Origin of the sequence: Microbispora sp. CA-102843, assembly GCF_050936215.1 — a bacterium.
GTDB lineage: Bacteria > Actinomycetota > Actinomycetes > Streptosporangiales > Streptosporangiaceae > Microbispora.
Window position 1 is genome coordinate 6,046,318 of record NZ_JBNJNF010000001.1, and the last position, 458,236, is coordinate 6,504,553.

The window sequence follows — 458,236 nt, forward strand, 5'->3', positions numbered from 1 at the left end:
GGCACGGGTGCCGCTGTCGCGGAGTCGAACGGCGGGGTGCGGGTGATGCCGCTGGGCGACTCGATCACCGAGGGCACGCAGGTGCCGGGCGGGTACCGGATCGGCCTGTGGCAGCGCCTGGCCGCCGGCCGGTACACGATCGACTTCGTCGGGTCACAGTTCAACGGGCCGGGCAATCTGGGCGACCACGACCACGAGGGACACCCCGGGTGGCGTATCGACCAGATCGACGCCAACGTCACCGGCTGGCTGCAGACCTCCACCCCGCGTACCGTGCTGTTGCACATCGGCACCAACGACGTGCTGCAGAACTACAACCTGTCCGCGGCGCCGCAGCGGCTGTCGACGTTGATCGACCACATCACGACGGCGGCGCCGAATGCGGACGTGTTCGTGGCCACGATCATCCCGCTGTCGAACTCCGGTCAGGAGGCGGCGGCCCGGACGTTCAACGCGGCCATCCCCGGCATCGTGCAGAGCAAGGCGAACAGCGGCAAGCACGTCCACTTGGTCGACATGCACAGCAAGCTGACCACGGCCGACCTCATCGACGGCATCCATCCCACCGCCGACGGCTACGACAAGATGGCCGCCGCCTGGTACGCCGCGCTCCAGTCGGTCCCCGGCACCATCGGCCAATCCGGCGGCACCCCCAGCGCGACGCCGACGCCCTCTTCCACGAGTGCCATCCGGGGAGTGGGGTCGGGCCGGTGCCTGGACGTCACCGGAATCTCGCAGGCCAACGGCGCGCAGGTGCAGATCTGGGACTGCAACGGTCAGAGCAACCAGCAGTGGACGCTGACCGGTGCCGGTGAACTGCGGGTCTACGGCAGCAAGTGCCTCGATGTGAACGGCGGCGGCACCGCCGACGGCACCGGCGTGATCATCTGGGACTGCAACGGTCAGAACAATCAGAAGTGGCGGTTCAACGCCGACGGCAGCATCACCGCGGTCGGCGCGAACAAGTGCGTGGACGTGCCGAACTACTCGACCGCCAACGGCGTCAAGCTTCAGATCTGGTCCTGCAGCGGACAGGCCAACCAGCGCTGGACCCGCGTCTGACGGTGACGTCGCCGCCGTATCCGCTTTCGCCGGGGCGGCCCTCGGCAGCCTCCGCCACCACCGCGGCGCGCTCATCCTGCTGAGCCCCCTGTCCCTCCTGGCGGCCCATCACGTGCTGATCTCGATTAAGCATTCCGGAACCCGGGTCATGCGGAGGCAAGGGAAGATCGTCCAGCAGAAGCGGTACGGGGGGCGGCTGCGCAGACCCACAAGCGACCTATTTCAAACTCAGTCCCCATTGACCTCTTCCCATCGGGCTCCTGGTGCGTGACAGAGGTCATTGCCCTAGCGAAGGAGATTCGATGGAACCGAGAGACGGCCGGGAGTGCTGGTGGCGGATCTGACAGAGGCCCGGGTCGCGGACGCGCGGATCAACACCGCGATGGCGCACCCGGCTCGGGTGTACGACTATCTACTGGGCGGCAAGGACAACTTCGCGGCCGACCGCGAGGCGGCCGAGGAACTGATCAGACTGTCTCCCGGCACGCGTGAGGGTGTGCGTGCCCACCGTGCCTTCCTCGGACGGGCGGTGCGCCATCTCGCCGAGGCGGGTGTCTCACAGTTCCTCGACATCGGCACCGGTATCCCCACCCAGGGCAACACCCACGAGATCGCGCAGGAGGTCGACCCCGAGGCGCGGGTGGTCTACGTGGACAACGACCCGATCGTCTTGGTCCACGGCAGGGCTCTGCTGACCGGCACGGGGATGACCACGGTGATCGAGGCCGACCTCCGGCAGCCGGAGGCGATCTTGTCTCATCCCGAGGTCCGGACCGTGATCGACTTCACGCGTCCGGTGGCTGTCATCCTGGCCGGCGTGCTGCACTTCGTCACCGACGAGGAGGATCCGTACGCAACGGTGGAGCACATCAAGGCCGCCGTGCCTGCGGGCAGCCACCTGCTGCTGTCGCACATCACCCTCGACTTCGCGCCCCAACTACGTGAAGAGGACTTCACCAAGCCCTACGACAACAGCGCCGCGCCCATGGTCCCCCGTACGCATGCCGACGTGCTGCGGTTCTTCGAGGGCTGGCATGTGGTCGATCCGGGCGTCGTCGAGGTGGTGAAGTGGCGGCCGGATGAAAACGGGCGTCGGGAGCACATCCCGGGCGGTGGTCACGCCTGGGCCTACGGCGGGGTCGCGATCAAGCCCTGATCGAAGGACCGGGGCGGCGCCTGCTCCACGAGTGATTCGGGAAGCGGCGCGGTCGCGGGTGACGAGGTTCGTCACGAATGCGCGGCCCGGGATCCGGGCCGCGCATTCCCCACTTCTGCCTCGGTTACGGGCGTCGGTCGTGGTCAGGTGGACCGGCCAGGGCTCGTCGCCCGGCCCGCGGACCACCACCATGGTCCGCGGGCGTGGCGACAGGTCGTACCGATGGGGTCAGAGGTCGCCGCCATGGGCGACCGTGTCATCTCAGTTGCGGCTCCACTGCTGGTTGGCTCCGCCGTTGCAGGCCCACAGGACGATCTTCGTTCCGTTGGCGGTGGCGGCGCTGTAGGCGTCCAGGCACAGCCCGGACTGGACGCCGGTGACGGTGCCGTCGGCGTTGACGTTCCACTGCTGGTTCGCTCCGCCGCCGCAGTCCCAGATGACGACCTGGGTGCCGTTGCTCGTGCCCTGACCGTAGGCGTCCAGGCACTTGTTGCCGTACACCTGGAGCTGCTTGCCGGAGGTGTAGGCCCACTGCTGGTTCGCGCCGCCGTTGCAGTCCCACAGCGCCACCTGGGTGCCGTTGGTCTGCGACTGGTTCGGCACGTCCACGCACCGGCCGCTGGCCAGGCCGCGCAGCACGGTGCCGTTGCCGGGGCCGGGGCCTCCCTGGCCCGGCGTGATCGTGAGGTTGTCGAACTGGGCCGTCTCGGTGGTGCTGGTGCCCAGGCCGATCTCTCCCGCACCCCAGGTGCCGTCGGTGACCGAGGCCACCTGCGTCCCGTCGATGCTCGCGGTGATCGTGCTGCCGGAGAAGCCCAGGGCCAGGGTGTGCCAGCGGCCGGTGCCGAGCCCGGCGACGTTCCCGCTGCGGATCGTCGTCATCGCGTTGTCGACGTTGTTGCGGATGATCTGCCAGGCGCCGCCGTCGGTCACCCGCAGGTAGTAGGCGTTCAGCCCCTCGGGGCCGAAGGAGTGCTGGGCGCCCGCCCGGCCGATCAGCTCCGCGTAGCCGCTCTGCTCCAGCAGCACGTCTGCGGAGACGGTGTAGTTGCTCCAGCTCAGGTCACCCAGCAGGGCGTACGGGTGGGAACCGCCGGTCCACAGGATCGGCTGGCGCGGGGCCATCTGGCGCACGCACCGGCCGGACCGGCCGCCGCCGCAGCCCACGATCTCGAACGAACCCTGCATGTCCGAGAGGTACTTCGCCTCGCGGCCCACGGCGTAGGAGTCGAAGTCGTCGGAGTACGGCAGGGCCATCGTGCCCCGGGCCGGGCTGGTCGCGGTGCCCTTGCCCTGGCCGGTCGTGGTCGTGATCGAGTAGACGTACCCCGGCTGGACCGTCAGCGAGAAGGCGCCGTTGGACGGGGTGATGTCGCTGGAGTGGACGAAGTAGTCGGCGGAGTTCCCCGAGTTGAGGTTGGTCGCCCACACGTGCACCTGGCCGGTGGACAGCCCGCCGGTCACGTTGAAGTTGAGCGTCTGGGCGCCGGTGGCGTCCATCGTCTCGATGATCGTGCTGTAGTCGGAGCCGCTGGGCGACCTCAGCGACACGTAGCTGCCGTTGTTGCGGTTGCCGCCGATGTAGCCGCTGGACGAGTCGAGGTACTTCCAGCCGGGAGCGGTGACCTGGGTGGTCTGCGCCATGACCCAGGCGCTCTTGCCGATGGCGTAGTAACCGGACCAGGGCTGCGGCGCGACCGCCACGCCCATCGTGGCGAAGGGCAGGTTCGGGGCGATGGCGGCGATGACCGGCCAGTTGATGTAGGCCGTCATCTTCCCGTCGATGTAGTCCCGGTTGATGCCCCTGGCCAGCGCCTTGGCTCCGTCGTTGTAGTCGTCGGAGCCGTTCTCGCTGGCCCACAGCGCCTTGCCGGAGTTGATCGCGTTGGTGGAGCTGGGACAGTTCGTCTGGGGACCTCGGTAGCCACAGACGTAGTGCGATCCGTACACGTCGACCGCGTTGCGGAAGGCGGTGTTGTTCACCGCGTCGTCGGCCATGCCCCAGCCGAAGTTGTCATCGGCGATGATCTTCACGTTGGTGTAGCCGTGGGAGTCCAGGGCCGAGTTGAGGTCGACATACCAGCTCGTGTTGCGGCCCTTCTCGTTCCAGCCGCCCAGGTAGTCGATGGTCAGGTTGTGGCTGTTCTTGGCGCAGCCCAGCCAGTCGACCAGGTAGTTGATGGTGTCCTGCGACCAGAAGTTGCCGTTGCCGAGCCAGCCCGGGGCGCCCCAGGCCAGACCGACCAGCTTGATGTTGGGGTTGCGGGCCTTGGCCTGTTCCATCAGCCACCACTCGTAGCCGCGGTTGCAGTCGAGGTCGCCGGAGGTGTGCCGGTGGCTCGGCTCGGCCCCGTCGGTGGAGTTGGTGTCACCGCCGATCTCGACCTTGAGGATCTGCATCGAGGCGCCGTACCCCGGCTTGAACAGGTAGTCGAGGATCTGGCTGCGCTGCGGCTCGGGATAGTCCACCAGCAGGCGGCTGTTGCCTCCGCCGCCGCTGATCGCGCCGACACCGTCGAAGGTACGGCCGCCGGAACCACCGTTGATCGTGATTCCGACCGCCGCACGCGCCGGCGACACGGCCACCAGGGACATCGCGACTGACAGGAGCGCGACCACCACACTCATGGCGACGCGCGCCATGCTTTCTCTTCGCCGGCTCATGGGGGTCCTTTCGATGAGGTAGGGCGAAATGGACATGGCGACAGACCGGCCGGGAGCGGGCGCCGTCAGGGGCGCCCACGGCCGGGGACTCGGGCGTCGACCGTCGCGTGACGTGCTGCCGCCGTGCGGGAGGCGCGCTGCCGCAGGCCCCCGAGCCCTGCGGCAGCGCGTCCTCGTTTCACCGCAGGGTCAGCTGCGCCTGCTCCACTGCTGGTTGGTTCCGCCGTTGCAGGCCCAGAGGATAATCTTCGTGCCGTTGGCGGTGCCGGCATTGTTCGCGTCGAGGCACAGCCCCGACTGCACGCCGGTGATCGTGCCGTTGGAGTTGACGTTCCACTGCTGGTTGGCCTGCCCGTTGCAGTCCCAGATGATCACCTGGGTGCCGTTGCTCGTGCCCTGCCCGTAGGCGTCCAGGCACTTGGTGCCGTAGACCTGCAGCTGCTTGCCGGACGTGTAGGTCCAGCGCTGGTTGTTCTGGCCGTTGCAGTCCCACAGCTGCACCTGGGTGCCGTTGTTCTGCGAGACACCGGTGACGTCCAGGCACCGGCCGGACTGGCCGCCCACAATCTGCTCCCCCTGCTGCGGGGTGCCGCCGCCCGACATGGAATAGCCGACGGAGGTGATGTTGGCCTGGACGGCGTCCTCGGTGGCGTCGGACGGGTAGCCGTTGGTGACCGCGCCTTCGAAGAACATCCCCTGGCCGGTGGGGCTGTTGTCGCCGCCGGTGCCGAGCAGGATCGAGCTCTCCAGCCGCATGGGCGAGTAGCCGTTGGGCAGCGGGCCCGAGAAGGTCCTGGTGAGCCCGCCGCTGTTGCCGTTGCCGTACTTGAGGGTGAAGTTGGTGGTGCCGTTGTTCTTCAGCCAGGCGCTGACGAACGGGTAGTGCACCCCGGAGTTGTTCGGATCCTTGTTGGAGCCGGTGTTGGTGTGGTACATCCCGTTCTCCAGGTCGGCCTCCACCCAGGGGCCGCTGCCGGTGCAGCCGCCGAACCAGCAGGCGGTGCCCCAGTAGATCGCGTTCATGGTGGCGTTGCCGGTGTCGTTGTGGGAGTTCTCACCGCTGCCGTAGTCGAAGCAGCACCACTGGTTCACGTAGTTGGACGAGGTCACCATGTAGATGCCCTCGGGCTTGCTGCCCGTCGGCACGTTCCTGGCGTTGTCGATCCGGTAGCCCGTGCCCTGGGTGCTCTTGATCCCGAACACCTGGTGCCCGCCGGCGGTCACCGGCAGGGCCATGGCGTCCGCCCCGATGTCGGAGCCGTTGGGGCCGGGGCCCTTCCAGAAGCCGCCCCACGAGATCGGCAGGTCGTTGTGGTTGGCGGTCTGGTCGTAGATCTTCGTGATCGTGCAGGAGGTGTTCGCGCAGAACGAGACCTGCGCGGCCCCGTCGGCGTACCCGCCCGCCTCCAGCAGCCCGATGTCGCGGTAGCTGCGGTCGGACGCGCGCTGCACCTGGTAAAGCGGCCCGTTGTAGGACGCGAACAGCGCGCGGGTGGTGCTGTGCGCCGCCGCGCACGGCGTCCCGCCCGTGGCGTAGATGTCACACGGAAGCGACGTGACGGCCTGCGCCGGCGCCTGCGCGGCGACCGCCCCGGCCAACGACACGGCGAACAGCGCGGACAGCGGGACCAGCGCTGCCATGATGAGGCGGACGAGTCTTCTCCTCGTGTTCACCAGATTCCTCCGATCGGGGGCGCGATGCCGTCGTCCTCAGGCGGCGGTGCAGGTGAGGGACCATGCCGACGGGGTGCCGCCGGCGAGGAAGCCGAACGTCGTGGAGGCGGACGGCTGGAGTGAGCCGTTGTAGGAGGCGTTGCTCACCGACACGGCCGAGCCGGTGGTGCTCAGCGTGCCGTTCCAGACCTGGCTGATGGTCTGGCCGTTGTTCAGGTTCCATTTGACGGTCCAGCCGTTGATGGGCGCGTTGCCGGCTGTCACCGTGATCTCGCCCTGGTAGCCGCCGGACCAGGTGTTGGTGGTGTGGTAGGTCGCGTTGCAGGCGCCGCCGTTCGGCGTGGGCGTGCTCGTCGGGCTCGGTGACGGTGACGGTGACGGTGACGGCGACGGTGACGGCGAAGCGGGGGGTGTGGGTGAGGGGGATGTCGGCGGTGTGGGTGAGGGGCTGGCGGTCGGCCCGTCGTTGCCGGTGAACTGCCACCAGTTCACATTGAACAGGTAGCCGCTGCCGCCGGTGAACCTGAGGTACAGGTCGTGGGTGCCGGTCGCGCCGGTGACGGGGCAGGAGACGGTCGTCCAGGCCTGCCAGCCGCCGGTGCCGGGGACGTCGCAGGTGCCCATGAGCGTGCCGGTGACGCCGTCGCGGCGAAGCTCGATCTTTCCGCCGCCGGCGCCTGAGGCCACCCGCGCGGAGAACGAGGCCGCCCCGGTGCCGAAGCCGACGCCCTTGACCTTGATGTAGTCGCCGTTCTCGATGAAGCCGACGTTCATTCCGCCCTCACTGGAGGGCTCGGTCTCGACGCCGGACTCCCAGGCGATGGTCTCGGCCTCCTGGCGGACATAGGGGTTCAGCGTGCCGATCTGGGGTGCCCCGGTCGTGCTCATGGTGATCGTCGGGATGGTGCCGTCGGCGTTGTAGCTGAACTTCTCCACCGCGACCGAGCGGGTGTAGCCGCCGCCGCCCGGCAACGCGCCGTTGTGGTAGAAGAAGTACGATCCGCCGTTGAAGTCGATGACGCCGGGGTGGTTGGTGAAGCTGCCGCCCTGGGTGGGCATGATCGTCCCCCGGTAGGTCCACGGTCCGGTGGGGCTGGGGGCGGTGGAGTAGGCGATGAATTCCGAGCAGCATTTGGCCGCGAAGACGATGTAGTACAGGCCGCCTCGTTTGTAGACCCAGGGGCCTTCTTCGAACAGGGTCGGGCGGTTGGCGTCGCCGGTGCGGGTGCCGAACCCGGCGGTGGTGAGGGAGATCTTGGTGGGGCTGCCCGAGTAGGAGGTCATGTCGGCGTTGAGTTTGACGTACCACAGGTTGGGGTTGCCCCAGTAGAGGTAGGCCTGCCCGTTGTCGTCGATGAAGACGGTGGGGTCGATCTCGCCGTTTTCGACCAGCGGATGTCCCAGGGCGTCCTTGAAGGGCCCGGTGGGGCTGTCGGAGACGGCCACGCCGATGGCCATCCTGCCGGTCGCCCGGTTGGTGGTGGGGACGTACCAGTAGAACTTGCCGTTGCGGTAGACGGCCTGGCCCGCCCACGCGTCGGACTTCGCCCAGCTGAAGCTGGCGACGCTCAGCGGGGAGCCGTGGTCGGTCCAGTTCACCATGTCCGCCGACGACCAGACCCGCCAGTCCTTCATGGTGAAGTACGTCGAGCCGTCCTCGTCGTGTCCGGTGTAGAGGTAGACCCGGCCGTTGTAGACCAGCGGCGCCGGGTCGGCGGTGTAGATGGTCTGGATGATGGGGTTGTCCGCCCTGGCCGCGCCGGCCGGGAGCAACGCCAGCATGCAAAGCAGGCCCACGATCCAGGCGACTGAGCGCCTGGACAAGGCGTGGCCGCTATTCAGAAGTGCCATGTGCACGATGTCCTTCTGCTGATCACTCCCGCTCAGACGCGGGTCCATTTCTGGTTGTTCTGGCCGTTGCAGGTCCAGATGATGACCTTGCTGCCGTTGGCGGTGCCGTTGTTGTACACGTCCAGGCACTTGTTCGCGCCGACGGCGGTGATGCTCCCGTCGGAGTTGAGGCGCCACTTCTGGTTGTTCTGACCGTTGCAGTCCCAGATGATCACTGCGGTGCCGTCGGCCGTGCCGGCGCCGTTGACGTCGAGGCACTTGCCGCCGTAGACCCGCAGCTCACCGGCGCTGGTGGAGGTCCACTGCTGGTTGTTCTGGCCGTTGCAGTCCCAGATCTGCACCTGCGCGCCGTTGGTCTGCGACACACCGGTGACGTCGAGGCACCGCCCCGAGCCCACACCCCGCAGTGCCGTCGTCGCCGGCGGAGTGCCCGTCGGGGAGGTGGTCGGCGAGGCGCTCGGCGAGGACGAGGGCGACGAGCCGCTTTCGAACTGGGTGAAGAACTTCCACACCTCGGCCGAGGTCCAGGTCCTCCAGCCGTCACAGGTGCACCCGTCGATCGGACCGGGGTCGTGACCGGCTCCGTCGAACGCGGCCCAGACGACCGGATACCCGGCCCGGCACCCCGAGTAGGCGGTGACGATGTGAGTCAGGCTGCCGTTCGCCGGCTCGGGCGGGTTCTGCGGGGTGCAGCCGTTGTTTCTGACGAACGTGTCACGCAGCGACCGGCCCAGGGAGATGTTGAGAACGTTGTCCCTGAGGCCGTGCAGGCCGATGTAGGCAACGGGCTGTGTGCCGCCGCTGCATCCGCTGAGGTTCGCGCCGGAGTAGACCGCGACCGCGCGGAAGACCGTCGGCCGGGCACAGGCGAGCGCGTACGACATCGCGCCGCCGTAGCTGAAGCCCGAGGAGAAGATCTGGCTGGTGTCGACGCACAGGCCGGCCTCGATCTGCCTGAGCATGTCGTCGACGAAGGTCACGTCCTGGCCGCCGGGGTTGGCCCAGCCGTTGTTGTTGCCCTGGGGCGCGACGAAGATCGTGCTGTTGTTCGCGGCGTCCGCCAGGCGCCTGAGTCCGTAGTACGACCAGTTATACCCGTCGGTTCCGCCCGAGTCGACGTCGTTGGCGGTGCCGCCGTTCCAGTGGAACCCGAAGATCAGGCGGTAGGGGTGGTTGCTGTCGTAGCCGGCGGGCACCCGCAGGATGTAGCTGCGATTCTGGCCGCTGCTCACAATCGAGTGCGTGCCGCTCGCCAGCGTCGGGGCCTTGCCGCATCCGGCGGTCGCCGCGGCGGCGGCGTTCACACCTGTGGCCGACGTGGTTCCGCCGAGCGCCGTGCCGCTTATGCCCAGGACGAGAAGTACTGCCGCCGCGATGGCGGCGAAGAAGGATTTATGGCTCAACGTGCACAACTCCATCCGTGGTTGGGGGGTCAGCGGTAGCCGGCGGCGACGACGTCGGCCTGTACGGCGTTCTCGGTGGCGTCGGAGGGGTAGCCCGCGACCATCGCTCCTTCGTAGAAGGTGCCGGCGCTGAGGTTGGCGCCGCCATCGGGCTTGCAGCAGTCGCCGCCGCTGCCCAGGACGATGGCGCCCTGCTTCTTCATCGGGCTGTAGCCGGGGGGAAGCGCGCCGTCGTAGAGGGTGTACAGGGTGCCGGACTGCGCATTGCTGCCCTTGATCGCGAACCGGCTGCTGCCGTTGTTCTTCAGCGTCGCGGTGACGAACTTGCTGGTGAACGCCCTCTGGTTGGGGTTCCACGACTGACTTCCGCCGGGGTAGAGCCCCCATTCGAGGTCGGCCTGGACCCAGGGACCGGTCCCCGAGCAGCCGCCGAACCAGCAGCTCGTGCCGAAGTAGATGGCGTCCATGGCGCCGGCGGCGTCGGCCTTGCGGGTGGTCTCGCTGTTGCCGTAGTCGAAGCAGCAGCCGCTGTTGACGTGCGTGCCACTGGTCACCATGTACATGCCCTCGGGCGCGGTGCCGGTCGGCACGCCGGTCAGGTGACCGTCCCGCCAGTAGCTGTTGCCGGGGTTGATGTAGAGCGAGTAGGCCTTGCCGCCACCCACGGTGAGCGACTCGGTGGTCGCGGTCGCGGGCTTGCTCTGCGTCGAGCCGGGGACCGCGCTGGAGCCCTGATACCACAGGTCGTTGCCTCGGCCGGACTGGTCGTAGACGACGGTGATGACACAGGTGGTGCCGGCGCAGAAGGAGTCCTGGGCCGCGGCGTTGGCGACACCGCCCTGTGTCAGTACGCCGATGTTCCTGGTCGCGCTGTCTGAGGAGCGCCGCACCTGGTACAGGTTGCCGGTGTAGGCGTTGTAGAGCGCCCGCGTGGTGCTGTGCGCGGCCACACACGGTGTGCCGCCGGCGGCGTAGATGTCACACGCGCGCGAGCCGGGTGGCGGCGGAGTCGGTGACGTGGTGGGCCCGCCTCCGGCTGTGGTCCACTTCTGGTTGCCCTGCCCGTTGCAGGTCCACAGGGTGACCGCGGTCCCGTTGGACGTGCCCGCTCCGTACACGTCGAGGCACAGCCCCGACTGCACGCCGGTGATCGATCCGTCGGCGTTCTGGCGCCACTTCTGGTTCGCCTGGCCGTTGCACGACCAGATGACCGCCTTCGTGCCCGGCGACGTCCCCTGGCCGTACGCGTCCACGCACCGGGTGCCGCCGAACGTCCGCAGCTCACCGGCCGAGGTGAACTCGAACGCCTGGTTGGCCTGGCCGTTGCAGTCCCAGATCTGCAGGGCGGCGCCCAGCGCATCGGTGTTGCCCGCGACGTCCAGGCAGCGCCCCGACGACGCGCCGACCAGCTGCGCCACCGCCGCCGACGCCGGTCCCGACCATGTCAGGGCGGTGGCGAGGAGGGTCGCGAGCGCCGCCACGAGGCAGGCCGCGACGGCCGCCGGTGAGCGCCGCCCGCGAGCCGCAGGGCCCGATGAGTCAACGGACGAAGAACCCATTGCTTTCACTCCTTGGGGGGAAGGCACGGCGGAGACAGCCACGTGCTGAATCCGGGCAGCCTCGCCGGAGCCGGCGATAGGCGGTCGTGTCCCATTCGGTGGGTCACTGTGGGGACAGCCCGCCGTGGACGGCTGGGCCGTGGGAGCTGACCGCTCCTCGATCCTTACGCTCGGTACCGATCCAGCGTTGTCCGTAGCGTGCGGACCGAGAGAATCTCGGGTCCCGGTCGCGGACCCGATCCGCGCGAAGGCGCATGTACGGGAGGAGGAAGGGGTCGCGGACAGTGGTGAGGAGTCCGGTCGCGGCCCGAAACGCCGGCGGCGCACCTCACGCCGTCGTGCGCGGCGAATCGCGGCGCCGGTGGGTCACCATCCAGGTCACACCGGATCGGCAAGAGCGTCTCGCTCTGAACCTCCTCGCGAAAGGTCCACGAACCGATTCGCGTCCGACCGGGTGGCGGAATCCAGCCCCTGTTGCCTCGTGGCGGCGATTACGGGATTGTTAGCGCTAACAGAACGTCGGAGTATTGATCCTTCCTGCCGATGGATTGGGGGTGGCGGGTGCAGCGAAGCAAATACGACCGGCCAAGCGCCTGTCAAGAACCCTGTCTCCCTTCTTCCCTGCCTGCGTAAGGGCCTGGAGTCCCTTCCACGGCTCTCAGCAGGGATGCTCCTGGTCCCCTGCCGATCGCACGAGAATGAAAGATTCACAGACCGCCCCAAGCGGGCCGGTCCCCTCAGCCCGCCCCGGCCCAAGCAAGATCGCTTGATCGAAACGATTCGCCCGTGCACACAGGAGTGACTACGGAGGCACTGCGGTGGCGCGGGCGGCTGGACGGCGTCTCAGTCGGCCGAGGAGAACAGGCGCTGCTGGATCTCCCTGCGGTAGTCGTCCAGCGTGTTGTCGATATGCGTGGCGGCGGCATGGGCCGCCGCTTCCGGTTCGCCGGCGCGGATGGCCTGGTAGATGGCGTCGTGTTCCTCGACGGCCTTGGCCGCATGCCCGCCCACGGAACCGCGCAGCCCGATGATGGCGGACTGAGCCTGTAGCCGGCGGGCCTCCCCCACCGCGATCTGCAGGAACATGTTGTGCGAGGCGATGGCGATGGCGGCGTGGAAGGCGTCGTCACCCTCGTTGAACAGGTCCTCGCGTCCGGTCTCGAACCCATGGCGGCACACCCCGGCCGCTTCCTCGATGGCCCGCAGCTGCACCGGGGTGGCGCGGCGGGCGGCCAGCCGGCTGGTCTCCATCTCCTGCGCCCGCCGGAACTCGAACAGCATGTAGACGTGGTCCAGGTCAGTGGGGAGGAAGAACGATGCCAACCGCCCGGCGCCGAGCATTCCCTCGTCGTCGGCCACGTACAGGCCGCGGCCCTTCTGGGCGCGCACCCGGCCGAGCGCGGAGAGGATCTTCACCGCCTCGCGGACGACAGTGCGGCTGGTTCCCAGCTGCCGGGCCAGGTCGTTCTCGGTCGGCATGCGGTCGCCCGGGCGCAGGCCCAGCCGGGCGATGAGCTCCAGCACCTGCTCGGCCGCCACCTCGTAGCCCGGTCGGTATCCGCCCTCACGCGGGGTGTCGGTCACGGTGCTCCTTCCTCGCGATCTCCCTAAAAGTATGACTCTGCGGGCCATGTAACCCGCAGGCTGTCCGGGATATCGCGCCGTGAGTACGAAACATCCTGACGGTTCACGTGAGACGGTCCGCCGACCGGAGCAATGCCGATATGCATTTCCGCTGGCCAGAACAGTTCTTGTCGTTACAATGACATGACGTTCACATGCCAACCATGAAAAATAAGTGTGCTTAAGGTCTTGACGGGCCTCGGTGCCGGCACCGTAATTGGTAGCTGAGCACCCGGAGGGAACTTCTTCCGGGCCCCTGCGGCTGGACCACACGGCGGGTGTGTGGAGGCGCGTCGCATGCCTCCCCACCGTGGTCGGCCACGTCGGCTTCCATCGCCTCACTCCACCCCGACCCCTCGTGGTGCCACGTGAGGCCGCGCCTTCTTGGAGAAGCACGTGACCGATCGGATTGAGCATCCGTCCCCACCGGTCGCGGTGTTGAGACCGCTTCTGGTTGGTCTCGTCATCGCGGCGCTGACCGCGGCGATGGCAGTCGTCGCATCGGCCACCGCGGCCCGCGCCGCCACCACGACCCTCTACGTTTCGCCCTCGGGCACCGGCAGCACCTGTTCGTCCGCCCAGCCGTGCTCGCTGTCCGGCGCGCAGACGGCGGTGCGGTCGCAGAACAGCTCCATGTCCGGCGACATCGTCGTGCAACTCGCCGACGGGGTGTACCGCCTCTCCTCGCCGCTACGGCTGACCTCCGCCGACTCCGGCACCAACGGATATCGGGTCGTGTGGCAGGCGGCCCCGTCGGCGCATCCCGTCATCAGCGGCGCCAGGGCGGTCACCGGCTGGACGCTCGCGAACCAGGCCAAGAACATCTGGCAGGCCAACGTCGGCACCGGGATCGACACACGGCAGCTCTACGTCAACGGCGCCCTCGCCACGCGGGCGCGTACGCAGGTGAACCGGTCCGACTTCACCGCCACCGGCACCGGGCTGAGGTTCGGCAACAGCGCGCTGAGCTACCTGAACAACCTGGCCGGTCAGAACCGGGTCGAGCTGGAGAGCGTCGGTTCGTTCACCGACCGGTACGTGCGGGTGCAGAGCATCAGCGGCAACTTCATCACGATGCAGCAGCCCAGCTGGAGCAACAACATCTTCGGGTACGACACGTTCACCAGCCCCCACCGGGCGGGTCCGCTCTACATCGAGAACGCCTACGAGTTCCTCGACTCTCCGGGTGAGTGGTACATCAATCCCGCGACCGGCGTGCTCTCCTACATCCCCCTCTCCGGGCAGAACATGAGCAACGTCAGCGTGGAGCTGCCGGTGTTGCAGTCCCTGGTGGACGTCGGCGGCACCTACGACGCGCCCGCGCACCACATCACCTTCAGCGGCATCACCTTCACCGGCACCAGCTGGCTCGGGCCCAGCAGCAACCAGGGCTTCGCCGACCAGCAGACCGGCTCCTACATCGCGGGCAACTCGAACTGGCCCGGCGACCTTCCGGCGTCCTGCCAGGAGGGCTGCCAGCAGTTCGAGTCCACCAGACCGAACTGGTCCCAGATGCCCGCGGCGGTGCAGGTCTCGGCGGCCGACCACATCACCTTCACCGACTCGCAGTTCGTCAACCTGGGCCAGACCGCCGTGGGCATCGGCAACGACGCCAACGCGCACGCCAGCGGTGTCGGCCTGGGCGCGAGCGACATCACGGTCACCCGGTCCGAGATCGCCCGCAGCTCGGCCGGTGGCATCGTGGTCGGCGGCGTGCGCGCCGACGCCCACCACCCCAGTGACCAGCGGATGGTCAACCGCAACATCACCATCAGCGACAACCGCATCCACGACCTCGGGCTGGACTACCGGGGCATCGTCTCGGTCCTGACCACCTACGTCACCACCACCGACGTGTCCCACAACGAGGTCTACAACATGCCCTACACCGGCATGTCGATCGGCTACGGGTGGGGCGCCAACGAGCCCGGCGGCAGCACCCAGTACGCCAACCGGGGTCTGTACAACTACCAGCCGCGGTACACCACGCCCACCACGGCGTCGGGCAACAAGCTCGTCGGCAACTACGTGCACGACGTCATGCAGCAGATGACCGACGGCGGATGCATCTACACGCTGTCGTGGAACCCGAACGCCGTGATCAGCGACAACTACTGCCTGCGGACCAACGGCTGGTTCGGGCTCTACTTCGACGAGGGCTCCAAGTACTACACCGTCAGGAACAACGTCTTCTCGAACACCGGCACCTGGGCCACCGCCAACTACTGGGGCGGTGAGAACATGGGCAACTTCACCGTCACGGGCAACTGGTCGACCAACGGCAGCACCAACATCACCAACGGCGACCGCGGCAACGTCGTCAACAACAACGTGACCGTCACCAACGGGCAGTGGCCCTCGGGCGCCCAGTCCGTGATGGCCTCCGCCGGGCCCCGGAACGGCACGTCGACACCCTCCCCGTCGCCGTCGTCGTCGGGGAGCACGAGCGCGCTCAAGGGTGTGGGGTCCGGGCGGTGCCTCGACGTCACCGGTGTGTCGCAGACCAACGGCACGCAGGTGCAGATCTGGGACTGCAACGGCCAGAACAACCAGCAGTGGACCTCCACCGACTCGGGCGAGCTGCGGGTCTACGGCGGCAAGTGCCTCGACGTCAACGGCGCCGGCACGGCCGACGGCACCGCAGTGATCATCTGGGACTGCAACGGTCAGAACAACCAGAAGTGGCGCCTCAACTCCGACGGGAGCATCACCGCCGTGGGTGCGAACAAGTGCCTCGACGTGTACAACAGCGGCACCGCCAACGGCAGCAAGGTCATCATCTGGACCTGCAACGGCCAGAACAACCAGAAGTGGACCCGAGCCTGACACCATCCGGGCACGCGCCTTCGCCGGGGTGATCCGTCGCCCCGGCCAAGGCCGCACGTGACGCTTCCGCCCCACCGGCGCGCCCGGCGCCCGCCACCCTCGGACGCCACCGAGAGGCCGGCCAGTCCCCCGCCACGAATCCCCATCCGGAGGAGCAGGCAGTGCACTCACAGGAAGTCTTGCCGACGGCTCCACGCCGAGCCCTTGCACGCGCACCTCATGAGACCGCGACGCCCGCGGGCCGGAATCCTCGCCGGGATCGTGGCCGTCCTCCTGGTGATCGCCGGACTGGTGGCAGGACCGTCCGCCGCATCCGCCGCGGACAACCCCTACGAGCGCGGGCCCTCCCCCACCGCGGCGAGCATCGCCGCGGACCGCGGTCCTTTCACCACCGCCCAGGTGACCGTGCCCAGGGGCAACGGATTCGGCGGCGGGGTCATCTACTACCCGACGGACACCAGCCAGGGCACCTTCGGCGCCATCGCGATCGCCCCCGGCTTCGGCACCGCCTGGAGCTACTACGCCTGGCAGGGCCCGAGACTCGCCTCATTCGGCTTCGTCGTGATCGGGATCGAGACCAACACCCTGACGACTACGCCGCCGCCCGGGCCACCCAGTTGCTCGCCGCCCTGGACTACCTGGTCAACAGCAGCCCGGTGCGTGACCGGGTCGACCGCGGCCGGCTGGCGGTGGGCGGACACTCGCCTCGACGTGTCCGGCGCCGGCACCGCCTACGGCAGCAAGGTAGAGATCTGGACCTGCCACGGCGGCACCGACCAGAAATGGACCCGCACCTGACCGATCACCTGCGGACCTCCCGCCCGGCGCCCCGGGCAAGCTCCAGCACCTCCGCAGCGCTGAAGCGGCACTGGTCCTCTTGACGGACACTCTTTCCGGAGTGTCCGTCATACGTATTATATATTATCATACGGGAACCGGGGACAAGTGAGACAGGGCCATTTGGCATCCCTCGTGGGAAGGATCTCCCTCGTAGCCGCCGGCGTCGTCGTGGCCGGCGCCAGGCACGGCGCTCGCCGTGCCGCCGCATCCCGGCCGGACCACGATCGTCGTCTCGCCGGGCGGCGATGATCACAATCAGGGCACGCCGGGCACGCCGCTACGCACACTGCCGCGCCACAGGCGATGGCGCGTGCGTCGGCGAGGGGCGTCCGTACCCGGCCATCCATGGCTCCGTGCACGATGTGGAGATCGGTTCCGCACAACCCGCAGTACGCGACGGCGATCTGAAGTTCACCGGAACCGGGTGGCCCGACGTCCATCGAGACGGTCTCCAGGCGCCCCCCGCCCACATACGCAGCACCCTTCATGGGCGTCCTCACTCTCCTTCGACCACACCGCGGCGACCCTTGTGCTCATAATACGTATGCCGTTACTTTTATCACTATCTCTCGCCCCCTGATGTGGGAGACAGGACAAAAGGACTCGAAAATGTTCCGTTTCAGACGAGCCGGACGCCCGGGCCCATGGACGCGCACGATCAGCGGTGCCGGGGCATCGGCCATCGTCCTGACGCTTGCCGGTTGCGGCGGCGGTGGCGGCACCTCAGTTGGTTCCTACGGCTTTCCGCAGGTCACTCAGGACGACAAGGCCCCCATCACGGTGTGGGTGGACTCCGACCGGGCGAGCGCGGCCGACGCCTTCAAGAAGGCCAATCCGGACGTCAAGATCAACGTGGTCACGTACGACGGCTCGGCGAACGGCTCCAACTCGTTCCGGACGAAGGTGCAGCTCTTCGATCGGGCCGGCAGCGGCTGGCCCGACGTCGTGTTCTCGACGCAGAACAACGACGCGGCGTGGGCGAGCCAGAAGAGCAACGGCAAGCAGGCGTTCGCGGCCGTGCTCAACGGCGGGCTCGTCCCAAAGACGACGCTCGACGCCTTCACCCAGGGTTCGCTGGACCCGTGCACCGTCGAGGGCAAGGTCTACTGCCTGCGCAACGACCTCGCCCAGGTGGTGCTCTGGTACAACAAGAGCCTGCTCGACAAGTTCGGCTATGCCCTGCCCACGACGTGGGAGGAGTATCAGGCGCTCGGCGAGAAGGTGGCCAAGGAGCACCCCGGCTACATCGTGGGCGCCGTCGGAGACTCGTTCGCCCCGGAGATCTACTTCTGGAGCGGCAAGTGCCAGGCGAACGGCATCACCGGTCCGAAGTCGGTGACGGTCGCCACCGGCAGCACGGAGTGCAAGCGCGTCGCGTCGATGCTCGACGTTCTGATCAAGAACGGCACCGCGCCCAACCTCAGCGTGTTCACGCCCGAGTTCGTGAAGAAGTACTCCGGAAAGGTGCTCCTGATGCCCGGCCCGGCGTGGTACGCGGGCGCCATCTTCAACAACCCGCAGTCGCTCAACGTCCCCGCGGGTCAGCTCGGTGTCGCGGCGCCGCTGGCATGGCAGGGCGACAGCGCCGCGACCGGCAACGTCGGCGGCGGCACCTGGTTCGTCAGCAGCCATTCGAAGAACCTCAAGGCGGCCGAGAAGTTCGTCGAGTTCGTCACGACGGCCGACGACTACCAGGTGAACGTCGCTCCCGGTTACCCGGCCTACGCGCCGGCCGCGGAGAAGTGGCTCAAGAAGCAGGAGTCGAGCGGCTACTACGCGACCGACCTGCAGGCATTGCTCAAGGCCGGGTCGCAGATCTGGAGCGGGTGGGGCTCCGGCGTCTTCAGCCAGGAGGCGATCTGGGCCAAGACGATCACCCCGGCGATCGCCGGCGGCAAGAACCTGGCCGATCTCCTTCCCGAGTGGGAGACCGCGATCAAGAACCAGGCCCAGGTCAACGGCTACACGGTCAAGTGACATGACAGTCGCGGATGAGGCCGCCCCGGCGGCCACGGCGACACCGCACGGAGGGCCGGGCGAAAGGAGCGACGCCGGCGAGCGGAGCGCGATGAGCTACGGCTTCATCGCCCCCTATGCGCTGCTGGTGGTCGCGTTCGGGGTCCTGCCCGCCCTCTACGCCGTTTTCCTCGCGTTCACCGACGACGAGGGCGGCTTCGCGGGGATCGCCAACTTCACCAAGGTCGTGAGCGACTTCCGCTTCCTGCCCGCCGTCGCGCACGTCGCGCTCTACCTGGTGATCTGGCTGGTGGCCCTGGTGGTGCTGGTCTCGTTCCTGGCCGTCGTCGTGCACGCGGTCCGGGTGCGGTGGCTGAGCCGGACGCTCCGGCTCGTCTTCTACCTGCCTGGCGCCCTGGCGGGCGCGTCGAGCGTGCTGCTGTGGCTGTTCGTGCTCGACCCGACCGCCAGCCCGGTCAGCGGCCTGCTGCGTCTGCTGGGATTCTCCAGCTTCGTGCAGGTCATCGTGCCGGCGAACCTCCCCCCGGTCTTCGCCATCATCGCGTTCTGGACCGGCGCGGGCGGCTGGATCGTCATCATGTACGGCGCGCTCAACAACATCAGCGCCGACGTGATCGAGGCCGCGCGCATCGACGGCGCCGGCGCCGTGCAGATCGCCTGGCGGATCCAGTTGCCGCTGCTGCGCAAGTGGATCTCGTACATGGGGATCATGTCGCTCGCCGCCGGCACGCAGCTGTTCGTCGAGCCACAGCTGCTCTCGCAGGCCAGCAACGCCGTCGTGCCCAACGACTACTCGCTCAACCAGCTCGCCTACCAGTACGCGTTCCAGCAGAACGACTTCAACGGAGCGGCGGCCATCTCCCTGCTGCTGCTCGTCATCGCCCTCGCGCTGTCGTTTGTGTTCGTGACGCGCGGCGGCCTGTTCGAGAGGGACTGAGGCCATGACGACAGTCGACGTCGGTCACCCCGCGGGGCGACGGAGCAGCGTGAGCGGCTGGAGCGGACGGACGATCGTCGCGGTCGTGGTTGCGATCTTCGTGCTGTTCTTCGTCATCCCGATCGTGTGGCTGCTCCTGGCGACGACGAAGTCGGCACACGGGCTCATCGTCGAGAACCCGTTCCGGCCCGGCGGCATCTCCGACCTGGCCGCCAACTGGGAGCAACTGTTCGGTTTCCAGGACGGCGCGGTGACCGCGTGGGTGGGCAACTCGGCGCTGTACGCCCTGGGCGCGCTCGTCATCACGCTCATCGCGAGCATCCCGGCGGGCTACGCGATGGCCTTGACGGAGTTCCGGTTCCGGCGGCTGCTCCTGGTGCTGACGCTGATCGTCATGCTGATCCCGAACACCGCTCTGGTGCTGCCGATCTTCCTCGAGCTGAACGTGGTGGGGCTGATCGGCAGCCCGCTGTCGGTGATCCTGCCGATGTCGTTCTTCCCCTTCGGCGTGTACCTCACCTACATCTACTTCTCCACCAGCGTCCCGCGTGACCTGCTCGCGGCGGCGCGCCTGGACGGATGCGGCGAGTTCCAGGTGTTCACGAGGGTCGCGCTGCCACTGGCCGCGCCGATCGTCGCCCTGGTCGCGTTCTTCAGCTTCGTCCAGAACTGGAACAACTTCTTCCTGCCCTTCGTGATGCTGCCGTCGAGCGAGGGGTACCCGATCCAGGTCGGCCTGACCTCCCTGCTCGCCTCGACCCCGGCGTTCAACCCGAGCTCTGCCGGCGCCCAGTCCGTGCAGCTGCCCACGCTCGCGCTCGCGACCGTCGTCTCGGTGTTGCCGGTGCTGATCGTCTTCCTTTTCGCACAGCGCTTCCTGGTCGCGGGCATGACGGCCGGAGGCACCAAGGAGTGAGTCGAATTTCCGTCACAAAGGAGCAACCGTGAAGGTCACCGGCTATCGCAGCCTGACGACTGCGCACGACTGGGGCCGGCTGATCGGCGACGCCAACGGCGTCATGCCCGAGCCGCGCACCGATGTGCACGTGCTGATCCTCGAGACCGACAGCGGTGTCGAGGGGGTCGGGCTCGGGGCGCACGGCGACATCGAGCGCGTCTTCGGCGCCGTCGAGGGCGAGGATCCGCGGGCCGTCTCCTCGCTCTACGACCGGATGCTCGACCGGGTCTTCAAGACCGGCCACTCCGGCGCGACGTTCGGCGCGATCGGTGCGATCGACATGGCACTCTGGGACCTCAAGGCGAAGGCGGCCGGCGAGCCGCTCTGGCGCACCCTCGGCGGACGTGACCGGTTCGTTCCCGGCTACGCCTCCGGGCTGGACATCGCACTCGACGACGACGCCCTCGTACGCCTTTATGAGCGCTTCGCGGAGCGGGGCTTCAGCGCCGCGAAGCTCAAAGGCGGCCGGAGTCTCGAGCACGACCTGCGCCGGCTGAAGGCGCTGCGGGACGTCCTCGGGCGCAACTCGGCCGACCCCGCCCTCATGTTCGACGCCAACGAGTCGTGGAACCGCTCGCAGGCCGTGCGCTACATCGCGGCACTGGAGCGGTCGGTGGAGCTCACCTGGATCGAGGAGCCGGTGCGGAGATGGGACGCGGCCGGGCTGGCCTCGGTCCGGCGGGGCATCCGCGCCGGCGTGGCGACCGGAGAGAACCTCACCGGTCTCGAGCAGTACCGGCCACTCCTGGACGCCGACGCCGTCGACATCGTCCAGGTGGGCAACGTGTGGGGCATCACGCACTTCCTGCGGGTGGCCGCGGTGGCGCACAGCCGCGACCTGCCCGTGAGCCCGGTGGCGTACCACGCCAACCCGGTCGCGCACGCCGCCGTGGCCGTGCCGAACCACCTGGCCTTCGAGGTCCAGGACCTCTCGGCTCCCATCGGACTCGACGTCGACCAGGAATTCGAGGACGGCGGGATCGTCCTCGGCAATGAGCCGGGCCTCGGCATCCGGGTGGACGAGGATCACATCAACGCCGTGCGAGCCGCCGACCCGCCGGCCGCGATCGACGGGCCTCATGTCCGCCCCAAACGGGCGGGCCTGCGCCTCGTCCCGGATTCTCATCGGGACGACCGCATCGGCGTGCCCTCGGGAGAGCGGGTGGGATCATGAGCGCGCGGCACCGCATCGAGCGTCACGCCCTCGTCGTCGGCGTCCGGCCGGAGCGCCGGGAGGAGTACCTCGAACTGCATCGCGACGTCTGGCCGCAGGTCGAGCAGACCTTGCGCGACGCGAACGTCACGAATTACTCGATCTTCATCTTCGGCGACACGCTGTTCGCCTACTACGAGTACGTCGGCGACGATCACGCCGCCGACATGGCCCGCATCGCCGAGGACCCGGTGACACGCGAGTGGTGGTCGCACACCGACCCGTGCCAGGTACGCATCGCCGAGGAACGGGATCCCGGAGCTCTGTGGCAGCCGATCGACGAGATCTGGCACCTGTCATGATCCGTTCCGTCGACGCGCACGCGCATCTCCGGAACCGGGCCGGCGACTGGCCGCTCGCCGAGCTGGGGGCCGGCCCGGTCGAGTGGCGAGGCGCGGTGGATGAGCTGATCGGCGAGCTGAGCCCGGCGGCGCGCCAGACGATCATGTCCGGCACCGCGTCGGCCCACTATCGGCTCGGCGCATGACCGCGCAGGTCGCGAATCTGCTGAAACGGGGCCGGTCGAGGCACGGTGTCATCGGCCTCGGCGGATCGCAGCTCGGCAACTTCGCCCGTCCCATGACCGACGACGAGGCCGCCCGGACGGTGCGCCGCGCGTGGGATCGCGGCATCCGCTACTTCGACACCGCGCCGCACTACGGTCTCGGGCTCTCAGAACGCCGCATCGGAGCCGAGTTGCGCCGCCGCCCGCGCGATGAGTTCGTCCTGTCCACCAAGGTCGGTCGCCTGATCGTGCCCAACCCCCGGCCTCGGGAATGGGACGACGACGGGTTCGCCGTCCCCGGCGACCTCACACGGCGGTGGGACTTCTCGGCGACGGGTGTCGAACGCTCGCTCCGGGAGAGCCTGACGCGCCTCGGACTCGAGTCGGTCGACATCCTGTACCTGCACGACCCCGACCAGGCGTGGAAGAGCGCGGCCCGGGAGGGGCTCGCGTCCTTGGCGCGGCTGAAGGCCGCCGGTGTCGTGAAGGCCATCGGCATCGGGACCAACTCCACCGCCGGGCTCGCCGCGATCGTCGAGGAAGGGCTGGTCGACATGATCATGCTGGCCAACCGCTACTCGCTGCTCGACCACAGCGCACTCGACTCGGTGCTCGCGCCGGCCCATCGCTTCGGTGTCGCCGTGGTCGCCGTCGGTGTCTTCGCCACCGGTCTGCTCTCCACCGCCCGGCCCGCACCGGGCTCGACGTACGAGTACCGTGCCCCCGACGGCGACGTGGCCGGGCGCGCCGAGCGCATCGCGTCGATCTGCGAGGATCACGGCATCGAACTCCCCGCGGCCGCGCTGGCCTTTCCGTTGCTGCACCCCGCGGTCTCCGCGATCGCCGTCGGTATGCGCTCGCCACGAGAGGTGGACGAGAACCTCCGGCGGTTCGAGACCGACATCCCCGACGGGCTCTGGAACGACCTGATCGCCGAAGGACTGATCCCGGCCGGGGCCGTGCGGACGCACGAACACCGACGCCCTGGCCGCTGAACCGTGCGGGCCCACGGCGCCGTCGTCCCCGTCTGAAGGAGGCGCCCTCGGCCTAATCGCGCCGGCTGGATCGCCGGAGAATTCCCGCATGGGACCGGCACGGAGGCACACGGCCTTACATCATATGAATTACGTATGCGCAGGCGAGATATACTCGGGTTGTGATGATCCTCCTGGAGGCCCAGTGACTGCCGCGTTCTCTCAACCCGGTCCTACCGGGAGCACCTCCCGTGACGCGCTGGAGCCGCCCAGCTACCGGCGCCCCCGTCGCCTCGGCGATACCGTTGTCACCTATCTGGTCGACCGCATCGTGTCGGGGGCCTATCCCGTCGACACCGTACTCCCGACCGAGCCCGAGCTGTGCCAGGAGTTCGGCGTCTCACGCACCGTGGTGCGCGAGTCGATCAAGCTCCTGGAAGCGAAGGGCCTGGTCAAGGCTACTCCGGGCCGGGGAACGCGGGTCCTCGAGCCCATCGGCTGGAACCTGCTGGACCCCCTCGTCCTCGAGGCGCAGATCCGGCACGACAGCGACCTGTCCATCCTCGACGACCTCGTCAACGTCCGGGCGGCACTCGAGTGCGACATGGCGGCGCAGTGCGCGCGCGTGATAACACCGGCTCAGGCCGAGGCGCTGAGCAAGCAGGCGAACGTCCTCGCGGAGAGCCTGCACGACCCGGAGCGCTACGGCAGGGAGGACGTCGCCTTCCACGAAATGATCATGCTTGCCTCCGGCAATCGCCTCGGTCACGCGATCATCCACGGCATCCACGCCAAGGCGCGGCTGTCGAGCCAGTACAACGGCGACCCGAACAGGGAGGAACTCGTCCAGTCACTCGCCGAGCACCGGCAGATCGAGTCGATGATCCTTCAGGGCGACGCTCAGGGCGCCGCGGCCGCGATGCGCGTCCACATAGTGGGCTCATGGGCCAGGCGCCGCCCCCGCGTACACGGAGCCATGGGCCAGGAAGCCGGCTCCTGAGAGGGCGGTCGCCGGGGACGACGGTGGCCGCCGTCGGCAGCGGCGAAGGCCGCCGTGCGTCATGCCGACTGCGTCACCGACATCACCGCCCACGGCGCGAGTTCGACGTCGAGGTCGAGCACACCGGTGTCGGGCACGGTCAGCGTGAACCTGACGAGCGAGTCGGCGACCCTGCTCAGGTACTCGCTCTCGGCCCGGGACGGGTTGAGGGGGGACCCGAGCCGATGCCAGGCCTCGGCGGCGTTCCCCTGCTCCCAGTCCATTATCTCGACGAGAAACGTGGTGCCCGGCTCCAGTCCGCCGATCGAGTGCCGGAGCCTCCGGCTCGGCCCGGAGGCCTCCATGTCCACCCCCGTCGTCCTGGTCGCGGGCCTGCACGCCTCTGCTCGCACGGCCGTCGTCGATCGCCTCCTGCGCGACCACCCCGGTTCTCCCGCCGTCCACCACGACCTGCGGGAGGTGCCCGCCGGCCGGGTGCAGCGCGTGGTGCGCGACGCCGCCACCGTGTCGCTGCTCGTGGTCGACCTCTGGGACTCGGTCGAGCCACGCTCGGTCGCCGAGGCTCTCGATTGCGAGGAGGCCCACGACATCCTGCGGCTGACCTGCGTGCTGACCACGCTGCACGCCGAGCACATGCCCGTCGACATCACCCGCGGCGACCGCCTCAGCGAGACCGGTCAGCCGGCCGCGGCCGGCGACCAGCGCTATCTCGCCGAAGTCCTGACCCGGCAGATCGAGTACGCAACCGCCCTGACCTTGCACGGCGGCGATGAAGAGGACGGGGAGCTCTCCCGCGCCGTGCTCGCCCACCTCGCGCCCTGCACCCCGGTCTTCGCCGAGTCGCTGCCGGGCGTGACCGGCGCCCGGCTGTGCTCGCGGGAACTGGCCGAACGCGTCGACCCCGCCACCGCCCTGCTTCCCTGCGACGCGTAGACCGACTAGATCACCACGGTCGTCTGGCGCCGGCTGCGCCCGCTGCACCCGCTGCACCCTGCCCGCCTGTTCGAGGCCGTGGACGAGCTGGTCACTCAATCGGTGCGCTCCCGCGGGCGGTTCTGGCCGGCCAGCCGGCCCGATCAGTTGCTCGCCTGGGACGCGGTCGCCGGCGTCGTGTCGGTCGAGGACGCCGGGCCCTGGCTGGTCGCGCTACCGGAGGCCGCCTGGGACATGGTCTCTCCCGCCCGCCGCAAGGCCGCCGACCTCGACTGGGACCACATCACCGGCGACCGTGTTCAGCACCTGGTGTTCACCGGGCCCGACCTCGACCGAGAGCGCCTCCACGCTCTGCTCGACTCCTGCCTGCTCACCGAGGAGGAGGCCCTGGCGGGCTCCGACGTGTGGGTCGGCTACGACGATCCCTTCGCCATCGGCCGGCGCTCGGCGACGTCCTCTGACCGGTAGACCATCGGCCCGTTCGAATCCGCGGCCGTAGGACCACAGTGTGCTGCGGCCGCGGATCGAGCCGGCAGAAGGAGCAGGCCGGCGGGGACGTCGGCATGATTCCGCCCCGGGGGCCGACACCGTGCCGGCGAAGACACATCTCCGGACGTACGTTCCGATCAGCCTGCCGCCGCGTCCGGCTGTCGCAGTTCCACAAGCCCATGCCCGAGTTCCCGGGCCGCGAGCCCTGCAGCCGTCGCTTCCGAGACCACGGTTGCCGGGCTCACTGGGAACATCGTGAAACGCACACTGCGATCGTCCAGGGTCTCTCCGTCGCGAACGGCGCGGTAGGTCATGGTCCATTCCATCGCGGTCTGGTCCTTCGGCCGGGCGCTCATCCAGCCCTCGTAGGTCACGTCCCCGACCGTGGTCATGTGGTAGCGCTGCGACGGCACGGTGCAGACCTCAGGCGGGTCCTGAACCTCGACCACGGCGAGAGCCCGTGGGGCGAGACGGTCAGCGAGCACCTTCATGAACTCGCGTCGCCCCGCGGCGTCGAAGTGATGCAGGACGCCGATGGCGATGACGGCGCACACCCTCTCGGGCAGGGCCGCCTCCGAGAGCGGCAGGGGAAGCACGGTGACCCGCCGGCGCAGGTCAGCGTCAGCGGCGACACGCGTCAGCAGCACGGTACGCATGGACGGGGACGGTTCCACCGCGACGATTCGCGCCTGTGGGAGGGTGTGCGCGGCGACGAGCGTCGACAGTCCGGTTCCTGCCCCGACATCGACGACGGGACCGGTCGCCGGGTCCACCTCGGCCAGCGCGTCGGCCAGTACGGGCCGCAGCACGTCCCAGTAGGGCTCCGACATCAGCTGGTAGTACTCGGCCGTGCAGGCGTAGGAATCGGTCATCGTTCCCTCCAGGGGGCTCGTGCGGGCTGGAGAAGCGCAATGTGGCCGTCTGATTGCGTCCGAGAAATACCGAGCGATCGTCCGGTGAAGGCGAAGAGGCGGCGGGGCACCAGGGATCCCGGTAGATCGCTGGCATCGGTGGAACGAAAATGATTATCGTTGTCTCTTGGATCGCACTTTACTCCCCTTCGGAAGGACGTGAGCGCATGGACGCGCTGCTCGACGTTGTAGTTGTCGGTGGAGGGCCGGCGGGGTTGAACGCCGCCCTGGTGTCCGGGAGGCAGCGGCGCCGCGTGCTCCTGCTCGACAGCGGCCGGCCGCGCAACGCGCCGGCGCAGGAGACGCACATGCTGCTGAGCCGTGACGGCTTCGGCCCGGCCGCCCTCAGGGAGGTCGCGAGGGCGGATCTGCGTGTCTACCCGACGGTCGAGGTGCGGTCGGCCGAGGTCGTCGACGCGCGGCCCTTCGCCGGGGGGTTCGAGGTGGTCCTGGCGGACGGTTCCCGGGAACGTGCTCGCAAGTTGATCCTTGCCACGGGCCAGACCGATGTCCTCGCGGACGTCCCCGGATTGGCGGAGCGGTTCGGCCGCAGCGTTTTCCACTGCCCCTTCTGCCACGGCTACGAGACCCGGGATCGGCCGCTCGCCGTTCTGGGGGCGGACTTCCCGAGCGTGATGCTCGCCCTGTACGTGGCCGACCGCTTCTCTCAGGACGTGACGCTGTGCACCAACGGGGAGGAGCTGCCGCAGGAGCACCGGGACCGCCTGGAGAAGGCCGGCGTGGGGCTGCGGGAGGAGCCGGTCGCGGAGGTACGCGGTGAGCTCGGCTCCCTGGAAGTCGTCTTCGCCGCCGGGGAGCCGCTCCCGCGCGGGGCGATGTTCCACCGGACGCGCATCCGTCAGCACGCCGACCTGGCCGAACGACTGGGGTGCGAGCTGCTTCCCGACGGGTGCGTACGCGTCAACGAGTTCCAGCAGACCTCGGTGCCCGGCGTCTACGCGGCGGGTGACATGGCCCGCCTGGCAGTCCTCCCGGATGCCTTGACGTTCGTGGTGACGGGCGCGGCCGACGGCGCGCGCGCCGCGATATGGGTGGACCAGGAGCTGTTCCGCGCTGACGCCGGCCTCACCCCGCCGGCGCAGCCCTGACCTCTGGCGGTGCGGTAGGCGACGACGCGCCGGCGCGAGCCCGGTCTCCTGCTCGTCAAGGTGGCGAACAGGAGACCGGGAGAGCGACCGCCAGGGCCGCAGGATGTCACGTGGCCCCGGCGGGAGCCGGCCGAGAAGGTCATTGCGGGGAGAGAGACCTCTCGCCGCGGCGCGGTTTCTCGCGGATGGACGCGGCGAGGCCGGCGACCGTGGGTGCGGCGAGGAACGCTCGAGGTGTCACATGCGGCAGTCCTGAGCGGGCCAGGCGGCTGAGCATCCGTACAGCGTTGAGAGAGTCTCCTCCGAGCGCGAAGAAGTCCGCGGCGCGGTCCAGCGGGACGCCCTCGGGCAGGTCGAGCACCTCTCGCCAGCAGGCCGCCACCGCTCGCTCCAGGTCGTCACGTAGCGGACCCCCGCTCTGCGCCGTCCTGACAGGTGGCCGGGCGTCCAGCCGAAGTGTCGTGTCGTCCGCCGCGGGCTCCAACGCCTGCGGCAGTTCGTGCGCGGCCTGCCAGCCTGATGGGCTGACCAGGGACTCCAGCAGGACGGTGAATTCGGAGAACAGGTCGCGGACGACCGAAGGGTGGAAGAGCTCCGCCACCAGCGAGAAGACGATCACGAGCTCGTCGCGCGCCTCGTAGAGTCGCGCCTCCAGCGCCACCTGAGGGGTGCGTAGCTCCTGGTGGTGGTCCGTCAGGTCGATCCTTCCCAATGGGCCGGCCTCGTCGGGAATCGTGCTGCCCATCGCCGCGTCGACGCCGAGGGTGCTTTGAAAGACGACCGGGGCGACCGGCCGTGTGGTGCCCCGACGGCGGGCGAGCTCCCGTGAGACCTCCACTCCGGAGACCAGGTTGTGGGCGAGCGCGTCGCCGGTGAGCGTTTGGCAGGCGCGAGCGAGTTCGGCGAGTGTGCCGCGCTCGGGCAGGTCGACCGGCAGGAGCACGGTGGACGAGAACGCGCCGACCAGGCGATGGACGTCGGGATGCAGCGGCAGGCGGTTGAGCTGGAGGCTGTTGAGGAGGAAGCGCCGATGGCCTGCCGCTCGGGCGAGCGCGACGGCATAGACGGCGAGCGCCGCAGCCGACGGTGTCACCTGATGCTCGCGGCACAAATCCTGCAGGCGGGTCCAGCGAGACGCGTCCATCCGCTGATGCAGGCTCTCCATCACCGGCACCCGTACGGCATCCGGCTCGACGGCCAGAGGAAGGGCCGGCGGCTGGGGGAAGTCGTCGAGCCTGCTCCACCACCAGTCGCGGTCGGCTTGCCACTGCGGCGTTTCGGGCAGTCGCTGGACAGTGGTGACGTAGTCCCCGAAGTCGACGTCGAGCGGAGCCAGGACGGTGTTCCAGTCGGAGGCGAAGGCGAACAGGTCCCGGTAGAACACCCCGGAGGACCAGCCGTCGACAAGGAGCAGACTGGTGGCGGAGTGCAGCCGGCCGCGGCCGCCCGGCAGGAGGCTCAGGCGCAGGTCGATGCCGGGCCCGCTCATCGGGTCGGGGCCGTGCCGGCGCATCTCCTCCCGCAGCTCGGCGAGGTGCCGTGCGGCCTCCTGCTCACCGAGTCCGCGCCAGTCGTGGACGCGAAGGGGCACGACTGCGGCCGGATCGTCGACGTCGAGGATGTGCTGGCGGCCGTCGGGAAGGATGCGTGCCCTCAGCGTGGGCTGGTGCGCGGCCAGCCGGTTCACCGCGTCCTGAAGCGCTTCGGGGGCTTCCTCGCCGTCGACACCCACGAGGCCGATGTCCAGGTAGTGGTGGGCCGAGTCGTAGGACAGCTCCCAGCCGTCCTGCTGGCCGACGAAGTATCCCTGCTGCAACGGGAGCAGCGGGAACGGTGTGAGCGGGTCGGGCCGTCGCGTGATGTGCAGGTCGGGAGCATCGGCGGTCCGTCCTGCCGAACGGTCGCGGATGACATTGGCGAGCTCGGCCAAGGTCTGCTCGACTCTGATCTCGGACAGCGCGAGCACCACTCCAAGCCGTCGCCGCACCAGAGCGGCCATTCGAACGGCCAGTACGGAGTCTCCGCCGAGAGCGAGAAAGCGGTCACCGGAAGCGATCTCATCCTCCCGGACGTCCAGGACGTCCGCCCAGATCCCGCGCAGCATGACCTCCACGTCTGCACGGGCGGCAACGTACGAGTTCGGGCGGGGGTCTGGCGTGAGGGCACCGTTTGCGGAGACCGCGTCCGCTGGAGCGGGCGGGTGCATGGGCCTGATCGGCAAGGGCTTCTCCCATCGGGATGAGGGTGACGGTTTGTCCGGCGCAGATACGGTGGTCAGCGGTCGCCGGGGCGACGACAGGGCGACATCGCTAGGCCGGGGAAGGCATCAACGGACTGGATCTCCCGGAGCACCAGGTGCCGGGGTAGGCGTTCGGCGGCTGCGGCGAGAAGCGAGGCGGGGTCGGGGCGGTGGGCACCCTCCCCACGCACGGTGCTGAACACGTACTGTCCGGCGGCGGCGATCGGGTCGTCGGGGTCGGGCCTGACCTGCACATCCCGGAAGCCCACCGCCGCCAGTTGCCGGAGCCATTCGGTGCGGGTGAGGAAGACCCGGTCCTGCCCCTCCCGCAGGTCGGCGAATCCGGCGAGGGGCTCCTCGGGCCGCGGCGACATCAGGAAATGCATCGAGGTCGAGACCAGGTGATGCTCGATACAGGACTCGAGCAGCACCAGCGTCCCTCCGGGGACGAGCAGTTCACGGATCGCCGCCAGGGTTCGGCCCGTGTGGCGGGCGTTGTGCAGGACGTTCGCCGCCAGGACGATGTCGAAGGGAGCCTCGTCGCCGCACTGTGTAGACGACAACTGGGCAGACGACAACTGGGCGGACGACAACTGGGCGGACATCGTGGCGTTGATGTCCAGCAGGGCATAGCGCATTCCGGGCATGTGGCCGAACCGCTCGTGTGCGGCGTCCAGGAAGAAGCCGGAGACGTCGGTGAAGAGGTAGTCGAGGGGGACATGGGCGAGGGCGTCGAGGACGAATTCCGTGGTGGCGCCGACCCCCGCCCCGATTTCCAGCACGCGCAGCCTTCCCTGCGCATCGCGGGACCGGGACGCTGTCGCGACGGCAGCCGCCGCGAGCGCGTTGAGGTGGCGGCTGACCAGGTTGTCCCGATAGTTGCCCTGCGCCGTGCCGGTCTCCCCTCCCGGGAAAAGTAGCGACTGCAGACTGATCTCGTCGCGTACCAGATTCGGCAGACTCCGAAGGGCGGTCTGGAAGAACCGGCCCATCTCCGCCGGATACCCCATGCCTCGTCGCCCGGTCTCCAGGTTTCGCATCGCCGCGGCCAACTCCGGGCGCGACACCGGGCGCAGCCCGTGATGTTCTCCTCCCTCGCAGCGGAGCATTCCTTCGCGGGTCAGAGCGGCGAGCCAGCGACGGACGATCCAGTGATGGCGAGGGGCCGCCCCGAGCGCGCTGAGGATATCTCCGGTGGAGTACGAGCGGCCATCGCCGAAGAGCCCGGCGCGGTGCAGGGTGTGGGCCATGGCCAGCAGGGCGGCGTGGTCCATGGATGCCAGGCAGTCGGGTACGGCATGAGCGTCGCGGAGGGGACGCGTCCTGGCAATGGGTTCCAGGGGGAGAGGGCTTTCCGGGGGTGCTGTGCCGCCGGTCGTGGGCGCCGCCCCAACCCCGCGGACCAGCGCCGCCGGAGCCACTTCCCCACCCTCTGCAATGAGAAAGACCTGTGCTTCGGCCACCTCCGGCAGCGCTTCCAACGCGCTGCGGATTCGTACTGAATCCTCGGTTGTGAAGGGAACGTCAGGCGTGCGGGAATCAGCGGACACCTGCGGTCACATCCGTTTCCAGGCTGATCTGCGGGAGACGCGCGCCGGGAAGAGCCGACCGTAGGTGGTCGTGCAGCACTTCGGGGAGGCGGCGTGCCACGAAGACGGGCAGCGGCTCGTGGATGAGAGAGCCAGGGTCGGCGCAGTCAGCCAGCGCGGCGACGCTTTCGGCCACGACTCGACCGGCCAAGGCGGGCAGTGCGACGGCGAGGCGGGCGGGGTCGGCCGGGTCGAGGAGAACCGCCCCAGTACCGATGCCGTCCGCTCTGTTCGTGAGGGACTCGGCGAGGGCGTGCGGCGTGATCGCATCCGGCGCGTCGTCCAGGAGGGCGTTGCGGATGCCGGTCTGCAGCCCTTGGGCCTCGAGGAGGCCGCGGTCTGGTGTATGTGGCGAGAGCTGCCATGTGGCGGACGGGGACTCCGGGGGGCCGACATGGAGCACCAGGTCATAGCGGTAGCGGGTGAGTTCGGTGTCCTGCGCCATGGTGCGGGCATGGACCGCCAGTGATACGCGGCGGCCCGCTTCGGTGGCGATGCGCGCGATCAACCGGGGGTCGATCAGCATCTCCTCTTCCAGCGCGGCACGGCGCGCCGCTCGCCACTCGATCTCCTCAGGAGCGGCCGAAGGGTCCTTGGCGCGCTCGACCCAGCGGCAGTAATGGGTGAGGAGTCCCGCATGACGGACATCGCCCACGATGACGGTCCCGCCGGGGGCGACGAGATCGATGGCGTCGAGCAGCACAGCTCGCAGATAGCCCAAGTCGGGGAAACACTGGGTGACCGAGTTCAGCAGCACGCAGTCCGGCCGCACGCCGGGCCCCATGGCCTGGGTCAGGGTGCGGGTCACCTGCTCGGAGCGGGCTTCGTGAGCGGCGGCGAGCACGACGGCGGTTCCCGGATCCCGCACGGCTGAGAGGCGTTCGACGGCGGCGACGGAGACGTCCGTACCGACGTATGCCGTGAGATGGTCGCGCAGCGCGTGCAGCAGCAGCCCGCTTCCGCAGCCGAGTTCGAGCACCCGGGTCGGGCGGCAGCTCAGCACCAGGTCGGTGGTGCGGCGCAGCCAATCGGTCATGTGCGCGGTCGGCAACGGAAGGCCGGTGTCGGACGCGCGCCAGCCGGACAGGTCGAGCCCCGCCGAGTGACGTCCCTCCGCGCTCTCGTACACCCAGTCGTAGACGTCGCTCCAGTGCTCCAGGAACTCGCGCAGCAGGGCACCAGGGACAGGACGTACGGCGAGGGTCTCCGGGGCGGGGGTCACCACGATTCCGTCGGGGCCGGGACGGGCGCCGCCCACCCACGGATGGGTGAGCAGCGGGTCGAGCAGCGGCTCGAAGGTCGTTTCATCGGGCACGTGTTCATTACGCACGGGAGTCCTCCGTCGGATCGGCGTGCGGGGTGAGGGACGGGACGGTGACGGGTGTGGCGCCCGTCAGGTCGTGCAGGGCTCCGGCGCCCAGGAAGAGGACGCGGTCCGCGCGGCCGGCGACGGTGCGGTCGTGCGTGGCCATCAGTACGGCCAGTCCCTCGGCGCGGAGCACGTCCAGAAGGTCGAGCACGCCCGCGGCGGTGCCGGCGTCCAGCGCCGAGGTGATCTCGTCAGCGAGGAGCACGGCCGCGCCGGGAGCCAGGGCACGGGCCAGGCAGACCCGTTGACGCTGGCCGCCGGAGAGCCGTCCTGGGCGGAGGCGGGCGTGCGCGGCGTCCAGCCCCACCTCGGTCAGGAGGCGCAGCGCCTCCCGGCGCGCGGGCGCCCGATTCAGGCCCGCGAGGGTACGCAGGGGGCGGGCCACCGCGGTGACGGCGCGGTGTGCGGGGTTCAGCTCGTCCTGGGGGTTTTGGCCGACGAGCTGCACACGGCGCAGTTGGACGCGGTCGCGGTCGGCGGCGTGCGGCGGCAGCACGGTCGGCTGGCCGCCGCTGCCGGGCGGCGTCAGGACCACGGTTCCGGCGGCGGGCGGATGAAGGCCGGCCAGGGCATGCAGGAGGGTGCTCTTGCCGCTGCCGGAAGGACCGAGCAGCGCGACCGACTCTCCCGAATGCAGCGTCAGGTCGGCGGCGGCGAGGAGTGGCGGCCCGCCCGCCGGATGGTCGAGCCTCAGCCCGCGTACGTCGAGGACGGGGGGCCCTCCGACGCCGCGTCGGCGGCGAGGGACGGGACGGTCCACAGCGGGTGGGGGCGAGCAGGCGAACTCGACCACGTCGTCGGCCAGTTCCGCCACCAGCTCAGGGTTGTGGGTGACCAGGACCGTGACGCAGGCGGAGCCACCGCGGCGGCGGCGAACGGCCTGGACGACGAGCCGGACGCACTCCGCGTCCAGGCCGCTGGTCGGCTCGTCGAGCACCAGCAGCGGCGGGTCTCCGGCGAGGGCGCGTGCCAGTGCCGCCCGTTGTGCCTGACCGCCGGACAATCGGCCGGGTGACCTGCCGTGGAGCTCCGGAGCGAGCCCGAGCCGTTCCATAAGAGCGGCCGCCTCGCGGTCTGCCGGCATAGGGGACGCCCGGTCGGACAGAGCTTCGGCGACCTGTTGGAGCACGGACCGCCGCGGATCGAGGGCCGAGGCGGGATCCTGTCCGAGCCAGCCGACCTCGGCGAGGCGCCAGCGGCGCCCGGCGCGTCCGGCAGGTACGGGGCTACCCTGCCACCGCACCGCTCCGGACGCGATTCGCAGGCCGGGAGGCAGGCAGCCGAGCATGGCCCGCAGGGCCGTGGTCTTACCGCTGCCCGAGGGGCCGGTCAGGGCGAGGACCCGGCCGGGGGCGGCATGCGTGTCGAGACCGTCGACGATCACGCGTTCCGCGAGGTCGACGACGCGTAGGCGCCGGGCACGGAGCCCGTCCCCACTGGTTTCTCCGGTGGACGCCCTCACCATGTCTCTCCTGTTCCGAAGGCGCGGCGGGCCCCGGTGTGCGCCGCGGCGGCGACGGTCAGGGCGAGCACGGCGAGAAGCAGGGCGGGAACGACGAGGGCGGCGGGGTTGAGTGCCGCCCCGGGCAGGTTCTCCCTGAGCATCACGGCCCAGCTTCCGGCTGATGACACAGTCCCGGCAGCTGAGACGGTGCCGAAGCCGAGCACGGCGAGTGCGGACGCCAGTTGGAGCGCGGTGACGAAACGCAGCCCGACGTCGGCCGCGAGCAGCCCAGCCATGGCGGGCATCACCTCCCGCAGGAGCACCGCACCGCCGCGTTCGCCGCGCAGCCGGGCGGCTCGGACGTACCCGGAGCCCCGGATGCTCGCGGCCGCGTCCTGGGCGACGCGCAGCGTCAACGGCGCACCGGCCAGCACGGTGCCCGTGACAACGGCGATGTCGCCGGGCAGGGACACCGCGAGCAGAAGAGCGGGCAGGAGCACCGGTACGGCGATCATCAGGTCGGCCGCCGCGTTCAGCGTCCGGGAGCCTGCCCATCCGGCGGCGAGCCCCGCCAGAGCGCCGGCGAGCGAGGCGGCGACGGCGGCCAGAAGCGAGACAGCCAGCAGGTGTCTTCCCCCGGCCATCGCGCGGGACAGGACGTCGCGGCCGAGCACGTCGGTGCCCAGAAGGTGATCGGAGCCGCCCGCCGCCCACGGGCCGGCCACCGGGGCGGCCGGATCGTACGGCGCCAGGGCGGGCCCGAGCAGGATAGCCGTGACGAGGAGAACGCCCGCCACGACGGCGACTCGGCTGAGCATGCGTCTCATGACCGCATCGCCTCTTTCCATCGAAGGACAGAGCCGTGTGGCGGTGCGGCGAGGTCGGCGACGAGCAGTAGGGCGAGCACGGCCGCGCCGGAGCCCACGCCGATCAGCTGGACGACGGGGGTGTCGCGAGATGCGACGGAGCCGACGAGCAGCTCGCCGACCCCCGCATAGCCGAAGACGGTCTCGACCAGGGCGGTGCCCGCGGTGAGTCCGCCGACCACAGCGGCGAGCACGCGCCACGCGGGAGCCGCCAGGACGGGCACCACCTGCCGGACGAGGATGCGGAACGTGGGGACGCCGCGGATCCGGGCGTCGGCCACGTGAGGTGCTCGCAGCGCGTCGGCGACGGCCCCGCTCAGCAGCGCGACGGCGAAGGCCGCCGACGGCAGCGCCAGCGTCAGTACGGGGAGGACGAGGATCGCGGGTTCGATCAACGGATTGCCGCCGGCCGGCAGCAGGGATACCGGCGGCACCCAGCCCAGGACCCCGCTGAGCAGCGCCGCCAGCCCGGCCGCCACCACCACCTGCGGTATCGCGGTCAGCCCGGCCGCCAAACCGCCGGGAGAGGTCCCTGGACGGCGCAGCACCCGGCGCCCCACGACCGCGCAGCCCAGCAGGATGAGCGGAACCGTCGCCGCGAGCGCCGCGGTCATCAGCACCAGGGTGGCCTGCAGCCGCTGCCCGACCAGGTCCGCCACGGGGCGGCCGGTGAGCAGGGACCTGCCGGCGTCACCGTGGAGCAGTCCCCACACCCAGACCGCCCAGCGCTGCCAGGCGGGCCTGTCCAGCCCCTGCTCCGTTCGCAGCGCGGCGAGCTGCGCGGCCGAGATCCGGCCCCCGCCCAGGGCGTCGGCGGCGTCACCGGGCAGGAGCTCGGTGATGGCGAACACCAGGGCGGAGGCGGCGGTCAGGAGGACGGCGGCCCGCGCGACGGCGCGGACCAGGCCAGGCAGCCGCATCGGTCACCCCGTCGTGCCTGGAGCGGCGAGCCGCACGGTGTCGAGGAAGAGGCGCTGGAATCCCGGCCCTGTCGGCAGCCCGCGGACTGACGGGGAGGTCAGGTCGAGGCCGTCGCCGAGTCCCCAGACGACGTATCCGCCGTCCTTCCACAGCTCCTTCTGCAGCGCGCCGAGCCGCTCGTTCCGCGTCGCGTCGTCGCCGACGGCGAGCGCCTCGGTGAAGGCCGCGTCCCATGCGGGGCGTTTCCACGCGGTCTCGTTGGTGGGAGACGCCGACATCAGAGCCACCCGGGCCACGTCGGTGAAGGGGATGCCGCCGAAGTAGCCGGTGTAGAAGTCGGCCTTGCCCCACACGGTGGTGAAGTAGGTGTCCGGCGGATCGTTGCTGACGGTGGCCCTGACGCCGATGTCGGCGAGCTGCCGCGCGTAGAGGGCGGCTGCCGTGTCCATGCCCGGGTACGAGGTGGTGGTGTGCAGGGTCACGCGCAGGCCGTCGGCGTGCCCGGCCTCGGCCAGCAGCTTCTTGGCTCGGTCGAGGTCCCGGGGCCGCTGGGCCAGGTCCTTGGGGTACGAAGGATCGTAAGGGGTGGGCAGGTCGTTGGCGATCCGGCCGAAGCCGAGGAACACCGTGTCGACCAGTGCCTGGCGGTCGGCGGCCAGTTTGAAGGCCTCTCGTACGCGCGGGTCGTCGAAGGGCTTGCGGTCCAGCCGCATCACGAAGGGGTACTCGGTGACCGCCGGCCTGCGCACGACCCGTACGCCGGCTCCGCTGGACTTCGCAGCCGCGGGGTTGACACTGCCCGCGACGTCGGCCTGGCCCGCGGCTACCGCCGCCGCGCGGGCCTGGGGATCGGCGACCGCCCTGATCTCGATCGCGTCGAGGCGCGGTCGTTCACCCCACCAGCCGGGATTGCGCTTCACCACGGCGGTCTGCCCGTCCATGCTGTCCAGCAGGTACGGACCCGAGCCGGGCACCGGCTTGGTGAAGTCGTCGCTGCCTTCGGGCACGACGAAGGTCACCGACTCCAGCGCCTCAGGAACGAGGGCGTTGGGGGCTCGGCTGACGAGCACAATGGTGTGGTCGTCGGGCGCGGTGGACGCCTGGGTGTCGAACTGGGCCAGACGTCCGTAGTTCTCGGTCGCCTTGCGCTCGATGCGGCGCAGCGAGTAGAGCACGTCCGCGGCGCGGACCGGCCGCCCGTCAGTGAACTTGGCTTCCGTGCGCAGCCGCAGCGTCCAGCGGGTGAGCGTGGAGTCCGGTTTCCAGGATTCGGCGAGGCGAGGCTTGGCGCGGCCGTCGTCGCCGGGGACGGTCAGTACGTCGTAGAGCAGGGCGAAGCGCAGGGCGTCGGACTCGTTCGCGAGCCCGCCGTGGGGGTCGTTGCCGGCAGTGGCCGGGCTGCCGGCAATCACATAACGCAGGGTGCCGCCGTCCTGCACGGCGGTCCCGATGCTGGCGGAGGCCGACGGACGTTCAGCCGTTGCGGAGCAGCCGGCGAGAAGTGCCGCGACGGCGATCAGCGCGACGGGCACGGTACGGCGCAGCGGACCGCCGGCGCCCGTCCTGGGGCGATGTATGGGCATGTTTCCTCGGAATCTGAGCCAGAGAGGTGAGTCGGTGGGTTCAGCGCGGAGCGAGTGCCTCGTCGAGTAGCGCGGCGATCCGGTGCACGGCGGGCCCGCGGAGCAGGGCGTAGTGGTGGGCGTCGACCGGCTCGATCCGGATCGGCGCGGCCAGGAACGGGCCCCAGCCGAGGTCGTCGATGCCGGTGACGTCATCGACGCCCATGCCTACCCCGGCGTTACGCGGTGAGGGCCGGGTGGCGCGCACAAGTACGGTGCGGGTGGTCCGCCCGCCGAACCTGCGGGCACCGTGGTGGCCCAGGATCCGCAGATGCCGGGTGAAGACATCGATCCGTTCCGCCGCCGAGTCGTGGGCTCCCAGCAGTTCGGCCCGCCGCAGCAGGCCGGAGACGACGTCGAGGCGTCGTCCGGCGGGCAGCGCGGCCAGCTGCTCGGCCAGGTCGGGCGCGGACACGTCAAGGTCCAGGTCGTCGAAATCAAGGTCGTCGAAATCAAGGTCGAGGAACGCCTCCAGCGAGCGGAGGAAGCGAACGGCGGCGTGCGCCTGTTCCTCGTCCGGGTTCTCGCCCGGCAGCGGCCGGATGCGGTCGGGCACATTGGAGTCGAGCATCGCCAGCAGTTCCACCTCCTCCCCCGCCTCCTCCAGGTGGCAGGCCATGAGCTGGGCGAGGGTGCCGCCCATCGACCAACCGCCGAGTGCGTACGGACCGGACGGCTGCCACTCCCGCACGGCCTGGACGTACAGGCCGGCGAGTCCTTCGATGTCGTCCGGTGGGCGCAGCCCGGCGAAGCGGGGATCGGTCAGCCCGACGACGGGCCGGTCCGTGGTGAGCAGCCGCGACAGTTCGGTGTAGCAGAGCACGTCCCCGCCGGAGGGGTGGATCAGGAACAGCGGCCGCGGGTGGGCGCCTTCACGCAGTAAAAGCGTCAGGTCGGCGGTGGAGTAGCCGGGCGGGATCGGCCGGAGGCTGCCCTCGACCGCGTCGCCGGCGCCCTCGGTCGTCTGGTCGTGCCGCGCTTCCTCGGTCTCGCCGTCCCCCCAGGCCGAAGGGTCGTCGGCCAGCCGGCGCACCGCCGCCACGTAGGCGGCGAAGGCGGCGTCGGCTTCCTGCGGCGGCAGGACGGTCTCGGCCACGTCCCACTGCAGGAGCAGGCCGTCGTGCTGGACGAAGGCCTGGTGATCCAGCCATACCTGCGGGGTCTGGCTGACCCCGTACACGGGTGTGCCGACCCAGTCGAGGTCGTGGCCGTCGCCGAGCATGTCGTCGAGGCCCAGCGCGCTGGTGAACACGATCGGTGCCTGCGCGAGGTGGCCGGTCCGCGCCGACTTCTCGGCCAGCACGTCGAGCGCCGAGAAGTCGCGGTGGTCGAGGTCGTGGAACAACCGCCGCTGAGCGGTGCGCGCACGGACGGCGAACGGGGCAGGCGGGCCCGTGCGGTCCACCTCGTGGAGCAGCAGCGAGGTGAAATCGCCAACGACGCCGCCGACGTCGGGATGGATCTGCGGCCGGTCGAACAGGGTCAGATTGACAGAGAAACGCTCGCTGCCCGACCAGACGTGCAGGGCGTCACCGTACGCGGCGAGGAGCACGGCGGTGGGGGTGAGACCACGGCGGGCGGACTCGTGCCGCAGTCGCCCCCAGGTGTCCGGGGGCAGGAAGGCGCTGCGCCGGGCGAAGCGGGGTGGCCGGTCGTCGTCCCGCGCCGGCAGGGCCGGCGGCCCGGGCAGGTCGTCCATCCGCGCGCGCCAGTAGGTGGCGGCCTCCTCCCATGCCGGGCCCCTACGCCGCTCCTCCATCGCGTGGACACACGCGGCGAAGTCCGTGCCCAGTGGCGGGAGCTCGACGTCCTCGTGTTCGTAGAAGAACCGCAGTTCACGGTCGAGCAGCAGGTAGCTGGCTGTGTCACAGACCAGCACGTCCACTCCGATGAACAGGCGCACCACGTCGCCGGGAAGGCGGGCGGCGCGTATCTCTACCAACGGCCACCGATCCGGGCGGGGCGTGCGATGGGACAGTTGTTCACGCAGGGCCGCCAGGCGTGCGTCCCGCTGCTCCTCTTCCAGCTCGCGTAGGTCGTGCACCCGGATCCGGTAGGTGGGCACACTGTCCAGAATGCGGTTCCGTCCCTCCGGTGTGATCACCGCGCGGAGCATCGGGTGACGGGCGATCACCATGTTCCAGGCGCGCTGGTAGCGCTCGACGTCGAGACCGGGACAGTCGTACTCCAGGAAGAAATGGCAGGCGGTGCCACCGTTGCGGTAGCCGCCGCCACCGCCGATCCAGTAGGCGTGCTGAACGCGGGTCAGCGGGAAGTCCACGACGGGACCGGCAGGGGCCGGCAGCAGGGTCGTGAGGGCCGATCCGCCGAGTGGAGCACTGTAGGGGACACCGCCGGGCGGGGTCGCCGGAGCCGCGGGCGCCTGGCCAGGAGCCCTGATGTCTTCGGGAGTTCCAGTGTCTTCGGGAGTTCCAGTGTCTTCGGGGGTGAGGAGGGCGGCCAGGGCGGCGACGGTCGGCCGGGCGAGCAGGTCGCTCAACCGCAGTGCGACGCCGTGATCGTCCGCGAGCCGGGCCAGCATCCGGGTGGCGAGCAGCGAGTGTCCGCCGAGCGCGAAGAAGTCGGCACCCCGGTCGTCCACGGCGAATCCGAGCAGGTCTGTCCACAGCGCGGCCACGGCGCGTTCGGCCGGGCTCCACTCGTCCTTCTCGCCTGTGTCGGACCGCTGTCCCGCGGGGGTCGCCGCGGAGGCGCGTGCCGGTGCCGACGCGTCATGCGCGAGGCGTGCGGCCAGGCCGGTCGGCGAGACCGCCACCGTCGGCGGCAGGCTCCCGTCGGCCGCCGCCGCGAGAAGCCGGTCGAGGGCGCGCATGCCGTCCTCTGCACCGATGGAATGCGCCGAGGCGACGGTGCGTTCGCGACCGGCCGGACCGACCCGCCAGCCGTCCCACGCGATGCTGATCCAGCGGCTGCCCGTCTCGCCGGACCGGCTCCGCTGTTCGGCGATCGCGTCCAGAGCCCGGTTGGCGGCCGCGTAGGCACCGAGACCGAGACCGCCGACCGCGGCGGTGGCGGACGACATCAACAGTACGGTCGCGGGCCGGAGAGCGACCGGCAGTGTCTCGATCGCCTCACGAAGGGCGACGGCCGTGCCGACCTTGGCGCGGGTGTGCGCGGCGGCAATGCTGTGCTCCGCCTCGCGCAGTGGCGCTATGCCGGCGGACGCTACGACTCCGGCACCGTGGACCACCAGGTCCAGCCGCCCATGACGTTCCGCGACCGCACGGAGCAGGGCGCTCGTCGCCCGGGTGTCGGCGGCATCCGAGACCATGATCTCCACTGACAGGCCGCGGTCGGCAAGGCGGTCGAGCCAGGCCCGGCGCTCAGCGTCCCGGCTGCCGGACGCGGAGTGCTCGGGGACCCCGGTACGGGACGTCAGCACGACCCGCGTTCCCCGACCGGCCAGGTGCTCGGCCATGGTGAAGCCGACGTCGCCCAGGCCACCCAGGATGACCGCCACGGCAGGCGGCCCCGCTGTCGACGAGTCCGGGACCGGCGGGGCCGCCGGTCGCCAGGGCGCGAAGGAACGCAGCCAGCGTAGGCCGCCGCGGGCTGCGATCTCTGCCGCGGCGGGGCCGGGCTCGGCCGCGCCGCCGGACGTCCGGGACTCCGCCGCCACGAGGTCGGCCGCCTCCGCCGCCACCGCCCGGGCGTCGACGCCTCCGGCCGGGAAGTCGACCGACCGCCAGCGCAGGCCGGGCGTCTCCTGGGCGAGGACCCGGGGCAGCGCCCTTACTGCCGCCGCGACGGGATCGACCTGGTCGGCGCTTTCCACGCGTTCGCCGCCGGCGGTCACCAGCAGGAGCCGGAGCGGAGGGCGCTCCTGCGCGGCGAGCAGCGCGGCGAAGCGGGCGACGTCCGTGACCGCGTCGGCGACTCGCCCGTCCAGGCCGGGCTCGTGCTCGTCGTACGTCGCTGCCGGAGGAGCCAGGACGTATACGGCACCGGCGCAGTCCTTCACCCCATCCGCGAGTTGGGCGGAGGCGACCGGCTCGGCGCCGGCTTCGGCGAGGGCGGTGCGCACGGCGTCCACACCCTCAACCGGGGTTGTGGCGTTTCCGGTCACCAGCCACCGCTCGGCGGGGAGCCGGGGTGCCGGGGCCGGGACGGCGCGGTGCCAGACGGGCACCTGAAATGGCTCGCCGGGGTCCGGCGGCGCGTCGGAGGCTGCGGCGCTCGCCGGAGGATCGATCCACAACCGCCGGCGCCGGAACGGGTGTCCGGGCAGGGCGAGGCGGCGGCGACCGGGCCGGTGCAGGGCCGCGGCATCGAGAGGCACGCCGTGCGTCCAGAGGTGGCCGGCGGTCGCCAGGGCGGCGGCCCGTTCGGGCAGATCCTCACCGGATGCCGGGAAGCTCGCGAAGGCGGCTCTCAGCGCGGGCAGGCCGTGGCGGCGGGCCGCGGTGACCAGCCCGCTGCCGGGCCCGACCTGGACCAGCACCGTGGGAGTGTCCCCGATCGCGGTGCGCACGGCGCGGGAAAAGCGCACGGTCGAGCGCAGATGTCGCACCCAGTGCTCGGGATCCGCCAGTTCGGTGCCCGCCCAGTCGCCGGTGAGTGTCGTGACCAGCGGCACGCGGGGATTGCGCGGGGTCAGTGCCCGGGCGGCGTCCCGCAGTGCGGGCATGACCGGCTCGACCAGCCGGGAATGCGCCGCCGCGTCCAGGTGAAGGCGAGTGGCCTCGACCCCTCGCATGCGCAGCTCGCCGTGGACGCGATCGACGGCGCCGGCGGGGCCGGAGAACACGCAGGCGTCGGGGGCGTTGACCACCGCCAGGTCCAGCTCCCGGTGCTCACGGAGTAGATCGCACGCGGCCTGCTCCGACAGGGACACAGCGAGCATCGCTCCGCCGTCGGCGGCATCCGCCATTCCGGCTGACCGGACGGACACCAGGGAGACCGCGTCGGCGGTCGATAGCGCGCCGGCAGCAACGGCTGCGGCGTATTCGCCGAGGCTGTGGCCCAGGACGGCGTCGGGGACGATGCCCCAGGATGCGAAGAGGCCGGCCGTCGCCACACTGACCGTGAAGAGCGCGGGCAGTCCGATCCGGGGGTCGCGCGCGGCCGCCCGAGCCGCCGGATCGTGGTGTTCGGCGAGGATCAGGTCACGCACGTCCACGCCCAGCAGCGGTGCGAGCAGTTTGGCGCACCGGTCGACGGACTCTGCGAAGACCGGCTCTTCCGCGTACAGGCCGGAACCCATACCCGGGTGCTGGGCTCCCCCGCCGGGGAAAGCGAACACCACTCGGGGAGCAGTGCCGGGCACGGTTGAGGGCACCGCCGAACGCAGCATCCGTGCGGCGTCGTCGGGACCGGTCACGGCGGCGGCGAGGCGGTGCTGCAGCGCGGGCCGGCCGACCTGCAGGGTGAAGGCGGCGTCCGCGAGATCCGGCGTGACGGCGGACAGGAAGTCGGTGAGCCGGTCGGTGGATTCGGTGAGAGCCGGGGCGCTGCGAGCGGACAGGAGCATCAGTTGCGGGCGATCGTCGGTGGCGACGGAAGGCCGCTGCGGAGCCTCGCCGAGGACCACATGGCAGTTCGTGCCGCCGATGCCGAAGGCGCTGACCCCCGCGTGACGTGGCCCTTCCCACGACCGAGTGGTGAGGGCAACCTCGAACGGCGAGTCGTCGAGTTCCAGGGCCGGGTTGAGTGGTTCGGCGCCGAGCGACGCCGGGATGACGCCATGATGGACGGCGAAAACGGCCTTGATGAGGCCAGCGATGCCGGCGGCGGAGTTGGCGTGACCGATGTTGCCCTTGACCGAGCCGAGGGCGCACCAGGCGGGACCGGCCCCGCCGAAGACCTTGCGGAGGGCGGCGACCTCGACGGCGTCCCCGAGCGGGGTGGCGGTGCCGTGGGCCTCCACGTAGCCGACGCGGCGTGGGTCGACCCCCGCGACGGCGAGCGCTTCGGCCACGACGCGCGCCTGCCCACGCACCGACGGCGCGGTGAAGCCGACCTTCTCAGCGCCGTCGTTGTTCGTCGCGGAGCCGAGCAGGACGGCCAGCACCCGGTCACCGTCGGCGAGCGCATCCTCCAGGCGGCGCAGGACGACGACGCCCACGCCCTGGGTGAAGACGATGCCGCTACCGGCCGCCGAGAACGGGCGCACCCTGCCGTCCACGGAGAACATCGCGTCGGGCACGTGCAGGTAGCCGAGCCCTTGTGGCACGGTGAGCGAGACACCGCCGGCGAGGGCAGTGTCACACTCGCCGTGGAGCAGCGCCTGGGCGGCCATGTGCACGGCGACCAGTGAGGTCGAACAGGTGGTGTTCACGGCGACCGCGGGTCCGGTGAGCCCGAGCCTGTAGGCAGCCTGGAGCGGGAGGTAGTCGGCGACGGTGGCCATCGCCGTCTGCAGGCTGCCGACCGGGTCGGCGCCGCCGCCCGTGGGGTCGTACCGATCGTGGAGGTTGGCCATGAGGTAGGCGCTGTGGGCGGCTCCGGCGTACATCCCGACCGTGCCCGCTCCCGTGCCGCCCCCATGGCCGGCGTCTTCGAGCGCCCGCCAGCAGCACTCCAGGAAGAGCCGTTGCTGCGGATCGGCGAGTGCCCCCTCCGCCTCGGTCATGCCGAACACGTCGGGATCGAAGAGGTCCTGGCCGTCGATGAGGCCGCCGACGGGAACGTATCCGTCCCGCCGGAGCAGGGACGGATCCGCTCCTCGGGCGAGGAGCTCATCCGAGGAGAACCGGACGAGTCCCTCCCTGCCCTCGACGAGCAGGCGCCAGAAGGACTCCGCGTCGGGCGCGCCGGGGAAGCGACAGGCCAGACCGACGATCGCGAGGGCGTGCTGCGGAGTGCTCAACGGGCCACCTCCTCGGCATGGGCACGGGCCCGCAGCCGGGAGCCCCCCGGCGTACGTCCGGCCGGCGGTGACGGGGCCGTGGAGGCACCGGACGCCTCCGGTGGGGTGGAGGCACCGGACGCCTCCGGTGGGGTGGAGTCCCCGGGTTCGTCGGCCTTGGGCGAGGTCTTGAAGATGTGTGCCGCCAGCGCCCGTGCCGTGGGCCGCTCGAACAGGTCCAGGACCGACAGATGCGGGGCGACCTCCTGCCGCAGCCTGCGGTGGGCGAGCACCAGGGTCAACGAGGTCGCCCCAAGCTGGAAGAAGGGAGTCTGCGGGTCGACCGGCTGGTCGAGCAGGTCTTCCAGGACCGCGGTCACCGCGGCGAGCACCGCCGAGTCGCTCTGCTCGCCCGACGCCCCCTTCAGAGACGTGAGCTCACGGTCTTCGGCTGACGCCGTGTCTTCAGAGGACATCGGGAGCCGGGGAGCGTGGCCGGGAGCGGGCGAGAGGGGCTGGGCGGCGCGTAGCTCTATCAGGGCTCCCGTTGCCAAATCCTGGCGTAGCGGCACATTGGCCGACTTGGCCGCCTGGGCGGCGGTACGGCTGAGCTCGGCCGCGGCTGACAGCGCCTCGACTGGGCCGAGCGATCCCGGACGCACCGTCAGCGCTACCTCCAGGCCGTGTTCCGCGGCGGCCAGCAGCACCTTTCCCGCCCATCCGGCGACGTCCGGCGGGAGCGAGGCGTCCGGAGCAGCCTCGTCGGCCTGCGGCTCGGCCGTCGCCGTCGTTTCTCGCGTCGCGCGTGCGTACGGGTTGGGGAGTGCGGCGTGGTCTACCTTGCCGTTCGCCGTCACCGGCAACCGGTCGAGGACGACCAGCCGGGCGGGCACCATGTACGACGGCAGCCGTTCCCGCAGCCTGGCGGTCAACCGATCCTCGGACGGCGCCGTCTCTCCCTCCTTCGCCACGATGTAGGCGGCCAGCCTCGGTCGGCCGTCGGACCCGGGTACGGCGGCGGCGACGCACGCCCGCACACCGGGCTCACGTGCGAGGACGGTCTCGACCTCGCCGAGTTCGATGCGATGTCCACGAATCTTGACCTGCCGGTCCACCCGCCCCAGAAATTCAATCGTCCCGTCCGGGCGCCAGCGGCCGAGGTCGCCCGTGCGGTACAGCCGCTGTAAGAGGACTGGATGTGTCGCGAACCGCTCGGCGGTCTGCTCGGCGTCCCCGACATAGCCACGGGCAAGGCCGTCGCCGCCGATGTACAGCTCGCCCGTCTCGCCCAACGGCACCGGGACGCCCCGCTCATCGAGGATCCGGAACCACTGACCCCGTAGGGCACGGCCGTACGGGATGCTGCGCCATGCCGGATCCACCTCCCGCACGGGAAAGCAGATCGACCAGATGGACGCCTCGGTGGCGCCGCCCAGGCTGAAGAACTCTGCCTGCGGCGCGAGCGCGCGCAGCCGCTCCGGAAGGGTGACGGGAATCCAGTCACCGGACAGCATCACCAAACGCAGCGACCGCAGCTGGCGGCGCGCCGCGACGGGGTCGAGCTCGGCGTACTCCACGAGCATCTCCAGCAGTGCGGGGGCGGTGTTCCACACCGTGACCGCGTGCCGGTCGATCAGATCCAGCCAGTGCTCGGGATCACGTTGCCGGGCGGCCTCCGGGAGCACGAGCGCACCGCCGGCGCCGAGCACGCCGAACACGTCGAAGACAGACAGGTCGAAGCTGAGCGCCGACAGCCCGAGCACCCGATCCCGGGAGCCGATCGAGAACCGGTCGACGATGTCGTCCACGGTCGTGCGGGCCGCGCGGTGCTCGATGGCGACGCCCTTGGGTGTTCCGGTCGAGCCGGAGGTGAAGATGGCATACGCCAGGTCGCCGCCTGAGGGCCGCTCACCGGCCCATGCCTCGCGTGCGCCCTCGGCGGCCACGGGTGAATGGACCACGACGTTGCCGGGCCAGCGCAGCGGGTCGTCGTCGGTCGCTATCGCGTGCCCGATTCCGGCGCGCTCACACACCGAGGTAACGCGGGCCGCGGGCCAGGCCGGTTCCACCGGGACGTACCAGGCGCCCAGGGCGGCGACCGCCAGGACCGCGGTGATCTGGTCGAACCCCTTGTCGAGAGCGACGGCCACCGGCGTCCCAGCCGTGACACCTTGCGCCGCGAGCCGCGCCGCCAGCCGCCCGGCCGCCTCCGCCATCTCGCCGTGGGACATCTGGGACTTCCCCGGCCCGAGCAGGGCCGGCGATGCGGGTTCGCGCCGCGCCGCCTGGATCCACGGATCGTCGAGCAGCGGCCCGGCACCGGGAAAGGCGTCACAGTCGAGCGCCTCATCCGCGTGGAAGCCGGGGTCGGCCGCCAGCGTCGTGGAGGACCACTCCACCGGATCGATCAGCCGGCGCAGCAGGCGCACCTCAGCGTCGAGACACCCTCGGACCCAGTCTGCGGGGAGCGCGTCCACGGCGTCCCAGGCGATCCTGAGCGGCCCGCCGTCGTCGCGCACGATGTGGTCGAGGAGCACCTGCGGGGTCTGCGAGACGCCGAAGACCTCCTCGCCCAACCAGCTACTCGCCGACTTCCCCTCGGTGAGCCCGACGCCGCTGGTGAACACGACCGGGTGAACCGGGGTGCTGCCCGTGCGGCCCGCGGCGCGCAGGACCTCAACGCCGGATACCGCTCGGTGCTCCAGATCCGCCCAGAATCCGCGGTTCACTTCGGCCGCCCATTCCGCGAAGGTCCACCGCCGCGCCAGGTCCGGCACGGGCACGGCCACCAGAGCCGTGGTGGTGAAGTCCCCGGCCACATCCCGCAGCCCCGGACGGTCGGGACGATCGAAGAGCGTCACGTTCAGACAGAAGGGCTGGGCCGCACCTCGGCGATGGAGGGTGAGGGCGAAGGCGGCGAGCAGCAGACCGGTCGGGCTGAGCCCGTGCTCGGCAGCGCGGGTCCGCACCTGCGCCCACTCCGCCCGAGTGAGCCCGTCTTCGTGCCGGACGAACCTGGGCACGCCCAGATTCTCGATCGCTTCGCCGAGGGGGAGAACCGGCCCCGGCGGGAGGGTCTCCGCCCGTTCCGACCAGTAGGCACCGGCCTTGGCCAGGCGCTCACGCTCCTCCGGGTCGGCAGCTCGTTCCCGGACCAGCGTCGGAAAGTCCGTCGCACAGGGGGCGGGCCGGGCGGTGGGATCGGTGACGAGCTCGCCCCACTGGCGCATGATCAGCAGCCAGCTCGCCATGTCCAGGGCGAGGATGTCCATGCCGACGAACAGCCGGGTCCTGCCGTCGGCCAGCAACGCGGCGTGGACGTCGTACAGCGGCCACGTGTCGGTGGGCCGGAGCTGGTGCGAGCGTTCCGCACGCAGCCGGTCCAGCACGGCGCGAGTCTCGTCTGCGGAGGACGCCCGCAGGTCCGTACGGCCGAAACGGTAAGGGCCGGGTGCGGTGAGGATACGCTGCATGCCGTCGTCGCCCACCACCATCCGCAGCATCGGATGGTGGTCGACCAGGACGTTCCAGGCCCTCTCGAGACGCGCCAGATCCTCCTCCTGGTCGCCCCCCTCCGGCAGCCGGTCGTACTCGAAGTAGAAGAACGTCGCGACTCCGCCCAGTGGGAACGCCGGGTCTCGGCCTACCCAGTACGCCGACTGCACAGGAGTGAGCGGAAAGGGTTCGCCCTGTGTCTCGGCCGGGCCGTTCTCTGTGATCCGCTTCGCGATGGCCCGCACGGAGGCGTCCCCGAGGAAGGAGGCGATGGGGAGGTCCACCCCCGTCCGTTCGCGCAACCGGCGGCGCAGGCGGACCGCGGTGAACGACTCGAGCCCCAGCTCCGTCAGCCTGGCGTCGCAATCCACCTCCGCCTCGTCGATTCCAAGGACTTGAGCGACGCATGACACGACCTCGTCCACAAGCGGGCGGGACACATCGATCAGCGAGAGAGGAGTCACAGAGCCTCCACGAGCAGACGGGAGCATCAGCGGACAGAACGACCGAGATCATGTCTAGCAGTGATGAAAATGATTATCAATGCCAATTCTGCTCGACTCGGCGCCGTCGGCGTGCAGGGCCGGCCCCGGCGGATACGGGTGACCCTCGCCTGGAGCGGCGAGTATCGGGGGTGTCAACCAGGCAAGGAGGGCTCACATCGCCTGCTCATGTCAGGCGATCGTCATCGGAGCTTCCAGAAAGGGCAGGATGAAAACGACAATCGTTGTCATTGTCAGGTAGAGTCCACGCATGGATCCGGATAGGCGGACGCTCCATGGTTTAGGCCTCGCCGCGACGGCGCCCCGCCTGCTCGTCTTGCGCTCCCTCCGTCAGCAAGACCGTGCCCGCAGCGCCGGAGAGATCTACGCCGACGTGCAGAACGCCGGCGGCAAGCTGGGATTGACGACCGTCTATCGGACGTTGATCACGTTGTCCGAGGCGAAGCTCGTGCACACGTTCGAGCGCGGCGGCGAGACCGTCTATCGGCTCTGCGGTGAGGGGAACCACCGTCACCTGGTGTGTCGCAGATGTGGCCTGGTCATCGAGGCCGGCGACCTCGACCGCGCCCTTCACCGGCTTCCTGCCGCGGTCGGCTTCCATGTCGAGGAGATCTACGGCGTGTGCACGTCGTGCTGGACAGACGAGACGGAGCCCTCAACGGCCATGCGGTGACCTTCTGTGCCTCCCGCCCCATTGCGGACGATCCAGGTGGCGATGCTAGGTTGAGAATGAAAACCGTTGTCATTGCCGACAAGGATCGACATGAACATCTCCCCCCTGCGTCGTCCCTCCCTGCTCGTCCTCGCGGGCCTGGCTTCTGTGCTGCTGACCGGCTGCGGCGGCTCGTCTTCTCCCGCGACATCTCCCGAGCCGGCCGTGAGCGCGTCCACCGGCCCGGGCGCGGTCGCCGTGGTGACCTCCACCAATGTGTACGGCGACATCGTCCGGCAGATCGGCGGCGACAAGGTCGCGGTGACCTCGTTCATCGCCAGCCCCGACCAGGACCCGCACTCCTTCGAGGCCAACCCGCAGAACCAGCTGGCCCTGTCCAAGGCCAAGGTGATCATCGAGAACGGCGGCGGCTACGACGACTTCATGGACACGATGCGCGACGCCGCCGGCAACACCTCGGCCCAGGTGCTGAACGCGGTCGAGATCTCCGGGAAGACCGCGGCGGACGGAGAGGAGCTCAACGAGCACGTCTGGTACGACTTCCCGTCCGTCGCGCGACTGGCCGACTCGATCGCCGCCGCGCTGGGCAAGGCCGACCCCTCCGGAGCCGCCGCCTTCACCGCCGGAGCCGAAACCTTCAAGCAGGAGCTCAAGCCGCTGGAGGAGCAGGAGGCGGCCATCGCGCAGACCGCGAAGGGCACCGCCGTGGCGATCACCGAGCCGGTCCCGCTGTACATGATCGAGGCGTGCGGTCTGACCAACGCCACCCCCGAAGAGTTCAGCGAGGCCATCGAGGAAGGCAACGACGTCTCCCCCCGCGTCCTGCGGGACACCCTCGCCTTGTTCACCGGCAAGAAGGTGCAGGCCCTCGTCTACAACTCCCAGACCGCCGGCCCGGAGACCGAGAAGGTCCGCGAGGCGGCGACCGGCAACGGCATCCCCGTCGTCCCGGTCACCGAGACCCTGCCCTCGGGGAAGGACTACATCGGCTGGATGACCGCCAACCTCGACGCGCTCGGCAAGGCCCTGGGGCGATGACCGAACAGTCGGGAACCATCGCACCGCAGGTCGCCTCCACCAGCGGAACACCCGTCGTCCTCAGCCTGACCGATGCGGAACTGCGCCGTGGCGAGCGCGTGCTGTGGTCCGGGCTGGATCTGGAGCTGCGCCGCGGCGAGTTCATCGCCGTGCTGGGGCCCAACGGATCGGGCAAGACCAGCCTGCTGCACGCCATCCTGGGCCAGTTACCCCTCTCTGCCGGGACCCTGCTGATCGATGGCCGCCCGCCCCGGCGGGGCAGCGAGCTGATCGGCTACATCCCCCAGCAGCGCGCCGTCGCCCCGCACATGCCGCTGCGCGCCCGCGACCTCGTGCGGCTCGGCGTCGACGGCCACCGCTGGGGTCTGCCCCTCGGCAGCAGAGGGCTGCGGCGTCGCATCGACGAGCTGCTGACCGAGGTGGGCGCGCGCGCGTACGCGGACATGCCCCTCGGCCTGCTGTCCGGCGGCGAGCAGCAGCGGGTGCGCATCGCGCAGGCCCTGGCCACCGATCCCGCGCTTCTGCTGTGCGACGAGCCTCTCCTCTCGCTCGACCCGCACCACCAGCACGCGATCGTCGACCTGCTCGACCGGCGGCGGCGCGCTCATGGCACCGCAGTACTCTTCGTCACCCACGAGCTCAATCCGGTCCTGCCACTGGTCGACCGGGTGCTGTACCTGGCCGGGGGCCGATTCCGCGTCGGCACGCCCGACGAGGTGATGACGTCTTCCGTTCTGTCCGACCTGTACGGCGGCCCGGTCGAGGTGGTCCGGGCCCACGGCCGCTACCTGATCGCCGGCGCCCCCATCCCGCACCATCCCGATCCTGCTGGAGGCGTCCAGTCATGAGCACCGACATCTGGCACCAGATCTTCAACTACGACGACTACGGGCAGCTGCTGGCTCTCGTCGCCAACTCGATCATCGCCGCGGCCGTGCTGGGTGTGGTCGGCGGCCTGATCAGTACGTTCGTGATGATGCGGGATCTGGCCTTCGCCGTGCACGGGATCGCCGAGTTGTCCTTCGCCGGCGCGGCGGCCGCGCTCCTGCTCGGGGTGAACGTGGTGGCAGGATCCCTGGTCGGATCGGTCCTGGCCGCCGCGGTCATCGGTGCCATGGGGGTGCGTGTCCGGGACCGCAACTCCGCCATCGGCGTTCTGATGCCGTTCGGACTGGGACTGGGCGTGCTGTTCCTGTCGCTGTACAAAGGCCGTGCCGCCAACAAGTTCGGGCTGCTCACGGGGCAGATCGTGGCCGTGGACACCCCGCAGACGGCCTGGCTGATCGGAGTGTCGGTCGTCGTCCTGCTCGTCCTGGCGGTCATCTGGCGTCCGATGACCTTCGCCAGCCTCGATCCCGACGTCGCCGCCGCCCGCGGCGTGCCCGTTCGGGCTCTGTCCCCCGTATTCACCCTGGTGCTGGGTCTCGCCGTGGCCACGACCATCCAGATTGTCGGCGCTCTGCTGGTGCTCGCCCTGGTGGTCACCCCTGCGGCCGCCGCCACCCGGGTGACGGCCTCCCCTCGCCTGATCCCTCTGCTCAGCGTCCTGTTCGCCGTCACGTCCGTGGTCGGCGGCATCCTCATCGCGTTGGGCAGCAGCATCCCGATCAGCCCGTATGTCACCACCATCGCCTTCGTCATCTACCTGGCCTGCCGCGCTGTGGGCGCCGTACGCACCCGTAGCGGCTGGGCGCGCAGACCCCCGGCTGTGGTCGCCGGTTGAGGCGATGGTGAGCTCCGCTCCTCCCCGGCCCGGTTCACGCGACTGCCATACAGGACTATGACGGGGTCGCGTAGCGCCGATCCCAGGATCACCGCTGGGAAGTTCTGCCAGGATGAGGCACATGTCGGACCGGGTCGTGGTGGAGTCCTCGACAGAGATACCACCCCCAGAATGGGGCCGTAGATCGGCCGCACCTCCGGCGACGCCCTGGCTGTTCGCGCTCCTCGCCGCGCTTCTCGTCATCGGCCGCCTGGTGCTGACACCCCTGCTCACGGCCCCGGCGCTGCAGACCTGGGCGACCGTTTTCGTGGCGATCTGCGTTCAGGCGTTGCCCTTCCTTGTCTTCGGCGTGCTGCTGTCGGCGGCCATCGCGGCCTTCGTCCCGCCGTCGTTCTGGACGAAGGCCCTGCCCCGCAACCCCTACGCCGCGGTCCCCGTGGCGGGGGCGGCCGGAGCGGTGCTGCCGGGCTGCGAGTGCGCCTCGGTTCCGGTGGCCTCGGGCCTGATGTCGCGTGGGGTCACCCCGGCGGCCGCGCTGGCGTTCCTGCTGTCGTCGCCCGCCATCAACCCCGTGGTCGTGGTCGCCACGGCCGTGGCGTTCCCCGGACAGCCGATGATGGCCGTGGCCCGGTTCACCGCCTCGCTCCTGGTGGCGGTCGCGGCCGGTTGGCTGTGGCTGCGCTTCGGCCGGTCGTCGTGGCTGCGCGTGCCGTCCCGTACGGCCCCCGCCGGCTCGAAGTGGGCAGAGTTCCGCGACGCCATGCGACACGACCTCCTCCACGCGGGCGGATTCCTGGTTATCGGCGGGATCACGGCAGCCACACTGAACGTGGTGGTGCCCCGCACGTGGCTGACCTCGGTGGCGGACGTCCCCGTGCTGTCGGCGGTCGTGCTCGCGCTTCTCGCGGTCGTACTGTCGATCTGCTCGGAGGCCGACGCGTTCGTCGCGGCCTCACTCACCGCGTTCTCCCCCACGGCGAAGCTGGCCTTCCTGGTCGTCGGGCCGATGGTCGACCTGAAGCTCATCGCCCTGCAGGCGGGGACCTTCGGCCGGGCCTTCGCGATGCGGTTCGTTCCGCTGACGTTCCTGCTCGCGGTCGTGGTCAGCTCGGCGATCGGAGGAGTCCTCCTGTGAGCCGCATGTCCCAAAGTCTCGTGCTGACCCTGCTCGGCGGCGTCGTGCTCTGGATAACCGTCCTGACCACGTCGTACCTCAACTATGTGAAACCCGGTTTCCGCCCCTTCCTGCTCGCGGCAGGGGTGGTCGTCCTCACTCTCGGGATCATCGGCCTCGTCCAGGAGTGGCGGCGTCCGTACGCGAACGCTCACGACGAACACGTCCACGAAGGGCCGGGGAAGCAGGCCGAGGGTCACGACCATTCACGGGCGCCGAAGGTGGGCTGGCTGCTGTCCCTGCCCGTCTTCGCGATCGTCCTGATCGCGCCCCCCGCATTGGGCGCCTTCGCCGCTCGTAGTGAGGACGCGCCCATCCGGCCGCCGGCGACGACCGGCTCCTACGTCCCGCTCTCCGCGGAGAATGTCACCCCGATGGCCGTGGGCGAGTTCATCGGCCGGGCATGGGACTTCCGCAAGCGCACGCTCACCGGCAAAAAGGTCCGGCTGACCGGCTTCGTCGTACGGTCGAAGAAGAAAGACCGCTGGTACGTCACCCGCATGCAGATGAGCTGCTGCGCGGCCGACGCCATCGCCCTCAAGGTGGCTGTGTTCGGCGCCGCTCCGCCGCCCGACGACACCTGGGTCGAGGTGACCGGCACCTGGGTCCCGCCCAGGTCCCGCAAGATCCCGAACGGAACCGTGCCACCAGAGATGACCGCCATCCAGGTGACGGAGATCCCAGAACCGAGCGAGCCGTACGAGTAAGCCGCACCACACCCCAACTCTCCTCCGCCTTCCCACCCGACCCCCGCCGCCGGTCAATTCGTCCTCTCGCTGACGCCGCTTCCGGATGCTTCGCGAAGCAACGGACCGGTTTGGAGCTACGAGAAACAGGCGAGGGCACTCTGCTCGGCGAGACGGCTGATCACGGTTCGAGCACCAGGAACATCAAGCTGCCGGGCAGCGAAAGAGCGGGCCAACAGCTCCTCGCCGATCAATTCGTCGTACTTGTCGATCCTCTTGTCGGGGATCAGCCGAGCCAGATCGGTCGCTGTGGGCAGGTCGGATTCGCTCAACTCTTCCAGTAGGTGGGCGGTGGTCTGCGGTGAAGTTCCGGACAGTGCCAGTGCCAGCCCCTGCCGTTCCACAGTGACTCCCCTGCTGTGTAGGGTGAGCGCGATTGTCGTCATGATCGCGTCACCGCAGAACGGGAAGAGCAGGGTGTCGTTCCCGTAGCCCACGATCGGCTGAGCTTCCAGGCGGAAGCGGCGGTAGGCGGTGCGGCCCTGCTCCAAGAGGCGCTGGGCGGTCGCATCCAGATAGATCGGAACAGCGCTGTCCTCGTAGATGCGCCGCATCTCGGTCCGAATGCGGTCGTGTACCTCCGGGCCGGTCCCGGTGAAGCGCGGCGGGCGTCTGCCTGATGCTCGCGCGACCTCGATGACCTTCGCCCGCGTGTCGACGGCGAGGACCCGCCAGCGCCGGCCTGCGAAGATCAGCAGAGCGCCCTCGGGAAGTGACTGTTCGATCGGCAGGCTACCGAGAGTCCGTCCCCCATGCACGATGCGGTATTCGGTGGGAGCCGCGAAGGCGGCGTAGAAGGTGTAATGGTTGACCAGCTTCTCCCCCGCGTCACCGTGCAGGAGGAGGCCGTCGGTCTCCTGCCGGATGAGCGTCGCGTTGCCGAGGTCGCGCAGCAGCGCGGCGAAGGTCGCCGCGTGGACCAGCCGAAACGGCCCCTGGACGCAGAGCGTTCGGTAGGCGTCGTTCGGGGTGATGCCGCCGTGTTGGGCGACCAGCGAGAGAATCAGCGGGCAAGTGCCGTTGCCAGCAGTGCAAGAACGCCTATGCGGTTTATCGCGCTGAACGCCGCTCTTCCGGCAAGGACAACCCCCGCCGACCACGCCGCTGGGACACCGACGGGCATATCCCCCGTCGCTGGTTCCGCGACCAGATCTGGCGGCCGGCGCTGGCCGCCTCAGGCCTGGAGTTCGATGCACGACCTCCGCCACGCTCATGCCTCGTGGCTGCTGGCCGGCGGCGCCGACCTTCAGGTCGTCAAGGAGAGGCTCGGCCACGGCAGCATCTCCACCACTGAGAAATACCTTCACACGCTCCCCGATGCCGACGACACCGCACTGGACGCCCTTGCCCGCACTCGCGCCGATCTCGCCGGGCGTAACGAGACCGTCGCCATCGGGTTCACGCGCGGCCTGAGCAGGTGGCGTCCACTTCCGTTGACGCGGGCGGCAGCTGCCTGTGCGATCATGATTCGGTTGTTCACTCGCATTGATCTATCCGCAGCGGAATGATGACGTTATGTCACCGCGTGGAGCGAGGTGGGCCGGAGGGGTTGTGGCTGTTGTGGCCGTGGCCGGCTTGGTGGGCGTGCAGCCGTGCGCCAGGCCTGGGAATGGGCGGCTCCCATTAAGGCGTAGCCGACAATTCCCGATACCCAGGGTGCGGCAGGGAAGTCGTCGTCATGTGAAAGGCCCGTCACTATCTCTGCTCCGGAGTCAGGACGTGTCGGGTCCGGTCCCCGATCCAGGCCGCTTCGAGGATCGCGGTCAGGCTGGCGGTGTCGGTCGGGCCTGGATGGTTCTGGATCAAGCGGGTGACGCCACTGGCCATCTCCGCGAAGCGCGGGAGGTCGGCGCGTGCCACGCCGATGTCCGCCAAGGTGGTAGGGATGCCGATGTCGGCAAGGAGCCCGTCGAGCCAGGTGAGGAACGTATCTGCGGCCTCGGCATCCGAGGCGTCGGTCACGTCGAGCCCGCACACCCCGGCGAGGATGGCCAACCGGTCGCCGATGGCATCCTTGGCCGCGTCCAGCGCGTAGGGCAGCAGCAGCCCGACGCCCAGGCCGTGCGGTGTGTGGGTGGCTGCGCCGATGGGGTACTGGAGGGCGTGCGGAGCCGCGTTGCCTGCGTGGGAAAATGCGAGCCCGGCTAGCATGGACCCATAGGACATGTCCGCGCGCGCGTCCTTGTCGCCTCCGTCCCTGACAACACGGGGCAAGCTGCGGGCGATCCGCTCCGCGGCCAGGAGCGCGTAGTGATCGGTGATCGGGTTGCGGCCGAGGAAGACCTGCTCCACCGGGTCGCGCGGTCCGTGGGCCCGGGGTCGCGCGGTGTAGCTCTCCACCGCGTGACAAAACGCGTCGATGCCGGAGTGGGCAGTGACGGTCGCAGGGCAGCTGTAGGTGAGCTCGGGGTCGACGATGGCGAAGTCGGGCACGATGTGGACGCTGGAGACCCCCACCTTCAGCTCGCGGTCCGGGTCGGTCAACACCGAGACGGGCGTGAGCTCGGAGCCGGTGCCTGACGTCGTCGGGACCGCGACGAGAGGAATCGTCGGTCCCGGCACCTTCGACTCGCCGTAGTAGTCGCGCGGCGTCCCACCGTGGCGCCGGATGACGCCGACGATTTTGGCGAGGTCGATCACCGTGCCACCCCCGATGGCGAGGATTACGTCGGCGTCCACCTCCGCGGCGACCGAGACGGCCAGGGCGACATCGGCGAGTGGCACGTCCGGAGTCGCGTCGGCGAACACCCCGACGACTGCGACCTTCTCCCGCACGGCGGCCACGATCTCGGCCACGCCCGGCTGCCCCAGAAGAACCCGGTCGGTCACGATGAGGACTCGCGAGCCACACTCGGCCACCACTCGTGGGATGTTCTGCGCGACCCCTTCGCCCACTATCAGCTGGCGTGGTCCACGGACGGTCTCAAGCATGTCAGTGCCTCTCTGGAACGTCGGCGGTGATTTGCTGGGCGGACGTCCAGGTCACCTGCGAGACCGGGACGGCGTCGGCATGGTTGGCTGCCGGGTGGCGCGGGCGCGCGCCGGGCTCCCAGGCTCGGTCGTGCCCGGGCGCCCTCGGGTCCATCGCGATGAAGACGTCGCCCTTGGTGGGCGGGCCAGCCGGGTCGAGGGTCCCGCGGACATCGTCGCCAAGGGCGGTACGAGTCATGGTCGCGACCAGCACCTCGATCATGAGCCCGAGGCCGTAGCCGTTGGGGCCGCCGAAAGGGCTGATCGCCCCATCCACCGCCGCGGCCGCGTCTGTGGCGCGCACACCGGCGGAGTCGACGGCGTCCCCGGGCGCCGGCGGAGGCGTGCCGACCATGACCCGGGTCCCGCCCCACGGGTGGAGGCCGGTCAGGTCATGTGTGCACAGGGCGCGGTGATCCTCGGCGGGCGCCCGGAGCAGCAGGCCGGTCACGGTAGGTCGATCGCCGCGTAGGTGACGTCGAGGTACTCAAGGATGCCCTCGTGCGACCCCTCCTTGCCGATCCCGGACTGCTTCACGCCTCCGAACGGAGCTGACGGGTCCGAGATCAGACCACGGTTGATGCCGACCATCCCCGTCTCCAGCCCCTCGGCGAACCGGAGCGCCCGCTGGAGGTCACGAGTGAAGACGTATCCGGCCAGGCCGTGCTCGGTGTCGTTGGCCTTCGCGATCACCTCGTCGTCGGACGTGAACGAGATGATCGGCGCCACCGGGCCGAAGATTTCCTCCTGCAGTATCTGCGCGTCTTCGGGCACGTCGACGAGGACCGTGGGCGGGTAGAAGTGGCCCGGCCCATCCGGACGCTCGCCGCCCACCAAGGCACGCGCGCCGCGATCGACCGCGTCGGCGACGAGCTCGTCGATCTTGGTGACCGAGGCCTCGTCGATCAACGCCCCGACGTCCACGCCGTCGTCGAGACCATGACCCACCGAGAGCGCGCCCATCCGCTTGGCGAAGCGCGCCGTGAACTCCTCGCGCACCGGCTCCTCGACGTAGATTCGGTTGGCCGCGATGCAGGACTCCCCGATGTTGCGCATCTTGGCCACCATGGCACCGTCGAGCGCGACGTCCAGGTCCGCGTCGGCACACACGATCAGAGCCGCGTTGCCGCCCAGTTCCATGGAGGTGCGCAGCACGTTGTCCGCCGCCTGTCGTAGCAGCACGCGCCCGACCTCGGTCGACCCGGTGAACGAAAGCTTGCGGGTCCGACGGTCGGCCAGCAGAGCGGAGACCACCTCGCCGGAACGCTTGGTCGTCACGACGTTGACGACGCCCGGGGGAACGCCGACCTCCTCCATGATGTGGGCCAGGAACAACATGGTGAGTGGCGTCTGGGCGGCCGGCTTGGTGATCGTCGTGCAGCCCGCCGCCAGCGCAGGAGCGATCTTGCGGGCACCCATGGCCAACGGAAAGTTCCAGGGCGTCACGAAGACGCACGGTCCGACCGGCTTCGGCACGGTGAGGATGCGATATTTACCAGCGGGAGCGGTGTTGTAGCGCCCCTCGACGCGCACCGCCTCCTCGGCGAACCAACGGAAGAACTCGGCGCCGTAGGCCACCTCTCCCCGAGCCTCGGCGAGCGGCTTGCCCATCTCGAGCGTTATCAGCCGGGCGACCTCCTCGGATCGCTCGGTCAGTGCCCGGTACGTCGCGGTCAACAACTCTGACCGTTTGCGCGGCGGGGTCGCCGCCCACTCCGCCATCGCCTTGCTCGCCGCGTCCAGAGCGGCGAGCCCGTCAACGACGCCGGCGTCCGCCACCTCGGCGATGGTCTTGCCGGTCGCCGGGTCCTCGACGGCGAAGGTGGCTCCGCTGGCGGCGTCGCGCCAGGCGTCGCCGATCCGGAGCCGCCGGTGCTCGGGGGCCAGGACGTTCATCGGGTCGCTCATCGCGTCGCCTCCTGTGATGTTCTTGGTGATGTCCAGCGTGACCTCAGCGATCGCGCCACGCGCGTCGACGAACGGGTCACACGACCTCGTCGGGGTCGAGGTTGCCGAGCGGGTCGAACGTGGCCTTGGCCCCGGCTGCAGGGCGACGCCCCGCGCCCCCGATCGCCTTCTCGGGCCATGGCTGCTTCAGCGTCGTCAGGCCGTGCTCACCGGTGACGGTCCGCCGAGGCTCGATTGCCACGTGCGGGCGCATGTCGACGTCGCCGCCCTGCGCGATTACCTCCCGGCCTCGGACAGCGCCAGCCCGGTGCCCGCATCGAACAGGTGCGCACGGTCCAGGTCGACCGTGACATGCAGCCGCTCGCCCGGCGTACCGGTGAAGGTGGGTCGTGCCTTGACCTTGAGCATCTCCGTTCCCACTTGGACGTCGACCACCGTTCGGTCACCGAGCGGCTCAAGGCCGTAGAGCTCACCCGGCAACAACGCGTCCCCACGCTGCTCGACGGACAGGTCCTCCGCGCGCAGGCCCAGCAGCAGCGGACGACCGTTCTCAGCCGTGGTCCAGCGGGGCCGCGGCAGCGTCCAGCCTTCCGCCCCGACCAGACGATCTCCCTCGGCGCGGCAGGCGAGCAGGCTGATCGACGGGCTCCCGACGAAGCCCGCGACCCACTGGTTGGCCGGACGCTCGTACACCTCGGCCGGCGTTCCGACCTGCTGCACCTTCCCCTCCTTGAGGACCGCGACCCGGTCGGCCATGGACAGGGCCTCGACCTGGTCGTTGGTCACGTAGACGAAGGTCCCCCCGAGGCTCCGGTGGATGCGGGTGAGCTCGGTGCGCATCTCGACGCGGAGCTTGAGGTCGAGGTTCGTCAGCGGCTCGTCCATGAGAAACGCGCGCGGGCGACGGACCAGCGCCCGGGCCAGGGCGACACGCTGCATCTCACCGCCCGACATCTGCGCGGGACGACGCTGCAGCAGACGTTCGATGTGCAGCAGGCTCGACATCTGCTCGACGGCAGCGGCGATCTCGCTCGAAGAACAGCGGCGGGCCCGCAGCGGCGAAGCGATGTTCTCGTACGCCGTGCGTCGCGGGTAGAGGGCGTAGCTCTGGAAGACCATGGCCAGGTCGCGTGCGGCCGGGGTGTCACCGGTCGCGTCCCGCCCGTCCAGATGCACCGACCCGGCGTCAAGCTTCTCAAGGCCGGCGATCGCTCGCAGGGTCGTCGTCTTGCCTGCCCCGGAGGGCCCGAGCACGACGAAGAACGAGCCGTCCGGCACGTCCAGCGTCACCCCGTCCAGAGCCTGGACCTTACCGAAGGACTTTGACAGCCCGTGCACTGCCACGGTTCCCATCAGGCCACCAGCTCTTCCGTGTCCACGTCGTAGACCGGCGGGGGCCCGCCGGTGTGCCGCAGCCCAACCGGTGCGTCAGCGGCGAAACGGACAGTCGGTGGCATCCGAACCCGTACGTCGCGCTGGCCACCGTGGTCGACCACGTAGATGATTTCGTCGCCCAGCCACTCCGCCGAGACCACGCGGGCCGGGACCGAACCTTCCGCCCCTGGTTCTGTGACTTCCAGCGCCTCCGGCCGGACGCCTGCGACCAGGCGACGGTCGCGCGGCAGGCCTGGCGGTGGCGTGAGGACCAGTCCGCCCTGACCGCGCAGCTTCCCGTCGGCAACCTCCACCTCGATCAGGTTCATCGGCGGGGAGCCGATGAACGCGGCGCAGAAAAGACTCGCCGGACGGTCGTAGACCTCCAGCGGCGTGCCGATCTGCTCGACGCGGCCCTTGTTGAGGATGGCGATTCTGTGCCCGAGCGACATCGCCTCGACCTGGTCGTGGGTGACGTAGACCATCGTCGTCCCCAGTTCCCCCTGCAGGTGCTTGATCTCCGTGCGCATGTCCGCCCTCAGCTCCGCGTCCAGATTGGTGAGGGGTTCGTCCATGAGGAATGCGCGCGGTCGTCGCACCAGGGCGCGAGCGAGCGCGACGCGCTGCTGCTCCCCGCCGGACAGCCGGTGCGGTCGCCGGTCCAGGAGCGGACCAAGCCGCATCAGCCGGGCGGCCTCGTCGACCCGCTCCTGCACCTCCGCCTTGGGCAGTCCCTCGGCCCGCAGTGGGAACGCCAGGTTGTCGCGGGTTCTCAGATGCGGGTAGAGAGCGTAGAACTGGAACACCATGGCGATGTCCCGCTCGGCGGGCGGCAGGTCATTGACCAGCGTGTCGCCGATGCGGATGTCGCCCGACGTCTGCCTCTCCAGGCCGGCTATGGCCCGCAGCGTGGTCGTCTTGCCGCAACCCGAAGGGCCGAGCATCACGAACAGCTCGCCGTCGCCGATGGACAGGTCCACGTGTTCGACTGCGACCGTCCCGTCCGGGTAGCGCTTGTGCAGGGTGGTCACCTCGATGCCCGCCATCAGCGTCGCACCGCCCCGAGCGTCACACCGGCGACGAGGTGCTTGCGCACCAGGTAGGCGAAGACGAGCACCGGTAGGGCGAACACTACGGAGGCGGCGGCCACGAGACCCCAGTCCGTAGTGGTTCCACCGATGAGGCCGGCGATGGCGGGTGGGGCCGTCCGTACGCTGTCGCTGGAGGTGAGGAAGATGGCGAACACGAACTCGTTCCACGAGAAGATGAGTGCGAAGACCGCCGTCGCGGCGATGCCGGGCAGGAGAAGGGGAAGGGTGAATTTCCGGAACGCCTGCAGGCGGGTGTAGCCGTCGAGCATGGCGGCATCCTCGTACTCTGCGGGCACCTCGTCGACGAACCCCTTCATCATCCAGATCGTGAACGGGACGTTGAACGCGGTGTAGATGAGGATCAGGCCGAGCTTGTTGTCGATGAGTCCGAGTTGGCGGTACATGAGGAAGATCGGGATCACGACCACCACGGGCGGCATGAAGCGGGTGGACAGGATGAAGAACAGTTGGTCCTTCTTGGCCTTCACGGAGAAGCGTGAGTAGGCCCAGGCCGCCGGGACCCCCAGCACGGTGGCCAGCGCCGTGGAGACCCCGGCGACCACGACGGAGTTGAGGAACGAGACGGACAAGGCCGAGCGACCGCCGCCGGAGGCGACGAACACGTCCTTGTAATGGTCCATCGTGACCTTGAAGTCGAAGAACTTGGCCGGGATGGCGTAGACGTCCCGGTTCTCCTTGATGGACGTCTCGATCATCCACAGCACCGGAAAGAGCATCACGACGGCCAGCACGGTCAGCAGCGCGACCTCCAGCACCGAGCGGCCCCGGCCGCCACGGCGCCGCGCGGGGGGCGTGTGATCCCGGCCAGGACCTGTGGACACGGCCTCGTCGACGGAGACGGCCATCAGTCCTCCTTGAGCTTGTTCAAGTAGCGCAGGTAGAGCTGCGTGAGGACGAGGACGACGAGGACCATGAGGATCCCGTACGCCGAGGCGGTTCCGGTGTTGAAGCCCAGGAACGCGACCTTGTAGACGTGGAACGACAACGTCTCGGTGGAGACCCCCGGACCTCCGCTGGTGAGGATGTAGACGAGGTCGAACAGGCGGAAGGCCTCGATGGCCCTGAACAACACGGCAATGAGGAGCAGCGGCCACACCAACGGAAGAGTGATGGTGCGGAACCGGAACCACTCGGACGCCCGGTCGATCGAGGCGGCCTCGTACAGGTACTTGGGGACCGCGGTAAGGCCCGCAAGTGCGATGAGCATGATGAACGGCGTCCATTGCCAGGTGTCGACCACGATCAGGGAAAGCAATGCCGTTCCCTGCCGGGTGAGCCACTCCACCTTCCCCAGGCCGAGCGAGCCGAGCATGCTGTTGATCACACCGAACTGCGCGTCGAGCATGAATCGCCAGAACAGCCCGACCACGACCGGTGACAGCATCATCGGAACCAGGAACAGAGTGGTCAGCAGTCCTCGCCCGTGCGTGCGCCGTGAGATCAGGTAGGCGATGGTGAAACCGAGCACGGTCTGCAGGGCGACCGCGCCGACCACGTAGATCAACGTCGTAAAGGCCCTCAGGTGGACCTGCGCCGACGTCAGGATGGCGGTGTAGTTCTCGAACCAGACGAAATGGGCGGGCCCCCCGCGGGTGGCCGAGTAGTCGGTGAAGGACAGGTACAACGCCCACAGCAACGGGAACACCGACATGGCGAGCAACAGCAGCAACGCGGGGGAGATGAAGGCCCCGGCGAGCCAGCGGTCGCTCAGGCGGCGGGACCGGCCCGGTGCAGGCGGCGTCGCGGACGCCACCTGTCCGGGCTGGTCGATCGTCAGAGGGACGGGGTCACTCACAGTCCGCCGCCGCCCTTGCGGCCGCTGGAGTCGAGCACGGCCTGCTGCTCCTTGGCGATGTCGTCGAGCGCGTCCTTGGGCTTCTTCGCGCCGTTGAGAGCCGCGTTCACGTTGGTGTTCTCAATGTCGATGAGGCGCGCGTACTCGGGCACGTTCCACATGTCCCGCATCCGCGAAACCGAGTCGGCGTACACCTTGTTGAACGGCCCGGCATTGAGGAACTCGGGCGACTCCAGGGCGTCCGTACGCGATGGCACGCCACCAGCCGCCGCCCACTTCTTCTGGATGTCAGCCTGCTCGAACCACTTCATGAAGTTCAGGGCCTCCGCCTGGTTCGCCTTCGGGGAGTAGGCCGACACATGCATCCCCATGCCGCCGAGAGGCACCAGGTTCGTCTTCTGGCTCGGCAGGGGGGCAAAACCCAGCTTGTCGAGAATCTGCTCCCGCGTGGTGCCGAGCGTCGACTGCTTCGGGTCGAGCAGGCCGCCGCTCGCGGCGATCCAGTTGAACGCGATGCATGCCTTGCCCTGGGCGACCGCCGCGTTCACCTCGTCGATGAACCAGTTGCCGGAGCCCTTGGCGGTCAGCGGCTTCATCTTGTTGACCAGGACGTCCATCGCCTCCTGGCCCGCGGCGTCGTTGACGACGCCGTCGATCTTGCGCGCCTTGGCGTCCCAGAGGTTGCCGCCGTAGACGCCGTTGACCGTGTTGTAGGTTACGGCCGCGGCGTCGGAGCCGTTGGCCTGGTGGAAGGCCAGCCCGCTGACGCCGGGGTGGTCCGCCTGGCACTTCTCGGCGACTGAGATCATCTCGTCCCAGGTCTGCGGTGGCTTTTCACCGATCAGGTCCTTGCGGTAGATCATCGTCCAGGTGTCGCCGAGCAGCGGCAGTCCGTACATGCTGGCGTTTTCGTCGCGCTTCCCGGTCTCCGCCTGGGGGTACTGGCCGTAGGCCGCCAGGAGGTACGGGTTGTAGGCCTTGACATCGATGTTCTTCTTGACGAAGTCGGTGATGTCGAGGATGTTGCCGTTCGTCACGGCCTCGCCGATGTGTTGCGAGTCCAGGATCGGGATGTCGAAGTCGGTCTTGTGCGCGGCGAACTGGGTGAACATCGCGTCGTGCCAGTTCGCGTTCGGCACGGTGTTGACCTTGATGGTCACGTTCGACCGCTCCTTGGTGTACTCCGCGTTCGCGAAGTCTTCCAGCGCGTGGGCGGGGGGCCAGTCGAACCAGATGAAGCTGAGGGTCAGCGGGTCCTTGGTGAGCTCCGGGATGGTCGCCGGCGCCTTGGGGGCGCTCGCGCTCGCGCCGTCGTCCTGGCCGCAAGCCGCCACGGCCGTGGCCAACAACATGGCCGCCGTCGCCAGCCGCACCTTTCGACCGGGAACGGACAGTCGTCCTATTCGCTTCGGATACCGCATCCTCTTGCCTGCTTTCTGGGTGGGGACTTCTGGAGCCTTGCTGCGTGCTTCGCCGAGCAGTTGGGGGGTTGTTCAGGCGTGTTGCCGGCTGTCGCAGGGGCTGACCCGCAGACCGGCGTCACGACTACGCCGCGACGTGATGGGGCTTCAAGCAGTCGAGAAGCTCTTCGGTCCTTGTGCGGCCCAGCGGCGAATCGAGTAGGACGTCGAGCATGCTCATGGGAGCCCCAACTGATCGAAGCGGAGCGATGGCGGGCAGTTCCGCGATGGGTGAAGGATGGCTGGCATCCGCCACCTTTCCTATACGATCCGAATGGGGGCGTCAACATCCCGCAGCGTTGCGACCGATGTCAACAGGTTCCCGAGGACGTAAGAAAGGACCTCACGTCAATATGGACGACGAAGCGATGATCGCGCGGCGCCACGGGGCCATGACGGGCGGAACGCCGCCGGGAAGATCTCGCGGCCGGCTTGCCGACGAGGTGTACGACACGCTGCTCGGACAGCTGATGTCGCTACGGATCGAGCCTGGCTCCCGCGTCACGATCGACGCCCTGGCGCGAGAGCTGGGGGTTTCGCAGACGCCGATCCGAGACGCTCTCAACCGCATGGAGGCCGAGGGCCTGGTCGTGCGTGTGCCCCATGCCGGCTATCGCATTCCCCCCCAAATCACCCGTGACCGATTCGAGGACATGCTTGAGCTCCGCCTGCTCCTCGAGCCGGCAGCGGCGCGCAGATCCGCCGAACGCGCATCCCCGCAGCAGGTGGCCGGTCTGCGACGAATGCTGGAGGAGATGGCGGAACTGGAGGGGGGCAACGGGATTATGGCCTATGGCGCCTTCGGACTACGCGACGCCGCTTTTCACGATCTCGTCGCCCTGAGCGCGGAGAACCAGGTCATCCGCGAAGCGCTCGCTCGCCTGCACACGCACGTGCACCTGTTCCGGCTTCTCCACGACACCCAGGTCACTCACTTGGCCATGGCCGAGCACGAAGAAGTCGTGGCCGCGATCGCCGCACGTGACCCCGACGCCGCCGCCTACGCCATGCGTCGGCACATCCTGCTGTCCGGCGAGCGGTTCCGACGATTGTTCGATGAGGTCAAGGATGCGGACGAATGGCGGTAAAGGCTTGACGGGCGGGCTGGCCCGAGGAATGCTGACTCAACCGGATCGGATCGGATTGGATCCATCTCACCCGCCCCAGTTGCGAGGAGAAGCAGGTGCCCAGAGCGCTGCTCCTGACCGGCGACGCCGCCGAGGAGCTCGACACCATGTATCCCTACTATCGCGTGCAGGAGGGCGGCTGGGACGTTGACGTCTCGTCACGGACGATGCGTGACGTTCAGCTGGTCATCCACGAGTTCGACCCCAACTCCGACGCCTACGTGGAGAAGAACGGCCGGAAGTTGCCGGTCGACGTGCCCTGGGCCGAGGTAGACGTCGAGCGCTATGACGCCCTCATCATCCCTGGGGGACGTGCCCCCGAGTGGATCAGGGTCGACGCCGACGTCAGGCGCATCACCGAGCACTTCTTCGCGCGCAACCTCCCGATCGCGCTGGTGTGCCACGGCGCGCAGGTGCCAGCCGTGTACGGGCTGCTGAAGGGTCGGAAGACGGCGTGCTTCCCCCCCATCACCGGTGACATGGAGAACGCGGGCGCGACGGTCATCGACGCTCCCGACGTCGTGGACGGCAACCTCGTCTCCTGCCGGGGCTGGCCCGACATGCCGCAGTTCGGCAGGGTGATGATGGAGGTCTTCTCGAAGTCCATCAACTCCGCATCGGCATGAGCACACCTGGGGTGTCTCGGTGACGGCACTTCGGACCGTCACAGTCGACGGCTCCCCCGTCCACGTCCTGGAGAGCGGCACCGGGCCCGCGGTGCTGATGCTGCACGGCTCCGGACCCGGTACGACCGGATCCGGAGCCTGGGCAACGACGGCACAGGCGCTGGGCACGTCCTGGCACCTGGTGGCTCCTGACCAGGCGGGGTTCGGCCGTACACCAATCCCGGCGGGCTCCAGGGGTGGGCTCCGGCTGTGGACGGAGCAGGCCGCGGGCCTGATGGATGCTCTCGGTGTCGAGCACTACGCCGTGGTGGGCCACTCCATGGGTGGTGCCGTGGCGCTGGCGTTGGCGGCCGCGCGTCCCCAGCAGGTCACCCGTGTCGTGGCGGTCTCGACGATGGGCGCCCCCGGGGCGCCGCTGTCCGCCGAGCTCGACGCGGTCTGGGCCGCCCCCGCCGGCCCGCTCGGGGCACGAGACATGTTGAGTCGCCTCGTCTTCGACCAAGCGCTCGTGACCGAGTCGGCCGTTGCTGCCCGTGCAGCTGCGATGCGAGCGGGGGCGGCCACATTCGCGTCGTTGTTCCCTCCACCTAGGGCACGTTGGGCCGACGAGCTCACCCTCTCGGCGCAAACGCTGGCAGGGGTCCGCGCGCCCGTGCTGCTCGTCCACGGCGCCGAGGACCGAGTCACCCCGCTCGGGACGGCAGCCCTGCCCCTGCTCGAACACCTGGCCGATGTCCGTCTGCACGTGCTCGGCCGATGCGGGCACGTGCCGGCGCTCGAGCACCCGCACGACTTCAGGCGACTCCTGTCGTGCTTCCTCGGCCGGGAACGAGGTCACTAATTGCTGCGACAGGTCCGCAGCCCGTGCTCAAGCAGATCAGCATGAAGCAGGCGTGATCCGCGCAGAAGCTAGCGCCCTCCCCGAGACCGAGCCATGACGAGGCAGTGGCCGAGGTCATCGCTCGACATGGTCGCATCGACATCCTCGTGAACAACGCCGGACGTAGACACGTCGGTGCCGTGGAGGAAACCGGCGAGGCCGAGCAGCGGACCCTGTTCGAGGTCCACTTCTTCGGCCCGCCGCGCTGACCCGCGCCGCCCTTCCCCACCTGCGGGCACGGCGGTCCGGCGCGATCGTGCAGGTCAGCAGCATGGGAGGACGATTGTCGTTCGCGGGAATCTCCGCCTACAGCGCGACGAAGTTCGCGCTCGAAGGCTTCTCCGAAGCGCTACGGGCCGAGGTCGCCCATTGGGCGTAACCGTGCTCATCGTCGAGCCGGGCAACTTCCGCACCGGACTGCTCGCCGCGTCCGGCGAGAGATTGAATGAGACCGAGGGTCGCGCGCGGCGCCGGCGGGCAGCTCGCTGTCCTTGAACTGGGCCACGCCTGGCCTGGCGTGACATCGGGTCATCCCGGCGACGTGGGCGTGTACGACCCTGTTGCCTAATTCTGGTCGCGTCGGCGTGTTCGCATGATGATGATCGTTGGGGCCTGGAAGGGTGCGTTCCGGTTGAGTGTCCTGTGATCCTGCCCCCGGAATGAGGTCCTCGATGTCGATGCGCCCGCGTGCGCTGCCGGTTGTTCCCGAGCAGACGGCGGCGGTGGCCAGGGCGGCGTTTCGACACGGGTCGCTGGCGATGCGGGTCCGTGACGAGTTGGGCGAGGTGTTCTTCGATGGCGCGTTCCTGGACGGGTTCGGGATCCGGGGCAGGCCCGGGATCTCGCCCGGACAGTTGGCGATGGTCACCGTGTTGCAGTTCGCGGAGCTCCGTTGCGTGGGCCCGGCACGGGCGACGCGGTGCCACACCCGCTCGGCGTAACCGCGCTCCGCCAGTGCGGCGAGTGGCTGGTTGAGCAATCCGATCAGATTCCGGAAATCCCGCCCGCCTTCCGGACGGAGCACCGGCTCCAGCTCGGCCGGATGCCGCCACCCGACGACGTGCGGGTTGACGTGCTCGTTGGCCCGGCCTGGGCCGTACAGGTAGTACAGCAACCCGCCGACGCGCCGCCCGCGCATCACCTTTCCGATCATCGGATCGCCTTCCGGACCGCATCCGCGATTCCGTCCAGCCGCTGCACCGCCCGCAGACACGCGGCGTACGGAACGAGGTTGCCGGGATCAGTGCCGGTCGCGTTGAGCGCCGCGCCGGCCTGGTTGAGGTTGACCCCGATGCGGCGCACCTGGCCAGCGGCGTGCATCAGCTCGATCAGGGCCTCGCGCAGCGGGTCGGGCATCGGCGGGTTCACCATCCGCGCCGCCGCGAGGGCCGCCTCTGCCGCATACGCCCCGTGCGCCAGCGCGGCCGTGCGGAGGTCGGCGTACTCCTCCTCGGTCAGCACGAACTTCACCACGTGCGGCCGCGGCACCACCTGACGTTGACGCCGCCGCTGCCGCACCTGCCTGGACCCCGTGCTGGACCCGGTGTCCTCTCCCCCATCGGACATGCTCGTGACCGCTCCCCCGACGACCGCGCCCGGTCGCTATCGATCAGAACCCACCGCCGTACCAGTGGCGGGAGTGGGCGGTTCTGATCACGAATGTCCCCCGCTGCATCCCGCCGGATGCAGCGGTAATGGGACATTACAAATATCTTGCTCCCGCCCTGCGGGCCTCAGACTGCGGGTGCAGCGCCGTGCACCGACTGCCGCCATTCCAACGCCTCGGGCACGTCGCGGTACTCCAGCAGGTGCTGGGCTGTGATCCTGCGGGGGACAGAGAAGAGCTCTCTCCCGAACGAACGGCAGGACTAACAGCAGGCGGGGGCGCGAAACGGCCGCGCGAGGCTACCTCTCGTCATGGGCGAAAGCTGAGGGATGGAGTTCCAGATTCCGAGCTGGTTCTGCCTGCCAGGGAGCCGCACGTCGGCGACAATCTGCATATCGTCGGTTGCGGCCAGCAACAGAGGGTGGGCGCTCCGCGCTGCCTCACCCCGCACTGCTATGAAGGATGTCGAGGCGGAGTGAACCATCCCTGGGCCATCTACCTGCGGGCGCGGCATGACGCATCATCACCATGGGACAGCGGTGCGGCACCGACCTCGTCTGCCCTGCCCGCCGAGGAGGTACCTTCAGACGGCGGGCTGAACGGAGCGCTGCTTCCGCAGTTCTTTCTTGAGGATCTTTCCGGTGGCGCTGATCGGCAGGGCGGAGACGAACTCCACCGACCGCGGCTTCTTGTACGAGCTCAGGCGCTCGGCCGCGAACGCGATGAGCTCCTGCTCACTGATCGTGCTGCCGGCCCTGCGACACACGACCGCGTGGATGGCCTCACCCCACTGCGGGTGCGGCACCCCGATCACGGCCACCTGCTGGACGTCGTGGTGCTGCTCCAGAACACGCTCCACCTCGACGCTGAAGACGTTGATCCCACCGGTGATGATCATGTCCTTCAACCGGTCGACGATCGTGATGAAGCCTTCACTGTCGATCACCGCGAGATCGCCGGTCTTGAACCAGGAACTCTCGCGGCTGCGGTCGGTCTCCTCCGGCATCCGGAAGTATCCCGGGGAGATCGTCGGCCCCGACATCCAGATCTCGCCCGCGGTCTTCCCGTCGTGAGGGACGTCGTCGCCCTCCGGGCCGACGACGCGCAGGTTGATCAGCGTTTCCGGCTTCCCGATCGAGGCCAACTGCCGGACCTGCTGTTCGGTGCCCTCCGTGAACAGGTTCTGCGGTCGCAGGATCGTGCCACAGGAATAGCTTTCCGCCATGCCATAGATGGGATTGAAGACGTCGCCCATCAGTTCGCGTGCCCGCTTGAGGACGGGAGCCGGAAATGGCGATCCTCCGGACATGATCCCGCGCAGTGAGGACAAATCGTACTGCACGATATCCGGATTCGACACGACCATCTGCACCATGGTCGGCACGATTATCGTGTGAGTGACCCGGTATTCCTGTACCAGCTTGGGGAATTCCGCGGGGTCGAACGCGGGCGGAACGATCGTGCGGCCGCCCTTCAACAGGACCGGGTGCAGGCCCGCCGGCCCACCGGGATTGAAGAAGTAGGGAATGTTCTGCAGAGCCGTCCCGGCTTCGGGAATATCCAACTCGGCGGCGTAGGTGACAATCGCGGAGATGGCGTTCCTATGGGTCAAGATGGTGGCCTTCGGGATACCGGTGGTCCCACTCGTGGCGCCCAACTGGTAAATGTCGTCTTCGCTGACAGCCACCCGCGGCTCGTCCGCTCCGGCAGCCGCGATCAGTTCCTCGAGATCGAGGTCCAGTCCATGCCCGGAGCCGAATCCGATGACGTACTTGACCGACTGGACGGCCGGCAGCCACCCCTGCGCGTTTTCCACCAGGTCGGCGTGCACCAGGACAGCGGCCGGCTCCACGTAGGACAGGTACGAGGTCATCTCGTACGGCGCGAGCCGGACGTTCGTGGGTGCGCCGATCACTCCTGACTTGGCACAGGCGAAGAAGAACTCGACGTACTCACCGCAGTTCGGCGCGTATATGGCTACACGGTCGCCCTTCGACAGGCCCAGTCCGAGCAGGGCATTGGCGAATCGGTTGGTCCTTGCGTCCAACTCCCGCCAGGTGCGGCGTACGCGGCCTGGGAGGACAACCGCGTCCCTGTTTGGAAAGAATTGCGCGTTACGTCGGACGATGTCGCTGACCAACATGGTTCTCACACCCCTGAGCCGTGCCGTACTGCCCTTCTCCGGATGGCTTCACACTCTATAGCAATCTTACGGTGAACGTAAGATGTTGACTCAGTCGTTCTCTAATCATCACGACCGCGGTCACCACACTCCTCGGACATCGATGGTTCGGATATCGCGGTAATGGCAGGAGCGGTCGCCCACTGTGTACGCGAACTCGGGAATCCATCCGATACCCCTGGTCGAGGGTGCGTCGCATTGCGATCGGACGACGAACAAGAGAGGTCAGAGAAATCGCCTCGCGCACGCCGCTACGGACGCCGGCCGGCCTCCCACTGTTCCCGGAGCAGGCGCTTGAGAATTTTCCCGTTGCCACTGACGGGAAACTCGCCGACGAAACTGACAGATCGGGGCTTCTTGTAATGGGCGAGACGCGCCGCGGCGAATTCGAGCAACTCCGCCTCCGGCACATCGCCGCCGGGCCGGGTCCGGACCACCGCGTGGATCGCCTCTCCCCACGTGGGATGAGGAACTCCGATGACGGCGGCCTGCTCGACATCGGGGTGTTGAAGCAACGCCCGTTCGACCTCGATGCTGAAGACGTTGATGCCACCGGTGATGATCATGTCCTTGAGCCGGTCGACGATCATGACGAAGCCTTCCGCATCGATGACAGCCATATCACCGGTGGCGAACCACCGGCCATTCCTGCCGGCCGCGGTCTCTTCCGGCATCCGGAAGTACCCGGCCGAAACCGTGTCGCTCGCCAGCCAGATCTCTCCGGCGGTGCCGCCGTCGTGCGGTACGTCCCGCTCCCCCCAGCGGTCCTGTTCAGGCTGGACGACGCGAACATTCGTGAGGACCATCGGCTTCCCCACCGACGAGAGTTGGGCGACCTGCTGAGGCGTGCCTTCGGAGAACTGGTTCTGCGGCCGGAGGATCGTCGCGCAGGAGTAGCTTTCCGCCATGCCGTATATCGGATAGAAGACATCGCCCATCGATTGCCGGCCGCGGGCGAGCAAGGGGCCGGGAAAGGGAGATCCCCCGGTGTTGATCGCCCGCAGACTGCTCATGTCGTACGAGGCGACATCCGGCTCGTTCAACACCATCTGCAGCATGGTCGGCACAAGCACGGTGTGCGTGACGCAGTATCGGGGGATCGCCTCGAGAAACGCCCGCGGCGCGAAGGCCTTCGGGATCACCAGGCGCCCACCCTTCATGAGGACCGGGTGCAGTCCGGCCGCGCCACCCGGGTTGAAGAAGTAGGGGATGCACTGCAGGGCGGTTTCCCGTTCCCGCACAGGGATCTCGGCCAGCCAGCTCACCATCGCGGCGATGGCGTTGCGATGGCTCAACATGGCGGCCTTGGGGATGCCGGTCGTCCCGCTGGTTGCGCCCAGTTGGTAGACGTCGGACTCGGTGATCGCGACGTCCGGCTCCCCAGGTGCGGCACCGGCGATCAGCTCTTCGAGGTCGCGCCCGAAGCCGTGGCCCTCCCCGATCCCGATCACCTCACGCAGAGAGGGGAGATCATCCAGCCAGGACCGGGCGAAGTCGGCAAGATCTGCGTGGACCAGGATGGCGACCGGCTGAACGTACGACAGATAGGAGACGATCTCGTGCCCGGCGAGCCGGATGTTGGTAGCCGCCCCGATCACTCCCGATTTCGCGCAACCGAAGAAGAAATCGAGGTATTCGGCGCAGTTCGGCGCCAGGATCGCGAGCCGATCGCCCTTGACCAGTCCCAGACCATGCAGCGCGTTCGCGAACCGGTCGGTCCGCTCGTCGAGTTCCCGCCAGCTGATGTGCCGCTCGCCCGGCACCACGACGGCGCCATGTGAGCCGAAAAACGTGGCGTTCCGCCGGACGATGTCACCGACCAGCATGGTCTGACTCCCTGCAGTTCGATTCGCTACGAGCGACGCGCCGCGGCTCCCCGCCTCGGGTCGCGCTGGACGCCCTTCATCGATCTCGTACGTCAATGGTGAAATATCTTACGTTGAACGTCAAGAAGCTAGCAGAAACGTTTCTCCGTCAGACGACACCGGTTCCGGTGGCGGGCAGGACAGGGCCGGGCCCATCCGGCCCGCCCGCCGTTCAGTCCGCGACGACGTTCGGGTGCGGGTACCAGCGTTCCTTTCCCACCCCCTTCCGGTGGAGGAAGCCGAACGACCGCTCGACAAAGCGCCAGCCGTCCTGCTCGGCCCTGACGAGGCGGTCGGTGTAGACGCCGGTGAACTCGAAGGTGTCGCCGGCGGAGTCCGCGCCCCTCTCGGTGATGTACCAGGTCGCCGTCGCCGTGCTCCCCGAAACGTCGACGTGCCCGCTGTGGGTCAACTGGATGAGCCGGGTGAAGTTCGTCAGCAAACCGGCCAGCAGGTCGCCGATCGCTTCATGGCCGACGGCCGACGGCACACCGGGCACGTGCCACGCGCCATCCTGCGTGAAAAGCACGGCCACTTCCTTCGGGGCACGCCGGTTGACCGCGTCGGTGAAACGGGCGGCGAGGTCCCGGATTTCGAGCTGACCGCGGAGATCGTCGGATGTCATGCTCTCTCTCCTCTAGCGGAATTCGTCAGGGGTTCTTCAGAGACTCGTGACAGCTCGTCGGAGCCGGTCAGGGACTTGGACTGCCGGAGCCGTTCGGGCCCTTGCCGGCGAGGACGTCTTCGATGGTGTAGTCGCGGGCCGGGCCATAGTTCGGGCCGGGACGCACGATCTGGAGCAAGGTGCCGAAGGCTTCGCGCGGGTGGAGGAAGACCTCGTGCCAGTCGGCATCCGCCGCGGACGCACCGTGCACCCGGTAGCCGAGTCCCTCCAGTGTCGCGATGGTCCCGGTCATCTCCCTCGTCACGGTGAATGTGAGGTGGTGCAGCCCACCCAGCGGGCCCCGCCGGAAGAAGCTGTCCAGGAACGTCGATCCCGGGAGCGGTTCGAGAAGCTCGATCTTCCCCCCGCCCCGGAATTTGAGCTGTACACCCCGGTAGCCGACCCGCACGTTGTCGCCGCCCAGATAGAACTCGCCACCGAGCATGTCCTGGTAGAGCGGCAGCAGGTCACGGATTCTGTGGGCCGCCACCGCCGCGTGGTCGAACGCGGCGTCCAGGGGAAGCAAGGGAACGGCGGGGATCGAGGGGATCATGAGCCGCCCTTGGCGAGCTGCTTGGCGATCACGTTGCGCATGACCTGGTTCGTCCCACCGGCAATCTCGTACAGCTTGGTCTCGCGCCAGTACCGCTCCATCCCGTACTCGACCATGTAGCTGTAACCACCGAGGATCTGCATGCCGCGGGCCGCGCACCTGCTGCCGGCCTCGGAGCCGTACACCTTGGCCATGGACGCCTCCAGCCTGCAGTCCAGGCCCTGCTCCAGCCGCCAGGCCGCGTGCCAGGTGATCAGCCGGGCGGTCTGCACGTCCATCGCCATGTCGGCGAGCATGTGCCCGACCGCCTGATGCTCGATGATCGGCTTGCCGAACTGGACACGCTCCTTGGCGTACTTCAGCGCCATGTCCAGCGCGCCCTGGCCGAGACCAGTGCCCTCCGCGCCGACGTAGATCCGTTCGGCGTCGAGAAGCCCAAAGATGATCTTCACGCCGTCGCCCAGCTCACCGACGAGATTCTCCTTGGGCACACGGACGTCGTTGAAGAAGACCTCGCACGTGTGGGTGGACTGGCCGGCCAGCTTACGCAGCGGCCGTACGGACAGTCCCTCGCCATCCCGCGGAACAAGCAGCACGGACATGCCCCTCGACGCCGGCGCGTCGGGATCGGTTCGCACGAACGCGAAGATGTAGTCGGCGGTGTCCGCACCGGTCGTGAACACCTTCTGACCGCGGACCACGAAATCGTCGCCGTCCCGCACCGCCCGGGTGGACAGGTGGGTGAGGTCCGACCCGGCCTCGGGCTCCGAAAGGCCCATCGCCATGCGCATCGTCCCGGCCGCGACCTGCGGCAGGATCTCCTTCTTCTGCTCCTCGGTGCCGAATCGGTAGACGCCCTTCGCACAGAACGTGGCCGTGGGCAGCCAGGCGTAGGCCAGGGCGGCGCTGGCCCTCGCGATCTCCTCCACCGCGATGCAGATGGAGATCTGGTCCGCGTCGCTGCCGCCGTACTCCTCGCCGAACGCCATCCCGCACAGGCCAAGTTCGGCCACCTTGCGATAGAGGTCGGAGTTGAACTCCTCCTCCCGGTCGAAGCGTGCGACCACGTCGACCGGCGCCTCCACCTCGAAGAACTCTCGCAACGTCTGCCGCAACTGCTGGTGCTCACTGCTGATGGTGAAGTCCATGCCGCCTCCTGCTGGCTTGATGGTGCCGCCTCATCAGGCCCGGACGCGCTTCACGGCCGGCCGGGCAACGCGCACACGAAGTTCGCTTGTTCCTGAATGTGCCGTCTTGTTCAACTCTTGATAGATCCGCACCATGGTGCACCTTTCAGGGTTGATCGTCCAGGTTCACTCACCCCCTGGCGCTCCCGGCCCGCTCACTGTAACGTGATTTGACGCTCAACGTAATATGTCAATCTGCGTCTTTCCGATGAGGTGGTATGCGCTACCTTGATCTGATCCGGGGCCCCGTGGCCCGGTTCGGCGGCCAGACCGCCGTGGTAGAGGGCGACCGGCGGATCACCTTCGGCGAACTGGACGACCGGGTAGGACGACTCGGCTCGGTCTTCCGCACCCTGGGCCTGGTCCCCGGCGACCGGGTGGCACTCCTGGCCGCCAACGAACTGGAATATCTGGAGATACAGGCGGCGTGCCTGCGCTCCGGCTTCGCCCTGGTCCCGCTGAACATCCGTCTCGCGCAGCGGGAGCTGGAGTTCATCCTGTCCGACTGCGCACCCGGTCTGCTGATCGCGGGACGAGGTGAAACCGAGCGCGCGGCCGCCCTCGCTGCGGACACCGGGGTCTCGCACGTCCTCGGCCTGGGCTCCCCGGTCGCCGTCCCCTCCTACGACAGCGCGCTGCGGGCCGCCGTCCCCGCCCCCGACGCCGACCCCGACGACCCCGAGCTGCCCGCCACCATCCTGTACACCTCCGGCACGACCGGCTCACCCAAGGGTGCTGTCGTCGACCGGCTCGGCTTCACCGCCCGCGTGATGACCAACGCGGCCGAGCTGGAGGTGCAGTCCGGTGACGTGCACCAGGCCAGCCTCCCCATGTTCCACATCGCCGCATTCCTCTCCTACGCCCACACGGTCGTCGGCGGCACGGTGGTCATGCTGCCGGAGTTCTCGCCGGAACTCGCCCTGCGCACGATGGAGCGGGAACGAGTCACCACCACCGTCCTGGTTCCCACGATCATCGCGATGCTCCTGGAGAGCCCGGTCGTCGACGAGGTCGACCTCTCCGCGCTGCGACTGATCATCTATGGCGGATCGTCCATCCAGCCGGGGCCGCTGCGACGCGCCATCGAGCGCTTCGGCTGCGGCTTCCATCAGCAGTACGGCATGACCGAAACCGGCGGGCAGACGATTCTGCGCCCGGCCGACCATGATCCGGCGGACACCGAGCGGCTTGCCTCGGCCGGCGCGGAGGCGATCGGTCTCGAGGTGCTGGTGGTCGACGACGCGGACAAACCGGTGCCGCAGGGGGAGATCGGCGAGATCGTCTGTCGGGGACCCTCGGTGATGCTCGGCTACTGGAACCGGCCCGAGGCCACCGCCGAGACGCTGCGCGGCGGCTGGATGCACACGGGCGACATGGGATACCGGGACGGCCGGGGCTATCTCCACATCACCGACCGCCGCCACGACATGATCATCACCGGTGGGGAGAACGTCTACCCGCGGGAGGTGGAGGCGGTGCTGGCCGAGCACCCGGACATCGTCGAGGCGGCGGTGGTCGGAACCCCGGATCCCAAATGGGGACAACTGGTCACCGCCGTCCTGGTCGGCGAGAAGGTCCCCGCCGACGCCGAGCTGAGCGCCTGGGCCAAGGAGCGACTGGCCGCCTACAAGGTGCCCCGCCGCTGGGTCCGTACAGAAGAACTGCCGCGCAACGTCACGGGCAAAGTGCTCAAGCACCGGTTGCGGGCGATGCTGTCGAGCTGACGGACGGCGCCCGGCACGTGCGCCGGAAAACGGCTTCGGCCCGTGACACCCTTTCGGGGGCCACGGGCCGAAGCCGTACCGGGCGGCGCCCTCGGCAGCCTTACTCGCCGCGGAACTCCGGCGGGCGCCGCTGCAGGAAGGCCCGTACGCCTTCGGTGAAGTCGTGGGTCTTCCACAGCTCGGTCACCCGCTGCTGCTCCAGGTCCAGCTGCTCCTCCAGACCCAGTACGGTCGCCCGGTCGACCAGCTCCCGCACCCGTGTCAGAGCCAGCGGAGGAGCGGTCGCCAGTGAAGCGGCCAGCTCCTGGGCGGCCCGCAACGCCGAGCCGTCCGGCACCGGCGGTTCGGCCAGGCCCAGCGCCGCCGCGTCCACCGCGCTCACCGGCTGGTTGCGCAGCAGCAGGGACAGGGCGCGGGCCGAGCCCAGCATCCGGGTCAGGAAGTACGAAACACCACCGTCCGGCGACGATCCGATCCCCATGTAGCCGGGGATCAGGCGGGCGCTCTCGGCGAGGACCCGGATGTCGGCGCAGAGGGCGAGCCCCATTCCTGCCCCGACCGCGGGCCCCTCGATGGCGGCGACCAGTGGCACCGGCAGGCGACGCAGTCGCTTGAGCGAGGCGTGCAGTCCTTCGACCAGCGGCGTGAGCACGGGGGCCGGCTCTCCTGCCAACGCCTGGTCGACCAAGGCGAGGTCGGCGCCGGCGCAGAACGCCGGGCCACGCCCGGCCAGCACCAGGGCGCGGGCCCCCTGCTCGACCAGGGCAGCCGCCGCCGAGCCCAGCGACCCGGCGAGATCGACGGTGAGCGCGTTCATCCGGCCGGGGCGGTTCAGCTCGATGGTGCCCACCCGGCCGGTGAGCGATATCTCCAAAGACACGGGGACTCCTTCAGTCGGCTCAGTACCCGATGGTGCTCAGGCCGTGATCCATGCACATGTAGGGGACGCCCATACCGAGGCGTACGAAGGTGGCGTCGCGGGTCCCATCCGGGCCGAGCTCGCTCAGCAGCGGAAAGGACGTGCAGATGTACTCGGCGTCGATGAAGACGGAGTAGTACCTGATCCGCTCCTCGTCGATCCGCGGGCCGCCCGCCTTCTCGTAGGCCTCGAACATCTCCTCACGCGGCAGCAGGGCGTCCGCGCCCCGCCACAGCGCCGAGGCCCAGTCCTTCATGGGATCGCCCAAGTGGGCCTGCTCCCAGTCGGTGAGGGCCACCACCCGGTCCCCTTCGTAGATGAAGTTGCCGACGCCGACGTCACCCCAGACGAGCGAGGTTCGCGAGACCTCGGTGGGCACGTTCCGCTTCAACCAGGAGAACAGGGCCTCCACCACGGGCATCGGCTCCGGGTCGGCGGCGCGGTAGGCCTGCTCGTAGTGGGCCAGCTCCAGCAGCGCGCAGTCTTCCGGCCGCTGCGGCACCGCCATGAACTCCCCCAGCCCCGCGCTCGCCCAGTCGAGGGTGTGGACGGCCGCCAGCCGCTCGGCCAGATGCCGGCCGATCCGGCGGCGCATCTCCTCCCCGCCCGGGGCGAACAGCCTGCCGGCCGAGGCGCTCCCCGGCACCGTACGGCGGATGTAGAACGGCGCCCGCCCGATCAGGGACTCGTCGGTCTCATACCACAGCGCCTCGGCGACCGGAACCGGGGTCGGGGTGAGCGCGGCGAAGGTGCGGTACTCCCGCTCGAGGCTGACCGGCACCACCGAACCCTCGGGGTGGTCGACCCGGATCGTCAGCGCGTCGCGGAACTCCTCGCCGTCCCGCACACCGGTGACCTCGGCGAACCAGGTCTCCCTGGACATCCCGCCGACGTTCCGCTTCAGGGAGACGACCGTGAGGGTGTCGGCCCCCAGCCGGTCGCGCAGGTACGCGCCGACGCGCTCGGCATCCAGCCCCGGCGCGGCGTTCCTCCCGGCGCTCACGAGGCCAGCGGCCGGAACGACATGAACAGCGGCTCCACCATGGGCCTGGTCCGGTCCACCTGCCGTCGCACCAAGCGGTACACCTCGTCTCTCAGTTCCCTTACGGCGGGATCGGCGGGGTCGGCGCCCTCGGCGTCGTCCAGCCACCGCATCACCGCGACGACCACGCCCCGCAGCTCCTCGTTGCGGACGGTGGCGTCCTCGGACCGGTCGCCGGCCCGGCCCGCGGCGCCCGCCACGATCTCGGCCAGCTCCTCCCACCGCGGACGGCCGCCCTGGCCGGAGCGTTCCGCCAGGGCGGCGGCGCGCCCGCCCGTCGCCGCGAGGACCGTCAGCATGTCGGCGCTGTCCTCCGCCAGGGCGTCCCCCTCCGCGGCGAGGCGCAGCTGCAGATGCTGGAGGACGAGATCCATCGCGGTGCAGACATAGCGGGCCCAGCGATCCTCGACCTTGGGCAGCAGGCTTTCGTTGAGGGACAGGCGGAGGCTGTCCAGCAGGTCATCCGGTGACGGTCGCACAGGCACCTCTCGGGTCGGGACTCAGCGCTCGTGTTGAATCTAACGTAATGCGTTAAGGCCCCACAAGGAGAGGCAATCTTGTCTTACTCTTGACGTTCTTAGTTAGATTTCACTCATGGAACTGCCAGCGACGATGAGCTCAGGGGGCGGCCAACGCGGCGGCACCTGGGACAAGACCATCTCCCACTTCCTGCCGGCTTCGACGGTCACGGCAGAGGAGGCCGACCGGTACTACCTGCGGGTGCACACCCGCTTCGCCCGGCACTTCCTCCGGGAGAAGAGCCAGGTGATCAGCTACCACATCAACCAGGCCACAGCCGAGTACGATCTGCTCGGCGGCTGGGAACGACGGCCACAGGCGTTCCGCTATGTGGTGCTGCGTTACCTGCCCGGCCGTGGACTCGACTACACCGACGACCTCCGCGAGACGGTCGTGGCGGACCACCGCCTGTTCCTGCGCGAACTGCGCCCCTTCCGGGTCCGCGAGGAGGTCCTGCTCGACCGGCTGACCGGACAGACCGCCCTGGAGAAGTACCTCTTCGAGTTCGACCGCGCGGACGGCGTCGACGTGGCCGCCGCCCGGGAGCATCTGGACGGCTGCCTGGCCGTGCTGGCCGAGGAGGCGTCGTCGGCCTTCGGCATCCGGCAGATCCTGGTCAACCACGTGATCGGCGAGCAGGCGACGGCGCCCGTCGACGAGCCCGGACAGCGGCCGCTCCCCCGGATACTTCCGTCGACCTCCTGCCAGGCGTTCCTGGAGCTCTACTTCGACCAGCGGGAGTGGGCCGAGGAGTTCTTCGCCCGGCCGGTCGTCCGCGCGGTGCTCCAGGATCGGTTCTGGGCCGCGGCGCACGGCTACCGGGTCGAGGAGCAGTGTGGCCTCGATCGGCGGTGAGGCGGTGACCGGGCCCGCCCCGCATTCCACCGGTATGGACGTGTCACAACGGTCGTCCGGCGGACGACGCGAGCTCCATGAGCGGCTCATACGATTCCAGCAGCGCGCGGCGGGCGTCCCGGTCGGCGCCGCCCGCCTCGTACCGCATCCCGTTCACGTTGACCAGCAGCACGTCGTCCACCTTCCCGGCGTACTCGGAGATCCGCCGCGCGCACTGCGTCGCCGTGCCTGCCACAACCAGTTGGTCGACGACCTCGTCCGTGACCGCCCGGCGCGCTGCCGCCAGGTCGCCGCCGCGCACGCACCGGTCCACCTCGTCGGCGACGCGGGCATGGCCCTGCCGGCGCAGCAGCGCGTCGTAGTGAGGATGCGGCTTGCCCGCGTACAGGTTCACCACCGCCGCGCGCGCCGCCTCGCGGGCCCGCTCGGTGTCTTCGTCCACGGCGATCAGGGCTGCCATCATCACCGAGAAGCCCGGCCGCGCCGCCTCGTTCCGGCACTCTTCCGCGATCTCGGCGACATACGCGGCCGACTGAAGGCTGCCCAACGCGATGCCGTCGGCGACGAGCGCGGCCAGGCGGGTCATCTTCGGAGATGTGGCGGCCAGGACGATGGGGATGGACTCTCTGAATGGGTCGACCTGGCAGCGCCAGCCTGCCATCCGGTGAATCTCACCCTCGTAGTCGACCCGTTCGCCGCGTCCCGCCTGGGTCACCAGCCGCATCAGCTCGACGTACTCCCGCATTTTGCGCAGCGGCCGCTCGACGGGGACGCCCTGGTAGCTCTCGTTGGTGACCCGGTTGCCGCTGCCGACACCGAGGACGAGCCGGCCTCCGGACACTTCATCGAGGTCCACCGCGCTCATCGCGGCGATCATCGGGGTGCGCGCATGCGCGTTGAGGACGTACGGTCCCAGTTTGATCCGCTCGGTACGCCCGGCCATGGCCGCCAGGGTGACGAACCCGGACCGCCACGCCTCGGCCAGGTACGCGCCGTCGTACCCGGCGCTTTCGGCCCGCGCGGCGATCGAGGCCATGTCGGAGACGGTGAGACCGCCGCCGCCCGCCAGCATCAGCCCGAGCCTGATCGACGTCCCGCCGTCCGGCCCGCCGGAGTTCTGGCCCATCGCACTCCCAATCTCATACGACGATCTGATATGTGACGTGCAACGTAAGGTCCCATCGGTTACAGTACTACACAGCTATCTAACGTGAAGGGTGAATGAGGCATGGCGGCCGTACCGATTCTCGAGCAGGACGAGTACATGCACGAGCCCACCGACCACCCGCAGTTCAACGAGTCGGCCTACTACAACTTCGTGGACAGCGACTCGGGCTTCGCGGTGCTGATCAGGATGGGCAATCGGGTGAACGAGGGCCACGCCGAGGTCACCGTCCTGCTCTACCTGCCCGACGGCGGTGCGGCCATCCGCTTCAACCGCGCTCCGATCGCCGGCAATGACAGGTTCGAGGCGGCCGGTCTCAAGTTCGAAGTCGTCGAGCCGCTGAAGAGGATGAAGGTCACCTTCGACGGCACGGCGTACCTGCTGGACAGGGGCACCGCCCTGGAGAACCCGAAGCAGGCCTTCACCACCAGCCCCCTGGTCCCCGTCGCGATCGAGCTGCACTACGACAATGTCGTCCCGGTGTACGGCCTGGGCGGCGGCTCCGGTATCCAGGGCGCCGAGGACAGCATCGCGGTCGGCCACTATCAGGGGCCCTGCAAGGTGCACGGCTGGGTGGAGATCGACGGCGAGCGGCGCGAAATCAACGGCCTGGGCTTCCGCGACCACTCCTGGGGCCCGCGCATCTGGCAGGGGCCGCACTATTGGCGCTGGCTCTCCTGCATGGTGGACGAGCGCAACGGGTTCGTCGCCTGGGCACAAAAGATCGGCGACACCCCCTCGCCCGGCAACGGCATGGTGCTGCGCGACGGCGTGCTCGAACTGGTCGACAGGGTCTCGGTGAAGAGCGAGTACGGCGAGGCCCCGCACTACGCCACCACGATGCGCGTCTCCATGTGGACGGAGTCGGGAGAGCAGGTGGAGGCCACCGGCCGTGTCTTCCACAACGTCCCTCTGCGCAACCGGCGCGACGGGGAGATCGCCCGCCTTGCCGAGTACCTGGTCGAGTTCGACTACCGCGGCGGGGCCGGCTACGGCATCTGCGAGTACCACGACCACATGATCGATGGTGTTCCCGCCGGGATGCACGAGGCATGACCACCATGAAGGGGCTGCGCTTCGCCGGACACGGCGGGCCCGAGGTGCTGAGCTGGGACGAGGTCCCCGTGCCCGAGCCCGGACCCGGCGAGTTGCTGATCGAGGTGCGTGCCTTCGCCCTGAACTGGGCCGATCTGCTGGAACGCGCCGGAAGATACCCCGGGGCGCCGGAACCGCCCTATGTCACCGGCCACGACCTCACCGGTGTGGTGGTGGCGCACGGGCCGGACGCCCAGGGCCCGGCGGTCGGCACCCGGGTCTTCGGAGTGATCCCGAGGGGCGGCGCCGCCGCCGAGTTCGTCGCCGCGCCCGCGAGCCAGGTCTATCCGGTGCCCGGCGCGCTCGACGACTTCCAGGCAGCCGGCGCCGCCGGTCCCTACCTCACCGCGGACGCGGCCATCGTCACCCTCGGCCGCCTGCGGAAGGGCGAGGACGTCCTGATCCAGGCCGCCGCCGGGGCGTACGGCTCGGCCTGCCTGCAACTCTGCCGGGCCTACGGTGCGGGCAGGATCATCGCCACCGCCGGTTCCGACGCCAAGGTGGAGCAGGTCAGGCGGTGGGGCGCCGACGTGGCCGTCAACTACACCACACGGGATTTCGCCGAGGTCGTCGCCGAGGTGGCCGATGGGCGCGGCGTGCCGCTGGTCCTGGAGTCGGTCGGGGGCGAGGTCCTCGGCCGCAGCCTGGGCTGCGTCTCACCCGGGGGCCGGCTGATCAGCGTGGGGGCCAGCAGCGGCCGCAGCAGCGACCGGTTCCGCCTGCACACCCTGTTCGACCTGGGCATCTCGGTGGCGGGATTCACGCTCGGCAAATGGCTGGAGCACAACCCCGAACTGGTCCGCCCCTCCGTCGAACGGGTCCTCCGGCAGTTCGAGAACGGCGCCGCCAAGCCGGTGGTCGCCCAGGTTTTCCCCGCGGCGCAGGTGGCCGCGGCACACGACTTCCTCAGCAACCGGCGGTCCGTCGGCCGCACGGTCGTCGCCATGACCCCTATCCCTTGAGAGCGAGAGCCAGTGGCAGAGGCATTCATCGTCAGCGCCGTCCGTACCCCCGTCGGGCGGCGCAAGGGCGGCCTGAGTCAGGTCCATCCCGCCGACCTCGCGGGCCACGCCATCAAGGCGGCCGTGGAGCGTGCCGGCGTCGAGGCCGGTGAGATCGACGACGTGATCCTCGGCTGTGTCGACCAACTCGGCGCCCAGTCCACCAACATCGCCCGCACCGCGTGGCTGTCGGCGGGCCTGCCCGAGCACGTTCCGGGCACGACCATCGACCGCCAGTGCGGCTCCTCGCAGCAGGCGGTCCACTTCGCGGCCCAGGCCGTGATGTCCGGCACCCAGGACCTCGTCCTGGCCGGCGGGGTCGAGGTCATGAGCCTGGTTCCGATCTCCAGCCCGGCCGTCGTCGGCGAACAGCAGGGACTGGGCGCGCCGTACGCCGGTTCCGGCTGGACCGCCCGATACGGCGACCAGGAGGTCTCCCAGTTCCGCGGCGCCGAGCTGATCGCCGAGCGGTGGGGCATCACGCGGGAGGCCATGGAGGAGTTCGCTCTGCGCAGCCACCAGCGGGCGCTCGCGGCCCAGCGGGCGGGCGCGTTCGACGACGAGATCGTCCCCTTCGGCGACGTCAGGGCCGACGAAGGCCCTCGGCCCGACACCTCGCTGGAGAAGATGGCGGGCCTCAAGACCCTGACCGAGGGCGGCCGGATCACCGCGGCCGTCTCCAGCCAGATCTCCGACGGCGCCGCGGCCCTGGTCGTCGCCTCCGAGAAGGCCGTCGAACGGCACGGCCTCACCCCGCTGGCCCGGGTGCACACGATGGCCGTCACTGGAGCCGACCCGATCCTGATGCTGAGCGCCCCCATTCCCGCCACCCAGCAGGCGCTGAAGAAGGCCGGGCTCTCGATTGACGACATCGACCAGTACGAGATCAACGAGGCGTTCGCCCCCGTGGTCCTCTCCTGGGTGCAGGAGCTCGGCGTCGACCTCGAACGCACCAACCCGCTGGGCGGGGCCATCGCGCTGGGTCACCCGCTGGGCGCGACCGGGGCGCGGCTGATGACCACCCTGGTTCACAACCTCCGCCGCACCGGCGGCCGCTACGGCCTCCAGACGATGTGCGAGGGCGGCGGCATGGCGAACGCCACCATCGTCGAAGCGCTCTGACGTCCCTCCCCACCGGGGTGGCCCTCGGCGGATACAGCCTATCTAACGTAAAACGTAACTTTAGACTCAGAGGAGCCCCACAAATGGCCGACATGGAACGCGTGGACAGGGAGACCCTGTACGTCGAGAAGTATCCGGCGGACAGGTACGCCGTCGTCACGCTGCACCGGCCCGACGTCCTCAACGCCGGCAGCCCGACCCTCTTCGGGGAGCTGGCCGACACCATCGGCTCGTTCGAGAACGATGACCAGGTGCGCGCCGTCGTGCTCACCGGCGGCACCGGCAAGGCGTTCTCCGCGGGCGCCGACCTCGGCGGCATGACCTTCGACAGCATGGGCGACTGCCGCAAGTTCATCCGGCTGGCCCACGCCCCCTTCGAGGCCATCGAACGGCTGAGCAAGATCGTCATCGGCGCGGTCAACGGCTACGCCTTCGGGTTCGGCACGGAGATCGCCCTCGCCTGCGATCTGGTCCTGGCCTCGGAGAAGGCACGCTTCGGCCTGCGCGAGATGAACCACGGCCTCGTCCCAGCGGTCACGATCACGCGCGGTCTTGACATGATCGGACGGCGTCGCATCGCCTGGATGGCCTACACCTCCGACGACGTCTCCGCGCAGGAGGCGCGCGAGCTCGGCTTCGTCAACAAGGTCGTCCCGCACGAGTCCCTCGTGCAGGAGTACACCGCTCTGGCCGTCCGGATGGCCAAGCGCGCCCCGCTGGCCGTCGCCGCCACCAAGTGGACCCTCAACAAGGCGGCGGGCGGGCACTACCGCGAGGGCGAGAACCTCATGCCCGCGATCTTCGCATCGGCCGACGTGGCCGAGGGCCGCAAGGCGTTCGAGGAGCGCCGCGAGCCCGTCTTCCGCGGCGAGTGACCACGTTGAGTACGACTGCAGGAATGCGAGGACATCCATGAGCGTGTTGGACCAGTTCAGACTCGACGGCAAGGTCGCCATCGTCACCGGCGCGTCCTCGGGCCTCGGCGTCGGCTTCGCGGAGGCGCTCGCCGACGCGGGCGCCGACGTGGTCCTGGCCGCCCGTCGCATCGACCGCCTCCAGGAGGTCAAGGGAAAGATCATCGCAACGGGACGCCGATGCATCGCCGTACGAACCGACGTCTCCAAGGTGGAGGACTGCAACGCCCTGGTGGACGCGGCGATCGATCAGCTCGGCGACGTGCACGTGCTGATCAACAACGCCGGGGTCGGTCACGCCGCCCCGGCGCACAAGGAGAACCCCGAGGACTTCACCCGGGTTCTGGGCATCAACCTCATCGGCGCCTACTACATGGCCCAGGCCTTCGGGCGGGCGTGCATCAAGGCCAAGCACGGCGGCTCGGTGGTGAACGTCTCCTCGGTGCTCGGCATCAGCGGCGGCGACATCCCGCAGGTGGCCTACTCCTCCTCGAAGGCCGGGATGAACGGGATGACCCGGGACCTGGCCATGCAGTGGTCGGCACGGTACGGCATCCGCGTGAACTCGCTGGCGCCTAGCTTCTTCTCGTCCGAGCTGACCGACCCGCTGCTGGAATCCGAGGCGGGGGCGGGCAAGGTCCTCGCGCGCACTCCCCTCGGCCGGATCGGTGAGACCCGCGAGCTGTACGGCGCCCTCTTGCTGCTGGCGTCCGACGCCGGCTCCTACATCACCGGCATCACCCTGCCCGTCGACGGCGGCTGGAGCCTCCACTAGCGCCTCGTCATCCGGGACGCACGGCACCGAGCCGGACCGTTCAGCGGTCCGGCTCCGCATGCTGCCAGCACCGCGCCGGCACCGGAACGCCGACGACACCACGCCCCGCACGCATCGATGACCTCGCCCTTTGCCTGGTGTCAGTGAACGCAACGCCTTGTTTCCTTCCGTTGAACGTGAAAAACTCACCGGGCAACAGAGGCCCTCGTCAAGGGACCTTGCGCTATGGAGGTTCGCAATGCGCAACAGAACGCACACTCGCGTTGCACTCGCCTCGGCCGCCCTGCTGATGGCCGCCACGACCGCCGCCTGCGGCGGCGACTCCGGCGAATCGTCCGCCACCCACGCCGACGGGGGTGCGCAGACGGTCCGCGTCATGATGTTCCCTGCCCAGTCCTACCGCCTGCCCGTGATGATCGCGCAGCAGCAGGGCATGTTCGAGAAGCGGGGCATCAAGCTCGACATCACCGAGCAGCCCGCCAACCTGCAGGGCATGCAGGGCCTGACCGCCACCAAGTCCGATGTCGGCATCGTCACCGTCGGCACACTCGGCCAAGGATGGCAGGCCGGGACGAAGGGCGCCTTCTTCTGCGGCGGCATCAAGGTTCTTCAGACCACGCTGATGGCTCCGGCGGGCAGCAAGCTCCCGTCGACCGCCGAGGGAGCCTCCTGGCAGGAGGTGCTGAAGTCCCTCGAGGGCAAGAAGATAGGAATCCAGACTCCGGTGGGGTCGGGCCTCCAGAAGATCTTCGCCGCGGCGCTCGAGGAGGCCGGCGTCACCAATGTGACCTATGTGAACCTCGGCGGCGGCAGCAGCGCCGCCATCGCGGCACTCGGCAACGGCAGCGTCGACGTCGCACAGGTCAACCCCACCGGCACCCAGTTCATCCTGAACGCCAAGTCAGGCAAGCCGTTGCTCTACATGCCCGAGGGCCCCACCGCCTACAAGGACTACTACGGCAGCGGATGGGTGGGCAGCGCCGAGTTCCTCAAGCAGAAGCCCGCGGTCGCCAAGGCGTTCTGCGACGGCGTCAACGACGCTCTGGCGTTCATCCGTGACTCCGCGAACCGCAAGACGAACGTGGACATGCTGGTGAAGGACACCGGCGTCGCCGAACCCGTCGCCGAACTCGTCCTGGACCAGACCTACGGCGACTTCTCCACCGAACTGCCCGAGGACACACTCACCAAGACCTTCGACGCGTACGTCAAGCTCGGCATCCTCAACGCCGAACCGAAGCCGTCCTACGACTCTCTCGTGGTCATACCTGGGACCTGACTCCCCCCGGACCCGTGCATTCGCGGCCCAGGCGAATCCGGACAGGGGCACTCACGCGCCGGGATCCGGCCGCAGGCCTCGCTCGGCCGCGAGCCGGCATGAAGGAGAAGTCCATGGCAGTTAACGAAGATCGTTCCACCCGTCACCTGCCCCTGCAGGACCGCCTGGACATCGCGGAACTGCTGGCCCGCTACTGTTTCGCCCTCGACGACCGCGACTGGGGACTGCTGGAGCAGGTGTTCACCGAGGACGCGGCGGCCGAGTACGGCCTCGCGGGCCACCCGCGGGGGCTGCCCGCCATCGTCGAGGTCGTCCGCGCCTCTCTCGAACCGCTGGACGCAAGCCAGCACTTCGTCGGCACCTCGCTGGTCGAGGCGACCGGCGCCGGCGAGGCGAAGGGCCGCACGTATCTGATCGCCCAGCACATCAGGCACGGCACACCGGGTGGAGACCTCTACACCATCGCCGGCACCTACGTCGACCGATTCGTCCGCACCCGAGACGGCTGGCGCATCGCCAACCGGCATCTGACCCACACCTGGACCCAGGGCAACCCGGCCGTGCTCGCTTCGCACCGCACCCGGCCCGGCGCCCAGTAGGTCCCGGTCCGGAACCTTCGCTCGCACTCCCCATGCAGCGGCGCGATTCACCGCCGTCGGAATCGATGCCCGGCCTGCCCGTTCAGGAGATCCGTCATGCGTGTACAGAACAAGTCCCGGATAGCTCTCACCTCGGCCGCGTTGCTGGTCGCCGCGGCGACCGTCGCCTGCGGAGGAGACGGCTCGACGGCCTCCGGCTCGCCCGAGACCACGACCGCCGGAGGGACCCAGACCCTCCGCGTGATGATGTTCCCTGCTCAGGCCTACCGGCTGCCCGTGGTGATCGCGGAAAAGCAGGGGATGTTCAACAAGCGGAACATCAAGATTGAAATCCTCGAGCAGCCCGCCAACCTGCAGGGCATGCAGGGCTTGGCCGCCACCGAATCCGACATAGGACAGGTGAGCACCACCACCCTGGTCCAGGGTTGGCAGGCCGGCAACAAGGGCGCCTTCTTCTGCGGCGGCATCAACGTCATCCAGACCACGCTGATGGCCCCGGCGGACAGCACACTGCCCTCGACTCAGGAGGGCGCAACCTGGCAGGAGGTGCTGCAGGCCCTGAAGGGCAAGAAGATCGGCATCCAGACACCCGTGGGCTCGGGCGTGCAGCTGCTGTTCGCCGCGGCGCTCAAGGAGGCCGGCGTCGAGGACGTGACCTACGTGAACCTCGGCGGGGGCAGCAGCGCCGCCGTCGCCGCGCTCGGCAACAAGAGCGTGGATGTGGCCCAGGTGAGCCCGACCGGAACCTAGTTCATCATGAACGCCAAAGCAGGCAAACCGCTGCTGTACCTGCCCGACGGACCGAAGGTCTACAAGGAGCTCTACGGCAGCGGCTGGGTGGCTCCGACGAAATTCCTCGAAGAGCGGCCGGACGGCGCCAAGGCGTTCTGTGACGCGATAGACGAGGCCCTGGCCTTCATCAAGGCCCCGGCCAACCGCGCGACCAGTGCCTCCGTACTGGCTGCGGACACGGGGGTCAGCCCTGAGGTGGCGAACCTGGTCGTCGAGCAGGCCTACAAGGACTTCTCCACCACGCTCGACAAGGACACCCTCACAAAAACCTTCGACACGTTCGTCGATCTCGGCATCGCTAAGGCGGAGCCACGGCCGACGTACGACGAACTGGTGGCGGCACCTAGATAAGGAGCTATCCATGGTCGACCTGGCCGGGCGCACAGTGATCGTCACCGGTGGGGCACGTGGTCAGGGCGAGGCCGAGGTCCGCCGGTTCGTCGCCGCGAACGCACACGTGTTGATCGCAGACGTGATCGAGGATCGCGGCCGGGCACAGGCCGACGAGCTCGGCAAACACGCCCGATTCGTCCGCCTTGATGTGACCCGAGAACAGGACTGGGCGGCGGCGATCGAATCGCTGACGGACTGGCCCCCCGTACGCGTCCTCGTCAACAACGCAGGCATCCACTGGAAGCGCGATCTCCTCAGCGAGTCGGCCGCGGACATGTCGACCATGCTCGACGTGAACGTCGTCGGCGCGCTGCTGGGGATGAAGGCGGTCACCGAGGCGATGACCGCGGCGGGCGGTGGCGCGATCGTGAACGTGTGCTCCGTGCTCGCGCTGCTCGGAGGACGCGGCAGTGCGGCCTATACGGCGTCGAAGTGGGCCCTGCGGGGACTCACCAAAGCCGCCGCAATCGAACTGGGCCCACGGAGGATACGAGTCAACGCGATCCACCCCGGATACATCGACACGCCCATGCTCGCCGATGCCGGCCACGGCCGGGATGTCGATTACTACCGTTTCCTCCCGCTCCGCCGGCCAGGTGCACCCGGGGACGTCGCGGAACTGGCACTCTTCCTTGCCTCGGATGAGAGCGCCTACCTCACCGGCGGTGACTTCGTCATCGACGGCGGCATGACCGCGGGCGGCGGCCCCCGGATGAACGACGCGTCGGTGTAGCGGCGGCAAAGCGACGACGAGTTCTCGACGAAGAAGCCGAAGCAATCGCATGGCTCTCTCGCGGTGGATGCCGAGGGATGTGAGTCCCGGCCGAGAAGAGACAACGGTGACTGACACAGGAACGAGGAGGATCGGTATGAGGGATCACGACCGCCATGTGATCGTCGTAGGCGCGGGACTGTCAGGTTTGGCGACAGCCCTCGGATCGGCGCTGCGCGGATGTCCGGTCACGGTCTTCGAGGCCGCGGACCTGGTCGGCGGGGCAGCGGCCTACTCGGGCGGCCAGGTCTGGGTCGGCGGCAACCACGTCGCCGAGCGCGAGGGAATCGAGGACAGCCTGGAGTTGGCCGAGCGCTACGTGCGCGACATCGCGCACGCCGCCCCGGAGGCCCTGGACGAACGGGCCATGCGGCGCTGGCTGACGGAGTCCCCCAAGGCCGTCCGCTACTGGGAGGAGGTCGGCGCCATCCGCTGGGCGGTGATTCCCGGCCTGGCCGACTATCATGCCGAGGCCGATGGCGCGCTCGGCGCGGGCCGCTACCTCACCAACGAGGTCATCGACGGCAGCGTCCTGGGAGAGTGGCGCCGGCGGATCCGCGTGAGCCCGTACTTTCCGGTCGGCACGACCTACGGCGAGATGTTCGTCGAGGGCCGCCGCGTTTCCGGTTCCGACGCCGACGACACCGCTGCGCGGGGCGACCAGGCGCAGGCATTCGGTCTGACCCGCTCCGACGGGGAAGCGGACGGACGGCAGGTGGGCGCAGCCGATCCCCTGACCTTCGGGACCGGGGTGGTGGCGAGCTTCCTGGCCCGGCTGCTCAAGGAGGAGTCGGTCACCATCCGCACCTCCCATCCCGTCACCGAACTGCTCACCGATGATGCGGGCCGCGTGGTCGGAGTCCGGGCGCAGGGCGCGGATGGGCCTGTCGAGGCATACGGCGACGTGGTGCTGGCCACCAGCACCTACGACTGGGACCCCGAGCTGGTCAGGGACCTGCTGGGCCTGGAGCCCGAGGACTTCGGCAGCATCGCCCCGCGCAGCCTGCGCGGGGACGGGCTCAAGCTCGCGCGCTCGGTCGGCGGCGACGTCGCCAGGATCCCGGCCACCAGCGTCCCGATGCTGCCCGGCTGGGAGGCGGGAGACGGCGCCGGCTTCGCCTACGGCCCCGAGTTCGCCAAGCCCCACACGTTCATCGTCGACAGATCAGGCCGACGCTTCTGCAACGACTCCTACTGGGTCGACATCGTCGCCAAGGCGCTCGACCCGGATGACCGGCACCTGCCCTTCTACCTGATCTGGGACGAGCAGCACCGCCGCAAGTACGGCCTGGGCACGGTGCCGCCCGGCGGCGAGTACCCGCCTGGCGTGGTCACCTCGGCGCAAAGCCTGCGAGAACTCGGTGCCGCGCTGGGGATCGACGGCGAGCGGCTGGAGAGGACCGCTGCCCGGTTCAACGAGCACGCCGAGCGGGGCGACGACCCTGACTTCGGCCGGGGCTCCCTCGACTACGTCCTGCGCTTCTACGGCGACCCGCGACACCGGCCCAACCCCGTGCTCGGGACGGTGACAGAGGCGCCCTTCCACGGGATGCGGCTGCGCTTCCTCGGCACGGGCATCGGATCGAGCGGCATCCGCACGGACGAGGACGGCCACGTGCTGAACGCGTCGGGCGAGCGCGTCCCCGGCCTGTACGCCGTGGGCTCGTGCGCGGCGCTGACGTCGTCCGGCAGCGGCTACAACAGCGGCTTCGCGCTGGGCAGAGGGCTCACCACGGCCTACCTGGTCTCACGCGAGCTGGGCGGACGCTCCGGAGAGACCACGGCCGGGGATTGACCCTCGCCGCGAGGCGGTCCCGCCGGAGATCGGCAATTTGATGCTTGCTATCTCGCGTTCAACGTGAGATTTTCTTAGGAATCCGGACATAGGGGCCACGGGGAGCATGATTCCCGCGACCCCATGGCCGGAACCGCTGACTCATGTGCACCTGCTGAGGGAGATGGAGACGTTGGCAGCCAGGACTGAGAGCAGGTCGGCCACGGCGGGCGAAACCCCCGCCGCTCCCGGAACATCTCCACTGATCTCGTTCGAGGACGTGCACCAGGTGTTCCGCCTCCGGGGTGCGCGGGGTGAGGACGGCGCCGGCAGGTCCGAGGAGCTCGTCGCGCTCCAGGGCGTCAACGTCGAGATCCACGCCGGCCAGTTCGTCGCCCTGGTCGGGGCCAGCGGCTGCGGCAAGACGACGATGCTGAACATGCTGGCCGGGCTGGTGCGTCCCACCCACGGCGAGGTCACACTCGCCGGCAAGGCCCCCGAACTGCCCAACATGGACATCGGCTACATGTTCGCCAGGGACGCCCTGCTCCCCTGGCGTACGGCCCGCAGGAACGTCGAACTGCCGCTGGAGACCCGCGGCTGGGATCGCAGGAGGCGCCAGGAGCGGGCCCGCGAGATGCTGGAGCTGGTCGGCCTCAAGGGGCGCGAGTCTCAGTACCGGCTGCAACTGTCGCAGGGCATGCGGCAACGCGTGGCGCTGGCTCGCACCCTGGCCTCCGACCCGTCCCTGCTGCTGATGGACGAGCCCTTCGCCGCGCTGGACGCCCGCACCAAGCTCACCCTGCAGGCGGAGTTCCTGCGCATCTGGGAGCAGCACCAGGGCGGCGAGCGCCGCAAGACGGTCATCTTCGTGACCCACGACCTGCAGGAGGCCGTGCTCCTCGCCGACCGGGTGATCGTGATGCTCCCCCACCCCGGCCGGATAGCCGAGGACCGCGTCATCGACCTGCCGCGCCCGCGTGCGGAGGATCTCGGCGAGATCCAGTTCACCGACAAGTTCCAGAGCATCACCCACGACCTGTTCGAACGGCTCGAAGGCGCGATCGGCGACCGGAGCCCCCGGAACGCGAGCTGAGAGAGGGGGACCCATGACCATTGCCACCCAACGACCGGCGACGGCCTCGGCGCCCGGGGGCGACGGGACCGGGAACACCGGCAGACGGCCGGCCATCTGGCAGTCGAAGGTGTTCGTCAACGCCGCCCGCGTCCTGATCTGCGTGGCGTTCCTCGCCCTGTGGGAGTTCGCCTCGCGGCAGGGCTGGCTGGAGGAGACCCTGTTCGGGCGGCCCAGCGGCGTCTGGACGGCGATGCTGGATTACCTGCCGTCGGAGCGCAGCGTGCAGTCGCTGAAGGACACGGGAGGCGCCGTCGGCGTCTCCTTCGTCGTCGGCTCGGTCGCCGGCACCCTCGCCGGCCTGGTCCTCGGCCTGAGCCCCACCCTCAACTCGATCTTCGGGCCGTTCCTCGCTCCGATCAACAGCGTGCCGCGCATCGCGCTGGCCCCGCTGTTCATCGCCTGGTTCGGGCTGACCATGACCGCCAAGGTGGTCCTCGCCGTCAGCATCGTCTTCTTCATCCTCGCGGAGAACGCCCGCTCGGCGGTGCGGTCGGTCGACGCGGACCTGATGACCATGGCGCGCGTGGTCGGCCTCAAGCGCACCTCACTCCTGCTGAAGGTGGTGCTCCCCTCGGCCGTGCCGACGATGTTCGCCGGACTGCGGCTGACCTTCGTCTACGCCCTGCTCGGCGTGGTGGCCTCGGAGATGGTCGCCGCCACGGGCGGCCTCGGCCAGGACATCGTGCTGTATTCGTCCTCGTACCAGATCAACACGGTCTTCGCGATCCTGGTCGAGCTGATGGTCGTCGCCATCGTCATGAACTGGCTGTTCAACGCCGTGGAGCGGCGCCTGCTCGTGTGGCAGGTCACGCATTGACCTCCCCCCTCTTCCGCCCGCGGTCCAGGCGTCAGGAGCACCGCCGTGATCGGTGACTTCCGCTTCCGGCTCAGCGGCGCCACCCCGCCGCTGAGCGTCGAAGACTGGCGCGAGCGCGCCCGCAGGCGCGTCCCTCGCATGGTCTGGGCGTACATCGAGAACGGCGCGGACGACGAACAGACCCTCCGGGAGAACCAGGCCGCCTACCGCGAGTGGCACCTCAACCAGCGGGTGCTCACCGGCACGGCCGACCCCGACCTCACCGTGACGATCGCCGGCACCCGGCTCGACCTGCCCGTAGTCCTTGCACCCACCGGACTGGCCGGGGCCGCGCACTGGCACGGGGACCTCGGCGCGGCACGGGCAGCCGAACGGAACGGCACCCGGCTGGTGCTCAGCAGCGCCTCCGCCTACAGCATCGAGGAGGTCGGACGGGGCGCCGAGGAGCACCACTGGTTCCAGCTGTACCCCTGGCGCGACCGGCGCCTGATCGGATCTCTGATGAGCCGTGCGCGGGACAGCGGTTTCACCGCGCTGTTCGTGACGGTCGACGTGCCGGTGTACGGCAACCGCCTGCGTGAGCGGCGCACCGGGATGGCGATTCCCCCGACCCTCACCCCGGCGCGGATCCTGGACGCGGCCCGGCGGCCCCGCTGGGCCTACGGCTACCTGCGGCACCGCCGTACGACGCTGCGGAACCTGGTCCCCGACGGCGCCCGCGTGAGCGAGGTCGAGTCGGTGGAGATCCAGTCGGAGAACCTGACGGCGGACATCGGCTGGGGTGATCTGGAGTGGATCCGGTCCCGATGGAACGGCCCGCTGTACGTCAAGGGCGTTCTCCACCCGGACGACGCCGAGCGCGTGGTGGATCTCGGCGCTGACGGCGTCGTCGTCTCAAACCACGGCGGCCGGCAACTCAACGCCGTCCCGCCCACCATCCGGGCGCTCCCCGCGGTGGCCGAACGGATCGGCCACCGTGCCGACGTCCTGGTGGACGGCGGCATCAGATCAGGTACGGATGTCATCATCGCGCTGGCCCTCGGTGCCCGGGCATGCCTCATCGGGCGCCCTCTGGTCTACGGGCTCGCCGGCGGCGGCACCCAGGGGGTCGCGGCCGTCCTGCGGATCCTCAGAGACGAGATGATCCGCGACCTGACCCTGATGGGCACGGCGACCGTCAAGGACCTCGGCCCCGGCAGCCTGTCCCCGCGCAGCGGCCCGCGCTGAGCCCTGCCGCCTGCTGTCCTCCCCCGCTTCACCCGCTTCCCCCGGAGGGGCCGCCGATTCCCCGGCGGCCCCTCCTTGCTGGTCCTGGGCTACGGCTCGTCAGTCCCCGCTCCCGGCCGGCCGCCCGGCGGCGCCCTGCTGGGCGTACCACACGGACAGCGGACGGAAGTTCCACCGCGGCGGCTCACCCGGCAGCGCCACCTCCGTCTCGGTCTGCACGCCGCAGCCAGGGCAGAAGTACCGCCGGTAGTAGAGGTCGTCACGCTCCCTGATCGCGGTCTGCACGGAACTCTCGCTCACCAGGTCCTGCGAGAACGCGGCGTGCCACTTCCAGTTGTCGCGCACGTCGCAGAACTCGTGGCCGCAGCGCCTGCACCGGTAGACGCCCGCCGGCGTGACCTCCAGGTGCTCGCCCAGCACCTGTGCCGAGGTGCCGGCGAACTCGCCCCCGGGGGCGGGTGGCTGACTGTCGCGCAGATCCGCCAGGACCCCGGCCGTCGTGGGCAGTGCCGTACGCCGCTGCCGGAGCTCGGCCCGCCTGGCCGCGGTGGCCTCGAGGTCGAAGACGCCGTCGCTGGCGAGCACGGCGCCGTACGCGTCGCGAGCCGTCGCAGGCGAGATGAACCCCAGGCGCAGGTCCTCGGCGAGGGCGGCCACGGGCCGGTCCAACGGGTCACCGTAGCCGGGGCCTCCCGTGGCGCGCATGTAGTAGCCGTCCTGTTCGTCGATCACCAGGCCCTTGGCGCGGGTGGGCGTCCGCTCCGCCCGGTCGGCGTACTCCCTGATCGGCAGAGACTCGCCCCGGCTCCACCGATCCCGGACGTCGTCCATGATGCCTCGGGCGAAGCGCAGCGAGGAACCGGCACCCGACTGCCCTCCGGACACCGCCGACGACGGGATGCTCAACCGGTTGTGGAACACCACCGTGTCCCACTTCTCGGTGTCCCACGGCACGCACAGCGACTCCAGAGCGAGTCCGCCCCGCCACCGCCCCGCGCCTCCCGTATCGGGCGAGAACGCCCGCTGCAGAAAGAGGACAGGGCTCTGCAACTCATAGTCCTCAATGTTGGCGGTGAACGAGCCCACGGTCTGCACGCCCATCATCGCCGGTTCCCCGTCCCGGAAGGGCATGGCGGACGCCCCGCCGGATCCGGCGGTGAAGACGTTGAAGAACCAGGGCTCGCCGTACTGGTTGGTGCAGTGCAGCCAGGCGAAGGTCCAGCTTCCCCAGGGACCCGTCCGGCGTACCTGGTGCTCCGGGTGCCCACCGATCATGTAGTTCAGCGCTTCGAGGATCGCGTCCGTGCCGAACCAGGCGCCGTAGATCGTCGCACCCGAGATGGGCGCCGGCTTGATCGCGTTCACCAGCGTGCCACGGGGCGACTCGATCGTGACCGGGCGCATGAGCCCCTCGTTGAACGGGATGTCCGGGGCGACCACGGTCGCCAGTGCGGCGACCACGTTGCCGGTGCTGCCGACCTCCGCGCAGTTGAGGATGCCGGGCGCCTGCGGGTCGGTTTCGGTGTAGTCGAAGGTGATCGCGTCACCTTCCTTGATCACCCGCATGCGGATGGTGTAGACGCGATCCTCTGCGCCGTCATGCTCCATGTGCGCGGCGCCTTCGTAGACGCCGTCGGGAAGCTCGGCCAGGCGTTCGCGCATCGCCCGGTCCGACTGCTGGATCTGGCCGGCGTGCACCGCGCGGACGCGGTCGGCGCCGTGCTGGGCGAACAGCTCCTCCATCCGCTCACGGCCGATCCAGGTGGCCCCCATCAGGGCCTTGAGGTCGATGCCGGTACGCTCGGGCAGGCGGACATTGGTCAGGAAGGCGTCCACCAGGTCACCCTGGTAGACACCCTTCTTGTAGAACTTGACCGGTGTGAACCGGATGTTCTCGCCGTAGCACTCCATCGGCTCGACCGAGAAGCCGCCGGGAACCGCTCCGCCTACGTCGGTCACGTGGGCTGAGACACCGACCCACGCCGACATCTCGCCCTCGACGAACACCGGGGCGACCACTACCACGTCCGAGGAGTGCAGCCCCCCTCCGCCGTACGGGTCGTTGCAGAAGATCATATCGCCGGGGTGAATGTCGTCGCCGTAGCGGCGCAGACTGGCCCGCACCGTGTTGGAGACCGCATAACCCATCTGCAGCGACCAGGCGATGCTGGTCAGGATGTTGCCTTCCGCGTCCAGGCAGCCGCAGGCGAAGTCGGACGCGCCGACGAAGAGCGGCGAGCCGGACAGGTTCACCACCGCCCGGCCCATCTCGCGGTTCAGGGTGAGCTCGTAGTTGTAGATGATCTGGGACAGGACGGGATCGTAGCCCTCGACCTCTGGAGTGGGGTTCGCCGTCTGGGTCGTCGTCATGGTTTCAGCCCTCACTTCCGCCGGGCCTGCTGGAGGATGACATTGCCGAAGTCGTTGATCGCGGCGGTGAAACCCGCCGGGACCAGCACGGTCGTGTCCGGATACTCGATCAACGCGGGCCCGTCGGCCAGGGCTCCTGGGGGGGACGCGAGGCCGTCGTAGATCGCGACCTCGGTGGGCTCCGCGGTGTCGAGGTCGGCGACCGCCTGCCGGGTGCCCTTCCTGGCGAATTCGCCGCCTCCCTCGCCGGGCGCCGGAGTGGAGTCGACACGGGAAATCCGGCCGATGCCGGTCACCGCGTAGTTCTTGAGCATGTAGCCGTTCTCCGGCGAAGCCGCGCCGGGACCATACACCTCGCGGTACCGCCGGTCGAACTCCTTGACCAGGTCCGCGATGTCGGCGTGCTCCAGGGACCGCGCCGGGGCCTCGATCTGGAAGTTCAGGATCTGGCCGAGATACGACATCTCCAGCCCGTACTCGATGATCCGGTTCTCCTCCGGCACATCGTGCTGGGCCAGGTCGGCCCGGGCACGCGCCTCGAGTTCGGCGAAGATGTCGTTCACGTCCTTCAGCGCCTGCTCGGTCAGTACTCCTCCGGCGGCCACCGGAACCGTGGTCGACTTCGCATAGCTGTAGACGAGGTCGCTGCTGACCAGTCCGACCGCGGAGAACACCGACGCCATGGTGGGCACGATCACCTTGCGAATGCCGAGGTCGGCGGCCACGGCGGCGCAGTGCAGACCTCCGGCCCCGCCGAAGGAGACCAGCGCGAACTCGCGCGGATCCAGACCCGCGAAGACCGTCCGCAGCCGGATGGCGTCGGCCATCACCGAGTTCACGACCCTGAACATGCCGTGGGCGGTCGCCAGCGGGGGAAGACCGGCGCGTTCGCCCAGCTCGGTCACCGCCCACTCGGCCGACGCCCGGTCGAGCCGGACGCGACCGCCGAGGAAATAGTCGGGGTCGATCAAACCCAGCACGACGTTGGCGTCGGTGACCGTGGGCTCCGTACCACCTGCGCCGTAACAGGCCGGGCCCGGTATCGCACCGGCACTGCGGGGACCGGTCCGCAGAGTGCCGTCCACTCCGACCCCGCCGAGCGAGCCACCGCCCGCGCCGACCGACGTGACATCGATCATCGGGATCGCCAGCGGCTGCCGGTCGAGCAGTTGCTGGGACGTCGTCTGGACCCGCCCCCGGTGGATGAGCGCGACGTCGGTGCTCGTGCCGCCCATGTCGAAAGTGATGAGGTTCTGCTCGCCGAGCCGTTCCCCGAGCTGGTGCGCGGCCACGACTCCGGCCGCCGGACCGGAGTAGACCGTCTGGGCCGCCGCGGTGACCGCGCTCGCGATGCTGGCCGCTCCACCGTCGGACTTCATCAACAGGATCGGGTGACCGAGCCCGGCACCCCGGAGGTCCTGGTCGAGACGCTCTGCGTAGCGCTTGAGGGCCGGTCCCGCGTACGCGTTGATCGCCGCGGTGCTCGTGCGCTCGTACTCACCGAGGACGGGACACGACTCCGAGGAGATCGACACATAGGCCTCGGGAGCCAGCTCGAGGATGATCTCCTTGGCCCGTCGCTCGTGCTCGGCGTTTCGGAACGACCAGAGGAAGCAGACCGCGAACGACCTCACGCCCTGGCCGAGCAGGTGCCGGACGGCGCCGACCACGTCGTCCTCGTTGAGTGAGACGACCACCCGGCCCGCGTAGTCGACGCGTTCGGTGACCTCGGCGATATCGTCCGGCGTTGCCAGCGGAACCGGATGCGTGACCTTGGAGGGGTCCTGCTCCTGGCCTCGGTACTGCCGGGCTATCGGATAGGTGTCGCCGAAGCCGCGGGTGGTGATGAGACCGACACGTTCACCGGTACGGGTCAGCACGACGTTGGTGGTGACGGTGGTGCCGTGGACGAAGTGCCCCGTCGCGGCCAGCAGTTCCGGCCGGCTCATCCCAAGGTCGGCGGCGGCCAGCTCCAGTGCGGCCAGCACCCCGGCGCCGAAGTCCGGTGGGGTGCTGGAAGCCTTCCAGGTGCGTTTCGCACCCGTGTCATCCTCCACTACCAGGTCGGTGAACGTTCCTCCGATGTCCACTCCGATGCGCATGCCGCTCTCCCTGAGTCGGATCAGATCAGACCTCTCGGATCCGGCGAGCGGCCCCGGCCGGGGTGCCCGACCGGCGGTGCGCGCCGGTCACATGGGTACGGGCCGGCCCCGTGGTGACGCCTGTCACATGGGCCGACCATAAAATACCTGACGTTCAACGTCAATAAAGAAAAATTCGGCACTCCCGGCGGCGAGCGGTCTATCGACGCCCGGGAAGCTCGTCGAGGAACTCGTCCAGGCCCTTGGACAGGTGGTGTCCGCCATCGATGGTGAGCACCTCGCCAACCACGTAGGACGCGTCATCGGAGAGGAGATAGGCCACGGCACGCGCGGTCTCCTCCGCCTTCAGCAGGCGTCCGGCCGGGATCGCATCGATCAGGCGGCGGCGCACCTCCGGGTCGCTCGCCAGGAAGTCGGTGCCGCCCACCGGCATCCATCCGGGGGCCACGGCGTTCACCCGTACACCCCGCCCGGCCCATTCCGCACCGAGCGTGCGGGTCATGGCGAGGACGCCGCCCTTGGCCGAGGAGTTGTGCACGATCCCCGGGGCGCCCATCCATGCGTAAGGCGTCAGCACGTTCACCACCGCTCCCCCACGCCCGGCGCCCAGCCAGCGCCGGGCCATCTCGGAGGTGCAGTGCCAGGTGCCGTTGAGGACGATCTGGATGACGGAGTTGAAGCCGTTGGGGGTCAGGTCCTCAGCCTTGACGGGGAACAGGCCGGAGGCGTTGTTGACCAGTCCGTCGACGGCGCCGAGGAGTTCGGCGGCCTCGTCGGCCATCGCCGCCACCGAGGCGGGGTCGCGGACGTCGGCGGTGACCGCAAAGGCCTTGCCCTCGCCCAACTCCCCACTGATCGCCTCCACCGTCCGGTTGAGCGTCTCCTTGGTGCGACCGCAGACCACGACCCGGGCGCCGAGCCGGCACAGCTCCGCAGCCATGGCCGAGCCGAGCCCGCCGCCTCCCCCGGTGATGACGATCCCCTTGCCGTCCACTCCGGACAACGATGCCACGATGATCCCTTCCACGATTGCGCGGGAGAACCCGCCGATGTCAGTGCTGCCGTACTCGGCGCCGCGCCGGACACGTCCCGGCCCCGCGCGGGGCCGGGACGGCCGCGGGTCCCGTGCACGCGTACGGACGCCGGCTAGACCAGGCTGGCCTTGCCGACGTTCTCCCGGATGTACTCGGCCACCACGCCGCCGGGAAGGCCGGGTGGGAAGGACCGGTGCACGCCGAGTTCCCGGAGAGGCTCGAAGTCCACCTCGGGAATGATGCCACCCATGATCACAAGGACCTGGTTCATGCCGCGCTCCTTGAGCGCGGGGATCAGGTCGCGGGCGATCTGGATCTGCCCGCTGGTCATCACGCTGACGGCCACCACATCGACGTCCTCCTGGAGGGCCGCCTCCGCGATCTCCTCCACCACGCCGAACCGGAAGTAGACGACCTCCATACCGGCGTCTCGCAACTCCCGGGCGATCAGCTTGCTGCCGCGCCCATGGACGTCGATCTTCTTCTTGGCCAGCAAAACCTTGATGTGCTCTCTGGACACGCGTCCACTCCCCTGTGTGATGTGCGAGGCCTCGGACGGGCTCACTCGCTGACGTACCAGCCGAACGCTTCGCGCATCGGCACCATCATCTCGCCGTTGGTCACACCCTTGCGGGCCGCCTCGACCAGCGCGGGCATCAGCGGGCCCTTGCCGTCCTTGAGGTCCTGGCAGGCCCGCCGGATGCCCGCGATCGCGGCGTCGACCGCGGCCTGGTCCCGCTTGGCGCGGTACGCCTCCAGCCGGGCCTTGGCCTTGACCTCGATCGACTCGTCGATGCGGAACGGCTCGTAGTTCTCCGGCTCGTCGGAGACATAGCGGTTGACGCCGACGACCGGCAGGTCACCGCTGTTGATCATCTTCTTCATCTCGTACGACGAGTTGTCGATGTTCCGCTTGACCTCGCCGGTCTCGATGCCGCGGAGGTAGCCGCCGGAGGCCTCGATTTCGTTGAAGATCTCCCAGGCCGCCGCCTCCATCTCGTCGGTGAGCGTCTCGATGAAATAGGAGCCGCCCAGCGGGTCGGCGACGTCCCGCAGCCCGCTCTCCCACATGAGGATCTGCTGCGTGCGCAGGGCGGTGCGGTGCGACTCCTCGGTGGGCACGCCCACGGCCTCGTCGTAGGAGCAGGTGTGGATCGACTGGACGCCGCCCAGCACCGCGGCCAGCGTCTGCAGGGTGATCCTCGCGTTGTTGTTCATCAGCTGCTGCTGGGTGAGGACGTAGCCGCTGGTGTGCACGTGGACGCGGGCGAACATGTTGGACGGCTTGGCGACCCCGGCGTCCTTGCAGAGCTTGGCCCACATCCGGCGGTGCGCCCGGAACTTGGCGACCTCCTCGAAGACGTTCACGGTGCAGCCGATCTGGAACGACAGCCGGCCGATGAAGTCGTCGGGCGCCAGACCGGCGGCCAGGCCTGCATCGATGATCGACTTGCCCCACGCCAGGCCGTAGGCCAGCTCCTGGACGGGGGTGGCTCCGGCCTCCGACAGGCCGTACATGAAGATGTTGGCCGGGTTCCACGCGGGCGCGTTGTCCCTGGCCCACTTGATCAGGTCGATCATCAGGGCGTAGCCCCACTTGGGCTCCCAGGAGGGGACGTCCTGGACGGCGATGCGCGGGTACCAGTTCATGGAGTTGCCATGCATCTTCGTGGTCGGCTCGCCGCGCCGCTCGACGGCGGCGGCGAGCAGGGCGAGCGCCGGCAGGCAGTTGTCTCCGGTGATCATGGAGAAGTTCGTGGTCTCCAGGTCCCAGTCGCGGATCAGCTCGTCGTAGTCGTCGCCGGTGCTCATGTGCACGCCGCACTGGCCGATGTTGCCGACGGCCTCGGGGTGGTCGGCGTCGATGCCGTACATGCAGGGAACGTCGTAGACGGTGTTGAAGACCTTGTGGCCGAAGTAGCCCTCCATGCCCTCGGCGACCATCTTCTCCATCTTCACCCGGGTCTCCTCGATGGTCCCGTAGCCGAAGACCATCTGCTGCATCCACGGCGTCAGGGCGTAGCCGTCGGGGTGCAGTCCGCGGGTGTAGGGGTAGACGCCGGGCATCTCCTCGAGGTCGAGGCCCGCTGTGTCCTCGGGGGTGTACACGGTCTTCACCGGCAGACCGGAAAGGGTCTTGGCCGGGCGCAGCTTGGCGGCGTAGCGGGCACGGCGCTCGGTCCACGCCTGCTTGACGGCCTCGAACTTGCCACTGGTCAGGGAGCTCACTTGTCGTTCTCCGTTTCTGGGAAGGCCGCTGCTCGGGAAGGGGCGATGAGCCGGCGGTGGGCGTTCAGCAGTGCGTCGACGTAGGCCTCGGCCGCGCCGTAGGGGTCGGCCAGCCGCTGGTCGTCCAGGGTCTCCTCGGCGGCCTTCAGCAACTCCTCGCGGAGCCTGTCGGCGACGAACGCGTTGAATCTGGCCCGTCTTCGAGCACGTTCCGCGGCCGCCCGCCAGGCGGTGGCGCCGGTGAAGGCGTAGTGTTCGTCCGCCGCGGCGACCAGCGCGTCGATGCCTTCCCCCCGCAGCGCCGACACCTTGAGCACGGGGACCTTCCAGCGCGAGGCCCCGTCCGGGCCGGTCCGCTCAAATCCCTGCGAGGCCAGGTCCTTGACGGTCTGCTCCGCGCCCGGCGAGTCGCCCTTGTTGACGGCCACCACGTCGGCGATCTCGGTGATGCCGGCCTTCATCGCCTGCAGGGCGTCGCCGTAGCCGGGGACCAGCACCAGGACGACCGTGTGGGCGATCCCCGCGATGTCGAACTCGCCCTGCCCGACCCCGACCGTCTCGACGACGACCACGTCCTTTCCCATGGCGTCCATCACGTCAACCACGTCGTTGACGGCGGCGGCGAGTCCGCCGGAGGCGCCGCGTGAGGCGATGGAGCGGATGAACACCCCCCGGTCCCCGCTGGACGCCTCGGCCATCCGGTCGCGGTCGCCGAGCAGGGCTCCCCCGGTGAACGGGCTGGAGGGGTCCACGGCTATCACGCCCACGGTCCGTCCCTGGCTCCGCAGCTCCCTGATGAGCGCCGAGACCAGGGTGCTCTTGCCGGCGCCGGGAGGCCCGGTGACGCCGATAAGCTGCGCCCTGCCGCAGCGGGGCGCGAGCGCTCGCAGGACGTCCCTGGCGTGCGGGTGTCCGTTCTCGATCTGGCTGATCAGCCGCCCCGCGTGCAGCACGCTTCCGGCGACGACCTGGTCGGCCGGTGTTGTCACAGCTTCCACGGGTCATCCTCGCGATTCATTTACGTTGAACGTTAGTCTTTCCTGCATGCGTAGGGTGCCCAGCGAGGCAGGGCCCCAGACGGTGGCAATGTTAACGTTATACGTTATATTTGTACAGTCGACCCACATCGACGCCGGCCGGCGTCGGGAGCACCTAGGAGACGAGAAGATGAGCAGCAAAGACCTGGAGACCCTGTCGGTCGCGGACTCCGGGGCCCGCCTCGCCCTCACGCTGAACCGGCCGGACGAACGGAACGCGCTCACCTACGGCGCCTGGGACGACCTCGACAGGGTCATGTCGGAGGTGGAGATGCGCGACGACCTGCGCGTCATCACCCTCACCGGCGCCGGCCCCGCCTTCTGCGCGGGCGTCGACTTCGGCGCGATCGGGGCCTCGCTCGAGGTGGAGAAGGGCAGCTACCCCTCGTTCATCCGGCGCTGGGCCACCATCGTGGACCGCTTCGAGCGCGCGCCGCAGCCCAGCGTCGTCGCGATCAACGGCCCCGCGATCGGCGCCGGCCTCGAGCTGGCGCTGGCATGCGACATCCGGATCGCCAGCGACCGGGCGATCTTCGCCATGCCGCAGCTGAGGATGGGCATCGTCCCCGACGTCGGAGGAACCAGCCGCCTGGCGCGGGCCACCGGCGAAGCGTTCGCCAAGGACATGATCCTCACCTCCCGGATCGTGGACGCCGAGGAGGCACTGCGCGCCGGGATCGTCAGCCGGGTCGTCGAGCACGACCGGCTCGCCGAGGAGTTGGAGAGCGCGGCCGCCGCGATCGAGGACCTCCCCTGGCCCGCGGCCTACTTCGCGGGCGTCGCCATCGACGTCGGCCCCCGCCTCGACCCTCGGCGGGCCGCCGACATCGAGGCCATCGCCGACCAGGTGATGCTGCGCCAGGAGGAGGTGTGGACGCGGATCTCCCACTTCATGGAGAGCAAGGGCCTGCGCGGACTTCGCTGAGCACCGGACTCACGCTTTACGCATTTAACGTTTAACGATAGATTGTTGCCGCAATCGGCAGAGGAGGAACCGTGTCGGATCGAGAAGCTGTGGGAGAGCGATGAGCGAGAGCAGGATGCCCGACAAGGTCAAGCCCCTTGAGGCGCTGGGAGATCTCGTCCACGACGGGGATTCCGTGGCCTTCGGAGGCGGCTGGTTCGCCAACCATCCCATGGCGGCGGTCCGTGAGCTGATCCGCGCCGGGCGCAGGGACATCCACGCCATCACCGTCGTCGGGTCGGTGGACATGGACCTGCTGGCCGCGGCGGGGACGCTGGGTCACCTGTCGTTTTCCATGGTCACCCTGGAGGCCTTCGGCCTGGCCCCCAACGTGCGCAGAGCGATCGAGTCGGGTGTGCTGCCGTTCACCGAGTTCACCGGCCTGGGACTGCTGATCGGACTGGAGGCCCAGGGACGCGGCGTGCCGTACCTGCCGTATCGCGGCCCCTTCGGCTCGGACATCCCCGCCCGCTACCCGGAGATCTACGCGACCACCACCTGCCCCTTCACCGGCGAGGAACTGACCGCGGTCCGCGCCGTCAGGCCCGACGTGGCGATCGTGCACGCGCTGCGGGCCGACGCCGAGGGCAACGCCCAGTGGGACGGCACCTCCGGCCCCGACGTCGAGATGGCCAAGGCGGCCCGGCGCGTGATCGTGACCTGTGAGGAGATCGTGGACCGGAGCGTGATCGTCGAGAACGCCCACATGACCAAGCTCCCCGGCTACTACGTCGAGGCGGTCATCGAGGCGCCGTTCGGCGCGCACCCCACCTCCCACATCCCGCGCTACGCCATGGACGCGTGGGAACTCATGGACTACGCCGCCGCCGCGGGCGGCGCGTCGTTCTCGGACTACATCGACCAGATCCGCGGCGAGAGCGAGGCGGAGTACCGCGATCGCGTGCTCAAGGGGCGCGACGCCGTACTCAAGGGGCTGGTCGACGCCGCCGAAGTCATCCAGGAGGCACGGGCATGACCGACTACGAGATTCACGAGCTGATGACCTGCCGCGTGGCCGGGGAGGTCGACGAGCAGGGCGTCACCGTGATGGGGTCGTTCACCCCCCTCGCGTACGCCTCGTACATGCTGGCCAAGCTGACCCACGCGAAGGGCGCGTACCTGGTCGGCTTCGACGCGGTAGGCATGGCCCCGATCCAGCTCTCCTTCACCGGCGCCGAGGCCTCCGCCTACAAGGGCGCGGCCTGCCGCTGGGGCATGCTGACCGAGATCAACTCCATTCACCTGGCCGGTCACGGCGGGGTGGAGGCCGTGTCCTCCGCCCAGTTCGACGGTGACGGCGCGATCAACCTCTCGGCCATCGGGCCGTTCGCGACCCCCAAGGTCCGCCTGCCCGGCGGCGCCGGCGCGGCCGAGGTGATCAAGATGTACCGGAAGATGATCGCCTACTTCGGCAACCACAACCCGCGCACCCTGGTGGAGAAGGTCGGGTTCGTCACCGGCACCCGGTGGAAGGTCGGCGCCGAGGCCCGCAGGGAGGCCGGTCTCCAGCCGGGCCCGATCATCGTGGTCACCAACCTGGCCGTCCTGGTCAAGGACGAGGACGACAAGCCGTTCCGGATCGAGAGCGTGCACCCCGGAGTGAAGGTCTCCACCGTGGTGGAGAACACCGGCTTCGAGCTGGAAGTGCCGGAGAACGTGCCGTTCACGGCCGTGCCCACCACCGAGCAGTTGGAGTTGCTCCGCACCAGGATCGATCCGTTCGGCACGGTGAAGTTCGACTTCGTCTCCGGCAAGGACCGGCTGTCGTACCTCAAGGGCATCCTCGACGCCGAGTGGAACCGGGCGAGCGCGGCGGTCACGTCATGAGCGTCTTCGACCGGTTCAGTCTTGAGGGGAAGGTGGCCGTCGTCACCGGGGCCTCGTCCGGCCTCGGCGTCACCTTCGCCCTGGCACTGGCCGAGGCCGGCGCCGATGTCGCCTTGGGCGCCCGGAGGGTGGAGCTCCTGCAGGATACCAAGGGAAAGGTGGAGGCGCTGGGCCGCCGCTGCGTCGCCGTCCCGACTGACGTGGCCGACCCGGCGGACTGCGAGCGGCTGGTCGCCGCCGCGCGCGACGAACTCGGCGACGTGGACGTGCTGGTCAACAACGCGGGCGTCGCCCGGGTCGTGCCCTCGCACAAGGACGATCCCGCGGAGTTCACCCGCGTGCTGCACGTCAACCTGACCGGCGCCTACCAGATGGCGCAGGCCTTCGGCCGGGCGTGCATCGCCGCGGGGCACGGCGGGTCCATCGTCAACGTGTCCTCGGTGCTGGGCATGGTGTCCACCGACGCTCCGCAGACCGCCTACAGCGCCTCGAAGGCGGGCCTGCTCGGGATGACGAGAGACCTGGCGATGCAGTGGACGCTCCGCCGCGGCATCCGCGTCAACGCCCTGGTGCCCGGTCTGATCGTCTCCGATATGACCGCGGCGATCCAGGCGAACGAACAGGTGTCGGCGAGCGCGCGGGCGAGCATCCCGATGAGACGCCTGGGCGACGCGGACGAGCTCGTGGGAGCCCTGCTGCTGCTGGCGTCCGACGCGGGCAGCTACATGACGGGCTCCGCCCTGATCGTCGACGGCGGCTGGACGGCGCAGTGATGGCCGAGCCCGGTCACGCCGAGGCCGTCGCGAACCTCCGCATGCGGGTCGGGGAGTTCGTGCGCGACGAGGTGATCCCGGCCGAGCTGGAGCTGCTCGCCTCGGGCAGGAGCCCCACGGAGGAGCTCCGCCGCCGCCTGCAGAAGGCGGCGGCGGACGCCGGCCTGTTGTCCCCCACCGGACCGAAGCGGTGGGGAGGGCTCGGTCTGGACACCGGCGCACAGGCGGTCATCCTTCAGGAGGCCGGCTACAGCCTGCTCGGCCCTCTGGCGCTCAACTGCGCGGCGCCCGACGAGGGCAACATGCACCTGATGCACAAGGTGGCCACGCCCGAGCAGCAGGAGAAGTACCTGGCGCCCCTGGTGCGCGGCGAGGTCCGCTCCTGTTTCGCCATGACCGAGCCCAGTCCGGGCGCCGGCTCCGACCCGTCCATGCTGCGTACCTCGGCCCGCTGGGACGGCGACGCCTGGGTGATCGACGGCACGAAGTGGTACATCACCGGCGCCGATGGCGCCGCGTGGGCCATCTGCATGGCCCGCACCCCCGGACACGGCGACCAGCCGGCCGGAGCGACGATGTTCCTCGTCGACGCCGGCAACCCCGGCATGCGGATCAAGCGGCACATCGGCAGCCTCGACATCGGCTTCGCCGGGGGCCACTGCGAGGTGGTCTTCGACGGGTGCCGGGTCTCCCCCGACGCCGTACTCGGCGAGGTGGGCCGGGGCTTCGCCTACGCCCAGGTGCGGCTGGCGCCCGCCCGGCTCACCCACTGCATGCGCTGGCTGGGCCTGGCCCAGCGCTCCCAGGACATGGCCCTGGACCGCGCCGCCGAGCGTGAGGCGTTCGGCAGCAGGCTCGCCGACCTCGGCATGATCCAGCAGATGCTCGCCGACAACGAGATCGACCTGGCCGCCTCCCGCAGCCTCATCCGTGACGCCGCGTCGCTGCTCGACCTCGGGGAACGCGCCTCGGCCGAGACCTCCATCGCCAAGACGTTCGTCGCCGAGGCGGTCGGCCGGATCGTTGACCGGGCGGTGCAGATCCACGGCGCTCTCGGGATCTCCCACGATCTGCCGCTGTCGCTGTTCCTCCGGGAGGTCCGCCCCTTCCGCGTCTACGACGGCGCCTCGGAGGTGCACCGGATGTCCATCGCCAGGCGGGCCGTACAGCGACGCGCCGCCGCCCGCGACTCCAAGTGAACCCGAAAGGAGCACGCAGTGCCCAGTCTTGCCGTGGTCGGAGCCGGTCTCATGGGATCCGGCATCACCCAGGTCGCCGCCGTGGGCGGATATGACGTCGCCATCCACGATGTCGGCGAGGAGCAGCTCGGCCGCGCCCTCGACGAGATCGAGAAATCGATGCGGCGGCTGGAGAAGAAGGAGAAGCTCACCGCCCAGCAGGTGGCCGAGGCCCTGGGCCGGATCACCACGACCACGGACCTGGAGTCGGCGGCCCGGGACGCCGACGTCGTGGTCGAGGCGGTGTTCGAGAAGCTCGAAATCAAGCATGAGGTGTTCCGGCGCCTCGACGGGATCTGCAAGCCGGAGGCGGTGCTGGCCACGAACACCAGCGCCCTGCCGATCACTCAGATCGCCGCGGTGACCGGCCGGCCCGAGCAGGTGGTCGGCACCCACTTCTTCTCGCCGGTGCCGATGATGCGGCTGTGCGAGGTCGTCCGCGGCGTCAAGACCAGCGACGAGACCCTCGCCAGGGCCAGATCGTTCGCCGAGGACCTGGGCAAGACCTGTGTCGTGGTCAACCGCGACATCGCCGGCTTCGTCACCACCCGGCTGATCGTGGCGCTGAGCGTCGAGGCGGTGAAACTGCTGGAGAGCGGGGTGGCGACGGCGGAGGACATCGACACCGCGTGCCGCCTCGGCTTCGGCCACGCGATGGGACCGCTGGAGACCATGGACCTTACCGGCATCGACGTCTTCGTGAACGCCTCCCGCAACATCTTCGCCGACACCGTCGACCCCAAGTTCTACCCGCCGGAGCTTTCCGTCCGGATGACGAGCGCGGGCGACCGGGGCAGGAAGACCGGCAAGGGCTGGTACGACTACTCATGAGCGGAAGGACGAGGGTCGCTCTCGACATCACCGGCGGGCTGGCCGTCATCGCCCTCACCCAGCCGCCCGTCAACGCCCTCGACCGGGCGCTGATCGGCGAGCTGACGGAGGCGATCGACGAGGTGCGCGGCAGCGAGGATGCCAGGGCCGTCCTGGTCACCGGCGGGCGGAAGGTCTTCGCGGCCGGCGGCGACGTGAAGGAGATGCTCGGCTGGGACTACCGCAGGGCGGTACGCGACTCCGGCGCCCTCGGCGACGCCTGCACCGCGCTGTCGCGGCTGCCGATGCCGGTCATCGCGGCGATCAACGGCTTTGCCCTGGGCGGCGGCTGCGAGCTGGCGCTCGCGGCCGACCTGCGGGTCTGCGCGACCGACTCCAAACTGGGCTTCCCCGAGATCCTCCTCGGAGTGATCCCCGGAGCCGGGGGCACCCAGCGGCTGCCCCGGCTCGTGGGGGCCGCCCGGGCCAAGGACCTCATCTTCTCCGGCCGGGTGATCGGCGGCGGGGAGGCCCTGTCCATCGGGCTGGCCGACCACGTGGTCGAGCCGGACCAGGTGCTGGACAAAGCCCGGGAGCTGGCCGCTCCCTATCTCAACGGCCCCGTCATGGCGCTGCGGGCGGCCAAGGAGGCGATCGACCGCGGCCTCGAGGTCTCCCTCGACACCGGCCTCGAACTGGAGCGCGGCCTGTTCGCCGGGCTCTTCGCCACCGAGGACAGGGCGATCGGCATGACGAGCTTCGTGGAGAAGGGCGTGGGAAAGGCGCGGTTCGTTGGCCGCTGAATCCGCCTCCCCGGTGCCGGGCGTGCTCGTCGGACTGGACCTGGAACGGCTCACGCCGTACCTGGAGTCCGCCGTGGGGCTGGCCGGTCCCCTGCAGGCGTCCCTGATCGCCGGAGGTCGTTCCAACCTGACCTACCGGCTCACCGACGGCCGCTCCGACTGGGTGCTCCGGCGGCCGCCGGTCGGCCACGTGCTGCCCACCGCCCATGACATGGCCAGGGAGTACCGCGTCATCGAGGCGCTGCACGGCACCGACGTCCCGGTGCCCGCGCCGGTGGTGCTGTGCCGCGACAAGGATGTCCTCGGCGCCGATTTCTACGTGATGGAGCGCGTCGCCGGCCCGGTGCTGCGCAGCGCCGAGGACACCGGGGGTCTTTCCCCGCAGGAGGCCGCCCGCTGTGCCCGGAGCCTGGTGGAGGTGCTGGTCACCCTGCACGCCACCGACCCGGCCGTACTGGAGGGCTTCGGCCGGCCGGAGGGCTTCGCCGCCCGCCAGATCTCGCGGTGGGCCAGGCAGTGGTCGCTGTCGAAGACCCGGGAGCTGCCGGCCGTCGACGCGCTGGCCGGCCGCCTGGAACGGGCCGTCCCGGCGCCCCAGCGGGTCAGCGTCGTCCACGGGGACTACCGCCTGGACAACGTGATCTACGCGCCCGGCGGCGGCAGGATCGCCGCCGTCATCGACTGGGAGATGTCCACGCTGGGCGACCCGCTGACCGACCTGGGGCTGATGCTGGTCTACTGGGACAGGCTCACGGAGAAGGTGACCGGAGCCCGGCACGCGGTGAGCGCCAATCCCGGTTTTCCCGGCCGGGACGAGCTCGCCCGCGCGTACGGCGAGGCGTCCGGGCTGGATCTGAGCCGGCTCGACTTCTACGTGGCGTTCGGCTACTTCAAGCTGGCCGTGATCGCCGAAGGCATCCACGCCCGGTATCTGGCCGGCCAGACCGTCGGCGACGGCTTCGAGAAGGCCGGGTCCGCCGTCCCGGACCTTGTTGAGGCCGGACTCGCGGCGCTGGGCTCCGTACACAGGAGCTGAACAGGCTCACCCGGAAACGGCAGGCTGGCCCGGTCGTGCCGGCCGCTCTTCTACCAAGGGGACGGACGATGAACGACGACCTCACGGCGATCCACGAACTGAAGCACGCGTACTGCTGGCATTACGACGAGGGGAACCTCGACGGGCTCATGAGCCTTTTCACCCCGGACGCCGTCTGCGACCTGGGAGCATTCGGCTCCTGGCAGGGCACGGACGAGATCCGCCGGGGCTATGCCAGACAGATGGCCGCCACCGGGATTCCCGGCACCCGGCTGCACTCGGTCAGCAACCCGATCATCACGGTGGACGGAGACCTGGCGAAGGGCAGGTGGTACCTCGCCGATTACAACATCGAACCCGATTGCACGGCCCCGGTGCGCATTCTCGCGACTTACGACGACGACTACCTGCGCGACGGCGGCGCATGGAAGATCGCCCACACCAGGCTAGGCCATCCGATGGCGGGCGGCCGAATAGGACCGTGACGGGGACCGCCGACGTGAGTACCCGGCGCGGGGGCAACCCGTGACGCGACGGTCGTCGCTCTGCCGACCTCCTGCGAGCGCGTCCTGACACCTCACTTTCGGCTGAGCGGCGAATGAAAGGCGGGAGGCCATGTGGGCCATGAGGATGACCGGTCCGTACTCCTTCGAGGCCGTGGATGTTCCGGCGCCGGTTCCGGATGACCTCGCCGACGGCCAGGTGCTGCTCCGTGTCCTGGCGGGTGGACTCTGCGGTAGCGACGGGCCCTTCTACCGTGGCGCCGCCAACCCCTGGACCTCATCGAACGACCCGGTCCCGGGGTTCCCCATGCATGAGGTCGTCGGTGAGGTCGTCGCCTCCCGGACAGCCGAGCACAAGGTGGGCGACCGGGTGGTCGGCTGGGCCACCGGCTTGGACGGACTACAAGAGATGATCACCACCGAAGGTGCGTCCGTGCACGCGTACGACACTTCGCTTCGCCCGGCCGAGGCCGTCGGGTTGCAGCCCCTCGCATGCGTGATCTACGCGGTGGAGCGGCTCGGTGACGTGTCCGGAAAGCATTGCGCTGTCATCGGCCAGGGCCCGATAGGCGTGCTGTTCAGCCACGTACTCAAGAGTGCGGGGGCGCACAAGGTGACCGGCATCGACCGGATCGACCGACGTGACGTCCTCGGCGCATTCGGCGTCGACGACCCGGTCTTCCTCTCCAGTGACGAATGGGTCCGGAGGCTGACTGATGACGATGACCGTCCCGAAGTCGTTGTCGAGGCCGTGGGGCACCAGGTCTCGACACTCGCTCACGCGATCGAGGCTGTCAGGCCCGAAGGCCGCATCCTGTACTTCGGGATCCCCGACGACCGCATTTACCCCCTGGACATGGAGAAGATGCTGCGCAAGCATCTGACTCTCATCTCCGGCTCGACGCTCCAGCGTCGCCGGGTGCTGTCCGCGGCGGACGAGTACGTCAAGGCCCATCCCGGATTGATCAATTCCCTCGTCACCCACGAGTTCAAGGCCGACGCGGCTGCCGAGGCCTACCGCACCGCCTTCACGCCCAAGGCCGGCCAGTTCAAGGTCGTCATCACGATGAGCGACTGAACCGGAATTTCGCCGAGCCGTGCCGCGCCACGGCCATGTCCAAGGTCGCCACTGGAAGATCGGACACCGCCCGCACCGGCTCCCGCGGAGCGGCGGCGGCACGGCCGGCAGGAGTTCTCCTGCAGTAGCTCTTGACGTATAACGTTAATGAAAATATCTTCGCCCTCAGTAGTGGCGTGCGCTCTTCGGGGCTCGCCGCGCCTGCCGCAAGCCGCCGTACGGCTACGCCCGCCGGCAGGAGTGATCCCCCGGGCAGGGAGCCTTTATGAGGGTCGAATACATCAACGACGAAGTGGTCAACCGAGTGTTCTCCCATGCGGTGACCCTGGACATGGACGACGACTACTGGGAGCGCCAGGGGTGCATGACCGCGCTCCTCGAGTGGGATCACCCCGAGGGTCTCCCGACGGTCCGGCGCTGGCTCGACCGGGCCGTGGCCACCCAGACATCGGACGGTCGCCTGTGCTACGGCGGCACCACCAACCTGAGCTGGGGCGCCTTCCGCGTCATGGACACGGCGATCATGCGCCAGTTCGCCGGTACCGCGAGCGTAAGCGCGTACTTCACCTTTCCCCTGATCCATCTGTACGAGCGAACCCGGGAGAAGGTCTACCTGGACGCGGCCAGGCGGCAGATGGACGCGGTCCTGGCCGGGCCACGCACCAGCGAGGGCTTCCTGCTGATGAACGGCCAGGCACCGGAGATCTGGGTGGACGAGGTCTACCCGGTGTGCCGGGCGCTGGCCCGCCTGGGCACGGTCCTGGACCAGCCCGCGCTCGTCGACGAGGCCTACCACCAGCTGCTGGTGGCCGGGCGGCGGTTGGTGGACCCGGCCGAGAAACTCTGCCGGCACATCTGGCGGGAGCGGCCCGACTCCTATCCCGAGTCCACCTTCTGGTCGCGAGGTAACGGCTGGCTGATCTGCGCGACCGCCGAGGTGCTCGCCGAGGCTCCGAACCACCGCGACGCGGCGGCCGTGCGCGGGACGCTCGCGGACGTGCTGGAGGCCATGACCCGCCGGCAGGACCGCAGCGGCTTCTTCCACGACTTCCTCGACGACCCGTCCACCGCGTTGGAGGCGTCCGGCACGGTGATGTTCGCCTACGCGGCCGCGCTGGCCGCCGAGATCGGGGCCGTCCCCGACTTCGTCGAGCCAGCCGTGCGCGCCATCGACGCCGTCGCGGGGATCGTCCAGTCCGACGGGAGCATCGGGCGCACGGTCGTCCCGCCCGGCGGCCCAGGCATCCCCTTCGGGCAGATGACCCTGAGTCCCAGCTTCTTCCTCCTCGCCGCGTACCACCTGCGCGACGTCGTGCCGCTGAAGGGCCCGCGCTCCGCGGTGTGATCCACCGGACCCGCCTCACCGCCGCTGCCCTCCCCAGTCCCGACGCCACGGATCCGCGCCGTGCTCCGCCGCCGGAACACCCGGGCAGGACGCCGTCATCATCAAACGCCCCCAACGACGAATCGAGGATGCGGTGACCATTACCGTCGACCCCCTGGAAGGCACAACATTCGGCGCCGTAGTGCGCGGCGTCGACCTGCGTGCGCTCGGCGACGCCGCCTGGCGCCGCGTCGAGGACGCGTTCCACACCTACGGAATCCTGGTCTTCCATGGGCAGAGCCTGACCAGGGACGAGCACGTCGCCTTCGCCCGGCGCTTCGGCGAGATCGAGAGGCAGAGCGACCAGACGATGCGCGGCGACTTCGTCGGCAAGCCGATCGTGCTCGACATCTCCAACGTGGACGACAACGGGGTGCACATCACCGACAGGAACCACCCCCAGGTCCGTTATCTGGGTGGCAACGAGGGGTGGCACTCCGACAGCTCGTTCAAGCGCGTCACCGCCAAAGCATCGATTCTGAACGCGATCGAGGCGCCGTCGAGGGGAGGCCAGACCGGCTACGCCGACATGCGCGCGGCGTACGACGCACTGACCGATGAGGAGAAGGACCGCCTGGAGGGGCTGACGGCCTACCACTCCTTGGAGTACTCCCAGGCCGCGGCCGGGGCGACCGACACGTCACCGGCCGCGGTGCCCAGCGAGATGGCGGGGGCCTGGCACGAGATCGTCCGGGCCCATCCGGTGACGGGCCGGAAGGCCCTGTTCATCGGACGGCACGCCTGCCAGATCGAAGAGCTGCCCGTCGACGAGGGCCGGCGGCTGCTGGAGCGCCTGCTCGAAGCCGCCTGCCGCGCGCCGCGCGTCTATTACCACCAGTGGCGGCCTGGGGACGTCGTGGTGTGGGACAACCGCTGCATGCTGCATCGGGCGACCGAATGGGACCTGTCCGAGCGCCGCGTGCTCAGGCACGTACGGGTCGCCGGCGACAACTGACGCCCTCCGCTGCGCGGCCGCCATCGGGGGAGGCTCGCCACGCACCTCTCAGACCCTCGACCACCACCGGGAAAGCGCCGTACGGGCGCCCTCCCAGCTCATCGAGAGGTGAAGCCTTGGCCGACATCGACAAGTTCATCGCCGCCCATCGCAAGCAGACGGGTCCCCCGCCCCTCGCGGCCGATCCCGAGCCCCGCCGCCGCCACTGGCCCCTGGTCTCGGTGGACGACCATCTTCTGGAGCCGCGCGACACCTTCGAGGGCCGGCTGCCCGGCCGCCTCCAGGACCGCGCGCCCCGGATCGCCGAGGACGACGACGGAATGGAGTACTGGCTCTTCGAGGACGAGCGGGTGCCGATCAGCGGCGGCAACGTGATGAAGAGCTGGGACGCCGCCGACATGTACACCGGCCCGGTGCGGTTCGACCAGATGCGTCGCGGGGCCTGGGACGTGGATGCCCGCATCCGCGACATGGACGTCGCAGGCATCTACGCCTCGCTCTGCTTCCCCTCCATGGTGTTCGGCTTCGCCGGCTGGCGGTTCATGCGCATGAAGGACCGCGAGCTGGGCCTGGCGAGCCTGCGAGCGTACAACCAGTGGGTTCTGGACGGCTGGGCAGGCGCCCACCCCGACCGGCTGATCCCCAGCCAGGTCAGCTGCCTGTGGGACGCCGAGCTGGCCGCCGGGGAGATCCGCCGCAATGCCGCGCGCGGCTTCCATTCGGTGACCTTCAGCGAGAACCCCGAGTCGCTGGGCCTGCCCAGCCTGTACACGGACTACTGGGACCCGTTCTTCCGCGCCTGCGAAGAGACCGGCACGGTCATCAACCTCCATGTCGGCTCCTCCGGGAAGACCATGCTGCCAAGTGAGGACTCCCCCTCGGAGGTCCTGTCGGCACTGTTCACCGTGAGCGCGCTGTCCTCGGCCGTGGACTGGATCTTCGCCAAGATCCCCGTCCGGTTCCCCGGCTTGAAGCTGGTGCTGTCCGAAGGAGGCATCGGATGGCTGCCGATGCTGCTCGACCGGCTCGACTACATCGCCAGCGAGTACGTGCCCGGGGGGATGACCGACACCTGGACCGGGATCGACATCACCCCCCGCGAGGTGCTGCTACGCAATTTCTGGTTCGCCGCGTACTACGACCCGCGCACGATCGGCCGGTTGGAGGATCCCGTGCTGTCCCACGTCATGTACGAGGCCGATTACCCGCACGCCGACTCCTCCTGGCCGGACACGCAGGAAATCCTGCACATGCAGTTCGAGAAGCTGCCCGCGCGGGTGGCCGAGGCGGTTACCTTCCGCAACGCGTGCGACCTGTTCCGGCACCCGCTGCCTCCGGCCGGCTTCACCGACGTGGCGGGGTAGGCGGCCGCTCCATCGGGAGCGGCGCTCATCCCGGGATCGGGGTGGAGTGCCAGCAAACGAAACGCCACCGGCCGTCCTGCTCGGCCCAGACCGCGCTGTAACGAGCGTGGGTGCGCAGGTCACGCCCGCCCGCCCTGGCGTCGATCACCACCGCGCCGGTGACCACGGCGGTGCCGCCGAAGACGCGCACCTGCTCATCGGTCACCCGGACCCCCGTGTAGGCGACGGCGCCACTTTCGAGCGCCCCAATGTAGCTGTCCTTGGAGTCCAGCATCGCGTTGGAGTGGGTGTAGATCATTCGTTCCTCGAACAGTTCCTTCAGGGTGACGACGTCGGAGCCGAGCAACGCCGCCCATCGGCGCTTCTCCTGCTCCAGAACCTGTACGGCGGCCGCATCGGACATGGGATGCTCCCTCGGTTCCTTGATCGGGAATAAATATAGCTATTGACGTTCAACGTCAAAGAAAATACTTTCTCTCCACTCGATTCACAACGCCCGACGACAGGACTCCAGATGTCTGTGCTTCAATTCGCGATCCTGGGGCTGGGGCTCGGAGGCGCCTACGCGCTCCTCGCACTGGGCCTGGTGACGATCTACCGCGGAACGGGGGTCCTCAACTTCTCCCAGGGCGCGGTGGCCATGATCTGCGCCTACGTCTTCTTCGCGCTCCGCGACGACCTCGGGCTGCCCACCCCGGTGGCGGCGCTGATCACCCTGGCCTTCGCCGTCGTGCTGGGACTGGCGTTCTACCTCCTGGTGATGCGGCAGCTGCGGAACTCCCCTGTGCTCGCCAGGATCACTTCCACGCTGGCGCTGCTCCTGCTGCTGCAGGGTCTGGCGACGCTCCTGTTCGACGTGCAGACGAGAACGCCGGTCTCCGTCGTGCCGGCCGCGCCGATCAGCGTCCTCGGCATCAACATGCCGGCGGACCGGCTCGTCCTGGCCGCGGTGGCCGTCGTCTTGGCGGTGGCCCTCGGGCTGGTCTCCCGCCGCACCCGGATCGGCCTCGCGATCCGTGCGATCTCCGACAGCGAGAAGGGCGCCTCGCTCAGCGGCCTGTCGCCTGTCCTCATCGGCACCCTGACCTGGGCCGTGGGCTTCGTCCTCGCGGCCGTCGCCGGGGTGATGCTGAGCCCGATCGCGGGTTTGGACGCCAAGGCACTGACCCTGCTGGTGGTGCCCGTCTTCGCCGCCGCTCTGATCGCCCGCTTCACCTCGTTCGGCGTCGCCGTCGCGGCCGGCCTGGGTCTCGGCATGGTCGAGTCGGCGCTGCAGCTGGTCACCGGCGCCGAAGGCGCCTGGTACACATGGCTGTGGACCGGTCCCGGCCGTTCCCAGGCCATCCCCGCACTGATGGTCATCCTCGCGATGATCTTCTCCGGCCGCCTGCTGCCGGCCCGCGGCGAGGTGGTCCGCGGCCGCCTGCCGATCAGTCCGCCCCCGCGCTACCGGGTGACGGGCCCGATCGTCGCCCTCGTGCTGGGCCTGGTGTTCATCTACAACGTCCGCCCCTCCTGGCTGTCGGCCGGCGTGGTCAGCCTCGCCGGAATCCTGATCGCCCTGTCGGCGGTGCTGGTGACCGGCTTCATCGGCCAGATCTCCCTCGCCCAGGTCGCCTTCGCCGGCTTCGGCGGCATGATGACGGCCCTGCTGTCCGGCCACGGGCTGCCGTTCCCGCTGGTGCTCCTGCTCAGCGGCGCGCTGGCCATGGCACTGGGCCTGCTGGTGGGCCTGCCCTCGCTGCGGGTGCGGGGGCCGAGCCTCGCGCTGGTGACCCTGAGCGCCGCCTACATGTGCCAGGTCGCGATCTTCTCGGACGGCCGGCTGTTCGGCGACCAGGGCTTCAATCGTGTGGCCTCCCCCACGCTCTTCGGCATGGAGCTCGGCGATACCGGATTCGCGGTGGTCACTCTCGTGATCGTCATCGCCACGGCATCCCTGGTGGCGGCGCTGCGGGTATCGGCCTTCGGCCGTCGCGCGCTGGCCGTGCGCGAGAACGAGGCCGCCGCGGTGGCCGCGGGCATCAACATCAAGCGGTTCAAGCTGGCCGCCTTCGCCCTGTCGGCGTTCGTGGCCGGCGTCGGCGGCTCCCTCCTGGGCTACCAGGCGAACGTCTTCGCGTTCGAGCGGTTCACGGTGTTCGAGTCGCTGCACGTGATCGCCATGGCGTACATCGGCGGGATCGGCATGGTCAGCGGCGCGATCTTCGCCGGCCTCGGCGCCGGCGGAGGCCTGTTCTCCCAGCTGCTCGCGACCTGGGGCGCCGACGCCTATCAGCTGGTCATCGCCGGCGGCGCCCTGCTGCTGGCGGTCCAGGCCCATCCCGACGGCATGGCCTCGACCGTGCACACCATCCGGGAGCGCAGGCGCCGGCGCACCACACCGGCCGTCTCCGACTCCCCGCCCCCCGACGACGGCGAGGACCGGGCATCCCCGCTCAAGCCGTCCGTACCCGCGAAATGACAAGGAGTCCCGATATCATGAGCACGACCATCCGCCGCGGCGCCCTCGTGCGCGGCGCGGCCGGCACCCTCCTGACGCTCACGCTGACCGCCTGCGGGGGCGGGAACGCCGCCGACACCTCCGCCAGCACGGGCGGGCTCAAGGGAGAGCCGATCAAGCTCGGTTCCATCCTGACCATCACGAACCCGGCCTGGGACAACGGCTCGGTAAAGAAGATCAACGAGGCGTGGGCGTCCCACATCAACGAGGACCTCGGCGGCGTCAAGGGGCGCCCGGTCGTGGTGGAGACCTGCGACGACCACGGCGACCCGGCCAAGACCTCCCAGTGCCTGAACAACCTGATCGACTCCGGCGTGGTCGCGCTGGTGAACAACTCCTCGCTGTCCTTCGGCGCCAACGCCCTGCCCGCCATGGAGAAGGCCGGAATGGCCAACATCGGCGGGTGGCCGGTGACCGCCAGCGAGTACACGAGCCCATACAACTTCCCGGCGACCCCCGGCGCCGCGGGTTCCTACCCGGGGCTGGCCGTGTTCTTCGCGGCGACGGGCGCCAAGAAGCTAGCGGTCGCCTACAGCAACACGCCCTCCGGCCAGCAGGTCGGCCTCGCCCTGAAGAAGCAGTGGGAGGCGCTGGGCGGGACCGGGTACTACATGACCGAGTTCGACGCCTCGGCCGCGGACTTCACCCCGGCGATCTCGAAGATCGCGGGGGAGAAGCCCGACGCGATCATCCTGGCCGTGGGCGAGGGTCCCGCGCCCCGCATGTTCCAGGCGGTCAAGAACACCGGCGTCACGGCCCGGGTGGGCGTGTCCTCCACGGCGGGCACCAAGAAGGTCTTCGAGGCCGCGGGCGACGCCGCCACCGGCATCTTCTACGCCTTCGCCTCCGTGCCGTCCGACTACGACAACGAGGACGCCAAGACCTACCGGGACGTGCTCGCGAAGTACGCGCCCGACCTCGACCTGACCGGCCAGACCGCGGTCGCGGCCTCCTCCATGCAGTACGCGTACGACGTCCTGTCCTCCGTCCAGGGAGACATCACGAAGGAGTCCGTGCTGGCCGCGCTCAGGGAGGGCAAGCCGTGGAAGGGCTTCCTCACCCACGGCACCGACCCGGCGAACGCCCCGGCGGACATGCCCCAGGTCCGCAACCCGTACACGCTGATGCTCGAGTACAAGGACGGGAAGTTCGTCCCCGCGATGATCCAGGACCCCGGCCACCTGGCCAGGTACATCGACATCCAGGGTGACCTGGCGTGGATCGCCGGCAACCCGCCGAAGAGCTGACGCGGGAGGACCGAGGATGAGCCTGCTCGAACTCGACCGGGTGACCGTCCGCTACGGCGGTGTCACCGCCGTGGACTCGGTCGGCTTCGCGATCGAGCCCGGCACCCTGGTGGGCCTGATCGGCCCCAACGGGGCCGGGAAAACCACCATGATCGACGCCATCACCGGAATGGTCCGCTCCTCGGGCGACATCCGCCTGAACGGGGAGAGCATCGCCTCCTGGCCGGCGTACCGCCGCAGCCGGGCGGGCATCGTTCGCACCTTCCAGTCGCTGGAGCTCTTCATGGAGCTCACCGTGCGGGAGAACCTGCAGACCTACGCCCGCGTCCACGCGGGGGGCCCGCAGGCCGACCCGGTGGCGTACGCGCTGGAGCGGATGGAGGTCGGCTGGACGGCGGACAGGTACCCGTCGGAGCTGACCACCGGCACTGCCCGGCTGGTCTCCGTCGCCCGCGCCCTGGCGGCCGGACCCCGGTTGCTCCTGCTCGACGAGCCGGCCGCCGGGCTGGACGCCGGGGAGTCACAGCGTTTCGGCGCCAAGCTGAGGCGGCTCGTCGACGACGGGACGACGACCGTCCTGCTCGTGGACCACGACGTCGACCTCATCATGAACGTCTGCGACGTCATCCAGGTGCTCGACTTCGGCAAGAAGATCGCCTCGGGGACGCCCGCGGCCGTACGTGAGAACCCCGAGGTCGCCCGCGCCTACCTGGGCACGGGCGGCACCACGCGGAATCCTGCCGGAGGTGAGGCATGACCGCGGCCGGAGCCGGCCCCGCGGCTCTGGAGATCACCGGGCTCAGCGCCGGCTACGGCCCGATCAGGGTGCTGCAGGACGTCACCGTCTCGGTGGCCGCGAAGGAGATCGTCAGTCTGCTGGGTCCCAACGGGGCGGGCAAGACGACCACGTTGCTGGCCTGCTCCGGCATGGCGAAGGTCTCGGCGGGCGACATCAGGCTGGGCGGCAGATCGTTGCTGCGGCTCAGCCCGCACGTCATCGCCCGCAGGCGGCTGGCGCACATCCCCGGGGACCGTTCGCTGTTCCCGTCGCTGACGGTCGACGAGCATCTCCGGCTGTGCGCCAGACCGGGTGGTCTGGATGTTCTGGAGCTCTTCCCCGAGCTGAAGAAACGGCGCAACAGAAGGGCCGGCGTGCTCTCCGGCGGCGAGCAGCAGATGCTCGCCCTGGGGCGGGCGCTCGCCGCCGACCCGCAGGTGCTGCTGGTGGACGAGATGTCGATGGGGCTGGCCCCGGTGGTCGTGGAACGGCTGTTCTCCGCACTACGGGAGATCGCGGCCTCCAGCGGGCTCGCGGTGCTGATGGTGGAGCAGCACGTCCATCTGGCGCTGAAGTACGCCCAGCGCGGCTACGTGCTCGCCGGTGGCCGCGTGCGCACCCAGGGCACGGCCGAGGAACTGGAGGAGCGCTGGCCGGAGATCGAGACCTCGTATCTCGGCCGGTAGAGGGGAGAACGCGTGAGGGGAGGTACCTGGATCACCCGGCACCTCCCCTTCTTCGCGTACGTGGGTTCAGACCGCGCCACCGGTCAGATGGCGGGCCGCCAGATAGCCGAAGACCATGGCCGGGCCGAGGGTCCCCCCGGCGCCGCCGTACGTCATGCCGAACGGCGAGGCCATCACGTTGCCGGCCGCGTACAGCCCTTCGACGACCTGCCCGTCGAGGTCGAGCACCCGGGCGTGCGGATCCACCCGGGGGCCGCCCTTGGTGCCGAGTGCGCCGCTGACGACCCTGATCGCGTAGTAGGGGGGCTCATCGACGGGCCCAAGGGTGCCGCGGACCTCCCCCTTGTAGGCAGGGTCACCCCACCAGCGGTCGTGGGCGCTCTCCCCGCGGTGGAAGTCGGGATCGACGCCCTTGGCCACGTTCTCGTTCCAGCGCCGTACGGTCGCCGTGAGCTCCTCGGTCGGCATCCCGAGCTCCTCCGCGAGCTCCTCCAGCGTGGCGAACCCCTTCAGCCACGCCGGGGGCTCCTCCCCTGCCGGGTGGGGTCCCACCGTGCCGTACGCCCGCAGGTATCCCTGGTCGAAGATCAGCCAGGAGGGCAGGTTGGCGTAGTCGAAGGCGCTCACGTCCTCCACGTGGAAGGCGCCGCCGAACGCGTTGTAGTTGGCGGCCTCGTTGGTGAAGCGGCGTCCCCTCCGGTTGACCATGATGGAGCGGGGCCTGCACCGGTCTGCCGTGATCATCGCGCGGTTCATGGAGTTGATGCCCTCGGGCAGATCGGCGGCGGGGATCCACCAGGCCTCCCGCATGTTGCCGAGCATCGCCCCGGCCTTCATGGCCATGTAGAGGCCGTCGCCGGTGTTGGTCTTCATGGACACGGGATGGGTGAGCGGGCCGCGCAGGAACGCCCGCTTGTAGTCCTCGTTCCACTCGAAGCCGCCCGTTGCCAGGACCACGCCGCGCTCGGCACGCACCTCACGAGGGCCGGAGGGGGTGTCAAAGCGCACGCCTGCCACTCTGCCGTCCTCGACGACCAGTTCGCGGGCGCGGTGCTCCAGATTCGGCCGTACGCCGGCGTCGAGAAGCGCCTTCAGCAGCCGGCCGATCAGAGCCTGGCCGCGGCCGCGCTCGTCGCGGATCGCGCGGCGGGCGAGCTCCTCCTTCGACGGCGCCCGCGGGACGGCCGCGCCCAGCGGGGTCTCGCTCATGGTGAGGTGCTCGCTGGAGTAGTACGGGGTATGGGTGACCTTCTCCTGCCACTCCCCCAGCTCGTCGAAGGGGAAGAGGGGGCACTCGATCGTGCGGCCGCCTCCCGGCTTTCCCCCCGGGTGCTCGGGGTGATAGTCGGGGAAGTCGGGGACGGCGTAGAACTCCGTGCCGGCCTGCGCGTCCAGGAACCGCACCATCTCCGGGCCGGCCTTGAGGTAGGCGCGGATCAGGCGCACCTCCAGCAGGTCCCGCGACAGCGACATGATGTACTCGAAGGCTTCCACCTCGCTGTCCGTCACGCCTATCGCGGCCTGGTGGGGATTGCAGGGAATCCACACGTGCCCGCCCGACCAGGCCGCAGTCCCGCCGACCTCGTGGGCCTTCTCGAACAGGCCCACGCGCGCGCCGCCCTTGGCCGCCGTGACCGCCGCGGTGAGCCCCGCGGCTCCCGTGCCGAGCACGATCACGTCAAAGCGATCGGTCATTCCCGGCTCCTCTCTCTCGTCTCGCTATTCAGATATCAAATCTATCTATTGACGTACAAGGGAAGATTTTGGGATGGTGCGAGGGGATCTAATTAGGAGCTTCGATGCTGTTTCATGAAGCGATCGCCCGCGCCCTTGCCGACCATGGCGTGACGACGATCTTCGGTGTCCTCGGCGACGCCAACCTGTACATGATGGACAGCTTCCAGCGGGCGGCCGGCGGGCGGTACTACTCCTGCTCGAACGAGGCCGGCGCGGTCCTCGCCGCCAACGGATACGCCCGCACCTCGGGCCGGCTCGGCGTCGCGACGGTGACCCACGGCCCTGCGCTCACCAACACGGTCACCGCGCTGGTGGAGAGCGTGAAGGACCACACCCCCGTCCTGCTCGTCGCCGGAGACACCGCCGTGGTGGACCGGGAGAACTTCCAGAACATCTCGCAGCGCGACGTGGTGATGCCGACGGGCGCCGGGTTCGAGCAGGTTCGCTCCCCGGAGACGGTGGCCGACGACGTGGCGATGGCCGTACGACGCGCCCTGCTGGAGAAGCGGCCGATCGTGCTCAACGTCCCAGTGGAGTTCCAGTGGCAGGACGTCGCCTACCGTGGGACCGCGCCCAGGTTCGTCGAGCCGCAGGCGGTCGCCCCCGACGAGGAGGCGCTGGACGCCGCGGTCGGCATCATCGCCAGCGCCAACCGCCCCGTGGTGCTGGCCGGCCGGGGCGCCGCCCGTCCCGAGGCCAGGGCGGCCCTGCTCCGGCTGGCCAAGCGCATCGGCGCTCCGGTCGCCACGACGTTGCGCGGCAAGGACCTGTTCCGCGGCGAGCGGTTCGACCTCGGCATCTGCGGCACCCTGTCCCACGAGGTCGCCCTCGACACGATCAGCCAGAGCGACTGCCTGATAGCCTTCGGCGCCTCTCTCAACAAGTGGACCACCGCCGAGGGCGCGCTGGTCGACGGCAAGCAGGTCGTCCATGTGGACCTGGACCGTCACGCGATCAACCAGTTCTCGCCCGGCACGGCCGGCGTCGTCGGGGATGCGGCCACCGTGGCGGACACCATCGTCAGCTGGCTGGATGAGGCCGGAAGCACGCCCACCTCCTTCGCCTCGGAGGAGTTGGCCAAGCGCTTGGCTGAACGCTCCGACGACGCCTTCACGGACCGGTCCACCGACGAGACCGTCGACATCCGCACCGCCATGCTCAAGATCGAGCAGGCCTTTCCCGCCGACCGCACCCTGGTCTTCGACGGCGGCCGGTTCATCTTCAACGCCTTCACGCTGCTGCACTGCCCCGAGCCCCGCGCCTACGTGCACACAGTGAACTTCGGCTCGATCGGCCTCGGCATGGGCAACGCCATCGGCGCCTCGCTCGGCGCACCCGGGCGGCCCACCCTGCTGGTCACCGGCGACGGCGGTTTCATGATGGGAGGCCTCGCGGAGTTCTCCACGGCCGTCCGGCACGACATCGACCTGGTGGTCGTGCTGTTCAACGACTCGGCCTACGGCGCAGAGCACATCCAGTTCCGGAACAAGAACATGGATCCGGCCATCTCCACGTTCCGGTGGCCCGAATTCGGCGACGTCGCCACGGCCCTGGGAGGGCGGGGTTTCACCGTAAGGAACCTCGCCGAACTCGACGAGGCGCTCGCCGCCGTCGCGACCCGCGACCGGCCCATCCTGATCGACATCAAGATCGACCCGGACAAGGTGTCCGCCCCCGGCCACTGAGACCAGGACCGGCGGGGAGATGGGCGCGGGCTCGCGGGCTCGCACCCCTGCCGATTCCCCCACATGTGCCGTCTCGCACCCGCCGCCGCCCGTACGGGCCGACCGGCGCCGCTGCCGCTCGGCGGACGCCATACTCATGCGGACGGACCGCGGGCTGCCCGTCGCCGGACCACGGCCCTACCGGTGCTCGGCAGGCAACAGATCGCGACACCGGCCAAGATCCCGCTCCCGCAGGCGACGTGGAAGACGATGTCGAAGGAACCGGTCCGATCGGCCAGCCAGCCGCCCAGGGGCGGAGCCACCAGTTGGGCCAGGCCCAGGCTCATGGTCGCGACACCGAACGCCGTGCCGATCTCCTTCGGGCCCAGCACGTCGCCAAGGTAGGCGACCAGCACGGTGCCGATCCCCATCATGATCAGTCCGTAGGCGAAGGCGGACAGATGCAGGACACCGCCCCAGCCCAGCGGGACCACCATAGCCAGCAGGCCGATCAGGATCATCATCACCGCAAGCGTCCCCCGTCGTCCCCACACGTCGGACACCCGGCCACCCACGACTCCGCCAAAGATGCTGGCGAGGCCCAGCAGGGAGAACATCCCCGTCGCCGCCGCGGGCGCGAAGCCCAGATCCTCCTGCAGGGCGGCGATCAGATAGTTGGTGTAGAGGCTGAAACCGACTCCGTAGAGGAAGTAGGCGACCAGCAGGACGTCGGCCCCGGGAAGGACGGTGCGCAGCGGCGTGCGCCGCCGGAGCCGGTCCGCGGCGACGGGGGCGGCCCTGCCCGGCTTGAGGAGCAGCAACTGCAGGATGAGAATCACCAGCGAGATCGCGACCTCCAGGCCCCAGACCTGGCGCCAGGCATCGTCGCCGAAGACCCGCTGCACCAGCGTCACCATCGGGCCGGTGAGGGCGAGGCCGGCCCCCGACCCCGCGGTGGCCAGCCCGAACGCGACCCCGCGGTGGCGCCGCGGCACGTGGGCGGCCACGATCGCCGGGATGGGAATCCACACACCCGCACTGAACAGCCCCGCCATGCCCATGCCCAGGAAGAGCACGGGGGTCCGGGGTGCGACGGCGACCAGGAGCACACCGGCGACGGTCAGCGCCAGACCCGCCTTGAGCAGCCTGGTGCTCTCGACGCGGTGCGCCAGCGACGTCACGACGATCACACCGGCCAGATAACCGCCCAGGTTGGCGGCGCTGAACAGGCCCGCCAGGCTGTAGGAGCCGAGGATGTCCCCGGTCATCGCCGGCAGCAGGCAGGAGAAGGTGAAGCGCACGAAGCCCTGGGAGACCGCGGCGGAGACCATGACCAGTAGAACGGGCAGGATCCATTTCCGCAGCGGAGCTCCGGCATCCCGCCCGCCGGCCGCCGGGTGCGCTGTCTTCGACGCTTGAACGGCCATGCAGGTCAGCCTCCCGAAGTCACGGCAGATCTGACTCTATACGTAAGACGTTACCTACGATAGATTCCTGTTCCTCTATCGAGGAGGTCCGCATGGACGAATACGACGTGGTGGTGCTGGGCACGGGAGCCTCGGGGCTGACTGCGGCGCTCGCGGCGGCGAGCGATGGCGCCTCGGTGGGTCTGCTGGAGAAGGCGGATCGGATTGGAGGGACCACCGCGCTCTCCGGCGGCGTGGTCTGGCTCCCGGACAACAAGTACGCCGCCGAGGCGGGGGTCGGCGACAGCCGCGAGCAGGCGCTGACCTACCTCCGCTCGCTGTCCAACGGGAGCATGCTGCCCGAGATGGTGGAGGCCTTCGTCGACAACGTCGCGCCTCTGCTGGACTGGCTGGAGCGCGAGACGCCGCTCCGGCTCAAACTGGTACCCCGTTACCCCGACTATCACCCCGAGCACCCGGGCGGTCTCCCCGGAGGAGGACGGTCGCTGGAGCCGGAACTGGTCGACACCACGGGGCTGGGAGCATGGCAGGACCTGCTGGTGGGCGCTCCTCGCCGCCTCTACATCAGCGAGATCCCCAGCGGGGGCGGGACCGGTGTCATCGACCCGGACCTCATGCGGCGGCGCACCGCCGCCTCCCGGGAAGGACTGGGCCGCGGGCTGGTGGCCGCCCTGCTGAAGGGCTGTCTGGATCGGGGCGTCGAGCCCCGCACCGGGGCGCGGGCCGTCGAACTGCTGGTGGAGGACGACCGCGTCACCGGGGTCCGGTTCGAGTCCGCATCCGGGTCCCACGAGGTACGCGCCAGGAAGGCGGTGATCATCGCCACCGGCGGTTTCGAACACGCACCGGAGCTGGTCCGGGACTTCCTCCACGGTCCCGTCGCCCACCCTCCCGGAGCGCCGAGCAACACCGGGGACGGGCTGCGCATGGCGATGCGGCTCGGTGCCGGGCTCGGCGTCATGCACGAGGCGTGGTGGGTGCCCGTCGTCCTGGCGCCGGCCGCGGACGGCTCGGCCTCCCCGACCCTGCTGCTGCGCGAGCGCACCCTGCCGGGGACGCTCATGGTCAACTCGCGGGGACGCCGGTTCACCAACGAGGCCGCCAACTACAACGCGCTCGGCGCCGCCTTCCGCGCCTTCGACATCACGTCGTACAGCTACGCCAACGTCCCCGCCTGGCTCATCCTCGACGACGCTTGTGTGACGAAGTACGGGGTCTTCGGCACCGCTCCGGGCGCCGGAGCCCCCGACTGGCTGCTTCGCGCCGACAGCCTGGGCGAGCTGGCGGAGCGGATCGGCGTCCCTCCGGGCGAGCTGATCGCGACCGTCGGACGCTTCGACGAGCATGTCGCGGCAGGTCGCGATCCGGACTTCAACCGGGGTGAGAGCGTCTACGACGGCTGGTGCGGAGACCAGGCGCACTACGGCACTCCCTACGCGACGCTCGGCCGCGTCACGACCGGCCCCTTCTACGCCACGCGCGTTCATGCGAGCACGCTGGGCACCAAGGGCGGCCCCCGGACCACCGCCACCGGCCAGGTGCTGAGGGTGGACGGCACCGCCATCCGCGGGCTGTACGCGGCCGGCAACGCGATGGCCGCCCCCACCGGGATGGTCTACGGCGGCGCAGGCGGCACCCTCGGCCCCGCCATGGTCTTCGGCCGCCTCGCCGGGCGGCACGCCGCCACGCACTGAGGAGAACACGATGTCAGACGGGGACAACCCACTGTTCCAGCCGATCCGCATCGGCGGCATGGAGCTGCGGAACCGGATCATGCTGCCGCCGCACGGGCGGCTGACCGGCGACCCGTTCGGCGGCGACAAGCAGGCGGCCGCTCATCTCGCCTACTGGCGCCGGCGCGCGGACAGCGGGGCCGCCTGGGTCTGCGGACTCAACGGGTTCATCGCCAACCCGGTCATTCCAGGCTTCGAGCCGACGGGGCTCGGCGCCACCGTACGCGGCGTCTTCCGGCTGCCGCGGTTTCGCGAGCGGGCCGGGCAGTACGCCGAGGCGATCCACTCGGCCGGCGCGTACGCCTCGGTGCAGTTGATCATGCAGGGCGGGATGCCTCAGTCACCCTCGGGACTGCTGGCGAACTACACGAACAACCAGGTGCCGCACGAGATGACGGCGGACGAGATCGCCTGGCTGGTCGAGGAGTACGCCTTCTCCGCCGGTGAGGCCAAGGCGGCCGGTCTCGACGGGGTGGAGCTGCACGCCAATCACGAGGACCTGCTGCAGCTCTTCCTCTCCCCGGCCACCAACCACCGGCAGGACGAGTACGGCGGGGACCACGACCGGAGGATGCGCCTGCTCCTCGACGTCGTCCGCCGTATCCGCCTACAGGTCGGCCCCGGCTTCACAGTGGGGGTACGGCTGAACATGGACGAGTTCTTCGAGGGCGGTTACGACCTGGAGGAAGGACTCGCCATCGCGGCCTCGCTGGAGGCCGACGGCAGCATCGACTACCTGCACTGCGTGGTCGGCAACAACTGGGGGTCGCCCAGTTACATTCAGCCGCACCACTATGCGGTGGCGCGGTGGTCGGAACTCGCCCGCCGGTACAAGCAGGCGCTGGACCTCCCCGTGGTCTACACCGGCCGGGTCGCGACGGTCGCCGCGGCCACCCGCGTCATCGAGGAGGGACATGCCGACGTCGTCGGGATGGCCCGCGCCATGTTCGCCGACGGTGACCTCGTCGCGAAGGCCCGCGGCGGCCGGACCGCCGAGATCCTGCCCTGCATCGGCACGAACGACTGCCTGCACCGGGTCACCGTGGAGGGCATGCGTTTCGGCTGCTCGGTCAACCCGCGCACCGGACGTGAGAGCGAGCCGCCCCCGACCCCGGCCGAATCCCCCAGGCGCGTGCTCGTCGCCGGCGCGGGGCCCGCCGGGCTGGAGTTGGCGGCCTCGCTGGCCGAGCGCGGCCACCGGGTGTCCCTGTGGGAGCGCGAAGACGAGATCGGCGGCCAGATGCGCGTCGCCGCGCGGGCAGCCGAGAACGCTGCCTACGCGGACTTCATGGCCTTTCAGGAGCGGCGGCTCGCCGAACTCGGCGTGGACGTCAAGCTGGGCCATGAGGCGGTGGCCGACGCGGTGGCCGACGCGGGGTTCGACGTCGTCGCGGTCGCCACCGGCGCCCGCGCCCGCCGTCCCCCGATCCCGGGCGTGGACCAGCCGTTCGTGGTCGAGGGACGGGAGGTGATGCTCGGCCGCGCGCAGGTCGGCCGGAAGGTTCTCGTGGTCGCCATGGAGGACCACATGCAGCCGCTCACGATCGCGGGCCATCTGACCGATCTCGGCAGGGACGTCACCGTGCTGTACCAGACGCCCGCCATCGCACCCCTGGTGGGCCGTTATTCCATCGGTGCCCCACTGGCCAAGCTCAGTGCGGCGGGCGCCAGGGTCGAGGTGATGGAGCGGGTGGCCGGCATCGAGCCGGGCCATGTCGTGTCCCGCAACGTCTATTCGGGGGCCGAACGCGTGCACGCCGGCTACGACTCGGTGGTGCTGGCGTGCGGGGGCGAGGCCGACGCCGCCCTGCACACGGCGCTGCGGGGCCGGGTGCCCGAGTTGCACATCCTCGGTGACGCCTACGCCCCGCGCCGCATCTCCTTCGCCACGCGGCAGGCGTACGAACTCGCGCGTCGTCTCTGAAAGAGGTCCGTCCCCGCTTCGCGTCCGGGTCCGGCCCGGTGTCGCGTCCTCACACCGGGACGGTCCGGGTGAGCAGCGCGCTCACCCGGACCGCTGGCGTCGTGGGCCGGCAACCCCGTCCGATCAGTTCATCGCGAGATTCTTCGCGCGGAGATTCACCACCAGGGACTTCACCCGCGTCATCGCCTCGATGGACGGGCGCACCCCCTGGGTTCCCATGCCGGACGCCTTGGTGCCGAGGAACGGAAAGTGGTCCGGGCCGCGGGCGGTGCGCCCGTTGACCTGAACGGTGCCCACGTCGAGCCGTGCCGCGATCTGGATCGCCGCGTCGATGTCACGAGTGAAGACGGCGGCTTGCAGGCCGTACTCCGACCGGTTACTGAGCCGGATCGCCTCCGCCGGGCTGCTCACCCGGATGATGGGAAGCACCGGAGCGAAGGGCTCCACCCAGGCCAGGTCCATCTCCTCGGTGACGTGGTCGACCACGGTGGGCTGCATGAGATTGCCCTCGCGGGTGCCGCCGTGGACCAGCACACCACCTCGGGCCAACGCCTCCTGAACCATCTTCTCCGCACCGGCCGCCGCCCCGGGATCGACCAACGGGGTGATCTTGGCATCCTCTCGCGGGTCGCCGACGGTGAGCCTCCCCGTCCGCTCCGCGATGGCGGCGACCACCCGGTCCGCCACGCTTTCCATCACGAGGACCCGCTTGATCGCCGTGCAGCGCTGGCCGCTGTACGAGAAGGCCCCCGCGACGATGTCGTCGGCCGCGGCCTCGAGATCCGCGTCGGCGAGCACGATCGCCGGATCCTTTCCCCCCAACTCCAGGAGCAGCGGGACCATCCCGGCCTTGCGCGCCAGGTCCGCGCCCGTGTCGGAGGAGCCCGTGAACGTGATCATGTTGACGCCCTCGTGCTGGACCAGGTAGTCCCCGATGCGGGAGCCACGGCCCGTGACCACCTGAAGGACCTCCGGCGGGATACCGACCTGGTAGGCGAGCTCGCACACCTTCAGCGCTGTCAGCGCCCCCTGCGACGGAGGCTTGAGCACGACCGCGTTGCCGGTCGCCAGGGCGGGGGCGATCTTGGAAACGGCCAGGTTGACCGGATAGTTGAACGGCGGGATGGCCAGGACCGTGCCGAGCGGGACCCGATGGACGATCGCCAGCTTGTCTCGCGCCTGCCCCGGGAAGGCGTCCGAGAACTGCGTCTCCCCGATGATCCGTTTGGTGTCCTCCGCGGTGTGCCGGATGTAGTCGGCGGATCGGATCACCTCGTCCCTGGCGTCCTTGCGCGCCTTGGCCACCTCCATCATCAGCAGGTCCCCGATCTCCGCCGCCTTCTCGGCGAGCCGGTGGGCGAACCGCACGAGCAGATCGGTGCGCTCCGTCAGCGGGCGGGCGAACCAGTGCGGCTGGGCCTGCCGCGCGGTCGCGAAGACCAGGTCGATCTCCTCATGCGTGTACTCGTGCACGCTGCCGACGACGGACCCGTCCACCGGTGAGATCACCGGGAGGGTGTGGTCATCGTCCGATGTCCGCCACTTCCCATTGAGCCGGTACCGGCTCACCGAAGCCGTGTTTGGTCCCACTCTGCGACCTCTCCGTAGGTGGATCTGTGCGCCCGGTCCGCCACCCCGAGCCGGTGCCCGGCGGACTGCGCGACCCCTGTGCCGATCTTCGCGGCCGGGTGATTGGACGAGAGCATCATGATGCGATATAACGTTCAACGTCAAGTTTTGTTTTGACCGCTCCCGCGGTCGCGCACGGCGAGGAGCCCGCATGTTCGACCGGTACTACGACGAACTCGCCATCGGTGACAGGCGCGTGTTCACCGGTCTCACCATCACGGAGACCCATGTGGTGAACTTCGCCGGCGTCACGGGTGACCACTTCGGCCTGCATATGGACGCCGAGTACGCCAAGACCACGCCGTTCAAGCAGCGCATCGCGCACGGGCTGCTGGTGCTGTCCTGCGGCGCCGGGCTCATCCCGCTGCTGCCCGGCCGGGTCATCGCCTTCCTGGGCATGGAGGAGGTCAGGTTCCTCGCCCCCTGCTTCTTCGGGGAGACGATCCATCCGGTGATGGAGGTCCTCCACAAGAAGGACAAGGCCCCCGGCGGTGTGGTGACCATCAAGGAGGACATCCTCAACCAGCGCGACGAGACCGTCGTCTCGGCGCGGATCAACATCTGGGTAGGCTCCCGGCCCGCCGACGGCGGTACCACCTGATGGACCTGCCGCCGCAAGGAACCGGGGCGGCGCCGAGCCGGCCCTGCCACTCCCGTCCCCCCACGGCCGGAGGCGAGGCGCACCCCACCCTGAACATCGGTGACCTCGCCAGGCAGGCGGGCGTGTCCACGCGCACGATCCGCTACTACGAGGAGCTGGGCATCCTCCCGCAACCCGAGCGTACGGTCGGCGGGACCCGCCGTTACTCGACCGACTACCTCTTCTATCTGGAGGGCGCCCGCGTCCTCAAACAGCTCGGATTCGGGCTGGTGGAGATCGCCGAACTGGGCCGGTTCGCGCTGACCGGCGCCGCCGCCTCGACCTGGACGAAGGCTTTCCTCCAGGAGAAGGTCTCCCAACTCGACCACAGGATCCGGGTGCTCACCCGCCTGCACGAGCTCGTCAAAGAAGCCGCCTCATCCCCCACCGCCTCGGGCCTCGCCGTTCCGGAGCTGCTGCGCTGGGTCAGTGAGCGGAGCGGCGACTTCACAAAGGGCGGACCGGGCGAAACCCCACGACCAAGCCGGAGCTGACGATGGAACGCATTCTCTTCGACGCCGAGCACAATGACTTCCGCGACTCCGTACGAGAGTTCATCAAGCGACACGTCATCACGGAGTACGACCGCTGGGAGGCCGAGGGCCTGGTGGACCGGGAGCTGTGGCGACTGGCCGGAGAGTCGGGCTTCCTCGGCATCGCCGTGCCCAGCCAGTACGGCGGTGGAGGCGAACCGGACTTCCGCTACAACGCGGTGCTCGTCGAGGAGTTCGCCCGCGCCGGCGCCGCCTCCCTCAGCTCCGGCTTCGGCCTGCACAACGACGTGGTCACGCCGTACCTCCTTGAACTCGCGAGCGATGAGCAGAAGCAGCGCTGGCTACCCGGGTTCTGCTCCGGCGAGACCGTGAGCGCGATCGCGATGACCGAGCCCGGCGCGGGGAGCGACCTGAAGGCGGTGCGGACAACGGCGGTCCGGGAGGGTGACTGCTACGTCCTCAACGGCACGAAGACGTTCATCACCAACGGCATCCACTCCGACATGGTGATCGTCGCCGCGAAGACCGACCCGTCGGCCGGGGCCCGGGGCATCAGCCTGCTCGTCGTCGAGCGCGGCATGCCCGGCTTCCGCCGGGGCCGCAAACTGGCCAAGGCCGGCATGCACGCGCAGGACACGGCCGAGCTGATCTTCGAGAACGTGCGGGTCCCCACGGAGAACCTGCTCGGCGAGCAGGACATGGGCTTCGGCTACCTGATGCGCAACCTCCCGCAGGAGCGGTTGTCCATCGCCGTCGTGGCCGTCGCCGCGGCACGCGCCGCATTCGAGTGGACGGTGCAGTACTGTCACGATCGCAAGGCGTTCGGCCAGGAGATCGGCAGCTTCCAGAACAGCCGCTTCATGCTGGCCGAGATGGCGACCGAGATCGAACTGGCCCAGGTCTACGTGGATCGCGCGATCCTCGAACTCAACGCCGGAACGCTCAGCCCGGTGGACGCCGCGAAGGCCAAGTGGTGGACGACCGAGCTGATGAAGCGCACCACCGACGCCTGCCTCCAGTTGCACGGCGGTTACGGCTACATGGACGAGTACCCCATCTCCCGTGCCTGGCGCGACGCCCGCATCCACACCATCTTCGGCGGCACGACAGAGATCATGAAGGAGATCATCGGCCGAGACCTTGGGTTCTGAGCGGGAGAGACCGGCGCTCCTCCGCACTGTGCGGCATTGCCGGCACTTTCCGGTGCTAAACTTAACGCTACCCGTTAAGAAGGAACTTCGCACAAGGAAGGAGTCCGATGGCCGCACGTACCTCCTCCCGAGGGAGGACACCCTCTGCCGCCGACGGCAAGACGGGGGAACCTCAGTCACCGGTGGAGGAATCCGGCAAGGAGCATATCGAGAGCGGGCTGCTCAGCATCGGCGAACTGGCCAGACGCGCGCGCGTTTCTCCTCGCACCATCCGCTACTACGAGGAGCTCGGCATCCTGCCGGTGCCCACGCGTACGGCCGGCGGTACCCGCCGTTACCCGCATGAGTACATCTTCTACGTAGAGGGTGCGCTCCTGCTCAAGGACATGGGCTTCACACTCGAGGAGATCGGGGAACTGGGCCGATGGGCCCTGGACCGCACGACCATCGCCTCCGATCGTATGCAGGCTCTCCTGCAGGGCAAGGTGGCGCTGCTGGAACACCGCATTCGGGTGCTCAACCGCCTGCATGACCTCGTCGTTGAGGCGACCCGTGGCCGCTCGAAGAAGGCCAAGCCCGCGCCGGAACTACTTCGCCTGCTTGGCGAGGAAGCACAGCTCGCGGACACCGGAAGCAATTGATCGTCTTCGCGTTCGAAACGCTGTCCCGATGCCCGCACATGCCCCTTCTGAAGTAGGGTTCGATCGCTGCCGACGCTTCCCACTGTGCTGTTCTTGGCCCCCGAGCCCGTAGGTCCCTTCCGTAAGCCGGCCGAAGCCGTCGCCGCTGAAGCTGTTCACCAGGACCTATCGACGCCCGCCTGCTCGATCTGGCGAAGAGCGCCACTTCGCCGTCGACGCCTCACATGAGTTGCGCACCCCCATCGCCGGGATTCGCGCCCAGCTCGAAAACGCGCTACGGCATCCAAAGGACCGCACGGGGGCCATCGTGGCCGCCCTGCGGGATACGGCGATGCTGGGTCGCTCATCGGCGACCTGCTCCTGCTCACCCGGATCGGTACGACGCCCGACTCCATGCGGGTGCCGGTGGATCTCTCGGAGCCCGTCGTATCGGAGGTGCGCTCGGGATGAGCCTGCCACCTCGGGCGCTTTCGGCCGCAGTCGGCACGGGCAAGACCCGGTCAAGGGCAACCCCGGAAGTGGCCGCCGAACTCGCGTACGTGGCCGGGGCCCATCCCCGTGAGGAGCTCGCGGAGGAGATGCGCGCGATGGCAAGCATCAGGGCCCGTTAGAAGGGGGCGGGCGAGGCCCGCCCCCTTGGCACTTCAGAAGTGGTGCGCAATGGCCGTGTGTCACCCCTTTGGGGTTGTCCTGCTGCCCCGAGCGGTCTTCCGCCCCGCAGTCGCCTGCGGCTGCGGAGGCTGTGGAGCAGCAGGCGTCGGAGCGGGAGGCGTCGAAACAACAGCCTCTCGCTCTCTGTCCTGCGCTTGCTGAGCGGCCCTCTCCCTGCCCTGCGCTTGCCGAGCGGACCTGGAGACGTCTTCCAACTCGTGGGCAGTCTCCTCGAACTCCTCCGCAGCCTCCCGGCTCGCCTTGCTGACGACCCTTCGGCCACGGACAGCCAAGTCCTCGTAGACCTCGCCGGCCTTGGCGACGGCATAGGGCCCGACACCTGCGAGGGCACAAAACGGCTTAGAAGTCGTGATCTTCTTGACCGGAGTAGTGAGCTGCATATGGTCACCCTTCCAGTGCATCTCCGGATGTCATTACCCTTGCGCGAACCTCCGGAGGCGCAGGCAGGTCATGCGCCGGGAGCCTGGTATTGCACCTGCTGCTTGGTAGCCTCGTCGATCTCTTCCGGCGTCAGAAGGACAACGGTCTTCGTCCGCAATCCACCAGATGCCGAGGCGGTGAAGCCCCAGGCGGCGCACGCCGCGTTGCCGGGCAGGTCGGCCACGACATAGACGTCGGTCTCGCCGAAGGCGAAGTACATCTGCTCGACGCGGCCCCCAAGGCTCTCCGCGATGCGGTCCACGACTTGGCGTCGCGCGGTGCCTCCCTCTCGAAGCACCCCCTTCAGGCCCTCTGCTGTGTAGGTGGCCTGGATCAGGTACTTGGGCATGGGATCGCCCCTTCTCCAGCCTCCGAGAACGGTCGCGAATGCGGAAGGCCCGTCGCCGCCATGCATGGACGGGCCTTCCAGGGTCCGCTGAGGCCCTGGTGAGCGAGATGAACTCGATGACCTTCTGTACCGCAGAGGGGCCTTATCGGACTCACTTTCGACGCTATCCGCCGAGCAGTCAGGTCCGAACAACGAAGGTGCCGAGGGCACACCACAAACACCGTCCACCTTCAGGGACACTTGCCCCCGGCCCAAGTGAAACGCAAAGAGCTGGCCCCGCCCCTCCGGGTCGAAGAGGACGGGGCCGTCGAGTGTCCTCCAGGATCCAACCGTGCGAAGTCTTGCCTGGGTTCGGGCGCCCGTCACCCCCGCAACGAGCGCTTACATGCAGCCTCCCACCCTCAGCCCCAACGCTCACGAAAGGCACGCACAGGGGAGCGTCTACCTCCGATCAAGAGGCATCCGCGCACACTCTCTTGATGGGCTCTTGAACCGAGCGAGACGCCGCAGTTGGCCACAGCCCCATAGGCTCCCTGTCGTAGCTGATCGCTACTGCTGGTAGCCGACCCAAGGGCCGCTGTGATCAGGAAAACGCTCATCGCCGCCCTGGCCATCATGGCCGGATTCATCACCTACAACCTGGTGGCCGGCTACCGCGAGCTCCTACGTCGAAGGGCGGCTGGTTTCCGCCGCTGATGTTGCGGTCGACCACCCGCATGGCAAGAAAAGAGGCTCCGCTCTCCTGGGAGGGCAAAGCCTCTTCTGATCAAGGGAGCTCGAACCGCTGACCGTCTTCGCTGGCATCAATGGCGGCGTCTCCAGTGTGACCAGCGCAGGCCGACCGCGCGACCGTCGCCGCCCTCGCCGGGCCGTCTACGGGCTGGTGCCCGTCGTGGGCGTGCTCGCCTCGCCGACGACCAGCGCATGGCAGGACCTCGCCCGCCATGTGAAGGAGCATCCCGGCAGCACCGACGCCGTCGACGCCCTCGGCCAGATGAGCGAGCAGGAGGCCGGGGACCTGCTGAACGACGCGCTCGACCATTGGTCCGTCGTCGGCGCGGACTTCAGCATCGTCGCGGTCGACGTGCCCGAGCCCGTCCCCGGGGACGAGCCCCCGGCCCCCGCATACGCGGTCTGCCCCGGCACCGTCCATGCTGGCGGAGGGCCGCTGCCCATGCTGGTCCTCGTCCCCGAGACACCCGTGGCCGGGGCCGACGACATCGACACGGAGCGGAGTGAAGTCGGCGTCGGACATGATCGGAACTAACCGATGCTCGCTACAGGTGACAACGCACTGCTCCCCTGGCCGCGGCTCGTAGCTTTCCGCGTCACTCGGCGTCGGTCTGGCGAACGACGGTCACAGCCGTAGCCAGGAAGGTCGCCACAACAGCCACGGGCGTCTGCGATGGCTTCCCCCTGCGGATGCGTTGTCGATCAAGTTCGCACCGCTCAGAAGCGGGGTCCTTTACGGTGTAGATCTCTCAGTCCATTTGAACACAAGGCGCTCCCCCGGCCACAGGACCGGCGAATGCGGTGACACGCTGGACATACATCCGTCACCGGGCGGCACGGTCCGGGAGTGCGACTCTTGATGACACCTGGGTGACACAACAGAAAAGCCACAATCCCCGATCTTGGGAACTGCGGCTTTGACCTGCTACAACAGTGTCGGGACGGCGGGATTTGAACCCACGACCCCTTGACCCCCAGGACGTTGGTGTAGTCGTTATTGCAGCTCAGTCGTATTCAGAGGCGCGAGGGCAAGGTGAGCACACGTGCCCGTTGTTCGGCTGTGCGCATAGCGTGTGGTCCCCGGATGGTCCCCAGCGGACACCTCCGGCATCGCCCTCTTACCGGCGGCTCCGAGAGAGGGACGGTGCCTGTGCAGACCGAACGACGCGAACACCCGTGCTAATGACAGCTTGTGTCGACTTGATTACGATCCGACTGGGCCGGTTGTGATCCCCGACACGAAGGGTGGTGCCGGGTGGATTCGCTGATGATCTACGGGCACGGGCTTATCTCATCGCTGCGGGCCTGTGCCCGCTCCGGCGATCCGGTCGACTATTGCGACGGCGAGCCTGGAGAGGAGCCGCGCCTGCTGGGCCCTGCTGCTGAGTGAAGTGCCCCTGGTGCACCCCAGGGAGCCTGGGCGTGCCGAACCTCACGCTTTGCGAACTGCCTGAAGAGGTGCCCGGTCCGGTATGGACCACTCTCCCCCGGCCGCGATAGCTGCCAGGAGCGGTATGGCGCGCTAGCAGCTCGGGAGGTCTCTTAACATCACGCCGCCTAAGCTGCCAAACCGCTGACTTGGGGGTATACGGGTCGAGCGACCGTGAGTCCCCGTGATTCCCTGCGGACCGCCGACCGTACGGGCACGCAACGGGCACGCCGGCGTGGTTCCTTTCCTCAGATGCCGCAGTAGAGCTCGAACTCTCTCCTGTCACTTCTCCATCTGGGCGGATGCTATGGAGTAGTGCTCTGACCTGGCAATACGGCTCTCAGCGCCTCCTGCTGACTTCCGACGTTTTACGGCCTTGGGCGGAACCAGAACGGAACTGAGGTCACCCACCACGTGCACTGTTGCGTGAGCCTGTTCTACGAACGCTCTTGACCCCAGGACGTTCGAGTGACGTTTTCGCAGCTCAACGGTATTTCAAGAGGTAGGAGTCAAGCTTGCTCGCCTACTGAGTCATTTCCATCCTGATCACGCTGGTCAGGATGGGCGCAGGAGGCGGGCTGGCCGGACAAGTTGGGAGTGAGGTGAGGCTCCCGGTAAGACAGCAGTCGACCAAGATCCGATGCCCCAACCGGAAGCCTCGATGCTGTCTTACCCTGCCGCGATTCCCCTGTCGAACCGCACCCTTACCCGTCTGGCCGAACTCATCCGCGCCCGCCGCGCCGAACGCCGCAGCCGGTGGCGGCGCCTCACGCCAAGACAGCAGGCACTGCTGGTACTGGCTCACCTGCGGAACGGGGACACCTACGCCCGCCTGGCCGCCGGCTTCGCCATCGGCACCACCACCGCCTGGCGGTACGTGCGCGAGTCGGTCGACCTGCTCGCCGCCTTGGCCGACGACGTCCAGGCTGCCGCGCTCCGGGCCGCCCGTCTGGCCTACGCCATCCTCGACGGCACGCTCATCCCGATCGACCGGGTCGCCGACCAGAAGCCCTACTACTCGGGCAAGCACAAGCGCCACGGGGTGAACGTCCAGGTCCTCGCCGACCCCGCCGGTCGCCTGGTGTGGGCCTCTCCGGCTCTCCCCGGGGCCGTGCACGACCTGACCGCATCCCGCATCGTGGGTCTGATCGACGCCCTGACCGCCAACGGCGTCGTCACCTTCGCCGACAAGGGCTACCAGGGCGCGGGAGGCACGGTCCGCACCCCGTTCAAGCGCCACCGACACCGTCCCCAGCTGTCGCGCGGGCAAAAGGACGTCAACCGCGCCCACGCACGCATCCGAGCCCTCGGCGAACGCGCCATTGCGACCCTGAAAGCGTGGAAGTTGCTGTCAAAGCTCCGCTGCTGCCCTCACCGCGCCACCCCGATCGTGCAGGCCGTCCTCGTCCTGCAAGCCGTCGAAGACGACCGCTACTCAGGATGAAAAAGGCTCACTGGTTGTTCGGCTGTGTAGGGCGCGGTTTCCTCGACCGGTCAGCGAGTGGCCTGAAGCCAAGCCCGGCCGAATTGCCCACTAATGCCCTGATTGGACCAGAGGCGTACGGGTGTCGATCCGCAGGGGCTTTCATTACCCAGAGGTTCCATATGGGCTACACAACGTGAGCGACCACTTAAGCATCCAGGCAATCATCGACCGACTCATCGACGGCACCATCCGCGTTCCTGGTTTTCAGCGGAAATTCGTGTGGCCGCCGCAGCGGTCTGCGCTGCTCATGGATTCTATATACAAGCAATTCCCAGTAGGCTCTATTCTGCTATGGCGCACAGCTGAGCGACTCACGCGCGAGAATCACCTCGGATCGTTCATCCTTCCTCCTCCGGACAAAGATTACCCTGTCGATTATGTGCTTGATGGCCAGCAGCGGATAATGGCGATATTAACAGCCTTCCAAAGGACCCTTGTCCCTGCCGACACAGACCCGGATACATGGCTTCCCATCTATTACGACTTCGGAGCCGTCGACGATGTTCAGGATTCGCGTTTCGTCGCCCTAACTGACGACCAGATTTTAGCCGATCGCCACTTTCCGCTATCGACATTCCTTGAGCCGGTGGAGTTTTCGCTACTCACGAGAGAGTTGGATGAGGCGAAGTATCGCGAGATTGCGCGCGTGCAACAGCGATTCCTACCCTCCTAATTCCTGTCCAAAAGTTCGAGACAGAGGATCGCACCAGTGTCGCTATTGTGTTTGAGCGGGTAAATAGGATGGGAATCCCGCTCGACACCTTCCAGCTGTTAACTGCGTGGACCTGGAGCGAGGAATTCAACCTGCAACAACGGTTCCTAGATCTGGCTGAGGAGTTCGCAGACTTTGGATTTGAGGATGTGGGCGACGACAGCGACCTTATGATGAAATGCACGGCGGCAGCCTTAATGCGGGAGCCGACGCCTGCGTCTTTGGTGAATGTCAATGGAGCAAGCGTTCGGGATGCGTTTCCTAACGTCGAGAACGCGATTAGAAGGGCCATCGACTTCGTACGCACGAATTTTCATGTGCGACACCTCAAATTCCTTCCGTACTCGAGTATGCTTGTTCCGCTCACCGCATTTTTCTCTATCGCTGGAGCGGATCCCGTAACGGATTATCAGCGAAGAGCCCTGGTTCGCTGGTTCTGGCGCTGCGCATTCTCGCATCGCTACAGCGGAAATCGCAACGAAACATTAAGCGCGATCTTGACGAAGCGGTGAAGTTGAGGCAGGGCGAACCAAGCGCGCCCGGGGATATCTATCTGAAGCTTGGTCCGGCATTCTTCATATCAAACGCCTTCTCGGGGAAGAGCGTGGCTAGCAAAGCCTTGATTCTACTCTTGGCTTCCCTTCGGCCCCGAAGCTTCATCTCCGGAGAGCTAGTCCCCATTGAGGATGTGCTGGCCGAGCCGAACAGGAAGGAGTATCACCACTGCTTTCCGCGCGCATATCTCGCAAGCGGCGGAGCTTACCCCAAGTCGATCAACGCACTTGCGAACTTTGCCATCATTTCCGCAGCAGATAACCGCACGATTAGCGATAAAGCGCCCTCTGTATACCGACGCCTCATGCCAGAGGACATCACGGAGATCAGCCGCTCAGCCCTGCTCCCGGAGTCGCTTTTTGAGGATAATTATGAGGATCCCCACCGTTGATCAGTACGTCGAGAAGCGCACCCTGATGCGGCCCTCCCCTGCCGGCAGCAAGGAGCCATCGCCTAGCCGCAGGACTCCACACGTCCTCGGACCGTCGCCCGAAGACCATGTCCCAGCCGTTCGTCATCTGCTTTCGTACGGCTTCGTGAGCGATGAGACTCCTGCTCCGGCCCTCCGTAGCGGTCAGCAGGTCCGGGTCGGCCAGATCCAGGAAGAGGTCGGGATCGGCCTTGTATGTGTTGTTGCCGCTGAACTGAAAGTCGAGCCGGTCGAACATCAGCCGGAGAAGACGCCGGTCCGTGCGTACGAGCCGGGTGAGAGCACCGCGTGCGCGTGCAATCCCCTGATGTTCCCGCCTCGCGATGTGATGCAGGCAGACCACCGCTTCGTAAGGGTGATGCACAGCCATCACCACGGTGCAGAGTGAGATGATCACCTCGGTGAGCGCGTCGGGCAGACCCGTCCTGGTGGACCACTCGTAGATCTGACGCCGGAAGAACCAACCCTGTCGCTGGTCCTGCAGAGCTTTCGTCAGAAGCTGTACCGCTGCTCGCGTCCCGGCTCGGATTGTGAAGCGCTCCGGGTCTGATGGAGGCTCGATTCCCTGAAAGGATCGAGTCATGGCACGTCCGTCCCCCTACCCGGCAGAGCTTCGCGAGCGTGCGGTACGCATGGTCGCCGAGATCCGCCCGAACTACCCCACGGAGTGGGCCGCGATGAAGGCGGTCGCGGCGAAGCTGGGTATCGGCGCGGCTGAGACGGTGCGCACATGGGTCCGCCGGGCCGAGATCGACGCAGGCCAGCGGCCAGGAACGACCACCGCGGAGGCCGAGGAGATCAAGCGGCTGCGAGCGGAAGTCGCTGAGCTGCGACGCGCCAATGAGATCTTGAAGGCGGCATCGGCTTTCTTCGCGGCCGAGCTCGACCGGCCACACAAGCGCTCGTAGCGTTCATCGACGCGTTCAAGCAGGTGTTCGGGGTCGAGCCGATCTGCCGTGTGCTGACCGCGCACGGAGTGAAGATCGCAGCCAGCACCTACTACGCCGCCAAGAGCAGGCGGCCCAGCGCCCGCGCCCTACGCGATGAACAGGTCAAAGAGCACATCAGCCGGGTCCACGCCGACAACTACGGCGTCTACGGGGTCCGCAAAGTCTGGCGGCAGCTGCACCGTGAAGGGATCGAGGTGGCGCGCTGCACCGTCGCCCGGCTGATGCGCGAGCTCGGCCTGCACGGCGCCCGCCGCGGCACGACGATCCGCACCACCGTGCGTGATGACGGCCATGAACGTGCCGCCGACCTGCTGCAGCGGGACTTCTCCGCCACGCGCCCCAACCAGCGCTGGGTCGCCGACTTCACCTACGTGATGACCTGGGCCGGGGTGGTGTACGTCGCGTTCGTCGTCGATGTGTACTCCCGGGCGATCGTGGGCTGGTCGGCTGCCACCACCAAGCGGGCCAAGCTCGTCTTGGACGCCCTGGACATGAGGCTGTGGCGGCGCGACCGGACTGGCCACCCGGCTGGGCCCGGGCTGGTCCATCACAGCGACGCCGGCAGCCAGTACACCTCCTTCGCCTTTACCGCCCACCTGACAGCGGCCGGCATCGACGCCTCCATCGGCACCGTCGGCGACGCCCTCGACAACGCACTGATGGAATCGCAAATCGGCCTGTACAAGACCGAACTGATCAAACCCCGTAAGCCCTGGAAAGGCCTATCCGACGTCGAAGTGGCCACCGCCGAATGGGTCGACTGGTTCAACCACCAGCGCCTGCACACCGCGATCGGGCATATCCCGCCGACCGAACACGAGACCAACTACTACGCTCAACACCAGCCCCAACCGGTGGCTGGAGTCAGCCCATAGAGCCTCCACCCAACCCGGAGCGCTTCACAACTGAGCGCTTGAGAACATCACGCTCGTCTTCCAGCTCAGCGCGGTCCTTCTCCCCCGCGGCCTTTGGCGTCTCATGAGTCGTGAAGGGTGCCGGTGTGTGTCACGCCGTGCGTCCCGTCGCCGGCAATGGAGTAATCGGTGGACCCTGGCCGTTGGGCCACGTTACGCGGCTTGTTTCGGGTTTGTTGCGTCTGTTGTATTTGTCCATCAGTCGCCTGAGCGGCGCAAATCCCGCTCTGGTCAGTTCGACCTGAGCTTGGTACTGAACCAACCCGATTCACGGACCCCGCCGCGCCACGTTGAGGCGTTCGTAACCGTGTTGCGCGTGAGCGCCCGTTCACGGCGAGTTAACTGCGCCTAGCCGCGGCGTGAAACATCCGGCTGGCGTCATCGATCTCACCCCACTTCAGGAGGAGTGCATGCATTCTCCCCCACGCGGCATTCTCGCCGCCCGACGCCGGGCCAATCGACGACGGCTGGCTTGGCTGCTGACCCCGATCCTGGTTTTCGTAACAATTGGGGTCAATCCTTCCTCATCCCAGGCGCTTCCGATCGGCGTAGGAACGCCGGTGCAATTCACGCTCACCGACAACCAGGGTGCGTGGTTCGACACCGGTGCGACGCTGTTCGGCACGCGGTCGCTCGGCGTCGCCGTGACGCCGCGGACCAAGCTCGCGTCGCTGCCGCTGAACACCGACACGCTGCTCAACGGCGATCTCGGCGGCGGCCTGCTCAACCTGCCGCTGCTCAACGGCAACGCACCGCTGGTCGGCCAGCTCGGTGTGAACGTCAACAGCCTGCTCAACCTCGACCAGCTCAACTCGGCGGTCGACGCGGCGGGCGGCGCGCTCGGATTCCTGAACCCAACGATCCAGCGTGCCAAGACGCAGATCAACCAGCTCAGCCAGCAGCTGTCGACGGTGCCGGACAGCAGCGCCGTCCCGCTCGGCAGCCTGCCCGTGGGGCTCGACCTGATGCGCACGCTCAAGGAGGTCGCCGCGCTGGCGCCCGCGGACCTGAGCCTCGCGCCGAAGGCGAAGTTCGCGGTGGCGGCACCGGCGGCCGCCTCGGCCCACTCGGTGACCAGCCTGATCTGGCCGGTCGGCGCGCAGCCGCTCGACCAGAACAGTGCGTTCATCGGCAACGTCGAGGCCAACCTGACCGAACCGGGCCTGTACGCGTGGGCCTGCAAGATCCACCCGTACATGCTCGGCGCTGTGGTCGTGGACGACCCGCTCACGCCCGGCCTGGACTTCGGCAAGAAGCTCAACGTCAACGTCAAGGGCGGCATCGTCGTGCCCAGCTCGGCCGACGTGGTGCAGGAGCTCGTGCAGAAGTTCTTCCGGATCACCACGCCCGACAACTGGCAGGTCTACAGCAACACGCAGACCAAGAACTGGAACCCCTACTACCCGCCCGCGCCGATCCTGGAGTACGACGCGAACGAGCAGCCGGTGATCATCCCGAGCCTCGACGCGTACTACAACAGCAAGTTCAACGAGGGCGTCACGCTGCCCGCGCTAACCCAGCGGCCGAGCGTGCCCGGCGTCGGTGAGCTCTGGGTCGACACCCAGATGGAGCAGTACGCCGGCAAGGTCAAGTCCGGCGCGGCGACCAAGGTCGACGTGCAGAACTGGACCGTAGACCGGAAGGTGGCGCTACCACAGATCAACCTCAACAACCCGCACAATATGTGGTCGGACCGCGACGGAAAGTACATCTATCAGACGGAATGGTTCTCCGACCGCCTGACCGTGTTCGACCGGACCACGGGTAAGCTCGTGCGAACTATCCAGGTCGGCCCGGACCCATCCCATGTGATGACCCGGACCGACACCGACCAGCTCCACGTCGCCATCAACGCCGGCAACGCGGTGGTCGAACTGAGTCCCGGTGCCAAGCAGATCGACAGACGCATCCTGGTGCAGGGTCCCGGCCAGACACCGGCCCACCCGCACGCGCACTGGATGAGCGCCGACGGGCACACCATGGTCACGCCGAACGTCAACCACAACAACTCGACGATCGTCGACGTGCCGTCGGGCTCGATCCAGGAGGTGCAGACCGAGCAGCTGCCCATCGCGACCGGCATGATGCCGGACTCCTCGAAGTACTACGTGGCCAACTTCCTCGGCCAGAGCGTCTCCTGCATCTCGCTGGACGGGCCGGCGTGCCACTCCGACAGCGGCACGAACGTCGGCTACAAGGCCATCAACCTGTGGGCGAACTACGACATGGTGACCGGGGCGACGACCGGGGGCTTCGGCGGCCTGCCGATCCAGATCCCGGTCAGCCCTGACGGCAACGTGGCTTTCGTGGCGAACACGCTCACGAGCAACATCGCCGTCATCGACACCAAGACCGACAAGGTCATCAAGTACCTGCCGTGCGACTCCGGCTGTCACGGCATCAACTTCGGTGCCAAGCGCGGCGGCGGCTACTACGCCTACGTGTCGAGCAAGTTCGCCAACACCCTCGCCGTGATCGACCCTGACCCCAACGGCGACGGCAACCCCGCCGACTCCACAATCGTCGGCAAGATGGTTCTCGACTCGGCCGCGGGCACCGCCGTGGACGACGTCGTGACCGGCTACAACGGCATGGGCGGGCAGGGCGTCTTCCCCTATCCGATCGTCTACAACGGCTGGGTGCAGAACGCCACGCCGGAGATGGCGGACCAGCTCACGTGTGCCCAGCTCAACCCCATCAACCAGGGGGTCTGCGAGTAACTGCGGGCCCGCACTGCGGGGGAGGGACCGTGAAGCGGACGGTCCCTCCCCCTGACCAGGGCCCCCGATCGCGCACCACCCACGCCGGTCCATTCGGCCGCCGACACGTGGGCGCGTGCATTCCACAGTAGACGAGGAAGTACACCCATGTCTGATACGACCGCGCCGGAGCCCTTCGCGGCCCTCCGGCGTGCCCTCTCCGACGCCTCGCCACCGGTACGGCGGCTGATGCTGATCGGCGTGATCGCGCTCTCGATGCTGGTCTCCGGCGTGGCACTGTTCGCGCCGAAGGCCGCGAACAGTGCCACGAACCACACGATCGCGATCAAGAACTTCGCGTTCACGCCGGACGTGCTCACGCTGGCACCCGGCGACACGGTCACGTTCGTCAACCAGGAGACAGACGGTACCGTCCACGCCATCCGCGGCGACTTCACGTCCCCGGACCTGCCGCCCGGGGCGAGCTTCATGGTCACCGTCACCGCCGCCGGCTCGTACAACTACTACTGCAGTTTCCACCCGTACATGACCGGCATCATCAACGCCGGAACGGCACCGCCGTCGCCGTCGCCGTCCCGGTCACCGAGCGCGAGCCCGTCGCCGTCCCGCTCACCGAGCGCGAGCCCGTCGCCGAGTGGCAGCCCGGGCGCGAGCCCGAGCCCGAGCGTCACCCCGACGACGCCGCCGCCCGGCTCCGCGCCCTGCGACAAGCCGGTCCTCGGCGCCGACCAGGGCGATGGCACCCGGCTGGCCGCCTACGATCTGGTCGGCACCGTCAAGGTGTTCAAGCTGTGCATGTCGCAGACCGACTGGGAGGTCTCGCCCGGGGTGGTGAAGCAGGCGTACACGTTCAACGGCATAGTGCCCGGCCCCACCATCAAGGTCAACGAGGGCGACCAGGTGCGGGTCATCGTGCAGAACGACCTGCCGGAGCACACGGCGGTGCACTGGCACGGCATGCAACTGCCGAACGCGCAGGACGGCGTGCCGGACATCACCCAGCCGCACATCATGCCCGGCAACACCTACACGTACGAGTGGACCGCCAAGTCGACCGGTACGCACTGGTACCACTCGCACATGGGTGGCGGCCAGGTCGGCCGGGGCCTCTACGGCGCGCTCCTGGTGACCCCGACGCTGGGCGACATCGCCGCCGACAAGCACTACACCATCGAGATCGGCGACGGTTCCAACGGGTTCACCTTGAACGGCAAGTCGTACCCGGCGACCGTGCCGCTGACGGCGGCGGTCAACCAGAAGGTCCACGTCCGGCTGATCGGCACGGGCCCCGAGATGATCCACCCGATGCACCTGCACGGGGTGCCGTTCCAGGTCGTGGCCCAAGACGGCAACAAGCTCGCCTCACCGTACACCGTGGACACGCTCAACGTCGGCGTCGGACAGACGTACGACATCGTGTTCCAGCCCAAAGAGCCCGGGAAGTGGATGCTGCACTGCCACATCTTCTCCCACTCGGAGGGACCCAACGGCATGATCGGCCTCGTGACGATCGTCAATGTGACGCCGTAATCGCCGGCTGAACCTGCCCCCGAACCCGTGCCGGTCAGCCGTGAGCGCACCTGACCGGCACGGGCTCCACATACCGATACGCGCAAGGAGTCCGCGCATGAAGCCCATCCGTGTCGTCGCCGCGACGCTCGTCGCCGGCGTCGCCGTCCTGCTCGCCCCCACCTCGCCGGCGTGGGCCCACGTCACCGTTTCCCCCTCGGTCGCCACCACCGGCGGCTACGGCACGTTCGCGTTCAAGGTGCCCGACGAGCGCGCGGACGCGAAAACGACCCGCGTCGAGGTCGTCTTCCCGGAGAACGCCCAGCTCACCAGCGTCTCCCTGCGCCCCGTCCCGGGCTGGACGGCCACTGTCGCCACCCGGCAACTGCCGAACGCCGCGTCCGCCGGGCACGACGACGAGGCCGCCAACAAGGCCGTCACGGGCATCGTGTGGGAGGGCGGCGCCATCAAGCCCGGCGAGTTCCAGGTCTTCGAGGTGTCCCTCGGTCCGCTGCCCACCACGCCCGGCCAGCTCGTGTTCAAGGCGCTGCAGACCTACAGCAATGGTGAGGTCGTCCGCTGGATCGACATCCCGGAGGCCGGCGCGCCACGGCCCGAACACCCGGCGCCGGTGATCGACGTCAAGCCGGCGGACGCGCAGGCCAACGCGCCCGCCGCGGCCACCCCCACCCCCACCCCCACCGGCGACGGCGTCGCTCGCCTGCTCGGCTGGGCCGGCCTCGCGCTCGGCGCCCTCGCGCTGCTGACGGCGGCCGCGACCGGGCTGCGCCGGCGCACCCCGGTGCCGGCCTCCGCGCCGCTCGCGGAGGCGGACACCGCCGCGCGGCTCTCGCCGTGACCCGCACCAGGGCGCGCGGCGCGGGGCTCGCCGTCCTCCTCGCAGGGTTCGCCACCGCCGTGTCCCTCGTGGTGGCGAGCCCTGCCTGGGCGCACGCGGAACTGGTCGACGCCGCGCCGGCCAACGGCCAGATCTACCAGGACTCCCCTCGGACGCTGCTGCTGCAGTTCACCGACCCCGTGACCGTGCCGCCGGACGGCGTGCGGCTGTTCGGCCCGGACGGCGCCCGCATCGGCATCGGCGCACCGGTCCACCGCGTGGGCGACGACACGTCGGTGGAGGCCCCGCTGAACGGGAAACTCGCCGACGGCGTCTACACCGTCTCGTGGCGGGTGGTGTCCTCCGACAGCCACCCGGTGCAGGGCGCCTACACGTTCACCGTCGGTACGCCGGGCAGCCGCCCGGCCGGCGTCACGCCCCCGGGCGATCGTTCCGGCGATGCCGCGACGGCGTACGGCGCCGCCCGGTGGGCCGCGTTCGCAGGGTTCGCCGTGCTGCTCGGCACCGCGTTCTACCTGGCGTGGTGCTGGCCGGCCGGTGCGCGGCGACGGCCGGCCCGGCGGGCGTTGTGGGCCGGTTGGGGCGTCAGCCTCGCCGCCGCGATCGCCTCCGGCCTGTTGTACGGGCCGTACGTGGCCGACGGCGATGTGGCGGGTGCCTTCGACCCGCGGCTGCTGTCCACGACGTGGGCCACCGGCCTGGGCCGTGCCCTCGGGATTCGCGTCGCTCTGCTGCTCGCCGCGGCGCCCGCGCTCGTCTGGCTGCTGAACCGCTACCCGGACGCGCCGGACCGCCGCACGCGTTGGACGGCCGCGGCGGCGGTGCTCGCGGCCGCCGCGGCGCTCGCCGTGACCTGGAGCATCGCGAACCACAGCGTGACGGGCGAGGCCGGCGGGTTCGCCGTGCCGGTCGACGTCGTGCACCTCGTCGCCGTCTCGGTCTGGCTCGGGGGTCTCGTCGCGCTCGCCATGACGCACGTGCCGGCCCGCGACGCCGTGACCCTGCGCGTGGCGGTGCCCCGGTTCTCGCACACGGCGCTGGTGTGCGTGGCGCTCATCGTCGCCACCGGCCTGTTCCAGGCATGGCGGCAGGTCGGGTCGCCGCCGACGCTGTTCGCCACCGCGTACGGCCGGGTTCTGCTGGCGAAGGTCGCCCTCGTGGTCGTGCTGGTCGCGTTCGGTGCCGCCGCCCGCGGATGGGTCGCCCGCCACTACGGCGCGGGCGGCAACCGGCGCCGCGGCGGCCCTGACCCGTACCAGCTCTACGCGTTCTACCGGCGGCTGCTGGCCGAGATGGCGGTGGGCGCCGTCGTGCTCGGCCTGTCCGCCGCGTTGGTCGCCATGGAGCCGGCCCGCTCGGCGTACGCCGAGCGCCGCTCGACGGCGGCGCCCGCGAATCGTGCGGCGCCGGTGCCGGCTGTGCCCACACCCGTGCCGTTCTCGGCCGGCTCCGGCCCCGCCTCGCGCGGTGCGGTGCTGCTCGTGGTATTTCCGCCCAAGGTGGGGCCGGCGCAGCTGCACCTGTCGGTGCTCGACCCGAGCGGCGCGCCGCTCAACGTGCCGGAGGTGCACGCCGCCATGACCCTCACAGACCGGGACCTCGGGCCGATCCCGGTGGAGCTCCAGGGCGCCGGCGGGCACTACATCGGCCAGCTGAACCTGCCGTTCCCGGGTCGCTGGCAGGCCGTTCTCACGGTCCGCACCACGGAGACGGACCAGGCCACGGTTCGCGTCGTGGTCGACGTGAGCGCCTGAGAAGGGCGGATTCGGACAAGCCACGCGGCACACGGGCCGAGATCGACACGGCGGTCGCGGACGCGCAGTGCCGGGCCGAGACCGGCTACTCCGACGTCCGTCGCACGGTCTACACCGAGGCCCAGCAGCGGGTCATCGACCGCGATCGTGCCCGGCTCGGCGTCATCAGGTCGCTCAACGAGGCCCGCCTCGCCAACTCCGCGAAGGTTCTCGGCTCTCAGCTCAAGTAGTGGAACTCGGGTTTCGGGTGCATGAGGAAGTCGTGGTGGGAGATGTTCCAGGCGTACGCGCCGGCCATTGCGAAGGCGACGACGTCGCCGACGGCGAGTGCGGCGGTGACGTGGCGGGCGAAGACGTCCTTGGGGGTGCAGAGCCGTCCCACGAGGGTCACCGGGCCGTCCTCGCCCTCCTCGCTCCTCGCGAGGACGGCGAACGGCTGGTCGTGTCCCTTGGTCACCGGCGTCCGGAGGTGGTCGGTGCCGCCGGAGAGCACGGCGAAGCGCTCCCCGTGGACGCGCTTCACGTCGAGCACGGTGGTGAGATACCAGCCGCAGTAGGCCGTCAGGGCTCGTCCCGGTTCCACGCGCAGGGTCTCGCCCGGGCGGGCCAGCGCCCGCAGGCCCGCGCCGTACGCCGCCCAGTCGAACCGCTCTTCGGACGCGCGTAGGAGACGGCCATGCCGCCGCCGAGGTTGAACTCGCGCAGGCCCAGGCTTCTGCCGTACGCCAGGACGGCCTCGGCGAGGGTGAGCAGGTCGGGGGCGGCCAGGCCGCTCGCGAGGTGGGCGTGGACGCCCCGCAGCCGCAGCGCCCCCCGCTCGTCCGGCTCGCCCGGGAGGTCGGCTGAGACGTGACCTGGCCGCGGCTCTGGAAGGCCGTTCGAGAGCCGCCCCGACAGCTCGTCTGGGCGCCTCCCTGGAAGGCCGGGTGAGGCGGCGTCGGCGGGGGCGGGACGGCCGAGCAGGGCGAGGCATTCGGCGACCCCGTCCGGGTCCATGCCGAACGGCGTGGCGCCGCCGCCCATCGCGAGGGCCGCGCCGGTGACGGGCATGTCGAGGTTGACCCGCAGCAGCACGTCCGCCGGGCCGCGCAGGCGCCGTAGTTCAGCCGGGGCTCTCGACGTGCCACCGGTACGCCGAAGGGGCGAGGGCCAGCTCCGCGCCGGTCTTGCCCGGCCCGCCGAAGCTCAGCCGGGCGTCCGGCAGCAGCGCCCTGACATGCTCGAACTCGCCGCCGGAGGAGACCTCGAACCCGTCCGCGTACGGCGCGAGCGCCCGCAGCACCTCGGGGTCGGGGTTGGCCTTGACGGCGTAGCAGAGTTCGGTCCCCGCCAGGGCGGCCCGTACGGCCGCCGCGTGGCGGGCGAGCCCGGCGAGGTCGTACACGTAGGCGGGGACGTCGTCCAGCGATTCGGCGACCCGCCGCACGCCCGATGGGACATCCATGCTCATCCGCGCCCCCTGGCGTGGGTCGGCTCGGGCCAGAGCGGGCCGGGGTGGGGCCCGGGCGGCGCGAGCGGGTTGGCGACGTGCACGTATCCGGCCTCCCGGTCGGCCGCCCTCGCCCATCGCACGGTGAGGTTCGCCTTGGCGGGCAGCGGCGCCCCCGCCAGCAGCCGGGTCAGCGGCGCGAGGGCGTTGAGGTCGGCAGCGTGCCAGGGGGCGGTCCCGTAGGAGCCGGTCGCCCCCCGCGTCCGCCCCCCTGGGCGGATTTGAGGGGTCGCCGCAACACAATTGATCAATTGCTGTCAGCGGTCAGCATAGCCGCAAGAAAGTCCGCGCTGACCCCGAGCGTCGCGGCGATGGCCGCCCGCTCCCTCGATAGCGGGGAGTGGGCGGCCGTTCGTCTTGCCTGTTCATGCCATGCGGACGGCGGCGAGATTCTTCGGGAACCGACGCATGTGATGGGTGTCTGGCCAAGGTCGGTCACTCTGTTCAGCCTGTCGGCGTGGATACGCTGACAATGGGGTCAGGGGGTCACGCTGAGGGGTGTCAGCCAGTGGATCTCCAGGTCTTCTCGTAGGTAGTCCATGCGGTGCTGCTGGAAGTGTGCGAGTTCGGGACGCGCGAGATGCGCGCGCAGGTCGTCGGCCGACCGCCACAGTTCGTAGAACACGAACGTGCTGGGATCAGCCACGTCGCGGTGGACCTGGTACTGCATCGAGCCAGGCTCGGCCCTGGTCGGCTCCACGAATGACAGCAGCAGCCGCTCCAGCTCATCGGCGCGCTCGGGCTTCGGCCGGGCGAAGCCGTAGATACCGACCGCCCCGCCTCCTTCAGGTACGACGATTTTCATACCTGCCAACGCTAGCCATCGGTCAGGTATGATGCAAGTCGTACCTAGGAGTGAGCCATGGATCTGGGCAAGGTGTTCCGCGCGCTGGCCGACGACTCCCGCCGCCAGGTCGTGGCCGAACTCGCGGCCGATCCCGAAGACCGGGAGCGTGCCTGCGGCTCGTTCGACCTGCCGGTGAAGAAGGCCGCGCGCACGCATCACTTCCGGGTGCTGCGCGAGGCGGGGCTGATCATGCAGCGTGACCACGGCAACGGCAGCGCCGTCTCACTGCCCAGGCAGGACATCGAGCGTCATCTGCCCGGCCTGTTGCAGCTCCTGTCCGAGGAGCTGAAGTCGGGCAGCGCGACGGGCAGAACCGGGATTACTGCGGCTGATTAGCCCACCAGGAGCACTGGCCGTCCTGCTGCTCCCACAGGTCAGAGGCAGGCCGTCATGAGCTCGGTGAGGCGCTGTGCAGGAGTCTCCCAGCCGAGCGTCTTGCGAGGTCTGGAGTTCAGCTCGGCGGCGACGGCGTCGAGCTGGTGGCGGGTGTGCACGGACAGGTCGGTGCCTTTGGGGAAGTACTGACGCAGCAGGCCGTTCGTGTTCTCGTTTGAGCCGCGCTGCCAAGGGCTGGCCGGGTCGCAGAAGTAGACGGGGATGTCGGTAGCGAGCGTGAACGCCCGGTGAGCGCCCATCTCGCTGCCCTGATCCCAGGTCAAAGAGCGCTTGAGATGAGCCGGCAGCGTGGCCATGGTCTCCACCAGAGCGTCGCGCATGCGCTCGGCACTGCGGTCGATCGGCAGGTGTACGAGCATCACGTAGCGTGTGGTCCGCTCGACCAGGGTGCCGATCGCCGAGGTGCCGTTCTTGCCGATGATGCAGTCACCTTCCCAGTGGCCGGGCACGGCGCGGTCATCAGCCTCGGCGGGTCGCTCGCTGATCATCACCATGGGGGCGCTGTAGCGGGGCTGGCGTTGCTGGGCCTGGCGACGGGGCTTGCGCATAGCGCGGCCGGTGCGTAGCGGCCGGGTCAGCTCGCGGCGCAGCTCGCCGCGGCCCTGAACGTAGAGCGCCAGGTAGATGGTTTCGTGGCACACGTGCTATCTCCGCCCGCTCGGGGAAGGTCTTGCGCAGGCTCTGAACGATCTGTTCCGGGCTCCAGCGCTGGTGCAGGTGCTTTTGAATGTATGCCCGTAACTCCGGGTTCTGCCCGATCTTGCTGGGCTTGGGGCGGGGCCGGCGCGCGTCGGCTCGGGCCTGCGCCGCGTGCGGGCGGTACTGACCATTGGTGGGGTGCCGGTTGCGGCGGATCTCCCGGCTGATGGTCGAGGGCGCACGGCCCAGCTCGCGCGCGATCTCCCGGATCGACGCCTTCTCCCGCACCCGGTCGGCGATGTGGATCCGCTCGGTCTCGTTCAGGTAGCGGCCAGGCACGTCTGGGGGCGCCGCCGATGTGATCGGTAGCGCCCCCACGTTCTTGCCGGTCGGATTGCGTCCGTTACGCCATCGCCGACCGGTCCGAAGGTTGATGCCGACGATCCGGCATGCCTCCTTGTTGCTCAAGCCCTGCTGCACGAGCCGCAAGTATGCCGCCCGTTCACGGGAAAGAGCCCTGCGACCTCGACTGCGTTCCCGGTCCTCCCGAATCTCGGAGTCCATCGCGCCCCCTCAACTGGGGTGTTGCGACGACCACTCGAAGAGAAGGGCCAGGGGGAGCGGGCCGTTGCATTCTTCGTTCTCGCAGCCATCCCTGGGCGTTTTCATCATTGCGGTCCGCAGGCAGCGGGAATCTGATCAGGCACCCGGCAGCGCCCGCGCCAGGGCGAGCGGGGATCTCAGAGGTGCCAGGGCGCGTCGTTGGGGGCGATGCGCCACAGGCGGTCGGAGCTGGGGTAGGCGGTGTCCAGGTGCAAGGTGTCCCAGCTGCCGTCGTTGTACCTGTTCAGCTTCATGGCCAGGTTCTTGTTGAGCTTCGGCCGCCAGATCCACCAGCCGGTGTACTTCCCGTCGACCTTCTCGCCCTGCAGGATCCACTTTTGCAGGTCGGATCCGTCGCAGGTCTTCACGATGATGGTGGTGCCGCGCTGGGGGGCGGCGGCTGCGGGCTGCAGGCACTTGTTGGCGGCTTGGTTCTTCAAGACGGTGGTGTAGGTGCCGGTCCCATCGGCCTGCCAGGTGGAGTCGTCCTCCCACACCTCGGTGCGGTAGTTCCATGCAGGGTCGCGCAGGGTGATGGCGGTCGCACCCTCGGCGGTGCTGTCGCCCAACAGCGCCAGCCGCCCGCCACTGGTCTTGTTGATCACGTCTTGGTCGCGGGTCAGCGCGGCTGAAGCCGGTGCCGGTCCCAGGGCCAGAGCGCCTGCCAGGCAGGTGGTGACCGCGAGGACGGTGGTGGTGCTGATGCGCACGGTGGTCCTTTCGTTGCCGGTAACTGGTTGGTTGTCAGGTGCGGGGCGCGAGAGGGGCAGCCGGGGTGGGAAGCGGCTGGCCGGGGCAGGTTTGGGCGATGGCAGTCAGGGCGCCCTTTTCGGCGGGGTCCACCGACAAGCGGGGTGAGCGCTTCCTCGATCAGGACCTTGGCGCGGGTGTCGCAGCCTGTTTCCGTCGGCAAGGGTGGTGGCCAGGAGCGCCGCGATGGCCGCCACGGTGTGTCGCACGGGGACAGGCATGGTCCTCCAACCCGAGACCTCAATCACTCACAGTCGCGAATAGCAACTCTAAGTAATCAACACTGGCAGGCGTGCGTCACTACCGGGCACGGTGACAGCTACCTGTCTCGGCTCCGACCTCGGTCGGTCCCCGGCGCAGGCTCCATGCTCGGGTTTCGCTGGCTCCACAAACGGCTCATGACCTGCTCGGGCGTCAGGAGCCGAATGACGGTCTTGTCGACGTGCGGCAGGTGGGGTCGCAGCGCAGGGGCAGGCCCACGAACGAGACGCGGTTGTTGTTGCGTTCGGCCCAGGTGTGGTGCAGCAGGACGATCCGCTCGTCGCTACGGGTCAGGGCGTGCCGACAGCAGCGCGACCCATCCGAGCGCACTCGGCTCCCAGCGGCGGATCGGCACCCTGCCGCCCGACGGCAACAGCAACGTGCAGCCCCGGTCACTGCGTCTGGGATGCGGAACGGCGAAGGCCAACACTCCGCCAGGCCGCAGCGCCCGCGCGATCAACGGCACGAGCACATTCGGCGAGGTGAGCCCCAGGGCGCCGAAGACGGAGTAGCAGACGTCGTACGGATGGCACGACGATGCCAGGAACGCAACCGCGTCGGCGGCGACGAAGGTGATCCCAGGCAGGTGCCCATAGTGCGTGCGCGCCCGTTCGATTTGCCTCTCGGAGATGTCGACGCCGACTCCGGTGGCGCCGTGGACTCCGACAAGGTGAGCGAGGTGATGGCCCGCGCCACACCCCAACTCGAGGACGCGCGCACAGGCGAGGTGTCCCAGGATCTCGGCGCCTGGCCCGCCGCCAGGCTCCGGCGTCCAGCCCCGACTCCCCCGGCCCGCCAGGCGCGCATCACCTGGCAGGACTTCCATGGAGTACGGCTGCCGCTGTCGGACCTCGACGGCCCGCGCGTGCTCGACCACGACCGCGCCAAGGGCTTCTCCCACACCCGAGAGGGTGCGCTGCTCGCCGCGCTGCACATCGCCATCCGGGCAAGCTCACAGTGGGGCCCGGCGGTGTTCGAGCCCACCATCACGGAGCAGGTGGTAGGGCCCGACGCCGACCGCTTGTTGGAGCAGGCACGCACCCAGTACGAGGAACGCAGGCAGGAAGCCGGACTCCCTGATGGCAGCCCGCTCGGCAAGGCCTACGTGGACGAAGAGGCCTACCGCTGGCAGACCTACACGCGCGATGCCGCCACCGTCGACATCGTCAGCGCCGGCCCGGACCCGCGCGGCACCACGGTCCGAGCCTCCACCCGCATCCAGGTATTGAGCCTTTTTCATCCTGAGTAGCGGTCGTCTTCGACGGCTTGCAGGACGAGGACGGCCTGCACGATCGGGGTGGCGCGGTGAGGGCAGCAGCGGAGCTTTGACAGCAGCTTCCACGCTTTCAGGGTCGCAATGGCGCGTTCGCCGAGGGCTCGGATGCGTGCGTGGGCGCGGTTGACGTCCTTTTGCCCGCGCGACAGCTGGGGACGGTGTCGGTGGCGCTTGAACGGGGTGCGGACCGTGCCTCCCGCGCCCTGGTAGCCCTTGTCGGCGAAGGTGACGACGCCGTTGGCGGTCAGGGCGTCGATCAGACCCACGATGCGGGATGCGGTCAGGTCGTGCACGGCCCCGGGGAGAGCCGGAGAGGCCCACACCAGGCGACCGGCGGGGTCGGCGAGGACCTGGACGTTCACCCCGTGGCGCTTGTGCTTGCCCGAGTAGTAGGGCTTCTGGTCGGCGACCCGGTCGATCGGGATGAGCGTGCCGTCGAGGATGGCGTAGGCCAGACGGGCGGCCCGGAGCGCGGCAGCCTGGACGTCGTCGGCCAAGGCGGCGAGCAGGTCGACCGACTCGCGCACGTACCGCCAGGCGGTGGTGGTGCCGATGGCGAAGCCGGCGGCCAGGCGGGCGTAGGTGTCCCCGTTCCGCAGGTGAGCCAGTACCAGCAGTGCCTGCTGTCTTGGCGTGAGGCGCCGCCACCGGCTGCGGCGTTCGGCGCGGCGGGCGCGGATGAGTTCGGCCAGACGGGTAAGGGTGCGGTTCGACAGGGGAATCGCGGCAGGGTAAGACAGCATCGAGGCTTCCGGTTGGGGCATCGGATCTTGGTCGACTGCTGTCTTACCGGGAGCCTCACCTCACTCCCAACTTGTCCGGCCAGCCCGCCTCCTGCGCCCATCCTGACCAGCGTGATCAGGATGAAAATGACTCATTCATCTGCTCCTAGAAGGGAGCCCGTCCCCGGTCCTCGCAGCAGTCGTGGTCTTCCATCCGACCTTCCGCGACCGCCTCGGACGAACACACCGTCTCGACCGTGAAAACCTGGAGAGTCCTCGGCAAGCTCTGTTGCCGGCCTCATCGCACCACCCTGATCACGAAGGCCATCCTCGTCCTGTATGCCATCGAAGCCGCCCTACTAAGGATCAAAGGAGCTCATCGAGCATGCGAGGCGCGTCTACTCGCCCACCATGCGATTCAACTCCGATGTGAACCGGCGCCGTTGATCCTCTGGCGTCCGCTGAGCACCGAACGACAACACGTACACCCCCTGTTGGTAGGTGTCTTTCCCGTACGCGCTCGCCCCCTCCTTGGCGGCGGTCTCGTCGGCGAACCGCATTACGGTCACGGACTCGGTAGTCACGAACTCGATGCATCCGAGCTGGAGTTCATCGCAGTTGTGGGAGTTGTCCCGGGGGGACGGCACGGACAGCCCGGCGTCGGAGAACCTCTGTACGACGTCTTGTGCTGACGACGGTCCTGAGGAACCGCACCCGGCGACGAGCATCACGGCGGCGATGCCGAGTAACACGATTGGTCTCATGCCGTGACCGTATGACCACGTTCGATGACCCAAAACCTTTCGTAATCAGTCCGATACGAAATTGGGCAGGGGTGGTTCTCTGCGCGCTGTCGCCTGACAGTCTCGGAGATCTAGTGGCATTCATCGGTTGCGTCCACGGGAGTGGTGTAAGAGTTTCCGCTGGTAGAGGCGTGGCGTCGTGAAATGAGGACGGCCATCGCGTGATCCTTCGTGATTGCGAAGTCAAGATCGAAGGAGAAGGAAAGCGATGGCCGTGAACGACAGTGTGGACCCTGCCGCCTGGCTGGCGGAGCAGATCCAGGCGCAGGATCCGGATCTGTTGCGATCCATGGTGAAGACCATGGCCCAGGCGTTGATGTCAACCGAGGCCGACAGCCTGTGCGGCGCCTCCTACGGTGAGCGCAGCAGCGAGCGGACCAACTCCCGCAACGGCTACCGCAAGCGCGAGTGGGACACCCGCGCCGGCACCGTCGAGCTGGAGATACCCAAGCTGCGGCAGGGCTCCTACTTCCCGGACTGGTTGCTGGAACGCCGGCGGCGGGCCGAACAGGCCCTGGTCAGCGTCGTGGCCACCTCCTACCTGCTGGGAGTGTCGACGCGGCGGGTGGACAAGCTGGTCGCGGCGCCCTGGCCAACCTCGCCGCCGCCGACCTACCCCACCTCGTCCGCGTCATCAAGCGCGCCCTGAAGAAGATCCAGTACAGGCCCCACCTCATCGACGGATGCTTCCCACCCACCGGCCTGACCATGAGAACGGGGGTCGACATCACGAATTAAAGATCAGTAGGCCATCGCGAGACGACAGAATTACGCATGACGTTCAGCAATGTAGTCTTCGATGTTAGGTAGGCAGAAGGTCGCTATCGATGGGTGGGACGTCCCGGTTTGGGCAGTGTGTCTGTTACAGACTGTCGATTTGTCCTGTGCACCATTGCGCGTCCTGAAGACGGTCTAGGTCGAGGTAAATCGCTCTTGCTACCGTGAACTTATCTTTAGCTTGCTGGTTTCGATCACAGAGACAATACAGAGTCCCTAACTCACCATGGGCGTTGGCGGCGCCAAGCTGATTACCGATACCCCGGTAAAGTTCGAGAGCCGATGTAATTTCCTCTTCGGCTCGGCGATAGTCGCCCTGCAGCCGATACATAATCCCCAACTCACCATGGGCGTTGGCGGCGCCAAGCTGATTACCGATACCCCGGTAAAGTTCGAGAGCCGATGTAATTTCCTCTTCGGCTCGGCGATAGTCGCCCTGCAGCCGATACATAATCCCCAACTCACCATGGGCATAGGCGGCGCCAAGCTGATTACCGATACCCCGGTAAAGTTCGAGAGCCGATGTAATTTCCTCTTCGGCTCGGCGATAGTCGCCCTGCAGCCGATACATAATCCCCAACTCACCATGGGCATTGGCCGCCCCCCATCGATTTCCGAGGACCTGGTACAACTCCAAAGCCTTCCTGGTTTCCCGCTCTACGGGTAAGTAGTCGTGCAAAGAGTACTCAGTTCCAGACTCGCGGCGAGCGTGACTGTCCCCCCATCGGTTACCGATCACTTGGTACAACTCCAAAGCCTTCCTAGTCTCCTGCTCAGCGCGTGGGTAGTCATCCCGTTCGCGAGACAACGTGCCCAACTCGCGGCGAGCATATATCCCACCGAGTCGATTACCAATATCCCGATAGAGTGCCAGGGCATGCCTTGTTTCCTGTTCGGCCCGCGCATATTCACCTTGCAGGCGATACAGAATCCCCAATTCACGGCGAGCGTACGTCTCGCCCCAGCGGTTACCGATAGCCCGGTAGAGCTTCAGAACCTCTCCGGTTTCCTGTTCTGCCCGTGGATAGTCATCTTGCAGGCGATACAAAATTCCCAACTCACCTTGGGCATAGGTCTCACCCCACTGGTCGCCAATATCTCGATATAGCTCAAGGGCTCTCCTGGTTTCCTCTTCTGCCCGTGGATAGTCATCTTGCAGGCGATACAAGATCCCCAGTTCGCGATGGGCGTTGGCCTCCCCGAACTGATTGCCGATGGCCTGAAACTGTTCCAAGGCGTTGCTGGTTTCCTCTTCTGCCCGCCGATAGTCATCTTGCAGGCGATACAGAATCCCCAAATCGCGGTGAGCGTATGCCTCGCCGAGTGGATCACCGATAATCTCAAACTGCCCCAGGGCCTTCTTGGTCTCCTGCTCCGCTGGCGGGTAATCGTCCCAAAGGCGATATAAAATGCCCAGTTCACCGTGGGCGTAGGCCTCACCCCACTCGTCGCCGATAGTCTCGAACTGCTCCAGGGCTTTCTTGGTCTCCTGTTCTGCTTGCGGGTAGTTATCCCACAGACGGTACAGAATGCCGAGGTCCCGGTGCGTATAGGCTAGACCGAGCGGATCACCAACGGCGTGATACAGATTCAAGGCTTTCTTGGTTTCCTGCTCGGCGCGAGAGTAGTCGCTTTGCAAGCGATAAACATTACTGAGCCAGCGATGCGCCTTGGCTGTTCTCGACCGGCTGGTGGTGCGATCGCAGCTACGCAGAGCCTGGGTCAGAAGTCGTTCTGCTTCGGAAAGCGTCCTGTCGAGACAAGCCAGTCGTCCCTGGTACAGATCGACGAGGCCGGCCATGCCAGTCTCCTGCAGTCGGGCTGGGCCACCGGTTTCTGGAGCGGTCGCTGTATCGATCAGGATGCGTGCGGTCGACAGGTCATTACTTCGCAACGCTTGATCAAGAAGATCCTCCCAGTTATCCAAGCTGGTGGTGTCCCCGATGGCAAAGTAATGGTACGCGGCTTCCACAGGATTGTTGTGAGCGGTGTACCAGACGGCCGCAGCCCGATGGAGTGCAGTTATCGTGTCACTTTGATGACCATTAGAAAGGAAAGCCGATCGCACCAATTCATGAATCCGCAGCCAGGTTTTCCGGCTAGCCCGGTCAGAGATACGTTGAACAAAGGAGTAACGACATAGCCGACCAAAGGAGTCGTTATCGACTGGCATAGGCTTTAGGAGTGCTCGTACACCATCGATGGTGATGTGCCGTAGTACTGCCGCGGCCTGCACGATCTTCTGCTGACGGGGATCCAGCCGATACAAAAAAGACCGGTGCAGCCAATCTTGAGCAGCCGAGTCCTGAATTCCATTCATCCATTCCTGGTTCAGGCCTGATCTCTGCCCCTCACAGTAGGCATCCACCAACATGCCAAGCCATATCGGCGTACCCAAGCATCGCGCGTGCGCCAGATCAACCAATTGTGGATCATTCAGCCCGCGCTCAGCCAGATAGGCGGCTGTTTCCTCACGACTCCAAGCATCCAGTCGCAGGATGTCGGTTTTGCCATGCAGCACACCGGGAAAGTCGGGGCTTTCCCATCCAGACGTGATGATGCGTAGATCGGGCGCGGCCTCGATGAGCTGCGGCAGAAGCTTATGCGTCACCCAATTGACCAGCCCTTCGCGGGAGGTGCCGGCCGATAATCCATCATGACGATTCAGCCATTCCAAGCCATCGACAGTGAGGAGTACTTTCGACAGCGGAAGGTTGGCTAAAGCCTCCATTGCTGCGTCGACAAGAGCGGCGCGGTACGTCACGTAAAGATCAGCCGTTGGATGTCCCCGCTGATGTGAGATGGGTGACCCACTAATGGTGCTGCCATCCGAGGCGGTCATGTGAATCTGGACATCCGCATGCGACAGACGCAGCAGATTCTGTACTTCGCGTACCTGGTTGATGAACCGAGCGTGGCGCAGGGTTTGCTGGCGCTTGCTGGGACAGGCTATACGTAGCAGCGTGCGGACAAGATCATCAAGCAGACTTTGATCTAGACCGTCAGGCCGGTCGCCGGTGGCTCCGGAGCTTAGGTCGATGGCCGCATGTCGATAACCGCTTTTGACGGCACGACGGCCAATTTCGGCCAACAGCCGTGTCTTGCCGATTCCGGAGGTGCCGCAGATGCCCAAGATACGGATGTCCGATTCTTGAGCGAGCACGGCTTCTGCCTCAGCGATCTCCCTATCTCGTCCTACGAAGGAAAACGCCCGCAACGTGTCATCACCCGCCATAGCATGAGGTGAAAAATTACCTTACGTGAGGAAGGTACGTATGCCTAGGTGGATGCGACCTGCGCCGCTGGCGGCACTCGGCGCTGTACTGTCGGTAGTCGTGGGCGGTTTGGTCAACGTGCTGACTGCCTCATGGAGTTGGCGAGTGTTTGTGGTCGCCGCGGGACTGCTAGTCGTCGTGGCCGTAATCGCTTATCGCATGGAGAGCACCAAGAAGCAAGATTCCACTTCCATGACCAGAACCAGCCAGGTGGCTTCGGGGGCTGGTGCCCGTATCGCCACGAGTCCGATCAGCGCCAACAGCGCCGATGTCGATCAGGCTGCTGAGAACCACGGCCAGATCATGAACTCGCGGATCATCGCCGAGAATGCGGCGATACGGCAGAGGGCGACGGAGGGTGGAATCATCGAAGATTCAGGCATCACCGCCCAGTAGTGCCTGACGGGACACTGGGCCCTCGCAGACACGTGGCAGCGGACCAGGGCCGCAGAGTTCTCAGGTGGTAAACCGAGTAGCTGAAGGTCGTAGTCAGAAGGGGCGCCGTAGTGATCCATCTGCGCTGTCACGGCCCGGGACTGTAAGACCTCATTCGGGTCATGGCCCGCACTCGGGATGAGCCTGTGCCGTGCCCGGTGTGCGGGGTTTTGACGGCGCGTGTGCACGGCTTCTGCGGCCGGACGGTCACCGACGTCCCGGTCGACGGGCGGACAGTGGTGGTGTCGGTGACAGTACGGCGCCTGGTCTGCCCGGCGGAGCAGGTCGGGCCGGTCCCGGCGGATGACCGGGTCTACCACAGCGAGCTACGGGAATACAGCCGCTCGGCGAAGCTGGCGCGTGGGCTCGGCCGGGCCGTGCAACGTGCTGAGTCGTTTGAAAGCCATCGCCTGGTGCCGGTACGGGCTGGGCAGACTCGCGGGCGCACCCCAAAAACCTGCTCTGCGACCTTGCGGATCTCCGTGCTGTCGCCGCTTTCGCCAAGGGTGGCCGAGGTGGCGACCGGGCAGATGCATCACCAACTACAAGATGCTGGACCTGCTGTTGCAGCGCCCCGAGGACCTGGACCTGTGGGAGGGCTGCGACCTGGCGTACGTCGTGGTGGACGAGTTCCACAGCTACGACGGAGCGCAGGGCACCGACGTGGCGATGCTGCTGCGGCGCCTGGCCGCCGCCGTCGGCCAGGCCCAGCCGGGTAACCCAATGGGCGGCATGCCGGTCCTGGCGGAGAACGGAGTGCTCGCAGCGCGGACCGCGCTCGACGGTGGTACCCGGGCGTACGGCCTGCAGCGGAGATCGGTCCTGATGGACCGCGCCGGCTCGGTGCCTTCGACCCACAAATCAGCAAGCAGCCACTGCCCCCGGTGTGGAAACACCGACATCGGCGACAGTGAGCATCTGCACAAGGTGCTGCGGCCCCGGCGGGTGACCGCGCGGGATCGCAGAGACGACGCTCTCATCCGCGACGACCGTGAGCAGCGAGAACGGGTCTTCTACTGTTGAGATGCCTTTCTCTGCGAGCCGGTAGGCAACCTCGGTGACCATGTCCCTGGTCGGAACGCAGACGGCGTCACCTTGTCGTTCTCCGAGCTGAAGTACCTCTTCGAGTGCCCCTACCAGTTCAAACTTCGGTTCCTCTACGGGTTCAATCCGCCCATTCCCGAGGCACTTGGCTACGGGAAGGGCCTCCACGACGCACTCGCCGAGATCCATAACCGGGCGATCACCGGCGACCTGGCTTCCCTGGCCGAGGCTGAGGATCTCGTCGCCCAGCATCTGCACATTCCGTATGCGTATCCCGAGCTCAAGGCAACCCTCCGCCGCGCGGCCGTCGCGGCAGTTCAGCGCTACCTCAGGGAGCACGAAACTGACCTGGAGCGGACGGTGCACAGTGAGAAGCAGATTCAGGTGCACGTGGCGGCGGGAATCATTGTCGATGGCCGGATCGACCTCCTCCGCAGACTCGACACCATGAGCTCGCGATCGTCGACTTCAAGTCGACGGCTCGAGCCCAGGACGAAGACGTGACCCGAGATCAGCTGCACGTCTACGCGGTGGGCTATGAGGAGCTGACGGGTCAGCGCGCAGATCTCATCGAGGTGCTGAACCTCGACAAGGAGGGGAAGACAATCCGCGAAGAAGTCGAGGATCCGCTGCTCGCCGGCGTGCGGGAACGGATCAGGGAAGCCGGAAACTCATTGCGCGGCAACAACCTCCCTCGGTTGTCTGCCTGGGGCGACCAGTGCGGCAAGTGTGATCTAGCCGAACTCTGCCGAGACGTGCCGCCGGAGGCGAAACGGAACCGACGCGCGGCGACGGGGCGTTGACATCAGTTGCCAGTGGGCGGGTGGCCTGGCGAGTGGCCGAGCAAGCGCCTAGTCGAGCGGGCGGTCGGGGTTCCTGATGCATTGCGCTCGACGTCCGGTTCCGCAACGTCCTTCCAGCCGCCGTCGAATCCGAAGTAGTCGATCCGGCTCGCAGGGTTCTGGATCCGGTAGATCTTGAAGTCATCGTCTTGAGCGTTCTCTACGACATAGAGCCAGAACAGGTCACCATCCTCAACCGCCTGCTGATGCTGGCGGCGGGACAGCATGACGCCAGCAATGGACCACCGGCCGCCTGTTGACTTGACCTCGATCCGTCTCGCGAGCTTGTCGTGCTTGTCGTACGACTCGACATCGAAGCCTGCATTGCTATGTGCCATCTCGCGGGGCACGCGGCCACACTTGCGTTCGTACTCCAATACGCGTTCAACGCCGGCCAGGTCGATCGGTGACGAATCTGGAGCCTCGTCACCAACCGTTCCACTGTGCCCCTCATCCTCGTCGGCCTCCACGACGTAGGAGCGTAGGCGAGTCTGTCGCCCAGTTCGGGTATCCGATCCGCCGCTCTTGCGCTTCAGCTCGCCCTGCTTTGGCTCGCTGGTTCCTCTGCCGCTGCCGCCGCCCGTGCCCTGGTCAGCGCCCAGTTCCTTGCCGCCGCCCGTGCCCCTGCCGTGGGGACGCTCACTTTTGATGTCAGGAGCCGCGTTTCCGTTTGACTCCACGGCTTCACCGTCACTGCTTCCAGCGACGTTACCCTCGGCTTCAGCACCAGTCGGTATGTCATCCACGAACTCTTCGGCCACGACGGCGTCGTCCCCTACGTCGGCCGTGGGGCTCCACGAGGTCTCGTACTCGGGCGTGTCTAGTTTCGCGACACCGAAGTCGTCCAGCGCGCGGTGTGCCTCGTTGAGCGAGGTGGCACTCAGGATTGGCTCAAGCCGCATGGCGAGTGGACCGGGGTCGTCGTCGGGCGCGATGGCCCGGGCAAGTTCTCGTGCGAGTGCTCGGTCGGATGCCCCGTCCGCGTACACGAGATGCCCCTCGTCAGGCAGGTAGATCGCGTCTACACCTTGCGGACCAGTCTCATCTCGGTAGCCGAAGAGGTCGGCGCGGTAGGAGACCCGAAGCCGGCCTGCGCGCAGGATCGTGAGTCCTTGCAGCTGATCGAGCACGTGGTCGTCGTTAAACACCCGCCGGAGAGCGCTCAGACGGTCAGCGATTCTGGTGGGGAGCTCGGTGTCAACGTGAGTATCGACGTCAACCAGCTTGGCCTTGATGAGTTCCTCGACCCGACGCACTCCCGCTGCAGCGAGTGCTGGCCAGGTGCCATGAACGCGAGGGATCACGTTGTTAGCGAGCAGCGGGAAACGCTTGTGAAGTGCTCGGCTGTCCTCGAAGAAAAGTTGGTCCGGCCGTGTCAAGAGCCCACGAGGATCAAGGGTTGAGCGGATGCGCCCTAGAGCCGGGAGGATGCTGCTGGCCTCGGCATGCGTCAGGAGTTCAGACAGCAGGTACCAGCAGCCGTGGATGGCCTCAGCGCCGTCCTGATCCACCGGACCCGTGCCGTACTCGTGGAGGATCGATCGCAGTATGGCCTTGATCTCGGCCGGTCCAGGTTCCCGCTTCACGCCGACGGCGTCGAAGAATGGCCTGTACTTGAGCCAGTCCTCGGAGAGTGTTGTGCCCCACTTGCCGAATGGCGACTGCTCCCAGAACGCGGTTGCTGGATCGACAAACCGTCCTTGACCGACGTGAATACACGGCATCCCGCGTAGTTGCTTCACGGTTTGTTGATCCGCATTGTCGCTCATAACCCGATAGACGTCCGGGTTTATCTCGCTGCCGGCGGTCGCGCAGTGTTTTAGGTGTGCCACGACCATCGCGACCGGCGGAACCGACGGCATGCCGAGCCAGGTCAGCTGTGCGAAGTAGCGGCCTTGGAGGCCCCCGGCCAGTCCAAGCTCGTTGCCCTGGGTCCCATACAGATGGCGAGCGTTGCTGGGCAGTACCTCGCTGGGCTTCGCTCTTCCGCCGCGCCTGAGAGGAAGCCATCGTTCCGCGGTCAGGAAATCAGGTGGACTCTCCGGCAGGTCCTTGCGCGCTTGGAGCGTGCGGAACACCGCCTCGACGACGAAGACGTCAGGATCTCCGTTCGCCAGGACAAGCTTTTGGACTGCCATGGCAAGAGCTCGGTCGGTAGGTCCCTTCTGCACGCCGAGCCAGTCCAAAACCGCGGGAGCTACAGCGGCTGTGAGCGCGACGGGCAGTTCGGGCGCCAGCGTGGATATCTCCTGGGATGGCAGATGTACCTCCGCCGCGGGGTGCAACTGCTCGTCGGTGCAGGGCACGAGTGGAGCTGATGCAAGGCTCTCCCGCAATCCGGCGAGCTTTTCCTGGTTAATGGCGACCAGCTTAAGGAGTTCTGTCGCCTGGCTTAGGGAGATTCGGCGCGCCTCTGCTGCCGGGAGAGCATGAAGCCGGATGTAATCGACTATGTTAAGCGGCCGCGCACCGAGCACGCTCAGAAGCTTGCGATAGTCCCGCGCCGTGGCGTCGGCCACCAAACTTGCGACCCCAATCGGGTCGTGGAAATCGTTCGGCAGCGACAATCTCGTCAAGGGCTCAAAACCGGAGGCAGATGGAAAAATCGGAAGCTCGGCGATCTTCTGACGGGTTGAGGCGTCGGCGTTCCCCACGCTGTTTCTGGTTAACCATTCGAGAAGATCGTCAGAAAGCGCACCGAGCGCTTCGGTGTCAACGTCCTGCAGGATATGCGCGGCACACTCGACATTCAGAGGCGGACATGCCTCCCGAAGCCCCGGGCAGTGCGCCTCGATCGTCTCCACGTCCGCAATCAGTAAGTCGTCGACCAAGACCTCGAACAGCGTGGCGTCGTCCTCCGATACCGGCCACACAACCTGAGACGACGGCGCGACCTTGCCGTTGCGGCAAGGAACGATTGCTACCTTTTCGACTCCGTCGACGTTGGCAACCTTCGCTGGTAGGCGTTCGAGCGCGTCGAGAATCTGGATCAGTTCATCGCGGGCGAGTGGGCCGTCTGACGGGTTGAACGCCTCGATGATCCCTTTGACGCGGAGTTGCTCGACGACATGCCGGCTGGTCAGTGGGCGTAATCCATACGCCGCGTACATAGTGTGCGTGTGCAGGCGACGGTGCAGATGCTGGGCAACAATTGGCAGGCCGATCTTGGTAAGCGCCTCGCCAGACTCGTAGAGCTCTGGCTCTGCAGGAAGTAGCGCATCTCTCGGGAACGCACGTATGCCGCCGATCGTGTCGACGACAGGAATGCCCGGAACCACCTGGCGTAAGGCGCTGAGGTACGTCGCAGCGTGGTTCGGCTGGCCGATGTTTGGTCTACCATTCAAATCCGTGATTCCGCCGAGGAAGTCCCAGAATGCCGGCACGCCCAATCGCTCTGCAATGCTGCTTGCCTTCTCTGCTATACCTCGTGCCGCCGCACCAATCGCTGCAAGGTTCCATTCGGAGTGATATCCTGAGGACTCAAAGCGGACTGTCTTTCGGTCGGTGCTGGGAAAGAATGCAGCATTGATGTTTGCCGGCAGTCCACTGGGGGTCTGGGTCGGCAGCGTCGCGTAGAGCACGCCGGAGTTCAAGCTCTGGTTGACCGGCACCGCGATGGTGACCGTCGTGGGCCGCCTCCGGTTGATGAGGCCATTTGCGCGGTTCACCAAGGTCCGAGCAACCTCTTGGAAGTCAGACTGGATGGTGAGCCACCGCTTGCTTGACTCCGCATCGCGGACGATCACCCCGTCCTCGACATCTTCGCGCTCGACGCAGAATTTGCCCCGTGAGGTTTGAACTGTAATGCTGGTTACGTGCTGCAGGAACAGCACCATAGTACGAGCGTCAGAGAGGAGCGCTGTCTCAAGTTCGGCGATCGTGTCGTCGTTTATTGGCGGGACTTCGAGTTTCTCCCGCAGTAGGCTGGCGACGCGGGCCCACGGCAGAACGAATGTTGTTCCTGGCCCTCCGTGCACCCCGGCACACGACCCGTCGCATGCTTTGATGCGTTGATCCTCCGGAGCGGCTTCGTCGAGAATCCAGTGTTCATCGTCGTACAAAAGCTCAGGAGCATCCGTAATCCGGTAGACCGAAGTGAAGCCAACTCCGAAAGCTCCGGTCGTAGATGCGTCGCTCGCTTTGGTGCGGCCAGCGAACCGGCGGAAGGCGTGAAGGTCACACCGCTTTGACCAGGGGCAGTTGTCGCTGTCCTCTCCACAGTCGGTGAAAGTGCCGTCATTCCAGACTGTGAGCGCGTCCTCCGTCACCGTGAATCTAATGGTCGTGGCGTTGCCAGCGTCGTCGGCATTCTGGGTGAGCTCGTGAGGGATGGTCGTCGCCCCGCCGAGGTCTCGCAGCGTCGTCGCAAGCGCGTCGAGATAGTCAGACGACTTCGAGAGCTTCCGGCGCTTCTGCTCGCTCACGGCAGGCGAAGCTGCTCGTTGAACGGGACGGCCCTCGGAGAGAGCGCCATGATCAGCAGCTCGCTCTTTCCGACGCACGGCGAATTGAGAACGGCGCCTGGCATAGCCAGGAGGTGAGTCGCCCGCTCTGTCATGGAGGCCCCTTTGGAAAGGTTTTTGATCTCTCCTTACCGTAGCCCCTACTCTCGGAGGTTTCTGGTTTTTGGACGTGCATTTGGTTCGTCGCTCCTACCGACTGAACCCCGCCAGTCAAGATCATCGGTGTGGCCCACGTGGGCACACCGGGCTGGCAGGAGTGAGCAGAACGCGACAGAACCCAGCTCAACCCGGTAGGCGCGACCAGCCCGAACAGCAAACCCGCAGGTGAGAACCCTATTACTGGTCCGGTTCGATTCCCGTCACCCGCTCCGCTGACCCTGGCCGCGTTCGAGGCGGGCGGCGCTGATGATGAAGTCGGCCACGAGCTGACGACCACCGTCGGACATCTCAACCAGGGCGCGGAGCGCCTCGCGGTTGAGGCCAGACTCGCCGATTAAAGAGGACGCCACTACCTGGTCGGCCGTCGCCTCGGCCTCCGCGTCGTCGCCGAAGTAGCCGATCGGCACGCCGAAAAACTTCGCGAGTGCCTTCAACGTCTTGAGCTGGGGGTTGTCCGACCTACCCGTCCGCAGCTTCCAGATCGTCGTTGAGGACAGCTCCTCCCCCGTCGCCTCCGAGATTGCCGCCGCCGCCTCGAGGTTGTTCTTCGGCGGTCGGCTGCCCGCCGGCCAGCGGTTCTGGATCAACCACTCGATCTTGTCGGCAAGAGACCGCGTGGTGTTCGCCGCACTTCGGTCGTCAGCCACTGCTCACCACATCAAGTTGGAGCGACACACGCCCTGCTTCATCGCTTTTAGTTGACCGTCGGTGACGGAGAGTGCCTATCCTGCTCTCGTCATCAACTTTAGTTGATGGAGTCCGCCTCTCCACGCCCGAAGGTTACCGATGCGAGCCACACCGATGCGAGCACCTGACGAGAGCAAAGCTCGTCACGAACGACTCGTCCGCCTCGGCCTTGAGGTAAGCCGCCACCGGCCGGCCCGGCTGATCCGCCGCCGCAACGGCCAGTGGGCCCTCACCGTCGGCACCGAGACTGTGTACTGCGCGGGCGCCGAAGGCGTCTACGCCTACGTCACCCATCACGGCCTGATCCTCTCCCCCGCCAACGACGAGGGCGTCGCCCGAGCCGCGACCCACCTTGCAGGAGGTGGCGGCCAGTGACCCGCAACTTCACCCGGGCCGTCGCCCTGGCTGCCTGTGTCGTGGTTCCGCTCGTGGTCGCCCTGGCCGTACTGGGCGGGATCGGCTCCTTCGCCACCCTGCGCCGTCTCGCCGAGCCATGGTTCGGCCCGCAGGCGTGGATCGTCCCGATCGGCATCGACCTCGGCATCCTCGCCCTGCTGGCCTGGGACCTCCTCATGGAGTTCGCCGACCTGCCCTGGTCGGTCCTGCGCTGGATCGCCTGGACGTTCATCACCGCTACCGTCGTCCTTAACATCGCCGCTGCGCAGGGCGACGCGATCGCCGGCCTCATGCACGCGGCCATGCCCGTCCTGTTCGTCACGGTCATCGAGGGAATCCGCCACCTCATCCGTCGCTGGGTCGGCCTGGCCACAGGCACCCGGCGTGAGCGAGTACCTTTCTCGCGCTGGATCCTCGCCCCGATCTCCAGCTTCATGCTCTGGCGGCGCATGGTGTTGTGGAACGTCACCAGCTACCCCCGCGGTCTCCAGCTCGAATACCTCCACCTCGAAGCCGTCTCCGCGCTCCACCAGACGCACGGCCGCTGGCTGTGGCGATGGAAGGCACCTCTGTCCGAGCGAACCGCCGTACGGCTCCAACTCGCGGGCGCGGCCTTTCCCACTCCTCAGATCCCACAGCAGCAGGACTCCGACGACCAGCTCATCCAGGCGGCCCAGGCCATCGTCGCCAGGGCCGAGCAGCGTGGCGTACGGCTGAGCCAGATGGACCTGGCCGCCCAGCTCCGCGCTCAGGGCCACCGCATCGCCAATGAACGCCTGCGCTGGCTGGCCACCGTCATCGGGCTCCGCCGCGAGCCGGTCTAAGGACGCGACCTCATGCTCCTCGCCATCCACGAGCACGCCGAACGCTTCTTCCAGGCCCACGTCTCCACCAGCTGGGTCCCCGACTACCTGCGCCAGCGCGGATTCGACGACGACGTTCAGCGTCAGTGGCGCATCGGCTACGCCCAGAACGAATGGCGAGCGCTGACCAGACATCTGCGCGGTCTCGGCTTCCCCGACACCGCGATCGAGGCCTCCGGTCTGGCCCGACGGACGAACCGTGGCATGCTCGTCGACTTCTTCCGCGACAGGGCGATGTTCCCCATCACCGAGCGCGACACGACCACGATCGCCTTCATCGGCCGCAGCCGTGCTGGCGAGCCCAAGTACCTCAATAGCCCGAACACCCCTGTCTACGGCAAGGGACGGGCCCTGTTCGGCCTGCATACGCTCAGCGCCGGGGCCAGGCCGGTCATCACCGAAGGTCCTCTGGACGCCATCGCCGTCACCGTCGCCGGCCGGGGCGAGCTGGCGGGACTCGCCCTGTGCGGCACCAGCCTCACCCCCGACCAGGTCAGAACTCTTGACGCAGCCGCCGACCTACGCGCCAGCGGTGTGCTGGTCGCCTTCGACGGCGACCGCGCCGGGCAGCAAGCCGCAGCACGGTCCTACTCGTTGCTCAAAGACGCCGGTACGGCGGAAGCCCTCGTGCTCCCATCGGACTGGGATCCGGCGGCGGTGCTCGGCGATGCCGGCCCCGAAACTCTCGCGGCACTGCTTCGCGTGCGGGTACGGCCCCTGGCCGACCTGGTGACCGACGCCGCCATCGAGCCCTGGCATGACTCCCTGCAGTACGCCGAAGGGCGTGTCGGCGCACTTCGCGCCGCCGGCGCGGCTATCGCCACGATGGCACCCCGTGACGTCGCTCGGCAGGTCGCCCGTGTCGCCGCGCAGCTCAACTTCGACCACGCGACCGTCACCGAGACCACCACCGATTCGGTGACCGCCCGGCTGGCCCTCGCCGATTTCCCGACAGCGCCCACATCCGGCAACACGACCACACGCTCGGGCGAAAGGAGAGCAAGTGAACGACCACTACGCGGACCCACTCCGTGAGGCAGCCGCCCACGGCATGCAGAAGGTGGTGCAGGTCGCCCCTACTGCCGCGGCGGCAGTTCAGGTCTGGCTGCACATGAAGGCTCAGCGCGTACGCGAACAGGCCGAGCGGGAGCGCCAAGCAGCAGACGCCCTCCGCACCAAGCAGCGTGCCGCCCACCGGGCGGCACGCCTGCAGTGGCTGCCCGCCAACGACCCGGCATGGTTGCGCACCGCTGACCTGCTGCAGGTGAGCCGCGCCTGGGGAGCCGCCCTGCCGTACTCGACGAGCGACCCGGGCGCCGAGCGTGCACTGCTGAGGTGCGAGAGCCGGCTCCGCGAACTCCACCCGTACGCCATGAACCGCTATGACCGGCTTCGAGTCGAAGGACATACTCCCGAAGCGGCCATGCGAGAGGTCGCCCCGTTGTTCGCCCGGGAGCCACGCCCGCGAACTGGATATCCAGCGCCCGTTCGGCCTCAGCTGCCTCCGGTCGTGAGACTCGCGCAGGAGGATTTCCCGCACACCATCGACGAGGTCGTCGAAGCCGGCGGCAGCGTCAGGGCGACGGCAGGAGCTACGGCGAAGCCAGCGCGGACAGCTACGGTCAATCGCCTTCCGTAATCGGCCGATTACGGAAGGATAGGATAGGTGGACGCCCTCGCGCACAGCTACCTGTTCTGGATCGGCCTGATCCTGCTGCTCGTTGTGCTGTACCTCCTGCCCACGCTGATCGGGCTCTTACGCGGCGTCGAGAATGTCCTCCTGCTGATCGCGTTCAACTTCTTCGGCGGACTCACCTGCATCGGCTGGCCGGCAGCACTCTTCCTGGCCTTCGCGCTGCCCACGCGCCATGACCGCCAATAGCGTCCGTCAATCACCGCCGGCCAGAGGCCGAACCGCGTCGGACTGGCTGCAGATCGCCAAGCGATGCGCGGTCCAGGCGGGGGCCGAGCGTCCTTCCAGGTTAAGGATGACGCCGCTCTCGTCAACCGTGCAGGTGATGCCATACGGCCAGTCGCCGAGGAAGACCCCTAGAATCAAATCCTCTGTACCGCCCTGGACGATTCGGTGCAGCCGCTCAGCTGCGGCACCCGGCGAGGCGATGACGAACAACCAGGACTGGCCCTCCGGAACTCCCGCGTCCGTACGCTGTCCGCTTCGCCTGACGATCTCCACCTCCAGCTCGGTCACCACCTCCTGCAAGGTGTCGAGCACCACCAGCCCCGGGTGAGCCGCGTGTAGCGCTTCCTCGCCGAACAGACGCACCGCGTCTTCGCGCGGCACGAGTACGCGAGCCGCCATATGACGCCCGGCCAACAGGTCCAGGACCATGGCACGCGTCACGTTCACGGCGCCCGGGCCGGTGAGTCCCGTCCCGTTCATTGCCGCCAGCGCGACAAGGTAGCCCAAGCTCGTCGACTCCTGTCCGAACATGGAGTCGAACGTTGAGATGGGCGTTTCATCGTCGGCCCTCATGACGGTGACCGATTCTGCCGAGGCTTCCACCGGTGGGAACGGCAATGTGTCCCTCACCTCGCCATAGCGAACCAGTCGATCACCCTGCCTAGTCAGACGGGTACGCCGCCACCACATCAACGCAGCGCCGACACACTGACGTCGTCGGTGGTAGGCGATGGCGAGCACAAGCAGCGCGGCGAGGCCGACGGGAATCGTCGGAGGCATCGTCGACGCCGACGACTCCAGAGCGGCGTGTGCTGCGTAGGGAGCCGGCTGATGCTTCTCAGGGGGCGTCGGCCGCAGCGCCGGGGTCCTCTTTGGCCGCGTCAAAGGCTTGGCTGAGGGCGTTCGAGCGACGATTACCGTTGGCCGGTGGCCAAGCCCGCGTCTCGCCATCACTTCCTCAGTCACCAGCGGCTTTTCCCCCGTGGCCGTTGCTGCCGGACTCGCCGCAGGATGGCCTAGCGTCCGCCGGTGATCGCGCCGGGGCCGGTTCCGGACGTGATGCTCCTCCGCTTCACCGTCACGGCTTATGGGTGCCGCCGCCGCCACCTTCTCGGGACTCTTTGTAGCCATGAGAGAAGGTGCGGCGGCTGGAGCAGCTGTCGGCTGCTGTGGAACCTGCGGAAGGCGTACGACCTGTTGGGACTGCTCCGGGGCCGGCTGCGAGGCCTGCCCGCGCCACGAGTCCCGTACGGCGCGGCCCACGTCGATGCTGTCACCAGCGAGCCAGTTCTGCACCTCGCGCTGCATGGCCGCACACAACTTCGTGTTGTCGACGTACCGGCCTGCCGTACCGGTCAGGTGCGGGCAGCCGGGCGGCGGGTCCGCCTGAGCCGTCCCCGCCACGGCCAGCGCTGCGGCGCCTGCCAGCACTCCTGCGGCAGCCGACCGCCACATCGCCGTCCGGCCTCGGAACGGATTGCTGGCTGTCACGACGGCACCCCCGGGTCGATCACGAAGCGAAGATGATCAACCACGATAGGGAGCTAGGCCGGTGCAACAGCGCAGCTCAGAGCCGAGTCGCACGAGCAAAATAACGATCTTCCAGCTACCTATGCCGGGGTGACGCGGACGGTGCCATAGGACCGGCGAAACGCCCGGACGAGCGCGGATTTTGGCCGGAATCCGTGCCGAGCGGCCTGGCGGCGGGCTGCGGGAAGTCCGCCGCGGCCAGCCGTACCGGGGCACCCGCCGCAGGTGACGCCACGGCGAGCTGTTGCGCGGCCGCTCGTGCCGCGACCGCCTGGGCCATCCTGCCCTGCGCCGTACGGAGCTCGGCCACCGCGGCGACCAGCGCCGCGATGTCGGCGATGAGCGATCCTCCGGACCCGCGCGTCCCGGCAGCGAGCCTTCGCGCGGCCCTACGCAACTCCAGCCCTGCTCGTGTCGGTGGCGGAATCCGCGCGTACGGCTCTCGCGCGGCGCGGTCGAATGCCTCCGCGGCATTGCGAAGCCGTCGGTCCTTCAGCAGGTGCGCCGCGACATGTAGTAGGTCGGAGGTCGCCCCGGGCACGTCCGCCGTACCGCCGGGTTCGCCGGCTGTGGCCTCACGCACATGCGCGGCGGCCTGCCGGGCAGCCGTCGTCACCAGCTCCCAGATCTCCCGACGTTCGTCCGAACCCGTTCCGCGGGGGTAGTGATCGCTTCCGCTGCTCCACCGCGCGCGGAGTTTCGGAAGAGTGAGGTCGGCGGCGAGCCTGCCGCCGCCGAACCACACCAGCTCACCGGCGCGGTTGCGATGCGTCGGCAGCGCCACCGCGTACCCCGTCACCTCGCCGGGATTGCGTTGGCTCATCCGCTGCCGCACCAGCACCCCGGCGGCTTCCAACGACCGGAAGAACTCCTCTTCCGACGCCGCTCCGGCGGCCGCGGTGACGACGTACCGCCGCAACACCGTCCGCGGCACCTCGTCCCACCCGCGCCGCCGGGTCTGTTCCGTCTCACTGCGGGTCGGCCGGCGCGCCGCCGTCCGGTCCCCCGGGGCCGTCAGGCGCAGGCCGTACCGGCGCTCGACGGCCTGGCAGGCCTCCCGCACTCGGTAGAAGTCGTTCCAGGTCCGAGGCTTGGTGCCGTCCTGACGGGCGAGCGTGGCGACGATATGGATGTGGTCGTCGGCGTGCCGCACGGCGACCCAACGCACGCCGTTGTCATCGTCGGCCGGCGCGAGACCAGTGCGGGTCATGATCTCCTGGGCGACCTGTGCCCACTCCTCATCACTCAGGGTCCGGTCCTGGCGTGCGGCACGGGCGACGCAGTGCCACACCGGCTCGGCGTACCCGCGCTCCCCCAGCACGGCGAGCGGCTGGTTGAGCAATCCGATCAGATTCCGGAAATCCCGCCCGCCTTCCGGACGGAGCGACGGCTCCAGCTCGGCCGGATGCCGCCACCCGGCGACGATGTGTGGGTTGATGTGCTCGTTGGCCCGGCCCGGGCCGTACAGGTAGTACAGCAACCCGCCGACGCGGCGCCCGCGCATCACCTTTCCTATCACCGGATCGCCTTCCGGACGCCTTCCGCGATTCCGTCCAAGCGCTGCACCGCCCGCAAGCACGCGGCGGCGTATGGAACGAGGTTGCCGGGATCGGCGCCGGTCGCGTTGAGCGCAGCGACGGCCTGGTTGAGGTTGACCCCGATGCGGCGTACTTGACTGGCGGCGTGCATCAGCTCGATCAGGGCCTCGCGCAGCGGGTCGGGCATTGGTGGGTTCACCATTCGCGCCGTCGCCAAGGCCGCCTCTGCCGCGTACGCCCCGTGCGCCAGCCCAAGACGCTCGGCGGCCGTGCGGAGGTCGGCGTACTCCTCCTCGGTCAGCACGAACTTCACCACGTGCGGCCGCGGCACCGGCTGGCGTTGACGCCGCCGCTGCCGCACCTGCTTGGATCCCGTGCGGGACCCGGTGTCCTCTCCCCCAGCGGACACGCTCATGACCACTCCCCCGACGACCGCGCCCGGTCGCAATCGATCAGAACCCACCCCCGACCGGTAGCGGGAGTGGGCGGTTCTGATCACGAATGTCCCCCGCTGCATCCCGCCGGATGCAGCGGTAATGGGACATTACGAATATCTTGCTCCCCCCGCCCTGCGGGACTCAGACTGCGGGTGCAGCGCCGTGAGCCGACTGCCGCCATTCCAACGCCTCGGGCACATCGCGGTACTCCAGCAGGTGCTGGCCGGCGATCTTCTCCAGCAGGTCGCGGACCTCCGCTGGTGTGGCGTAGAAGAACTCACGGCGAGTGTTGACCTTGTTGACCCGCCGCTCGCGCAGTTCGTCGTGGAGCCGGCCTTCGAGGGAGACGGCGTCGTCGCTGAAGATCAGCGCGTGGGTGTCGAACTTGAACGGCACCGAGGCGTCCCCCAGCTCACGCACCCGGTCTTCAGGTTCCAGCCGCCGGGTCATGCCGATCTTCACGACGTTCTCGCCGAACGCGCCGATGTTGGAGATCACATACACATAGCCCGCCCGGATGTTGGCCTCGCGCGCCTCCACATCGGCGACCGCGGCGCCGATCTCTTCCAGCTTCGCCTTCAGCTCCTCCGCGCCCGCCGTGTCGCCGTTCGCCAGCAGCTTGGCCAAGGCGGTGCGGTAGTGGGACTCCTCCTTGCGCAGGCGGGCCTTCTCGCGTTCGAACTCCCGGCGCGCGGCCTCCTCCTCCCGCTGCCGCTCCCGCTGAGCACGGACCTGTTCCTTTTCCTCCTCGACTTTGGCCAGGTAGTCGGCGGTCAGCTGCAGCTCGTACACCCGTAAGCGGTGGTAGTCGTCGCCGACGTGGATGTGCATCGTCTTGCCGAGCTTGACGATGGCCTCGCCGGCCTTGCTCAGCCGGTCGATCGCCGACTGCAGTTTGTACGGCCGCATGGTGCGTACGCAGTTGTCGGCCTCGGCGTTGTAGGCGCGCAGCATCAGCTTGGAGAAGTCCCGCACCATCCGCCGCCCCTCGGCTGCGGAGCCGTTGACCGTCCAGTTCGTCGCGCCCAGCACAGCCTGCCCGGCGCGGGCCATGCTCTTGATCTTGTCCTTGACCTCGGCCAGCTTGGCCTTGTATGCGACCGCGTCGCCGAGGGGATGCTGGTACTCATAGACGCCGACCTCCTGCAGCAAGGCGACGTCCTCGGTCTGCACGATCTGCGTTTCGATCTCCCGCAGCCGGTGATCGGCGTCCTGGATCGCCGCCTGCAATCGGGCCTGCTCTGCGCGCAGTTGCTCGGTCACGGCGGTGATCTGCATCGCGTCCAGGCCGCCGAGCCGCTCGACCCACTCCCGCAGCTGGGCGTTCTCCGCCTCCAGCCGCTTCTTGCCGCCGAACAGCCCGCCGCCGGAACGCTCCGGAACCGGAACTACGGGAGCCTCACGCACCGGCATGGCGTGACGGCCGTTCGTCCCAGCAGGAGCAGGAGGCGGAACGGGTGCGTGAGCGGACGGGACGTCGGCCACCCAGAACTGCCAACCCGCCGGAGGCGGAGGCCAGGATGGGTCCGGCTGCCATCCAGGAGGAGGCCGCCATCCAGGAGGCGGAGCCGGCCACCCCGGCGGCGAGTTGAACCGGTACTCCGTCATCAGCGCCCTCCCTCGCGTCAACCCGGCTGGTCACCGGTCGAGAAGGAGGACGGCCACCTGATAACGGCGGTGCACGAACATCAGGCGGCCACAGGCAACTGTGATCGAACCGTGAGCACGGGACGCGTCCGGCAAAAGCGGCACGCACGCCTAGCGGCCGGGGTTGGTTGGCAGGCAGCACGGCGGACGTGGTCGAGCGAGGCAACACAGCGAACCGTAGGGGCACCGCGGATCAACTGGCCGGAGTTCCAGATTCCAGAGCGATTCCGCCTCGCACACCGACACCATCGGCAACAATACGTGCGCGAGCTATTGCGAATAGTAATCAGCGCACGATTTGGCGGCGATCTGCGAGGCAGCTCCCAGACCGCCGTCAGTCACACCCGCACTGCTCTGAAGGATGTTGAGGCGGCGTGAACCACCCCTGGGTCATCTACCTGCGAGCATGCCTCGCCGTTCGGATACTACGCGCACGAACGGCCCCCACACGCGGAGCCTCCGCCGTCGAGTGGGTCATCATCACGGCCATCATCGCCGGCGTCGCACTAGGCTTGGCCACCCTGATCAAAACCGTGGTGGAACAGAAGCAAGGCGAGATCCAGCAAACCCTCGGAGGCGGCAGCGGAGGCACGTGACCCCGAACCTCCGGTCCGCCATCACATCGTCTCGCCGCTTATCAGCGGGTTCGGTCAACGACCGCCCGGCCACACCGCCGCCCTGCAGGCACCCCACTTCACGCGCCTGTCCGTACCGATCCGCCCTTCGCAGAGCTTGAAGACCTTCACCGATCCGAACAGGGAACTGTCAGTCGCGCAACCGCCCTGCGGCGCCCGCACCTCGAACGGCTTTCGCGCATCGATGGGATTGTCGTTGTGCCAGACAGCCTTGTAGGTCAGGTTGTCCACCTCGGCGTCGCACACCTTGATCATCGATCGATCGGCCGGCACGGTCACCCGACCGTCACCGTAAGCGTCGTTCCAGCCGGGCGTCCCCGCCGACGCCGCTCCGACTGGAACCAGAATCACTGCCCCGACGACCAGCGTAACCGACACCCCTGCTCGCGATCCCATTTATCCCCCCGATAAATCGCTGCAGGACAAATACTTTGCGTAGCCGCCCAAGTACGTCAAGCACTCGCAAGATCGTGTCGCCACATACAAGGGGCGCCGACGACTCTGCGGGACCCCCGACTTCTGATCGCCGCTCCCTAACTGCCCAGGTGCAGGCCCGAACTCCGCCGCCTGGCTTCGGAATCTCAACTGCAGAGCTGCACTGAGAGGATGCGTAGGGGACTCCCTGTGGCCTTCGGCTGACAAACTGGTCCGCAGCGGCGCCAGGATCGGACGATCCCTTCTGCGATCAATTCTCACATAGGCCAGTTAGAGTTCGCCCTATTCGCCCACAGGCTTGGAGATCTCTCCGGATTCCGTCCAGTTTTGATAGGTGATGCTGAACTCAGACTCATAGGTTCCGCGATCACCTACTGGGATCTTCCAGATCAGCTTGAACCTCTTCGGCCGGTTGTCAGCAACGGTCCATCCCGGTGGCGGGTTGAACGACCAACGTAAGTCAGGACGCGGAGGGATGATCAAGGGGGTCCCACTTCGGGCGATGTGGATGATCGCGAGAGATTATCCCCAATGAGAAGGATCAGCACCAGACAGCCTTGCCGCAGCAGGGACCCTCCTATACCACGTCACATAACACGCGACGAAGGGGATGAAACTTCTCTTTATAGACGCCTCCCTGATCACGCCATAGAGGGTGACTCCATGCGAAGGCGAGGATGCTCCAGGCCGAACACCAGCCCCAACCGGTGGTCGGAGTCAACCCGTAGAGCCTCCATCAGACCTGGAGCTTCAGCTCTAGGCTCTGACGAACGCGGAGGCACCCACCGTGGGAATTCGGCCAGCGAAGATATCCGTTAGCGGAGGCGACGGAGAAGGTAGGCGGCCACAAGCACCAAAGCTGAACACACGGCCAACGCAGCCTCGAGTGAGAACGCGTCGACAATCAGGCCGTTCATCGTTCCGGCGAGGGCGCGAGAACCTGTCAGCGCGACCGTCCAGAGAGCCATTACACGGCCGCGATACTCCTCAGCCACCCGTTCGTACATCATGGTGCTGAAGCTCGTCACGGCCGTGGTCATACCGATGCCGGCAAGCCCCAGCAGCACACATGCAAGCCACGGTAGGTCAACAACGACGAGGACCGCGGTGCTGATGGCGAGAAGTGCCGCTCCACCCACACTGATCCGGACGCGACCAAGGAGCCTCCTGCTCACGGAGAGAACCGGGTAACCCGCCATGGCTCCCACGCCGAAGGACGCAGCCAGGACACCTACCAATGCCTGGTCGTCCCCCAGCTTCTCGGACAGGGATGGCACCAAGGTGATCGCGGGGTCCGCCCCGATGGACACCGCCGCCGTCCCGAAGATCAGGACGAGCAGCCCGATGTCCGAGCACAGGTAGCGAAAACCTCCCAGAAGCGACGTTTTCACGTTCGAAGCGGTGCGCTTCATCCGCTCTAGGGGCAGCGTACGGATCACAAGCGCGAACACGATATGGGCTGCCGCTGCCATGGCGAACGCCTGAGCGGGCCCGGCGGACACCATGATGGCGACACCGAGCACAGGCCCGGCGACGCGGGCCAGCGTTCCAGGCAGGTTGTAGAGCGCAACGGCCTGTGGCAACTCGGACGGACGGACCAGCAAGGGAAGCATCGCGTTCAAGGCCGGTCCGCCGATGGCGAACCCGATCCCGAGCACGAGGCCCGCTCCCACCAGTGCCGGCACTGGAAGCGCTTCCGCCCCCACGGCGGCGATCCAGACCGCCAGGCCACCGGATCCCACGATGGTCAGGCTTCGGCCTAGGAGAATCTGACGCCGCAGGTTTCCCCGGTCGGCCATCGCACCGCTCAAAGGCGCCAGAACGATCTGAGGTGACCATTGGGCCGCCGTGACGAGGCCGACGACGAGCGTGGATTTGGTCAACTGGTAGGCGAGGCTGACGGAAACAATGCTGTGGATCCATACCGCCCACGTCGCCAGGTTCAGGGCCCAGAAGTAGGAACCGAAGACTCGGTCGAGTACGAGCTTGACGGAGTTCCTCGCGGCTACCGAGCCCTCCTGCGCCCTGACATCCGTCACGACGCGGCATCCGTCAGCGGTTGTCGAGCACGAGCCAGGGCGCCAGGCGCTGGCCGTACCAAACGACCATGTTGTGGTGCTTCGGTCTCGAAACCTGCCAACGGTTCATCCACGAGCAGGGTCTCCCGTTTGTCGTAGTAGGGGCGAGCGGTCGGCACGCGCCGGCGTGCCTCCTGCGTAAGCACGCGAAAATCGAGTCCAGGGGGCCCGGACGAGTGACGGCCCACCTCGTGACGTTCACGGTTTCGGGCGGCGGCGTCAGTCGCGTCAGCCGATGGTCCAGGTGTCCCCGCCGTGGAGCAGGTCGGCGAGGCTGCCGGCGCCCTTGCCGGTCGTGGCCGTCTGGACCTGCTCGTTGAGGAGTTGGTCGTAGGACGGCCGGTCGATCGAGCGGAAGACGCCGATCGGCACGTGCTCGAACGCCGGCTCGTCCAGCCGGGACAGCGCGAACGCCAGGGAGGGGTCCACGTTGTGGGCGTCGTGCACGAGGATCTCGCTGTCGGTCACCTGCGCGCGGGGCACGACCTCGACCCCGCCCGTGGGCGACCGCCGTACCGCGCGTTCGTTGTCGCCGGTGCCGAAGACGATCGGCTGCCCGTGTTCGAGCCGGATGGTGATCTCGTCGCGGGTGCCGGGGTCCTTGAGGGTGTCGAAGGCGCCGTCGTTGAAGATGTTGCAGTTCTGGTAGATCTCCACCAGCGAGGCGCCGCGGTGCTCGGCGGCCTGGCGCAGCACGCCCTGCAGGTGCTTGCGGTCCGAATCGATGGTCCGGGCGACGAACCCGGCCTCGGCGCCGAGCGCCAGTGAGATCGGGTTGAACGGCTTGTCCAGTGAGCCCATGGGCGTCGACTTGGTGATCTTGCCGATCTCGCTGGTGGGGGAGTACTGCCCCTTGGTCAGGCCGTAGATCCTGTTGTTGAACAGCAGGATGTTCAGGTTGACGTTGCGGCGCAGCGCGTGGATCAGGTGGTTGCCGCCGATCGACAGGGCGTCGCCGTCACCGGTGATGACCCACACCGACAGGTCCGGCCGGGAGGCGGCCAGCCCGGTCGCGATGGCCGGGGCGCGCCCGTGGATGGAGTGGAAGCCGTAGGTGTTGAGGTAGTACGGGAAGCGCGAGGAGCAGCCGATGCCGGAGACGAACACGATGTTCTCCCGGCGCAGGCCCAGCTCGGGCAGGAAGGACTGCACCGCGGCCAGGATCGCGTAGTCACCGCAGCCGGGGCACCAGCGCACCTCCTGGTCGGACTTGAAGTCCTTCAGCGTCTGCTTGGCGTCGGTCCGGGGGATCAGGGCCAGGCCCTTGCCGTTGAGAGGGGTCCTGCCGGAGGCGGGCAGTTCAGCGCTAGTCACTTTCGATCACGTCCTGAATGACGGCGGCGAGCTCGGCGGCCTTGAACGGGAGCCCGCGCACCCGGTTGTAGCTGATCACATCGACCAGGAAGCGGGCCCGCAGCAGCATGGCGAGCTGGCCGAGGTTGATCTCGGGCAGCAGCACCTTGTCGTAGGAGCGCAGCACCTCGCCGGTGTTGGCGGGCAGCGGGTTGAGGTGCCGCAGGTGCGCCTGGGCCACCTTGTGCCCGGCCGCGCGCACCCGGCGGGCCGCCGCCGCGATCGGTCCGTAGGTCGAGCCCCAGCCGAGCACCAGCACCCGCGCGTCGCCGTCGGGGTCGTCGACGGTCAGGTCGGGCACGTCGATGCCGTCGATCTTCGCCTGGCGCAGGCGGACCATCCGATCGTGGTTGTCGGGGTCGTAGGAGATGTTCCCGGTGCCGTCGGCCTTCTCGATGCCGCCGATCCGGTGCTCCAACCCCGCCGTGCCCGGCACCGCCCACGGGCGGGCCAGCGTGGCCGGGTCCCGCAGATAAGGCAGGTACGTGGTGCCGTCCTCCCCGTTCGGCTGCGTGGTGAACGCAACGGAGATGTCGGGAAGCTCGTCGATCTCGGGGATGCGCCACGGTTCGGAACCGTTGGCCAGGTAGCCGTCCGACAGCAGCATGACCGGCGTGCGGTAGGCAAGGGCGATCCGCGCCGCCTCGATCGCCATCGTGAAGCAGTCCGAGGGGGTGGCCGGGGCCAGCACCGGCACCGGCGACTCGCCGTTACGGCCGTACAACGCCATCAGCAGGTCGGTCTGCTCGGTCTTGGTCGGCATGCCCGTGGAGGGCCCGGCCCGCTGCACGTCCACGACGATCAGCGGAAGCTCCGTGGTCACCGCCAACCCCACGGTCTCGGCCTTGAGCGCGACACCGGGGCCGGAGGTCGTGGTCACGCCGAGAGACCCGCCGAACGCGGCCCCAAGGGCCGCCCCGACGCCGGCGATCTCGTCCTCGGCCTGGAACGTGCGGATCCCGAACCGCTTGTGCTTGGACAGCTCGTGCAGGATGTCGGAGGCCGGGGTGATCGGATACGACCCGAGGAACAGCGGCAGGCGCGACTGCACCGACGCCGCGATCAGCCCGTACGCCAGCGCCTGGTTGCCGGAGATGTTCCGGTAGGTCCCCGGACGCAGCGTGGCCGGCTTGATCTCATAAGAGACCGAGAACGACTCGGTCGTCTCGCCGTAGTTCCAGCCCGCCTGGAACGCCGCGATGTTCGCCTTAGCGATCTCCGGCTTCTTGGCGAACTTGGCCTCCAGGAAACCGATCGTCCCCTCGGTCGGCCGATGGTACAGCCACGACAGCAACCCGAGCGCGAACATGTTCTTGGCCCGCTCGGCGTCCTTCTTGGAGATGTCGTAGCCCTCGAGCGCCTTGACCGTCAGCGAGGTCAGCGGCACCGCGTGCAGGCGCCACTCGGCCAGCGAGTCGTCTTCGAGCGGGTTGCCCGCATAGCCCACCTTGGCCAGGTTGCGCTTGGTGAACTCGTCGATGTTCGCGATGATGTCGGCGCCCTTGGGCAGGTCGCCGAGGTTCGCCTTCAACGCGGCGGGATTCATGGCGACGAGCACGTTGGGCGCGTCGCCGGGAGTCAGGATGTCGTGGTCGGCGAAGTGCAACTGGAAACTCGACACCCCGGGCAGGGTGCCCGCAGGGGCGCGGATCTCCGCCGGGAAGTTGGGGAGCGTCGACAGGTCGTTGCCGAACTGGGCCGTCTCCGCCGTGAACCGATCACCGGTGAGCTGCATTCCATCGCCCGAGTCACCCGCGAACCGGATGATCACGCGGTCGAGTTGCTGAACCTGCTTGGTCACAGCTCCTCAAACCTCCCCGGGGAACCCGCGCCCGTCGGAGATTTCATCTCTGTCATGCCACATCCATCTCAGTACCTACTTGTCGGGCCGCTCGGATCGGTCAGCGCGTCATGGCCGCCACGACCCGTGAAGGGCTGGGCCGGCCGAGTCCTTCGGCCATCCATCGGCTGGTGGTCACCAGCTTCTCCAGGTCGACATCGGTCTCGACGCCCAGGCCGTGCAGCATCCAGACCAGGTCCTCCGTGGCGAGGTTGCCCGTCGCGCTTTCGGCGTACGGGCAGCCGCCGAGTCCTCCGGCGGACGCGTCGAAGGTGGTGACCCCGGCGCGCAGAGCGGCGTAGGCGTTGGCGAGCGCCTGCCCGTAGGTGTCGTGGAAGTGCACCGCGAGCCGTTCGACGGGCAGACCGGCATCGGCGAACGCGCGCAGGAGCGCGGTGACGTGGCCGGGAGTGCCGACCCCGATCGTGTCGCCGAGGGAGAGCTGCGACGCGCCGAGGTCGAACAGGCGCTTGCCGACCTTGACCACCTGGTCGATCGGCACGTCCCCCTCCCACGGGTCGCCGAAGCACATCGACACATAGGCGCGTACCTCCATGCCGGCCTCGCGTGCACGGGCCACGGTGGGCTCGAACATCGCGAACTGCTCATCGAGGCCGCGGTTGAGGTTGCGCCGGGCGAACGTCTCCGTCGCACTGCCGAAGATCGCGATATGGCGGAGCCCTTTGTCCAGGGCCCGCTCCAGGCCGCGCTCGTTCGGGACCAGCACCGGCAGCGGCACGCGCTCGTTGCGGATCAGATCGGCGATCTCGTCGACCAGTTCGGCGGCATCGGCGAGCTGGGGCACCCATTTGGGGTGCACAAAGCTGGTCGCCTCCACGACGGGCAGGCCCGCGGCGACCAGGCGGCGGATAAACTCGGCCTTGACCACGACCGGCACCACCGTCTTCTCGTTCTGCAGGCCGTCCCGGGGGCCCACCTCGTAGATCGTGACCCGGCTCGGCAGACCCGGCTCGGGCACCACCTGAGGCGCGCGCATGTCAGCTCCCCTCCACCACGAACAACGTCGCGCCGAGCGGCACCTGGTCACCCGCCGCGGCGCCGACCATGGTGACCGTGCCGGCCATCGGCGCTCTGAGCGTGAGCTCCATCTTCATGGCCTCCATCACTCCCAGTACGGCGCCCTCCTCGACCGCCTGCCCTGCCTCGACCGCCACCACGAGGACGGTGCCCGGCATGGGGGCGAGCATGGTGCCGTCACCGGTGACCGCCGAGCCGCCCGTTCCGGACGCGTCCGGCCGTTCGAAGGTGAACGTGGAACCGAGGTACGCGACCTGTACGGCGTCCCGGCGAATCCAGACAGTGCCCTCGCAGACCAGACCGTCGATCTCCAGGCGCAGCACGTCACCCTCGGCCGCGACGGGGCGGACCGACCACTCCGCGTCGTCGCAGGTCACCCGGCCGGAGCGGTGCACCCGGAACAGCGTCCCGTCTCCGCCGATGGCCAGTTCCACCGACGTCGCCGCCGCCGGTCCACCCAGCCGCCATCCGTCGGCGACGCCGAAGGGGTGGTCCGCCTGCCTGTCCCCCATACTGGCCAGCGCCCAGACCGCGAGAACCCGGGCCGTCTCCAGCCCTGCAGGCTGGATCGCCTCGGGGTTGCGGTCCAGCCAGGCGGTGTCCACCTCACAGTCACGGAACGCATCGCAGGCGGCCAGCCCGCGCAGGAAGCCGACGTTCGTGGTCAGACCGAGGATCGCGGTGTCGTCCAGCGCGGCCACCAGCGCCCGGCGTGCCGCCTCCCGATCCGGCCCGTGCACGATCACCTTGCCGAGCATCGGATCGTAGAAGGTCGTCACCTCCTGACCGGACTCCAGGGCGGCGTCGACCCGCGCCCGCGCCGGCCAGCGCACCAGCTCCGCGGTCCCGGCCTGGGGCAGGAACCCGTGGAACGCGTCCTCGGCGTACACGCGGGCCTCGAACGCGTGCCCGGTGACCGTGACGTCGTCCTGGCTGAACGGCAGCGGCTCACCGGCGGCGATGCGCAACTGCAGCTCCACCAGGTCGAGCCCGGTGACCAGTTCGGTGACCGGGTGCTCGACCTGCAGCCGAGTGTTCATCTCCAGGAAGAACACCTCCTCACCGCTGACCAGGAACTCCACGGTTCCGGCGTTGGTGTAGCCCACCTTCTTCGCCAGGGCGACGGCCGACTCCGTCAGCACCCTGCGCGCATTCGCCGAGATCGTGGGCGCGGGCGCCTCCTCGATGACCTTCTGGTGACGGCGTTGCGCCGAGCAGTCCCGCTCGAACAGGTGGACGACCGTGCCGTAGTGGTCGGCGAGCACCTGCACCTCGACGTGACGGCCGTGCTCGACGTACCGCTCGATCAGGATCGTGTCGTCGCCGAACGCGCTCATCGCCTCCCGGCGCGCCGCCTCGACCGCGCCGGCCAGATCGGCCGGCTCCCGCACGATCCGCATGCCCTTGCCGCCACCACCCGCGGCCGCCTTCACCAGGACCGGGAAACGCATCTGCGACCCGGCAGCCCGGCCGGCCGACAGCTCGGCGGACGGGACGACGGGCACACCGGCGTCGACCGCGACCTGACGGGCGGCGTCCTTACGGCCCATGAGCTCCATGACCTCGGCAGAGGGCCCGACGAATGTCAGACCGGCCTCGGTCACGGTGCGCGCGAACGCGGCCCGCTCCGAGAGGAAGCCGTAGCCCGGGTGGATCGCGTCGGCGCCGGTACGCCGCGCGGCCTGGATGACGGCGTCGATGTCGAGATAGGAGGCGGTGGCAGGCGCTGGGCCGATCCGGACGGCGGTGTCGGCGGCCCGCACATGTGGCGCCTGGCGGTCGGCGTCGGAGTACACCGCCACCGTGCGCAGGCCCATCCGGCGTGCCGCGCGGATGACGCGCAGCGCGATCTCGCCGCGGTTGGCGACGAGCAGCGTGCCGATGCTGGTCATGGTCTCCCTCTCCCCTACATCCGGAAGACGCCGTAGGCCGGGTCGGGGATCGGGGCGTTCGCGGCGACGGCGAGGCCGATCCCCAGCACGCGGCGGGTGTCGACCGGGTCGATGACTCCGTCGTCCCAGAGCCTGGCGGTGGAGTAGTACGGCGACCCCTGGTGCTCGTACTGCGCCCGGATGGGGTTCTTGAACTGCTCTTCCTCCTCGGCCGGCCAGGTGCCGCCGCCGGCCTCGATCCCGTCTCGCCGGACGGTGGCCAGCACGGTGGCGGCCTGTTCCCCGCCCATGACGGAGATCCGCGCGTTCGGCCACATCCACAGGAAGCGGGGGTCGTAGGCACGACCGCACATCGCGTAGTTGCCCGCGCCGTAGGAGCCGCCGATGACGACCGTGAACTTCGGCACCACCGAACACGCGACCGCGGTGACAAGCTTGGCGCCGTCCTTGGCGATGCCGCGGTTCTCATACTCCTTGCCGACCATGAACCCGCTGATGTTCTGCAGGAACACCAACGGGATGCCCCGCTGGTTGGCCAACTCGATGAAGTGCGCACCCTTCAGAGCCGATTCGGAGAACAAGATCCCGTTGTTGGCCACAACGGCCACCGGATAGCCCCAGATGCGCGCGAAACCGCACACCAGCGTGTCGCCGTACAGCGCCTTGAACTCCTCGAAGCGGGACCCGTCGATGATGCGCCGGATCACCTCACGCACGTCGTACGGCTTGCGCGGATCGACCGGCACCACGTCGTACAGGCCCTCGGGGTCCTCCGCCGGCTCCTCCACAGTCGCCTGCGCGAGCGACGGCCCGCCGCCTCGCTCGACGGTGCCGACGATGCGCCGCACGATCGCCAGCGCGTGCGCGTCGTCCTCGGCGAGGTGGTCCACCACCCCGCTGGTCCGCGCGTGCACCTCGCCGCCGCCGAGGTCCTCGGCCGTCACGACCTCACCGGTGGCCGCCTTCACCAGCGGCGGGCCGCCCAGGAAGATCGTGCCCTGGTTCTTGACGATCACCGACTCGTCCGACATCGCGGGGACGTACGCACCGCCGGCCGTGCACGAGCCCATCACCGCGGCGACCTGGGGAATGCCCGCCGCCGACAGACGCGCCTGGTTGTAGAAGATCCGGCCGAAGTGCTCCCGGTCCGGGAACACCTCGTCCTGCATCGGCAGGAACGCTCCGCCGGAGTCGACCAGGTAGACGCACGGCAGGCGGTTGGCGCGGGCGACCTCCTGCGCGCGCAGGTGCTTCTTGACCGTGACCGGGTAGTACGTGCCGCCCTTGACGGTGGCGTCGTTCGCGACGATCAGGCACTCGCGGCCGCTCACCCGCCCCACGCCGGTGACGATGCCGGCGGACGGCACCGCGTCGTCGTACATTCCCGTCGCGGCGAGCGGGCTCAGCTCCAGGAACGGACTGCCGGGGTCGAGCAGACGGTCGACCCGGTCGCGGACCAGCAGCTTGCCACGCGCAAGGTGCTTGCGCCTGGCCGCCTGCGACCCGCCTTCGCGGACGGCCGCCAGCCGCTCGCGCAGCTCGGCCGCCAGGCCCCTCATGCTCTCACTCACTACTCTCGCTCCGGTCTCTGCACACGCTGGACGGGCCCGCTATTCCACGGGGAGGCCGAGGCCGCGGGCGATGAGCATCCGCTGCACCTCGGAGGTGCCCTCGCCGATCTCCAGCACCTTCGCGTCCCGGTAGAAGCGGGCCACCGGCGACTCCTCGACGAACCCGTAGCCGCCGAAGACCTGGGTGGCGATGCGGGTCGCGGTGACCGCCGACTCGGTCGCGTACAGCTTCGCGACCGCGGCCGCCTGCTTGAACTCCCGCATCGGCCGCCCGGCGTCCTTGAGCGCCGCGGCGCGGTAGGTCAGCGCACGGGACGCCTGGAGCATGACCTCCAGGTCGGCGATCTGGAAGGCCAGACCCTGCTTGGCCCCGATCGGCACCCCGAACGTGGTGCGCTCGCCCGCGTACCGCACGGACATGTCCAGGCACGCCTGGATGCAGCCGACCGCCAGCGCGGCGATCGCGACCCGCCCGTCGTCCAGTGTGGCGAGGAACTGCGCGTAGCCACGGCCCCGCTCGCCGAGCAGGTTCTCCTCCGGGACGTGCACGTCATGGAAGGTGAGCGGATGGGTGTCCGAGGCGTGCCAGCCCATCTTGTGGTACGCCGGCTCCACGATGAACCCCGGGGTGCCCGACGGAATGATGATGGTGCTCAGCTCGGCCTTCCCGTTGTCACGGGTCCCGGTCCGCGCGGTCACCGTGACCAGCGAGGTGATCGACGAACCGGAGTTGGTGATGAACTGCTTCGAGCCGTTGACCACCCACTCCCCGTCGACCACCTCCGCCTTGGTCCGCGTCGCGCCCGCGTCCGACCCCGCCCCGGGTTCGGTGAGCCCGAACCCGGCGAGCGTGCGGCCCGCGACCAGGTCCGGCAGCCACGTCTTCTTCTGCTCCTCCGACCCGTAGGTGAGGATCGGGTTGATGCCCAGACCGACGGCCGCCTCGAGCGTGATTCCCATCGACTGGTCGACGCGGCCGATCTCCTCGATCGCCAGGCACAGGCTGGTGAAGTCACCGGCTGAGTCGTCCATCCCGGCGCTGCCGCCGTACTCCTCAGGAGCGGTCAGACCGAACAACCCCAGGTCGCCCATCTTCCGCACCACGTCGATCGGAAAATGGTGCTCCTTGTCCCACCGTTCCGCGTGCGGCGCGATCTCGGCCTCCGCGAACTCGCGCACACTGCGCCGGAACTCCTCGTGCTCAGGGGACAGCTCGAACGACATTCATCACTCCTAGGGGGCTTCGATGGGGAAACGAGATCGCGTCTAGGCCGGTGGCCGGGGCTGCCGGCCTCGGGAGAGCACGGCCTCGATCGCCCGCCGCGCCTCCGGTGAGGCGAAGAGCTCGGCGGAAAGATCGATCATGTCCTGACCGAGCTCGTCCAACCGCCTCCGCAACGGAGCGGTCAGCAGGGTCTTGGTCTCCCGGAGCCCTTGCGGATTGCCCTTGAGCACATCGCTCACCACGGATTCGACGGCGGCATCGAGTTCGGCTTCAGGCACCGCGCAGGTCAGCAACCCCATCCGCTCGGCCGCGGCGCCGTCGAAGGCACGGCCGGAAAGCAGGTAGTACGACGCCGCCCGGTCGGTCAGGCGAGGAAGCACGGTGAGGCTGATGGAGGCGGCCGCCAGTCCCAGGCGGACCTCGGTCAGCGCGTAGGAGCTCTCGGTCGATCCCACGGCGATGTCGGCCGCGGCCACCACTCCGAGGCCTCCGGCGCGAACGCTGCCGTGCACCCTCGCGACGACCGGCTTGCTCATCGTGACGATACGCCGTTGCACCTCGACGATGCCGCGGACTATCGGAGCCATCGAACCGGACCGTGCCGCCGCCAGATCCGCCCCGGAGCAGAACGACGGCCCGTTCGCCCGCAGCACGACGACCCGGATCGAGTCATCGTCCTCGGCCTGCTCCAACAGCCTCAGCAACTCGTCCAGCAGGCCGAACGACAGGGCATTCCGATTGGCGATCGAGTTGAGCGTCAGAGTCGCGACCCCGCGATCCCGATCCCAGCCGGACAGCACACGTTCAGACATTCGGGCACTCCTTGACGTAGATCACGTCGATTACCGGGCGGGCTCTCACCGGGGCGCCCTGGGCAGGCCGAGGCCCAGCGTGGCCACCGTCTCCCGCTGGATTTCGCTGACGCCCCCGCCTACGGGCAGTTTGAGCTCCATCTTGAGCGCGTAGTCGACCTCCCGCAGCACGGTGGCGGTTGACTCGTCGGCGGGGTCGCCGTACCGCTGCACGATCTCCGCGACGCGCGCACCGACCTCCACGAGCCGCTCGGAGTTGTACAGCTTGTTCGCCGAGGCATCAGCGGGATTCAGCGACCCGGCTCCGGTGTCCGCCACGATCCGCCAGTTGAGCAGCTCATTGGCGGTGATGATCGCGTCGATCTCGCTCAGCGCCCGGCGCACCTCCGGCAGGTCGATCATGTGACGCGAGCCGTCCAGCCGCGTCTCACGGGCCCAGCGCAGGAACCGGTCGAAATGGGCCTGGATCTTGCCCGCGGGTCCCACGATGAACCGCTCGGAGTTGAGCTGGTTCATGATGACCTTCCAGCCCTTGTTCTCCTCACCGATCAGGCAGTCGGCCGGCACCCGCACGTCGTCGAAGTAGGTCGCGTTCACCTGCCGAGACCGGGCCAGCACCCGGATGGGCGTCCAGCTGACACCGGGAAGCCGGGTGTCGACCATGAGGATCGACAGACCCCGCGTCCTCGACTGGCCGGGATCGGTACGGCACGCCAGCCAGATGTAGTCCGCGGTGTGCACCCCGGAGGTGAACATCTTCTGGCCGTTCACCACGTACGCGTCCCCGTCCCGCCGGGCGGCGGTGGTGAGGGACGCCAGGTCGGTGCCGGCGCCGGGTTCGCTGTAGCCGATGGACACCTGCAGGTCGCCGGCGAGGATGCGGGGGAGGTACTCCTTCTGCTGCTCGGGCGTTCCGAAGGTCTGCAGCGCCGGTCCGACCGAGTAGACGGTGACCAGCGGGTAGGGGACCTCGTAGCGGAACGCGGTGCTGACCACGATCTGGTCGGCCATGGGGCCGAGCGCCCGGCCGCCGTACTCGGTGGGCCAGCCCAGGCCGAGCCACCCGTCGCGCCCCAGCCGCCGGGACACCGCCTTGTACGCGGGACCGAACTCGTCCTCGCGTAGTTGCTCCCGCTCCCGGTCCGTCATGACCGTCGCGAAGTAGGCGTCCGCCTCCCGCTGGAGCTCTCGCTCCTCCGCGGTCAGGTCGATGTACACGATCGTTCCTCTCAGCTCACCCTGGCGCGGCCGGCCGCGGCGTCGAGACATGCCTCGGTGCCCCCGAGGAGCTGGCCGATGGCGAGTCCGCCGGTGAAGTAGCGGTGCAGGGGGTGGTCGAGGTCCAGCCCTGTGCCGCCGTGCAGGTGCTGGCAGGTGAACAGCGCCGGCACGAGGTCGTGGCAGACGAGATAGGTCGCGGCCGACAGGCTCCGCCGCGCCTGAAGCAGCCGGCCCGTCGACAGCTGCCAGGCCGCGGCCAGGTAGACGTTCTCCAGTGTGCGATGGGCGACGAAGACGTCCGCGATCTGCATGGTGACCGCCTGGAACTCCGCCAGCGCCCGTCCGAACTGCTTACGGGTCCTGATGTGCCCGGCGGTCAGCGTCATGGCGCGTTCGAGCAGCCCCGAGGCGGTGGCGCACAGCCCCAGCAGCGCGGTGAGCTCGAAATGCTCGGCCGCCTCCGCCACCTGCTCCCCCTCGCCGAGCAGGGCGTGCTCGGGCACGGTCACCGCGTCCAAGCCGACCCGCGCGGTGGGGACGTGATCGGGCACCGGGTGCTCGTCCAGCGTCAACCCGCCGAGGTCGGCGGGCACCACGAAAATCCCGACCCCGCCGTCGCGGATGCGTGCCGTGACGAGGATCGCCTCGGCCTCCTTGCCGAACCGGACGAAATCCTTCACTCCGCTCAGGCGGAAGCCCCCGGGAATCCGTTCCGCCCGCGTCGCCGCGTCGGCCACCCGGCGCCCGCCGGGCTCACACAGGGCCCCCGTCACCAGTGCCTGCCCCTTGGCCGCGCGGCCCATCAGGTCCTGGTGCGGCTCGCCGCCGTACCGGGCCAGGGTCTGCAGGCCGAAGGCCAGCACCGGGAGGGCCGGCACCAACCCGCCGTACAGGGCCACCTGCCGCAGCACGGCGGCGAGCACGGTGGGATCGGCGTCGGCGCCGCCCAGCGTCGCGGTGAGAAACGCCTCCGGCACACCGGCCTCCACCAGGCCCTGCCACGCGCTCTGCGAGTAGCCGTCGCTCTCGCACTCGCTGGAGGCGATGATCTGGTCCGGAAGTTCCCGGTCGAGGATCTGACCCGTCAGATCGCCGAGGGTTTCCGCCATCTCGTCAAGCCGAAAGTCCACCGCGATCCTTCCCGAGGCGGCCGGTTCGATTTCTCATCCCTTGCATGACCCGCGGCACGGTCTCAGCCCTCGAATCGCACCGGGAAGCGGACGTAACCGAGGCCGTCGTCACCAGTGGTGGTGAAAAGGCCCCGATCCCGGGCCTGGGTGGACTCCGCCAGTTCCAGGGGAGCGGTGACCCGCATCACCGGCACGTCAGCGGCCTCCAGCGCGTCGATCAGCGACTTCGCGTCCCAGCCGCGCACCGCCTCGGCGATCCGGCTGTTGATCTCGCGCGTCCTGCGCAGCCGGTCGAGGCGGTTTCCTATCCCGAGATCCGACACGTCCAGCCCGAGGGCGGCGACGAGCCGCTGCCAGAAGTGTTCTTCCAGCGCGGCGATGCTCACGTACTCGCCGTCGGAAGTCTCGAAGACGCCGTAGGCCGGCCTGGTGAAGACGGCCTCACGGCACTCCCCGAGCGAGGCCCGCCGGTCGGCTTGGAGCTGGCCCAGCACCATGTTCATGCCGTGCATGAGGCAGTCGGTGATGGATACGTCCAGATGCCGGCCGTGGCCGGTCTCGTTGCGCTGGAGCAGGGCCGTGAGGGTGGCGCTGAGGGCGTACATCGAGCCGAGGAGATCGCCGATCGGCACCCCCACACCCAGGGAGGGCGGGCCGTCGAGGCCGCCCATGAGGCTGAGCAACCCGGAGGCGGCCAGGTAGTTGAGGTCGTGGCCGGGCACCCGCGACAGCGCGCCGTCCTGCCCGAAACCGCTGATCGAGACGTAGACGAGGCCGGGGTGCCGGGCGGAGAGCTTGTCGAACCCCAGCCCGAGGCGCGTCATCACGCCGGGCCGGAAACCCTCCACCAGCACGTCGGCCTCCGCCACGAGAGCCTCGGCCGCCTCGAGGCCTGCCGGCCGCTTCAGGTCGAGCACGTGGATCCGCTTGCCGTCGTTGAGAACCTGGTAGGTGCCGGGATGGGTGGTGAAGGCGCCGTCCCTGCCGGGCCGCTCGACCTTGTCCACCTCGGCGCCCAGGTCGCGCAGGCACCGGGTCAGGAAGGGCCCGGGCGCCAACTCGGAGAAGTCGACAACTCTCAGTCCCGACAGCGGTCCCCCAGGACGGGTCCCCGCCCCCTCGTCATGTTCCATGCTCCACCCCTCCCGGCATCGCCACACGGCAGATATTACGGTATTTCGCGGAATGCTTCACTATTTCGTTGCTTGGGCATGCCGGGAGGCGCTCGGTCAGTACACCTGTGTGGTGGGCCGGATGACGACCTCGTTGAGGGCGACCTCCCGGGAACGGGTCACGACGTAGTCGATCGCGTCGGCCACGTCGTCCGCGGCCAGCCGCACGACGTCGCCCAAGGCCTTCCTGCGCTCGGCCATGATTTCGGGGCGGACATGGCTGGACAGCTCGGTCTCGGTCGCACCCGGCTCGATTACCGACACCCGCACGTAGCGGCCCGCCAGTTCCTGGCGCAGCGACTCGCTGAAGGCGCCCACGCCGAACTTGGTGAGGCCGTAGACCGCATTGCCGGAGCGCACCGCCCGCCCCGCGATCGAGCTGACGTTGACGACGTCGGCGACCCCGCGCGGCGCGGTCCGCGCGGCCAGGACAAGATGCGGCAACGCCGCGTGGGTCAACCGCAGCAGGGCCCGGACGTTCAGATCGATCATCCGGTCCCACTCCTCGACCGGCGCGTCGGCGACCGGGCCGAGCAGCATGACCCCGGCGTTGTTGACCAGGATGTCCAGCCGGCCGTGCACGGCCACGGTGTCCTCCACCACCCGCACGGCCTGGGTGCCATCGGTCACGTCCGCGGGCAGGACCGTGCACCGGCCGCCCCGCACGCCGATTTCGTCGTTCAGCTCGGCCAGCCGGTCATGCCGGCGCGCCACCAGAACGGTGGTGGCTCCCGACGCGCTGAGCCGGAGCGCCGTGGCCCGTCCGATCCCGCTGCTGGCCCCCGTGACGACGGCGACCAGCCCCTCCAGTGACCCCGCCATGGCTCTCCTCGTTCGCCGATTCGTACGGACACCCGCCGACCTCCCGTGGCAGGGAACGGCGGAGCACGGTCCGGCTACTCGAGCGATTCTCCGATGGCGGGCACACTGCGGTAGGCCACCCAGCGGCTGATCCGGCCTTCACTGTCGAACGTCCCCGCTCCCGCGAACGACGACCTGATCGGGCCGCCCTCGAACTCACGGACGATGCCCTCGACGAGGCAGCGGTCGTCGGCGACGAAGAGTGACTGGATCTCGTGGTGCCACTTGCGGTTGCCGCGCCTGCCCTTCAGCAGGGCACGCAGCGCCTCGCGCCCCTTGACCTCGGCACGCTTGGGGCTGTCCGGGTCGTAGGGCGGGTGGGAGTAGAAGGCGTCGTCGGTGAAAAGGTCCGCGACGGCGTCGAATTCCGAGTTCTCCAGGCCCTTGATGTAGCTGAGCACCGTCTGACGAACGGTCTCACGGTCGGGGTAGTTGGGCTCCGTCATGTTTCTCCCTTTGGTTACGGACGCGAGAGACCCGGAGGGCGCAGAAGCCCGCGTCGATGAAAGTCCGATCTCGCCCAAACCGGGCCGGAATCAGCGCACGGCCACGTCCAGCGCCGTCAGCATCTCCACCGGGAGCGGCTGCCAGAGCTTGGAACGGTCCGGGCGGCCGACTGGAGAACCGCCGGCGGAGAAGTGGGTCGACAGCCTCTCTGCAAGGTCCAGCACGGCGTCGACCATGGTGTCGCCCTGGCAGCTGATGTCGCGTACCCCCAGGCACCGGGCCGAATAACGGCCCTCCTCCCAGGTGATGGCCACCACGACCTCCACGTACACGGACTTGTCGTCCTGCTCGCTCATGATCCTCCTCTCCTCGGTGGTCCCAGCTCACGCGCTGAACCCGTCCGGCTTGAACACCCGTCAGTAGCGGGCGAGCACCCCGCCCAGCTGTCGCGCCAGGCGGTATCGCATGTTCGGTCCGAGCACGGCGAAAGAGATCGCGTACTCGATGTTGCGAGCGTCCCACTTCAGCCGCATCTGACCGGATCGGGCGAGGTGCTGGTACAGCCACACACTGGAGAACAGCATGTAGAAGTCCACCGCGTACGGATCGCATCTGACCCCGCCGGACGCGTGGTAGACGTCGAGGAACTTGTCCCAGTCCGTCATCATCTCGATGGTGCTGCGGAGATACCCGAGGTCACGGGCCGGGTGGCCCAGCGACGCCAGCTCCCAGTCCAGCACCGCGGTCAGCTCGTCGCCTTCGGCGAGCACGTTGTGAAAGCCCAGGTCACCGTGGACCAGCCGCACCTCTTCGTAGAAGTCCCTCACGTGCTCGTCCAGCCACTCCAGCGCGCCCAGCACGCTCGGGTACGGCTCGCTGAACTCGTCGACCGTCGCACGGAAAGCCGCCAGCTGCTCCCGCAGCTGGTCACCCGTTACGTCCTTCGTCACGAGAAACGGATCGTCGGCCAACGTGCCCACGTCGATGGAGTGGAGCAGGCCCACCTGCTCGGCCAGGGCCAGAGCCAGCCGCTCGTTCCGCGGCGGATCGAAGACCTCACCGGCCGTCGTCCCCCGCAGGCGCTCCAGGATCAGGAACGGCGAACCCAGGCGTCCGGGGTCGGACTCCAGGTGGAACGGCTGAGGGACCTTCATTCCCGCCCGATGGAGCCGCTCCAGCAACTTGGCCTCCGACACCACGGAGGTGTTGTTGAGAAGTGTCTCCTGGTCCTTCCTGATGACCAGGTCGCCCGGGAGGTCGGCCGCGCCGGCGACAGTCAGCGCGTAGGTGCTCTTCGACCGCCCGCCGGACATCCGCTCCAGGTGACGCAGCCGCAGGTTCGCGCCACCGCCCGGGTGCTCCCGCAGGTACGCCTCCAGCGTCTCGGCGTCGAGACCGATGCGCGTCGGCGCCCCCTCCCCCGCGGCCGGCGCCTGCTGCTGTTCCGGCGGGGCCTTCACCGCCGCCAGCCGCTCCTCGACACGGTCGACGTCGGCCAGCTCGTCCGCGAGCGCCGCGAAGGCCGGCCGCTCACCACCGGTCTCGGCCAGCCGGACCAGCTGGTCGACGGCGGCGGCCAGAACCTCGACGCACCGGGTGGCATGAGCGGCCGGCAACCCGGTCAGCGCCGGACGGATCGAGGTCTGCAACACGTCGACCGTGTTACGGAGCAGCCAGGACACCGCCTCGATCTCACGTGTGAGATAAGCCTGCCCGTGGTGCACGGCCGGCTCACTCCCCCACCGGGAAAGGGCAACTGCGCTCGATGTGCCCGTAAGCCACCTCGCCGTCCCAGGTGTACCTGGCCCGGCCCTCGTACAGACGGTTGCCGAGTCCGTCTCCAGCCGCTTCCTTGCCCAGCACCAGATCGTTGGGACGGCGCATCGCCATGGGCAGCACGCGCAGGATCTCCACCCCGATCTCGAACGTCTGCTCTCCGTCGCTGAGCTTCAGGTTGTCCGCTTCGAACGGCTTGTCGGGGTCGCGCAGGAACGACGGCTCCATCGAGAAGTCCTGGAACGTCTTTCCGTCGCTGACGAACCCCCGGGCCAGCGTCCTGCCCGTCGACCGCTCGTAGTTGGCAAGCACGTTGAAGCACCGGCCGCTGGGGAACACGGCGTTCAGCCACACGTGGCTGTGCAGCTTGGTGAAGTCCCGGGCCCCGCGGGAGTGGTCGCGCATCGCGCCGCCCCGCCGCATCGTGAAGGTCTCGTCGAGCGTCTCGAAGGTGCCCGTGGCCAGACAGGACTGCTCATGGTGCATGGACGCGAAGTGCTGGCCCTTGAGGTGGGCGCTCATGTCCCACAGGGGCGCCGCCGCCTCGAACTCGAGGTCCAGGCGGAACGGCTGGGCCAGCCCGTCGCGCAGCGCACCGTCCTCGACGTCGGCCTGCCGCACGTAGCGGCCCACCCCGTCGAACCGCAGCCGGAACCGGCGGAACGGCTCGACACAGGTGAGCGTGGTCCCCGCCGAGCCCGGACCGGCCTCGTGGGCGCCGCGGGCGAAGGCACGGGACAGGAAGTAGCGGCCCCCGGGCAAGAAGACCACCACGGTCTCCCGCCAGATGTCATGGTCGTACGGCATCCGCGCCAGGTGCACCCACAGGCCGAGGTCCTGCTCACGATCCCAGGCCTGGTAGCAGAAGTTCTCCGCCCACAGCGCCTCGTCCGGCGGCTTGGGGAGGGGAAGCTCGTCGACGGGATCGAGTCCGGTCGGGTTGTAGTCGATCTCGCTCATACTGATCCGTTCCTCACGAGCCGAAGGTGAGCACCGGCTTGATGACCTTGCCGCTCTCGGCGTCGGCCATGGCCTGTTCGATCTGGTCGAAGGGGTATGTCCGCACGAGGCGGTCGACGGGGAACCTCCCGTCCCGGTGAAGCCGCATCAGGGCCTGCAGGAACGGAGCGGTGCCGTCCCCCATCACGATGCCCTCGATGCGCATCGCGCCCATGATCAGCTGGACCACGGGCAGGGACACCTGCTCGCCGGCGGCCGGCGCGCCGATCAGGCCCATCACACCGCCCCGGGCCAGCGCCGGCAGAGCGGACTGCAGCACCTTGGTGCTGGCGGTCGTCTCGACGATGACGTTCGCACCGCCACCGGTGGCGTCCTTGATGGCCGCCGTGAGGTCGTCGGTCTCGGCGCCGTTGATCGTGTCCGTCGCGCCGAGTTCCTTGGCCAGAGCCAGCCGTTCCGGCACCACGTCCACCGCGATCAGGCGCGCCGCCGGGGTCAGCGCGGCCGCCATGATCGCGGACATGCCCACCGCACCGGCCCCCAGCACGACCACGCTCTGGTTCGGCTGCGGCTTCAGCACGTTGAGCACGCCCCCGGCCCCGGTCACCACGCCGCACCCGAAGGGGGCGAGGACGTCGTCGGAGATGTCGTCGGGTGCCTTGAGGACGGTGCGCTCCTCGACGAGGGCGTAGGTGCTGAACGAGGACTGCCCCAGGAACCTGGACGCGACGGGCTCGCCGTCCATGGTCAGGACCGCCGTGCCGTCGAGCCGTCCGCCTCCCCACCGCAGGGCGGGCACCGCGCAGAGGGCCGGATGCCCGGTCAGACAGGGCTGACACAGTCCGCAGGAGGGCGAGATGAGCAAGACCTTGTCTCCGGGACGGACCGTGGTCACGCCGGAGCCGACCGACTCCACCACACCCGCGCCCTCATGGCCCACCACGCCGGGCAGCCCGAAGGGAATCTTCCCTTGCATGATCGAGATATCGGTGTGGCAGATGCCCGAGGCGGTGACGCGCACCAGCACCTCCGTCGCCCGTGGCTCGGCGACCTCCACCTCACGGAACCGGAGCGGCCGGTCCGCCGCCTCGCACACCGCCGCTGTTGCTTTCATCCTTGCTCCTCGTCAGTAAGCGACAGGCGGACCGCGTCGTCGGTCACGGTCCTTGTCGGGTCTTCGTCCGTGGTGGCCGGCCGATCACCGCACGGCCGCGCCCTGGGCGGCATTCAGTGCGGCGTGCAACTGCTGAGCGAGGACCGCTTCCATCCGCGAGAAGGTGTCCACCGAGGTGACGAACATGTCGAACGTCCTGATCCGGCCGGCCACGACGTTGTTCATCACGTGGGCGCACAGGGACGCGTTGCGCAGCTGGCAGAACGCGCCGAAGAAGGTCAGCTCCCGCTCGGACACCTCCTGGCCGCCGTACTCGATGTAGCGCTCCATGAACGTGTCCCAGTCGGCCACCCGCTCGACGGCGGGCCGGCAATAGGCCAGGTCTTCGGCGGGATGGCCGACGTGAGCGAACTCCCAGTCCAGCAGTCCGGCGAGCCGGCCCTCCTGGACGAGGATGTTGTGCAGGCTCGCGTCGCCGTGCACCATGACCGGCTGTCGCCCGGCGAGCTCGTGAGCGTGTTCCCGGATCCACAGGTGCCCCAGCTCGACCGTGACCGACTCGGTCATCGCCGTGTCGCGCCACAGCTTCTCGATCTCTTGGCGCGACTTCTCCACAGCCTGGGGCAGATCGGTCGGCGGTGAGTCGACGACCCTGTCGACCGGGACGGAGTGCAGCCGTCCCAGAGCCTCGGCGAGTGCCAACGCTTCAGCCGCGGACGCACCGGCGGCGTCGAGGATCATGCCGGCGGCCCTGCCGTCCAGGCGACGGCTGACCATGAACGGCCGGCCGAAGACCGAACCGTCCGGCTCCAGCAGCAGCGGCTCCGCCACCGGAACGCCGGCCTGGAAGAGCCTTGTCATCAGGGCGTACTCGTCGAGCACGCTGTAGTCGAAGTAGCCCGTGTCCATACGCACCACGACGCCGTCGCGCCAGGCTTCGGGCGCCTCCTGCGGATCCACCTTGATGAGGTAGGTGTGCTTGGACTGCCCGCCGACGACCATCTCGACGCCGGTGACGCGAGGCCGGGCGCCCGCCCAACTCCGGGTTCCGAGGTAGGCGTCGAAGCTTTCGGCGTCCAGTCGCCGCTGGGCGATCCCCGCCGCCGCTGATTCATCGACCTCTCCGACCCAGCTCTCGCGGACCTCGGCGATGGCCTGTTCCAGCTCCTGCCGCCCGATGCTGTCGGTGGCGGCGATGTCCCGCAGCAGGCGCCAGATCTCGCCGGCCGTGTCGGGAGAGGCGACCTTCAGGCGCTCTCCCAGAGTGCGGACCCTGCAGGCCAGCAGGTCCAGCGGATGGGCGGCCGCTGTGTCGGCGGTTCCGAGCAGCGCATCGGCCCGGTCCAGGTAGGACGCGTGACGGGGAGCGAGGCCGGCTTCGATCTCGGGAAGCCGGGTCTCGGTCGTTATCAGCCGGACGAGGGCCTGGTCGAGCCGCATCGCCAGACGCCTGCGGCCGGCGTCCGCTTCGTCGTCGTAGTAGATCGCCGAGGCGGCCTGCCGCACCAGTCGCAGCGCGAGCCCGGTGGGCATGGCTCGAACCTTGGCCAAGGAGGAGCCGGGAACGAGGCTCACGGCCGCTCCTTCAGCCCGTATACCTGGTTCGGTCCCACCACCATCATCGGCGAGTGGCCGTTGCCCTGCTCGCCGCGGACGGTGACCCGGACCGGCTGCTCCCGGTGGATCGGACGGATCACCTCACCGTCGGGAAGCACCACGTTCTCGGGGTGCGACACGTCGTAGACGTCGGTCTCGACGGTGAGGCCGTCACCGCGCCATGCGCCGAGGCCCTTGCGATCGTTCCAGCCGTGGTCGTAACCGGTGCCCCGGTACACCCACGGCCGCCCGATCGCCTCGACGTCGAGGTCCCACACCTCGCCGTCGGCGGTCTGGGCCTGGAGCTTCATCGAGTCGAACACATTGGTTCCCGGGTGGAACGTGATCTTGTGGGATCCGTCCACCACCTCAGACGGTTCCCCGTCGTTCACGCGGATCGCCCCGTCGATGTAGAGCCGCTTGCCGAGCTCGTCCTCGATGGTGAAGAAGAAACCCGAGTAGCTGTCGGTGGCGAAGCCGCAGTAGACGAGCAGGATGCCCAGCCCGCCGGCCCGGGCCGCGGACGGGATGCCGCCGCGGTTGCGGGTGCCCGTGTACGGCTCGAAGCCTCCGACCCCCGGGCGGATGCCCCAGGAGTGGTCCCGCCAGCCGAACCAGCGGTCGAAGGTGTGCTCCTCACCGTCGACGACGAGCGTGCCGCTGGTCCACCCGACCTGGCTGAAGCGCCGGTAGTCGGTGTGCACCCGGCCGTCGGCCTCGCCGTAGTGCGGCGACTCCAGCCGGGTGAAGACCGGGCGGAAGGTGAGGTCGAAGGCGTCGCCGTACTCGTTGGGGTCGGCGATCAGGCGGGTGGCCGTGAACGCCTCCGGGAACTCGGTGCGCATCGGACCCAGAGTCAGCGGCTCCACGATCGGCCGCAGCGGTCGCGACAGGCGGACGTTGCGCTGGACCGCCGAACCGGCCTGCGTGCTGAAGAATCCGTCGTGGACGTTGAGGTTCTTGTACACGGCCATGCCGGTCAGCAGCGCCGCGTCCCCGTCGGGTGCCAGCAGGGTGTAGGAATAGCGGTCGTAGAACCGGTGGTCGGTCACCGCCGCCTCGGCGAACAGCCGGGACGACTGGTGGTAGAGCGACTCATCGAGACTTGTCAGCATCGGTCATCTCATCTCGAGTGGGGGAAATGGGGGACGGTCCCTGCTCAGCGGCGATCAGGCGTACACGCGGGAACCCGGGGTGAACGTGACGGGAACCGCCTTGGGGCCGCGGTTGATGGGAATGTTGCTGCCGATCTCGATCTCGCCGTCCAGCTCGAAGTCCGGCATGCGGGTCAGGACCTGCTCGATGGCGACGCGCATCTCGAGGCGGGCCAGGTGCTCACCGATGCAGCGGTGGATGCCGTGCCCGAAGGCCACGTGCGGGTTGCCCGACCGGTCGATGTCGAACTTCTCGGGATTCTCGAACTTGGCGGGATCCACGTTCGCCGCACCGAAGGCGAGGCCAACGCGGTCGCCCTTGGAGATCGGCACGCCCTGCAGCTCGAAGTCCACGGTGGCGGTCCGGCCCATCATCTGCACCGGCGACTCCAGTCGGAGGCTCTCCTCCACGGCCGCCGGGATCAGCGAGGAGTCCTCAAGCAGCCGCTTCTTGACCTCCTGGTGGGCGCCCAGGCGCCACAGGGCGCCGCCGATCCCGTTGACCGTCGTCTCCTGGCCGGCGACGACCAGGGTGACGGCCATCGCGACCGCGGTGTCGTGCCCGATGGGTGCACCCTCGATCTCGGCCTTGGCGATGAATGTCAGCAGGTCGGCGCGGTCCTCGCTCTGCTCCGCCGCAGTCACGATCGTGTCCACGTACCGGAACAGGGCGATGTTGGCGTTCTTCTTGCCTTCCGCGTCGTTCTCCGTCGCGGCGCGGTTGATGTCCTCGGTCAGCTTGACCATGAGCGGCCCGTCCTCGGGCACCCCGAGGATCGCGGCGATCACCGCCGGCGGCATGTAGCGGGCGATCGCGCTGAGGTCGCCCTTCCCGTTCTCGATGAAGGTGTCGAGCGCCTCGTCGGCCTTCCGGCGGATGAGGTCCGTCCAGTCCGCGACCCGGTCGGGGCGCAGTTCGGGAACGAGGACCTTGCGGTAGTTGCGGTGGTGCGGCGGGTCCACCTCCACGGGGATGGGACGGAACGTCATGCCCAGGGCGGGGATCGTCGAACCCAGCCCCGAGCACAGGCGCTCGGTGTCGTTCGCGGCCTCGCGCACCTGTGTGTATCCGAGAAGGGCCCAGTAGCCGCCCAGATCCTCACTGCGGGCGACCGGTCCTCCGTCGCGCACCGTGGCATAGGCCTCCGCGTGCCCGTGCGCGTTGTTCACCTTCGCGATGTCCAGAACAGGACACTTCTTCTCCGACATCAGGGCCCTCCGCCGCTAGATCTGCGGTATTTCGCGTAAAGCTACGAGCTATCGTGATATGCGTCAATGGGTAGGGAGGGAATTCACCCACCACGGACGTGCGGAAATGACGGCAGGGGTAGGGGACGCGACACGGCCGGCCGCGCCGACGGCCGAGCCGTCGCCGGTGTCCACCGGACGATCGCGCCCTCAGCGGTTGGCGCGCTGCGTGCTCGGCAGCGGCGTCACCACGCTGATGCCACCGTCGACGGGAATCCTGGCGCCGTTGACGTAGCCGGCCAGGTCGGACAGCAGGAAGAGCACCACCGACGCTATGTCGCCGGGCACTCCGCAACGCCCCTGCGGCACGGCCCGCTCCACCGCGCGCACCGCCTCGTCGTCGGGGTTCGGATCCCCGCCCGACTGCAGGATGCGGCCGACGACGATGGCGTTGGTCCGGACACCCTGCGGGCCGAACTCCTGGGCACAGGCGGTCGCGAGGTGGTGGACCGCTGCCTTCGCGGTGCCGTACAGCCCGAGCCGCCTGGTGTTGGCCACCCCCGCCAACGATCCGATGAACACCACGCTGCCGTGGCCCCTGCGGGCCAGCCGCGGGATCGCCACCTGGGTGAGGAGCACGGGATGACGCAGGACAAGGTCGAACTGCCGTTGCATCGACTCTTCCGTGCCGTCGGCGAGGAGCTCGGGCACCGAGACGCCCACCACGTCCACGATGCCGTAGAGACCGTCTCCGAACAGGTCCTCCGCCCGGTCGAACACCGACACGAGCTGGGCCCGGTCGGTGACGTCGGCGGCCATCGCTTCGCCGCCGCAGCGGGCAGCGGTGGTCTCGGCCTGGGCGCCGTCCCGGTCCACGCACAGGACCTTGCCCCCCGCCTGCGCCACGGCCTCAGAGACGGCACCTCCGATGCCCTGTCCGGTGCCGAGCACCACGACCCCGCGGCCGTCGAGCCGGAGCCGCCCGACGTAGTCGACCTCGTCTCGCGAAGCCATCAGAATTCCTCGCAGTAGGGCCGGATGTCCATCTCCTGGGTCCACGCCGTGCGCGGCTGCACGAGCACCTGCCAGAACGTCTCCGCGATCTGCTCGATGTCCACCATGCCGTCCTTCGGGCGGCGGTCCTTCGCCTGCGGAAAGGCGGTGTTGAGCCGATCTCCGTCGATGGGGCCGTGGACGATGATGTTCGCGACGTGGATGTTGCGCGGCCCGAATTCCCGCGCCAGAGCCTGGGCCACGGCTCGCTGACCGAACTTCGCCGAGGCGTACGCGGCCAGCTTGGGGCGGGCGATCACGCCGGAGATCGACCCGGTGAACAGGATCGCGCCACCTCCGCGGACGACCATACGGCGGGCCGCCTCACGTCCGGTGAGGAAGGCGCCGAAGCAGTTGGTCCGCCAGACGCTCTCGAAGAACTCGGCGTCCATCTCCAGCATGCTGGACCGCCACTGGGATCCGCCCGCGTTGTACGTGGCGACCACGAGAGGCCCGAGCTCGTCGATGGTCGCGAGCGATTCCTGGAGGCCGGCTTCCGTGCCGGCGTCGCCGACCACGGCCGTCGCCTGCCCACCCCGGCTCCGGATGTCCTCGACGACCTCGGCGATCTTCTCCTTCGTGCGTCCGGTGACGACGACGTGCAGACCGCCGGCGGCGAAGCGCCGGGCCACAGCGGCACCCGTACCTTGCTTCGCCCCGACTCCGACCACCCAGGCCACGCCGTCCGCGGGCGGGGCGCCACCGTTCACCGGCCATCCGCTGAAGTTCTGCGCCTCTTCTGTCGGTGGTGCCATATGGCTGCCCCTCTTTCGTCGCGGCTGTTGTGAATGCGTATCGGGCTGCGCCGGCTCGGCCGTCGCGAGCGGCCTCCACGGGGCCTGTTCATGAACCGCACCGGGTGAGCTCCGGCTTATACAGGTCGGCGACCGACGAGACCGCGCCCTGCCTGCGCGTGGCGTGGACAGGAGGCGGCCGTACGCGGGTGCGAGCGGCTTGATCGGCGGAAGGCGCCCGCCGCCGCCACAGGGACGGGGCTCATGGGCCTGGAGAACACAACCAGTGCTTGCACACGCATTTCCTTGAGCGTCACGTCACCCCGGCGAGGGATCCGTGTAACTTCGTGGAAATCTACGATATTTCGCAGAAGGGGCGCAAGGGGTCGGGACAGCCACGTTCACCTGCGGCCCTCGACTCCCACCGGGAGCCGACACGCACATCCCCCCGCCGCGCAGCCGCAACCCCCGGGAGACGAAGGGTCGGATGGACCAGGGCCAGCCGGAGGACCACCCGATCCGGCGCAGCCGGACACCGCCCCCGCGAGCGGCTCGCCGGCCCCGGAGGGTCCGAGCGCTCAGCGAACGCCACCCCTTGCCCGATTCAACACCTGGCCGTAATATCTACCGAGATATCGCAATCTTGAGGAAGCTAGATCGCGCGCCGAGCGCGCTCGACACCGACGGGCACCTCCGACGCGGCCGATAGCCCCACCTAGGAGTGGCAGCGCCTTCCTCGTTCTGGCGGCGCCGCACGACACCCGCGCGGGTCACACAGAATCACGAGACCGCGACTGACATACCGAAATACCGTAATACCTGGGTCCCAACCCAGCCATGGCGAAGGGATGTCGTGAATGGACCTGATCACACAGAAGAGACTGCTCATGGAGGTCGGTCCGGGCACGCCTATGAACGCATGCTTCAAGCGGTTCTGGTTGCCGATCGCGCTCTCGACCGATGTGGCCGACAACGACGGCGACCCGATGCGTGTCCGCGCCCTGGGAGAGGACTACGTACTCTTCCGCGACAGCGAGGGGCGCCTGGGACTGCTCGACGAACTGTGCACGCACCGCAGCGCTTCGCTCTGTCTCGGCCGCAACGAAGAGGGTGGCCTGCGTTGCCTCTACCATGGCTGGAAGTACGCGGTCGACGGCACGATCCTTGAGACCCCCAACGTCCGGGACCCGCGGTTCAAGGAACGGGTGCGTCAGCCCGCCTATGCCGTACGCGAGGCCGGCGGTGTCGTCTGGGGGTACTTCGGCCCCCAGGACAAGGAACCGCCCTTCCAGCACTACCCGTTCTTCGACCTTCCCGACGAGAACGTCGTGGTCGAACTCGTCGTCTGCTCCGCCAACTACACGCGTCTTGTCGAGGGCCTCATCGACACCACCCACACCGGTTCGCTGCACCAGGACGCCTTGCGTCAACTGGCAGCCGGCGAGGGACCGGCGCCCAGCTTCGGCGGGACGCCGCGTGTCGCGTCCGCAGGCGTGCTGGCGCAGGACCTCGCGCCGGACATCGAGGTGCAGGAGACCGACTTCGGCTTCCGGTATGCCGCGGTGAGCCGGCACCCGCAGGCCGACGGCTCGGTGCGCCACCGGGCAAGGGTGACGGGCTTCAAGCACCCGACGTCGATTCTCATCCAGTCCGGCTACCTCGCCCAGATGGTGCTGCCCGTGGACGACGACCGGTCGTATCTCTTCATGGTCTTCTGGGATCCGACCCGGAACATCAGGGACGGAGAGGCCCGCCAGGAGATTCTCACCTACTACGGCATCGACGACGTCGCCAAGAACGTCTACGGAGCCGGGCGCGAATTCCATGACCTGCCGGACCGCCCGAACAAGTCGAACAACTGGCTGCAGGACCGCACAGCGATGAAGAACGGCAGCTTCACCGGCCTCTACCGCTTCATCCCTGAAGATTTCGCGGTGAGCGCTTCGATGGGTCATGTCGAGCGCTTCCCCGTCGAGCATCTCGTCCCCGCCGACCTCGCCATCGCGCGCTTCCGCCGACAGATGATCGACAATGCCCAGCGGGTCCAGAAGGGCGAGGACCCCAGAGGTTTCGACCCCAAGGAACAACCGCGGCCGGCTCAATACGACGTTCCCGAGGGCGAGGACTGGCGCGATTACTACACCCGCGTCGCCGACTGACGAGAGGAGCGCGACGCCGACGCGGCGCGCTTGTCTTGTCTGAGGAAAGCGCCTTCGAACTGGGGCTGGATGTTCGCACCGATCCGGCCTTCCCTAGGTTCGAAAGGCGCTTTTCTCACTGAAACCATGGCGCCGCTCTTGCGGCTACCGGCCTCCGAGCCCTCACTGCCCGCAAAGGCCAGTAAATCCGGTTTCGGCAGTACAATCCCGGCCCGCCGAGCTGGCCCCGTCAGGAGGCGCTGCCGAAGACGGTGTCCTTGACCTCGTGCAGGATCTTGAGCAGTTCGTCCTGGCTGGAGCGCACCCGATCCGTTGGACCGATGATCCCCAGACCGACCACGTCGTCCCCGATACGACCGGAGACCGCGAACGAACTGACGCCGACTGTGCCCTCATCGACGGCTTGGTACCAGCCGAGTTCCCGGTGGCTCCGTACCTCGTCCTCGAGTTCCCGCGGCTCGGTCTTCGTCCCGTCCGTGAGCCTGGACAGCGCCTTCAGCCGCAGCGTCCGGCTCATGTCGTAGTCGTCGAGGCCGCCCAGCAGCGCCTTTCCGATCGCGGTGCCGTGGATGGTGAAGGTGTCCCCCACCCCGATCACATAGCGCAGGCGGTGCCGCCCCTGTGAGACCGCGAGCACCTTGATGCGGTCACCGGCGAGCACCGCGCAACAGGCCGTTTCGCCCGAGCGCTGCGCGAGCAACCCGCTCGCCTCGGTCCCGAACGCCGAGAGGGCGTCGTTCTCGGCGATCGACTTGGCAACGGCGAGCAGGCGGCCGGTGGGGTAGAAGCGCCGTGTCGTGACGGTACGGCTCACATAGCCGAGTTCGTGCAGAGTGTTGAGCAGGTCGGAACTGCTGCTCTCGGGTATGTCCAGCAGCCGGGCCACTTCGGATTTGGTGAGCTCGCGCCGCTCTCGCGCGAAAATCTCGAAGAGCGCCATCGCCCGGGCAGCGGCGGGCACGGTCGTCCCACTGGCCTCCGCAGGACCGCCGCGCGGTCGCCGCCCGCGCCGCACAGGTGGGGCGGCCTCGGCCGGCTGGGCCGGTTCCACAGCCTTCGCCATCGGAATCCCTTTCCATTGGTCGCACCCGCGAGCCGCTGTGCGACATCTGACTTACGATGCCTTGCCAGTCGGTATAAGCCAATCGAACGCCTGGTGCCACCCGGCCCGGGCACTTGTCACGCGTCCGCAACACTCGCACGGCACCGCGCCGATCAGCCCTCAGAATCAGCGGGTCATCGGGTAGAGGTGACGAGATCAACCGCCCACCACACCCCGGATGACCAAATCCGGATCAAGGATACCGTGGCATGGATGCCGATAACGAATTTTCGTCGAACATATCGCCCCCACGTTCGTTCTTAGAGCGGCCGAAGCCGCCCGATTTATCCCCGTTATCACCAACACACATCCCCGGCCCCACAGCGCCGGCGCGCCTCACACGGGAAGCCACCCGCCTGCGACGTGCCCGCTAGAGTGATGACAGAGACAGCATCATCCTATAACGATATTTCGGCTAAGTTAACGACTGGCCGGGCAGGCGTCGCTCCATTGCGAGAGGAACGGGCGATCCCTGCCGACAACGCCTCGCGTACGCGCTGTCGCGATGGTCAGGCGCGCGTGGTGAGACAGGCCATGAACTGGTGCAGATCGTCCATCGCCTCCAACTCGCGCCCGAACGCGAGGGCCCGCTCACTCCGCTCCCGGCCGAGAACATCGACGGTGTAACGACGAAACTTGTCTGCGATGTCTGCTGCGGTGGCTCTGGTCTGCGGCGTGTAGGAATCTCCGCGGGCATAGTCGGCGCTGCGGGTGAAGCGCCGCTCCGCGGTCTCGACCGTGACCGTCGTGCACATCCTGACGCTATGGCCGTATCGGGTCAGATCCTCCTTCGCCGCATCGGCGGCCCGAGGCTCGACCCCCACGTCGACCTTGGCCGAGAAGCGCCGGACGGCAGGGTCGGACCGGGTCTCATCGGTGTGCCACCCCGGACCGGGAGGGCCGGCCAGTGCCGCGCACGCGAGCAGGTACGGCAGGCTGAAGCAGCCGTCCACCATCGACTCGACTGACGGGTCGTTCATGTGCTTCGCGATCGCGCTGCCGGGCACCAGCGCCTCGACACGCTCGACCTCGTCGGCTCTCAGTCCCTCGTCGCGGAGGATGTCCAGGAAGACGTCGATGGCCGGGTTGAGAAATCGGCAGCCGGGATAGGACTTGTAGGAAGCCTCGTCGACCAGCCAGCGAGTGCCGATCCCGTCGGTGAGCGCCGTCCAGTCGCAGTCGAGCGACCCGGCCATGCGCCAAAGCCCGCGCTCACCGTCGAGCACGGTCGTGTCCGCGGTGAATCCCCGTTGAGCGAGAAGGGCCGCCATGACTCCGCCCTGGGCCATCTCGCCGTACAGGCCGTACTTGGTCATCGGACGGGGAAGATCGAGGCCGAACTTACCCGACGTCGGCAACGGGGTCGCCGCGGCGGCGAGACCGAAGGCGTGCCGCATGCGCGAAGAGTCGACGCCCAGCAGCCGGCCACTCGCGACCGCGGCGGCGAAGCTCGTCCAGCCGTAGCCGGTGACGGGAGCGAACGTGAACGACCCGTCCGGGGTGACGACAAGGCCGCGCAAGGAGAGCCCGATCCGTCCGGCCACTTCGTAGCCGAGAGCGATCGCGGCGAGGGTGTCCAAGCCCGAGGCGCCGACACGTTCGGCGATCGCCAGCGCCGGTGCGACGGCGGAGGCGGCGATGTGCGCGCTGTAGTTGAGTGTGTCGTCGGCGTCGATCGCGTTGGACAGATGGGCGTTCAGGTATGCCGCGGCCGGAGCCGGTAGCTTGGCGCCGCTCACCAGCACGCTCGACTCCTGCCGGCCCCCCTGCTCCTCGAGGAGCTCACGGACGATCCGGCTCGACGGCAGATCCCACGCCGCGACGGCACAGGCGATGGTGTCCAGGAGGAGACGCCGAGCTCCTTCGAGCGCCACCGGAGGCAGGTCCGCAGCACGAGTTTCGGCCGCGAAACGGGCGAGCCGGAGGGTCGGCCCGTCCCGGTCTTCGTTGACATCTGGAGCGTAGATCTCCGACATATCGTCAGATCCTACGATTTGCCGCACACTTTGGCTAGGCCGCCTCCAGCGCGGCCCGACACCGCCGTCACGCCGGCCAGGATGCCGGCCGGCCGCGAGCGGCAGGGTTCGCACATCACACCATCAGGCGACACTTGATCGGCGCACTGCGCGACGACTCCTGGCAACCGAACCTGCGACCCCATTCGGCCGTTTCAAGCATTGGCCATAACAACGAAATACCGTACACTACTACAGTTATTCGCAATATGCGCCCAACTGCTGCTGCCGCTCTCCCCCTTCGTATGTGAACACGCGTACACAGGCGATGAGGGAGCGGTATCCGCTTCGCGCGGCCGCGCGGAGTACGCGGAGGAGGCTTGACCGCATGACAACCCGTCTCACATCGCACCCCCAGGGCCGGACCATCGAAGAAGAGGTAGTGCTGTACCTCAGCTCGGACCATCCGGACCGTGCGGACATCACCCGCGATCCCTACCCCTTCTTCGACCGTCTGCGTGCATACGCGCCGGTCTACCGGACCTCGCTGGGTCCGATTCTCGTGACCTCCTACGACGAGGCGCAGGCTCTGGTCCGGGACCGGCGCTGGAGCCGGGATGAGATGGACGGCAGGACCGGCATCACCCCGACACAGCAGGTCTTCCTGGAGAGCATGGCCTTCCGGGACCCGCCCGACCACACGCGGCTGCGCGGACTCGTCTCGCGGATTTTCACCCCCAGGTCCGTGGAGCAGAGCCGGGGTCACATCAGCGAGATCGTCCAAGACCTGCTCTCCGGCCTGCGTGAGCACGACGAGTTCGACTTCATCGAGAATTTCGCGTACCGGGTGCCGCTGCGCCTGATCTGCCGCCTCGTGGGTGTCCCCACGGACATGGAGGAAGACTTCGCCGCCTGGGGTCAGGCGCTGTTCGGCGCTCTGGAACCCCTGCCCCAGGCCCCGGAGGTGGCCGCACAGCGCGAGGCGATCGCGAAGGAGTGTTTCACGTTCTTCGGGGACCTCATCAAGGAACGCCGGGCGAACCCGGGCGGATCCGACATCATCTCGCAGCTGATCGAGGCCAGCGACGCCGAGGACGTGGACGGCAGGCTCACCGATCAAGAGATCATCGCCAACTGCATGCTGCTGCACAACGCGGGGTTCAGCACCACCAAGAACCTGATCTCCAACGGCATGCACCTCTTCCTCACTCATCCGGACGCCTACGACGACATGAGGGCCCATCCTGACGTGATCCCATCCGCGGTCGAGGAGATCCTCCGCTACGAGGGGCCGCCGCGTAACAGCCTGCTGCGGATCGCGCCCGAGGACATGGAGCTCGGGGACGTGCTGATCCGCAAGGATGAGCACGTCTACGCGATCCTCTCGGCCGCGAACCGCGACCCCGAGGTGTTCACCGACCCTGACAGGTTCGACATCCGGCGGGAGGGCCCTCGCCACGTGGCCTTCGGCGGCGGAATACACATGTGCCTGGGCGCCAGCCTCGCCCGTTTGGAGGCCCAGGTGGCGTTCGCCCATCTGGCTTCGGAGCGCAAGCTGGAGCTCGCGACCGACCACGTCGAGTGGCTCGCGGGATTCCTCACACGCGGCCTCATCTCGTTCCCGGTGCGTTGGGCGTGACACAGATGGAGCGACTGGTTCCGGAAGTGCGAGACGGCGCGACGCTGGTGACAGGAGCCGGCCGCGGCATCGGCAAGGGGATCGCGCTGGAATTCGCCTCGCACGGTGAATCACTCGTCCTGGCGGACGTCGATCTCGACAACGCCAAGGCGGTCGCCGCCCAGTGCGAGGACGAGTTCGGCGTACGGGCGTCCGCCGTGGCCGTGGACGTCACGCGCACGGACCAGGTCCGCGCGATGGTCCAACTCGCGGTCACCGAGTACGGGCGGATCCGCACGGTGGTGAACTGCGCCGGGGTGTTCCCCTTCGCACCGGCCCTGGACACCGCCGACGAGACCTGGAACATGGTCATCGGCGTCAACCTGACCGGGACGTTCCTGGTCTGCAGAGAGGCAGCCAGGAGCATGGTGGAGACCGGCGGCGGATCCATCGTCAACATCTCCTCCGGGGCCGGTTCGATGGCCAACCCGAATCTCATCGCCTACTCGGCCAGCAAGGCCGGCGTCCTGGGCATGAGCCGGTGCCTCGCGGCCGAGCTGGCTCCGACGGTGCGAGTCAACGTCGTCTCTCCCGGCCCGACACGGACGGAGGGCACGGCCAGGGCCGGGGCGCCGCTGGACACCTCCCGCATCCCGATGCGGCGAACGGGAGAGGTCGAGGAGATCGCCCGGGCGGTACGGTTCCTCGCCTCGGATGAAGCCGGCTTCATCACAGGGCAGACGCTCCACGTCAACGGCGGAAAGTTCATGCCCTAGCCGCCCGGGCCCCACGTGGGTGGCCGAGGCTGGACGGGCTCGGCCACCTTTCGGATGCCGAGCCGCTCGGCGGTGCTCCGCAGTGAAGGCGTGATCTACCGGCGGGGAGCCCACGGGGAGACGCGTCGCCCGATCCAGGTCACCGCGGACTGCAGCGCGACCCCGATGATCGAGACGGTCACGATGCCGGCGTACATCCGGTCCGCGAGGAACACCTGCCACGAGTTCCAGATCAGGAAGCCGAGCCCTTCGCGCCCCTGCACGAACTCGATGCCGATGACGAGCAGCACCGCGGTGCCGATCGATATGCGCAGCGAGGTGAACACCTCCGGCATCATCGCGGGCAGTGTGACATGGCGGAACGTCTGCAGCCGGCTCGCGCCGAACGAGCGTGCCGGCTCCAGGTAGCCCTCCGCGAGGCCGGCCACAGCGGACATCGTGGAGATCGCCACGATGAAGAAGACGCCGAACGCGACCAGGAGCACCTTCGGGGTCTCCCCCAACCCGAAGATCATCAGCAGCAGGGGAAGCACGGCGAGCTTGGGCACGGTGTAGAGCGCGCTGATGACAGGCTCGAGTGCGGTCCTCAGCTTACGGAAGCTGCCCAGAAGGACGCCCAGGACGATCCCGATCAGCGCTCCGCCGAAGTATCCGAGCAGGAGCACCCTGAACGTGCTGACCGCTGCCTCGAGCACCAAACCGGAGGAGACGAGGTCCGCGAAGGAGACGACGATCTCACTCGGCGGGGGCCAGAAGCGCTGGTCCACCAGTCCACTGGAGGAGATGACCTGCCACACGAGAAGAACGGCGACAGGGGTTCCGAACCGCAGGAGATTCTCGACGAGAACGCGTCGGCGCTGGAAGCGGACCGGATCGCGCTCAGCGAGATCAGGCGTCCGGGTGACCAGCCCGCCGTATCCGTGGTCGGCCTGCGCCGGCTGCTGAGATTGTGCCAATTCCGTCATGGTTTCCTTCTTCTGCAGTCCCGTTCAGGCGCTTATCCGAGGGTCCGTCGTCATCTCGGACTTAAGCAGGTCCCAGATCTCGCCTTCGAGCTCGGCGAACTCGGAGCTCCTGCGGATCTCCGGAGAACGCGGCCGTGTGAAGGGGACATCGATCTCGGCCACCACACGCCCTGGCCGGGAACTCATCACGATCACCCTGTCACCGAGCAGAATGGCCTCGTCCAGGTTGTGCGTGATGAAGATGACGGTCCGGCCGTCCCCCTGCCAGAGCTCGAGCAGCTCCGCCTGCATCACCTGGCGCAACTGCGCGTCCAGCGCGGCGAACGGTTCGTCCATCAGCAGGATCTGCGGTTCCACCGCGAACGCGCGCGCGATGGAGACCCGCTGCTTCATTCCTCCGGACAAAGTGGCCGGGTAGGCGCCACCGAAGTCCTTGAGGCCGAGACGGGTCAGCCACCGGGAAACCCGCTCCTTCGAAACGGAGCTGGGCACCTTCGCGATGTCCAGGCCGAAGCGGACGTTGGCTTCCACCGTCTTCCAGGGGAAGATGCTGTAATCCTGGAAGACCACGGAAGTGAGTGGCGCCTCCTTACTGGTGGTGCGCAGCGACACCTCACCGGCGCTGGGGCTCAGGAGTCCCGCGATGATGCGTAGCAGGGTGGACTTGCCACAACCCGACGGGCCCACGATGCAGAGGAATTCTCCGTCACGCACATCGAGGTCGATGGGGCCCAGCGCCTTGACGGTCGAATGGCCGGAGGCGAACACCCGCTCCACACCACGTACCGCGACTCTGTTCTCGTTCACTACTACTCCCGCTTTGCCGGTTGGACCGTGAGCAGGCCCGGAGGTCGGCACCGGCCGTTTCACTGCAACGAACCCTTTGTGGCGATGCGGCGGGCGTCCCTTCCCGGTAGGGCGCCCGCCGCACGTCCTCGCGATCAGCCGGAGCTACGCAGGGGCTCCGCGAACGAGGAGTCGAAGAGGTCCTTATCGCTCAGATCGCTGTTGTACTGGAGCAACCCGCTGTCGATTTCCCGGTAGTAGTTCTGGTAGACGGGCGCGAACTCGGTGTGCAGGTTGTAGTCCGCTTCGAAGGCCGACGGCTCCGCCTCACGAATGGTCTTCTCGGGAACCTTCTGAGCCTCCGCGAGTGCGGCGACGACCTCGTCGGTCTGCCGGTAATCCTTCAAGAGGTACTTCTGCGTGGTTCTGGCCAAAGCCCGGACGAAGGCCGCTCCTGTCTCGCGATCGTCCTTCAGCAGACGCTGCCCGAACATGTAGAACACGCCGGTCGCCGGGGAGATCGCTCCCTTGACGAACTCGCAGCAGGCGTCCTTCAGCAGGAGCTCCTGGTAGGGAGCCGACGCGTAGGCGGCCCCCACCGCCCCGTTACGCAGGGCGTTGACGGCGTCAGCGGAGCTCAGGTCCTGCCAGTTGACGTCTTTGGGCCCGACGTCGACCTTGTTGGTCTTCAGGAACTCGAACAGGGTGGCCCACAGCCCAGGACGGTTGCCCCCCGGGCCGGCGAGGTCCACTCCCTTGAGGTCCTGCAGGTCGAACGTGCCGTTGTCGCCGAAGATCTTCTTGTTCACCCACAGGCCCTGGTCGGTGTCCTCGGGCCGCCCACCGCCCGGGAAGACGATCCGGATGCCCTCACCCGATCCGATGATGTTCAGCAGACCGGGGGAGATCTGCGAGGCCAGCACGTCCACGCGCTTCTGCGTCATCATGACGAGCGAGTCCTGCGCGGGGAGGAATTCGAACTCGACCTTGATGTTCTCCTTCTCGAACTCTCCGAGTCGATCGGCGACCGCGAGCGCGGCATAGGAGCCGACCATGGCCGCGAGCGCGACCTTGACCGTCTTGCGCTCCTTGAGCGGGCTCGGCCGCAGAGCCTGCGGCAGCGTGTCGTCGCCCGCCGTGGAGAACGCGGTGACTTCCCGTTTCTCTGAGACATCCGAGTTGCCGCCGCAGGCGGTAGCGGCCATGCCTACGACCAGGGCCAATCCCATTGCCAGTGACTTAAGGCCAGGGCGCATCGCTCAGCCTCCAGATTCTTTCCGCCAGGGTGTCAGTCGAGGACGGCACCGTGGATCTTTCGGTAATTGATCAATCGTGAACGGGGAGGACGGCTTCGCAGGGTGCCCTGTCCCGGCGAGCGGCGTCGTGGCGCGTGGCGGGCGGCAATGCGAGGTTATGGGATATTAACCTCTTTGCGGCATATCGTGTCAATAGACGAAACTTCGCCGCTACCCTTATCGGCCACAGCACACCCGATAGCGCAGCGAAAGCAGCGGCATGCTCGGCCGAGAGGCTTCTCCGCCTGCTCTCCGATCACGACAACTCGTGATAGGCGACGATGTGACGGGCAAATGGTGCAGGCTGCGAGGTACGGTCGATCGGGAGGCGAGGACGCCGGCCGACCGGCCGCGGACGCGTCGGCGCAGACGAAAGAGCCTGCCGATATGGAAAGGACGCCGGATCCCTTCAGCATCGGCAGGCTCACTGGACCTGCTTCGGCCACGGGCTGGAAGAGGGTTCACCCCTGTGCCCGGTGCGGAGCAGGCAAGAGCAGAAGGCTCACTCCGTGATCTCGATGGCTCCCGTGGGACACTGCTCGGCGGCATCGACCACCAGGTCGCGCAGCGCGTCGGCGGGCTCTGGATCCAGAACGACGAGTTCGCTGTGGTTCTCGATCGCGAACACCTCAGGAGCTATCAAGGCACACGTGCCCGTGCAGGCGCACATGTCCTTGTCAACGCTGACCTTCATCTCAGGGCGCCGTTCAACGCTTGGTCTGCAGCCGGTGGTAGCCGACCTCCTCGCGCGCCGCGCGCAGGGGTCGCCCGCCGTGGACCGCCTCCCGGATCCGCTCCTCCGCGTCTCGGATCTCCTCCGCCGCCGCGATCACCTCGCCGATCCGCCCGGCCGGGACGCACAGGACACCGTCGCCGTCACCCAGCAGCCAGTCGCCCGGCTCGACCCGGACGCCGCCGATCGACACCGGCTCGCCGATCCCCTCGACCCGCACCCGGTCCTTTCCGGTACGCATCCAGTTGCCACGGGAGAAGACCGGGTAAGCCGTCGTGATCGAGCGGTCGACGTCGCGGCACACCCCGTCGATCACCGTGCCGGCCACCCCGTTCCGGACGGCGGTGTAGGTCAGCAGGTCACCCCAGACGGTCGCGTCGAGCCTGCCCTGGTTGTCGAGCACGACCACATCTCCAGGACCGAGATCGTCGATGTAGTCCCCCACGGTGCCGGGGTCACGGCCGACCGGGCCATAGCGCAGCGTCCAGGCCTGCCCGACGAGACGGAACGACCGGTCCAGTGGCATGATCCCCAGGCAGTGCCCGGCGATGCCCAGCCGATCGAGCGCGTCGCTGACGTCGGTGCAGCTCAGTGCCCGCAATGCCGTGGTGATCTGCTCGGTGGTGCTCGTCGTGGTCATCGGTTCTCCTGCAGCATCGTCTCGTAGCCCGTGCCCATCACCTCGGACACCGGCGCGCCTGCCTTCACCAGTTCGGCCATCGTCCGCTCGCGTGCCGCGATCCGCTCGGCCGCGGCGACGATCTCCTCGGCCCGTTCCCTGGGGAGGAACACCACGCCGCTGCCGTCGGCGATGACGTAGTCGCCCGGCGCCACCGCGACTCCGCAGATCGTCACGGGAATGTTCCAGTCCTGCTCCACGACCCTGCCCCGCGCGGTGAGCGGGACGGCGGCCCGGGCGAAGACGGGCAGGCCCAGCTCACGGCTCTCGTCGACATCCCGGCAGGCTCCGTCGACGACCACTCCTTCGATGCCGCGCTGCACCGCTGCGAGGGAGAGGATGCCGCCCCAGCCCGACACGCCGGTGCGGCCTCCGTGCTCGACCACGATCACGTCACCGGGACCGGACGCCTCGACGGCGGCGGTGCCCAGATGCCGCGGGCTCGGTGGAGCCTCCCCCGCCTCGACGAGCCGCACGGTGGTGACCCGCCCCGCGATGCGATGGTTCCCCGTCAACGGCGCCAGCCCGAGAGCGGCACCGGTCACGCCCAGACGGTCCAGCGCGTCGGACACCGCACACGCGTCGAGTGCCGCGAGCCTCCTCACGAGATCCTCAGCCATCGCTCTCCCTGTCTTCCATCACGAACGCCAGTGCCTCGAGCTGTACGAGCATCTCGCCCGGCAGATCCTGGCGCAGCAGATGCCGGGCGGGCCGGGAGCCCGCGTCGGGAAACATCCCGATCCACTCCTCGTTCACGGCCGCGCGGACGTCGGCCGCGGCGAACACCGTCACGTGCACGATGTCCTCGACGGTGCCGCCACCGGCCTCGATCACCGCCCGCAGGTTCGCGAAGGCGTGGCGAACCTGCTCGCCGGCGTCCGCCGGAAGCACGCCGTTCTCCCGGTCGACGCCGCGGACACCCCCGGTGGCCAGCAGCGGTCCGCGCCGCGACGCCGCCGGGATGGGATTCGACCCGTGCTCGAGGCCCGGCACGACGATGCTGCGTCGTCTCACGACGCACTCCTCTCCCCCGGCAGCCGGTAGACGTCCAGCGTGGATTCCCCCGCCGCGAGCCGTGCGAAGATTTCCTGTTCCGCCGTCTCCCGCTCGCGGGCCGCCTGTACGACGCCGCCGGCCCGGGCCGCGGGCAGCACGACGACACCGTCCCCGTCGCCCACCACCAGATCGCCGCGGTGTACGTTCACCTCGCCGATGCGGACCGGTGCGCCGACCGCACCCGTCCCCTCGGGGTCCTTGCCCGTGCCCCTGATGGAGACGGACGACGCGAAGGTCGGGAAGCCGCGCGTCGCGAGCTGGTCGGCGTCCCGGACGCCGCCGTCGATGACCAGCCCCGCGATGCCGCATTCCAGCGCGGCGACCGCCATCACCTCGCCCCAGTGGCCGAACTCCAGTGGGTCGCTCCCCTCGCCGAAGACCACGACGAGGACGTCCCCGGGCTGTGCCGCGTAGATGGCACGGTGCAGCCAGAGGTTGTCACCTGGAGGGCTGAGGACGGGCAGCGCCGGGCCGGCCAGGCGCATGCCCGGGCGTACGGGCTTGACCGCGGCGGGAAGGGCGCCGATCTTCCCGGCCGCCTCGTGGAGCGTCGCGGTCGGCAGCGCGGCGGCCTCCCGCAGCAGATCGGCCGGCAACGTCGTCGCAGTCGGCGGCGTTCCCGTCACAGCGACAGCCTCGGGAAGACGCGCCGGGCGTTGTGCTCGTAGATCTGGGCCCGGTCCTCGTCCGTCAGGAACTCGATGCGGTCGATCGTGTACTTGAAGTCCTCGAAGGAGCGCCCCGTCTCGGGGTTGATCGCGCCGCCGCTGCCCGGCCGTTCGGTGCCGAACAGGCAGCGGTCCACGCCGACGGTGCGGAAGAGCAGCTCCAGTGAGTGGGTGCTGTGCACGTCGGTGTCGAAGTACAGCTGACGCAGGGCGTCGTCGAAGGTGGTGAGGTCGGCCGGGGCCTCCGGCAGCGGCTCCCCGTTCATCCCCGCGTGTTCGAGGTCACGGAAGTACTGCGCGATGTGCTTCTTCTTGGTGGCGAGGTCCAGCCACCAGTGCGCCCGCCAGCGGCCGATCTGGTAGGGGATGGAGCCACCACCGTGGCTGACGATGAGCTTCAGCTCGGGGAACTTCTCGAACACCTCGGAATGAACGAGCGAGGTCACCGCCAGGCTCTCCTCGGTCGCGAAGTGCTCGTCGTAGGTCTCGCGGCCACGACAGCCGGCGCTGTGGATGAGCGCGGGTACGCCGAGCTCGACGAGCTTGGCCCAGAGGGGGTACCAGTACGGGTCGGACAGCCGCGGTGAGCGGCCGCCTCCCTCGTCGGGGTCGGGGTTGAGCAGCACGCCGATGAACCCGAGCTCGCCGATCGCGCGCTCGATCTCGTCGAAGACGATCTCGACCGGCTCGCCGGCCACCTGCGGCAGCCCGGCCACCCCGCGGTAGCGGGTCGGGTGCAGTGACACGGCGCGATGGATGAGGTCGTTCTGCAGCTCGATCCACAGCTTCACGTCCCTGGCGACCGGGTGCGAGTGCATGAGCACGAACGGGCGCGGGGAGATGAACTGCATGTCGGTGCCGACCTGATCCATCAGGCGGACGCCCTTGTCCGCGGCCGCCACGAGGTCCGCGTCGTCGATGTAGCGGTCGATGTACCACGACTTGGAGTGCTGGCCGTTGGACGCCTGCAGGACCGTCCGTACGGCGAAGACCGCGGGTGGGGTGATGAGGTGCGCGTGCGCATCGATGATCATCAGGGGGACTCCTGGTTGCGGAAGTGGCGCCGCTACGCGGGCTGCCAGACGAGGAAGGCGAGGCCGATGCCGGTGCCGGCGGGGGTGCGGTGCACCGGGATGTACTCGGAGTCGGTCACGGTCAGCCCCGTGAGCGCACCGGCGGCCATCACCCAGTTGAGGATCTCGGAGTTGCCGGACCGCAGGCCCAGCGGCGGGAGGGTCCGCAGGGTGTCGGCGTCGCCGGTCTCCAGCGCGCGGATGACCCGCCGGTCGAGGTCCTCGTCCACGGCGAAGTGGGTCAGCCCGCCCGAGGCGACGATGCCGACCCGCTCGTCGCCCGGCAGCGCGGTCAGCACCCGGCCGATGACCTCGCCGATGTCGTAGCAGCGGCCCGGGCGTGGCACGTTCGGCGGGAAGTAGGTGTTGAGCATGATCGGCAGAATCGGAATCCGCCGGTCGCCGCACAGACGGTCGATCACGAAACCGTAGGCGTGCCCGAACCCGGCCTTGCGCGGGTCGAGCACCTCACCGGCGACGGCGACGTCCACTCCCGCCTCGATGAACCCCTCGATCAGGCCGTTGGCCAGGCCGACGGCGGCGGGGTGCCGATGGACGGTGTCCATCTTGTAGCCCTTGTTCGCCTCCTTGTACCAGCTCGGCAGGTTCGGGTTCAGCTCGTTCTTCGGGTGCGTCACCAGCTCGGGCCCGTTGAAGACCGCGAGCGCGGGCAGGTGCGCCTTGCTGAACAGCTCCTCCTGGTCGTCGCCGATGATGACGAGAGCGTCGAGGTCCGCCTCGGCGATGGCGCGAGCCACACGGTCCAGCGCCTGCTGCGCCCGCAGTGCCTGCTTCTCGAAATTCTCCGGCGTCGCGACGTCGGCGTGGCGTCCGCCGGATTCCTCCGCCAACCGGTCGTAGGAGACGACCCGGCCGTCGGCCAGGTAGAGCTCCTGCTTGCGGTAGTCGTCCTTGGCGCGCTCCGCCCACAACCCGGGCTCGATGGCCAGCAGCGGGCTGTGCGACGTGCCGATTCCGAGCACGATCTCAGCCACTCGTTCCTCCCTTGTTCACCTGCGGCCGACGGCTCAGAGTTCCAGCACCAGCCGGGCGCTCTTGCTTCCGGAGCAGCAGATCATCATGATCTCGTTAGATTCCTTCTCCTGGTCGGTGAGGACCAGGTCCCGGTGATCGGGAACACCGCTGATCACGCGGGTCTCGCAGGTGCCGCACACGCCCTCGGTGCACGAGTACGAGACGTCCACACCGGCGTCGAGCAGCGTGTCGAGGATGGTGGCCCCTTGAGGGACCGCGAGCGTCTTCCCGCTTCGGGTCAGCTCGACCTGGAAGCCGCCCTCCGTGGCCGGCGCGTCCTTGGCGGCGAAGTATTCGACGTGGCGCCGCTCCGCCGGCACCCCGGCGGCGGCCTTCTCGAACGTGTCGAGCATCGGCAGCGGACCACAGCAGTAGACATGGGTGGCGTCGTCCACCTCGGCAAGCACGGCCTCGATGTCGAGAAGCTCGCCGTCGTTCTCGTCGTCGACGTGGAGGCGCACCCGGTCCGGCCGGTCACCGGCCAGACGCGTGAGTTCGTCGAGGAACGCGGCCTGTCCACGGGTCCGCGCCGCCAGGTACAGGGTCCAGTCCCGGCCGAGGGCACTGAGCCGCCGCACCATGCTGAGGATCGGCGTGATGCCGACGCCGCCGGCGATGAGCACGCTGCGCTCGGTGTCCTCCGCCAGGGCGAAGTTGTTCAGCGGCGTGGATATCTCCAGCAGCCGCCCCACCTGCAGGTTGTCGTGGATCCACGCCGACCCTCCGCGGCTGTTCGCGTCGCGGTTGACCGCGACCACGTAGCGGTGCCGCTCGCCCTGGTCGCCACAGAGCGAGTAGCTGCGGACGAACCCGTTGCCCAGGTGGAGATCGATGTGCGCGCCGGCGGTGAACGGCGGAAGCGGCGCACCGTCCGGACGGCGGAACTCGTAGGAGAAGACCGAGTCGGCTTCCCAGCGAACCGCCTGTACACGGACCGTCAGATTCTCAGCGGACTGGGACATGATGTGCTACCTCCGGTGCACTGAGAAACACCTCGCGTCGGTCGCGGGCGGATTCGGCGATGGCCAGACATGTCCGGACGGTCTCCCGCCCGAACTCACCGTCGTGGAACGCGGCGCGTCCATGCACGACGGCGTCCACGAGCTCCTGCAGGACGTCCCCTCGGCCCGGCCACCACGGCCTGCCGGGGAGGGGCAGCAGTTCGACTCCCTCGTCGGTGTAGGCGATCACACCGTCCGGGCCGCAGCGGAGGTCGGCCCCGGCGCAGGTGACGACCAGCTCACCGAAATGCGGCTGATGCGGCGGCGGCAGCGGCGATCGGGCACCGTACCCGAAGTCACTGGTGCGCGCCCGCCGCTCCTCGGCCGGAGTGAGGCCGCCCAGCCTCCGCCGCGCCGCGCCGTGAGCCGGCGTCTTCGGCGACCCGCCCTCGGCGATCCAGCCGTGCAGCTCGTCGCTGTCGAAGTGGTCGTAACCGCTGTACACCAGGTTCGCCGTCCCCCGACCGGCGAACTCGACGAGCGCCGCGCAGGCGCCTTCGGTGGGACGTGCCGGGTCGAGCACCGCCGCGCTCGCGCGTACCGACCGCACCGGCCGGTCGGCGATGGTGCGAGCGATGTCGATCTGATGGGGAATCTGGTTGTAGAGGATGCCGCCGCCGCGAGCGCTGTCCAGCTCCTCAGGCCGGCGGGGACGGTAGAGGAAGTCGGTGTAGTTCCACATGGCGATCATGCCGAGCGGCCCGTAGGCGCCCGAGGCGACCAGGTCACGGATCATGGTGATCGCGGGGTCGAAGCCGTGCGTGTGGCCGACGATCAGCACGACGCCGTTGGAGGCCGCCGCCTCGATCATGGCGTCGCAGTCGGCGACGCTGAGCGCCATGGGCTTTTCGACGATGACGTGCTTGCCCGCTTCCGCCGCGGCCACGGCATGCGCGCGGTGCAGCTGATGCGGCGTGGCCACGTAGACCGCGTCGACATCGGCCCGGGCCAGGACACCGTCGATGTCGGCGTGGGCCGGTGCTCCTTCCGCCTTCTCGAACCGCTGCCGCAGCTCCGGGTCGGGCTCGGCGGCGGCTGCCACGCGGATGCCGGGGTGGGTACGCGCGGCCGCGGCCATCACGCCCCCGGCGAGGCCGAGCCCGATCAGCCCGAGGCCGAGCGTGCGCTCGCTCATCTCCGGCCCCTCACTCGACGGGGACCGGCTCGTGGACGCCGGTCGCCTGTGTCTCGGCGCCGTAGGCCGCCATGAACTCGTCGAAGGTCGCGATCGGGCTGATCTTGCTGATCGCGCGCACGCCGAACGCCTCGGGGCTGGCGACGATGGCGGGCTCAGCCCCCTTCCGCAGGGCGTCGGTGAGGTTGACGAGCATCCGCCGGGCGGCGACCACGGCCCGGTCCGAGCTCACCAGGTGCTCGGCGGCCCGGTCGATGATCCCGGGGTCGCCGCCGCCGATGCTGCGGGAGTTCTCGGCCAGCGCCCGGTCCTGGTCGTGCACGCCCCAGATGCCGGTGAAGTTCTTGGTCCGCTGCATCTCCCGGTCGAGCAGGTAGTCGTTCTCCTTGTTCGCGACCGGGAGCCACGTGTCGATCGCATAGCCGTCCGGGAGCGTGTACCGGCCGCGCTCCATCCGCGGCGGGAACAGTGCGCCGCTCAGGTAGTAGCTGTCGAGCTCGTCCTGCGGGATGGGGTGGTCGACCCGGTAGCCGAAGGTGAAGACGGTGGTGTGGTTGTCGTCGATCGGGACCCAGGCGCGCCCGCCGCCCGCGACGAAGTCACCCGGGGCCCTGGGGATGAGGCTGAACATGGGCAGGATGAACTGCGTGACCCGCCACTGGTACTGCCCCTCGTACTCGCGCCGGGCGCCGTAGACCAGCCCGTAGTCGGTCTGGCGCAGCTCGATGTGGGGCGCCGCGTCCGCGGACATCTGTGCGCCGGCCGCCTTCTGCTTCGTGTTCTCCCTGTCGAAGTCACGGTGCAGCCAGCTGATGTGCGAGCTGTCGATCTCGCCCTCGAGCCCCTGCGACCAGTTGGTGCGCTGCAGCCATCGGGCGGCGAACACGTGGTCGTCGGGCACATTGGTGTACTCGAGCTCCGGGAACGGCGGCTGGAGTTCCTTCGGCCCCATGTAGATCCACACGACACCCGCGGTCTCGTGCACGGGGTAGGCGGTGATGCCCACGTTCTTGCGGATGTCGGGGGCGCCGGCCGGTACGTTGGGGGTTTCCAGGCAGTTGCCCTCCACGTCGAACTTCCAGCCGTGGTAGGCGCAGCGGAGCCCGCAGTCCTCGTTCCTTCCGAAGAACAACGGCGCGAGGCGGTGGGAGCAGTAGGCCGCCACGATGCCGACCCGGCCCCGGGTGTCCCGGAAGGCGACCAGGTCCTCCCCCAGGATGCGCAGGCGTACCGGAGGGCAGTCCGGTTCGGCAATCTCCGAGGTCAGCACCGCCGGCAGCCAGAACCGGCGGAACAGCTCGCCCATCGGCGTGCCCCGGCCCACCCGTGACAGGGCCTCGTTCAAATCAGTACGCAACATGATGGTCCTCCACCCAAACTCACCGGCCCGCCCGTACGTCACCGGTCGCCCGGCAACGCGTTCCTTTCGTCCTGCCGCAGCACGAGATCCCACAGCTCCTGTCCGATCGGGGACTGCTCGTCCTCGATGAGGTGCCCGAGCAGTCCCGCGCACCTGCCGACCAGGGCCAGCCCACGCGCGAGATGCAGCGGCAGGTCCATGCTCAGGACCATCGCGCCGACCGCTCCGGCGGTGTTGGCGGGCAGCCTGCGGGAGTAGACGCCGCGGGTCGCGTCGTCCATGGCCAGCAGCAGCCGCCAGTAACGGCCGAAGTAGCCGTTCCGCTCCGACACCGCGCGCAGCGCCGGGATCCGCGGGTCGCCGTCGACGTGGATGTTGTGACCCAGGCCGTACAGAGGGAGGCGCGCGGCCCGGCGCTCCTTGACGAATGTCGTCGCCACCGTCGCGACCTCGTCGTCGGAGCTCTCCTCGGTGAGGTCCCGGCCCGCCTCACGCAGCATCACGGCCGCATTCTGCATGGCGCCGAGGAAGACGCTGCCCGCACCGAGCAGGCCGGCCGCCACCGCGGCCTGCGGCGCCTCGGGAGCACCCAGGAACGTCAACCGCGCGGCGAGCGCGCTCGGCGTGAGGCCGTGATCGGTGACGGTCACCAGGATCGTGTTGAGCATGTCCTTCTCGTTGCCCTGGCACCGCCGCCCGATGGTGACGAGCAGGAGCATGTCGACGAAGTCGATCTGCCCGATCAACTCGTTCGCCAGGTCGTGGCCCCGGACGGTGATGCGGTCCGGCGTCGTCTGGCCGATCTCAGTCTTGATCACTTCGCTCCCTCCAGCGGCCCGGACGTGACCAGCACGGCGTCCAGGGCGACGACGCCCTGGCCGGCGGGCAGGACCCGGACCGGGTTCAGTTCGAGCTCCTCCACCGCATCGCCGTTCGCCTCGACGAAGCGGGACACTCCGACAAGCAGGTCGACCAGGGCGTCCACGTCGGAGGCGGCGCCCCCGCGCACTCCACGCAGCAGGGCCGCGCAGCGCGGCTCCTCGACGAGTGCCCGCGCCTGCTCCGGCGTCAGCGGCAGCAGGCGGCGCGAGACGTCCTGGAACAACTCCACGAGGACTCCGCCCAGGCCGAAGGTCATGACCGGACCGAACACCGGGTCCCTGGAGACTCCCACGAGCACGTCGAGGCCGGCCGGGGCCATGGCCTCCACCAGGACCCCGTCGAACTCCACGTCGGGGCGCGCGGCCGTGACCGACTGACGGACCCGCTCGAAGCCGGCGCGAACCTGGCCGGCGTCCGCGAGGCCGACGGCGACACCACCGACATCGGTCTTGTGCGTGATCTCCGCGCTGACCACCTTGAGGACGACGGGGTAGCCGACGCGCTCGGCGACGGCCACGGCCTCGTCAGCGGTACGGGCGATGCCGGAGCCGGGCACGGCCACGCCGTGACGGGCGAGCAGTTCCTTGGCCTCGGGCTCGGTGTGCGTCACGCGCTCGCCGCCGGACTCCTCACCGCCGGACGCAGCGGTGCCGATCGGGCGCCACCCGGTATCCGGGCTCCATCGGCCGCGCTCGACCCATCGCCGCAGCGCCTTGGTGCCGTTGCGGACGCTGCGCACCGGCACCAGTCCGCCTTCGACGAGCTCGGTGTAGCCGGCGCCGAGCCGGTCGCTCATCCACACCGTCAGGATCGGCGTTTCGGTTTCGCGCTGGACGGCGGCGATCGACGCGCCGATCTGCCCGGTCAGTTCCTCGTAGTCACAGGGGAACGGGTACAGCACGACGCCCACGTCGGGGTCGTCGGCGACCGCGCGAAGGCTCTCGTGGCCGATCTCCGGCCGGGAGAGGATGTCCGACGTGGCGTCGACCGGGTTGCCCACCGCGGCGTAGTCCGGGAGCGTCTCCCTCAGCCGGGTGTGCGTCTTCTCCGAGAACTCCGCCAGTTCGAGCCCTACGCTGCCGATGGCGTCGGCGGTCATGGCGCACCCGCCACCGGAGAATCCGTACACCGCGACCTTCTCGCGGCCGGTGGGCCGCTTGCGGGTGAACAGCGCGGCGGTGTCGATGAGCTCGTCCATGTCGTCGACCTCGACGATCCCGACCTGCTTGAAGACCGCGCTGTTGACCTCGGCGGCACCGGACAGCGAACCGGTGTGGGAGGCGACGGCCCTGGCACCGTAGTCGGACCGGCCGACCTTCAGCGCGATGACGGGCTTGCCGCGTTCCGCGGCGTACAGCGCGGCGTCGACGAAGGCGGGACCGTTCTTGATCCCTTCCATCGTGGTCGCGATCACGCTGATGTCGTCGGCGTCGGCGTAGTAGCGGACGAAGTCGGCCACTGTCAGGTCGACCTCGTTACCCGTGGACGCCCACAGGCCGACGCCGACGCCGCGCTCCATGGCCTGCAGGAAGCACCGGCCGATCCCGCCGCCCTGTGTGGCCAGCCCGATGGGCCCGGGACGCTGGTCGAGGTGGAAGGACGGGGAGAACATGAAGCCGATGCGCTTGTTCAGATTGCACAGGCCCGGTGAGTTGGGACCGTAGATGCGCATGCCGGCTTCCCTGCCGATACGGGCCATCTCCGCCTCGGCCCGCTTGCCCTCCTCGCCCATCTCCCCGAAACCAGAGGTGAAGACGATGGCGAAGCGGACCCCTTTCTCGGCGCACTCGTTCAGCACGGTGAGCGCCTGTGCGGCCGGCACGACCAGCAGGGCCACTTCCGGCGTCTCGGGCAACTCCAGCACGCTCGTGTGGCAGGGCAGGCCGTGGATCGTCTTCTTCGTGCGGCTGACGAGGTACGGCCTGCCGGTGAAGTTCGAGTGATCGAGCAGGTTGGCGACGGTACGAGCGCCGAGGCTGCCCGGCCGGTCCGACGCTCCGATGATCGCGACGGACTCGGGGTCCACGAGCCGGGACAAGTCCAATGAACCCGGACCCACAGTCGCCTTCTTGCTGGGTGAACCCATGCGACGCCTCGCTTCTCAATCGTGCTATTTCGTCAAATGCTACGAGATATCGTAGCCATCTGGCAACGATGGATCGGGGGCCACCTCAGCCGGCCGCTTCGCCGGACTCCGGGACACCGAGGCGAAGCCGCCAGGCCAGCTCCTCATCCGTCGCGCACCGCCCGAACTCGCAGGAACACGCCGGCCGCCCCGCCCATGTGACGGTCAGACAGTGCTCGCAACTGGTCGCCAGCGGCGGGATGGGCCCGCTCGAAGGGTCGTGGAATGGGGTGCGGTCGGTCATGGGAGCTTCACCTCGACATCCAGAGCCATGCGTATTGGGCCGACGACGGCCTGGGATCAGACCTCGCGAAACGCTCGGGACCTCCACCCCGCTATCGCGCGCCGCCATCGGAGACCACGACGGAGCCGGCATGACCCCTACCGGCACCCACAACCTCAAAGGGGGCACTTTCTCCGGCTCTTCGTGATGCTACACGAAATGCCGCAATTCGTCCGGAGCGGTGACACGGGTTCTCACCCCGTTTCCCTGCGGAGAACACGAGGTGGCGGCGAGACCGTCGGGGGTCGGTCGCCTGAATGACGACAAGGGCGGCCATCGAGCCATCCGTCCCGGTCGGCAGGACGCCGCTGTCTCCGGTACAGCAATGGCTCGATGACCGCCCAGGAGTCATCTCCGACCTGCTTCAACCGGTTTCGCCGGTGATCTCAGGTCCTGATCGCGACTGGCCGCCGATCTCGACTCGGCGTCTCAGCGCGACGCGCTGGGGACGGTGACCACGTGGGCCTCGGTGAAGCCCTCAAGCCCGGCCCGGTTGGCACCACCACGGCCAACGCTGCTCTGCTTCACACCGCCCCACGGCGCCCGGCCGTCGATGCCGCCGCCGCCGTGTGTGTTTATCCAGGTCATGCCCGCCTCGATCCGGCGAGCCAGCGCGACGGCCCGGTCCACATCACTCGACCACACCGAACTGCCCAGGCCGAACTCGGAGTCGTTGGCCATCCCGACCGCCTCGTCCAGCGATTCGTACCCGATCACAGGAAGGACGGGCCCGAACTGCTCCTCGCGCACCACCGAGGACGCGCTGGTCACGCCGGACACGATCGAGGGAAGGAGGAAGTGGCCCTTCTCCGGATCCGCGGCGAGGGTGCCGTACTCGTCCACCCGGGCCCCCGCCGCCCGAGCCTCCTCGATCAGGCGTGACACCCGGGCGCGGATGGCCGCGGTGTGCAGCGGGCCCATGGTCACCTCGGGCCGGAGCCCGTCGCCGACGACGGTGGGGGCGAGCACCGCCCCCAGCCCCTCGGCCACCTCGCCGATGCGTGCCGCCGGGACGTACAGCCGCTTCAGCGCGATGCACGCCTGCCCGCCGAAGGGGAACGCCGCCGCGACCAGGCGCTGATAGATCGCCGGATCCGTCAGAGCGTCGTCGAGCACGATGGCGGGATCGTTGCCGCCGAGCTCAAGGGTGATCGTCGTGTTCGTCGGCGCCGCCTCCTGGGCGACCAGCGTGCCGATGGCCGGACTACCGGTGAAGTGAACGTGGCGCACCAGCGGATGTTCCACCAGCGCCTGGGCCACCTTCGTGTCGGGCGAGGAGATCAGGGACAGCACGCCGGGCGGAAGCGCGGCGGCGAGCTGCCCGAAGAGCTTCATGACCGTCAGTGGCGCGGTCACCGGCACGTGGGCGACCACGGAGTTGCCCGCCAGCAGCGCCGGGGCGATGGTGATGACGCTCATGCCGATGGGCACGTTCCACGGCGTGAGGATGCCGATCACCCCGAACGGGTCGTGGTAGACCCGCGTGCGGTGCATGCCCGAGTCACCCAGGTCGTCGCCCTCGGCGAGCCAGGTCAGGTGCTCTTCGAGGAACTTCACCGGGTAGTCGAGATACTTCAGCTCCCGCGTGGAGTCGGCGAGCGCCTTGCCGTGCTCGCGGGTGAGCAGGCGGTCGGCGTCCGTGATGTCCAGGGAGGTCACGGCACTTATGATCATTTCGAAGCGGCGCGCCGGCGACAGCGCCGCCCACCCACGCTGCGCGTCGCCGGCCGCGCGGACGACTGCATCCACATCTCCGGCCGACATTCGCGGGATGGTGCCGACCACCTCATCAGTGCATGCGGGGTTGTACACGTTGACGACCCCGTCGGCCGACAGCTTCACAGGAGTGACGAGGTCTACGTTCACCGGGTCCACTTGGCTACTCCCTAACACCCGATATTTCCACTGAGGGGCCAAGCTCCACCCGCGACCGGCTCCCCGCCCCGGGAACCGCCGTCCGCGAGCTGCCGCATCGCACGCCGGAGCGCGAGCCCGCACGGCGATTCGACGCCCCCGTGATCGCTGCCCCGACCGGGGTCACCGGCCGCGGCAGCGTTCCGAGCTCTATCGCTATTTCGTCATACCCTACGGCACACCGTTGTTCCCAGCAAGGGTGCGCGGGTGGAGGCGTGCCCCTCATGAGCCTCCACTGGCCCGAGCGACACCATGCCCTATTGACCGACCACAACGAGAATCCGCATACTTTCACGAAACTTCGCGACAAGGGATCCTGCTGATTATCAGCACGCCCTCTCCGATTGGAGACGACATGTCAGAGCACGAAGACCGCTGGGTTGCCGACGCGTTGCTCGTCATCGACATGCAGAACAGCTTCCTCCACCCGAAGGGGGCGCTGTACCGAGCCAAGGGCGCACCGCTGATCGAGATCGAGGCGACCGTGAACGCCAACCGCAGGGCGATCGAGGCCGCCAAAGCCGCCGGCGTCCCGGTCATCTTCACCCGGCAGTGCTACCGGCCCGACTACGTGGACGCCGGGCGCCAGTCGCCGAAGAACTACCCGCTGGCCTCCGACGACGCGCTCATCGAAGGAAGCTGGGACTACGCGATCGTGGATGAACTCCCGGTCGACAACGCCCTGTTTGTCGACAAGCCTCGCATGGACGCCTTCTACAACACCTCGCTGGAGGTCCTGCTGCGCGGACTGTCCGTGAGCCGCCTGGCGATCGGGGGCGTCGTCACCAACGCGTGCGTCGAGACCACAACACGCTCCGCGGCCATGCGGGACTTCGACGTGACCGTGCTCGCGGACTGCTGTACCACCGCCTCGGCGGCGGACCAGGCGGCGTCGTTCGCGGGGCTGACCGACTACGGCCTCGCCAGAGTCCGGGACTTCGGACTCGATCTGTTCCCTGCGCCCTGAATCGCGCACGTCCCATGTGGCGAGAACGCCGCCGTGACCGCCGAGGCGTCGTCGCGCCGCCGACCCGGTCCAGCAGCAGCGACGGGACCAGCGACATCAGATCAGCATCGAGAAAGGTGCGTCCGTCATGCCGGTCAGCGATTCGCTTCGCCTGTGGGGCGAGCCCGCCGGGGGTCGTGTCCGTGCTCACCCGTCCCGCGCGTCGAGCAGGACCCGCTCCCGCAGCCTGCTGCCCGCCATCGCGGTATCGCTGATCGCGGCACTGTTCGCCACCGCCTGTGGCGGAGGCGGAGGCAGAGGCGCCGATGACGGCAGGGCCGCCGCCGCGTTCCCCTCGGTCGATACGGCGGACCCGCTGGCTCCGGTGCCGCTGAAGGAACCGAAGACGGTGCGGGTCGCGGTGACCAGCGGCGCTCTGTCGTACGGCGCGGTCTTCGCGGCGAACGGCCTCGGCGAGTTCAAGAAGGAGAATTTGACCGCCGACGTTCAGGTGCTCCCCGCTCAGGACGCCCATGTCCTGCTCAGCCAGGGGCGCCTCGACGTGGCCGTCACCATTCCGACTCCCGGCGTGCTCAACCTGATCTCCGGAGGTGCCGGAGCACGGGTGGTCTTTCCGGGAGGCGGACGCCAGGAGGACAGCACGCAGGGCTGGTACATCAACAAGAAGGCCCTCGGGCCGAACGGCAAGTTCGACGCGGCGGACGTCAAGGGCGTCACCCTGGGGGTGCCCACCGGGAAGGCCTCCGGTGCGATGGGCCTGTTCTTCGAGAAAGTCCGCGCCGAGGGCGTGGACCTCAAGCCGGACGACGTCACGTTCGAGAACCTCGCCGGTGCGGACATCGCCGGCGCGCTGGAGCGCGGCGCCATCGACGTCGGGTACATCTCCAACCCGTTCAACGACGTCATCATCAAGAGCGGATGCTGCGAGATCATGCCGGGCCTGATCTCCAGTAGGCCGAGCGTCTACTACTGGTTCTCGGATTCGCTGCGCACCCAGAACCCCGACGTCGGCCTGGCATTCGTCCGTGCCCTCGCCCGGACGACGCAGACCTACCTGCAGGGTGATTTCCGGGCCGACGAGAAGGTCGTGAGCGCCCTGGCCGCGGGCTCGGGCACAGAGGCGAACGTCGTCCGCACGCTCGAGCCGAACAAGTTCGGGACGGACCTCGACGGAGTGCCCGAGGAGATCGCCTCCTACCAGAGTTGGTATCTCGAGACGGACGCGCTGTCCTACACCACCCCGCTGACGGCCGGCCAGATCATCGACCGCCGGTTCGTCGACGCGCTGAAGGTCGGCCAGAAGACTCGGTGACCCCGCGAAGCCGCCCGGGCCCCTGGCTCCAGTCAGGGGCCCGGGCGTTTCCGGCATGACGATAAGGAATCCGACCGTGGTGGAGTTCTGGAGGCTGGGCGGTTGCCCACCGCGATGGCGACCGTCAACGCGGTCGCCGGAGGCCGGGCGGTGTTCAGCCTCGGCCGTGGCGACGGCGCGATGCACCAGATGGGCCGAGACCCCATGCGGGTCCGCGAGTTCAGTGCTACGTCGAGCGCCTGCAAGGGTATCTGCGACGGGAGACCGTCGACCTGGAGGGCTTCCCCAGCACGATCCGGTCGTTGTTCGAACGCGATCCATCGCTGGACTTGCCCAAACCCATCCTCGAGATCAGTGCCACCGGGCCACGCGTGATCGACATCGCCGCCCGGCTGGCGGACGGGGTGTCGCTGTCGGTCGGCGCCGACGTGGCCCGGCTGCGGCAATTGGTCGAGCAGGCACGGAAGGCCAGGGCAGGAGCCGGGCTGAGCAGGGAGGCCTTCCTGCTGAGCTGCTACCTGCAGGTGGCCGTCGGCACCGGAGACGACCTGGCCCGGGCCCGCGAGTACATCCGAGGCGCGGTGATGACCCAATCACGCTTCTCGGCCCTGCACGGCAAGCGCCTGGACGGCCTGGCCGCGGAGGACACCGCCATCGTCGAACGGGCGGTGACCGAGCTCAACCAGGCGTACCGCACCCATGGCGAACGATGGAGCGGCGGAGGAACCTTCTACCCCAGGGCGTGGTGAGCGACGACTTCGTCGACCGATTCGCCGTCGTGGGCTCGCCCGAACAGTGTGCGGAGAAGCTGCGGCCCATCATCGATGCCGGATTCGACCGGCTCGTGATCATCACGAAGAGCCCGGGCCAGGACCCGCACGAAGAGAACGCCACCCGCTTCGCACAGGAGGTCATCCCCTGCTGCGCACGAGCACGGGTGCGTGAACGACACGCGTCCGTGGCGCTCGCCCGGCCGGTTCCCACAAGAGAACCGGCCGGGCGAGCTGTTGGTCACGAGGCCGTCAGCACGGCGTGGAATCGGCGGAGATCATCGGCGAAGATCTCCGGCTGCTCCAGCGCGGCGAAGTGCCCGCCGCGTGGCGCCTCGTACCAGTGGACGACGGGGAACCGCCGTTCCATCCACGCCCGCGGCGACCTGACGATCTCACCTGGATAGATCACCACCCCGGTCGGCACGGTGACCGGCCCGGCCGCGCCCTCGCCGCGGGCCTGGGCGAGCGTCTGCTCCCGGTAGAGCCTGGCCGCCGAGGCGATCGTGCCGGTGAACCAGTACAGCGACAGGTTGGTGAGGAACGCGTCCCACGACACCGCGTTCCTGATGTCCCGGCGGCCGTCACGCTCGCAGTCGGTCCAGACGTGGAACTTGTCGAGCACCCATGCGCACCAACCGGCCGGCGAGTCGGTGAGCGCGTACGCCACCGTCTGCGGGCGCGTGCTCTGGATCGCGTAGTAGCCCAGGCCGTTCGCGGCGTGCAGGGCGTTCGCCTCCATCCACGGCTTCTCCCGCTCGGTCACGAGCGACATCGGGTCGGCCTCGCCCGGCGGCGGCACCGGCTGGGCGATGCTCAGGTGCAGGCCGAGGACGCGATCGGGGTGATCCGCGGCGAGGTGGTGGGCGATGAGGCTGCCCCAGTCCCCGCCCTGCACGATGTAACGGTCGTAGCCCAGCTCGGCCATCAGCCGTGCGAAGCGGCCGGCCATCGCACGCGGTGACATTCCCGGAGCCGTCGCCCCGGGGGAACCGCCGTACCCCTGCAGCGACGGCGCGACCACGTGGAAGGCGTCCTCCGCCCGGCCTCCGAAGCGTTCCGGCTCGTTGAGCCGGGGAATCGCGTCCAGGAACTCGACGATCGAGCCGGGCCAGCCGTGCAGCACGAGCAGTGGCACCGCGTCGTCGCCGACCGCGCGAGCGTGCAGAAAGTGCACGTCGAGGCCGTCGACATCCACCACGTACTGCGGGATCTCCCCCAATCGCCTCTCGGCCGCCGCGAAGTCGAAACTGTCGCGCCAGTAGCCGACGAGCTCCCGCAGGTAGCCGAGGTCGGTCCCGTAGGACCAGCCCGGCGCGTCGAACTCGTCCGGCCAGCGGGTCGTCCCGAGCCGCCGCCGGAGATCCTCGACGGCCTCCTCGGAGAACGTGAAACGGAACGGCCGCATTGCCGCTGATGTCATAGGCATGCCTGTTCTCACTCGATGCGGGACGGTGAGGGCGCCTCAGAGGTCCCTGGCGATGCTCTGCTTCATGATCTCGGACGTTCCGGCGTAGATCCGCAGCACACGGTTGGACGTGTAGATGCGCGAGATCGGCGTCTCGTCCATGAAGCCCATGGCCCCGAACAGCTGCACGCACCCGTCGATGACCCGGTTGGACATCTCGCAGAGCCAGAGCTTGCCGATCGAGCCCTCGGTGGCGGTGGCGACCCCGCTGCGGACCTTGCGCACCATCTCGTGCAGGTACGCCCGGCCGACCTCGATCTCGCTCTTCATGGTCGCCAGCGCGAACTGGGTGTTCTGGAAGTCGAACAGGGGGCGCTGGAACACCTCACGCTGCTTGACGTAGTCCAGCGTCATCTGGAAGGCCAGCTCCGCCTGGCCGAGCGCGCGGAAACCGATCTGCAGCCGGTCGAACGCCAGCGAACTCATCATGATCCGCATCGCGCCGCCCTCGCCGCCGAGCACGTTGGACGCGGGAATGCGGACACGGTCGAAGTGCAGCTCGGCGGTGTTCCCGGCCGGGAATCCCGTCGTCTTCAGCTTGCGGCGGGTCACCCCGGCCATCGACGGGTCCACCAGGAAAAGGGTGAGGCTCCGGCCGCGCCGCTCCTTCGAGGTTTTGGCCACCACGTAGAGGATGTCGGCGATGTCCCCGTTGGTGATGAAGGTCTTGTGACCGGACAGCACATAGTCGTCGCCGTCCCGCTCGGCGAAGGCTCGCATGGCCAGGACGTCACTGCCGGCGTCCGGCTCGGTTATGGCCATCGACTGGATGGCCTCACCGGACAGGATCTTCGGCGCCCACTCTCGGATCAGTTCCGGCGAACCGCCGTCCAACAGGGCACCGGTGGCCATGTCGGTGCAGAACAGGCTGCCGACCGTGCCATAGCAGTGCGACCGGGCGATCTCGTAGGACAGGATGACGTTGGCGATCGCGGTGCCGCCCGGCCCTCCGTACTCCTCGGGGATCGCGGCGCCGAGGATGCCGGCCCGGCCCGCCGCCCGCCACGCGGCGTGGCGCGACTCGCTGTCGGTCCCCAGCTCATGGAAGGTCGGCTCGACCTCCTTGTCGAGGAACGTCCGGACGGTCTGCCGGTACATCTCCTCTTCCTCGCTGAACGGCGAGTAATAGGCCAGCTCGGCTGCGACCTGCGGGCGGTCGAACAGTCCGAAGTCAGCGGTCACGGCAGGGCTCCTCACAAGTCGTCCGGATCAGGCCGGACAGTTCAGGTGGTTTCATCGAACGACGCCGGCGCGCAGAAGCTCCTCGATCTCGGCCTCGGTGTAGCCGAGTTCGGCGAGGAGCTGCCTGGTGTGCGCGCCGAAGCCCGGCGCACCGGGCTGGTCGTGCACCGGAATCTCGGTGCGGGAGAAGTTGACCAGCGGGCCGAAGCAACCGGTCAGCCGGCCGTACCGGTCGTCCACACGGTCCACCAGCACATGCGCGGCGGTCGACGCCGGGTTGTCCAGCAGCTCGGCGAGGCCGTCGGTGCGGCAGAGCTCCGCCCAGACGCCGGCCCCGGCGAGGGCGGCCAGGAGTTCCTCGCTCTTCCAGCGGAACGCCTGCTGGTCGAAGCGCGCGGCGACGGCGTCGTCCCAATCGGCGCGCGGCGGCGGTTCCTCTCCTGGGAACAGGATGTGCCACATCGCGTGCGCGGCCTCTTCGGTGCGCGCGGCCACCGCGATCCAGCCGTCGTCGGTGCGGTAGAGCCGCTCACCGGGATGGACGCCCTGCCGGGCCACGTCCAGCGGGGGCGCTCCCCGCATGGTGCCGTCGGCCGCCCGTTGCAGGTCGGACAGCAGGAACATCCCGGCGTTCAACAGGCTGAGCCACCGATCGCCGACCCGGCCCGCCGTACGGCGCTCGTACAGGGACATGAGCACGGCGACCGCGCCGAGTGCCCCGCCGGCGTAGTCGAGGTAGGGCGTCCTGATCCAGAGCGGCGGCGCGGCGGGCCCGCCGGCGCGGCGCAGCAGACCGATCAACGCCTGGATGATCATGTCGAAACCGGGAGCGTCGGCGCGGGGACCGCTTGGCCCGAACGCCAGGCTCTGCAGCGTCACCGCGTCGGGCTTGACCGCCCGCACCGCCTCGGGATCGATGCCCAGCCGCTCGGCCGCTTTCGGGCGGAAGTTGTGCATGACGACGTCGGCACCGGTGAGCAATCGCCTGAGCACCTCCGCACCGGCCGGCGACTTCGCGTCGACGGCGAGGGCACGCTTGCCCACATGGGCGGCGAGGAAGTGCCGCTGCAGCCCCCGGTTCGGATCGCCGGTGAGGGACTCGACCTTGACGACCGAGGCCCCCAGGTCGGCGAGCAGCCGGCTGGCGAAGGGGCCCGCGACGTAGGACCCGAAGTCGAGGACCGTGATGCCGGCCAGCGGCGCCCTGCTGGTCCGCTCATCGGGCTCGGCTTCGGGAACAGGGGCCGTCCCCGAGAGGCCGATCACGTTGCCGACACCGGTCGCTCCCCCCCGGCCGACCAGCAGCCGGTTCGCGGCGAGCTGCTCGTCGTCCCAGAACTCGCCGAGTTCGAGGACCGGGGCCGCGGGAAGCCCGATCTCGGCGGCGGCGGCCAGGATGTCGTCGCGGTTCATCCGGGCCACGGCTGGCGCGATCAGCGGGCGGTTGCCGAAGTAGGTGTCAGGCGAGGCACCGATTCGGGGAATGCCGCGGTCCGCGGGGTCGACCGGCTCGTCGATGCCGAGAATGCGGTACAGCTTGGCGACCGCGGAGGGAACTCCCATGACGAACTGCACGTAGGTCCCGTCGGCGCACTTGAAGGTCAGGTGCTGGACGTCCTTCGGCGTGACCTTGTGGAACTCCCCGTCGGGGCGCTCGGCCTTCATCCAGAACGGCATCATGAACATCGCCGCACCCTGCTGCAGCGACGCCGTGACGACCTGGCCGCGACCGGTGTCCACGCGGTCCAGCAGCGCCGCCCAGGCACCGAGCGCGGCCAGGACGGTCTGCCCGTACGTGGGGAAGGGCACGGCGAAGTACATCGGCCGGTCGCTGTACTGCTCGGCGACCAGCCCGGTGCGGGCCTGCACGAGCAGGTCGACGGCCGGCGCTTCGGGGGCGTACCCGTCCACGTATCCCGTCAGGTGTACGACGACGAGCCGCGGGTGCCGGGCGGCGAGGGACTGGGCGTCACGCCGGGTGGCGACCGCGGGGTGGTCCTCACCGCCGATCAGGCATACGTCCGCCTGCTCCAGCAGTTCGTCGAGATCGCCGGCTTCGGCGGGCACGGTCACAGACCGCCAGCCCCGGTGGGCGGGGTAGATATCGTCGAAGACCTCGTCGCCGGGCGCGGCGACGCGATGCACGACCGCGCCGCCGTCGGCGAGCAAGGTGCTCAGCAGCGCCGCGGCCATGCCCGCGCCGAGGTCGACGACGCGCAGGCCGTGAGCCGGCTGCGGGGTCGTCATGGCGGGTCTCTCCTCGATGCTCATTCCGATGTTGCTCGCAGGCTCTCAGCGGGCCTTGAACTGCGGCGCGCGCTTCTCGGCGAAGGCTCGGCCCGCCTCGCGGAAGTCCTCGGTCAGGTCGAGCCGGGACAGCTGCATCTGCTCGTCGAGCGTGGTGGCGAGCGGGACCCACTGCTTGCGAGTGACGCGGACGGCGTCACGGGTGGCCAGCGGCGGGGCCTTGAGCACCTCGCGGGCCAGTTCCTCGGCCGCCTTGAGGTGTTCGCCGGCGGGAACCAGACGATTGATCAGGCCGAGCCGGTGGAGCTCCTCGGCCTTGATGCGGCGGCCGGTGATGAGCATCTCCGAGGCCATCTTGGACGGCATGAAGGTCTTGATCTTGGCCCAGGTCCGTGAGCCGGACATGCCCGTGGTGGTCTCGCTGATGGCGAACTCGGCGTCCTCGGCGGCCACGATGAGGTCACACTCGGCGGCCAAGTGCGCACCACCGCCGAGGACGTACCCGTGCACGGCCGCGATCACCGGCTTGTAGTTGGCGGTGCGGCCGAGCCATCCCTCGCCGCCGGTGCCCCGGAGGTGCTGGGCGCCGCCGACGTGGCCGTTGCGCACCGCTTCCAGGGCCTTCGCCCGCCTGGTCTCGTCGTCGTCTCCGAAGGAGAACGAACTGTGCTCCTTGACGTCGAGGCCGGCGCAGAAGGCCCTGCCCTCACCATGGATGATCAGCACCCAGAGGTCGTCGTCGAGGTCGAACTCCAGCAGCGCGGTGCGGATCTCGGACTCCAGCGTGTCGCTGAGCGCGTTGAGCCGCTCGGGCCGGTTCAGCTTCAGGTAGGCCAGGCGGCCGTCCGTAGTGAACTCGATGGTCTTGTAGGCGGTCATGCCGTTTTTATCCTCAATCGTCATGTGTCATGGATAGGAGCGTCACAGGCTCAGCACGATCCGATCGCGCTCCAGGCGGGTGCGCTCGTCGTCGGAGAAGCCTGCCTCGGCGAGCACCTCACGCGTGTGCTCCCCGGACAGGGGGGCGGGGCGGAAGGCCGCCGGGTCGGGGGCCCAGTCCGAGAAGTCGATGAGCGGACCGAAGCAACCGGTCACCCGGCCGAACCGCCGGTCCGGAGTGCTGATCACCAGGTGGGCCCGGCGGGCCGCCTCGTCCGCCAGCATGGCGGCGAGGGCGTCGCCCGCACAGCGGGTCGCCCACACTCCCGCGACGGCCAGCGCGCTCAGCACGTCGTCGCAGGTCCGCCCGCCGATCGCGGCGCCGATGGCGCGGTGATCGCCGGGACCCCAGCGCGCACTGGGGCCGAGATCGCCGAGGCCCAGCACGGCCGTCAGGGCTGCGCTCATCCGCTCACCGCGGGCATCGACGGCGATCCACCCGTCAGCGGCGCGGTACAGCGACTGCGCGGGGTGGAAACCGCACCGGTCGGCGGCGAGCACCGCCCCGCCGGCGATCGATCCGTCCGGCCGGCGGACCAGCTCGCCGCGCAGGAACATCGCCGCGCCGAGCAGGCTCGTGTGCACGTCCACCGCCGCCCCGGTCTCGGCCCGCTCGTACAGCGCCGCGAGCAGCCCGATCGCACCGAGTGCTCCGGTGCAGTAGTCGACGAACGGGGAGCGGTACCAGAGCGGCTCGTCGCCTTCCCCGCCCGCGCGCACCTCGTGCCCGCACAACGCCTGCATCACCATGTCGAACCCGCTGCGGTCCGCCCGCGGTCCGGTTCCGCCGTACGCGGTGGTGTGCAGGTACGCCAGGTCGGGCCTGCCCTGCCGCAGTGCGGCGGCGTCCACTCCCAGGCGCTCGGCGACGCCGAGCCGGAAGTTGTGGTGTACGGCGTCGGCCGTCGTGGCCAGGCGCCGCACGAGCTCGCGTCCCTCCGTCGTCTTGATGTCGACGACGATGCTGCGTTTCCCCCGGTTCGAGGTCAGCGTGTTGCGCAGCCCCGTCAGGTTCGACAGCCCGGTCGGCGGCTCGATCTTGATCACGTCTGCACCCAGGTCCGCCAGCAGCTTGGACGCGAACGGCCCGGCCACCCAGTTCCCCAGGTCGAGGATGCGGATCCCGGCCAGCGGCGGCGCGTCGTCACCCGGTACGGAGGACATGACAGTGCCGGCGAGCTCGACCCCCGCGGTTTCGGAAGCGACGGTCGTGAGGCCGACGGGGCCGGCGGGATACTGATGCCCGTCCGGGTCGACGGCGACCAGACCGGCCGCCCGCACCTGGGGGTCGCCCAGGCACTCCCCCGGCGCCAGCACCGGCTCGGCCGCGATGCCGACCGCGGCGAAGGCCTCCACGAGCTCGTCCCGGGGAAACTTGGCGATGTAGCGGCCGAGCACCTCGCGGTCGGCGAAGTAGTTCTCGGCGCCCCGGGCCAGGCTGGGGGCGCCACGGTCGTCGGGGTCGACGGGCCCCGGAATGCCGAGCACGCGATGCACCTTGGCCACCGCCTGAGGCACACCCAGCACGATCTGGACGAAGCCGCCATCCGCGCATCGGAAGACGAGGTGTTTGACGTCACGCGGCGGGACCGCGTCGAACGCCGCGTCGGGTCGCTCGGCGGTGAGCCACAGGTGCGGCCAGAACAAAGCCGACCCCTGCTGCAGAGTCACCCGCACCCGCTGTCCGCGCCCACTGCGACGGCGCCGGTGCAGCGCGGCCCACGCACCGATGGTCGCGAGCAGTGCGGCGCCGTACAGCGGCGGGGCGAACGCCACCTGGGTCGGCCTGTCGCTGAACTGCTCGAAGACGAAACCGGTGCGAGCCTGCACCAGCAGGTCGGTGGCCGGGGTGGCGCCTGCCGTACCGGGCACGTAGCCGCCGACCTCGACGACGACCAGCTGTGGATGACGGGTGGTCAGCACCTGGACGTCCAGTTCGCCGAGGTGCGGCACCGCACCCGCCTCGGGGTGGTCTTCGCCGCCGACGAGAAGGACGTCGATCGAGTCCAGGAGGCCGGGCACGTCCGCGGGGTCGACCTCCGCCCAGTCGCGGGCCCACAAGGGCTGGGCCGGGTAGAGCTCGGCGAAGGGATCCGGTCCGGGGCGACGGACTCGGAGAACGATCGCACCGGAATCGTGGAACAGCCGCGCCGCGGCGGCCGTCGGCAGCCCGTTCCCGGCGTCCAGGATCCGGAGCCGGGAGATGGGCACGGGGCGTCGTCCGACGACGGTCACACCCCGCTCCGGTCTGCCTCCGCGAAGTGGTCCTTCCACGACCTGCCTTCCTCGAGCACGAGGTAGTGCCCTCGGGGCTGCTGCGTGTAGTTCAGGCCGAGCGGCTCCTCTCCCCTGGCCACGCGCTGCGCGTTGTCGATGAGCCGGCGGCGGAATCGCGCGATCGCCAGGTCGGCGGGAACCAGGTGCTCGATCGGGAACCGGTCCATCGCGCCCATCGACGCGGCCACCCCGAAGTCCTCGGGGATGAACCGATGCATCCCCGTGAAGCTCCCGTTCCGCATCGCCTCCCGGTCCTGGCCCCAGTTGTTCTCCTTGCGGGGCCGGCCGGGCAGATCGTGGAACTCGCGGCCGAGACCCCACGTGTCCATGCCGATGTCGTCGATGCCGTAGTAGGCCCGCAGCTCGTCGCGCGCCTCGCCCACGCCGATCTGCCTCGTGGGATCCCAGAAGATCATGAAAAAGTGTGACCGGTCGTTGTCGACGGGCAGCGTGATCTGCATGAGGTAGTCCGGCGGAACGAAGATCGTCGTCGGGAAGGCGTAGCTGGTGATCCGAGCCGCACGCGACTCGGTGCCGTCCTCGTTCTTGACGGTGCGGATCGCCGCATAACGCAGGCCGAAGTCGGCCTCCTGCACCTCGATGTCGGGTGCGAGGTTCTTGGCGAGGACGGCGCCCGTCGACGCTCGTGTCCGGCCGCCGAGCGTCGGCGCGGGACCGTTGCCGGCGCCGAGCTTCTTCAGCGCGTCCTGGTGCAGGACACCTGTGTGCGAGGAGTCGAGCAGGCCCTCGACCACGCGGGTGTAGTTCGCCGACGCGACGACGAGCTCGACGACGACGTTCTCCTCAGGGAGATCGAAGAACGGGTAATGCGGCAGCGGGGGCTCGGCCTCCGGTGGCCCGAAGTACCCCCACACGATGCCGCCCGCCTCGCGCACTCCGTAGGCGGGCTGGCGTACCCGCTGCTTGAACCGGTCGTCCCGAACATTGGGCGTGTCGAGGACGGTGCCGTCGACCGCGAACTTCCATCCGTGGTACAGGCACCGCAGGCCGCCCTCCTCGTTGCGGCCCAGGCACAGCGAAGCGCTCCGATGCGTGCAGAGCTCGTCAAGGATCCCGAGACGGCCCTGGGAGTCGCGGAAGACGACGTAGTCGTTCCCGAGCACCCGGAGCCGCATCGGATCGCCGTCCGGCTCGGCCACATCACGCGTCAGGCATACGGGCAACCAGAACCGGCGCATCAAGTCGTGCATGGGCGATCCGGCCGAGACGTCCATGAGCAACTTCTTCTGCTCGATCGGGTTCATGGGGCCCCTTTCGCACATCCCACACTTCCGGTATTTCGTCAAAACCTACGGCATGTCGACCTACCGGACAAGAGCAGCCTGCTTGATCGCGCCCGCATGGTTGCCTGCATAAGTATTGACCACACCTCCGATACTCCGTATAACTGTGCGAAATCTCGCAAAGGAGACCCTTGTGAAACTTCTGCGGTCACCCCTCCCCGCCGCTATCGCAGCCGCCGCCACCGCAGTCGCCACCCTCGCTGGGTGCGGGTCCGACGGTGAGACGACCGGCTCGTCCGGCGAAGAGACGATCAAGGTCATGACGTGGGCGTCGCTGGCCAACCCGAAGATCTCTCTCCCGCAGGTGAAGACGGCGGCCGAGGCACGGGTGAAAGCGATCAACGACGCCGGCGGCATCAAGGGCCATCGCGTGGAGCTGATCTTCTGCGACACCAACTACGACCCGAACACCGAGGCGGGCTGCGCCCGCCAGGCCCAGCAGGAGAAGGTCGCGGCGGTCGTCGGCGCCCACACCACCTTCCCCGGCACCTTCGCCGTCCTCGAACGCGCCAAGGTCCCCTTTGTGGGCAGCCTGGGGCTCACCGAGCAGGAAATGGCCAGCCCGGTCGTGTATCCGTTGGCCGGAGGCGTCCCGGGGTGGTATGCCGGAGCGGTCGCCCAGCTGAAGCAGGCAGGCGGCACGACCATCGGCATGATCGCCTGCAACAGTCCGGCCTGCACCTACGCGACCAAGGTCATCAAGGATTCCGTGCCCCGGTCCGGGATGAAGCTCATCGCGGAAGCATCGGTGGCCAGCGGCGTATCGGACCCGAGCGCCGGTGTGGCCCAGGCGATCGCGGGGAACCCGGACGGCCTGATCGTCGCGGTACCACCCAACGACATCCCCAAGCTGGTGCAGGCGGTCCGTCGCGCGGGCTACAAAGGCAAGATCAGTTCCAGCACGAGTCTCTTCCCCGCAGGCACGATCAAGGCCCTTGGTGCCGACGCGGAGGGCATCCTGCTGACCAGTCAGGTCAGGCCGCTGAGTCAGAGCGACGACCCGGCGATCGCCCAGTTCGACAAGGAGATGGACGCGATCGACCCCGCCGTGAAGAAGGACGAGAACGCCGAACTCGTCTGGGGTGCCTACGTCCTGTTCCAGAAGGTGGCCGAGCGGCTCGACAGCGTGGGCACCGAGTCGGTGTCCACGGCGATGAGCAACCTGAGCGAGCCGGTCGAGACCGGAATCACCAGTCCATACACCACGACGGGGAAGACCGCGCCCATGGCGAACACTCCTCGGCTCTTCAACCCCACGGTGTTCAACACCGAGATCAAAAACGGAGCCCTCGTCGTCACGTCGGACACCCCCATCGACCCGTTCAACGCGCTGACCGACGGTTCGTGATCATGGCGGCCGACCACGAGCGGGAGATCGTCCTGCAGGCGAGCGGGATCAGCGCCGGATACGGCGATCTCCCAGCGATCCGCGGGATCGATCTGCACGTCGCCCGGGGGGAGATCGTCGCCCTGTTCGGCGCCAACGGCGCCGGCAAGACGACCACGCTGTTGTCTCTCGTCGGTGAGCTGCCGCGCAGTGCCGGACAGGTGCACTGGCTCGGCCGCCCCACGCAGGCGCGACTGCATCAGCTGGCACGGCAGGGCCTGGCCTTCGTCCCCGAGAACCGCTCGGTCCTGGCGAGCATGTCGGTTCGCGACAACCTGTTGCTGGGCCGCGGCGGGGTCGAGCCGGCAGTGGAAATCTTCCCTGAGCTGGCGCCGCTGCTGGGCCGGCGCGCCGGCCTGCTGTCGGGCGGCGAGCAGCAGATGCTGACCCTGGCCCGGGCGCTGGCCGCCCGGCCGGTGGCGCTGCTGGTCGACGAGCTGTCACTCGGGCTGGCCCCGATCGTGGTGGAGCGGCTGTTCACGGTATTGCGTCAGGCAGTGCGCTCCCATGACATCGCGGTTCTGCTGGTGGAGCAGGAGGCCCGTCGTGCCCTGGACGTGGCCGACCGCTGGTATCTGCTGCGCAACGGCGAACTGGTCGGATCGGGCGACGCAAGCATCGGCACCGATCAGCTGGAACGCGAGTACCTGGCCGGACTCGGCTCGGCCGGCTGAGCGACGCTGCGGCGGCGGCCGCTGAGCGGAAACGGACGCATATGGACATCCTTCGGTTCGCCCTGCTCGGGCTCGCCTCCGGCGCGATCTGCGCGATCGTCGCCCAGGCGCTGGTGTTGACCTACCGGGCTTCAGGCATCCTCAACCTCGCCCAGGGCGCCTTCATCATGATCGGCGCCTACTCCTACTACCAGTTCACGCAGTGGAAGGCTCCGCTCGCTGTGGCGGTGTGCGGCGCGATCGCCGTGAGCGCCCTCCTGGGGATCGCCGTGTTCGCACTCGTGATCCAGCCGATGCACCGCTCCTCACCGCTCACGCGAGTGATCGCCACGCTGGGAGTGTTGATGGTCTTGCAAGCGGCCGTCATCCTCGCCTACGGCATCGACATCCGCCCGGCCCCCTCCTGGCTGCCCACCCGGACACTGGAACTGGTCGCCGGGGCACCCGTCGGCGCCGACCGGTACGCGATCACGCTACTGGGGTGTGCGGCCACCGCCATGCTGTGGGCGTTCTACCGCTTCACCTCCTTTGGCCGTGTCACCTCCGCGGTCGCGGAAAACCCGCAGGCGGCGGCTTGCCTGGGGCACTCCCCGGCTCGAATCGCCATGGTCAACTGGGGGCTGGGCTCGGCGCTGGCCGGCTTCGCCGGAACTTTGATCGGCCCGATCATCTATTTGGAGCCCACCCAGCTGGTGCTGCTGGTGCTACCCGCTCTCGCCGCAGCCATGATCGGCGGATTCGCCTCCTTCCCGCTGGCCTTCACCGCCGCGCTCGGCATCGGCGTGGTGCAGGGCTGGCTGCAGCGTTACGTGGACAACCCGGGATGGTCCACGGCGGTGCCGTTCCTCGCGGTGATCGTCTGGCTGGTGCTACGCGGGCGTGGACTGCCGCTGCGCAGCCACCTGCTGGACCGGCTGCCCGCCGTGGGCAGCGGACAGGTCAAGCCCACGCGACTGGCCGTGGCGTTCGCCCTGTCCTGCGCGCTGGTCGTGTTCGGCATGAACGAGCAATGGCTGACCGCGCTCACCTTCACCGTGCTGATCGCGATCGTCTGCCTGTCCGTGGTCGTCATCACGGGCTACGCCGGCCAGCTTTCCCTGACCCAGTACGCGCTGGCCGGGGTCGGGGCGTTCATCGCCGCCAGGCTCTCGGACGTGGTGCCGTTCGAGATCGCGCTCGTGACGGCCGTGCTGCTCACCGCGGCGATCGGTGCCCTCGTCGGGCTGCCGTCCCTGCGTACTCGCGGGGTGACCCTGGCAGTGGTCACCCTCGCCCTGGCGGACGTGGCCTACCGGCTCATCCTGGACAACGACGACGTCAACGGCGGCACCGCCGGGCTCACCGTCGCCCCGCCGTCCCTGTTCGGCTGGGACATCGACCCCCTGCTGCACCCCGAACGGTACGCCGTGGTCGCGCTGGTCGCACTGTTCGCGGTCGCCCTGGCCATGGCCAACCTGCGCCGGGGAACAGTCGGGCGGCGCCTCCTGGCGGTCCGCTCCAACGAACGCGCCGCCGCCGCCTTGGGAGTCGGCGTGTACGCCGCGAAAACCTACGCCTTCACCCTGGCCGCCGGGGTGGCCGCTCTCGGCGGGGTCCTGCTGGCCTACCAGCAGTCGGTGGTCCTCACTCCGCAGTTCGCCGTGTTCACCTCGTTGGTGTTGGTCGGCGTCACCGTCGCCGGCGGCGTCGGAATGATCGGCGGGGCGCTCGTCGGATCGCTCATGATCCCCAACGGCCTGGTCAGCCAACTGCTGCACGGCATCCCCGACATCAACGTCTACCTCCCCCTCATCGGCGGCCTGTTCCTGCTCGTCACACTCCGCATCGCTCCCGACGGGCTGTTCGAACAGAACCGGCAGGCACTGCGCCACCTGCTCCGGCGCCGCCGCACCGATAGCCGTACCGGCAGGGCGCGGACGACCGACCGGCCCACCGGGACTCCGTCACCTACGGCTTCCACCACGGCGGCCACCCCACCCCGGACCAGCCGCGTGACCGTCCAGCGGGCACTGCGTGTAGAGGGCCTCCGGGTGGAATTCGGCGGTGTGCGGGCCATCGACGACGTATCGCTCCACCTCGAGCCCGGGCAGGTCCACGGCCTCATCGGGCCCAACGGAGCCGGGAAGACCACCTTCATCGACGCGGTGACGGGATTCGTCGCCACGTCCGGAGGCACGATCCATCTCGGCGACGACGCCATCACTGCCTGGAGTGTGCGCCGCCGCAACCGCAACGGCCTGATTCGGTCCTTCCAGTCCCTGGAGTTGTTCTCCGACCTGACCGTACGCGAAAACCTCGCCGTCGCCTGTGACGACGGCAGCGCCACCCGCTATCTCACCGATCTGGTCCATCCGGGCCCCATCCATCTGAGCCCTGACACCTTGGACGCCATCGACCAGTGCGGCCTCGCGCCGGACCTCGACCTCAAACCCGAACAGCTGCCTTTCGGACGCCGACGACTGGTCGCCATCGCGCGCGCGATCGCCGCCGCGCCCTCGGTCCTGCTGCTCGACGAACCCGCCGCAGGCCTGGACGACCACGAGGCCGAGGAACTCGGTCACCTGATCCGATCCGTCGCCGACCGCGGGGTCGCCGTCCTGTTGGTGGAACACCGCATGGACCTGATCACGTCCTGTTGCGACACGGTGACCGTACTCCGCTCGGGCCGGCTCCTGACCTCGGGCCCACCCCGGCAGGTGCTCACGCAGCCCGAAGTCCTGGACGCCTACCTCGGCTCACGGACCACGGCCGAGCCGGGCACGGCTCCCTCCGCAGCCATCCCTGTCGACTCCTGACGACCGACGACATGGGCTCTCCACCCCTGCGCCGAGCGCAGCGGCTCGCGCAGTTCTTCCAGACGGCTCACGCGGGCTTACGCCCTTGGAACCAGACCGACGCAGGTGACGAAAGCACTGTCCGCGGTGGGCCAGGATCCGGTCACCGATACGGCACGGCTCGCCTTCGGCTCGGTCGACCTGCTCGCGGGCCTCGACTTCGTCGCGCTGGCGATGGGCGTCTTCGGCCTGGGCGAGTTCTTCTACAACCTCCGCCACCCGCCGGAGCAGAGCGCCGAGCGGGCCGGGTTCTCCAGCGTCTACCCCGGCAGGAAGGATCTGCGGGCGTCCCGGTGGGCAATCCTCCGGGGCACGGTGATCGGTTCGCTGCTCGGGCTCGTTCCGGGCGCCAGCGGAACGCTGTCGTCGATGGTCTCCTATGCAGCGGAGAAGCGACTGGCGAAGGATCCCGGCCGATTCGGCGTCACCGACCACCCCGAGATCTTCTGGGGCGTGCTCGCCTCGATGTTCATCGGCAACGTCGTCCTGCTCGTGCTCAATCTGCCGCTGGTCAGGATCTTCGTGCAGTTGCTGCGGCCCCGGACCGGGATCCTGGGCGCGATCACCGTGCTCAACACCGGCGTCCTCGGTTACTACATGAGGAAGTACGGCTTCGAGGCCGGTCCGCTGGTGCTGGCATTCATCCTCGGCGGCGTGATCGACGCGGCGTTCCGTCGCAGCCTCCTCATGTCGGGTGGGGACCCGCTGATACTGCTCAATCGGCCGCTGTCAGGCGTGATCCTGGCGGTGGCGGCGGTGCTGCTGATCTTCCAGATGATCGGCTACACCCGGCAGAAGAACCTGATCGTGGCGTCGGAGGAGTAGGCCGGCCGGACTGCGTCGCACCTGGCTGCCGGGTCCCGGATCGGGAATCCGCGCCGTTGTGAGTCTGGGAACCAGCCGACGAACGGGAAATTGTGCGCCCCGACACGAACAAGGAGGCAATGTGGACTGGACCGCGCCTGGCCAGGAAGAGGTGGCACCCGGGGTTCACCGGATCCCGCTGCCCCTGCCCGATGACGGCCTGAGAGCGGTGAACGTCTACGCCATCACCGGCCGCCACACCAATACCCTGATCGACGGCGGATGGAAGATCGACGCCGCCCGCAATGCACTGGACACCGCGTTGGCCTCCCTCGGGCTGGCAGTGCAGGACTTCGACCGCTGCCTGGTGACCCACCACCACCGGGACCACTACACCATGGCGGTTGACCTGCGCCGGCGTGCAGGGCTGTCGGTGTCGTTGGGCGAGGGCGAGCGAGCGAGCATCGAGTCGGTGCGCACACCTCGCCGCCCCTTCCAGGAGCAGCGGGCCCTCCTGTACGCCGGTGGGGCGGGCATCGTGGTCGAGCTCCTGGACAGGCTCGGGCCGAAGCCCGTCGACAAGCACGACTACGAAGAGCCCGACCACTGGCTCGACGACGGGCAGACGGTCCCGCTCGACGGAAGAACCCTGCGCGTGCGGGCGACCCCGGGCCACACGCTCGGGCACGTCGTCTTCGTCGACGACGAGGCCCAGCTGATGTTCGCCGGCGACCACATCCTCCCGCACATCACCCCGTCCATCGGTTTCGAGGCCGTTACCCGGCGGACTCCCCTCGCGGACTACCTGTCGTCGCTGGCGCTGGTACTCGAAGAACCTGATCGGCTGCTGCTGCCCGCCCACGGCCCAGCCGGCGGGAGCGTGCACGTACGCGCCATGGAACTGCTCGCCCACCACGAGCGCCGACTGGCGCAGACCGAGCAGGCCGTACGGGCGGGCGCCGCGACGGGATATGAGATCGCCCGGGCGCTGCGCTGGACCCGCCGGGAACGGCGGCTGGCCGAACTCGACCCGTTCAACCAGATGCTGGCGGTGACGGAGACGCTGGCTCACCTGGACGTGCTCTGCGCCCAGGGGCGCGCCCATATGCGCGACGAGAACGGCATCTGGGTCTACTCGTCCTGATCGTGGCGCCTCCCCGTCCTACCCACGCGGCCGCCCAGGGGTGACCGTCCAAGTATCGCCGACAGAATGGAGAGAAGTAGATGTCCTTTGATCCCGGACTCGACCAGTACATGTTGTACCCGTTGGCCAAATGGGCCACCGATTTAGGGTACGAGGACATTCCCGAAGCCATTGCCCACCAGGCGCGGATGTCCCTGCTCGACACCATCGGCTGCGTCGTCGCGGGGTTCTCCCACCCCGACAACCAGAACATCCTGTCCGCCGACAGGGAACTGAGCGCGGCGGGCGGGAAGAACGCCGCCACGGTTGCGGTCTCCGGTGACCCGCTGTCGGTCCCGGCAGCAGCCAAGGTCAACTCCTGCCTGGCCAGCATCCTCGAACTGGACGACAACACAGCGGGTCACGCCTCGTTGGTCACCGTACCCGTCGGCCTGGCCGTAGCTGAGGCGTACCACCTGTCCGGCAGGGACCTCATCACGAGCATGGTCTCGACCTACGAGGTCGTCGGACGCGTGCTCGACTCCGTCTTCGACACCCTCAAGCCTTACAGCGAGTGCGCCATCGTCCCCATCGCGGCGCCCAACACCATCGGCGCGGCCGCCCAGACCGCCAAACTGCTCGGTCTCGATACCGAGGGCACGTTCGATGCGATCAACGTCGGCCTCACCTTCTTGCCGTTCTCGCCCATGGTCAACGCCAAGGTCGGCAGCCAGGTCAAACCGCTGCTCTTCAGCGGTTGGCACGTGTACGCCGGGAGCTTCGGGGCCATGTACGCCAAGGCGGGCCTCACCGCAGCGAACGACAGCTATGAGAGCGAGTATGGCGGCTACCTACGCAGCGTCGCCACCAGCTGGAACGCCGAGGTGCTGACCGAGGGGCTTGGGCAGAGCTGGCACCTGGACGCGCCCAACCGTAAGCGCCACGCCTGCTGCGGCTACATCCACTCCAGTATCGACGGCTGCTGGGACATGTTGCGCGAGCACCACATCGCGATCGACAGCATCGCCCGCATCCATGTGGACCTCCCCCGCGACGCTTTCGGGCTTGTCGGCTCGCCGCTGCTGGGAGATCTGACCCCCCGTGGAGCCCAGTTCTACCTGCCGTACGTCCTGGCCGTGGGTCTGGTCGAGAACCGGCCGATTCTCCCGGCGGACACCTGCGCCGAGGCACTGGACAGGCACCTCGCCAATCCGAACTTCGCCAGGCTGATGGAGAGCATCGGCGTCTCCCTCGACCCCGATATCTCCGGACGGTTCAGCTGCCGGCTGCAGCTCATTACGAAGGACGGACGTGAGTACAAGAGCTTCGTCCAAGACGCGGTGGGACGTGGCGAGCGGCAGTTCACCGTCCAGGAGGTCGAGGAGAAATTCCACACGCTGGCCTCGACCGAACTCAACAACGATGCGGTGGACCAGATCGTTGAGATGGTCCACAACATTGAGCAGGTCGAGGACGTCTCGGAGCTGACCACGCTACTCAAGAGGTGACGCATATGGCCGTTGTACGTGGCGCAGCAGACGTAGTCGCCGTCGAGTCAGCGGCATAGACGTTGCCAAGGTCTGGACAGCACAAGTCCTTGGTCACTGCTGCCGATCGCTGACACTCCGACCCAGGGCGATCACCCTGCTGAGGGACCGCTCCGCGAGGACGTCTTGAAATGAAGACTCAACCGCGCGGCCTTTACATTGTAGATTCACGACCTCACGAGATCCGGCCATAACGGACAGCTTCTGCCCTGATGGACGAACTCATTTGAACACGGCGGCCACGCGCACCTTCGTTGACCGTGGATCCCCTGGTAAGCACCAGTATTTAGGGGCACCAGTCGGGAGCGGTTGGCACGTTCAGCTTCACGGTCAAACGACGGTCAGACATCAAAAGAGCCTGATCACTTTGAGAGTGATCAGGCCTCTGACCTGCTAGAACAGTGTCGGGACGGCGGGATTTGAACCCACGACCCCTTGACCCCCAGTCAAGTGCGCTGCCAAACTGCGCTACGTCCCGTTGCCCTGGTCTCCCCGGGCACACCCAAACCTTAGCGCAGTTTCCGCCCTCGTGCGTACACGAACCGCGCCAGTGGGCCTAGGCTGGCGATCATGGGGAGGAAGGCGCGCATCGACCAGGAAGAACTCGTCCGGCTGGCCGCCGAAGGGTGGACCAACGCCCGCCTGGCAGAGCACTTCGGCGTCACGGAGTCGGGCATCCTGCAGGCGAAGCGCGCGGCCGGCCTGTCCAAGCCGATGACGGACCACGGCCGCGCCCTGCCGTGGAAGCTCCGGCGCGAGCACAGCCAGAGCGGCCCCGCCACCAACCTCCGGAACCTCTCCGCCGCGGCCCAGGGCCGGCAGATCCCCAAGGACAGGCTCAACACCGCCCTGCGGTGGGCGAGCCGGCTGGTCGACGACGGGCTCGACATCGCCTACGACCCCGAGCGGGGCTTCCACGAGGTGCCCGCCGGGGACGACTCACACGTCGCCCGGGTCCTCGCCGAGGCCCGCGAAGCCACGGACGCGGCGGGCACCACTCCCTGACCGTACGGCTCACACACCGTCGCGGGGCAGGGGCGTCGTCTCCTCGCGTACGTGCACGTGGCGCTCGCCCGGGTGGACGGCGGTGTGCGACTCGGTCTCCTGGACGTGGACGTGCGGTTCGGCCGCCGGGTCCACGGTATACATCGTGTCCGGCTCGATGGTCTCCACCATCTCCTCGGTCCGTGGACGGCGGGTGTAGCGACCGGTCAGCACCATACCGACGACCCCCACGGCCATGAGAATCCAGCCGATCATTTGTAGGTCGATTCCAGGAACGTCCCATTTGACGGCGAACGCGAGAACCGCGCCGACCGCGATGAAGGCGAGACTGGCCCCGAAGCCCATGGCTACCTCCTCTGCTGGTCAACGGCCCTTTACCCGCAGAATCCACGATTACGCAAGGCGTGAAGGCCGTATTCCCGGGCAGTGCGGATGAACAACGCAATCACCCCTGGAGGCAGATATGACCGCCGTAGCATGGGTGGCCGTCGTGATCGTCGCCGTGCTGGTGATCCTGGCAGTCGGCTACCTTGTGCCGGCCCGCAACCGCCGGCGCCACCTGCAGGACCGTTTCGGGCCCGAGTACGAACGGGCGGTGCGCGAGAGCGACAGCCGTAGGGAGGCCGAGCAGGAACTACTCGCCCGCGAGGAGCGCCACGCCAAGCTGGACATCCGCCCGCTCGACCCGCAGACCCGGGAAGGGTACGCGAGGAAGTGGACCGAGGTGCAGGAGCGGTTCGTCGACGCTCCCGGCTTCGCCGTGACCGAGGCGGACGCCCTGGTCACCGCGGTGATGGCCGAGCGCGGCTATCCCACGGACGAGTTCGAGCAGCGCCTGAGCGACCTGTCGGTGGCTCACTCCGCCACGCTCGACCACTACCGCAAGGCCCACGACATCAGCAGCCGCGCGGCCCGGCAGGACGCCACCACAGAGGAGCTCCGCCAGGCGATGGTCCACTACCGCGCACTGTTCCAGGAGCTGCTCGGCGACGGCGCCGGCGTTCCTCTGAACGACCACGTCAACGGTGCCGCGTACGCCACCACCGACGGCTACGACGGCGCCTCGATGAACGGCCACCACGCGGACGTACGGAAGGCGGGGCGATAACGATGCGGACGAACAGGTACGACGAGCGCGACAATGTCACCGAGCAGCCGACTCCCGAGACCCCCGAGCCCCTCGAGGAGGAGGCTCGCAGAGAGAGGGCTCTCGCGGACGCCGGACGGGACGAGCACGAGGGCCCCGGCCCGGTCTACTCCCCCAGCGACGCGTACACCGCCGGCTACACGGACGGCACGGCACGCGACGCCGGCGACCGCACGTACCCGGACGGCACGACCCGGGAAACCGGCGGTGACGCGGAGACGGACGAAACCGCCGACGGGTACGCGGACGGCGACGGCCCCCGCTTCCGCGAGCCGTACGGCCAGGCGGGCGGCGACGTCCTCACGTCGCCCGGGACCGGCGGCAGGCACACGGCCGAGGGCGACCGCCTCGTCGCGGGCGACCGTAGGGACGACCACGCCGAGGACCGCACCCCGGCCGGTCGATCCGGCGACACCGCGACCGGCGCGTACGAGACCTACGAGACCTACGGCGACGACGCGGACCGCGACCCGGAGACGGACGGCACCGGGTACGCCCGGGACGATGTGACCGCCGGGGACACCGCGACCTCCCGCGACGCCACTACCGACACCACTACCGGCGCCACTACCGGCGCCACCGTCGACGGCCCGGTGGCCTACCCCGTCACGGCCACCACCGCCGCCTCCGGCACGGCGTCCGTCCTGGACGAGGCGCTGGACGGCCGGTGGCGCGAGATCAAGACGGGCTTCGTCGACGATCCCCGCCAGTCGGTCGAGCAGGCGGACGCACTGGTGGAGGAGGCCCTGTCGGCCCTCACCAGCCGCCGGCAGGCGCTGCTCGACCAGTGGAAGGACAACGAGCGGGGCGACACGGAGGCGCTGCGCCTGGCCCTGCACGAGTACCACGCGTTACTAGCCCACCTGACCCGGAAGTGAGGTAACAATATGCTCGCCATCGCCGCGGCGGTCGTCTTCGGGATCGCCTTCCTCCTCGATCTCCTCAACGCGAACATCGGCATCGGCCTGACCGCGCTGCTCGCCCTCGGCCTGTGCCTGCTGTCCCTGCACCAGGCCGGCGTCGGCACCGCCGGGGTGAACTCCTGGCGCGGCGGCTGGCGCGGCGGACGCGTCCGTCGCTGACCCCGCGGGCCGAACGTCTTCACTGGAAGACAGACCCCTGAAAGCACGAAGCGGTCTCGCGGGAGCACGCCTCCCGCGAGACCGCGAGACCGCCGAATTCGCCGCGCATGCCGTCGGTCTCACCGGCCCCTCAGGAGACGAGATGCCCCACAAGGTGGAAGAGGTCATGACGCGCGATCCGGCCACGCTGCCGGAGGAGGCCCCGGTGGTCAAGGCCGCCAAGCTGATGCGCGACCGCGGGATCGGCGACGTGCTGGTGGTCGGGAACGGCCGGCTGCGCGGGCTGGTGACCGACCGGGACATCGTCGTACGCGCGGTCGCGGAGGGCAGGGACCTCGCCGCCACCCCGCTGGCGACGCTGTGCACCTGCGACGTGGTGACCGTCGGCCCTGACCAGGACGTGGCCGAGGCGGCGCGGCGGATGCGCGAGAAGGACGTGCACCAGCTTCCGGTGGTCGTGGACGGCCACCCGGTCGGCGTCGTCGCCCTGGCCGACCTCACCCTCAGCCTCCACGCGGACCAGACACCCGCCCCCGCCTGACGGCCCTTGGACGCCCGCGTCTCCATCGGGGTCAGCGGACGACGGCCCCCTGTTCGCTCCTGCCGAAAACCATGCGTACGTGAGCTAGCTGCTCATATACCGTATTCCGCATGCTTCTGCCCTCCCCGCACCCCACCGTCCGCCCCGGACCGCAGCCGTGCTGAGTCGTCTGCTCCGCACGTACCTGCGGCCCTACTCGCCCGCGCTCACGGCGGTGGTGCTGTTCCAGCTCGTCGGCACCATCGCCTCCCTGTACCTGCCGAGCCTGAACGCCGACATCATCGACCAGGGGGTGTCCACCGGCGACACCGGCTACATCCTGGCCACCGGCGGCTGGATGTTGACCGTGTCCCTCGTCCAGATCGCCTGCTCGATCGCGGCGGTCTATTACGGTGCCCGGGTGGCGGCTGGGTTCGGCCGGGACGTCCGGTCGACGATCTTCCACCGGGTGAGCGGCTTCTCGCAGCGGGAGGTCGCCCAGTTCGGGGCTCCCTCGCTGATCACCCGCAACACCAACGACGTGCAGCAGATCCAGATGCTCGTGGTGATGACCTGCACGATGCTGGTCGCCGCGCCCATCATGGGGGTCGGCGGCATCATCATGGCCCTGCGTCAGGACGTCGGGCTGTCCTGGCTCATGCTGGTCTGCGTCCCGGTGCTGCTGGTCTCGATCGGGCTGATCGTCTTCCGCATGGTCCCGCAGTTCCGCGCCATGCAGACCCGCATCGACGTGGTGAACCAGGTGCTCCGCGAGCAGCTTTCCGGCATCCGCGTGGTGCGGGCCTTCGTCAGGGAGCGTGAGGAGACTCGCCGGTTCGCCCAGGCGAACGACGAGCTGACCGGGACGGCGCTGCGAGTGGGGCGGCTGACCGCGCTCATCTTCCCCACCGTGATGCTGATCCTCAACGCCTCCAGTGTCGCGGTGCTGTGGTTCGGCGCCGCCCGGGTGGACAGCGGCGAGATGCAGGTGGGCGCCCTCACCGCGTTCCTCATGTACCTGATGCAGATCCTCATGTCGATGATGATGGCCACCTTCATCTCGATCATGATCCCGCGCGCCGCGGTCTGCGCGGAGCGCATCGCCGAGGTGCTGGACACCGAGTCGTCGGTGCGCCCGTCCGAGCATCCCGTACGGCAGGTGGACCGCCGGGGCGAGCTGGAGCTGCGTGACGTCGAGTTCCGCTATCCGGGCGCGGAGGTGCCGGTGTTGTCCGGCATCTCCTTCCGCGTGGCCGCGGGACAGACCACCGCCGTCATCGGCAGCACCGGGTCGGGGAAGACGACCCTGGTCTCCCTGGTGCCCCGGCTGTTCGACGCGACGTCCGGCGCCGTGCTGATCGACGGTGTGGACGTACGCGACCTCGACCCCCAGATGCTCTGGACGCGCATCGGCCTGGTGCCGCAGAAGCCGTACCTGTTCACCGGCACCGTCGCGAGCAACCTGCGGTACGGCAACCCGGACGCCACCGACGAGGAGCTGTGGGAGGCGCTGGAGGTCGCCCAGGCGCGCGACTTCGTCGAGGCGATGCCCGAGGGCCTTCAGGCGCCGATCTCCCAGGGCGGCACGAACGTGTCCGGCGGGCAGCGGCAGCGCCTGTCCATCGCCCGCGCGCTGGTGGCCAAGCCCGAGATCTATCTGTTCGACGACTCGTTCTCGGCACTCGACCTGACCACCGACGCCAGGCTGCGCGCCGCTCTGCGCCCGCACACGGCCGACGCCGCCGTTGTGATCGTCGCCCAGCGGGTCTCCACCATCGCCGACGCCGACCAGATCGTCGTCCTGGACGACGGCGTCGTCGTCGGCATCGGCACGCATGACGAGCTGCTCGGCTCCTGCCCGACGTACGTCGAGATCGTCGAGTCCCAACTGACCGCGGGGAGTGCGGTATGAGCGACCGGCCCACGGCACGGCCCACAGCACCGGCGCGACCGCGGCCCGCCGGAGGCGGCGGTTTCGGGCCCTTCGGCGGGCAGATGCCGGCGGAGAAGTCGATGAACTTCGGCCCCTCCGTCCGGCGGCTGCTGCGGCGGTTGAGCCCCGAACGGCCGAAGATCCTGGCCGTGGTCGGCCTCGCCGTGATCAGCGTGGTGTTCTCCGTCATCGGGCCGAAGCTGCTCGGCCGCGCGACGGACGTGATCTTCAGCGGTGTGATCGGCGGCCGGCTGCCCGCGGGAACGACCAAGGAGCAGGCCGTGCAGGCCCTGCGCGCCTCGGGCCACGGCGATTTCGCCGACATGCTCGCGGGCATGGACGTCGTCCCCGGTCACGGCATCGACTTCGGCGCGCTGGCCACGGTCCTGGCCTGGGTCCTGGGGCTCTACGTCGCGGCGTCGCTGTTCATGTGGCTGCAGGGCCGGCTGCTCAACGACGTGACGCAGCGCACCGTCTTCCGCCTCCGGGCCGACGTCGAGGACAAACTGCACCGGCTCCCGCTGAAGTTCTTCGACGGCCAGCCGCGCGGCGAGCTGCTCAGCCGGGTCACCAACGACATCGACAACGTGTCCCAGACCCTGCAGCAGACGCTGAGCCAGCTGCTGAGCTCGCTGCTCACCGTGATCGGCGTGCTGGTCATGATGTTCGTGATCTCGCCGCTGCTCGCGGCGATCGCGCTGGTGACGATCCCGGTCACGATGATCGTCACCGGGCAGATCGCCAAGCGCTCGCAGAAGCAGTTCGTCGCCCAGTGGGCCCACACCGGCACGCTGAACGCCCACATCGAGGAGGCGTTCACCGGTCACGAGCTGGTGAAGGTCTTCGGGCGGGGCCCCGAGGTCGAGCAGGTGTTCCGGGAGCGGAACGAGGCCCTGTACAAGGCGAGCTTCGGCGCCCAGTTCATCTCCGGGATCATCATGCCGGCGATGATGTTCATCGGGAACCTCAACTACGTCGCCATCGCGGTCGTCGGCGCCGTACGGGTGGCCGGCGGGTCGATGAGCCTGGGCGACGTCCAGGCGTTCATCCAGTACTCCCGGCAGTTCACCCAGCCGCTGACCCAGGTCGCCTCGATGGCCAACCTGCTGCAGTCGGGGGTGGCCTCCGCCGAGCGGGTCTTCGAGCTGCTGGACGCCGAGGAGCAGGAGCCCGACCCCGCCGACCCGGTGCTGCCCGCCACCCGGCGGGGGCGCGTCGAGTTCGAGCACGTGTCCTTCAGGTACGACTCGGAGCAGCCCCTCATCGAGGACCTGTCGCTGGTGGCCGAGCCCGGGCACACGATCGCGATCGTCGGCCCGACCGGCGCGGGGAAGACCACGCTGGTCAACCTGATCATGCGCTTCTACGAGCTGGACGCGGGCCGCATCACCCTCGACGGCGTCGACATCACGGCGATGCGCCGCGAGGACCTGCGCTCCCAGATCGGCATGGTGCTCCAGGACACCTGGCTGTTCGGCGGGACGATCCGCGACAACATCGCCTACGGCAACCCCCGGGCCACCGACGACGAGATCCAGGCGGCGGCGCGGGCGACGTACGTCGACCGGTTCGTCCGCACCCTTCCCGACGGGTACGACACCGTGATCGACGAGGAGGGCGGCAACATCAGCGCCGGCGAGAAGCAGCTGCTGACCATCGCCCGCGCGTTCCTCGCCAACCCGTCCCTGCTCATCCTGGACGAGGCGACCAGCTCGGTCGACACCCGCACCGAGGTCCTGGTGCAGCACGCGATGGCCGCGCTGCGCAGCGACAGGACCAGCTTCGTCATCGCCCACCGGCTGTCCACGATCCGCGACGCGGACCTCATCCTGGTGATGGAGTCGGGGAGCATCGTCGAGCACGGCACCCACGAGGAACTGCTCGCCGCCCATGGCGCCTACCACCGGCTCTACTCGGCCCAATTCGCCGGCGCCCTGGCCGGCGACGACACCCCCACAGAAGTGAGGTGAGAAGTGCCGCGTGACCTCGGGTCACGCGGCACTCCCCCACAGCGGGTCACGAGCGGGCGGACAGGGTGAACTCCTTGCGCGGCTCCTCGATGGCCCCCAGCGAGATGATCTCCCGGGGGAAGAACAGCCCGAGCGTCCAGTCCATGAGGATCCGGGTCTTCTTGTTGAAGGTCGGCATCCGCGTCAGGTGATAGGTGCGGTGCATCAACCAGGCGGGGAAGCCGCGAAGCTCCCGGCCGTAGATCTGCGCGACCCCCTTGTAGAGTCCCAGGCTCGCCACCGACCCCGCGTACTTGTGCCGGTACGGCCGCTGGGCCTCCCCGCGCAGCGCCGCCAGCAGGTTGTCCGCCAGCGTGCGGGCCTGCCGTACGGCGTGCTGGGCGTTGGGCGGGCAGAACTCGCCCGGCCGGGTGAGGTCGGGGACGGCGGCGGAGTCGCCCGCGGCGAAGGCGAAGTCGGTGCCGTGCACGCGCAGGAACGGATCGACCCTGATCCTGCCCTTCTTGTCCAGGGGCAGGTCGCCCGCGCCGATCAGCGGGTTCGGCTTGACGCCCGCCGTCCAGACGAGGGTGTCGGCGTCGAACTCCTCGCCGTCGCTCAGCACGATGTGGCAGTCCTCCGCGGACTTCAGCAGCGTGCCCATGCGGATCTCGATCCCCCGCTCGCGCAGCTGCTGGGCCGTCCACTTGCCCATGTCCGGGCCCACCTCGGGCAGGATGCGGTCGGTGGCCTCCACGAGCACCCAGCGCATGTCCTCGTGCCTGATCCCCTCGAAGTACTTGAGGGCGCCCGCGACCATGTCCTCCAACTCGGCCAGGGCCTCGACGCCGGCGTAACCGCCGCCGACGAAGACGAAGGTGAGCGCCCGGCGGCGGACCTCGGGGTCCGGGGTGGACGCGGCGATGTCGAGGCGGCCGAGCACGTGGTTGCGCAGGGCGATGGCCTCTTCGATGGTCTTGAATCCGATGCCGTGCTCGGCCAGTCCTGGCACCGGCAGCAGCCGTGAGATGGAGCCCGGCGCGACGACGAGGTAGTCGTAGTCGATGGTGAGATCGGGCCCCTCGTGCGGGGTCAGCTCCGCCTTGCGGTCGGCCAGCCGCACCTGGGTGACCCGCCCGCTGAGGATCTGGCACCTGTTCAGCACCCGCCTGAGCGGGACGACGACATGCCGCGCCTCGATGTTCCCGGCGGCCGCCTCCGGCAGGAAGGGCTGGTAGGTCATGTAGGAGTCGAGGTCCGCGACGGTCACAAGTGCCTCGCCGCGGCGGAGCCTGCGCTGCAGGCGGAGTGCTGTGTACATGCCGACGTATCCGCCGCCGACGATCAGAATCCGTGGGACAGCCATGGCTGTCCCCTACCCCTACTCAAGGAGGAAACGCATCGTCACCGTGCTTCCTCTGGGACCGGTGGTGACGTGGAGTTCGTTGCTCAGCAGGCGCGCCACCCACAGCCCCATGCCGCTGGTCGCGTCCTCCGGAGGAGGGTCGTGGCCCGGCTCGCCCTCGAAACGCCACTCCCGGCCGTCGTCGTGCACGGCGACCACCAGAGCCGGCCCCTCGCGCCAGATGCCCAGCCGCGCCTTGGTCGACCCGTGGGTGACCGCGTTGGTGGCGACCTCGTTGAGCGCGACGAGGAAGTCGCCGATCGCGTCCTCCCGCATACCGCGACGCAGCGCCTCGGCGGCGGCGAACTCCCGCAGATCGGGCAGATCGGCTAAGGAGAAGGCACGCTCCCTTGCCGCTCTGGTGACGTGCGCGGGAACGCCGTCATCTTTCACCCGGTACACGCCTCCCGCCGGAAATGTGGCCGTCTCAGGATCTATGGGCTGTGGGCAGGACGAAGATACCCCGAGACACCGCCTGGGCACAGGCGGTGTCCCGGGCATCATCGCATCCTCTCATCCTGCGACGAGCTCCGCCCGGAGCTGGTCGAGGGTCTTGCGGAGGATCCGTGAGACGTGCATCTGCGATATGCCGAACTCCGCCGCGATCTCGGCCTGCGTCATGTTGCCGTAGAAACGCAGCAGGAGGATGTTCTTCTCCCGCTCGGGGAGAAGGTCGATGAGCGGCTTCAGCGCCTCGGTGTCCACCAGGTTGTCGAGCGCGTCGTCCTCTTCGGGGATCACATCGCCGAGGGCGGCGGCGTCGTCGTCGGCGCCGATCGGCGCGTCGAGGGAGAGAGTGCTGTACGCCGCGGAGGCGTCCATGGTGAGGAGCATGTCCTCCTCCGACAGGCCCATCTTCTTGGCGAGCTCGGCGACGGTGGGGAACCGGCCCAGCTCCTGGGTCATGTCGGCGACGTGCCGGTTGAGCTCGGCCCGGCGCTCCTGGTAGAGGCGGGGCACCCGGACGGCCCAGGTGCGGTCCCGGAAGTGCCGCTTGACCTCGCCCGTCATGGTGACCATGGCGTAGCCGCGGAAGCTGTGGCCCAGGGTTGGGTCGAAGCCGTTGATGGCCTTCATGAGGCCGACGTACGCGGCCTGGAGGAGGTCTTCCATCGGCTCACCGCGGTTGAGATACCGCCGGGCGATGTCCCTCGCCATCAGACGGTGCATTTCTACGATCTTCTCACGGAGGCGTTCCCGCCGCTCCTCGGACAGTCCGTCCTCGGCCAGCTGGGCCAGGAGCTCTTCGGCGGTCGGATTGCTGACGGTCTCTGCACGGACCTCGGCAGCCATCTGCGCAGTCCCCTCGTATTTTCTCGCGAGGGCGCCTACGCGCTGGGGTAACCACGCAGAAGGCACGCCTCGCTACAGTATCGAGACGAGGCCCTCTGCTGGACCTCTGCTTCAGTATATTGCCCCAAAATCAGGAGTATCACCACCCCTTCGGCACCAGTAATGTTGCCGCAGAGGAGGCGCGAGGTGTCTATCAACGGACTGCTGTCCCTGTCGTCCAGCATGGCGGGAGACATCGTGGTGATCCATGTGAACGGTGTCCTCGACGCCACGACCCGTGAGCAGTTCTCGGACTATCTGGACGCCGCGGCGGACGACCACGGCCCCGACATGGTCCTCGACCTGGGCGGCGTCACGTTCATGGACTCCCGGGCGCTGGGCCTGATCGTGCACCACTGGCAGCGCTCGACCACGGCCGGCGGCAACTTCGCGCTGGTCTCCGTGCAGTACCCGAACTCCAAGGTGATGTGGGTCACCGGCCTGTCGGAGCGGCTGCCCCTGTTCGACACCCTCGACGAGGCCCTGGCCGCGTTCGCCGCCTGAGCCCCGCCCGCCGCCACCCGCCGCCGCGCGCGTACGGCCCCGCTCAGGCCGGGGCGGCTCCCCCGTGCTTCTGCTGGTGCTCGGTGACCAGGAGCTTGGCCAGGTCGGCCACCTTGACCTGGTGGTGCTGCGACACCCGCCTGAGCTCCTCGAACGCCTCCTCTGCCGAGCAGCCGCTCTTCGACATGATGATGCCCTTGGCCTGGTCGATGACCGACCGGCCTGCCAGGGCCTCCTGCATCTGCGCCGCACCGGTCAGGACGTCGTCGAACTCCCAGATGTTGGCCAGCGCCACGGTGACCTGCTCGCGCAGCAGGGCCATGAGCGGGCCGCCGGAGCTGAACACGCCGGAGCGCACGCCGTACAGACCGATGATCACGACGGCGTTGTCCACGGCGATCGGCACGACGAGGACCGAGCGCACCCCGTGCCGCACGGCGGTGGCGGCGTAGCGGGACCAGCGGGACTCGCGCATCACGTCGGGGATCGTCACCGGGCGCCCGGTGGACAGCGCCTCCCTCGACGGGCCCTCGCGCAGGTCGCGCTCGCGGTCGATCAGCACGGTGAGCTCGCTGTGGGAGGCGGCCAGCAGCACCCGCCCCTCCATCCACAACTCGGCGGTGCCACCGGCGCAGCCGGGCACGCCGCGCGCGACCGCCTCTGTAATGCCACGCAAAACGCTCTCGGCCGACGTGCCCTCCGTCACACGGCCGAGCGCCGCGAGGTCACGCGCGAGGATGGATGTCGTCTCCATGGTAGAAAGACCATTCCCATAGTTTCCGGGTTAATCCAGGCTGGATCGATTAGACCCGGGGTTTGGCGTAGCGTCTACGTCGAGAGAGGGGGGCAGCTTGCCCGACACCGCCGAGCTTGAGCGCGCGTTGAGCGGGCTCGCCGACCGCATGGCCACCCTACGGGACGATCCCGATCCGGGTGTGATGCTACGGGAGCTGGACGCCGCCGAGGAACTGGTCCGCAAGGCCCTGAGCGAGCTGGCGCGCAGCCGCAGGCGCAGGGACGGCGGCAGTCAGCGGGAGCAGAAGCTGCTGCGCCAGGTGTTCCGCGCGCTGCCGATCCCCGTGATCATCATGGACACGGGCGGCACGGTGCGCCGCATCAACAACGAGACCACCCGCCTGCTCGGCAGCCCCGCCGGCTACCTCATCGGCCGCGCCTTCCCCCTGCTCGTCGACGTGACCGCCCGCGCCGCGTTCCGGCAACGCTTCGCCGCCGTCCTCCACGGGGACGACAGCGCCTCGTTCCAGACCCGGCTGGCCCACCAGGGCCGCGCCCACACCGTACGGCTGGTGCTGAGCCGCCTGCGCATGCCGGGCGAGCCGCAGGAGATGATCGCCGGAGTCGTGCTGCCCACCGAGGTCCAGCTGCCCGAGCCGGCCGTGCAGACGGGTGCGCCCGACGACGCCGCGGTCCTGGCGGCGGCACGGCGGCACGAGCTGCTGTCGCGGCTGACCGGGCTGCTCCTGGACGAGGAGAGCCTGCGCGAGCCCGTCGCCCTGCTGCGGGCGGCCCGCCTGCTGGCCGCGGAGACGGCCGACTGGGTGATCGCGGACGTCGCCAGGGACGGCGGCCTGATCCGGTCGGTCGTCATCGGGCCGAGCGACCAGCCGGTCGGGCGGCTGCAGCGGACGGTCGAGGAGGCCCCGCCCGCGCTGGCACCGGTCGTGGAGCAGGTGATGACGACGCAGAGCGGCGTCGTCCACGAGATGCTGACCGACGACTCCCTGCTCGGCGACGGCGTGCTCCAGGCGATGCGCGGGGGCTCGCTGCTCAGCGTGCCGATCCGGGCCGACGACGAGGCGCGCGGCGTGCTCACGCTGGTGCGGCTGCGCGACCGGCCGCCGTTCGGCCTGGCCGACCTGGGCCTGATGGAGGAGATCGGCCTGCACCTCGGCCTGGCGATGCGGGCCCAGCAGGGGTTCCAGCGCCGGGCGCAGGCCGCCGACACCCTGCAGAGCGGCGTGCTCCCCCGCACGCTCCCCGACATCCCCGGCTTCGAGATCGCCGCCGCCTACCACCCCGGCTCCGGCATGCGCGCCATCGGCGGCGAGTTCTACGACGTGTTCCCCGTGAAGAACGGATGGGGCTTCGTGATCGGCAGCGCGGCGGGTCGCGGCGAGGAGGCGGCCGCCGTCACCTCCATGGTCCGCAACGGCCTGCGCGTGCTGAGCGTGTGGGAGGACGACCCGGGGCAGGCCCTGAGCAAGGTCAGCGACGCCCTCGTCGCGCAGAACACGGGCCTGTTCGTGATGGCCGCCGCCGGGTTCGTCCGGGGCCGCAAGGTGCGGCTCGCCTCCGCGGGTCACCATCCCGCGGCGCTGATCCAGCCGGGCGGCGGTGTCCGGTTCTCCGAGGGCGGCGGGGTCCCGCTCGGCTTCGAGGAGGGTTCGGTCCCCGCGACCGAGGAGTTCACGCTGTCGGCCGGGGAGACGCTCGTGCTGTACAGCGACGGCCTGGTGGGCTCGCAGAGCCCCGCCGGGGACAACTACGGCGAGCAGCGGCTCACCGAGGCCCTCGCCCGCTGCGCCGGGCAGACCCCGGGCGCGGTCGTCAAGGCCATCGAGGAGGACCACCGGGCCTTCTGCGGCAGCCACGCGGTCGACGAGATCACCCTCCTCACGCTGCGCCGATCCCGCTGACGGGATTTGCCGCCGCCACGGGGAAGTGGTGGACTGAGGTGGATGCGGAGCCCCGAGCCGCCAGGCAAGGAGGCGGCATGAGTGAGTTGATCCACGAGGCCGGTCTGTACGGCTCCGACGACGAGTTCCTCGGAATGGCCGTGCCGTTCGTCCGTGACGGGCTGGACGAGGGCGAGCCGGTGATGGTCACCACGACCGCGGGAAACCTCGATCTCCTCGGCGCCGCGCTGGGCGACGACGCCCGGCGCGTCGACTACGCCGAGAGCGCGTACTTCGGCCGCCGCACCCCGCAGCGGGCGACCGCGTTCCTGCGCTACTGGGAGCGCAACGCGGCGCGCGGGCGGGTCCGCATCCTGGCCGAGCCGGTGTGGGCGGGCCGCTCCGCCCGCGACGTCGTGGCCTGGAAGCGGATGGAGTCGGGGCTCAACGTCATCCTCGCAGGCACGGGCGTGTGGATGATCTGCCCGTACGACACCAGAGCGGCCGATCCCGGCCTCGTCGAGGACGCGCTGCGCACCCACCCCTCGATCAGCGTCGGCGGCCGGGAGCGGCGGCCCTCCCCCGCGTACGCCGACCCGGCGCGGTTCATCGGCGAGTGCGACCGCGAACCGCTGCCGGAGGCTCCCCCGGAGGCGGCGGTCGCGACGATCGGCCACCTGCGCCGCGTGCGGCACTTCGCCGGCGAGCAGGCCCGGCTCCACGGCTTGGCGGAGGACAGGGCCGCGATGCTGTGCGTGGCCGTGCACGAGGCGGCCCGCTACCTGGGTCTGCCGCTGACCACCCGGGTATGGGAGACGTTCGGGGCGCTGGTGTGCGACCTGTGGGCCGGCCATGAGACGGAGTGTGATCCGCTCTCCGGTTTCACTCCCCCGGGCCCGGACGAGCGGCACGGGGACGGCCTGTGGGTAGCCCGCCAGATCTGCGACTACGTGGACATCCGGCGAGAGGAGGGCGGCTGCCGGATCAGGCTGCAGACGGCCACGTCGCGGCTGCAGGAGTCGACGTGATTTTTCCCGATTAGGCGTTTAGCGCGAATCAGAGTAAGGTAAACATCATCTACATCGATCGTGCCTAGGACGCAGGCACACCCTTTCAGACGCCTTCCTGTCTTGAGGTGTGCCATGGATATCGCGATTGTCTCCGCCCACGAGCTGACTCCCGACACTCCCGCCATCGCCCGCGAGCTGGGCCGGGGCCATCGGGTGACCGTCTACACCCGCTCGAAGGTCCAGGGGGCCGGCGTCGAGCACGTACCCGCCGGACCCGACATGGAGCTGTCGGAAAGCGACCTCCTCCCCTACATCTCGGACTTCAGCGACGGCCTGCGGCGCAGGTGGCGGGAGCACCGCCCGGACATCATCCACGCCTACTCGTGGTCCAGCGGCCTGGCCGCCATCGCCGGGTCAGAGGGCCTGGGCGTGCCGGTCACCCAGACCTTCCACAGTCACTACGACGACAGCCGGAGCGCCGCGCCGGTGCGGCGGCTGGAGTGCGCGATCGGCCGCCGGGCCAGGGCGGTCATCGCCGCCTGCGCCGACGAGGAGTCCGAGCTGATCCGGATGGGCGTGCCGCGCCGCAACATCTCGGTCATCCCGCACGGCGTGGACATCGAGCGCTTCCGCCGCCAGGGCCCCGCCTTCCCGAGGGGTGAGCGGCCCCGCCTCCTGCACGTGGGGCACGTGGGCGCCGACTGGGCCGTGCACGCCCTGCGGGCCGTACCGGAGGCCGAGCTCGTGGTCGCCGGCGGCGACGACCAGAGCGTCGAGCGGCTGCGCGCCCTCGCCGGGGAGCACGGCGTGGCGGACCGCGTGGAGATGCTCGGCATGGTCCCGCACACCGCGATGCCCAAGCTCATGCGCAGCGCCGACCTGGTGCTGTCGCTGCCGCCGACCGTCCCCACGGGCACGGCCGCGCTGGAGGCCATGGCCTGCGGCATCCCGGTCATCGCCTCGGCCGCCGGGGCGCACCTCGACTCGGTGGTGGACGGCGTGACCGGATTCCTGACCCGGCCCGACCGCCCGCTGGAGATCGCCCACCGGATCCGCCGCCTGCTCGGCGACGCCACTCTGCGCACGGCCATCGGCTACGCGGCCGCCGACCGCGCCCGTTCCCGCTATTCGGTCGAGCGAATCAGCATGGAACTGCTTCGCGTATACGAGAAGACGTGTGCGTAAAGGCAAGCGATATTACCGGATTTAGGCCGTTATCTGAGTGAAATCATGTGATTAACTCGGCTCATGTCACGTCATGGGCCTGGTTTAGCGGTGGCGGCGGCGATGCTCATCGCCGCCGCCACGGCCTGTTCAAGCGGGGACTCCACGAAGGTGTTCAACGCCGGAGGCGAGTCCACCGCGCAGGGGTCGGCGTCCTCCCCCGGTTCGTCCGGCGCCCAGCCGCGGAACGCGAACGCGGCAGGGCTGAGCGCGACGCAGACCGCCACCGCGGCCGCCGTAGCTCCCGGCGAGAAAGCCGGGCAGAAGGGCGACGAGGCCGCGGAGAAGATCGGCGACACCACGGTCGCGGAGAAGATCGGCGATGTCCCGGCGGAGCCGTCGCCGCGGCCCTCCCCCAGCCTCTCTCCTCTTCCCTCCCCCCTTCTTTCGTCCGGCCCGCGGGCGACGCCCGCACCTGCGACCGAGACCGAGCCGCCGATGCGGCTCGCGCGGCCCGTGCGTACGGACCGGCCGGTCGTGGTGAACGCCATCGAACCGGAGGACGTGCCCCGGGGAGACCGCGCGCCCGCCCGGGCGATCCCCGGAGGCGCGAACGGGGCCGCGCGGGAGTCCTCCCCGCCGTCGCGTGCGCCGTCCCGTACGCCACTGCCCCGCTCGTCCGGCGCCTCCACCGGCGGCTGGGGCAACCCGGCCGTGGCCGAGGACTTCGGCGGGCAGGCGCTGCGCCTCACCCGGGACGGCGGCGGCGTGGACCTGTCGGGGACGTCGGTCCAGCGGTACGGCCGCTGGGAGGTCCGCCTGCGGGCCGAGGGGGGTGCGCTTCCCGTCGCGCTGCTGCAGTCCGTCCGGTCGGACGCCGCCCAGAACGGAGAATCTCGGCGGGACGACTCCCGATACGGCGACTCCCAATACGGGGACTCCCAATACGACGAATCGCGGTACGACGACTCGTGGCGCGACGACTCGGAATACGCCGGCCCGCAGGACGACGCCTCGCGGTTCACGGGGACGGACGGCGCGGGGACGGAGGACGCGGCGATCGCCGTGGCGGGCATCGCGGGCGGGCGGCGCGTGGAGCTCTCCGTCCGGCAGGGCCGGGAACTGGCCCGAGCCGAGACGGCGGCCGACTTCACCCAGTGGCACACGGTCACCGTCGACTGGCTGCCCGGCCGGGTGACCTTCTGGCTGGACGGCAGGCAGGTGTGGAACTACACCGGCCCGTACGTCCCCCGGTCGCAGGGGATGGGCCTGGTGCTGCGCAACGACGCCTCCGGCGGCACGGTGTACGTCGACTGGGTGCGGGTCTACCGGGCTCCGGAGCGGTAGCCTTCCGGGTGATCTCGGTGTGCGGCGGCGACGCGGGGCGGGTGTGAGCGAACGGGACGGCACGGCCGGGGAACCCACTGCGGATCCCACGGCGGAGCCCGCGGCGGAGGCGATCCGGGCGGGCGACGAGGCCGTGTTCGCCGAGCTCGCCGCGCGTCACCGGCACGAGCTGCGGGTGCACTGCTACCGGATGCTCGGGTCGTTCACCGACGCGGAGGACCTGGTGCAGGAGACGCTGCTGCGGGCCTGGCGCGCGCGGGAGAGCTTCGAGGGGCGCTCGACGTTCCGGGCCTGGCTGTACCGGATCGCCACGAACGCCTGCCTGGACGCCCTGTCCAGCCCGGCCCGCGCCCGCGAGATGGTGGCGGCGGACGCCTCGGAAAGCCCGGGGCGTCCGGCCCCGGCCGACGTCCCCTGGCTCCAGCCCTATCCGGACGAACTGCTCGACCTGGCGGCGCCGTACGAGGGCGGGCCGGACGCGGCGGCCATCGCCAGGGAGACCGTGGAGCTGGCGTTCCTGGCGGCGATCCAGCACCTTCCGCCGCGGCAGCGGGCCGTGCTGATCCTGCGCGACGTGGCCGGCTGGCCGGTCGCCGAGACCGCCGAGGCGCTGGAGATGAGCGTCGCCTCGGTCAAGAGCGCGTTGCAGCGGGCCCGCGCGACGCTGCGCGGGCGGCTGCCCAGGCGGCGGGCGGACTGGGCCGCGGCCACCCGGCCCAGCCGCGACGAGCTCGACCTGCTGGAGCGCTACGTCACCGCCTCCAGGAACGCCGACCTGTCAGCCCTGGCGGCGCTGCTGCGCGAGGACGTCCGGCAGGCCATGCCGCCCGCCGCCCTGGTGTACGACGGGCGGACGGCCGTGCTCGACATGTGGCGTCCGGTCCTGGAGGGCGAGGGGCGCTGGGGCGAGTGGCACTGCGTCCCGCTCGCGGTGAACCGGCAGCCCGCGGTGGCGAACTACGTGCGGCGGCCCGGTGAGACCTCCTACACCGCGGTCAACATCGACGTCCTGTGCGCCGAGGACGGCCTCATCACGGAGATCACCACCTTCGGCCCCGAGTCGCTGCCCCTCTTCGGCCTGCCACTCTCCATCGGCCCTTCTCCTGCCGAATGGGTCGTTACCGGATCGTGACACCGGCTGCCCGCGCGGACCGATTCCCTTTCCCGGCCCCCGCCGTCGTACGAGCGGTATCGCAGAACGCCACCAACGGAGAAGGGGAACACCATGCCGGACATCACTGAGACGACCCAGCCGGACGAGCAGGTCAGGGCGCTGGACCGGCTGGTCGGCTCATGGCGCGTGACCGGCGGCGCGGAGGGCACGGTCACCTACCGCTGGATGGAGGGGGGCTTCTTCCTCCTCCAGGACATCCGGCTGGAGCATGACGGCCAGCCGATCGCCGGCATCGAGGTCATCGGCCGTGAGAGGCCCTACGGGGCGGACGCGCCGAGCGAGGACATCAAGTCCCGCTATTACGGCGGCCGGGGCGACACCCTCGACTACGTCTACGAACTCGACGGCGACACGCTGACCATCTGGGGCGGCGCGAAGGGGTCTCCGGCGTACTTCCGGGGCACCTTCAACACCGACGGCGACGCCATGACCGGCCGCTGGCACTACCCGGGCGGCGGGGGCTACGAGTCGAACATGACCCGGATCGGATAGTCCCTTCACGAGTGGCCGGTGAGGAGGGCCGCCGCCTTCAGCGACAGGTGGAGCAGCAGGCGGTCCTCCCCGTCGGCGAGGTCGAGCCCGGTGAGGTGCCCGGCCTTGCCCAGGCGGTAGTACAGCGTCTGCCGGTGCACGCCCAGCGCCGCCGCCGTCTCCTGGACCTGCCCGGCGTGGTCGAGGTAGGCCTCCACGCTCCCCGCGATCCGGGGTGTGAGGGCGGCCGACTCGGCGGCGAGGTCGGCCAGGTCGCGCGGGGACAGCCGGGCCAGCAGCCGGTAGACGCCGAGAGCGCTCCAGTCGGCGACCGGGGCGTGCCGCTCGACGTGCTCGGCCACCCGCAGCGCCAGCAGCGCCTCCCGCCAGCTCTGCCACGCCTCCCCCGGGTCGTCGCGCGGGCCTCCGATCCCGGCGGCCAGGCCGTACAGGCCGTGCAGGAGTCGCGCGACGTGCGCGGCCTGCGCGGCGGGCGCCAGCACCGCGAGGAGCGGCGCGTCCACGGCCGTCTCGGTGACGTCCGGGTCGGCGAGCACGCCGCGCGGCAGCGTGCGCGGCGGTCCTGGGACCTCCGCGGGCGTCCGCACGGCCACCGCCGTCACCGGGCCCTCGACGTCCACCCCGGCGATGGCGCGGACCGCGGGGTCGGCCGAGAAGAACTGGCGCAGCGGGGCGTGCCGTCCGCGGGCCTGCGTGGCGAGCAGCGCGGCCGCCCGGCCGACCAGCGGCGCGACGGCGGCCAGGCGCTCGTCGGTGAGCGCCCCGGATTCGAGCGCCCACAGGTAGCCGTAGGTCACCCCGCCGTGCCGCAGCGGCACGCACACGCGGCCGAGCAGGCCGGGCAGCCCGGGAATGCGCACCGGGCCCGTCGCGGTGGCGATGCCGTACGCCTCGAAGTGGGCGCGCACCTCGTCGGACGCGTGCCTGCGCAGGATGGACTCCTGCCGCACGCGGTCGATGTCCCCGCTCTGCGCGCCGTACGCCAGCAGGTTGAACGAGCGGTCCTCCAGCGTCACGGAGGCGTCGAGCAGCCGGGAGATCTCATCGACGATGTCTTGCATGCTGACATTCTTGTGCATTTGTCGAAAAATGCTGTGGCGGATGTCCGTGGAACTTCCGTGACGTGCGGATTTAGCCTGAGGCCATGCTCGGTTCCCTGCTTCTCGCGGTCTCGCGCAGCCCGCTCGCCCGCCGGGCCGTGTCGGGGCTCCCGCTCACACGCAAGGTCGTCGACCGCTTCGTGGCCGGGGAGTCCACCGCGGACGCCGTCGCCGCGACGCGTCGTCTGACCGGCTCGGGGCTGTCCGTCACGATCGATCATCTGGGCGAGGAGGTCCGGGACGCCGGGACCGCCGTCGCCGCCGCCAAGGCGTACGTCTCGCTGCTGGAGGAGCTGCGGCCGCTCGGCCTCGGCACCCGGGCCGAGGTGTCGGTCAAGCTGTCGGCCGTCGGCCAGGCCCTCGATCCGGGCATGGCCCTGGAGAACGCGCGGCAGATCTGCGCGGCGGCGCAGGAGTGCGGCTCCACCGTCACTCTCGACATGGAGGACCACACCACCGTCGACGCGACGCTGGGCGTGCTGCGCGCGCTGCGGGAGGACTTCCCGGAGACGGGCGTGGCGATCCAGGCGTACCTGTTCCGCAGCGAGGCCGACTGCCGCGACCTCGCGGGGTCGCGGGTGCGGCTGGTCAAGGGCGCCTACGCCGAGCCCGCCTCGGTGGCCTGGCAGAGCAAGCCCGAGGTCGACCGCGCGTACGTGCGGTGCCTGCGGGCCCTCATGTCGGGCACGGGTTATCCCATGGTGGCCACGCACGACGACCGGCTGATCGCGATCGCCGAGTCGCTCGCGGTGAGCGCCGGGCGCGGCCCGGACGACTACGAGTTCCAGATGCTCTACGGCATCCGGGCCGACAGGCAGGCGGCGCTGGCCGCGGCCGGGTCGCGGGTGCGGGTCTACGTCCCCTACGGCGACGACTGGTACGGCTACTTCATGCGACGCCTCGCCGAGCGCCCGGCCAACGTCGCCTTCTTCCTTCGCGCTTTGAGGGGTAAATGATGGATGCGATCACCGACGTCCCGGTGCCGGCGAACGAGCCGGTGCACGCGTACGGACCTGGCAGCGCCGAGCGCGCGGCCCTGGAGACCCGGATCAAGGAGCTGTCGGGGACGTCCCTCGACCTGACGATGACGATCGGCGGCGAGCGGCGCATGGCCGGCGGCGCCCCGATCGACGTCGTGCAGCCGCACAACCACGCCGCCGTGCTCGGCCGTACGACCGACGCCACCCCGGCCGACGTGCGGGCGGCGGTCGACGCGGCGCTGGAGGCCGCGCCGCGCTGGCGGGCCCTGCCGTTCGAGGAGCGCGCCGCGGTGTTCCTCAGGGCCGCCGAGCTGCTCAGCGGCCCGTGGCGGGCCACGCTCAACGCGTCCACCATCCTCGGCCAGTCGAAGTCGGCGCAGCAGGCCGAGATCGACGCCGCGTGCGAGCTGATCGACTTCTTCCGGTTCAACGTCGCCTACGCCCGGCGGCTCCTCGCCGAGCAGCCGCAGTCGTCGCCCGGCGTGTGGAACCGCATGGAGTATCGCCCGCTGGAGGGCTTCGTCCTGGCGATCACGCCGTTCAACTTCACCTCCATCGCGGCCAACCTGCCGGCGGCGGCGGCGCTGATGGGCAACGTCGTGGTGTGGAAGCCGTCGCCGACGCAGCAGTTCTCGGCGCACTTCACCATGCGCCTGCTGGAGGCGGCCGGCCTGCCGCCCGGCGTGATCAACATGGTCACCGGCAACGGCGCCGCCGTCTCCGAGGTCGCCCTGCCCCACCCCGAGCTGGCCGGGATCCACTTCACCGGCTCGACCGCCACGTTCCAGCACCTGTGGCGCGCCGTCGGGGAGAACATCGCGGGCTACCGGGGCTACCCGCGGCTCGTCGGCGAGACCGGCGGCAAGGACTTCATCCTGGCCCACCCGTCCGCGGAGGCCGGTGTGCTGTCGACCGCGCTGCTGCGGGGCGCCTTCGAGTACCAGGGCCAGAAGTGCTCGGCGGCCTCCCGGGCGTACGTGCCGCGCTCGCTGTGGGCCCGGATGCGCGACGACCTCGTCTCGGCGGCCGAGTCGCTCACCGTGGGCGACGTGTCGGGCGACCTGTCGACGTTCATGGGCGCGGTGATCGACGCGCGGGCCTTCGCCAAGCACAGGGAGGCGATCGACCGGGCGCGGTCGGCGGACGCGATCGACGTGCTCACCGGCTCCTACGACGACTCGGCCGGCTACTTCGTGCGGCCGACCGTGCTGGAGTGCGCCGATCCCACGGATGAGATCTTCGTGAAGGAGTACTTCGGCCCGATCCTCGCCGTCCACGTCTACGACGACGCCTCGTACGACACCGTGCTCGACCAGATGGAGAGCGTCGCGCCGTACGCGCTGACCGGTTCTGTCATCGCGCGGGACCGGTACGCGATCGACGACGCCACCGAGCGGCTGCGCTTCGCGGCGGGCAACTTCTACGTCAACGACAAGCCCACCGGGGCGGTCGTCGGGCAGCAGCCGTTCGGCGGGGCCCGCGCCTCGGGCACCAATGACAAGGCCGGCTCGATCTTCAACCTGATCCGCTGGGTCAACGCCCGCACGATCAAGGAGACCTTCGTGCCCCCGGTCGTGAGCGGGCCGTACAAGGGCGACGTGCCGCAGGGCGGCTGGCAGCAGCCCGACCTCGGCGACCTCGGCTACTGACAGGTCGTGATGCCCTCGGAACCCTGGTCCGGGTTCCGAGGGCATCGCCGTTCGTCCGGGCTAGCCCAAGCGGCACGATCTCCTTAGCCCTGCAGGAGACCCTCGAAATCCTCGCCGACCCCGAGATGCGCGCCGATCTCGTCGAGGCCGCCGCCGCCGAGGCGAGGGGCGACGTGACGACAGAGGAAGACATGGCCGCCTTGATGGCCGCTCGTCTCGGCAAGGCGAGTTCGTGAGCGACCGATACAGCGTCCTCCTCGCTCCCCCGGCGCGCCGCGCCCTCACCGCCGGTCTACCGGAGGAAGTGGCCGCTGCCGCTCGGGAGCTCATCGCCGGCGCGACAGCCTGGGAGCCGTGGCGGGTGGGCAAGCCCCTTCAGGAGCCGTACGAGGGGCTGTACGTCGCCCGGCGCGGAACTTACCGGGTGGTCTACCGCATCGACGAGGACAAGCGTGCGGTGACGATCCAGACGATCAAGCATCGCCGGGACGCCTACCGGTTCTGAGTTCGTTTCAGTCCCCGGCGGGCACGGCCATCTCGCCGAGGGGGGACCAGTCGTCCTGCGGGACCGTGACGTTGACGATGCTCGGGGTCTCGGCGAGGTGGGGCGGCAGCGTCCGCCGGGCCGTCTGGAAGTGCTCCGACCCCACGTGCGCCGCTCCGGCCTCGTCGTCGCGGAACGCCTCGACGAGGACGTACTCGGCCGGGTCGTCGAGGCTGCGCGACCAGTCGAACCACAGGCAGCCCGGCTCGGCGCGGGTGGCCTGGGTGAACTCGCGGGTGATCTCCGGCCACTGGTCGGCGTACTGCGGCAGCACCCGGAACTTGGCGGTGATGAAAATCATCTGGCGTCTCCTCAGGTGATCGCGGGCAGGACCACGTCCTCCAGGACCGCCCTCGGCGCCGTGTCCTGGCCCGCACCGTCATAATCGCCGCCGGTGACGGCCACGACGAGGCCGGGATCGGGCAGCAGGAACAGCCGCTGGCCGCCGTTGCCGAGGGCCGACGCCCGCCCGTCCGGGCCTGTGTACCACATGTACCCGTAGGAGACACCCTCCCAGGCGGGCACGCGCGGGCGCAGCATCTCCCCGATCCAGCCGGGGACGATCTCCCGATCCAGCACCGCCTGCCCGATGCGGGCGAGGCCGCGGGGCGTCAGGCGCAGGCCGGATGCGGCCAGTGCCCTGCCGTCGGAGCCGGCCGACCACTCGAAGGCCCCGGCGCCGAGCGGCTCGAACAGCGCGGTGCGGGCGAACTCCTCGAGGCGCAGGCCCGTGCCCTTCTCGACGATCGCGCCGACGAGGGCCGCGGCGCCGCCGCTGTAACGCCACCGCTCGCCCGGCTCCTCCACGAACGGGCACTCCAGCACGTAGCGGCAGCGGTCCTGCGCCAGCTCCATCGCGATCTCGCTGTTCGCCGGGCTGGTGTAGGGCGCGCTCTCGTCCCACTCCAGGCCCAACGTCATCGTCAGCGCGTTGCCGATCGTCAGCCCGGCCCTGCGGGGATCGGCCGCCAGGTCGGCGTACTCGGGAAAGACCGGCAGGATCGGCTCGCCGGGGCCCGGCACCAGGCCGGACTCCAGCGCCAGGCCGTAAAGCAGCGCCACCACGCTCTTGGTGACCGAGCGCAGGTCGTGCAACGTTTCCGGTCCGAAGTTCACGTGGCCGAGCGGCGTGTTCAGCACGTGGTCCTCGCCGCCGCCGTACCACTCCAGGACGACGCGGCCGTGCCGGGCCACCACGACGCCGTGCAGGGCCGGCGCCCCGCCCCGCCGTACGAGGGCGTCCAGCCGGTGGGGCAGGTCCGGCGCGAACCCGGCCTTCTCCGGGGTGATCAGCTGCATGCGTTTCCTCCACTTTCTCGGGGATTCTTCCTCGTCTGGAGCCTCGCATTATTCACCGGCGGTAGACGCCTGCCGGAGAGGGTACGCAGCCTCGAAAGACGCCTCCGAGCGAGCCGAGGTCGACATGCGCAGGATCCTGGCGGCTCTATGCATCGCTGCCGCGGCCGTCACCGCCGCCTGCGGCGACCTCAAGCAGGACTACTACACCCAGACGATGCCGCAGAACGAGGGGGCCAACGTCAACCTGCCCGGTCTGCTGCTCCGCAACGCCTTCATCATCGGCTCGCAGCAGCCCGCTCCGCCGGGGACCGACATGCCGATGTACATGATGCTGCTCAACGAGAGCGGCCGCACCGACCGTCTCGTGTCGGTGGACACCGGGGGCGTGTTCCGGGAGGCCCGCCTGCCCGCCGGCGGCCTGGAGATCCCCGGCGGGAAGTACGTCGGCGGCACGGCCCTCCCCCAGGTGCTGCTCGTCGGCCTCACCCGCCCGCTGGGCAGCGGCGGCACGATCCCCGTGACGTTCCGGTTCCAGAACGCGGGAGCGACCCGGGTCGACGTCCCGATCCTGCCGCCCGGGGAGTGGAGGAGCACCTACTCCCCCTGGCCGGGCACGTCGCCCAGCCCGTCGCCGACCGTTTCGCCGAACCCGTCGCCTTCGCCGAGCCCGTCACCCGCCGGGAGCTGACCCGTCCCGGATCTCGGGGTGGACGGCAGGGTTCGCGGCGATGATCTCCTCGGCGACCGCGCGCAGGCGGGGCAGGTACGCGGTCACCTCGCGCGCCCGGCGCCGCAGGTCTTCCGGCGACCCGGCGCCCAGGTCGGCCGCCAGGTCCGCGAACCCGGCGAGGTGGCCGGTCTCCCCCGGCGCGTCCGCGGCGAGGATCTTCAGGCACCGGGCGTACGTCGCGGCGACCCAGAAGACGGCCTCGCGGTGCAGTCCCCGCGCGACCAGCTCACGGCTGCCGTCGACGGCCACCGGCCGGGCCGCCTCGGTGACGTCGGCGGAGAAGGGGAACGGCGTGCGGGCCACGGCCGCCGCCGCGTCGAAGGCCCTCGTCATCGTGGCGAGGTGGGCGGTGACCCGCTCGCGGGTCAGGTGCGCGCAGCCGAGCAGGCCGAGCAGCTCCTCGTAGACGTCCATCCGGCCGTAGGCCCGCAGGAGCTCGCGGACGGCCGGGTAGCGCAGCCGTACGGTGGGGTTGCGCAGCCCGGCGGCGAGGAGCACGTGGGTCGTGATGCCGGCCGGGAACAGCCAGGCCGTGACCTGGTCGTGGAACGGCTTACGGGAGTCGAGCGCCGCGAGCCCGCCGGTGATGCGGCCCTCGGCGTCCGCGCATCGCAGGCGGACCCAGCGCCGTTCGGCGAAGCCCGCCGAGACGGCGGCCCGGAGCCTGGCCAGCCGCCCGGTGGGGTCGGCGATCACGGTGTCGGTGCGGAAGGCGCCGGCCAGGTGGCAGGAGGCCAGCACGTCCCGCGCGGAGGCGAGCCCGTCCCAGGACACGTACGTGACCTCGACGAGCACGCCCTCCCACGGGATCTTGCCGAGCTTGGGCGGCGCGACGGCATCGGTGACCACGACCGCCACGTCGACGTCCGACGTGGGCGGCAGCACCGCGTCGGGATCGGCCCAGGCCGCCGACCCGGTCAGGAAGGCCCCGGCGAAGTTCGCGGCTGAGGCGGCCTCGCGGGCGACCCATCGGGCCGCCGCGGCCCGCGCGTCCCGGACCCGTGTCCCTCGCATGATCCACAGTGAACCACAGGGACGACGATTCCCTCAGGGCGCCCGGAAGGCCGCGTTCGTGCCGGTCGGAGCCGGCTGGTGGTGCCGTTCCGGCGCCGCGCCGGTCGGAGGAACGGGGAGCATGACCTCCACCGTGGTGCCCGCCCCCGGCTCGCCGGTGACGAGGCAGATCCCGCCCAGCTCCGCCGTGCGCTCGCGCATGGAGGTCAGGCCGACGCCCGAGCGGCGTTCCGGCGGCAGGCCCACGCCGTCGTCGGCGATCAGCAGGCGCAGCGCCGCGGGCTCGCGGCGCAGCTCGACCCGGACGCGGGTGGCGCGCGCGTGGCGCCGGACGTTGGTCAGCGCCTCCTGCACGATCCGGTAGACGGCCACCTCGACGGCGGCGGGCAGGTCGGCCAGGTCACCCTCGGCGCTCACCACTGTGGTGAGGCCTTCGTCCGGCCCCGCCAACCCTTGTAGGGCGGCGGCCAGGCCCAGATCGTCCAGGGCGGGCGGGCGCAGGCCGTACACGAGTTGCCGGAGGTCGCCCGTGACCGCGTCCATACCGGAGCGCAACTCGCGCAGCAGCCCGTCCGCCTCCTTCGGGGAGGTCTTCAGGCTGACGCGGGCCATGTTGACGGTCATGGCCATGTCGCTGAGCGTCTGGCCCAGGCCGTCGTGCAGATCGCGGCGCAGCCGCCGCCGCTCCTCCTCCCGGGCGGCCAGGATGCGCTCCCGGGAGCGCTGCAGGTCGGCCGCCATCCGCACCGCGTGGGCCACGTCGGCCGCGTACGGCGCCAGCGTGTCCAGCACCCGTTCGTCGTGCGCGGCGGGGAAGCGTCGCGGGGCGGGCGGGCCGACCAGCAGCCGCCCCACCCGCTCGCCGTGCCAGACCAGCGGCACCTCGCGCGGGGAGTCGCCGACCTGCCCGCTGACCCTGCTCACCACCTGGTGCCCCGGCTCGCCGCCGGTCACCTCCACCGCGATCCCCTGCACCGCCAGGCCCTCGCGCAGAACGCCGATCACCGGCGCCAGCGCCTGCGCGGGATCACCCCGGCGCACCTCCCGGACCAGCCGCTCGGCGAGCACGCGCGGGTCGCCCACGGGGCCGTAGAGCAGGCGGTCGACGGCACGTTGCAGCATCCTGCGCAACGGCTGGAAGAACGCGCCCGTGAGCAGGGCGGAGGCGAGCCCGGCGACCTGGTGATACCCGGACATCACCAGACTCGACAGCGCGGCCGCACCGAAGTAGACCCCGCCGACCACGGCCAGCAGCCCCGCGGCGACGACGGTCCGGCTGATGACGGTGTCGATGCCGTACAGCCGGTAGCGCATCACCGAGAACACCATCAGGACGGGGATGAGCGCCGCCCAGACGACCGACAGCCAGTACAACTCGGGCAGGAAGATACCCGCGATCATGAACACGATGTATCCGGCGAACGCGAACAGCGGCCAGCCGATCTGCCGCCTGCCCACCGGGTCGGCCCGGCGGAAGCGCAGCAGCAGCGACAGCGCCGTCAGCGACACCGTCAGCATGATCAGAGTCCAGAGCACCACCTCCGCCGCCGGCATGTACGGCGCCAGGGCGGGGATCGGCAGCGGACTGGGGATGACGGCGGGTAGCGGGTAGCCCTCGAGCGGCGGATCGGGACGCACGAGCTGGAGGGTCATCTGGGTCCCGAGGGACGCCGCGGCGAGCACCACCACCACCCGCCAGCGTGGCGAGGGAAGCCTGCCGTCCGGGGTGTACAACGGGAGCAGGATCTCCAGCAGGAACCCGTTCACCGCCCAGCCGACATACGCCGTGAACCTCAGGATCCCCGCCGACGCGAGATCCCCGTCCGCCGCGGACGCCAGCGTCGTCGCCTGGAAGAAGTCGTAGACTCCGCCGGCGAGCCCGCCCACGCACATGAGCCACGCCAGCCTGAGCCGGGGCCGGTACGCGAGGAGGAACGCGCCGACCGCAGGGAAGGTCACCCCCGCCGCCGACTGCGTCGTGACCGTCTCCGGCAGGCGCCACTCCGCCGGAATCCCCGCGGAGATCAGCATCGCCACGGCCACGAGCGCCGCAGACACCACGGCCATGACGACGGCGGCCGCCCGGGCTGCCCACGCCATCCCGCCCCCGCTTTCCGGCTCTCGTTCCTGCCCGACCTCAGAATGCCCGTGGAATGACACAAAAGCGGCGAGCTCCCCGTGATCGTGGCAGTGCCGTTATCACCCGGAAAACGCGCGGCCGGGCGGCCGTCGGGCCGCCCGGCCGGGAATGGGGGGATCAGCTGTTGAGCAGATCGCGGATGCCGGACATCGCCTCGGCGTTGCTCAGGATCGAGATGTGGTCGACGCAGGCGAGGGTGTGGTTGTCCGCCCCGGACAGCCGGGTGCTGGTGTAGGGGATGATGATGCCGTCACAGGGCGACACCCAGGTGCCGTACTTCGCCGACCCCGGCGTCTCGTCGCCGCTGAGCGAGGTGATGTACGCCGAGCCGGGCAGCATCTCGACGCACGAGACGTAGATGGTGCAGGCACTGGCGTACGTCGTGCCGTGGTTGGCGCCGGCCAGCGAGGCGACGTGGCCGACGTTGGCGGCCCCGCCGAGCTTCTGCAGGTAATACCGCGTCACCAGGCCGCCCATCGAGTGGTTGACGATGTCGACCTTGGACGCGCCCGTGCTGGCCTTGATCTGGTTGACGAGGGCGGCCAGGCCCTGGGCGCTGATCACGTTCGACCCGGCCCAGTTGTAGTTGTAGCCGTACAGCCGGCTGCCGGACCAGCCGTTGGCCACCAGGTACGCCTGCAGAGTGGCGAAGTTGGTGCTGTTTCCGGTGTAGCCGTGGACGAAGACCACGGGATTGTGCGTGGCCGCCTGCGCGGGGACGGCGGGGGCGAGGAAGCCGAGCAGGGCCAGGATGCCGAGGAGGGGGCCGACGATCCTACGCATGAGATCTCCTTGCCGTGGGGGATGACAGGAGTCTCGCGATCAGGTCCGGTCACGGCATCGGGGAAATCACCAGTCGCCGTCCCCCGTTCCACCGGGGGCGGGTCTTCCGCCAGAAGAAGCGTCGCGCGGCGCGATCAGGCGGGGATCTTGAGCACGACGACGGCGATGTCGTCGCGGGGCAGCCCGGACTGGAAGGCGACGGCCTCGTTCACGACCGCCTCGGCGATCCCTGCCGCCCCCATGGCGCGGGAGGCGCCGAACAGGCGACGCAGCCGATCCTCGCCGTACAGTTCCTCGTCCCTGCGGGCCTCGACGACGCCGTCGGTGTAGAAGAGGATGGCGTCGCCGGGGGCGAGATCGACGTCGACGTCGGTCAGCCTGACCCTGGGCAGCAGGCCGAGGACGTTGCCCGGCCGTCCGATCTCGCCGACCGCCTCCCCGCTGGCCCGCAGCGGGGGCGGGTGACCGGCCAAGGAGAGGGTGAGCCTGAAGTGGTGGCCGGCGGGCGCGAGCTGGCCGTAGACGGCCGTCACGAACCGCCCCGCCCGCTCGCGCAGCAGGGTCCGATTGAGCGCGGACAGGACCGCAGAGGGGCTGGGCTCCCGGATCGGCGCGGCCCGCAGCGTGTAGCGGGCCAGGCTGGTGACGACGGCGGCCTCCACGCCCTTGCCGCACACGTCGCCGAGGGCGAGCGCCCAGCCTCCGGCGGTCTCGTACATGTCGTAGAAGTCGCCGCCCACCAGGTCTCCGAGCCCGGCGGGCCGGAACGCCCCGGCGACCTGGAGTCCCGGGATTTCCGGCAGGGCAGGGGGGATGAAGCTGCGCTGCAGGGTGCGGGCCAGCTCGCGCGCCTCCGCCTCCGACCGCTCGGCGCGCTGGCGGGCGCGCAGCAGCTCGCGCTCGTACTCCCGCCGGTCGGTCGCGGCGAAGACGCAGAAGCGGATGACCCTCGGGTCGTCCCGCATCACCGCGTTGAGCAGCACCGGCAGCCGGGTGCCGTCGGCGCGGCGCACGTCGACCGCGATCTCGCGGACGACCGACTGCATCGCGAGCAGCGGGGCGAAGTGGGTCTCGTAGAAGATGCGGTCGCCGACGGCCAGCAGGTTCTGGATCCGCATGCCGCCGGTCAGCTCGCCGGGGTCGTATCCGGTGAGCTCCAGCAGCGTCCGGTTGACCCGGATGATCGTCCCGTCGGCCAGCGTGGACAGGTACCCGCAGGGCGCGTGTTCGTAGAGCTCCAGGAAGTCGTCCTCGACGCCGCTCACCTAGAGGAACGCCTTGATCGCGGAGATGGTCTCCTCCGGCGCGCTCAGGTTGGGGCAGTGCCCGGTCGCCCGCATCAGCACCAGCTCGCTGCCGGGGATGCTCTCGTGGACGAACTTGCCCACCTCCACGGGGGCGATCACGTCCTCGGAGCACTGCAGGATCAGGCAGCGCACCGGCACCCGCGGCAGGTCGGCCCGGTTGTCCGACATGAACGTCACCGTCGCGAACCGCTTGGCGATCTCCGGGTCGGTGCGGCAGAAGCTGTTGGTCAGCTCGGCCCCCAGCTCGGGGCGGTCCGGGTTGCCCATGATCACCGGGGCCATGGCGCTGGACCAGCCGAGGTAGTTGCTGTCGAGCGTCTCCAGCAGCTCCTCGATGTCGGCCGCGCTGAAGCCGCCGACGTAGCCCTCGTCGTCGATGTAGCGGGGCGAGGGCCCCACCAGCACCAGCGCCCCGAAGCGCGCCGGCTCCCCGATGGCCGCCAGAGCGCCGATCATCGCGCTCACCGAGTGACCGACGAAGACCGCGTCGGTCAGGTCGAGCTCGGCGCAGATGTCCAGGACGTCCTGCGCGTACCCCTGGAGGGAGGAGTAACGCTCGGGTGAGTAGGCCGACAGGTCGGAGTCGCCGGACCCCACGTGGTCGAACAGGACGACCCGGTACTCGTCCTCGAACGCGGGAGCGACGAGCCGCCACATGTTCTGGTCGCACCCGAACCCGTGGGCGAAGACCATCGGGCGGCCGTCCGGCCGGCCGGTGATTCGCACGTTGTTACGCACCATCACGCTCATGACGCGCAAGCGTACAAACCAATCCGCATCACGCGTGAGTTCGGGGGGCGGCCGTGTACGCCGGGCCCTCGGGGGTAGGCGGCGGAAGTCCGCACAAGGTCCGCCGCCTGCCCGTCATCGACGGCCACAAGGTGGTGGGCATCGTCGCGCTGGCCGACGTGGCCCGCGCCCTGCCCGACCGTCCGGTGGGCGACCTCGTGGGCGCCATCAGCACGGACTGACGTCCGCCCGCCGCCGTACGGTAGGCGGTCGCCGGAGCCCCGGCCTCCCCGGCCGGGGCTTCGCGAACGCCCTGTTTCATCCTGACCGATGGGGTATGGCCGCATTTGCGTGCTCTGTCCGGCGGGACGTCGCCGGAGACGGAGCCGTGGCGACCGGGGCGAGGCGCTGCACCTCCGCGCCGACGCCCGCCGGCCAGACCCATCGACGACCGAGGTGCCGGGAGGGGTAGCGATGACCGACGACACCACCGCGGGTAAGCCTGAGCGCTTCGCGTTCGACTTCGACCCCCGATTCGCCCCCCTGCTGTCCGTCCTGGGCATCCGCCCGGACACCGCCGGAGTCCTGGTCGGCCCCGGCACCCTGCGGGTCCGCTACGGGCCCTGGGTGATCGAGACCCCGCTGGCCAACGTCTCCGGCGTCGAGACGACCGGCCCCTACTCCCCGTTCCGGGCGATCGGGGTCCACGTGTCGCTCGCCGACCGGGGCCTGACGTTCGCCACCAACGCCCGCAGAGGGTTGTGCGTGCGGTTCCACGAGCCGATCCGGGGCGGCGAGCCGTCCGGGCTGCTGCGGCATCCCGGCCTGACCGTGACGGTCGCCGACCCCGCGGGACTCGCCGAGAAGCTCTCCCGGCGCCTGTAGAAGCCTCCTGGAGGGAGATCCATGATCCGCCAACTCGTACGCGGCGCGGCCGCCGGCGCGCTGTCCACCGTCACGATGAGCGCGGTGATGCTCGCCGGGCAGAAGACCGGGCTGATGCCGGGCCAGCCGCCCAAGCACATCGTGAGGGCGGCCCTGCCGGGCCACCGGCACCGGCCCAAGCCTGGGGAGAGCGTCCTCGGCGCCGCCGCGCACCTCGGATTCGGCGCCGCCTGCGGCGCGGCGTTCGCGCTGCTCACCCGCGGGCGGAGGGCCGGTGTTCCCCTCGGTGTGGGCTACGGCCTGCTGATCTGGCTCGGCGCCTACGAGGGCTGGGTGCCCGCCCTGAACATCCTGCCGCCCGCCTCGCGTGACCCCGCGCGCGGTCGCCCGGTCGTCATGGCCGCGGCGCACGTGGTGTACGGCACCACGCTGGCGCTCGCGGTCCGCGCCATGCGCGGTGCGGGCGGGCGACACGACATGCAGGAGGACAGATGACGACGGCGGATCGGCCGCCGGCCTCGTGACCGTCGCGGCGGGGGCGCGCCCTCCCGACAGCACGTCGAGCGTGGTGACGATCTTCTGAATTCGGGAATCCGCAGTCCGACCTTCATCACGCACCTCCGGTTACCTGCTTATCGTGAGAACGGCCCCGTAGCACCGACGCGTCTCCGTACAATCCGGGAATGATCCGGCGATTGACCGCGATCGCGGTGCTGATCGCGGCCCTGGCCGCCTGCTCGGGCGGCGGCGCCCCGGACAAGACACACTCCCGGCCTTCCTCCCCGACTCCGACCCCGGCGCGTCCCTCGCTGTCCGCGGGGGTGTGGGTGGACACCCCGATGGGCACCGGCGTCATGGGGAGCGTCGTCGCGACCGCACCGGACGACGCCTGGGCGCTGGGCGGCGGCGAGTTCGGCCCGCTCTTCGCCCACTGGGACGGTCGCGTCTGGCGGCCCGCGCGGCTGCCGGAGGGTGCGCGGTCTCCGGGGGTGCTGTCCGGGACGTCCGCGGACGACGTCTGGTTGTTCGACGACGACATGACCGTCTGGCGCTGGGACGGCCGGCGGTGGTCGCGCCGGGAGCGGCCGCCCTGCCCGCCTTCGGCGATCCTGAGGACGGCCGTCGCCACGACAGGCGGGCAGGTGTGGGTCGCCGGATATCTGGACCCGCCCGACGGCCCGTCCACCGAGTTCCTCGCCCGGTGGTCCGGAGCGAGCTGGTCGTCCGTCCCCTCCCCCTCTGGCCTGCGCTTCCACAGGCTCCGGGCGGCGGCCCCGGACGACGTGTGGGCGCTGGCCTGGCGGGCCGACGACAGCGACGCGATCGAGCGCTGGGACGGGCACGGATGGCGGCCCGTACCGCTCCCGGCGTCCCTCGACGGCGCGAAGGTCTACCTATACGACGTGGCACCGGTGTCGGGGCGGGAGGCGTGGGTCGCCGGCTCCTACCTCCGGCAGGAAGGCTCGCAGGCCGCGCTGCTGATGCGCTGGGACGGCGAACGCTGGACGACGGCCGCCGGCGTCCCGGCCGGGACGATCGGGTTCGGGCGCGTGGCCGCGGACGGGCACGGCGGGGTATGGCTCGGCGCCCAGTCCGGCCACGACAGCAACCCCCACATACTGCTGCACTTCGACGGCCGGTCCTGGATGTACGAGAAGGCGCCCAGGGTCCATGACAGCCAATCGGTGTCCGCTTTCGCCCGCATCCCCGGCGGCGACCGGATGATCGCCGTGGGCGGCAACCCCTCCTACGACGAGGACAGCCAGGCCTGGATCTGGACCAGGCGGTGACACCGGCCGGGAGGCGGCTCAGGAGGCGACGTCCCTGAAGGCGACGACCTTGCCGACGCGCAGCCGGACGAGGAACTCGCCGGGGACGCCGTTGCGCCGGCCGTACTCCTCGGCCCGGTCCTCCCCCATGTAGCGGCCGCCGAGCACGGTCGCCCAGTGCCGGACCTCGCCGAGGTCGGCCGACAGCGTCGCCTGACCCTCGATCATCACGTACGAGTACGGCGGGGCCTGGTCGTCGACGCACAGGGTCGCCCGGGGATCGCGGCGCAGCGCCTTGGCCTTCACCCCGCTCTCGTGCGTGGTGAACACCACCTCGTCCCCGTCGAGCGCGAACCAGATCGGCGTCACGTGCGGCCGCCCGTCCGCCCTGGTGACGGCGAGTTTGCCGGTCCTGGTGCCGCTCGTCGCGAAGTGCCGCCACTCTGCCTCGGTCATCCTTTCCATGGCCTCGAACCTAGCGGCCCACGCCTCTTCGCCTCGTCGCCGCTCCCCCACGTGGCGGCCGTTTTCTTACGCCATACGCACAAAGGCCGTCGCTTTTCCGTAGATGTACGGATATCGCTACGGATGTTCGCACCGGGACCGTGGTTCTAACGTCGCGCACGGGCCGGTTTCCCCCGGCCCGGTCGGCGAAACGAGGAGTCCCGTGACGTAGAACTCCCCTCTTTCTCCCAGCCGTTTCCGCCATGGGAGAGACGTCTCCGCTCGTGCCCACCAGAGCGAAAGCACCATCCATTTCTCTCATCACCCCCCGAATCCCACGTGTCCGCCGCCCGGGCTCGTCTCCCGGCGGCGCGACCGCCGGCGCCCGCCCACAAGGCGGACGCCACGTGGGAGGCAGAGAAAGGAAGACGCCCATGAGGCGCACAGCACTGCTCGCGGCGGCCGCCGCGCTGGCCGTGACCGGCGTGGTGGTACCCGCCACCGTCGCCGCCGCCAAGCCCCCGCCCGGCAGCGAGAGCGCGGTCAAGTCCCTCGCCGCCGACCCCGCGCAGCGGGCCGCGGCCGCCGCCGACCAGGCCGTCGCGAGCGGCCTGGACGACCTGCGCGTGTCCCCCAACGAGACCTACCGGCGCACCGCCGTCACGCCGACCGGCGGCATGTACTACGTCACCTACGAACGCGCGTACAAGGGCCTGCCCATGGTGGGCGGCGACGCGGTCGTGGTCACCGACTCCAACGGGCGGGTGCGCGACACCGAGGCGGCGTCCGGCGCCCTCCCCCTGGGCGTGCCGACCTCGCCCACGGTCACCGCCGAGACCGCCACCGAGACGGCGAAGACCGTGCTGTCCCGGGTCGACGACACGGCCGCCCCGCGCCTGGTGGTCCTGGCCTGGGGCCACAAGCCGCGCCTCGCGTGGGAGGCCCTGGTCTCCGGCATCGCCGACGGCAAGCCGAGCATCCAGCACGTGTTCGTCGACGCGACCACCGGTGAGATCGCCGACTCCTACGACCAGGTGAAGGCGGGCACCGGCAACGGCTACTACTACGGCACGGTCACCATCAACACGAGCGGCTCCGGCACCTCGTACTCGATGACCGACTCCACCCGCAGCGGGATCAAGTGCGGCGGGCAGAACGGCTCGGCCTACACCGGCACCGACGACTCCTGGGGCAACGGCAGCGGGACCAACCTCGAGACCGCCTGCGTGGACGCGCTCTACGGCGTCCAGCGCGAGTGGGACATGCTGCGCGACTGGCTCGGCCGCAGCGGCATCAACGGCAGCGGCGGCGGCTTCCCCGCCCGCGTGGGCCTCGCCGACGTCAACGCGTACTGGAACGGCAGCTACACCAACTTCGGCCACTCGCAGGACAACGCCCGCCAGGCCACGCCGATCGACGTCGTCGCGCACGAGTTCGGCCACGCCGTCTTCCAGACCACCCCCGGCGCCGCCGGCTCCGGCAACGAGAACGGCGGCATCAACGAGGGCACCGGCGACATCTTCGGCGCGCTGACCGAGGCGTACGCCAACAACCCGAACGACCCGCCGGACTACCAGGTGGGCGAGGAGGTCAACCTGGTCGGCGGCGGACCGATCCGCTACATGTACAACCCGTCCCTCGCCGGGGACCCCAACTGCTACTCGAGCTCGATCCCGAGCACCGAGGTGCACGCCGCGGCCGGCCCGCTGAACCACTGGTTCTACCTGCTCGCCGAGGGCTCGTCGCCGGGCGGCGGCAAGCCGAGCAGCCCGATCTGCTCGGGCGGCCCCTCCTCGGTGACCGGCATCGGCATCCAGAAGGCCGGCAAGATCTACATGGGCGCGCTCCAGCGCAAGACCTCGACCTGGAAGTACGTCAACGTCAGGACCGCGTCGCTGGCGGCGGCGGTGGAACTGTACGGCGCGAGCAGCCCCGAGTGCGCGGCCACCAAGGCGGCGTGGAGCGCGGCCGGAGTGCCGGCGCAGTCGAACGAGGCGAGCTGCACCTCCTCGGGCAACGACTTCTCCATGTCGCTCAACCCCACGGCGGGCACCGTGACGCCCGGCCAGTCCGCCACCTCCACGATCACGACGGCGACCAGCTCGGGTAGCGCGCAGACGGTCACGCTCAGCGCGTCGGGGCTTCCGTCGGGCGCCACCGCGAGCTTCAGCCCCTCGTCGGTGACCTCGGGCGGCTCCTCCACGCTGACCGTCTCCACCAGCGCGTCGACGCCGGCCGGCACCTACACCGTCACCGTCACGGGCACCGGCTCGGCCGCCACCCACACCGCGTCGTACTCGCTGACGGTGTCGGGCACCTCCGGCGGGCGCACGTTCACCAACGGCACCGACTACACGATCAATGACCTGACCACGATCACGAGCCCGGTCACCTCGACCGCCACGGGCACCGCGGTCTCCCCGGTCAAGCTCAGCATCACGATCTCGCACACCTGCGCCGAGGACCTGCGGATCAGGCTGCAGGGCCCGAACGGCACCTGGTACACGGTCAAATCCAGCGGCGGCCTGAGCTGCACGTCGTTCGGCACCCGGACCTACTCCGTCCCGGTCACGCAGACGGCGGCGGGCACCTGGACCCTTGAGGTCCGCGACCAGTACACCTACGACACCGGCTACCTCGACTCGTGGAGCATCACGGTCTGAGTGACGGCGGCGCAGCCCCCGGGACCGCACCGGTCCCGGGGGTTTCCGCGTCCCGGGCCGGTCAGGCGGGCGGCGCGATCTGGGTCCGCGACCGTACGCCGAGCTTGCGCAGCACGGTGGCCACGTGGGTCTCGACCGTCCGCGTGGACAGGAAGAGCACGTCGGCGATCTCGCGGTTGGTCCGGCCCAGCGCGACCAGCCGGGCCACCTCGCGCTCCCGCTGTGAAAGCGCGCCGGCGCCCCGCCGCCCGCCGCGCGGCAGCGGGACGTCCACTCCGATGTCGCGCAGCACCCGCCTGCACCGGGCGGCGTCGTGGGTGGCGCCGAGCCGGCCGTACCACTCCGCGGCTTCCCGGAAGCCCGCCGCCGCGGCGCCGTCCCCGAGGGCGAGCCGGGCCCGCGCCGCGCCCTCGGCCGCCCGCGCCGCCGCGTAGGGCTGGGGCAGGGCGGCGTACGCCTCACGGGCCCGGGCGAAGAAGGCGGCGGCGTCGGCGTGCCGCGGTTCGGCGGCGGCGAGCGCGCCGCGGGCGGCGTCGAGCGCGGCGTGCGCGGCGGGCGCCACCCGGTCCGCGATCCCGGCGGCGTACGCGTCCACCAGCTCCGCCGCCATCTCCATGCGCCCGGCCCTGGCGAACGCGACGACGGCCGAAGGAACCAGGCCCGCGCCCCACACCCACACGCCCTTGCGGCGCAGCCACCCGACCGCCCGCTCCGCCTCCGCGACGGCCTCGTCCATCGCCCCCCGGGCGAGGTGCAGATCGACGAGCCCCCCGGCGGCGGCCGTCACGACCGGGACGTTGCGGGCCTCCGGCGCGTCCAGCCCCGCGCGGTGGAACTGCCTGACCGCCTCCTCCCACTCGCCCGTCGCCAGGGCGAGCAGCCCGAGCACCAGCCACAGGTCCACCGCGATCAGCGGCGTCTCCGTGGCCGACTCCCCCAGGGACGCCGCCCGGTCGCGGAGCCCGTCCCACCGCCCGGTGAGCCACTCCCTGCGGATCGCAGAGGCGTCGAGGAGAAAGGCGGGATACTGCGCGCCGGTCTCCAGGGCGAGCCGCCGCCCTTCCCTGGCGAACCGCTCGGCCGCCGCGTAGAGCCCCACGGTGGTCGCCGAGTCGTGGAGGTTGCAGTACGCCCGGGCGACCTCCCTGCGGACCCCCGTACGCGGGTCGTCGACCGGAAGGCGGGCGGCGACGTCGAACGCGCCGGGAGAGCCGGTCGTCATCTCGAAGGAGGCCCGGTTGGCCAGGACCGCGGCCGACAGCTCCGGGTTGTCGGCGGTGGCGACGAGCGCCTCGGCGCGGGCCATCCACTCCGCGTGCTCCGCCAGCGATTCGATGCCCCACTCCGGCATCGCCATGCTGGCCCAGCCGCGGGCGGCCAGCGTCGGCCGGTCGTTCAGCTCGGCGAGGGCGGCCATGATCTCCGGCCGTCCCGCGGCGGCGTCGCCCGCCTGGTTGGACAGGACGACGCCGAGGTTGAGCCGCACCTCGCCGCGCACGTCCCGGGAGAGGAAGTCGCCCCGCAGCACCTGCCGCAGCAGCCGCACCACCCGCTGGTGCGACAGGCCCGTCGGCGCGAAGCGGCTCAGCATCAGCACCAGCGGGCCCCGGTCCCGCACCGGCAGGCCGGGATCGTCGAGCATGCCCTCGACCACCTCGACGGCCAGGGCGGTGTCCCCCAGCGCGGCGGCCTGCTGGGCGGCGGCGGTTCCGTGGCGCACCCAGGCGTCGGTGTCCTCGGCCTGCCGCGCGTGGAAGGCCAGCTGCACCAGCGGCGGCGTGTCCGTCGCGGCGAGCGCGGCCATCGCCCGGACGTGCGCCGACCGGCGTTCGGGGCCCGGGATGGCGTCGTAAACGGCCTGCTGGGCCAGCGCGTGGCGGAAGCCGTACCGGCCGCCGGGGTGCTCGTGCAGGACCCCGGCGCGCAGCGCCTCGGCCAGGCCGGCGGAGCTCGGCCCAAGGGTGCACAGGCCGGCGGAGCTCGGCCCAAGGGTGCGCAGCCCGGCGGAGCCTGGCCCAAGCGTGCACGGGCCGGCGGAGCCTGGCCCAAGGGTGCACAGCCCGGCGGAGCCCGGTCCGAGAGCGGCGTCGCCGCCGACCGCGCTGATCAGCTGCTCGCCCGCGGGGAGCCGCAGCACCGCCGCCGCCAGGACCGCTCCCGCCGCCGCCGGGGACAGACCGGCCATGCGCTCGGCCATGGCCTCGCGCAGCAGCAGCGGGACGCCGGCACGGTCGACGGCTCTGTCGAGCGCGTCCGGGTCGTCCGCGCCGGGCAGCGAGGCGGGCAGGGATCGGACCAGCTCCTCCACCACGAACGGGATGCCCGCCGTGAGCTCGTGCAGCCGCGTGACGAACCCGGGAGACAGGTCGGACCGCTCCAGCAGCGCGCCGGCCAGGCTGCCCACGCCGGACGCGTCCAGCGGAGCGAGCCGTACGACCACGTTGGCCGTGTCCGGCTGGTGCCGGTAGGCCCGGCCGAGCGGCGGACCGGCGACGCCGTCCCGCCGGCACGTCGCGACCACCGCCAGCCCCTGCGGCGGCTGCCCGGTCAGGAAGCGCAGCAGGTCGAGCGTGCCGTCGTCGGCCCAGTGCAGGTCCTCGACGACGAGCACGGCGGGTCCGACGGCCGCCAGCAGGGCGCGTATCGCGCGGAACACCCGGTGGCGTTCGGCCCGCGGGTCCTCCAGGGGCTGCGGCGACGGCGGCAGCGCCCCGGCCAGTTCGGGGAGGTGGCCGCGGAGCGCGCCGGTGACCGGGTTGAGCCGGTGTGCCGCCGGGAGCCGTCCCCTGATGTCCCGCAGCGCCTCGAAGACCGGCCCGTACGGGAAGGGTTCGCGGATCTGGTGGCAGTAGCCGAGGAGGACGGCCCGGTCGCCGGACGGCAGGCGGTCGAGCGCGGCGCGGACGAGCCGGGTCTTGCCGATGCCCGCCTCGCCCTCCACCAGCACGACCGCCGGCGGGCGGGTCACCGCGTCGATGAGAGTCCGCAGCTCAGTGGCGCGTCCGACCAGCGGGGGCGGGGGCACGATGCTCATCCACGGCTCCAAGGTACGGGTTGCGAGTCCCCCGGGCTCAGTTATCCCCGTCCCTTGACCCTCGGTCAACCCTTCGGCGTAACGGCCGTGTTGCGGAACCGGACAGACGTCCCGAGCCCTACTCGCGGCGGGGCCGCGCGGCGGCGTCGAGCGCGGCGGCCTCCTCCGGGGTGGGCGCCGTGCCGCCGAGGTGGGCGGGCTGCCACCACACTCCCCGCGACTGGTCGGGGTAGGTCCGCTGGGCCTCGTCGAGCAGGTCCGCCATCCGCCGCCGCAGGTCGCCGGTGAGCGCGGCGATGTCGTCACTCAGGCCCGGCCGCATCGGCTCGCCGACCAGGATCGTGATCGGGACATGCCGCTGCAGCAGCTTGCGGGGCCGGCCCTTGGTCCACAGCCGCTGGCCGCCCCACAGGGCGACCGGGATCACGGGCACCCCGGCCTCGGCCGCCATTCTGATCGGGCCGCTCTTGATCTCCTTGACCGTGAACGACCTGCTGATCGTCGCCTCGGCGAAGTTGCCGATGATCTCGCCGTCCTTGAGGGCCCGTACGGCGGCGTCGTAGGCGCCCGCCCCGGCCGACCGGTCCACCGGGATGTGGTGCATGCCGCGCATCAGCGGGCCCGACACGGGATGGTCGAAGACCTCCTTCTTCGCCATGAATCGGACCAGCCGCCCGGCGGGGTGGGCGGCGAAGCCGGCGAAGATGAAGTCGAGGTAGCTGACGTGGTTGCTCACCAGGACCGCGCCACCGCTGCGGGGTATCCGCTCCGTTCCCTCGATGCGGAACCGCAGGTCGAGCAGTTTGAAGGCGGTCAGCGCGGTCCGCAGGACCGGCGGGTACACGATCTCAGCCATGTCTGAAACCGTAACCTACTCACCCGTAACTTTTAGTAAGCCGAAGGTCCTCTTCTCGGGCTCCGCGCGGGTCAGTGGCCGAGGAAGGCCTCCTCCAGCCACCACGACGGGCGGTCGGCGGTGACCTTCGCGTGGACGAGCAGGGGTTTGTCGCGCGGCCCCTTCAGCCACTCGGCGACCCCCGACAGGTCCTCCTCCCGCCGTACGGTCACCGCCTCGAAGCCGAAGCCCCGGGCGATCCGCGCGATGTCGGCGGCCGGGAAGGTGACCGCGCCGAGCGGGAACCCGTGCGGGCCGAAGTGGTGGACCTCCGCGCCGTACCCGTCGTCGTCGTAGACCACGACCACCATCGGCAGGCCGAGCCGTACGACCGTCTCCAGTTCTGCCACGCCCATCAGGGCCCCGCCGTCGCCGAGGGCGGCGACCGTGAGCCGGTCGGGCCGCGCGACGGCCGCGCCGATCGCGGTGGCCAGGCCGAGCCCGATCGACTGGAACGCCTGGGTGAAGCAGAACGCGCTGCCGTCCGGGACCGTGAGGAACATCGACGGATATCCCATGAAGTTCCCGGAGTCCACGGCCACCAGCCGCTCCTGCGGGAGCAGGTCGTCGAGTCCGATCGTCAGCGTGCGGGGGTCGATCCGCTCTCCGGCGCTCAGGTCCTCGTACGGCACGTCGCGCCAGCGCCCCTCGCGGGCGATGCGTTCGGCGATCTCCGGGGCGCGGTAGCCGCGCGTCCCCGCCTCGCCCTCCGCCCCGGGTTCGCCCAGCAGGGCGGCGACCGCCCGCGCGGTCTCGCGTACGTCGCCGACCACGCCGAGGTCGATCTCGCGGTGCACGCCGAGCGCGTCGGGGTCGAGGTCCACCTGGACGGCCCTGGCCTCCGGCCCGATCAGCGCTCCGTGCCGGGTGGTCCACATGGTGAACGAGCAGCCCCAGCCGACGACGAGGTCGGCGTCGCGGATCAGCTCGGCCGCGAGCGGGGTGGCGAAACCGCCGCTCACGTCGAGGTCCCAGGGGCTGCCGTGGAAGTGGCCCTTGGCGACCGCCGAGGTGGCGAACAGCGCCCCCACCCGCTCGCCGAGCGCCTCCAGTTCCCGCCGCGAGCCGCGGGCTCCCCGGCCGGCCACGAAGACCGGCCGCTCCGCCTCCGCCAGCATCCGCGCGAACCGCGTCAACGCGTCGGACGGCTCCGCCGCGAGCCCCTCCGGCTCCTCGTCGTTCCCGGACTCGATGGGGAACGTCAGCCCCCACGCCGCCGGCACGCGGCTCGCCACGTCGCGGTGCGCGCCGCCCCGGCCGGCCAGCAGTTCGCGTACGGCCTCGGCGGCCTCCTCGGGCAGCGTCTCGGCCTGCACGTCCAGGGGCAGGTTGAGCACCACCGTCCGGCGCCCGAGCAGGGCGGCGAGGAAGGCCATCACGATGTCGTCCACGGCCGTGGCGGCCGACCCGACCCTGGCGCAGTGCGCGCCCACGGCCTCGGCGAGCGCGGCCTGGTCGATCCGGAAGTTGGAGGTGGGCGAGGTCACCTCCGGTGCGAGCACGAGCAGCGGGGTGCGGCTCTTGGCCGCCTCGGTGACGCCGGTCAGCGCGTTGGTCAGGCCGGGCCCCTGGTGGACGGTGAGCACGGCGACCGTGCCGCTCATCCGGGCGTAGGCGTCGGCCATCGTGGCGGCCCCGCCCTCGTGCCGCGCCGCGACGTACCGCACGCCGTGCTCGACGAGGGCGTTGGTGACGTGGAAGTTGCCGCTGCCGACGACGCCGAAGGCCGCCCGCACGCCGAGGGCGGCGAGGGCCGCGCCGACGGCCTCCGCGACGTTCACCGCTCCACCAGCGCGAGCACGCGGACCGGGCTGCCCGAGCCGCCGACGATCGGCAGCGGGCCCGCGATCACCACCGCGCCCGTCGGCGGCAGCCGGTCGAGGTTGCGCAACTGGGTCAGGCCGTACTTCCCCGCGCCGAGGAGGTAGGAGTGGCAGGGGAAGGCGGGGTCGAAGGAGTGGGCCGCGCCCGCGTCGGTGCCGACGGTCTCCGTCCCGATGCCCGCGATCGGCGTCTCCTCGGCCAGGTAGCGGGCGCAGGCGGGAGACATGCCGGGCGTGTGCGGGCCCGTCTCGTCGGCGTTGAGGAACTCCGCCTGGTCGTGGGCGCGCACGTCCCATCCGGTGCGGTACAGCAGCCAGCCGCCGTCGGGCAGCGCCCCGTGCTCGGCCTCCCACGCCTTGACGTGGTCGATCTCCAGCAGGAAGTCGGGGTTCGCGGCCGACTGCGCGCTGAAGTCGAGCACCACGGCCGGCGCGATCAGCTTGGCCGGGGCCACCTGCGACACGTCCTCGCCGTCGCGCCCGGTCACCCAGTGGACGGGGGCGTCGAAGTGCGTGCCGGTGTGCTCGCCGGTGGTGAAGTTGTTCCAGTACCAGCCCGGGCCGCGGTCGTCGTACCGGCTGATCTCCTGCATCGAGAACGGCACCGTCTGCCCGAACGGTTCGGGCAGCAGCAGGATCGGCGTCTTGTCACTCAGCGGCGCGGTGAGGTCGAGCACCTCGATCCCCCCGCCCCGGATGCCGTCCACCAGATCCCGCAACACCGACATCAACGCCTCCTAACAGATCAGGCCCCTGAGATCCTCCTACACCCGCCCCCCGGAACGCCATATCCCGTCCCCATATAGGACGGGAGTATGGATCGCCGTCGACCCCTGGGGGCTTCCGGGCGTACCCGCCGGGGCCCTTGACGCGGGTGGCCTCCAGTTTTAACTTCTATGAAACCGCGTTCGACATTATCGAACGACGTTCACACTCTGGACGGTTTCATGAACGACTCACCCCCCTCCACGTTCCAGAAGCTCCTGTCAGAACTGCTCGGCACCGCCTTCCTCGTGTACGTCGGCGCCGGTTCCGCCGCGGCCACCGGGGTCATCGCCGCCGGCACCCACGCTCCCTTCTCCATGGCCCAGCTCGGCATGATCAGCTTCGCGTTCATGCTGGTCATCGTGGGCACGGTGTACGCCATCGGGCACATCTCCGGCGCGCACATCAACCCGGCGGTCACGGTCGCCCTCGCCGCGACCGGCCGCTTCCCCTGGCGCGAGGCGCCGGGCTACGTCGCGGCGCAGGCCGCCGGGGCCGTCGCCGGCGCGCTCGGGATCTTCGCGACGCTCGGCGCGGACGCCGCCAGGGCCGCCGGAGGCGGCGTGACCGCGTACGCCGCCGAGGTCGGCTTCGCCCGCGGCGCGCTGATCGAGGCCATCGGCACGTTCATCCTCGTCTTCGTCGTCTTCGGCGTGCTCGACCGGCAGGCCGCCCCCGGGTGGGCGCCGATGGCGATCGGCTCGATCGTCTTCGCGATCATCGTCATCGTGGGCCCGGTGACCGGGGCCGCGATCAACCCGGCCCGCTACGCGGGTCCGTTCCTCGTGGACGCGGCCTGGGGCGGCGCGGTGAGCTGGGGCCAGCTGCCCGCCTACTTCGCCGGGGAGTTCGCGGGCGGGCTGCTCGGGGCGCTCGCCTACACGGCGCTTGCGGCCTCGCGACAAAGGACGAAGCTGGAGAGCACGACCACGGCAGTAGGGACCACGTCATGAAGAAGCTCATCAACGGCGTCGACTCCGTCGTCACCGACGCGCTGCGCGGCATCGCCGCGGCGCACCCCTCGCTCCGCGTCGACCTGGAGAACAAGGTCGTCTTCCGCGCCGGCGCCCCCCGGCCGGGCAAGGTCGGCCTGGTCTCCGGCGGCGGCTCGGGACACGAACCGCTGCACGGCGGGTTCGTCGGCTACGGCATGCTCGACGCGGCCTGTCCCGGCGAGGTCTTCACCTCCCCCGTCCCCGACCAGCTCATCGAGGCGACCAAGGGAGTGGACGGCGGCGCGGGCGTGCTGCACATCGTGAAGAACTACACGGGCGACGTGCTGAACTTCGAGATGGCCGCCGAGCTCAGCGGCGACGAGGGCGTCGAGGTGACGACCGTGCTCGTCAACGACGACGTGGCGGTGCAGGACTCCCTCTACACGGCGGGCCGCCGGGGCACCGGGGCCACGCTGTTCGTGGAGAAGATCGCCGGCGCGCTGGCCGAGACCGGCGCGCCGCTGGCCGAGGTGGCGCGGGTCGCCCGGGAGGTCAACGAGCGCAGCCGCTCGTTCGGGGTGGCGCTGACGCCCTGCACGGTGCCTGCCGCGGGCAAGCCCACCTTCGAGCTGGGCGACACGGAGATCGAGCTCGGCATCGGCATCCACGGCGAGCCCGGCAGGACCCGGGCCCCGATGCGCGAGGCCCGCGAGATCGCCCGTATCGCCATGGACGCGATCGACGCCGACCTGCCGCTGTCCGGCGAGACGCTCGTCATGGTCAACGGCATGGGCGGAACGCCGCTCATCGAGCTGTACATCGTCTTCGCCGAGGTGGAGGCGTACCTGCGGGAGAAGGGCGCGACGGCCGTGCGCAGCCTGGTCGGCAACTACGTGACCAGCCTCGACATGCAAGGCTTCTCGGTGACGACGTGCTCGCTGACCGGCGAGCTCACCCGGCTCTGGGACGCGCCGGTGGAGACACCGGCGCTGCGCTGGGGCCGCTGACCGCCACCCGAACCTCTGGAGTCCCCTCTTGAACACCCAGTTCTTCGCCGCCTGGATCGAGGAGATCGCCGCCGCCGTGCGGGCGCAGCGCGACCACCTCACCCAACTGGACGCCGCGATCGGCGACGCCGACCACGGCGCCAACCTCGACCGCGGGTTCACCGCCGCGCAGGAGGCGCTGGCCGGCGCCTCCCCGCAGACCCCCGGCGCGCTCCTCGTCCTCGTCGGCTCCACGCTCATCCGCAAGGTCGGCGGCGCCTCTGGCCCCCTGTACGGCACCGCCTTCCGCGAGATGGGCAAGGCGTTCGGCGAGGCCGCCGAGATCTCGCCGGCCGAGCTGAGCACGGGCCTGAACGCGGCCCTGTCCGGCGTCCAGCGCCTCGGCGCGGCGGCGGAGGGCGACAAGACCATGGTCGACGCCCTCGCCCCGGCCGCGAACGCGCTGGCCCAGGCCGTACGGGACGGGCTGAAGCCGGAGGATGCGCTGGAGGCGGCGGCCGCCGCGGCCGAGCAGGGCGCCAGGGCGACGGTCCCGCTCCAGGCGCGCAAGGGACGGGCCAGCTACCTGGGGCCGCGCAGCGTCGGGCACGAGGATCCCGGCGCCGCATCGACGGCTCTGCTGTTCGGCGCGCTGAAGGCGGCCGCCTCCCGATGACCGCGAGCGCGGACCGCTCAGGCGGCCGGGCCCCCGGGCACAGCGGAGCGGGGCGCGCCGAGGTCGCGCGAGACCGCCCGCGCGGTCTCGCGCACGGCCAGCGCGACCTCCTCCCGCCGCGCCGGGTCCAGCACCCGCTCGACCGGCCCGACCACGGCGACGGCGCCGACCACGGAGCCGTCCCGGGAGAAGACGGGCGCGGCGACACCCGCGTCCCCCAGCGCCGCCTCCTGGTCCTCGACCGCGTACCCCCGGCGGCGCACCTCCGCGAGCGCCCGCTCCAGGTCGTCGCGGCCGGTCCTGGTGAGCCCGGTGAGCGGGGCGAGGTCGTCCGACAGCAGTTCCTCCCCGCGCGGGTCGTGGGCGGCGATGGCGTGGCCGAGCGCGCAGGCGTGCCACGGGATCGCGGCGCCCACCTCCAGGATCTGCACGACGTCGTCGGGCCGGAACACGTGGTGGAGCACGATCACCCGGCTCCCCGACAGCGTGCCGACCCAGACGGCCTCGTTGACGCGCTGGGCCAGGGAGTCGGCCCACAGCAGGCTCCTGGCCCGCAGTTCCGACCCCTCCAGATAGGCGTTGCCGAGTTGCAGCACGGCGGGCCCCAGCGCGTACTTGCCGGTGTCCGGATCCTGCACGACCAGCTCGCAGGCGGCGAGCGTGCGCAGCAGCCCGTGCACGGTCGGCTTGGCGAGGCCGACGCGCTCGGCGATCTCGGTGACCCCGAGCCGGGGGGTGCCTGACCCGAGGGCCTTCAGGATGAGCGCGGCGCGCTCCACCGACTGGATCACTTTTCGATTATGCCGAACGATCTTCAGGAATAACGAATGGTTGGCATCGTACTCATTTCACACAGCAGCGGCCTGGCCGCGGAGGTGGCCGCGCTGGCCAGGCAGATCGGCGGCGCGCAGGTGCCGCTGGCAGCGGCGGGAGGCACCGAGGACGGCGGTCTCGGCACCAGCCCCGACCGGGTGACCGCCGCCATCGAGGAGGTGGACCGGGGGGACGGCGTCGTGCTGATCCCCGACCTCGGCAGCTCGGTGCTCACCGCCAGGCTGCTGCAGACCCCGGGTCACGTCGTGATCGCCGACGTGCCGTTCGTGGAGGGCGCCATCTCCGCGGTCGTCGCGGCGGGCGGCGGGGCCTCGCTGGACGGCGTGCTGGCGGCGGCCGAGGAGGCGTGGCATGTCCGTAAGCTCTGAGCCCGCGGCCCCCGAGGCCGGCGCCGGCGAGCGCACGATCGTCCTGACCGAGGACCTGCACGCCCGCCCCGCGAGCGCGCTCGCCCAGACCGCCGCCGCTTTCACCTCGGCCGTCACCCTCTCGTACGGCTCCCGCTCGGTCGACGTGCGCAGCGTGCTGTCGCTGATGGGCCTGGGCGCCACGAGCGGGCAGACCGTGACACTGCGCGCCACCGGCGACGACGCCGCCGAGGCGCTGACCGCCCTCGGCGCGGTGCTCGGCGGCTGACGACCTACCGCCGCGCCGCGCCCGCCGGCGGCGCGGCGGACTCTCCGGCGCGCTCGAGGAAGTCGCGGACCTTCTCGGCCTCCGGAACACCGAGCTCCCCGTAGAGGCCGAGAGCCAGCCGCCCATGCTCACCCGCCTGCTCCGCGTGCCCGAGCGCGAGGTGGGCGCGCGCCAGCCCGTCGTGGGCACGCGCCTGCTCCGGCCGGTTGCGCGTCAGGTCGGCGAGCGTGAGCGCGGCCGTGTGCTCCTCGACCGCCCGAGCCGGGTCGTCCGCCGCCTCGGCCAGCCCGTTGAGCGCGGCCGCCTCGTCGGCGGTGTTGCCGAGCGTGCGGTAGACAGCGGCGGCCTGCTCATGGCGGGTGCGCGCCTGGGCGAGCTCGCCCTGGTGCCGGAGTACGACGCCGAGGTGGTCGAGGATCAGCGCCTCTCCGGCCGGGTCGCCCACCTTGCGGTGGAGCGCCAGCGCCAGGTCGAGATGGCGCCGGGCCTCCTCCGGACGGCCGGCCCGGTCGAGGAGGAGGGCGAGGATGCCGAGCACGTTCGCCTCGCCCCAGGTGTCGGCGCCGATCCTGGTGAGGTCGAGGGCCTGCTTGAGGTGCTGCTCCGCCTGGACGTCCCGGCCGCGCCGCAGGGCCACGTTGCCCAGGGTGAGCAGTGCCCGGGCCCGTTCGCCGGCCTCCTCGCACGCGTCGAGGGCCTGGTGAGCGTGTTCCTCCGCCCGCTCGTACTCGCCGAGCCGCCAGTAGGTCCGCGCCAGGTCGGTGAGCGCTCGCGCCTGGACCTCGCGGTCGCCGAGCACGCGGCTGCGCCGGAGCGCCAGGGTGTGCAGCGTGAGCGCGTCGTCGTGGTGCGCGTGCCGGTCGAGGTAGGGGCGCATCGCCAGGGCCAGCATGCCCAGGCAGATCTCGGGTCCGTGGACGGCGGTCGCGATGATGTTGGAGCGCTCGGCGTCGAGCCAGGCGATCGCCTCCGCGGCGTCGCGGATGGGCGCGATCGGGGCAGCTGGCTGAGGTATGTCCTCCCGCTGGCCGACCGTGTAGGGGAACAGCCGGTCCATCGCCGCGCGGGAGCGGTGCAGGTAGTAGGTGAGCAGCCGCATGACGGCGCCGTCGTCCTCGGCGAGCGAGCGGGCGTGCTCGCGGAGCAGGTCGTGGAAGGTGTAGCGGCCCGGTTCGAGCTGCAGGAGCATGTGGGCGTCGAGGAGGCCTTCGAGCAGCTCCTCGGCCTCGTCCTCCGGGATCCCGGCCAGCGCGGCCGCGCCGCAGACGTCGATGTCGCGCCCGGGCACCAGCCCGAGCAGGCGGAACATGCGCTGCTCGTCCTCGTGGAGCTGCTCGTAGGAGAGGGCGAAGGCCGCCGACACCCCGTCCAGGAGCCGGCGGTGGTCCCGCAGCCGGCCGGCCAGATAGGACACGGTCCAGCGCGGGCGGTGCTGGAGGCGGGCGGCGGAGATCCGGATGGCGAGCGGGAGGTGCCCGCACAGCCGCAGCACCTCGCGTACGGCGTCGGGCTCCTGGTGAGCGCGTTCGCCCACGATCCGCTCGAACAGCTCGACGCCGTCAGCCTCGCCCAGCACGTCGACCGACAGCGCCCGGGCGCCGTCCAGGTCGACGAGCCGCCGCCTGCTGGTGATCAGGACGAGAGTGTCGGAGCGCCCCGGCAGCAGGGGGCGCACGTGCTCGGCGTCGAGGGCGTTGTCCAGCACGGCGAGCACGCGGCGATCGGCCAGCTCGGCGCGCCAGAGCGCGCTCCGCTCGGCCGGCGTGACCGGGATGCGGTCGGCGGGCACCCCGAGCTGGCGGAGGAGCGCCTCCAGCGCGGCGGCGTCGATCGGCTCCCGGCCCGCCGTGTGGGCCCGCAGGTCGATGAAGAGCCGGCCGTCCGGATAGCGAGCGGCCAGCCGGTGGGCCACGTGGACGGCGAGCGTGGTCTTGCCGATCCCGGCCATGCCGTCGATCGTGACGACCGCCGGACCGTGGTAGTCGTCCCCGAGCCGCTCCAGTTCGGCGGTCCGCCCGGAGAAATCGGGAATGTCGTAGGGCAGGAAGGTGGAGCGACACGGCGGGCCGGGAACCGCCGGTGCCGCGTCGGCCAGGCGCAGGGCCGGATCGTCCGCCAGGACCGCCCGCTCCAGTTCGGTGAAGGCGTGCCCGGGATCGAGGCCCTGTTCGTCCGCGAGAGCCGTACGGTAGGCGCGTGCGGCGGCCAGGGCGTCGGGCTGGCGGCCCGCCCGGTACAGGGCCAGGACGAGATGGCCGTTGAGCTTCTCGCGCAGCGGGTTGGCGGTCACCTGGGCGGCGAGCTCGTCGAGCAGATCGCCGTGCCGCCCGGCGGCGAGCTCGCCCTCCGCCAGGCGCTCGTACGCCGACAGCCGCCGGTCGTTCCAGAGCTCACGGACGCCGGTGACGTAATGCGCGTGCACGTCCTCCAGCGCCTCGCCGCTCCACAGGTCCAGAGCCTTGCGGAGCTCCCCGCCGGCCACCAGTTCGGTGAACTCCTGCGCGTCGACCTGCCCGGGCTCCGGCCGCGCGACGTAGCCGCCGGCACGCGTCTCCAGGAGCCGTACGGCTCCCGCACCACGCAGCACCTTGCGGATCGCGGTGATCGAGGCATGGATCTGTGATCGGGCGGTGTCGGGAGGGTCGTAGCCCCACATCGCGTCGATCAGCCGCTCGATGCTGACTACGCGGCCGGCGTTGAGCAGGAGGTAGGCCACAACAGCCCGATCAACCCACGCAGATACAACCCGCCGTTCGACCGCTGCTCCCTACGGGCGAACGAGGTGAACACCTCACCCGCAAAATCCTCAAGACGGCCACGCACCTCAGCCAACTCAGCCGAAGTCACCCCGAGATCATCTCAGACAAGATCTCCAACTAACAAAGTCCTACTAGACGTCGACCGTCAGTCGGCGACCAGGTCCATACGGAGGAACTCGGTGATGCGGAGCAGCCTCGGTGGGCGTGCCACCTCATCGGGGAGGACCTGGAACGCCTCACCTTTCCCGACGAGGCGTGGGGCTGCGAGTTCCACCTCCTTCCCATCGACCCGGAGCCGCGCACCGTCGGCTGCCAAGACGTTCTGCACCCAGTCCGAGCGCGATCCATACACCAGAACGAACAGGTAGCCGCCGTCGACAGGATGCGCATCGAGCGGCGTGCGGTACGTCGCGCCAGAAATGCGACCGACGTGAATCAGCACCGGCCACCTCCCGGCCGCGATCGCGCGAGGGTTGAACACCCTCTTGTTCACGTGCCCCCACCACGTCGGCATCGGCATCAGGATCTCCTTCTCTCGCCCCGGCGGGGCGCGTCGCGGGTCAGACGTTCGCCGAGCCCCAGTTGATGCAACCTCGGAGGACCCTGGACGACTTACGCCTGTAAGGCGGCTTACGTCTGTAAGATTGACTTACGCTTGTAAGGTTGTCAACCTGCCCATACCCCGGAGCCGTCGTGTCACCACCACCACCACAACCGCTCAGCAGAGGTCGCGTGCTGGAAGCGGCGATCCGAGTCGCGGATCGCGGCGGCGCGGAGGCGATCACGATGCGACGGGTGGCGCAGGAACTGGGTGTGGAGGCGATGTCGCTCTACCACCACGTACCGAACAAGGACGCGATCCTCGACGGCGTAGTCGACATGGTGTTCGCAGCGATCGAGCTACCCAGTGCCGAGTGCGACGATTGGCGCGACGCAATCCGTGCGCGCGCTTCCTCCGCGCGTGCGGTCTTGTCGCAGCACAGCTGGGCTCTCGGCCTCATGGACTCCCGTCGCAACCCGGGGTCGGCGACGCTACGCCACCACGACGCCGTCCTCGGTGTCCTCCGGGAGGCGGGGTTCACGCTGCCGATGGCAGCGCACGCTGTCTCGCTCATCGACAGCTACATCGGCGGGTTCGTCCTCCAGGAGGCGAACCTGCCGGTGACACCGCCGGACAATGTCGAGGAAGTGGCCGGCGACATCCTCGAGCAACTGCCGGCGGGCGAGCTGCCGTACCTCAAGGAGATGATCATCGACCACGCCCTGCAGCCGGGCTACGACCACATGAGCGAGTTCGGCTACGGCCTGGACCTGATTCTGGATGCGCTCGAAGCTCGGCGGAGGTAGAGCCCCGAAAGCGTCATCGGGCGACCGCTCCTGTTTTCCAGGGCGGTCCACAGAGCACCGTCCGGGGCCCGCGGCGATGCCATCGGGATCCGATGAGGGGGTGGGCAGGTCGTGCTCGGTGATCACGCTGGCGAGGGTGATGCATCCGATACGGCGGGCCGGTGCGCTCGTGCCCCTGATGGCCGCGAATATGTGGTGACGCACCCGCTGCCGGTGTTCGAACGGCGACGCCGCGGCGGTGCTCCGGGAGGCGTTTTCCCGTCCCGCTCCCCCGCTTTCAACTGTCGATCAGGTTCGCGGCACCATGCTCTGCGGCCGCGACGCCGCCCTGGAGGCCATCCACTCGGGTCCGGCCAACGCCACACCGGCACGGAGGCCATTCACTGCGTTGCCGGTCAGTAGGCGCGCTTCCAGTGCCAGCGGCGGTCGCTGCTGTAGTAGCTGCACTTGTAGCGCTTGTTCGTGACCTTGGCGTACCCGTACTTCCCGTGCGCCGCGGCCGGACAGTAGGCGCCCGGGGTGATGCAGTTCCAGTGGTTGCCCACCCGCTTGTAGCAGCTCGCCGCGGCCGACGTGGAAGCAGAAGGGGCAGACGCGTCGGCCGGTACGGCTAGTGCGGCGGGGGCGACGAGAGCGGACGCGACAAGCACGCTCGCGGCCAGGAAACGACGGAGCACGTGCTCTCCCTTGGGGCTGGGGATGTTGGCTCAGAGGAGACGGTCTCGCATTCCCAGGGGTTCACGACATGCCAGCCCCTGTGACCCCAAGAAGGATGTGGCGTGGTGCGCTTCTGGGCGACGGCGAGGATCTCAAGGGTCTGGACAAGCCCATCCGGACCATCACCATCGGGCGTACGGCCTACCTCTCCGGCGGCTTCTACTCCAACCTCCTCCCTGAGGGGAAGAAGTGGCTGCGCATGCGCGGGGAGGACCCGGACGGCGCGCTGCAGATGATCGGCGAGTTCGTGAACGCCCCTGGACTGGCGCAACCTGAAGGCCGTGCTCGCGACCACCAAGGCCAAGGGCCCGGGTGGCGTCGTCAACGGCGCGAAGACCACGGTCTACCGGGGCGCGATCACGTTGAAGCAGCTCTCCGCGGTGGTGCCGAGCCTGAGGAAGGGCCTCACCGCCGCCGACGGCAAGAACGTGGTCAACTGGAAGATCTGGATCGGCGCCGACCAGCTCGTACGGAAGGTCGCCACGTCGATGACGATGACCACGAAGTACAAGAAGACGACCATGGAGATCGAGACGGCGAACACGACCTCGTTCGTCGGCTGGGGTTCGAAGGTCACGGTCAAGGCCCCGCCGAAGAGCACGGTCGCCGACCTGTCCGACCTCGACGGCGGCGTGCCGGAGATGCCGGACATGATCAACCTGGGTGACTGAGCCGCATCGGCCATCCGGGCACGGGTGACACCGCGCGCCCGAGCCCCTCGCGCGGTGCGAGACAGAGGCGGCCGGCCCCCGGGCTGATCGCGTGATCGCCACCCGGGGGCCGAGCACACGTGGCGGCCGGAGCGGGTTTCCCGCCCGGCCGCCCAACCGGTCCCCGCGACTAACTGTGGCCGGGTGTGGGCGATCCGGCCGCTCGTGACAGCGGGAGGACGGGGATGCGGAGGGTAATCGTGCCCGCGGTGGGGAAGCGGAACGTGACGTCGATGGGAGTGGCACCGAGCGGGCGGTGAATGTCGATGAGCTCCAGGTGTGGGCGGTCGTGCCCTTGCTGGAGGGAGAGGACCCCATGAGCGGGGATCGTCACATTGACGGACTGCTGGGGGGAGGACGGCCCTTGCCGGTAAACGACCCGCTCGGCGTGGACGGTGCTGACGCCGTCGAGCGTCTGCGGTCTGTCGCTGTTGTTGACCAGGGTCAGGTACAGCCCCAGGTCGTCGCCGGCCTTCTGCTCGTTCATGGGCGGGGCGAGGATGTGGACGTGCAGCAGCCGCACCGGGCCGATCTGCCCGTCGACCAGGCCGTTCCTGCTCCAGGTGGCCTGGGGCCTGGCCCGCTGCCGCGGGGAGTCGCACGCCTGTAGCGCCAACGCCAGGCAGGTCGCGATCAGGATGCACAGCGCCGCTACTCGCCGGAGATCCGTACGACGATGGTGAGGTGACGTGTTCATACGGCGTTCCCTGGTCAGGCAGTTGAGAATGTGGCGCTGCGGGCCGGTCCTCCTGTCAGGCGGTCCGATGATGTGAACATGACCCGGCCGGAATCGCCGGCGCTCCGCGTCGCCGACGGTGATCCCGCCGAGTTGACCGCTGATCGCCCCCGCTTCGCGGGTCTTGCCCGGGCTCGGAGAAAGCCTCCACGCGCTCGGAGAATGCCCCGTCACGATCACACGGTGACGTAGTGGCGTTCATACGTGGCCATGGCACAAGTGTTGGTGCGCGCGAGATCTCCCCGCGCGCGAGTGACATCGCTCCACGCCAGTATGCGACCGGCCCGGCGGCGGTCGCAAGACAACAGAAATGCCGGCGACCTGGGCTCCTACTTGTTCTCCAACGCTCGGGCAACGGCATGGCGCCGCGTTTTCCGCCACGTCGTACACCCCAGGAGCATGGGCACCGGGAAGGTCGGGGCTCAGAGCTTGTCGATTGGTGCGTAGGTGAGAAGCAGGGTCTTCTCCCCCTCGCTCCCGAAGTCGATCTTCACTCGCGTCTTCTCGGCCTGGCCGTCCACCGCCACCACGGTGCCGAGCCCGAACGTGTCATGGGTGACCAGATGTCTCAGCCTGCTCCGGAGTGTCACCGGACTGGTAGTTCTCACCCAGAGTTGCACGTAACTACTCTCCGTATCGATCGGTGACCTTGACCGACATCCTCGATCGGAGCCCCCATGAGCACCCCACGTGCACTCCTGGCCCGTCGCCACGACGCTGACCCTCACCCTGGGCACCGCCGCCCTCAGCCCGGCGATGGCCACAACCTCTGCCGCCAGTACCTCAGCGTCCGCGCCGGACAAACCGCATCGACCCGGGCCCTGCTGTGGGACGCCATCGCCTCCCCCTGCCCCTGGCCGGCGAAGACCGCACCGGATACAAGCGCACCTCGTTCAAGCACTGGATCGACGCCGACCACGACGGATGCAACACCCGGGCCGAAGTCCTCCTCGCCGAGGCCGTCACCCCTCCGCAGGTCGGGCCAGGCTGCACCCTCACCGGCGGGCAGTGGTACTCCTACTACGACGACACCACCGTCGACCAAGCCTCCAGCCTGGACGTCGACCACCTCGTGCTGCTCGCCGAAGCGTGGGACTCGGGCGCCTACGCCTGGACAGCCTCCCAGCGCGAGGCGTACGCCAACGACCTCGACCAGCCGTACCACCTGGTGGCGGTGACCGCCCGCGCCAACCGCTCCAAGGCCGACAAGGACCCCGCCGAGTGGCTGCCCCCATCCGAGGCCGCCTTGGTGCAGGTACATCGCGGAATGGACCGCCGTAAAGATCAACTGGGGCCTGACCGTCGACGCCGCGGAGAAGACCGCCTTGACCACAACCGCACAGGACTGCCCCAACACTCCCCTGCCCGACCTGGCCGATCCGTCCTGATCGGCTCTCTCCCACCATGTGCCGCTGTCGGCCCGCCGCGTCCAATCGTCTGCTACCCGGCAGCGACGAACTGCTCAAGGGGCGGCGATTCCAGCGAGGGAGGCGGTCACAGGGTGCGCGGGACCTGGATAGCGGGTCGGAGGCGGGACATCAGCCCGGCCAGCTCGCTCACGGTCATGCCCGGCGCCTCCAGTTCCGCCCCGGACCACCGGTCGAAGAAAATACACACCGCCCCCGGCTTGTCGATGTAGGTCTTCGGCTCTATGAACCGGGTTGGGTAGCAGGCCGCCGCTCCGCCGAGCGGGGTGGTCGGCATCGCCACGATTCCGTCGGGGCACTCGTCGACGACTTGGGTGCGGGACCTTGTCGTGACCGTCCTACTGCCGGACCGCCGCAGTTTCTCGTTGAGCGAGGCGCCCGGATCTGGGTGTTCTGCGTAGAGCGGCCACACCTGGACCCTTTTCCCGCCGGGCGTCTTGTAGACCGCGACAATGACGGGCTCCTTGCCCGGGCTAGAGGCGGCACGGCGCATCTCCGCCGCCGTGGGCGGCAAATCGACGTAGGTGTAGGTGCGGGCGGCGGGCGGCGGCCAGGTGCCCTCGGGCGGCGACACACACGGCAGGGACGCCTTCACCGCGGCCACCAGGAGCACGCCCGCCACCAGGCAGACCGGCAGCAGGCCGGCCAGCAAAGCCAGCGCGATCTGCCACCGGGTCTCTGTGCCGGGCTTGGCGTCGCTGGATCCTTCGGAGCCGTCGCGTCTGCTGTTCATGTCCGCAGGGTGAGTTCCGCCTCTTGGAGATCACTTGCGCTTGGACGCACTTGCCGCCCGCCCGCCCGGCCGCTGGACACAGGCTTCCCGCAAGGACGGAATCGCCTTACCCGGGGCGGCCGGGCAGTACTCCAGCACCTTGGGCGGCAGTGCCTGGCAGACCGGGAGGGGACCGCCCGAAGGTGGGTCCGGGGTGCGGGCGCTGCGGCGTATGCCGTGGCCGTCCCGTCCCCCGCGGGCGAGGCACGCGCTCGACATCCAACACTTACTGTGACCTAATGATTACGCATAGTGTTGTCGTTGCTTCGGGAAGAGGATCCATGCGTCTGCACTCTGCCGTGGCCGCCGCCAGCAGCGCCATCATGCTGGTTCTGGCGGTTCCCGCCTCCGCGTCGGCCGCAACAGGCCAGTTCCGTTACTCCTACACGACCGCCGACGGGTACGACGCCGTCGGCTTCATCAACGACCCCGAGAGCAGGAGATGTATCGACATCCAGGGAGCCGGCTCTGACGGCACTTCGGCCGCCTACGCGCCGAAGAATCTGACCGACTCGACGGCCACGGTCTTCCTCGAGGCCGGCTGCATGGGGGATGTCTTCTACAGCCTGCGCCCCGGCGCAGGTGCTTCAGAGCGCCTGCTGGTGCGCTCCGTCGTCTTCTCCTGAAGCGCGGATTCGGGCGCCCTGGCCATCACGACCCCCGCGGAGCGGCTGGTGGGCCGTTCCGGTCCGCACCGACAGGCTGGTCAGCCCTCGACCGACGCCGCGGTGGCGTCGTGCTCGCGGAGCATGCGCAGGACGGTGGCCGGGGACGGGTGCCGGCCCTTCTTCTTGCCCTTGGTGATGACAAGCCGGCTGGGGTTCTGCTCGCGCAGGTGAAGGGCCATGGAGAGCATGGCGTCGTCGGTGACGGCGGCGCCGCCGATGGTCTTGCCGCGGCTGCGCGCGGACTCGTGGCCTTCCAAGGGTGCGGTCACGGATGTACTCGCGTTCCCCCGAACACCGAGGTCAGGCATACGTTTCCGTTCTTCCACACCCCGAAGGCCGGCTCAAAAGGCGTCTCCCACGCACCGTGAAAGGAACAGCAGTGAGCGCTACCGTCCCGCAGCATCCCCGCAGCGTTCCCGCCGTCCCCCGCCGCCCCCGCGACGTGCGCCGTGCCGGGCATGCCGGTCGGGTTCTGGCGGTCCTGGCGCTGAGCGCCACGGCCCTGGCCGTTCCCGCACCCGCCCAGGCCCAGGCAGCCGAGCAGGTGGCGGTGTCCTTGGGGGACAGCTTCATCTCCGGCGAGGCAGGCCGGTGGTGGGGCAACAGCACGGTGTCCGCCGCTGCCGGCTGCACCCGCGGCGGAACCGACCGGGCCGCTTATCGCAGGCATTTGATCTGTTACTACGACCCCCAGCGGGTGTATGACGGCACGGCCGTGCACGGAGAGGGCACCGGATGTCACCGCTCCGACGTGGCCGAGATCACCGGGCTGGGCCAGGCCGGGCTCACCCCGGTCAACCTGGCCTGTTCAGGGGCGGAGACCCAGCACGTCATCAACGAGGCGTTCAAGGAGAACACCGCCTCCCAAGCCGAACTGCTTGCTCAGGTTGCCGCCACCCAGCAGGTCAAGGTGGTCGTGCTGTCGATCGGCGGCAACGACCTGAACTTGTCCGGGATGCTGCGCCGCTGCGCCGCGCTGTACATGGCGGGCGACAAGCGCTCCTGCGCCTCCACAGGCGAGGGCGATCAGTTTCTCGCCGCGCTACCGGCGGTGGAGCAACAGGTGACCCTGGCGGTTCAGAAGATCCGCCAGGTGATGAGCCAGGCGCCCGCCCGCTCCGCCGACTACCGGCTGATCCTGCAGTCCTATCCCTCTCCGGTGCCCTCCTCGGCCCGGGTGCGCTACAGCCAGGGCGGCGGCGGCAAGGCCACCAAGCGTACGCTCGTGGGCGGCTGCCCGCTGTGGGACGCCGACTTCGACCTGATGCACGACACCCTGGCACCCGCGATCGACGCCATGCTGCGGCGGGTCGCCACCGCGACCGGTGCGGAGTTCCTGAGCATGCTGGGCGCCATGGAGGGCCACGCGTTGTGCGAGCAGGGCACAAGCCAAGCCGGCCCGCTGGACGACGCCGCCAAACTGGGCGACACGATGGAATGGGTACGGTACGGCACCGCCGGCGCGAAGATCAGCCAGGGACACCAGCAGGAGGCCATGCACCCCAACGCGTTCGGCCAGCAGGCGCTCGGCCGCTGCCTGCTGGCCCTCTACCGCAATCCCGGCACCCAGCCCTGCAACGCGGGCACGCCCAGGAGTCACACCTGATCCATTCCACAGCCCGCACATAGTCCTCGACGGCACCATCATCGAACTCACCCGGCGGCCAGCGCTGCACGCGCCTCCATCCCAGGGGCCGTGTGCCTTACCGGGGGCGGTCGCGTCACCGGCCTCGAGCGGGCCCAATGCGTGGGCGGACTCTTCAACGGGTGGTTCGTGGAGGGCTGACAACGACGACGCTTGGTTCGTCCCGAGCACAAGATAGGGCTCACCCCCGCTGGGGTGAGGTCTATTTTGGCGCCCCATCCGCCGACGAGCCACACCAGTATCGATCCCGGAGAAGTCCAGGTGAGGCCCACCCGCCCACGCCGCAGGATGCCCGGCGGCGCGCGGGTGCGGCCGGTCCGGGTGTTCAGCTGGGAACCTTGCCGAAAAACGGCGTGCCGTCGGCAGCGAAGGCGATGAAGATCCGGCCGCCTTCCTGGATGAAGGCATGGCTGACGCCGTCGATCGTGCCGGTGATCCAGCCTTGCTTCTGGTAGAAGTCGTACTTCTTGCCACCGGCCGTGAAGTTGATCGCGCCCGTGCCGTCCCAGGGGACCCACTTGGAGCGCTCTTGGCCGGTGGCGCGGTTGAGGGTGAAACTCTCGCCGGGCATGCGAAAGGGCCGCCCTGCACCGTCATCCGGATCTGACCGCGTCTCGTCCAGGACGACCGGCCACGCCCCGCCCGTCACTTCGGCCGGAGCGGGGCCGGCCGCCTGGCCTCAGGACCGGCTATCCGCCTCGGCGAGGCTCACAGCCCGGAGACGTACAGGGAGAACGTCGCGCCCGTGTAGGCGAGGAAGCGGGTCTCCCCCGGCGCGAGGTCGCCGAGCCGCGTGCCGCCACAGGTGTCGCCGTCGAATACGCTGACGGCCGCGTTGCTGGTGTTGGCGATGGTCACACCGACCCTGCTCGTGCCCGGAGTCGAGTCGATCTCGATGCGATGACACTTGCTCTCCAGGTCGGGCACGTCGATCTTGCGCCCGCCGTACCGGACGTCGCGGGGGCCGAGTGCCTCGGCGAAGGGCCGGCTGTCGAGAGGGTTGGAGATGCCCGCGGCCATGTAGGCGATGTCGATGCTTCCGCTCACGGCGCTCCTGTTCCGTCGGGGGTGATTTTTTCCCACGATCTCACCCGCGGGCGTCGGCGGAGGTTAGGGCATCAATCTGGCGCTCCAGCTTCTGCCCGCCCCTGTCAAGGGTCAGCGAAGCTGATCGCGAAGCGACGCTGCAGGCGCTCTTGACTCGGCGTTGTCGCCCCTGGAACCCTCCTGAGCCGAGCAGACATGCAAGGTCCCAGCCCGTCGGGCCGAAGCAGGTCTCCTCAAAGTCGATCCACAGCAGTCCATCGGGTACGGCGAGGAGGTTCCCGGCGTGTGCGTCCCCGTGGACGGCTTGAGCAGGACCGGACCAGCCATGTAATTCGGCGCGCAGCAGATCGAGCTCCTCGCGTAACTCGGCGAGTGTCCCCTGGTCCGAACGAGCTGGCGAGTCCAGTTTGCCGGCTTGGAGCTCGGCGGACAGCGTCATCAGCTCAGCCGCGTTGCGCGCGAGGCGCTTGAGCTCGTGCACGCTGAGGATGACAGGCGTCTCGGGCGCGGCTTCAATTGAACCGGTGGGCCAGGGCGAGTGCCTTCTCCCAGTTCGGGCCGGACCTGGGTCGGGTGGTTGACCCGATCACCGCGCCGTCGGCCGTCGCGGCGTCATCGGTCAGGCCAGGCCGTACTTCGCCTGGGCGACCTCAGCTCTTCAAGCACCCGGAAGTTCGAAGGGGGCTTGGCCGGGTGCTTGAGGGGGGGTTCAGGTCAGGGGGTGTCCGGGCCGGCTCCTCGTAGGAAGAGGTCGACGACGTCCTGGGCCAGGCGGTGGGCGGTGGCCGGGGAGCAGTCGTCCTGTGTGGGGTGGACGGTGGCGGCGAGTTCCATGAAGGCGGTGGCGAGGAATCCCGGGTCGGCTTGCCGTAGTTCGCCCGTGGCCACCGCTTGGGCCATGAGGTCGGTGACGGGCTGGATGAGGCCGCGTACGTAGGCGTGGGAGACCTCGGTGCGCTGGTCGTCTTCGAGGTGGCGGGTGGCGTAGTAGATCTGGTTGCTGAGTGCGGAGTTGTAGGTGCCCGTGGCGTAGGAGGCGGCGAGGGCGAGGAGCTTGTCGCGCAGGGTACCGGGGGTGGCGAGTGCGCTCTGGAGGAGTGCCGAGGCTTCCTTGGTGTAGTGGTCGGCCACCTCCAAGAACAGGGCGGGCTTTCCGCCGGGGAAGTGGTGGTAGAGGCTGGCCTTCTTCACGTCGACGGCTTTGGCGATGTCGTCGAGGGAGACGCCGAGGTAGCCGTAGTCGGCGAGTCGGCGGGCGAACTCGTCGCGGGCACGGGTGCGGGTGTCGCTCTGGCGGGGCATGGTGGTCAGACTCCTGTACGGGTACGGCGGGTCAGGGTGAGGTGGGCCGCGGCGGCGCCCGCCACCAGGAGGGCGAGAGCGACGAGGGTGCCCGGCAGCAGGTTCTGCTCGTTCCAGGGCGCGGTGAGCAGGCTACGCATGGCTTCCAGCGGCGGGGTGAGCGGGTTGATGTCGGCCGCGTGGGCCATCCAGCCGCCGAGCTGGTCACGCGGGACGAAGGTGGCGGTGAAGAAGGAGAGTGGGAAGAAGACCAGGGTCACGGAGCCGACTGCCGAGCTGTTGCCGGTGTGGAGGCCGACCGCGGCGGCCAGCAGCAGGAATCCCGTCCCCAGCAGGACGGTGGTGCCGATGAGAGCGAGGAGGGCGGGGGACCCGGAGGCGGGGTTCAAGCCGAGCAGCAGGCCGAGTGCGGTGAGTGCGGCGGCCTGAGCGGTCAGGACGACGACGCCTGCCAGGACGGGGGCGGTGATGAGGGTCCAGCGGCTGACCGGGGTGAGCCAGAGCCGTGCGTGATAGCCGGAGCCGATGTCGCTCACCAGCAGTTGCCCCGCGGTCGCGCCGCCGGTGAAGGCGGTGGTGAGCAGGCACAGCGGCAGAACGACGTCGATATAGCGGCCGCCGGGAGTGGTCGCGGCCGTGACCGAGGACAGCTGCCCTTCGTAGATGATCAGGAAGAACGCGCTCGTCAGCAACGGCGAGAGGAGCAGGGAAGGCGCACGGAGGCAGGATCTGAGCGAGCGGGCGGTCAGTGGTCCCAGGGCCGCCCACGACTTCGGTGCGGCGGGCGGGCCCGCGGGGCCAGCGACGGCGGCGGTGATCGTACTCATGCGGCGGTGGCGCCTTCCGGGGTGAGGGCCAGACGGAGGAATACGTCCTCCAGGCTGGGTTCGTCGACGGTCAGGGATTCGGCGTGCAGGCCGGCGGAGGCCAGGGTGAGCAGCGTCTCCCCGTCGGTTCCGGGACGGGCGAGCCGGATGCTCACCGCGTGAGGGGCGGTTTCGGCCGTGTGGAGCTGCTCGCCCCTGGCGGCGAGCAGCTCCCGGGCCTGGCCGGCGGCCCAGGCGTCGCGAAAGCGCAGGGTCAGGACACGGTCGCCGACCTCCTCCTTGAGGACGTGAGGGGCGGCGGAGGCGATGAGGCGTCCGGCCCGGAGGATGCCGACGCGGTCGCAGAGCTGGTCGGCCTCTTCCAGGTACTGGGTGGTCAGCAGGACGGTTACGCCGTGCCTGGCGGCCAGTGCGCGGATCTGGTCCCACAGGTCCCGGCGGCTGGCCGGGTCGAGCCCTGTGGTGGGTTCGTCGAGGAAGAGGACGTCCGGGCGCTGGACCAGAGCGATGGCGAGGTCGACACGGCGGCGCTGGCCCCCGCTGAGCTTGCCGACCGGGGTGTCAGTGAACTCCTGCGCGTCGAAGGCGGTGAGGAGCTCGGCGCAGCGTGCGCGTGCCTGCCGGGCGGTGAGCGACTGGAGTCGTCCTTGCAGGCGCAGCAGTTCGCGGGCGGACATCAGAGGGTCGAGGGCAGCGCCCTGAAGGACGACTCCGGTGCGGCGGCGGACCGTTCCAGGGTCACGGGAGACGTCGGCCCCGGCGACCTGGGCGGTGCCCCGGGAGGGGCGGAGCATCGTGGTGAGCATCCGGACGGTGGTGCTCTTGCCCGACCCGTTGGGGCCGAGCAGGCCGTAGACCTCTCCGGGGTTCACTTCCAGGTCGAGCCGGTGCACCGCGGTGCGCTCTGCGAAGTCCCGGCCGAGCCCGACGGCACGGATGGCTGGCGTGGTGACGTTGTTCATACCTAAAACCTACCTATCGGTAGGTAAGTTTGCAAGTGGGCCCTCACTCACCGGGACTCCGGTTATCAGATGGATTCGCGGCGCTGCGCCGAGTCGTTCTGACGGCCATACCCGAGCTTCCCCGGTCCGGAAGAAGGTCAGGGCCTGCACGGAGGCGGAGGGTGTCGGCTCGCCCTTGCCGTCGGCTTGATCGCCGCGATGACGATGTGTCCCGAGTGGGGCCCGGACGGTTTGACGTCTGGGCCCCACAGGGGACGGGGGATGCGAGCACTACCGCGTCGGGGGTTTCTGCTCCCTGGCCTCACGAGCCGAGCATTTGGCCCGTGCTCATCGCCTCGTCTCGTACCTGGTCAGCACCACGCCGCCGGGAAACGTCCGGGTCTCCACCAGGCTCAGGTTCACCCAGTTGTCCAGGGCTGTGAAGAACGGCGTGCCGCCGCCCACCAGGACCGGATGGGTGACGATCGCGTACTCGTCGATCAGCCCGGCCCGCATGGCCGCCGCGGCGAGTGTGGCACCGCCGATGTCCATGGGGCCGCCGTCGTCGGCCTTGAGCCTGGTGATCTCGGTGACCGCGTCGCCGGTGACCAGCCGGGTGTTCCAGTCGACCGCGCTGGTCGTAGAGGAGAACACCACCTTCGGCATGTCCCGCCAGCGGCCGGCGAACTCGATCACCGCCGGTGTGGCACCCGGTTGCTTGTCGGCGGTCGGCCAGTGGGAGCTCATCGTCTCCCACAGCTTGCGCCCGTACAGCGCCAGGCCCGTCGCGTCCACCCGGTCGGACCACCACTGGAACAGCTCGTCGCTCGGCGACGAGTCCGGTCCCTCCCCCCCACTCCAGCCGATGTCGTCGCCGGTCGCGGCGATGTAGCCGTCCAGGGTCACATTCATGCCGAAGATCAGTTTCCGCATCGTGCCAGCCTCCCGTGAGTCGATCTCACACGTACAGACGGGCGCGGCGCGGAAACCTAATCGGTGCGCGATCCGCGTCCGCAGGTAGTCCTCGCGTTCCGGACTCAGCACGGCGTACTCGGCGGGCTCGAGCACCACCGACCGGATCTCGATTTCACCCTCGCAAACGCCAGGTCACACAGCTACAGCGCCAGGCCCCCTCACCGCGCTGGAGATCGCCAACCAGTTCCCGACGCTTGGGCATCTCGCTCGGCGCCCAGCGGCCGCACGTGCCCGGCAAGATCCGCGAGTACCTACCTCTCCCAGCGCCGACGCAGCTAAGCGTTGTTTTTTCGGCACCTACTACTGAAGGGGCCCTGAGGGGGCAATGCCCCCGACGCCGAGTGCGCCCCGTGAGGGAAGCCCGTCAGAACAGCGTGTCGCGGACGCGCAGCGGCCGATAGCCGGTGGGACCGAGCTGGGCGAGTTCACCTTCGATGTCGACCTCGATTGCGCCGAAGAAGTTGATGTTCTCGCTGTGCGCCGGGGAGATGTGGGCCAGGACCTCGTCGTCGATGCGGCGTCCCGCCCTGCGCATCGACTCGACCGCGAGGCCGTAGTACTCGGTGGTCCAGACGACCACGGCGTTGGTGGCCAGCGTCAGGCACCACGCCTGCTCGGTCTGAGCTTCGAGGTGCCGCGCTCGGATGGCGCCCTCGTGGGCGTAGAGCAGATCTCGCTTGAGCGCGTGCAACGACTCGCCCTTGTTCAGCTGCCGGGAGATCTTGCGCCGGTAGGCCGGGTCGGCGAGGTATCGGGCGGCGTAGATGGTGCGCCGCAGTGCCCCGTACTCCTTGAGCGCTGCGGCGAGCGCGTTCTGCCTGCCGGCCGCGGACAGCTTGCCGACCAGTAGCGAGGTGGTGGCGTGACCGAACTTTAGCGAACCGGCTGATTGCGAGGACGACCCCCGGGGCCTCTGGGGACAGAATACGAAGAGGTCTTATCCCGTCAGCCGCTGTGGGATAGCCTCGCTTTGGCGCCCTACAGGCGATCGCGCTCGGTATGCACGCATTACCGCCTACCAGAGAGGTGAAACGAGTGTCTGCCCCCTACTCTGATGAAGGAACGGACCACACCTCGTCGCAGCACACCAGGCGCCCATCGCGATGGCCTGCTTTGGCAATGGCCGCCTCATGGATCATTGGCATCCTGTGGATCGTTGTGTATTACGTGGACCCCACACTTCCGGTTATCGACGGCTTAGGGAATTGGAACCTGCTGGTCGGCTTCATGCTTCTCGTTCTGGGCGTGGTGTTCGCGTTGATTCTGGCGGTGACGGCGATCGCATCGGCACGTCGTCGGTTCTGACACCTCTCGGCGCCTGGCCTGCTCAGGGCCGGCAGCGGCACCCGGTTCCCGTTGGCACGCCACACCTGACTTCCTGCTTGCGAACGGGAGCCGGCCACGACGTAGAGGCCTTCTTGCCCTTTTCGACCAGTAGATACGGGCCGGTGGGATGTGCCTGTGCAAGGCGGCGTTGCTGTATGCGTTCCCGTACGAGCGATCTCCCTTGCGACACTTAGCATGAGCTGGGCAAGGACCTATTTGAGGAGGCGGAAGTCTGGATGGGCGGCCCATGCCCGCAGGAAATCCGACGTGCCGAAGGCAACCTGCCAGGGATCCGGAACCAGCCTGACCAGGCCCGGAAGGCCGGCGATAACCTGTGCCAGGTCCTCGCGAAATTCCACGCCGGCGACGCCTCCGATCACATCCATGATCGCGGCGGTCAAGAGCGCCGTGATGATGTGGTCGATCCGGCTGTTGCACATCGAAATGACGTCCACGGCGTGCGTCGGTTTGAAGCCGATGATCGGCTCCAGATCCGATTCGTCTGCGTGCTCGGCCTCGAAGATCTCCACGTCTCCGATGCCCGGTCCCATCACGGAGACGATGAAAGGCCGATACTCGGCCGGCGTGTCGTCCTCCCCGACCCCCAGCCGCCTAGCGGACACCTTGATGTCGTACTCGCCGGGGCGCGGCTCTTCGAACCGAGGAGACAGACCGGAGAGAAGTCCGCGTAGCTCCCCCAACGCCGCGTCGGGTACTCGCTCCGGTAGCTCAATCACCAACACGGGGCCAGCCATGCCCCGAGGGTATCGAGGCAAGTTGACCTACCAGGGGTCCTCGGTAGTAATGGCGCAGGATCCAACGGATACGCCTCTCACCTGCGCTTATGCAGAGGTCTCAGGCTGATAGGCCAGACCTGGGCCCTGCCTGTCCATGCAGGCCAGAGGCATATACGTTGGATTTCCCGCCGAAGCTACGGAAACCCCTCGTCCCAGTGCGGCGACACCGCCGGGTCGCCGTGCGCGATCTGCAGCACGCGGTTCGCCTCGTGGCACACGCGGGCGACCCGCTCCACCGGCAGTTTCACGTGCGCTCCTTCGTCCGCTCGCGCCGCCAGGCCGCGAAATTCCTGCCGTACACCGCGGCGTACGCGAACGCCGACACGATGAATCCCCACTGCTTTGTGGCGATCGCGTACGACAGCCAGAGCACTTGCGCGCCGAGCCCGATCGCCCAGCCGAACGCCTGACGTCGGCCCGCGAAGTACAAGCCGGTGATGCCGACGACCGTCAGCAGCCAGGACCACCAGCCGGTCACGCCTCGTCCGGCTCGGGCTCAGGGTCGGGCTCGGTTGGCTTCTCGAGCCGGCGGGGGAACACCGACCCCAGCACCGGGAAGAACTCCCCGGCCGGGTCACGCACCACCCAGTCACCGATCCGGGCGCGCTGCATACCCTCCGGGGTGCGCATGTCGATCACCTGCTAGGCCAGGCGCACCTCACGCGAGTCGTAGCCGGTCGGGTTAAGCCGCCGCTGCACCCACGTGCCGAAACGCTTCGTGTGCAGGTACACCGACAGCAACCTGCCGAGCCGAAGGTGGGCCTCCAGCATGTGCTCGCTGGCGCAATTGCCCACCTCGAACCCGACCGAGAACCCCGTCAGCAGGCACTTGGGTAAAGGCGGGGGTGCGGTTTGGGAGTCTATGAGATGATCAGTTTGATAGCTCACGGTTTGCGGACTGTTCGCCTTCGTGACCGCTCGGGGATCGTGGTTCGGCTCGGAGGCCGACCGCATGTCGCGGGGGAACGAGGTCTGCGTGTGGTGGGTTTCCGTCACCGTCTGCGTTTGGTGACGGGTGCGTCCTATGCCGATGCTGCGTTGTGACAGGCCAGGAGAGTCTGTCGCAGCACGGCAGCAACCCCCTTATGGAGGGCACTTCATGTCTCGTCCCACCGTCACCGCATCGCCGAGCCGCCGCGGTAGGCGTGGCCGCCTGGCCGTGCTCGCCGCGGCGAGCGCCGTGTTCGGACTGCTGGCCGTCGCGAGCCCCGCGCACGCCGACTCCCTCGTCCAGATCACCGGCCCGGCCGGACCCGTCCCGGTGGACACCGGCTACACCTACACCGTCGACCTCCCCAACAGCGTGTCTGGCGACGGTGCCTACGAGACCACCATCACCCTGTCCGGCGCCGCCGCGACCTTCACCGCCGCGCAGACCTCGGACTGGTTCTGGGCGTGCGACATCCAGGGAACCACGGCCCACTGCTGGAACCTCGCCATGCTGGACATGCCGGTGTCGATCACCCTCACCGTGCTTCCCACCGCGGCCGGGACCGTCACCGCCTCCGCCTCCGCCTCCGGCAACTGGATTAACGGTACCGACACCACCACCACCCAGGTCGGCAACCCGACCCCGGCCTTCCCCTTCACCGGGTTCTTCCAGCCCGTGAACAACCTGCCGATCGTCAACACGGTGAACGCCGGGCGCGCCATCCCGGTCAAGTTCTCCCTCGGCGGCGGCCAGGGCCTGGACATCCTCGCCACCGGCTCCCCGTCCTCCGAGCGGACCGCCTGCGACGGCAGCACGACGAACCCGATCGAGACCACCACCACCAGCACCTCCGGCCTCACCTACGACGCGGGCAGCGGACAGTACACCTATGTGTGGAAGACCGACAAGGCATGGGCGGGCACCTGCCGCACCCTCCACCTGAGGCTGTCCGACGGCACCGACCACACCGCCAAATTCCAATTCAAGTAACCATCCCCTCTGATCCGCCGGGCGCGACCCCCTGACCGATGGCAGGGGGCCGCGCCCGGCGCCGTTCATCGGAAACCTCCGAGGAAACCCCCGCCTTCAGGCGGGGGAGGAATCGGACTCCCTGGGGTTTCCGTAGCTTCGGCGGGAAATCCAACGTATATGCCTCTGGCCTGCATGGACAGGCAGGGCTCAGGTCTGGCCTATCAGCCTGAGACCTCCGCCCACAGCCCGTAGTCGGCCACCTGCAGGCCCCAGCTCGTGCAGGAGTCCCAGTGGCAGACCACCACGTCGCGGCGTGACGGCGCGTGGTCCTCGCACACCTCCCTGATGGCGGCCTCAAACGCCCGCTTGCGGGCCGAGGTGCCCAGCAGCGTCGCCACCACGACGTAGAGGGTGTCCCCCTGCACGGTGACCTACTTGGCGATCTCCTTGAAGTGCAAGAACCACGCCATCCGGTACAGGTACAGGTCCCCCTTGTTCCGCACCGAGTCGTAGGCGTTCTCCTTCGCGAGGAACGTCGTGTCGAACCGCGGGGCCTGGGCCTTGATAACGTCGTACACCTCGGTCCTGGTCCGGTGGTTGTCGTTCTTCGCGTGGTAGCCCTTCGGGAAATTCCGAGGTACGCAACAGTGACCGCGTCCCCCGTGATCGGTTCCTCTCCATCCCCGCCATGCTGCCGTACGGCGATCAACCCGCCCAGACCAGTTCGTACACCGTGATCAACTCAGCCTGTTCGTCTACATGAAAATGGATGAGACCGAAATCGCCGAAGGTCGTGTCGCGGTCCGCTCCACCAGAGCGTTCAGCGCGGCGTCGGGCAGGTTCTTCATCCTCGCGAGCACTGCCGCGGCAAGGCGTACGCGGTAGGTCACGCCCGCCGCGCCTGTGCCACTCGCTCTTCCCAGTCGGGGATGGCCTCCTCCAGGGAAACGAACTCGCCGACCCCACGAGCCGCCTCCTGCGCGCGCTGCTCATAGGAGGGATCGGCGAATGCGATCGAGTTCAGCCACCACAGATTGAGGAGTTCGGGTAGCCGGTGGTACTCACCCGGCTCCCGGGCCGCCTCCCATGCCTCTCGATACTGCGCGAGAAAAACCGGCCGCCACCTCTCCGGCAGCGCCTGGAGAATCGTCTGCGGATCGAATCGCGGATCATGAACCGGCTGCGCGCTCATGGCTGAACCGTACCCGGCGCAGGACGTCACGCTCCGGCGGATCCGCGGACGGAGTCAAGCGTGGGGGCGGCGGACGACGGGGCGGGCTGGCCGCGGCGCCCGGCCGCGGCGCCCGGCCTCGGCGCGCAGGCGATTCCTGAGCATCCTGCCCTGTCCGAGGAACGACCGGAACGCTCGCGACGGCTCCCGGCGAGGCTCCAGTCGTTCAGGGCCCGCTCGACCCGTACGCACAGCCGGTCGCCCTCCCCCGTCGCGGTCCCGACGAACACCACGTTCTCCTGCCACTCCATCCCCGGGCCGTGCCGATGGAAGGTGAGGCACACCGGCCCGGCGACGGCCTCGACACCCGCGGGCAGCAGCAGGTCGAAGCCCGCCTCGGTGCGTACGGCCGAGCGGGTGCGCACGGCCAGCGGCCTGCCGCCGGCGTCGACCATGGTGACGACGGGCTCGCCCAGGCGTGCCGCGGCGGCGAGGTCGCGCAGGACCCGTTCCAGGGTCACAGGGCGGGCGCGGTCTCGTGGTCGGGACTCGACCCCCAGCCGACCGGCACGTCGGCGGTCGCGCGGAACCGCTTCAGCAGGCTCGTCTTGCCAATGCCCGGCCGCGCAACGACGGCGCCGACGCCTGCGGGGCTGGGGGCTCCGCTTCGGCGTCGGCGGTCGCAGTGCCGCCGTGCTAGAGAACGTGACGCGGGCCGCCGGATCGCCCTACGCGCGGTGGGCAGGGCCTGGAACTCGGCCAGCCGCGGATTGCGGGCCAGCGCCGCCACGGGATCCCCCGCAGCGGGAAGCCGGCGAAGCACCGCCCGGCACACCGGCAGCGCCACCGCGGCGGCGGCCACGGCCAGCGCCGCGGCGATCCCCGCGACCGCCCAGGTGGGCGTGCCCGGCCAGGCGTCAGCCGTACGACCATGCAGGACGTCGGCGACGAACCCGGTCCCCAGCGGGGCGACCGTGCCGCCGGTGAGGAGCGCGGCGAGCCCGGCGGCCGCCCACAACGCCAGGGTCACGGCGGCGAGGCCCCACAGCGCGATGAGCAGGAACCATCCGCCGAACGCGTGCCCGGGGATGACCGGCTCCTTCGGTCCCGGGACCCGGCTCACGTGCCGCGGCCTGGGTGTAGCGACACATCCATGCCGGCGAGCCTGCGAATGAGGCGTTGCTCGCCACGTGACAAGGCCGCTGCGGCAGCCTTGTCCACCAAAAGCTGTGCCCCGGCTGCGTGCCGTAGCAGAGGCAATACCGGGGCTTATGTCACGGAGAGTAGCACAGGGGGCACGGACGCGAAATGGAGGAAGCCGAGGCCAAGCGGCTACGGGAGGTGCTGTCGCCCGCGGAGGCCAGCACCATCATCGCCCGCCGGTACCGCACCGAGCTGGTGCTGCCCCGGCGGACGATCTGCTGGAGTTTCTGGCCTTCCTGGTCGGTCAGCCTGCGCACTCTGACCGGTTCTGCCACCGCGCCCCCGGGCCGTTGGGATGTGATCTACATCCAATCGGCACTGCGGACTACGCGCGAACCAGGTGATCGTTTCCGGTCACAGCACTAGAGGGCGGCGTCGACGTACGGCGCGATTCGCGCACCGAACTCCGCCGTGTCAGCGCCCGTCACCACGGCCCCCAGCAGCACCGCGGCCGCGCCCGCCTCCCGGAGGAGCGCGAGGTCGTCCGGCAGCAGCGCGTGCTGGCTCGGCACGATGACGGGGATGTCGACGGCCGACGCCACCGCCTCCAGCCTCGCCAGGGTCGCCAGCGTCAGCGGCGTGCCGTACCTCTCGGGTTCGAGCGTGGACAGTTCGAGCGCCCGGCTCCCTCGCCGCGCCAGGGCCCGCGCCTGGGATGGGCCGTCGCCCGGCCCCAGGGCCACCATGGGCGTCACCGGCCCGCATGCCTCGACATAGCCTGCGGGCGCGTCGGCCGCGTAGACGTCGAAGTAGTCGAACCCCATCTCCCGCGCCGCGAGCATCTCCGCGATCGACACTGATCCGGCCGCGCCGACGACGAGGCCCGTCGGGATGCCGAGCGCGAGGATGCCGCGCAGCCGCTCACGCTCGGCGTCCAGCGGGCCGAAAGCCGTCCCCGAGGCCCGGTGCCGTACGTTCGTGTGCACCTTCAGGCCGTCGGCTCCCGCACGCGACGCCGCCTGCGCGAGAGCGGTCTCATTGCGCGGCAGACTGACCAGGACGGCCAGCCGCGATTCGGGCAAACGCATTTGAGAACCCCGCCTCAGTAGTAGGTGACATTCGGCCAGCCCAGCTCCATGCCTTGGGCGGCCATCGATTCCTGGACCTCGGCCAGCAAGCCCGGCGTCGCGGTGACCTGGTGCGGCTCGGTGTCCCGGGCCACGCAGAACGACGCCAGGTGACCGGCCGCCTCGCCCACGCTCCACTCGACCGGGTGGACCCGGTAGCACCCGTTGGTGATGTGCGTGGTGCTGATGTTCTTGCCCGCGGCGATCACGTTCCGCACGCGCTCGGGAACCAGCGCGCGCATCGGGATCTGGAACGGCCAGGCCGGTACGTCGATGTAGTTGTCTCCGCCGGTCGAGGGGTGCAGGTCGATCCGGTACGAGCCGATCCCGACGCTGTCGTGATAGGAGACAGCCCCCTCGGGGCGTACGGCCACCGCGAGGTCCTGCTCCACGATCCGGTACTGCCCGCGGATCCGCCGCGACTCCCTGATGTACGGGCGCATCGCGAGGCCGTCGGCGGTGCCGGTGACGTCGGGACGCAGCCTCAGGCCGGGCCAGCCGGTGCCGCCGTCGGGCCGGGGCGCCTCGGTCTGCAGCCAGTAGAGGAAGCTCAGGCTCTGCGCCCGCGCCGCGGCGGTGTGGGCCGCGTTCTGCTCGGCGGTGCCGCCGATGACAGGCCCGCCCAGGTAGTCGATCATCGGCCAGTTCACGATGGTGATGTCGCTGTCGAACGCGCCCGGCCGGAAGTGGTTGCGGGCCAGGATCCGCCGGAACGTCCAGAGCTCGTCCGACCCCGGATCCTTGCTCTGGTCGGCGATGATGCCCGTCGGGTCGTCATCCGGGTTGGGAGTGAAGCGATAGCGCCGGGGTTCCAGCGTGTGCGGGTGCGGGGCGACCCAGCCGAACTGGGGGCCGTGCCACCACTCGGGAGCCAGCGCCCGCCATGCGGCGTAGTCGTCCGGCTTGTCGATCGCGTGGTTCTCCCCTGCGTGGTGCGAGAGGGCGAAGCACACCGACACGGCCTGCATGTTGTCCGGCCGCGCGATCGCCGCGGCGTGCGGCTCGCCCGTGTCGGCCCGCGACTCGGCGCCGGTCGCGAACTCGGTGCCGGTGATCGGCAGCACGTCGCCGGTCTCCGTGGCGTCCAGGACGAACCTGGCCGTGACGGTGACGTCGCCGCCCGTCTCCAGGTCGTGGAAGCCCATCGCCGTCACGTGGTCGCCGTCGATCTGGGCGGTCGCCGGGACGTGCCGGCGCAGCACGGTGATCCGCCCACCCGCCTGCCACGGAGCGAGCATGGCGTCGATCACCGCCAGGGCCACCCGCGGCTCGTGGCACAGCGGGCCGACCCGGCCCGCGCCGGGGTTCAGGTGCGGCAGCGACCTCGACTCGGACCGCAGCGGGTACTCGCGCCGGTAGTACTCACGGATGCCGTCGCGTAGCCGCCGATAGCTCGCGGTGCTTCCGAAGGCCTCGATCCAGGGATGTTCGTCGGGCGGGACGAGCTGCGTCGTGAGCTGCCCGCCCAGCCAGGCCGACTCCTCGGTGAGCACCACCTGCGCGCCGTTCCTGGCCGCGGCCAGGGCGGCCGCGACGCCGCCCAACCCCCCGCCGACCACCAGTACGTCTGCGCGGAACTCGGTCACTCATGATTCCTTTCGATTCGGGCCGCTGGTCTGTCCAGCGACGAAGGCGCATGGCAGCACGACGGCCTGCGGCTCGATCTCTTCCTCCGACTCGAGCTGCTGGACCAGCAGCTCGACCGCGCGCATCCCCATCTCCCGCCGCGGTATCCGGAAGCAGGTGAGCTCCGGACCCGGCACGGCGTCCGGCGCGTCGCTGAGCGCGGCCACCGAGCACGCGCCCGGCACGTCGACGCCCATCCCGGCGAGGAGGTCGAGCAGCCTGAGCGCGACCACCGACTCGTGGGCGATGAACGCGGTGGCCCCGGCCTCCAGCAGGTGCCGTACCTCCTCGGCTGACGGCCCCTCCTCCTTGCGGACCGACAGGACGAGCCCGTCGGTGTCGAGCCCGTGTCGGCTCTGCGCGGCCAGGAATCCGGCGTCACGGTCGGCGGACGGTTCGCCCGGATCCGCCGCCGTCAGGTAGGCGATGCGCTCGTGCCCGAGGCCCACCAGGTGGTCGACGACCTTGCCTGTCGCGTTCGCGTAGTCCGCGGTGACGTACGTGACGGGGCCGGGCACGTCACGACGGCCGATCAGCACGAACCTGAACCCCTCGTCCCGGAGCCGGACGAGGTCGTCCCGGTTGGTCTCCTTGCCGAGCAGCACGCACCCGTCGGCGAGCCCCAGCCGGTTGACGCCTTCGCGGTAGATCGACCTGCCGCCATCCGAGCCGGTGGCGCTGGTGAACATCAGCATGTCGTAGCCGAGCGCCTCGGCCGCGGCCTCGATCCCCACCAGGAACGGGTAGTAGAAGTCGTGATGGTCCATCGGGAACAGCGACTCGAACGTGTAGACGCCGATCAGGTGGTTCATCCCGCCGGCCAGGCTGCGCGCCACCGGATCGACGGCATAGCCCAGGGACCGGGCCACCTCGAAGACGTGCCTCCTGGTCTCCGGGGGGATCCGTATGCTGTCCGAATGCCTGCCGTTGATCACTATCGAGACTGTCGTCTGCGAGACACCGGCCAGCTTGGCGATGTCGGACTGGCGCGGCCTGCGGCGGGGTGCGTCTTTCACCGGCGATCGTTCCCTTCCTCGAGGTGCTCCAACTCAAAGGAAATCTCAAACGGACGATCCCACGGGAAGCAGACGCTGCCGGGCGCAATTCCGAACTTGTCGGCCGGCGGGCCGAGGGCCTCGAGAAGATCGCCCAGTTCCCGCTCCACCTGGTCCGGCCGGAGGGCCGTCCCGGCGGCGAGAAACCCGCGCCGCGCGGAGGTCTGATACCCCCAGTCGTCGAGCAGACGGTGGGTGAGGGTGCGGGCGTGCTCGGCCAGTTGCCGGTCGCCGCGGGCCAGCAGACGGCTGCACCCCTGGGCCAGCGCGCTACCGATCGTGTTGCCCGCAGTGTTCCACGCCGCGTACCCGGCGAGGCGCGGGAGCAGGCCGGCGTCGCGCAACGCCATGACCAGCGCGGGGTCGGCGCCATTGGCGTCGGCGACGTCCGCCACCGCGACCGGGCGCCCAGCCTCCAGCAGGTCTCGCGCCCGTCCGGCGAGGCGCACCGCATCGCCGGACGGCCGCTCCGGCTGGTCCGGCCCGGAGCACCAGTCGCGCGGGGGCAGGCCAGGGGGGTGTACCGCGAGCACCAGGTCGGCCTGGTCGGCGTCCTCGACGAGGACCGCGCCGATGGCGGCGACCTGGTCGGCGATCGTGTCGCGGACGGGCACGTCCTCGTAGGCCGCGATCCGTCCGAGGGCGTCCGGGTCGAGGCAGGCGAGCGCCACCCTCGGGCGCAGGCCGGCGTGCTCCAGCGCGGCCCGGATGGTCAGCACGGCGCCGGCCTCGTCGGCGCCCGGGTAGCAGCCGATCCGGTCGCCGAGGCCGAGGCGGCCGATCCAGGACTCCAGCCACTCCCGCTCGCTCGTGGACACGCTCTCGACCGTGCTGTCCTCCACCAGGATCGACAACGTGTCGACGACTCCTTCCACCACCAGCTCGACGCAGGCCAGATGCATGGCGTGCAGGCGCATCCGCCGGGTGAAGAAGTCCGCGACGAACGGCTCGGGGATCTTCGCCCTGGCGTGCGCCACCGCGTCAGGTCGTCCGTGTTCGGCCCGGTAGAGCTCCTCGGACAGGGCGAAGAACCGCCGGCCGTGCCGGTCCCAGTACTCCGGCTCGGCTCCGGCGCCGTCGGTCTTCTTGGTCCGCATCAGCGTCACGAAGGCGTGGACGGGAAGGTCCGGCCTGCCCGCCCGGATGCGCCGCAGCACGTCCAGGCGGGCCAGCGTCCGGGCCAGCGGCTCGGTGGTGCGCCGCGAGGCGACGAATCCGCCGTGGGCGAGCTGGTTGACGCTGACCACGACGGCGTCGCTGTCGGCGGCGGCGTCCTCCAGCCACCGGGACGTGCCGTCCATGTCCGCGGGTACGCCACGTGCCGGCAGGAGCCTGGCCGGCGGGAGCCGCAGCAGGGTCCCGGCGGCGCCGGCCAGCCCGGCGACGTGACCGGTGTTCACGGGCCGGTCGTCGAGCGGGAGCAGCGTCACGACCGGTCTGCTGTGACTCATCCCTTCACCCCTCCCGCGCCCAGCCCCTGCACGAAGTGCCGCTGGCCCGCGACGAAGATCACCAGTACGGGTACGATCGCGATGAACGTCCCGGCCATCAGCGGGCCGTACTGGGTCACGCCGCTGCCCGCGAACGAGCTGAGCGCCAGCGGTAGCGTCTGCATCTGCGGCGACGACACCGCCACCAGCGGCCACAGGAAGTCCTCCCAGGCGCCGGTGAAGGAGAGGATGGCGATGGTGGCGACGATCGGCCGGGCCAGCGGCATGTAGATCTGCCAGAAGATGCGCAGTTCTCCGGCGCCGTCCAGCCGGCCGGCCTCCGCCAGCTCGCCCGGCATGTCGAGGAAGTACTGACGGGCGAGGTAGATGTTGAGCGGCTGCACCAGCATCGGCAGCACGAGCCCGACGTGCGAGTCCAGCAGCCCGCTGCCGCCCTGGCCGAACAGGTCGTTGCCGCCGGCCAGCGGGAAGCCCTTGACGATGAGGAACAGCGGGATCAGCTGCACGATGGACGGCACCATGGCGCTGCCCAGCACCGTGGTGAACAGCAGGCGCGAGCCGCGGAAGTCGATCCGCGCCAGGGCGTAGCCCGCCGCCGTCGCCGCGACGCAGTTCCCCGCGACCGTGAGCGTCGCCACGATGAGGCTGTTGGCCATCGCCCCGGGGATGTTCGTGGAGTTCCAGACGTAGGCGAAGTTGTCCAGCGTCGGCTGGTCGGGCAGCAGCTTCGGTGGGTAGCTGAACACCTCGGTCGGCGGTTTGAAGGCCAGCGACACCATCCACACGAACGGCATCGCCACCAGCAGGGTGACCACCCCGGTGAGGAGCGCCCTGCGCCGGCCGCTGCCCGCTCGGGCCGTTCGCGCGTTCACCGCCGGCCTCCTCTCGCCATTGTGCGGATGCTGAGGTAGGCCAGGCCGAAGATCAGGCAGAACAGCAGGAACGCCATGGCGCTCGCGTTGCCGAGCCTGTAGTGCTCGAATGCCTCGTTGTAGATCAGCATGTTCAGGACGGTCGTGGAGGACAGCGGACCTCCTGAGGTCAGGACGTAGATCTCGGAGAAGGACTGGGCGAGGTAGATGAGGTCGACCACGACGACGTACGTCGTGATCGGCACGAGCAGCGGCAGGATCACGTGCCGCAGCGTCCGCCAGCGCCCGCAGCCGTCCACGGACGCGGCCTCCATCAGCGAGACCGGGACCGCCTGGAGCCCCGCCAGAAAAATGATCATGCTGCCTCCGAGCGCCTTCCAGGCCCGCATCCCGATCAGCGACAGCAGGGCGGTGTCCTCGTCGGTGAGGAAGTCCACCGGTGGCAGCCCGACCAGGTCCAGCAGGTAGTTGAACAGCCCGTCGTGGGAGTACAGCCACAGCCAGATCATGCTCACCGCCACCAGCGGCACCACCCGCGGCAGGTAGAGCACCGCGCGGAACAGGGCCACGCCGGGAAACCGGCCGTTGACCAGGAGCGCCAGGGCGAGGGCCGCCGGCACGGCCAGGATCAGCGTGCCGAACGCGTACTGGACGGTGATCCAGATCGCGTGCCAGAACTCGCCAGACTGGAGCACGGCGAGGTAGCCGTCCAGGCCGTGGAACCTGGGCCCGCCGCGTTCGACGGGGTTGTACGAGGTCAGGCTCAGGTAGAAGCCGTACCCGATCGGCACGATCGTGACCAGCGACAGCGCGAGGGCGGCGGGCAGGACCAGGATCCAGCCCGCTCTGCGCTGGGCCGAGCGGAGCGGGCTCCGCCTCGGCCGGCGTGCCGTCACGGGCTCGGGCCCGGAGGACGTTCCCGGCGGCCGGGTCTCAGTCACCATGATGGAGCTTCATCCGTTCGGAGATCCGTTCGAGTCGGCAGATCAGTTCTGCTTCGCCAGGGCCGCGGCCTCCGACGCCGCGCGGTCGAGCGCCTCGGCGGCGGACGTCTTGCCGCGCAGCACGGCCTCGATCTCCTTGGCCAGCGCCTCGCGCTGCTGCGTCCACGTCGCGATGTTGGGGTTCCCGCGGAACTGGGCGGCGGCGTCCATGTAGGGCTTGATGTACTGCTGGGCGGCGAGCTCGGGGTCGGCGGCCAGGGAGGCGCGCGCCGGGATGCCGCCGACGGCCTGGACGTACGCCTTGGCGTTCGCCGGCGTGAGCAGGAACTCGATGAACTCCCACGCCTGGTCCTTGTGGCCGGAGTCGGCGCTGATGAACAGCCCGTTGCCGGCTCCGCCGAACGACGCCGCGGTGGTGTCCTTCAGCGGCGGGGCCAGCTTGATCTTCGCGGCGACGTCGGGAGCCTGCTCGTAGATGCTCTTGAACGTCGCCTCGTCGATCACGGCCATGGCCGCGCGTCCAGTGACCAGCGGGTGCTGCGCCCCCGCCCCGCTCGTCGCCTCGCCCAGGCCGGTGGAGACCGCCTTCGGCCCGTTGTAGAACTCGGCGAGGAACTCGAGCGCGCGCTTGCCCGCGTCGGAGTTCCAGGTGATCGTCTTGCCGCTCTCGTCGGCGAAGTTCCCGCCGGCCTGGAACAGGAAGCTGCCGAACGCCTGCGACATGCTCGTCGGGTCGTCGGCGGGGAAGATCACGCCGGAGCGGGTGATCCTGTCGCCGTCGCGGACGACGAGCTTGTCCGCCGCCGCGCGCAGGTCCTGCCACGTCGCGGGCGGGGTGGCCGGGTCGAGGCCCGCCTCCTGGAACAGGTCGGTGCGGTAGGCGAGCAGGTGGCCGAAGCCCCGCAGCGGCATGATGATCTGCTTGCCGCCCACCTTGCCCTGGTCGAGGAACGTCAGGTCCTCCACGTCGGAGGCGGGCATCTTGGCGAGGTAGTCGTCCAGTGCGATCACCCGGTTGTTGGCGGCGTATCCGGCCGCCGCGGCGTTGCCGTGCCCGAAGACGTCGGGCGCGGTGCCGCCGGCGAAGGCGGTCGACAGCCGCGTGGCCAGGTTGGCCCAGTCCACGAACTCGACTTGGACGTCGACGTTGTGCTCCGCCTCGAACGCGGGGACCAGTTTCTCGTTCACCCAGGAGACCTCCTCGGCGAGATTGCCGGGGAACCAGACCCGTAGGGTGCTCGCGCCGTCGCCGGAGCCACCGCTGCCGGCGGTGGTGCCGCCGCATGCGCTCAGCACCATCACCGCGATGAGCCCGGCCGCCAGACGCGAAGCGCCACGCGATTTTGTGATCATCTGTACCTCCTGAGGCCTGCCCCCGGCTCGATAATGCGCAACATCATGGTGGTGTTGCGCATTATCAGTCAATACCAGATCTTGACAGGCACTGATCGGGTCGCAACACTGGCCGACACTTGCAGCCGCGATAATGCGCAACACCAGAAGGAGGGGCCATCCCGTGGTTCCCGATCGCCGAGCAGCCCGCTCGGACAACATGCAAGCCACCCCCCACATCACGACAACCCGCCGACGTCGTAGCGCCCGCCTGTGGTGCGTGAGCCTCGCGACGGTGGCACTGCTCGCCCCCGCCACCGCGGCCGGCGCGTCGCCCATCGGGGACAACCGCGGCGGTCCTCCCGTAGGCATCAGCAACATGGTGGGAACGCCGATCCCCCCGCACGCCACGCCGGAGAACAACCCGCGCTTCGTCGCACAGTTCCACGTCGAGATCGACAACTCCACCGGCGGCGCCATCGAGCACGTCGCGCTGGACGGCACGCGTACCGTGCTCGGGCACGTGCAGCGGCCGGCGACCGCCACCGTCAAGGCCAACGACGGTTTCTGGGCGTCGAAGTACTCGCGCGCCATCGACGGCACCGCGGGACACCTGCTCGCAACGTCGGTCTACGTGCTGCGCTCCAAGGTCTGGCCGGAGGAGAGCTACGACCCGCTGCGCTACGAGAACTTCGACCCGGCCACCGGCGAGCGCGACTGGACCACCAGCCTGCTCAACATCCGGCCCGACCGGTACATCGGCGCGGACTGGGGCAACTGGCTGGCCGACACCATCTACACCGACATCCCAGGCGGCTCGGGCATCTTCGGCGGGAAGAGCTCGCTGCCCACCGGCGCGCCGCTGTCCTACTTCGACGAGGCGAAGCAGGCATGGCGCCCCATCGCCGAGCATTTCCGCGCCAACCCGGACGCGGCGCCCCCGAGGAAGCTGCGCTTCACCGCCTACCAGCCCCTGGTGCGCAACGCCTCGCCGACCTACATCGAGTTCGAGAACTGGGCCGCGGGCGACACGGTCGCGGGGAAGACGCACAAGAAGAACGGCGGGATCTACGTCGGCTACGCCCGGGGTGCGAAGCGCCAGGTCGCCGACGTCGTCCAGCGGGTCCAGGGCACCGGGCGCTTCGGCGGCACGGAGTTCGCCCACATCGGCCAGATGGACACCAACCACCCCGGCGCGATGACCTTCTCGACCTCGCCGTATGTCGGCTTCAGCTGGGACGAGAACGTCCGCGGCGGCTTCCAGATCGTCCCGGCGAACCACGTGAAGTTCCTCAGCAACGACCTCGGCCAGAACTCGTTCATGGGCCGGCCCCAGTGGCTCATCGTCGGCCCGGTCGGCGCCGACCCGAAGCGGCTGTTCGACAAGCGGTACATCATCGATGGCAAGACCTCGTTCTCCCCCGGCTGGGAGGCGATCGCGCCGGTGTTCGGCATGTACGCCCGGACCACGTTCGACCCGGCCAACCTCGGCGAGTCCACCTACTTCGAGGTCTCCTACGACTACGGCAAGACCTGGCAGATGACCCCGGAGTTCACCGGAGTGCACGACCCCAGCACCTGCCAGGCGGCGAACTGCCCGCAGAACTGGACCAACATCCGGGTCCACCTCGTCTACCCCGACGGCCCCTGAGTGATCGCAGGCCCGCCGGCCACGCGGCCGGCGGGCCCCTCACCCCCCCACCCACTTAGACGAGGAGACGTCGTGTCCGCGAGGATGCACCTGAGGTCCTCGGTCATCGCGCTGCTGACCACCGCCCTGCTGGCAGCGGGCAATCTGACCGCCCCACCGCTGTCGGCCGAGACCACCACCCAGAACTCCGCCCAGGCATCGGACATCGAATGCACCGGTCATCGGGCGATGGGGGCGACCGTCACGGCGTCCTCGACCTTCAGCTCAAGTTACGGCGCGAAGAACGCCATCGACGGCCTGTGCGCGGAGTCCTCCCGCTGGATGTCGTCGGCGACCGACGCCACCCCCACACTGACGATCAAGTTCCCGGCCAAAACCCGGGTCGGCACGGTCGGGATCTACAGCGGTTCCGGCTGGCCCAACCCGTACGCCGACACGGTCCTGGTGGACTTCACCGTCGAGGCACAGACCGATAACGGCTGGGTGACCGTCGGAACCGCGGTCGACAACACCAATCCGGTGGTCACCTTCAGCACCGACCTCGTGACCGACACGCTCCGTCTGGTGATCACAAAGAAGTCGCGGCACAGCACGAACGTGGCCCGCCTGTACGAGATGGTCGTCCGGGCACCCGGTGAGGGACCGCCCACGCCGCATCCCACCGCCGCCGACGACTTCCGCACCGTCACGGAGGGGACCGAGCTGGTGGCCGACGCGCCCGGCGTGCTCGGCAACGACAGCTTCCCCGACGGCGTCACGCCCGCGGTGGCGGCGTGGTCCGAGCCGGCCCACGGCACCCTGACGACGTCCGCGGACGGGTCGTTCCGCTACAAGCCCGACCGCGGGTACGTCGGCGTCGACACGTTCACCTACGGGATCGGCGACGACTCCGAGCGCTCGACCGCGACCGTCACCATCACGGTGACCGCCAAGCCGGACGAGTCGAGGCCGAACGAGCTCGGGATCTCCGCGATCTCCGGCAGGCCCGACATGGTGACCGGAGGCGACTCGCTGCTCCGGATCGAGCTGCCCCGCGCCGTCTCGCGCGAGAGCCTCCAGGTGACGTTGAACGGCCAGACCGACGTCACACCGGCCTTCCAGACCGGGGCGGGCACCGGCGAGCTCCTCGGGCTGGTGACCGGGCTGCGGGAGGGCGAGAACACGGTCAAGGTCACCACGCGGACGCCCGGCGGGCCGCGCGCCTCGATCACGCTGGTCAACCACCCCGCCCAGGGCCCGGTGTTCTCCGGCCCGCACGAGCGGCCGTTCGCCTGCGAGACCGCGGCGTTCGCGATCCCGGTGATCGGCGGCAGGCTCGGCGAGCCGCTCGACGCGGACTGCACGATCGCCCCCCGGGTCGACTACTTCTACCGGACCACCGGCGACGCGTACAAGCCCTGGCCGGCCGGCGCCACCGCCTACCCCTCCGACCTGGCCACCACGACGAACTCACTCGGCGTCACGGTCAAGTTCATCGTCCGGATGGAGACGTCCACCGCCAACCGCGCGGTGGTCCAGATGAGCATGCTGCACGACCCGCTGGCCGAGCCCGTGCCATCCCCCACAGTGCGTCCCGCAGGCTGGAACGGCCGGGCCGTGTTCACTCTCGGCGGCGGCTGCGCGGGCGGGTGGTACCGGTCGGGCAGCGGCACCGGCACCGTCACCGACGCGTTCATGCTCGGCCGCGGGTTCGCGCTGATGTCGTCCTCGCTGAACGTCTTCGGCAACAACTGCAACGACGTCACGGCGGCCGAGACGGCGATGATGACGAAGGAACTGTTCGTCGAGAGGCACGGGCCGGTCGTGCACACGATCGGCTACGGCTGCTCGGGCGGGTCGTACCAGGCCCACCAGATCGCCGACAACTACCCGGGCATCCTCGACGGCATCGTCGTCGGCTGCTCGTTCCCCGAGGTCGGCATCAGCACGGTCAACTTCCTCACTGACGCGCGGCTGCTCGACACCTACTTCACCTCCGGCACGACGGTTCCGTGGACGGACGAGCAGAAGCGCAAGGCCTCCGGCTTCGCGACGGCGGCCATGGTGTCCGCCATGTCGCGGGGCGCCAACCGGATCGACCCGCGGCTGGACTGCGACATCGTCCCCGAGCAGCAGCGCTACAACCCGGACTCCAACCCTGCCGGCGTCCGCTGCGGCGTCTACGACCACATGATCAACGTCTACGGCGCCGACCCGGCCACCGGCTTCGCCCGCAGGCCGCTGGACAACGTCGGCATCCAGTACGGGCTCGGCGCCCTGAAGGACGGCGGCATCACGCCGGAGCAGTTCCTCGACCTCAACGAGCACATCGGCGGCCTCGACGCCGACGCGAACGTCGTGCCGCGGCGGACCGAGGCCGACCCGGCGGCCACCAAGATCGCCTACCGCACCGGGCGGGTGATCAGCGGCGGTCGCGGGCTGGCCACGACGCCGATCATCGACTACCGCTCGTACTGGGACGACGTGTCCTGGGGCGACATCCACGTCCGCTACCACACCTTCTCCATGCGGGAACGGCTGAAGGAGGCCAACGGAACGGCGGCCAACCACGTCAGCCTGCTGGAGGACGCCCGATACGGGCTGTTCAGCACCGAGAGCGCGCTGGTGCGGCACGCCGTGACCCAGATGGACCACTGGCTGACGAACCTCACCGGCCTCCGCCCCGGGGGCAAGCCGATTCAGCGGATCACCACCGCGCGGCCGAACACCCTGGTCGAGGGCTGCAACACCCGCGACGAGAAACCGCGGTTCGTGGCCGAGACACTCGAGCGCGATCCGGCGAGCGAGTGCGAGCGGCTGTACCCGACCGCGTCCTTCCCCCGGGAGGTGGCGGGAGAGGACGTCACCGCCGACATCATCACGTGCCGGCTGACCAAGCCGAAGCGTGACGGTTACGCGGTGCAGTGGACGGACGAGCAGTGGGAACGGCTGCGGAAGATTTTCCCTCAGGGGGTGTGCGACTACTCCAAGCCCGGGGTGTCCCAGCAGCGCACCAAGAACACCTGGCAGCGTTTCTGACGGTCCGGGCACCCATGCAAGGCTGCCCCGCACAGGCCCATATGGGTCTGCACGGTTCTCCATAGATCCAGGTCACCCGGCAGGGCGAGTGGCGGAGCACATCGGTGCTCCGCCACTCGCTCGTTCCGGGGACGCGTTCCAGGGAGCGCAGGGCGGGCGATCCGGAACTGGAGGCTCATCCAGAGGCGCGCACGACGGGCTGCCGAAGACCGGCTACCGATGCCGCTACGCCGTCCTGGCCGTGCCCGGCGCGGCCGTCGGCCTCGCCGTGGCCGCCTGTGCCAGCGAAGACAGCTTCGGGCTCAACCAACGCCGGCCGGGGCAGCGCGAGCAGCACGTGCCGCTCCACCACCTCGCGGCGGAAGACCTCTTCGGCCTCCATCGCGTTCCTGAGCGGCCGTACGGCGGCGATCTCGTCCGGCCATCCCACTCTCATACAGCCCCAACTCTGCAGTGGGCACGTCCACCAGCCGGGCGACGTAGGCAACGACCTGATCAGGGAACTCCGCCCGGCCCGTCGGGAACCGGCCGTTCAGCGCGTAGAACCGCAGAAGCAGCGCGAACCCGAGCTTCGTCGCGCCCGCCGGCCCGACAGCTGAAGGAGAGGTCCCCGTGGGGGCAGAGCTGGGCGGCGGTTTATGGCGCCAGGCCGAGATCGCTCAACGCCGCGCAGGCGTCGACCATGGCGAAGGAGTACGCCCAGGTGGACAGCATCGCCGCGGTGAGCAGCTTGTCGCCGGCCGCGCCGATCCGGGAGATGTCGATGGCGACCGCCGGCGCGGTCAGGTCCTATGGACGGGTGGTCGGCCCGTCGAACACCCCGGCCAGCGACCTGGTGCACAGCAGGTCGAGGGTGAACACCAGGTCTCGCGTCCTTTCCCGGTAGGTCCCGTCGGTGTCGGCGCGGGCGGCCGAGCGCAGCGCTTCGGGCCCTTCCTCAATGACCGCCAGGACGTCGGGCACCGCCGGCTCACGCCGCAGCCGCTCGTCCAGCAGGTCGACCGCGCGGCCCAGCACGACCTCCTCAAAATTGGTAATCCGGCTTTCCCGAATCAACATGCACAGCGCGAGCAGCAGCGACAGGCGGCGGCCGCGCACCTCCCAGCGCAGCCGCTGCGCCTGCGGCCCGCTCATGTGCCGCAGTGCGGCGGCCAGCGGCCCGGCGTCGAGCGGGTTGAGCCGGTCCATCCCCCGCCCGACGCTGATGACCTGCCCGCCGAGGTGGGCGACCAGCGGGGTGTAGTCGGGTTTGGTGTCGCCGAGGATCAAGGCTGTGGAGCCGAACGCGACGGCTCCGACGACCAGGCGCTTGACGAGGGTGGACTTGCCGGTGCCGGGCTGGCCGAGCACGAACACTCCGGGGTTGGTCACCACCGGCGCGCAGCCTGGTGAGCGGGTCCAGGCAGACGACCTCACCGGACAGTTGATGCCGCCCGATCGGGGTGCCGATCGACGGGGCGCCCGCGCCGGCGACGAACGGGTACAGCCCGCACACCTGCGTGGTCGTCGCCTGCTACTCCACTCCTGGCGCGACGTGTACCGCACGCCCGCCGTACGGTCTGCGCCATCCCCGCGCTGGCGCCAATAAGCGACTTCTCCCCCGGCCCGCAGGGTCTGGTACGGCTCTCGCCTCTTCGAGACCGCCAGGACTGGCTGCCGGCGGTAGGAGTTCGGGGCGAGGACGAAGCTGCACCAGGGTCACGGCATGCCTCCCCATTCGGTCGATACCGCACTACGTCACAGGAGGGTTGCTCGGATCGTGACGTGAGCCGGCTCTGCCTCGGTAACCCCGGTCCCTATGGTCGCTTTGGTGCCTGCTGAGTGCTGACAAGGATGAGACCTTTATCCAGGTCTCGCATAGCTTTCAGCGGTTCACGCACAAAGCTTGCTTTTGTTAACGCTATCTTTCGCTGGCGCTGGAGGTTATGGTCTGCATTCAAGACCCGGACACCTGCGACATATAGCCCCATCCCCCCAGTTCACGCCGTCCCTCACATCTCACAGCGAGGTGAACCTTTGTCTGTGCTGCCCTCGTCTCGTCGGAGCGCTCAACGAGTCCTGATCACGCTGGGCCTCGCCGGCACGCTGACCACCCTTTCGGGCTTCGCCTCTCCCGCGCGTGCGGTCGGCCCCGCCCCAAACGGGGCCCTGCCCCACGTGTCCACAGCGACCGGATCAAGGAGGATGAATTGAGAGTGCGACAGCCAAGGTCACGTCACAGGCTGAGTCGCAAGGGTAGAGGTGTCGCGGGCCTGGTGCTGGGCGCGCTTCTCTCGGTCTCGCTCGCAGCGACGCCCTCGCACGCTGCCGAGGACAAGCTCAACGAGGGTCTGGTGCACCACTTCGCCCTCGACGAGACCAGTGGGACGACGCTGGTCAACTCGGGTAGCGCGGGCTCGGCGGCGAACGCCACGCTCGTGCATCCGGAGAAGGCGACCTTGACCGGAGATGGAGTCAGGTTCAACCCCGACTCCTACGAGAGCGCCCTCGACGGTGCGTACGTGGCGCTGCCGAACAACATCACCGCCGGCATGTTGAACCTCACCGTCGACTATGACGTGTCGATCGACCCGGCGAACGTCGGCGAGCACCAGATGTGGAGCTTCGGCGCGAAGTCCGGCTCGTGCGACGTCGACACCGGCGCCCAGGGCTCCATCTTCGCGTCGAACACCCAGCGGTTCCGCATCGCGGTGGGTTCGGCGAACCTCCAACAGAACCGGGTCCGCATGCCCGAGGGAGCGTGGACGCACGTCACCTACATCCAGTCACTGAACGCGAACGGTACGAGCTGGACCGGCAGGCTTTACCTCGACGGCGTGCTGCACGCGACGTCGACGAACCTGACCACGGCGCCGTCGGTGAACGCTGCGGGGACCAACTGCAACTTCCTCGCTCGCTCGCAGACGTCGGGCCACTACTCGTTCCGCGGAACGATCCGGGACTTCCGGGTCTACGACCGGGCAGTGAGCCCCGACGAGACACTCGCCCTGGCGAAAAGGACCGTCTCCCACGGCGTTCACGCCGACGCCGACGCCATCGACCTCGGCCTGACCAATGCGATCGTACGCGACATCGTTCTGCCCAAGGTGGGCTCCGTGGCGGGCTCAACCATCACGTGGACGAGTTCGGACCCATCGGTCGTCGAGGTTCGCACCCCGCCGGCCCTCCCCAGCGCACGCAAGGTTGCGGTGACCGGCAAGATCACCCGACCCGCGCAGGGGCAGCCCGACGCGACAGCCACTCTCACGGCGACTGTCCGCAAGGGCGCCCAAGAGGTCACCACGCGGGAGATCCCCATCGTGGTGAAGGCCGCGTTCGAGGACGCGCAGGCGGTCGACCGTGACATGTTCGACCTGACCCTGCACGACACCGACGACGTGCGCGGAAACATCAACCTCCCTGCCACCGGCGAGTTCGGATCCACGATCACCTGGAAGTCGACCACCGACCTCGTCACCCCGACGGGTAAGGTGACCCGCCCGGCCTTCGGCCGTGCTGATGTTGACGCCGTCCTGACGGCGACCATCACCAAGGGTTCGGCCTCGAAGACGAAGTCGTTCCCGGTGACCATCACTGCCATGCCCCGTTCCGAGGAGTACGAGCGGTACTTCATGGGGTACTTCAAGGGCGAGGGGATCGCCGACGGCGAGCAGATCATGTTCGCAACGTCCAACGGAAACACCGCTCTGGACTGGACCGGTCTCACCGGAGGCTGGCCGTCGCTCATCTCCCAGCTGGGCGACCAGGGCCTTCGTGACCCGCACATCGTCCGCTCACCCGACGGCGACACGTTCTACATGATCGCCACCGACCTGAACTGGTACGACCAGGGCGGATACGCCATCAACGACACCCAGTACATCGAGGTGTTCGAGTCGCACGACCTCGTGCATTGGACTCCTCAGCGGCACGTGAAAGTCGCGCCCGACAACGCAGGCAACGCCTTCGCACCCGAGTCGCTGTGGGTCAAGGAGATCGGCGCCTACGCCGTGTTCTGGGCACAGTCGCTGTGGAACGACCCCGTGAACCGCACCGGTCAAGGGAACGCGCAGATGTGGTACACCACGACGCGCGACTTCCAGACGTTCTCCGGTCCCAAGGTCTGGCAGAACCCGGCCCCTCTGTCGCGGATCGACACGACCGCGATCCGGGTCGGTGACTACTACTACCGCGTGACCAAGAACGAGGCCGGCAACCAGGGCTCGGACATCTTCTCGGAAAAGCACACCGACTTCCTGGACAGCAACATCAACAACTGGACGTTGGTCGCTCCGGCTCTGGGGCGCACGACGTGGGTCGCCAACCAGGGGTACGAGGGGCCGATCATCTTCAAGGCCAACCCTGGTGACACCTCCTGCCCCGGCCAGTTCTACCTCTGGGGTGACCGGTACACGAACGGTGGTGGATACCAGGCCGCGTGCCACGACAACATCGAGGCTCCGACCTGGAACGCCAAGGCGATCACGATGACCAACGCGGGCGTCGCCCGTCCGCGTCACGGCACCGTGATCCCGATCACCCTCCGCGAGTGGAACAACATCCGCGGGATCCCGAACAGCGACGTCACGACCACCACTGAGGTGGCTGTCGAGCCGTACGCGAGCGGGGCCCAGACGACCACGGCCACCGCCACAGTCAAGGCAGCTGACGGGTTCGAGACCGGCGGTCAGGTGCGGTTCAGCATCGGCTCGTGGTCGAAGCTCGCCCACCTGAACGCCGGCGCGGCCACGGTCACGCTGCCCACGGGTCTGCCTGCGGGTACCCGGACGGTCAAGGCCGAGTACCTCGGCTTCGACTACCTGAAGGTGTCGGAAGGTACGGCGTCGTTCGAGGTGCCCTCCGGCCCGGACGCCGTCAAGGTCCATGCGAAAACCGCGCCGGCGTCGGTTGTCCGCGGGGACACGTTCAAGCTGAACGTGACTGTTGGGCCGGCGGGCGGGCAGAAGAAGAACGCTCCGACCCCGACCGGCGAGGTCACCGTCACCTTCGGCGGCACCGTGCAGGTCGTGCCACTGGCGGACGGCGAGGCCGTCGTCACACTGCAGACTGCCGATCTGCAGCCCGGGGCGTACACGGTCCACGTTGCATACTCCGGCAACCCGACCTACCAGCCCCACGCCGCCAACTACCAGAAGTTAACGGTGCGGTAGCCAGCAGGTGGCGGGCCGGCGAGCTCATCCTCGTCGGCACGCCACGAGCGGCCTGGGCGGGTCGGCGAGCTCATCCTCGTCCGCCCGCCCAGTTGTTGTGGGGCAGATCCTAGAGACGAGCTCGTGTCCGACAGCATGAAGTCGACCGAAGGCATCGGCCCCGGCTTCGTTGCCGGGGTCGAAGGGCACGTCAATCCGTCATTATGTGGAATCTGATCTGCCAAGCGGGAGGTGCTTGAGCAGCGCGGTGGTCCACTCCCGTTGCTCGACGGTGTCGGGGACGGGAAGTCCTCGAGTGTGCTGGAGCTGCTGCCATGCCGTGTCCGGGGTGACGCCGTTGAGGATCAGGAGGGCTGCAGCGAGCAGGGAGGCGCGGCCGATGCCGAAGCGGCAGTGCGTGACGACATGGGCGCCGACACGCAGCCGTTCGGCGAGTTCCCGGAGAGCGGGCAGGACCGTGGGCAGATCGGGGACATCGCGGTCGGGGACGGGTATCGCGACGAAGTGCAGACCGGCCTCACGGGCAGCCTGCGCCTCTGCGCCGAGGCCGGTTTCCTGAAGTTCGGGCGGGGTGAGCGCGCAGACCAAGACGTCGACGCCCTCGGATCTCAGCGCGGTCATCTCATCCCGCACGGTGACGCCGCCGCGGCCGGGCCCGGCCGCGACCACGTCGACGATCGCCAGACCGGGAGTGTAGGCCTGCCAGCGGAACGCCTCCTCCACCACGTAGGCCCGCCCTCGGCGACGCCCGCCACGGCGCGGACGCCGTCGTAGGTGGCGCGAACGGCCCGCAGCAACGCCTGCCGGTCCGAGCCGGTGAACTGCTCGGCGATGGTCGGCTCGAACACCGCAGGCCCCCAGCGCGGGCTTGCCCGCATGCCCAAGTGCAGCGCCGCCAGCAACGCCCCCGCCGGGCTCGGGGCGAAGCCGTACGCCCGGTCCCCGACCACCGTGCGCGGGCCGTCGGAGGCGGAGTACGGCAGGCGCACCCCGTGGAAGTCCGCCCACCGCCAACCATCGACGTCCACCTTCCTGCTGGAGTCGGCGGGCTGAGCATGCGCCGACGGGGCCGGCGAGCTGCCAGGTGCGGAGCTCTGCGCGGCCGGCATCACTGCCAGCAACACCCCTGCCGCGATCAGCACCGCGGCGACCCCGAGGAAAATGAGCAGCCTCCGCCGCTGCCGCAGGGAGGGGCTCACCCGAAGATCGCCGTGATGATCGGCACGGCGACCGTGGCCAGTGACACACCGAGCAGCACCTTGGGCAGCTCCGAGGCGCCCTCGGCCGCGTAGTGCGACCGGCCGGACTGCCCGAGCGCCATCTTCCCGGCGCAGATCAGGATCCCGGCGACGCCACCGCGGGCGACAGGGCCGCACCTCAGCAGGTCTTCACGTAGGGCACCTCGCCTCCCACGTGCTCCTGCCATTCAGCCGGCCTCAGTGGCCGGCCCGCTCGCCGGCACACCTCAGGTACGACGCGTTCGGGGTCGACGGGCAGTTCGTGAAGCGTGCCGTCACCTCCGAGCACGTACAGCACACTGCTGTCTGCGGAGAAGGCCATGACAGGGGACAGCGCATTGTCCGCCGCCGACTCGGCGACGGTGACGACCTGCGGGGTGCCCAACTGATAGCCGCCAGCGACGTCAAACAGAGTGACGCGGGTGTCATGTGTGACCGCCAGGAACCGTCCGTCGGGGGAGAACCTTCCACCCAGCGCGCTTCCGGGCAGCCTGAGCACTTGCCCGATCGGCTTCCACGTGTGCGTGTTCCATAAGGCCACTGCCCTGCCCCCGTACGGGGCCGCCGCGAGCCCCCCCTTGGGGGCCAGCACCATCCACCCCTTGGCGAGCGTGCCCGGACCCTTCGACCGTGGCAGCAGCTTCTTCTTGGCGAGGTCGATCACGTCGACGCCGCCCTCATCCGCGGTGACGAGGGTCTTACCGTCGGCGCTTAAGGACATGGACCCTCCCGCGACCTGCCTGAACCGCATGACCTGCTTGCGGTGCCTGACATCCACGATCTCGACCTGGCCCTGGCCGGTGTAGTCGTTGGGGCGGCCGTAGCTGATGGCGAGAAAGCGGCCGTCCGGGCTGAACCGCAGTTCGCGCTTCTCCGGGTTCTCCTCTTTCAGGGTGACGTCACGCAGCTTGCGCCCGGTCTCGATGTCCCACAGCGTCAGCTTCGGTGTGGAATTGTTCAGGACGCTGGTCGCCAGCGTGCGGCCGTCCGGGGAGACGGCCATGCCCAGTTCATCGAACTCGTCGTTCCTGCCCGGCTTGATCTTCAGGCTCGTCTCGGTGAGGCCGGGTAGCGACCACCTGTGCAGTACCCCGCCGGCGAGGGCGAATAGGGCATCGCCGGTGGCGTTGAACTCCCTCCTGTTGTCCGCGTCGGCAGCCGGAACGTCGGGCTGCCGGATGCACCGGCTGATGTCGTAGGCCGTGACCTGTCCCGTTTCGTCGAGCAGGGTAAGCGTGCGGTTGTCGGGGCTGATTCTCGGCGGTCCCACGATCGCGGCGTCGATGGTCAGGTTGAGGAGTTGGACGCCGTCCTTCACCCGCCACAGTGCGACGGTGGTCCCTTGCTGGGTGGTACCGGAGGTGACCAGCAGCGTGCCGTCCGCGCTGAAGACGGCGTCCTCGCTCGGGGCGTAGAACTCTCGACCCCAGTCGCCTTCGGTCAGGCTCCACAGCCTGGTCTTCTCGTCGTCCGCGATCAGGACGTGGGCGCCGTCGGGGGAGAAGGCGAGGATTCGGCCCGATAGGTGCCCCGGGAGCCGCTTGCCCCGGACAGGGCCGCCTTCGGGGAGTGCCCGCAGCACGACCACTGCGTGTTCCCCGCCCGTGTAGGTGGCGACGGCGCCGAAGTCGTCATGCGGGCCCAGAGTCGCCGAGCTCAACTCCAGAATCTCCGACTCCGGCAGCGTCTCCGGCGGAATCTCCAGCCGCCGTTTCGCGACGTTCCACAGCGCGAAGTACGGCCCGCCCCGATTCTGGAACAAGCGGATGTAGCCGCCTCCTGGGCTGAACCTCATTTCGCTGGGATCGCCCTTGTCCGGGCCGCTGCTTCTCGGCACGGCGGTTCCCTCGCCGAGCTGCTTTCCGGTACGCAGGCTCCACAGGTGGATCCCGTTCCTGCCCAGCGCGAGGGTGTCACCATCCGGGCTGAGCGCGACGCTGAAAGGGCCCTGCCCGACCCCGGTGAACGTCCTGACCTTCTTGCCGGTGCTGACGTCGTAGGCGGTCACCTTGTCCGCACCCGCGCTGACCAATATCCGGCCGTCGACACTGAGCGCCCGCCCCTCGTTGGCGAGCGCCGGGTCCTTGAAGACGCGCTGCTCTTGCTGAGCCAGTGCGCTGAACACCGCCGCTCTCGCCTCCGGCACCGGGGCGATGCGATAGGCGGCGACGCTCAGCAGCATCGCCTTCACCGGGTCGCTGTCGCGCAACGCATCGGCCTGCAGGGCAACCCGGCGAGCGGCAGCCTGAGCACGCTGCTCGACCAGACGCCGGTCGCTGACGGCGAGCCGCCGGTCGCTCGCCTCGCTCCTGCGCGCCTGCTGCCAGGCAAGCAACCCGCCGGTGAGCGCGCCGACGAGCAGGATAGCCACCGTTCCCGCCAGCAGCCGGCGCCGCCTGCTCTGCCGTACCGAGCCGGCGCTGCTGTGCTGAAGGAACTCGTTCTCGATCGAGTTGAGCGTCAGGCGGGTGGACGCGGTCCAGGCCAGCGCGGCGTGCAGTGCGCTGCCCCGCAGGAGGTCCTCGGCCAGGCGCCCGTTCGCCGCCCAGCGGCGGGCGGCCTCGCCGAGCCGACGGTGGCGATCGATGGACTCCTGGTCGGACCTGATCCACTCGTGCAGGCGGGGCCAGGCCCGCAGCAGCGCGGCCTTGCCCAAGGTGACGGTGCCGGCGCCCAGGCGGATCAGCGATGCCCGATCGAGTGCCTCGAGTACGCGCCGGGCCGTGTCCGCGTCGGGCCGCCCCTCGACGATCTCGTCGAGCGTTGCGCTGCGCGGCACATCTTCGCCGTCCCGCACATCCACCAGGCGCAACAACAGTTCGCGCGCCACCTCCCGCTCGGCCGGCGGCAGCGCCGCGTACACCCTCTCGGCGACCGCGCCGAGCGCGGGTTCCGCCGCCAGGTTGTCAGGGGCCCGTACCCCCACGGCGGCCTGCGCGCCATCGGTCAGCAGGGCGCTTCCGGCGCCGGAACCACGGAGAAGGCCCAGCAGGAGCCGCTGAGCGGAGGGGCGGGCGGCCGGGTCCTTCGACAGGGCGGCGGCGACGAGGTCGCGCAGCCCGGCGGGCAGCGCACCAGGGGCGGGGTGGTAGGTCAGCAGGCGATTGATCACCGCGACCGGTGTGGGGCCCTCAAACGCGTCGCGACCGGTGGCGGCGAACAGGACCACCGCTGCCCAGGCGAAGACATCGGCCGCCGGCTCGGCCCGGCCGCCGGAGAACAGCTCAGGCGCCATGTAGGTGGGCGTTCCCACCAATCCTTCGGTGGTGCCCATCGTCAGGCCCGCCGCCCGGGCGATGCCGAAGTCGATCACCCGGGGCCCGTCGGGGCCGAGCAGCACGTTCTCCGGCTTGAGGTCGCGGTGCACCACGCCGGCGCCGTGGATGGCGGTCAGCGCGGTGGCGATGCCGACTGCGAGCCGGTGCAACGCCTCGGGGCCCAGGGGCCGCCCCTCGTTCACCGCGCGACGCAGGCTCGGGCCGGAGACGAACTCGCTGACGATGTACGGGCGGTCGCCCTCCAGGTCGTGCCCCAGCACTCGGGCGGTGCAGAACGGCGGGACCCGCTCGGCCGCCTGCACCTCCTTGGCGAAGCCCCGGCGCAGGGAGTGGTCCCCGGCGAGGTAGGCGTGCAGCACCTTGACGGCGACCCGGTTGGCGGCCTCGTCGTAGGCCTCGTAGACGACACCCTGCCCGCCCGATCCCAGCCTGGTCGCCAGCCAGTACCGGCCCAGCCGTAACGGTTCCCCCGAGCCCGATGCATCCGATCTCACAAGCATTAGATCCACGAGCACCCCGCTCGGTTGTCCAACGAGGCGGCGCCGCGGCGACCCGCCGGTTGTTCATCAACCGCTACACCCTTCGCCGGGCGGGCGTCCGCTCGTCCGTGAGCGGGGAGCGAAGATGCGCGATTCCGTCTGTCTTCGATGCCCGGCCTCTGGCGACGAGGTGAAGGCCGGGCACGGGCGGGTTGCTACGCGTCGTTCTGCAAGGCTGGGAGGACTCTATTTTCGAAAGGACCCAGGCCGAAGTGCGGGGGGTGCGGAGACGCGGATAGCCGTGATGACGTGCGGAAAACGGCGCTAGACCACGTCGAACTCGTTCCCCTCGGGATCCACCATCGCCACCGCATAGTGATCAACTCCGGACTGCGACAGCACCCGCACAACGGACGCCCCCGCCTGGACAAGCCGCTCCACCTCGGCATCCACCCGCGCTTTCCGGGTCTCCAGCGGTACGTCCTCCCGCTTGCCGCCCACCTTCACATCCAGGTGGAACCGGTTCTTGACCGCCTTGCCCTCAGGCACCTGCTGAAACCAGATCCTCGGCCCGCACCCCTCGGGATCGACGATGCTGTCGCTGCCGTCCCCCTCGCCCAGCTCGTCCTCGGGCACTCCGATACTGCGCCAGTAATCCCGCCACGTGTCAAATCCACCCGGCGGCGGCTCCACCCTGTACCGCAGCGCGCCCGCCCAGAACCGGGCCATCCGCTCGGGCGCCGCACAGTCAATGACCAGCTGATAAGAAACCATGGCAGCCATCCTGCCGGACAAACCTCGCGCGACCACACAACAGCAGGGCCGCGCACGATTCCCGCCCCTACCGGGTGAGCCACGCGAGAGGAGACACACAGGATGCGCGACCAGGCCGACGACCCGCTGTGTGCGACCTGCCGGGCCGCCGCGGACATGGACGCCGACCCGCCGCCAGGCCGCGCTACGTGTTCGCCCTGTGGCACATAGCCCGCCTGGCACAGACCGCGCAGTGTCACGCCCTGCACGGCGATACCGAGGCGCTGCGCGAGGCCGGGCGGGCGTCGTACCTGCGTGCGCTGGAGGCGATCGGCGACGCCGCGGGGCAGGCCCTCGCCGAGGCGCAGCCGCAGCAGCCGCCGGCCGACCCGCTCGCCCAGTGGTCGCCGAGCTCGGGCCGGGTGCGCTCGCCGCCCTGCTCGCCGACGACGAGACGGCCGACCCGTACGCCGCCGCCGACGCGCTGCCGCCTCACCTCGCCCGGCCGCTGCGGCCGCCGCGGCGACCAGCTCGGCGCCGGGCGAACAGCACCCGCCGGCGGGCCGCGCCCCCGGTCCCGTCCTGGCCGTTCGATATGCGGGCGACCGTCGAGCAGGCCGCCCGCGCGCTCGGCGTAACGCCGAACACGTTGCGCGGCTGGTGCAGGACCGGGCAGCTCGACGGGGCCGAGCTGGTGCGCCGTGAATGGCGTATCCCGTGGGAGACGATCCGGGCCGCCGCCGCGAGGTCGGCGAGGTCGGCGAGCGGCCCGCAGGCCGCAGCCCTGGTGATCGACCTGTGACCGGGCCCGCCGGCGGCGCGGCCGCCGAGGACCTGCCCGGCCTGGTCGCCGCGACCGCGACCGCGGCCGCCGTCGCCGTCGACCTCGGCGAGCTGCCGCCGCCCGGCGCGGCAGCCGAGCTCGCCGAGCTGGTCGAGCAGGCGCAGCACGCGGTCGCCGAGGACCTGAGCCGGCCCCTGACCGGCCCGCGCCGCTGCGCGGCAGACCTCGAACACCTGGGGCGCCAGGTTGGTCAGCTGACTGCACCAGGCCCGGCCCCCGGCCCAACGATGCGCGCCACGCGGAACCCGTCAGGCCCGGAAACTTACCTACCTCAATACTAGGCGTGATATTTCTTTTACTCTTCGTGATCGAAAGGAAGACCCGTGACCCTACTCCGACTGACCGCCGCAGCCGCCCTTGCCGGCCTCGGCATTCTGTTCGCCAGCACCCCGGCCGCGGCCCAGCCCGCCGGCGTCGGCGTCGGCGTCGGCGTCGACGCGAACGCCAACGTCAACGCGAACGTCGACGTGAACGCCGCCCTGAATGCCCTGATCGGCGCCGGCGTCAACTAGGGCACCGGCACGGCCTCGGCCGCCGCGGTCGCCGTGGGCGCCAGCATCGCTCGCTGAGCTGCTCGGCGCCTGGGCACACCGGCCTACCCGGGTGGTCCCGCCCGCGCCTCCGTTTCTGATGTGGCGGGCGGCTCTGCCGCCCCCGGTAGCGAAAGAAGGAAGACCGTGACCCTACTCCGACTGACCGCCGCAGCCGCCCTTGCCGGCAGACACACCCATCAACGGCCTCGACGCCCTCCTCGGCTGAGCTGCTCGGCGCTGGGCACACTGGCCTACCCGGTTGGTCCCGCCCCGCGCCTCCTACGACGCCCCGCCCCGGCGTGAGCCGCACAGCGGGGCGTCCGTCTGTCCGAGGGCGTTCAGCACCAACCGCGGGGCCGCTGTCCTGTCGACGGCTGTTCGAATGCCGTTCGGATTGTCGTCTGCCGGTTGAGTTGAGGCACTCAGTTGCCCGGTACCTGCGGTGCCGCGCCGGTTTTCGTTCCGATGTTCCTCAACCCCTGACCCGCCGGAAATTCGCGCGCGGGCCACGAACCGCTCGTGGTGTGATGAGCCGATGTGAACGAAACCAACCGCTTCGTCGGCGACTCCGATCTGCTGGTCAGGATGGAGCAGAACCTCGCCGAACACGCCTGTCACCTGCACCGGCACGTGGAGGGCGCCGGTGTCACGGAGACAGGCGACCTCCTAATCGCCGACAGCGGCCTGGACGATGACACCTTCAACATCGTCGCGGCGGCGCGTTTCGCCGCTGGCGCCGCCCCCGCCCGGATCACGCAGACCCTCAAGGTGCTGGCCGCCACGCTGCGGCCCTTCTCGTGGTGGGTGGGCCCCGCCTCTACTCCGGCGAACCTCGCCTCGCTCCTGGAAGACGCCGGCCTTCCGGCGTCCGAGACCGAGACGGGCATGTGGAAGGACCTGCGCACGGTTCCGTCCGTGCCGCAGGCCGGAGAACTCGACATCCGCCGCGTCACCACTCCCGGGCAACTCGCCGATTACGCGGCCGTCCTGGCGGCGAACTGGAACCCGCCCGCCGCCACGGTGCGTCGGTTCTTCGCCTATGCCGCCACATGGGCACTTGCTCCCGACTGCCCCGCCCGCTACCTGGTGGGGTACGTCGGCGGCCGCCCCGTCTGCTCGGCCGAGGTCTTCCTCCATGCGGGAGTCGCCGGCATCTACAACATCGCCACGTTGGCGTCGGACCGCCGGCGCGGGTACGGCGGCGCTGTCACCTCGGCGGCCCTGCGCGTCGCGTACGACGAGGGTCACCGCACCGTGGTCCTCCAGGCGTCTTCTGCCGGGGAACCCGTCTACCGCCGCCTTGGATTCACCCCCTGCGGCCGCTTCACCGAGTACGCCATCGCTCCCTGACACCGGAAAGCCCGCGAGGATCGGCCCGAGGCAAGGCTGGTCGAGCCGGCGCGATGTGGTCCTGCGGTGGGGAGATGGCGCCGAGGAACACGACCCTAGTGGGGATCATGCGGCCGGGCGGCCAGGCCCTGATTCGACGGGGGTCGAGGTGGCCGGCCCGGTGCTCGTGCTCGGCCGACGCCGTGGGCAGTCGCCGACATGGCGTGGGCGAGCAGCCCGTCGACCAACGCGCGGAGTCCCTGGGGGGTAGGTATCCCGCGCGGCCAGTGCGGGCCCATCGGTCGCCGATGGCGGCCAGGTGTGGCGAGGGTCACCATGGGCCCGCTGCTCTCCGGGCGGCGGCCAGTCCAAAGGTGTTCGGTGGCGGCACCATGTCGAGCTCGGACGGGCAGCGTTTCCCGGTCCGCGGCAAGAGCACGACCGCCCGGGACATGACCATCCACGGCGGCCAAGTGCTGTCGTCCTACACGCACGTGTCCGACCAGCACTCCACCTTCGGCACGAAAATCATCGTGCCGGAACGCCCGCGAGGCGCACTTCGTGCTGGACGACTTCCTGGGCAACGCCACCGATCTGCCGCTGTTCGAACACGCGACAGATACCCACGGTGTCACCTTGATCACTTTGCCCTGTTCGACCTGGTGGGCAAGCTGCTCTCCCCGCGTATCCGCGACCTCGGCGAGATCACTCTGATCCGGGACGAGACGCCTACGGAGACGGTCAAGCGCTACCCGCACGCCGGCCCGCTGCTGAGCGCCCGCTGGAACGAAGACCTTATCGCCGAGTGCTGGCCGGACATGCTGCGCATGGCCGGGTCGCTGAAATACGGCCAGGCCACCGCCTCGCTGGTGGTGGGCAAATGGTCGGCCGCCTCCCGGCAGAACACCCTGGCCGCGGCGCTGAAGGAGTGGGGCATGCTGCGCCGCACGCTGCACGCGGCCGGGGTGGCGGTCACGCTCGTGGTGCACGAGCACAAACGCCTCGGCCGCGGCCTCGACCTGGCCGCCCTGGCCGAGCAGCTGCGCGCCGCCGGCATCGCCCTGGAGTTCCTCACCGGCGAGCTGCAGGGCTCCCACGATCCCTCGGGCGTGGTGTTCACCGTGCTGGCCGCGCTGTCGGGGATGGAACGCGAATACATCCGCGACCGCACCCTGGAAGGCCACGAATCCGCCCGCGCCCGCGGCAAACACATCGGCGGCGCCGCCGTCACGGACGAGCACATGCTGTCCATGGCCCTACACCTGCGCGATCAGAACCTCAGCCTGCGCGACATCGCCGCCCGGCTCGTCATCACCAGCGGCAAGAAGAAGGGCCGTCACCCCTCGGCCGCGACCGTCCTGCGCATGCTGCGCGACCACGACCAGCAGAGCGCGATCTGACCGCCTGGGCCCCGTCAAGGGCGGCAGCCTTGTCGTCCAGCAGCCCGTACGACTGCGTGGCCGGAAGACCGTAGGTTCAGGCTTCAGTGATCGCCGGGGGTGACGTCACCACTGTTCTGGGAGTTCTGGGTCTGGTGAGCGGCCTCCGAGCCGGGGGCGGACCGGCCCGGCAGCTCCCGCAGGTCCTGGAGGTCGAACGCGTCCATCAGCGCCTGGACGAGCATCTCGGCGTGAATGGGATGGCGCAGGTGCTGGGTCAGCTACTGGAGGGTGGTGCGGGTGAGGGCGTCTGAGGGGTGGCGGCCCAGGAGGCGAGCAGGCGCAGACCTTCTTCGGAGGGGGATCCGGGCTCGGCGGTGTAGATGGTGAGGGTGAGCCCGGGTTCGGCGGCCATCTCCAGGCCCTCGTAGGCGAGGGTGAGGTCGCCGACGGCTTGGTGGTGGAATCGTTTGGTGCCGGTGCCGTGGTTGCGGACGTTGTGGGCGCCCCAGCGGGTGCGGAACTCGTCGCTGCGGGTGGACAGTTCGCCGACCAGGTCGTGCAGGTCTTTGTCGTGGGGGTTGCGGCCGGCTTCGGTGCGCAAGATGGCGACGGCGATGTCGGCGGCCTGGTCCCAGTCGGGGTAGAAGCGGCGGGAGGCAGGGTCGAGGAAGTTGAAGCGGGCCAGGTTGGCCTGGTTGCCGGGGGTGGCGTAGACGTCGCTGAAGAAGGCGCGGGCGAGCTGGTTGGCGGCGAGGATGTCCATGCGGCCGTTGCGGACGAACGCCGGCCCGGCGGTGATGGCGTCCAGGGTCCATTGCAGGCTGGGGTGCGGCTTCCACTGGTCCGTGGTGCGCCGGCGCCGGGGGCGGGTGAGGGCGTCGGTGCCGTCGGCGGCCTGGGCCAGGTTCAGCAGGTGGGCGCGTTCGGCGTCGTCGAGCCGTAGGGCGCGGGCGAGGGCTTCCAGGACGGATGGGGAGACTCCGGCGAGGTTGCCGCGTTCGAGCTTGGCGTAGTACTCCACGCTCATGTCGGCTAGGGCGGCGACCTCGCTGCGGCGCAGTCCCGGCACCCGGCGCCGGGAACCCGACGGCAGCCCGGCCTGTTCGGGGGTGGTCTTCGCGCGCCGTGAGGTCAGGAACTCGCGGACCTCTTCACGGTTGTCCACCCCTCGACGGTACGTCCTGCCTGCGGTTTTAGGGGGTGTACTGCCAGTACACCCCTTGGCTGTGCCTGGTTACGCGCGGCCACAGGGGGTTTCCTAGAAGGTGTGGTGCTCCTCTGGCCGGATGTGAATGGTGACCGGAGGGGCTCCTACCCGGTCCGGGCGGTCGGCTACCTGACGCCTTGGGCTCCCAGCCGCACGGGGCGCCGCCACGCACCCGGTCGATGACTGGGCTGGCGCGCCCGTCCCATTACGCAAAGGACCCCTTTTTCATGCGCGGAGCAGTGATCCACGCCCCCAGCGACATCCGTTTGGAGACCCTGGACGACCCGAAGATCCTCCACCCCACCGACGCGATCATCCGCACCGCGGTGACGTGCGTGTGCGGCTCGGACCTGTGGCCCTACCGCGGCGTCGAGCCGACCGGCGAACCGCATCCGATGGGGCACGAGTACGTCGGCTGGGTGGAGGAGGTCGGCTCGGAGGTGACCGGGGTAAAGCCGGGACAGTTCGTCGTCGGGTCGTTCGCGACCTCGGACAACACCTGCGCCAACTGCCGCAACGGCTTCCAGTCCAACTGCCTGAACCGCGAGTTCATGAGCACCTGCCAGGCCGACTACGTCCGCATCCCCAACGCCCAGGGCACGCTGGTCGCCACCGACGGCGTGCCCGGTGAGGAGTTCTGGCCGGGGCTGCTGGCGGTCTCGGACGTCATGGGCACCGGCTGGTGGGCCGCCGACGCCGCCGAGGTCAAGCCCGGTTCCACCGCCGTGGTCGTCGGCGACGGCGCGGTCGGGCTGTGCGCGGTGATCGCGGCCAAACAGATGGGCGCTGAGCGGATCATCGCCATGTCCCGGCACGAGCCCCGCCAGAAGCTGGCCCGCGAGTTCGGCGCGACCGATATCGTCACCGAGCGCGGCGAGGACGGTGTGGCCCGAATCAAGGAGCTGACCGGCGGGATCGGCGCCGACAGCGTGCTGGAGTGCGTCGGCACCGCCCAGGCGATGCGCCAAGCCCTGCACTCGGCCCGGCCGGGCGGCAACGTCGGTTTCGTCGGCGTCCCCCACGATGTCACGCTCGACGGGCAGGAGTTGTTCTTCTCCCACGTCGGCCTGCGCGGCGGCCCGGCTCCTGTACGCCGCTACCTGCCCGACCTGATCGACCGGGTCCTGACCGGCGCCATCGACCCGGGCAAGGTCTTCGACCTCACCCTTCCCCTGGACCAGGTGGCCGAGGGCTACCGGGCGATGGACGAGCGCCGCGCGATCAAGACCTTGCTGCAGCCATGACAACCCCGCAGTCCTCTTCGGCGGCTTTGGGCGCGCCCAGGCCTGCCGCCGCGGGACCGCAGCGCGTCCGGGAGAACGTCGAGGCCACTGCCCCACACCTCGCACAGTGAAGGAATCGCAGTGAAGGAGTCCATGCCATGAGCACGTGGAACAGCGACGAGTTGGACCGCATCGCCACTGCCGGCGAGCTTCGCGTCGCGCCTCGCCGCAGCGACGGAACTTTCCGCCGCCCGACCACCATCTGGGTCGTGCGTGATCGCGACGACCTGTACGTACGTTCCTGGCGCGGCGTACAGGGCAGCTGGTGGCGCACCGCCCACGACACCCACGAGGGCCGCATCTCCGCAGGCGGCGTGGACGCCGAGGTCACCTTCTGCGATGTGGCCGACCCACGCGTGAACGACCAGGTCGACGCGGCGTACCGCGCCAAGTACGGGCACTACAGCGGCTACGTCGAGCCGATGGTCGCCGACGATGCCAGGGCGACGACGCTGCGTCTCACCCCTCGGTCCTGACCACCCATCGATACGACCACCCACTTACCTCACCCCGTGATGATTAAGGAGCACCAAAAAGTGAATCCCACCTACGACTTCTCCGGGCAGGTGGCCCTGGTCACCGGCGCCTCCTCCGGCATGGGCCTGGCCGCCGCCCGCGCCTTCGCCGCCTCTGGCGCCGCTGTCGCCCTGGTCGACATCAACGCAGGCGCCGTCGAGCAAGCCGCCAAGGAGCTCACCGACGCCGGCCACCAGGCCTTGGCCCTGGTCTGCGACGTCACCGACGAAGACCAGGTCGCCGCCGCTGTCGACCGCACGGTGGAAACCTTCGGACGCATGGACATGGCCTACAACAACGCCGGCATCCAGGCCCCTCCAGCCGACGCCGCCGACGAGACGGCCGCGGACTTCGACCGTGTCAACGCGGTCAACCTGCGCGGCATCTGGACGTGCCAAAAGCACGAACTGCGGCAGATGCGCACCCAAGGCTCTGGCGCGATCGTCAACTGCTCCTCCCTCGGCGGCCTGGTCGGCCTGCCCGAACGCGCCGCGTACCACGCCTCCAAGCATGGCGCGATCGGCCTGACCCGAAGTGCCGCGGTGGAATACGCCCCCAGGGGCATCCGCATCAACGCCGTGTGCCCCGGCGTCATCGAGACCCCGATGGTTGCCGACATGCTTGAAGGTCAGGCCGAGGCCATGGCCGAAATCATGAAGCAGCAGCCCATCGGCCGCCTGGGCACCGCCGACGAGATCGCCAACGCCGTCCTGTGGCTGTGCAGCCCGGCCGCCGCCTTCGTCATCGGCGTCGCCCTGCCCGTGGACGGCGGATTCACCGCCCATTGAGATCGTTCCATGCTGACCTTGCAGGTCAGACGGCGGTTCAGACGGCAGGTCAGCCAGCAGTGCTCTTCCTCTTTCCGACGCCCGTCAGAAGCTGCACGGCCGTACCGGATCCGTAAGCAAGCACCTCGCGGCACCAGCCGAGTTACCGCCCGCCGTGGCTACAGGAGTTCAGGTCTTCGCCAGACCGAGTGGCGGCTTGCCGTAGCTATAGGAGTTCGGGGCCACTTTCGATGCTCGATCGCCTCCGCGCACGTCGACGGCCCCCGGATCGGGTGAGAGCCCGATGCGCGCGGCCCGTTTCAAGGTCGATGCGCACCGGGCGCAACCACGATCATGAAGCTAGTCCGGGTTGCCTGCCGCTGGAGCCTGCGAAGCGCCGCCGAGCGGCAGGCGCTTGGCCACGTCCAGCCGGACCTCGCCGTAGGGCTGGACGTGCTGCCAGAACAGCGGCGTCAGGCCGCGGCGGTCGGCGGGGCTGAGCAGCTTGGCCCATGCGGGCTCGGCCAGAACGTCCTGCAACATCAGGGTGTTGATGTACACGAGCGCGGCCTGCAGGATGCGCAGGCACAACACGGTCATCTCCAGTTCCTCGCGCCGGTTGGTGGCGATGCGGTTACTTCCGCGGTGCGAGGTCCTCTCGCGATTTCCACTGAGGTGTTCCGGGCATCTCGCCGAGCGGGACAGGCGACGCCCGGTCGAACCGGACGGCGCAAGGGCGGCTATTCGTCGCCCTTGCTTTCGCTCCGGAGCTCCTTGTACATGTCCCGGCACTGCTCGGTGTCCATGTCGTCGGGAGCGCACAGCTGCACGTCCAGGTCGAGATCTACGGTGCGCTGCCGGCCCGCCGAGGTGTAGAAGACGCGAACGCCTTCGGCCCGTGCCGTGCGGTCGCCGGTCTTCCCGTACTGCAGACCGAGCTCCGTGAGGAGTCCGTCGTGGTCCCGGGTGCTGCAGGGCGTGGTCACGGCGGGACTGCGAGCCGGGAATTCGAGCTCGGTCAGAGGCTGCTCGGCGTTGCCGAGCATGGCACGTGTACGACTCTGCAGCCGGGAGGAGAACGCCTGCAGGACGATGCCGCCACTCGGCCTGATCAGGTCGACCTTGTCGATGGTGACCGAACCCGGCCGATCAAAGCACATCACCCACCCTCCCAGGGAGTAGGGCCGACCGGCCACGGTGTCGGGCAGGACGATACCGATTGAGGCGGTCTCGCCCGTTTCGGGGTCTTCGTCAAGGAGTAGCCGCGGGCCCCCACCCACACAGCCGGCTGTCATGACCACGATGATGATGGCCAGCAGGATCCGGCGGATGAGGGCACGCATGGCGGAACTCCTTACCCGGATCGACTGGTCTCAGTGCTTGTGCGCTTCGGCGATACGCGAGGCGCCGTCGACCCAGCCCAGCGGTGAATTGCCGCACAACCAGGTCTTCTTGTGCACCATCCAGGTGATGGACGAGGAGTTGAACCCCGACTGCGCGGAGACGTTCACCACCTACCAAGTTCACCAAGGCGAAGCCCGTGATCTTCAAGGACCCGCGCAAGTGCAATGCCTACACCAGCGGAACCTTCATCAAGAAAACTGGCAAGAACGCCACGGACAGCGGCGGCGTCGACCTCGGCGAGCTCGCTCAACGCCATCACCCCACCGGCCGCCGCCTTCGACGCCGCCTTCTCCTCCGAGAGCTGATCTCTCGCCTCAGCTCTCGCGAGGCCCCGGGGGCCGGTGTGGCGTCGTCCGCCACCGGCCCCCGGCTGCGCTAATCGAGTGGTCACGACGTCGTCGGATCGTGGACGACGGCTGGTGGGACGGCTCGGCCTCCGGTGGCGGGCGGGGGTGCGTGGACCTTGATCGGCTTGGAGTGAGGGGCTCGGGTCTGGCCGGGGCGATCAAGGTGTTGGACGCCGCTGTCTCACCGATCTCGGCGCCCGCGCCCTGGGCGAAGAGGGCGGTGTCGCTCGCGAAGTCCAGCCAGAGCCCCGGCAACGTCGTGTCGACGGTAGAGGTGCTGGTCTGGAAATTCTCCTGCCAGAGCGCGTAGACGTCACCACTGTCTGCGAGGAGAGCCCCCTCCACACCGAGCTCGCCCTGCAGTACGCGAAGACCGGCGACGCCAGCGCGGGAGCCGGCGGTGTACGCATCACCTACACCTCGGCGGGCCGTGAGCGTACTGTCGATTTCAATCTGCGGGTGCTGCTGTGCGCACCCGGCTACACCGAGCGATGCGGGGAGGTGTACGAAGAACTCCGCACCCCGAGCGACGACGATTAGCCTTCGCCAGCTCGTGCCGCCGCGTCGAAGTCGAACGGCTCGGTCCTCGACCCGGCGAGCGACTGAACCCGAGGAGAGGACGACCATTGACGTATCCACCGCCGACCTATCACGGTGAGACGGGCGAGCCGACGGCGTCGTACCGGCGCCCGGACGCCACTCCCGAATTGGTCTACCCGAGCAGCGGAACCACGGTGCACTATCTGGCGACCGGTGCGACGACCAATGGACAGTTCGGGCTCTACCGCTGGGACATGGGCCCGGAGCCCAGCGGCCCGGCGGAGCATTTCCACCGGTCGATCTCCGAATCGTTCTACATCCTCTCCGGCAGCGTGCGCATCTACGACGGACGGCGCTGGATCGACACCAGCCCCGGCGACTTCGTGCACGTCCCGGAGGGCGGCGTACACGCGTTCCGGAACGAATCGGGAGAGCCCGCGTCGATGCTGCTGCATTTCGCGCCGGGCGCACCACGAGAGGGCTACTTCGAGGGACTGCTCACGCTCGCGGACATGAGCGAAGAGGAGAAGGCGGAGTTTTACCTCCGCCACGACACCTTCTGGCTCTGAAGAGCTGCCGACGACTGAGCCGAGGCGGCGCCGGCAGCTATTCGTCCATATGTGCCTGCCGACCTGAGACATGCTCAAGGCCCCGTGTCGCCCCGAGACGGGGCTTGCGGGGTTGTGCCCCTATTGAGCACGCGTCAGTTGTCGGTCACGGTGAAGGGCGCGTAGCCGATCGGGAGTTCGGTCCGGTTTCCGGTACATGCTGCAGGCGTCGCGCAAACCACGTCATTCGATCGGCGTGCTCGGCGCGTCACCGCCCCAGATCAAGTTGAATGCCATTTGGTCCCGGCGTCCACCCCATGGTGGTCATGATCGTCGCTGACGGTCCGCCAAGCCCTGATGCGGGGCGGTTGCCGGATGTGGCCGAGATCCAAGGCGTGTTCGTCGTACCAGACAGCGGCGATCGACGCCACATCACTGTTCACGGGCCGCCAGGCATCGGCATCTCCGGCGACGAAATCGAGGAGATCGGCGGCGTCATCTCAATGATGTCTTCCCATAGACGAGCCAGGTTGTAGTCGGCATAGGGCCGCTGCCGTTCAGCTGCCGGCCTGACGGGTTCACGGCTGGAAGTCGATTACCAGTCCGGCGTTCCGTGCCGGGTCACCAGGAGTGTTAACAGGCGAGCTCTGTGAGCGGTCCGCCGTTTGCCAGTGGTGCGGGGAGGCTGGTCGCTGCTCGGGATCATGGGGCCACCACCGGCCCGGGTGTGAGCCGGGGTAGGGAGGCCGGTGATTCGAGCGGGGGACCGAGGACGCGGGCACGCAGTCATACTGCGGGCACGGGGTGGTGAAGCACTGCTTGGGCGAGGGTACGCAGACGCGGCCCGGACCACAGTCGACTGCCGCACACGGCGATCCGGGACTACACGCACCGGGGGCTTGCCCGGCTGGCGGAGTGGCGATGACCGCCTTCGCCGACAGAGTCGCCGGCAGATCGTCCGCCCAGGCCGTGGCCATGGCGGCCGGTGATGCCGCTACGGCCACGCCCAATATCAGGATCAGTTTTCGGAGCATTTTTCCCCCAGCCGTGGTGATCGCTTCTGCCTCTCGCGATGTTCGCACCGGCCGCGCCCGCTGACGGCAAAACGGCTCTCAGCAAGTTGCATGGCTTGCCGAAAGCCAGGTCACCAACGCTGTCGCGCCGGGGGCTAGCCACATGGGAGGTGTGATGGATGCTGCTGAACTCCTGGAGCCCGGCGAGTTATGGCAGCAGCCGAGGTGACGGCTTGCGGCTGGAGGGGCGGCTCCGCTCCGTACGTAGGCTCCGGTGAACCGGAAGCGCTCACCACACGCCAGCGGTGAGCGCTGGTGGTGGAGGTGGCGCACCGGGGCGTGATCGTGGCTGTTGCCACTGCCATGCTCAGATACGCGTGTCGGGGATCGCAGGTCGGTCGTTCGGCAGGAGAAGCCCCGCACTTGCTGCGAGTGTTGGGGGTAACTCAAACCAAGCACAGGGATCATTCCTGCCACGGCATGCGTCCCGGAGCGCCACCTGGTCTTCGGGTTGGGCGGCATGGTTAGCTGGTCATCTCCGCCCACACGAATCCCGCCAGCTCACGGGCGACCGCGACCACGGTGACGCGGGAGACTTGCCGGCCTTGGTCATGCACCGGAACTTGCCGCGTAACCGCTGCTGGGCCTTCAAGGAACGAGCGAGAGTCCCAGCTGCGGCGTCCTGCTGACGTCGCCACAACGGGGCCCCGATCGCGGCCGATGCTGGTAGGAGGTGCCTGGCATCGCAACACGTTCAACCACACATGGCGTGCCGGTCTTGAGTGCGCGGGCATCGTGCCACCGTCGGCGGAGGAGGAGCGCCGGAAGCCCTACCGCAAACACGGATGCCAGCTGCTGCGGCATAACCACGGCGTCGGCATGGCTCGGTGCAGGGGCGGGCATTCGCACGGTCGCTGAGTACCTACGCCGACCCTGGCTTCACGCTGCGGACGTACACCCGCCTGATGCCGAACGCAACGGACCGAGCATGCAATGCCATGGACGAGTCTTTCGCTCGAGATCAAACCGGGTCGAGTGCCCTGGTTGTGCCCTCGGGTAGACCGACATGACGTTCACGTCGGCAGACGCAAGGTGCCCTTACTTCCACTGGAAGTAGACGAACAGACGGCCGTGGTTCTTGGAGTCCTTGTCGATCCGGTGGTAGAGCGCCTTGATCTCCTTCTGCTCCAGGAAGCGCAGCACCTTCTTCTTGAGCTGGCCGGACCCCTTGCCCGGGATGATCTCCACCTGGGTCGCCTTCTTGCGTACCGCCTCCTGGATGATGCCGTGCAGCGCCTTGTCGATCTCGCTGCCCTTGTTGTAGATGTCGTGGAGGTCCAGCTTCAGCTTCACGGAGCCGAGTCTAGGCCGCCTCGGTCCTTGCACGACAGGAAGAAGATCTCTGAGCTCCCGCTTTCCACCGGGCGCCGGCATTCACAGAACCAGCTGCTCAGTACCTACGATCGTGTCCATTGTCGTCCGAGTCATCGGACGCGAGAGAAGCGAACTCGCGGTCCCAATTGATGTGCTCGCCCTCACGACCAGGAGGTACCAGGGCGATCGTCTCTGCGATGAACACCCCAAGGGGATGGCGCGGAAGCCACAAGGACAGCGCATCCGGGGAGTTCGGGTAGACGGTGGCCAGAAGCCAGTCAGGGTCGTCGGACGGAAAGAGACTGAGCGCGGCCGACTCCGTCGGCTGATTGACACCCTCTACCAGGACCGTCCGGGCGACGTCGACGGGGGAAATCCCCGGAACAAGAAGCCGTATGAAGTACGGGTCTGTCGTCCGGTAGATGAGAAATGCGGTCAGCGCCGAGTCAGGTCGGTCGACCTGGTGCAGTACGAGACTGGTGCTCGCATTCACGACCATACACTCCAGAGATTCACTTGGGTTTCGTCGGGGGAAGGACTACGACGTACTGGGACGGGGCCACGGCCCCGCTACACCTTCCACTGCACCAGGGGGCGGGCGGCGGCCCAGACTTCGCTCGCGCCTTCGAGAACACCGCGCTCGTACGCGCTCTCCAACTCGTGGCCGTCTGGGTCCATCCCGATATAGGGATCACATGTGAGCTCCACGATCGCCTCGTCGCCCTGCCAGCGCGCATTCGGTATCTCTCCCGCGATCAGTTTCAACTGATAGACCGACGCCTCCTTCTTCGCCCACTGAACTCCCACGTCATAGCCCTCTTCATACTTCTTCAGCACGACCTCCGGCATAGTGGCCTGGAGGCGTTCGGCGACCGCCTGGATATCATCCATGACCTTCTCCTTGAGCCGCGCACGTCGAACCGCCTCCATGAGGGCGTCTTGGCAGATGGCCGAAATCGGCAAGTCGTAGGCCCGGACCCGCTCAGCCAGTTCGTCCGGAACCGAAATGTTCATGCGCACGACTTCCAACCTCCGATACACACCGATTACACAACATGATTACACAACGAGTGTGCACAGCACAACTCGGCTGGGCGAAGGAGGCGGACTCGAATGTCGACAAACGGATGCCACAGGCGCGACTCGGGCCAACTCTCCACGCAAGGGGGTCGGAGTGCGGTGGGCCGCGATCAAGCCAGGACATGGCGAGCACCGCTCACCGACGTCCGAGTGCGGTCGAGCCGTCGCTGGCCTCGCGCTGGGCCCTCTCGTTCCGGGCACGGCCACGTATGGGCCGAAAGCACGCGGTGCACGCTCACTCCGAGGGTGGCGCGGCGCACCGTCCGGCGGGGAGGGCGATCAGCCGTTGATGTAGTCGACCAGGGCCTCCCGTTCGCTCTCCAGTTCCTGGATCGAGGTCTTGACGACGTCACCGATGCTGACGATGCCGGCCAGCCGGCCGTCGCGGACCACGGGCACGTGCCTGATCCGGTGGTTGGTCATCGTGCGGCGCAGGTCGTCGACGTTGGCGTCCGGGCCGCAGGTGCGCACCTCCGCGGTCATGATCGACGAGACGGGCATGGCGAGCAGCGCGGCGCCGTGCTCGTTGAGCCGCCGCACGACGTCGCGCTCCGACACGATGCCCGCGATGGACAGGCCGTCCTCGGAGACCACGACCGCGCCGATGTTGAGCTCGGCCAGCCGGGCGAGAAGCTCGGACACCGTGGCGTGTGGCGGAACGGTCGCCACGCCTGTTCCCTTACTCTGCAAGATCGTCCCGATGAGCATCGACACCACCTCTCAGGGGCACCCGGGGGACATGTCCCCTCTTCCGCTCCCACCGGCCGGCTGGAGCGGCGAATCCTGTTTCCCCAGGCAACAGCGGTCGTCCTACCTCGTCAAGGGCCCCCACCCCTACGATGGCGAAATATCACCGCACCCTGGGGGCACCGAATGGCCGAGAAGCTCAATACCGGGAGCCACGATCTCCCGATCTCAGACGCGCTCGCGGAGTTCATGCGCGGCGGCTGGGCCGACACGCGCGCGGACGTGGCGCCGCTGCCGGTCGCCGCGTACGCGGAGAAGCGGCGGGCGCGGCTCGCGGAACGCCTGCCCGGCGAGCGGCTCGTCATCCCCTCGGGCACGCTGCAGGCCCGCAGCAACGACGACGACCACCGGTTCCGCACGCACAGCGCGTTCGCCTACCTGACCGGCGGCCAGCAGCCCGACGACGTCCTGGTGATCGAGCCGTCGGGCGCCGCGCGGTTGTTCCTGCATCCCCGCCCGTCCCGCGCCGAGTCGCAGGAGTTCTACCGCGACCGGCGGTACGGCGAGTTCTGGGTGGGCCGCCGTTTCGACCTCTCCGAGGCCGAGGCGGCGTACCAGATCGAGTGCGCGCACATCGACACGCTGCCGGCCGCGCTGACCGGACCGGCCCGCGTGCTGCGCGGGGTGGACGCCTCGGTCGACGCGCTCGTCTCCCCCGCTGGCGACGACCGCGACGCCGAACTGGCCGCGGTCCTGTCGGAGCTGCGGCTGGTCAAGGACGAGTGGGAGATCGCGGAGCTGCAGCAGGCGGTGGACGCGACCGCGCGCGGGTTCGAGGACGTCGTGCGCGCGCTGCCCGCGGCCCTCGCGCACCCACGCGGCGAGCGGTACGTCGAGGGGGTCTTCGGCCTGCGCTCGCGGCTGGAGGGCAACGCCGTGGGCTACCAGTCGATCGCGGCCTCCGGGGCGCACGCGTGCGTGCTGCACTGGATCCGCAACGACGGGCGGCTCGACCCCGCCGAGATGCTGCTGCTGGACGCCGGGGTCGAGGGCGACAACCTCTACACGGCCGACGTCACCCGCACGCTGCCGCTGTCGGGCCGGTTCAGCCCGGTGCAGCGGCAGGTGTACGACCTGGTCTACGAAGCGCAGACGGCCGCCATCGCCGTGCTGCGGCCGGGGGCGCGCTTCCGCGAGTTCCACGAGACCGCGATGCGGGTGATCTCCGACGGGCTGCGCGAGTGGGGCCTGCTGTCCCAGGCGCAGGCCGACGCGGGCCTGCACCGGCGTTACACGCTGTGCAGCAGCGGCCACATGCTGGGCCTGGACGTGCACGACTGCGCCCGGGCGCGGGCGGAGAACTATCTCGACGGCGTGCTGGAGGAGGGCCAGGTGCTGACCGTGGAGCCGGGGCTCTACCTCCAGCCCGACGACCTGACGCTGCCGCCGGAGCTGCGCGGGATCGGCGTCCGCATCGAGGACGACCTCGTCATCACGGCCGACGGCGCCCGGCTGATGTCGTCCGCGCTGCCCCGCCGCGCCGACGAGATCGAGGCATGGATGGCCGCCGTGGCCGGGTGACCGTCCGCGCTCCGGGTATCCGGTCCGGGCCCCCGCGGCCCGGACCGGCCGTGAGACACGGCCGACCGGCGCGTGTGCCGTGGGAACCCCGGCCGTGGGGTCCTGGGCGGACCCCAGTTCACGTGATCGTCACATCGCTCCCCTACAGTGGCCTCGTGTGCCCCCCACTGGCCGTGGCCGGCCACACCGACGACGTGCTGGACATGGTCGCCGGCACACTGAGCGAGGCCGAGCGCGAGCGCGCCGAGCGTTTCACCCGCAAGCGGGACCGCCTCGACTTCGTCGCCGCCCACCTGCTCGTACGGCACTGCGCCGCGGAGCTGCTCGGCACCCGCGCCTGCATGCTGACCGTGGTGCAGCGCTGCGAGGGCTGCGGGCAGGCCCACGGACGGCCCTGGCTGGCCGAGGCCCCCGAGGTGTCGATCAGCCTCGCGCACACCTCGGGCTACGTCTGCGCGGTCGCCGGGTTCGGGCGGGTGGGCGTGGACGCCGAGCACGCCACGGACGGCCCGGCCGACGAGAGGCTGGTGGAGCTCGCGCTGACCCCCGCGGAGGCGAAGCTGGTCGGCGACGACAACCGCGGGCTGATCCGGCAGTGGGTACGCAAGGAGGCGCTGGTCAAGCGGGGAGAGCTCACGCTCGACCGGCTGCGCGAGGCCGACCTGTCGGCCCTGCCGCTGGAGGACGGGCTGTCGGTCCCGCTGGAGTGGCAGGGCCGTCACTTCGTCGAGTGGACGGCCGGCACCGTGATCGCCTCCGCGGTCACCGACGAGCCCGCCAAGCTACGCCTCCTTGGCGGCTGACCGGCCCGGGGTGGGGTCGAGGAAGACCTGCCGGATCTCCGGGAACCGCTCGGTGAGCCGCCGCTCCACCTGGTCGGAGGCGAGCTCCAGCCGCTGCCCGGACGTCTCGTCGCGGAAGTCGACCTTCGCCGCGACCATTACCTGGCCGGGGCCCATCATGACGGTGACCAGCTCGACGACGGCCTCGACGTCCGGCTGGGCGGCCAGCTCGCCGCGGATCTCCTCCTGCAATCCGCGCGGTGCCGCCTGGCCGATGAGCAGCGAGGCGTTGGTCCTGATCAGGGTCAGTGCGACGCCGAGCAGCAGCAGCCCGATGACGATCGACGCGAGGCCGTCCCACACGGCAGAGCCGGTGAGCTGCGACAGCAGCAGGCCGACGCCGGCCGTCGCGATGCCGATCAGCGCGGCGGAGTCCTCCAGCACGACGGCCTTGAGCACGGTGTCGGAGGTGCGCCGCAGCAACCGCCCGGGGCTCACGCGCCAGCGGCGGGCCTCGCCGCGAAGCTGCCGCAGCGCCCGCCACAGGGACACCGACTCGATCGCGAAGGACACCGCGAGCACGAGGTACGACACACCGATGTCGCCCAGGCTCTCCCCCGCCGTGATCGTGTGCCAGCCGTGCGTCAGCGAGAACCCGGCCCCCACGACCAGCGTGAAGCAGGCCGCCACGATCGCCCACAGGTAGGCGGCCCGCCCGTGGCCGAGCGGATGGCGGGAGTCGGCGGGGCGCTCGCCGTGCCGGATCGCGGCGAACAGCACGACCTCGGTGGCCGTGTCGGCCGCCGAGTGCGCGGCCTCCGACAGCATCGCCGAGGAGGAGCTGATGAGGCCGGCCACGAGCTTGGCCAGCGCGATGGCGAGGTTGGCCACGCCCGCGACCACGACGGTGCCGACGCTCTCACCGTTCTCGCTGTCAGCCATTCCGCTCCGTCCGCCGAATTGATCTTATGCTGGTCGTCATGGACGTCCCCCAATGGCTCACCCCGCAGGAGCAAGGCGCCTGGCGGGCCCATCTGGCCGCCCACCGTCTGCTCTTCCACCAGCTCGACCGGGAACTGCAGGGCACCGGGCTGTCGCTGAACGACTACGAGATCCTCGTGAACCTTTCGGAGAGTCCCGACCGCCGCATGCGGATGAGCGAGCTGGCCGACGCCACGATCCAGTCGCGCAGCCGGCTGTCCCACCAGATCTCCCGGATGGAGGCCGCCGGCCTGGTGACCCGGCAGGACTGCGAGGACGACCGGCGCGGCACGTTCGCGGTGCTGACCGGCCACGGCTGGGAGACGATCCAGCGGGTGGCGCCGGACCACGTGGCGAGCGTCCGCCGGCACTTCATCGACCTGATGACCCCCGAGCAGGTGTCCGCCCTGGAGCAGATCTACGCACCGGTCGTCGACCACCTCCAGGCGGTCCGCGCCGCTCGGTGAGGAGGCTGCGGGACGGCGCGGGACGAGCACCGGTCCCGACTTCCCGTGACGGGCCGCACCAAACCGATTCCCGCGCCGAATACGTGCCGCCCCCGCCCGCCCGCTCGCTACGATCCGGCTGTGCGAACAATCCTCGGGCTCGTCGTGGCCGGCCTGCTGCTCGTGACCGCCTGCAGCGCGAAGAACGAGACGGCCCTGCCGGACGGTCCCGCGTTGCTGAAGCGCTCGGCCGAGGCCATGCGGACGGTCAAGACGGTCGCCTTCACGATCGAGACCAAGGACAAGCCCGCCGTACCCGTCCGGCACGCCGAGGGCAGCCTGACCCGGGAGGGCGACGCCAAGGGCACCCTGCAGATCGAGATCGCGGGACTGCAGGAGATCGAGTTCGTGCTCGTCGGTGACAAGGTCTACTTCAAGGGACCCACCGGCGGCTATCAGACGATGACCCGGCAGCAGCTCGTGGCCCTCTACGACCCCTCCGCGGTGCTGACCGGCGTACCCGACCTGCTGTCCACCGCGCAGGACGTCCAGCCGCAGGCGGAGGAGAAGGTCGGCGACGCCGACGCCTACCGGGTGACGGCCGCGCTGTCGCAGCAGGTGCTGGCCAAGCTGGTCCCCGGCGTCCAGCAGGGGGTCACCGGCACGCTCTGGATCGACAAGGCCACCGACCGCCTGCTCAAGCTCGACCTGCCGCTCACCGGCGGCTCCGTGGCCGTGACCCTGGGGGACTACGACGCCCCCGTGACCGTCGCCCCGCCCGCGTCGTGACGGACGCCACCGGCGCGACCGGGCAGACGCGTGCGGCCGGGGCGGCCGGGCCGGCCGGGCCCCCCACCCGGCACCGGCGTCTCGCGCTGGGCGTCGGCGGGGCCGCCGTGCTGCTCGCCGCGCTCGACGCGTACGTCGTCGTCACCGTGCTCGTGGACGTCGCCGCCGACGTCGGCGTGCCGCTGAACCATCTGGAGCGGGCGACCCCGGTCGTGACCGGGTTCCTGCTCGGCTACGTCGCGGCGATGCCGCTGCTCGGCCGCCTGTCCGACCGGTACGGCAGGCGCGCGCTGATCCACGCGTGCCTGGCCGGGTTCGCCGCCGGTTCCCTCGTCACCGCCCTGGCGGCGAGCGTGCCCGCGCTGGTCGCGGGCCGTACGCTCCAGGGCGTGGCGGGCGGCGCGCTGCTGCCGATCACCATGGCCCTCATCGGCGACCTGTGGGACGAGCGCGCCCGGCCGGTGGCGCTCGGCGCGGTCGGTGCCGCGCAGGAGCTCGGCAGCGTGCTCGGCCCGCTGTACGGCGCGGGCCTGGCCGCCCTCGCCGGATGGCGCGGCATCTTCTGGGTCAACCTCCCGCTCGCGCTGCTGGCCGCCGTCGCCGTGCAGGCGGCCGTCCCCGGCGGGCGCGAGCCGTACGGCCGGCCCTCCGGCGAGGTGAGCACGGGGAAGGTGGACGCGGGCGGCGGCGTCCTGCTCGCGCTGGCGCTCGGCCTGCTGGTCGCCGGGCTCTACAACCCCTCCCCCGACACGGCTGTGCTGCCGCCGTGGGGACTGCCGTGCGTGGCCGCCGGGGCGGTGGCGGCCGTGCTGTTCGTGCTGTGGGAGATCCGTTCGCCGGTCCGCCTCCTCGACCTGACGGGCGTGCCCAGGACGCCGCTGCTCGCCACGCTGGCGGTGAGCCTGCTCGCCGGCGCGGCGCTGCTGGTCACGCTGGTCGACGTGCAGCTCGCCGCGCAGACGCTGCTCGGCAAGGACGCGGTGGGCGGCGCCCTGGTGCTCACCCGGTTCCTCGCCGCGCTGGCGGTCGCGGCGTTCCTCGGCGGGATCCTGGTGCGGCGGTTCGGCGAGCGCCCGGTTGCCGTGGCGGGGATGGCGGTGGCCGCCGCGGGCTACTGGATGATCTCCCGGTGGCCGCTCGACCTGGCCGCGGCCGGCGTGCGGATGGACGTCGACCTCGTGGTGGCCGGCCTCGGCCTCGGAGTGGTGATCGCCCCGGTCTCGTCGGCGGTGCTGCGCCTGGTCCCGGCGGCGCAGCACGGCGTGGCGTCGGCGGCGGTCGTGGTTGCCAGGATGATGGGCATGCTGCTGGGCGTGGCCGCGCTGTCGGCCTGGGGCTTCCACCGGTTCCAGTCGCTCACCGCGCACCTGGACACGCCGCTGCCGTTCGGGGTGGACGCGGCCGAGTACGCCCGCAGGCTCGCGGACTACACGGCGAAGGTCCAGGCGGCGCTGCACACGGAGTACACCGAGATCTTCCTGATCACGTGCGGGCTGTGCGTGCTCGGCGCGGCCGCGTCCCTGGCCCTGCCCCGCCGATGCGCCTGACCCCGACCCTCCGCCGGGTCAGGCGCCGAACCAGCCGGGCACGTCGAGGCGGAAGATGTCCGGCGGCGTCACCTTCCGCAGATCGGCCTCCAGTTCCCTGAGCCGCTCGTCCCCGATGACGGCGGCCCAGCGCGCCCGCAGGTCGTCGAAGATCCGGGCCGAGCGCACCAGGACGTCCACCCCCGAAGGCGTGAGCCGTACGATCTTGCGGCGCGTGTCGCGGGGGTCGCGGGCGCGCTCCACGTAGCCGAGACGCTCGAGCGTCTCGATCGTCTTGCCCGCCGCCTGTTTGCTGACGCCGAGCGCGCGGCCCAGCTCCACCGCGGTCGTGCCCTCCGTGCCGATCGCCTGCATGACGAACCCGTGCATGGGCCGGGCGTGCGGATGCCCCTGACGGGCGAGCTCGGCGTGCAGCTCGTCGATGAGGACGCGAAACCCGAGGAAGAGCCGCAGGGGCAGCTCGAAGCCGGGCGGGTCGATTGACAAGATAGACAACCAGGTTCACTATTACCGACAACGACGTTGTCTATCTTAGGAGACGCCGGCGATGTCTGTCATCCGCCATGCCCAATGCCGCAGATCCGAGACCCCCGCCGGGGTCATGACCACCTTCGCCTCGCCCACCCTGGGCGGCGCCACGCGGGCCGTGTGGCGCGTCGAGGCGACGCCCGCGACGAGCGGGCCGCTGCACGACTTCGACGCCGAGCAGGTGTGGACGTTCCTCGGCGGCACCGCCACCGTCGAACTCGGCGGGGAGACGTTCACGGTCGCGCCCGGCGACACCGTGGTCATGCCGCCCTCGACCCCGCGCCGCGTCACGGCGGGCGCCGACGAGGGCTTCACCGCCGTCGTCACCGCCCCCGCCGGGGCCAGGGCCGTCCTGCCCGACGGCACCGTGCACGGCGTGCCGCCCTGGATCGCCTGACCTCTCGTCCTCTCTCACCAAGGAGTCACTCATGCCTGTCATCCGTTCCGCCGACAGCCGCAAAAGCACCACTCCCAACGGCGTCATGACCACCCTCGCCTCGCCCACCCAGGGAGGCGCCACCCAGGCCGTATGGCACGTGGACATGCCGGCCGGAAACAGCGGCCCCGACCACGCCAGCGACGGCGAGCAGGTGTGGACCTTCCTCACCGGCGCCGCCACCGTCGAACTCGACGGCGAGACCGTCGGCGTCGAGGCCGGTGACACCGTCGTCATGCCCGCCGACGTGGCCCGCCGGGTGCACGCCGGCACGGAGTCGGGCTTCAGCGCGATCGTGGTCGCGCCGGCCGGCTGCGAGGTCTACAACCCCGGCGGAGTCACCGCCGCGGACGCCTGCGACCTCGCGCCCAAGGGGACCGACCGGCTCGTGCCGCCCTGGGTCCGCTGACCCTGGCCGGGGTTTCCCGGCGCGGCCGAGTCCCGGACGGCCTGCCGGAGGTGGGCCCGCCGGCAGGGCGGAACGGGTCTCGCGGGCTTCCCGGGCGGCGAACATCCCGGTGAGCAGGGACGGATGTCCCGGGTGCCCGGGACACCCGACGGTCCACCATTGCGGCGTACCGTTTCCGGCTCTCGCCGCCGCCCCGCAGAACCCCCGGGGCTCGTCCCTTCCTTACTGAGGAGGCCCCATATGCGCAAGGTGTTCTTCGGGTTCGCCATCGTGCAGCTCATCGCCGTGCTCGCCCAGTTCTACCTCGCCACGTTCGGCGCGTTCGAGACCCCGCACCCGGCGCCGGGCGACCCGAACGCCGCCATCAGCTACCACGCCACCAACGGCACGATGGTGATTCCGCTCGTCTCGCTGCTGACCGCGATCGTGGCCCTTGCCGCCCGCGCGGGCGGCAAGCTCGCGGGCCTGTCGATCCTGCCCTTCGTGCTGGTGGCGGTGCAGCTGTTCGTGATCTTCCCGCTGGCGGAGCTCGCCGGCGCGACGGCCACCGCGACGACCACGGCCAGCCTGGTCGTCATGGGCTTCCACGCCCTCGACGGCGTGGCGATCCTCGCCGTGGCCGTCGTCGTCGTGCGGCGGGCGCGCGCCCTGGTCAAGGGCGCGCCGGCCGCGGCGTCTGCCGGCGCGCACGTCGCGGCGTGACCACCGCACGGCTGATCGCTCTCGATCAGATCCTGTTCGTCCTGGTCGCGGCCGCCTGGGCCGCGACCGCCGGGGTCGCCCTGGCCGGTGTGCGGCAGCCCGCCGCCGCCGGGCGGCGGACCCGCCTGATCGCCGCGGCGCTGTGCGCCGCGGCGATCGTCATGACCGCGCTCAGGGTCGCCGTCACGCTCGGCCTCGCCCGGGCGGGCTGGTGGTTCGTGGCGGAGAAGGTCACCCTGGCCCTGCCCCTGGTCGTCCTTCCCGCACTCGTCTCCGCCGCCGTCAGCCTGCCCCGGCTGCTGCGCGTGCCGTCGTCCGGGAGCGGCGCGCCCCTCCCCTCCTCCCGGCTCGTCGCGTTCCCCCTGCTCCTCACCGCGTACGGCGCGGTGGCCGGGGTCGTCTGCGGGGTCGTCGTCTCCTACCCGGTCACGGGCGGCGGGGCGGCGGCGGTGCTCGCTCTGTTCGCCGCCGCGTCCGTCGTGTCGTGGCGGCTGCTCGGCCCGGTCCGCGCGCCGGGCCACCGCTGGCAGGCCGCCGGGACCTGCGTGCTCGCCCTCGCCACCGCCCTCGCCGTGGGAGGCGGCTGGTCGGGCGACCACTCTCACTCCGATCACGACGCAGGCACCCAGGGGATATCCGTCGACCTGCTGCGCGGCCCGGCCGCGTCGGCCGCGGGCGGACCGGCCGGCGCGAGGTCCCGGGTCCGCCGGTTCACGCTCACCGCGCAGCCCGCCACCGTACGGCTGGCGTCCGGCGCGGTCGGCGCGTGGTCGTTCAACGGCCAGGTGCCCGGGCCGGTGCTGCGGGTGCGGCAGGGCGACCTGGTGGAGGTCGTCCTGCGCAACCGGCTGCCGGTGGTGGGGGGCACCGCGCAGGCGGTGACCGTCCACTGGCACGGTTACGACGTGCCGTCCGGCGAGGACGGTGTGCCGGGCGTCACCCAGAACGCCGTGGCGCCCGGGCAGATCCACGTCTACCGGTTCCGGGCCGAGGACGCCGGCACGTACTGGTACCACAGCCACCAGAACTCCAGCGTCGCCGTGCCGCGCGGGCTGTTCGGCCTGCTGGTCGTCGATCCGGCCGCCCCGCTCCCGGAGAGCGAGGACCACATCCTCGCGCTGCACACGTTCGGCACCCGGCCCACGCTGTCGGTGGACGGCGCGGCTCCGACGGACGGGCTCGCCCGCCTCGCGCTGCCGCCCGGCGCCCGGACGCGGCTGCGCGTGGTGAACACCGACACCCGGCCCGTGGTTCTCGGGCTGAGCGGCGCGCCGTACCGGATCGCGGCGGTGGACGGCGGCGACGTGCCGGGGGCGACCGACCTGAACGGCAGCCGCCTGCATCTCGCCGCAGGCGGCCGTTACGACCTGACCTTCACCGTGCCCGCCGGCCCGGTGCTGCTGACGGCCGGAGACCGCCCCGCCTTGCTCGTCAACGGACCGGCGACGCCTCCGGCCGCGGCCGGCCCGATCGTGGACATCACCCGGTATGGCGCGGCCACCGCCCCGCCGGCCCGGTTCGACCAGGAGGTCACCTGGGTGCTGGACAAGACCCTCGCCATGGCCGACGGCCTGCCGAGGCTCGCCCAGACGGTGAACGGCAAGGCCTGGCCGAACATCCCCACCCCCGTCGTACGGCAGGGCCAGACCGTCAGGATCAGGGTGGTGAACCGGGGCACGGACACCCATCCGATGCACCCGCACGGCCACCACGTGCGGATCCTGTCCCGCAACGGGGTGCCCGCGACCGGGCTGCCGATGGACACCTTCGACGTCGCACCCGGCGAGGTCTGGGAGGTCGCCCTGGTGGCGGACAACCCCGGCATGTGGATGTCCCACTGCCACGATCTGGCGCACGCCGCGCAGGGAATGGAGTTCCACCTCGCCTACGAGGGGGTCACCACGCCGTACGTCATGGGCGGCGGCAACCACCCGGCCTGACGCGTGCGGTCAGGAGCGGAGGTAGGCCAGCACCGCGAGGACGCGGCGGTGCTGGTCGCCGTCCTCGGCGTGCAGGCCGAGCTTGGTGAAGATGCCGCGGATGTGCTTTTCCACCGCGCCCTCGGTGACGACGAGGCGGCGGGCGATCGCGGGGTTCGACCTGCCCTCGGCCATCAGCGACAGGACCTCGCGTTCGCGCGGCGTCAGCGAGGCCAGCGGGTCGTCGCGCCGCCGCCGCACCATCAGCTGGGCGACGACCTGGGGGTCGAAGACCGTACCTCCGGCGCAGACCCGCCGCAGGCCGTCCATGAACTCCTCGACGTCGACCACGCGGTCCTTCAGCAGGTAGCCGACCGCCCCGCGGGCGTCGGCCAGCAGGTCGTCGGCGTACGACACCTCGACGTACTGCGACAGGATCAGCACGGGCGCGCCCGGCACCTTCTCCCTCACCTCGACGGCGGCGCGCAGGCCCTCGTCGGTGAACGTCGGCGGCATCCGCACGTCGACCACCGACACGTCGGGCCGGTGGGCGACGACGGCCTCGACCAGGGCCTCCCCCGTGCCCACGGTCTCGACGACCTCGCAGCCGAACTCCTCCAGCAGGCGGACGAGCCCCTCCCGGATGAGGACGGCGTCGTCGGCCACCACTACGCGCACGGAACCTCCGCCGTGATCAGTGTCGGCCCGCCCGCCGGCGACCGCACCGACAGCTCGCCGTCGACGGCCCGCAGCCGGTCGGCGAGGCCGGACAGACCGTGTCCCTTGGCGACGTGTGCGCCGCCGACCCCATCATCCCCGATCGTGAGGAGGAGCGTGTCGCCGATCCTCGTCAGCCCGACCGAGCAGGACGTCGCCCTGCTGTGCTTGGCCACGTTGGTGAGCGACTCGGCGGTGACGAAGTAGATCGTGTTCTCGATGAGCGCGGGATACCGCTCGGCCGTCTGGACGTCCAGCTCCACCGGGACCGTGCAGCGGCCGGCCAGGGCGGCGAGCGCCGGCGCGAGGCCGCGGTCGGCGAGGATCGGCGGGGCGATGCCGCGCGACAGCGCCCGCAGCTCGTCCAAGGTCTCCCGGGTGGCGCTGATGGCCTTGCCGATCGTCTCGTGCGCGGCCGTGGCGTCCTTCTGCAGTTCCCGCTGGGCCCGCGACAGCTCCATCGCCAGGTGGACCAGGCGCTGCTGGGGCCCGTCGTGGATGTCGCGCTCCAGGCGGCGCAGCGCGTTCGCCTCCGCGTGGGCGGCGGCGTGACGGCCCTCGGTGAGGTCGTCGATGCGCTCCTGCAGCTCGGCGACGCCGGTCAGCAGCGACCGGCCCAGCGACGCCTTGATCAGGGCGCAGGAGCGGACGATCGGATAGAGGGTGATCGCGGCGACCACTCCGATCGCGACGTAGAAGACGCTGTTGACCACGTAGCCCTGGCCGAGGCCGAGAAGTTCGGGCAGCTCGGTGTTGCCGGGGATGTTCGAGGTGATCCACCCGTACAGCGGATAGGTCAGCCCGGCGAGAGCCAGCGCCCACCAGGTGACGGTCACGCAGAACGCCACGATCGCGACCGGGAAGGCCAGCAGCGCGTACAGCACGTCGAGCCAGGGCTGGCCACCGGCGAGCGGGGTGACGGTCCTGCGGAACACGCCCGCGCCGGGCGGCGAGGTGGGATAGCGCGGCCTGGGCAGTTCCCTGCCCAGCACCGCGCGCATGCGGAGCCGCTCGACGTCACCCATCCCCCGGGCGATGAGGAGGGTGAGGGCGAGGACGGGCACGCCCAGCCAGACCACCAGCAGGCCGGCGCCGGCCGACAGGCCGGTCACCGTGAGGCAGAACGTGATCGTCGCGAGGGGGAACCCGACGAGGATATAGACCGTGTCGCCGCCGAGGCGGGAGAGAAGTCGGCGCATGTCCCCAACGCTATTGACCCGCCCGCCGGGGATCGATCCGGCGGGCGGCAGTCCCGGGGGTAGGGCATTCCCTACCCCCGGGCCCCAGCGGCCTCGATCAGGATCTTCAGCAGGTCCTCCGGGGCGTCGCGCATGAGGTTGTGCCCGCCGTCCAGCGCGTACGTCGTCCACGAGGGGTCCTCGCGCAGCCGCTCGTACGTCGGGGTGAAGGGGGACGCGCCCTCCCAGCCCGCCGCGTACACGTAGATCCGGCGTCCGATGCGCGCCGGGTCACCGGTCAGCCGGAGCGGCTGGAGCAGCGAGGCGATCGGATGGGGGGTGGCCCGGGGGTCGAAGAACGGCAGCGGCCGCGTCGCGTAGCCGGTTTCCACCACGTCCGCGTACCACTGCCGCTCCCGGTCCGATACCAGGCTCCAGCAGGAGTCGCCGTCCGCCGGCACGACGGCGTCCAGGTACACCAGGCCGGCCACCCGGGCGGGCAGGCGGTCGGCGACACCGGTGATCACCATTCCGCCGTAACTGTGGCCGACCAGCACGGCGTCCCGGACGTCCTCGGCCTCCAGCACCCCGGCGACGTCCCGGATATGCGTGTCGAGGTTCACCCCACCGTCCAGCAGGTGAGCGCGTTCGGCGAGCCCGGTCAACGTCAGCGCGACGGCCCGGTGCCCGTGGCGGCGCAGCCCCTCGCACAGCTCGCGGAAACACCAGCCGCCGTGGCACATGCCGGGGATCAGGACGAACGTGGTCATGGTGTGCCTCACTGTCTCGTGGACGCTTGCGCGCCGGGTGTCTTCCCGGCCGAACCCGGCCTGGATCCGCGGGAGGGATTCGCGAACGCCGCGATCAGGGCCGCGGCGGCGCACAGGATCGCCGTCCACGCCAGGGCGGCGGCGGTCGAGGTGTGGTCGGCGACGAGCCCGGCGAGCCACGGGCCCGCGGTCTGCCCGGCCGCGAAGATCGTGGTGAACGCCGCCAGGGTGGCCGTCCAGTCGGCGGGCGGGGTGTTCGCCTTGATGAGCGCGGTGACGGCGGCGGGCACGCCCATGAACGTCACCCCGTAGACGACCGCGGAGGCGAGGATGACCGGCGGTGCGGGAGCCGCCATCGCCAGCGCCGCGCCACCGCCCAGGAGGCCGAGCAGCACGGCCAGGGCGCGGGTGCCGGGCCAGTCGGCGGTCGGACGGCTCCACAGCGCGGGCGCCGCCACCACGGCCAGGCCGAGCGCCGTCCAGGTGAGCACCACCTGCCCGAGCGGCGCGTGCCGGTCGGCCAGGTAGGCGGACAGGAAGGTGATGTAGGTGATGTAACCGGCGGCGAACAGCAGGTAGGCCAGGGCGATCCCCCACAGCGGCCGCACGTGGACCCGTCCGGCGGTCGCGGCCTGCGCCTCCTCGCCGGTCCGCGCGTCCTCCCCCGCCCGGGCGGCGGTCCAGCTCACCAGCGCCGCCAGCCCGGCGGCCACGCCCAGGCCGGCCCAGGCCAGGTGCAGGTGGTCGCCCAGCGGCGGGATGCCGGCGCCGCTGACCACGATGCCCACCCCGGCGCCCGCGAAGTACACGGTGATGGGCGCCCCGGAGGCGGCGCGGGCGGCGAGGCGCGACGCGATGACGCCGCCGGTGACGAACACGGCGGCGCCCGCCGTCCCGGCCGCGGCGCGCGCCGCCAGCAGCACCGGGTAGGCGTCGCTCGTCGCGGTGGCCACCAGCGCCAGCGCGGTGAGGACCATGCCCCACCGGAAGGTGGCCGCGGTGCCCAGGCGGCGTACGACGACCGCGGTCACCAGTGCGCCGAGCAGGTAGCCCAGCCCGTTGGCGGCGCTCATCGCCCCGGCTTCGGCCAGGGACCAGTGCAGCTCGTCCCGCATCGCCGGCAGGAGCAGCCCGTACGCGAAACGCGCCAGCCCGAGGGCCGACGCGGTGCCGAGAGCCAGCCGTGCCGCCTGCCAGGTCTCCCGCCGGGCCGGCGTGCCGATGGCGAGGAGGTCGGGCATGACGCGCTCCCAGAGATCGAACCGATCGGTACGATCTCGAAGCGTAGCAGCGCATCGAACCGATCGGTACCATCTAGGTATGCCGGTTCCCAAGGGCTCGACGATCGACCCGGAGCGCACGCGCGCCGCCATCCTGGAGGCGGCCACCGCCGTGCTGTACGAGCGCGGGCTCGACGGCGTCGGCGTCGCCGAGCTGTGCGCCCTCATCGGGGTGTCGAAGGAGACGCTCTATCGCCACTTCGGCACGAAGGACGGGCTCGTGGAGGCCATGCTCCGGGCGCGCAGCGAACGGGTGACCCGCTGGCTGGCCGAGGCCGCCGCGGCGGCCGGGGAGGACCCCCGCGACCAGCTCGCCGCGGTGTTCGACGCGCTGCGGGAGTGGTACGAGGACCCGGTCTTCCGCGGCTGCGCGATGGTGAACGCGGCGGCCCAGCATCACGTCGAGGCCGTGCGCACCGTCACCACGCGCCACCTCGATCGCTACCTCGACCTGCTGACCGGCATCGCCGAGCGCGCCGGAGCCGCCGATCCGCCCCTCCTGGGGCGCCAGTTGCTCATGCTGGTCGAGGGCGCCACCGTCGTCGCCGCGCACCACGGCACGGCCGGCACGGGCGAGCAGGCCCGCCAGGCGGCGCTCGCCCTGCTGTCGGCGGCCTCCTGAACCGGCGGCGGAGACTGAGGCCCCGCCACCGACCGGGGATTACTTCTTCTTGCGCTTCTCGCGGATCTTCATCGTCACATCGAGCGGAGAGCCCGCGAAGCCGAACTCCTCGCGGATGCGGCGCTCGATGAACCGGCGGTAGGTCTCCTCCAGGAACGCCGAGGTGAACAGCACGAACTTCGGCGGCTCCGTGGACGCCTGGGTGGCGAACAGGATCTTGGGCTGCCGGCCCCCGCGCACCGGCGGCGGGGTGGCCTGCACCAGCTCGGTGAGGAACTGGTTGAGCCGGGCCGTCGGCACGCGTGTGCCCCACGACTCCAGGGCCCGTTCGATCGCCGGGGCCAGCTTCTCGACGTGGCGGCCGGTCTTCGCCGAGATGTTCACCCGCAGCGCCCAGGGCGTGCGGACGAGCTGCCGGTCGATCTCCTTCTCCAGGTAGTACCGCCGGTCCTCGTCGACCAGGTCCCACTTGTTGAACGCGACCACCATCGCCCGGCCCGACTCGATGACCAGGCCGATGATCCGCAGGTCCTGCTCGGTCAGCACCTCGGAGGCGTCGATCAGCACGACCGCGACCTCCGCCCGCTCCAGCGCGGCCCGGGTGCGCATCGCCGCGTAGAAGTCCGCGCCCTTCAGCTCCCGGTCACGCCGCCGGATGCCGGCCGTGTCGATGAACCGGTACGTCGCGCCGCCCAGCTCGATCAGCTCGTCCACCGGGTCGCGGGTGGTGCCGGCCATCGGGTCGACGAGCACCCGCTCCTCCCCGGCGAGCTTGTTGAGCAGCGACGACTTGCCCACGTTGGGCTTGCCCAGCAAGGCGATCCTGCGCGGGCCCCGCCGCTCGCCGAACGTCTGCGGCGGCGTCTCGGGCAGCGCGTCGAGCACCACGTCGAGCAGGTCGCCGCTGGCGCGGCCGTGCAGGGCGGAGACGGGCTGGGGCTCGCCCAGGCCGAGCGCCCACAGGCCGCTCGCCTCCAGCTCCATCTGCTGGTTGTCGACCTTGTTGGCGGCCAGCACGACCGGCTTGCCCGCGCGGCGCAGGACCGCGCCGACGGCCTCGTCGGAGTCGGTGACGCCGACGCTCGCGTCCACCACGAACAGGATCACGTCGGCCAGCTCGGCCGCGATCTGCGCCTGCTCGGCGATGCGCAGGGCCATGCCGGTCGCGTCGGGGTCCCAGCCGCCGGTGTCGACCAGCGTGAACCGCCGGCCCCGCCAGGTCGCCTCGTAGGTGACCCGGTCGCGGGTCACGCCTGGCACGTCCTCCACGACCGCCTCACGACGGCCGATGATGCGGTTGACCAGTGTCGACTTGCCGACGTTGGGGCGCCCCACCACGGCGACGACCGGCAGCGGGCCCGAGTCGGGCTCCCGCTCCGCCTCCCCGGTGGAAAGCTCGGCGAGCTCGGCCTCGATCCAGCCGCCCTCGTCCTCGTCGTACTCCCCCGTCACGTCCATACCCTGCCTCATCGGCTGCTCTTCTCTCCCCGGCCTCCCACGAGGCCTCCCGGCGGACCGCTTCCGGGGCCGGGCTCGTTCGTACGTCGCTCCGCGTGGCGCACCCCGGCGCGGTAGACGCGGCGCGGGAGGCGTCAGGCGGGGCGCGCGGGCGTCAGACCCGCTCCTTGACGAGCCGGAGCACCTCGGCGATCACCTCGTCCAGGTCCAGCGGCGTCGTGTCCAGTTCCACCGCGTCCGCGGCCATCGCCAGCGGATCGGCCTTGCGCGTCGAGTCGAGGGCGTCGCGCCGGGCCATCGCGGCCTGCTGCGCCTCCACGGTCGTCCCGTCCAGTTCGGCCGTACGGCGCAGGGCGCGCGCCTCGGCGCTCGCCGTGAGGTAGATCTTGACGGGCGCGTCCGGCGCGACCACGGTGCCGATGTCGCGGCCCTCGACCACGATCCCCCCGCCGGGCAGGGACTCGGCGATGATCTCCCGCTGCAGGGCCACCAGCCGGCGGCGCACCTCGGGCACGGCGCTCACGGCCGACACCGCGCCGGTCACCTCGGAGCCACGGATCGGCCCGTTGACGTCGACACCGTCCACGGTGACGCCGGGCGCGTCGGGGTCGGTGCTCATCACCAGCGTGGGCTCGGCGGACCTCGCGGCGATCTCGGCGGCGTCCTCCAGGTTCACGCCCCGCTGGAGCATCCACCAGGTGACCGCGCGGTACATGGCGCCCGTGTCGAGATATCGCAGGCCCAGCGCCCGCGCGACGCCCTTCGAGGCACTCGACTTGCCCGATCCCGAGGGACCGTCCATGGCGACGACCAGACCCGACACCGGCTCTCCTTCTCCCCTTCGAATCGTCGTCCCCGAGGCTACCGGGATACCGCCGGAAAGCATGCATCGGCGGCAGGACAGGGCTTCTCACGCGATCGTCTCGCGCTCGCCGGCGGCACCGCCGAGACGGCACCGCCTCTCACGCGGTCTCCTCGGCGGTCCCGCCGAGCAGCCGGACCGCCTGCGCCTCCTGCGCCAGGCGGCGCAGGGAGGCGAGCACCGGGTCGCCCAGGGCGGTCCAGATCACGATCGCCTCGGCCATGGCGTGCGGGTCGCCCCGCCGGCCGATCGCCCGCACCTCCTTGTCCGCCAGGTGCTCTGCGGTCTCGGCGTAGGTCTCCAGCAGGTCCAGGTAGTCGTCCTCACCGAGGCGGCGCAGGGTCGCCAGCGCGTCCGCCAGCGTCCGCCTGGCCGGGTTGCCCGGCTTGACCTGCCAGCCCCGCCGGGCGATCAGGTCGTCGACCTGCGCGACGGCCTCGTCCCAGGCCTCGTCCTCGGCGCGTTCCCTGGGCGGGGTCAGCGCGTACTGCGCCTTGCCGAGCACGTCGAACTCCGAGATGCCGGAGGAGAAGATCAGCGTGAGCGCCTCGCGGGCGGAGGCCACCGGCAGGCCGCCGACCTCGACCAGCGCCCGGGCCAGCCGCAGCCGCCTGACGTGCTCCTCGCCGTACCGCGCCTGGTTGGGGCCGGTCCGCTCTCCCGGCGGGACCAGGCCCTCCCGCAGGTAGTACTTGATGGTGGGGATCGGGACCCCGGTCTGCCTGCTCAGCTCCGCGATCCGCATGTCCCTCTCCCTCGCCGCACCCTCCCAGGATAGGCCCGGGGCTTGCCCGCGCCTGCGGATATGGATAGCGTCGCTATCGATACTTATGGATAGCGACACTCTCCACTATCCGGAAGGGGGGAAGCGCATGTTCGGCGCTCTCGGCCGCTTCGCGGTCCGTCACCGTCGCCTGATCCTGCTGGGCGCGCTGCTGTTCACCGTGCTCGCGGGCGTGTGGGGCACCGGCGTCTTCGGCCGCCTCGGCGGCGGCGCCGGCTTCGACGACCCCGGCAGCCCGTCCTCGCACGCCGACCGCCTGCTCGCCGGACCACTGGGCCGCCACACGGCCGACGTCGTCGTCCTGTACGAAAGCGACCGCCTCACCGTGGACGACCCCGCCTTCGCCGGGCCCGTACGCCGGGCACTCGACGCGGTCCCCCGTCAGGACGTCGTACGGCTGGAGTCGTACTGGTCGACCGGCTCACCCGGCTTCGTGTCGAAGGACCGGCACGCGACGTACGTCGCCGTGCAGTTCCGCTCCCCCGACGACCAGGAGCGCGTACGGGCCCTGCGCGGCATCCGGGACAGGTTCGGGGTCGAGGGCCTGACCGTGCGGTTCGGCGGGATCACGGCCATGACCGACCAGGTCAACAGCGCGATCGGGCGTGACATCGGCCTGGCCGAGGCGATCTCGGTCCCGGTCCTGCTGATCCTGCTGGCCGTGGTCTTCCGCAGCCTCCTGGCGGCCGCGCTTCCCCTGGCCGTCGGCGTGGTCGCCGCACTCGGCACGATGGCGGTGCTGCGCCTGGTCACGCTGGTCGCCGATGTGTCGACGTTCGCGATCCAGGTCGTCACGGTGCTCGGCCTCGGCCTGGCGATCGACTACGCGCTGCTCGCGGTCACCCGGTTCAGGGAGGAGCTCGGCAGGGGCGCGTCCGTCGAGACGGCGGTGGAGCGGACGACGGCCACGGCGGGCCGGACGATCGCGTTCTCCGGCGCGGTCGTGGCGCTGTCGTTCGCGGGGCTCGCGGTGTTCCCCTCGCGGTTCCTGCTGTCGATGGCGTACGCGGGCGCCACCACGGTCGTCCTGGCCGTGCTGACCTCCCTGACCGTGCTGCCCGCGCTGCTGGCGGCCATCGGCCGGCGGGCCGGCAAAAGGGGGCTCGGCCGGCGGGCCGGCAAAAGGGGGCTCGGCCGGCGGGCCGGCGAAAAAGGACTCGGCCGGCGAGCCGGCCGCGCCCGGCCCGCAGTCTCCGGCGAGCGGTGGTATCTCCTGGCCCACGCCGTCATGCGGCGGCCCCTCGCGAGCGCGCTCGCCGTCGTCGCGGTGCTCGCGGCGCTCGGCCTGCCGTTCCTCGGCGTGAACTGGGCCAGACCCGGCGACTGGGTGCTGCCCGCGGACGCCGACGCGCGCGCGGTGACCCGGGAACTGGCGGAGCGCTTCACCGCCGACCCGGCCAAGGTCGTGACGGCCGTCGTGGAGTCGCCGCGCGCCCTGGACCGGGCGGCGCTGGACGGCTACGCCGCGCGGCTGGACGCCGTGTCCGGCGTGGAGGGCGCGTCCGTCACCGGCACCGCGGGACCTCTCGCGCGGGTCACCCTCGGCTACGCGATGGACCCGATGTCCCGCGAGGCCGTGCGGATGGTCGAGGATCTGCGGGCCGTGCCGCCTCCGGCCGGGGGCGTCGCGTCGTTCACCGGGATGCCCGCCTCACGGGTGGACATCGTGGACATGGTCGTCTCCCGCCTGCCGTGGATGGCGCTGTTCGTGGCCGTGGTGTCGATCGCCCTGATGTTCCTGGCGTTCGGCTCGGTGATCCTGCCGATCAAGTCGGTGCTGCTGAACCTGTTGTCGCTGTCGGCGTCCTTCGGCGCCATCAAGCTGATCTTCCAGGACGGCCGGCTGGCCGGGCTGCTCGGCTTCGAGCCGGTCGGGGCGGTCGACGTGAACTTCCCCGTGCTGATCGTCGCGATCGCCTTCGGGCTGGCGATGGACTACGAGATGTTCCTCCTGTCGCGCGTACGCGAGGAGCGCGAGCGCGGGGCCGATCCCGCGGAGGCGATGGCGCGCGGGCTGGCCCGGACGGCCGGGGTCGTCACCAGCGCCGCCCTCCTCGTCGCCGTGTCCGTCGCCGGCTTCGCCTTCTCCAGCGTGACGATCATGAAGATGATCGGCGTCGGTCTGGTGATCGCGGTCGTCGTGGACGCGACGATCGTGCGCGGCCTGCTGGTGCCGGCCACCATGCGGCTGCTCGGCGAACGGGCGTGGTGGGCGCCCCGGCCCCTGGCCCGCTGGTGGCGGCGGCACGGCCTGCCCGAGCACGCTCCCGCGCCACCGTCCCCCAGGGAGGCGGTCACCAGCCGCTGAGCACGTGTAACTTCCTCCATCGGGCGCGGGCCCTGCGCGTGTTGACCTTGCCCCTGGGTGAAGCCCCAGCATCGTCGGCACCGGCCGTGGCGGCCGGGACGAGGAGGAGTGGTGCGGGAGCTGCTGACCATCGGGACGTTCGCGCGGGCCGCCCGGCTGTCGCCCAAGGCGTTGCGGCTGTACGACGAGCTCGGGCTGCTGCGGCCGGCCGCGGTGGACGGCGAGTCGGGATACCGCTACTACGACCCGGCCCAGCTGGAGCGGGCCCGCCTGATCGCCCGGTTGCGGCGGCTCGGCATGCCGCTGGCACGCGTCCGGCAGGTGTGCGACCTGCCCGCGCCGGACGCGGCCGAGGAGGTGGCCGCATATTGGCGGCACGTCACGGCCGAGACCGAGGCCCGCGGCCGGCTCGCCGCCCTCCTCGTCGACCACCTGTCGGGAAGGGGCAGCGCCGTGAAGGACACCACGACCATGCCGGGGATCCGTTACGCCGCCCGGTCGGAGCCGGGACCGGTGCGGACGAGCAACGAGGACATCGCGTACGCCGGGGAGCGGTTGCTGGCGGTGGCCGACGGGATGCGCGGCCCGGGCGGCGACCGCGCGGCCGCGGCGGCCGTCGACGCGCTCAAGCGCCTGCGGGCCCTGCCCGCGCCCCCCGAGGACCTGCTGGGCGCGCTCGCCGACGCCGTCGGCGACGCCGAGCGGGCGATCCGGGACATCGCCGCCTCGACACCGTCGGGAGAGGCGGTCACCACGCTGACCGCGCTCGTGTGGTCCGGGTCGCGGCCGGCACTGGTGCACATCGGCGACAGCCGGGCCTACCTGTTCCGCGAAGGGGGACTGTTCCAGATCACCCACGACCACTCGTACGTGCAGTCGTTGATCGACGAGGGCCGGCTCACCCCGGAGGAGGCCGTCTCCCACCCGCGGCGCTCGCTTCTGGTACGCGCGCTGACCGGCACCGGATCCTCCGTCCCCGACCTGTCGATGCACGAGGCCGTCCCCGGCGACCGTTACCTGCTCTGCTCGGACGGCCTGCCGGGTGTCGTGCCGGCCCGCGTGCTGCGCGAGGCGCTCGCCGGTCCCGGCGGCCCGCAGCAGGTCGTCGACGAGCTGATCGACCTGGCGTACGGCGCCGGCGCCCCCGACAACGTCGCCTGCGTGGTCGCCGACGTGGTGGCCGACGTGGTGGCCGACGTGGTGCCCGGCACTGCGGCTGACGTGGTGACGGGCGACGGCGGGGCCTCGCGATGAGCGGCACCACGGTACGGCGGCCCCGTCCCTCCGGGCCCGCCTCCGCGTGGGCCTTCGCCGTCGACTGCCGGCCGCTGGCCATCCCGGCGTTCCGGCGGATGTGGGCCGCCTCGGTGATCTGTGCCGTGGGCGGCTCCTTCAGCGTGGTCGCGGTGCCGACGCAACTGTTCACGGTCACCGGCTCGTCGGCGGCCGTCGGAGCCGCCGCGGGGGTGTCGTTCGCCGCGCTGGTCGCGGCGGCGGTGTGGAGTGGCGCCCTCGCCGACATGATGGACCGGCGGACGATGCTGCTGGTCGCCGACCTGGGCCTGGCGCTGACGTACGCGGCGCTGTGGCTCCAGGCGGTCCTGGGCGGTCGTTCCGTCCCCGTCCTGCTGGTGGCGGTGGCCTTCCAGGGGCTGGCCTACGGGACGGTCCTGACGACGACGGGGGCCGCCGTGCCCCGCCTCGTCCCGGCCGAGCTGCTGCCGGCGGCCAACAGCCTCAGCTCGCTGGTCCGCTATGGCGGGTCGATCCTGGGGCCGTTGCTCGCCGGTGTGCTGGTCCCGGTCGTCGGGCTCGGCACGCTGTACCTCTTCGACGCCGTCGCACTGCTCGCCGTGGTGTGGGCCGTCGCCATGCTGCCGTCGTTGCCGCCGCCTCCCTCAGCAGGCACGGAGGACGCCGCGAACGGCGGCCGAGGCTCCTCGGCGGCCGGACGGATGCTGGCCGGGTTCCGCTACCTGACGGCCGACCGGCTGCTGGTGGCGGTGCTGGCCGTGGACCTCGCGGCCATGGTCTTCGGCATGCCCTCTGCGCTGTTCCCCGAGCTGGCCCGTTACGCCTTCGGCGGCACGGCCGGGGGCGGCCCGGAGACGGGACTGCTCTACGCGGCCTACCCCGCCGGGGTCTTCGCGGCCGGGCTGCTGTCGGGCACGTTCACCCGCGCCCGGCGCCACGGCGTCCTCGTGGCGGGCGCCGCCGTCGCGTGGGGCATCGCCGTCGTGCTCGTCGGCCTGGCCGCCGAGCTGTGGATCGCGCTGGCGGCGCTCGTGATCGGCGGCGCGGTCAACTTCGTGCTGAGCACCTTCCGCACCACGATCACGCAGGCGCACACCGGCGACGCCGTACGCGGGCGCGTCCAGGGCGCGCTCACCGTCGTACTGGCCGGAGGGCCGCAGATCGCGAACCTGCTGCACGGTGCTGCCAGCGCTGCGCTACACGATGCCGCCAGCGCTGCGCTGCACGATGCTGCCAGCGCTGCGCTACACGATGCCGCCGGCGCGCTGTACAGCCCGCGCATCGTGATCTGTGCGGGTGGCCTGCTCACCGTGGTCACCGTGGCGGCGATCACCTGGGCGATTCCTGAGCTGCGCCGCTACATCGCCCCCGCTCCGCGGCCGGTCGCCACCCGGACGTCACCGGCCGCACCGGGAGACCGGGTCAGCCCGGCACCTGCCAGCCGCGCTCCCGCAGGCCGTCGGTGAGCACTCCCGCCGCCTCCGGCTGGACGTACAGCTCGGCCGCGCCGAGCTCCAGCCCGGTGGCGTGCTCCAGGCGGATGTCCTCGATGTTGACGCCCGTCTCGCCCGCGGCCTGGACCAGGCGGGCCAGCTCGCCGGGACGGTCGCCGATGAGCACCTGGACCACCGCGTACGTCCGCGCCGGGCCGCCGTGCTTGCCGGGGATCCTGCCGGTCCCCCGCACGCCGCGCGACAGGAGGTCGGTGACCTGCTCCATGGCCGCGCCGTCGCCCGCCAGCGCGCGAAGCGAGCGGGCGGCGGCGCTCAGGTCGGCCACGAGCGCCTCAAGCACCTCGGCGACGGGCAGCGCGTTGCCCTCGAGGATGCCGGTCCACAGCGCGGGGTCGCTGGCGGCGATGCGGGTCACGTCGCGCACGCCCTGCCCCGACAACCCGAGCGCCGTCTCCGACGCCTCCGCCAGCCGGGCCGCCACCGCGGCGGCCGTCACATGCGGGGCGTGTGAGACGACCGCGACGGCGCGGTCGTGCTCGGCCGCGTCCACGCGCACGGCGTTGCCTCCGCACAGGGAGATCAGCCGCTCCACCGCGGCCACCGCCCGGGGGGACGCCTCGTCCGCCGGGCAGTACGCCCACGGACGGCCGAGGAACAGGTCGGCGCGGGCCGCCGCCGGGCCGGACCGCTCGCGGCCCGCCAGCGGGTGCCCCGCGATGTACGCCGACAGGTCGCAGCCGAGCTGGGCGGCCTGGGCCAGCGGGAGCGCCTTCACGCTCGCCACGTCGGTGTAGAAGCGGGCGCTGTCGCGCTTTTGCAGGTCGAGCAGTTGCTGCGCGACGAACTGGGGCGGCACGGCGATGACCGCGAGATCCACCCGCTGCTCGCCGGTCCAGTCCTCCCCCGCGCCCAGCTCACGCGCGAGCCGTACGGCTCCCGCGTCCCGGTCGGCCAGGAAGACCCGCACGTCCCGCTGCCGCAGCGCCAGCGCGATCGACGTGCCGATGAGGCCCGTCCCGACAACGACCACACTGCCGATCTCGGCGTCCTCGATGGGAGTCATCGTGCTCTTCCTGCCGTCGCCGTCCCCAGGTGCGCTGTCCCGCGACGGATGTCTCGTAGGTGGATGGTGATGGTTCGCCGCCGTGCCGCCCCGGCGTGGGTCCTACCAGGCGGTGCTCATTAGGCGTTGCCTATTGCGCGATGTCCACGCGCAGCGCCACGGCACCGCGCAGGTACACGTGCTGGATCTCCTGCCGGGGACGGTCGGTCTGCACGTGGGCCATCAGCCGCACCACGCGCGGAAGCGCGCCCGGGACGTCGATCTCGGTCGCGCACAGCAGGGGCACGTCGTGGAACCCGAGCTTGCGCGCGGCCAGCGCGGGGAACTCGGCGGTGAGGTCGGGCGTGCACGTGAAGATCACGCTGATGACGTCGTCGGTCGTGAGGTTGTTGCGCCCCATCACCTCGGTCACCAGCTCGGTCGTCCCGGCGAGGATCGCGTCACGATCGTTGCCGTCGACCTGGATGGCTCCGCGAATCGCCCGCACCATGTCGTTCCCCTCTCGCTGGGACGGGCCGGTCTCCAGCGGAGACAAGCCCGGCCCATCTACGTGCCTTTCAGCAAATTCTGCCCAACCTGCGGCTTTCGCCCGCCGCGCGGAAAGGCTACAGGCCGACCGCCGCGTACAGCTCACCGATCTCCTGCACGGTGAGCGCACGAACGGTCCCCGGCTTGAGCCTGCCGAGCTTGACCGGGCCGAACTCGATGCGGGCCAGGTCGATCACCCGGTGCCCGGCCGTCTCCAGCAGCCGCCGGACGATGTGCTTGCGGCCCTCGTGCAGGACGACCTCGACCAGCGCCTGCTGGCCGTGCTCCTGCACCACCCGGAACTCGTCCACCTTGGCCAGGCCGTCCTCCAGCTCCACGCCCTTGCGCAGCACCTTGTGCAGGTCGCGCGCGATGGGACCGGGCACCTTGGCCCAGTACTTCTTCTGCACGCCGTAGCTCGGGTGGGTCAGCCGGTGGGCCAGCTCCCCGTCGTTGGTCAGCAGCAGCAGGCCCTCGGTCTCGGTGTCGAGACGCCCCACGTGGAACAGCCGGTGCGCGAGGTCCTGCACGTAGTCGTTCAGGCACGGCCGGCCCTCGGGGTCGTCCATCGTGCTCACCACGCCGATCGGCTTGTTGAGCGCGTAGTAGACGGTCTCCGAGGACGTCGGGATGCGCTTGCCGTCGACCCGGATGACCTGCTTGGCGGGGTCGACACGGGCGCCGAAGCGGCGCACCGTCTGCCCGTCCACCGTCACCCGGCCGTCGCCGATCATCTCCTCGCACGCCCGCCGGCTGGCCACTCCGGCCTGGGCGAGCACCTTCTGCAGCCGATCACCGCCCGGCACCTCGGTCGTGTCGCGCTCGTCGGTGTAGTCCGCGTCGTAGAAGTCCGGGTCGCGCAGCGGCTGCTTGGACGTCTTGAACGGGTTGCTCACGCCGGGGCTCTTGGCGCCTCCCGCGGGCCGGGCCGCGCTCCGCCCGCCGGCGCCCGCTCCGGGGCCGCCGTTCCGGCCGCGCCCGCCGCCCAGGCGGCCGATCGTCTGCACCTCGTCACGGCCCGCACGGCCTCTGCCGCCGCCGCGCGCCGCGCGGAAGCCACCGCGCTCGGGCCGTGCGCCCCGTGCCTCACGGTCGCCGCGTGCCTCACGGTCGCCGCGTGCATCACGGTCGCCGCGTGCATCACGGTCGCCGCGCCGGTTCCGGCCGTCCCGGTCGCCGCGCTCGCTCCATCCCTGACGGTCGCCGCGGTCCTCGTCGCGGAAGGCCGCCCGCCTCGTCTCCTGGGCCGTCTCGTGACCGCCGTCGCGGTCACGCAGCCGGTCCCGGCCGCCCTCCGGCCTGCCGTACCGGCCGCGCGAACCGGTCCCCTCCGTACGGAACGAGGGGCGGTCGGCGGAGAAGCCGTCCCGGGCGCCGCGCTCCCGGCCTGAACCGCGATCACGGTCGAAGTCACGCTCGAAGCCACGGCGGCCGTCGCGGTCGAACCCACGGCCACTGTCGCGGTCGAAGCCACGGTCGGACCCGCGGCCGCCGTCGCGGCCACCGGAACGGCCACCCTCCGGCCTGCCGTACCTGCCGGGAGAACCGCCCCGATCGGCGCGGAAGGAAGGCCGGTCGTCGTCGCGATGCCGCTCGCCGCCGGAACGCGCGTCGCGGCGGCCGGTGTCACCGTAACGACCGGTGTCACCCGCACGGCCGCGGGAGCGGTCGTCGCGGCCGTCGCCGGAACGGCGGTCGCCGTACCGGTCGCCGCGCGGGGCCTCCTCGCCGCGGAACCGCCTGGAGTCCGGCCTGTCGGACCGGGAGTCGGCCCTTGAGTCGGCCCTTGAGTCGGACCGGGAGTCGGACCGGGAGTCGGACCTGGAATCGAAACCGTACCCGGACCGGGAACCAGGGACGCGGGAACCGCCGCGCCGGTCGCTCTGGGGGCGGAAGCCGCCTGATCCGCCGCGGGATCCACGCGAGCTCGCGCCCTGCTGACCGGTGCTCCGGCTCCGACCGCGTCCCTCACCGGACGGGGTGCCACGCCTGTTGTTCACTACTTCTGCTCCTCAAGAATTTCCACGTCGTCCGGGAGGAACGGGGCGAGCTCGGGAAGCTCGTCGAGGCTCCGCAGCCCCAGTCTCTCCAGGAAGTAACTCGTCGTCCGGTAGAGCACGGCCTGGCTCTCCGGGTCGGTTCCGGCCTCCTCCACGAGGCCGCGTGCGACCAGCGTCCGCATGACGCCGTCGCTGCTCACGCCGCGCACCGCCGCCACCCGGGCCCGGCTGACGGGCTGCCGGTAGGCGACCACGGCGAGGGTCTCCAGCGCGGCCTGCGTCAGCCGCGCCTGCTGGCCGTCCCTGACGAACCTCTCCACCAGCGCGGCACACTCCGCCCTGGTGTAGAAGCGCCAGCCTCCGGCCACCTCTCGCAGGTCGAAACCCCGTCCGGAGGCCGTGTATTCCTCCGACAGCGCGCGGAGCGCGGCGACGACCTCCGCCGTCGGGCGTTCGAGCACCTGCGCGAGGGTCACCTCGGCGACCGGCTCGTCCACCACCATCAGGATCGCTTCGAGGGCCGCGGTGAGCGCGGGCCCCTCGACCGGCGGCTCCTCCCCGGCCCCTCCGCCGGAGGGCTCGCCCGCGGAACCGGGGATGTCGCTCGCTTCCATCGCTCCTCGCTCGTCGTGCGGGTTACGTCTCCGCCACGCCATTCGTCCGGCGTCCTCGGTCCGGCGCGGCCTCCACCTGGCCGGGTGTGGCGGCCCGCCTCACTCGTCCGGTTCGGCCGCCGCCTCGCCGGGCCGTTCCTCGCGCCGGCCCTCGTCGTAGTCGTCGCCCACCGTGACGTCGCCGTCGGCGGTTCCCGTCCAGGTGACGTACAGGTCGCCGAGCGCTTCGACCTGTTCGAAGGAGACCGCGGCCTCCCTGAACAGCTCAAGGACGGCCAGGAAGCGGGCGACGACCTCGAACGTCCCCGCGCAGTCGGCGGTCAGCGCCCGGAAGGTCGCCGTGTGCAGCCGCCTCAGCCGCTCGACAAGAATAGCGGCTTGCTCCCTGACGCTGGCCAGTGGTTGGTAGATGTGCGAGACCGACACCGAGGGCGGGGCCTTGGGAGTGAAGGCCCGCGCCGCGATCTTGGCGAGCTGCTCGGGCCCGATGCCCAGCACGAGTTCCGGCAGCAGGTCGGCGAAGCGCTTTTCCATCGGCACGGCGCGCGGGAAGCGCAGCGCCTCCTCCGCCATCCGGCCGGAGAAGATCTTCGCGACCTCCTTGTACGCCCGATACTGCAGCAGCCGCGCGAACAGCAGGTCACGGGCCTCCAGTAGGGCGAGGTCCTCCTCGTCCTCCACCTCTCCGGTGGGGAGCAGCCGGGCCGCCTTGAGGTCGAGCAGGGTCGCCGCGACGAGCAGGAAGTGGCTCGTCTGGTCGAGGTCCCACTCCGGGCCCCGCGACCGGATGTACGCGATGAACTCGTCGGTGACCTTGTGCAGGGACACCTCGGTGATGTCCAGCTTGTGCTTGGAGATCAGCCCGAGCAGCAGGTCGAACGGCCCTTCGAAGACGTCAAGGTGGACCTGGAAGCCGCTCGGCGCGCTCTCCTCGGTCCCCTGGTCCGTCTCCTGGCCGGTCGTCACACCTGCCATTGTCCCCCTACCGGCGCGCTCGCGCGGCACCTACGCCATACCGTCAGACGCGGGCGGGCCACCTGGCCAGCAGCTCGCGGGCCAGCTCGCGGTAGGCGGTGGCGCCCATCGAGCCGGGGTCGAACTGCGTGATCGGCTCCCCCGCCAGGGTGGCGTCGGGGAAACGCACCGTCCGGTTGATCACGGTGTGGAACACCTTGTCGCCGAAGCCCTGCATGATCGTCTGCAGCACCTCGCGGGCGTGCAGCGTCCGGGGGTCGTACATCGTGGCGAGCAGGCCGTCGATCTCCAGATTCTTGTTGAGCCGCTCCTGGACCTTGCCGATCGACTCCATCAGCAGCGCCACGCCGCGCAGCGCGAAGAACTCGCACTCCAGCGGGATCATCACGCTGTGCGCGCAGGTCAGCGCGTTGACCGTCAGCAGGCCGAGCGACGGCTGGCAGTCGATCAGGCAGATGTCGTAGTGCGGCAGCAGGGGCTCCAGCGCCCGCTGCAGGGCGTACTCCCGCGCGACCTCGTTGACGAGTCGGATCTCCGCGCCGGACAGGAAGATGTTGCTCGGCAGGAGCTGCATGCCCTCGACGGTGGTGTCGATCAGCACGTCCTCGACCGTGACGTCCGGCTCCTCCATGATCAGGTCGTAGACCGTCGCCTCGAGCGGCCGGGGGTCGATGCCGAGACCGACCGACAGCGCGCCCTGCGGGTCGAAGTCGACGAGCAGAACCCGCTGACCCACCTCGGCGAGCGCGGCGCCCAGGTTGATCGTGGTCGTCGTCTTGCCGACGCCGCCCTTCTGGTTCACCATCGCGACGATGCGGGCGGGCCCGTGCGACTCCGGCGGGGTCGGATCGGGGAACACCGGACGGGGACGGCCGGTCGGCCCGATCGCGCCGGGAGCCCCCACCCACGTCCCCTCTGTGGTCGCAGTCACCTGTTGGTCCTCCCTGACGGCCCTCGAACCTGATCGAATCTAAAGGGTAGGCACGTGGTCGGCAAGGCGGCGCGCCAAAGGCCGCCGAGATGGCCTTCTAATGCAACGCACGGGGATGCGCCGCCGCGTAGACCTCCCGGAGCTTGTCGACCGTCACCAGGGTGTACACCTGCGTGGTGGTCACCGAGGCGTGCCCGAGCAGCTCCTGGACAACCCTAACGTCGGCGCCCCCGTCCAGGAGGTGGGTTGCGAACGAATGGCGCAACATATGCGGCGATACGCCAGAAAGTCCGGCTCGCTCCGCCGCCGCCTGCAGCACCTCCCAGGCGCCCTGCCGGGTGAGCCTCCCGCCCCGCGCGTTGAGGAACAGCGCGGGTGTCCCCCGGCCGTGCGCCGCCAGCCGGGGCCTTGCCCTGACCAGGTACGCGTCGAGCGCCTGGCGGGCGAAGCGGCCGAGCGGCACGATCCTGGTCCGGCCGCCCTTGCCGCGCAGCCGCACCTGGTCCTGGTCGGGCTCTTCATCGTGGGCCGGGCCCGTGGGCACGTCGTCCACCGCCAGCCCGACGGCCTCGGAGATCCGGGCGCCCGTGCCGTACAGGACCTCCAGCAGCGCCCGGTTGCGCTGGGCGAGCGGCGAGTCCTCCGGGCCGCAGGCGGCGATGAGCCGCTCGACCTCCGCGACGGTGATCGCCTTGGGGAGCCGCCGGAGCTGGCGCGGCGGGCGCACCTCGTGCGCGGGGTCGTGGCCGGCCACGCCCTCGCGCAGGGCGAAGCGGTGCAGCCCGCGTACGGCCGACACGGCGCGGGCGGCCGAGCTGGCGACCAGCGCCGGGTGGTCCTCGTCGCCCTCCCGCAGCGCGGCGAGGAAGGCGACCACGTCCGGCTCGGCGACCTGCGCGAACGTCTCCAGCCCGCGCCCCCGGAGATGTTCGACGTATCGGCGCAGGTCACGCCGGTAGGAGGCGAGCGTGTTGGCAGACAGCCCCCGCTCCACCGCCAGGTGGGCGAGGTAGCTGGACAGCACCGCCTCGGGCTCGCTCAGGACGTCTCCCTACGGACTCATGCCTCCGGCGCGTCGGCGGGACGAAGGCCCTTGAATCCGTCGGCGGAAGCAGCGTATGCGGCGAGGATACCGGCGACGGCAGGAGAATTGTGGATCATTCCGCTCAGCACCTTGTCGACCGCCGCACCCAGGGGAATCCAGACCGCCGGCATGTCGGTCTCCTCGTGGTGGCGCACGTACGTGTTCTCCTCGTCGGGGATCGGCTCCACGTCGCGGGCCAGGAAGACCCGGATGCGCTCGTCCGACATGCCCGGGGAGGTGTGCAGGTCGACCAGCGTGTGCCACGTACGCGCCCGGTAGGCGGCCTCCTCGGCGAGCTCGCGCGCCGCGCACTCCACCAGCGGCTCGCCCGGCACGTCGCGGATGCCGGCCGGCAGCTCCCACAGCAGGCGCCGCACCGGATGCCGATACTGGCGGATCAGCAGCACCCGGTCCTCGCCGTCGAGGGCGAGCACCGCGACCGAGCCGGGGTGGACGACGTAGTCGCGGTCGGCGGTCACCCCGCCGGGCATGTCCACGGTGTCGGTGCGCACCGTGATGACCCGCCCGGAGAAGCGCTCGGCGGAGGCGACGACGTTCCAGGACTCCTCGGTGTCCTCCACCTTCACCGTGTTCCCCGCCGTCACTTGGCCCGCCCCGCCTTCGCCACGTTCTCCCGCCGGCCCGCGTACTCCAGCGCGGCCTGGACCAGCCCCTTGAACAGGGGGTGCGACCGGGTCGGGCGGGAGCGGAACTCCGGGTGGGCCTGCGTGCCGATGAAGAACGGGTGCTGGTCGGTGGCCAGCTCGGCGTACTCGACGAGGCGGCCGTCGGGCGACAGGCCGGAGAACACCATGCCGACCTTCTCCAGCCGCTCCCGGTAGGAGTTGTTCACCTCGTAGCGGTGCCGGTGGCGCTCCTCCACCTTGGCCTTGCCGTACAGGCGGCGGGCCAGGGAGCCCTCCCCGAGCTTGGCCGGGTAGAGGCCGAGCCGCATGGTGCCGCCCATGTCGCGCTCACCGGCGACGACGTCCTTCTGGTCGGCCATGGTGGAGATGACCGGGTTGATGGTCTCGGGGTCGAACTCGGTGCTGCCGGCGTCCTCGATCCCGGCCAGGTTGCGGGCCGCGTCGATGACCATGCACTGCATGCCCAGGCAGATGCCGAGCAGGGGGACGCGCTGCTCGCGGGCGTGCCGTATGGCGCCGACCTTGCCCTCGATGCCGCGTACGCCGAAGCCGCCGGGGATCAGCACGCCGTCGACGCCGTCCAGCTCGCGGGCCGCGCCCTCGGGGGTCTCGCAGTCGTCGCTCTTGACCCAGCGGATGTTGACCCGCGCGTCGTTGGCGAAGCCGCCCGCGCGCAGCGCCTCGGTGACCGACAGGTACGCGTCGGGCAGGTCGATGTACTTGCCGACCAGCGCGATCGTGACCTCCTTGGCCGGGCGGTGGACCCGGCGCAGGAGCTGGTCCCACTCGGTCCAGTCCACGTCGCGGAACGGCAGGCCGAGCCGGCGCACCACGTAGGCGTCGAGCCCCTCGGTGTGCAGGACCTTCGGGATGTCGTAGATCGAGGCCGCGTCGACGGCGGAGACCACGGCGTCCTCGTCCACGTCGCACATCAGGCTGATCTTGCGCTTGAGCGAGGTGGTGATCGGCCGGTCCGAGCGGCAGACGATCGCGTCGGGCTGGATGCCGATGCTGCGCAGCGCGGCGACCGAGTGCTGCGTGGGCTTGGTCTTCAGCTCCCCGCTCGGGCCGATGTAGGGCAGCAGGGAGACGTGCAGGAAGAAGACGTTGTCGCGGCCGACCTCGTGGCGGACCTGCCGGACGGCCTCAAGGAACGGCAGCGACTCGATGTCGCCGACGGTGCCGCCGACCTCGGTGATGACCACGTCGACGTCCGGGCCCGCCATGCCGCGGATGCGGTCCTTGATCTCGTTGGTGATGTGCGGGATGACCTGGACAGTGTCGCCCAGGTACTCGCCGCGGCGCTCCTTGGCGATCACGTTCGAGTAGACCTGGCCGGTGGTGACGTTGGCGGAGCCGTGCAGCTCGGTGTCGAGGAAGCGCTCGTAGTGGCCGATGTCGAGGTCCGTCTCGGCGCCGTCGTCGGTGACGAACACCTCGCCGTGCTGGAAGGGGTTCATCGTGCCGGGGTCGACGTTCAGGTAGGGATCGAGCTTCTGCATGGTGACGCGGAGGCCGCGAAGCTTGAGGAGACGACCGAGGCTGGAGGCCGTGAGTCCCTTGCCGAGACTGGAGGCGACGCCGCCGGTGACGAACAGATGCTTGGTTTGTGCGGCGCTGCGCAAGAAGAGCTCCCGTGGTCGATGTCGATCCGGCCGTCCGGTTGGACGCCGCGATGCCCACGGGCTCTCAGAATATCAAACGTCGGGCAACATTGGGCTTGCCACGTGCGCTAACCCGCCATAGCGGACAAGCCGACCTAACGGTAACTTGTCGCGTTATGTCGTTCGTGAAGCGCGCCGTCGGCCGTCTGGTCCACCGGGGGTGGGCCTACGTGCGCGAGGCCGCGGCGATCAGCCCGGCCGCCCAGGGCGGCTACCGGTTCCGCAGCATGGGCGAGGGAGTGTGCCTGTCCTTCCCTCAGGGCGCCATATTCGGTGAGCAGTGGATCGAGATCGGCCCCCACACGCTCGTCGGCGAGCGGGTGTCGATCTCCGCCGGGATGGGCCCCGGCGTGGACCTCGGGCCCGACTCGATCGTGCGGATCGGCCGGGGCTGCTCGATCGGCAGGGGCAGCCACATCGTCGGCCACCAGTCCATCGACATCGGCGACGACGTCTTCACCGGCCCCTACGTCTACATCACCGACCAGAACCACGTGTACGACGACCCCGAGATACCCATCGGGCGGCAGTGGCCGCGCAACAAGCCGGTCTCCATCGGCTCGGGATCCTGGATCGGGACGGGGGCGATCATCCTGCCGGGGACGCGGATCGGCCGCCAGTCGGTGGTCGCGGGCGGCGCCGTGGTGCGCGGGGAGTTCCCCGACCACTCGGTCATCGCCGGCGTCCCCGCCAAGATCGTCCGACGGCACTCCCCCGACCTCGGCTGGCACAGTCCCTCGGCCGTCCGCCTCACCTCCCCTCTTCCCGCCGACCCCCGCACCCGCCCCGAGCACGAGTCACGCACGGCCTGACCGAACGCCGGAGCCGTGTTCGCCATCCGCCCGACGAGCCGCCCACGACTACGTTTCCTGGCAGGATCATGACGCGGAGTGACAACCGCGAGGGCAGGAGGACACCGGATGGCCACGACTCTTCCCGAGTGGCTCCACCCCGGTCCGCCCGGCGGGTGGAGCGCCGGCACGCTCGACCACCTTCCCCCTGACGCACCCCGGCATGTCGAGCTGATCGATGGCTCCCTCATCATGCAGTCCCCCCAGGCCGCATTCCACATGTTCGTGCTGAGGCTCTTGGAGAGAGCTCTCGCCTCCCCGGGGCCTGTGCGCCGTGCGCGAGATGAGTGTCACCCTGGGTCTGCGCCAGCGGCCGGAGTCGGTTTCGACGTGGACATCGACCTGGATCTGAGCCGGTTCATCGGCTGACCCAGCCTTCGAGTGCCGTGACCCGCCGGTCAGCCGGGTGGGACTGCGGCCCGGGCGCGGCGAGCCGCCCGGTAGCGCCGCACCCTGCGGATAAGCCGCCAGGCCGCGAACGCCAGCACGGCCAGCGCCACCACCACCAGGACGGGCAGGAAGATCGCGATCAGGCTCATGCCGAGCGAGCCCACGTCCTCGACCGTGCTGACGACCGGCGCGCCCACGCCCGCCGTACTGGCGTTCACCACCGGCCGCGCGGTGGCCTTGATCACGTGCACGGCGAGGGCGACGGCGATCCCCAGCAGCCAGCCGACCGCCGGGTGCTCGGCCATCCACGCCGAATTGTCGACCTTCGCCGCGGCCGCCGTCGCGCTGAAGACCACGCCACCCGACGCGGGCCGCACCGCCGTCTGGATCATGTCGTTGACGTGATCGACCACGGGCACCTTGTCGAGGACGAACTCGGCGACAAGCAGCACCGCGACGATCGCGAGGACCCAGGAGTTGGACAGCCACGCGTACTCGGCCGGCAGCCGCACGGCGTCGGTGAGCCGCGCGAGCACGCCGACGAGCAGCAACGGGATGTACGCGTTGAGCCCGGCCGCGGTCGACAGTCCGAGCCCGGTGAGCGCCGCGAACATGAGCAACCTCCTCCGGCCGGCGGGACAATCCCGCCTTCCCCTCAACGGACGACCCCGGCGCCGTGTCCCCGCTTACTACCGCGAATCAGGCTTCCGACACCCGCGTGCACGAGCCGGGCGTGGCCCCGGGCCGGCGGCTCGGTATGGCCGGTCTGCCCGGCCACCCGGTCGGTGCCCGGAGGCGCCGTCAGCCCGGTGCGGCGGCGAGCGCGTCGACCAGGGAGGCGAGGTCCTCGGCGCGGGCGCCGCGCTTCGCCATCGCGCCAAGGTGCTGGGCCTGCTCTCTCGTGGGGAGGAAGCCGGCCAGCATGGCGGGCAGGAGCAGGCGCCTGCCGAGCACCTCAGGGACGGAGATGCCCTCGGGCCGCCGGACCACCGAGACGTTCACCCGGATGGCGTGCTCGTTGCCCGGCGGCACCCCGGGACGGTCGGTCTCCCTGGCCACGTAACGCGTGCCGTGCGCCACGTCGCAGCGCGGGCACCCGGCCCGGCGACCCAGCGGGCCGCCGCACTCGGCGCAGGTCAGGCGGTCGAGCGCGGCATCGACCACGCGCCAGTCGTGCCGGTCCGGTTCGTCGGCCACCATCTCGGCGATCGCCCGCTCGTCGGCGGGCGTGACTCGGTCGCCGAACTCGCGCAGGAGGAAGTCCCGCCAGCCCTCTTCCACGATGGCGTCGACCAGTTCCGCACACCGCGGGCAGGCGGGAGCACCGCCGTACTCCCAGCCTCCGCAGGACGGGCACCACCGCAGCGGCTCGCCCACCGCAGGTCGCACTCATGACCTCCCGGGTTGGACCCTTCACGCAGAAGGCTAGGTCGGCCCTTGGGGGCGGGCGACCGGTTTTCCCGCCCGCCCCAAGGCGTTCGCGACTCCGATCGTGGACGGCCGCGCCGCCCGCGTGCTCTCACCGAGCGCGGCGTCGCCTTCTGCCACCAGGCCACCCAGGCCGTACGCGATCTGGAACAGCGGTGGCAGCACCTGCTCGGCCCCGAAGACCTCGGCCGACTACGCGCCGCGCTCCGGGCACTCGGCCGGTCCGGCGCCACCGGACGAGGCCAGAACTGACCGACCCGGCCCCGCAAGCACAGGACAATCAGCCGCACAGCGGTAAATATCGCACGCTATTTCCGCGAAAGACCGAGGTCGCCCGTCCAGTCGCGCCCGCGCTTTTCCCCGGCATCCCCGGTGGCCGTTCGGCGCGGAATTCACCGCACAGGACGCGTCGATTCCGGTGGCGCGGCAGACCGCCGGCCGGCCCCCAACCGCACCATGAGGAACTCGCGGAGTCACTGCCCTTCTTGACCGGCCGGCTGGAGCACCAACAGGGCGCTGTCGTCCTCGACCCGCGCGAGCCGCAGGTCGACGTCGCCGATGCGGCCCGGGCTGCTCGTGCTGATCGTCACCGCTCCCCTGACCCGGCAGCGGTCGTTGTAGCAGTTCCGGCTGATGCTGGTGTTCCAGCCGTCGACGACCGTGGAGGTGCCGGTGAAGGCGAGCCTGACGGCGTCTCCCCGCAGGCCCACCACGGTGATCTCGTCCACGCCCAGCCTCGGGTCGACCGGGATGCCGTCCCCCTCGCGCACCCGCACCTCGCAGTCGCCGTCCCGGCACCCGGCGAGGCCGCTCGGCGTCGCCGACGGACTGGGCACCGGCGACGGCGTGGGTGTCACGGACTGGCTGGGCGAGACCGGAGCGAACGTGACCGGCCGGCTCATCGGCACCGCGGCGGACGACCGCGCCGGAACCCCGCCGCAACCGGAGAGAAGCACGGTCACCGACCCGGCGGTGAGCACGAGGCGGGCGGCAGGGCTGAACGCGATGGTCGTCGAACGCATGATTTCCCCGATTGCCACAGACGGATTCGCCCGGCAGGAGCCGCTCGAATGGGCCGCTCCCATAACGCGTGTACGTGAATCCACGCGCCGACGAATGCCTTCCCCGCAACAGACCAGGTCAACCGCTTCGGAGCGCCGCGCCCCGCTCATTTCCTGGTAGCCGACGGCGTTTCCAGCGGAATAAGGACGCCAGAACTCGAACCCGTTTCCGCACTTCGCCCGCCAACGGTTATAGCGCACAATTCACTAGAACCCGCCGAATTCGAAATCCTGCGGCGCGGACGACGGCGTCACTTCACGCCGGCCTCGCGCATGTCGCGGACCTCCCGCTTGAGCTCCTTGATCTCGTCGCGCAGCCGGGCCGCCACCTCGAACTGCAGGTCGGCGGCGGCGTTGTGCATCTGCTCGGTCAGCGACTCGATCAGCGACTCCAGCTGGGCGCGCGGCATCTCCCCCGCGATCGCCTTCGCGTGCTGGCCCGCCCCGCGGGACGCGACACCCGGCACGGGCGCCTTGCCGCGCGACTGCTGGCGTCCGGCGCCGCCGAGAAGCTGCGCCGTGTCGGCGTCCTCGCGGACGAGGCTGTCCAGGATGTCGGCGATCTTCTTGCGCAGCGGCTGCGGGTCGATGCCGTGCGCCTCGTTGTAGGCGATCTGCTTGGCCCGGCGCCGGTTGGTCTCCTCGATCGCCCGCTCCATGCTCGGCGTGATCTTGTCGGCGTACATGTGAACCTGGCCGGACACGTTGCGGGCCGCGCGGCCGATCGTCTGGATGAGCGAGGTCTCCGAACGCAGGAAGCCCTCCTTGTCGGCGTCGAGGATCGCCACCAGCGACACCTCGGGCAGGTCGAGGCCCTCACGCAGCAGGTTGATGCCGACCAGCACGTCGAACTCGCCCATGCGCAGCTCGCGCAGCAGCTCGATGCGGCGCAGCGTGTCGACCTCGCTGTGCAGGTAGCGGACCCGGATGCCGTTGTCGAGCAGGTAGTCGGTGAGGTCCTCGGCCATCTTCTTGGTCAGCGTGGTGACCAGGACCCGCTCGTCCCGCTCCGCCCGGGCCCGGATCTCCTCCATGAGGTCGTCGATCTGGCCCTTGGTGGGCTTGATGATCACCTCGGGGTCCACCAGGCCGGTGGGGCGGATGACCTGCTCCACCACGTCGCCCTTGCTGCGGCCCAGCTCGTACGGCCCCGGCGTGGCGGACAGGTAGACGGTCTGGCCGATGCGCTCCAGGAACTCCTCCCACTTGAGCGGGCGGTTGTCCATCGCCGACGGCAGGCGGAACCCGTGGTCGACCAGCGTCCGCTTGCGCGAGGCGTCGCCCTCGTACATCGCGCCGATCTGGGGGACGGTCTGGTGCGACTCGTCCAGCACGAGCATGAAGTCGTCGGGGAAGAAGTCGAGCAGCGTGTGCGGCGCGGTGCCCGCCTCACGGCCGTCGATGTGCCGCGAGTAGTTCTCGATCCCGGCGCAGGTGCCGACCTGGCGCATCATCTCGATGTCGTAGGTGGTGCGCATGCGCAGCCGCTGTGCCTCGAGCAGCTTGCCCTGCCGCTCCAGGTCGGCGAGCCGCTCGGCGAGCTCCGCCTCGATGCCGGCGATGGCCCGCTCCATCCGCTCGGGACCGGCCACGTAGTGGGAGGCGGGGAAGATGTGCAGCTCGTCGTCCTCGCCGACGACCTCGCCGGTCAGCGGGTGGAGCGTCGCCAGCTTCTCGATCTCGTCGCCGAACATCTCGATGCGGACGGCCAGCTCCTGGTAGACCGGGATGACCTCGACCGTGTCGCCGCGCACGCGGAACGTGCCCCGGGTGAAGGACAGGTCGTTGCGGGTGTACTGCATGTCGACCAGCCGGCGCAGCAGCTGGTCGCGCTCGATCTGCTGGCCGACCTTGAGCCCGACCATCCGGTCGACGTACTCCTGCGGTGTGCCCAGGCCGTAGATGCAGGAGACGGAGGCGACCACCACCACGTCGCGGCGCGACACCAGGGACCAGGTCGCCGAGTGGCGCAGCCGCTCGACCTCCTCGTTGATCGAGGAGTCCTTCTCGATGTAGGTGTCGCTCTGCGGGACGTACGCCTCGGGCTGGTAGTAGTCGTAGTAAGACACGAAGTATTCGACCGCGTTGTTGGGCAGCATCTCGCGCAGCTCGTTGGCGAACTGGGCGGCGAGCGTCTTGTTCGGCTGCATGACCAGCGTCGGGCGTTGCACCCGCTCGATGAGCCACGCCACCGTCGCGGTCTTGCCGGTGCCGGTCGCGCCGAGCAGGACCGTGTCCTTCTCACCGGCGTTGACCCGGCGCTCCAGCTCCGCGATCGCGGTGGGCTGGTCGCCGGACGGCGTCATGTCGGTGACGACCTGGAAGGGTGCGACCTTCCGCTTCAGGTCCGTCATGGATGTCATCGGCCGCTCAGCTCCTCACTCGCCCCGTCCACCGGCGCGGGCGGCCGCACAGACACACAGACACGCTCGCGCCCGCTCCGGTTCACCTCCATAACCTACGCGCGGCGACCGACAATTCCGGCCCCGACGCCCGCTCCACCGTTCGCCTCCGGGCAGCCGCTCCCTGCACGGCGAACCCTTTGCCGGACCATGACCCTGTCGTTACGATTCGAGTCGGGGGCCGACACTGACGGGATGGCGGGGCTGACCTATGGCGGGGTTGCGGAGTGCCGTCGGCCAGTCGCTCGCGTGGGCGGCCAAGAACGTCGACGGGGCCATCGCCCTCGTGCTGGCCGTGGCGGTGGGCGTGCTCGGCGTGCTGCCCGACGACGTGCTCTCCGACGAGGTGAAGACGCAGCTCGTCAGCGGCACCACACTGGTCGTCCTGGCCCTGGTCGCGACCGCACTGCTGCGCGACCGGGCCCGGCAGGAGCCCGTCGAGGAGGCCATGCACGCCACCTCCGGCGTCCTTTCGCGGCTCCCGGAGCGCCTGGACCGCCTCGACGAGCTGGAGGACCTGGTCGCGGGCACCCGGCGGGCCCTGGAGGACATGGCGGTCATCCGCATCCTGGGCAGCCAGCACGAGATCGCGCAGGCGCACGCGGACGCCCGGCGGGGCACCGACCGCTGGACGTTCAAGGGCGGCACCGGCACCTACATGCGCGCCGTCACGCTGCCCGAGTGCGTGGCCGCCGCGCGGCGCGAGAAGCGGCACCTCACGGTCCGCCTGGAGATCATCGACCCGACGGACGAGGCGGTGTGCGAGAGCTACGCGCACTACCGCAGGTCGCTGTCGGACCGGCCGGACGGCACCGGCGAGGTGTGGACGACCGACCGGGCCAGGAAGGAGTCGTACGCGAGCGTCCTGGCCGCGTTCTGGTATCGCCAGCGGTACGGCCTGCTCGACATCGCGGTGGGGCTCACGCCGGTCATGACGACCTTCCGGTGGGACGTGTCCGGCCGCGCCCTGATCATGACGTCCGAGGACCCCAACCGGGCCATCATCGCCTTCAGCGGCTCGTTCTTCTACGAGAGCTGCGGCACCGAGCTGCGTACGAGCTTCGAGCAGGCCCGCCGCGTGGCGATCGACCGCTACCGGTCGGTGCCGCTGAGCGACGAGCCGACCGTCGAGGAGGTCCGCAGGCTGTTCGACCGCGTCGACCTCCCCCTGCCCAAGTCGTTCACCGACCGCGACGTGGTCGAGGTCACCCGTAAGGCGCTGCGCGCCAAGGATCCGTACGCGCCATGAGGTATGGGGACGTATCCGACGTGCTCGCCAGCGGGAGCGCCCGCGAGTGGGCACTCGGCGTGCTCGGCGAGATCAGTGCGGGCGGCTCGGGCGTGCGGGGCGTGCGGCATCCGCTGGGGTTCCTCTGCCTGCCGCTGGTCCGCGAGGGAGACCTCGGGGTGTGCGTGCACGTGTGGACCGCCGCCGCGCGGCGCGCCCGCAGCACCACCTCCCAAATCCACTGCCACAGCTGGGACCTGGTCAGCCACGTCCTGTACGGCCAGGTGCGCAACGTCCACGCCGTGGTGACCGACACCAAGCGGTCCCCCACCCACCGCGTCTTCGAGGTGGTCAGCACGCCGTCGGGCGACGTCATCCGCCCCACGCGGAGGACCGTGGCGTACGCCCCGGGACGCACCGAGCTGTTCGGCGCCGGGGACACCTACACGCTCGTCGCGGGCGCCTTCCACAGCAGCGTCATCCCCGAGGACGGCGAGGCCGCCACCGTGGCGCTCGGCCGCGGCAGGCAGGGCCTGGGCGACCTGTCGCTCGGGCCGCTCGCCACGCCCCTCCACCACGTCAGGCGGGAACGCCTCGACGACGCCGAGACCGCACGTGCCGCCGAGCTGGCCAGGAGGAGCCTGTGGACCTCGAACACGCCAGGCGGGTAGCCGTCGAGGCCGCCCTGTCCGCCGGGGCCGTGCTGCGCGAGAGCGCGCCGGGAGCGGTCGCCGTCCACGACAAGGGCGGGTCGGGCGACGTCGTCACCGACCTCGACCTGGCCGCCGAGAAGCTGATCCTCGACCGCATCCGGGCCGAGTTCCCCTCCCACCGGATCGTGGCCGAGGAGTCGGGCGTCCACAGCGGCGACCGTCCGGACGGCGGATGGACCTGGCTGGTCGACCCCCTCGACGGCACGAACAACGTGGCGATCGGCCTTCCCGCGTACGTCGTGGGCCTGGCGCTGTGCGCGGACGGCCTCCCGGTGCTCGGGGTGGTCCACGAGCCGCTCTCCGGCCGCACCTGGTCGGCCGTCAGCGGCGCCGGGGCCCGCGGGCCGGCGGGACCGCTGACCGGGCCCCCGAGCCGCGACCTCCGGCACGGGCCGGTGCTGGCCTGGACGCAGGGCCACGGGGTCTCCCGGCGGGACCCGGCGGCGCGGTCGCTGAAGATGACGATGGACGCCCGCGCCCGGCGGGTGCTCCAGCTCTGGGCGCCGCTGCTGTGCTGGGCGATGCTCGCGCGCGGCGACATCGACGGCATGATCGGCTACCGCGCGGAGGGGCTCGACCTGCCCGCCGGGGCCCTGATCGCACGGGAGGCCGGGGTGGAGATCCGGCGGCTCGACGGCGGGCCGTTCGAGGCGTCCGCCGAGGGCCCGCCCGAGGACCGCAGCTTCGTCGCCGCCCCGCCCGCCCTGGTCGGGGACCTGCTCGACCTGGTCGCCGAGGCCCGCCGGCTGGCGCCCGCCCTGCCGCCGCTCTGAGGGGCGCGTCAGTCGTCGAGGCCGCGGGCGGCGAGCGCCTCGCCCAGCGCGTCGGCGTGTCGCAGGGCGCCCACGACCAGCGGGACGGCGAAGGCGCGCGGGCTACGCTCGACCCCCCTGGCGCGCTGGGCCTCCCGCACCCGGGTGACCAGATCCGCGATCACCGGCACGCTGCGCAGCGTGAGGGACAGCAGCAGCGACAGGCGGAACGGGTCGAGGCCGGCGAACCTGGCGGGGGCGAGGCAGCGCTCCAGGCAGGCCATGAGCGCGCTGGTGCGCGTCGTGAGGGTGACCAGCCCGGCCAGGGCGACGGCGAGCACGACCCGGAGTGTGGAGGACGCCGCCGTCGGCAGGTCCGCGAACACCAGTTGCACGCCGAACAGGGCCACCGCGAACCAGCGGACGGGCCGCACCTGCGCCCAGGCCGCCGCGACGCCGACCCCGGAGACGGCGTACAGCAGCACAACGACGGCGGCGGCGCCCGCCAGCGCCGCGGGCGAGCGCAGCAGCAGGAGCGCCGTGCAGGACACGGCGAGCCCGGCGAGCTTGGCCCCGGCGGGCAGCCGGTGCAGGAGGGAACCGCCGGGCACGTAGGCGCCGGTGAGCCCGCTCACGCCATCGCCTTCCTGTAGTGGCCGATCGCGGCGGCGGGATCGGCGTCGGCGACGATCCGCCCCTCGTCGATCACGAGCACGCGGTCGAAGTCCTCCAGCAGCGCGAGGTCGTGGGTGACCACGACCACCTGCTGCGGAAGAGTCCGGAGCAGCGCGGCGACCTGCCGGGAGTGGCGCAGGTCGAGCAGCGTGGTCGGCTCGTCCATGACCAGGATCTCCGGTTCGAGCACCAGGACCGAGCAGAGGGCGAGCAGTTGCTTCTGGCCGCCGGACAGGTGATGCGCGGGGTGATCGGCGTGCTCCGCCAGGCCGTACCTCTCCAGGACCTCCCGCACCCGGCGCTCGACCTCCTCGCGCGCCAGCCCCTTGCGGTGCAGCGAGAAGGCCACGTCCTCGGCCACCGTGGGCATCACGATCTGCGCGTCCGGGTCGGTGAACAGGAACCCCACGCCGCGTCTGATGCGGGCCGCATGGCGGCGGGTGTCGAGCCCGGACACCGTCACGGTGCCCGAGGACGGCAGGACCAGCCCGTTGACGAGGCGGGCGAGCGTGCTCTTGCCCGAGCCGTTGGCCCCGACGACGCCCACGCGGCGCTCGGTCAGCGAGGCCGTGACGCCGCGCAGCACCTCGCGCTGCCCGAGCCGCACATGGACGTCCTCCAGCCGGATCACTCACACCACCTCGAACAGGGCGGCGATCCCGAGACCGCCGCCGACCGCGACCGCTGCCAGGCCCAACGTCCCCGGCGGCGCCCCGAGAAGCCGGCTGAACAGCCGGGTCACCACCACCGCGCCGCTCGCGCCCCAGGGGTGACCGAGGGCGAGCGCACCGCCGTCGGCGCACACGCGACCGGCGTCCGCCCCGAGGGGATCGAGGCCGAGCGCGTCGGTGACCGCGAGCACCTGCGCCGCGAACGCCTCCACGATCTCCACCGCCGCCACCCTCTCCAGGTCCACTCCGGCCCGCCCCAGCACGCGCCGTACGGCCGGCACCGGTCCCCACCCGGGGAGCGCGGGGTCGCAGCCGGCGACGGCGCCGGCCAGCAGGCGCAGGCCGGGCAGGCCGGCCGCCGCGCGCAGCCGCTCGGGCACGAGCGCGACGGCCGCGGCCCCGTCGCTCACCGGGGAGGAGTTGCCGGCCGTCACCGTACCCCCCGGCACGAACGCGGCGGGCAGCCGGGCCAGGGACTGCGGCCGCAGCACGCGCGGGCGCTGGTCGTCCGCCCGGCCGCCGATCGGGACGATCTCACGCGCGAAACGTCCGGCCTCCCGGGCGGCCAGCGCCCGCGCGTGGCTCCGGCAGGCGTACGCGTCCTGGCGCTCCCTGATCACGCCGCGCGCGGCGGCGAGCGCCTCGGCGGCCGGGCCCATGTCCGGGTCCGGGTGCCCCTCCGGGGCGAACGGCGCCCGCGCGTACGGCACGGCCGCCTCATGCCCGGCGCCGGGAACCCGGTGGGCCCGCAGCGGCGCGGTCGAGGCGCTCTCGACACCCCCGGCGACGACGAGGTCCGCCTCGCCGCAGCGCACCGCCTGGGCGGCCAGCAGGATCGCGGCGAGGCCGCTGCCGCACTGCCGGTCGACGGTGACGCCGGGCACCTCGTGGCCCAGCCCGGCGGCCAGCGCGCAGACCCGTGCGAGGTTGCCCCCGGGTCCCGTGCAGTTGCCCAGCACCACGTCGTCCACCGGGACGCCGAGGCACGCCACGTCGCGGGCGACCGCCTCGATGACGGGCGCGGCGAGCCGGTCGGCCGTCAGGGTCCGGAACGCGTGGCCGGCGGTGCCGATGGGGGTGCGGCGGGCCGCCACGACGACCGCGTGCTCGTCCATCTCAGGCCAGCCGCCGCAGGCCGGGGTCGTCGCCGCCGGCGAGACGGGCGGCGACGAGGCCGCGGGCCGGCTTGCCCGCAGGGGTCCGGGGCAGGGACCCGGCCGCGTACCAGCGCCGGGGCCGCTGCGCCGGGTCGAGTTCGGCGCGCGCCGCCGCCTCCAGCGCGGTCCTCGACGCGCCCTCGCCCTCGACGACCGCGGTGACCACGGCGCCCAGATAGGGGTGCGGCGTGCCGACCACGACCACGTCGTCCACTCCCGGCACCTTCCTGAGCACCTCCTCGACGTCCTCGGGCACCACGGTGGCGCCGCCGGTCTGGATCGCGCCGTCGCCCCGGCCGCGCAGCCGCAGGACCTCGCCGGGCCGGTGCGGCTCCGCCAGGTCGCCGACCGTCATCCAGCCGCCGTCGTCCCGCCGAAGAGGGCCGGTCGCGCCGGCCACGTAACCCTCGCAGAGCCACGGGGAGCGCACCCACACCTCGCCCAGGGCCTGCCCGGGCGGCACCCTGACGTCGATCTCGACGCCGGGGAAGGGCCGCAGCCCGGTGCCGTCGGCGTCCACGGCGACGAACGACAGCTCGGTGGCGCCGTAATAGGACACCACACGCACTCCGGCCGCCGCCGCACGGGTCCTGACGGCGGCGTCCAGGGCGGCCCCGCCGACCACGGCGGTGCGCAGCGGGCCTGCGGCCGCCTCCAGGGCGTCCAGCACGGCCGGCAGGCGGTGGGGCACCACGTGGACCACGGTTGCCCGCCGCAACCGCTCCGCCAGCCCGCCCGGGGACCACCGGCCGGGGACCACGGCCGTCGCGCCCGCCGCCAGCGTGTGTACGGCGGCGAAGCCGTACAGGGAGGAGACCAGCGGGCCGGGGATCAGCACGACGTCGTCGGGGCCGATCCCGGTCAGCGCGTCCAGATGGGCGAACGACCCGGTCCACGAGGCGCGGTCGCGCGCCACGGCGCGGGGCCTGCCGGTGCTGCCGGAGCTGAAGCAGGCCCAGGTGAGGTCGTCCGGCGCGGGGCGGTGCCGCACGGGCGGGCCGTCCGCCTCCGGCAGCGGCGCGTCGAAGCGGGCGGCGACCGGCACCGCGGCCATGACCTGCGCGCGCCGTTCCTCGCTCCAGGCGTGGTCGCACAGCAGCGGCGTGGCGCCTGCCAGGTCGGCGGCGAGCACGGCGACGAGCAGGGCCACGGGGTCGGCCTGGCCGACCGCGGCGAGCGCGCCGCGGCCGATCCCCTCGTCGGCCAGACGGCGCGCGGCGCGGCCGATCCGGGCCGCGAGTTCGGCGTAGCCGAGGTCGCCTCCGGGACCGGACACCGCGATCCGGTCCGGGCGGACGGAGGCGTGCCGCAGGACCTGAGCGGCTACCGGCACGGGCACGTCACCGCCCACCTGCCCGCAGCCGCTCGCGGTGCACCGCGGGGACCGCGTCGGGGTAGGCCCGCTGGGTGCCCCGCGCCACGATCGACGCCAGCACCGCCTTGGCCAGGTCGCCTGGCAGGAAGGCGGCGCTGAGCAGCGCCGTCTTGCCCAGGGACAGCCCGGTGACCAGGGCCTGCACGGGGATGCCGCACAGGTAGACCACGCCGACGCCGCCGGCCAGGCAGGCGGTCACCAGCCGCACCGTGGTCGGCGCGCGTCCGCCGCGTTCGACGATCCATCCGGTCAGGGCCGCGCCGGGGAGCCAGCCGATCAGGAAGCCGGCCGAGGGCCCGGTGAAGACGCCGAGCCCGCCGCGTCCGCCGGCCAGCAGGGGCAGCCCGGCCGCGACCAGCACGAGCAGGACCACGACGGCGAGGGCGGAACGCCACGTGCCCAGGATCGCCCCGGCGAGCATGACGCCGAGTGTCTGCAACGTGATCGGCACCGCGTCGCCGAAGATGTTCAGCGCGCCCGGCATGCCGAGCACGGCGATCAGCGCGGCGAAGACGCTGACCCTGGCGACGTCCGCCGCCGGGAAGCGCCGCCGAGTCGGACTCTGTTCATCTGTCACGGATCGATCCCATACCAAGACGCTCCGTTCGGCGCATGAGGATTCCCACAACTTTTCGCCGTGTCGTTCTCGGCGCCGCCCATAGCCGGGCGATCCGGGCCGCTCGATCTGGGACGGAGCTCAGGCCGTGAGGACCAGGACGGTCACCGTCGCGGCGAGGCCGGTCACGGCGAGGCCCGCGCCGGTGGCGACGAACTTGGCCAGCGGCACCCGCACGTCTCCGCGCCGGCACCACTCGAACCACAGCAGCGTCGCGAGCGAGCCCCAGGGCGTGATCACCGGGCCCAGGTTGGTGCCCGCGAGCAGCGACAGCAGCTGCGTGTGGTTGGCCGCGGGGACGACCTGCTCGCCCGCGACGTACGCCGGGAGGTTGTTGACCACGTTGGACAGCGCGGCTCCGGCGGCGGCCGCGCGGTAGGCGCCGTCGCCGTCGCCGCCCACTCCGATGAGCGCGCGCATGACGTCCGCCAGGCCGAGGCGGCTGAGGGTCGGGACCACGAGGAACAGCCCGGTGACGAAGACCAGCAGCCGCCAGGGGATCAGGCCCCACACGAGCTTCGCGCGGTCGCGCCAGGCGAAGGCGGCGACCACCGCGACCGCCGCGACGAGAGCCGCGACGCCGATCTCCACACCCGCCAGGATCGCGGCGATGAACAGCAGGCACGCCACCCCCGCGACGCCGAACAGCACCCGGTCGGCCACCGGCACCGGAGGCGGCGGCACGTAGCGGTCCTCGCCCCGCTCGCCGCGCCGCCAGTAGAACGCCCACAGGAACGCCATCGTCACCGCGATCGACACGGCCTGGGGCGCCCACATCCGCGCGGCGAACTCCTGCGTGGTCAGCGCGACCCTGTTCATGGCGAGCAGGTTCGTGAGGTTGGAGACCGGCAGCAGCAGGCTCGCGGTGTTGGCCAGCCAGACCGTGGTCATCACGAGCGGCAGCGGCGCGATCTTCGCGCGCGGCGCCAGGGCCAGCATGACCGGCGTCAGCAGGACGGCCGTGGTGTCCAGGTTCAGGAAGATCGTGACGAGCGAGGCGAAGGCCGTGCAGAGCAGGAAGAGCACGGCGTAGCTCCCCCGGCCGACGATCGCGATGCGGGTCGCGATGACGTCGAAGACCTGCGCCTCCTTGGTCAGCTCCGCCAGCACGATCACCGCGCCGAGGAACAGCAGCAGGGGGGCGATGCGTTCGATGCTCTCCCTGGCCGACTCGGCCGGCAGCAGGCCGGTGGCCACGAACACCAGGCCCGCCCCGAGAAGCCCGAACCTGATCCAGTCGAGAACGCTCAGTCGCCGCAGCCCGGTCGCCACGCGCACACCCTATATCGCCGCCCGCGGAGATGATCGAACCCCTCCAAACCGTCGGTGGCAGCGGGAATACTGGGCCCATGACGCACACGGGGCGGGGGGACGCGCGGACCGAGATCTTCGTCAGCTACTCTCCCGCCGACGAGCGGTGGGCGACGTGGATCGCCTGGCAGCTCGAAGCGGCCGGTTATCGCACGATGCTGCAGGCGTGGGACTTCGTGCCGGGCACCAACTTCATCGACTTCATGGATCGCGGCGTCAGCGAGGCCGACCTGGTCGTCGCGGTGCTCACCCGCAACTACCTGGGTTCCCGGTACGGCAGGCTCGAATGGCAGGCGGCGCTGCGCGCCGATCCGGACAACCCGTCCAACAAGCTCGTGACCGTCCGGCTGGAGGACTGCCCGCTCGACGGCCTGCTGTCCACGATCACCTGGGTGGACCTCCTCGGCGTGGCCGACCCCGCCGAGGCGCGGCGGCTGCTGCTGACCCGGATCCGGCAGGCGCTGGCGGGCCGGGCCAAGCCGGCCGAGCCGCCCCGGTTCCCGGTCGGGCCGGGCTCGCACGCCCTCCAGCCGCCCGCCGACCCCGCGCCCCCCGCCATACGGGTGCCGAGGGCCAGGCGCACCCCGGCGGCCGAGCCGGCGTTCCCGACGGCCGAGCGCGCGGGCGGCGCCTCCTCGGTGACCGTGCTGCACGTCGCCGGGCCGCGGTTCGGGCGCGGGCTGGCCGAGGCGGACGAGCCGCTCGACGCGGGCGAGCTGCAGGCCAGCGTGTGGGCCGACCTGACCCGCCTCGCCGACGCCGGGGTGCCCAGGCCCGACCTCCTGGTGGTGACCGGCGACCTCACCGAGTCGGGCAGCATCCGCGAGTGCGAGCAGGCTCTGGCGTTCCTCACCGGGCTGCGCGTGCTGCTGGGGCTGGAACCCGGGCGGCTGGTGGTCGTCCCCGGGCCGCGCGACGTCACCAAGGCGGCCTGCCGGGCCTACTTCGCGACCTGCGAGGCCGACGACGTGCGCCCGCAGCCGCCCTACTGGCCGAAGTGGCGGCACTTCTCCACGCTCTTCGGCGAGCTCTACCAGGGTCTCGACGGCCCGGCCTTCGACAGCGCCCAGCCGTGGACGCTGTTCGAGCTGCCCGAGCTGCGCACGGTCGTGGCCGGGATCAACTCCACGATCGCGATGAGCCACCGCGAGGAGGACGACTACGGCTTCATCGGGGAGGCCCAGGCGGCCTGGTTCGCCGAGCGGCTGCGGCCGTACGAGGGATGGCTGCGGATCGGCGTCGTCGCCCATCCCCCGCACCCCGGCCTGCGCGACGCCGCCACCCTGGAACGGCTGCTCGGCTCCCGCCTCGACCTGCTCGTCCACGGGCGGGACGCCCGGCGCGGCGGGCCGGAGGAGGTCTGGGATCTGGAGGGGCTGCCGTGCGTGCCCGCGCTCGCGCCGGGCCGCCACCAGATCCTCCAGGTCACGCCGGAGGGGCTGCGCCGGTGGACCCGGGACCGGCCGGAGCTGGGCGACCCCGAGGTCCTGCCGTACGGCTGGCGCGGCTGGCGGCCGCAGACCCCCGCCGCGGCGGCTCCCGAGCCGCCGGCGCGGGAGCCGGAGGAGCCCGCCGGCCCGGCCGACCTGCTGCTGGACCGGATCGGCGAGGTCTGCGAGACCCGCTTCGAGCGGGCCAAGATCCGCCGCGTCGCGGGCGACCCGCCGCGCCTGCTCGTCACCCACCCCGAGGACGGGTTCGTCCGCCAGGTCCTGATCGGCGCGCACGCCGGGGAGCTGGACCAGGGGCGAGTCGAGGCGTTCCTCGGTCACGTTCACGCGGCGGGGCTGGAGCACGCCGCCGAGCTGGTCTACCAGGGACCGCAGCCGTCCCGGGCGTTACGCGACGACGCCCTGCGCCGCGGGCTGCGGCTGCGCAGCTTCACCGAGTTCCAGGGCCTGCTCGACCTGTCGTCCTACGTGGCCGGGCAGACCGCGAGGCTGCGCGGCGACCGCCGCTACCCGCCGGACCTGTACGTGCCGCAGCGGTTCCGGGAGCTCGACCGGACCGGCGGCGAGGTGCGCGACGACCTGACCGATGAGCTGATGCGGCTGCTGGCGGCCGACCACGGACGGTTCGTGCTCGTGCTCGGCGACTTCGGCCGGGGCAAGACGTTCTCGCTGCGCGAGGTGGCCAGGCGCATCCCCGCGGAACTGCCGCACCTCACGCCGATCCTGATCGAGCTGCGCGCCCTCGACAAGGCGCACTCGGTCGCCGGGCTGGTCGCCGCGCACCTCGCCAACCACGGTGAGGAGCTGATCGACCTCAAGGCGTTCCACTACATGCTGCGCCAGGGGCGCATCGTGCTGCTGTTCGACGGCTTCGACGAACTGGTCACCCGCGTGACGTACGAGCGGGCGGCCGACCACCTCGACACCCTGCTGCGCGCGGCGGAGGACAAGGCGAAGATCGTCGTGGCCGGGCGCACCCAGCACTTCAAGTCGCGCAGCCAGGTGATGACCGCCCTCGGGGAGAAGGTCGGCCTGCTGCCGAACCGCCGGGTGCTCAGCATCGAGGAGTTCACCGAGGAGCAGATCCGCGCCTACCTGGTCAACCGCTACGGCTCGCACCGGGCGGCCGACGACCGGATGGCCCTGCTCACGGGCATCGCCGACCTGCTCGGCCTGGCACACAACCCCCGCATGCTCAGCTTCATCGCCGACCTGCCAGAGGAGCGGCTGCGCGCCGTCGCCCAGGCCGGGGAGGCGATCAGCGCCGCCGGTCTCTACCAGGAGATCCTCGACACGTGGCTGGCCTTCGAGGAGGAGCGCGTAGGCGGCGTGGCCGGAGCCCCCGGCGGGCTGACCCGCGAGGAGCTGTGGCGGGCCGCGACCACGCTCGCGCTGCGGCTGTGGGAGACCGGCGAGACCTATCTGCGGCCGGCGGAGCTGGCCGAGGTCGCCGACACGCTCACCGGCCTGGCCGCCGACACGCAGAGCCGCGTGCCGTACGGACCGGGCGCCGGCCGGGAGAGGCCGGACGGGGAACTCGGGCAGGCGGAGGGGACAGGCGACCCGGCCGATGCGGACGACGCCGGGACCGAGGGAGGGCAGGGGGCCGCGCGGCTGACGCTCGAGCAGGCCGCGCACGCCGTCGGAGCCGGCAGCCTGCTGGTCCGCACGGACGAGGGGTTGTTCGGGTTCATCCACGCCTCGGTCGTGGAGTGGCTGGTGGCCCGGCACCTCGCGGGGTCGCTCGACACCGGCCACACCCCGGGATTGGGCCGGCGGCCGTTGTCCGCGCTGGCCGTCGACTTCCTGTGCGACCTGGCCGACGCCTCGCGGCTGCAGGCGTGGGCGGCCCGCACGCTCGCCTCCCCCGGCGCCGGCGACGTCGCACGCGCCAACGCCATCAAGGTGACCACCCGGCTGCGCACCTCGGCCAGGACCGACCTGCGCGGAGCGCGGCTCAGCGGCGAGGACCTGTCCTACCGCGAGCTGCAGGGCGTGGATCTCACCGGCGCCGACCTGACCGACACCCGGCTCGTCGGGGCCGACCTGTCCCACGCGGTGCTCAGGGACGCCCGGCTGGTCGGGGCGCGCCTGGACGAGGCCGTGCTGGTGGGCGCCGACCTGCGCGGCGCCGACCTCACCCGGGCCCGGCTCGCCCGCGCCGACCTGCGGGACGTGGCCGTCGAGGGCAGCCGCTGGGACCGGGCCGCGCTCATCGACGTCACCGGCGTCCCCCGGGGAGCGCCGGAGCTGCGCGGCGCGGCCGTGGCGCCCTCCATTCCCGGAACGGACGGAGGGCGGGTCGGCGCCGAGCTGGCCCCCGCCGTCGTCGGTGTGCCGTACGGCTACCACTTCGAGAGCAGCCGCCTGCCCGAACCGGTCGCCTACCACCCCGACGGCGGCGTGCTCGCCCTGGGCGGGGAGGACGGCGGCGTCCTGGTCTGCGACAGCGTCACCGGGTCCGCCCTGCGCACGCTGCAGGGCCACCGGGGCCGCGTCTACAAGGTCGCCTACGGCGATGCCGGGCTGGTGACCGGCGCGAGCGACGGGACCGTCCGGGTGTGGGATCCGGCCACCGGAGAGCCGTCGCACGTCCTGAGCGGCCATCCCGACGGGGTGTGGCCCGTGGTGACCTCCGGCGACCTGATCGCGGCCGGCGGCGCCGACGGGGTCATGCGGGTCTGGGCGTCCGGGGAGCTCGTGTGGGAGCTGCCGGGCCACACCGCCCCGATCTACACCGCCGTGTTCCTGCCGGGGCTGCTGCTGACCGGCGACAGCGCGGGGACGATCCGCGTGTGGGACCTCGCCACCGGGCGGGTGCGCCACCACCTGCACGGTCACAGCGGGGCCGTCTACCGCCTGGCCCTCAGCCCCGACGGCACCCGCCTGGCCGCCGGGGACGGCCAGGGCGTGCTGCGGATGTGGGACCCCCGCACCGGCGCCGCGCTCCACGAGCTGACCGGTCACCCCGGCCGGATCTACTCCCTCGCCTTCCACCCGGAGGGCCGGCTGCTCGCCTCCGGCGACACGGAGGGAGCCGTACGGCTGTGGGACCCGGTCACGGGCGCGGCCGCCGGCAGCCTGCCCGGGCACCGCGGCGCCGTCTACCAGGTCCTGTTCGACCCCACCGGCGAGCTGCTGGCCACCGGCGACAGCGACGGGGTCGTACGGATCTGGGACCACCGCACCGGCCAGGTGCGTGCCGAGCTGACCGGGCACCGTGGCTCCGTGTGGCCGTTCGCGTTCCGCCCGGACGGCCGGCAGCTCGCGACCGGCAGCAACGACGGCACCGCCCGCCTGTGGGACCCGCACACCGGTCAGTGCGTCCAGACGCTGCGCGGCCACGGCCGCCGCATCACGTCGGTCCGCTTCTCCGCCGACGGCGGCATGCTCGCCGCCTGCGGCAACGACGGCTACGTACGGCTGTGGGACCCGGTCACGGGCCGCCGCCTGCGCTCGCTCACCGGGGCGGCCGACCGGCTGGTGTCGGCCGTCTTCAGCCCGGCCGGGCCGCTGCTGGCGACCGCGAGCAACGACGGCGGCGTCTACCTGTGGAACCCGGTGGCCGGGACGTACGAGCGTGAGCTCAACGTGGAGACCGACCACGTGTGGGCCGAGGCGTTCAGCCCCGACGGGGAACTGCTGGCCACCGCGAACGACGACGACAGCGTCCGGCTGTGGTATCGCCCCTCCGGGCGGCAGGTCGCCAACCTCGCCGGGCACCGGGGACGGGTCAGGTCGATCGCCTTCAGCCCCGACGGCAGGCTCGTGGCCACCGGCTGCGACGACCGCAAGGTCCGGCTGTGGGACGTGTCGACCGGCCAGTGGGCGGCGACGCTGAGCGGCCACGACGACCGGGTGTACGCGGTGGACTTCTCCCCGTCGGGCGACCTGCTGGCGAGCGCGAGCAACGACGGCACCGCCCGCCTGTGGGAGGTCGCCTCCGGCGAGTGCCTGCACGTGCTCGCCGGCGGCGGGCGGCTGTGGACCGCCGCCTTCAGCCCGTCGGGCGACCTGCTGGCCACCGCCGGGGACGACCTCGCCGTCCACCTGTGGGACCCGGCCTCCGGCGCGCGCGTCGGAAGCCTGGCCGGTCACGGCCGCCGGATCTGGTCGGTCGCGTTCCACCCCTCCGGCGACCTGCTCGCCAGCGCCGGGGACGACGGCGTGGTGATCCTGTGGGACGTGCCCGGACGCGAACGCCGCGCCACGCTGCTCGGCCTGCCGGAGGGATGGGCCGCGTTCTCGCCAGGGGGGCTGTACAAGCTGGAAGGCGACGTGACGGGCCAGTTCTGGTACGTGATCGGCATGTGCCGGTTCGAGCCCGGCGAGCTGGACGAATACCTGCCCGAGGTCAGGCGGCTGGCCCTCGACGAGCCCTTGTGACGAGCGGCGGGGTCACCGGCCGCCCGCGGTGTGAAGCCCGGAGACGACCATGCGCGCCAGCAGGGCGTGGCTCTCGTCGAGGTCCTCGGCGAGCTGGAACGCGCCCGCAGCCTCCAGAACGGCGAAGCCGTGCATCGCGGCGCGCAGACAGCGGACCGCGTGGATCGCGGCCGAGCCCTCCAGCCCGTACGCCCGCAGTGCGGCGAGCATGATGCCGACCAGCCGGTCTGCCGCCTCGGCCGTCTCGGGCCGCGGCGCCTGGATCAGCGCCGAGTAGCGGTGCGGATGGCGGGCGGCGTAGGAGCGCCAGCCGTCCATCAGCGCGCGCAGCGCCTCGTCGCCGGACCTGCCGAGCACCGCCTCGCTCGCGATCTCCGTCAGCTCGCCCATCACCCGTCCGGAGACCAGGACGCGCAGCTCGGCGAGGTTGCGTACGTGCTTGTAGAGGGAGGGGGTGGCGACGCCCGCGCGCCCGGCGACCGCGGACAGGGTGAGCGCGTCGGGGCCTTCCTCGTCCACGATCCGCAGCGCGAGGTCGACGACGGCGTCCGGGGACAGAGCCGCCCTAGCCACGAGCCCGCCCCTTGAGGAACGCGAGCATGGCGGCGGCGACCTCGTCGGGGTACTGCGCGTGCGGGTAGTGTCCGGCACCGTCGATCATCACCACTTCGCCGAGCCCCGGCGGCATCCCGGCGACGACGCCGTCTGCCTCGGCCCGGGGGTCGGCCCAGTCGGGGTCGCGGGTGCCCATGACGACCAGGGCAGGGCAGCGGATGCCGCCGAGGTGGGCGCCGGCGTCCGTGGGCGCGGACGCGCCCATCGCGCTCACCACAGCCATCCGGCCCGGCCTGCGCAGGTCGTTCTCCAGGGCGGCCAGGTAGTCCGCCCAGTCGGCGGGCTTGACGCCGGGGTAGGCGTGGCCGAGGTAGCTCTTCCACAGCCCGGTGCTGCGCGAGAGCGCCACGCCCATGAGCCGCGTCATGCCCTTGCGGTAGTGACCGTTGCTCAGCAGGCCGCCCAGGTCGGGCTTCTGCGGCCGGGTGAAGGGGCCGATCTCCACGAGGGCGGCGACCAACTCGGGCCGCTGCGCCGCGGCGATGGTGGCCGCTCCCCCGGCGAACGAGTGCCCCACGACGACGGCGGGCCCGCCCAGGTGCTCGACCAGGGCGACGATGTCGTTCGCGGTGTCGGTGCGGGTGTAGGAGTCCCAGCCGAGGCTCGACTCGCCGTGCCCGCGCAGGTCCATGGTCGCCACGCGATATCCGGCGGCGGCCAGCGCCGGGACGAGGAAACGGTAGGCGCGCCGACTGTCCCCCATGCCGGGGACCATCACGACCAGCGGCCCCTCCCCGGTCACCTCGTACGCGATCTCGCCTTCACCGATCTTCAGGAACTCGGTCACATCGCTCTCCAGGCTCAAGCTCATAGCCCAAAGGCTAATGGCATTAGCCGACCTGCGTCAAGACGGGTGGCCCGGCCTGATCAGCAAGGCTCACAGTCCTCCCACCGCCGCTAAGGTTGTGGATGTGAGTCCGAGGCCCGTACGCGCGATGGACGCCGACGAGAAGGTCGACCGGCAGGCGCGGATCCTCGAAGCGGTGCTTCGGCTCTTGTCCCTGCAGGGCATATCCGGAGTCAGCATGCGTGCCGTCGCGCGTGAGGCCGGGGTCTCGCTGGGGCTGGTGAACTACCACTACGAGGACAAGACGAGCCTGATCCGCGCGGCCCTGCACCGGATCGAGGAGCAGGACATCTCGCTGGTCGAGCCGGACCTCACCCTGGAACCGGAAGAACGGCTGCGTGCCGCGCTGAAGCGGGTGGCCGACCCGGAGTTCCTGACGACGGAGTACCTGTCCCTGCGACTTCAGCTCTGGGCGCTCGCCCAGGCCCACGAGGACTTCGAGCGCATCAACACGGCGGCCCAGAGACGCTACCGCGCCGGACTTGCCGCCCTCATCCGTGCGGCCCGCCCCGAGTTGTCATCCGACGAGTGCGGCAAGCGGGCCGCCGACATCGACGTCATCCAGAACGGCTTGTGGCTCACGGCCCTGCTGGGGCTCGACCACGCCTCGATCAGCAGGAGCGTCACTCGCTGCGAGGAAATCGCACTCGCCGACTGACCGATCACGCGACCGGCAAACCTGAACGAGCGTCCAGGTACGTATTGAACGATCGTTCAGACGCTCGTATGCTCCCGCCATGGCACCAGTCACGATGGCCGACGTACGCCGCGTCGGCACCGGATTCCACAAGGACCCAGGACGATCGATGTCACTGCGGGCGGAGACGTACACGGACCCGCGGTGGCTCGACGTCGACGTCCGGGCGATCTTCGCCCGCACCTGGCAGTGGATTTGCCACGTGGAGAAGCTCTCGTCGCCCGGCAGCTACGTGTCGGCCACCGTGGCCGGCATGCCGATCGCGATCGTGCGCGATCGTGACGGAGCGCTGCGCGCGTTCTACAACGTCTGCAAGCACCGCGCCCATGAGCTGCTCACGGACTCCGGCACCACGCGCAACATCGTCTGCCCCTACCACGCGTGGACCTACGGCCTGGACGGGCAGCTGAAGGCGGCTCGTCGCGCCGACAAGATGGAGACCTTCGACAAGAACGAGATCTGTCTCGACCAGGTGTTGGTGGAGGAGTTCGGTGGCTTCGTCTACGTGAACCTGGACCCGGGCGCCGCTCCCCTGGCCGAGCAGGCCGGGGATCTGGCGGCCGACATCGCCAAGTGCGCCCCCGACGTGGCCGGACTGACCCACGCGAAGCGGTTGACCTACGACATCGCGTCCAACTGGAAGAACGTCATCGACAACTTCCTGGAGTGCTACCACTGCCACATCGCCCACAAGGAGTTCGTCGACCTCGTCGACATGGACACCTACGAGGTGAAGACCCACGGCATCTGGTCGAGTCACTTCGCCGAGGCCGGCAAGAACGAGAACGCCGCGTACGACGTCGCGGGTGCGTCGGTCACGCAGCACGCGGTGTGGTGGCTGTGGCCCAACACCTGCCTGCTGCGATACCCCGGTCGCGGCAACTTCATGGTCTTGCAGGTCATTCCGGCCGGCCCCGACCGCACCCTGGAGACCTGGGACTTCTACTTCGAGACGGCCGAGCTCATGGACGCCGAGGTGGAGGCGGTGCGATACATCGACGACGTGCTGCAGCAGCAGGACATCTCCATCGTGGAGAGCGTCCAGCGTGGCATGAACACTCCGGCCTTCGACCAGGGCCGCATCGTTTACGACCCGTCCGGCTCAGGGCTGTCCGAGCACGGCGTGCATCACTTCCACGGCCTCGTCCTCGACGCCTACCGGTCGTGGGTGGAAGGGACCGCCGGCGAGCGCGACCACGGGGACGCCACCCCCACTCTCACCGCCTAGAGGAACGGCCATGCCGAAGCCCGTCATCATCACCTGCGCACCCACCGGCGGCATTCACACGCCGACGATGTCACCGCACCTGCCGGTGACGCCGGACGAGATCGCCGCCGCGTCCATCGAGGCCGCCGAAGCGGGAGCGGCGATCATCCACCTCCACGCCCGCGACCCCGAGACCGGCCGGCCGGACCCACGACCCGAGCTCTTCCTGGAGTTCATGCCGAAGATCAAGGACGCCTGCGACGCCGTTCTGAACGTCTCGACCGGCGGAGGCCTCGGCATGACCCGCGACGAGCGGCTCCGGGCCGCCGTCGCGACCTCCCCGGAAATGGCATCGCTGAACGTCGGCTCGATGAACTTCGGGATCTTCCCGATGCAGCGCAAGTACTCGCAGTGGAAGCACGACTGGGAGCCGGCCTTCCTGGAGATGACGCGCGACTTCATCTTCAAGAACACCTTCGCCGACCTGGAGTACGTCGTGAAGGAGCTCGGCCACGGCCACGGGACCAGGTTCGAGTTCGAGTGCTACGACCTCGGCCACCTCTACAACCTGGCCTGGCTCATCGACCAGGGCTGGATCGAGCCGCCCTTCTTCGTGCAGATGGTCTTCGGTGTGCTCGGCGGCGTCGGTGCCGACCTCGACAACCTCCAGCACATGCACACGGTGGCGGACAGGCTGTTCGGGGACGGCTACGAGTGGTCGGTGCTCGCCGCCGGACGCCACCAGATGCCGTTCGCGACGCAGGCCGCCATGCTCGGCGGCAACCTGCGGGTGGGCATGGAGGACAGCCTGTTCATCGGACCCGGCGAGCTGACGACGTCGAACGCCGACCAGGTACGCAAGATCCGCGGCCTCGTGGAGGCGCTCGGGTATGAGGTCGCCACTCCGGCGCAGGCCCGGGAGCGGCTCGGTCTCAAGGGAGCCGACCATGTCACCTTCTGAGCTGTCACCTTCTGAACTGGCACCTTCTGAGCTGGCACCTTCTGAGCTGGCACCTTCTGCTCGCGCCTCGTCGCCCGTCGAGGTCACCCGTGTCGCCTCGCTCGGCGGCGGAGTGATCGGCCAGAGCTGGACCGCCCTGTTCCTGGCCGCCGGGAAGTCGGTCACGCTGTTCGATCCCGACCCGGCCGCGGAAGGGCGGGTCCGCCGCGCGGTGGAGACCGCGTGGCCGGCCCTGATCGAGCTCGGACTGACGACCCGGGCCGAGCCGGAAGGTGAGCTGCTCGTGTGCGCCGACGCGCGGACGGCGGTGGCGGACGCCCAGTTCGTCCAGGAGAGCGTGCCCGAGCGGATCGAGCTCAAGCACCGGCTGTACGCCGAGATCGAACCCGCCCTTGCCGAGAACGCCATCGTGGCGTCGTCGGCATCCGGCCTGACCCTCACCGAACTGCAGGCCGGTTGGGACCGTCCGGACCGGCTCGTCCTCGGCCACCCGTTCAACCCGCCGCATCTGATCCCCCTCGTCGAGGTCATGGGCAACGATCGGACAGGGGCCGGCGTGGTCGACCGGGCCCGTGACTTCTACGAGTCCGTGGGCAAGGTGACGATCGAGGTCAAGCGGGAAGTCCCCGGCCACGTCGCCAACCGGCTGCAAGCCGCCCTGTGGCGAGAGGTCATCCACCTCGTCAACGAGGGCGTGGCGTCCGTGGACGACATCGACACCGCCATCGCGTCCGGGCCGGGTCTGCGCTGGGCCGCCTGGGGGCCTACGACGCTGTTCCACCTCGGCGCCGGCGAGGGAGGCATCGCCGCCTTCTGCGAGCGGTACGCCGACAGCTTCAACCGCTGGTGGGACGACCTGGGTCAACCACATCTGGACGAGGCCACCGCGGCCCGGCTGGTCGACGGGCTGGCGGCCGCCAGATCCGGTGACCTCGATGCCCTGGCCGCGCAGCGCGACGCCATGATCGTGGCGGCGATCCTGGCGGCCGGGCGCGCGAAAGGAGCCATGCCATCGCCGGCGTAGCCCTCGACCACACGTCGTTCGCCGTCCACGACGCGATGGACTGGGCACGGCGGCTGCGGCGCGAGCTGGGCGCGACCCCGATCTTCGGTGAGCAGCTCGCGCAGTTCGGATACCTGCTGCTCCACGTCGGCACCGCCGACGACGGTGCGAGATTGGAACTGCTGGAGCCAAGGAGCGAGGGGTTCCTCACCCGCTTCCTGGACGCCCGCGGCGAGGGTCCTCACCACCTCACCTTCGTCGTACCGGACCTGCGCGCGACGGTGGCGCAGGCCCGCGCGCTCGGCCTGACCATTGCCGGCGAGGACCACGACCACCCGCCCTGGCGCGAGGCGTTCATCGCGCCCGACCGCAAGCACGGTGTCGTCATCCAGCTCGCGCAGTCCGACCGGAGCTATCCGCCTGCCGACCGGCTGTTGTCGAGTCGCACCCGTGACGTCGAGGACTTCCCCAGCTCCCGGGGAGCCACCGAGCCACTGTGGTGGACCGGGCTGTGGGAGACCGCACCGGGAGCGGTCGCACGGCTGGGGACCACCCATCTGGGGTCGACGGACCTCGAGTTCTCCCGGCTCGTCTTCGGGGAGCTGCTGGGGGCTCGGGTGACTGAAGACGACTCGGCGCTCGACCTGTCGTGGCCCGGCGGATCGGTCCGGGTCCACGCCTCAGACCGCCCAGGCGTGACCGGAATGAGCCTGCACGGCGGTCCCGCCGGCGGCATCGCGATCGGTCCCGCCCGGCTCGGCGCCGAGGTGCTCCACCCGTGATGCTCGAAGACAGGAAAGCCGGCCCAGCCATCAGCACCAGAGGCGTTGGCTTTACGTTGTAGATTCGTACGAGGACGTCCCCGTGGCTTCCAGGGCACGGGGACGCCCGGTCAGCCCTGGGGGGAGACCCGGGCGCTCAGGTCCTGCCAAACCTTGTCGACCTGGGCGTCCAGGTCGTCCAGGGAACCCTCGTTGCCGATCACGATGTCGGCGATCCTCAGCCGGTCCTCGCGGGAGGCCTGGGCGGCGATCCGGGCGCGGGCGTCCGCCTCCGGCATCCCGCGAAACCGCAGCAGACGCTCGAGCCGCACCTCGTCGGGCGTGTCCACGACGATCACCACGTCGTACAGGGCGGCCAGGTTGTTCTCGGCCAGCAGCGGCACGTCGTAGACGACGACCGCGTCGTCCGGGGCCTCTCGCTGGAGTTGCTCACTGCGCGCGCCCACCTTCGGGTGGACGATGCCGTTGAGGACCTTCAGCCTCTCGGCGTCGGCGAAGACGATCGCGCCGAGCCGTTCCCGGTCGAGCGTGCCCTCGGGGCGGAGCACGTCCTCGCCGAACGCCTCGACGATCTCCGCGAGCCCGGGGGTGCCCGGCTCCACGACCTCTCTGGCGATCTTGTCCGCGTCGATGACGACGGCGCCGTGAGCCGCGAGCCGGCGCGACACCTCGCTCTTGCCCGAACCTATGCCGCCCGTTAGCCCAACCTTCAGCACGTCCCGCAGCCTATCGGGCGGGCTGGGGAGTGTCTGACGAAGGCTGCCCGTCGAGGCTGTGGGCGACGACGAGAAGGCAGCGAGGCGCCGCCTGGGCCACGCGCAGGGCATGATCCGTCAGGCGCGACCTAGGACTCCCGGCGCAGGTGGACCAGCGTCAGGTGGTCCTGCACTCGTTCCCGCTGGGTCTCCCGGTAGCCGAGGCGCCGGTAGAGCCGCAGGTTGCCCTCCGACAGGTGCCCGGTGAACAGGTCGAACGCCGCCGCCTCGGGCACGGCCTCGTGCATCGCGGCCAGCAGCGCGCTGCCGATCCCCTGCCCCTGCCGGTCGGGCGCGACCACGAGACGGCCCACCAGGCAGGTCGAGCCGGACATCTGGCCCCGGGCCGCGCCGACCAGCCGCCCGCCGTCCGTCGCCTTCAGCACGACCGCCGTCTCGATCACCGTACGGACCTGGCCGAGCGACTCGACGAGCGGCGGGATGAACGGGTCGCCGTAGAGCTGTGCCTCGGTCACGTACCCGGCCCGCTGCAGGGTGAGAATCTCCCCCGCGTCCGCGGGCAGAGCCCTCGCGATCTCCACCACGAGGGCCACCCTATCGGCACGCCTGCCCTCGCCGAGCGCGATCCGGCGCCCTTGATCACGGACCCTCATGCCGCTTACCGGGGGGAGGTGCCCCGTACGCGCGAACGACCATGGAAAGGGGAAAGGCCCCGCCGAAGCGGGGCCTTTCGTGATGCTGTGGAGGACGGCGTGACCTCCGGTCAGGAGACCGGGTGTCAGCTCTGGCCGCCCGCCAGCTTCTCGCGCAGGGCGGCGAGGGCCTCGTCGGAGGCGAGGGCGCCGCCGCTGGTCTGCGACGTGCTGGTCTCGCCGCTGTAGGACGACGGAGCGGCCTCGCTGGCCGCCGCCTCCTCCTGGCGGGCCTTCTCGATCTGCGAGCGGTGCGCGTCGAAGCGGGCCTGGGCCTCGGCGTACTGCCGCTCCCACTCCTCACGCTGCTTGTCGAAGCCCTCGAGCCACTCGCCGGTCTCGGCGTCGAAGCCCTCGGGGTAGATGTAGTTGCCCTGGTCGTCGTAGGTCGCCGCCATGCCGTACAGCGTGGGGTCGAACTCGACCTCGGCGCCGACACCCTCGTTGGCCTGCTTGAGGGACAGCGAGATGCGGCGGCGGTCCAGGTCGATGTCGATGATCTTCACGAAGATCTCGTCGCCGACCTGCACGACCTGCTCCGGAATCTCCACGTGGCGCTCGGCCAGCTCGGAGATGTGGACCAGGCCCTCGATGCCCTCCTCGACCCGGACGAAGGCACCGAACGGCACCAGCTTGGTGACGCGGCCGGGCACGACCTGACCGATCTGGTGGGTCCGGGCGAACTGCTGCCACGGGTCCTCCTGCGTCGCCTTGAGCGACAGCGAGACCCGCTCGCGCTCCATGTCGACGTCGAGAACCTCGACCGTGACCTCCTGGCCCACCTCGACGACCTCGGACGGGTGGTCGATGTGCTTCCAGGACAGCTCGGACACGTGCACCAGGCCGTCGACGCCGCCGAGGTCCACGAACGCACCGAAGTTGACGATCGAGGACACGACGCCCTTGCGGACCTGGCCCTTCTGGAGGGTGTTGAGGAACGTCTGGCGGACCTCGGACTGCGTCTGCTCCAGCCAGGCACGGCGGGACAGGACCACGTTGTTGCGGTTCTTGTCCAGCTCAATGATCTTGGCCTCGAGCTCGCGCCCGACGTACGGCTGCAGGTCGCGGACGCGGCGCATCTCCACCAGGGAGGCGGGGAGGAAGCCACGCAGGCCGATGTCGAGGATCAGGCCACCCTTGACGACCTCGATGACCGTGCCGGTGACGATGCCGTCCTCGTCCTTGATCTTCTCGATCGTGCCCCAGGCGCGCTCGTACTGGGCGCGCTTCTTGGACAGGATGAGACGGCCTTCCTTGTCCTCCTTCTGGAGAACCAGGGCCTCGACGTGCTCTCCGACCTCGACGACCTCGGCCGGGTCGACATCGTGCTTGATCGAGAGCTCGCGCGACGGGATAACGCCCTCGGTCTTGTAGCCAATGTCGAGCAAGACCTCGTCTCGATCGACCTTGACGACGGTGCCTTCAACGATGTCGCCGTCGTTGAAGTACTTGATGGTCTCGTCGATCGCGGCGAGGAAGGCCTCCTCGGAACCGATGTCGTTGACCGCTACCTGCGGGGTGCTCGAGGTGGCCTCAGTGCTGCTCGTCATGTGTGGAATTGCTCCGAACCGGACAGATGTCGTTGTGACAGACGCGCGGCGGGCCTTTTTCGTTCACCGGATGATGTTCCTGGTAACCACCAGATGACCGAGCGCGAGCCCGCTCCGTCCGTGACGCGCGCGAGCCCACAGCGCAGCGATCAGCATATGAGACGGAGCGAGCTGGGTCAATCCGAGGCAACCAGACGAACGCCTAGTACGTGATCACCGACTTCGCCCGGGCCGGTGAGAGCGTTGCCCGGAGTTTACGCGGCACCGACACCCGGGCCGGATCCCCATCCGACGTATAACGCTCTCCTGGGTGTTTGTCGAGCCAGTCGAGCCAGTAGGTCGTGCACCAGCGCCGGCATTCGCCGTGTTTTCCGTTGGACTGGATCCTGGGGATCGCGTACTGCGGGAAACTTTTCGCGTAGGGCGAAACGGTGGGCTCCGCCCCGGCCAGGAAGACGGCGTCGAAGTGGTAGCGGGTGCCGTCCCACGTGCCGTCGTGCGCCCTGCTCAGCTTCCTCGGCCGCGAACCGTACGGCAGCGCGAAGGTCGTCGAGGCCGGCACTCCGATCTTCTTCAGCAGCCGCTCCTGCCGGACGATCTGCTCGCTGACCCGCTTGTCGGAAAGCCGGCGGAGATCCGGATGGGAGTAGGTGTGGTTGGCCACTTCGAAGCCGTGGTCGAGCAGCCACTTCACCGCCTTCCTCTGTTGCTCCCGGTCGCGCAGGCCGAACGGGTCGCGGTTCACCCAGAAGGTGGCGGTGGGCCGGAAGTTCGGGTACTTCGCCGCGACCTCGTAGATGATGCCGACGGCCGTGTCGTTCCTCGGCATGCCGTTCTGGTCCACGGCGAAATGGCTGGGGTGGCCGTCGTCGAAGGTCAGGACGACGGGATGCGCCCCGGCAGGGATGTCGATCTTCCTGGCGGCCAGTTCGGCCGCGGTGATCGGCACATAGCCGTCCCTGGCCAGGCGCTCCAGTTCCTTTCGCAACTGGGCGGGGGTCCGGTCGATGGACGCCAGCCGCTTGGGCAGGATGCGGTGATACATGATCACGGGCACCAGGCCGGCCTCGTTCGCCTTGACCTTCCTGGCCGACTCGGCGGTCGCCTTCCGCGGGGCCGCACTGGGCGACGGCGACGGCGAAGGCGGCTGCGCCCGCACCTGCGACCGTTCCTCGCTTGCGGAGCGGGGCAGCAGCACGAGCGCGACGAGACCGATCACGACAACGACGACATTGGCGATTGCAGTCATTCGGGCAAGGTTGCGCACAGTTATTTGACCTTACTGCCCGACGTGTCCGTATTCACATGTGTTGCAATTTTCCTGTGGACTGGAGCCTGCGCGCCTGCGGACGACACGGGCACGTCACCTACGCCCCGGACGAGGAGGCGCTGAGGACCCGCCTGCGCGCCGAGACCGCGCTCGGCGAGGCGTGGCGCTGCCTGCGCTGCGGCGACTTCACCCTGGGCCCGCCGCGCGGAGCCGGACCGGCCTGCGACGCGCCCGTCGTGCTGCGGGGCCGGGCGCTGCGGGACGCCGCCGTGCTCCGGCTGATCGCCGTCTTCCGCTGGGCCAAGGTCGTGCTCCTGATCGCGGGAGCGTACGGCGTGTGGCGGTTCCGGGCCCACCACGACGCCGTACGGCGGGCGTTCGACCAGGACCTCCCGCTGGTCAGGCCGCTGGCCCAGAAGCTCGGGTGGAACCTCGACCAGTCGGGCGTGGTGCACACGCTGCGAACGGCGCTGGCCGCGCGGACGACGACCCTCACCTGGATCTTCCTCGCCCTGCTCGCCCTCGCGGCCCTGCTGCTGACCGAGGGGATCGGCCTGTGGCTGCTGAAGCGATGGGGCGAGTACTTCTCGGTGATCGTCACATCGGCGTTCATCCCGGTGGAGATCTACGAGATCGCCGAGAAGGTGAGCCCGTTCCGGATCGTGATCCTTCTGATCAACATCGCGGCCGTGCTGTACATCGCGTTGAGCAAACGCCTGCTCGGACTGCGCGGCGGGCGGGCGGCGTACGAGTCGGAGCGGCACGAGGCGAGCCTGCTGGAGGTCGAGCAGGCGGGCCTGGCCGTGGCAGGGCGGAACCACAGACCCACCCGCCCCACCAGCCGCCCCTGACCCGTCACCCGGCGAACCAGCCCGGTTCGATCAGCGCGTCCCGGCGAACCCCGACACGGCCCCCCGGCCCGGCACGGTGAGAGCGCGAGAGCCCGGGCACATGCACGGGCCGTGGTCAGTGGCCGGCGTCCTCCCAGGTGGTCCCGACGCCCACGCTGACCTCCAGCGGCACGCTCAGGTCGTAGGCCCGGCACATCTGCGCGCGCACGACCTCGGTCAGCTCCTCCAGCTCGCCCGGCGCGACCTCGAACACCAGCTCGTCGTGGACCTGGAGCAGCATGCGGGAGCGCATCCCCTCGATCGCCTTCTGCACGTTCAGCATGGCGACCTTGATGATGTCGGCGGCCGAGCCCTGGATGGGCGCGTTGAGCGCCATCCGCTCCGCCATCTCCCGGCGCTGCCGGTTGTCGCTGGTCAGGTCGGGCAGATAGCGGCGGCGGCCGAGGATGGTCTCGGTGTAGCCGTCCGTGCGGGCCTGGGCGACGATCGACTCCAGATAGTCGCGGACGCCGCCGAACTCCTCGAAGTACTCCTCCTTGAGCGCCCTGGCCTCCGCGACGGGGATGTTGAGCTGCCCTGACAGGCCGAAGTCGGACAGGCCGTAGGCCAGGCCGTAGTTCATGGCCTTGATCCGGGCGCGCAGGTCGGCGTCCACCTGCTCGGGGGGCAGGTCGAAGACGCGGGACGCGGTGGCCTGGTGGAAGTCATGGCCAGACTCGAAGGCCGCGATCAGCGACTCGTCCCGGGACAGGTGGGCCATGATCCGCAGCTCGATCTGGCTGTAGTCGGCCGTCAGCAGCGTGTCGTAGCCCTCCCCCACCACGAAGCCCTTGCGGATGCGCCGGCCCTCGACCGTGCGGATCGGGATGTTCTGCAGGTTGGGCTTCTCACTGGACAGCCGCCCGGTGGCCGCCACGATCTGGTTGAACGTGGTGTGGATCCGCCCGTCGTCGGCGATCTCCTTGATCAGGCCCTCGACCGTGGTGCGCAGCTTGGTCTGGTCGCGGTGGCGCAGCAGGATCACCGGCAGCTCGTTGTCGGTCTGCTGGGCCAGCCAGGCGAGCGCGTCGGCGTCGGTTGTGTAGCCCGTCTTGATCTTCTTGGTCTTGGGCAGGCCGAGCTTGCCGAACAGGATCTCCTGCAGCTGCTTGGGCGAGCCGAGGTTGAACTGCTCCCCCACCGCCTGGTGGGCGGCCTCCACCGCCTGCTTGACGGCCGCGCCGAACTCGGCCTCCAGCGCCGCGAAGTACTCCCGGTCGGCGGCGATGCCGGCCCGCTCCAGCTCGGCCAGCACCCGCACCAGCGGGAGCTCGACCTCGGTCACCAGCCGGGTGCCGCCGCGCTGGGACAGGTGGGCCTCCAGCGCGTCGGCCAGGTCGCGCACCGCCTGGGCCCGCAGGGCCAGATCCCGGGCCGCGCCCTCGTCGGCGTCCTCGAACAGGGAGGTCTGCCCGCCGGGTGCGGACTCCGCCCGCAGCTCGCGGTGGAGGTAGCGCAGGACCAGGTCGTCGAGCGGGAACGACCGCTGCCCCGGCATCGCCAGGTAGGCGGCGAGCGCCGTGTCGCAGGTGAGGCCGCGCAGGTCGTGCCCGTGGGCCCACAGCGCCAGCAGCGGCCCCTTGGCGTCGTGCACGGCCTTCGGCCTGTCGTCGTCGGCCAGCCAGGCGTGCAGCGCCGCCTCGTCCTCCTGGGTGAGGCGCGTGGGGTCGAGGTAGGCGGCGCCGCCAGGAGAGGCGATCGCCAGGCCCTCGAACCGCCCGGTGCCGCTGCCGTACGCGCCCTGGAAGGCCAGCCCGGCGCGATCCTCGGGGAGGGCGGCCAGCCAGCCGGCCACCTGGCCCGGCTCCAGCACGGTCACCTCCAGCTCGAAGCCCTCGCCCGCCTCCGGTTCCGTGGTGCCGAGGGTCTTGAACAGACGCTCGCGCAGCTCGCCGCGGATCTGGAGGGAGTCGAGGAGCTTGTTGACCTCCTCGCGGTCCCACGAGCCCATGGTCAGCGCGGACACCTCGGAGTCGACCGGGGCGTCGCGCTTCAGCTCGGTCAGCATCCGGTTGTGGATCACCTGGCCGAGGTGCTCGCGAAGCTTGTCGCCGACCTTGCCCTTCACCTCGTCGGCCCGCCGGACCAGCTCGTCCAGCGAGCCGTACTCGGAGATCCACTTGGTGGCGGTCTTCTCCCCCACGCTCGGGATGCTCGGCAGGTTGTCGCTCGGGTCGCCGCGCAGGGCCGCGAAGTCCGGATACTGCGCCGGGGTGAGGCCGTACTTCTCCATGACGGCCTCGGGGGTGAAGCGGGTCATGTCGCTGATGCCCCGCCTGGTCATCAGCACCGTGACCTTGGCGTCCACGAGCTGGAGCGCGTCGCGGTCGCCGGTCACGATGAGCACGTTCATGTCCTCGCCGGAGGCCCGCGTCGCCAGTGTCGCGATCAGGTCGTCCGCCTCGAAGCCGGGCGCCGACAGGTGGGGGATCCGCAGCGCGTCGAGCAGCTCGAAGATGAGCTGCATCTGGCCGCGGAAGTCCTCGGGGGTCTCCGCCCTGTTGGCCTTGTAACCGTCGTACGCCTCGTGCCTGAAGGTCGGCTCGCTCCGGTCGAAGCAGACCGCGACGTGGCTCGGCTGCTCGTCGCGCAGGATGTTGGCCAGCATCGAGGTGAAGCCGTACACCGCCTCTGTGTGCTGACCGTCGGTGGTCATGAGGTTCGCGTCCTTCAACGCGTAGAACGCGCGATAAGCAAGAGAATGCCCATCCAGAAGCAGCAGACACGGACGGGTGGGGGTCGCTTCACTCTTCGGCACACCCGCAGCCTAGTCTCCCTGTACGACAGAAAACCCGTGCTCTTCCCACAGGAGGCGTCCCCTTGACCTTGACGAATCCCGAGGAGTTCGCGTCGTCGATGAACGCGTCCGGGGACCACCTGCACCAGCGGATGGGCATCGAGATTCTGGAGGCGAGTGCCGAGCGGGTGGTCGGCCGCATGCCCGTCGAGGGCAACACCCAGCCGTACGGCCTGCTGCACGGCGGCGCCTCCTGCGTGCTGGCCGAGACCCTCGGCTCGACCGGCGCCGCCCTGCACGCCGGCGCGGGCAGGATCGCCGTCGGCATCGAGATCAACGCCACCCACCACCGCTCCGCCACCTCGGGGCACATCACCGCCGTCGCCACCCGCGTGCACGGCGGGCGCACGCTCGCGACGTACGCCATCGAGATCGCCGACGACGAGGGCCGGGCGGTCTGCACGGCCCGCCTGACCTGCATGCTCAGGGACTCTCGCTGAGGCCGGCCGGCTCGCGGGCCCGGGTCGCCCGCGAGCCGGCCCGGCAAGCACCACGAAAACCCCTTACGACGCATTGGGCCTAATAACGGAACGGCTTGCGACTCTCTTTGCACGGGGGTCGCTCCGGTCGCTACCGTTGTGGCTCCAGAGCCCGTGGGAAGACCGAGTAGACAACGTGCGGAGCCGGGGAAGCTGTGTACGGTCCCAAAGGTCCTCCCACGGGCTCACGCTCTTCTACAGCACCGACCCTCCGGTTGACTCCTTACATGCCCTGACCTGCGAACCCTTTCTCACGTCAGTGACACACCATGGTCACCAATTGGTGACGAACGACCCCGAAACGGGCGTCTCAGGCTTATGCTCCGGCCACAACATCGCAGCAACCTGACCGATGTTGCGCGTCCGCAGTGGGGGCACGACCCCGCCATGACCTGAATAGAGGGAGCACCATTGCGCAGAGCCGTGATCGCGTTCACGGCCTTCCTGGGTGGACTCGTCTTTCTGCTCTCCTCCCCCGCCTGGGCGGACGGGGAGGCACTGAAGGGCACACTCCAAAACCAAGGCCAGCCGGTGAACGGCGTGAAGATCAGCGTGGCGGGCGAAGACGGCAAACCCGTCGGCGACGCCACCACGGGTGCCGACGGCAAGTGGGAGGTGCCGGTCCCCGAGGCGGGCAAATACAAGGTCACGCTTGACCCGTCGACGCTCCCCAAGGATATCGGGCTGAAGTTCCAGAACCGGGCCACCCTGGACGTGCAGGTCTACGAGGGCAGCCAACGCAACGTCCTGTTCGCCCTCGCCCCCGCGGGCCAGCAGGGCGGCGGCGCCGCACAGGCCTCGTCGGACTCCTCCTCCTTCTGGGACCGGGTCGCCCAGCTCACCTTCGAGGGCTTCAACCTCGGGCTCATCATCGCCCTCGCGGCCATGGGCCTGTCCCTGGTGTTCGGCACCACCGGGCTCACCAACTTCGCCCACGGCGAGTTGCTCACGTTCGGCGCGATGAGCGCCTACTTCTTCAACGTGGTCCTGGGAATCCCGCTCATCCTGGCGGCGGTGATCGCGGTCGTGATCGGCGGGGCCTTCGGGTACGCCCAGGACCGGTTCTTCTGGGGAGTGCTGCGCAGACGGGGCAGCAGCCTGGTCGCCATGATGATCATCTCGATCGGCCTGGCCCTGTTCCTCCGCTACGTCTTCCTGTTCTTCTTCGGCGGCGAGGGCGCTCCGTACGCGGAGTACAACGCCCAGCCCGGCATCCAGGTCGGCCCGATCTCCGCCGCGCCGAAGAACTTCATCGCGATGGGCATCGAGCTCGCCGTGCTCGTGATCGTCGGAGTCGCGCTCCTCAAGACCCGCATCGGCAAGGCCGCCAGGGCCGTCGCCGACAACCCCGCCCTTGCGGCCTCCTCCGGCATCAACGTCGACCGCGTCATCCGGATCATCTGGACCGTCGGCGGCGCCATCGCGTCGCTCGCGGGCATCATGCTCGGCCTGTCGCAGAACGTCAGCTTCCAGATGGGCTTCCAGATCCTGCTGCTCGTCTTCGCGGGGGTCACCCTCGGCGGCCTCGGCACCGCCTTCGGCGCCCTCGTCGGCTCCATCGTCGTCGGCCTGTTCATCCAGCTGTCCACCGTCGTGGTGCCGACCGAGCTGAAGACCGTCGGCGCGCTGCTGGTGCTCATCCTCGTCATGCTCTTCCGGCCACAGGGCATCCTCGGCCGGCGCGAGCGCATCGGCTGATCGGAGACCACACGTGGACTGGAACACCATCTTCGTCACCACGGTCAAGGCCTCGATCGGCCTGGAGACCGTCGTCTACGCGCTCGCCGCGATCGGCGTCAACATCCAGTTCGGCTACGCCGGGCTGCTCAACTTCGGCCAGGCGGCCTTCCTCGGCGTCGCCGCGTACGGCATGGCCGTCACCGTGGCCACCTTCCACCTGCCGTTCTGGCTCGGCATCCTGATCGGCCTGGCGGCCACCGTCGTGCTGGCCTTCCTGCTCGGCATCCCCACCCTGCGGCTGCGCGCCGACTACCTCGCCATCGTCACCATCGCGGCGGCCGAGATCGTCCGGCTCGTCTTCAGGTCGGTCAAGTTCAGCAGCGTCTTCGGCGGCTCGGACGGCCGGCAGAACTTCTCCGGCGACTTCTTCGCGATGAACCCCTACTCCCCCGGCACGTACGGCATCGGCCCGATCAGCTTCAACGAGCGGGTGACGTGGGTGCTGACCGTCGGCTGGGTGCTCATCGCGATCGCCTGCGGACTGGTCTACCTGCTCATGAAGAGCCCCTGGGGCCGCGTGCTCAAGGCCATCCGCGAGGACGAGGACGCCGTGCGCAGCCTCGGCAAGAACGTCTTCTCCTACAAGATGCAGGCGCTCGTGCTCGGCGGCGTGGTCGGCTGCCTCGGCGGTTTCCTGTTCGCGCTCGGACAGGCGTCGGTGCAGCCCGACCTGTTCAGCACGGAGTTCACCTTCTACGCGTACACGATCGTGATCCTCGGCGGCGCGGCCCGCGTCTTCAGCCCCGTCGTCGGCGCCGCGATCTTCTGGGTGCTGCTGGTCTTCGTCGGGAACACGCTCAGCGAGGCCGTGAGCGCCGGGCTACTCCCCTCGTTGTTCACCGTGAACAACATCGGCGCGGTCCGCTTCATGCTGGTCGGTCTCGGCCTGATGCTCCTGCTCATCTTCCGGCCTCAGGGCATCTTCGGTGACAAGAGGGAGATCGCGCTCGATGCACGCTGACACCACCCAGACCAGGAAGGCGGCGGCGCTGGCCGCCTTCGCGGGCCTCGAGCACGAGCCCGGCGTCCCCAAGCCCGACCCCATCGTCGTCGTCGACAAGGTCGTGCGCCGGTTCGGCGGCCTCACGGCCGTCAACGTCGACCACGTGGAGGTCCAGCGCGGGTCGATCACCGCGCTCATCGGCCCGAACGGCGCCGGCAAGACCACGTTCTTCAACCAGCTCACCGGCTTCGACAGCGCCGACGAGGGGTCCTGGACCTTCAACGGCAAGCAGCTCAAGGGTGTGCCCGCCCACCGGGTGGCCCGTGCGGGCATGGTCCGCACGTTCCAGCTCACCAAGGCCCTGTCGAAGCTCACCGTGATGGAGAACATGCGGCTCGGCGCGCAGAACCAGCGCGGCGAGAACTTCTTCCGCGCGCTGATCCCGGGCAGCTGGCGCCGCCAGGAGGACGAGATCACCGAGCGCGCCGAGGAGCTCCTCGAGCGCTTCAAGCTCGCCGCCAAGCGCGACGACTTCGCCGGCTCGCTGTCCGGCGGCCAGCGCAAGCTGCTGGAGATGGCGCGGGCCCTGATGGTCGGCCCCGAGCTGGTCATGCTCGACGAGCCCATGGCGGGTGTGAACCCGGCCCTGACCCAGTCGCTCCTCGGGCACGTGAAGGACCTGCGCGAGGAGGGCATGACCGTGCTCTTCGTCGAGCACGACATGGACATGGTCCGCGACATCAGCGACTGGGTCATCGTGATGGCCCAGGGCGCCGTGATCGCGGAGGGGCCGCCGGACACCATCATGTCGGACCCGCGCGTGATCGACGCCTACCTGGGCGCCCACCACGACGCGCCGATGTCCGCCGAGGAGTTCGAGGAGCAGCTGCAGGAGGCCGAGGCCGAGCTGGAGTCCGAGATCGAGGAGAAGGCATGACCGCCCCCACGCCGGAAAACCACGCAGAGCCAGACCGCGCCCCCACGCCGGACGACGCCGCCGAGCCGGACCGCACCGGTACGCCGGACGACGCCGCCGCGACGGACGGCGCCGGCGAGCCGGTGCCGGTCGCGGCGGCGGACGAGGACGGCGCGGAGCCCGTCTCGCAGGCGGCCGTCCTCGACCGCTCCGACCACCTCGCCGGAGCCGAGGACGCGCTGCTGCGGGCCGACGAGCTGTACGCCGGGTACATCCCCGGCGTCAACATCCTCAACGGCGCCGACCTGTACGTGAAGAAGGGCGAGCTGATCGGCATCATCGGCCCGAACGGCGCCGGCAAGTCGACCCTGCTGAAGACCCTGTTCGGGCTCGTGCCGGTGCGCAGCGGCTCGGTCACCCTGAACGGCGAGGACATCACCAGCCTCAAGGCGCACTCGCTGGTGGCCCGCGGGGCCGGCTACGTCCCGCAGACGAACAACGTCTTCCCCAGCCTCACCATCGAGGAGAACCTGGAGATGGGCGCCTTCCAGGTGCCCGGCAAGTTCAAGGAGCGGTTCGAGTTCGTCTGCGAGATCTTCCCCGCCCTCCGGGAGCGCCGCAAGCAGCGCGCCGGCTCGTTGTCCGGCGGTGAGCGCCAGATGGTCGCCATGGGCCGGGCGCTCATGACCGAGCCGTCGGTCCTGCTCCTGGACGAGCCGTCCGCGGGCCTGTCGCCCAAGCTGCAGGACCTGGTCTTCATCCAGGCCCAGCAGATCAACAAGGCCGGGGTGACGGTGATCATGGTGGAGCAGAACGCGCGCCGCTGCCTGCAGATCTGCCATCGGGGCTACGTGCTCGACCAGGGCCGCAACGCCTACATGGCCAGCGGTCGCGACCTGATCAACGACCCGAAGGTCATCCAGCTCTACCTGGGCACGCTCGCCCGGGCCTGAGCCGCTCTTCGAGGGCCTCGGCGGAGCCTCCGCCGGGGCCCTCGTCGTATGTCTGTGACCTTATTCCCACCTGATCGGCAACCGCCGGGGTGACAATGAGCCGTATGACCCGAACCCCCCTCCGGGCGGCACTGGTCGTCTCGGCACTCACGATGGGCCTGTCCGCCTGCCAGTCACCGTCCCCGGAACCCGAAGCCTCGGCGGACGCCGTGTCGTCCGCCGCCGTGTCCACCGCCGTGTCCACCGCCGTGTCCACCGTGTCGTCCACGGAAGCCGCGTCCGGGAAGACGAGCGGCGCGGTCTACGTCACCGGCGCGAGGGCCGGAGACGACCCCTGCGCCCGCGTGGTGTCCGCCATCGGCTACCTGGGGCTGTCGCTGCTGCCGGCGGGGCAGGAGGAGGCCCAGCACTGGGACGGGGACGTACGCGGCCGTTTCGGCTATCTGCGCGGCACCCTGGAGATGTACGGCCCCCACCTGCCGGCCCCGGCCGCGGCCGCCGTCGCGACCATCGACGGCCTCGCCGAGACCCTCTCCCGGGCCGACACGGCCGATTCCCGGCGCCCGGACCTGCTGCGCCGGTATCGCAAGGCGTCCGTCACCGTCCTCGCCGCCTGCGGCCGTTCCTGACCCGCGCGGCGAGACGCCTACGGGCGACCCCGCGACGGCGGGGAAGCCCGGGGACGCCGAAAGGGCCCGCTCCACGGGGAGCGGGCCCTTCGTGCTCTCAATCAGCCGGCGATCTTGCCGGTGTTGAAGGCGACGTTCTTGTTGGTGTTGTCGGGGCCGTACTGGTAGATGCCGATCGTCGCCTCGGCCGGGTCACCGGCCTCGTTGAACTCGATCGGGCCGGACGCGCCGTCGTAGTCGATGTCCTTGCCCGCGGCGAGCAGGTCGTTGCAGGACTTGAAGTCCTTGCACTTCTCCCCGCCGGTGGAGACCTCCTGCAGATGGGCCGCGATGTCCGCGGGCGCGTCGCTCTTGGCGGCGACCGCCGCGAGCGCCGTCAGGATGGTGGCGTCGTACGACTCGGGGCCGTAGTTGAAGTCCTTCAGGCTCGGGTCGATCGTCTTCAGCTTCGCCTTGAAGTCGTCGGAGACCTGGGCGCCCGGCTGGGTGCCCTTGGCGCCGTCGAGCGTGCCCTTGGGGAAGCCGTCCTTGCCCGTGCCGTAGTTGGACAGGTTGCCGTCGACGAAGTAGTACTTCACCTTCTTGGCGGTCAGGCCCTGCTTGACGAGCTCAGGAATGATCTTCTTGGTCTCGTCGAAGCCGATCATCGCGATGGCCTTCGGGTTGGCTTCCTTGATCTTGGCGACGTCCGCCGAGTAGTCGGCCGCCTTCGGGTCGTAGATGACCTTCTCCACGACCTGGCCGCCGCCGCCCTCGACCGCCTTCTGCACGTTGTCCGCGAGGCCGGTGCCGTACGCGTCCTGAAGGGCCAGGATGCCCACGGTGTCGTTGCCGTCGGCGAGGATGAGGTCGCCGAGGACACGGCCCTGCAGCACGTCCGGCGGAGCCGTACGGAAGTACAGGCCCTTGTCGTTGTACGTGGTGAACTGGTCGGAGGTGTTCGCCGGCGAGATCTGGACCACGCCCGCACCGGTGATCTTGTCGATGACCGACAGCGACACCGAGGACGAGGCGGCACCGATGACCACGTCGGCCTTCTGCTGCAGCAACTTGTCGACAGACTGGGACGCAATGTTGGTCGAGGTGTCACCCGAGTCCGTGTCGACCTCGACCACCGGCTTGCCGAGGACACCACCGGCGTCGTTGATCTCCTTGATCGCCAGCCCGACACCCGCGAACTCCGGCGGGCCGAGGAAGGCGAGCGAACCGGTCTGCGGCAGCAGCGTGCCGACGGTGAGAACGCCATCGCCCTGGGCGGTGGCGGCAGCGGGTGCGGAGGACTGGGCCGCCGGCGCCGAGGAAGCCGGCGCGGCGCTGTCCTCACCACCGCCACAGGCCGTCAGCGCGAGGCTGGCGGCCGCGGCAACGGCCAGCACCCGCCCGAGGGGGGCAATGCGGATCATGAAGCATCTCCTTCATCCAGGCCCGGGAATCGTCAGCGCTGCCGACTGGTCCCGATCGAATGGCTGAAAGGTACATAGGCCGGGCATGGCCCGACCAGGGATGCATCAGAACTGTCCGCACTTGGATGCGGAGTCGTAATAACTCCTCAACTTAGCGGGACGGCCCCTGACCAGGAGTCTTCTCCTCCGTGATCAGCATGGCGGCGTTCAGGCGGGCGGCTGGGCCTCGTCGCCGTTCTCGTCCACCACGATCTGGGCCACCTGGCGCATGCTCATGCGCCGGTCCATGGACGCCTTCTGGATCCACCGGAAGGCCTGCGGCTCCGTCCACCCGTGCTGGGCCATGAGCAGGCCCTTCGCGCGCTCCACGAGCTTCCTGGTCTCCAGCCGCTCCGACAGCGTGGAGACCTCCTTCTCCAGCGCGGCCATCTCCTCGTGCCGGCTGACCGCCATCTCGATGGCCGGAACCAGGTCGCCCTTGGTGAACGGCTTGACCAGGTAGGCCATCGCGCCCGCGTCCCTGGCCCGCTCGACCAGATCGCGCTGCGAGAACGCGGTGAGGATGAGGCACGGCGCGATGCGTTCTGAGACGATGCGCTCGGCCGCGGAGATCCCGTCGAGCACAGGCATCTTCACGTCCAGGATCACCAGGTCGGGGCGGAGCTCCATGGCGAGTTTGACCGCCGTCTCGCCGTCGCCGGCCTCGCCGACCACGGCGTAACCGTCCTCTTCGAGCATCTCCTTCAGGTCGAGGCGAATCAGCGCCTCGTCTTCCGCGATCACCACTCGCCGCTGCGTACTCACGCACAAGAGGTTACCGACGTCCGCTACATTAGAACCACGCCAGGGGCCTCGCGGATGATCACCCATTTGGTAGGCTTCTGCGCGACGGGTTCGGACAAGTTATACAAAGTCCGGATTGAAGCCCCGGTACCCCAATTGGCATGAGGGAGCGGATTCAAAACCCGTACAGTGTGGGTTCGAGTCCCACCCGGGGCACTTTCACTCTTCGCGGTCGCCAGAAAACCCTCAGTGGCGACTGCCACGATCGGGCACGTGTGCGATTCCTCGAGTCGCCGCCGGGCTCTCCGTCTTCTCGACTCCGGCGACGAGTACCCGCGATACCTGTTCGAGAACGAGTCCGCCGGCATCCTCCGGCTGTGCGGGGAGACGCTGGACCGCCTCGGCGTCGCATGGCGCTACAACAAACGCAACGAGATCTCGATCGCCAGGCGTGATGCCGTCGCCCGCCTCGACGAGTTCGTGGGCCCCGAATACCGAGCCGTGCGATCTCAGGCGCCGGGGAGGAGGCGGACGGCGTCGAGGGCGAGGGAGAGTTCGACGATGTCCAGGGGGCGGGCCAGCGAGCGGCCGGTGAGCTGCTCGATGCGGCGCACGCGGTTGAAGACGGTGTTGCGGTGGCAGTAGAGCTCGGCCGCCGCCCGGGAGGCGGACCCCTCGCAGCGCAGCCACGCCTCCAGCGTCGCGAGCAGCACGCCGCCGTCGGGTGAGGCGATGATCGGGCCGAGGACGCCGCCCGCGAGGTGCCCGGCCAGCTCCGGCTGGCAGACCACCAGGGCGGCGGGCAGCCGCCGGTCGAGCCGTGCGATCTCCGGCGCGGTCCCCGAGCAGGTGCGCATGGCCACCTCCGCCAGGCGGCGGGCCGTGCCGAGGTCGGCGAGGCTCTCCACCACCGGGCTGACGCCGGCGCTCGCGCAGACGACCGGGGTGATCGCGGCCACCAGGTCGTCCAGCTCCCGGTCGTCGAGGTACACCACCGCCATCTCCAGGTCCGGGCGCATGCGCCACAGGAAGCGCAGCCCGCCGATCTCGTCGGGGCGGTGCACGCGGTCGGGCTGCGCGGGCAGCCGCGTTGTGACGACCGCATAGCGGCCGTGCTCCGGCAGGCCGAGGGCGTCGGCGGCCACGCCGGCCACGGCCGGGTCGGCGCGGCCCTCCAGGAGGGCGTCGAGCATGGCGTTGACGCGCTGGTTGGTCCGGCCGAGCAGCTCGTTCTCCCGGCGGCGGTAGGCGTCGGCCGCCGCCACGGCCTGGCGGTCGATGGCGTGCCACACGTGGGTGGCGCTGCGCAGCAGGGCGGGCAGCCGCTCGGGGCCCTGGTCGCCGATGATGTCGATGAAGCCGTTCCAGGTGACCTGCGCGGCCAGGCGGTAGCTGCGCATGAGCGAGTCCAGCGGGAGCCCGAACTCGGCCCGCCTGCGCCCGACCGTCTGGGCGTACGCGACGTCGCGCCGCTCGTGCCGGGGCTGCAGGATCGCGGTGATGCCGACGCGCAGCCCTTCGTGGGTGCTCTTCCAGTGGTCCTCGTAGGGGACCGTCATGCGGTAGGCCTCGTCGCTTTCCCTGCCGCGCTTCACCAGCTCGTCGGCGAGCTCGGGGAGCCGTTCCAGCAGGCCTGCGGCGGAGGTCCGCAGCAGTTCCCGGACTTCGGAGTCCGTCCTGGACCTCATGCCCCGAATGTGCCAGCCGGCGGCGTCCGGAACAAGGTTCGGTTTTCGTTTCGTGATGCGGGATTGTGCTGGAGCACAGGGCACGGCCGGCGGGCATGGGCTGGGGTCCCGACTTGGCTCCCGGCGCTGGACGGCCCTCGACCACGGTGGGTTGGGTGTGCCTTCATCGAAGTCACAGGAGGCGCGGATGTCTGGTGAGGCGGGCCCGGGAACCAGCGGCCCAGAGATCGGGAGCCCGGAGACTGCGGACTCGGAGACTGCGAACCCGAAGACTGCGCCCCCCGAGACCGGGGGCCTCGAGATCAGGGGCCTGGAGGTGCGGTACGGCCCCGTACGCGCCCTGCGGGGCGTCGACCTGGCCGTGCCCCGGGGCGCGGTGGCCGCGGTGCTCGGCGCGAACGGCGCGGGCAAGACGACGCTGCTGCGTGCCGTGTCGGGGACGCTGCGGTTCCACCGGGGCGCGATCACGTCGGGGACGGTCGCCTTCGGGGGATCCCGCCTCGACGGAGCGCCGGCGGCGGCCGTCGTACGGCGCGGCGTGGTCCAGGTGCCGGAGGGACGGCGGGTGTTCGCCCGGATGACGGTGGCCGAGAACCTGCGTGCCGGAGCGCTGGGCGTGCCGGGCAGGCGGGCGGCGGCGGCACGTGAGCGGGTGCTCGAACTCTTCCCTGTGCTGGCCGAGCGGGCCCACCAGCGGGCGGGCCTGCTGTCGGGCGGCGAGCAGCAGATGCTGGCGATCGGCCGGGCGCTCATGGCCGGGCCTTCGCTGCTGCTGCTGGACGAGCCCACGCTCGGGCTCGCGCCGCTGATGGCGGCCCGGATCGCCGACACCGTGCGGCAGATCAACGCCCAGGGCACGTCGGTGCTGCTGGTGGAGCAGAACGCCGCCATGGCGCTCGCGCTGGCCGAGCGGGCGTACGTGCTGGAGGTGGGCGAGGTGGCGCTGTCGGGACCGGCGGCGGACCTCGCGGCCAGCGACGAGGTGCGCCAACGCTACCTCGGCGTCGGCGCGCCCGATACAGACCGACCGGTCGGTACCGATCCCGGCCCCGGCCATGAGAGGCACGAGAGGACCAGGCTGGCGAGATGGACGGCATGACCCACCGCCGCGGCGAGCCGCGCGCACACCCGATGAGGCGCTTCCGCGCGCCCAGGAGAAACCAACCGGTCGGTATGGCCGACGGCGACGGCCCGGCGGAACTCGTGGTCAGTGAGGTGACGGTCCGCTTCGCCGGCCTCACCGCGCTCGACGCGGTGAGCTTCACCGTGGCCCCCGGCAGCGTGCACGCGCTGATCGGCCCGAACGGCGCGGGCAAGTCCACCTGCTTCAACGTGCTGTCGGGCGTCTACCGCGCCACCTCAGGCAGCGTGCGCTTCGGCGGCACCGAGCTGACCTCGCTGCGCCCGCACCGGGTGGCGGCGCTGGGCGTGGCGCGGACGTTCCAGAACATCGCCCTGTCGCCGCATCTGCCGGTCCGCGACAACCTCATGCTCGGCCGGCACCGCCTGACCCGTGCCGGCTTCGTCTCGGCCGGTCTGCGGCTGTCCTCGGCCAGGCGCGAGGCCGTACGGCACGGCGCGCGGGTGGCGGAGATCGCGGAGTTCGCCGGCGTCGGCGACGCGCTGTCCATCCCGGTGGGGCTGCTGCCGTACGGCGTGCAGAAGCGGGTGGAGCTGGCCCGGGCGCTGTGCATGGAGCCGCGGCTGCTCCTGCTGGACGAGCCGGTCGCGGGGATGAACGGCGGCGAGCGGCGGGAGATGGCCGCCCTCATCCAGTCGGTGCGCGAGAGCCTCGGCATCTCGATCCTGCTGGTCGAGCACGACATGGGCATGGTCATGCGGATCGCCGACGCGGTGACCGTGCTCGACTTCGGCAGGCGGATCGCGGACGGGCCGCCCGAGGAGGTCCAGCGCGACCCCGAGGTGATCCGCGCCTATCTGGGCGACTACGCGGAGGGCGACTCCGGCGGGGACGGCCGGCCCGGCGAGAGCGGGGAGGCGTGATGGCGGTCTTCCTTGAGCTGCTCGTCAACGGGATCTCGGTCGGGGCCGTGTACGCGCTGATCGCGCTCGGCTTCGTGGTGATCTTCAAGGCGACCGAGGTGGTCAACTTCACCCACGCGTCGCTGCTGCTGGCCGGCGGCTACGTGATCGCCCGGCTGCATTCGCTGATCGGGTTCTGGGCGGCGCTGGCGGCCGGGATCGCGGCGGCGGCGCTGGTCGGCGCACTGGTGGAGTTCCTGATCCTGCGCCGGGCGCACGTGGGCTCGCGCGGCGTGCTGGCCATCGTCACGATCGGCGTGGACATCCTGCTCACGACCGAGCTCACCCGTCAGATCGGCACCGAGGTGCTCGCTCTCGGCGACCCCTGGGGCGCCCGGGTGCTGCGTCTTGGCCCGATCACGGTCGCCGAGACCCGCGTCGTGGCCCTCGCGGTCGCCGCCGCGCTGATCGTGGCGTTCCTGCTCGCCTTCAAGTTCACCGGCTGGGGTGTCGCGATGCGCGCCACGGCCGAGGACGCGGAGACCGCCGCGCTGATGGGCGTGCGGCTCGGCCGGGTCTCGCTCAGCGCGTGGGCCGTCGCCGGGGCGCTGGCCGCGGTCGCGGCGCTGTTCCTGTGCGTCTTCCCGACTCCGGGCCTGGACAGGGGCACGGCCGCGGCGGCGATGAAGGCGTTCCCCGCCGCCATCCTCGGCGGGCTCGACTCGACCACGGGCGCGCTGGCCGGAGGGCTGATCGTGGGCGTCACCGAGACGCTGATGAGCGGCTACCAGAGCGAGCTCGCCTTCCTGGGCCGCGGCGTCGGCGACGCGGCGCCGTTCCTCGTGATGATCGTGATCCTGCTGCTGCGGCCCTCCGGGCTGTTCGGCACGAAGGAGCCGGCCCGTGTCTGAACCCACACACGCGCCCGGTACGGCCCCGCGCGGCACGTTCCGGCCCCTCCGGGCCGCGCTGGGTTTCAGGGCGCGGCCCCTCCGGGCCGCGCTGTGGCTCGCGGTGCTCGCGGGGGCAGTCGCGGTGCCCTTCTACCTGGAGGGGTTCTGGCTGCAGGCGGGGCTGTTCGCGATGTCGGCGGCGATCGGCGCGATCGGGATCAACCTGCTGACCGGGGCGACCGGGCAGCTGTCCCTGGGACATGCCTTCTTCCTCGCGGTCGGGGCGTACTCCTACGTCTACCTGTCGTCGGACCTGGGGCTGCCGACGCCGCTCGCGGCCGTGGCGGCGGTGATCGTCGCGGGCGTGTCCGGCGGCCTGTTCAGCCCGATCGCGGGCCGCCTCAGGGGCGCCTACCTGGGTATCGCCACGCTCGCCCTGATCTTCGTCGGCCAGCACATCCTGTTCAACGCGGAACCGGTGACCGGCGGCTTCAACGGACGGCCGGTGCCGCCGATGGAGCTGTTCGGTTTCGTCTTCGCCGACACCCCGGAGCTGGTGGTGCTGAACGTGCCGTTCGGTTCGCTCGAACGGCTGTGGTTCCTCGGGATCGCGCTGCTCGCGGGCGCGGCGGTGTTCGCCAGGGGCGTGCTGCGCGGCCGTCCCGGCCTGGCGATGAACACGATCAGGGACCACGAGATCGCCGCGGGGGTCATGGGCGTCCCTGTCGCCCGATACCGCGCGGGCGTGTTCGTCCTGTCGTCCATGTACGGCGGACTCGCCGGGGTGCTGGTCGCCCTGGTCTTCCAGCAGATCGTGCCGGACTACTTCGGCATGCTGCTGTCGCTCGACTACCTCGCGATGATCGTGATCGGCGGCCTGGGATCGGTCGCCGGGGCGGTCGTCGGGGCCGCGTTCGTCTCCCTGCTCCCCCAGCTGCTCACGCGCTACAGCGACGCCCTGCCGCTGGTGGCCGAGCCGGGTTCCGGCGGGGTCTCCCCCGCCGAGGCCGCGCGGATCCTCTACGGCGCCGCCGTCGTCGCGGTGGTGCTGTTACTTCCCGGCGGTCTGGCCGGGCTCGCCACGCGGCTCGGCCGCGTTCGACTCAAGGAGCTCAGATGGGCAAAATCGACACCCGCGCCCGCATCGCGGCGTTAGCCCTGCTGTCCCTGGCCGTCGCGACCTCGGCTGCGGGGTGCGCCAGCGGCAAGGCGACGGGCGGCGGCGGAGACGCCGGGGCGGCGAGCGGTGACGGGGTCAAGACCGGCCCCGGCGTCACGGCCACCACGATCACCGTGAGCGCGCTCACCGACCTGACCGGTCCTTACGCGTCGTTCGGCAAGAGCCAGACGCAGGCGCAGCAGCTGTACTTCGACCAGGTCAACGCCGGCGGCGGGGTCTGCGGCCGTAAGTACGAGCTGGTCGTGCGCGACCACGGCTACGACACGCAGAAGGCGGTGGCGGCCTACACCGAGGTCGCGCCCAAGTCGGCGGCGATCGTGCAGTTCATCGGATCCCCCATGATCACCGCGCTGAAGCAGCGCGTCGACGGCGACAAGCTGCTCACGATCCCGATGGCGTGGGCGACCACGCTGCTCGGCAGCCGGGCCATCCAGGTCACCGGCACGACGTACGACGTGGACATGATCAACGCTGTCGAGTTCCTCACGAAGGAGAAGGGGATCAAGTCCGGCGACAAGATCGGGCACCTGTACTTCGAGGGCGACTACGGCGAGAGCTCGCTCAACGGCTCGAAGTACGCCGCGGACAAGCTCGGCCTGCAGATCGTCGAGCAGAAGATCAAGGCGACCGACCAGGACATGAGCGCCCAGGTGGCGGCGTTCAAGGCGGCCGGGGTGAAGGCCGTGCTCGTCTCGGTGGGGCCCCGGCAGACGGCCTCGCTGGTCGGCGTGTCCCTGGCCAGGGGCATGGACGTGCCGTTCGTCGGCAGCAACTCGGCCTACGCTCCGCAGCTTCTCGCGACCCCGGCCGGGCCGGCCCTGCTGAAGGACTTCTACTACGTGTCCGCGGGGATGCCGGTCAGCGGGAAGAACCCGGCGATGCAGAAACTGGTGGCCGACTACCAGGCGAAGTATCCCGGCGAGACGCTCGACAGCGGCGTGCCCACCGGCTGGAGCGCGGCGATGATCGTGGACGAGGCGATGAGGAAGGCGTGCGAGGCCAAGGACCTCACCCGCGAGGGCGTCCTGAACGCGCACCGCTCGCAGTCGAACTTCGGCGGCGACCTCGGCACGCCGATGAACTTCACGTTCTTCGACAAGCCCGCCTCCCGGTCGTCGTACGTGCTCAAGCCCGACAAGGCGGCGCTCGGCGGCTCGGTGGTCTTCAGGGAGGCGGAGGTCTCCGAGCTGGCGAAGGACTACCCGGTGCCGGTGGGCTGACGTCCCGACGGCCGTGTCCGCGCCGGGGAGGTTACTCGCTAGTATCCCCATACCGAACAATCGTCTGGAGAATCGATGCGACGCACCATCTACGGCGAGGACCACGAGGCCTTCCGCGACTCCGTGCGGCAGTTCGTGATCCGCTCGGTCGCTCCGAGGGCCGAGGAGTTCATCGAGCGCCGGTTGATCGACCGCGAGGTGTGGCGGGAGGCCGGCCGGCAGGGATTCCTCGGCCTGGAGGTCCCCGAGGAGTACGACGGCGCGGCGGCGGGCGACTACCGCTTCAACGCCGTGCTCACCGAGGAACTCGCCGGGGTGGGCATGGCTCTGGCGTCCAGTTTCAGCATCCACTTCGACGTGGTCGCGCCATACCTGGTGGAGCTGACGACGGACGAGCAGAGGAAGCGGTGGCTGCCGCCGTTCTGCTCGGGAGAGATGATCACCGCGATCGGCATGACCGAGCCGAGCGGCGGGTCGGACCTGGCGGCGCTGCGCACCACCGCCGTCAGGGACGGCTCCGACTGGATCGTCGACGGCTCCAAGACGTTCATCACCAACGGCTACCAGGCCGACCTCGTCGTGGTGGCGGCCCGGACCAGCCCGGAGAAGCGGGCCAAGGGCATCACGCTGTTCGCGGTCGAGGAGGGCATGCCCGGCTTCCACCGGGGGCGCAAGCTGGACAAGGTCGGCCAGCCGGAGGCCGACACGGCCGAGCTGTTCTTCGAGGGCGTGCGGGTGCCGGCCGGCAACGTGATCGGCGAGGTGGACCGGGGGTTCGTCGCCATGATGGAGCGCCTTCCGCAGGAACGGCTCGGCAGCGCCGTCACCAACATCTCCCACGCCGCCGCCGTGCTCGCCGAGACCCTGTCGTACGTGAAGGAGCGCAAGGCGTTCGGCCAGGCGATCGGCAGCTTCCAGTACAACAAGTTCACCCTCGCCGACCTGGTGACGAAGGTGGAGGTGACCCGGGCGTACGTCGACCAGTGCGTGGCCGCCCACGCCGACGGGGAGCTGACCGCGGTCGACGCGGCCAAGGCCAAGATGTGGACCGCCGAGGTGCAGAACCAGGTGGTCGACGCCTGCGTGCAGCTGTACGGCGGCTACGGCTACATGAAGGAGTACCGCGTGGCGCGGGCCTGGATGGACGCCCGGGTGACCCGGATCTGGGCGGGGTCCAACGAGATCATGCGCGAAATCGTCGGCCGGGACCTCGGCCTGTGAACGGGCCTGTGAAAGACCGGAGAGCCTATCCCCACTGGCGGGACGTGCCCACCCGCTGGAAGGACAACGACGTCTACGGGCACGTCAACAACGTCGTGCACTACTCGCTGATGGACACGGTGATCAACACCTGGCTGATCGAGGAGGCCGGGCTGGACATCCACGAGGGCCCGGCGATCGGGCTGTGCGTGGAGTCGCGCTGCTCCTACCGGGCCTCGGTGTCCTTCCCGCAGGTGATCAGCGTGGGCCTGCGGATCGGCCACCTGGGCCGTTCCAGCGTCCGCTACGAGCTCGGCCTGTTCGCCGGGGACACGCTGGTCGCCGAGGGGGACTTCACCCACGTCTTCGTGGACCGGCACACCCGCCGCCCCGTGGAGATCGGCCCGCCCCTGCGCCCCGCCATGGAACGCCTGCTCCTCCCCCTGCCCCCGGCGTGATCTCGTAGTCGGCTCAGCGCCCGTGGACGTTGACGGCCACACCGCTCAGGTGGTCCTCCTGGGCGATGTCCAGCAGGGTGTTCGCCACGTCCGCCCGGGTCAGGGCACGCGGCTTGGCCAGCAGTTCGCGGCGGATCACGACCGCCCCTGCGGCGGGCCGGTCGGTGAGCCGGGTCAGCCGGACGATGGTCCAGTCCAGGTCGCCGGTGCTCACGGCCTGCTCCAGGTCGCGGGCATCGGCGTAGGGGGTGGCCAGCAGGCGGCGCAGCAGCCACATGAGCGGGAACGGCCTGCGGGCGACGATCGGGTAGGGGGTGGTGGCGATCAGGCGACGGACCCCGGTCTCGGTCATGGCCCGCATGATGGTGCGGGTGGCCTGGGCCGCGCGGTGCGGGTCGCGACTGTCGCCGCCGTTGATGATGGAGATCACCGCGTTCGCGCCCGCCACCGCCGCGCGCATCTTCTCCAGGTCGCGGCCGTCGCCTTCGACGACGACGTGGGGCCGCGCTTCCAGGGCGGCGGCATTGCGGGTGAAGGCGGTGACCCGGTGGCCGCGGCGCAGCGCCTCGGCCAGGACGTGGCGACCGGTGCGGCCGGTTGAGCCGATGAGAGTGAGATTCACGACTCCACCGCCCGGGTGAGGGCGGCGGCCGGTTCGTACGGCATGCGCGTGAGGAAGGCGTGGGAGTCGGGCATCAGAGCACCCTTGATCCGCTCATCTGTGGCCAGGTCCTCGTGTTCGAGGTCGTGGCAGTGCGGGAGGTGGCCGGCGACGCCGCCCCGTGGACGTACCTGAATGGGGTTCTCATGACCGGCAATCGTCGTCCAGCCGGAGTTCGGCGTCGTCCCACCCACGGAGTCATCTGCCGCTACCCCACCGGGATCAACCTCGGCCGGCCGGACTAAGACGCCGGGCGTAGTCCCACTGCGGATATCAGAGGGGAGAGTTGGGGGTCAGGCGAGGCTGTCCAGCCAGGCCTGGTGGAGGCGGGCGAACCGGCCGGAGCCGGCGATCAAGCGATCCGGCGGGCCGTCCTCCACGATCCGGCCGTGCTCCATGACGAGCACCCGGTCGGCGATCTCCACGGTGGACAGGCGGTGGGCGATGATCAGTGCGGTCCTGTCGGCGAGGATCGTCCGCAGCGCCCGCTGCACGAGGCGCTCGCTGGGCACGTCGAGGCTGGAGGTGGCCTCGTCCAGGATCAGCACGGCGGGGTCGGCGAGGAACGCCCGGGCGAACGCGACGAGCTGCCGCTGCCCCGCCGACATGCGGCCGCCGCGCTTGCCGGCCTGCGTCTCGTATCCGTCGGGGAGCGCGGAGACGAACGTGTGGGCGCCGATGGCCTCGGCGGCCCGCTCGATCTCCGAATCCGGCGCGCCGGGCCGCCCGAACCGCACGTTGTCCGCGATCGTCCCGCTGAACAGGTAGTTCTCCTGGGTGACCATCACCACGTGGCGGCGCAGGGTGTCCTCGTCCAGGTCGCGCAGGTCCACGCCGTCGAGCAGCACCCGCCCGGCGACCGGGTCGTGGAACCGGGCGATGAGCTTGGCCAGCGTGGTCTTGCCCGCGCCCGTGGTGCCGACGACGGCAATGGTCTGCCCGGCGGGGATCTCCAGGTCGAGCAGCGGCAGCACCGGCGGGCCGTCGGCGTAGGCGAACCGGACGGCCTCGAAGCGCAACGCCCCGGAGGAGCGCGGCAGCGGCACCGGGCGGCGGGGCTCGGCCACCGAGGGCCGCTCCTCCAGCACGCCCGACAGCTTCTCCAGCGCCGCCCCCGCCGACTGCAGGGCGTTGTAGAACTGGCTGATCTCCTGCATCGGCTCGTAGAACTGGCGCAGGTAGAGCAGGAACGCCGCGAGCACGCCGACCGTGACCGTGCCGCGCAGCGCGAGCAGGCCGCCGTACAGCAGGACGGCCGCGACCGTGACGTTGCCGATCAGCTTGATGCCGGGCATGAACACGGCGACCAGGCGCATGCCCCGCGTGTTGGCGGCGCGGTAGTCCGTGTTGAGCCGCTCGAAGATCTCCTGGTTGCGCGGCTCCCGCCGGAACGCCTGCACCGCGCGGATCCCGGTCATCGACTCCACGAAGTGGACGATGACCAGCGCGACCGCCTCCCGCGTACGGCGGTAGGCGACGCTCGACTGGCGGCGGAACCACCGGGTGAACAGCAGCAGGACCGGCAGCGGCAGCAGCGCCACCAGGCCGAGGCGCACGTCGAGCACGAGCAGCATGACCGCGGTGCCGCACAGGGTGAGCACGGCCGTGACCAGGCCGTCGAAACCGGAGTCGAGCAGTTCCGCGATGGCGTCCACGTCGGAGGTGAGCCGGGAGATGACCCGCCCGGAGGTGTACTTCTCGTGGAACGACAGCGACAGGCGCTGGAAGTGGTCGAAGACCCGGCGGCGCAACTCCAGCAGGATGTCCTGGCCGATCCGGCCCGACATCTGCAGGAACGCCTGCCGGGTGAGCGCCTGGGTGAGCGCGGCGGCCAGCACCGCGCCGACGATCGCGAGCAGCGTGCCCGCGCCCTGCCCGCGCAGCATGGGCGGGAGGCCGTCGTCGATACCCGACTTGACCAGGTACGGCAGGGCCAGGCCGGCCGCGTTGGACACCACGATGACCGCCGTGAGCACGGCGATCGCCCGGCGGTGCGGGCGCAGCAGGTCGCCGAGCAGGCGGCGCGACCGCGTGCGCAGCAGCAGGGAGACGCGCTCGGAGATCTCGTCGCGGTCCTCGGCGGCGACCCCACGCCACGTTTCTGCGCCCCCCGCGTCACCTCCGGCCCGCGCTGTCTCTCCCGCCTCGCCTGCGGCCCGCTCGGTGTCTCCCGCTTCGCCGGCGGTCCCCTGGCTCATCGCATCGAACCTTCGGGATCGAGGTCGGCGTCCTGGGCGAGCAGTTCGCGATACTCCGGCACGGCCGACAGCAGGTCGCCGTGGCGGCCGACGTGGGTGACGGTGCCGTCGCGCAGCAGCGCCACCCGGTCGGCGAGCAGCACGGTCGAGGCGCGGTGCGCCACGACGATGCCGGTCGCCTCGGCGAGCACCCGCCGCAGCGCCTCCTCGACCAGCGCCTCGGTCTCCACGTCGAGCGCCGACAGCGTGTCGTCGAGGACGAGCACCCGCGGCCCGCCGAGGACCGCCCTGGCCAGCGCGAGCCGCTGCCGCTGACCGCCCGACAGCGACATCCCCTGCTCCCCGATGCGGGTGTCGAGCCCCCACGGCAGGTCGTAGGCGAACGTCGCCTGCGCGATCTCCAGTGCCTGCCTGATCTCCTCCTCGGTGGCGTGCCCGTGGCCGAGCGTCACGTTCTCGCGCACGCTCATCGAGAAAAGCGTGGGCTCCTCGAACGCGGTGGCGACCACCGAGCGCAGCGAGGTCAGCGACAGGTCCCGCACGTCGCGCCCGTCCACGGTGACGCGGCCCGCGGTGACGTCGAGCAGGCGGGGCACGAGCGCGGTCATCGTCGTCTTGCCCGACCCGGTGGCCCCTACGAGGGCGATGGTCTCCCCCGGGCGCACCTCCAGCCACACGTCGCGCAGCACCGGCCGGTCGGCGCCCGGGAAGCGGAACCCGGCGCCCTCGAAGCGTACGTGGCCACGCGGGCGCTCGATGACGGCCGGGCCGCCGCTGATCGCGGGGACCGTGTCGAGCACCTCGACCACCCGGTCGGCCGAGGTCATGGCCTCCTGGCCCATGGCGAGGATGTAGCCGAGCGAGGCGACCGGCCAGACGAGCTGGAGGACCAGCGTGGTGAAGGCGACCAGGGTGCCGAGCGTCAGCGCGCCGGCGCCGACCGCGATCGCGCCGAGCAGCAGGACCAGGGCGAGCGTGACGTTCGGCACGACTTCGAGGAAGGTGAAGAACCGGGAGGCCAGCCGCACCTTCGCCAGCGAGGTGTGGCGGATCTCGCGGGCGGCGGCGGCGAAGTTCGCGAAGACGTGCTCGCGCCGCCCGAACGCCTTGACCGTGCGGATTCCCACGGCCGACTCCTCGACCAGCGTGGCGAGGTCGCCCTGCTGGTCCTGCACCTGCCGGGAGATGACGATGTAGCGCCGCTCGAACCGCAGCGACAGGGCCACGACCGGGACGGCGGACACGGCGACGAGCAGGCCGAGCGGCCAGTACATCCGCAGGAGCACCACGGTGACCGCGGTGAGCTGCAGGATGTTCATGATCAGGAACAGCACGCCGAATCCGAGGAACCTGCGGATCGTCGACAGGTCGGTCGTCGCCCGGGACAGCAACTGGCCCGACTGCCATCCGTCGTGGAAGCTCATCGGCAGCCGCTGGAGGTGCCGGTAGAGGTCGTCGCGGATCGCGGTCTCGAGGCCCAGAACCGGTCCGGCCTGCGACCAGCGGCGGACGAACGTGAGGACCGCCTCGGCGACGCCGAGGCCGAGGGCAAGCAGCCCGAGCGGGACCAGCCCGCCGAGGTCACCGTGGGCCACAGGGCCGTCGATGATCTCCTTGCTCACCAGCGGGATCACCGTGCCCGCGGCGATCCCGAGCAGCGCGGCGATCCAGGACACCACCAGGCTGGGCCCGTATGGCCGCAGGTAGGACCGCAACCGCCACAGCGAGCGCCACGACGACCGGCCGACACCGGGCCCGGGTGCCTGTGGGGAGTCCATCAACGGGCGCAGCGCTCCTCCGGCGTCTGACAGGACAGGACGACTCGCTCCTGTCATGATCCGTCGGAGGGCGCCGCGCCATCAAGCGCTTTTCTCCCACCGCCGGGTGCCCCAGGCCGCGTGGCCCGGGGAGACCCGGCCGCCGGGTCAGGTCGACGGGTGGGCGACCGCCGAGCCGATCGTGTGGACGCGCAGGGCGTTGGTGGAGCCGTGGTTGCCGGGCGGCGAGCCGGCCACGACGACGACCTTGTCGCCCTTCTCGCACACACCGAGCGACAGCAGCGAGGCCTCAACCTGGCGGACCATGTCGTCGGTGTGGTGCACGAACGGCACCTCGAACGTCTCCACACCCCAGGTCAGCGCGAGCTGGCCGCGCACCTGCGGGTTGGAGGTGAACGCCAGCAGCGGGATCGGCGAGCGGTAGCGGGCCAGCCGCCGGGCGGTCTCGCCCGACATCGTGAACGCCACCAGGGCCTTGGCCCCGACGATGGCGCCGACCTCGGCCGCGGCGCGGGCGATGGCGCCGCCAGTCGTCTCGGGCAGGCGCTCCAGCGTGTGGGTGGCCTGCAGCGTGGTGCCCTCGGCGGCGACCGCGATGCGGGCCATCGTGGAGACCGACTCGATCGGGTAGTTGCCGACCGAGGTCTCGCCCGACAGCATCACCGCGTCCGCGCCGTCCATCACCGCGTAAGCGACGTCGGACGCCTCGGCGCGGGTGGGCCGGGGGGCGCTCATCATCGAGTCGAGCATCTGGGTGGCCACGATGACCGGGTGGGCCTTCTCCCGGCACAGCTCGATGATGCGGCGCTGGACGATCGGCACCTGCTCCAGCGGCAGCTCGACGCCGAGGTCGCCGCGGGCGACCATCACGCCGTCGAAGGCGTCCACGATCTCCTCGAGGCAGTCGACGGCCTGCGGCTTCTCGATCTTGGCGAGGAGCGGGAGCCTGACGCCCTCCTCCTCCATGATCGCGTGGACGAGCGCGGCGTCGTCCGGCGACCGGACGAACGACAGGGCGATCATGTCGAAGCCGGTGCGCAACGCCCAGCGCAGGTCCTCCTCGTCCTTCGTCGTGAGCGCCGGGGCGCTGACGGCGACGCCGGGGAGGTTGAGGCCCTTGCTGTCGGAGATCATGCCCCCGATGACCACGCGGGTGACGACGCGCGGCCCCTCGACCGCGGTCACCTCGAGGTTCAGCCGGCCGTCGTCCACGAGGATCGTGTCGCCGGGCTTGACGTCGCCCGGCAGGCCCGCGTACGTCGTGGAGACGATGTCCCGGTCGCCGGGGACGTCCTCGGTCGTGATCGTGAAGACGTCACCGAAGCCGAGCCGTACGGGGCCGGAGGCGAAGCGTCCGACGCGGATCTTGGGGCCCTGGAGGTCGGCGAGGACGCCCACGGCGCAGCCCAGCTCGTCGGCGGCGGCTCTGACCCGGTCCAACACCTCCTTGTGGAACTCGTGACTGCCGTGCGAAAGGTTGAAGCGGGCGACGTTCATGCCCGCTTTGATGAGCTCGCGTAGGCGCTCCGGCGAGGAGGTGGCGGGCCCGAGGGTACAGACGATCTTTGCTCGACGACTCACAGCACTACCCTAATTGGTACAGACCACTTGCAGTGACGGCGCACACAGCTGTCGCCAAATGTTCAGACACTTCACGCGATCAACCGCGTGCCCTAGCCTTGGCAGCCATGGGACGTACCCGGACTTGGGGGGTAATAACGGCGCTGTTCACCCTGGCCGCGTGCGGAGGCCAGGGTACCGAATCGGCCGCGCCGCCGACGGGCGTTTCGGTATCACTGAACCAGTGGCGCAGCGACGAGGCGTCTCACGCACTGGAGGTGTCCGTGCGCAACGACACCGACACGCCGGTGCGCTTCCAGGACGTCCAGCTCGTCACCGGCTCGTTCGCGACGCTCCCGCCGACCCGTCTGGACACCACCCTCGCCAAAACGCCGCGTACGGACCTGCGGATCCCGTACGGCGAGGCGCGCTGCGACCCGGCGAAGATCCCGCCGGTGCGCCCGGCCACGGTGGTGGCGCACATCCAGGTCGGCGGCGGGCCGTCGCAGAAGGTGGAGTTCCCGGTCCGCCATCCCGATCCCACGCTGGACGGGCTGGTGAAGGCGGAGTGCGGGGCGTACATCCTGCGCCAGTCGGTGGACGTGACGTTCGGGGACACGTGGACCCGGGTGGGCCGGACCCTCCACGGGAACCTCGTCGTCACCAGGAAGGGCGGATCGGAGCAGGTCACCATCGACGACCTCGGCGCCACCACGCACTACACGATGCTCCCCCGTTCCGGAAAGCGCCGGCCGGTGGCGGTGCTCGCGGCGGACGCCACGCGGCTGGAGATCCCGGTGGAGGTCACCCCCATGCGCTGCGACTGGCACGCGTTCGCCGAGGCCAAGAAGGCGTACCTGTTCCCGGTCTACGGCACGGTGGGCGGCGGCGAGAAGCGCTACCTCATCGCGACGCCTCCGGCTCCGGTGCAGCAGACGTTCCTGTCGTACGCGCAGGACGTGTGCGGCGTCGGCGGATCCTGATCGCGAGACCGGCCCAGGAGACGAGCACGACGGCGATCACCGCCAGCCGCACGTGCCAGACGTACGCCTCCGGGTAGACCACGCCCTCGATGTAGGTGTCGATGAAGCCGCCGGGCAGCAGGCCGCGCTCCCCCGCCCTGGCCCGCCCCCAGTTCTCCAGCGCGGTCAGCGGGCACTCCACGAGCCCGGCGAGCTGCACCAGCCCCCAGGCGCACAGCGCGAGGTGCGGCCAGATCAGCCGGGGCCGCCGCCAGGCGAGGAAGCCGCCCAGGGCGATGTAGGCGATGACGAGGAAATGCGCCACCATCGTGGCCTGCCAGACGAGCCGGTAGATCATGATCTGCCCACCTCCGCGAAGGAGGGTAGGCCGCCTGTGGCCCGCCGGACATCCGGCGGGCTACTCAGGCGCGTACTCAGTCAGATCAGGGCGAGCCCCAGGACAAGCCCCAGAACGAGCTCCAGGACGAGCCCCAGGACAAGCTCAGGGCGCGACGGTGGCGGCCCGTGCGGCGTCGACGAGGCCGTGGCCGAAGAAGCCGTTCTTCGCCGTGGGCCCCTCGCAGGCCTGGGTCTCGCCCGTGCCGTAGCGGTAGGTCCGGGGCGCGGGGCAGCCCTTCGAGGTGGCCGTCGCGTACAGCAGGCGCTCCACCTCCGCGGGGTCCATCTGGAGCCCGCCCTTGCCCGGCTTGCCGAACCGGCCGATGATCAGCGCCGCCACCCCGGTGACGTGCGGCGCGGCCATGGAGGTGCCCTCCATGTACTGGTAGTAGGCGCACTTGCCGTCATGGCAATCGCGGATCACCGAGGACGTCTTCGGCTTGCCCGCGGCGTCGATGAGGCCCTTGGCGCGCAGGACGTTCTCGGGGGCGGCGGCCAGGATCTCCCGGCTCGCGCCCTTGATCCCGGTGCCGCCGTCGAACATGTCGCCGCCCGGCGCGGCGACGTCGGTCTGCTCGACCCCATAGTCGGAGTACGGCGCCTTACGCCCGCTGGGGCCGACCGCCGACACCGAGATGACGCCGTCGAGCTCGGCCGGGACGCTGAGGCAGGTGTTGTCGACGGACCGCTTCTTCTCCGCGCCCTTGGGGAAGTCCGGGCTGGAGGTGTCGGTCTTCACCTTGCCGAGGTCGAGAGCCTCGTTCCCGATCGCGGAGACGAGTGTGACGCCGTGCGCGCGGGCGTACTTGACCGCGCGGCGCATGCCCTCCAGGATCCCCCGCTGCTCCAGGCGCTCCTTCGGCGTGTCGCTCGGGTTGTTCGCGCAGTTGAACGTCCAGGGGTCGACGTAGAAGCTCATGTTGACCACGTCGACGCCGACGTCGGCGGCGTATTCCAGGGCGTCCATCGTGGGCTTGAGGAAGAAGAAGCCCGAGTCGGTGCCGGCGCGGAGGTTGACCAGCGACACGTCGGGGGCGACCCCGCTGATGCCGAGGCCGTTGATCGGCGAGCCGATCGTGCTCGCGACGTGGGTGCCGTGGCCGTCGTCGTCGACGTCGGCCGGGTCCTTGCAGCCCTTGTACTCGCAGGGCCCGTCGAGCTTCTTGCCGTTCTCGTCGGTGGGCTCGTCGATGACGAAGTTGCGGCTGAGCTCCCGGTTGAAGTTGGGCGCGATGTCGGGGTGCTTGCCGTCGATGCCGGTGTCGATGACGCCCACGAGCACCTTGTGGCTGCCCCGGGCCTTGGCGTACGACCCGGTGGGGGTGGCGCCGATCATCTTCATGTCCCACTGGCGGTCCGAGAGCGGGTCGCCGCCCGGCGCCCGCCGGGCGTGCTCCGCGCTCCGCGTGCCGGCGGGGACAGGTGCCCCGGCGGGGACGGGCGCGTCCGCGGTCTTGCCGATGGGACGGTCGAGCGTGACGCCGGCCACGGAGGGGTCGGCGCCGATCTTCTCGGGGTCGGACGTGCGCACGACGAGGTAGCCGAGCTTGTCGTCCCGCCCCTGGATCGTTCCTCCGGCCGCCTCGGCCGCCCGCTGCGCGGCGGCCCCGCCGCCGTCGGTGTAGAAGACCAGGTAGTTCCGCGCGGGCTCGGACGCGGTCGCCGCCTCCGGCAGGGCCGCGGCCCCCAGCCCGCCGAGCAGCGTGATGGACATGATGGCCCCGGCGAGCCGCCCCCGTGTGTACAACGATCCTCCTCGATTGCGGGCCTCCTCTGCTGCGGAGCCCCTCGGTTCGAGCCTCAGCATCCTCCCGGCAGCCGGGCATGCCCGCAACCCAGCTCCGAACTGGGGATATTCCCGATTTATCCCCATAAAGCGCGCCAGCCGTGGTCCGGTCCCCTGGGACCACGGCGCGGCGTGAATTCACCCTATGCGCGTCAAACGAGTGGCCGCGCTGTCGGCGGGATGGGAACGGGCAGGACGGTCCGCCCGCTCAGGTAGCGGTCCACCGCCGCCGCCGCCGACCGGCCCTCGGCGATCGCCCAGACGATCAGCGACTGGCCGCGGCCCATGTCGCCCGCCGCGAACACGCCCTCGACCGACGTCTCGTACGACGCGTTCCTGGCCACGTTGCCCCGGGCGTCGAAGAACGACTCCGGGTCGCCGGACAGCGCCGCGAGGTCGTTCAGCAGCGGGCCCTTCTCGGGGCCGAGGAAGCCCATGGCGAGCGTCACCAGCTCGGCCGGGATCTCCCGCTCGGTGCCGGGGATCGGCTTGAACCCCGCCGCCGGGCCCTCGACCTCGACCAGGCGCAGCGCCCGCACGTTGCCCTCGTCGTCGCCGGCGAACTCGGAGGTGGACACCGCGTACACGCGGTCGCCCGCCCCGGCCTCCAACTCCTCGTGCGCGCTCTCCATCTTGAACAGCATCGGGTACGTCGGCCACGGCTGGCTGCCCGGACGGCTCGCCGGCGGCCTCGGCATGATCTCCAGCTGGGTGACCGACAGGGCGCCCTGCCGGATCGCCGTGCCGATGCAGTCGGCGCCGGTGTCGCCGCCGCCGATCACGACGACGTGCTTGCCCTCGGCCGAGATCGGCGACTCGGCGTAGTCGCCCTCCTGGGCCTTGTTGGCGGGCGGGAGGTACTCCATCGCCTGGTAGACGCCCTTGAGCTCGCGGCCGGGCACCGGCAGGTCGCGCCAGGCCGTGGCGCCGCCCGCCAGGACGACGGCGTCGAACTCCTCCCGCAGCCGGGCCACGGTGACGTCCACGCCGACGTTGACGCCGGTGCGGAACTCGGTGCCCTCGGCCTCCATCTGGGCGATGCGGCGGTCGACGTGCCGCTTCTCCATCTTGAACTCGGGGATGCCGTAGCGGAGCAGCCCGCCGGTCCGGTCGGCCCGCTCGAACACGACCACGTCGTGCCCGGCGCGGGTGAGCTGCTGCGCGGCGGCGAGGCCGGCCGGGCCCGAGCCGACGACCGCGACCTTCCTGCCCGTCTTGGCGGCGGGCGGCTGCGGCGTGACCCAGCCCTCGGCGAAGGCGCGGTCGACGATCTCGACCTCGACCCGCTTGATCGCGACCGGGTCGGAGTTGATGCCGAGGACGCACGCCGACTCGCACGGCGCCGGGCACAGGCGGCCGGTGAACTCCGGGAAGTTGTTGGTCGCGTGCAGCCGCTCGATCGCATCGCGCCAGTCGTCGCGGTAGACGAGGTCGTTCCACTCGGGGATGAGGTTCCCGAGCGGGCAGCCGTTGTGGCAGAACGGGATGCCGCAGTCCATGCAGCGGGCCGCCTGCTTGGTGAGCGCGGGCCGGGGGAAGTCCTCGTAGACCTCGCGCCAGTCGCGGATGCGAACATCGACCGGGCGGCGCGCCGGCAGCTCGCGCCCGTGCGTCAGGAACCCCTTCGGGTCAGCCAACGGTGATACCCCCCTTATCGCTGCGTGGAAACGGTCATGGAGACGGTCGCGATGATTCGCATCGGCGTCACCCGTGGGCGGCGGTCATGACCGCCTCGTCGATGTCGCGGCCCTCGGCCTCGGCGGCGGCCCGCGCCCGCAGGACCCGCTTGTAGTCGGTCGGCATGATCTTCCCGAACCGGCCGAGCGCGGCGTCCCAGTCGGCGAGCAGCGCCTTGGCCACCGTCGACCCGGTCTCCGCGAAGTGCTTCTCGACGATCTCCCGCAGGAACTCGGCGTCGTCGTCGTCCAGCGTCTCCAGCTCGACCATCTCGCGGTTGACCCGCTCGGGCCGCAGGTCGAGCACGTACGCGACGCCGCCCGACATGCCGGCGGCGAAGTTGCGGCCGGTCGGCCCGAGGACGACGGCCCGGCCGCCGGTCATGTACTCGCAGCCGTGGTCGCCCACGCCCTCCACGACGGCGGTCGCGCCGGAGTTGCGCACGCAGAACCGCTCGCCCACGACGCCGCGGACGAAGACCTCGCCGGACGTCGCACCGTAGAGGCCGACGTTGCCGGAGATGACCTGCGTCTCGGCCTCGAACGGCGCGTCGGGGTGCGGGCGGACGACGATGCGGCCACCCGACAGGCCCTTGCCGAGGTAGTCGTTGGCGTCGCCGGTCAGCCGCAGCGTGACGCCGCGCGGCACGAACGCGCCGAACGAGTTGCCCGCGGAGCCGGTGAACGACACGTCGATCGTGTTGTCCGGCAGGCCGGCCCCGCCGTACCGCTTGGTCACCTCGTGGCCGAGCATCGTGCCGACGGTACGGTTGACGTTGCGGATGGGCAGCTCCAGCGTCACCGGGTCGCCGAAGTTCAGCGCGCCCTCGGCGAGCTGGATCAGCGTGTTGTCCAGCGCCCTGTCGAGCCCGTGGTCCTGCTCGACGACCTTGCGGCGCGGGGTGCCCTCGGGCAGCTCCGGCTGGTGCAGGATCGGCGACAGGTCGAGGCCGGAGGCCTTCCAGTGCTCGACCGCCTGGGTGGTGTCGAGCAGGTCGGCCCGCCCGACGACCTCGTCGAGCGAGCGGTAGCCGAGCTCGGCGAGGTGCTCGCGCACCTCCTGGGCGATGAACTCGAAGAAGTTCACCACGAACTCGGGCTTGCCGGTGAACCGCTTGCGCAGCTCGGGGTTCTGCGTGGCCACGCCCACCGGGCAGGTGTCGAGGTGGCAGACCCGCATCATGACGCAGCCGGAGACGACCAGCGGAGCGGTGGCGAAGCCGTACTCCTCGGCGCCGAGCAGCGCCGCGATGATCACGTCGCGGCCGGTCTTGAGCTGGCCGTCGGCCTGGACGACGATGCGGTCGCGCAGGCCGTTGAGCAGCAGTGTCTGCTGCGTCTCGGCCAGGCCGAGCTCCCAGGGCGCGCCCGCGTGCTTGACCGAGGTCAGCGGGGATGCGCCGGTGCCGCCGTCGTGGCCGGAGATCAGCACGACGTCGGCGTGGGCCTTGCTGACGCCCGCCGCCACGGTCCCGACCCCGACCTCGGCCACCAGCTTCACGTGGACGCGGGCGCGCGGGTTGGAGTTCTTCAGGTCGTGGATGAGCTGGGCCAGGTCCTCGATCGAGTAGATGTCGTGGTGCGGCGGCGGCGAGATCAGGCCGACGCCGGGCGTGGAGTGCCGGGTCTTGGCGATCCACGGGTACACCTTGTGGCCGGGCAGCTGGCCGCCCTCGCCGGGCTTGGCGCCCTGCGCCATCTTGATCTGCAGGTCGTCGGCGTTGACCAGGTATTCGCTGGTCACGCCGAAGCGGCCGGAGGCCACCTGCTTGATCGCGCTGCGCCGCTCGGGGTCGTGCAGCCGCTCGGGGTCCTCGCCGCCCTCACCGGTGTTCGACTTGGCGCCGAGCCGGTTCATCGCGATGGCCAGCGTCTCATGCGCCTCCATCGAGATGGAGCCGTACGACATGGCGCCGGTGGAGAACCGCTTGACGATCGACTCGACCGGCTCGACCTCCTCGATCGGCACGGGCGCGCCGCCGGGACGCAGCTTGAACAGGCCGCGCAGCGTCATGAGCTTCTCGGACTGCCCGTCCACCAGGGACGTGTACTCCTTGAAGATCTCGTACCGCCGGGTGCGGGTGGAGTGCTGCAGCTTGAAGACGGTGGTCGGGTTGAACAGGTGCGGCTCGCCCTCGCGGCGCCACTGGTACTCGCCGCCGACCTCCAGCCGCCGGTGCGGGTTCTCCGCGCGGGGGTAGGCCCGCGCGTGCCGCTCCAGCGCCTCCGTGGCCAGCACGTCGAAACCGACGCCGCCGAGGCGGGAGGTGGTGCCGGTGAAGCACCGGTCGATGACCTCGGCGCCGAGGCCGAGGGCCTCGAAGATCTGCGCGCCGGTGTAGGAGGCGACCGTGGACACGCCCATCTTGGACATGACCTTCAGCACGCCCTTGCCGTACGCCTTGATCAGGTTGCGCACCGCCTTGCGCGGGTCCAGGTCGAACTGACCCGTGGCGATCATGTCCTCGACCGTCTCCAGGGCGAGGTAGGGGTTGATCGCGCTGGCGCCGTAGCCGACGAGCAGGGCCATGTGGTGGCACTCGCGGGCCTCGCCGGTCTCGATCACGAGCCCGACCCGGGTGCGGGACTTCTCCCGGATGAGGTGGTGGTGCACCGCGCCGGTGAGCAGCAGCGACGGGATCGGCGCCTTCTCGCGGGAGGACCCGCGGTCGGACAGCACGATGATCCGCGCGCCGTCCTCGATGGCCCGGGAGACCTCCTGGCGGATCTCCTCCAGCCGCCGCACCAGCGCATCGCCGCCGCCGGCCGCGTCGAACAGGCCGGACACGACGTACGGCTGGAAGCCGGGCAGCGCGCCCTCGTCGTTGATGTGGATGATCTTGGCGAGCTCGTCGTTGTCGATCACCGGGTAGGGCAGCACGAGCCGGCGGCACGACGCCGGGCCGGGGTCGAGCAGGTTGCCCTCGGGGCCGATCGTCGACTGAAGCGAGGTGACGAGCTCCTCGCGGATGGCGTCCAGCGGCGGGTTGGTGACCTGCGCGAACAGCTGGCTGAAGTAGTCGAACAGCAGCCTCGGCTTCTCGCTCAGCACCGCCACCGGGGTGTCGGTGCCCATCGAGCCGATCGGCTCGGCGCCGTTCTTGGCCATCGGCGTGAGGATGACCCGCAGCTCCTCCTGGGTGTAGCCGAAGGTCTGCTGCCGCTTGACCAGCGCCTCGTGGGTGGGGTGCTCGTGCTCGCGCTCGGGCAGCTCCTCGAAGCGGACCAGGCCCGCGTGCAGCCACTCGCCGTACGGCTCGGCGGCGGCGAGCTCGGCCTTGATCTCGTCGTCCTCGATGATCCGGCCGCGCGGGGTGTCCACCAGGAACATGCGGCCCGGCTGCAGGCGGCCCTTGCGGACGACCTTCTCCTGCGGGATGTCGGACAGCACCCCCGCCTCGGAGGCGAGCACGACCAGGCCGTCGTCGGTGACCCAGAACCGGCCCGGGCGCAGGCCGTTGCGGTCGAGGACCGCGCCGACCAGCGTGCCGTCGGAGAAGGTGATGGACGCGGGGCCGTCCCACGCCTCCATGAGGGTGGAGTGGAACTCGTAGAAGGCCCGGCGGGCCGGGTCCATCTCGGTGTGGTTCTCCCACGCCTCCGGGATCATCATCAGCACGGCGTGCGGCAGCGACCGGCCGCCGAGGTGCAGCAGCTCCAGCGTCTCGTCGAACGAGGCGGTGTCGGAGCCGTCGGGGTCGCAGATCGGGAACAGCCGCCGCAGGTCGCCCTGGATGAGGCCGGTCGCGAGCATGGCCTCGCGGGCGCGCATCCAGTTGCGGTTGCCGCGCACGGTGTTGATCTCGCCGTTGTGCGCGACGTACCGGTACGGGTGGGCCAGCGGCCAGGAGGGGAAGGTGTTGGTCGAGAAGCGCGAGTGGACCAGCGCGATGGCGCTGAGGTAGCGCTCGTCGGACAGGTCGGCGAAGAACGGCTCGACCTGCAGCGAGGTCAGCATGCCCTTGTAGACGATGGTCCGCGAGGACAGCGAGGAGAAGTAGACGTCCGCCTCGTGCTCGGCCCGCTTGCGGAAGGCGAACACGATCCGGTCGAGGTCGACGCCGGTCTCGCCGCCGGGCGAGGTCACGAACAGCTGCGCGAAGTGCGGCATGACCGCCCGAGCGGTGGCGCCGGGCAGGTCGCGGTCGACCGGCAGGTCGCGCCAGCCGAGGATCGTCACGCCCTCCTCGGCGGCGATCTGCTCGATGAGGCCGATCGCGGTCCGCCTGGCCTGCTCGTCCAACGGCAGGAACGCGGCGCCCGCGGCGTACGCGCCCTCGGGCGGCAGCGGGCTGTGCCATCCCAAATCGGCCACGACGGCGCGGAAGAACGCGTCGGGGATCTGGGTGAGGATGCCCGCGCCGTCGCCGGTGTCCGGCTCGCTGCCGCTGGCACCCCGGTGGTCGAGGTTGCGGAGCGCGGTCAGTGCCTTGGCGACGATGTCGTAGCTGCGGCGGCCAGCGACATCGGCCACCATGGCTACGCCACAGGCGTCGTGCTCGAATCCGGGGTCGTAGAGTCCCTGGGGCTCGGGGAGACCTCCGGGAAGGCCAAGGCGGGCAGCAGGCATGTAGTCACTCCCGTCGTCAACGTCTGCGTGGAACAGAGGGACGACGCTGGCCCTGCTGCGGTTGTGGTCCTTAGAGATTACAACACGCTGCCGGAATAGTGCCCCCCAGGTCCGCTTCGCGAACCTTCACAGG

At 69.8% G+C, this 458,236-nt stretch carries 414 protein-coding genes, 2 tRNA genes and 8 pseudogenes (1 of these 424 cut by a window edge); 193 read left to right on the forward strand and 231 right to left on the reverse strand.

The annotated features are described in order from the left end of the window. Positions 1–1,062 carry the 3' portion of a ricin-type beta-trefoil lectin domain protein gene (locus ACQEVJ_RS28020; protein ID WP_433106067.1) on the forward strand. 72 nt of this gene lie to the left of the window's left edge, so 1,062 of the gene's 1,134 nt are visible here — the last part of the coding sequence; its start codon lies off the left edge, out of view; its stop codon occupies positions 1,060–1,062. Positions 1,063–1,393: 331 nt separating this feature from the next. Next, positions 1,394–2,218, forward strand: a complete 825-nt coding sequence (locus ACQEVJ_RS28025) for an SAM-dependent methyltransferase (RefSeq protein ID WP_433106069.1) — start codon at positions 1,394–1,396, stop codon at positions 2,216–2,218. A gap of 261 nt (positions 2,219–2,479) precedes the next feature. On the opposite strand, the gene ACQEVJ_RS28030 is transcribed toward ACQEVJ_RS28025, so the two are convergent. The 6 genes from ACQEVJ_RS28030 to ACQEVJ_RS28055 all read right to left on the reverse strand — a co-directional run bounded on the left by ACQEVJ_RS28030 (position 2,480) and on the right by ACQEVJ_RS28055 (position 12,953). Beyond that, complete coding sequence (locus ACQEVJ_RS28030) at positions 2,480–4,861, reverse strand: ricin-type beta-trefoil lectin domain protein (RefSeq protein ID WP_433106071.1); 2,382 nt, start codon at positions 4,859–4,861, stop codon at positions 2,480–2,482. Positions 4,862–5,071: 210 nt separating this feature from the next. Then, entirely contained in the window at positions 5,072–6,523 is a 1,452-nt protein-coding gene (locus tag ACQEVJ_RS28035) for an arabinofuranosidase catalytic domain-containing protein (protein ID WP_433106073.1), read from the reverse strand. Between the two features lie 69 nt (positions 6,524–6,592). Then, on the reverse strand, positions 6,593–8,407 hold the full coding sequence (locus tag ACQEVJ_RS28040) for a family 43 glycosylhydrolase (protein WP_433106075.1): 1,815 nt from the start codon (positions 8,405–8,407) through the stop codon (positions 6,593–6,595). A 32-nt stretch (positions 8,408–8,439) separates the two neighbouring features. Continuing rightward, positions 8,440–9,810 carry a lectin gene (locus tag ACQEVJ_RS28045; protein ID WP_433106077.1) on the reverse strand — a complete coding sequence of 457 codons (1,371 nt, stop codon included), beginning with the start codon at positions 9,808–9,810 and terminating at the stop codon, positions 8,440–8,442. A 29-nt stretch (positions 9,811–9,839) separates the two neighbouring features. Continuing rightward, entirely contained in the window at positions 9,840–11,369 is a 1,530-nt protein-coding gene (locus ACQEVJ_RS28050; RefSeq protein ID WP_433106079.1) for an arabinofuranosidase catalytic domain-containing protein, read from the reverse strand. A gap of 843 nt (positions 11,370–12,212) precedes the next feature. Further along, on the reverse strand, positions 12,213–12,953 hold the full coding sequence (locus ACQEVJ_RS28055; RefSeq protein WP_433106081.1) for a FadR/GntR family transcriptional regulator: 741 nt from the start codon (positions 12,951–12,953) through the stop codon (positions 12,213–12,215). 435 nt (positions 12,954–13,388) lie between these two features. Here ACQEVJ_RS28055 and ACQEVJ_RS28060 point away from each other — a divergent pair, with 435 nt between their 5' ends. From ACQEVJ_RS28060 to ACQEVJ_RS28105, 10 genes are all read left to right on the forward strand, one after another. Further along, entirely contained in the window at positions 13,389–15,818 is a 2,430-nt protein-coding gene (locus ACQEVJ_RS28060) for a lectin (RefSeq protein ID WP_433106083.1), read from the forward strand. A gap of 219 nt (positions 15,819–16,037) precedes the next feature. Then, positions 16,038–16,616 (forward strand): hypothetical protein, encoded by a 579-nt coding sequence (locus ACQEVJ_RS28065; RefSeq protein ID WP_433106085.1) that lies wholly within the window; start codon positions 16,038–16,040, stop codon positions 16,614–16,616. 651 nt (positions 16,617–17,267) lie between these two features. After that, positions 17,268–18,635 carry an ABC transporter substrate-binding protein gene (locus tag ACQEVJ_RS28070; RefSeq protein ID WP_433106087.1) on the forward strand — a complete coding sequence of 456 codons (1,368 nt, stop codon included), beginning with the start codon at positions 17,268–17,270 and terminating at the stop codon, positions 18,633–18,635. A 1-nt stretch (position 18,636) separates the two neighbouring features. Further along, the gene (locus ACQEVJ_RS28075; protein ID WP_433106089.1) at positions 18,637–19,572 is read left to right on the forward strand and encodes a carbohydrate ABC transporter permease; all 936 of its coding nucleotides are present in this window, start codon (positions 18,637–18,639) and stop codon (positions 19,570–19,572) included. A 4-nt stretch (positions 19,573–19,576) separates the two neighbouring features. Further along, positions 19,577–20,488 carry a carbohydrate ABC transporter permease gene (locus tag ACQEVJ_RS28080; RefSeq protein WP_433106091.1) on the forward strand — a complete coding sequence of 304 codons (912 nt, stop codon included), beginning with the start codon at positions 19,577–19,579 and terminating at the stop codon, positions 20,486–20,488. A gap of 28 nt (positions 20,489–20,516) precedes the next feature. After that, complete coding sequence (locus tag ACQEVJ_RS28085; protein ID WP_433106093.1) at positions 20,517–21,704, forward strand: mandelate racemase/muconate lactonizing enzyme family protein; 1,188 nt, start codon at positions 20,517–20,519, stop codon at positions 21,702–21,704. Further along, positions 21,701–22,045, forward strand: a complete 345-nt coding sequence (locus ACQEVJ_RS28090) for an L-rhamnose mutarotase (protein ID WP_433106095.1) — start codon at positions 21,701–21,703, stop codon at positions 22,043–22,045. The genes ACQEVJ_RS28085 and ACQEVJ_RS28090 overlap by 4 nt, the downstream gene beginning before the upstream one ends. Continuing rightward, the gene (locus ACQEVJ_RS28095; RefSeq protein WP_433106097.1) at positions 22,042–22,230 is read left to right on the forward strand and encodes a hypothetical protein; all 189 of its coding nucleotides are present in this window, start codon (positions 22,042–22,044) and stop codon (positions 22,228–22,230) included. The genes ACQEVJ_RS28090 and ACQEVJ_RS28095 overlap by 4 nt, the downstream gene beginning before the upstream one ends. Beyond that, positions 22,227–23,243 carry an aldo/keto reductase gene (locus ACQEVJ_RS28100; RefSeq protein ID WP_433106099.1) on the forward strand — a complete coding sequence of 339 codons (1,017 nt, stop codon included), beginning with the start codon at positions 22,227–22,229 and terminating at the stop codon, positions 23,241–23,243. Before ACQEVJ_RS28095 ends, ACQEVJ_RS28100 begins: the two co-directional genes overlap by 4 nt. 184 nt (positions 23,244–23,427) lie before the next feature. Then, positions 23,428–24,222 (forward strand): FadR/GntR family transcriptional regulator, encoded by a 795-nt coding sequence (locus ACQEVJ_RS28105; protein ID WP_433106101.1) that lies wholly within the window; start codon positions 23,428–23,430, stop codon positions 24,220–24,222. A gap of 59 nt (positions 24,223–24,281) precedes the next feature. On the opposite strand, the gene ACQEVJ_RS28110 is transcribed toward ACQEVJ_RS28105, so the two are convergent. Next, positions 24,282–24,572: a hypothetical protein gene (locus ACQEVJ_RS28110; RefSeq protein ID WP_433106103.1), complete on the reverse strand. Its 291-nt coding sequence runs from the start codon at positions 24,570–24,572 to the stop codon at positions 24,282–24,284. Here ACQEVJ_RS28110 and ACQEVJ_RS28115 point away from each other — a divergent pair. Further along, positions 24,565–25,155: a hypothetical protein gene (locus ACQEVJ_RS28115; protein WP_433106105.1), complete on the forward strand. Its 591-nt coding sequence runs from the start codon at positions 24,565–24,567 to the stop codon at positions 25,153–25,155. The two genes, ACQEVJ_RS28110 and ACQEVJ_RS28115, sit on opposite strands and share 8 nt — an antisense overlap. Positions 25,156–25,164: 9 nt before the next feature. Then, positions 25,165–25,623 carry a GTP-binding protein gene (locus ACQEVJ_RS28120; protein ID WP_433113017.1) on the forward strand — a complete coding sequence of 153 codons (459 nt, stop codon included), beginning with the start codon at positions 25,165–25,167 and terminating at the stop codon, positions 25,621–25,623. A gap of 158 nt (positions 25,624–25,781) precedes the next feature. Here the strand turns inward: ACQEVJ_RS28120 and ACQEVJ_RS28125 are convergent, their stop codons facing one another. Then, complete coding sequence (locus tag ACQEVJ_RS28125) at positions 25,782–26,516, reverse strand: class I SAM-dependent methyltransferase (RefSeq protein WP_433106107.1); 735 nt, start codon at positions 26,514–26,516, stop codon at positions 25,782–25,784. Positions 26,517–26,722: 206 nt separating this feature from the next. Between ACQEVJ_RS28125 and ACQEVJ_RS28130 the strand changes: the two genes are divergently transcribed. Then, positions 26,723–27,664, forward strand: a complete 942-nt coding sequence (locus ACQEVJ_RS28130) for an NAD(P)/FAD-dependent oxidoreductase (RefSeq protein WP_433106109.1) — start codon at positions 26,723–26,725, stop codon at positions 27,662–27,664. Between the two features lie 139 nt (positions 27,665–27,803). Here ACQEVJ_RS28130 and ACQEVJ_RS28135 read toward each other — a convergent pair whose 3' ends face one another. From ACQEVJ_RS28135 to ACQEVJ_RS28175, 9 genes are all read right to left on the reverse strand, one after another. After that, positions 27,804–29,768: a condensation domain-containing protein gene (locus ACQEVJ_RS28135; RefSeq protein ID WP_433106111.1), complete on the reverse strand. Its 1,965-nt coding sequence runs from the start codon at positions 29,766–29,768 to the stop codon at positions 27,804–27,806. Positions 29,769–29,938: 170 nt separating this feature from the next. Then, complete coding sequence (locus ACQEVJ_RS28140; protein WP_433106113.1) at positions 29,939–31,177, reverse strand: class I SAM-dependent methyltransferase; 1,239 nt, start codon at positions 31,175–31,177, stop codon at positions 29,939–29,941. A gap of 265 nt (positions 31,178–31,442) precedes the next feature. After that, complete coding sequence (locus ACQEVJ_RS28145) at positions 31,443–32,807, reverse strand: class I SAM-dependent methyltransferase (RefSeq protein WP_433106115.1); 1,365 nt, start codon at positions 32,805–32,807, stop codon at positions 31,443–31,445. 7 nt (positions 32,808–32,814) lie between these two features. Continuing rightward, on the reverse strand, positions 32,815–34,326 hold the full coding sequence (locus ACQEVJ_RS28150) for an ABC transporter ATP-binding protein (protein WP_433106117.1): 1,512 nt from the start codon (positions 34,324–34,326) through the stop codon (positions 32,815–32,817). Next, the gene (locus ACQEVJ_RS28155; protein WP_433106119.1) at positions 34,320–35,132 is read right to left on the reverse strand and encodes an ABC transporter permease subunit; all 813 of its coding nucleotides are present in this window, start codon (positions 35,130–35,132) and stop codon (positions 34,320–34,322) included. The genes ACQEVJ_RS28150 and ACQEVJ_RS28155 overlap by 7 nt, the downstream gene beginning before the upstream one ends. Continuing rightward, on the reverse strand, positions 35,129–36,091 hold the full coding sequence (locus ACQEVJ_RS28160) for an ABC transporter permease (RefSeq protein WP_433106121.1): 963 nt from the start codon (positions 36,089–36,091) through the stop codon (positions 35,129–35,131). The genes ACQEVJ_RS28155 and ACQEVJ_RS28160 overlap by 4 nt, the downstream gene beginning before the upstream one ends. Before the next feature lie 3 nt (positions 36,092–36,094). Beyond that, a complete protein-coding gene (locus tag ACQEVJ_RS28165; protein WP_433106123.1) occupies positions 36,095–37,675 on the reverse strand; it encodes an ABC transporter substrate-binding protein in 1,581 nt (526 codons plus the stop codon). A 40-nt stretch (positions 37,676–37,715) separates the two neighbouring features. Next, complete coding sequence (locus ACQEVJ_RS28170) at positions 37,716–44,543, reverse strand: SDR family NAD(P)-dependent oxidoreductase (protein WP_433106125.1); 6,828 nt, start codon at positions 44,541–44,543, stop codon at positions 37,716–37,718. Further along, on the reverse strand, positions 44,540–48,481 hold the full coding sequence (locus tag ACQEVJ_RS28175) for an amino acid adenylation domain-containing protein (RefSeq protein WP_433106127.1): 3,942 nt from the start codon (positions 48,479–48,481) through the stop codon (positions 44,540–44,542). Before ACQEVJ_RS28175 ends, ACQEVJ_RS28170 begins: the two co-directional genes overlap by 4 nt. Positions 48,482–48,770: 289 nt before the next feature. Between ACQEVJ_RS28175 and ACQEVJ_RS28180 the strand changes: the two genes are divergently transcribed. The 6 genes from ACQEVJ_RS28180 to ACQEVJ_RS28205 all read left to right on the forward strand — a co-directional run bounded on the left by ACQEVJ_RS28180 (position 48,771) and on the right by ACQEVJ_RS28205 (position 53,835). Continuing rightward, positions 48,771–49,193, forward strand: coding sequence for a Fur family transcriptional regulator (locus tag ACQEVJ_RS28180; protein ID WP_433106129.1), 423 nt, complete (start codon positions 48,771–48,773; stop codon positions 49,191–49,193). A 90-nt stretch (positions 49,194–49,283) separates the two neighbouring features. Continuing rightward, positions 49,284–50,231, forward strand: a complete 948-nt coding sequence (locus tag ACQEVJ_RS28185) for a metal ABC transporter solute-binding protein, Zn/Mn family (RefSeq protein ID WP_433106131.1) — start codon at positions 49,284–49,286, stop codon at positions 50,229–50,231. Continuing rightward, positions 50,228–51,079, forward strand: coding sequence for a metal ABC transporter ATP-binding protein (locus tag ACQEVJ_RS28190; protein ID WP_433106133.1), 852 nt, complete (start codon positions 50,228–50,230; stop codon positions 51,077–51,079). The genes ACQEVJ_RS28185 and ACQEVJ_RS28190 overlap by 4 nt, the downstream gene beginning before the upstream one ends. Continuing rightward, positions 51,076–51,954, forward strand: a complete 879-nt coding sequence (locus ACQEVJ_RS28195) for a metal ABC transporter permease (RefSeq protein ID WP_433106135.1) — start codon at positions 51,076–51,078, stop codon at positions 51,952–51,954. The genes ACQEVJ_RS28190 and ACQEVJ_RS28195 overlap by 4 nt, the downstream gene beginning before the upstream one ends. 112 nt (positions 51,955–52,066) lie before the next feature. After that, a complete protein-coding gene (locus tag ACQEVJ_RS28200; protein WP_433106137.1) occupies positions 52,067–53,089 on the forward strand; it encodes a permease in 1,023 nt (340 codons plus the stop codon). Positions 53,090–53,094: 5 nt separating this feature from the next. Beyond that, complete coding sequence (locus ACQEVJ_RS28205) at positions 53,095–53,835, forward strand: TIGR03943 family putative permease subunit (protein WP_433106139.1); 741 nt, start codon at positions 53,095–53,097, stop codon at positions 53,833–53,835. Between the two features lie 116 nt (positions 53,836–53,951). On the opposite strand, the gene ACQEVJ_RS28210 is transcribed toward ACQEVJ_RS28205, so the two are convergent. Then, entirely contained in the window at positions 53,952–54,974 is a 1,023-nt protein-coding gene (locus ACQEVJ_RS28210; protein ID WP_433106141.1) for a hypothetical protein, read from the reverse strand. A 90-nt stretch (positions 54,975–55,064) separates the two neighbouring features. On the opposite strand from ACQEVJ_RS28210, the gene ACQEVJ_RS28215 reads away from it, so the two are divergent. Further along, on the forward strand, positions 55,065–55,382 hold the full coding sequence (locus tag ACQEVJ_RS28215) for a tyrosine-type recombinase/integrase (RefSeq protein WP_433106143.1): 318 nt from the start codon (positions 55,065–55,067) through the stop codon (positions 55,380–55,382). A gap of 187 nt (positions 55,383–55,569) precedes the next feature. Here ACQEVJ_RS28215 and ACQEVJ_RS28220 read toward each other — a convergent pair whose 3' ends face one another. From ACQEVJ_RS28220 to ACQEVJ_RS28260, 9 genes are all read right to left on the reverse strand, one after another. Next, complete coding sequence (locus tag ACQEVJ_RS28220; protein ID WP_433106145.1) at positions 55,570–56,805, reverse strand: iron-containing alcohol dehydrogenase; 1,236 nt, start codon at positions 56,803–56,805, stop codon at positions 55,570–55,572. Between the two features lies 1 nt (position 56,806). Continuing rightward, on the reverse strand, positions 56,807–57,295 hold the full coding sequence (locus tag ACQEVJ_RS28225; protein WP_433106147.1) for an Ldh family oxidoreductase: 489 nt from the start codon (positions 57,293–57,295) through the stop codon (positions 56,807–56,809). Next, positions 57,292–58,752, reverse strand: coding sequence for an NAD-dependent succinate-semialdehyde dehydrogenase (locus ACQEVJ_RS28230; RefSeq protein ID WP_433106149.1), 1,461 nt, complete (start codon positions 58,750–58,752; stop codon positions 57,292–57,294). Before ACQEVJ_RS28230 ends, ACQEVJ_RS28225 begins: the two co-directional genes overlap by 4 nt. A gap of 76 nt (positions 58,753–58,828) precedes the next feature. Further along, positions 58,829–58,993: an FAD-linked oxidase C-terminal domain-containing protein gene (locus ACQEVJ_RS28235; RefSeq protein WP_433106151.1), complete on the reverse strand. Its 165-nt coding sequence runs from the start codon at positions 58,991–58,993 to the stop codon at positions 58,829–58,831. 35 nt (positions 58,994–59,028) lie between these two features. Beyond that, positions 59,029–60,105, reverse strand: coding sequence for an ABC transporter ATP-binding protein (locus ACQEVJ_RS28240; protein WP_433106153.1), 1,077 nt, complete (start codon positions 60,103–60,105; stop codon positions 59,029–59,031). After that, positions 60,105–61,172: an ABC transporter ATP-binding protein gene (locus tag ACQEVJ_RS28245; protein WP_433106155.1), complete on the reverse strand. Its 1,068-nt coding sequence runs from the start codon at positions 61,170–61,172 to the stop codon at positions 60,105–60,107. Before ACQEVJ_RS28245 ends, ACQEVJ_RS28240 begins: the two co-directional genes overlap by 1 nt. Further along, on the reverse strand, positions 61,172–62,083 hold the full coding sequence (locus ACQEVJ_RS28250) for a carbohydrate ABC transporter permease (RefSeq protein WP_433106157.1): 912 nt from the start codon (positions 62,081–62,083) through the stop codon (positions 61,172–61,174). Before ACQEVJ_RS28250 ends, ACQEVJ_RS28245 begins: the two co-directional genes overlap by 1 nt. Continuing rightward, complete coding sequence (locus ACQEVJ_RS28255) at positions 62,083–63,033, reverse strand: carbohydrate ABC transporter permease (RefSeq protein WP_433106159.1); 951 nt, start codon at positions 63,031–63,033, stop codon at positions 62,083–62,085. The genes ACQEVJ_RS28250 and ACQEVJ_RS28255 overlap by 1 nt, the downstream gene beginning before the upstream one ends. Then, positions 63,030–64,406, reverse strand: a complete 1,377-nt coding sequence (locus ACQEVJ_RS28260) for an extracellular solute-binding protein (protein ID WP_433106161.1) — start codon at positions 64,404–64,406, stop codon at positions 63,030–63,032. The genes ACQEVJ_RS28255 and ACQEVJ_RS28260 overlap by 4 nt, the downstream gene beginning before the upstream one ends. 440 nt (positions 64,407–64,846) lie before the next feature. On the opposite strand from ACQEVJ_RS28260, the gene ACQEVJ_RS28265 reads away from it, so the two are divergent. The 6 genes from ACQEVJ_RS28265 to ACQEVJ_RS28290 all read left to right on the forward strand — a co-directional run bounded on the left by ACQEVJ_RS28265 (position 64,847) and on the right by ACQEVJ_RS28290 (position 68,067). Beyond that, on the forward strand, positions 64,847–65,581 hold the full coding sequence (locus ACQEVJ_RS28265; protein WP_433106163.1) for a GntR family transcriptional regulator: 735 nt from the start codon (positions 64,847–64,849) through the stop codon (positions 65,579–65,581). Between the two features lie 95 nt (positions 65,582–65,676). Further along, positions 65,677–66,246, forward strand: coding sequence for a DJ-1/PfpI family protein (locus ACQEVJ_RS28270; protein WP_041952814.1), 570 nt, complete (start codon positions 65,677–65,679; stop codon positions 66,244–66,246). A gap of 19 nt (positions 66,247–66,265) precedes the next feature. After that, the gene (locus tag ACQEVJ_RS28275) at positions 66,266–67,087 is read left to right on the forward strand and encodes an alpha/beta fold hydrolase (protein WP_433106165.1); all 822 of its coding nucleotides are present in this window, start codon (positions 66,266–66,268) and stop codon (positions 67,085–67,087) included. 104 nt (positions 67,088–67,191) lie between these two features. Beyond that, positions 67,192–67,335 (forward strand): SDR family NAD(P)-dependent oxidoreductase, encoded by a 144-nt coding sequence (locus ACQEVJ_RS28280; RefSeq protein ID WP_433106167.1) that lies wholly within the window; start codon positions 67,192–67,194, stop codon positions 67,333–67,335. A gap of 47 nt (positions 67,336–67,382) precedes the next feature. Then, positions 67,383–67,505 carry an SDR family NAD(P)-dependent oxidoreductase gene (locus ACQEVJ_RS28285; RefSeq protein ID WP_433106169.1) on the forward strand — a complete coding sequence of 41 codons (123 nt, stop codon included), beginning with the start codon at positions 67,383–67,385 and terminating at the stop codon, positions 67,503–67,505. Positions 67,506–67,797: 292 nt separating this feature from the next. Further along, positions 67,798–68,067, forward strand: coding sequence for a hypothetical protein (locus tag ACQEVJ_RS28290; protein ID WP_433106171.1), 270 nt, complete (start codon positions 67,798–67,800; stop codon positions 68,065–68,067). A 208-nt stretch (positions 68,068–68,275) separates the two neighbouring features. Here the strand turns inward: ACQEVJ_RS28290 and ACQEVJ_RS28295 are convergent, their stop codons facing one another. The 6 genes from ACQEVJ_RS28295 to ACQEVJ_RS28320 all read right to left on the reverse strand — a co-directional run bounded on the left by ACQEVJ_RS28295 (position 68,276) and on the right by ACQEVJ_RS28320 (position 75,144). After that, positions 68,276–68,692, reverse strand: a complete 417-nt coding sequence (locus tag ACQEVJ_RS28295) for a hypothetical protein (RefSeq protein ID WP_433106173.1) — start codon at positions 68,690–68,692, stop codon at positions 68,276–68,278. Positions 68,693–69,315: 623 nt separating this feature from the next. Beyond that, positions 69,316–70,875 (reverse strand): class I adenylate-forming enzyme family protein, encoded by a 1,560-nt coding sequence (locus ACQEVJ_RS28300; protein ID WP_433106175.1) that lies wholly within the window; start codon positions 70,873–70,875, stop codon positions 69,316–69,318. 290 nt (positions 70,876–71,165) lie between these two features. Beyond that, complete coding sequence (locus tag ACQEVJ_RS28305; RefSeq protein ID WP_433106177.1) at positions 71,166–72,740, reverse strand: class I adenylate-forming enzyme family protein; 1,575 nt, start codon at positions 72,738–72,740, stop codon at positions 71,166–71,168. A 211-nt stretch (positions 72,741–72,951) separates the two neighbouring features. Further along, positions 72,952–73,404 (reverse strand): nuclear transport factor 2 family protein, encoded by a 453-nt coding sequence (locus ACQEVJ_RS28310; protein WP_433106179.1) that lies wholly within the window; start codon positions 73,402–73,404, stop codon positions 72,952–72,954. Between the two features lie 67 nt (positions 73,405–73,471). Further along, positions 73,472–73,996 (reverse strand): VOC family protein, encoded by a 525-nt coding sequence (locus ACQEVJ_RS28315; RefSeq protein WP_433106181.1) that lies wholly within the window; start codon positions 73,994–73,996, stop codon positions 73,472–73,474. Beyond that, on the reverse strand, positions 73,993–75,144 hold the full coding sequence (locus tag ACQEVJ_RS28320; RefSeq protein ID WP_433106183.1) for an acyl-CoA dehydrogenase family protein: 1,152 nt from the start codon (positions 75,142–75,144) through the stop codon (positions 73,993–73,995). Before ACQEVJ_RS28320 ends, ACQEVJ_RS28315 begins: the two co-directional genes overlap by 4 nt. 257 nt (positions 75,145–75,401) lie before the next feature. Between ACQEVJ_RS28320 and ACQEVJ_RS28325 the strand changes: the two genes are divergently transcribed. Continuing rightward, positions 75,402–76,907 carry a class I adenylate-forming enzyme family protein gene (locus ACQEVJ_RS28325; RefSeq protein ID WP_433106185.1) on the forward strand — a complete coding sequence of 502 codons (1,506 nt, stop codon included), beginning with the start codon at positions 75,402–75,404 and terminating at the stop codon, positions 76,905–76,907. Between the two features lie 100 nt (positions 76,908–77,007). Here the strand turns inward: ACQEVJ_RS28325 and ACQEVJ_RS28330 are convergent, their stop codons facing one another. The 3 genes from ACQEVJ_RS28330 to ACQEVJ_RS28340 are packed head-to-tail and all read right to left on the reverse strand — an operon-like array spanning position 77,008 to position 79,347. Further along, a complete protein-coding gene (locus tag ACQEVJ_RS28330; RefSeq protein ID WP_433106187.1) occupies positions 77,008–77,787 on the reverse strand; it encodes an enoyl-CoA hydratase/isomerase family protein in 780 nt (259 codons plus the stop codon). Between the two features lie 19 nt (positions 77,788–77,806). Further along, on the reverse strand, positions 77,807–78,829 hold the full coding sequence (locus ACQEVJ_RS28335; RefSeq protein WP_433106189.1) for a phosphotransferase family protein: 1,023 nt from the start codon (positions 78,827–78,829) through the stop codon (positions 77,807–77,809). Then, positions 78,826–79,347, reverse strand: a complete 522-nt coding sequence (locus ACQEVJ_RS28340; RefSeq protein ID WP_433106191.1) for a hypothetical protein — start codon at positions 79,345–79,347, stop codon at positions 78,826–78,828. The genes ACQEVJ_RS28335 and ACQEVJ_RS28340 overlap by 4 nt, the downstream gene beginning before the upstream one ends. A gap of 115 nt (positions 79,348–79,462) precedes the next feature. Here ACQEVJ_RS28340 and ACQEVJ_RS28345 point away from each other — a divergent pair, with 115 nt between their 5' ends. Further along, complete coding sequence (locus ACQEVJ_RS28345) at positions 79,463–80,242, forward strand: hypothetical protein (protein WP_433106193.1); 780 nt, start codon at positions 79,463–79,465, stop codon at positions 80,240–80,242. 43 nt (positions 80,243–80,285) lie between these two features. Here ACQEVJ_RS28345 and ACQEVJ_RS28350 read toward each other — a convergent pair whose 3' ends face one another. Next, positions 80,286–81,368, reverse strand: coding sequence for an LLM class flavin-dependent oxidoreductase (locus ACQEVJ_RS28350; protein WP_433106195.1), 1,083 nt, complete (start codon positions 81,366–81,368; stop codon positions 80,286–80,288). Positions 81,369–81,470: 102 nt separating this feature from the next. On the opposite strand from ACQEVJ_RS28350, the gene ACQEVJ_RS28355 reads away from it, so the two are divergent. The 14 genes from ACQEVJ_RS28355 to ACQEVJ_RS28420 all read left to right on the forward strand — a co-directional run bounded on the left by ACQEVJ_RS28355 (position 81,471) and on the right by ACQEVJ_RS28420 (position 95,105). Beyond that, complete coding sequence (locus ACQEVJ_RS28355; protein WP_433106197.1) at positions 81,471–82,463, forward strand: DUF7064 domain-containing protein; 993 nt, start codon at positions 81,471–81,473, stop codon at positions 82,461–82,463. Then, complete coding sequence (locus tag ACQEVJ_RS28360) at positions 82,460–83,464, forward strand: quinone oxidoreductase family protein (RefSeq protein ID WP_433106199.1); 1,005 nt, start codon at positions 82,460–82,462, stop codon at positions 83,462–83,464. Before ACQEVJ_RS28355 ends, ACQEVJ_RS28360 begins: the two co-directional genes overlap by 4 nt. 12 nt (positions 83,465–83,476) lie before the next feature. Continuing rightward, complete coding sequence (locus ACQEVJ_RS28365; protein WP_433106201.1) at positions 83,477–84,625, forward strand: acetyl-CoA C-acetyltransferase; 1,149 nt, start codon at positions 83,477–83,479, stop codon at positions 84,623–84,625. A gap of 83 nt (positions 84,626–84,708) precedes the next feature. After that, positions 84,709–85,500: an enoyl-CoA hydratase/isomerase family protein gene (locus tag ACQEVJ_RS28370; protein WP_433106203.1), complete on the forward strand. Its 792-nt coding sequence runs from the start codon at positions 84,709–84,711 to the stop codon at positions 85,498–85,500. A gap of 37 nt (positions 85,501–85,537) precedes the next feature. Next, entirely contained in the window at positions 85,538–86,314 is a 777-nt protein-coding gene (locus ACQEVJ_RS28375) for an SDR family NAD(P)-dependent oxidoreductase (RefSeq protein ID WP_433106205.1), read from the forward strand. A gap of 238 nt (positions 86,315–86,552) precedes the next feature. Beyond that, a complete protein-coding gene (locus ACQEVJ_RS28380) occupies positions 86,553–87,593 on the forward strand; it encodes an ABC transporter substrate-binding protein (protein WP_433106207.1) in 1,041 nt (346 codons plus the stop codon). A 113-nt stretch (positions 87,594–87,706) separates the two neighbouring features. After that, positions 87,707–88,192, forward strand: coding sequence for a nuclear transport factor 2 family protein (locus tag ACQEVJ_RS28385; RefSeq protein WP_433106209.1), 486 nt, complete (start codon positions 87,707–87,709; stop codon positions 88,190–88,192). 96 nt (positions 88,193–88,288) lie between these two features. Then, complete coding sequence (locus ACQEVJ_RS28390) at positions 88,289–88,942, forward strand: ABC transporter substrate-binding protein (protein WP_433106211.1); 654 nt, start codon at positions 88,289–88,291, stop codon at positions 88,940–88,942. Positions 88,943–88,948: 6 nt separating this feature from the next. After that, a complete protein-coding gene (locus ACQEVJ_RS28395; RefSeq protein WP_433106213.1) occupies positions 88,949–89,335 on the forward strand; it encodes a hypothetical protein in 387 nt (128 codons plus the stop codon). 10 nt (positions 89,336–89,345) lie between these two features. Continuing rightward, a complete protein-coding gene (locus ACQEVJ_RS28400) occupies positions 89,346–90,110 on the forward strand; it encodes a glucose 1-dehydrogenase (protein ID WP_433106215.1) in 765 nt (254 codons plus the stop codon). 136 nt (positions 90,111–90,246) lie between these two features. Beyond that, positions 90,247–91,944, forward strand: a complete 1,698-nt coding sequence (locus ACQEVJ_RS28405; protein ID WP_433106217.1) for an FAD-dependent oxidoreductase — start codon at positions 90,247–90,249, stop codon at positions 91,942–91,944. A 172-nt stretch (positions 91,945–92,116) separates the two neighbouring features. Continuing rightward, positions 92,117–93,019, forward strand: a complete 903-nt coding sequence (locus ACQEVJ_RS28410) for an ABC transporter ATP-binding protein (protein ID WP_433106219.1) — start codon at positions 92,117–92,119, stop codon at positions 93,017–93,019. A 13-nt stretch (positions 93,020–93,032) separates the two neighbouring features. Continuing rightward, positions 93,033–93,878 (forward strand): ABC transporter permease, encoded by an 846-nt coding sequence (locus ACQEVJ_RS28415; RefSeq protein ID WP_433106221.1) that lies wholly within the window; start codon positions 93,033–93,035, stop codon positions 93,876–93,878. A gap of 45 nt (positions 93,879–93,923) precedes the next feature. After that, positions 93,924–95,105, forward strand: coding sequence for an alpha-hydroxy acid oxidase (locus ACQEVJ_RS28420; protein WP_433106223.1), 1,182 nt, complete (start codon positions 93,924–93,926; stop codon positions 95,103–95,105). Between the two features lie 99 nt (positions 95,106–95,204). Here the strand turns inward: ACQEVJ_RS28420 and ACQEVJ_RS28425 are convergent, their stop codons facing one another. The 6 genes from ACQEVJ_RS28425 to meaB form a co-directional block, all read right to left on the reverse strand. Further along, the gene (locus tag ACQEVJ_RS28425) at positions 95,205–97,475 is read right to left on the reverse strand and encodes a hydantoinase B/oxoprolinase family protein (protein ID WP_433106225.1); all 2,271 of its coding nucleotides are present in this window, start codon (positions 97,473–97,475) and stop codon (positions 95,205–95,207) included. 11 nt (positions 97,476–97,486) lie between these two features. Then, a complete protein-coding gene (locus ACQEVJ_RS28430) occupies positions 97,487–99,577 on the reverse strand; it encodes a hydantoinase/oxoprolinase family protein (RefSeq protein ID WP_433106227.1) in 2,091 nt (696 codons plus the stop codon). A gap of 199 nt (positions 99,578–99,776) precedes the next feature. Further along, complete coding sequence (locus ACQEVJ_RS28435; RefSeq protein WP_433106229.1) at positions 99,777–100,589, reverse strand: SDR family oxidoreductase; 813 nt, start codon at positions 100,587–100,589, stop codon at positions 99,777–99,779. A gap of 134 nt (positions 100,590–100,723) precedes the next feature. Continuing rightward, the gene (locus ACQEVJ_RS28440) at positions 100,724–101,131 is read right to left on the reverse strand and encodes a cobalamin B12-binding domain-containing protein (RefSeq protein ID WP_433106231.1); all 408 of its coding nucleotides are present in this window, start codon (positions 101,129–101,131) and stop codon (positions 100,724–100,726) included. Between the two features lie 41 nt (positions 101,132–101,172). Further along, a complete protein-coding gene (locus ACQEVJ_RS28445) occupies positions 101,173–102,840 on the reverse strand; it encodes an acyl-CoA mutase large subunit family protein (protein WP_433106233.1) in 1,668 nt (555 codons plus the stop codon). Continuing rightward, on the reverse strand, positions 102,837–103,838 hold the full coding sequence (meaB, locus tag ACQEVJ_RS28450) for a methylmalonyl Co-A mutase-associated GTPase MeaB (protein WP_433106235.1): 1,002 nt from the start codon (positions 103,836–103,838) through the stop codon (positions 102,837–102,839). The genes ACQEVJ_RS28445 and meaB overlap by 4 nt, the downstream gene beginning before the upstream one ends. A 169-nt stretch (positions 103,839–104,007) precedes the next feature. Here meaB and ACQEVJ_RS28455 point away from each other — a divergent pair, with 169 nt between their 5' ends. The 13 genes from ACQEVJ_RS28455 to ACQEVJ_RS28515 all read left to right on the forward strand — a co-directional run bounded on the left by ACQEVJ_RS28455 (position 104,008) and on the right by ACQEVJ_RS28515 (position 116,612). Beyond that, positions 104,008–104,802, forward strand: a complete 795-nt coding sequence (locus ACQEVJ_RS28455) for an enoyl-CoA hydratase/isomerase family protein (RefSeq protein WP_433106237.1) — start codon at positions 104,008–104,010, stop codon at positions 104,800–104,802. Between the two features lie 100 nt (positions 104,803–104,902). Continuing rightward, positions 104,903–105,817, forward strand: coding sequence for a CoA transferase subunit A (locus tag ACQEVJ_RS28460; RefSeq protein ID WP_433106239.1), 915 nt, complete (start codon positions 104,903–104,905; stop codon positions 105,815–105,817). After that, the gene (locus ACQEVJ_RS28465; RefSeq protein WP_433106241.1) at positions 105,814–106,668 is read left to right on the forward strand and encodes a hypothetical protein; all 855 of its coding nucleotides are present in this window, start codon (positions 105,814–105,816) and stop codon (positions 106,666–106,668) included. The genes ACQEVJ_RS28460 and ACQEVJ_RS28465 overlap by 4 nt, the downstream gene beginning before the upstream one ends. Then, positions 106,665–107,441, forward strand: coding sequence for an SDR family NAD(P)-dependent oxidoreductase (locus tag ACQEVJ_RS28470; protein ID WP_433106243.1), 777 nt, complete (start codon positions 106,665–106,667; stop codon positions 107,439–107,441). Before ACQEVJ_RS28465 ends, ACQEVJ_RS28470 begins: the two co-directional genes overlap by 4 nt. After that, positions 107,441–108,640 carry an acyl-CoA dehydrogenase family protein gene (locus tag ACQEVJ_RS28475; protein WP_433106245.1) on the forward strand — a complete coding sequence of 400 codons (1,200 nt, stop codon included), beginning with the start codon at positions 107,441–107,443 and terminating at the stop codon, positions 108,638–108,640. Before ACQEVJ_RS28470 ends, ACQEVJ_RS28475 begins: the two co-directional genes overlap by 1 nt. Before the next feature lie 18 nt (positions 108,641–108,658). After that, entirely contained in the window at positions 108,659–109,510 is an 852-nt protein-coding gene (locus tag ACQEVJ_RS28480) for a 3-hydroxyacyl-CoA dehydrogenase family protein (protein WP_433106247.1), read from the forward strand. Continuing rightward, positions 109,507–110,292, forward strand: coding sequence for an enoyl-CoA hydratase/isomerase family protein (locus ACQEVJ_RS28485; protein WP_433106249.1), 786 nt, complete (start codon positions 109,507–109,509; stop codon positions 110,290–110,292). The genes ACQEVJ_RS28480 and ACQEVJ_RS28485 overlap by 4 nt, the downstream gene beginning before the upstream one ends. Further along, entirely contained in the window at positions 110,282–111,328 is a 1,047-nt protein-coding gene (locus ACQEVJ_RS28490) for a phosphotransferase family protein (RefSeq protein ID WP_433106251.1), read from the forward strand. The genes ACQEVJ_RS28485 and ACQEVJ_RS28490 overlap by 11 nt, the downstream gene beginning before the upstream one ends. A gap of 68 nt (positions 111,329–111,396) precedes the next feature. Beyond that, positions 111,397–111,813 (forward strand): nuclear transport factor 2 family protein, encoded by a 417-nt coding sequence (locus ACQEVJ_RS28495; RefSeq protein ID WP_433106253.1) that lies wholly within the window; start codon positions 111,397–111,399, stop codon positions 111,811–111,813. Positions 111,814–111,958: 145 nt separating this feature from the next. Continuing rightward, positions 111,959–112,909: a zinc-binding dehydrogenase gene (locus tag ACQEVJ_RS28500; protein WP_433106255.1), complete on the forward strand. Its 951-nt coding sequence runs from the start codon at positions 111,959–111,961 to the stop codon at positions 112,907–112,909. Between the two features lie 265 nt (positions 112,910–113,174). Next, complete coding sequence (locus ACQEVJ_RS28505; RefSeq protein WP_433106257.1) at positions 113,175–114,254, forward strand: glycoside hydrolase family 88 protein; 1,080 nt, start codon at positions 113,175–113,177, stop codon at positions 114,252–114,254. Between the two features lie 133 nt (positions 114,255–114,387). Next, entirely contained in the window at positions 114,388–115,248 is an 861-nt protein-coding gene (locus ACQEVJ_RS28510; protein ID WP_433106259.1) for a TauD/TfdA dioxygenase family protein, read from the forward strand. Between the two features lie 116 nt (positions 115,249–115,364). After that, the gene (locus ACQEVJ_RS28515; RefSeq protein ID WP_433106261.1) at positions 115,365–116,612 is read left to right on the forward strand and encodes an amidohydrolase family protein; all 1,248 of its coding nucleotides are present in this window, start codon (positions 115,365–115,367) and stop codon (positions 116,610–116,612) included. 25 nt (positions 116,613–116,637) lie between these two features. Here ACQEVJ_RS28515 and ACQEVJ_RS28520 read toward each other — a convergent pair whose 3' ends face one another. Beyond that, the gene (locus ACQEVJ_RS28520) at positions 116,638–117,015 is read right to left on the reverse strand and encodes a nuclear transport factor 2 family protein (RefSeq protein ID WP_433106263.1); all 378 of its coding nucleotides are present in this window, start codon (positions 117,013–117,015) and stop codon (positions 116,638–116,640) included. A gap of 111 nt (positions 117,016–117,126) precedes the next feature. Between ACQEVJ_RS28520 and ACQEVJ_RS28525 the strand changes: the two genes are divergently transcribed. Genes ACQEVJ_RS28525 through ACQEVJ_RS28540 form a run of 4 tightly spaced genes read left to right on the forward strand, consistent with a single transcriptional unit; the run spans position 117,127 to position 121,826 of the window. Then, positions 117,127–119,076 (forward strand): ABC transporter permease, encoded by a 1,950-nt coding sequence (locus ACQEVJ_RS28525; protein ID WP_433106265.1) that lies wholly within the window; start codon positions 117,127–117,129, stop codon positions 119,074–119,076. Positions 119,077–119,093: 17 nt separating this feature from the next. Beyond that, positions 119,094–120,362 (forward strand): ABC transporter substrate-binding protein, encoded by a 1,269-nt coding sequence (locus ACQEVJ_RS28530; protein WP_433106267.1) that lies wholly within the window; start codon positions 119,094–119,096, stop codon positions 120,360–120,362. Between the two features lie 16 nt (positions 120,363–120,378). Further along, on the forward strand, positions 120,379–121,119 hold the full coding sequence (locus tag ACQEVJ_RS28535) for an ABC transporter ATP-binding protein (protein ID WP_433106269.1): 741 nt from the start codon (positions 120,379–120,381) through the stop codon (positions 121,117–121,119). Further along, complete coding sequence (locus tag ACQEVJ_RS28540) at positions 121,116–121,826, forward strand: ABC transporter ATP-binding protein (protein ID WP_433106271.1); 711 nt, start codon at positions 121,116–121,118, stop codon at positions 121,824–121,826. Before ACQEVJ_RS28535 ends, ACQEVJ_RS28540 begins: the two co-directional genes overlap by 4 nt. Positions 121,827–121,892: 66 nt before the next feature. Here the strand turns inward: ACQEVJ_RS28540 and ACQEVJ_RS28545 are convergent, their stop codons facing one another. Next, on the reverse strand, positions 121,893–123,521 hold the full coding sequence (locus ACQEVJ_RS28545; RefSeq protein ID WP_433106273.1) for an FAD-dependent oxidoreductase: 1,629 nt from the start codon (positions 123,519–123,521) through the stop codon (positions 121,893–121,895). Positions 123,522–123,625: 104 nt separating this feature from the next. Here ACQEVJ_RS28545 and ACQEVJ_RS28550 point away from each other — a divergent pair, with 104 nt between their 5' ends. Further along, positions 123,626–125,248, forward strand: a complete 1,623-nt coding sequence (locus tag ACQEVJ_RS28550; protein WP_433106275.1) for a thiamine pyrophosphate-binding protein — start codon at positions 123,626–123,628, stop codon at positions 125,246–125,248. A 134-nt stretch (positions 125,249–125,382) separates the two neighbouring features. On the opposite strand, the gene ACQEVJ_RS28555 is transcribed toward ACQEVJ_RS28550, so the two are convergent. Next, positions 125,383–126,654 (reverse strand): MFS transporter, encoded by a 1,272-nt coding sequence (locus ACQEVJ_RS28555; RefSeq protein WP_433106277.1) that lies wholly within the window; start codon positions 126,652–126,654, stop codon positions 125,383–125,385. Between the two features lie 92 nt (positions 126,655–126,746). Between ACQEVJ_RS28555 and ACQEVJ_RS28560 the strand changes: the two genes are divergently transcribed. Next, entirely contained in the window at positions 126,747–128,348 is a 1,602-nt protein-coding gene (locus ACQEVJ_RS28560) for an FAD-dependent oxidoreductase (RefSeq protein WP_433106279.1), read from the forward strand. A 10-nt stretch (positions 128,349–128,358) separates the two neighbouring features. Continuing rightward, the gene (locus tag ACQEVJ_RS28565; RefSeq protein WP_433106281.1) at positions 128,359–130,311 is read left to right on the forward strand and encodes an FAD-dependent oxidoreductase; all 1,953 of its coding nucleotides are present in this window, start codon (positions 128,359–128,361) and stop codon (positions 130,309–130,311) included. Positions 130,312–130,434: 123 nt separating this feature from the next. Here the strand turns inward: ACQEVJ_RS28565 and ACQEVJ_RS28570 are convergent, their stop codons facing one another. Next, positions 130,435–132,093, reverse strand: a complete 1,659-nt coding sequence (locus tag ACQEVJ_RS28570; RefSeq protein WP_433106283.1) for an aldehyde dehydrogenase family protein — start codon at positions 132,091–132,093, stop codon at positions 130,435–130,437. Between ACQEVJ_RS28570 and ACQEVJ_RS28575 the strand changes: the two genes are divergently transcribed. The 5 genes from ACQEVJ_RS28575 to ACQEVJ_RS28595 all read left to right on the forward strand — a co-directional run bounded on the left by ACQEVJ_RS28575 (position 132,092) and on the right by ACQEVJ_RS28595 (position 135,477). Then, positions 132,092–132,541, forward strand: a complete 450-nt coding sequence (locus ACQEVJ_RS28575) for a MaoC/PaaZ C-terminal domain-containing protein (protein ID WP_433106285.1) — start codon at positions 132,092–132,094, stop codon at positions 132,539–132,541. The genes ACQEVJ_RS28570 and ACQEVJ_RS28575 overlap by 2 nt on opposite strands. Next, positions 132,541–133,074, forward strand: a complete 534-nt coding sequence (locus tag ACQEVJ_RS28580) for a MerR family DNA-binding transcriptional regulator (RefSeq protein ID WP_433106287.1) — start codon at positions 132,541–132,543, stop codon at positions 133,072–133,074. Before ACQEVJ_RS28575 ends, ACQEVJ_RS28580 begins: the two co-directional genes overlap by 1 nt. Positions 133,075–133,076: 2 nt before the next feature. Further along, positions 133,077–134,225, forward strand: a complete 1,149-nt coding sequence (locus tag ACQEVJ_RS28585) for an acyl-CoA dehydrogenase family protein (RefSeq protein ID WP_433106289.1) — start codon at positions 133,077–133,079, stop codon at positions 134,223–134,225. A gap of 107 nt (positions 134,226–134,332) precedes the next feature. Beyond that, positions 134,333–134,866 carry a MerR family DNA-binding transcriptional regulator gene (locus tag ACQEVJ_RS28590; RefSeq protein ID WP_433106291.1) on the forward strand — a complete coding sequence of 178 codons (534 nt, stop codon included), beginning with the start codon at positions 134,333–134,335 and terminating at the stop codon, positions 134,864–134,866. Positions 134,867–135,312: 446 nt separating this feature from the next. After that, positions 135,313–135,477, forward strand: coding sequence for a hypothetical protein (locus ACQEVJ_RS28595; protein ID WP_433106293.1), 165 nt, complete (start codon positions 135,313–135,315; stop codon positions 135,475–135,477). Positions 135,478–135,986: 509 nt separating this feature from the next. Here ACQEVJ_RS28595 and ACQEVJ_RS28600 read toward each other — a convergent pair. Beyond that, positions 135,987–136,307, reverse strand: a complete 321-nt coding sequence (locus ACQEVJ_RS28600) for a GYD domain-containing protein (RefSeq protein ID WP_433106294.1) — start codon at positions 136,305–136,307, stop codon at positions 135,987–135,989. A gap of 823 nt (positions 136,308–137,130) precedes the next feature. Here ACQEVJ_RS28600 and ACQEVJ_RS28605 point away from each other — a divergent pair. From ACQEVJ_RS28605 to ACQEVJ_RS28625, 5 genes are all read left to right on the forward strand, one after another. After that, the gene (locus ACQEVJ_RS28605; protein WP_433106296.1) at positions 137,131–137,574 is read left to right on the forward strand and encodes a hypothetical protein; all 444 of its coding nucleotides are present in this window, start codon (positions 137,131–137,133) and stop codon (positions 137,572–137,574) included. Positions 137,575–138,294: 720 nt separating this feature from the next. Then, positions 138,295–138,429 (forward strand): hypothetical protein, encoded by a 135-nt coding sequence (locus ACQEVJ_RS28610; protein ID WP_433106298.1) that lies wholly within the window; start codon positions 138,295–138,297, stop codon positions 138,427–138,429. A gap of 700 nt (positions 138,430–139,129) precedes the next feature. Next, positions 139,130–139,912 (forward strand): transposase family protein, encoded by a 783-nt coding sequence (locus tag ACQEVJ_RS28615; protein WP_433103118.1) that lies wholly within the window; start codon positions 139,130–139,132, stop codon positions 139,910–139,912. Between the two features lie 175 nt (positions 139,913–140,087). Continuing rightward, the gene (locus ACQEVJ_RS28620) at positions 140,088–140,627 is read left to right on the forward strand and encodes a GmrSD restriction endonuclease domain-containing protein (RefSeq protein ID WP_433106300.1); all 540 of its coding nucleotides are present in this window, start codon (positions 140,088–140,090) and stop codon (positions 140,625–140,627) included. Positions 140,628–140,695: 68 nt separating this feature from the next. Beyond that, positions 140,696–141,178 (forward strand): hypothetical protein, encoded by a 483-nt coding sequence (locus ACQEVJ_RS28625; RefSeq protein WP_433106302.1) that lies wholly within the window; start codon positions 140,696–140,698, stop codon positions 141,176–141,178. Positions 141,179–141,547: 369 nt separating this feature from the next. On the opposite strand, the gene ACQEVJ_RS28630 is transcribed toward ACQEVJ_RS28625, so the two are convergent. Beyond that, positions 141,548–142,234, reverse strand: coding sequence for a hypothetical protein (locus tag ACQEVJ_RS28630; protein ID WP_433106304.1), 687 nt, complete (start codon positions 142,232–142,234; stop codon positions 141,548–141,550). On the opposite strand from ACQEVJ_RS28630, the gene ACQEVJ_RS28635 reads away from it, so the two are divergent. From ACQEVJ_RS28635 to ACQEVJ_RS28655, 5 genes are all read left to right on the forward strand, one after another. After that, positions 142,233–143,476 (forward strand): IS3 family transposase gene (locus tag ACQEVJ_RS28635; protein WP_433106306.1). Its coding sequence is split into 2 segments (ribosomal slippage): positions 142,233–142,515 and positions 142,515–143,476, totalling 1,245 coding nucleotides; the frame shifts between segments, so codons are not numbered across the junction. The genes ACQEVJ_RS28630 and ACQEVJ_RS28635 overlap by 2 nt on opposite strands. A gap of 599 nt (positions 143,477–144,075) precedes the next feature. After that, positions 144,076–146,235, forward strand: a complete 2,160-nt coding sequence (locus ACQEVJ_RS28640; protein ID WP_433106308.1) for a hypothetical protein — start codon at positions 144,076–144,078, stop codon at positions 146,233–146,235. 147 nt (positions 146,236–146,382) lie between these two features. Beyond that, the gene (locus tag ACQEVJ_RS28645; RefSeq protein WP_433106310.1) at positions 146,383–147,765 is read left to right on the forward strand and encodes a multicopper oxidase domain-containing protein; all 1,383 of its coding nucleotides are present in this window, start codon (positions 146,383–146,385) and stop codon (positions 147,763–147,765) included. Positions 147,766–147,862: 97 nt separating this feature from the next. After that, positions 147,863–148,603: a YcnI family copper-binding membrane protein gene (locus ACQEVJ_RS28650; protein ID WP_433106312.1), complete on the forward strand. Its 741-nt coding sequence runs from the start codon at positions 147,863–147,865 to the stop codon at positions 148,601–148,603. Beyond that, positions 148,600–150,357: a copper resistance protein CopC gene (locus tag ACQEVJ_RS28655; protein ID WP_433106314.1), complete on the forward strand. Its 1,758-nt coding sequence runs from the start codon at positions 148,600–148,602 to the stop codon at positions 150,355–150,357. Before ACQEVJ_RS28650 ends, ACQEVJ_RS28655 begins: the two co-directional genes overlap by 4 nt. A 217-nt stretch (positions 150,358–150,574) precedes the next feature. On the opposite strand, the gene ACQEVJ_RS28660 is transcribed toward ACQEVJ_RS28655, so the two are convergent. From ACQEVJ_RS28660 to ACQEVJ_RS28680, 5 genes are all read right to left on the reverse strand, one after another. Beyond that, entirely contained in the window at positions 150,575–150,940 is a 366-nt protein-coding gene (locus ACQEVJ_RS28660) for a hypothetical protein (protein WP_433106316.1), read from the reverse strand. Further along, positions 150,919–151,431: a hypothetical protein gene (locus ACQEVJ_RS28665; protein WP_433106318.1), complete on the reverse strand. Its 513-nt coding sequence runs from the start codon at positions 151,429–151,431 to the stop codon at positions 150,919–150,921. The genes ACQEVJ_RS28660 and ACQEVJ_RS28665 overlap by 22 nt, the downstream gene beginning before the upstream one ends. 28 nt (positions 151,432–151,459) lie before the next feature. Continuing rightward, on the reverse strand, positions 151,460–151,807 hold the full coding sequence (locus ACQEVJ_RS28670) for a hypothetical protein (protein WP_433106320.1): 348 nt from the start codon (positions 151,805–151,807) through the stop codon (positions 151,460–151,462). Next, on the reverse strand, positions 151,804–152,097 hold the full coding sequence (locus ACQEVJ_RS28675; RefSeq protein WP_433106322.1) for a hypothetical protein: 294 nt from the start codon (positions 152,095–152,097) through the stop codon (positions 151,804–151,806). The genes ACQEVJ_RS28670 and ACQEVJ_RS28675 overlap by 4 nt, the downstream gene beginning before the upstream one ends. A 227-nt stretch (positions 152,098–152,324) precedes the next feature. Continuing rightward, entirely contained in the window at positions 152,325–152,651 is a 327-nt protein-coding gene (locus ACQEVJ_RS28680; RefSeq protein ID WP_125644822.1) for a putative quinol monooxygenase, read from the reverse strand. 57 nt (positions 152,652–152,708) lie between these two features. Between ACQEVJ_RS28680 and ACQEVJ_RS28685 the strand changes: the two genes are divergently transcribed. Further along, a complete protein-coding gene (locus tag ACQEVJ_RS28685; protein WP_433106324.1) occupies positions 152,709–153,029 on the forward strand; it encodes an ArsR/SmtB family transcription factor in 321 nt (106 codons plus the stop codon). A 38-nt stretch (positions 153,030–153,067) separates the two neighbouring features. Here the strand turns inward: ACQEVJ_RS28685 and ACQEVJ_RS28690 are convergent. The 4 genes and pseudogenes from ACQEVJ_RS28690 to ACQEVJ_RS28705 all read right to left on the reverse strand — a co-directional run bounded on the left by ACQEVJ_RS28690 (position 153,068) and on the right by ACQEVJ_RS28705 (position 156,045). Beyond that, positions 153,068–154,292, reverse strand: a pseudogene (locus ACQEVJ_RS28690) (IS30 family transposase). 176 nt (positions 154,293–154,468) lie between these two features. Beyond that, positions 154,469–155,041: an RICIN domain-containing protein gene (locus tag ACQEVJ_RS28695; RefSeq protein ID WP_433106326.1), complete on the reverse strand. Its 573-nt coding sequence runs from the start codon at positions 155,039–155,041 to the stop codon at positions 154,469–154,471. 454 nt (positions 155,042–155,495) lie between these two features. Continuing rightward, positions 155,496–155,672: a hypothetical protein gene (locus ACQEVJ_RS28700; protein WP_433113376.1), complete on the reverse strand. Its 177-nt coding sequence runs from the start codon at positions 155,670–155,672 to the stop codon at positions 155,496–155,498. Then, a complete protein-coding gene (locus ACQEVJ_RS28705; protein ID WP_433113020.1) occupies positions 155,626–156,045 on the reverse strand; it encodes a class I SAM-dependent methyltransferase in 420 nt (139 codons plus the stop codon). The genes ACQEVJ_RS28700 and ACQEVJ_RS28705 overlap by 47 nt, the downstream gene beginning before the upstream one ends. Between ACQEVJ_RS28705 and ACQEVJ_RS28710 the strand changes: the two genes are divergently transcribed. Beyond that, positions 155,998–156,591 carry a hypothetical protein gene (locus tag ACQEVJ_RS28710; RefSeq protein WP_433113379.1) on the forward strand — a complete coding sequence of 198 codons (594 nt, stop codon included), beginning with the start codon at positions 155,998–156,000 and terminating at the stop codon, positions 156,589–156,591. The two genes, ACQEVJ_RS28705 and ACQEVJ_RS28710, sit on opposite strands and share 48 nt — an antisense overlap. Here ACQEVJ_RS28710 and ACQEVJ_RS28715 read toward each other — a convergent pair. Further along, a complete protein-coding gene (locus ACQEVJ_RS28715) occupies positions 156,579–157,361 on the reverse strand; it encodes a transposase family protein (RefSeq protein ID WP_433103118.1) in 783 nt (260 codons plus the stop codon). The two genes, ACQEVJ_RS28710 and ACQEVJ_RS28715, sit on opposite strands and share 13 nt — an antisense overlap. 377 nt (positions 157,362–157,738) lie before the next feature. Continuing rightward, positions 157,739–158,104, reverse strand: a complete 366-nt coding sequence (locus ACQEVJ_RS28720; RefSeq protein ID WP_433106328.1) for a hypothetical protein — start codon at positions 158,102–158,104, stop codon at positions 157,739–157,741. 247 nt (positions 158,105–158,351) lie between these two features. On the opposite strand from ACQEVJ_RS28720, the pseudogene ACQEVJ_RS28725 reads away from it, so the two are divergent. Continuing rightward, positions 158,352–158,723 (forward strand): annotated as a pseudogene (locus ACQEVJ_RS28725) (transposase); the annotation flags it as partial. 282 nt (positions 158,724–159,005) lie between these two features. Here the strand turns inward: ACQEVJ_RS28725 and ACQEVJ_RS28730 are convergent. Further along, positions 159,006–162,155 carry a tetratricopeptide repeat protein gene (locus ACQEVJ_RS28730; RefSeq protein ID WP_433106330.1) on the reverse strand — a complete coding sequence of 1,050 codons (3,150 nt, stop codon included), beginning with the start codon at positions 162,153–162,155 and terminating at the stop codon, positions 159,006–159,008. A gap of 52 nt (positions 162,156–162,207) precedes the next feature. Between ACQEVJ_RS28730 and ACQEVJ_RS28735 the strand changes: the two genes are divergently transcribed. From ACQEVJ_RS28735 to ACQEVJ_RS28755, 5 genes and pseudogenes are all read left to right on the forward strand, one after another. Next, entirely contained in the window at positions 162,208–162,591 is a 384-nt protein-coding gene (locus tag ACQEVJ_RS28735; RefSeq protein ID WP_433106331.1) for a hypothetical protein, read from the forward strand. 146 nt (positions 162,592–162,737) lie between these two features. Continuing rightward, positions 162,738–162,905 (forward strand): annotated as a pseudogene (locus ACQEVJ_RS28740) (transposase family protein); the annotation flags it as partial. A 274-nt stretch (positions 162,906–163,179) separates the two neighbouring features. Then, entirely contained in the window at positions 163,180–163,653 is a 474-nt protein-coding gene (locus ACQEVJ_RS28745; RefSeq protein ID WP_433106333.1) for a hypothetical protein, read from the forward strand. Positions 163,654–163,725: 72 nt separating this feature from the next. Then, positions 163,726–164,178 (forward strand): PD-(D/E)XK nuclease family protein, encoded by a 453-nt coding sequence (locus tag ACQEVJ_RS28750; protein ID WP_433106335.1) that lies wholly within the window; start codon positions 163,726–163,728, stop codon positions 164,176–164,178. Beyond that, positions 164,175–164,477 carry a hypothetical protein gene (locus ACQEVJ_RS28755; RefSeq protein ID WP_433106337.1) on the forward strand — a complete coding sequence of 101 codons (303 nt, stop codon included), beginning with the start codon at positions 164,175–164,177 and terminating at the stop codon, positions 164,475–164,477. Before ACQEVJ_RS28750 ends, ACQEVJ_RS28755 begins: the two co-directional genes overlap by 4 nt. A gap of 2 nt (positions 164,478–164,479) precedes the next feature. Here ACQEVJ_RS28755 and ACQEVJ_RS28760 read toward each other — a convergent pair whose 3' ends face one another. Beyond that, entirely contained in the window at positions 164,480–168,940 is a 4,461-nt protein-coding gene (locus tag ACQEVJ_RS28760; RefSeq protein ID WP_433106339.1) for a DUF3883 domain-containing protein, read from the reverse strand. 398 nt (positions 168,941–169,338) lie between these two features. Further along, on the reverse strand, positions 169,339–169,785 hold the full coding sequence (locus ACQEVJ_RS28765; RefSeq protein WP_433106341.1) for an XRE family transcriptional regulator: 447 nt from the start codon (positions 169,783–169,785) through the stop codon (positions 169,339–169,341). Positions 169,786–169,939: 154 nt separating this feature from the next. On the opposite strand from ACQEVJ_RS28765, the gene ACQEVJ_RS28770 reads away from it, so the two are divergent. Genes ACQEVJ_RS28770 through ACQEVJ_RS28790 form a run of 5 tightly spaced genes read left to right on the forward strand, consistent with a single transcriptional unit; the run spans position 169,940 to position 172,966 of the window. Next, positions 169,940–170,200, forward strand: a complete 261-nt coding sequence (locus tag ACQEVJ_RS28770) for a hypothetical protein (protein ID WP_182908056.1) — start codon at positions 169,940–169,942, stop codon at positions 170,198–170,200. Further along, the gene (locus tag ACQEVJ_RS28775; RefSeq protein WP_433106343.1) at positions 170,197–171,045 is read left to right on the forward strand and encodes a DUF2637 domain-containing protein; all 849 of its coding nucleotides are present in this window, start codon (positions 170,197–170,199) and stop codon (positions 171,043–171,045) included. The genes ACQEVJ_RS28770 and ACQEVJ_RS28775 overlap by 4 nt, the downstream gene beginning before the upstream one ends. Positions 171,046–171,057: 12 nt before the next feature. Next, complete coding sequence (locus ACQEVJ_RS28780) at positions 171,058–172,119, forward strand: toprim domain-containing protein (protein ID WP_433106345.1); 1,062 nt, start codon at positions 171,058–171,060, stop codon at positions 172,117–172,119. Then, a complete protein-coding gene (locus tag ACQEVJ_RS28785; protein WP_433106347.1) occupies positions 172,088–172,723 on the forward strand; it encodes a hypothetical protein in 636 nt (211 codons plus the stop codon). The genes ACQEVJ_RS28780 and ACQEVJ_RS28785 overlap by 32 nt, the downstream gene beginning before the upstream one ends. Positions 172,724–172,750: 27 nt before the next feature. Then, entirely contained in the window at positions 172,751–172,966 is a 216-nt protein-coding gene (locus ACQEVJ_RS28790; protein WP_191910053.1) for a superinfection immunity protein, read from the forward strand. Between the two features lie 6 nt (positions 172,967–172,972). On the opposite strand, the gene ACQEVJ_RS28795 is transcribed toward ACQEVJ_RS28790, so the two are convergent. The 4 genes from ACQEVJ_RS28795 to ACQEVJ_RS28810 all read right to left on the reverse strand — a co-directional run bounded on the left by ACQEVJ_RS28795 (position 172,973) and on the right by ACQEVJ_RS28810 (position 177,917). Next, on the reverse strand, positions 172,973–173,785 hold the full coding sequence (locus ACQEVJ_RS28795; RefSeq protein ID WP_433106349.1) for a hypothetical protein: 813 nt from the start codon (positions 173,783–173,785) through the stop codon (positions 172,973–172,975). Between the two features lie 826 nt (positions 173,786–174,611). Continuing rightward, entirely contained in the window at positions 174,612–176,039 is a 1,428-nt protein-coding gene (locus ACQEVJ_RS28800) for a relaxase/mobilization nuclease domain-containing protein (RefSeq protein WP_433106351.1), read from the reverse strand. Positions 176,040–176,050: 11 nt separating this feature from the next. Next, positions 176,051–176,488, reverse strand: a complete 438-nt coding sequence (locus ACQEVJ_RS28805; protein ID WP_433106353.1) for a plasmid mobilization protein — start codon at positions 176,486–176,488, stop codon at positions 176,051–176,053. A 163-nt stretch (positions 176,489–176,651) separates the two neighbouring features. Beyond that, on the reverse strand, positions 176,652–177,917 hold the full coding sequence (locus ACQEVJ_RS28810; protein ID WP_433106355.1) for a DUF4041 domain-containing protein: 1,266 nt from the start codon (positions 177,915–177,917) through the stop codon (positions 176,652–176,654). A 614-nt stretch (positions 177,918–178,531) separates the two neighbouring features. On the opposite strand from ACQEVJ_RS28810, the gene ACQEVJ_RS28815 reads away from it, so the two are divergent. After that, complete coding sequence (locus tag ACQEVJ_RS28815) at positions 178,532–178,753, forward strand: hypothetical protein (RefSeq protein WP_433106357.1); 222 nt, start codon at positions 178,532–178,534, stop codon at positions 178,751–178,753. Positions 178,754–178,807: 54 nt separating this feature from the next. On the opposite strand, the gene ACQEVJ_RS28820 is transcribed toward ACQEVJ_RS28815, so the two are convergent. The 23 genes from ACQEVJ_RS28820 to ACQEVJ_RS28930 form a co-directional block, all read right to left on the reverse strand. Then, complete coding sequence (locus tag ACQEVJ_RS28820) at positions 178,808–179,071, reverse strand: hypothetical protein (protein WP_433106359.1); 264 nt, start codon at positions 179,069–179,071, stop codon at positions 178,808–178,810. A 971-nt stretch (positions 179,072–180,042) separates the two neighbouring features. Then, positions 180,043–181,266 carry an MFS transporter gene (locus tag ACQEVJ_RS28825; protein WP_433106361.1) on the reverse strand — a complete coding sequence of 408 codons (1,224 nt, stop codon included), beginning with the start codon at positions 181,264–181,266 and terminating at the stop codon, positions 180,043–180,045. A 267-nt stretch (positions 181,267–181,533) separates the two neighbouring features. Further along, complete coding sequence (locus ACQEVJ_RS28830; protein ID WP_433106363.1) at positions 181,534–182,619, reverse strand: 2-oxoacid:ferredoxin oxidoreductase subunit beta; 1,086 nt, start codon at positions 182,617–182,619, stop codon at positions 181,534–181,536. Then, positions 182,612–184,459: a 2-oxoacid:acceptor oxidoreductase subunit alpha gene (locus ACQEVJ_RS28835; protein ID WP_433106365.1), complete on the reverse strand. Its 1,848-nt coding sequence runs from the start codon at positions 184,457–184,459 to the stop codon at positions 182,612–182,614. Before ACQEVJ_RS28835 ends, ACQEVJ_RS28830 begins: the two co-directional genes overlap by 8 nt. A gap of 100 nt (positions 184,460–184,559) precedes the next feature. After that, positions 184,560–185,495 carry a hydroxymethylglutaryl-CoA lyase gene (locus ACQEVJ_RS28840; protein ID WP_433106367.1) on the reverse strand — a complete coding sequence of 312 codons (936 nt, stop codon included), beginning with the start codon at positions 185,493–185,495 and terminating at the stop codon, positions 184,560–184,562. 1 nt (position 185,496) lies between these two features. Continuing rightward, on the reverse strand, positions 185,497–187,428 hold the full coding sequence (locus tag ACQEVJ_RS28845; protein WP_433106369.1) for an acetyl/propionyl/methylcrotonyl-CoA carboxylase subunit alpha: 1,932 nt from the start codon (positions 187,426–187,428) through the stop codon (positions 185,497–185,499). A 14-nt stretch (positions 187,429–187,442) separates the two neighbouring features. Continuing rightward, positions 187,443–188,987, reverse strand: coding sequence for a carboxyl transferase domain-containing protein (locus tag ACQEVJ_RS28850; RefSeq protein ID WP_433106371.1), 1,545 nt, complete (start codon positions 188,985–188,987; stop codon positions 187,443–187,445). A gap of 51 nt (positions 188,988–189,038) precedes the next feature. After that, entirely contained in the window at positions 189,039–190,223 is a 1,185-nt protein-coding gene (locus ACQEVJ_RS28855; RefSeq protein WP_433106373.1) for an acyl-CoA dehydrogenase family protein, read from the reverse strand. Positions 190,224–190,265: 42 nt separating this feature from the next. Continuing rightward, on the reverse strand, positions 190,266–191,036 hold the full coding sequence (locus ACQEVJ_RS28860) for an enoyl-CoA hydratase-related protein (RefSeq protein WP_433106375.1): 771 nt from the start codon (positions 191,034–191,036) through the stop codon (positions 190,266–190,268). Between the two features lie 45 nt (positions 191,037–191,081). Then, positions 191,082–192,254 (reverse strand): acyl-CoA dehydrogenase family protein, encoded by a 1,173-nt coding sequence (locus ACQEVJ_RS28865; RefSeq protein WP_433106377.1) that lies wholly within the window; start codon positions 192,252–192,254, stop codon positions 191,082–191,084. A gap of 11 nt (positions 192,255–192,265) precedes the next feature. Then, positions 192,266–193,387, reverse strand: coding sequence for an acyl-CoA dehydrogenase family protein (locus ACQEVJ_RS28870; RefSeq protein WP_433106379.1), 1,122 nt, complete (start codon positions 193,385–193,387; stop codon positions 192,266–192,268). A 62-nt stretch (positions 193,388–193,449) separates the two neighbouring features. Then, positions 193,450–194,520 carry a CaiB/BaiF CoA transferase family protein gene (locus ACQEVJ_RS28875; protein ID WP_433106381.1) on the reverse strand — a complete coding sequence of 357 codons (1,071 nt, stop codon included), beginning with the start codon at positions 194,518–194,520 and terminating at the stop codon, positions 193,450–193,452. Positions 194,521–194,616: 96 nt separating this feature from the next. Then, positions 194,617–195,381, reverse strand: a complete 765-nt coding sequence (locus ACQEVJ_RS28880) for an SDR family NAD(P)-dependent oxidoreductase (protein ID WP_433106383.1) — start codon at positions 195,379–195,381, stop codon at positions 194,617–194,619. A 74-nt stretch (positions 195,382–195,455) separates the two neighbouring features. Then, positions 195,456–195,866, reverse strand: a complete 411-nt coding sequence (locus tag ACQEVJ_RS28885) for a nuclear transport factor 2 family protein (protein ID WP_433106385.1) — start codon at positions 195,864–195,866, stop codon at positions 195,456–195,458. Positions 195,867–195,956: 90 nt separating this feature from the next. Then, on the reverse strand, positions 195,957–196,223 hold the full coding sequence (locus tag ACQEVJ_RS28890) for a hypothetical protein (protein ID WP_433106387.1): 267 nt from the start codon (positions 196,221–196,223) through the stop codon (positions 195,957–195,959). A 60-nt stretch (positions 196,224–196,283) separates the two neighbouring features. Next, complete coding sequence (locus tag ACQEVJ_RS28895; RefSeq protein WP_433106389.1) at positions 196,284–197,591, reverse strand: phosphotransferase family protein; 1,308 nt, start codon at positions 197,589–197,591, stop codon at positions 196,284–196,286. Between the two features lie 7 nt (positions 197,592–197,598). Then, entirely contained in the window at positions 197,599–198,603 is a 1,005-nt protein-coding gene (locus ACQEVJ_RS28900; protein WP_433106391.1) for a hypothetical protein, read from the reverse strand. A gap of 13 nt (positions 198,604–198,616) precedes the next feature. Beyond that, complete coding sequence (locus tag ACQEVJ_RS28905) at positions 198,617–199,717, reverse strand: NAD(P)-dependent alcohol dehydrogenase (RefSeq protein WP_433106393.1); 1,101 nt, start codon at positions 199,715–199,717, stop codon at positions 198,617–198,619. 84 nt (positions 199,718–199,801) lie between these two features. Then, a complete protein-coding gene (locus tag ACQEVJ_RS28910; RefSeq protein WP_433106395.1) occupies positions 199,802–201,292 on the reverse strand; it encodes a phosphotransferase family protein in 1,491 nt (496 codons plus the stop codon). Next, entirely contained in the window at positions 201,289–202,428 is a 1,140-nt protein-coding gene (locus tag ACQEVJ_RS28915; protein ID WP_433106397.1) for a hypothetical protein, read from the reverse strand. Before ACQEVJ_RS28915 ends, ACQEVJ_RS28910 begins: the two co-directional genes overlap by 4 nt. Positions 202,429–202,482: 54 nt before the next feature. Beyond that, positions 202,483–203,676, reverse strand: a complete 1,194-nt coding sequence (locus ACQEVJ_RS28920) for a cytochrome P450 (protein WP_433106399.1) — start codon at positions 203,674–203,676, stop codon at positions 202,483–202,485. Between the two features lie 189 nt (positions 203,677–203,865). Then, the gene (locus ACQEVJ_RS28925; RefSeq protein ID WP_433106401.1) at positions 203,866–204,669 is read right to left on the reverse strand and encodes an SDR family NAD(P)-dependent oxidoreductase; all 804 of its coding nucleotides are present in this window, start codon (positions 204,667–204,669) and stop codon (positions 203,866–203,868) included. Continuing rightward, the gene (locus ACQEVJ_RS28930) at positions 204,669–205,463 is read right to left on the reverse strand and encodes an SDR family NAD(P)-dependent oxidoreductase (RefSeq protein WP_433106403.1); all 795 of its coding nucleotides are present in this window, start codon (positions 205,461–205,463) and stop codon (positions 204,669–204,671) included. The genes ACQEVJ_RS28925 and ACQEVJ_RS28930 overlap by 1 nt, the downstream gene beginning before the upstream one ends. 836 nt (positions 205,464–206,299) lie before the next feature. Between ACQEVJ_RS28930 and ACQEVJ_RS28935 the strand changes: the two genes are divergently transcribed. Beyond that, positions 206,300–207,601, forward strand: a complete 1,302-nt coding sequence (locus ACQEVJ_RS28935; RefSeq protein ID WP_433106405.1) for a Rieske 2Fe-2S domain-containing protein — start codon at positions 206,300–206,302, stop codon at positions 207,599–207,601. Positions 207,602–207,830: 229 nt separating this feature from the next. Here ACQEVJ_RS28935 and ACQEVJ_RS28940 read toward each other — a convergent pair whose 3' ends face one another. Further along, positions 207,831–208,664 (reverse strand): IclR family transcriptional regulator, encoded by an 834-nt coding sequence (locus tag ACQEVJ_RS28940; RefSeq protein ID WP_433106407.1) that lies wholly within the window; start codon positions 208,662–208,664, stop codon positions 207,831–207,833. A 548-nt stretch (positions 208,665–209,212) separates the two neighbouring features. After that, a complete protein-coding gene (locus tag ACQEVJ_RS28945; protein ID WP_433106409.1) occupies positions 209,213–210,793 on the reverse strand; it encodes an MmgE/PrpD family protein in 1,581 nt (526 codons plus the stop codon). Positions 210,794–211,046: 253 nt separating this feature from the next. On the opposite strand from ACQEVJ_RS28945, the gene ACQEVJ_RS28950 reads away from it, so the two are divergent. Together ACQEVJ_RS28950 and ACQEVJ_RS28955 are read left to right on the forward strand one after the other, a co-directional pair. Beyond that, positions 211,047–212,297, forward strand: coding sequence for a cytochrome P450 (locus ACQEVJ_RS28950; RefSeq protein WP_433106411.1), 1,251 nt, complete (start codon positions 211,047–211,049; stop codon positions 212,295–212,297). Positions 212,298–212,302: 5 nt separating this feature from the next. Further along, complete coding sequence (locus ACQEVJ_RS28955; protein ID WP_433106413.1) at positions 212,303–213,052, forward strand: SDR family NAD(P)-dependent oxidoreductase; 750 nt, start codon at positions 212,303–212,305, stop codon at positions 213,050–213,052. 95 nt (positions 213,053–213,147) lie between these two features. Here ACQEVJ_RS28955 and ACQEVJ_RS28960 read toward each other — a convergent pair whose 3' ends face one another. The 16 genes from ACQEVJ_RS28960 to ACQEVJ_RS29035 form a co-directional block, all read right to left on the reverse strand. Then, positions 213,148–214,017 (reverse strand): ABC transporter permease, encoded by an 870-nt coding sequence (locus ACQEVJ_RS28960; RefSeq protein WP_433106415.1) that lies wholly within the window; start codon positions 214,015–214,017, stop codon positions 213,148–213,150. Between the two features lie 24 nt (positions 214,018–214,041). Continuing rightward, positions 214,042–214,824, reverse strand: a complete 783-nt coding sequence (locus tag ACQEVJ_RS28965; RefSeq protein WP_433106417.1) for an ABC transporter ATP-binding protein — start codon at positions 214,822–214,824, stop codon at positions 214,042–214,044. A 134-nt stretch (positions 214,825–214,958) separates the two neighbouring features. Further along, a complete protein-coding gene (locus tag ACQEVJ_RS28970) occupies positions 214,959–216,008 on the reverse strand; it encodes an ABC transporter substrate-binding protein (RefSeq protein WP_433106419.1) in 1,050 nt (349 codons plus the stop codon). A 592-nt stretch (positions 216,009–216,600) separates the two neighbouring features. Continuing rightward, entirely contained in the window at positions 216,601–216,792 is a 192-nt protein-coding gene (locus tag ACQEVJ_RS28975; RefSeq protein WP_433106421.1) for a ferredoxin, read from the reverse strand. A 13-nt stretch (positions 216,793–216,805) separates the two neighbouring features. Beyond that, positions 216,806–217,471, reverse strand: coding sequence for an RraA family protein (locus ACQEVJ_RS28980; protein WP_433106423.1), 666 nt, complete (start codon positions 217,469–217,471; stop codon positions 216,806–216,808). Continuing rightward, positions 217,468–218,130, reverse strand: a complete 663-nt coding sequence (locus ACQEVJ_RS28985; protein WP_433106425.1) for an RraA family protein — start codon at positions 218,128–218,130, stop codon at positions 217,468–217,470. The genes ACQEVJ_RS28980 and ACQEVJ_RS28985 overlap by 4 nt, the downstream gene beginning before the upstream one ends. Continuing rightward, entirely contained in the window at positions 218,123–218,524 is a 402-nt protein-coding gene (locus tag ACQEVJ_RS28990) for a RidA family protein (RefSeq protein WP_433106427.1), read from the reverse strand. Before ACQEVJ_RS28990 ends, ACQEVJ_RS28985 begins: the two co-directional genes overlap by 8 nt. Next, on the reverse strand, positions 218,521–219,192 hold the full coding sequence (locus tag ACQEVJ_RS28995) for an RraA family protein (RefSeq protein WP_433106429.1): 672 nt from the start codon (positions 219,190–219,192) through the stop codon (positions 218,521–218,523). Before ACQEVJ_RS28995 ends, ACQEVJ_RS28990 begins: the two co-directional genes overlap by 4 nt. Next, the gene (locus ACQEVJ_RS29000) at positions 219,189–220,268 is read right to left on the reverse strand and encodes an amidohydrolase family protein (protein ID WP_433106431.1); all 1,080 of its coding nucleotides are present in this window, start codon (positions 220,266–220,268) and stop codon (positions 219,189–219,191) included. The genes ACQEVJ_RS28995 and ACQEVJ_RS29000 overlap by 4 nt, the downstream gene beginning before the upstream one ends. A 32-nt stretch (positions 220,269–220,300) precedes the next feature. Further along, a complete protein-coding gene (locus tag ACQEVJ_RS29005) occupies positions 220,301–221,302 on the reverse strand; it encodes a hypothetical protein (RefSeq protein WP_433106433.1) in 1,002 nt (333 codons plus the stop codon). A gap of 33 nt (positions 221,303–221,335) precedes the next feature. After that, positions 221,336–222,304 carry a PDR/VanB family oxidoreductase gene (locus ACQEVJ_RS29010; protein ID WP_433106435.1) on the reverse strand — a complete coding sequence of 323 codons (969 nt, stop codon included), beginning with the start codon at positions 222,302–222,304 and terminating at the stop codon, positions 221,336–221,338. Further along, positions 222,288–223,478 (reverse strand): Gfo/Idh/MocA family protein, encoded by a 1,191-nt coding sequence (locus ACQEVJ_RS29015; protein WP_433106437.1) that lies wholly within the window; start codon positions 223,476–223,478, stop codon positions 222,288–222,290. The genes ACQEVJ_RS29010 and ACQEVJ_RS29015 overlap by 17 nt, the downstream gene beginning before the upstream one ends. A gap of 10 nt (positions 223,479–223,488) precedes the next feature. After that, positions 223,489–224,838 (reverse strand): Rieske 2Fe-2S domain-containing protein, encoded by a 1,350-nt coding sequence (locus ACQEVJ_RS29020; RefSeq protein WP_433106439.1) that lies wholly within the window; start codon positions 224,836–224,838, stop codon positions 223,489–223,491. 38 nt (positions 224,839–224,876) lie between these two features. Then, positions 224,877–225,656, reverse strand: a complete 780-nt coding sequence (locus ACQEVJ_RS29025) for a citryl-CoA lyase (protein WP_433106441.1) — start codon at positions 225,654–225,656, stop codon at positions 224,877–224,879. After that, positions 225,653–227,758, reverse strand: coding sequence for an acetate--CoA ligase family protein (locus ACQEVJ_RS29030; protein WP_433106443.1), 2,106 nt, complete (start codon positions 227,756–227,758; stop codon positions 225,653–225,655). The genes ACQEVJ_RS29025 and ACQEVJ_RS29030 overlap by 4 nt, the downstream gene beginning before the upstream one ends. Positions 227,759–228,557: 799 nt before the next feature. After that, a complete protein-coding gene (locus ACQEVJ_RS29035) occupies positions 228,558–230,003 on the reverse strand; it encodes an aldehyde dehydrogenase family protein (protein WP_433106445.1) in 1,446 nt (481 codons plus the stop codon). Positions 230,004–230,397: 394 nt separating this feature from the next. On the opposite strand from ACQEVJ_RS29035, the gene ACQEVJ_RS29040 reads away from it, so the two are divergent. The 3 genes from ACQEVJ_RS29040 (at position 230,398) to ACQEVJ_RS29050 (ending at position 233,070) form a co-directional block, all read left to right on the forward strand. After that, complete coding sequence (locus ACQEVJ_RS29040) at positions 230,398–231,009, forward strand: cysteine hydrolase family protein (RefSeq protein ID WP_433106447.1); 612 nt, start codon at positions 230,398–230,400, stop codon at positions 231,007–231,009. A 127-nt stretch (positions 231,010–231,136) separates the two neighbouring features. Continuing rightward, positions 231,137–232,321 (forward strand): ABC transporter substrate-binding protein, encoded by a 1,185-nt coding sequence (locus ACQEVJ_RS29045; RefSeq protein WP_433106449.1) that lies wholly within the window; start codon positions 231,137–231,139, stop codon positions 232,319–232,321. A 68-nt stretch (positions 232,322–232,389) separates the two neighbouring features. Continuing rightward, positions 232,390–233,070, forward strand: a complete 681-nt coding sequence (locus ACQEVJ_RS29050; RefSeq protein ID WP_433113023.1) for an LLM class flavin-dependent oxidoreductase — start codon at positions 232,390–232,392, stop codon at positions 233,068–233,070. Positions 233,071–233,332: 262 nt separating this feature from the next. Here the strand turns inward: ACQEVJ_RS29050 and ACQEVJ_RS29055 are convergent, their stop codons facing one another. From ACQEVJ_RS29055 to ACQEVJ_RS29080, 6 genes are read right to left on the reverse strand one after another with little or no spacing between them, the layout of a single operon-like run. Continuing rightward, positions 233,333–234,514 (reverse strand): epoxide hydrolase family protein, encoded by a 1,182-nt coding sequence (locus ACQEVJ_RS29055; RefSeq protein WP_433106451.1) that lies wholly within the window; start codon positions 234,512–234,514, stop codon positions 233,333–233,335. Positions 234,515–234,556: 42 nt separating this feature from the next. Continuing rightward, positions 234,557–235,741 carry an acyl-CoA dehydrogenase family protein gene (locus ACQEVJ_RS29060; protein WP_433106453.1) on the reverse strand — a complete coding sequence of 395 codons (1,185 nt, stop codon included), beginning with the start codon at positions 235,739–235,741 and terminating at the stop codon, positions 234,557–234,559. A gap of 51 nt (positions 235,742–235,792) precedes the next feature. Beyond that, entirely contained in the window at positions 235,793–237,988 is a 2,196-nt protein-coding gene (locus ACQEVJ_RS29065) for a CoA transferase (protein ID WP_433106455.1), read from the reverse strand. Between the two features lie 45 nt (positions 237,989–238,033). Further along, positions 238,034–238,891, reverse strand: coding sequence for an enoyl-CoA hydratase/isomerase family protein (locus tag ACQEVJ_RS29070; protein WP_433106458.1), 858 nt, complete (start codon positions 238,889–238,891; stop codon positions 238,034–238,036). Positions 238,892–238,909: 18 nt separating this feature from the next. After that, complete coding sequence (locus tag ACQEVJ_RS29075; protein ID WP_433106460.1) at positions 238,910–241,162, reverse strand: CoA transferase; 2,253 nt, start codon at positions 241,160–241,162, stop codon at positions 238,910–238,912. Then, entirely contained in the window at positions 241,159–242,469 is a 1,311-nt protein-coding gene (locus ACQEVJ_RS29080) for a Rieske 2Fe-2S domain-containing protein (RefSeq protein WP_433106462.1), read from the reverse strand. The genes ACQEVJ_RS29075 and ACQEVJ_RS29080 overlap by 4 nt, the downstream gene beginning before the upstream one ends. A gap of 172 nt (positions 242,470–242,641) precedes the next feature. Between ACQEVJ_RS29080 and ACQEVJ_RS29085 the strand changes: the two genes are divergently transcribed. The 6 genes from ACQEVJ_RS29085 to ACQEVJ_RS29110 all read left to right on the forward strand — a co-directional run bounded on the left by ACQEVJ_RS29085 (position 242,642) and on the right by ACQEVJ_RS29110 (position 250,838). Further along, positions 242,642–243,856, forward strand: a complete 1,215-nt coding sequence (locus tag ACQEVJ_RS29085; protein ID WP_433106464.1) for an ABC transporter substrate-binding protein — start codon at positions 242,642–242,644, stop codon at positions 243,854–243,856. Positions 243,857–243,858: 2 nt separating this feature from the next. Beyond that, a complete protein-coding gene (locus ACQEVJ_RS29090) occupies positions 243,859–244,569 on the forward strand; it encodes an ABC transporter ATP-binding protein (RefSeq protein ID WP_433106466.1) in 711 nt (236 codons plus the stop codon). Positions 244,570–244,610: 41 nt separating this feature from the next. Further along, a complete protein-coding gene (locus tag ACQEVJ_RS29095) occupies positions 244,611–247,364 on the forward strand; it encodes an ABC transporter permease subunit (RefSeq protein WP_433106468.1) in 2,754 nt (917 codons plus the stop codon). Between the two features lie 105 nt (positions 247,365–247,469). Then, a complete protein-coding gene (locus ACQEVJ_RS29100; protein ID WP_433106470.1) occupies positions 247,470–248,228 on the forward strand; it encodes a tripartite tricarboxylate transporter permease in 759 nt (252 codons plus the stop codon). A 121-nt stretch (positions 248,229–248,349) separates the two neighbouring features. Continuing rightward, positions 248,350–249,351, forward strand: coding sequence for an MBL fold metallo-hydrolase (locus ACQEVJ_RS29105; protein ID WP_433106472.1), 1,002 nt, complete (start codon positions 248,350–248,352; stop codon positions 249,349–249,351). Between the two features lie 122 nt (positions 249,352–249,473). Then, positions 249,474–250,838: an MmgE/PrpD family protein gene (locus ACQEVJ_RS29110; RefSeq protein ID WP_433106474.1), complete on the forward strand. Its 1,365-nt coding sequence runs from the start codon at positions 249,474–249,476 to the stop codon at positions 250,836–250,838. A 443-nt stretch (positions 250,839–251,281) separates the two neighbouring features. On the opposite strand, the gene ACQEVJ_RS29115 is transcribed toward ACQEVJ_RS29110, so the two are convergent. Continuing rightward, a tRNA-Pro gene (locus ACQEVJ_RS29115) sits at positions 251,282–251,355 on the reverse strand. A 92-nt stretch (positions 251,356–251,447) separates the two neighbouring features. On the opposite strand from ACQEVJ_RS29115, the gene ACQEVJ_RS29120 reads away from it, so the two are divergent. Further along, positions 251,448–251,882: a hypothetical protein gene (locus ACQEVJ_RS29120; RefSeq protein WP_433106476.1), complete on the forward strand. Its 435-nt coding sequence runs from the start codon at positions 251,448–251,450 to the stop codon at positions 251,880–251,882. A gap of 9 nt (positions 251,883–251,891) precedes the next feature. On the opposite strand, the gene ACQEVJ_RS29125 is transcribed toward ACQEVJ_RS29120, so the two are convergent. After that, positions 251,892–252,227, reverse strand: coding sequence for a DUF6458 family protein (locus ACQEVJ_RS29125; RefSeq protein ID WP_433106478.1), 336 nt, complete (start codon positions 252,225–252,227; stop codon positions 251,892–251,894). A gap of 118 nt (positions 252,228–252,345) precedes the next feature. Here ACQEVJ_RS29125 and ACQEVJ_RS29130 point away from each other — a divergent pair, with 118 nt between their 5' ends. From ACQEVJ_RS29130 to ACQEVJ_RS29155, 6 genes are all read left to right on the forward strand, one after another. Continuing rightward, positions 252,346–252,990 (forward strand): hypothetical protein, encoded by a 645-nt coding sequence (locus ACQEVJ_RS29130; RefSeq protein ID WP_433106480.1) that lies wholly within the window; start codon positions 252,346–252,348, stop codon positions 252,988–252,990. A 2-nt stretch (positions 252,991–252,992) separates the two neighbouring features. Beyond that, positions 252,993–253,907, forward strand: a complete 915-nt coding sequence (locus tag ACQEVJ_RS29135; protein ID WP_433106482.1) for a hypothetical protein — start codon at positions 252,993–252,995, stop codon at positions 253,905–253,907. Between the two features lie 9 nt (positions 253,908–253,916). Next, positions 253,917–254,111, forward strand: coding sequence for a hypothetical protein (locus tag ACQEVJ_RS29140; protein WP_433106484.1), 195 nt, complete (start codon positions 253,917–253,919; stop codon positions 254,109–254,111). Positions 254,112–254,253: 142 nt separating this feature from the next. Continuing rightward, entirely contained in the window at positions 254,254–254,652 is a 399-nt protein-coding gene (locus tag ACQEVJ_RS29145; RefSeq protein WP_433106486.1) for a CBS domain-containing protein, read from the forward strand. Positions 254,653–254,809: 157 nt separating this feature from the next. Further along, complete coding sequence (locus ACQEVJ_RS29150; RefSeq protein ID WP_433106488.1) at positions 254,810–256,543, forward strand: ABC transporter ATP-binding protein; 1,734 nt, start codon at positions 254,810–254,812, stop codon at positions 256,541–256,543. Further along, positions 256,540–258,534: an ABC transporter ATP-binding protein gene (locus ACQEVJ_RS29155; RefSeq protein WP_433106490.1), complete on the forward strand. Its 1,995-nt coding sequence runs from the start codon at positions 256,540–256,542 to the stop codon at positions 258,532–258,534. Before ACQEVJ_RS29150 ends, ACQEVJ_RS29155 begins: the two co-directional genes overlap by 4 nt. A gap of 46 nt (positions 258,535–258,580) precedes the next feature. On the opposite strand, the gene ACQEVJ_RS29160 is transcribed toward ACQEVJ_RS29155, so the two are convergent. From ACQEVJ_RS29160 to ACQEVJ_RS29170, 3 genes are all read right to left on the reverse strand, one after another. Further along, positions 258,581–259,879 (reverse strand): NAD(P)/FAD-dependent oxidoreductase, encoded by a 1,299-nt coding sequence (locus ACQEVJ_RS29160; protein WP_433106492.1) that lies wholly within the window; start codon positions 259,877–259,879, stop codon positions 258,581–258,583. A gap of 15 nt (positions 259,880–259,894) precedes the next feature. After that, positions 259,895–260,311: an ATP-binding protein gene (locus ACQEVJ_RS29165; protein WP_433106494.1), complete on the reverse strand. Its 417-nt coding sequence runs from the start codon at positions 260,309–260,311 to the stop codon at positions 259,895–259,897. A gap of 120 nt (positions 260,312–260,431) precedes the next feature. Then, positions 260,432–261,211: a SigB/SigF/SigG family RNA polymerase sigma factor gene (locus tag ACQEVJ_RS29170; RefSeq protein WP_433106496.1), complete on the reverse strand. Its 780-nt coding sequence runs from the start codon at positions 261,209–261,211 to the stop codon at positions 260,432–260,434. Between the two features lie 186 nt (positions 261,212–261,397). Between ACQEVJ_RS29170 and ACQEVJ_RS29175 the strand changes: the two genes are divergently transcribed. Further along, complete coding sequence (locus ACQEVJ_RS29175; protein ID WP_433106498.1) at positions 261,398–261,754, forward strand: STAS domain-containing protein; 357 nt, start codon at positions 261,398–261,400, stop codon at positions 261,752–261,754. 43 nt (positions 261,755–261,797) lie between these two features. Here ACQEVJ_RS29175 and ACQEVJ_RS29180 read toward each other — a convergent pair whose 3' ends face one another. After that, complete coding sequence (locus ACQEVJ_RS29180; RefSeq protein ID WP_433106500.1) at positions 261,798–262,508, reverse strand: ANTAR domain-containing protein; 711 nt, start codon at positions 262,506–262,508, stop codon at positions 261,798–261,800. 97 nt (positions 262,509–262,605) lie between these two features. Here ACQEVJ_RS29180 and ACQEVJ_RS29185 point away from each other — a divergent pair, with 97 nt between their 5' ends. From ACQEVJ_RS29185 to ACQEVJ_RS29210, 6 genes are all read left to right on the forward strand, one after another. Next, positions 262,606–264,411 (forward strand): SpoIIE family protein phosphatase, encoded by a 1,806-nt coding sequence (locus ACQEVJ_RS29185; protein ID WP_433106502.1) that lies wholly within the window; start codon positions 262,606–262,608, stop codon positions 264,409–264,411. A 77-nt stretch (positions 264,412–264,488) separates the two neighbouring features. Next, positions 264,489–265,418 (forward strand): anti-sigma factor RsbA family regulatory protein, encoded by a 930-nt coding sequence (locus tag ACQEVJ_RS29190; RefSeq protein ID WP_433106504.1) that lies wholly within the window; start codon positions 264,489–264,491, stop codon positions 265,416–265,418. A gap of 114 nt (positions 265,419–265,532) precedes the next feature. After that, entirely contained in the window at positions 265,533–266,585 is a 1,053-nt protein-coding gene (locus ACQEVJ_RS29195; protein WP_433106506.1) for a glycosyltransferase, read from the forward strand. Between the two features lie 90 nt (positions 266,586–266,675). Then, positions 266,676–267,911, forward strand: coding sequence for a hypothetical protein (locus tag ACQEVJ_RS29200; protein ID WP_433106507.1), 1,236 nt, complete (start codon positions 266,676–266,678; stop codon positions 267,909–267,911). 43 nt (positions 267,912–267,954) lie between these two features. Further along, positions 267,955–269,043 (forward strand): RNA polymerase subunit sigma-70, encoded by a 1,089-nt coding sequence (locus tag ACQEVJ_RS29205; RefSeq protein ID WP_433106509.1) that lies wholly within the window; start codon positions 267,955–267,957, stop codon positions 269,041–269,043. 93 nt (positions 269,044–269,136) lie between these two features. Further along, positions 269,137–269,577: a hypothetical protein gene (locus tag ACQEVJ_RS29210; RefSeq protein WP_433106511.1), complete on the forward strand. Its 441-nt coding sequence runs from the start codon at positions 269,137–269,139 to the stop codon at positions 269,575–269,577. Between the two features lie 5 nt (positions 269,578–269,582). Here ACQEVJ_RS29210 and ACQEVJ_RS29215 read toward each other — a convergent pair whose 3' ends face one another. Then, positions 269,583–270,638: a PucR family transcriptional regulator gene (locus tag ACQEVJ_RS29215; protein ID WP_433106513.1), complete on the reverse strand. Its 1,056-nt coding sequence runs from the start codon at positions 270,636–270,638 to the stop codon at positions 269,583–269,585. A gap of 83 nt (positions 270,639–270,721) precedes the next feature. Here ACQEVJ_RS29215 and ACQEVJ_RS29220 point away from each other — a divergent pair, with 83 nt between their 5' ends. The 3 genes from ACQEVJ_RS29220 to ACQEVJ_RS29230 all read left to right on the forward strand — a co-directional run bounded on the left by ACQEVJ_RS29220 (position 270,722) and on the right by ACQEVJ_RS29230 (position 273,811). Beyond that, on the forward strand, positions 270,722–271,633 hold the full coding sequence (locus ACQEVJ_RS29220; RefSeq protein ID WP_433106515.1) for a proline dehydrogenase family protein: 912 nt from the start codon (positions 270,722–270,724) through the stop codon (positions 271,631–271,633). Further along, positions 271,633–273,306: an L-glutamate gamma-semialdehyde dehydrogenase gene (pruA, locus tag ACQEVJ_RS29225; protein ID WP_433113026.1), complete on the forward strand. Its 1,674-nt coding sequence runs from the start codon at positions 271,633–271,635 to the stop codon at positions 273,304–273,306. Before ACQEVJ_RS29220 ends, pruA begins: the two co-directional genes overlap by 1 nt. Before the next feature lie 232 nt (positions 273,307–273,538). After that, entirely contained in the window at positions 273,539–273,811 is a 273-nt protein-coding gene (locus ACQEVJ_RS29230) for a type II toxin-antitoxin system RelE family toxin (protein WP_433106518.1), read from the forward strand. Between the two features lie 7 nt (positions 273,812–273,818). On the opposite strand, the gene ACQEVJ_RS29235 is transcribed toward ACQEVJ_RS29230, so the two are convergent. Beyond that, positions 273,819–274,151, reverse strand: a complete 333-nt coding sequence (locus ACQEVJ_RS29235) for a putative quinol monooxygenase (protein ID WP_433106520.1) — start codon at positions 274,149–274,151, stop codon at positions 273,819–273,821. A gap of 11 nt (positions 274,152–274,162) precedes the next feature. Further along, positions 274,163–275,149, reverse strand: coding sequence for a serine hydrolase domain-containing protein (locus ACQEVJ_RS29240; RefSeq protein WP_433106522.1), 987 nt, complete (start codon positions 275,147–275,149; stop codon positions 274,163–274,165). A 124-nt stretch (positions 275,150–275,273) separates the two neighbouring features. On the opposite strand from ACQEVJ_RS29240, the gene ACQEVJ_RS29245 reads away from it, so the two are divergent. Then, on the forward strand, positions 275,274–275,837 hold the full coding sequence (locus ACQEVJ_RS29245) for a copper chaperone PCu(A)C (RefSeq protein WP_433106524.1): 564 nt from the start codon (positions 275,274–275,276) through the stop codon (positions 275,835–275,837). Here the strand turns inward: ACQEVJ_RS29245 and ACQEVJ_RS29250 are convergent. The 5 genes from ACQEVJ_RS29250 to ACQEVJ_RS29270 all read right to left on the reverse strand — a co-directional run bounded on the left by ACQEVJ_RS29250 (position 275,820) and on the right by ACQEVJ_RS29270 (position 281,873). Further along, entirely contained in the window at positions 275,820–276,893 is a 1,074-nt protein-coding gene (locus tag ACQEVJ_RS29250; RefSeq protein ID WP_433106526.1) for a hypothetical protein, read from the reverse strand. The two genes, ACQEVJ_RS29245 and ACQEVJ_RS29250, sit on opposite strands and share 18 nt — an antisense overlap. A 33-nt stretch (positions 276,894–276,926) precedes the next feature. Further along, on the reverse strand, positions 276,927–278,993 hold the full coding sequence (locus ACQEVJ_RS29255; protein ID WP_433106528.1) for a sensor histidine kinase: 2,067 nt from the start codon (positions 278,991–278,993) through the stop codon (positions 276,927–276,929). A 157-nt stretch (positions 278,994–279,150) separates the two neighbouring features. Next, positions 279,151–279,816: an esterase/lipase family protein gene (locus ACQEVJ_RS29260; RefSeq protein WP_433106530.1), complete on the reverse strand. Its 666-nt coding sequence runs from the start codon at positions 279,814–279,816 to the stop codon at positions 279,151–279,153. Positions 279,817–279,950: 134 nt separating this feature from the next. Next, positions 279,951–281,081, reverse strand: coding sequence for a PP2C family protein-serine/threonine phosphatase (locus tag ACQEVJ_RS29265; protein WP_433106532.1), 1,131 nt, complete (start codon positions 281,079–281,081; stop codon positions 279,951–279,953). Next, positions 281,082–281,873 (reverse strand): alpha/beta fold hydrolase, encoded by a 792-nt coding sequence (locus ACQEVJ_RS29270; RefSeq protein ID WP_433106534.1) that lies wholly within the window; start codon positions 281,871–281,873, stop codon positions 281,082–281,084. It abuts the gene before it with no gap. A gap of 53 nt (positions 281,874–281,926) precedes the next feature. On the opposite strand from ACQEVJ_RS29270, the gene ACQEVJ_RS29275 reads away from it, so the two are divergent. The 4 genes from ACQEVJ_RS29275 to ACQEVJ_RS29290 all read left to right on the forward strand — a co-directional run bounded on the left by ACQEVJ_RS29275 (position 281,927) and on the right by ACQEVJ_RS29290 (position 284,527). Continuing rightward, positions 281,927–282,094, forward strand: coding sequence for a CBS domain-containing protein (locus ACQEVJ_RS29275; protein WP_433106536.1), 168 nt, complete (start codon positions 281,927–281,929; stop codon positions 282,092–282,094). 232 nt (positions 282,095–282,326) lie between these two features. After that, a complete protein-coding gene (locus ACQEVJ_RS29280) occupies positions 282,327–282,737 on the forward strand; it encodes a hypothetical protein (protein ID WP_433106538.1) in 411 nt (136 codons plus the stop codon). A gap of 21 nt (positions 282,738–282,758) precedes the next feature. Then, a complete protein-coding gene (locus ACQEVJ_RS29285) occupies positions 282,759–283,232 on the forward strand; it encodes a DUF6789 family protein (RefSeq protein WP_433106540.1) in 474 nt (157 codons plus the stop codon). A gap of 188 nt (positions 283,233–283,420) precedes the next feature. Next, positions 283,421–284,527 (forward strand): hypothetical protein, encoded by a 1,107-nt coding sequence (locus tag ACQEVJ_RS29290; protein ID WP_433106542.1) that lies wholly within the window; start codon positions 283,421–283,423, stop codon positions 284,525–284,527. 18 nt (positions 284,528–284,545) lie between these two features. On the opposite strand, the gene ACQEVJ_RS29295 is transcribed toward ACQEVJ_RS29290, so the two are convergent. Beyond that, positions 284,546–284,971 carry a PPOX class F420-dependent oxidoreductase gene (locus tag ACQEVJ_RS29295; protein ID WP_433106544.1) on the reverse strand — a complete coding sequence of 142 codons (426 nt, stop codon included), beginning with the start codon at positions 284,969–284,971 and terminating at the stop codon, positions 284,546–284,548. Between the two features lie 413 nt (positions 284,972–285,384). Here ACQEVJ_RS29295 and ACQEVJ_RS29300 point away from each other — a divergent pair, with 413 nt between their 5' ends. Continuing rightward, complete coding sequence (locus ACQEVJ_RS29300; protein WP_433106546.1) at positions 285,385–287,613, forward strand: M4 family metallopeptidase; 2,229 nt, start codon at positions 285,385–285,387, stop codon at positions 287,611–287,613. Positions 287,614–287,674: 61 nt separating this feature from the next. Here the strand turns inward: ACQEVJ_RS29300 and ACQEVJ_RS29305 are convergent, their stop codons facing one another. The 4 genes from ACQEVJ_RS29305 to ACQEVJ_RS29320 all read right to left on the reverse strand — a co-directional run bounded on the left by ACQEVJ_RS29305 (position 287,675) and on the right by ACQEVJ_RS29320 (position 294,093). Next, on the reverse strand, positions 287,675–290,647 hold the full coding sequence (locus tag ACQEVJ_RS29305) for a helix-turn-helix transcriptional regulator (protein ID WP_433106548.1): 2,973 nt from the start codon (positions 290,645–290,647) through the stop codon (positions 287,675–287,677). 118 nt (positions 290,648–290,765) lie between these two features. After that, entirely contained in the window at positions 290,766–291,503 is a 738-nt protein-coding gene (locus ACQEVJ_RS29310) for a lysophospholipid acyltransferase family protein (protein ID WP_433106550.1), read from the reverse strand. 71 nt (positions 291,504–291,574) lie between these two features. Then, on the reverse strand, positions 291,575–293,323 hold the full coding sequence (locus ACQEVJ_RS29315; protein WP_433106552.1) for a thiamine pyrophosphate-binding protein: 1,749 nt from the start codon (positions 293,321–293,323) through the stop codon (positions 291,575–291,577). Continuing rightward, entirely contained in the window at positions 293,320–294,093 is a 774-nt protein-coding gene (locus tag ACQEVJ_RS29320; RefSeq protein ID WP_433106554.1) for a cyclase family protein, read from the reverse strand. The genes ACQEVJ_RS29315 and ACQEVJ_RS29320 overlap by 4 nt, the downstream gene beginning before the upstream one ends. Positions 294,094–294,312: 219 nt before the next feature. Between ACQEVJ_RS29320 and ACQEVJ_RS29325 the strand changes: the two genes are divergently transcribed. The 3 genes from ACQEVJ_RS29325 to dhaL are packed head-to-tail and all read left to right on the forward strand — an operon-like array spanning position 294,313 to position 296,727. After that, the gene (locus ACQEVJ_RS29325; RefSeq protein ID WP_433106556.1) at positions 294,313–295,083 is read left to right on the forward strand and encodes an MIP/aquaporin family protein; all 771 of its coding nucleotides are present in this window, start codon (positions 294,313–294,315) and stop codon (positions 295,081–295,083) included. After that, entirely contained in the window at positions 295,080–296,072 is a 993-nt protein-coding gene (gene dhaK, locus ACQEVJ_RS29330; protein WP_433106558.1) for a dihydroxyacetone kinase subunit DhaK, read from the forward strand. Before ACQEVJ_RS29325 ends, dhaK begins: the two co-directional genes overlap by 4 nt. 28 nt (positions 296,073–296,100) lie before the next feature. Beyond that, positions 296,101–296,727: a dihydroxyacetone kinase subunit DhaL gene (gene dhaL, locus ACQEVJ_RS29335; RefSeq protein ID WP_433106560.1), complete on the forward strand. Its 627-nt coding sequence runs from the start codon at positions 296,101–296,103 to the stop codon at positions 296,725–296,727. Positions 296,728–296,744: 17 nt separating this feature from the next. Here dhaL and ACQEVJ_RS29340 read toward each other — a convergent pair whose 3' ends face one another. After that, positions 296,745–297,518 carry an IclR family transcriptional regulator gene (locus ACQEVJ_RS29340; RefSeq protein ID WP_433106562.1) on the reverse strand — a complete coding sequence of 258 codons (774 nt, stop codon included), beginning with the start codon at positions 297,516–297,518 and terminating at the stop codon, positions 296,745–296,747. Between the two features lie 36 nt (positions 297,519–297,554). On the opposite strand from ACQEVJ_RS29340, the gene dhaM reads away from it, so the two are divergent. Both dhaM and ACQEVJ_RS29350 read left to right on the forward strand, forming a co-directional pair. Further along, positions 297,555–297,929 carry a dihydroxyacetone kinase phosphoryl donor subunit DhaM gene (gene dhaM / locus ACQEVJ_RS29345; RefSeq protein WP_433106564.1) on the forward strand — a complete coding sequence of 125 codons (375 nt, stop codon included), beginning with the start codon at positions 297,555–297,557 and terminating at the stop codon, positions 297,927–297,929. Continuing rightward, entirely contained in the window at positions 297,913–298,197 is a 285-nt protein-coding gene (locus tag ACQEVJ_RS29350) for an HPr family phosphocarrier protein (protein WP_433106566.1), read from the forward strand. Before dhaM ends, ACQEVJ_RS29350 begins: the two co-directional genes overlap by 17 nt. A gap of 4 nt (positions 298,198–298,201) precedes the next feature. On the opposite strand, the gene ACQEVJ_RS29355 is transcribed toward ACQEVJ_RS29350, so the two are convergent. Together ACQEVJ_RS29355 and ACQEVJ_RS29360 are read right to left on the reverse strand one after the other, a co-directional pair. Further along, positions 298,202–300,913: a BTAD domain-containing putative transcriptional regulator gene (locus ACQEVJ_RS29355; protein ID WP_433106568.1), complete on the reverse strand. Its 2,712-nt coding sequence runs from the start codon at positions 300,911–300,913 to the stop codon at positions 298,202–298,204. A gap of 188 nt (positions 300,914–301,101) precedes the next feature. Further along, positions 301,102–301,476: a nitroreductase family deazaflavin-dependent oxidoreductase gene (locus ACQEVJ_RS29360; RefSeq protein WP_433106570.1), complete on the reverse strand. Its 375-nt coding sequence runs from the start codon at positions 301,474–301,476 to the stop codon at positions 301,102–301,104. 212 nt (positions 301,477–301,688) lie between these two features. On the opposite strand from ACQEVJ_RS29360, the gene ACQEVJ_RS29365 reads away from it, so the two are divergent. After that, complete coding sequence (locus tag ACQEVJ_RS29365) at positions 301,689–302,303, forward strand: TetR/AcrR family transcriptional regulator (protein WP_433106572.1); 615 nt, start codon at positions 301,689–301,691, stop codon at positions 302,301–302,303. Between the two features lie 395 nt (positions 302,304–302,698). Here the strand turns inward: ACQEVJ_RS29365 and ACQEVJ_RS29370 are convergent, their stop codons facing one another. Next, a complete protein-coding gene (locus tag ACQEVJ_RS29370) occupies positions 302,699–302,980 on the reverse strand; it encodes a hypothetical protein (protein WP_433106574.1) in 282 nt (93 codons plus the stop codon). Positions 302,981–303,301: 321 nt separating this feature from the next. On the opposite strand from ACQEVJ_RS29370, the gene ACQEVJ_RS29375 reads away from it, so the two are divergent. Continuing rightward, on the forward strand, positions 303,302–303,691 hold the full coding sequence (locus ACQEVJ_RS29375) for a hypothetical protein (RefSeq protein WP_433106576.1): 390 nt from the start codon (positions 303,302–303,304) through the stop codon (positions 303,689–303,691). A 169-nt stretch (positions 303,692–303,860) separates the two neighbouring features. On the opposite strand, the gene ACQEVJ_RS29380 is transcribed toward ACQEVJ_RS29375, so the two are convergent. The 3 genes from ACQEVJ_RS29380 to ACQEVJ_RS29390 form a co-directional block, all read right to left on the reverse strand. Continuing rightward, positions 303,861–304,427, reverse strand: coding sequence for a copper chaperone PCu(A)C (locus tag ACQEVJ_RS29380; protein WP_433106578.1), 567 nt, complete (start codon positions 304,425–304,427; stop codon positions 303,861–303,863). A gap of 461 nt (positions 304,428–304,888) precedes the next feature. Then, on the reverse strand, positions 304,889–305,056 hold the full coding sequence (locus ACQEVJ_RS29385) for a hypothetical protein (protein WP_433106580.1): 168 nt from the start codon (positions 305,054–305,056) through the stop codon (positions 304,889–304,891). A 904-nt stretch (positions 305,057–305,960) separates the two neighbouring features. Continuing rightward, positions 305,961–306,626, reverse strand: a complete 666-nt coding sequence (locus ACQEVJ_RS29390; RefSeq protein ID WP_433106582.1) for a hypothetical protein — start codon at positions 306,624–306,626, stop codon at positions 305,961–305,963. Between the two features lie 320 nt (positions 306,627–306,946). Here ACQEVJ_RS29390 and ACQEVJ_RS29395 point away from each other — a divergent pair, with 320 nt between their 5' ends. Beyond that, a complete protein-coding gene (locus ACQEVJ_RS29395; RefSeq protein ID WP_433106584.1) occupies positions 306,947–307,291 on the forward strand; it encodes a hypothetical protein in 345 nt (114 codons plus the stop codon). Positions 307,292–307,371: 80 nt separating this feature from the next. Here ACQEVJ_RS29395 and ACQEVJ_RS29400 read toward each other — a convergent pair whose 3' ends face one another. Beyond that, positions 307,372–307,602 carry a hypothetical protein gene (locus tag ACQEVJ_RS29400; protein ID WP_433106586.1) on the reverse strand — a complete coding sequence of 77 codons (231 nt, stop codon included), beginning with the start codon at positions 307,600–307,602 and terminating at the stop codon, positions 307,372–307,374. 110 nt (positions 307,603–307,712) lie between these two features. On the opposite strand from ACQEVJ_RS29400, the gene ACQEVJ_RS29405 reads away from it, so the two are divergent. Next, positions 307,713–308,939: a GDSL-type esterase/lipase family protein gene (locus ACQEVJ_RS29405; RefSeq protein WP_433106588.1), complete on the forward strand. Its 1,227-nt coding sequence runs from the start codon at positions 307,713–307,715 to the stop codon at positions 308,937–308,939. A 364-nt stretch (positions 308,940–309,303) separates the two neighbouring features. On the opposite strand, the gene ACQEVJ_RS29410 is transcribed toward ACQEVJ_RS29405, so the two are convergent. From ACQEVJ_RS29410 to ACQEVJ_RS29445, 8 genes and pseudogenes are all read right to left on the reverse strand, one after another. Continuing rightward, a complete protein-coding gene (locus ACQEVJ_RS29410; protein ID WP_433106589.1) occupies positions 309,304–309,549 on the reverse strand; it encodes a hypothetical protein in 246 nt (81 codons plus the stop codon). Between the two features lie 137 nt (positions 309,550–309,686). After that, positions 309,687–310,025 carry a hypothetical protein gene (locus ACQEVJ_RS29415; RefSeq protein ID WP_433106591.1) on the reverse strand — a complete coding sequence of 113 codons (339 nt, stop codon included), beginning with the start codon at positions 310,023–310,025 and terminating at the stop codon, positions 309,687–309,689. 40 nt (positions 310,026–310,065) lie between these two features. Further along, a complete protein-coding gene (locus tag ACQEVJ_RS29420) occupies positions 310,066–310,506 on the reverse strand; it encodes a phosphotransferase family protein (RefSeq protein ID WP_433106593.1) in 441 nt (146 codons plus the stop codon). A 233-nt stretch (positions 310,507–310,739) separates the two neighbouring features. Further along, entirely contained in the window at positions 310,740–311,327 is a 588-nt protein-coding gene (locus ACQEVJ_RS29425) for a TetR/AcrR family transcriptional regulator (RefSeq protein WP_433106595.1), read from the reverse strand. A gap of 5 nt (positions 311,328–311,332) precedes the next feature. Then, the gene (locus ACQEVJ_RS29430) at positions 311,333–312,154 is read right to left on the reverse strand and encodes an ABC transporter permease (protein ID WP_433106597.1); all 822 of its coding nucleotides are present in this window, start codon (positions 312,152–312,154) and stop codon (positions 311,333–311,335) included. Then, positions 312,151–313,116 (reverse strand): ATP-binding cassette domain-containing protein, encoded by a 966-nt coding sequence (locus tag ACQEVJ_RS29435; RefSeq protein WP_433106599.1) that lies wholly within the window; start codon positions 313,114–313,116, stop codon positions 312,151–312,153. The genes ACQEVJ_RS29430 and ACQEVJ_RS29435 overlap by 4 nt, the downstream gene beginning before the upstream one ends. Positions 313,117–313,443: 327 nt before the next feature. Continuing rightward, entirely contained in the window at positions 313,444–314,028 is a 585-nt protein-coding gene (locus tag ACQEVJ_RS29440) for a dihydrofolate reductase family protein (RefSeq protein ID WP_433106601.1), read from the reverse strand. A 406-nt stretch (positions 314,029–314,434) separates the two neighbouring features. Then, a pseudogene (locus ACQEVJ_RS29445) lies at positions 314,435–314,947 on the reverse strand (Tn3 family transposase); the annotation flags it as partial. A 158-nt stretch (positions 314,948–315,105) separates the two neighbouring features. Between ACQEVJ_RS29445 and ACQEVJ_RS29450 the strand changes: the two are divergent. Continuing rightward, on the forward strand, positions 315,106–315,375 hold the full coding sequence (locus tag ACQEVJ_RS29450) for a cell division protein CrgA (RefSeq protein ID WP_433106603.1): 270 nt from the start codon (positions 315,106–315,108) through the stop codon (positions 315,373–315,375). A 233-nt stretch (positions 315,376–315,608) separates the two neighbouring features. On the opposite strand, the gene ACQEVJ_RS29455 is transcribed toward ACQEVJ_RS29450, so the two are convergent. From ACQEVJ_RS29455 to ACQEVJ_RS29470, 4 genes are all read right to left on the reverse strand, one after another. Continuing rightward, positions 315,609–316,151, reverse strand: a complete 543-nt coding sequence (locus ACQEVJ_RS29455) for a DUF6368 family protein (RefSeq protein ID WP_433106605.1) — start codon at positions 316,149–316,151, stop codon at positions 315,609–315,611. Between the two features lie 286 nt (positions 316,152–316,437). Continuing rightward, positions 316,438–316,671: a hypothetical protein gene (locus ACQEVJ_RS29460; RefSeq protein ID WP_433106607.1), complete on the reverse strand. Its 234-nt coding sequence runs from the start codon at positions 316,669–316,671 to the stop codon at positions 316,438–316,440. Continuing rightward, entirely contained in the window at positions 316,668–316,823 is a 156-nt protein-coding gene (locus tag ACQEVJ_RS29465; RefSeq protein WP_433106609.1) for a hypothetical protein, read from the reverse strand. Before ACQEVJ_RS29465 ends, ACQEVJ_RS29460 begins: the two co-directional genes overlap by 4 nt. A gap of 12 nt (positions 316,824–316,835) precedes the next feature. Continuing rightward, positions 316,836–317,189, reverse strand: coding sequence for a hypothetical protein (locus ACQEVJ_RS29470; protein WP_433106611.1), 354 nt, complete (start codon positions 317,187–317,189; stop codon positions 316,836–316,838). A 103-nt stretch (positions 317,190–317,292) separates the two neighbouring features. Here ACQEVJ_RS29470 and ACQEVJ_RS29475 point away from each other — a divergent pair, with 103 nt between their 5' ends. After that, a complete protein-coding gene (locus ACQEVJ_RS29475; protein ID WP_433106613.1) occupies positions 317,293–318,114 on the forward strand; it encodes a PxKF domain-containing protein in 822 nt (273 codons plus the stop codon). 203 nt (positions 318,115–318,317) lie between these two features. Here ACQEVJ_RS29475 and ACQEVJ_RS29480 read toward each other — a convergent pair whose 3' ends face one another. The 13 genes and pseudogenes from ACQEVJ_RS29480 to ACQEVJ_RS29540 all read right to left on the reverse strand — a co-directional run bounded on the left by ACQEVJ_RS29480 (position 318,318) and on the right by ACQEVJ_RS29540 (position 328,838). Continuing rightward, positions 318,318–318,521 carry a hypothetical protein gene (locus ACQEVJ_RS29480; protein WP_433106615.1) on the reverse strand — a complete coding sequence of 68 codons (204 nt, stop codon included), beginning with the start codon at positions 318,519–318,521 and terminating at the stop codon, positions 318,318–318,320. Between the two features lie 6 nt (positions 318,522–318,527). Next, entirely contained in the window at positions 318,528–318,674 is a 147-nt protein-coding gene (locus tag ACQEVJ_RS29485; protein WP_433106617.1) for a hypothetical protein, read from the reverse strand. 308 nt (positions 318,675–318,982) lie between these two features. Next, positions 318,983–319,288, reverse strand: coding sequence for a DUF6247 family protein (locus ACQEVJ_RS29490; RefSeq protein ID WP_433106619.1), 306 nt, complete (start codon positions 319,286–319,288; stop codon positions 318,983–318,985). Positions 319,289–319,314: 26 nt separating this feature from the next. Further along, positions 319,315–319,788 (reverse strand): hypothetical protein, encoded by a 474-nt coding sequence (locus tag ACQEVJ_RS29495; RefSeq protein ID WP_433106621.1) that lies wholly within the window; start codon positions 319,786–319,788, stop codon positions 319,315–319,317. Next, a complete protein-coding gene (locus tag ACQEVJ_RS29500) occupies positions 319,785–320,390 on the reverse strand; it encodes a hypothetical protein (protein ID WP_433106623.1) in 606 nt (201 codons plus the stop codon). The genes ACQEVJ_RS29495 and ACQEVJ_RS29500 overlap by 4 nt, the downstream gene beginning before the upstream one ends. A 217-nt stretch (positions 320,391–320,607) precedes the next feature. Further along, positions 320,608–320,745, reverse strand: a pseudogene (locus ACQEVJ_RS29505) (IS630 family transposase); the annotation flags it as partial. A gap of 87 nt (positions 320,746–320,832) precedes the next feature. Beyond that, entirely contained in the window at positions 320,833–321,498 is a 666-nt protein-coding gene (locus ACQEVJ_RS29510) for a hypothetical protein (RefSeq protein WP_433106625.1), read from the reverse strand. 14 nt (positions 321,499–321,512) lie between these two features. Next, positions 321,513–323,123: an FAD-dependent oxidoreductase gene (locus ACQEVJ_RS29515; RefSeq protein ID WP_433106626.1), complete on the reverse strand. Its 1,611-nt coding sequence runs from the start codon at positions 323,121–323,123 to the stop codon at positions 321,513–321,515. Next, the gene (locus ACQEVJ_RS29520; RefSeq protein ID WP_433106628.1) at positions 323,124–324,179 is read right to left on the reverse strand and encodes a LacI family DNA-binding transcriptional regulator; all 1,056 of its coding nucleotides are present in this window, start codon (positions 324,177–324,179) and stop codon (positions 323,124–323,126) included. After that, a complete protein-coding gene (locus ACQEVJ_RS29525; RefSeq protein WP_433106630.1) occupies positions 324,176–325,669 on the reverse strand; it encodes a DUF4127 family protein in 1,494 nt (497 codons plus the stop codon). Before ACQEVJ_RS29525 ends, ACQEVJ_RS29520 begins: the two co-directional genes overlap by 4 nt. Then, on the reverse strand, positions 325,666–326,541 hold the full coding sequence (locus ACQEVJ_RS29530; protein ID WP_433106632.1) for a carbohydrate ABC transporter permease: 876 nt from the start codon (positions 326,539–326,541) through the stop codon (positions 325,666–325,668). The genes ACQEVJ_RS29525 and ACQEVJ_RS29530 overlap by 4 nt, the downstream gene beginning before the upstream one ends. After that, entirely contained in the window at positions 326,538–327,485 is a 948-nt protein-coding gene (locus ACQEVJ_RS29535; RefSeq protein WP_433106633.1) for a carbohydrate ABC transporter permease, read from the reverse strand. Before ACQEVJ_RS29535 ends, ACQEVJ_RS29530 begins: the two co-directional genes overlap by 4 nt. A gap of 42 nt (positions 327,486–327,527) precedes the next feature. Further along, a complete protein-coding gene (locus ACQEVJ_RS29540; RefSeq protein WP_433106635.1) occupies positions 327,528–328,838 on the reverse strand; it encodes an ABC transporter substrate-binding protein in 1,311 nt (436 codons plus the stop codon). A 259-nt stretch (positions 328,839–329,097) separates the two neighbouring features. On the opposite strand from ACQEVJ_RS29540, the gene ACQEVJ_RS29545 reads away from it, so the two are divergent. Further along, positions 329,098–330,468 (forward strand): hypothetical protein, encoded by a 1,371-nt coding sequence (locus ACQEVJ_RS29545; protein WP_433106637.1) that lies wholly within the window; start codon positions 329,098–329,100, stop codon positions 330,466–330,468. Between the two features lie 72 nt (positions 330,469–330,540). Beyond that, positions 330,541–333,486 (forward strand): DUF6351 family protein, encoded by a 2,946-nt coding sequence (locus ACQEVJ_RS29550; protein ID WP_433106639.1) that lies wholly within the window; start codon positions 330,541–330,543, stop codon positions 333,484–333,486. Between the two features lie 175 nt (positions 333,487–333,661). Here ACQEVJ_RS29550 and ACQEVJ_RS29555 read toward each other — a convergent pair whose 3' ends face one another. The 3 genes and pseudogenes from ACQEVJ_RS29555 to ACQEVJ_RS29565 form a co-directional block, all read right to left on the reverse strand. Then, entirely contained in the window at positions 333,662–333,922 is a 261-nt protein-coding gene (locus ACQEVJ_RS29555; RefSeq protein ID WP_433106641.1) for a hypothetical protein, read from the reverse strand. Between the two features lie 16 nt (positions 333,923–333,938). Beyond that, positions 333,939–334,142, reverse strand: a pseudogene (locus tag ACQEVJ_RS29560) (hypothetical protein); the annotation flags it as partial. Between the two features lie 133 nt (positions 334,143–334,275). Then, the gene (locus ACQEVJ_RS29565; RefSeq protein WP_433106643.1) at positions 334,276–334,860 is read right to left on the reverse strand and encodes a hypothetical protein; all 585 of its coding nucleotides are present in this window, start codon (positions 334,858–334,860) and stop codon (positions 334,276–334,278) included. An 881-nt stretch (positions 334,861–335,741) separates the two neighbouring features. Here ACQEVJ_RS29565 and ACQEVJ_RS29570 point away from each other — a divergent pair. After that, a complete protein-coding gene (locus tag ACQEVJ_RS29570; protein ID WP_433106644.1) occupies positions 335,742–338,636 on the forward strand; it encodes an immunoglobulin-like domain-containing protein in 2,895 nt (964 codons plus the stop codon). A 201-nt stretch (positions 338,637–338,837) separates the two neighbouring features. On the opposite strand, the gene ACQEVJ_RS29575 is transcribed toward ACQEVJ_RS29570, so the two are convergent. Next, positions 338,838–339,362 (reverse strand): protein-tyrosine phosphatase family protein, encoded by a 525-nt coding sequence (locus ACQEVJ_RS29575; RefSeq protein ID WP_433106646.1) that lies wholly within the window; start codon positions 339,360–339,362, stop codon positions 338,838–338,840. Between the two features lie 48 nt (positions 339,363–339,410). On the opposite strand from ACQEVJ_RS29575, the gene ACQEVJ_RS29580 reads away from it, so the two are divergent. Next, entirely contained in the window at positions 339,411–339,689 is a 279-nt protein-coding gene (locus ACQEVJ_RS29580) for a hypothetical protein (protein WP_433106648.1), read from the forward strand. A 142-nt stretch (positions 339,690–339,831) separates the two neighbouring features. On the opposite strand, the gene ACQEVJ_RS29585 is transcribed toward ACQEVJ_RS29580, so the two are convergent. The 3 genes from ACQEVJ_RS29585 to ACQEVJ_RS29595 all read right to left on the reverse strand — a co-directional run bounded on the left by ACQEVJ_RS29585 (position 339,832) and on the right by ACQEVJ_RS29595 (position 344,405). Beyond that, a complete protein-coding gene (locus ACQEVJ_RS29585; RefSeq protein WP_433106650.1) occupies positions 339,832–339,957 on the reverse strand; it encodes a hypothetical protein in 126 nt (41 codons plus the stop codon). A 56-nt stretch (positions 339,958–340,013) separates the two neighbouring features. Beyond that, positions 340,014–343,646 carry a protein kinase domain-containing protein gene (locus ACQEVJ_RS29590; protein WP_433106652.1) on the reverse strand — a complete coding sequence of 1,211 codons (3,633 nt, stop codon included), beginning with the start codon at positions 343,644–343,646 and terminating at the stop codon, positions 340,014–340,016. 309 nt (positions 343,647–343,955) lie between these two features. Then, positions 343,956–344,405, reverse strand: coding sequence for a VOC family protein (locus ACQEVJ_RS29595; protein WP_433106654.1), 450 nt, complete (start codon positions 344,403–344,405; stop codon positions 343,956–343,958). 379 nt (positions 344,406–344,784) lie between these two features. On the opposite strand from ACQEVJ_RS29595, the gene ACQEVJ_RS29600 reads away from it, so the two are divergent. The 6 genes and pseudogenes from ACQEVJ_RS29600 (at position 344,785) to ACQEVJ_RS29625 (ending at position 348,490) form a co-directional block, all read left to right on the forward strand. After that, complete coding sequence (locus tag ACQEVJ_RS29600; protein ID WP_433106656.1) at positions 344,785–345,186, forward strand: helix-turn-helix domain-containing protein; 402 nt, start codon at positions 344,785–344,787, stop codon at positions 345,184–345,186. After that, positions 345,183–345,509 (forward strand): hypothetical protein, encoded by a 327-nt coding sequence (locus ACQEVJ_RS29605; protein WP_433106658.1) that lies wholly within the window; start codon positions 345,183–345,185, stop codon positions 345,507–345,509. The genes ACQEVJ_RS29600 and ACQEVJ_RS29605 overlap by 4 nt, the downstream gene beginning before the upstream one ends. A gap of 42 nt (positions 345,510–345,551) precedes the next feature. Beyond that, positions 345,552–345,740 (forward strand): hypothetical protein, encoded by a 189-nt coding sequence (locus tag ACQEVJ_RS29610; protein WP_433106660.1) that lies wholly within the window; start codon positions 345,552–345,554, stop codon positions 345,738–345,740. A 558-nt stretch (positions 345,741–346,298) separates the two neighbouring features. Continuing rightward, positions 346,299–347,111, forward strand: a complete 813-nt coding sequence (locus tag ACQEVJ_RS29615) for a GNAT family N-acetyltransferase (RefSeq protein WP_433106662.1) — start codon at positions 346,299–346,301, stop codon at positions 347,109–347,111. A gap of 531 nt (positions 347,112–347,642) precedes the next feature. Further along, positions 347,643–347,804 (forward strand): annotated as a pseudogene (locus ACQEVJ_RS29620) (hypothetical protein); the annotation flags it as partial. Then, positions 347,753–348,490, forward strand: coding sequence for a Tn3 family transposase (locus ACQEVJ_RS29625; protein ID WP_433106664.1), 738 nt, complete (start codon positions 347,753–347,755; stop codon positions 348,488–348,490). The pseudogene ACQEVJ_RS29620 and the gene ACQEVJ_RS29625, both read left to right, overlap by 52 nt. Before the next feature lie 83 nt (positions 348,491–348,573). Here ACQEVJ_RS29625 and ACQEVJ_RS29630 read toward each other — a convergent pair whose 3' ends face one another. Then, positions 348,574–348,714: a hypothetical protein gene (locus tag ACQEVJ_RS29630; RefSeq protein ID WP_433106666.1), complete on the reverse strand. Its 141-nt coding sequence runs from the start codon at positions 348,712–348,714 to the stop codon at positions 348,574–348,576. Between the two features lie 32 nt (positions 348,715–348,746). Continuing rightward, positions 348,747–349,637, reverse strand: coding sequence for a helix-turn-helix transcriptional regulator (locus ACQEVJ_RS29635; RefSeq protein ID WP_433106668.1), 891 nt, complete (start codon positions 349,635–349,637; stop codon positions 348,747–348,749). A 269-nt stretch (positions 349,638–349,906) separates the two neighbouring features. On the opposite strand from ACQEVJ_RS29635, the gene ACQEVJ_RS29640 reads away from it, so the two are divergent. The 3 genes from ACQEVJ_RS29640 (at position 349,907) to ACQEVJ_RS29650 (ending at position 352,266) form a co-directional block, all read left to right on the forward strand. Next, positions 349,907–350,923 carry a zinc-dependent alcohol dehydrogenase family protein gene (locus tag ACQEVJ_RS29640; RefSeq protein ID WP_433106670.1) on the forward strand — a complete coding sequence of 339 codons (1,017 nt, stop codon included), beginning with the start codon at positions 349,907–349,909 and terminating at the stop codon, positions 350,921–350,923. Positions 350,924–351,060: 137 nt separating this feature from the next. Beyond that, a complete protein-coding gene (locus ACQEVJ_RS29645) occupies positions 351,061–351,438 on the forward strand; it encodes a DUF2255 family protein (protein ID WP_433106672.1) in 378 nt (125 codons plus the stop codon). Positions 351,439–351,498: 60 nt separating this feature from the next. Then, positions 351,499–352,266 (forward strand): glucose 1-dehydrogenase, encoded by a 768-nt coding sequence (locus ACQEVJ_RS29650; protein ID WP_433106674.1) that lies wholly within the window; start codon positions 351,499–351,501, stop codon positions 352,264–352,266. A gap of 339 nt (positions 352,267–352,605) precedes the next feature. Here the strand turns inward: ACQEVJ_RS29650 and ACQEVJ_RS29655 are convergent, their stop codons facing one another. Genes ACQEVJ_RS29655 through ACQEVJ_RS29665 form a run of 3 tightly spaced genes read right to left on the reverse strand, consistent with a single transcriptional unit; the run spans position 352,606 to position 353,759 of the window. Then, complete coding sequence (locus ACQEVJ_RS29655; protein WP_433106676.1) at positions 352,606–353,067, reverse strand: Tn3 family transposase; 462 nt, start codon at positions 353,065–353,067, stop codon at positions 352,606–352,608. After that, complete coding sequence (locus ACQEVJ_RS29660) at positions 352,986–353,588, reverse strand: hypothetical protein (protein WP_433113382.1); 603 nt, start codon at positions 353,586–353,588, stop codon at positions 352,986–352,988. Before ACQEVJ_RS29660 ends, ACQEVJ_RS29655 begins: the two co-directional genes overlap by 82 nt. Before the next feature lie 30 nt (positions 353,589–353,618). After that, entirely contained in the window at positions 353,619–353,759 is a 141-nt protein-coding gene (locus ACQEVJ_RS29665; RefSeq protein ID WP_433106678.1) for a hypothetical protein, read from the reverse strand. A 26-nt stretch (positions 353,760–353,785) separates the two neighbouring features. On the opposite strand from ACQEVJ_RS29665, the gene ACQEVJ_RS29670 reads away from it, so the two are divergent. Together ACQEVJ_RS29670 and ACQEVJ_RS29675 are read left to right on the forward strand one after the other, a co-directional pair. Beyond that, a complete protein-coding gene (locus ACQEVJ_RS29670; protein WP_433106680.1) occupies positions 353,786–354,028 on the forward strand; it encodes a hypothetical protein in 243 nt (80 codons plus the stop codon). 594 nt (positions 354,029–354,622) lie between these two features. Beyond that, complete coding sequence (locus ACQEVJ_RS29675) at positions 354,623–355,105, forward strand: cupin domain-containing protein (RefSeq protein ID WP_433106682.1); 483 nt, start codon at positions 354,623–354,625, stop codon at positions 355,103–355,105. A gap of 260 nt (positions 355,106–355,365) precedes the next feature. On the opposite strand, the pseudogene ACQEVJ_RS29680 reads toward ACQEVJ_RS29675, so the two are convergent. The 5 genes and pseudogenes from ACQEVJ_RS29680 to ACQEVJ_RS29700 all read right to left on the reverse strand — a co-directional run bounded on the left by ACQEVJ_RS29680 (position 355,366) and on the right by ACQEVJ_RS29700 (position 359,259). After that, a pseudogene (locus ACQEVJ_RS29680) lies at positions 355,366–355,613 on the reverse strand (DUF5984 family protein). A 1,582-nt stretch (positions 355,614–357,195) separates the two neighbouring features. Further along, entirely contained in the window at positions 357,196–357,450 is a 255-nt protein-coding gene (locus ACQEVJ_RS29685; protein WP_030509549.1) for a Smr/MutS family protein, read from the reverse strand. Between the two features lie 97 nt (positions 357,451–357,547). Then, positions 357,548–357,964 carry an SsgA family sporulation/cell division regulator gene (locus tag ACQEVJ_RS29690; RefSeq protein ID WP_433106684.1) on the reverse strand — a complete coding sequence of 139 codons (417 nt, stop codon included), beginning with the start codon at positions 357,962–357,964 and terminating at the stop codon, positions 357,548–357,550. Positions 357,965–358,041: 77 nt separating this feature from the next. Further along, on the reverse strand, positions 358,042–358,485 hold the full coding sequence (locus tag ACQEVJ_RS29695; protein WP_433113029.1) for a type II toxin-antitoxin system CcdA family antitoxin: 444 nt from the start codon (positions 358,483–358,485) through the stop codon (positions 358,042–358,044). 345 nt (positions 358,486–358,830) lie between these two features. After that, the gene (locus ACQEVJ_RS29700) at positions 358,831–359,259 is read right to left on the reverse strand and encodes a CBS domain-containing protein (protein ID WP_433106686.1); all 429 of its coding nucleotides are present in this window, start codon (positions 359,257–359,259) and stop codon (positions 358,831–358,833) included. Positions 359,260–359,424: 165 nt separating this feature from the next. Here ACQEVJ_RS29700 and ACQEVJ_RS29705 point away from each other — a divergent pair, with 165 nt between their 5' ends. Then, positions 359,425–360,819: an aminopeptidase P family protein gene (locus tag ACQEVJ_RS29705; protein WP_433106688.1), complete on the forward strand. Its 1,395-nt coding sequence runs from the start codon at positions 359,425–359,427 to the stop codon at positions 360,817–360,819. A gap of 155 nt (positions 360,820–360,974) precedes the next feature. After that, complete coding sequence (locus ACQEVJ_RS29710) at positions 360,975–361,622, forward strand: 4'-phosphopantetheinyl transferase family protein (RefSeq protein WP_433106690.1); 648 nt, start codon at positions 360,975–360,977, stop codon at positions 361,620–361,622. Here ACQEVJ_RS29710 and ACQEVJ_RS29715 read toward each other — a convergent pair. After that, the gene (locus tag ACQEVJ_RS29715; protein WP_433106692.1) at positions 361,602–362,543 is read right to left on the reverse strand and encodes a cation diffusion facilitator family transporter; all 942 of its coding nucleotides are present in this window, start codon (positions 362,541–362,543) and stop codon (positions 361,602–361,604) included. The two genes, ACQEVJ_RS29710 and ACQEVJ_RS29715, sit on opposite strands and share 21 nt — an antisense overlap. Before the next feature lie 38 nt (positions 362,544–362,581). Between ACQEVJ_RS29715 and ACQEVJ_RS29720 the strand changes: the two genes are divergently transcribed. The 3 genes from ACQEVJ_RS29720 (at position 362,582) to ACQEVJ_RS29730 (ending at position 365,364) form a co-directional block, all read left to right on the forward strand. After that, positions 362,582–363,049 carry a MarR family winged helix-turn-helix transcriptional regulator gene (locus ACQEVJ_RS29720; RefSeq protein WP_433106694.1) on the forward strand — a complete coding sequence of 156 codons (468 nt, stop codon included), beginning with the start codon at positions 362,582–362,584 and terminating at the stop codon, positions 363,047–363,049. Between the two features lie 120 nt (positions 363,050–363,169). After that, positions 363,170–363,817: an LppX_LprAFG lipoprotein gene (locus ACQEVJ_RS29725; RefSeq protein ID WP_433106696.1), complete on the forward strand. Its 648-nt coding sequence runs from the start codon at positions 363,170–363,172 to the stop codon at positions 363,815–363,817. After that, positions 363,814–365,364, forward strand: a complete 1,551-nt coding sequence (locus tag ACQEVJ_RS29730; RefSeq protein ID WP_433106698.1) for an MFS transporter — start codon at positions 363,814–363,816, stop codon at positions 365,362–365,364. The genes ACQEVJ_RS29725 and ACQEVJ_RS29730 overlap by 4 nt, the downstream gene beginning before the upstream one ends. Positions 365,365–365,382: 18 nt before the next feature. Here ACQEVJ_RS29730 and ACQEVJ_RS29735 read toward each other — a convergent pair whose 3' ends face one another. Continuing rightward, positions 365,383–365,859, reverse strand: coding sequence for a MarR family winged helix-turn-helix transcriptional regulator (locus ACQEVJ_RS29735; RefSeq protein WP_433106700.1), 477 nt, complete (start codon positions 365,857–365,859; stop codon positions 365,383–365,385). Between the two features lie 52 nt (positions 365,860–365,911). Here ACQEVJ_RS29735 and ACQEVJ_RS29740 point away from each other — a divergent pair, with 52 nt between their 5' ends. The 4 genes from ACQEVJ_RS29740 (at position 365,912) to ACQEVJ_RS29755 (ending at position 369,379) form a co-directional block, all read left to right on the forward strand. Then, a complete protein-coding gene (locus tag ACQEVJ_RS29740; RefSeq protein ID WP_433106702.1) occupies positions 365,912–366,289 on the forward strand; it encodes a cupin domain-containing protein in 378 nt (125 codons plus the stop codon). A 31-nt stretch (positions 366,290–366,320) separates the two neighbouring features. Further along, the gene (locus ACQEVJ_RS29745) at positions 366,321–366,737 is read left to right on the forward strand and encodes a cupin domain-containing protein (protein WP_433106704.1); all 417 of its coding nucleotides are present in this window, start codon (positions 366,321–366,323) and stop codon (positions 366,735–366,737) included. Between the two features lie 240 nt (positions 366,738–366,977). Further along, the gene (locus ACQEVJ_RS29750; RefSeq protein WP_433106706.1) at positions 366,978–367,439 is read left to right on the forward strand and encodes a DUF6220 domain-containing protein; all 462 of its coding nucleotides are present in this window, start codon (positions 366,978–366,980) and stop codon (positions 367,437–367,439) included. Beyond that, positions 367,436–369,379, forward strand: coding sequence for a multicopper oxidase family protein (locus ACQEVJ_RS29755; RefSeq protein WP_433106708.1), 1,944 nt, complete (start codon positions 367,436–367,438; stop codon positions 369,377–369,379). Before ACQEVJ_RS29750 ends, ACQEVJ_RS29755 begins: the two co-directional genes overlap by 4 nt. 9 nt (positions 369,380–369,388) lie before the next feature. Here the strand turns inward: ACQEVJ_RS29755 and ACQEVJ_RS29760 are convergent, their stop codons facing one another. The 4 genes from ACQEVJ_RS29760 to ACQEVJ_RS29775 form a co-directional block, all read right to left on the reverse strand. Continuing rightward, the gene (locus ACQEVJ_RS29760) at positions 369,389–370,036 is read right to left on the reverse strand and encodes a response regulator (RefSeq protein WP_433106710.1); all 648 of its coding nucleotides are present in this window, start codon (positions 370,034–370,036) and stop codon (positions 369,389–369,391) included. After that, on the reverse strand, positions 370,027–371,274 hold the full coding sequence (locus ACQEVJ_RS29765; protein ID WP_433106712.1) for a sensor histidine kinase: 1,248 nt from the start codon (positions 371,272–371,274) through the stop codon (positions 370,027–370,029). Before ACQEVJ_RS29765 ends, ACQEVJ_RS29760 begins: the two co-directional genes overlap by 10 nt. Before the next feature lie 71 nt (positions 371,275–371,345). Next, the gene (locus ACQEVJ_RS29770) at positions 371,346–372,023 is read right to left on the reverse strand and encodes an alpha/beta fold hydrolase (RefSeq protein ID WP_433106714.1); all 678 of its coding nucleotides are present in this window, start codon (positions 372,021–372,023) and stop codon (positions 371,346–371,348) included. Positions 372,024–372,031: 8 nt separating this feature from the next. Next, the gene (locus ACQEVJ_RS29775; protein ID WP_433106716.1) at positions 372,032–373,264 is read right to left on the reverse strand and encodes a YbfB/YjiJ family MFS transporter; all 1,233 of its coding nucleotides are present in this window, start codon (positions 373,262–373,264) and stop codon (positions 372,032–372,034) included. Positions 373,265–373,343: 79 nt separating this feature from the next. Here ACQEVJ_RS29775 and ACQEVJ_RS29780 point away from each other — a divergent pair, with 79 nt between their 5' ends. After that, on the forward strand, positions 373,344–373,925 hold the full coding sequence (locus ACQEVJ_RS29780) for a TetR/AcrR family transcriptional regulator (protein WP_433106718.1): 582 nt from the start codon (positions 373,344–373,346) through the stop codon (positions 373,923–373,925). Positions 373,926–373,964: 39 nt separating this feature from the next. On the opposite strand, the gene der is transcribed toward ACQEVJ_RS29780, so the two are convergent. From der to ACQEVJ_RS29795, 3 genes are all read right to left on the reverse strand, one after another. After that, a complete protein-coding gene (gene der, locus ACQEVJ_RS29785; protein ID WP_433106720.1) occupies positions 373,965–375,395 on the reverse strand; it encodes a ribosome biogenesis GTPase Der in 1,431 nt (476 codons plus the stop codon). 142 nt (positions 375,396–375,537) lie between these two features. Then, a complete protein-coding gene (gene cmk, locus ACQEVJ_RS29790; RefSeq protein ID WP_433113032.1) occupies positions 375,538–376,185 on the reverse strand; it encodes a (d)CMP kinase in 648 nt (215 codons plus the stop codon). Positions 376,186–376,345: 160 nt separating this feature from the next. Continuing rightward, positions 376,346–376,990 carry a MerR family transcriptional regulator gene (locus tag ACQEVJ_RS29795; RefSeq protein WP_433106722.1) on the reverse strand — a complete coding sequence of 215 codons (645 nt, stop codon included), beginning with the start codon at positions 376,988–376,990 and terminating at the stop codon, positions 376,346–376,348. Between the two features lie 127 nt (positions 376,991–377,117). Here ACQEVJ_RS29795 and ACQEVJ_RS29800 point away from each other — a divergent pair, with 127 nt between their 5' ends. From ACQEVJ_RS29800 to ACQEVJ_RS29810, 3 genes are all read left to right on the forward strand, one after another. Beyond that, complete coding sequence (locus tag ACQEVJ_RS29800; RefSeq protein WP_433106724.1) at positions 377,118–379,337, forward strand: MMPL family transporter; 2,220 nt, start codon at positions 377,118–377,120, stop codon at positions 379,335–379,337. A 111-nt stretch (positions 379,338–379,448) separates the two neighbouring features. After that, on the forward strand, positions 379,449–380,591 hold the full coding sequence (locus tag ACQEVJ_RS29805) for a MerR family transcriptional regulator (RefSeq protein ID WP_433106726.1): 1,143 nt from the start codon (positions 379,449–379,451) through the stop codon (positions 380,589–380,591). Next, entirely contained in the window at positions 380,588–382,057 is a 1,470-nt protein-coding gene (locus ACQEVJ_RS29810; protein ID WP_433106728.1) for an MFS transporter, read from the forward strand. The genes ACQEVJ_RS29805 and ACQEVJ_RS29810 overlap by 4 nt, the downstream gene beginning before the upstream one ends. Here the strand turns inward: ACQEVJ_RS29810 and ACQEVJ_RS29815 are convergent. The 9 genes from ACQEVJ_RS29815 to ACQEVJ_RS29855 all read right to left on the reverse strand — a co-directional run bounded on the left by ACQEVJ_RS29815 (position 382,014) and on the right by ACQEVJ_RS29855 (position 391,512). Continuing rightward, positions 382,014–383,108, reverse strand: a complete 1,095-nt coding sequence (locus ACQEVJ_RS29815; protein ID WP_433106730.1) for a prephenate dehydrogenase — start codon at positions 383,106–383,108, stop codon at positions 382,014–382,016. The genes ACQEVJ_RS29810 and ACQEVJ_RS29815 overlap by 44 nt on opposite strands. 130 nt (positions 383,109–383,238) lie before the next feature. Continuing rightward, on the reverse strand, positions 383,239–383,598 hold the full coding sequence (gene aroH / locus ACQEVJ_RS29820) for a chorismate mutase (protein ID WP_193203012.1): 360 nt from the start codon (positions 383,596–383,598) through the stop codon (positions 383,239–383,241). Between the two features lie 115 nt (positions 383,599–383,713). Next, positions 383,714–385,636, reverse strand: coding sequence for a pseudouridine synthase (locus tag ACQEVJ_RS29825; protein ID WP_433106733.1), 1,923 nt, complete (start codon positions 385,634–385,636; stop codon positions 383,714–383,716). Next, on the reverse strand, positions 385,636–386,250 hold the full coding sequence (gene scpB / locus ACQEVJ_RS29830) for an SMC-Scp complex subunit ScpB (protein ID WP_433106735.1): 615 nt from the start codon (positions 386,248–386,250) through the stop codon (positions 385,636–385,638). Before scpB ends, ACQEVJ_RS29825 begins: the two co-directional genes overlap by 1 nt. A gap of 99 nt (positions 386,251–386,349) precedes the next feature. Continuing rightward, a complete protein-coding gene (locus ACQEVJ_RS29835; protein ID WP_433106737.1) occupies positions 386,350–387,216 on the reverse strand; it encodes a segregation and condensation protein A in 867 nt (288 codons plus the stop codon). Positions 387,217–387,268: 52 nt separating this feature from the next. Then, positions 387,269–388,156 (reverse strand): ParA family protein, encoded by an 888-nt coding sequence (locus ACQEVJ_RS29840; RefSeq protein ID WP_433106739.1) that lies wholly within the window; start codon positions 388,154–388,156, stop codon positions 387,269–387,271. Positions 388,157–388,253: 97 nt separating this feature from the next. Next, the gene (locus ACQEVJ_RS29845) at positions 388,254–389,180 is read right to left on the reverse strand and encodes a site-specific tyrosine recombinase XerD (protein WP_433106741.1); all 927 of its coding nucleotides are present in this window, start codon (positions 389,178–389,180) and stop codon (positions 388,254–388,256) included. 35 nt (positions 389,181–389,215) lie between these two features. Next, positions 389,216–389,845, reverse strand: coding sequence for an NUDIX domain-containing protein (locus tag ACQEVJ_RS29850; RefSeq protein WP_433106743.1), 630 nt, complete (start codon positions 389,843–389,845; stop codon positions 389,216–389,218). Continuing rightward, positions 389,842–391,512, reverse strand: a complete 1,671-nt coding sequence (locus ACQEVJ_RS29855) for a CTP synthase (RefSeq protein WP_433106745.1) — start codon at positions 391,510–391,512, stop codon at positions 389,842–389,844. The genes ACQEVJ_RS29850 and ACQEVJ_RS29855 overlap by 4 nt, the downstream gene beginning before the upstream one ends. A 155-nt stretch (positions 391,513–391,667) precedes the next feature. Between ACQEVJ_RS29855 and ACQEVJ_RS29860 the strand changes: the two genes are divergently transcribed. Then, on the forward strand, positions 391,668–392,363 hold the full coding sequence (locus ACQEVJ_RS29860) for an acyltransferase (RefSeq protein WP_433106747.1): 696 nt from the start codon (positions 391,668–391,670) through the stop codon (positions 392,361–392,363). A 437-nt stretch (positions 392,364–392,800) separates the two neighbouring features. On the opposite strand, the gene ACQEVJ_RS29865 is transcribed toward ACQEVJ_RS29860, so the two are convergent. From ACQEVJ_RS29865 to uvrB, 5 genes are all read right to left on the reverse strand, one after another. Next, positions 392,801–393,406, reverse strand: a complete 606-nt coding sequence (locus tag ACQEVJ_RS29865; protein WP_433106749.1) for a DUF4126 domain-containing protein — start codon at positions 393,404–393,406, stop codon at positions 392,801–392,803. A 187-nt stretch (positions 393,407–393,593) separates the two neighbouring features. After that, on the reverse strand, positions 393,594–394,181 hold the full coding sequence (locus ACQEVJ_RS29870; RefSeq protein WP_433106751.1) for a hypothetical protein: 588 nt from the start codon (positions 394,179–394,181) through the stop codon (positions 393,594–393,596). Between the two features lie 36 nt (positions 394,182–394,217). Continuing rightward, the gene (locus ACQEVJ_RS29875) at positions 394,218–394,385 is read right to left on the reverse strand and encodes a hypothetical protein (protein WP_433106753.1); all 168 of its coding nucleotides are present in this window, start codon (positions 394,383–394,385) and stop codon (positions 394,218–394,220) included. 308 nt (positions 394,386–394,693) lie between these two features. Then, positions 394,694–395,242 (reverse strand): hypothetical protein, encoded by a 549-nt coding sequence (locus tag ACQEVJ_RS29880; RefSeq protein WP_433106755.1) that lies wholly within the window; start codon positions 395,240–395,242, stop codon positions 394,694–394,696. 290 nt (positions 395,243–395,532) lie between these two features. Further along, entirely contained in the window at positions 395,533–397,644 is a 2,112-nt protein-coding gene (gene uvrB, locus ACQEVJ_RS29885; protein ID WP_433106757.1) for an excinuclease ABC subunit UvrB, read from the reverse strand. A 250-nt stretch (positions 397,645–397,894) separates the two neighbouring features. Between uvrB and ACQEVJ_RS29890 the strand changes: the two genes are divergently transcribed. From ACQEVJ_RS29890 to ACQEVJ_RS29900, 3 genes are read left to right on the forward strand one after another with little or no spacing between them, the layout of a single operon-like run. After that, a complete protein-coding gene (locus tag ACQEVJ_RS29890; RefSeq protein ID WP_433106759.1) occupies positions 397,895–398,932 on the forward strand; it encodes a hypothetical protein in 1,038 nt (345 codons plus the stop codon). Then, a complete protein-coding gene (locus ACQEVJ_RS29895; RefSeq protein WP_433106760.1) occupies positions 398,929–399,582 on the forward strand; it encodes a hypothetical protein in 654 nt (217 codons plus the stop codon). The genes ACQEVJ_RS29890 and ACQEVJ_RS29895 overlap by 4 nt, the downstream gene beginning before the upstream one ends. Next, positions 399,555–400,397, forward strand: a complete 843-nt coding sequence (locus ACQEVJ_RS29900) for an inositol monophosphatase family protein (protein ID WP_433106762.1) — start codon at positions 399,555–399,557, stop codon at positions 400,395–400,397. Before ACQEVJ_RS29895 ends, ACQEVJ_RS29900 begins: the two co-directional genes overlap by 28 nt. An 8-nt stretch (positions 400,398–400,405) precedes the next feature. Here the strand turns inward: ACQEVJ_RS29900 and ACQEVJ_RS29905 are convergent, their stop codons facing one another. From ACQEVJ_RS29905 to ACQEVJ_RS29930, 6 genes are all read right to left on the reverse strand, one after another. Next, the gene (locus ACQEVJ_RS29905; RefSeq protein WP_433106764.1) at positions 400,406–401,011 is read right to left on the reverse strand and encodes an energy-coupling factor transporter transmembrane component T family protein; all 606 of its coding nucleotides are present in this window, start codon (positions 401,009–401,011) and stop codon (positions 400,406–400,408) included. Continuing rightward, positions 401,008–401,682, reverse strand: coding sequence for an energy-coupling factor ABC transporter ATP-binding protein (locus tag ACQEVJ_RS29910; RefSeq protein ID WP_433106766.1), 675 nt, complete (start codon positions 401,680–401,682; stop codon positions 401,008–401,010). The genes ACQEVJ_RS29905 and ACQEVJ_RS29910 overlap by 4 nt, the downstream gene beginning before the upstream one ends. Further along, positions 401,683–402,837, reverse strand: coding sequence for a thiolase family protein (locus ACQEVJ_RS29915; RefSeq protein ID WP_433106768.1), 1,155 nt, complete (start codon positions 402,835–402,837; stop codon positions 401,683–401,685). Position 402,838: 1 nt separating this feature from the next. Further along, positions 402,839–404,218 carry an AMP-binding protein gene (locus ACQEVJ_RS29920; protein WP_433106770.1) on the reverse strand — a complete coding sequence of 460 codons (1,380 nt, stop codon included), beginning with the start codon at positions 404,216–404,218 and terminating at the stop codon, positions 402,839–402,841. 1 nt (position 404,219) lies between these two features. After that, positions 404,220–404,831 carry a biotin transporter BioY gene (locus ACQEVJ_RS29925; RefSeq protein ID WP_433106772.1) on the reverse strand — a complete coding sequence of 204 codons (612 nt, stop codon included), beginning with the start codon at positions 404,829–404,831 and terminating at the stop codon, positions 404,220–404,222. A 120-nt stretch (positions 404,832–404,951) separates the two neighbouring features. After that, positions 404,952–406,142: an SLC13 family permease gene (locus ACQEVJ_RS29930; RefSeq protein ID WP_433106773.1), complete on the reverse strand. Its 1,191-nt coding sequence runs from the start codon at positions 406,140–406,142 to the stop codon at positions 404,952–404,954. A 77-nt stretch (positions 406,143–406,219) separates the two neighbouring features. Here ACQEVJ_RS29930 and ACQEVJ_RS29935 point away from each other — a divergent pair, with 77 nt between their 5' ends. Continuing rightward, positions 406,220–412,018, forward strand: a complete 5,799-nt coding sequence (locus ACQEVJ_RS29935; RefSeq protein WP_433106775.1) for a TIR domain-containing protein — start codon at positions 406,220–406,222, stop codon at positions 412,016–412,018. Between the two features lie 12 nt (positions 412,019–412,030). Here the strand turns inward: ACQEVJ_RS29935 and ACQEVJ_RS29940 are convergent, their stop codons facing one another. Next, positions 412,031–412,591 (reverse strand): TetR/AcrR family transcriptional regulator, encoded by a 561-nt coding sequence (locus ACQEVJ_RS29940; RefSeq protein WP_433106777.1) that lies wholly within the window; start codon positions 412,589–412,591, stop codon positions 412,031–412,033. Further along, entirely contained in the window at positions 412,584–413,444 is an 861-nt protein-coding gene (locus tag ACQEVJ_RS29945; protein WP_433106779.1) for an alpha/beta fold hydrolase, read from the reverse strand. The genes ACQEVJ_RS29940 and ACQEVJ_RS29945 overlap by 8 nt, the downstream gene beginning before the upstream one ends. Before the next feature lie 100 nt (positions 413,445–413,544). Here ACQEVJ_RS29945 and ACQEVJ_RS29950 point away from each other — a divergent pair, with 100 nt between their 5' ends. From ACQEVJ_RS29950 to ACQEVJ_RS29970, 5 genes are all read left to right on the forward strand, one after another. Beyond that, positions 413,545–414,138 (forward strand): TetR/AcrR family transcriptional regulator, encoded by a 594-nt coding sequence (locus tag ACQEVJ_RS29950; RefSeq protein ID WP_433106781.1) that lies wholly within the window; start codon positions 413,545–413,547, stop codon positions 414,136–414,138. A gap of 79 nt (positions 414,139–414,217) precedes the next feature. Beyond that, on the forward strand, positions 414,218–415,405 hold the full coding sequence (locus tag ACQEVJ_RS29955) for an aromatic ring-hydroxylating oxygenase subunit alpha (RefSeq protein ID WP_433106783.1): 1,188 nt from the start codon (positions 414,218–414,220) through the stop codon (positions 415,403–415,405). 10 nt (positions 415,406–415,415) lie between these two features. Next, positions 415,416–416,345, forward strand: a complete 930-nt coding sequence (locus tag ACQEVJ_RS29960; RefSeq protein ID WP_433106785.1) for a 3-keto-5-aminohexanoate cleavage protein — start codon at positions 415,416–415,418, stop codon at positions 416,343–416,345. Beyond that, positions 416,332–417,369, forward strand: coding sequence for a 3-hydroxyacyl-CoA dehydrogenase NAD-binding domain-containing protein (locus ACQEVJ_RS29965; protein WP_433106787.1), 1,038 nt, complete (start codon positions 416,332–416,334; stop codon positions 417,367–417,369). The genes ACQEVJ_RS29960 and ACQEVJ_RS29965 overlap by 14 nt, the downstream gene beginning before the upstream one ends. After that, positions 417,357–418,130 carry a VOC family protein gene (locus ACQEVJ_RS29970; RefSeq protein WP_433113035.1) on the forward strand — a complete coding sequence of 258 codons (774 nt, stop codon included), beginning with the start codon at positions 417,357–417,359 and terminating at the stop codon, positions 418,128–418,130. Before ACQEVJ_RS29965 ends, ACQEVJ_RS29970 begins: the two co-directional genes overlap by 13 nt. 110 nt (positions 418,131–418,240) lie before the next feature. Here ACQEVJ_RS29970 and coaE read toward each other — a convergent pair whose 3' ends face one another. The 4 genes from coaE to ACQEVJ_RS29990 form a co-directional block, all read right to left on the reverse strand. After that, positions 418,241–418,846, reverse strand: a complete 606-nt coding sequence (gene coaE, locus ACQEVJ_RS29975; protein WP_433106789.1) for a dephospho-CoA kinase — start codon at positions 418,844–418,846, stop codon at positions 418,241–418,243. A 128-nt stretch (positions 418,847–418,974) separates the two neighbouring features. Continuing rightward, entirely contained in the window at positions 418,975–419,499 is a 525-nt protein-coding gene (locus ACQEVJ_RS29980; RefSeq protein ID WP_433106791.1) for a GNAT family N-acetyltransferase, read from the reverse strand. 125 nt (positions 419,500–419,624) lie between these two features. Continuing rightward, positions 419,625–421,088 (reverse strand): 30S ribosomal protein S1, encoded by a 1,464-nt coding sequence (gene rpsA, locus ACQEVJ_RS29985; RefSeq protein WP_433106793.1) that lies wholly within the window; start codon positions 421,086–421,088, stop codon positions 419,625–419,627. Positions 421,089–421,290: 202 nt separating this feature from the next. Beyond that, positions 421,291–422,337 (reverse strand): polysaccharide deacetylase family protein, encoded by a 1,047-nt coding sequence (locus ACQEVJ_RS29990; protein WP_433106795.1) that lies wholly within the window; start codon positions 422,335–422,337, stop codon positions 421,291–421,293. A gap of 74 nt (positions 422,338–422,411) precedes the next feature. Between ACQEVJ_RS29990 and ACQEVJ_RS29995 the strand changes: the two genes are divergently transcribed. Beyond that, the gene (locus ACQEVJ_RS29995) at positions 422,412–423,209 is read left to right on the forward strand and encodes a DUF2127 domain-containing protein (RefSeq protein WP_433106797.1); all 798 of its coding nucleotides are present in this window, start codon (positions 422,412–422,414) and stop codon (positions 423,207–423,209) included. 115 nt (positions 423,210–423,324) lie between these two features. Here the strand turns inward: ACQEVJ_RS29995 and polA are convergent, their stop codons facing one another. Continuing rightward, complete coding sequence (gene polA, locus ACQEVJ_RS30000; RefSeq protein WP_433106799.1) at positions 423,325–426,006, reverse strand: DNA polymerase I; 2,682 nt, start codon at positions 426,004–426,006, stop codon at positions 423,325–423,327. A gap of 98 nt (positions 426,007–426,104) precedes the next feature. On the opposite strand from polA, the gene ACQEVJ_RS30005 reads away from it, so the two are divergent. From ACQEVJ_RS30005 to ACQEVJ_RS30030, 6 genes are all read left to right on the forward strand, one after another. After that, positions 426,105–426,485 (forward strand): PaaI family thioesterase, encoded by a 381-nt coding sequence (locus tag ACQEVJ_RS30005; RefSeq protein ID WP_433113038.1) that lies wholly within the window; start codon positions 426,105–426,107, stop codon positions 426,483–426,485. Positions 426,486–426,935: 450 nt separating this feature from the next. Next, positions 426,936–428,222: an ABC transporter permease subunit gene (locus tag ACQEVJ_RS30010; RefSeq protein ID WP_433106801.1), complete on the forward strand. Its 1,287-nt coding sequence runs from the start codon at positions 426,936–426,938 to the stop codon at positions 428,220–428,222. A gap of 13 nt (positions 428,223–428,235) precedes the next feature. Beyond that, a complete protein-coding gene (locus tag ACQEVJ_RS30015; RefSeq protein ID WP_142556988.1) occupies positions 428,236–429,225 on the forward strand; it encodes a branched-chain amino acid ABC transporter permease in 990 nt (329 codons plus the stop codon). Further along, positions 429,215–430,144, forward strand: coding sequence for an ABC transporter ATP-binding protein (locus tag ACQEVJ_RS30020; protein WP_433106803.1), 930 nt, complete (start codon positions 429,215–429,217; stop codon positions 430,142–430,144). Before ACQEVJ_RS30015 ends, ACQEVJ_RS30020 begins: the two co-directional genes overlap by 11 nt. Continuing rightward, positions 430,141–431,076 (forward strand): ATP-binding cassette domain-containing protein, encoded by a 936-nt coding sequence (locus tag ACQEVJ_RS30025; RefSeq protein ID WP_433106805.1) that lies wholly within the window; start codon positions 430,141–430,143, stop codon positions 431,074–431,076. The genes ACQEVJ_RS30020 and ACQEVJ_RS30025 overlap by 4 nt, the downstream gene beginning before the upstream one ends. 104 nt (positions 431,077–431,180) lie before the next feature. After that, the gene (locus tag ACQEVJ_RS30030; protein WP_433106807.1) at positions 431,181–431,705 is read left to right on the forward strand and encodes a hypothetical protein; all 525 of its coding nucleotides are present in this window, start codon (positions 431,181–431,183) and stop codon (positions 431,703–431,705) included. 101 nt (positions 431,706–431,806) lie between these two features. Here the strand turns inward: ACQEVJ_RS30030 and ACQEVJ_RS30035 are convergent, their stop codons facing one another. After that, a complete protein-coding gene (locus ACQEVJ_RS30035) occupies positions 431,807–433,108 on the reverse strand; it encodes an ABC transporter substrate-binding protein (RefSeq protein ID WP_433106809.1) in 1,302 nt (433 codons plus the stop codon). 207 nt (positions 433,109–433,315) lie between these two features. Beyond that, complete coding sequence (locus ACQEVJ_RS30040) at positions 433,316–433,894, reverse strand: ANTAR domain-containing response regulator (RefSeq protein WP_433113041.1); 579 nt, start codon at positions 433,892–433,894, stop codon at positions 433,316–433,318. Positions 433,895–434,032: 138 nt separating this feature from the next. Here ACQEVJ_RS30040 and ACQEVJ_RS30045 point away from each other — a divergent pair. After that, positions 434,033–434,107, forward strand: a tRNA-Leu gene (locus ACQEVJ_RS30045). 293 nt (positions 434,108–434,400) lie between these two features. On the opposite strand, the gene ACQEVJ_RS30050 is transcribed toward ACQEVJ_RS30045, so the two are convergent. Further along, on the reverse strand, positions 434,401–435,579 hold the full coding sequence (locus ACQEVJ_RS30050) for a PucR family transcriptional regulator (RefSeq protein ID WP_433106811.1): 1,179 nt from the start codon (positions 435,577–435,579) through the stop codon (positions 434,401–434,403). Between the two features lie 187 nt (positions 435,580–435,766). On the opposite strand from ACQEVJ_RS30050, the gene ACQEVJ_RS30055 reads away from it, so the two are divergent. The 7 genes from ACQEVJ_RS30055 (at position 435,767) to ACQEVJ_RS30085 (ending at position 442,513) form a co-directional block, all read left to right on the forward strand. After that, on the forward strand, positions 435,767–436,678 hold the full coding sequence (locus tag ACQEVJ_RS30055; RefSeq protein ID WP_433106813.1) for an ABC transporter ATP-binding protein: 912 nt from the start codon (positions 435,767–435,769) through the stop codon (positions 436,676–436,678). A 74-nt stretch (positions 436,679–436,752) separates the two neighbouring features. Then, the gene (locus ACQEVJ_RS30060; RefSeq protein ID WP_433106815.1) at positions 436,753–437,583 is read left to right on the forward strand and encodes an ABC transporter ATP-binding protein; all 831 of its coding nucleotides are present in this window, start codon (positions 436,753–436,755) and stop codon (positions 437,581–437,583) included. Beyond that, positions 437,583–438,473, forward strand: a complete 891-nt coding sequence (locus ACQEVJ_RS30065) for a branched-chain amino acid ABC transporter permease (RefSeq protein ID WP_433106817.1) — start codon at positions 437,583–437,585, stop codon at positions 438,471–438,473. Before ACQEVJ_RS30060 ends, ACQEVJ_RS30065 begins: the two co-directional genes overlap by 1 nt. Before the next feature lie 58 nt (positions 438,474–438,531). Continuing rightward, entirely contained in the window at positions 438,532–439,611 is a 1,080-nt protein-coding gene (locus ACQEVJ_RS30070; RefSeq protein ID WP_433113044.1) for a branched-chain amino acid ABC transporter permease, read from the forward strand. Next, positions 439,572–440,855 (forward strand): ABC transporter substrate-binding protein, encoded by a 1,284-nt coding sequence (locus ACQEVJ_RS30075; protein ID WP_433106819.1) that lies wholly within the window; start codon positions 439,572–439,574, stop codon positions 440,853–440,855. The genes ACQEVJ_RS30070 and ACQEVJ_RS30075 overlap by 40 nt, the downstream gene beginning before the upstream one ends. 75 nt (positions 440,856–440,930) lie before the next feature. Next, positions 440,931–442,076 (forward strand): acyl-CoA dehydrogenase family protein, encoded by a 1,146-nt coding sequence (locus ACQEVJ_RS30080; RefSeq protein WP_433106821.1) that lies wholly within the window; start codon positions 440,931–440,933, stop codon positions 442,074–442,076. Between the two features lie 8 nt (positions 442,077–442,084). Then, positions 442,085–442,513: an acyl-CoA thioesterase gene (locus ACQEVJ_RS30085; protein ID WP_433106823.1), complete on the forward strand. Its 429-nt coding sequence runs from the start codon at positions 442,085–442,087 to the stop codon at positions 442,511–442,513. Between the two features lie 13 nt (positions 442,514–442,526). On the opposite strand, the gene ACQEVJ_RS30090 is transcribed toward ACQEVJ_RS30085, so the two are convergent. The 5 genes from ACQEVJ_RS30090 to pyk all read right to left on the reverse strand — a co-directional run bounded on the left by ACQEVJ_RS30090 (position 442,527) and on the right by pyk (position 448,731). Further along, complete coding sequence (locus ACQEVJ_RS30090) at positions 442,527–443,135, reverse strand: NAD(P)-dependent oxidoreductase (RefSeq protein WP_433106825.1); 609 nt, start codon at positions 443,133–443,135, stop codon at positions 442,527–442,529. After that, the gene (locus ACQEVJ_RS30095) at positions 443,132–443,368 is read right to left on the reverse strand and encodes a hypothetical protein (RefSeq protein ID WP_433106827.1); all 237 of its coding nucleotides are present in this window, start codon (positions 443,366–443,368) and stop codon (positions 443,132–443,134) included. The genes ACQEVJ_RS30090 and ACQEVJ_RS30095 overlap by 4 nt, the downstream gene beginning before the upstream one ends. 99 nt (positions 443,369–443,467) lie before the next feature. After that, positions 443,468–445,372, reverse strand: a complete 1,905-nt coding sequence (locus tag ACQEVJ_RS30100) for an ABC transporter ATP-binding protein (protein ID WP_433106829.1) — start codon at positions 445,370–445,372, stop codon at positions 443,468–443,470. After that, complete coding sequence (locus tag ACQEVJ_RS30105) at positions 445,369–447,150, reverse strand: ABC transporter ATP-binding protein (protein ID WP_433106831.1); 1,782 nt, start codon at positions 447,148–447,150, stop codon at positions 445,369–445,371. Before ACQEVJ_RS30105 ends, ACQEVJ_RS30100 begins: the two co-directional genes overlap by 4 nt. A 147-nt stretch (positions 447,151–447,297) precedes the next feature. Further along, the gene (pyk, locus tag ACQEVJ_RS30110) at positions 447,298–448,731 is read right to left on the reverse strand and encodes a pyruvate kinase (RefSeq protein WP_433106833.1); all 1,434 of its coding nucleotides are present in this window, start codon (positions 448,729–448,731) and stop codon (positions 447,298–447,300) included. A gap of 263 nt (positions 448,732–448,994) precedes the next feature. Here pyk and ACQEVJ_RS30115 point away from each other — a divergent pair, with 263 nt between their 5' ends. After that, the gene (locus ACQEVJ_RS30115; RefSeq protein WP_433106835.1) at positions 448,995–449,693 is read left to right on the forward strand and encodes a hypothetical protein; all 699 of its coding nucleotides are present in this window, start codon (positions 448,995–448,997) and stop codon (positions 449,691–449,693) included. Here the strand turns inward: ACQEVJ_RS30115 and ACQEVJ_RS30120 are convergent. From ACQEVJ_RS30120 to gltB, 4 genes are all read right to left on the reverse strand, one after another. Beyond that, positions 449,614–450,030 carry a DUF2784 domain-containing protein gene (locus ACQEVJ_RS30120; protein WP_433106837.1) on the reverse strand — a complete coding sequence of 139 codons (417 nt, stop codon included), beginning with the start codon at positions 450,028–450,030 and terminating at the stop codon, positions 449,614–449,616. The two genes, ACQEVJ_RS30115 and ACQEVJ_RS30120, sit on opposite strands and share 80 nt — an antisense overlap. 144 nt (positions 450,031–450,174) lie before the next feature. Beyond that, on the reverse strand, positions 450,175–451,818 hold the full coding sequence (locus ACQEVJ_RS30125; RefSeq protein WP_433106839.1) for a S8 family peptidase: 1,644 nt from the start codon (positions 451,816–451,818) through the stop codon (positions 450,175–450,177). 191 nt (positions 451,819–452,009) lie between these two features. Then, positions 452,010–453,494, reverse strand: a complete 1,485-nt coding sequence (locus ACQEVJ_RS30130; protein ID WP_433106841.1) for a glutamate synthase subunit beta — start codon at positions 453,492–453,494, stop codon at positions 452,010–452,012. A gap of 67 nt (positions 453,495–453,561) precedes the next feature. Next, positions 453,562–458,103 carry a glutamate synthase large subunit gene (gene gltB / locus ACQEVJ_RS30135; RefSeq protein WP_433106843.1) on the reverse strand — a complete coding sequence of 1,514 codons (4,542 nt, stop codon included), beginning with the start codon at positions 458,101–458,103 and terminating at the stop codon, positions 453,562–453,564. Positions 458,104–458,236: the final 133 nt, after the last annotated feature.

What these genes read in the sequence shown, in the direction of transcription:
- ACQEVJ_RS28030 (WP_433106071.1), bottom strand. Translation starts at nt 4,861, where the DNA reads ATGGCGCGCGTCGCCATGAGTGTGGTGGTCGCGCTCCTGTCAGTCGCG.
- ACQEVJ_RS28035 (WP_433106073.1), bottom strand. Translation starts at nt 6,523, where the DNA reads ATGGCAGCGCTGGTCCCGCTGTCCGCGCTGTTCGCCGTGTCGTTGGCC.
- ACQEVJ_RS28040 (WP_433106075.1), bottom strand. Translation starts at nt 8,407, where the DNA reads ATGGCACTTCTGAATAGCGGCCACGCCTTGTCCAGGCGCTCAGTCGCC.
- ACQEVJ_RS28050 (WP_433106079.1), bottom strand. Translation starts at nt 11,369, where the DNA reads ATGGGTTCTTCGTCCGTTGACTCATCGGGCCCTGCGGCTCGCGGGCGG.
- ACQEVJ_RS28065 (WP_433106085.1), top strand. Translation starts at nt 16,038, where the DNA reads ATGAGACCGCGACGCCCGCGGGCCGGAATCCTCGCCGGGATCGTGGCC.
- ACQEVJ_RS28070 (WP_433106087.1), top strand. Translation starts at nt 17,268, where the DNA reads ATGTTCCGTTTCAGACGAGCCGGACGCCCGGGCCCATGGACGCGCACG.
- ACQEVJ_RS28075 (WP_433106089.1), top strand. Translation starts at nt 18,637, where the DNA reads ATGACAGTCGCGGATGAGGCCGCCCCGGCGGCCACGGCGACACCGCAC.
- ACQEVJ_RS28080 (WP_433106091.1), top strand. Translation starts at nt 19,577, where the DNA reads ATGACGACAGTCGACGTCGGTCACCCCGCGGGGCGACGGAGCAGCGTG.
- ACQEVJ_RS28090 (WP_433106095.1), top strand. Translation starts at nt 21,701, where the DNA reads ATGAGCGCGCGGCACCGCATCGAGCGTCACGCCCTCGTCGTCGGCGTC.
- ACQEVJ_RS28095 (WP_433106097.1), top strand. Translation starts at nt 22,042, where the DNA reads ATGATCCGTTCCGTCGACGCGCACGCGCATCTCCGGAACCGGGCCGGC.
- ACQEVJ_RS28100 (WP_433106099.1), top strand. Translation starts at nt 22,227, where the DNA reads ATGACCGCGCAGGTCGCGAATCTGCTGAAACGGGGCCGGTCGAGGCAC.
- ACQEVJ_RS28115 (WP_433106105.1), top strand. Translation starts at nt 24,565, where the DNA reads ATGTCCACCCCCGTCGTCCTGGTCGCGGGCCTGCACGCCTCTGCTCGC.
- ACQEVJ_RS28125 (WP_433106107.1), bottom strand. Translation starts at nt 26,516, where the DNA reads ATGACCGATTCCTACGCCTGCACGGCCGAGTACTACCAGCTGATGTCG.
- ACQEVJ_RS28130 (WP_433106109.1), top strand. Translation starts at nt 26,723, where the DNA reads ATGGACGCGCTGCTCGACGTTGTAGTTGTCGGTGGAGGGCCGGCGGGG.
- ACQEVJ_RS28135 (WP_433106111.1), bottom strand. Translation starts at nt 29,768, where the DNA reads ATGCTGCGCGGGATCTGGGCGGACGTCCTGGACGTCCGGGAGGATGAG.
- ACQEVJ_RS28140 (WP_433106113.1), bottom strand. Translation starts at nt 31,177, where the DNA reads ATGGACCACGCCGCCCTGCTGGCCATGGCCCACACCCTGCACCGCGCC.
- ACQEVJ_RS28150 (WP_433106117.1), bottom strand. Translation starts at nt 34,326, where the DNA reads ATGGTGAGGGCGTCCACCGGAGAAACCAGTGGGGACGGGCTCCGTGCC.
- ACQEVJ_RS28155 (WP_433106119.1), bottom strand. Translation starts at nt 35,132, where the DNA reads ATGAGACGCATGCTCAGCCGAGTCGCCGTCGTGGCGGGCGTTCTCCTC.
- ACQEVJ_RS28160 (WP_433106121.1), bottom strand. Translation starts at nt 36,091, where the DNA reads ATGCGGCTGCCTGGCCTGGTCCGCGCCGTCGCGCGGGCCGCCGTCCTC.
- ACQEVJ_RS28165 (WP_433106123.1), bottom strand. Translation starts at nt 37,675, where the DNA reads ATGCCCATACATCGCCCCAGGACGGGCGCCGGCGGTCCGCTGCGCCGT.
- ACQEVJ_RS28180 (WP_433106129.1), top strand. Translation starts at nt 48,771, where the DNA reads ATGGATCCGGATAGGCGGACGCTCCATGGTTTAGGCCTCGCCGCGACG.
- ACQEVJ_RS28185 (WP_433106131.1), top strand. Translation starts at nt 49,284, where the DNA reads ATGAACATCTCCCCCCTGCGTCGTCCCTCCCTGCTCGTCCTCGCGGGC.
- ACQEVJ_RS28190 (WP_433106133.1), top strand. Translation starts at nt 50,228, where the DNA reads ATGACCGAACAGTCGGGAACCATCGCACCGCAGGTCGCCTCCACCAGC.
- ACQEVJ_RS28195 (WP_433106135.1), top strand. Translation starts at nt 51,076, where the DNA reads ATGAGCACCGACATCTGGCACCAGATCTTCAACTACGACGACTACGGG.
- ACQEVJ_RS28200 (WP_433106137.1), top strand. Translation starts at nt 52,067, where the DNA reads ATGAGGCACATGTCGGACCGGGTCGTGGTGGAGTCCTCGACAGAGATA.
- ACQEVJ_RS28205 (WP_433106139.1), top strand. Translation starts at nt 53,095, where the DNA reads ATGTCCCAAAGTCTCGTGCTGACCCTGCTCGGCGGCGTCGTGCTCTGG.
- ACQEVJ_RS28215 (WP_433106143.1), top strand. Translation starts at nt 55,065, where the DNA reads ATGCACGACCTCCGCCACGCTCATGCCTCGTGGCTGCTGGCCGGCGGC.
- ACQEVJ_RS28220 (WP_433106145.1), bottom strand. Translation starts at nt 56,805, where the DNA reads ATGCTTGAGACCGTCCGTGGACCACGCCAGCTGATAGTGGGCGAAGGG.
- ACQEVJ_RS28230 (WP_433106149.1), bottom strand. Translation starts at nt 58,752, where the DNA reads ATGAGCGACCCGATGAACGTCCTGGCCCCCGAGCACCGGCGGCTCCGG.
- ACQEVJ_RS28240 (WP_433106153.1), bottom strand. Translation starts at nt 60,105, where the DNA reads ATGGGAACCGTGGCAGTGCACGGGCTGTCAAAGTCCTTCGGTAAGGTC.
- ACQEVJ_RS28245 (WP_433106155.1), bottom strand. Translation starts at nt 61,172, where the DNA reads ATGGCGGGCATCGAGGTGACCACCCTGCACAAGCGCTACCCGGACGGG.
- ACQEVJ_RS28250 (WP_433106157.1), bottom strand. Translation starts at nt 62,083, where the DNA reads ATGGCCGTCTCCGTCGACGAGGCCGTGTCCACAGGTCCTGGCCGGGAT.
- ACQEVJ_RS28265 (WP_433106163.1), top strand. Translation starts at nt 64,847, where the DNA reads ATGGACGACGAAGCGATGATCGCGCGGCGCCACGGGGCCATGACGGGC.
- ACQEVJ_RS28290 (WP_433106171.1), top strand. Translation starts at nt 67,798, where the DNA reads ATGTCGATGCGCCCGCGTGCGCTGCCGGTTGTTCCCGAGCAGACGGCG.
- ACQEVJ_RS28295 (WP_433106173.1), bottom strand. Translation starts at nt 68,692, where the DNA reads ATGTCCGATGGGGGAGAGGACACCGGGTCCAGCACGGGGTCCAGGCAG.
- ACQEVJ_RS28300 (WP_433106175.1), bottom strand. Translation starts at nt 70,875, where the DNA reads ATGTTGGTCAGCGACATCGTCCGACGTAACGCGCAATTCTTTCCAAAC.
- ACQEVJ_RS28305 (WP_433106177.1), bottom strand. Translation starts at nt 72,740, where the DNA reads ATGCTGGTCGGTGACATCGTCCGGCGGAACGCCACGTTTTTCGGCTCA.
- ACQEVJ_RS28310 (WP_433106179.1), bottom strand. Translation starts at nt 73,404, where the DNA reads ATGACATCCGACGATCTCCGCGGTCAGCTCGAAATCCGGGACCTCGCC.
- ACQEVJ_RS28315 (WP_433106181.1), bottom strand. Translation starts at nt 73,996, where the DNA reads ATGATCCCCTCGATCCCCGCCGTTCCCTTGCTTCCCCTGGACGCCGCG.
- ACQEVJ_RS28320 (WP_433106183.1), bottom strand. Translation starts at nt 75,144, where the DNA reads ATGGACTTCACCATCAGCAGTGAGCACCAGCAGTTGCGGCAGACGTTG.
- ACQEVJ_RS28325 (WP_433106185.1), top strand. Translation starts at nt 75,402, where the DNA reads ATGCGCTACCTTGATCTGATCCGGGGCCCCGTGGCCCGGTTCGGCGGC.
- ACQEVJ_RS28345 (WP_433106193.1), top strand. Translation starts at nt 79,463, where the DNA reads ATGGAACTGCCAGCGACGATGAGCTCAGGGGGCGGCCAACGCGGCGGC.
- ACQEVJ_RS28350 (WP_433106195.1), bottom strand. Translation starts at nt 81,368, where the DNA reads ATGGGCCAGAACTCCGGCGGGCCGGACGGCGGGACGTCGATCAGGCTC.
- ACQEVJ_RS28355 (WP_433106197.1), top strand. Translation starts at nt 81,471, where the DNA reads ATGGCGGCCGTACCGATTCTCGAGCAGGACGAGTACATGCACGAGCCC.
- ACQEVJ_RS28360 (WP_433106199.1), top strand. Translation starts at nt 82,460, where the DNA reads ATGACCACCATGAAGGGGCTGCGCTTCGCCGGACACGGCGGGCCCGAG.
- ACQEVJ_RS28370 (WP_433106203.1), top strand. Translation starts at nt 84,709, where the DNA reads ATGGCCGACATGGAACGCGTGGACAGGGAGACCCTGTACGTCGAGAAG.
- ACQEVJ_RS28375 (WP_433106205.1), top strand. Translation starts at nt 85,538, where the DNA reads ATGAGCGTGTTGGACCAGTTCAGACTCGACGGCAAGGTCGCCATCGTC.
- ACQEVJ_RS28380 (WP_433106207.1), top strand. Translation starts at nt 86,553, where the DNA reads ATGCGCAACAGAACGCACACTCGCGTTGCACTCGCCTCGGCCGCCCTG.
- ACQEVJ_RS28385 (WP_433106209.1), top strand. Translation starts at nt 87,707, where the DNA reads ATGGCAGTTAACGAAGATCGTTCCACCCGTCACCTGCCCCTGCAGGAC.
- ACQEVJ_RS28390 (WP_433106211.1), top strand. Translation starts at nt 88,289, where the DNA reads ATGCGTGTACAGAACAAGTCCCGGATAGCTCTCACCTCGGCCGCGTTG.
- ACQEVJ_RS28395 (WP_433106213.1), top strand. Translation starts at nt 88,949, where the DNA reads ATGAACGCCAAAGCAGGCAAACCGCTGCTGTACCTGCCCGACGGACCG.
- ACQEVJ_RS28400 (WP_433106215.1), top strand. Translation starts at nt 89,346, where the DNA reads ATGGTCGACCTGGCCGGGCGCACAGTGATCGTCACCGGTGGGGCACGT.
- ACQEVJ_RS28405 (WP_433106217.1), top strand. Translation starts at nt 90,247, where the DNA reads ATGAGGGATCACGACCGCCATGTGATCGTCGTAGGCGCGGGACTGTCA.
- ACQEVJ_RS28415 (WP_433106221.1), top strand. Translation starts at nt 93,033, where the DNA reads ATGACCATTGCCACCCAACGACCGGCGACGGCCTCGGCGCCCGGGGGC.
- ACQEVJ_RS28425 (WP_433106225.1), bottom strand. Translation starts at nt 97,475, where the DNA reads ATGACGACGACCCAGACGGCGAACCCCACTCCAGAGGTCGAGGGCTAC.
- ACQEVJ_RS28430 (WP_433106227.1), bottom strand. Translation starts at nt 99,577, where the DNA reads ATGCGCATCGGAGTGGACATCGGAGGAACGTTCACCGACCTGGTAGTG.
- ACQEVJ_RS28455 (WP_433106237.1), top strand. Translation starts at nt 104,008, where the DNA reads ATGAGCAGCAAAGACCTGGAGACCCTGTCGGTCGCGGACTCCGGGGCC.
- ACQEVJ_RS28460 (WP_433106239.1), top strand. Translation starts at nt 104,903, where the DNA reads ATGAGCGAGAGCAGGATGCCCGACAAGGTCAAGCCCCTTGAGGCGCTG.
- ACQEVJ_RS28465 (WP_433106241.1), top strand. Translation starts at nt 105,814, where the DNA reads ATGACCGACTACGAGATTCACGAGCTGATGACCTGCCGCGTGGCCGGG.
- ACQEVJ_RS28470 (WP_433106243.1), top strand. Translation starts at nt 106,665, where the DNA reads ATGAGCGTCTTCGACCGGTTCAGTCTTGAGGGGAAGGTGGCCGTCGTC.
- ACQEVJ_RS28475 (WP_433106245.1), top strand. Translation starts at nt 107,441, where the DNA reads ATGGCCGAGCCCGGTCACGCCGAGGCCGTCGCGAACCTCCGCATGCGG.
- ACQEVJ_RS28485 (WP_433106249.1), top strand. Translation starts at nt 109,507, where the DNA reads ATGAGCGGAAGGACGAGGGTCGCTCTCGACATCACCGGCGGGCTGGCC.
- ACQEVJ_RS28495 (WP_433106253.1), top strand. Translation starts at nt 111,397, where the DNA reads ATGAACGACGACCTCACGGCGATCCACGAACTGAAGCACGCGTACTGC.
- ACQEVJ_RS28500 (WP_433106255.1), top strand. Translation starts at nt 111,959, where the DNA reads ATGACCGGTCCGTACTCCTTCGAGGCCGTGGATGTTCCGGCGCCGGTT.
- ACQEVJ_RS28505 (WP_433106257.1), top strand. Translation starts at nt 113,175, where the DNA reads ATGAGGGTCGAATACATCAACGACGAAGTGGTCAACCGAGTGTTCTCC.
- ACQEVJ_RS28520 (WP_433106263.1), bottom strand. Translation starts at nt 117,015, where the DNA reads ATGTCCGATGCGGCCGCCGTACAGGTTCTGGAGCAGGAGAAGCGCCGA.
- ACQEVJ_RS28525 (WP_433106265.1), top strand. Translation starts at nt 117,127, where the DNA reads ATGTCTGTGCTTCAATTCGCGATCCTGGGGCTGGGGCTCGGAGGCGCC.
- ACQEVJ_RS28530 (WP_433106267.1), top strand. Translation starts at nt 119,094, where the DNA reads ATGAGCACGACCATCCGCCGCGGCGCCCTCGTGCGCGGCGCGGCCGGC.
- ACQEVJ_RS28535 (WP_433106269.1), top strand. Translation starts at nt 120,379, where the DNA reads ATGAGCCTGCTCGAACTCGACCGGGTGACCGTCCGCTACGGCGGTGTC.
- ACQEVJ_RS28540 (WP_433106271.1), top strand. Translation starts at nt 121,116, where the DNA reads ATGACCGCGGCCGGAGCCGGCCCCGCGGCTCTGGAGATCACCGGGCTC.
- ACQEVJ_RS28545 (WP_433106273.1), bottom strand. Translation starts at nt 123,521, where the DNA reads ATGACCGATCGCTTTGACGTGATCGTGCTCGGCACGGGAGCCGCGGGG.
- ACQEVJ_RS28550 (WP_433106275.1), top strand. Translation starts at nt 123,626, where the DNA reads ATGCTGTTTCATGAAGCGATCGCCCGCGCCCTTGCCGACCATGGCGTG.
- ACQEVJ_RS28555 (WP_433106277.1), bottom strand. Translation starts at nt 126,654, where the DNA reads ATGGCCGTTCAAGCGTCGAAGACAGCGCACCCGGCGGCCGGCGGGCGG.
- ACQEVJ_RS28560 (WP_433106279.1), top strand. Translation starts at nt 126,747, where the DNA reads ATGGACGAATACGACGTGGTGGTGCTGGGCACGGGAGCCTCGGGGCTG.
- ACQEVJ_RS28565 (WP_433106281.1), top strand. Translation starts at nt 128,359, where the DNA reads ATGTCAGACGGGGACAACCCACTGTTCCAGCCGATCCGCATCGGCGGC.
- ACQEVJ_RS28575 (WP_433106285.1), top strand. Translation starts at nt 132,092, where the DNA reads ATGTTCGACCGGTACTACGACGAACTCGCCATCGGTGACAGGCGCGTG.
- ACQEVJ_RS28570 (WP_433106283.1), bottom strand. Translation starts at nt 132,093, where the DNA reads ATGCGGGCTCCTCGCCGTGCGCGACCGCGGGAGCGGTCAAAACAAAAC.
- ACQEVJ_RS28580 (WP_433106287.1), top strand. Translation starts at nt 132,541, where the DNA reads ATGGACCTGCCGCCGCAAGGAACCGGGGCGGCGCCGAGCCGGCCCTGC.
- ACQEVJ_RS28585 (WP_433106289.1), top strand. Translation starts at nt 133,077, where the DNA reads ATGGAACGCATTCTCTTCGACGCCGAGCACAATGACTTCCGCGACTCC.
- ACQEVJ_RS28590 (WP_433106291.1), top strand. Translation starts at nt 134,333, where the DNA reads ATGGCCGCACGTACCTCCTCCCGAGGGAGGACACCCTCTGCCGCCGAC.
- ACQEVJ_RS28595 (WP_433106293.1), top strand. Translation starts at nt 135,313, where the DNA reads ATGAGCCTGCCACCTCGGGCGCTTTCGGCCGCAGTCGGCACGGGCAAG.
- ACQEVJ_RS28600 (WP_433106294.1), bottom strand. Translation starts at nt 136,307, where the DNA reads ATGCCCAAGTACCTGATCCAGGCCACCTACACAGCAGAGGGCCTGAAG.
- ACQEVJ_RS28615 (WP_433103118.1), top strand. Translation starts at nt 139,130, where the DNA reads ATGCTGTCTTACCCTGCCGCGATTCCCCTGTCGAACCGCACCCTTACC.
- ACQEVJ_RS28625 (WP_433106302.1), top strand. Translation starts at nt 140,696, where the DNA reads ATGGGAATCCCGCTCGACACCTTCCAGCTGTTAACTGCGTGGACCTGG.
- ACQEVJ_RS28630 (WP_433106304.1), bottom strand. Translation starts at nt 142,234, where the DNA reads ATGACTCGATCCTTTCAGGGAATCGAGCCTCCATCAGACCCGGAGCGC.
- ACQEVJ_RS28645 (WP_433106310.1), top strand. Translation starts at nt 146,383, where the DNA reads ATGTCTGATACGACCGCGCCGGAGCCCTTCGCGGCCCTCCGGCGTGCC.
- ACQEVJ_RS28650 (WP_433106312.1), top strand. Translation starts at nt 147,863, where the DNA reads ATGAAGCCCATCCGTGTCGTCGCCGCGACGCTCGTCGCCGGCGTCGCC.
- ACQEVJ_RS28670 (WP_433106320.1), bottom strand. Translation starts at nt 151,807, where the DNA reads ATGAGCATGGATGTCCCATCGGGCGTGCGGCGGGTCGCCGAATCGCTG.
- ACQEVJ_RS28680 (WP_125644822.1), bottom strand. Translation starts at nt 152,651, where the DNA reads ATGAAAATCGTCGTACCTGAAGGAGGCGGGGCGGTCGGTATCTACGGC.
- ACQEVJ_RS28685 (WP_433106324.1), top strand. Translation starts at nt 152,709, where the DNA reads ATGGATCTGGGCAAGGTGTTCCGCGCGCTGGCCGACGACTCCCGCCGC.
- ACQEVJ_RS28715 (WP_433103118.1), bottom strand. Translation starts at nt 157,361, where the DNA reads ATGCTGTCTTACCCTGCCGCGATTCCCCTGTCGAACCGCACCCTTACC.
- ACQEVJ_RS28720 (WP_433106328.1), bottom strand. Translation starts at nt 158,104, where the DNA reads ATGAGACCAATCGTGTTACTCGGCATCGCCGCCGTGATGCTCGTCGCC.
- ACQEVJ_RS28730 (WP_433106330.1), bottom strand. Translation starts at nt 162,155, where the DNA reads ATGGCGGGTGATGACACGTTGCGGGCGTTTTCCTTCGTAGGACGAGAT.
- ACQEVJ_RS28735 (WP_433106331.1), top strand. Translation starts at nt 162,208, where the DNA reads ATGCGACCTGCGCCGCTGGCGGCACTCGGCGCTGTACTGTCGGTAGTC.
- ACQEVJ_RS28745 (WP_433106333.1), top strand. Translation starts at nt 163,180, where the DNA reads ATGCTGGACCTGCTGTTGCAGCGCCCCGAGGACCTGGACCTGTGGGAG.
- ACQEVJ_RS28770 (WP_182908056.1), top strand. Translation starts at nt 169,940, where the DNA reads ATGCGAGCACCTGACGAGAGCAAAGCTCGTCACGAACGACTCGTCCGC.
- ACQEVJ_RS28780 (WP_433106345.1), top strand. Translation starts at nt 171,058, where the DNA reads ATGCTCCTCGCCATCCACGAGCACGCCGAACGCTTCTTCCAGGCCCAC.
- ACQEVJ_RS28795 (WP_433106349.1), bottom strand. Translation starts at nt 173,785, where the DNA reads ATGCCTCCGACGATTCCCGTCGGCCTCGCCGCGCTGCTTGTGCTCGCC.
- ACQEVJ_RS28800 (WP_433106351.1), bottom strand. Translation starts at nt 176,039, where the DNA reads ATGCGCGGGCGCCGCGTCGGCGGGTTGCTGTACTACCTGTACGGCCCG.
- ACQEVJ_RS28805 (WP_433106353.1), bottom strand. Translation starts at nt 176,488, where the DNA reads ATGAGCGTGTCCGCTGGGGGAGAGGACACCGGGTCCCGCACGGGATCC.
- ACQEVJ_RS28840 (WP_433106367.1), bottom strand. Translation starts at nt 185,495, where the DNA reads ATGCGCGCGCCTCAGGTGGTGCCCGAGCCGGGTCTGCCGAGCCGGGTC.
- ACQEVJ_RS28845 (WP_433106369.1), bottom strand. Translation starts at nt 187,428, where the DNA reads ATGACCAGCATCGGCACGCTGCTCGTCGCCAACCGCGGCGAGATCGCG.
- ACQEVJ_RS28850 (WP_433106371.1), bottom strand. Translation starts at nt 188,987, where the DNA reads ATGAGGGGCCTGGCGGCCGAGCTGCGCGAGCGGCTGGCGGCCGTCCGC.
- ACQEVJ_RS28855 (WP_433106373.1), bottom strand. Translation starts at nt 190,223, where the DNA reads ATGTCGTTCGAGCTGTCCCCTGAGCACGAGGAGTTCCGGCGCAGTGTG.
- ACQEVJ_RS28860 (WP_433106375.1), bottom strand. Translation starts at nt 191,036, where the DNA reads ATGTCTGAACGTGTGCTGTCCGGCTGGGATCGGGATCGCGGGGTCGCG.
- ACQEVJ_RS28875 (WP_433106381.1), bottom strand. Translation starts at nt 194,520, where the DNA reads ATGGAACATGACGAGGGGGCGGGGACCCGTCCTGGGGGACCGCTGTCG.
- ACQEVJ_RS28880 (WP_433106383.1), bottom strand. Translation starts at nt 195,381, where the DNA reads ATGGCGGGGTCACTGGAGGGGCTGGTCGCCGTCGTCACGGGGGCCAGC.
- ACQEVJ_RS28885 (WP_433106385.1), bottom strand. Translation starts at nt 195,866, where the DNA reads ATGACGGAGCCCAACTACCCCGACCGTGAGACCGTTCGTCAGACGGTG.
- ACQEVJ_RS28890 (WP_433106387.1), bottom strand. Translation starts at nt 196,223, where the DNA reads ATGAGCGAGCAGGACGACAAGTCCGTGTACGTGGAGGTCGTGGTGGCC.
- ACQEVJ_RS28900 (WP_433106391.1), bottom strand. Translation starts at nt 198,603, where the DNA reads ATGAGCGAGATCGACTACAACCCGACCGGACTCGATCCCGTCGACGAG.
- ACQEVJ_RS28905 (WP_433106393.1), bottom strand. Translation starts at nt 199,717, where the DNA reads ATGAAAGCAACAGCGGCGGTGTGCGAGGCGGCGGACCGGCCGCTCCGG.
- ACQEVJ_RS28915 (WP_433106397.1), bottom strand. Translation starts at nt 202,428, where the DNA reads ATGCTGACAAGTCTCGATGAGTCGCTCTACCACCAGTCGTCCCGGCTG.
- ACQEVJ_RS28920 (WP_433106399.1), bottom strand. Translation starts at nt 203,676, where the DNA reads ATGTCGGAGAAGAAGTGTCCTGTTCTGGACATCGCGAAGGTGAACAAC.
- ACQEVJ_RS28925 (WP_433106401.1), bottom strand. Translation starts at nt 204,669, where the DNA reads ATGGCTTCGCGAGACGAGGTCGACTACGTCGGGCGGCTCCGGCTCGAC.
- ACQEVJ_RS28930 (WP_433106403.1), bottom strand. Translation starts at nt 205,463, where the DNA reads ATGGCACCACCGACAGAAGAGGCGCAGAACTTCAGCGGATGGCCGGTG.
- ACQEVJ_RS28935 (WP_433106405.1), top strand. Translation starts at nt 206,300, where the DNA reads ATGGACCTGATCACACAGAAGAGACTGCTCATGGAGGTCGGTCCGGGC.
- ACQEVJ_RS28940 (WP_433106407.1), bottom strand. Translation starts at nt 208,664, where the DNA reads ATGGCGAAGGCTGTGGAACCGGCCCAGCCGGCCGAGGCCGCCCCACCT.
- ACQEVJ_RS28950 (WP_433106411.1), top strand. Translation starts at nt 211,047, where the DNA reads ATGACAACCCGTCTCACATCGCACCCCCAGGGCCGGACCATCGAAGAA.
- ACQEVJ_RS28955 (WP_433106413.1), top strand. Translation starts at nt 212,303, where the DNA reads ATGGAGCGACTGGTTCCGGAAGTGCGAGACGGCGCGACGCTGGTGACA.
- ACQEVJ_RS28960 (WP_433106415.1), bottom strand. Translation starts at nt 214,017, where the DNA reads ATGACGGAATTGGCACAATCTCAGCAGCCGGCGCAGGCCGACCACGGA.
- ACQEVJ_RS28970 (WP_433106419.1), bottom strand. Translation starts at nt 216,008, where the DNA reads ATGGCCGCTACCGCCTGCGGCGGCAACTCGGATGTCTCAGAGAAACGG.
- ACQEVJ_RS28975 (WP_433106421.1), bottom strand. Translation starts at nt 216,792, where the DNA reads ATGAAGGTCAGCGTTGACAAGGACATGTGCGCCTGCACGGGCACGTGT.
- ACQEVJ_RS28980 (WP_433106423.1), bottom strand. Translation starts at nt 217,471, where the DNA reads ATGACCACGACGAGCACCACCGAGCAGATCACCACGGCATTGCGGGCA.
- ACQEVJ_RS28985 (WP_433106425.1), bottom strand. Translation starts at nt 218,130, where the DNA reads ATGGCTGAGGATCTCGTGAGGAGGCTCGCGGCACTCGACGCGTGTGCG.
- ACQEVJ_RS29000 (WP_433106431.1), bottom strand. Translation starts at nt 220,268, where the DNA reads ATGATCATCGATGCGCACGCGCACCTCATCACCCCACCCGCGGTCTTC.
- ACQEVJ_RS29010 (WP_433106435.1), bottom strand. Translation starts at nt 222,304, where the DNA reads ATGTCCCAGTCCGCTGAGAATCTGACGGTCCGTGTACAGGCGGTTCGC.
- ACQEVJ_RS29015 (WP_433106437.1), bottom strand. Translation starts at nt 223,478, where the DNA reads ATGAGCGAGCGCACGCTCGGCCTCGGGCTGATCGGGCTCGGCCTCGCC.
- ACQEVJ_RS29020 (WP_433106439.1), bottom strand. Translation starts at nt 224,838, where the DNA reads ATGTTGCGTACTGATTTGAACGAGGCCCTGTCACGGGTGGGCCGGGGC.
- ACQEVJ_RS29040 (WP_433106447.1), top strand. Translation starts at nt 230,398, where the DNA reads ATGTCAGAGCACGAAGACCGCTGGGTTGCCGACGCGTTGCTCGTCATC.
- ACQEVJ_RS29045 (WP_433106449.1), top strand. Translation starts at nt 231,137, where the DNA reads ATGCCGGTCAGCGATTCGCTTCGCCTGTGGGGCGAGCCCGCCGGGGGT.
- ACQEVJ_RS29055 (WP_433106451.1), bottom strand. Translation starts at nt 234,514, where the DNA reads ATGACATCAGCGGCAATGCGGCCGTTCCGTTTCACGTTCTCCGAGGAG.
- ACQEVJ_RS29065 (WP_433106455.1), bottom strand. Translation starts at nt 237,988, where the DNA reads ATGACGACCCCGCAGCCGGCTCACGGCCTGCGCGTCGTCGACCTCGGC.
- ACQEVJ_RS29070 (WP_433106458.1), bottom strand. Translation starts at nt 238,891, where the DNA reads ATGACGATTGAGGATAAAAACGGCATGACCGCCTACAAGACCATCGAG.
- ACQEVJ_RS29080 (WP_433106462.1), bottom strand. Translation starts at nt 242,469, where the DNA reads ATGAACCCGATCGAGCAGAAGAAGTTGCTCATGGACGTCTCGGCCGGA.
- ACQEVJ_RS29090 (WP_433106466.1), top strand. Translation starts at nt 243,859, where the DNA reads ATGGCGGCCGACCACGAGCGGGAGATCGTCCTGCAGGCGAGCGGGATC.
- ACQEVJ_RS29095 (WP_433106468.1), top strand. Translation starts at nt 244,611, where the DNA reads ATGGACATCCTTCGGTTCGCCCTGCTCGGGCTCGCCTCCGGCGCGATC.
- ACQEVJ_RS29120 (WP_433106476.1), top strand. Translation starts at nt 251,448, where the DNA reads ATGGGGAGGAAGGCGCGCATCGACCAGGAAGAACTCGTCCGGCTGGCC.
- ACQEVJ_RS29125 (WP_433106478.1), bottom strand. Translation starts at nt 252,227, where the DNA reads ATGGGCTTCGGGGCCAGTCTCGCCTTCATCGCGGTCGGCGCGGTTCTC.
- ACQEVJ_RS29130 (WP_433106480.1), top strand. Translation starts at nt 252,346, where the DNA reads ATGACCGCCGTAGCATGGGTGGCCGTCGTGATCGTCGCCGTGCTGGTG.
- ACQEVJ_RS29135 (WP_433106482.1), top strand. Translation starts at nt 252,993, where the DNA reads ATGCGGACGAACAGGTACGACGAGCGCGACAATGTCACCGAGCAGCCG.
- ACQEVJ_RS29140 (WP_433106484.1), top strand. Translation starts at nt 253,917, where the DNA reads ATGCTCGCCATCGCCGCGGCGGTCGTCTTCGGGATCGCCTTCCTCCTC.
- ACQEVJ_RS29145 (WP_433106486.1), top strand. Translation starts at nt 254,254, where the DNA reads ATGCCCCACAAGGTGGAAGAGGTCATGACGCGCGATCCGGCCACGCTG.
- ACQEVJ_RS29155 (WP_433106490.1), top strand. Translation starts at nt 256,540, where the DNA reads ATGAGCGACCGGCCCACGGCACGGCCCACAGCACCGGCGCGACCGCGG.
- ACQEVJ_RS29160 (WP_433106492.1), bottom strand. Translation starts at nt 259,879, where the DNA reads ATGGCTGTCCCACGGATTCTGATCGTCGGCGGCGGATACGTCGGCATG.
- ACQEVJ_RS29170 (WP_433106496.1), bottom strand. Translation starts at nt 261,211, where the DNA reads ATGGCTGCCGAGGTCCGTGCAGAGACCGTCAGCAATCCGACCGCCGAA.
- ACQEVJ_RS29180 (WP_433106500.1), bottom strand. Translation starts at nt 262,508, where the DNA reads ATGGAGACGACATCCATCCTCGCGCGTGACCTCGCGGCGCTCGGCCGT.
- ACQEVJ_RS29190 (WP_433106504.1), top strand. Translation starts at nt 264,489, where the DNA reads ATGAGTGAGTTGATCCACGAGGCCGGTCTGTACGGCTCCGACGACGAG.
- ACQEVJ_RS29195 (WP_433106506.1), top strand. Translation starts at nt 265,533, where the DNA reads ATGGATATCGCGATTGTCTCCGCCCACGAGCTGACTCCCGACACTCCC.
- ACQEVJ_RS29210 (WP_433106511.1), top strand. Translation starts at nt 269,137, where the DNA reads ATGCCGGACATCACTGAGACGACCCAGCCGGACGAGCAGGTCAGGGCG.
- ACQEVJ_RS29215 (WP_433106513.1), bottom strand. Translation starts at nt 270,638, where the DNA reads ATGCAAGACATCGTCGATGAGATCTCCCGGCTGCTCGACGCCTCCGTG.
- ACQEVJ_RS29220 (WP_433106515.1), top strand. Translation starts at nt 270,722, where the DNA reads ATGCTCGGTTCCCTGCTTCTCGCGGTCTCGCGCAGCCCGCTCGCCCGC.
- pruA (WP_433113026.1), top strand. Translation starts at nt 271,633, where the DNA reads ATGGATGCGATCACCGACGTCCCGGTGCCGGCGAACGAGCCGGTGCAC.
- ACQEVJ_RS29235 (WP_433106520.1), bottom strand. Translation starts at nt 274,151, where the DNA reads ATGATTTTCATCACCGCCAAGTTCCGGGTGCTGCCGCAGTACGCCGAC.
- ACQEVJ_RS29240 (WP_433106522.1), bottom strand. Translation starts at nt 275,149, where the DNA reads ATGCAGCTGATCACCCCGGAGAAGGCCGGGTTCGCGCCGGACCTGCCC.
- ACQEVJ_RS29245 (WP_433106524.1), top strand. Translation starts at nt 275,274, where the DNA reads ATGCGCAGGATCCTGGCGGCTCTATGCATCGCTGCCGCGGCCGTCACC.
- ACQEVJ_RS29250 (WP_433106526.1), bottom strand. Translation starts at nt 276,893, where the DNA reads ATGCGAGGGACACGGGTCCGGGACGCGCGGGCCGCGGCGGCCCGATGG.
- ACQEVJ_RS29255 (WP_433106528.1), bottom strand. Translation starts at nt 278,993, where the DNA reads ATGGCGTGGGCAGCCCGGGCGGCCGCCGTCGTCATGGCCGTGGTGTCT.
- ACQEVJ_RS29260 (WP_433106530.1), bottom strand. Translation starts at nt 279,816, where the DNA reads ATGCGTAGGATCGTCGGCCCCCTCCTCGGCATCCTGGCCCTGCTCGGC.
- ACQEVJ_RS29270 (WP_433106534.1), bottom strand. Translation starts at nt 281,873, where the DNA reads ATGAGCGTGATGGTGCGTAACAACGTGCGAATCACCGGCCGGCCGGAC.
- ACQEVJ_RS29280 (WP_433106538.1), top strand. Translation starts at nt 282,327, where the DNA reads ATGACCGACGACACCACCGCGGGTAAGCCTGAGCGCTTCGCGTTCGAC.
- ACQEVJ_RS29285 (WP_433106540.1), top strand. Translation starts at nt 282,759, where the DNA reads ATGATCCGCCAACTCGTACGCGGCGCGGCCGCCGGCGCGCTGTCCACC.
- ACQEVJ_RS29290 (WP_433106542.1), top strand. Translation starts at nt 283,421, where the DNA reads ATGATCCGGCGATTGACCGCGATCGCGGTGCTGATCGCGGCCCTGGCC.
- ACQEVJ_RS29295 (WP_433106544.1), bottom strand. Translation starts at nt 284,971, where the DNA reads ATGGAAAGGATGACCGAGGCAGAGTGGCGGCACTTCGCGACGAGCGGC.
- ACQEVJ_RS29300 (WP_433106546.1), top strand. Translation starts at nt 285,385, where the DNA reads ATGAGGCGCACAGCACTGCTCGCGGCGGCCGCCGCGCTGGCCGTGACC.
- ACQEVJ_RS29305 (WP_433106548.1), bottom strand. Translation starts at nt 290,647, where the DNA reads ATGAGCATCGTGCCCCCGCCCCCGCTGGTCGGACGCGCCACTGAGCTG.
- ACQEVJ_RS29310 (WP_433106550.1), bottom strand. Translation starts at nt 291,503, where the DNA reads ATGGCTGAGATCGTGTACCCGCCGGTCCTGCGGACCGCGCTGACCGCC.
- ACQEVJ_RS29320 (WP_433106554.1), bottom strand. Translation starts at nt 294,093, where the DNA reads ATGTCGGTGTTGCGGGATCTGGTGGACGGCATCCGGGGCGGGGGGATC.
- ACQEVJ_RS29325 (WP_433106556.1), top strand. Translation starts at nt 294,313, where the DNA reads ATGAACGACTCACCCCCCTCCACGTTCCAGAAGCTCCTGTCAGAACTG.
- dhaK (WP_433106558.1), top strand. Translation starts at nt 295,080, where the DNA reads ATGAAGAAGCTCATCAACGGCGTCGACTCCGTCGTCACCGACGCGCTG.
- dhaM (WP_433106564.1), top strand. Translation starts at nt 297,555, where the DNA reads ATGGTTGGCATCGTACTCATTTCACACAGCAGCGGCCTGGCCGCGGAG.
- ACQEVJ_RS29350 (WP_433106566.1), top strand. Translation starts at nt 297,913, where the DNA reads ATGTCCGTAAGCTCTGAGCCCGCGGCCCCCGAGGCCGGCGCCGGCGAG.
- ACQEVJ_RS29360 (WP_433106570.1), bottom strand. Translation starts at nt 301,476, where the DNA reads ATGCCGATGCCGACGTGGTGGGGGCACGTGAACAAGAGGGTGTTCAAC.
- ACQEVJ_RS29380 (WP_433106578.1), bottom strand. Translation starts at nt 304,427, where the DNA reads ATGAACACGTCACCTCACCATCGTCGTACGGATCTCCGGCGAGTAGCG.
- ACQEVJ_RS29390 (WP_433106582.1), bottom strand. Translation starts at nt 306,626, where the DNA reads ATGAACAGCAGACGCGACGGCTCCGAAGGATCCAGCGACGCCAAGCCC.
- ACQEVJ_RS29395 (WP_433106584.1), top strand. Translation starts at nt 306,947, where the DNA reads ATGCGTCTGCACTCTGCCGTGGCCGCCGCCAGCAGCGCCATCATGCTG.
- ACQEVJ_RS29410 (WP_433106589.1), bottom strand. Translation starts at nt 309,549, where the DNA reads ATGCCCGGCGAGAGTTTCACCCTCAACCGCGCCACCGGCCAAGAGCGC.
- ACQEVJ_RS29425 (WP_433106595.1), bottom strand. Translation starts at nt 311,327, where the DNA reads ATGCCCCGCCAGAGCGACACCCGCACCCGTGCCCGCGACGAGTTCGCC.
- ACQEVJ_RS29430 (WP_433106597.1), bottom strand. Translation starts at nt 312,154, where the DNA reads ATGAGTACGATCACCGCCGCCGTCGCTGGCCCCGCGGGCCCGCCCGCC.
- ACQEVJ_RS29435 (WP_433106599.1), bottom strand. Translation starts at nt 313,116, where the DNA reads ATGAACAACGTCACCACGCCAGCCATCCGTGCCGTCGGGCTCGGCCGG.
- ACQEVJ_RS29440 (WP_433106601.1), bottom strand. Translation starts at nt 314,028, where the DNA reads ATGCGGAAACTGATCTTCGGCATGAATGTGACCCTGGACGGCTACATC.
- ACQEVJ_RS29455 (WP_433106605.1), bottom strand. Translation starts at nt 316,151, where the DNA reads ATGGCTGGCCCCGTGTTGGTGATTGAGCTACCGGAGCGAGTACCCGAC.
- ACQEVJ_RS29465 (WP_433106609.1), bottom strand. Translation starts at nt 316,823, where the DNA reads ATGCGCACCCCGGAGGGTATGCAGCGCGCCCGGATCGGTGACTGGGTG.
- ACQEVJ_RS29475 (WP_433106613.1), top strand. Translation starts at nt 317,293, where the DNA reads ATGTCTCGTCCCACCGTCACCGCATCGCCGAGCCGCCGCGGTAGGCGT.
- ACQEVJ_RS29490 (WP_433106619.1), bottom strand. Translation starts at nt 319,288, where the DNA reads ATGAGCGCGCAGCCGGTTCATGATCCGCGATTCGATCCGCAGACGATT.
- ACQEVJ_RS29510 (WP_433106625.1), bottom strand. Translation starts at nt 321,498, where the DNA reads ATGCGTTTGCCCGAATCGCGGCTGGCCGTCCTGGTCAGTCTGCCGCGC.
- ACQEVJ_RS29525 (WP_433106630.1), bottom strand. Translation starts at nt 325,669, where the DNA reads ATGAGTCACAGCAGACCGGTCGTGACGCTGCTCCCGCTCGACGACCGG.
- ACQEVJ_RS29535 (WP_433106633.1), bottom strand. Translation starts at nt 327,485, where the DNA reads ATGGTGACTGAGACCCGGCCGCCGGGAACGTCCTCCGGGCCCGAGCCC.
- ACQEVJ_RS29540 (WP_433106635.1), bottom strand. Translation starts at nt 328,838, where the DNA reads ATGATCACAAAATCGCGTGGCGCTTCGCGTCTGGCGGCCGGGCTCATC.
- ACQEVJ_RS29555 (WP_433106641.1), bottom strand. Translation starts at nt 333,922, where the DNA reads ATGAGAGTGGGATGGCCGGACGAGATCGCCGCCGTACGGCCGCTCAGG.
- ACQEVJ_RS29585 (WP_433106650.1), bottom strand. Translation starts at nt 339,957, where the DNA reads ATGGCGCTCGGGCAGTCCGGCCGGTCGCACTACGCGGCCGAGGGCGCC.
- ACQEVJ_RS29595 (WP_433106654.1), bottom strand. Translation starts at nt 344,405, where the DNA reads ATGGTTTCTTATCAGCTGGTCATTGACTGTGCGGCGCCCGAGCGGATG.
- ACQEVJ_RS29630 (WP_433106666.1), bottom strand. Translation starts at nt 348,714, where the DNA reads ATGCTCGTCCAGGCGCTGATGGACGCGTTCGACCTCCAGGACCTGCGG.
- ACQEVJ_RS29640 (WP_433106670.1), top strand. Translation starts at nt 349,907, where the DNA reads ATGCGCGGAGCAGTGATCCACGCCCCCAGCGACATCCGTTTGGAGACC.
- ACQEVJ_RS29645 (WP_433106672.1), top strand. Translation starts at nt 351,061, where the DNA reads ATGAGCACGTGGAACAGCGACGAGTTGGACCGCATCGCCACTGCCGGC.
- ACQEVJ_RS29660 (WP_433113382.1), bottom strand. Translation starts at nt 353,588, where the DNA reads ATGCGTGCCCTCATCCGCCGGATCCTGCTGGCCATCATCATCGTGGTC.
- ACQEVJ_RS29695 (WP_433113029.1), bottom strand. Translation starts at nt 358,485, where the DNA reads ATGAACATTTCGGTTCCGGACGAACTGGCTGAGCGGGTCCGGGCCTAC.
- ACQEVJ_RS29700 (WP_433106686.1), bottom strand. Translation starts at nt 359,259, where the DNA reads ATGCTCATCGGGACGATCTTGCAGAGTAAGGGAACAGGCGTGGCGACC.
- ACQEVJ_RS29705 (WP_433106688.1), top strand. Translation starts at nt 359,425, where the DNA reads ATGGCCGAGAAGCTCAATACCGGGAGCCACGATCTCCCGATCTCAGAC.
- ACQEVJ_RS29715 (WP_433106692.1), bottom strand. Translation starts at nt 362,543, where the DNA reads ATGGCTGACAGCGAGAACGGTGAGAGCGTCGGCACCGTCGTGGTCGCG.
- ACQEVJ_RS29720 (WP_433106694.1), top strand. Translation starts at nt 362,582, where the DNA reads ATGGACGTCCCCCAATGGCTCACCCCGCAGGAGCAAGGCGCCTGGCGG.
- ACQEVJ_RS29740 (WP_433106702.1), top strand. Translation starts at nt 365,912, where the DNA reads ATGTCTGTCATCCGCCATGCCCAATGCCGCAGATCCGAGACCCCCGCC.
- ACQEVJ_RS29745 (WP_433106704.1), top strand. Translation starts at nt 366,321, where the DNA reads ATGCCTGTCATCCGTTCCGCCGACAGCCGCAAAAGCACCACTCCCAAC.
- ACQEVJ_RS29750 (WP_433106706.1), top strand. Translation starts at nt 366,978, where the DNA reads ATGCGCAAGGTGTTCTTCGGGTTCGCCATCGTGCAGCTCATCGCCGTG.
- ACQEVJ_RS29765 (WP_433106712.1), bottom strand. Translation starts at nt 371,274, where the DNA reads ATGCGCCGACTTCTCTCCCGCCTCGGCGGCGACACGGTCTATATCCTC.
- ACQEVJ_RS29770 (WP_433106714.1), bottom strand. Translation starts at nt 372,023, where the DNA reads ATGACCACGTTCGTCCTGATCCCCGGCATGTGCCACGGCGGCTGGTGT.
- ACQEVJ_RS29775 (WP_433106716.1), bottom strand. Translation starts at nt 373,264, where the DNA reads ATGCCCGACCTCCTCGCCATCGGCACGCCGGCCCGGCGGGAGACCTGG.
- ACQEVJ_RS29780 (WP_433106718.1), top strand. Translation starts at nt 373,344, where the DNA reads ATGCCGGTTCCCAAGGGCTCGACGATCGACCCGGAGCGCACGCGCGCC.
- der (WP_433106720.1), bottom strand. Translation starts at nt 375,395, where the DNA reads ATGAGGCAGGGTATGGACGTGACGGGGGAGTACGACGAGGACGAGGGC.
- cmk (WP_433113032.1), bottom strand. Translation starts at nt 376,185, where the DNA reads ATGGACGGTCCCTCGGGATCGGGCAAGTCGAGTGCCTCGAAGGGCGTC.
- ACQEVJ_RS29795 (WP_433106722.1), bottom strand. Translation starts at nt 376,990, where the DNA reads ATGCGGATCGCGGAGCTGAGCAGGCAGACCGGGGTCCCGATCCCCACC.
- ACQEVJ_RS29800 (WP_433106724.1), top strand. Translation starts at nt 377,118, where the DNA reads ATGTTCGGCGCTCTCGGCCGCTTCGCGGTCCGTCACCGTCGCCTGATC.
- ACQEVJ_RS29810 (WP_433106728.1), top strand. Translation starts at nt 380,588, where the DNA reads ATGAGCGGCACCACGGTACGGCGGCCCCGTCCCTCCGGGCCCGCCTCC.
- ACQEVJ_RS29815 (WP_433106730.1), bottom strand. Translation starts at nt 383,108, where the DNA reads ATGACTCCCATCGAGGACGCCGAGATCGGCAGTGTGGTCGTTGTCGGG.
- aroH (WP_193203012.1), bottom strand. Translation starts at nt 383,598, where the DNA reads ATGGTGCGGGCGATTCGCGGAGCCATCCAGGTCGACGGCAACGATCGT.
- scpB (WP_433106735.1), bottom strand. Translation starts at nt 386,250, where the DNA reads ATGGAAGCGAGCGACATCCCCGGTTCCGCGGGCGAGCCCTCCGGCGGA.
- ACQEVJ_RS29860 (WP_433106747.1), top strand. Translation starts at nt 391,668, where the DNA reads ATGTCGTTCGTGAAGCGCGCCGTCGGCCGTCTGGTCCACCGGGGGTGG.
- ACQEVJ_RS29865 (WP_433106749.1), bottom strand. Translation starts at nt 393,406, where the DNA reads ATGTTCGCGGCGCTCACCGGGCTCGGACTGTCGACCGCGGCCGGGCTC.
- ACQEVJ_RS29880 (WP_433106755.1), bottom strand. Translation starts at nt 395,242, where the DNA reads ATGCGTTCGACGACCATCGCGTTCAGCCCTGCCGCCCGCCTCGTGCTC.
- uvrB (WP_433106757.1), bottom strand. Translation starts at nt 397,644, where the DNA reads ATGACATCCATGACGGACCTGAAGCGGAAGGTCGCACCCTTCCAGGTC.
- ACQEVJ_RS29890 (WP_433106759.1), top strand. Translation starts at nt 397,895, where the DNA reads ATGGCGGGGTTGCGGAGTGCCGTCGGCCAGTCGCTCGCGTGGGCGGCC.
- ACQEVJ_RS29895 (WP_433106760.1), top strand. Translation starts at nt 398,929, where the DNA reads ATGAGGTATGGGGACGTATCCGACGTGCTCGCCAGCGGGAGCGCCCGC.
- ACQEVJ_RS29915 (WP_433106768.1), bottom strand. Translation starts at nt 402,837, where the DNA reads ATGGACGAGCACGCGGTCGTCGTGGCGGCCCGCCGCACCCCCATCGGC.
- ACQEVJ_RS29935 (WP_433106775.1), top strand. Translation starts at nt 406,220, where the DNA reads ATGACGCACACGGGGCGGGGGGACGCGCGGACCGAGATCTTCGTCAGC.
- ACQEVJ_RS29945 (WP_433106779.1), bottom strand. Translation starts at nt 413,444, where the DNA reads ATGAGCTTGAGCCTGGAGAGCGATGTGACCGAGTTCCTGAAGATCGGT.
- ACQEVJ_RS29955 (WP_433106783.1), top strand. Translation starts at nt 414,218, where the DNA reads ATGGCACCAGTCACGATGGCCGACGTACGCCGCGTCGGCACCGGATTC.
- ACQEVJ_RS29960 (WP_433106785.1), top strand. Translation starts at nt 415,416, where the DNA reads ATGCCGAAGCCCGTCATCATCACCTGCGCACCCACCGGCGGCATTCAC.
- ACQEVJ_RS29965 (WP_433106787.1), top strand. Translation starts at nt 416,332, where the DNA reads ATGTCACCTTCTGAGCTGTCACCTTCTGAACTGGCACCTTCTGAGCTG.
- ACQEVJ_RS29980 (WP_433106791.1), bottom strand. Translation starts at nt 419,499, where the DNA reads ATGAGGGTCCGTGATCAAGGGCGCCGGATCGCGCTCGGCGAGGGCAGG.
- rpsA (WP_433106793.1), bottom strand. Translation starts at nt 421,088, where the DNA reads ATGACGAGCAGCACTGAGGCCACCTCGAGCACCCCGCAGGTAGCGGTC.
- ACQEVJ_RS29990 (WP_433106795.1), bottom strand. Translation starts at nt 422,337, where the DNA reads ATGACTGCAATCGCCAATGTCGTCGTTGTCGTGATCGGTCTCGTCGCG.
- ACQEVJ_RS30005 (WP_433113038.1), top strand. Translation starts at nt 426,105, where the DNA reads ATGAACGCGTCCGGGGACCACCTGCACCAGCGGATGGGCATCGAGATT.
- ACQEVJ_RS30020 (WP_433106803.1), top strand. Translation starts at nt 429,215, where the DNA reads ATGCACGCTGACACCACCCAGACCAGGAAGGCGGCGGCGCTGGCCGCC.
- ACQEVJ_RS30025 (WP_433106805.1), top strand. Translation starts at nt 430,141, where the DNA reads ATGACCGCCCCCACGCCGGAAAACCACGCAGAGCCAGACCGCGCCCCC.
- ACQEVJ_RS30030 (WP_433106807.1), top strand. Translation starts at nt 431,181, where the DNA reads ATGACCCGAACCCCCCTCCGGGCGGCACTGGTCGTCTCGGCACTCACG.
- ACQEVJ_RS30035 (WP_433106809.1), bottom strand. Translation starts at nt 433,108, where the DNA reads ATGATCCGCATTGCCCCCCTCGGGCGGGTGCTGGCCGTTGCCGCGGCC.
- ACQEVJ_RS30050 (WP_433106811.1), bottom strand. Translation starts at nt 435,579, where the DNA reads ATGAGGTCCAGGACGGACTCCGAAGTCCGGGAACTGCTGCGGACCTCC.
- ACQEVJ_RS30055 (WP_433106813.1), top strand. Translation starts at nt 435,767, where the DNA reads ATGTCTGGTGAGGCGGGCCCGGGAACCAGCGGCCCAGAGATCGGGAGC.
- ACQEVJ_RS30060 (WP_433106815.1), top strand. Translation starts at nt 436,753, where the DNA reads ATGGCCGACGGCGACGGCCCGGCGGAACTCGTGGTCAGTGAGGTGACG.
- ACQEVJ_RS30065 (WP_433106817.1), top strand. Translation starts at nt 437,583, where the DNA reads ATGGCGGTCTTCCTTGAGCTGCTCGTCAACGGGATCTCGGTCGGGGCC.
- ACQEVJ_RS30075 (WP_433106819.1), top strand. Translation starts at nt 439,572, where the DNA reads ATGGGCAAAATCGACACCCGCGCCCGCATCGCGGCGTTAGCCCTGCTG.
- ACQEVJ_RS30080 (WP_433106821.1), top strand. Translation starts at nt 440,931, where the DNA reads ATGCGACGCACCATCTACGGCGAGGACCACGAGGCCTTCCGCGACTCC.
- ACQEVJ_RS30100 (WP_433106829.1), bottom strand. Translation starts at nt 445,372, where the DNA reads ATGAGCCAGGGGACCGCCGGCGAAGCGGGAGACACCGAGCGGGCCGCA.
- ACQEVJ_RS30105 (WP_433106831.1), bottom strand. Translation starts at nt 447,150, where the DNA reads ATGGACTCCCCACAGGCACCCGGGCCCGGTGTCGGCCGGTCGTCGTGG.
- ACQEVJ_RS30120 (WP_433106837.1), bottom strand. Translation starts at nt 450,030, where the DNA reads ATGATCTACCGGCTCGTCTGGCAGGCCACGATGGTGGCGCATTTCCTC.
- gltB (WP_433106843.1), bottom strand. Translation starts at nt 458,103, where the DNA reads ATGCCTGCTGCCCGCCTTGGCCTTCCCGGAGGTCTCCCCGAGCCCCAG.